This is a genomic window from Blastococcus sp. SYSU DS0539, assembly GCF_054050855.1.
The window spans coordinates 1-422,204 of sequence record NZ_JBJHAF010000002.1 but is presented as its reverse complement, the minus strand read 5'-3'; the positions used below and the strand labels follow the sequence as shown (position 1 = coordinate 422,204).

427 protein-coding genes, 3 tRNA genes, 1 other RNA gene and 7 pseudogenes are annotated in these 422,204 nt (G+C 73.5%); 195 read left to right on the top strand and 243 right to left on the bottom strand.

What is annotated here, in order from left to right; genetic code table 11:
- Positions 1–46: 46 nt before the first annotated feature.
- The 6 genes from ACI790_RS04320 to ACI790_RS04295 all read right to left on the bottom strand — a co-directional run bounded on the left by ACI790_RS04320 (position 47) and on the right by ACI790_RS04295 (position 6,613).
- Positions 47–1,288 carry an ABC transporter substrate-binding protein gene (locus ACI790_RS04320; protein WP_456568549.1) on the bottom strand — a complete coding sequence of 414 codons (1,242 nt, stop codon included), beginning with the start codon at positions 1,286–1,288 and terminating at the stop codon, positions 47–49.
- Positions 1,285–2,520 (bottom strand): branched-chain amino acid ABC transporter permease, encoded by a 1,236-nt coding sequence (locus tag ACI790_RS04315; protein WP_456568548.1) that lies wholly within the window; start codon positions 2,518–2,520, stop codon positions 1,285–1,287. Before ACI790_RS04315 ends, ACI790_RS04320 begins: the two co-directional genes overlap by 4 nt.
- A complete protein-coding gene (locus ACI790_RS04310; protein WP_456568547.1) occupies positions 2,513–3,403 on the bottom strand; it encodes a branched-chain amino acid ABC transporter permease in 891 nt (296 codons plus the stop codon). Before ACI790_RS04310 ends, ACI790_RS04315 begins: the two co-directional genes overlap by 8 nt.
- Positions 3,400–4,269 carry an ABC transporter ATP-binding protein gene (locus tag ACI790_RS04305; RefSeq protein WP_456568546.1) on the bottom strand — a complete coding sequence of 290 codons (870 nt, stop codon included), beginning with the start codon at positions 4,267–4,269 and terminating at the stop codon, positions 3,400–3,402. Before ACI790_RS04305 ends, ACI790_RS04310 begins: the two co-directional genes overlap by 4 nt.
- Positions 4,266–5,057: an ABC transporter ATP-binding protein gene (locus ACI790_RS04300; protein ID WP_456568545.1), complete on the bottom strand. Its 792-nt coding sequence runs from the start codon at positions 5,055–5,057 to the stop codon at positions 4,266–4,268. Before ACI790_RS04300 ends, ACI790_RS04305 begins: the two co-directional genes overlap by 4 nt.
- 248 nt (positions 5,058–5,305) lie before the next feature.
- Positions 5,306–6,613 (bottom strand): ATP-grasp domain-containing protein, encoded by a 1,308-nt coding sequence (locus tag ACI790_RS04295; RefSeq protein WP_456568544.1) that lies wholly within the window; start codon positions 6,611–6,613, stop codon positions 5,306–5,308.
- Between the two features lie 144 nt (positions 6,614–6,757).
- Between ACI790_RS04295 and ACI790_RS04290 the strand changes: the two genes are divergently transcribed.
- The 4 genes from ACI790_RS04290 to ACI790_RS04275 all read left to right on the top strand — a co-directional run bounded on the left by ACI790_RS04290 (position 6,758) and on the right by ACI790_RS04275 (position 10,111).
- Positions 6,758–7,867, top strand: coding sequence for an NAD(P)-binding domain-containing protein (locus ACI790_RS04290; RefSeq protein ID WP_456568543.1), 1,110 nt, complete (start codon positions 6,758–6,760; stop codon positions 7,865–7,867).
- A 110-nt stretch (positions 7,868–7,977) separates the two neighbouring features.
- Complete coding sequence (locus ACI790_RS04285; RefSeq protein ID WP_456568542.1) at positions 7,978–8,904, top strand: ABC transporter ATP-binding protein; 927 nt, start codon at positions 7,978–7,980, stop codon at positions 8,902–8,904.
- Positions 8,901–9,719 carry an ABC transporter permease subunit gene (locus tag ACI790_RS04280; protein ID WP_456568541.1) on the top strand — a complete coding sequence of 273 codons (819 nt, stop codon included), beginning with the start codon at positions 8,901–8,903 and terminating at the stop codon, positions 9,717–9,719. Before ACI790_RS04285 ends, ACI790_RS04280 begins: the two co-directional genes overlap by 4 nt.
- Positions 9,720–9,772: 53 nt before the next feature.
- Positions 9,773–10,111: a hypothetical protein gene (locus ACI790_RS04275; RefSeq protein ID WP_456568540.1), complete on the top strand. Its 339-nt coding sequence runs from the start codon at positions 9,773–9,775 to the stop codon at positions 10,109–10,111.
- Between the two features lie 6 nt (positions 10,112–10,117).
- Here the strand turns inward: ACI790_RS04275 and ACI790_RS04270 are convergent, their stop codons facing one another.
- The gene (locus ACI790_RS04270; RefSeq protein ID WP_456568539.1) at positions 10,118–11,269 is read right to left on the bottom strand and encodes an MFS transporter; all 1,152 of its coding nucleotides are present in this window, start codon (positions 11,267–11,269) and stop codon (positions 10,118–10,120) included.
- A gap of 107 nt (positions 11,270–11,376) precedes the next feature.
- On the opposite strand from ACI790_RS04270, the gene ACI790_RS04265 reads away from it, so the two are divergent.
- On the top strand, positions 11,377–11,913 hold the full coding sequence (locus tag ACI790_RS04265) for a DUF488 domain-containing protein (RefSeq protein WP_456568538.1): 537 nt from the start codon (positions 11,377–11,379) through the stop codon (positions 11,911–11,913).
- Between the two features lie 92 nt (positions 11,914–12,005).
- Here the strand turns inward: ACI790_RS04265 and pruA are convergent, their stop codons facing one another.
- Both pruA and ACI790_RS04255 read right to left on the bottom strand, forming a co-directional pair.
- Positions 12,006–13,631 (bottom strand): L-glutamate gamma-semialdehyde dehydrogenase, encoded by a 1,626-nt coding sequence (gene pruA / locus ACI790_RS04260; RefSeq protein WP_456568537.1) that lies wholly within the window; start codon positions 13,629–13,631, stop codon positions 12,006–12,008.
- Positions 13,632–13,645: 14 nt separating this feature from the next.
- Complete coding sequence (locus ACI790_RS04255; protein ID WP_456568536.1) at positions 13,646–14,575, bottom strand: proline dehydrogenase family protein; 930 nt, start codon at positions 14,573–14,575, stop codon at positions 13,646–13,648.
- Between the two features lie 257 nt (positions 14,576–14,832).
- On the opposite strand from ACI790_RS04255, the gene ACI790_RS04250 reads away from it, so the two are divergent.
- Both ACI790_RS04250 and ACI790_RS04245 read left to right on the top strand, forming a co-directional pair.
- Positions 14,833–15,471 (top strand): biliverdin-producing heme oxygenase, encoded by a 639-nt coding sequence (locus tag ACI790_RS04250; RefSeq protein ID WP_456568535.1) that lies wholly within the window; start codon positions 14,833–14,835, stop codon positions 15,469–15,471.
- Positions 15,468–17,855 (top strand): SpoIIE family protein phosphatase, encoded by a 2,388-nt coding sequence (locus ACI790_RS04245; RefSeq protein WP_456568534.1) that lies wholly within the window; start codon positions 15,468–15,470, stop codon positions 17,853–17,855. Before ACI790_RS04250 ends, ACI790_RS04245 begins: the two co-directional genes overlap by 4 nt.
- A 13-nt stretch (positions 17,856–17,868) precedes the next feature.
- On the opposite strand, the gene ACI790_RS04240 is transcribed toward ACI790_RS04245, so the two are convergent.
- The 3 genes from ACI790_RS04240 to idi form a co-directional block, all read right to left on the bottom strand.
- A complete protein-coding gene (locus tag ACI790_RS04240; RefSeq protein ID WP_456568533.1) occupies positions 17,869–18,138 on the bottom strand; it encodes a hypothetical protein in 270 nt (89 codons plus the stop codon).
- Between the two features lie 21 nt (positions 18,139–18,159).
- On the bottom strand, positions 18,160–18,933 hold the full coding sequence (locus ACI790_RS04235; RefSeq protein ID WP_456568532.1) for an SDR family NAD(P)-dependent oxidoreductase: 774 nt from the start codon (positions 18,931–18,933) through the stop codon (positions 18,160–18,162).
- Positions 18,934–19,018: 85 nt separating this feature from the next.
- Positions 19,019–19,558: an isopentenyl-diphosphate Delta-isomerase gene (gene idi, locus ACI790_RS04230; protein ID WP_456568531.1), complete on the bottom strand. Its 540-nt coding sequence runs from the start codon at positions 19,556–19,558 to the stop codon at positions 19,019–19,021.
- Between the two features lie 74 nt (positions 19,559–19,632).
- Here idi and ACI790_RS04225 point away from each other — a divergent pair, with 74 nt between their 5' ends.
- From ACI790_RS04225 to ACI790_RS04215, 3 genes are read left to right on the top strand one after another with little or no spacing between them, the layout of a single operon-like run.
- On the top strand, positions 19,633–20,460 hold the full coding sequence (locus ACI790_RS04225; protein WP_456568530.1) for an alpha/beta fold hydrolase: 828 nt from the start codon (positions 19,633–19,635) through the stop codon (positions 20,458–20,460).
- A gap of 26 nt (positions 20,461–20,486) precedes the next feature.
- A complete protein-coding gene (locus ACI790_RS04220; RefSeq protein WP_456568529.1) occupies positions 20,487–21,848 on the top strand; it encodes an MFS transporter in 1,362 nt (453 codons plus the stop codon).
- A 50-nt stretch (positions 21,849–21,898) separates the two neighbouring features.
- A complete protein-coding gene (locus ACI790_RS04215; protein ID WP_456568528.1) occupies positions 21,899–23,017 on the top strand; it encodes an NAD-dependent epimerase/dehydratase family protein in 1,119 nt (372 codons plus the stop codon).
- A gap of 52 nt (positions 23,018–23,069) precedes the next feature.
- Here the strand turns inward: ACI790_RS04215 and ACI790_RS04210 are convergent, their stop codons facing one another.
- From ACI790_RS04210 to ACI790_RS04200, 3 genes are all read right to left on the bottom strand, one after another.
- Complete coding sequence (locus ACI790_RS04210) at positions 23,070–23,753, bottom strand: PaaI family thioesterase (protein WP_456568527.1); 684 nt, start codon at positions 23,751–23,753, stop codon at positions 23,070–23,072.
- Positions 23,746–24,900, bottom strand: a complete 1,155-nt coding sequence (locus tag ACI790_RS04205) for an acyl-CoA dehydrogenase family protein (RefSeq protein ID WP_456568526.1) — start codon at positions 24,898–24,900, stop codon at positions 23,746–23,748. The genes ACI790_RS04210 and ACI790_RS04205 overlap by 8 nt, the downstream gene beginning before the upstream one ends.
- A 128-nt stretch (positions 24,901–25,028) precedes the next feature.
- The gene (locus ACI790_RS04200) at positions 25,029–25,883 is read right to left on the bottom strand and encodes an aldo/keto reductase (protein ID WP_456568525.1); all 855 of its coding nucleotides are present in this window, start codon (positions 25,881–25,883) and stop codon (positions 25,029–25,031) included.
- A gap of 59 nt (positions 25,884–25,942) precedes the next feature.
- On the opposite strand from ACI790_RS04200, the gene ACI790_RS04195 reads away from it, so the two are divergent.
- Entirely contained in the window at positions 25,943–26,548 is a 606-nt protein-coding gene (locus tag ACI790_RS04195; RefSeq protein WP_456568524.1) for a histidine phosphatase family protein, read from the top strand.
- A gap of 98 nt (positions 26,549–26,646) precedes the next feature.
- On the opposite strand, the gene ACI790_RS04190 is transcribed toward ACI790_RS04195, so the two are convergent.
- On the bottom strand, positions 26,647–27,744 hold the full coding sequence (locus tag ACI790_RS04190) for an EAL domain-containing protein (protein ID WP_456568523.1): 1,098 nt from the start codon (positions 27,742–27,744) through the stop codon (positions 26,647–26,649).
- Positions 27,745–27,870: 126 nt separating this feature from the next.
- Here ACI790_RS04190 and ACI790_RS04185 point away from each other — a divergent pair, with 126 nt between their 5' ends.
- Positions 27,871–28,494 (top strand): TetR/AcrR family transcriptional regulator, encoded by a 624-nt coding sequence (locus ACI790_RS04185; RefSeq protein WP_456568522.1) that lies wholly within the window; start codon positions 27,871–27,873, stop codon positions 28,492–28,494.
- Positions 28,495–28,766: 272 nt separating this feature from the next.
- Here the strand turns inward: ACI790_RS04185 and ACI790_RS04180 are convergent, their stop codons facing one another.
- Positions 28,767–29,069: a DUF3618 domain-containing protein gene (locus ACI790_RS04180; RefSeq protein WP_456568521.1), complete on the bottom strand. Its 303-nt coding sequence runs from the start codon at positions 29,067–29,069 to the stop codon at positions 28,767–28,769.
- Positions 29,070–29,157: 88 nt separating this feature from the next.
- Here ACI790_RS04180 and ACI790_RS04175 point away from each other — a divergent pair.
- Positions 29,158–29,238 (top strand) — tRNA-Leu (locus ACI790_RS04175).
- Positions 29,239–30,924: 1,686 nt separating this feature from the next.
- Entirely contained in the window at positions 30,925–31,476 is a 552-nt protein-coding gene (locus ACI790_RS04170; protein ID WP_456568520.1) for a GIY-YIG nuclease family protein, read from the top strand.
- 228 nt (positions 31,477–31,704) lie between these two features.
- On the opposite strand, the gene ACI790_RS04165 is transcribed toward ACI790_RS04170, so the two are convergent.
- Entirely contained in the window at positions 31,705–32,322 is a 618-nt protein-coding gene (locus ACI790_RS04165) for a LysE/ArgO family amino acid transporter (RefSeq protein WP_456568519.1), read from the bottom strand.
- Positions 32,323–32,392: 70 nt separating this feature from the next.
- Between ACI790_RS04165 and ACI790_RS04160 the strand changes: the two genes are divergently transcribed.
- Positions 32,393–33,298 (top strand): LysR family transcriptional regulator ArgP, encoded by a 906-nt coding sequence (locus ACI790_RS04160; protein ID WP_456568518.1) that lies wholly within the window; start codon positions 32,393–32,395, stop codon positions 33,296–33,298.
- A 38-nt stretch (positions 33,299–33,336) separates the two neighbouring features.
- Here the strand turns inward: ACI790_RS04160 and ACI790_RS04155 are convergent, their stop codons facing one another.
- Positions 33,337–34,257, bottom strand: coding sequence for a DUF6910 family protein (locus ACI790_RS04155; protein WP_456568517.1), 921 nt, complete (start codon positions 34,255–34,257; stop codon positions 33,337–33,339).
- An 83-nt stretch (positions 34,258–34,340) separates the two neighbouring features.
- Positions 34,341–34,715 (bottom strand): hypothetical protein, encoded by a 375-nt coding sequence (locus ACI790_RS04150; protein WP_456568516.1) that lies wholly within the window; start codon positions 34,713–34,715, stop codon positions 34,341–34,343.
- Between the two features lie 134 nt (positions 34,716–34,849).
- Here ACI790_RS04150 and ACI790_RS04145 point away from each other — a divergent pair, with 134 nt between their 5' ends.
- Complete coding sequence (locus ACI790_RS04145) at positions 34,850–35,077, top strand: hypothetical protein (protein WP_456568515.1); 228 nt, start codon at positions 34,850–34,852, stop codon at positions 35,075–35,077.
- Between the two features lie 9 nt (positions 35,078–35,086).
- Here ACI790_RS04145 and rdgB read toward each other — a convergent pair whose 3' ends face one another.
- Together rdgB and rph are read right to left on the bottom strand one after the other, a co-directional pair.
- Positions 35,087–35,698 carry an RdgB/HAM1 family non-canonical purine NTP pyrophosphatase gene (gene rdgB, locus ACI790_RS04140; protein ID WP_456568514.1) on the bottom strand — a complete coding sequence of 204 codons (612 nt, stop codon included), beginning with the start codon at positions 35,696–35,698 and terminating at the stop codon, positions 35,087–35,089.
- Entirely contained in the window at positions 35,695–36,417 is a 723-nt protein-coding gene (gene rph, locus ACI790_RS04135; protein WP_456568513.1) for a ribonuclease PH, read from the bottom strand. The genes rdgB and rph overlap by 4 nt, the downstream gene beginning before the upstream one ends.
- 75 nt (positions 36,418–36,492) lie before the next feature.
- Here rph and ACI790_RS04130 point away from each other — a divergent pair, with 75 nt between their 5' ends.
- The 3 genes from ACI790_RS04130 (at position 36,493) to bcp (ending at position 38,274) form a co-directional block, all read left to right on the top strand.
- Positions 36,493–37,314, top strand: a complete 822-nt coding sequence (locus tag ACI790_RS04130; protein WP_456568512.1) for a potassium channel family protein — start codon at positions 36,493–36,495, stop codon at positions 37,312–37,314.
- Positions 37,311–37,715 carry a YjbQ family protein gene (locus tag ACI790_RS04125; protein ID WP_456568511.1) on the top strand — a complete coding sequence of 135 codons (405 nt, stop codon included), beginning with the start codon at positions 37,311–37,313 and terminating at the stop codon, positions 37,713–37,715. Before ACI790_RS04130 ends, ACI790_RS04125 begins: the two co-directional genes overlap by 4 nt.
- 70 nt (positions 37,716–37,785) lie before the next feature.
- Positions 37,786–38,274, top strand: a complete 489-nt coding sequence (gene bcp, locus ACI790_RS04120) for a thioredoxin-dependent thiol peroxidase (RefSeq protein ID WP_456568510.1) — start codon at positions 37,786–37,788, stop codon at positions 38,272–38,274.
- Between the two features lie 4 nt (positions 38,275–38,278).
- On the opposite strand, the gene ACI790_RS04115 is transcribed toward bcp, so the two are convergent.
- From ACI790_RS04115 to ACI790_RS04085, 7 genes are all read right to left on the bottom strand, one after another.
- On the bottom strand, positions 38,279–38,758 hold the full coding sequence (locus tag ACI790_RS04115) for a DUF4262 domain-containing protein (RefSeq protein ID WP_456568509.1): 480 nt from the start codon (positions 38,756–38,758) through the stop codon (positions 38,279–38,281).
- Between the two features lie 102 nt (positions 38,759–38,860).
- Positions 38,861–39,805, bottom strand: a complete 945-nt coding sequence (locus ACI790_RS04110) for a DNA polymerase domain-containing protein (RefSeq protein ID WP_456568508.1) — start codon at positions 39,803–39,805, stop codon at positions 38,861–38,863.
- Positions 39,806–39,867: 62 nt separating this feature from the next.
- Entirely contained in the window at positions 39,868–40,611 is a 744-nt protein-coding gene (locus tag ACI790_RS04105; RefSeq protein WP_456568507.1) for an MBL fold metallo-hydrolase, read from the bottom strand.
- On the bottom strand, positions 40,608–41,441 hold the full coding sequence (gene murI / locus ACI790_RS04100) for a glutamate racemase (protein ID WP_456568506.1): 834 nt from the start codon (positions 41,439–41,441) through the stop codon (positions 40,608–40,610). The genes ACI790_RS04105 and murI overlap by 4 nt, the downstream gene beginning before the upstream one ends.
- Before the next feature lie 146 nt (positions 41,442–41,587).
- Positions 41,588–42,538 (bottom strand): PLP-dependent cysteine synthase family protein, encoded by a 951-nt coding sequence (locus ACI790_RS04095; protein ID WP_456568505.1) that lies wholly within the window; start codon positions 42,536–42,538, stop codon positions 41,588–41,590.
- 46 nt (positions 42,539–42,584) lie between these two features.
- The gene (locus tag ACI790_RS04090; protein WP_104528681.1) at positions 42,585–42,863 is read right to left on the bottom strand and encodes a MoaD/ThiS family protein; all 279 of its coding nucleotides are present in this window, start codon (positions 42,861–42,863) and stop codon (positions 42,585–42,587) included.
- Positions 42,864–42,986: 123 nt separating this feature from the next.
- Positions 42,987–43,472, bottom strand: a complete 486-nt coding sequence (locus tag ACI790_RS04085) for a Mov34/MPN/PAD-1 family protein (RefSeq protein WP_456568504.1) — start codon at positions 43,470–43,472, stop codon at positions 42,987–42,989.
- Between the two features lie 103 nt (positions 43,473–43,575).
- On the opposite strand from ACI790_RS04085, the gene ACI790_RS04080 reads away from it, so the two are divergent.
- A complete protein-coding gene (locus ACI790_RS04080) occupies positions 43,576–43,929 on the top strand; it encodes a hypothetical protein (protein WP_456568503.1) in 354 nt (117 codons plus the stop codon).
- Here the strand turns inward: ACI790_RS04080 and ACI790_RS04075 are convergent.
- Both ACI790_RS04075 and clpS read right to left on the bottom strand, forming a co-directional pair.
- A complete protein-coding gene (locus tag ACI790_RS04075) occupies positions 43,868–44,365 on the bottom strand; it encodes a DUF2017 family protein (protein WP_456568502.1) in 498 nt (165 codons plus the stop codon). The genes ACI790_RS04080 and ACI790_RS04075 overlap by 62 nt on opposite strands.
- 31 nt (positions 44,366–44,396) lie before the next feature.
- A complete protein-coding gene (gene clpS, locus ACI790_RS04070) occupies positions 44,397–44,693 on the bottom strand; it encodes an ATP-dependent Clp protease adapter ClpS (protein ID WP_456568501.1) in 297 nt (98 codons plus the stop codon).
- Positions 44,694–44,752: 59 nt separating this feature from the next.
- Here clpS and ACI790_RS04065 point away from each other — a divergent pair, with 59 nt between their 5' ends.
- On the top strand, positions 44,753–46,036 hold the full coding sequence (locus ACI790_RS04065) for a nicotinate phosphoribosyltransferase (protein ID WP_456568500.1): 1,284 nt from the start codon (positions 44,753–44,755) through the stop codon (positions 46,034–46,036).
- Between the two features lie 17 nt (positions 46,037–46,053).
- On the top strand, positions 46,054–46,620 hold the full coding sequence (locus ACI790_RS04060) for an isochorismatase family protein (RefSeq protein ID WP_456568499.1): 567 nt from the start codon (positions 46,054–46,056) through the stop codon (positions 46,618–46,620).
- 111 nt (positions 46,621–46,731) lie between these two features.
- Here the strand turns inward: ACI790_RS04060 and serB are convergent, their stop codons facing one another.
- The 7 genes from serB to ACI790_RS04025 form a co-directional block, all read right to left on the bottom strand.
- Positions 46,732–47,985 (bottom strand): phosphoserine phosphatase SerB, encoded by a 1,254-nt coding sequence (serB, locus tag ACI790_RS04055; protein WP_456568498.1) that lies wholly within the window; start codon positions 47,983–47,985, stop codon positions 46,732–46,734.
- Positions 47,986–48,130: 145 nt separating this feature from the next.
- Positions 48,131–49,888, bottom strand: a complete 1,758-nt coding sequence (gene ctaD / locus ACI790_RS04050) for an aa3-type cytochrome oxidase subunit I (RefSeq protein WP_456568497.1) — start codon at positions 49,886–49,888, stop codon at positions 48,131–48,133.
- A 64-nt stretch (positions 49,889–49,952) separates the two neighbouring features.
- Entirely contained in the window at positions 49,953–50,795 is an 843-nt protein-coding gene (locus ACI790_RS04045; RefSeq protein ID WP_456568556.1) for a methyltransferase domain-containing protein, read from the bottom strand.
- An 11-nt stretch (positions 50,796–50,806) separates the two neighbouring features.
- Positions 50,807–51,316, bottom strand: coding sequence for a metallophosphoesterase family protein (locus tag ACI790_RS04040; protein ID WP_456568496.1), 510 nt, complete (start codon positions 51,314–51,316; stop codon positions 50,807–50,809).
- Between the two features lie 313 nt (positions 51,317–51,629).
- Positions 51,630–52,628 carry a cytochrome c oxidase assembly protein gene (locus ACI790_RS04035; protein ID WP_456568495.1) on the bottom strand — a complete coding sequence of 333 codons (999 nt, stop codon included), beginning with the start codon at positions 52,626–52,628 and terminating at the stop codon, positions 51,630–51,632.
- 90 nt (positions 52,629–52,718) lie between these two features.
- On the bottom strand, positions 52,719–53,636 hold the full coding sequence (locus tag ACI790_RS04030; RefSeq protein WP_456568494.1) for a cation diffusion facilitator family transporter: 918 nt from the start codon (positions 53,634–53,636) through the stop codon (positions 52,719–52,721).
- A gap of 107 nt (positions 53,637–53,743) precedes the next feature.
- Positions 53,744–55,366, bottom strand: coding sequence for a M23 family metallopeptidase (locus tag ACI790_RS04025; RefSeq protein ID WP_456568493.1), 1,623 nt, complete (start codon positions 55,364–55,366; stop codon positions 53,744–53,746).
- Between the two features lie 316 nt (positions 55,367–55,682).
- Between ACI790_RS04025 and ACI790_RS04020 the strand changes: the two genes are divergently transcribed.
- From ACI790_RS04020 to ACI790_RS04010, 3 genes are all read left to right on the top strand, one after another.
- On the top strand, positions 55,683–56,825 hold the full coding sequence (locus ACI790_RS04020) for an alcohol dehydrogenase catalytic domain-containing protein (RefSeq protein ID WP_456568492.1): 1,143 nt from the start codon (positions 55,683–55,685) through the stop codon (positions 56,823–56,825).
- Between the two features lie 77 nt (positions 56,826–56,902).
- On the top strand, positions 56,903–57,796 hold the full coding sequence (locus tag ACI790_RS04015; protein WP_456568491.1) for an oxidoreductase: 894 nt from the start codon (positions 56,903–56,905) through the stop codon (positions 57,794–57,796).
- A 44-nt stretch (positions 57,797–57,840) separates the two neighbouring features.
- Positions 57,841–58,236 (top strand): Fur family transcriptional regulator, encoded by a 396-nt coding sequence (locus ACI790_RS04010; RefSeq protein WP_456568490.1) that lies wholly within the window; start codon positions 57,841–57,843, stop codon positions 58,234–58,236.
- A gap of 57 nt (positions 58,237–58,293) precedes the next feature.
- Here the strand turns inward: ACI790_RS04010 and ACI790_RS04005 are convergent, their stop codons facing one another.
- The 5 genes from ACI790_RS04005 to ACI790_RS03985 all read right to left on the bottom strand — a co-directional run bounded on the left by ACI790_RS04005 (position 58,294) and on the right by ACI790_RS03985 (position 62,230).
- Positions 58,294–59,319, bottom strand: coding sequence for a metal ABC transporter solute-binding protein, Zn/Mn family (locus ACI790_RS04005; protein ID WP_456568489.1), 1,026 nt, complete (start codon positions 59,317–59,319; stop codon positions 58,294–58,296).
- 133 nt (positions 59,320–59,452) lie between these two features.
- Positions 59,453–61,072 (bottom strand): ABC-F family ATP-binding cassette domain-containing protein, encoded by a 1,620-nt coding sequence (locus tag ACI790_RS04000; RefSeq protein WP_456568488.1) that lies wholly within the window; start codon positions 61,070–61,072, stop codon positions 59,453–59,455.
- 41 nt (positions 61,073–61,113) lie between these two features.
- Complete coding sequence (locus ACI790_RS03995; protein WP_456568487.1) at positions 61,114–61,374, bottom strand: three-helix bundle dimerization domain-containing protein; 261 nt, start codon at positions 61,372–61,374, stop codon at positions 61,114–61,116.
- A gap of 278 nt (positions 61,375–61,652) precedes the next feature.
- Entirely contained in the window at positions 61,653–61,988 is a 336-nt protein-coding gene (locus tag ACI790_RS03990) for a hypothetical protein (protein WP_456568486.1), read from the bottom strand.
- Positions 61,985–62,230, bottom strand: coding sequence for a class I SAM-dependent methyltransferase (locus ACI790_RS03985; RefSeq protein WP_456568485.1), 246 nt, complete (start codon positions 62,228–62,230; stop codon positions 61,985–61,987). Before ACI790_RS03985 ends, ACI790_RS03990 begins: the two co-directional genes overlap by 4 nt.
- A gap of 67 nt (positions 62,231–62,297) precedes the next feature.
- Here ACI790_RS03985 and ACI790_RS03980 point away from each other — a divergent pair, with 67 nt between their 5' ends.
- The gene (locus ACI790_RS03980) at positions 62,298–63,359 is read left to right on the top strand and encodes a winged helix DNA-binding domain-containing protein (RefSeq protein WP_456568484.1); all 1,062 of its coding nucleotides are present in this window, start codon (positions 62,298–62,300) and stop codon (positions 63,357–63,359) included.
- A 19-nt stretch (positions 63,360–63,378) separates the two neighbouring features.
- On the opposite strand, the gene ACI790_RS03975 is transcribed toward ACI790_RS03980, so the two are convergent.
- Positions 63,379–63,822, bottom strand: a complete 444-nt coding sequence (locus tag ACI790_RS03975) for a nitroreductase family deazaflavin-dependent oxidoreductase (RefSeq protein ID WP_456568483.1) — start codon at positions 63,820–63,822, stop codon at positions 63,379–63,381.
- Between the two features lie 110 nt (positions 63,823–63,932).
- On the opposite strand from ACI790_RS03975, the gene ypfJ reads away from it, so the two are divergent.
- The 7 genes from ypfJ (at position 63,933) to ACI790_RS03940 (ending at position 70,292) form a co-directional block, all read left to right on the top strand.
- Positions 63,933–64,868: a KPN_02809 family neutral zinc metallopeptidase gene (gene ypfJ / locus ACI790_RS03970; RefSeq protein ID WP_456568482.1), complete on the top strand. Its 936-nt coding sequence runs from the start codon at positions 63,933–63,935 to the stop codon at positions 64,866–64,868.
- Between the two features lies 1 nt (position 64,869).
- Positions 64,870–65,649 (top strand): enoyl-CoA hydratase/isomerase family protein, encoded by a 780-nt coding sequence (locus ACI790_RS03965; RefSeq protein ID WP_456568481.1) that lies wholly within the window; start codon positions 64,870–64,872, stop codon positions 65,647–65,649.
- 298 nt (positions 65,650–65,947) lie between these two features.
- Complete coding sequence (locus ACI790_RS03960) at positions 65,948–66,796, top strand: hypothetical protein (protein ID WP_456568480.1); 849 nt, start codon at positions 65,948–65,950, stop codon at positions 66,794–66,796.
- Between the two features lies 1 nt (position 66,797).
- On the top strand, positions 66,798–67,325 hold the full coding sequence (locus ACI790_RS03955; RefSeq protein ID WP_456568479.1) for a phage holin family protein: 528 nt from the start codon (positions 66,798–66,800) through the stop codon (positions 67,323–67,325).
- Between the two features lie 26 nt (positions 67,326–67,351).
- Complete coding sequence (locus ACI790_RS03950) at positions 67,352–68,116, top strand: DUF3618 domain-containing protein (RefSeq protein WP_456568478.1); 765 nt, start codon at positions 67,352–67,354, stop codon at positions 68,114–68,116.
- A 209-nt stretch (positions 68,117–68,325) separates the two neighbouring features.
- A complete protein-coding gene (locus ACI790_RS03945) occupies positions 68,326–68,763 on the top strand; it encodes a response regulator (RefSeq protein ID WP_456568477.1) in 438 nt (145 codons plus the stop codon).
- The gene (locus ACI790_RS03940; protein ID WP_456568476.1) at positions 68,760–70,292 is read left to right on the top strand and encodes a histidine kinase dimerization/phospho-acceptor domain-containing protein; all 1,533 of its coding nucleotides are present in this window, start codon (positions 68,760–68,762) and stop codon (positions 70,290–70,292) included. The genes ACI790_RS03945 and ACI790_RS03940 overlap by 4 nt, the downstream gene beginning before the upstream one ends.
- Positions 70,293–70,347: 55 nt before the next feature.
- Here the strand turns inward: ACI790_RS03940 and ACI790_RS03935 are convergent, their stop codons facing one another.
- Complete coding sequence (locus ACI790_RS03935; RefSeq protein WP_456568475.1) at positions 70,348–71,058, bottom strand: response regulator; 711 nt, start codon at positions 71,056–71,058, stop codon at positions 70,348–70,350.
- Between the two features lie 246 nt (positions 71,059–71,304).
- On the opposite strand from ACI790_RS03935, the gene ACI790_RS03930 reads away from it, so the two are divergent.
- Positions 71,305–71,547: a hypothetical protein gene (locus ACI790_RS03930; RefSeq protein ID WP_456568474.1), complete on the top strand. Its 243-nt coding sequence runs from the start codon at positions 71,305–71,307 to the stop codon at positions 71,545–71,547.
- Positions 71,544–72,293: a histidinol-phosphatase gene (locus ACI790_RS03925; protein ID WP_456568473.1), complete on the top strand. Its 750-nt coding sequence runs from the start codon at positions 71,544–71,546 to the stop codon at positions 72,291–72,293. Before ACI790_RS03930 ends, ACI790_RS03925 begins: the two co-directional genes overlap by 4 nt.
- 121 nt (positions 72,294–72,414) lie before the next feature.
- On the opposite strand, the gene ACI790_RS03920 is transcribed toward ACI790_RS03925, so the two are convergent.
- From ACI790_RS03920 to ACI790_RS03910, 3 genes are read right to left on the bottom strand one after another with little or no spacing between them, the layout of a single operon-like run.
- The gene (locus ACI790_RS03920) at positions 72,415–73,593 is read right to left on the bottom strand and encodes an acyl-CoA dehydrogenase family protein (RefSeq protein ID WP_456568472.1); all 1,179 of its coding nucleotides are present in this window, start codon (positions 73,591–73,593) and stop codon (positions 72,415–72,417) included.
- Positions 73,594–73,627: 34 nt separating this feature from the next.
- A complete protein-coding gene (locus tag ACI790_RS03915) occupies positions 73,628–74,152 on the bottom strand; it encodes an SAM-dependent methyltransferase (protein ID WP_456568471.1) in 525 nt (174 codons plus the stop codon).
- A 7-nt stretch (positions 74,153–74,159) separates the two neighbouring features.
- Positions 74,160–74,942, bottom strand: a complete 783-nt coding sequence (locus ACI790_RS03910; RefSeq protein ID WP_456568470.1) for an isocitrate lyase/PEP mutase family protein — start codon at positions 74,940–74,942, stop codon at positions 74,160–74,162.
- Between the two features lie 138 nt (positions 74,943–75,080).
- Between ACI790_RS03910 and ACI790_RS03905 the strand changes: the two genes are divergently transcribed.
- The 4 genes from ACI790_RS03905 (at position 75,081) to ACI790_RS03890 (ending at position 77,189) form a co-directional block, all read left to right on the top strand.
- Positions 75,081–75,311 carry a (2Fe-2S)-binding protein gene (locus ACI790_RS03905; protein ID WP_456568469.1) on the top strand — a complete coding sequence of 77 codons (231 nt, stop codon included), beginning with the start codon at positions 75,081–75,083 and terminating at the stop codon, positions 75,309–75,311.
- Positions 75,312–75,318: 7 nt separating this feature from the next.
- Positions 75,319–75,780 carry a bacterioferritin gene (gene bfr / locus ACI790_RS03900; protein ID WP_456568468.1) on the top strand — a complete coding sequence of 154 codons (462 nt, stop codon included), beginning with the start codon at positions 75,319–75,321 and terminating at the stop codon, positions 75,778–75,780.
- Between the two features lie 203 nt (positions 75,781–75,983).
- Positions 75,984–76,922 carry a siderophore-interacting protein gene (locus ACI790_RS03895; RefSeq protein WP_456568467.1) on the top strand — a complete coding sequence of 313 codons (939 nt, stop codon included), beginning with the start codon at positions 75,984–75,986 and terminating at the stop codon, positions 76,920–76,922.
- A gap of 48 nt (positions 76,923–76,970) precedes the next feature.
- Positions 76,971–77,189 (top strand): hypothetical protein, encoded by a 219-nt coding sequence (locus tag ACI790_RS03890; RefSeq protein WP_456568466.1) that lies wholly within the window; start codon positions 76,971–76,973, stop codon positions 77,187–77,189.
- Here ACI790_RS03890 and ACI790_RS03885 read toward each other — a convergent pair.
- Positions 77,186–77,950 (bottom strand): MerR family transcriptional regulator, encoded by a 765-nt coding sequence (locus tag ACI790_RS03885; RefSeq protein ID WP_456568465.1) that lies wholly within the window; start codon positions 77,948–77,950, stop codon positions 77,186–77,188. The genes ACI790_RS03890 and ACI790_RS03885 overlap by 4 nt on opposite strands.
- A 107-nt stretch (positions 77,951–78,057) precedes the next feature.
- Between ACI790_RS03885 and ACI790_RS03880 the strand changes: the two genes are divergently transcribed.
- The 4 genes from ACI790_RS03880 (at position 78,058) to ACI790_RS03865 (ending at position 82,069) form a co-directional block, all read left to right on the top strand.
- The gene (locus ACI790_RS03880) at positions 78,058–79,893 is read left to right on the top strand and encodes a hypothetical protein (protein ID WP_456568464.1); all 1,836 of its coding nucleotides are present in this window, start codon (positions 78,058–78,060) and stop codon (positions 79,891–79,893) included.
- Positions 79,893–80,333 carry a hypothetical protein gene (locus ACI790_RS03875; RefSeq protein ID WP_456568463.1) on the top strand — a complete coding sequence of 147 codons (441 nt, stop codon included), beginning with the start codon at positions 79,893–79,895 and terminating at the stop codon, positions 80,331–80,333. Before ACI790_RS03880 ends, ACI790_RS03875 begins: the two co-directional genes overlap by 1 nt.
- Complete coding sequence (locus ACI790_RS03870; RefSeq protein ID WP_456568462.1) at positions 80,330–81,634, top strand: hypothetical protein; 1,305 nt, start codon at positions 80,330–80,332, stop codon at positions 81,632–81,634. Before ACI790_RS03875 ends, ACI790_RS03870 begins: the two co-directional genes overlap by 4 nt.
- 141 nt (positions 81,635–81,775) lie before the next feature.
- On the top strand, positions 81,776–82,069 hold the full coding sequence (locus ACI790_RS03865) for a flagellar FlbD family protein (RefSeq protein WP_456568461.1): 294 nt from the start codon (positions 81,776–81,778) through the stop codon (positions 82,067–82,069).
- A gap of 11 nt (positions 82,070–82,080) precedes the next feature.
- Here the strand turns inward: ACI790_RS03865 and ACI790_RS03860 are convergent, their stop codons facing one another.
- The 4 genes from ACI790_RS03860 to ACI790_RS03845 form a co-directional block, all read right to left on the bottom strand.
- Positions 82,081–82,938 carry a patatin-like phospholipase family protein gene (locus ACI790_RS03860; RefSeq protein WP_456568460.1) on the bottom strand — a complete coding sequence of 286 codons (858 nt, stop codon included), beginning with the start codon at positions 82,936–82,938 and terminating at the stop codon, positions 82,081–82,083.
- 58 nt (positions 82,939–82,996) lie between these two features.
- A complete protein-coding gene (locus tag ACI790_RS03855) occupies positions 82,997–83,863 on the bottom strand; it encodes an SGNH/GDSL hydrolase family protein (protein ID WP_456568459.1) in 867 nt (288 codons plus the stop codon).
- Between the two features lie 136 nt (positions 83,864–83,999).
- Positions 84,000–84,956, bottom strand: a complete 957-nt coding sequence (locus tag ACI790_RS03850; protein ID WP_456568458.1) for an NAD-dependent epimerase/dehydratase family protein — start codon at positions 84,954–84,956, stop codon at positions 84,000–84,002.
- A gap of 16 nt (positions 84,957–84,972) precedes the next feature.
- On the bottom strand, positions 84,973–86,247 hold the full coding sequence (locus tag ACI790_RS03845; protein WP_456568457.1) for a flavin-containing monooxygenase: 1,275 nt from the start codon (positions 86,245–86,247) through the stop codon (positions 84,973–84,975).
- Positions 86,248–86,346: 99 nt separating this feature from the next.
- Here ACI790_RS03845 and ACI790_RS03840 point away from each other — a divergent pair, with 99 nt between their 5' ends.
- From ACI790_RS03840 to ACI790_RS03820, 5 genes are all read left to right on the top strand, one after another.
- Positions 86,347–86,934, top strand: coding sequence for a TetR/AcrR family transcriptional regulator (locus tag ACI790_RS03840; protein WP_456568456.1), 588 nt, complete (start codon positions 86,347–86,349; stop codon positions 86,932–86,934).
- A gap of 92 nt (positions 86,935–87,026) precedes the next feature.
- Positions 87,027–87,524, top strand: coding sequence for a MerR family transcriptional regulator (locus ACI790_RS03835; RefSeq protein ID WP_456568455.1), 498 nt, complete (start codon positions 87,027–87,029; stop codon positions 87,522–87,524).
- Positions 87,525–87,529: 5 nt separating this feature from the next.
- Positions 87,530–88,246: a spermidine synthase gene (locus ACI790_RS03830; protein WP_456568454.1), complete on the top strand. Its 717-nt coding sequence runs from the start codon at positions 87,530–87,532 to the stop codon at positions 88,244–88,246.
- Between the two features lie 196 nt (positions 88,247–88,442).
- Positions 88,443–89,432 carry a Gfo/Idh/MocA family protein gene (locus tag ACI790_RS03825; RefSeq protein ID WP_456568453.1) on the top strand — a complete coding sequence of 330 codons (990 nt, stop codon included), beginning with the start codon at positions 88,443–88,445 and terminating at the stop codon, positions 89,430–89,432.
- Complete coding sequence (locus ACI790_RS03820; protein WP_456568452.1) at positions 89,425–90,531, top strand: zinc-binding dehydrogenase; 1,107 nt, start codon at positions 89,425–89,427, stop codon at positions 90,529–90,531. The genes ACI790_RS03825 and ACI790_RS03820 overlap by 8 nt, the downstream gene beginning before the upstream one ends.
- Positions 90,532–90,550: 19 nt before the next feature.
- Here the strand turns inward: ACI790_RS03820 and ACI790_RS03815 are convergent, their stop codons facing one another.
- Positions 90,551–91,714 (bottom strand): glycosyltransferase, encoded by a 1,164-nt coding sequence (locus ACI790_RS03815; RefSeq protein ID WP_456568451.1) that lies wholly within the window; start codon positions 91,712–91,714, stop codon positions 90,551–90,553.
- A 299-nt stretch (positions 91,715–92,013) separates the two neighbouring features.
- On the opposite strand from ACI790_RS03815, the gene ACI790_RS03810 reads away from it, so the two are divergent.
- From ACI790_RS03810 to ACI790_RS03800, 3 genes are all read left to right on the top strand, one after another.
- Positions 92,014–93,027, top strand: a complete 1,014-nt coding sequence (locus ACI790_RS03810; RefSeq protein WP_456568450.1) for an aldo/keto reductase family protein — start codon at positions 92,014–92,016, stop codon at positions 93,025–93,027.
- An 89-nt stretch (positions 93,028–93,116) separates the two neighbouring features.
- Positions 93,117–94,631 carry a mannitol dehydrogenase family protein gene (locus ACI790_RS03805; protein ID WP_456568449.1) on the top strand — a complete coding sequence of 505 codons (1,515 nt, stop codon included), beginning with the start codon at positions 93,117–93,119 and terminating at the stop codon, positions 94,629–94,631.
- Positions 94,632–95,141: 510 nt separating this feature from the next.
- Positions 95,142–96,278: a DUF4062 domain-containing protein gene (locus ACI790_RS03800; RefSeq protein WP_456568448.1), complete on the top strand. Its 1,137-nt coding sequence runs from the start codon at positions 95,142–95,144 to the stop codon at positions 96,276–96,278.
- A 587-nt stretch (positions 96,279–96,865) separates the two neighbouring features.
- On the opposite strand, the gene ACI790_RS03795 is transcribed toward ACI790_RS03800, so the two are convergent.
- The 4 genes from ACI790_RS03795 to ACI790_RS03780 all read right to left on the bottom strand — a co-directional run bounded on the left by ACI790_RS03795 (position 96,866) and on the right by ACI790_RS03780 (position 100,142).
- Positions 96,866–97,270 carry an ArsR/SmtB family transcription factor gene (locus ACI790_RS03795; protein WP_456568447.1) on the bottom strand — a complete coding sequence of 135 codons (405 nt, stop codon included), beginning with the start codon at positions 97,268–97,270 and terminating at the stop codon, positions 96,866–96,868.
- Between the two features lie 106 nt (positions 97,271–97,376).
- Positions 97,377–97,856, bottom strand: coding sequence for a Cap15 family cyclic dinucleotide receptor domain-containing protein (locus ACI790_RS03790; protein ID WP_456568555.1), 480 nt, complete (start codon positions 97,854–97,856; stop codon positions 97,377–97,379).
- Between the two features lie 115 nt (positions 97,857–97,971).
- On the bottom strand, positions 97,972–98,862 hold the full coding sequence (locus ACI790_RS03785) for a nucleotidyltransferase domain-containing protein (protein WP_456568446.1): 891 nt from the start codon (positions 98,860–98,862) through the stop codon (positions 97,972–97,974).
- Positions 98,863–98,963: 101 nt separating this feature from the next.
- Positions 98,964–100,142, bottom strand: a complete 1,179-nt coding sequence (locus ACI790_RS03780) for a restriction endonuclease (protein ID WP_456568445.1) — start codon at positions 100,140–100,142, stop codon at positions 98,964–98,966.
- Between the two features lie 83 nt (positions 100,143–100,225).
- Here ACI790_RS03780 and ACI790_RS03775 point away from each other — a divergent pair, with 83 nt between their 5' ends.
- The gene (locus ACI790_RS03775) at positions 100,226–100,858 is read left to right on the top strand and encodes a hypothetical protein (RefSeq protein WP_456568444.1); all 633 of its coding nucleotides are present in this window, start codon (positions 100,226–100,228) and stop codon (positions 100,856–100,858) included.
- Positions 100,859–100,898: 40 nt separating this feature from the next.
- On the opposite strand, the gene ACI790_RS03770 is transcribed toward ACI790_RS03775, so the two are convergent.
- Positions 100,899–101,306, bottom strand: a complete 408-nt coding sequence (locus ACI790_RS03770) for a hypothetical protein (protein ID WP_456568443.1) — start codon at positions 101,304–101,306, stop codon at positions 100,899–100,901.
- A gap of 57 nt (positions 101,307–101,363) precedes the next feature.
- Here ACI790_RS03770 and ACI790_RS03765 point away from each other — a divergent pair, with 57 nt between their 5' ends.
- Together ACI790_RS03765 and ACI790_RS03760 are read left to right on the top strand one after the other, a co-directional pair.
- Positions 101,364–102,155: a GIY-YIG nuclease family protein gene (locus ACI790_RS03765; protein WP_456568442.1), complete on the top strand. Its 792-nt coding sequence runs from the start codon at positions 101,364–101,366 to the stop codon at positions 102,153–102,155.
- A gap of 222 nt (positions 102,156–102,377) precedes the next feature.
- A complete protein-coding gene (locus ACI790_RS03760) occupies positions 102,378–103,508 on the top strand; it encodes a hypothetical protein (RefSeq protein ID WP_456568441.1) in 1,131 nt (376 codons plus the stop codon).
- Between the two features lie 124 nt (positions 103,509–103,632).
- Here the strand turns inward: ACI790_RS03760 and ACI790_RS03755 are convergent.
- The 3 genes and pseudogenes from ACI790_RS03755 to ACI790_RS03745 all read right to left on the bottom strand — a co-directional run.
- A pseudogene (locus ACI790_RS03755) lies at positions 103,633–104,357 on the bottom strand (IS3 family transposase); the annotation flags it as partial.
- Positions 104,358–105,583: 1,226 nt separating this feature from the next.
- Positions 105,584–106,663, bottom strand: a complete 1,080-nt coding sequence (thiL, locus tag ACI790_RS03750; RefSeq protein ID WP_456568440.1) for a thiamine-phosphate kinase — start codon at positions 106,661–106,663, stop codon at positions 105,584–105,586.
- Positions 106,660–107,334 (bottom strand): HIT family protein, encoded by a 675-nt coding sequence (locus ACI790_RS03745; RefSeq protein WP_456568439.1) that lies wholly within the window; start codon positions 107,332–107,334, stop codon positions 106,660–106,662. Before ACI790_RS03745 ends, thiL begins: the two co-directional genes overlap by 4 nt.
- A 75-nt stretch (positions 107,335–107,409) precedes the next feature.
- Between ACI790_RS03745 and ACI790_RS03740 the strand changes: the two genes are divergently transcribed.
- Both ACI790_RS03740 and ACI790_RS03735 read left to right on the top strand, forming a co-directional pair.
- Positions 107,410–108,168, top strand: a complete 759-nt coding sequence (locus tag ACI790_RS03740; protein ID WP_456568438.1) for a hypothetical protein — start codon at positions 107,410–107,412, stop codon at positions 108,166–108,168.
- 32 nt (positions 108,169–108,200) lie between these two features.
- Positions 108,201–108,824, top strand: a complete 624-nt coding sequence (locus ACI790_RS03735; RefSeq protein ID WP_456568437.1) for a class I SAM-dependent methyltransferase — start codon at positions 108,201–108,203, stop codon at positions 108,822–108,824.
- Here the strand turns inward: ACI790_RS03735 and ACI790_RS03730 are convergent.
- Positions 108,708–109,250 (bottom strand): HIT family protein, encoded by a 543-nt coding sequence (locus ACI790_RS03730; RefSeq protein WP_456568554.1) that lies wholly within the window; start codon positions 109,248–109,250, stop codon positions 108,708–108,710. The genes ACI790_RS03735 and ACI790_RS03730 overlap by 117 nt on opposite strands.
- 2,044 nt (positions 109,251–111,294) lie before the next feature.
- Between ACI790_RS03730 and ACI790_RS03725 the strand changes: the two genes are divergently transcribed.
- The 3 genes and pseudogenes from ACI790_RS03725 to ACI790_RS03715 all read left to right on the top strand — a co-directional run.
- The gene (locus ACI790_RS03725; RefSeq protein WP_456568436.1) at positions 111,295–111,504 is read left to right on the top strand and encodes a hypothetical protein; all 210 of its coding nucleotides are present in this window, start codon (positions 111,295–111,297) and stop codon (positions 111,502–111,504) included.
- A 183-nt stretch (positions 111,505–111,687) separates the two neighbouring features.
- Positions 111,688–111,930, top strand: coding sequence for a helix-turn-helix domain-containing protein (locus tag ACI790_RS03720; RefSeq protein ID WP_456568435.1), 243 nt, complete (start codon positions 111,688–111,690; stop codon positions 111,928–111,930).
- Positions 111,931–111,997: 67 nt separating this feature from the next.
- Positions 111,998–113,026, top strand: a pseudogene (locus tag ACI790_RS03715) (tyrosine-type recombinase/integrase); the annotation flags it as partial.
- 200 nt (positions 113,027–113,226) lie between these two features.
- Here ACI790_RS03715 and ACI790_RS03710 read toward each other — a convergent pair.
- Both ACI790_RS03710 and ACI790_RS03705 read right to left on the bottom strand, forming a co-directional pair.
- Positions 113,227–113,299 (bottom strand) — tRNA-Ala (locus tag ACI790_RS03710).
- A gap of 73 nt (positions 113,300–113,372) precedes the next feature.
- Positions 113,373–114,161, bottom strand: coding sequence for a M23 family metallopeptidase (locus ACI790_RS03705; RefSeq protein WP_456568434.1), 789 nt, complete (start codon positions 114,159–114,161; stop codon positions 113,373–113,375).
- 407 nt (positions 114,162–114,568) lie between these two features.
- On the opposite strand from ACI790_RS03705, the gene ACI790_RS03700 reads away from it, so the two are divergent.
- The 4 genes from ACI790_RS03700 to ACI790_RS03685 are packed head-to-tail and all read left to right on the top strand — an operon-like array spanning position 114,569 to position 118,935.
- Entirely contained in the window at positions 114,569–116,179 is a 1,611-nt protein-coding gene (locus ACI790_RS03700; protein ID WP_456568433.1) for a mannitol dehydrogenase family protein, read from the top strand.
- Positions 116,180–116,220: 41 nt separating this feature from the next.
- Complete coding sequence (locus ACI790_RS03695) at positions 116,221–117,003, top strand: HAD family hydrolase (protein ID WP_456568432.1); 783 nt, start codon at positions 116,221–116,223, stop codon at positions 117,001–117,003.
- Complete coding sequence (locus ACI790_RS03690; protein ID WP_456568431.1) at positions 117,000–118,133, top strand: CDP-glycerol glycerophosphotransferase family protein; 1,134 nt, start codon at positions 117,000–117,002, stop codon at positions 118,131–118,133. The genes ACI790_RS03695 and ACI790_RS03690 overlap by 4 nt, the downstream gene beginning before the upstream one ends.
- Complete coding sequence (locus ACI790_RS03685) at positions 118,120–118,935, top strand: phosphocholine cytidylyltransferase family protein (protein ID WP_456568430.1); 816 nt, start codon at positions 118,120–118,122, stop codon at positions 118,933–118,935. The genes ACI790_RS03690 and ACI790_RS03685 overlap by 14 nt, the downstream gene beginning before the upstream one ends.
- 16 nt (positions 118,936–118,951) lie before the next feature.
- Here ACI790_RS03685 and ACI790_RS03680 read toward each other — a convergent pair whose 3' ends face one another.
- The 5 genes from ACI790_RS03680 to ACI790_RS03660 are packed head-to-tail and all read right to left on the bottom strand — an operon-like array spanning position 118,952 to position 123,878.
- Complete coding sequence (locus ACI790_RS03680) at positions 118,952–120,028, bottom strand: hypothetical protein (protein ID WP_456568429.1); 1,077 nt, start codon at positions 120,026–120,028, stop codon at positions 118,952–118,954.
- Entirely contained in the window at positions 120,025–120,693 is a 669-nt protein-coding gene (locus ACI790_RS03675) for an SCO family protein (RefSeq protein ID WP_456568428.1), read from the bottom strand. The genes ACI790_RS03680 and ACI790_RS03675 overlap by 4 nt, the downstream gene beginning before the upstream one ends.
- The gene (locus ACI790_RS03670; RefSeq protein ID WP_456568427.1) at positions 120,690–121,421 is read right to left on the bottom strand and encodes a YcnI family copper-binding membrane protein; all 732 of its coding nucleotides are present in this window, start codon (positions 121,419–121,421) and stop codon (positions 120,690–120,692) included. The genes ACI790_RS03675 and ACI790_RS03670 overlap by 4 nt, the downstream gene beginning before the upstream one ends.
- 40 nt (positions 121,422–121,461) lie before the next feature.
- The gene (locus ACI790_RS03665) at positions 121,462–123,237 is read right to left on the bottom strand and encodes a copper resistance CopC/CopD family protein (RefSeq protein ID WP_456568426.1); all 1,776 of its coding nucleotides are present in this window, start codon (positions 123,235–123,237) and stop codon (positions 121,462–121,464) included.
- A complete protein-coding gene (locus tag ACI790_RS03660; protein ID WP_456568425.1) occupies positions 123,234–123,878 on the bottom strand; it encodes a zf-HC2 domain-containing protein in 645 nt (214 codons plus the stop codon). The genes ACI790_RS03665 and ACI790_RS03660 overlap by 4 nt, the downstream gene beginning before the upstream one ends.
- A 74-nt stretch (positions 123,879–123,952) precedes the next feature.
- Here ACI790_RS03660 and ACI790_RS03655 point away from each other — a divergent pair, with 74 nt between their 5' ends.
- From ACI790_RS03655 to ACI790_RS03635, 5 genes are all read left to right on the top strand, one after another.
- Positions 123,953–124,516: a sigma-70 family RNA polymerase sigma factor gene (locus ACI790_RS03655; RefSeq protein ID WP_456568424.1), complete on the top strand. Its 564-nt coding sequence runs from the start codon at positions 123,953–123,955 to the stop codon at positions 124,514–124,516.
- Positions 124,517–124,621: 105 nt separating this feature from the next.
- Entirely contained in the window at positions 124,622–125,239 is a 618-nt protein-coding gene (locus ACI790_RS03650) for a DUF47 domain-containing protein (RefSeq protein WP_456568423.1), read from the top strand.
- 20 nt (positions 125,240–125,259) lie between these two features.
- Entirely contained in the window at positions 125,260–126,261 is a 1,002-nt protein-coding gene (locus tag ACI790_RS03645) for an anion permease (RefSeq protein ID WP_456568422.1), read from the top strand.
- Between the two features lie 296 nt (positions 126,262–126,557).
- On the top strand, positions 126,558–127,538 hold the full coding sequence (locus tag ACI790_RS03640) for a sulfite exporter TauE/SafE family protein (RefSeq protein WP_456568421.1): 981 nt from the start codon (positions 126,558–126,560) through the stop codon (positions 127,536–127,538).
- A 287-nt stretch (positions 127,539–127,825) separates the two neighbouring features.
- Positions 127,826–128,185, top strand: a complete 360-nt coding sequence (locus ACI790_RS03635; protein WP_456568420.1) for an IS110 family transposase — start codon at positions 127,826–127,828, stop codon at positions 128,183–128,185.
- Between the two features lie 148 nt (positions 128,186–128,333).
- Here the strand turns inward: ACI790_RS03635 and ACI790_RS03630 are convergent, their stop codons facing one another.
- Positions 128,334–128,570, bottom strand: a complete 237-nt coding sequence (locus tag ACI790_RS03630; protein ID WP_456568419.1) for a hypothetical protein — start codon at positions 128,568–128,570, stop codon at positions 128,334–128,336.
- Between ACI790_RS03630 and ACI790_RS03625 the strand changes: the two are divergent.
- A pseudogene (locus ACI790_RS03625) lies at positions 128,563–128,622 on the top strand (hypothetical protein); the annotation flags it as partial. The gene ACI790_RS03630 and the pseudogene ACI790_RS03625 sit on opposite strands and share 8 nt — an antisense overlap.
- 44 nt (positions 128,623–128,666) lie before the next feature.
- Here the strand turns inward: ACI790_RS03625 and ACI790_RS03620 are convergent.
- The 5 genes from ACI790_RS03620 to ACI790_RS03600 all read right to left on the bottom strand — a co-directional run bounded on the left by ACI790_RS03620 (position 128,667) and on the right by ACI790_RS03600 (position 133,496).
- Positions 128,667–129,356: an IS110 family transposase gene (locus tag ACI790_RS03620; protein WP_456568418.1), complete on the bottom strand. Its 690-nt coding sequence runs from the start codon at positions 129,354–129,356 to the stop codon at positions 128,667–128,669.
- Between the two features lie 271 nt (positions 129,357–129,627).
- Positions 129,628–130,101: a DUF5994 family protein gene (locus ACI790_RS03615; protein WP_456568417.1), complete on the bottom strand. Its 474-nt coding sequence runs from the start codon at positions 130,099–130,101 to the stop codon at positions 129,628–129,630.
- A 324-nt stretch (positions 130,102–130,425) separates the two neighbouring features.
- Positions 130,426–132,318, bottom strand: a complete 1,893-nt coding sequence (gene typA / locus ACI790_RS03610; protein WP_456568416.1) for a translational GTPase TypA — start codon at positions 132,316–132,318, stop codon at positions 130,426–130,428.
- A 102-nt stretch (positions 132,319–132,420) separates the two neighbouring features.
- Positions 132,421–132,762: a hypothetical protein gene (locus tag ACI790_RS03605; protein ID WP_456568415.1), complete on the bottom strand. Its 342-nt coding sequence runs from the start codon at positions 132,760–132,762 to the stop codon at positions 132,421–132,423.
- Positions 132,763–132,935: 173 nt separating this feature from the next.
- The gene (locus tag ACI790_RS03600) at positions 132,936–133,496 is read right to left on the bottom strand and encodes a YceI family protein (protein WP_456568414.1); all 561 of its coding nucleotides are present in this window, start codon (positions 133,494–133,496) and stop codon (positions 132,936–132,938) included.
- 89 nt (positions 133,497–133,585) lie between these two features.
- Between ACI790_RS03600 and ACI790_RS03595 the strand changes: the two genes are divergently transcribed.
- Positions 133,586–134,086, top strand: a complete 501-nt coding sequence (locus tag ACI790_RS03595; protein ID WP_456568413.1) for a MarR family winged helix-turn-helix transcriptional regulator — start codon at positions 133,586–133,588, stop codon at positions 134,084–134,086.
- Positions 134,087–134,174: 88 nt separating this feature from the next.
- Here ACI790_RS03595 and ACI790_RS03590 read toward each other — a convergent pair whose 3' ends face one another.
- Positions 134,175–134,855, bottom strand: coding sequence for a response regulator (locus ACI790_RS03590; RefSeq protein WP_456568412.1), 681 nt, complete (start codon positions 134,853–134,855; stop codon positions 134,175–134,177).
- The gene (locus tag ACI790_RS03585) at positions 134,852–135,994 is read right to left on the bottom strand and encodes a sensor histidine kinase (RefSeq protein WP_456568411.1); all 1,143 of its coding nucleotides are present in this window, start codon (positions 135,992–135,994) and stop codon (positions 134,852–134,854) included. The genes ACI790_RS03590 and ACI790_RS03585 overlap by 4 nt, the downstream gene beginning before the upstream one ends.
- Before the next feature lie 182 nt (positions 135,995–136,176).
- On the opposite strand from ACI790_RS03585, the gene ACI790_RS03580 reads away from it, so the two are divergent.
- A complete protein-coding gene (locus tag ACI790_RS03580; protein WP_456568410.1) occupies positions 136,177–136,794 on the top strand; it encodes a hypothetical protein in 618 nt (205 codons plus the stop codon).
- A gap of 65 nt (positions 136,795–136,859) precedes the next feature.
- Here ACI790_RS03580 and ACI790_RS03575 read toward each other — a convergent pair whose 3' ends face one another.
- The 3 genes from ACI790_RS03575 to ACI790_RS03565 are packed head-to-tail and all read right to left on the bottom strand — an operon-like array spanning position 136,860 to position 140,048.
- Positions 136,860–137,801: an enoyl-CoA hydratase-related protein gene (locus ACI790_RS03575; protein WP_456568553.1), complete on the bottom strand. Its 942-nt coding sequence runs from the start codon at positions 137,799–137,801 to the stop codon at positions 136,860–136,862.
- A gap of 37 nt (positions 137,802–137,838) precedes the next feature.
- A complete protein-coding gene (locus ACI790_RS03570) occupies positions 137,839–138,831 on the bottom strand; it encodes an acyl-CoA dehydrogenase family protein (RefSeq protein ID WP_456568409.1) in 993 nt (330 codons plus the stop codon).
- Positions 138,828–140,048, bottom strand: coding sequence for an acyl-CoA dehydrogenase family protein (locus tag ACI790_RS03565; protein ID WP_456568408.1), 1,221 nt, complete (start codon positions 140,046–140,048; stop codon positions 138,828–138,830). The genes ACI790_RS03570 and ACI790_RS03565 overlap by 4 nt, the downstream gene beginning before the upstream one ends.
- A 109-nt stretch (positions 140,049–140,157) precedes the next feature.
- Here ACI790_RS03565 and ACI790_RS03560 point away from each other — a divergent pair, with 109 nt between their 5' ends.
- Together ACI790_RS03560 and ACI790_RS03555 are read left to right on the top strand one after the other, a co-directional pair.
- Positions 140,158–140,811, top strand: coding sequence for a TetR/AcrR family transcriptional regulator (locus tag ACI790_RS03560; protein WP_456568407.1), 654 nt, complete (start codon positions 140,158–140,160; stop codon positions 140,809–140,811).
- Positions 140,812–140,875: 64 nt separating this feature from the next.
- Positions 140,876–142,450 (top strand): long-chain-fatty-acid--CoA ligase, encoded by a 1,575-nt coding sequence (locus tag ACI790_RS03555; protein WP_456568406.1) that lies wholly within the window; start codon positions 140,876–140,878, stop codon positions 142,448–142,450.
- A gap of 1 nt (position 142,451) precedes the next feature.
- On the opposite strand, the gene ACI790_RS03550 is transcribed toward ACI790_RS03555, so the two are convergent.
- Complete coding sequence (locus ACI790_RS03550; RefSeq protein WP_456568405.1) at positions 142,452–143,117, bottom strand: response regulator; 666 nt, start codon at positions 143,115–143,117, stop codon at positions 142,452–142,454.
- On the bottom strand, positions 143,114–144,295 hold the full coding sequence (locus ACI790_RS03545; protein ID WP_456568404.1) for a sensor histidine kinase: 1,182 nt from the start codon (positions 144,293–144,295) through the stop codon (positions 143,114–143,116). The genes ACI790_RS03550 and ACI790_RS03545 overlap by 4 nt, the downstream gene beginning before the upstream one ends.
- Positions 144,296–144,490: 195 nt before the next feature.
- On the opposite strand from ACI790_RS03545, the gene ACI790_RS03540 reads away from it, so the two are divergent.
- Positions 144,491–145,135 (top strand): hypothetical protein, encoded by a 645-nt coding sequence (locus ACI790_RS03540; RefSeq protein ID WP_456568403.1) that lies wholly within the window; start codon positions 144,491–144,493, stop codon positions 145,133–145,135.
- 26 nt (positions 145,136–145,161) lie between these two features.
- Here the strand turns inward: ACI790_RS03540 and ACI790_RS03535 are convergent, their stop codons facing one another.
- Positions 145,162–146,013: a patatin-like phospholipase family protein gene (locus tag ACI790_RS03535; protein WP_456568402.1), complete on the bottom strand. Its 852-nt coding sequence runs from the start codon at positions 146,011–146,013 to the stop codon at positions 145,162–145,164.
- A gap of 83 nt (positions 146,014–146,096) precedes the next feature.
- On the opposite strand from ACI790_RS03535, the gene ACI790_RS03530 reads away from it, so the two are divergent.
- Both ACI790_RS03530 and ACI790_RS03525 read left to right on the top strand, forming a co-directional pair.
- Positions 146,097–147,839: a class I adenylate-forming enzyme family protein gene (locus tag ACI790_RS03530; protein WP_456568401.1), complete on the top strand. Its 1,743-nt coding sequence runs from the start codon at positions 146,097–146,099 to the stop codon at positions 147,837–147,839.
- A gap of 74 nt (positions 147,840–147,913) precedes the next feature.
- Positions 147,914–148,972 (top strand): potassium channel family protein, encoded by a 1,059-nt coding sequence (locus ACI790_RS03525; RefSeq protein ID WP_456568400.1) that lies wholly within the window; start codon positions 147,914–147,916, stop codon positions 148,970–148,972.
- 102 nt (positions 148,973–149,074) lie between these two features.
- Here ACI790_RS03525 and ACI790_RS03520 read toward each other — a convergent pair whose 3' ends face one another.
- A complete protein-coding gene (locus ACI790_RS03520) occupies positions 149,075–150,595 on the bottom strand; it encodes an adenylate/guanylate cyclase domain-containing protein (protein ID WP_456568399.1) in 1,521 nt (506 codons plus the stop codon).
- Between the two features lie 143 nt (positions 150,596–150,738).
- On the opposite strand from ACI790_RS03520, the gene ACI790_RS03515 reads away from it, so the two are divergent.
- Together ACI790_RS03515 and ACI790_RS03510 are read left to right on the top strand one after the other, a co-directional pair.
- The gene (locus tag ACI790_RS03515; RefSeq protein ID WP_456568398.1) at positions 150,739–151,299 is read left to right on the top strand and encodes an isochorismatase family protein; all 561 of its coding nucleotides are present in this window, start codon (positions 150,739–150,741) and stop codon (positions 151,297–151,299) included.
- A 102-nt stretch (positions 151,300–151,401) separates the two neighbouring features.
- Entirely contained in the window at positions 151,402–153,147 is a 1,746-nt protein-coding gene (locus tag ACI790_RS03510; protein ID WP_456568397.1) for a DUF2207 domain-containing protein, read from the top strand.
- A gap of 93 nt (positions 153,148–153,240) precedes the next feature.
- On the opposite strand, the gene ssrA is transcribed toward ACI790_RS03510, so the two are convergent.
- From ssrA to prfB, 12 genes are all read right to left on the bottom strand, one after another.
- Positions 153,241–153,615, bottom strand: a transfer-messenger RNA (tmRNA) gene (gene ssrA / locus ACI790_RS03505).
- A 91-nt stretch (positions 153,616–153,706) separates the two neighbouring features.
- A complete protein-coding gene (locus ACI790_RS03500; RefSeq protein WP_456568396.1) occupies positions 153,707–154,855 on the bottom strand; it encodes a magnesium and cobalt transport protein CorA in 1,149 nt (382 codons plus the stop codon).
- Between the two features lie 274 nt (positions 154,856–155,129).
- Complete coding sequence (locus ACI790_RS03495; RefSeq protein ID WP_456568395.1) at positions 155,130–155,675, bottom strand: carboxymuconolactone decarboxylase family protein; 546 nt, start codon at positions 155,673–155,675, stop codon at positions 155,130–155,132.
- A 1-nt stretch (position 155,676) separates the two neighbouring features.
- Entirely contained in the window at positions 155,677–156,558 is an 882-nt protein-coding gene (locus ACI790_RS03490) for an SCO6745 family protein (protein ID WP_456568394.1), read from the bottom strand.
- Positions 156,559–156,567: 9 nt separating this feature from the next.
- A complete protein-coding gene (locus ACI790_RS03485; RefSeq protein WP_456568393.1) occupies positions 156,568–157,566 on the bottom strand; it encodes a GNAT family N-acetyltransferase in 999 nt (332 codons plus the stop codon).
- A gap of 44 nt (positions 157,567–157,610) precedes the next feature.
- A complete protein-coding gene (locus ACI790_RS03480; protein WP_456568392.1) occupies positions 157,611–157,991 on the bottom strand; it encodes a VOC family protein in 381 nt (126 codons plus the stop codon).
- A complete protein-coding gene (locus tag ACI790_RS03475; RefSeq protein ID WP_456568391.1) occupies positions 157,988–158,881 on the bottom strand; it encodes an amidohydrolase family protein in 894 nt (297 codons plus the stop codon). Before ACI790_RS03475 ends, ACI790_RS03480 begins: the two co-directional genes overlap by 4 nt.
- Entirely contained in the window at positions 158,878–159,801 is a 924-nt protein-coding gene (locus ACI790_RS03470; protein ID WP_456568390.1) for an NADP-dependent oxidoreductase, read from the bottom strand. The genes ACI790_RS03475 and ACI790_RS03470 overlap by 4 nt, the downstream gene beginning before the upstream one ends.
- 142 nt (positions 159,802–159,943) lie before the next feature.
- On the bottom strand, positions 159,944–160,420 hold the full coding sequence (gene smpB, locus ACI790_RS03465; protein WP_347059679.1) for an SsrA-binding protein SmpB: 477 nt from the start codon (positions 160,418–160,420) through the stop codon (positions 159,944–159,946).
- A 136-nt stretch (positions 160,421–160,556) separates the two neighbouring features.
- Positions 160,557–161,441, bottom strand: coding sequence for a permease-like cell division protein FtsX (ftsX, locus tag ACI790_RS03460; protein WP_456568389.1), 885 nt, complete (start codon positions 161,439–161,441; stop codon positions 160,557–160,559).
- A gap of 60 nt (positions 161,442–161,501) precedes the next feature.
- Positions 161,502–162,191: a cell division ATP-binding protein FtsE gene (gene ftsE, locus ACI790_RS03455; protein ID WP_456568388.1), complete on the bottom strand. Its 690-nt coding sequence runs from the start codon at positions 162,189–162,191 to the stop codon at positions 161,502–161,504.
- A gap of 272 nt (positions 162,192–162,463) precedes the next feature.
- Entirely contained in the window at positions 162,464–163,573 is a 1,110-nt protein-coding gene (gene prfB / locus ACI790_RS03450) for a peptide chain release factor 2 (protein WP_456568387.1), read from the bottom strand.
- A gap of 46 nt (positions 163,574–163,619) precedes the next feature.
- Here prfB and ACI790_RS03445 point away from each other — a divergent pair, with 46 nt between their 5' ends.
- Positions 163,620–163,910 carry a DUF6343 family protein gene (locus ACI790_RS03445; RefSeq protein ID WP_456568386.1) on the top strand — a complete coding sequence of 97 codons (291 nt, stop codon included), beginning with the start codon at positions 163,620–163,622 and terminating at the stop codon, positions 163,908–163,910.
- 9 nt (positions 163,911–163,919) lie between these two features.
- Here the strand turns inward: ACI790_RS03445 and ACI790_RS03440 are convergent, their stop codons facing one another.
- The 3 genes from ACI790_RS03440 to cutA form a co-directional block, all read right to left on the bottom strand.
- Positions 163,920–164,954: a lipase family alpha/beta hydrolase gene (locus ACI790_RS03440; protein ID WP_456568385.1), complete on the bottom strand. Its 1,035-nt coding sequence runs from the start codon at positions 164,952–164,954 to the stop codon at positions 163,920–163,922.
- 137 nt (positions 164,955–165,091) lie between these two features.
- A complete protein-coding gene (locus ACI790_RS03435) occupies positions 165,092–166,858 on the bottom strand; it encodes a putative bifunctional diguanylate cyclase/phosphodiesterase (RefSeq protein ID WP_456568384.1) in 1,767 nt (588 codons plus the stop codon).
- Between the two features lie 121 nt (positions 166,859–166,979).
- Entirely contained in the window at positions 166,980–167,306 is a 327-nt protein-coding gene (cutA, locus tag ACI790_RS03430) for a divalent-cation tolerance protein CutA (protein ID WP_456568383.1), read from the bottom strand.
- A gap of 70 nt (positions 167,307–167,376) precedes the next feature.
- Here cutA and ACI790_RS03425 point away from each other — a divergent pair, with 70 nt between their 5' ends.
- The gene (locus ACI790_RS03425; RefSeq protein ID WP_456568382.1) at positions 167,377–167,613 is read left to right on the top strand and encodes a hypothetical protein; all 237 of its coding nucleotides are present in this window, start codon (positions 167,377–167,379) and stop codon (positions 167,611–167,613) included.
- Positions 167,614–167,770: 157 nt separating this feature from the next.
- Here ACI790_RS03425 and ACI790_RS03420 read toward each other — a convergent pair whose 3' ends face one another.
- The 6 genes from ACI790_RS03420 to ACI790_RS03395 are packed head-to-tail and all read right to left on the bottom strand — an operon-like array spanning position 167,771 to position 171,485.
- Entirely contained in the window at positions 167,771–168,238 is a 468-nt protein-coding gene (locus tag ACI790_RS03420) for a hypothetical protein (RefSeq protein ID WP_456568381.1), read from the bottom strand.
- A complete protein-coding gene (locus ACI790_RS03415) occupies positions 168,235–168,648 on the bottom strand; it encodes a TadE/TadG family type IV pilus assembly protein (protein WP_456568380.1) in 414 nt (137 codons plus the stop codon). Before ACI790_RS03415 ends, ACI790_RS03420 begins: the two co-directional genes overlap by 4 nt.
- On the bottom strand, positions 168,641–168,847 hold the full coding sequence (locus tag ACI790_RS03410; protein ID WP_456568379.1) for a hypothetical protein: 207 nt from the start codon (positions 168,845–168,847) through the stop codon (positions 168,641–168,643). The genes ACI790_RS03415 and ACI790_RS03410 overlap by 8 nt, the downstream gene beginning before the upstream one ends.
- Positions 168,848–168,876: 29 nt before the next feature.
- Entirely contained in the window at positions 168,877–169,818 is a 942-nt protein-coding gene (locus tag ACI790_RS03405; protein WP_456568378.1) for a type II secretion system F family protein, read from the bottom strand.
- A gap of 30 nt (positions 169,819–169,848) precedes the next feature.
- Positions 169,849–170,712, bottom strand: a complete 864-nt coding sequence (locus tag ACI790_RS03400; protein ID WP_456568377.1) for a type II secretion system F family protein — start codon at positions 170,710–170,712, stop codon at positions 169,849–169,851.
- Positions 170,709–171,485 (bottom strand): CpaF family protein, encoded by a 777-nt coding sequence (locus tag ACI790_RS03395; protein ID WP_456568376.1) that lies wholly within the window; start codon positions 171,483–171,485, stop codon positions 170,709–170,711. Before ACI790_RS03395 ends, ACI790_RS03400 begins: the two co-directional genes overlap by 4 nt.
- A 23-nt stretch (positions 171,486–171,508) precedes the next feature.
- Between ACI790_RS03395 and ACI790_RS03390 the strand changes: the two genes are divergently transcribed.
- Positions 171,509–172,954 (top strand): recombinase family protein, encoded by a 1,446-nt coding sequence (locus ACI790_RS03390; RefSeq protein WP_456568375.1) that lies wholly within the window; start codon positions 171,509–171,511, stop codon positions 172,952–172,954.
- 58 nt (positions 172,955–173,012) lie between these two features.
- Positions 173,013–173,363, top strand: coding sequence for a hypothetical protein (locus ACI790_RS03385; RefSeq protein ID WP_456568374.1), 351 nt, complete (start codon positions 173,013–173,015; stop codon positions 173,361–173,363).
- A gap of 53 nt (positions 173,364–173,416) precedes the next feature.
- Here the strand turns inward: ACI790_RS03385 and ACI790_RS03380 are convergent, their stop codons facing one another.
- From ACI790_RS03380 to ACI790_RS03340, 9 genes are all read right to left on the bottom strand, one after another.
- Positions 173,417–176,362 (bottom strand): Z1 domain-containing protein, encoded by a 2,946-nt coding sequence (locus tag ACI790_RS03380; RefSeq protein ID WP_456568373.1) that lies wholly within the window; start codon positions 176,360–176,362, stop codon positions 173,417–173,419.
- A gap of 14 nt (positions 176,363–176,376) precedes the next feature.
- The gene (locus ACI790_RS03375; RefSeq protein ID WP_456568372.1) at positions 176,377–177,354 is read right to left on the bottom strand and encodes a PD-(D/E)XK motif protein; all 978 of its coding nucleotides are present in this window, start codon (positions 177,352–177,354) and stop codon (positions 176,377–176,379) included.
- Positions 177,354–178,886: an ATP-binding protein gene (locus tag ACI790_RS03370; RefSeq protein ID WP_456568371.1), complete on the bottom strand. Its 1,533-nt coding sequence runs from the start codon at positions 178,884–178,886 to the stop codon at positions 177,354–177,356. The genes ACI790_RS03375 and ACI790_RS03370 overlap by 1 nt, the downstream gene beginning before the upstream one ends.
- 39 nt (positions 178,887–178,925) lie before the next feature.
- Complete coding sequence (locus ACI790_RS03365) at positions 178,926–180,002, bottom strand: DNA cytosine methyltransferase (protein WP_456568370.1); 1,077 nt, start codon at positions 180,000–180,002, stop codon at positions 178,926–178,928.
- Between the two features lie 71 nt (positions 180,003–180,073).
- The gene (locus tag ACI790_RS03360; RefSeq protein WP_456568369.1) at positions 180,074–180,451 is read right to left on the bottom strand and encodes a very short patch repair endonuclease; all 378 of its coding nucleotides are present in this window, start codon (positions 180,449–180,451) and stop codon (positions 180,074–180,076) included.
- Positions 180,452–180,969: 518 nt separating this feature from the next.
- Complete coding sequence (locus ACI790_RS03355) at positions 180,970–182,103, bottom strand: hypothetical protein (protein ID WP_456568368.1); 1,134 nt, start codon at positions 182,101–182,103, stop codon at positions 180,970–180,972.
- 362 nt (positions 182,104–182,465) lie between these two features.
- Entirely contained in the window at positions 182,466–183,191 is a 726-nt protein-coding gene (locus ACI790_RS03350; RefSeq protein WP_456568367.1) for a helix-turn-helix domain-containing protein, read from the bottom strand.
- Positions 183,192–183,957: 766 nt separating this feature from the next.
- On the bottom strand, positions 183,958–184,440 hold the full coding sequence (locus tag ACI790_RS03345; RefSeq protein ID WP_456568366.1) for a hypothetical protein: 483 nt from the start codon (positions 184,438–184,440) through the stop codon (positions 183,958–183,960).
- A gap of 187 nt (positions 184,441–184,627) precedes the next feature.
- Positions 184,628–186,835, bottom strand: coding sequence for a putative bifunctional diguanylate cyclase/phosphodiesterase (locus ACI790_RS03340; RefSeq protein WP_456568365.1), 2,208 nt, complete (start codon positions 186,833–186,835; stop codon positions 184,628–184,630).
- Positions 186,836–186,905: 70 nt separating this feature from the next.
- Here ACI790_RS03340 and ACI790_RS03335 point away from each other — a divergent pair, with 70 nt between their 5' ends.
- From ACI790_RS03335 to ACI790_RS03320, 4 genes and pseudogenes are all read left to right on the top strand, one after another.
- A complete protein-coding gene (locus tag ACI790_RS03335; RefSeq protein WP_456568364.1) occupies positions 186,906–188,324 on the top strand; it encodes an aminotransferase class V-fold PLP-dependent enzyme in 1,419 nt (472 codons plus the stop codon).
- Positions 188,275–188,463, top strand: a pseudogene (locus ACI790_RS03330) (hypothetical protein); the annotation flags it as partial. The gene ACI790_RS03335 and the pseudogene ACI790_RS03330, both read left to right, overlap by 50 nt.
- A gap of 23 nt (positions 188,464–188,486) precedes the next feature.
- Entirely contained in the window at positions 188,487–188,888 is a 402-nt protein-coding gene (locus ACI790_RS03325; RefSeq protein ID WP_456568363.1) for an excalibur calcium-binding domain-containing protein, read from the top strand.
- A 223-nt stretch (positions 188,889–189,111) separates the two neighbouring features.
- On the top strand, positions 189,112–189,246 hold the full coding sequence (locus tag ACI790_RS03320) for a hypothetical protein (RefSeq protein ID WP_456568552.1): 135 nt from the start codon (positions 189,112–189,114) through the stop codon (positions 189,244–189,246).
- 33 nt (positions 189,247–189,279) lie between these two features.
- Here the strand turns inward: ACI790_RS03320 and ACI790_RS03315 are convergent, their stop codons facing one another.
- Entirely contained in the window at positions 189,280–190,494 is a 1,215-nt protein-coding gene (locus ACI790_RS03315) for an MFS transporter (protein WP_456568362.1), read from the bottom strand.
- Positions 190,495–190,775: 281 nt separating this feature from the next.
- Positions 190,776–192,242 carry an esterase gene (locus ACI790_RS03310; RefSeq protein WP_456568361.1) on the bottom strand — a complete coding sequence of 489 codons (1,467 nt, stop codon included), beginning with the start codon at positions 192,240–192,242 and terminating at the stop codon, positions 190,776–190,778.
- A gap of 217 nt (positions 192,243–192,459) precedes the next feature.
- Here ACI790_RS03310 and ACI790_RS03305 point away from each other — a divergent pair, with 217 nt between their 5' ends.
- Complete coding sequence (locus ACI790_RS03305; protein WP_456568360.1) at positions 192,460–192,954, top strand: nucleoside deaminase; 495 nt, start codon at positions 192,460–192,462, stop codon at positions 192,952–192,954.
- The gene (gene codB / locus ACI790_RS03300) at positions 192,951–194,252 is read left to right on the top strand and encodes a cytosine permease (RefSeq protein ID WP_456568359.1); all 1,302 of its coding nucleotides are present in this window, start codon (positions 192,951–192,953) and stop codon (positions 194,250–194,252) included. The genes ACI790_RS03305 and codB overlap by 4 nt, the downstream gene beginning before the upstream one ends.
- A 44-nt stretch (positions 194,253–194,296) precedes the next feature.
- Here codB and ACI790_RS03295 read toward each other — a convergent pair whose 3' ends face one another.
- Genes ACI790_RS03295 through ACI790_RS03230 form a run of 14 tightly spaced genes read right to left on the bottom strand, consistent with a single transcriptional unit; the run spans position 194,297 to position 207,407 of the window.
- The gene (locus ACI790_RS03295) at positions 194,297–194,941 is read right to left on the bottom strand and encodes a flavin reductase family protein (RefSeq protein WP_456568358.1); all 645 of its coding nucleotides are present in this window, start codon (positions 194,939–194,941) and stop codon (positions 194,297–194,299) included.
- Between the two features lie 24 nt (positions 194,942–194,965).
- A complete protein-coding gene (locus ACI790_RS03290; protein WP_456568357.1) occupies positions 194,966–196,192 on the bottom strand; it encodes a CoA transferase in 1,227 nt (408 codons plus the stop codon).
- A 28-nt stretch (positions 196,193–196,220) separates the two neighbouring features.
- Positions 196,221–197,018: an enoyl-CoA hydratase/isomerase family protein gene (locus ACI790_RS03285; RefSeq protein ID WP_456568356.1), complete on the bottom strand. Its 798-nt coding sequence runs from the start codon at positions 197,016–197,018 to the stop codon at positions 196,221–196,223.
- Positions 197,015–198,202 (bottom strand): acyl-CoA dehydrogenase family protein, encoded by a 1,188-nt coding sequence (locus ACI790_RS03280; RefSeq protein WP_456568355.1) that lies wholly within the window; start codon positions 198,200–198,202, stop codon positions 197,015–197,017. Before ACI790_RS03280 ends, ACI790_RS03285 begins: the two co-directional genes overlap by 4 nt.
- Positions 198,199–198,651: a MaoC/PaaZ C-terminal domain-containing protein gene (locus tag ACI790_RS03275; RefSeq protein WP_456568354.1), complete on the bottom strand. Its 453-nt coding sequence runs from the start codon at positions 198,649–198,651 to the stop codon at positions 198,199–198,201. Before ACI790_RS03275 ends, ACI790_RS03280 begins: the two co-directional genes overlap by 4 nt.
- Before the next feature lie 16 nt (positions 198,652–198,667).
- The gene (locus tag ACI790_RS03270) at positions 198,668–199,816 is read right to left on the bottom strand and encodes a thiolase (protein WP_456568353.1); all 1,149 of its coding nucleotides are present in this window, start codon (positions 199,814–199,816) and stop codon (positions 198,668–198,670) included.
- A complete protein-coding gene (locus ACI790_RS03265) occupies positions 199,809–200,204 on the bottom strand; it encodes a Zn-ribbon domain-containing OB-fold protein (protein WP_456568352.1) in 396 nt (131 codons plus the stop codon). Before ACI790_RS03265 ends, ACI790_RS03270 begins: the two co-directional genes overlap by 8 nt.
- Positions 200,197–201,249: an alcohol dehydrogenase catalytic domain-containing protein gene (locus ACI790_RS03260; RefSeq protein WP_456568351.1), complete on the bottom strand. Its 1,053-nt coding sequence runs from the start codon at positions 201,247–201,249 to the stop codon at positions 200,197–200,199. Before ACI790_RS03260 ends, ACI790_RS03265 begins: the two co-directional genes overlap by 8 nt.
- A complete protein-coding gene (locus ACI790_RS03255) occupies positions 201,246–202,892 on the bottom strand; it encodes an AMP-binding protein (RefSeq protein ID WP_456568350.1) in 1,647 nt (548 codons plus the stop codon). Before ACI790_RS03255 ends, ACI790_RS03260 begins: the two co-directional genes overlap by 4 nt.
- Complete coding sequence (locus ACI790_RS03250) at positions 202,889–203,632, bottom strand: ABC transporter ATP-binding protein (RefSeq protein ID WP_456568349.1); 744 nt, start codon at positions 203,630–203,632, stop codon at positions 202,889–202,891. The genes ACI790_RS03255 and ACI790_RS03250 overlap by 4 nt, the downstream gene beginning before the upstream one ends.
- Positions 203,613–204,368: an ABC transporter ATP-binding protein gene (locus tag ACI790_RS03245; RefSeq protein ID WP_456568348.1), complete on the bottom strand. Its 756-nt coding sequence runs from the start codon at positions 204,366–204,368 to the stop codon at positions 203,613–203,615. Before ACI790_RS03245 ends, ACI790_RS03250 begins: the two co-directional genes overlap by 20 nt.
- On the bottom strand, positions 204,358–205,290 hold the full coding sequence (locus tag ACI790_RS03240) for a branched-chain amino acid ABC transporter permease (RefSeq protein ID WP_456568347.1): 933 nt from the start codon (positions 205,288–205,290) through the stop codon (positions 204,358–204,360). The genes ACI790_RS03245 and ACI790_RS03240 overlap by 11 nt, the downstream gene beginning before the upstream one ends.
- Positions 205,287–206,174 (bottom strand): branched-chain amino acid ABC transporter permease, encoded by an 888-nt coding sequence (locus tag ACI790_RS03235; RefSeq protein ID WP_456568346.1) that lies wholly within the window; start codon positions 206,172–206,174, stop codon positions 205,287–205,289. Before ACI790_RS03235 ends, ACI790_RS03240 begins: the two co-directional genes overlap by 4 nt.
- A gap of 48 nt (positions 206,175–206,222) precedes the next feature.
- Positions 206,223–207,407 carry an ABC transporter substrate-binding protein gene (locus ACI790_RS03230; RefSeq protein ID WP_456568345.1) on the bottom strand — a complete coding sequence of 395 codons (1,185 nt, stop codon included), beginning with the start codon at positions 207,405–207,407 and terminating at the stop codon, positions 206,223–206,225.
- 313 nt (positions 207,408–207,720) lie between these two features.
- On the opposite strand from ACI790_RS03230, the gene ACI790_RS03225 reads away from it, so the two are divergent.
- The 3 genes from ACI790_RS03225 to ACI790_RS03215 all read left to right on the top strand — a co-directional run bounded on the left by ACI790_RS03225 (position 207,721) and on the right by ACI790_RS03215 (position 210,009).
- A complete protein-coding gene (locus ACI790_RS03225) occupies positions 207,721–208,518 on the top strand; it encodes a hypothetical protein (protein ID WP_456568344.1) in 798 nt (265 codons plus the stop codon).
- On the top strand, positions 208,515–209,357 hold the full coding sequence (locus tag ACI790_RS03220) for an alpha/beta fold hydrolase (protein WP_456568343.1): 843 nt from the start codon (positions 208,515–208,517) through the stop codon (positions 209,355–209,357). Before ACI790_RS03225 ends, ACI790_RS03220 begins: the two co-directional genes overlap by 4 nt.
- A gap of 67 nt (positions 209,358–209,424) precedes the next feature.
- The gene (locus ACI790_RS03215; RefSeq protein WP_456568342.1) at positions 209,425–210,009 is read left to right on the top strand and encodes a TetR/AcrR family transcriptional regulator; all 585 of its coding nucleotides are present in this window, start codon (positions 209,425–209,427) and stop codon (positions 210,007–210,009) included.
- An 18-nt stretch (positions 210,010–210,027) separates the two neighbouring features.
- On the opposite strand, the gene catC is transcribed toward ACI790_RS03215, so the two are convergent.
- Both catC and ACI790_RS03205 read right to left on the bottom strand, forming a co-directional pair.
- Positions 210,028–210,348: a muconolactone Delta-isomerase gene (gene catC, locus ACI790_RS03210; protein ID WP_456568341.1), complete on the bottom strand. Its 321-nt coding sequence runs from the start codon at positions 210,346–210,348 to the stop codon at positions 210,028–210,030.
- Positions 210,349–210,424: 76 nt separating this feature from the next.
- Positions 210,425–211,963: an acetolactate synthase large subunit gene (locus tag ACI790_RS03205; protein ID WP_456568340.1), complete on the bottom strand. Its 1,539-nt coding sequence runs from the start codon at positions 211,961–211,963 to the stop codon at positions 210,425–210,427.
- 215 nt (positions 211,964–212,178) lie between these two features.
- Between ACI790_RS03205 and ACI790_RS03200 the strand changes: the two genes are divergently transcribed.
- Positions 212,179–212,475, top strand: coding sequence for a WXG100 family type VII secretion target (locus tag ACI790_RS03200; RefSeq protein ID WP_456568339.1), 297 nt, complete (start codon positions 212,179–212,181; stop codon positions 212,473–212,475).
- 128 nt (positions 212,476–212,603) lie between these two features.
- On the opposite strand, the gene ACI790_RS03195 is transcribed toward ACI790_RS03200, so the two are convergent.
- From ACI790_RS03195 to ACI790_RS03165, 7 genes are all read right to left on the bottom strand, one after another.
- Entirely contained in the window at positions 212,604–213,272 is a 669-nt protein-coding gene (locus tag ACI790_RS03195; RefSeq protein ID WP_456568338.1) for a hypothetical protein, read from the bottom strand.
- Positions 213,269–214,507, bottom strand: a complete 1,239-nt coding sequence (locus tag ACI790_RS03190) for a hypothetical protein (RefSeq protein ID WP_456568337.1) — start codon at positions 214,505–214,507, stop codon at positions 213,269–213,271. The genes ACI790_RS03195 and ACI790_RS03190 overlap by 4 nt, the downstream gene beginning before the upstream one ends.
- Positions 214,504–214,800 carry a hypothetical protein gene (locus ACI790_RS03185; protein ID WP_456568336.1) on the bottom strand — a complete coding sequence of 99 codons (297 nt, stop codon included), beginning with the start codon at positions 214,798–214,800 and terminating at the stop codon, positions 214,504–214,506. The genes ACI790_RS03190 and ACI790_RS03185 overlap by 4 nt, the downstream gene beginning before the upstream one ends.
- A 106-nt stretch (positions 214,801–214,906) precedes the next feature.
- Positions 214,907–219,274, bottom strand: a complete 4,368-nt coding sequence (locus ACI790_RS03180; protein WP_456568335.1) for an FtsK/SpoIIIE domain-containing protein — start codon at positions 219,272–219,274, stop codon at positions 214,907–214,909.
- 185 nt (positions 219,275–219,459) lie between these two features.
- Positions 219,460–219,771, bottom strand: coding sequence for an EthD family reductase (locus ACI790_RS03175; RefSeq protein WP_456568334.1), 312 nt, complete (start codon positions 219,769–219,771; stop codon positions 219,460–219,462).
- An 88-nt stretch (positions 219,772–219,859) separates the two neighbouring features.
- Complete coding sequence (locus ACI790_RS03170) at positions 219,860–220,795, bottom strand: quinone oxidoreductase family protein (RefSeq protein ID WP_456568333.1); 936 nt, start codon at positions 220,793–220,795, stop codon at positions 219,860–219,862.
- 110 nt (positions 220,796–220,905) lie between these two features.
- Complete coding sequence (locus ACI790_RS03165) at positions 220,906–222,105, bottom strand: acyl-CoA dehydrogenase family protein (protein WP_456568332.1); 1,200 nt, start codon at positions 222,103–222,105, stop codon at positions 220,906–220,908.
- A 194-nt stretch (positions 222,106–222,299) separates the two neighbouring features.
- Here ACI790_RS03165 and ACI790_RS03160 point away from each other — a divergent pair, with 194 nt between their 5' ends.
- On the top strand, positions 222,300–222,770 hold the full coding sequence (locus tag ACI790_RS03160; RefSeq protein ID WP_456568331.1) for a DUF4190 domain-containing protein: 471 nt from the start codon (positions 222,300–222,302) through the stop codon (positions 222,768–222,770).
- Positions 222,771–222,846: 76 nt separating this feature from the next.
- Here ACI790_RS03160 and ACI790_RS03155 read toward each other — a convergent pair whose 3' ends face one another.
- From ACI790_RS03155 to ACI790_RS03145, 3 genes are all read right to left on the bottom strand, one after another.
- On the bottom strand, positions 222,847–223,800 hold the full coding sequence (locus tag ACI790_RS03155) for an HpcH/HpaI aldolase/citrate lyase family protein (RefSeq protein WP_456568330.1): 954 nt from the start codon (positions 223,798–223,800) through the stop codon (positions 222,847–222,849).
- Between the two features lie 178 nt (positions 223,801–223,978).
- On the bottom strand, positions 223,979–225,001 hold the full coding sequence (locus ACI790_RS03150; RefSeq protein WP_456568329.1) for a DMT family transporter: 1,023 nt from the start codon (positions 224,999–225,001) through the stop codon (positions 223,979–223,981).
- Entirely contained in the window at positions 224,905–225,774 is an 870-nt protein-coding gene (locus ACI790_RS03145) for a PhzF family phenazine biosynthesis protein (RefSeq protein WP_456568328.1), read from the bottom strand. The genes ACI790_RS03150 and ACI790_RS03145 overlap by 97 nt, the downstream gene beginning before the upstream one ends.
- A gap of 24 nt (positions 225,775–225,798) precedes the next feature.
- On the opposite strand from ACI790_RS03145, the gene ACI790_RS03140 reads away from it, so the two are divergent.
- Together ACI790_RS03140 and ACI790_RS03135 are read left to right on the top strand one after the other, a co-directional pair.
- Positions 225,799–227,037 carry a magnesium transporter MgtE N-terminal domain-containing protein gene (locus tag ACI790_RS03140; protein ID WP_456568327.1) on the top strand — a complete coding sequence of 413 codons (1,239 nt, stop codon included), beginning with the start codon at positions 225,799–225,801 and terminating at the stop codon, positions 227,035–227,037.
- Entirely contained in the window at positions 227,030–227,557 is a 528-nt protein-coding gene (locus ACI790_RS03135; RefSeq protein WP_456568326.1) for a DUF1003 domain-containing protein, read from the top strand. The genes ACI790_RS03140 and ACI790_RS03135 overlap by 8 nt, the downstream gene beginning before the upstream one ends.
- A 4-nt stretch (positions 227,558–227,561) precedes the next feature.
- Here the strand turns inward: ACI790_RS03135 and ACI790_RS03130 are convergent, their stop codons facing one another.
- Complete coding sequence (locus ACI790_RS03130; RefSeq protein ID WP_456568325.1) at positions 227,562–227,873, bottom strand: AzlD domain-containing protein; 312 nt, start codon at positions 227,871–227,873, stop codon at positions 227,562–227,564.
- Positions 227,870–228,559 (bottom strand): AzlC family ABC transporter permease, encoded by a 690-nt coding sequence (locus ACI790_RS03125; RefSeq protein ID WP_456568324.1) that lies wholly within the window; start codon positions 228,557–228,559, stop codon positions 227,870–227,872. Before ACI790_RS03125 ends, ACI790_RS03130 begins: the two co-directional genes overlap by 4 nt.
- A gap of 163 nt (positions 228,560–228,722) precedes the next feature.
- Here ACI790_RS03125 and ACI790_RS03120 point away from each other — a divergent pair, with 163 nt between their 5' ends.
- The gene (locus ACI790_RS03120) at positions 228,723–229,874 is read left to right on the top strand and encodes an Mrp/NBP35 family ATP-binding protein (protein ID WP_456568323.1); all 1,152 of its coding nucleotides are present in this window, start codon (positions 228,723–228,725) and stop codon (positions 229,872–229,874) included.
- A gap of 93 nt (positions 229,875–229,967) precedes the next feature.
- On the opposite strand, the gene ACI790_RS03115 is transcribed toward ACI790_RS03120, so the two are convergent.
- The 4 genes from ACI790_RS03115 to sigE all read right to left on the bottom strand — a co-directional run bounded on the left by ACI790_RS03115 (position 229,968) and on the right by sigE (position 233,122).
- Positions 229,968–230,369, bottom strand: coding sequence for a twin-arginine translocase TatA/TatE family subunit (locus tag ACI790_RS03115; protein WP_456568322.1), 402 nt, complete (start codon positions 230,367–230,369; stop codon positions 229,968–229,970).
- A 43-nt stretch (positions 230,370–230,412) separates the two neighbouring features.
- A complete protein-coding gene (locus ACI790_RS03110) occupies positions 230,413–231,849 on the bottom strand; it encodes a S1C family serine protease (protein ID WP_456568321.1) in 1,437 nt (478 codons plus the stop codon).
- A 116-nt stretch (positions 231,850–231,965) separates the two neighbouring features.
- Positions 231,966–232,535, bottom strand: a complete 570-nt coding sequence (locus tag ACI790_RS03105; protein WP_456568320.1) for an anti-sigma factor family protein — start codon at positions 232,533–232,535, stop codon at positions 231,966–231,968.
- A complete protein-coding gene (sigE, locus tag ACI790_RS03100; RefSeq protein WP_456568319.1) occupies positions 232,532–233,122 on the bottom strand; it encodes an RNA polymerase sigma factor SigE in 591 nt (196 codons plus the stop codon). The genes ACI790_RS03105 and sigE overlap by 4 nt, the downstream gene beginning before the upstream one ends.
- A gap of 199 nt (positions 233,123–233,321) precedes the next feature.
- On the opposite strand from sigE, the gene ACI790_RS03095 reads away from it, so the two are divergent.
- A complete protein-coding gene (locus ACI790_RS03095) occupies positions 233,322–233,984 on the top strand; it encodes an O-methyltransferase (protein WP_456568318.1) in 663 nt (220 codons plus the stop codon).
- Here the strand turns inward: ACI790_RS03095 and glgC are convergent.
- On the bottom strand, positions 233,981–235,201 hold the full coding sequence (glgC, locus tag ACI790_RS03090) for a glucose-1-phosphate adenylyltransferase (RefSeq protein WP_456568317.1): 1,221 nt from the start codon (positions 235,199–235,201) through the stop codon (positions 233,981–233,983). The two genes, ACI790_RS03095 and glgC, sit on opposite strands and share 4 nt — an antisense overlap.
- A gap of 73 nt (positions 235,202–235,274) precedes the next feature.
- Here glgC and glgA point away from each other — a divergent pair, with 73 nt between their 5' ends.
- From glgA to ACI790_RS03070, 4 genes are all read left to right on the top strand, one after another.
- On the top strand, positions 235,275–236,459 hold the full coding sequence (glgA, locus tag ACI790_RS03085) for a glycogen synthase (protein WP_456568316.1): 1,185 nt from the start codon (positions 235,275–235,277) through the stop codon (positions 236,457–236,459).
- A 306-nt stretch (positions 236,460–236,765) separates the two neighbouring features.
- Complete coding sequence (locus tag ACI790_RS03080; RefSeq protein WP_456568315.1) at positions 236,766–237,677, top strand: ABC transporter substrate-binding protein; 912 nt, start codon at positions 236,766–236,768, stop codon at positions 237,675–237,677.
- A 10-nt stretch (positions 237,678–237,687) separates the two neighbouring features.
- Complete coding sequence (locus ACI790_RS03075; RefSeq protein WP_456568314.1) at positions 237,688–238,788, top strand: FecCD family ABC transporter permease; 1,101 nt, start codon at positions 237,688–237,690, stop codon at positions 238,786–238,788.
- Entirely contained in the window at positions 238,785–239,591 is an 807-nt protein-coding gene (locus ACI790_RS03070; protein ID WP_456568313.1) for an ABC transporter ATP-binding protein, read from the top strand. The genes ACI790_RS03075 and ACI790_RS03070 overlap by 4 nt, the downstream gene beginning before the upstream one ends.
- Positions 239,592–239,618: 27 nt before the next feature.
- Here ACI790_RS03070 and ACI790_RS03065 read toward each other — a convergent pair whose 3' ends face one another.
- On the bottom strand, positions 239,619–240,467 hold the full coding sequence (locus ACI790_RS03065) for a 5-oxoprolinase subunit C family protein (RefSeq protein ID WP_456568312.1): 849 nt from the start codon (positions 240,465–240,467) through the stop codon (positions 239,619–239,621).
- Entirely contained in the window at positions 240,468–241,097 is a 630-nt protein-coding gene (locus tag ACI790_RS03060; protein ID WP_456568311.1) for a 5-oxoprolinase subunit B family protein, read from the bottom strand.
- 86 nt (positions 241,098–241,183) lie between these two features.
- Here ACI790_RS03060 and ACI790_RS03055 point away from each other — a divergent pair, with 86 nt between their 5' ends.
- Together ACI790_RS03055 and ACI790_RS03050 are read left to right on the top strand one after the other, a co-directional pair.
- Positions 241,184–242,332, top strand: a complete 1,149-nt coding sequence (locus ACI790_RS03055; protein WP_456568310.1) for a hypothetical protein — start codon at positions 241,184–241,186, stop codon at positions 242,330–242,332.
- Positions 242,333–242,401: 69 nt separating this feature from the next.
- Positions 242,402–243,130 carry an ANTAR domain-containing protein gene (locus tag ACI790_RS03050; RefSeq protein WP_456568309.1) on the top strand — a complete coding sequence of 243 codons (729 nt, stop codon included), beginning with the start codon at positions 242,402–242,404 and terminating at the stop codon, positions 243,128–243,130.
- Positions 243,131–243,134: 4 nt separating this feature from the next.
- Here ACI790_RS03050 and ACI790_RS03045 read toward each other — a convergent pair whose 3' ends face one another.
- Entirely contained in the window at positions 243,135–243,911 is a 777-nt protein-coding gene (locus ACI790_RS03045) for a LamB/YcsF family protein (protein ID WP_456568308.1), read from the bottom strand.
- Positions 243,912–243,963: 52 nt separating this feature from the next.
- Between ACI790_RS03045 and ACI790_RS03040 the strand changes: the two genes are divergently transcribed.
- The 3 genes from ACI790_RS03040 to ACI790_RS03030 all read left to right on the top strand — a co-directional run bounded on the left by ACI790_RS03040 (position 243,964) and on the right by ACI790_RS03030 (position 248,445).
- Positions 243,964–245,082 (top strand): spore photoproduct lyase family protein, encoded by a 1,119-nt coding sequence (locus tag ACI790_RS03040; RefSeq protein WP_456568307.1) that lies wholly within the window; start codon positions 243,964–243,966, stop codon positions 245,080–245,082.
- 137 nt (positions 245,083–245,219) lie between these two features.
- A complete protein-coding gene (locus ACI790_RS03035; RefSeq protein WP_456568306.1) occupies positions 245,220–246,884 on the top strand; it encodes a SpoIIE family protein phosphatase in 1,665 nt (554 codons plus the stop codon).
- Positions 246,885–246,942: 58 nt separating this feature from the next.
- Positions 246,943–248,445, top strand: coding sequence for a phytoene desaturase family protein (locus ACI790_RS03030; RefSeq protein WP_456568305.1), 1,503 nt, complete (start codon positions 246,943–246,945; stop codon positions 248,443–248,445).
- 10 nt (positions 248,446–248,455) lie between these two features.
- Here the strand turns inward: ACI790_RS03030 and ACI790_RS03025 are convergent, their stop codons facing one another.
- Positions 248,456–249,406: an SAM-dependent methyltransferase gene (locus tag ACI790_RS03025; RefSeq protein WP_456568551.1), complete on the bottom strand. Its 951-nt coding sequence runs from the start codon at positions 249,404–249,406 to the stop codon at positions 248,456–248,458.
- Between the two features lie 145 nt (positions 249,407–249,551).
- On the bottom strand, positions 249,552–251,015 hold the full coding sequence (locus tag ACI790_RS03020; RefSeq protein WP_456568304.1) for a hypothetical protein: 1,464 nt from the start codon (positions 251,013–251,015) through the stop codon (positions 249,552–249,554).
- A gap of 132 nt (positions 251,016–251,147) precedes the next feature.
- Between ACI790_RS03020 and ACI790_RS03015 the strand changes: the two genes are divergently transcribed.
- Entirely contained in the window at positions 251,148–251,822 is a 675-nt protein-coding gene (locus tag ACI790_RS03015) for a class I SAM-dependent methyltransferase (RefSeq protein ID WP_456568303.1), read from the top strand.
- A 21-nt stretch (positions 251,823–251,843) separates the two neighbouring features.
- On the opposite strand, the gene ACI790_RS03010 is transcribed toward ACI790_RS03015, so the two are convergent.
- The 3 genes from ACI790_RS03010 to ACI790_RS03000 all read right to left on the bottom strand — a co-directional run bounded on the left by ACI790_RS03010 (position 251,844) and on the right by ACI790_RS03000 (position 254,353).
- Positions 251,844–253,343, bottom strand: a complete 1,500-nt coding sequence (locus ACI790_RS03010) for a leucyl aminopeptidase family protein (RefSeq protein WP_456568302.1) — start codon at positions 253,341–253,343, stop codon at positions 251,844–251,846.
- A gap of 104 nt (positions 253,344–253,447) precedes the next feature.
- Positions 253,448–253,615, bottom strand: a complete 168-nt coding sequence (locus ACI790_RS03005; protein ID WP_012947303.1) for a DUF3117 domain-containing protein — start codon at positions 253,613–253,615, stop codon at positions 253,448–253,450.
- A 96-nt stretch (positions 253,616–253,711) separates the two neighbouring features.
- Positions 253,712–254,353 carry a DNA-3-methyladenine glycosylase I gene (locus tag ACI790_RS03000; protein ID WP_456568301.1) on the bottom strand — a complete coding sequence of 214 codons (642 nt, stop codon included), beginning with the start codon at positions 254,351–254,353 and terminating at the stop codon, positions 253,712–253,714.
- Between the two features lie 77 nt (positions 254,354–254,430).
- Here ACI790_RS03000 and ACI790_RS02995 point away from each other — a divergent pair, with 77 nt between their 5' ends.
- Positions 254,431–255,495, top strand: coding sequence for an NAD-dependent epimerase/dehydratase family protein (locus ACI790_RS02995; protein ID WP_456568300.1), 1,065 nt, complete (start codon positions 254,431–254,433; stop codon positions 255,493–255,495).
- 11 nt (positions 255,496–255,506) lie between these two features.
- Here ACI790_RS02995 and ACI790_RS02990 read toward each other — a convergent pair whose 3' ends face one another.
- Positions 255,507–256,871, bottom strand: a complete 1,365-nt coding sequence (locus tag ACI790_RS02990; RefSeq protein WP_456568299.1) for a hypothetical protein — start codon at positions 256,869–256,871, stop codon at positions 255,507–255,509.
- A gap of 91 nt (positions 256,872–256,962) precedes the next feature.
- On the opposite strand from ACI790_RS02990, the gene ACI790_RS02985 reads away from it, so the two are divergent.
- Genes ACI790_RS02985 through ACI790_RS02965 form a run of 5 tightly spaced genes read left to right on the top strand, consistent with a single transcriptional unit; the run spans position 256,963 to position 261,548 of the window.
- A complete protein-coding gene (locus ACI790_RS02985) occupies positions 256,963–257,616 on the top strand; it encodes a glycosyltransferase family 2 protein (RefSeq protein WP_456568298.1) in 654 nt (217 codons plus the stop codon).
- Positions 257,613–258,284 (top strand): TIGR04282 family arsenosugar biosynthesis glycosyltransferase, encoded by a 672-nt coding sequence (locus tag ACI790_RS02980; protein ID WP_456568297.1) that lies wholly within the window; start codon positions 257,613–257,615, stop codon positions 258,282–258,284. The genes ACI790_RS02985 and ACI790_RS02980 overlap by 4 nt, the downstream gene beginning before the upstream one ends.
- Positions 258,281–259,519 carry a molybdopterin-dependent oxidoreductase gene (locus tag ACI790_RS02975; protein ID WP_456568296.1) on the top strand — a complete coding sequence of 413 codons (1,239 nt, stop codon included), beginning with the start codon at positions 258,281–258,283 and terminating at the stop codon, positions 259,517–259,519. Before ACI790_RS02980 ends, ACI790_RS02975 begins: the two co-directional genes overlap by 4 nt.
- A complete protein-coding gene (locus ACI790_RS02970; RefSeq protein ID WP_456568295.1) occupies positions 259,516–260,022 on the top strand; it encodes a hypothetical protein in 507 nt (168 codons plus the stop codon). Before ACI790_RS02975 ends, ACI790_RS02970 begins: the two co-directional genes overlap by 4 nt.
- A 23-nt stretch (positions 260,023–260,045) precedes the next feature.
- The gene (locus ACI790_RS02965) at positions 260,046–261,548 is read left to right on the top strand and encodes a glycosyltransferase family 39 protein (RefSeq protein WP_456568294.1); all 1,503 of its coding nucleotides are present in this window, start codon (positions 260,046–260,048) and stop codon (positions 261,546–261,548) included.
- Here ACI790_RS02965 and ACI790_RS02960 read toward each other — a convergent pair whose 3' ends face one another.
- The 5 genes from ACI790_RS02960 to dapE form a co-directional block, all read right to left on the bottom strand.
- A complete protein-coding gene (locus ACI790_RS02960; protein WP_456568293.1) occupies positions 261,549–262,451 on the bottom strand; it encodes a DMT family transporter in 903 nt (300 codons plus the stop codon).
- A 70-nt stretch (positions 262,452–262,521) separates the two neighbouring features.
- Entirely contained in the window at positions 262,522–262,974 is a 453-nt protein-coding gene (locus ACI790_RS02955) for an SRPBCC family protein (RefSeq protein ID WP_456568292.1), read from the bottom strand.
- Positions 262,967–263,335 (bottom strand): DivIVA domain-containing protein, encoded by a 369-nt coding sequence (locus ACI790_RS02950; protein ID WP_456568291.1) that lies wholly within the window; start codon positions 263,333–263,335, stop codon positions 262,967–262,969. Before ACI790_RS02950 ends, ACI790_RS02955 begins: the two co-directional genes overlap by 8 nt.
- 1 nt (position 263,336) lies before the next feature.
- Complete coding sequence (locus ACI790_RS02945) at positions 263,337–264,167, bottom strand: LOG family protein (RefSeq protein ID WP_456568290.1); 831 nt, start codon at positions 264,165–264,167, stop codon at positions 263,337–263,339.
- Positions 264,164–265,291: a succinyl-diaminopimelate desuccinylase gene (gene dapE, locus ACI790_RS02940; protein ID WP_456568289.1), complete on the bottom strand. Its 1,128-nt coding sequence runs from the start codon at positions 265,289–265,291 to the stop codon at positions 264,164–264,166. Before dapE ends, ACI790_RS02945 begins: the two co-directional genes overlap by 4 nt.
- A 73-nt stretch (positions 265,292–265,364) precedes the next feature.
- Here dapE and dapD point away from each other — a divergent pair, with 73 nt between their 5' ends.
- On the top strand, positions 265,365–266,348 hold the full coding sequence (gene dapD, locus ACI790_RS02935; RefSeq protein ID WP_456568288.1) for a 2,3,4,5-tetrahydropyridine-2,6-dicarboxylate N-succinyltransferase: 984 nt from the start codon (positions 265,365–265,367) through the stop codon (positions 266,346–266,348).
- 105 nt (positions 266,349–266,453) lie between these two features.
- Here dapD and ACI790_RS02930 read toward each other — a convergent pair whose 3' ends face one another.
- On the bottom strand, positions 266,454–267,554 hold the full coding sequence (locus ACI790_RS02930; protein ID WP_456568287.1) for an alpha/beta fold hydrolase: 1,101 nt from the start codon (positions 267,552–267,554) through the stop codon (positions 266,454–266,456).
- 321 nt (positions 267,555–267,875) lie between these two features.
- Between ACI790_RS02930 and ACI790_RS02925 the strand changes: the two genes are divergently transcribed.
- The 3 genes from ACI790_RS02925 (at position 267,876) to ACI790_RS02915 (ending at position 270,580) form a co-directional block, all read left to right on the top strand.
- A complete protein-coding gene (locus ACI790_RS02925; RefSeq protein WP_456568286.1) occupies positions 267,876–268,367 on the top strand; it encodes a hypothetical protein in 492 nt (163 codons plus the stop codon).
- 141 nt (positions 268,368–268,508) lie between these two features.
- Positions 268,509–269,921 (top strand): sensor histidine kinase, encoded by a 1,413-nt coding sequence (locus ACI790_RS02920; RefSeq protein WP_456568285.1) that lies wholly within the window; start codon positions 268,509–268,511, stop codon positions 269,919–269,921.
- On the top strand, positions 269,918–270,580 hold the full coding sequence (locus tag ACI790_RS02915) for a response regulator (protein ID WP_456568284.1): 663 nt from the start codon (positions 269,918–269,920) through the stop codon (positions 270,578–270,580). The genes ACI790_RS02920 and ACI790_RS02915 overlap by 4 nt, the downstream gene beginning before the upstream one ends.
- On the opposite strand, the gene ACI790_RS02910 is transcribed toward ACI790_RS02915, so the two are convergent.
- The 4 genes from ACI790_RS02910 to fdxA all read right to left on the bottom strand — a co-directional run bounded on the left by ACI790_RS02910 (position 270,546) and on the right by fdxA (position 274,913).
- Positions 270,546–270,836 carry a DUF6907 domain-containing protein gene (locus ACI790_RS02910; RefSeq protein ID WP_456568283.1) on the bottom strand — a complete coding sequence of 97 codons (291 nt, stop codon included), beginning with the start codon at positions 270,834–270,836 and terminating at the stop codon, positions 270,546–270,548. The genes ACI790_RS02915 and ACI790_RS02910 overlap by 35 nt on opposite strands.
- Before the next feature lie 107 nt (positions 270,837–270,943).
- Entirely contained in the window at positions 270,944–273,298 is a 2,355-nt protein-coding gene (locus tag ACI790_RS02905; RefSeq protein WP_456568282.1) for a hypothetical protein, read from the bottom strand.
- A 170-nt stretch (positions 273,299–273,468) separates the two neighbouring features.
- Positions 273,469–274,557, bottom strand: a complete 1,089-nt coding sequence (dapC, locus tag ACI790_RS02900; protein WP_456568550.1) for a succinyldiaminopimelate transaminase — start codon at positions 274,555–274,557, stop codon at positions 273,469–273,471.
- Positions 274,558–274,586: 29 nt separating this feature from the next.
- Positions 274,587–274,913 (bottom strand): ferredoxin, encoded by a 327-nt coding sequence (fdxA, locus tag ACI790_RS02895; RefSeq protein WP_347059560.1) that lies wholly within the window; start codon positions 274,911–274,913, stop codon positions 274,587–274,589.
- Positions 274,914–275,136: 223 nt separating this feature from the next.
- On the opposite strand from fdxA, the gene ACI790_RS02890 reads away from it, so the two are divergent.
- Entirely contained in the window at positions 275,137–277,992 is a 2,856-nt protein-coding gene (locus ACI790_RS02890) for an EAL domain-containing protein (RefSeq protein ID WP_456568281.1), read from the top strand.
- A gap of 50 nt (positions 277,993–278,042) precedes the next feature.
- Positions 278,043–278,810: a GNAT family N-acetyltransferase gene (locus ACI790_RS02885; RefSeq protein ID WP_456568280.1), complete on the top strand. Its 768-nt coding sequence runs from the start codon at positions 278,043–278,045 to the stop codon at positions 278,808–278,810.
- Here ACI790_RS02885 and ACI790_RS02880 read toward each other — a convergent pair.
- From ACI790_RS02880 to ACI790_RS02850, 7 genes are all read right to left on the bottom strand, one after another.
- Positions 278,758–279,192 (bottom strand): hypothetical protein, encoded by a 435-nt coding sequence (locus ACI790_RS02880; protein WP_456568279.1) that lies wholly within the window; start codon positions 279,190–279,192, stop codon positions 278,758–278,760. The genes ACI790_RS02885 and ACI790_RS02880 overlap by 53 nt on opposite strands.
- Positions 279,189–280,082 (bottom strand): N-acetyl-1-D-myo-inositol-2-amino-2-deoxy-alpha-D-glucopyranoside deacetylase, encoded by an 894-nt coding sequence (gene mshB, locus ACI790_RS02875; protein ID WP_456568278.1) that lies wholly within the window; start codon positions 280,080–280,082, stop codon positions 279,189–279,191. Before mshB ends, ACI790_RS02880 begins: the two co-directional genes overlap by 4 nt.
- A 56-nt stretch (positions 280,083–280,138) precedes the next feature.
- On the bottom strand, positions 280,139–281,251 hold the full coding sequence (locus ACI790_RS02870) for an ABC transporter ATP-binding protein (protein WP_456568277.1): 1,113 nt from the start codon (positions 281,249–281,251) through the stop codon (positions 280,139–280,141).
- Positions 281,244–282,296 (bottom strand): ABC transporter ATP-binding protein, encoded by a 1,053-nt coding sequence (locus ACI790_RS02865; protein ID WP_456568276.1) that lies wholly within the window; start codon positions 282,294–282,296, stop codon positions 281,244–281,246. The genes ACI790_RS02870 and ACI790_RS02865 overlap by 8 nt, the downstream gene beginning before the upstream one ends.
- Complete coding sequence (locus ACI790_RS02860) at positions 282,293–283,231, bottom strand: ABC transporter permease (protein WP_456568275.1); 939 nt, start codon at positions 283,229–283,231, stop codon at positions 282,293–282,295. The genes ACI790_RS02865 and ACI790_RS02860 overlap by 4 nt, the downstream gene beginning before the upstream one ends.
- Entirely contained in the window at positions 283,224–284,147 is a 924-nt protein-coding gene (locus tag ACI790_RS02855) for an ABC transporter permease (RefSeq protein WP_456568274.1), read from the bottom strand. The genes ACI790_RS02860 and ACI790_RS02855 overlap by 8 nt, the downstream gene beginning before the upstream one ends.
- A gap of 149 nt (positions 284,148–284,296) precedes the next feature.
- Positions 284,297–285,952: a peptide ABC transporter substrate-binding protein gene (locus ACI790_RS02850; protein WP_456568273.1), complete on the bottom strand. Its 1,656-nt coding sequence runs from the start codon at positions 285,950–285,952 to the stop codon at positions 284,297–284,299.
- A gap of 372 nt (positions 285,953–286,324) precedes the next feature.
- Here ACI790_RS02850 and ACI790_RS02845 point away from each other — a divergent pair, with 372 nt between their 5' ends.
- Positions 286,325–286,495: a CsbD family protein gene (locus tag ACI790_RS02845; RefSeq protein WP_456568272.1), complete on the top strand. Its 171-nt coding sequence runs from the start codon at positions 286,325–286,327 to the stop codon at positions 286,493–286,495.
- A 154-nt stretch (positions 286,496–286,649) separates the two neighbouring features.
- Here ACI790_RS02845 and ACI790_RS02840 read toward each other — a convergent pair whose 3' ends face one another.
- Both ACI790_RS02840 and ACI790_RS02835 read right to left on the bottom strand, forming a co-directional pair.
- Positions 286,650–287,528 carry an endonuclease domain-containing protein gene (locus tag ACI790_RS02840; RefSeq protein WP_456568271.1) on the bottom strand — a complete coding sequence of 293 codons (879 nt, stop codon included), beginning with the start codon at positions 287,526–287,528 and terminating at the stop codon, positions 286,650–286,652.
- Between the two features lie 101 nt (positions 287,529–287,629).
- Positions 287,630–288,385, bottom strand: coding sequence for a (deoxy)nucleoside triphosphate pyrophosphohydrolase (locus ACI790_RS02835; RefSeq protein WP_456568270.1), 756 nt, complete (start codon positions 288,383–288,385; stop codon positions 287,630–287,632).
- Positions 288,386–288,420: 35 nt separating this feature from the next.
- On the opposite strand from ACI790_RS02835, the gene ACI790_RS02830 reads away from it, so the two are divergent.
- From ACI790_RS02830 to ACI790_RS02810, 5 genes are all read left to right on the top strand, one after another.
- On the top strand, positions 288,421–288,894 hold the full coding sequence (locus ACI790_RS02830; protein ID WP_456568269.1) for an RrF2 family transcriptional regulator: 474 nt from the start codon (positions 288,421–288,423) through the stop codon (positions 288,892–288,894).
- A 260-nt stretch (positions 288,895–289,154) separates the two neighbouring features.
- Positions 289,155–290,828, top strand: a complete 1,674-nt coding sequence (locus ACI790_RS02825; RefSeq protein WP_456568268.1) for a nitrite/sulfite reductase — start codon at positions 289,155–289,157, stop codon at positions 290,826–290,828.
- Complete coding sequence (locus ACI790_RS02820; RefSeq protein ID WP_456568267.1) at positions 290,825–290,998, top strand: hypothetical protein; 174 nt, start codon at positions 290,825–290,827, stop codon at positions 290,996–290,998. Before ACI790_RS02825 ends, ACI790_RS02820 begins: the two co-directional genes overlap by 4 nt.
- A complete protein-coding gene (locus tag ACI790_RS02815) occupies positions 290,995–291,705 on the top strand; it encodes a phosphoadenylyl-sulfate reductase (RefSeq protein ID WP_456568266.1) in 711 nt (236 codons plus the stop codon). The genes ACI790_RS02820 and ACI790_RS02815 overlap by 4 nt, the downstream gene beginning before the upstream one ends.
- A gap of 24 nt (positions 291,706–291,729) precedes the next feature.
- A complete protein-coding gene (locus ACI790_RS02810) occupies positions 291,730–292,020 on the top strand; it encodes a 4a-hydroxytetrahydrobiopterin dehydratase (RefSeq protein ID WP_456568265.1) in 291 nt (96 codons plus the stop codon).
- 48 nt (positions 292,021–292,068) lie between these two features.
- Here the strand turns inward: ACI790_RS02810 and ACI790_RS02805 are convergent, their stop codons facing one another.
- From ACI790_RS02805 to ACI790_RS02795, 3 genes are all read right to left on the bottom strand, one after another.
- Positions 292,069–294,339: a PhoX family protein gene (locus ACI790_RS02805; protein ID WP_456568264.1), complete on the bottom strand. Its 2,271-nt coding sequence runs from the start codon at positions 294,337–294,339 to the stop codon at positions 292,069–292,071.
- Positions 294,340–294,448: 109 nt separating this feature from the next.
- Positions 294,449–294,853: a DUF3037 domain-containing protein gene (locus ACI790_RS02800; RefSeq protein ID WP_456568263.1), complete on the bottom strand. Its 405-nt coding sequence runs from the start codon at positions 294,851–294,853 to the stop codon at positions 294,449–294,451.
- Positions 294,850–295,704, bottom strand: a complete 855-nt coding sequence (locus ACI790_RS02795; protein WP_456568262.1) for a HipA family kinase — start codon at positions 295,702–295,704, stop codon at positions 294,850–294,852. Before ACI790_RS02795 ends, ACI790_RS02800 begins: the two co-directional genes overlap by 4 nt.
- 44 nt (positions 295,705–295,748) lie before the next feature.
- Here ACI790_RS02795 and ACI790_RS02790 point away from each other — a divergent pair, with 44 nt between their 5' ends.
- Positions 295,749–296,294, top strand: a complete 546-nt coding sequence (locus ACI790_RS02790) for a DUF1990 family protein (protein ID WP_456568261.1) — start codon at positions 295,749–295,751, stop codon at positions 296,292–296,294.
- A gap of 51 nt (positions 296,295–296,345) precedes the next feature.
- Here ACI790_RS02790 and ACI790_RS02785 read toward each other — a convergent pair whose 3' ends face one another.
- The 4 genes from ACI790_RS02785 to ACI790_RS02770 all read right to left on the bottom strand — a co-directional run bounded on the left by ACI790_RS02785 (position 296,346) and on the right by ACI790_RS02770 (position 300,339).
- Positions 296,346–297,170 carry a formate/nitrite transporter family protein gene (locus ACI790_RS02785; RefSeq protein ID WP_456568260.1) on the bottom strand — a complete coding sequence of 275 codons (825 nt, stop codon included), beginning with the start codon at positions 297,168–297,170 and terminating at the stop codon, positions 296,346–296,348.
- A gap of 131 nt (positions 297,171–297,301) precedes the next feature.
- Positions 297,302–298,873 (bottom strand): succinic semialdehyde dehydrogenase, encoded by a 1,572-nt coding sequence (locus ACI790_RS02780; protein ID WP_456568259.1) that lies wholly within the window; start codon positions 298,871–298,873, stop codon positions 297,302–297,304.
- Between the two features lie 142 nt (positions 298,874–299,015).
- Entirely contained in the window at positions 299,016–299,738 is a 723-nt protein-coding gene (locus ACI790_RS02775) for an FAD-binding oxidoreductase (RefSeq protein WP_456568258.1), read from the bottom strand.
- Positions 299,731–300,339, bottom strand: coding sequence for a sulfite oxidase-like oxidoreductase (locus ACI790_RS02770; protein ID WP_456568257.1), 609 nt, complete (start codon positions 300,337–300,339; stop codon positions 299,731–299,733). The genes ACI790_RS02775 and ACI790_RS02770 overlap by 8 nt, the downstream gene beginning before the upstream one ends.
- 169 nt (positions 300,340–300,508) lie before the next feature.
- Here ACI790_RS02770 and ACI790_RS02765 point away from each other — a divergent pair, with 169 nt between their 5' ends.
- The 3 genes from ACI790_RS02765 to ACI790_RS02755 are packed head-to-tail and all read left to right on the top strand — an operon-like array spanning position 300,509 to position 303,984.
- Positions 300,509–301,207: a succinate dehydrogenase cytochrome b subunit gene (locus tag ACI790_RS02765; RefSeq protein WP_456568256.1), complete on the top strand. Its 699-nt coding sequence runs from the start codon at positions 300,509–300,511 to the stop codon at positions 301,205–301,207.
- A 12-nt stretch (positions 301,208–301,219) separates the two neighbouring features.
- Positions 301,220–303,166, top strand: a complete 1,947-nt coding sequence (locus ACI790_RS02760) for a fumarate reductase/succinate dehydrogenase flavoprotein subunit (protein WP_456568255.1) — start codon at positions 301,220–301,222, stop codon at positions 303,164–303,166.
- On the top strand, positions 303,163–303,984 hold the full coding sequence (locus tag ACI790_RS02755) for a succinate dehydrogenase/fumarate reductase iron-sulfur subunit (protein ID WP_456568254.1): 822 nt from the start codon (positions 303,163–303,165) through the stop codon (positions 303,982–303,984). Before ACI790_RS02760 ends, ACI790_RS02755 begins: the two co-directional genes overlap by 4 nt.
- 91 nt (positions 303,985–304,075) lie before the next feature.
- Here the strand turns inward: ACI790_RS02755 and ACI790_RS02750 are convergent, their stop codons facing one another.
- The 4 genes from ACI790_RS02750 to ACI790_RS02735 form a co-directional block, all read right to left on the bottom strand.
- Complete coding sequence (locus tag ACI790_RS02750) at positions 304,076–304,981, bottom strand: DUF1028 domain-containing protein (RefSeq protein WP_456568253.1); 906 nt, start codon at positions 304,979–304,981, stop codon at positions 304,076–304,078.
- 46 nt (positions 304,982–305,027) lie between these two features.
- The gene (locus ACI790_RS02745) at positions 305,028–306,017 is read right to left on the bottom strand and encodes an LLM class flavin-dependent oxidoreductase (protein ID WP_456568252.1); all 990 of its coding nucleotides are present in this window, start codon (positions 306,015–306,017) and stop codon (positions 305,028–305,030) included.
- An 83-nt stretch (positions 306,018–306,100) separates the two neighbouring features.
- Entirely contained in the window at positions 306,101–306,718 is a 618-nt protein-coding gene (locus ACI790_RS02740) for a hypothetical protein (protein ID WP_456568251.1), read from the bottom strand.
- Between the two features lie 110 nt (positions 306,719–306,828).
- Complete coding sequence (locus ACI790_RS02735; RefSeq protein WP_456568250.1) at positions 306,829–307,170, bottom strand: PspC domain-containing protein; 342 nt, start codon at positions 307,168–307,170, stop codon at positions 306,829–306,831.
- A gap of 115 nt (positions 307,171–307,285) precedes the next feature.
- On the opposite strand from ACI790_RS02735, the gene ACI790_RS02730 reads away from it, so the two are divergent.
- Positions 307,286–307,513, top strand: a complete 228-nt coding sequence (locus ACI790_RS02730; RefSeq protein ID WP_456568249.1) for a hypothetical protein — start codon at positions 307,286–307,288, stop codon at positions 307,511–307,513.
- Positions 307,514–307,522: 9 nt separating this feature from the next.
- Here ACI790_RS02730 and ACI790_RS02725 read toward each other — a convergent pair whose 3' ends face one another.
- Positions 307,523–307,975, bottom strand: coding sequence for a nuclear transport factor 2 family protein (locus ACI790_RS02725; protein ID WP_456568248.1), 453 nt, complete (start codon positions 307,973–307,975; stop codon positions 307,523–307,525).
- A gap of 148 nt (positions 307,976–308,123) precedes the next feature.
- Here ACI790_RS02725 and ACI790_RS02720 point away from each other — a divergent pair, with 148 nt between their 5' ends.
- Both ACI790_RS02720 and ACI790_RS02715 read left to right on the top strand, forming a co-directional pair.
- Entirely contained in the window at positions 308,124–308,660 is a 537-nt protein-coding gene (locus ACI790_RS02720) for a dihydrofolate reductase family protein (RefSeq protein WP_456568247.1), read from the top strand.
- A gap of 77 nt (positions 308,661–308,737) precedes the next feature.
- Complete coding sequence (locus ACI790_RS02715) at positions 308,738–308,989, top strand: hypothetical protein (protein WP_456568246.1); 252 nt, start codon at positions 308,738–308,740, stop codon at positions 308,987–308,989.
- Positions 308,990–309,441: 452 nt separating this feature from the next.
- Here the strand turns inward: ACI790_RS02715 and ACI790_RS02710 are convergent, their stop codons facing one another.
- Complete coding sequence (locus ACI790_RS02710) at positions 309,442–309,957, bottom strand: hypothetical protein (RefSeq protein WP_456568245.1); 516 nt, start codon at positions 309,955–309,957, stop codon at positions 309,442–309,444.
- A 405-nt stretch (positions 309,958–310,362) separates the two neighbouring features.
- Between ACI790_RS02710 and ACI790_RS02705 the strand changes: the two genes are divergently transcribed.
- Entirely contained in the window at positions 310,363–311,547 is a 1,185-nt protein-coding gene (locus ACI790_RS02705) for an NAD(P)/FAD-dependent oxidoreductase (protein ID WP_456568244.1), read from the top strand.
- Between the two features lie 24 nt (positions 311,548–311,571).
- On the opposite strand, the gene ACI790_RS02700 is transcribed toward ACI790_RS02705, so the two are convergent.
- From ACI790_RS02700 to ACI790_RS02680, 5 genes and pseudogenes are all read right to left on the bottom strand, one after another.
- Positions 311,572–311,769 (bottom strand): hypothetical protein, encoded by a 198-nt coding sequence (locus tag ACI790_RS02700; RefSeq protein WP_456568243.1) that lies wholly within the window; start codon positions 311,767–311,769, stop codon positions 311,572–311,574.
- A 480-nt stretch (positions 311,770–312,249) separates the two neighbouring features.
- Positions 312,250–312,594, bottom strand: a pseudogene (locus tag ACI790_RS02695) (PhzF family phenazine biosynthesis protein); the annotation flags it as partial.
- 118 nt (positions 312,595–312,712) lie between these two features.
- Positions 312,713–312,952: pseudogene (locus ACI790_RS02690) on the bottom strand (PhzF family phenazine biosynthesis protein); the annotation flags it as partial.
- A 127-nt stretch (positions 312,953–313,079) separates the two neighbouring features.
- On the bottom strand, positions 313,080–313,952 hold the full coding sequence (locus tag ACI790_RS02685; RefSeq protein WP_456568242.1) for an MOSC domain-containing protein: 873 nt from the start codon (positions 313,950–313,952) through the stop codon (positions 313,080–313,082).
- Positions 313,949–315,145, bottom strand: coding sequence for a trans-sulfuration enzyme family protein (locus ACI790_RS02680; RefSeq protein WP_456568241.1), 1,197 nt, complete (start codon positions 315,143–315,145; stop codon positions 313,949–313,951). Before ACI790_RS02680 ends, ACI790_RS02685 begins: the two co-directional genes overlap by 4 nt.
- A 91-nt stretch (positions 315,146–315,236) precedes the next feature.
- On the opposite strand from ACI790_RS02680, the gene ACI790_RS02675 reads away from it, so the two are divergent.
- The 3 genes from ACI790_RS02675 (at position 315,237) to ACI790_RS02665 (ending at position 317,588) form a co-directional block, all read left to right on the top strand.
- Complete coding sequence (locus tag ACI790_RS02675) at positions 315,237–315,830, top strand: helix-turn-helix domain-containing protein (protein ID WP_456568240.1); 594 nt, start codon at positions 315,237–315,239, stop codon at positions 315,828–315,830.
- Positions 315,827–316,558 (top strand): B3/B4 domain-containing protein, encoded by a 732-nt coding sequence (locus ACI790_RS02670; RefSeq protein WP_456568239.1) that lies wholly within the window; start codon positions 315,827–315,829, stop codon positions 316,556–316,558. The genes ACI790_RS02675 and ACI790_RS02670 overlap by 4 nt, the downstream gene beginning before the upstream one ends.
- 64 nt (positions 316,559–316,622) lie before the next feature.
- Positions 316,623–317,588, top strand: coding sequence for a DMT family transporter (locus ACI790_RS02665; protein ID WP_456568238.1), 966 nt, complete (start codon positions 316,623–316,625; stop codon positions 317,586–317,588).
- 63 nt (positions 317,589–317,651) lie between these two features.
- Here the strand turns inward: ACI790_RS02665 and ACI790_RS02660 are convergent, their stop codons facing one another.
- Complete coding sequence (locus tag ACI790_RS02660; protein ID WP_456568557.1) at positions 317,652–318,005, bottom strand: hypothetical protein; 354 nt, start codon at positions 318,003–318,005, stop codon at positions 317,652–317,654.
- Between ACI790_RS02660 and ACI790_RS02655 the strand changes: the two genes are divergently transcribed.
- Positions 317,914–318,261: a tyrosine-type recombinase/integrase gene (locus ACI790_RS02655; protein WP_456568237.1), complete on the top strand. Its 348-nt coding sequence runs from the start codon at positions 317,914–317,916 to the stop codon at positions 318,259–318,261. The genes ACI790_RS02660 and ACI790_RS02655 overlap by 92 nt on opposite strands.
- Before the next feature lie 248 nt (positions 318,262–318,509).
- Here the strand turns inward: ACI790_RS02655 and ychF are convergent, their stop codons facing one another.
- The gene (gene ychF, locus ACI790_RS02650) at positions 318,510–319,583 is read right to left on the bottom strand and encodes a redox-regulated ATPase YchF (RefSeq protein WP_456568236.1); all 1,074 of its coding nucleotides are present in this window, start codon (positions 319,581–319,583) and stop codon (positions 318,510–318,512) included.
- A gap of 35 nt (positions 319,584–319,618) precedes the next feature.
- On the opposite strand from ychF, the pseudogene ACI790_RS02645 reads away from it, so the two are divergent.
- From ACI790_RS02645 to ACI790_RS02635, 3 genes and pseudogenes are all read left to right on the top strand, one after another.
- Positions 319,619–320,059: pseudogene (locus tag ACI790_RS02645) on the top strand (GDSL-type esterase/lipase family protein); the annotation flags it as partial.
- A gap of 254 nt (positions 320,060–320,313) precedes the next feature.
- Positions 320,314–321,561 (top strand): sensor domain-containing phosphodiesterase, encoded by a 1,248-nt coding sequence (locus ACI790_RS02640; RefSeq protein WP_456568235.1) that lies wholly within the window; start codon positions 320,314–320,316, stop codon positions 321,559–321,561.
- A 384-nt stretch (positions 321,562–321,945) separates the two neighbouring features.
- Positions 321,946–323,346: a recombinase family protein gene (locus ACI790_RS02635; RefSeq protein ID WP_456568234.1), complete on the top strand. Its 1,401-nt coding sequence runs from the start codon at positions 321,946–321,948 to the stop codon at positions 323,344–323,346.
- 451 nt (positions 323,347–323,797) lie between these two features.
- On the opposite strand, the gene ACI790_RS02630 is transcribed toward ACI790_RS02635, so the two are convergent.
- The 3 genes from ACI790_RS02630 to ACI790_RS02620 form a co-directional block, all read right to left on the bottom strand.
- Entirely contained in the window at positions 323,798–324,121 is a 324-nt protein-coding gene (locus ACI790_RS02630; protein WP_456568233.1) for a hypothetical protein, read from the bottom strand.
- A 301-nt stretch (positions 324,122–324,422) separates the two neighbouring features.
- Complete coding sequence (locus tag ACI790_RS02625) at positions 324,423–324,998, bottom strand: hypothetical protein (protein WP_456568232.1); 576 nt, start codon at positions 324,996–324,998, stop codon at positions 324,423–324,425.
- A 12-nt stretch (positions 324,999–325,010) separates the two neighbouring features.
- Positions 325,011–326,099 (bottom strand): DUF222 domain-containing protein, encoded by a 1,089-nt coding sequence (locus ACI790_RS02620; RefSeq protein ID WP_456568231.1) that lies wholly within the window; start codon positions 326,097–326,099, stop codon positions 325,011–325,013.
- Between the two features lie 263 nt (positions 326,100–326,362).
- Here ACI790_RS02620 and ACI790_RS02615 point away from each other — a divergent pair, with 263 nt between their 5' ends.
- The 4 genes from ACI790_RS02615 (at position 326,363) to ACI790_RS02600 (ending at position 330,404) form a co-directional block, all read left to right on the top strand.
- Positions 326,363–327,859 carry an AlkA N-terminal domain-containing protein gene (locus tag ACI790_RS02615; RefSeq protein WP_456568230.1) on the top strand — a complete coding sequence of 499 codons (1,497 nt, stop codon included), beginning with the start codon at positions 326,363–326,365 and terminating at the stop codon, positions 327,857–327,859.
- Positions 327,859–328,392, top strand: coding sequence for a methylated-DNA--[protein]-cysteine S-methyltransferase (locus tag ACI790_RS02610; protein ID WP_456568229.1), 534 nt, complete (start codon positions 327,859–327,861; stop codon positions 328,390–328,392). Before ACI790_RS02615 ends, ACI790_RS02610 begins: the two co-directional genes overlap by 1 nt.
- Before the next feature lie 61 nt (positions 328,393–328,453).
- Entirely contained in the window at positions 328,454–329,533 is a 1,080-nt protein-coding gene (locus ACI790_RS02605) for a DNA recombination protein RmuC (protein ID WP_456568228.1), read from the top strand.
- Positions 329,534–329,744: 211 nt separating this feature from the next.
- Positions 329,745–330,404: a DUF6542 domain-containing protein gene (locus ACI790_RS02600; RefSeq protein ID WP_456568227.1), complete on the top strand. Its 660-nt coding sequence runs from the start codon at positions 329,745–329,747 to the stop codon at positions 330,402–330,404.
- Between the two features lie 60 nt (positions 330,405–330,464).
- Here ACI790_RS02600 and ACI790_RS02595 read toward each other — a convergent pair whose 3' ends face one another.
- Complete coding sequence (locus ACI790_RS02595; RefSeq protein WP_456568226.1) at positions 330,465–331,433, bottom strand: 4-hydroxy-3-methylbut-2-enyl diphosphate reductase; 969 nt, start codon at positions 331,431–331,433, stop codon at positions 330,465–330,467.
- Positions 331,434–331,577: 144 nt separating this feature from the next.
- Here ACI790_RS02595 and ACI790_RS02590 point away from each other — a divergent pair, with 144 nt between their 5' ends.
- From ACI790_RS02590 to ACI790_RS02580, 3 genes are all read left to right on the top strand, one after another.
- Positions 331,578–332,825, top strand: a complete 1,248-nt coding sequence (locus ACI790_RS02590; protein ID WP_456568225.1) for a hypothetical protein — start codon at positions 331,578–331,580, stop codon at positions 332,823–332,825.
- 88 nt (positions 332,826–332,913) lie between these two features.
- Positions 332,914–334,173, top strand: coding sequence for an exodeoxyribonuclease VII large subunit (xseA, locus tag ACI790_RS02585; protein ID WP_456568224.1), 1,260 nt, complete (start codon positions 332,914–332,916; stop codon positions 334,171–334,173).
- Positions 334,170–334,391, top strand: a complete 222-nt coding sequence (locus tag ACI790_RS02580; protein ID WP_456568223.1) for an exodeoxyribonuclease VII small subunit — start codon at positions 334,170–334,172, stop codon at positions 334,389–334,391. Before xseA ends, ACI790_RS02580 begins: the two co-directional genes overlap by 4 nt.
- Before the next feature lie 19 nt (positions 334,392–334,410).
- Here the strand turns inward: ACI790_RS02580 and ACI790_RS02575 are convergent, their stop codons facing one another.
- Both ACI790_RS02575 and ACI790_RS02570 read right to left on the bottom strand, forming a co-directional pair.
- Positions 334,411–334,713: a hypothetical protein gene (locus tag ACI790_RS02575; protein WP_456568222.1), complete on the bottom strand. Its 303-nt coding sequence runs from the start codon at positions 334,711–334,713 to the stop codon at positions 334,411–334,413.
- A 125-nt stretch (positions 334,714–334,838) separates the two neighbouring features.
- A complete protein-coding gene (locus tag ACI790_RS02570) occupies positions 334,839–335,468 on the bottom strand; it encodes a DUF4245 domain-containing protein (protein ID WP_456568221.1) in 630 nt (209 codons plus the stop codon).
- A 131-nt stretch (positions 335,469–335,599) separates the two neighbouring features.
- On the opposite strand from ACI790_RS02570, the gene glpX reads away from it, so the two are divergent.
- Positions 335,600–336,652, top strand: coding sequence for a class II fructose-bisphosphatase (gene glpX / locus ACI790_RS02565; protein ID WP_456568220.1), 1,053 nt, complete (start codon positions 335,600–335,602; stop codon positions 336,650–336,652).
- Positions 336,653–336,664: 12 nt separating this feature from the next.
- On the opposite strand, the gene ACI790_RS02560 is transcribed toward glpX, so the two are convergent.
- Entirely contained in the window at positions 336,665–337,294 is a 630-nt protein-coding gene (locus tag ACI790_RS02560) for a DUF1707 domain-containing protein (protein ID WP_456568219.1), read from the bottom strand.
- A 44-nt stretch (positions 337,295–337,338) separates the two neighbouring features.
- Positions 337,339–337,686, bottom strand: coding sequence for a hypothetical protein (locus ACI790_RS02555; RefSeq protein WP_456568218.1), 348 nt, complete (start codon positions 337,684–337,686; stop codon positions 337,339–337,341).
- 497 nt (positions 337,687–338,183) lie between these two features.
- Here ACI790_RS02555 and ACI790_RS02550 point away from each other — a divergent pair, with 497 nt between their 5' ends.
- The 4 genes from ACI790_RS02550 to ACI790_RS02535 all read left to right on the top strand — a co-directional run bounded on the left by ACI790_RS02550 (position 338,184) and on the right by ACI790_RS02535 (position 343,583).
- On the top strand, positions 338,184–339,614 hold the full coding sequence (locus tag ACI790_RS02550; protein ID WP_456568217.1) for a class II fumarate hydratase: 1,431 nt from the start codon (positions 338,184–338,186) through the stop codon (positions 339,612–339,614).
- 127 nt (positions 339,615–339,741) lie between these two features.
- Positions 339,742–341,058 carry a citrate synthase gene (locus ACI790_RS02545; RefSeq protein WP_456568216.1) on the top strand — a complete coding sequence of 439 codons (1,317 nt, stop codon included), beginning with the start codon at positions 339,742–339,744 and terminating at the stop codon, positions 341,056–341,058.
- A 107-nt stretch (positions 341,059–341,165) separates the two neighbouring features.
- Positions 341,166–341,357, top strand: coding sequence for a hypothetical protein (locus ACI790_RS02540; protein ID WP_456568215.1), 192 nt, complete (start codon positions 341,166–341,168; stop codon positions 341,355–341,357).
- Positions 341,358–341,534: 177 nt separating this feature from the next.
- The gene (locus ACI790_RS02535) at positions 341,535–343,583 is read left to right on the top strand and encodes an NlpC/P60 family protein (RefSeq protein ID WP_456568214.1); all 2,049 of its coding nucleotides are present in this window, start codon (positions 341,535–341,537) and stop codon (positions 343,581–343,583) included.
- 30 nt (positions 343,584–343,613) lie between these two features.
- Here the strand turns inward: ACI790_RS02535 and ACI790_RS02530 are convergent, their stop codons facing one another.
- From ACI790_RS02530 to ACI790_RS02490, 9 genes are all read right to left on the bottom strand, one after another.
- Positions 343,614–344,381 carry a hypothetical protein gene (locus tag ACI790_RS02530; protein WP_456568213.1) on the bottom strand — a complete coding sequence of 256 codons (768 nt, stop codon included), beginning with the start codon at positions 344,379–344,381 and terminating at the stop codon, positions 343,614–343,616.
- The gene (locus tag ACI790_RS02525; protein ID WP_456568212.1) at positions 344,378–344,725 is read right to left on the bottom strand and encodes a hypothetical protein; all 348 of its coding nucleotides are present in this window, start codon (positions 344,723–344,725) and stop codon (positions 344,378–344,380) included. The genes ACI790_RS02530 and ACI790_RS02525 overlap by 4 nt, the downstream gene beginning before the upstream one ends.
- Positions 344,726–345,045: 320 nt before the next feature.
- On the bottom strand, positions 345,046–346,149 hold the full coding sequence (locus ACI790_RS02520; RefSeq protein ID WP_456568211.1) for a flagellar biosynthesis protein FliA: 1,104 nt from the start codon (positions 346,147–346,149) through the stop codon (positions 345,046–345,048).
- 70 nt (positions 346,150–346,219) lie between these two features.
- Complete coding sequence (locus tag ACI790_RS02515; RefSeq protein WP_456568210.1) at positions 346,220–346,726, bottom strand: hypothetical protein; 507 nt, start codon at positions 346,724–346,726, stop codon at positions 346,220–346,222.
- Positions 346,727–346,925: 199 nt separating this feature from the next.
- Entirely contained in the window at positions 346,926–347,228 is a 303-nt protein-coding gene (gene csrA, locus ACI790_RS02510; RefSeq protein ID WP_456568209.1) for a carbon storage regulator CsrA, read from the bottom strand.
- Positions 347,229–347,321: 93 nt separating this feature from the next.
- Positions 347,322–347,765 (bottom strand): flagellar assembly protein FliW, encoded by a 444-nt coding sequence (gene fliW, locus ACI790_RS02505; protein ID WP_456568208.1) that lies wholly within the window; start codon positions 347,763–347,765, stop codon positions 347,322–347,324.
- Entirely contained in the window at positions 347,765–348,646 is an 882-nt protein-coding gene (gene flgL / locus ACI790_RS02500; protein WP_456568207.1) for a flagellar hook-associated protein FlgL, read from the bottom strand. Before flgL ends, fliW begins: the two co-directional genes overlap by 1 nt.
- A gap of 5 nt (positions 348,647–348,651) precedes the next feature.
- Complete coding sequence (gene flgK, locus ACI790_RS02495) at positions 348,652–350,052, bottom strand: flagellar hook-associated protein FlgK (RefSeq protein ID WP_456568206.1); 1,401 nt, start codon at positions 350,050–350,052, stop codon at positions 348,652–348,654.
- A 1-nt stretch (position 350,053) separates the two neighbouring features.
- On the bottom strand, positions 350,054–350,539 hold the full coding sequence (locus tag ACI790_RS02490) for a flagellar protein FlgN (protein ID WP_456568205.1): 486 nt from the start codon (positions 350,537–350,539) through the stop codon (positions 350,054–350,056).
- A gap of 268 nt (positions 350,540–350,807) precedes the next feature.
- Here ACI790_RS02490 and ACI790_RS02485 point away from each other — a divergent pair, with 268 nt between their 5' ends.
- From ACI790_RS02485 to ACI790_RS02330, 32 genes are all read left to right on the top strand, one after another.
- Positions 350,808–351,716: a sigma-70 family RNA polymerase sigma factor gene (locus ACI790_RS02485; protein WP_456568204.1), complete on the top strand. Its 909-nt coding sequence runs from the start codon at positions 350,808–350,810 to the stop codon at positions 351,714–351,716.
- 125 nt (positions 351,717–351,841) lie between these two features.
- The gene (locus tag ACI790_RS02480; protein ID WP_456568203.1) at positions 351,842–352,714 is read left to right on the top strand and encodes a flagellin N-terminal helical domain-containing protein; all 873 of its coding nucleotides are present in this window, start codon (positions 351,842–351,844) and stop codon (positions 352,712–352,714) included.
- A gap of 121 nt (positions 352,715–352,835) precedes the next feature.
- A complete protein-coding gene (fliD, locus tag ACI790_RS02475) occupies positions 352,836–354,194 on the top strand; it encodes a flagellar filament capping protein FliD (RefSeq protein WP_456568202.1) in 1,359 nt (452 codons plus the stop codon).
- A 49-nt stretch (positions 354,195–354,243) separates the two neighbouring features.
- Complete coding sequence (gene fliS / locus ACI790_RS02470) at positions 354,244–354,630, top strand: flagellar export chaperone FliS (protein ID WP_456568201.1); 387 nt, start codon at positions 354,244–354,246, stop codon at positions 354,628–354,630.
- A complete protein-coding gene (locus ACI790_RS02465) occupies positions 354,627–354,983 on the top strand; it encodes a hypothetical protein (RefSeq protein WP_456568200.1) in 357 nt (118 codons plus the stop codon). Before fliS ends, ACI790_RS02465 begins: the two co-directional genes overlap by 4 nt.
- Before the next feature lie 287 nt (positions 354,984–355,270).
- On the top strand, positions 355,271–355,618 hold the full coding sequence (gene flgB, locus ACI790_RS02460; RefSeq protein ID WP_456568199.1) for a flagellar basal body rod protein FlgB: 348 nt from the start codon (positions 355,271–355,273) through the stop codon (positions 355,616–355,618).
- Position 355,619: 1 nt separating this feature from the next.
- Entirely contained in the window at positions 355,620–356,024 is a 405-nt protein-coding gene (locus ACI790_RS02455; RefSeq protein ID WP_347059476.1) for a flagellar basal body rod protein FlgC, read from the top strand.
- Positions 356,024–356,338, top strand: a complete 315-nt coding sequence (locus ACI790_RS02450) for a flagellar hook-basal body complex protein FliE (protein WP_456568198.1) — start codon at positions 356,024–356,026, stop codon at positions 356,336–356,338. Before ACI790_RS02455 ends, ACI790_RS02450 begins: the two co-directional genes overlap by 1 nt.
- Complete coding sequence (gene fliF / locus ACI790_RS02445) at positions 356,338–357,930, top strand: flagellar basal-body MS-ring/collar protein FliF (RefSeq protein WP_456568197.1); 1,593 nt, start codon at positions 356,338–356,340, stop codon at positions 357,928–357,930. Before ACI790_RS02450 ends, fliF begins: the two co-directional genes overlap by 1 nt.
- A complete protein-coding gene (fliG, locus tag ACI790_RS02440; protein ID WP_456568196.1) occupies positions 357,927–358,985 on the top strand; it encodes a flagellar motor switch protein FliG in 1,059 nt (352 codons plus the stop codon). Before fliF ends, fliG begins: the two co-directional genes overlap by 4 nt.
- A gap of 160 nt (positions 358,986–359,145) precedes the next feature.
- The gene (locus ACI790_RS02435; protein ID WP_456568195.1) at positions 359,146–359,922 is read left to right on the top strand and encodes a FliH/SctL family protein; all 777 of its coding nucleotides are present in this window, start codon (positions 359,146–359,148) and stop codon (positions 359,920–359,922) included.
- A complete protein-coding gene (locus tag ACI790_RS02430) occupies positions 359,919–361,229 on the top strand; it encodes a FliI/YscN family ATPase (RefSeq protein WP_456568194.1) in 1,311 nt (436 codons plus the stop codon). The genes ACI790_RS02435 and ACI790_RS02430 overlap by 4 nt, the downstream gene beginning before the upstream one ends.
- The gene (locus tag ACI790_RS02425; protein ID WP_456568193.1) at positions 361,226–361,681 is read left to right on the top strand and encodes a flagellar export protein FliJ; all 456 of its coding nucleotides are present in this window, start codon (positions 361,226–361,228) and stop codon (positions 361,679–361,681) included. The genes ACI790_RS02430 and ACI790_RS02425 overlap by 4 nt, the downstream gene beginning before the upstream one ends.
- Positions 361,669–362,619, top strand: coding sequence for a transglycosylase SLT domain-containing protein (locus ACI790_RS02420; protein WP_456568192.1), 951 nt, complete (start codon positions 361,669–361,671; stop codon positions 362,617–362,619). Before ACI790_RS02425 ends, ACI790_RS02420 begins: the two co-directional genes overlap by 13 nt.
- On the top strand, positions 362,616–363,905 hold the full coding sequence (locus tag ACI790_RS02415) for a flagellar hook-length control protein FliK (protein ID WP_456568191.1): 1,290 nt from the start codon (positions 362,616–362,618) through the stop codon (positions 363,903–363,905). The genes ACI790_RS02420 and ACI790_RS02415 overlap by 4 nt, the downstream gene beginning before the upstream one ends.
- A gap of 18 nt (positions 363,906–363,923) precedes the next feature.
- Positions 363,924–364,346, top strand: a complete 423-nt coding sequence (locus ACI790_RS02410) for a flagellar hook assembly protein FlgD (RefSeq protein WP_456568190.1) — start codon at positions 363,924–363,926, stop codon at positions 364,344–364,346.
- A gap of 50 nt (positions 364,347–364,396) precedes the next feature.
- Complete coding sequence (locus ACI790_RS02405) at positions 364,397–365,638, top strand: flagellar hook protein FlgE (RefSeq protein WP_456568189.1); 1,242 nt, start codon at positions 364,397–364,399, stop codon at positions 365,636–365,638.
- A 164-nt stretch (positions 365,639–365,802) separates the two neighbouring features.
- Positions 365,803–366,084 (top strand): flagellar FlbD family protein, encoded by a 282-nt coding sequence (locus ACI790_RS02400; protein WP_456568188.1) that lies wholly within the window; start codon positions 365,803–365,805, stop codon positions 366,082–366,084.
- 3 nt (positions 366,085–366,087) lie between these two features.
- Positions 366,088–366,858: a motility protein A gene (locus ACI790_RS02395; protein ID WP_456568187.1), complete on the top strand. Its 771-nt coding sequence runs from the start codon at positions 366,088–366,090 to the stop codon at positions 366,856–366,858.
- Between the two features lie 31 nt (positions 366,859–366,889).
- On the top strand, positions 366,890–367,789 hold the full coding sequence (locus ACI790_RS02390; RefSeq protein ID WP_456568186.1) for a flagellar motor protein MotB: 900 nt from the start codon (positions 366,890–366,892) through the stop codon (positions 367,787–367,789).
- Positions 367,786–368,268: a flagellar basal body-associated FliL family protein gene (locus tag ACI790_RS02385; protein WP_456568185.1), complete on the top strand. Its 483-nt coding sequence runs from the start codon at positions 367,786–367,788 to the stop codon at positions 368,266–368,268. The genes ACI790_RS02390 and ACI790_RS02385 overlap by 4 nt, the downstream gene beginning before the upstream one ends.
- Positions 368,269–369,547: 1,279 nt before the next feature.
- Positions 369,548–370,237, top strand: coding sequence for a hypothetical protein (locus ACI790_RS02380; RefSeq protein ID WP_456568184.1), 690 nt, complete (start codon positions 369,548–369,550; stop codon positions 370,235–370,237).
- 196 nt (positions 370,238–370,433) lie between these two features.
- On the top strand, positions 370,434–371,429 hold the full coding sequence (locus ACI790_RS02375) for a flagellar motor switch protein FliM (RefSeq protein ID WP_456568183.1): 996 nt from the start codon (positions 370,434–370,436) through the stop codon (positions 371,427–371,429).
- Complete coding sequence (gene fliN / locus ACI790_RS02370) at positions 371,426–372,166, top strand: flagellar motor switch protein FliN (protein ID WP_456568182.1); 741 nt, start codon at positions 371,426–371,428, stop codon at positions 372,164–372,166. The genes ACI790_RS02375 and fliN overlap by 4 nt, the downstream gene beginning before the upstream one ends.
- Positions 372,167–372,260: 94 nt before the next feature.
- The gene (locus ACI790_RS02365; RefSeq protein WP_456568181.1) at positions 372,261–372,698 is read left to right on the top strand and encodes a FliO/MopB family protein; all 438 of its coding nucleotides are present in this window, start codon (positions 372,261–372,263) and stop codon (positions 372,696–372,698) included.
- Positions 372,695–373,543 carry a flagellar type III secretion system pore protein FliP gene (gene fliP, locus ACI790_RS02360; protein WP_456568180.1) on the top strand — a complete coding sequence of 283 codons (849 nt, stop codon included), beginning with the start codon at positions 372,695–372,697 and terminating at the stop codon, positions 373,541–373,543. Before ACI790_RS02365 ends, fliP begins: the two co-directional genes overlap by 4 nt.
- A gap of 2 nt (positions 373,544–373,545) precedes the next feature.
- Positions 373,546–373,821, top strand: coding sequence for a flagellar biosynthesis protein FliQ (fliQ, locus tag ACI790_RS02355; RefSeq protein ID WP_456568179.1), 276 nt, complete (start codon positions 373,546–373,548; stop codon positions 373,819–373,821).
- A 4-nt stretch (positions 373,822–373,825) separates the two neighbouring features.
- The gene (gene fliR, locus ACI790_RS02350; protein ID WP_456568178.1) at positions 373,826–374,590 is read left to right on the top strand and encodes a flagellar biosynthetic protein FliR; all 765 of its coding nucleotides are present in this window, start codon (positions 373,826–373,828) and stop codon (positions 374,588–374,590) included.
- Complete coding sequence (locus tag ACI790_RS02345) at positions 374,590–375,738, top strand: EscU/YscU/HrcU family type III secretion system export apparatus switch protein (RefSeq protein WP_456568177.1); 1,149 nt, start codon at positions 374,590–374,592, stop codon at positions 375,736–375,738. The genes fliR and ACI790_RS02345 overlap by 1 nt, the downstream gene beginning before the upstream one ends.
- 138 nt (positions 375,739–375,876) lie before the next feature.
- Positions 375,877–377,943, top strand: coding sequence for a flagellar biosynthesis protein FlhA (gene flhA, locus ACI790_RS02340; protein WP_456568176.1), 2,067 nt, complete (start codon positions 375,877–375,879; stop codon positions 377,941–377,943).
- Positions 377,924–380,818 carry a hypothetical protein gene (locus ACI790_RS02335; RefSeq protein WP_456568175.1) on the top strand — a complete coding sequence of 965 codons (2,895 nt, stop codon included), beginning with the start codon at positions 377,924–377,926 and terminating at the stop codon, positions 380,816–380,818. The genes flhA and ACI790_RS02335 overlap by 20 nt, the downstream gene beginning before the upstream one ends.
- Complete coding sequence (locus ACI790_RS02330) at positions 380,815–381,042, top strand: hypothetical protein (protein WP_456568174.1); 228 nt, start codon at positions 380,815–380,817, stop codon at positions 381,040–381,042. The genes ACI790_RS02335 and ACI790_RS02330 overlap by 4 nt, the downstream gene beginning before the upstream one ends.
- A gap of 83 nt (positions 381,043–381,125) precedes the next feature.
- Here ACI790_RS02330 and ACI790_RS02325 read toward each other — a convergent pair whose 3' ends face one another.
- The 7 genes from ACI790_RS02325 to ACI790_RS02295 form a co-directional block, all read right to left on the bottom strand.
- Positions 381,126–381,272: a hypothetical protein gene (locus ACI790_RS02325; RefSeq protein WP_456568173.1), complete on the bottom strand. Its 147-nt coding sequence runs from the start codon at positions 381,270–381,272 to the stop codon at positions 381,126–381,128.
- A 39-nt stretch (positions 381,273–381,311) separates the two neighbouring features.
- Positions 381,312–382,061 (bottom strand): type IV toxin-antitoxin system AbiEi family antitoxin domain-containing protein, encoded by a 750-nt coding sequence (locus tag ACI790_RS02320; RefSeq protein ID WP_456568172.1) that lies wholly within the window; start codon positions 382,059–382,061, stop codon positions 381,312–381,314.
- A 169-nt stretch (positions 382,062–382,230) separates the two neighbouring features.
- Positions 382,231–383,526: a PhoH family protein gene (locus ACI790_RS02315; protein WP_456568171.1), complete on the bottom strand. Its 1,296-nt coding sequence runs from the start codon at positions 383,524–383,526 to the stop codon at positions 382,231–382,233.
- 249 nt (positions 383,527–383,775) lie between these two features.
- A complete protein-coding gene (locus ACI790_RS02310) occupies positions 383,776–383,913 on the bottom strand; it encodes a hypothetical protein (protein ID WP_456568170.1) in 138 nt (45 codons plus the stop codon).
- A gap of 47 nt (positions 383,914–383,960) precedes the next feature.
- A complete protein-coding gene (locus tag ACI790_RS02305) occupies positions 383,961–384,335 on the bottom strand; it encodes a hypothetical protein (protein WP_456568169.1) in 375 nt (124 codons plus the stop codon).
- Positions 384,336–384,338: 3 nt separating this feature from the next.
- Entirely contained in the window at positions 384,339–385,556 is a 1,218-nt protein-coding gene (locus ACI790_RS02300; RefSeq protein WP_456568168.1) for a DUF885 domain-containing protein, read from the bottom strand.
- Between the two features lie 47 nt (positions 385,557–385,603).
- A complete protein-coding gene (locus ACI790_RS02295; RefSeq protein ID WP_456568167.1) occupies positions 385,604–386,383 on the bottom strand; it encodes an isoprenyl transferase in 780 nt (259 codons plus the stop codon).
- Between the two features lie 140 nt (positions 386,384–386,523).
- On the opposite strand from ACI790_RS02295, the gene trhA reads away from it, so the two are divergent.
- Positions 386,524–387,336 carry a PAQR family membrane homeostasis protein TrhA gene (gene trhA / locus ACI790_RS02290; RefSeq protein ID WP_456568166.1) on the top strand — a complete coding sequence of 271 codons (813 nt, stop codon included), beginning with the start codon at positions 386,524–386,526 and terminating at the stop codon, positions 387,334–387,336.
- A gap of 102 nt (positions 387,337–387,438) precedes the next feature.
- On the opposite strand, the gene ACI790_RS02285 is transcribed toward trhA, so the two are convergent.
- From ACI790_RS02285 to mca, 6 genes are all read right to left on the bottom strand, one after another.
- Positions 387,439–388,689, bottom strand: coding sequence for a geranylgeranyl reductase family protein (locus ACI790_RS02285; RefSeq protein WP_456568165.1), 1,251 nt, complete (start codon positions 388,687–388,689; stop codon positions 387,439–387,441).
- Positions 388,690–388,723: 34 nt separating this feature from the next.
- Complete coding sequence (locus ACI790_RS02280) at positions 388,724–388,918, bottom strand: hypothetical protein (RefSeq protein ID WP_456568164.1); 195 nt, start codon at positions 388,916–388,918, stop codon at positions 388,724–388,726.
- A gap of 143 nt (positions 388,919–389,061) precedes the next feature.
- A complete protein-coding gene (locus ACI790_RS02275; protein WP_456568163.1) occupies positions 389,062–390,501 on the bottom strand; it encodes a sodium/glutamate symporter in 1,440 nt (479 codons plus the stop codon).
- 217 nt (positions 390,502–390,718) lie between these two features.
- A complete protein-coding gene (locus ACI790_RS02270; RefSeq protein ID WP_456568162.1) occupies positions 390,719–391,540 on the bottom strand; it encodes a discoidin domain-containing protein in 822 nt (273 codons plus the stop codon).
- Positions 391,541–391,595: 55 nt separating this feature from the next.
- The gene (locus tag ACI790_RS02265) at positions 391,596–391,925 is read right to left on the bottom strand and encodes a hypothetical protein (RefSeq protein ID WP_456568161.1); all 330 of its coding nucleotides are present in this window, start codon (positions 391,923–391,925) and stop codon (positions 391,596–391,598) included.
- On the bottom strand, positions 391,922–392,809 hold the full coding sequence (gene mca / locus ACI790_RS02260; protein ID WP_456568160.1) for a mycothiol conjugate amidase Mca: 888 nt from the start codon (positions 392,807–392,809) through the stop codon (positions 391,922–391,924). Before mca ends, ACI790_RS02265 begins: the two co-directional genes overlap by 4 nt.
- A gap of 181 nt (positions 392,810–392,990) precedes the next feature.
- Between mca and greA the strand changes: the two genes are divergently transcribed.
- Both greA and ACI790_RS02250 read left to right on the top strand, forming a co-directional pair.
- On the top strand, positions 392,991–393,557 hold the full coding sequence (greA, locus tag ACI790_RS02255) for a transcription elongation factor GreA (protein ID WP_456568159.1): 567 nt from the start codon (positions 392,991–392,993) through the stop codon (positions 393,555–393,557).
- Positions 393,558–393,564: 7 nt separating this feature from the next.
- Complete coding sequence (locus ACI790_RS02250) at positions 393,565–393,897, top strand: RNHCP domain-containing protein (protein ID WP_456568158.1); 333 nt, start codon at positions 393,565–393,567, stop codon at positions 393,895–393,897.
- 124 nt (positions 393,898–394,021) lie between these two features.
- Here the strand turns inward: ACI790_RS02250 and ACI790_RS02245 are convergent, their stop codons facing one another.
- The 4 genes from ACI790_RS02245 to ilvA form a co-directional block, all read right to left on the bottom strand.
- Positions 394,022–396,082 carry a M3 family metallopeptidase gene (locus tag ACI790_RS02245; protein ID WP_456568157.1) on the bottom strand — a complete coding sequence of 687 codons (2,061 nt, stop codon included), beginning with the start codon at positions 396,080–396,082 and terminating at the stop codon, positions 394,022–394,024.
- A 22-nt stretch (positions 396,083–396,104) separates the two neighbouring features.
- Complete coding sequence (locus tag ACI790_RS02240) at positions 396,105–396,914, bottom strand: ABC transporter permease (RefSeq protein ID WP_456568156.1); 810 nt, start codon at positions 396,912–396,914, stop codon at positions 396,105–396,107.
- Positions 396,911–397,909, bottom strand: coding sequence for an ATP-binding cassette domain-containing protein (locus tag ACI790_RS02235; protein ID WP_456568155.1), 999 nt, complete (start codon positions 397,907–397,909; stop codon positions 396,911–396,913). The genes ACI790_RS02240 and ACI790_RS02235 overlap by 4 nt, the downstream gene beginning before the upstream one ends.
- A gap of 105 nt (positions 397,910–398,014) precedes the next feature.
- Positions 398,015–399,268 carry a threonine ammonia-lyase gene (gene ilvA / locus ACI790_RS02230; RefSeq protein ID WP_456568154.1) on the bottom strand — a complete coding sequence of 418 codons (1,254 nt, stop codon included), beginning with the start codon at positions 399,266–399,268 and terminating at the stop codon, positions 398,015–398,017.
- 308 nt (positions 399,269–399,576) lie between these two features.
- Here ilvA and ACI790_RS02225 point away from each other — a divergent pair, with 308 nt between their 5' ends.
- Together ACI790_RS02225 and ACI790_RS02220 are read left to right on the top strand one after the other, a co-directional pair.
- Positions 399,577–401,037, top strand: coding sequence for a sigma 54-interacting transcriptional regulator (locus tag ACI790_RS02225; RefSeq protein WP_456568153.1), 1,461 nt, complete (start codon positions 399,577–399,579; stop codon positions 401,035–401,037).
- 1 nt (position 401,038) lies between these two features.
- Complete coding sequence (locus ACI790_RS02220; RefSeq protein WP_456568152.1) at positions 401,039–403,024, top strand: VWA domain-containing protein; 1,986 nt, start codon at positions 401,039–401,041, stop codon at positions 403,022–403,024.
- A 66-nt stretch (positions 403,025–403,090) separates the two neighbouring features.
- Here the strand turns inward: ACI790_RS02220 and ACI790_RS02215 are convergent, their stop codons facing one another.
- Positions 403,091–404,449: a DUF2252 domain-containing protein gene (locus tag ACI790_RS02215; protein ID WP_456568151.1), complete on the bottom strand. Its 1,359-nt coding sequence runs from the start codon at positions 404,447–404,449 to the stop codon at positions 403,091–403,093.
- Between the two features lie 95 nt (positions 404,450–404,544).
- Here ACI790_RS02215 and ACI790_RS02210 point away from each other — a divergent pair, with 95 nt between their 5' ends.
- Positions 404,545–405,573, top strand: coding sequence for an SGNH/GDSL hydrolase family protein (locus ACI790_RS02210; RefSeq protein ID WP_456568150.1), 1,029 nt, complete (start codon positions 404,545–404,547; stop codon positions 405,571–405,573).
- A 131-nt stretch (positions 405,574–405,704) separates the two neighbouring features.
- Positions 405,705–406,925 (top strand): acetyl-CoA C-acetyltransferase, encoded by a 1,221-nt coding sequence (locus ACI790_RS02205; RefSeq protein ID WP_456568149.1) that lies wholly within the window; start codon positions 405,705–405,707, stop codon positions 406,923–406,925.
- A 71-nt stretch (positions 406,926–406,996) separates the two neighbouring features.
- Here ACI790_RS02205 and ACI790_RS02200 read toward each other — a convergent pair whose 3' ends face one another.
- Positions 406,997–407,848: a Bax inhibitor-1/YccA family protein gene (locus ACI790_RS02200; protein ID WP_456568148.1), complete on the bottom strand. Its 852-nt coding sequence runs from the start codon at positions 407,846–407,848 to the stop codon at positions 406,997–406,999.
- Positions 407,849–407,998: 150 nt separating this feature from the next.
- Positions 407,999–408,072 (bottom strand) — tRNA-Leu (locus ACI790_RS02195).
- 141 nt (positions 408,073–408,213) lie between these two features.
- Between ACI790_RS02195 and ACI790_RS02190 the strand changes: the two genes are divergently transcribed.
- Positions 408,214–409,116, top strand: a complete 903-nt coding sequence (locus ACI790_RS02190) for an alpha/beta hydrolase (RefSeq protein WP_456568147.1) — start codon at positions 408,214–408,216, stop codon at positions 409,114–409,116.
- 4 nt (positions 409,117–409,120) lie between these two features.
- On the opposite strand, the gene ACI790_RS02185 is transcribed toward ACI790_RS02190, so the two are convergent.
- The 6 genes from ACI790_RS02185 to ACI790_RS02160 form a co-directional block, all read right to left on the bottom strand.
- Positions 409,121–409,888 (bottom strand): uracil-DNA glycosylase, encoded by a 768-nt coding sequence (locus ACI790_RS02185; protein WP_456568146.1) that lies wholly within the window; start codon positions 409,886–409,888, stop codon positions 409,121–409,123.
- Between the two features lie 6 nt (positions 409,889–409,894).
- Positions 409,895–410,851 (bottom strand): Ppx/GppA phosphatase family protein, encoded by a 957-nt coding sequence (locus ACI790_RS02180; protein ID WP_456568145.1) that lies wholly within the window; start codon positions 410,849–410,851, stop codon positions 409,895–409,897.
- Positions 410,848–411,363 (bottom strand): DUF501 domain-containing protein, encoded by a 516-nt coding sequence (locus ACI790_RS02175; protein WP_456568144.1) that lies wholly within the window; start codon positions 411,361–411,363, stop codon positions 410,848–410,850. Before ACI790_RS02175 ends, ACI790_RS02180 begins: the two co-directional genes overlap by 4 nt.
- A complete protein-coding gene (locus ACI790_RS02170; RefSeq protein WP_456568143.1) occupies positions 411,360–411,896 on the bottom strand; it encodes a septum formation initiator family protein in 537 nt (178 codons plus the stop codon). Before ACI790_RS02170 ends, ACI790_RS02175 begins: the two co-directional genes overlap by 4 nt.
- 76 nt (positions 411,897–411,972) lie before the next feature.
- Entirely contained in the window at positions 411,973–413,250 is a 1,278-nt protein-coding gene (eno, locus tag ACI790_RS02165; RefSeq protein ID WP_456568142.1) for a phosphopyruvate hydratase, read from the bottom strand.
- A gap of 79 nt (positions 413,251–413,329) precedes the next feature.
- On the bottom strand, positions 413,330–414,211 hold the full coding sequence (locus ACI790_RS02160; RefSeq protein WP_456568141.1) for a glycoside hydrolase family 26 protein: 882 nt from the start codon (positions 414,209–414,211) through the stop codon (positions 413,330–413,332).
- A 410-nt stretch (positions 414,212–414,621) separates the two neighbouring features.
- Between ACI790_RS02160 and ACI790_RS02155 the strand changes: the two genes are divergently transcribed.
- Positions 414,622–416,568, top strand: coding sequence for a glycosyltransferase family 2 protein (locus tag ACI790_RS02155; protein WP_456568140.1), 1,947 nt, complete (start codon positions 414,622–414,624; stop codon positions 416,566–416,568).
- Positions 416,569–416,695: 127 nt separating this feature from the next.
- Here ACI790_RS02155 and ACI790_RS02150 read toward each other — a convergent pair whose 3' ends face one another.
- The gene (locus ACI790_RS02150) at positions 416,696–417,613 is read right to left on the bottom strand and encodes a MazG family protein (protein ID WP_456568139.1); all 918 of its coding nucleotides are present in this window, start codon (positions 417,611–417,613) and stop codon (positions 416,696–416,698) included.
- A 4-nt stretch (positions 417,614–417,617) separates the two neighbouring features.
- Positions 417,618–418,604 carry a SurA N-terminal domain-containing protein gene (locus tag ACI790_RS02145; RefSeq protein ID WP_456568138.1) on the bottom strand — a complete coding sequence of 329 codons (987 nt, stop codon included), beginning with the start codon at positions 418,602–418,604 and terminating at the stop codon, positions 417,618–417,620.
- 130 nt (positions 418,605–418,734) lie between these two features.
- On the opposite strand from ACI790_RS02145, the gene ACI790_RS02140 reads away from it, so the two are divergent.
- Positions 418,735–419,409 carry a 4'-phosphopantetheinyl transferase family protein gene (locus ACI790_RS02140; RefSeq protein ID WP_456568137.1) on the top strand — a complete coding sequence of 225 codons (675 nt, stop codon included), beginning with the start codon at positions 418,735–418,737 and terminating at the stop codon, positions 419,407–419,409.
- Positions 419,406–422,204, top strand: a 2,799-nt coding sequence (locus tag ACI790_RS02135; RefSeq protein WP_456568136.1) for an acetoacetate--CoA ligase, incomplete at its 3' end; no start/stop codon positions are given. The genes ACI790_RS02140 and ACI790_RS02135, both read left to right, overlap by 4 nt.

Genomic DNA, 422,204 nt, shown 5'->3' with positions numbered 1-422,204 from the left:
GCCCCCTCCCACGTGGGTGGGAGGGGGCGCCGCCGGTACCGCAGGGTCAGCCGGCGATGTCCGCCGCGAACTCGCCCTCGAAGGCGTCCTCGAGGACGGTGGCGCCGCCGGGCACGTCGGCCGGCTGGAGGATGAAGCTCTCCAGGCTGGGCGACTGGCCCACCTCGAAGCCGCGGATCGGGACGACGAGACCGCCGGTGTCGACCTCCTCCAGCTCCTGGAAGGCGGTCAGGACGCCCTCACGGGTTAGGTCGCCGTTCTCGCAGGCGGCGTCGAGCACCTGCTTCATCATCTCGCTCATACCGAACCCGACGACGACGCCCAGGCTCGGGACGGCGTCGGGGTAGGCCTCCTGGTACTGCTGGAGCAGCTCCGGGTGGGCGTCGAAGGACGACACCGGCGAGGCCACGTACAGGTGGGTCTTCAGCCACTCGGCGGCCGGGCCCTCGAGCAGGCCGGGCGCGAAGACCGGGTTGCTGCCCAGGATCGGCACGTCCAGCCCCTGCGCCGCGGCGACGGTCGCGACCGAGGCTGTCTGCCCCGGGGCCACGGTCAGCGCGATGAGGTCGACGCCGGCCGAGTTGAACTGGGTGATCTGGGCGCTCATGTCCTGGTCCGTCGCCTTGATCTGCGCCTCGATCACCTCGAGGCCCTTGGCCTCGGCGACCGCCCGGGTGCCCTCGACCCCGTTGGCGCCGTACTCGCCCTCGAAGTAGATGTGGCCGACGGTGTCGCCCTCCTGGAGGAGCCCCTCCCGGAACAGGTAGTCGTAGCCGTTGGCGATCTCGACGTCGTAGGTGGCGCCCACGACACCCGTGCCCGGGATCTCGGTCAGCGTCTTCGACCAGGCGGAGGGGAAGTTGACGATCTGGTCGGACTCGTACTCCGGTGCCAGCGCGGTGTTGATCGGCGACCCGATCGTCTGCTGCATGGCCAGGATGCTGTCCTGCATCCCGCTGTACAGCGCGACACCCTGCTGCGGGACGTACCCGGTGTCCTGGATGTCGAGGGTGACGTCGTACGTGTCGCAGACCTGGTTGTTCTGCCAGAACAGGCTGTTGGCGTTGGTGATGTCGTTGCCGAGCGCGGCGAAGACACCGGTCAGGTCGGTGAGCACGCCGAGGTTGATCGTCTCGCCCTCGACCCCGACGTCGGTGGCGACGTCGCCGGCGGCCGCTGCCCCGCCGCCCCCCGACGACTCCGGCGCCTTGGTGCTGCAGCCGGTGGCGGCAAGGACGAAGCTGGCGGCCAGCATCGTGGCGCCGGTCGAACGCTTGCTGAGTCTCACGTGGTGCTCCCTTGGGCTGGTGGGTGGGACGGAGTGGGCTCGCTGGAACTGCTGGGTGTGTCGGGGGGGCGCTGGGTGAGGCGTCCCCCCGGTCGGCGGCGGAACCGGCCGAAGATGCGGTTGGCGATGCCGGCGAGGCCGGCGGGCTCGAAGAGGATCACCAGGACGATGGCGGCGCCGAACAGGAACCGGGCCGCCTCGCCGGCCGCCAGCCCTTCGCCCCGGCCCACGAAGGGGATCAGGTCGGCGTACCGCTGGAAGACCAGCGGCAGCGCGCTCACGAAGATCGCCCCCAGCACCGCACCGTTCACCGAGCCGAGCCCGCCCAGGACGATCATGGCGAGGTACAGGATGGAGAGCTCGAGGCCGAAGGACTCCGGCGCGATGCTGCCGATGGACAGGGCGTACATGACCCCGGCCAGCCCGGCGTACATGGAGCTGACCAGGAAGATCCTGGCCTTGTAGCCCTGCACGTTGACGCCCATCACCGACGCCGCGACCTCGCTGTCCCGCTGCGTCTGCAGGGCCCGGCCCGGGCGGCTGCGCAGCAGGTTGCGGGCGAACAGGTAGGCGGCCAGCGCCAGGACGAGCCCGAGGTACCAGAGCCGTTCCGCCTCCCGGAACGGCACGCCCAGGACGTACAGCTCGGGATCCCGGTTGCCGAAGGTGAACCCGAAGAGGGAGAAGCTCGGCGCCGCCCGCCCGTTGAAGCCGCCGGTGACCTCGGTCCAGCTGTTGAGCACGTGGATGCCGATGAAGACCAGCGCCAGCGATGCCACGCCGAGGTAGATCCCCCGCAGCCGGGCCGCCAGCGGGCTGAAGATCAGCCCCGCCAGGCCGGCCAGGAGGACGCCCACGATCATGCCGATGATCGGCGGCAGGCCCAGACCGCCGAGCTCGGCGACGCCGAGCCCGCCCGGCTCGCCGGAGACGTACACGTAGCTGACCGCCCCCACGGCGAGGAAGAAGGCGTGGGCGAGGGAGAGCTGGCCGCTGGTGCCCACGAGCAGGTTCAGGCCGATCGCGCCGACGATCGCGCCGAAGGCGGCGAACCCCGTGCGCAGCCAGAACTCCTCCACGTAGAGCGGCAGCGCCAGCAGGACCACCAGGAACGCGACCAGCAGCAGCGGCCGCAGCAGCGACCGCAACCGGGACCCGCCACCACCGGCCGACTCCGCATCGACGCCCGACCGGTGCGCCCCCTGGGCCGCCGTCATCGTCGACTCAGACACGGGTCAGCTCCTTGGTCCCGAACAGGCCGGAGGGCCGGAACATGAGCACCGCGATCATCACGATGAAGGGCACGACGGCGCTGAAGCCGCGGCCGAGGAAGAGCAGCTGGTCCTGGTACCCGGCCGCCATCGCCTCGGCGATGCCGATGAGGAGCCCGCCCACGAGCGCGCCCCCCGTCGAGTCGAGACCGCCGAGGATCGCCGCCGGGAAGGCCCGCAGCGCGACGGCGTAGGCCGTCGGGCTGACACCCGGGGTGGGCGAACCGACGAGGAACAACGCCGCGACGGCGGCCAGCACGCCGGCGACCACCCAGGCCAGCGCGGAGACCCGCCCCTGCCGGATGCCCATCAGCGCGGCCGTCTCGCCGTCCTCCGCCGACGCCCGCATCGCGATGCCCCAGCTGGAGTACTTGAAGGCCGCGAAGAACAGGGCGATGAGGACCGCCGCGACGAGGAAGGCGATCAGCCGGTTCTGGCTGAGCCCGATGCTCCCGACCCGGAACGACTCCCCGCCCCACGGGTGCGGCACGTTCAGGATGTCCGAGCCGATCCGCCGGATCAGCTCGGTGAGCAGGATGATGTCGACGCCGATGGTGACGATGGCCAGGCTGATCACCGCCGCACCGCGGAGCCGGTTGATGATCAGGCGCTCGATGACGAACGCCGCGACCGCCGTGATCAGGATGCCCACCAGGACGGCCGGCAGGAACCCGATCGAGTCCGACAGCCGCGCGATGGAGTAGGCGCCCAGCAGCAGCAGCGAGCCGTGCGTGAAGCTCACGACCTCGCTGGACTTGAAGATGATCACGAAGCCGAGGGCGATGAGGGCGTAGAGGGCTCCGAGGGAGATCCCGTTCAGGAGCAGGGAGAGGAACTGCGTCACGAGGTCGCCCCAGGTGTGTCGGAGGGGTGGTGGTGAGCGGCGGCTTCGGAGGGGTTCTCCTCGTCACCGGAACCGAGGTAGGCGCGGATCACCTCGGGGTCGGCCTGCACCTCGGCGGGGGTGCCGTCGGCGATCCGGCGACCGAAGTCCAGGACGGTGACTCGGTCGGCCAGCGACATGACCATCCCCATGTCGTGCTCGACGAGGACGACGGAGATCCCGAGCGCCGAACGGATCTCGAGGATGGCGTCGGCCATCCGGTCGGTCTCCTCGGCGTTCATGCCGGCCACCGGCTCGTCGAGCAGGAGCAGCCGCGGCTCGGTGCACAGCGCCCGAGCCACCTCCACCCGCTTCTGGTCGCCGTAGGAGAGGACGCCGACGGGCGTGTGCAGCTTGTCCCCGAGCTCGAGGAAGTCGGCGATCTCGGCCACGCGCGCGCCGTGGATCTTCCCCTCCCGCGTCGCCCGGGGAAGCCGCAGGCCGGCGGCGAGGAAGCCCGCCTTGGTCAGGTGGTGGCGGCCCAGCATCAGGTTCTCGGCCACCGACTGGGTGCCGGAGAGGGCGATGTTCTGGAACGCCCGCGCCACCCCGATGCCGGCGATCTTGTACGGCCGCATCTGATCCAACCGGTGCTCACCGAAGCGCACCTGGCCCTCGGCGGCCTTGTAGACACCGGAGAGGACGTTGAACATCGTCGACTTGCCCGCGCCGTTGGGCCCGATGATCGCGTGGATCGAGCCGGGCACGACCGTGAAGGACACCTCCGACAGCGCGTTGATCGCCCCGAACCGGACGCTCACGTTGTCGACCTCGACCGGTGGGATGTCCGACCGGACCTCCGACCCGGCGGCGTGCGGGGCGCTCATGCCGTCCACCGGGACAGCTTCTTGCCCGACGCCGTGCGCACCCGCTTCTCGCCGGTGTCGCCGCCGTCGTGACCGAGGTACAGCCGCTGCACCTCGTCGGTCTGCGCCAGCTGCCGCGCATCGCCGGAGAGGGACACCTCACCGACGTCGAGCACGTAGGCCAGGTCGGCCACGCCGAGCGCCATGGTCGCGTTCTGCTCGACGAGCAAGACCGAGGTCCCCTGCCGGTTGATCTCGGCGATGACCTCGCCGATCTGCCCGATGATGCGCGGCGCCAGCCCGAGCGAGGGCTCGTCGAGCAGGAGCAGCTTGGGGCTGGCCATCAGCGCCCGGCCGATGGCGAGCATCTGCTGCTCACCACCGGACAGCAGCGCGCCGCGCTGCGAGCTGCGCTCCTTGAGCACGGGGAACATGTCGTAGACGCGGTCCTGGGCCTTCGCCTTGGCCGTCTTGTCCTTGTTGCCCATCCCGCCGGCGCGGAGGTTCTCCTCCACCGTGAGGCGGCCGAAGATGCGCCGCCCCTCCGGCACCTGCACGAGGCCGAGCCGGACGGCCTGGGCCGCGTCCCGGCCGACGAGATCGGTTCCGTCGAAGTGCACGGTCCCGGCCTCCACCTTGCCGCGGTGGAGCCGGAGCGTGCCGGAGATGGTGCGCAGCAGCGTCGTCTTCCCGGCGCCGTTGCTGCCCAGGACGGCGACGACCTTGCCGTCGGGAACCTCCATGGTCACCCCGCGCACGGCCTGGACGGCACCGCCGTAGGTCACGTGGAGGGAGTCGATGTTCAGCACGGGCGGCTCTCCCGCCCGGCGCGGGACGCCGCCGCGGGTGCGGGCCCGGACCGGGGCGCGGGGACTGTCGTCCGGGGAACGAGGGGCCTGCGACTGACCGTCAGCACCCGCGGCCCCCCGCACGGGGGAAAAGTGATCTGGCGCACATGAGCCGGAACTCTAGGGGTAAGTCGTGCACAATCCGCAAGCCCAAACGGTCACGGATTGATCACGCGCAACGGCCCGCTGAGGTGCCGGAACCGGGGCTTTCAGGCCGGGAGGAGCTGGTCGATCTCCACGCGGATGCGGTCGAGCGCGGCGACGGCCCGCCGCCGGGCCTGCTCGGGGGTCTCGCCGATCGCGACGACGCACCCCAGGTGATCCCGGCTGCAGGTCGGCGGCGCGGCGTCGCTGCCCAGGTCGGCGACCACCTCCGCCGCGAGCACCCCCGCGATGCCCCCGGCCTCCCGGACGCCCGACACCGCCCGCACCCGCCCGGCGGTGTGCGAGGACAGGTGCATGAGCGCGCCGGCCCCCACGCGCGACGCCACCGGGCCCGGGGGCTCGCCGAGCAGCCGGGCGACGCCCAGGTCGGCGGTGTCCACGCCGCTCACCTGGTCGACGCACTCGCGGGCACCGGCGACGGCCGGCCGCGGGTGCAGCGCGGCGAACCGGGGGCCGCTCGGACCGACGACGAACTCCAGGTGGAACGGCCCGAAGTCGTACCCCAGGGCGGCCAGCCAGGCGCCGACGTGGTCGGCGGCGTCCGCGGGCGGCGGCCGCGTGGTGACCGTGAGGGCGAGCTCCGTGACGTACGGCGGCGGCGCCATGATCAGCTCGGACCAGGCGAGGACGACGGGGCCGCGCTCGTCGACGAACCCGTCCGCGGCGTAGCGCCGGCCCGGGACGTGCCGCTCCACGACCAGCCGGCGCCCGGACCGCCCGTCACGCCCGTGGCGGCCACCGGTCAGGTGCCGCTCGGCGAGCGCCCGCAGTTCGGCATCGCCGGCGACCAGACCCGCGCCGCAGCCGGCCCCGGCGTCCACCGGCTGGATGACGCACGGGTACCCGACCGGCGAGGTGACCGCCGCCCCGGCCGGGATCTCGGACCAGTCGACGTCGGTCGCGCCGGCCGCCGAAAGCGCGGTGCGCACGGCGGCCGCGTCGTGGGCCAGTGCCGCGGAGCCGGGGGTCGGCCCCCGGAGACCCAGCAGCCGGGCGACCGTGGCGGCCGGGCCGGCGAAGCCGTCGACGGCGCTGGTGACCGCCGCGATCTCCCCGCCCAGCGACCGCACCGCGGCGACGATCGCCGTGGGGTCCTCCGTGTCGCAGCGCAGCCACCGGTCCACCGGCCAGCCGGCGTCGCCCGCACCCCGCTCCGGGTCCCGCGTCAGCACCGCCGTCCGCAGCCCCCGCCGTCCGGCGCGGTCCAGTTGCGCCAGCCCGGGATCGTCCAGTCGCTCCCCGGCGCCGAACTCCGGCCGGGCGGCGCGGCGGGGCTCGTCCACCTCGACCGCGACGAACCACCGTTCGGCCAGCGGCACGGCCGTGTCGTCTGCGCGGTGCGGCCTGGGCATGGTGCAATGTTTCCCGTCGATCGGTGATCGGACGCGCACCATACCGGCCGGTCGGTATGCAGGGAACGGGTACCGACCGGTCCGCGCGAACGACCGCCGCGGAGGCCGGGGAAGGTCGCCGGCCGGCGGCTGGTTGGTGCCGGTGTGACCGGTACGCCCCTCCCCCGCGACGTCGACGTGGTCGTCATCGGCGCGGGACAGGCCGGCCTGTCCACCGCGTGGGCCCTGGCCCGGCAGGGGTTCGAGCGCGGCACCGGCTTCGTGGTGCTCGACGGGGAGCCGGCTCCCGGCGGGGCGTGGCGGCACCGCTGGCCCTCGCTCACCCTCGGCACCACCCACCGGGTGCACGACCTGCCCGGCCTGCCCTTTCCGCGCTCGGACGTCGCCGCGCCGGCCGTGGCGACGGTGCCGGCCTACTTCGCCGAGTACGAGCGCCGGTTCGACCTGCCCGTCGTGCGCCCGGTGACGGTGGCCGCCGTGCGGCGCACCGCGGACGGCCGCTTCGCCGTCGAGACCGACCGCGGGAGCTGGACCGCGCGCGCGATCGTGAACGCCACCGGCACCTGGACCCGCCCGTTCGTCCCGCGCTACCCGGGCCAGGAGCTGTTCCGCGGCCGCCAACTGCACACCGTCGACTACCGGTCCGCCGAGGAGTTCCGCGGGCAGCACGTCGTCGTCGTGGGCGGCGGCGCCTCCGCCACCCAGCTGCTCGCCGAGATCTCCCGCGTCACCTCCACGACCTGGGTCACCCGCCGCCCGCCCGTCTTCCGGGAGGGCCCGTTCGACGAGGACGTCGGCCGCGAGGTCGTCGCGAAGGTCGAGCAGGCGGTGCGCGAGGGACGACGCCCCGGCAGCGTCGTCGGGGTGACCGGGCTGCTGGTCTCCACCCCGTACGTGCGCGACGGCCTGGACCGGGGGGTCCTCGAGCGGCTGCCGATGTTCGACCGCATCACCGCCGACGGCGTGGTCTGGAGCGCCGCGGACGGGCAGGAGGGCCGGTTCCAGCCCGCCGAGGTGATCCTGTGGGCCACCGGCTTCCGCGCGGCAGTCGGCCACCTCGCCCCGCTGCGGCTGCGCGGACCCGGCGAGGGCTTCCGGATGGAGGGCACGCAGGTCGCCGGGGAGCCCCGGCTGCACCTGGTCGGCTACGGCCCCTCGGCCAGCACGATCGGTGCCAACCGGGCCGGCCAGGCGGCCGCCCGGGCGCTGCGTCGCGAGCTGCGGCCGGGAACTTCTCTGCCCCGCAGCGCCTGACGTCCTCGGGGACGGTTCAGGGTCGGGTCAGGGCGCTCCCCGATGTCGCCGGGGACCCGGTGCCGCCAGGGTTGCCGCATGACCTTCCCACCGCTCCCGGGAGCTCCGCGATGATCGAGGCGCGGGAGCTCACCAAGAAATACGGCGACCGCACCGCCGTCGACGCCGTCTCGTTCGCCGTCCACCCCGGCCGGGTCACCGGCTTCCTCGGCCCCAACGGCGCCGGCAAGTCGACGACGATGCGCATGCTCCTCGGCCTGGACCGGCCGACCGCCGGCCGCGTCACCGTCCACGGCCGCAGCTACGCCGACTTCCCCGCGCCGCTGCGGCAGGTCGGGGCGCTGCTGGAGGCCCGGGCGGTGCACCCGGGCCGCTCCGCCCGCGACCACCTGCGCTGGATGGCCGCGAGCAACGGGCTGCCGGTGCGCCGCGTCGACGAGGTGCTCGACCTGGTCGGGCTCACCGACGTCGCCGGACAGCGGGTGGGCCGCTTCTCCCTCGGCATGGGCCAGCGCCTCGGCATCGCCGTCGCCCTGCTGGGCGATCCGCCGGTCGTCGTCCTCGACGAGCCGGTCAACGGCCTGGACCCCGAGGGCATCCGCTGGGTCCGCACGCTGACCCGGGAGCTCGCCGCCGAGGGCCGCACCGTCTTCCTCTCCAGCCACCTGATGAGCGAGATGGCGCTTACCGCCGACCACCTGGTGGTCATCGGCCGCGGTCGCGTGCTGGCCGACTGCTCGATGCCCGACTTCATCGCCGAGCACGCGGCCTCCTACGTGCGGGTGCGCAGTCCCCAGCGGGCCGAGGTGGCCGAGGTGCTGCGCCGCGACGGGCTCGGGGTCGGCACGGTCGACGACGAGCTGCGCGTGCAGGGCCGCGAGGCGGCCGGCATCGGGGAGCTGGTCGGCCGGGAGGGGCTGCTCCTCCACGAGCTGACCCTCGTCCGCTCCTCGCTCGAGGACGCCTTCATGACCCTCACCGCCGCCAGCGTCGAGTACGCCGCGCGCGAGCGGATCCCGACCGGAGCAGCCCGATGACCGACACCGTCGCCCTCGACCCGCACAGCAACGTGCCCGGCGTCCGCCGGCCCGGCTTCAGGGACACCCGGCATGCGGAGTGGCTCAAGTTCTGGTCGGTCCGCTCCACCACCTGGTCGATCGTGGCCCTGGTCGTGCTGGGCGTGGGGCTCACCGTGCTGGTGTGCGCGGTGAGCGCCCGGGAGCTCGCCGACGGCAGCGCAGGCGAGGCCCCCGGCGCGTTCGTCACCTGGGGCATGACCGTCGCCCAGATCACCGCGATCGTCCTCGGTGCGCTCGTCGTCACCGGCGAGTACGGCACCGGCATGATCCGCGCGACCCTCACCGCCACCCCGCACCGCGGCCGGGTGCTCGCGGCGAAGGCCGTCGTCCTCACCGCGACCCTCTTCGTCGTCGGCACGGTCACCGCGGTGCTCGGCTACCTGGGTGGGAACTGGTTCCTGGAGCGGGAGGGCATCGGCCTGGCGCTCACCGACGACGGCGTGCGCCGCTCGCTGCTGGGCAGCGGCCTCTACCTGGCCGGGATCGGGCTGTTCGCCGCCGCGGTCGGCCTGCTCGTCCGGCACACGGCGGCCGCGCTGTCCATCGTGCTCGCGCTGCTGCTGGTGGTCGGCAACATGGTGGTGCTGCTGCCCGGCGCCTGGGGCGAGTGGGCCACGAAGCTGATGCCGGGCAACGCGGGCTCGGTGGTCGCCACCCCGGTGTCGTTCAACCCGAACCTGCTCGAGCCGTGGACCGGCTTCGCGGTCTTCTGCGCCGAGGTCGCCGCCGTCCTCGCCGTCGGCTACCTGGTGCTGCGCCGCCGCGACGCGTGAGTCGTCCACACCCCGCCGTGCCCCGGTCCCCGCGGACGGGGCACAGTGGTGCGGTGACCACGCCCGACCCGGCCGCCGAGGGCCGCCGCCGCGCCGACGAACTGCTCACCGCGCTGACCGCGTCCGACGACGCCGCCGCCGATCGGCTGCTCGGCGGGCTGACGGAGATCCGCGACCTGGTGTTCGTGGGCGCGGGGCTGACCGCCATCGCCCGGGCCGAGGGGCGCGCGCTGCCCACCGCGCAGCGGGCGCAGGCCAGCAGCCGGCAGCTGAAGCTCGGCCAGCTGCGCGACGCGAACCGGGACGACCCGGAGGGGCTGCGGACCTGGTTGCGGCGGTCCGGCGAGGAGATCCTCTTCATCCGGTCGCTGCACGCCGCCCGCCCCCGCTGACCCGGGTCAGCCCCGGACCACCGCGGGCCGGGCGGCGACCCGGGCGAGCGGCAGCACGGCGCCGAGGACGACGGCGCTCAGCACCAGCGTCCAGGGCAGGCCGACGGCACCGAAGGCGAAGCCGAGCAGCAGGGCCCCCGCCCCCGTGCCGGCGTCGAAGGAGGCGTTCCACAACGCGCTGGCCGTCGTCGTCCCCTGCTCGCCGGCCCGGGCGAACGCCCGCAGCAGGGTCAGGTTCTGCGCGCCCCCGAACCCGGCGCCGAAGAGGGTGGCGCCCACGAGCACCCACGCCGGGCCCCACCACAGGCCCACCCCGGCGACCGCCAGCCCCGCCGCGCCGACCAGCAGCGACAGCGGCAGCAGCAGCCGCGCTCCGAGCCGGTCGGCGAGCAGGCCGATCCGCCACCGGGTGACCGCGCCGGCCAGCCCCCACAGCAGCAGGGCCACGGTGGCCACCTGCCCGTCGGGGCGCTCGATGGGGAGGAACGTGAGGAACCCGCCGCCGGCCGTCGTCACCACGAGCAGCACCAGCGACGGCGCCAGGGCGGCGCGCACGGCGGCCCGCGCGTTGCCCGCCGGGCCGCGCTCCTCGCGGGTGTCCACCGACCGCAGCAGCAGCGGCAGGAAGAACAGGCCCAGCACCGGCGACGCCGCCAGCCACGACAGCCAGCCGACGTGCCCGGCCAGCACGAGGGCGACCCCGGCCGGCACCGCCGCCATGTTGGGCAGCGCGATCGCCAACCCGTACAGCCCGATCGACTCGCCGCGCCGCTCCAGCGGTGCCACCCGCGCGGACAGGGTGGCGCCGAGGACCGTGATCACCGCGAACCCGGTGCCCCGCACCGCGGACAGCGCGGCGATCCAGACCACGCCGTCGTCGAGCGCGTAGAAGGGCGCCGGCACCCCGAGGGCCAGCAGCCCGGCGGCGAACACCGGGCCGATGCCGAACCGCGCCGTCAGGCCGGGGATCAGGCCCTGCGCGGCGATGGTGACCCCGAGAAAGACGGCCGTGACCACCCCGGCGGTGCTCTCCGGGGCGCCGCCGGCGACGGCGTAGGTCGGCAGGGACGCCAGGGTGAGGAAGTAGCTGACGAACCCCAGGGCCGTGACGCCGACCAGTGCCTGGACCCCACGGGACCGCCAGAGGGGGCCCTGCACGTCCACCGCTCCCCCGCCCACGTCACTCCGCCCTCGTCGTCGTCTCCCGGTGCCCGTCGAGCATGACCGGCGGGGCACGCCGGGCCGCGCTCGGGTAGGCAGGAGCCGTGCCGCTGCTGACCGTGGGCCACGGCCCCGAGGACCGCTCCCGGCTGGGCGCCCGCCTCACCGCGGCGGGGGTGGACCTCGTCGTCGACGTGCGCCGCTTCCCCGGCAGCCGGACCAACCCCGACGTCCGGCGGGAGGCGCTCGAGCAGTGGCTCCCCACCGCCGGCATCGGCTACCGGTGGGAGGAACGGCTGGGCGGCCGGCGGCGGCTGCCCCCCGAGGAGCCGGTCGCCGACGGCTGGTGGACGGTCGCCCAGTTCGCCGCCTACGCCGCCCACACGCGCACGCCGGAGTTCGCCGCCGCGCTGGACGAGGTGCTCGCCGAGGCGACCGGCGCGACGGTGGCGGTGATGTGCAGCGAGAGCGTCTGGTGGCGCTGCCACCGCCGGCTGGTCGCCGACGTCGCCGTGCTGGCCCGGGACACCCCCGTCGCGCACCTGATGCCCGACGGTCGCCTCGGCCCCCACCGGCCCGCCGCGGGCGCCGTGCTCGCCGACGACGGCCTGGTCCACTGGCCGGCGTCCGCACCCGCCTGAACGCCGTCCTCCCGCACCGCCGCGCGTCCTCCCCCGCCGCCCACCGTGCGGGAGGACACGCCAGGATCAGGTCACCTGATCGTGGCCCGGGGTCAGGCCATGTGCGGGTAGCGGTGGTCGGTCGCGGGCGCGAACGTCTCCTTGATCGACCGGCTGCTGGTCCAGCGCAGCAGGTTCTGCGCGGCGCCGGCCTTGTCGTTGGTGCCCGAGGCCCGCCCGCCGCCGAAGGGCTGCTGGCCGACGACGGCGCCGGTGGGCTTGTCGTTGACGTAGAAGTTGCCCGCCGCCTGCCGCAGGAACCGCTGCGCGTGCGCGATCGCCACCCGGTCCTGCGCGATGACCGCGCCGGTGAGCGCGTACGGCGCCGCGGACTCCATCTGCGCCAGCACCGCGTCGTAGTCGGCGTCGTCGTAGACGTGCACCGCCAGCACCGGGCCGAAGTACTCGGTGGTGAACACCTCGTGGCCGGGGTCGGTGCCCTCGATGATCGTCGGCCGCACGAAGAAGCCCTCGCTGTCGTCGGCCGAGCCGCCGGCGACGATCGACAGCGCCGGGTCGTCGTCCACCCGGTCCAGGACGCCGGAGAGCTTCGAAAAGGACTTCCGGTCGATCACCGCGCCCATGAAGTTCGAGAGGTCGGTGACGTCGCCCATCTCCAGGGACTCCGTCGTCGCGACCAGGTCGTCCCTCAGCCGCGACCAGACCGACCGCGGGACGTAGGCGCGGGAGGCCGCCGAGCACTTCTGGCCCTGGTACTCGAAGGCGCCGCGGACCAGCGCGGTGCGCAGCACGTCGACGTCGGCCGACGGGTGGGCGACGACGAAGTCCTTGCCGCCGGTCTCCCCCACGATCCGCGGGTAGCCGCGGTAGTTCGCGATGTTCTCCCCGACCGTCCGCCACAGGTGCTGGAACACCGGCGTGGAGCCGGTGAAGTGGATGCCGGCGAGGTCGCGGTCGGCGAGCGCCACCTCGGAGACCGGGATCCCGTCGCCGGTCACGAGGTTGATGACGCCCGGCGGGAGCCCGGCCTCCTCGAGCAGCCGCATAAGGAAGTGCGCGGCGAACTGCTGGGTGGGCGCGGGCTTCCAGACGACGGTGTTGCCCATCAGCGCCGGCGCGGTGGGAAGGTTGCCCGCGATCGCGGTGAAGTTGAACGGCGTGATCGCGTAGACGAAGCCCTCGAGCGGCCGGTGGTCGGTGCGGTTCCAGACGCCGGGCGAGGACTCCGGCTGCTCGGCGAGGATCTGCCGCGCGAAGTGCACGTTGTAGCGCCAGAAGTCGATCAGCTCGCAGGCGCTGTCGATCTCGGCCTGCTGCGCGGTCTTGCTCTGGCCGAGCATCGTGGCCGCGTTGAGGGTCTGCCGCCACGGGCCGGCCAGCAGGTCGGCCGCGCGCAGGAAGACCGCCGCGCGGTCGTCGAAGGAGAGGTCCTGCCAGCCCGGCGCCGCCTCCTTGGCGCACCGGAGGGCGTCCTGGGCGTCGCCGTGCGTGGCGTGCGCCGCGGTGCCGAGGACGGCGGCGTGCCGGTGCGGCTGCACGACGTCGAACCGCTCGCCGGCGGCCATCCGCTGCCGGCCGCCGATCGTGCTGGTCAGCTCCACCGGCGCGGCGGCGAGCTCGGCCAGCCGGGCCTGGAGCTGGTCGCGCTCCGGGGTGCCCGGGGCGTAGGTGAGCACCGGCTCGTTGCGCGGAGCCGGGACACGGGTGACGGCGTCCATGGGGAACCTCGTTCTCAGGAGCGGGTGGTGAGCGAGCGGAGGAAGAAGGCGACGTTGGCCGGGCGCTCGGCCAGCCGGCGCATGAAGTACCCGTACCAGTCGGCGCCGTAGGGCACGTAGGCCCGGACCCGGGTGCCGGCGGCGGCCAGCCGGCGCTGCTCGTCGGGGCGGATGCCGTAGAGCATCTGCACCTCCCAGGTGTCCGCGGCCCGCGAGTGCTGCGCCGCCAGCTCGTGCGCCCGCTGCACCATCGCCGGGTCGTGCGAGCCGACCATGGGGTACCCCGGCCCGCTCATCAGGATCTCCAGGCAGCGGGCGTACGCGGCGTCGACGTCCTTCCGGCTCCGGTGGGCGACGGTCTCGGGTTCGTCGTAGGCGCCCTTCACCAGCCGCACCCGGGAGCCGCTCACCGCGAGCGCCTTGGCGTCGTCCTCCGTGCGGTGGAGCATCGACTGCAGGACGGCGCCGGTCTGCGGGTGCTCCTTGCGCAGCTCGGCGACCGTGGCCAGGGTGGCGTCGACGGTGCGGTGGTCCTCCATGTCGAGGGTGACCGTCGTACCGGCGGCCGAGGCCGCCTCGACGACCGGGCGGACCAGCTCGAGGGCGAGGTCGTGCCCGTCGGGCAGCGCCTGGCCGAATGCCGACAGCTTCACCGAGACCTCGGCGGCGGGTCCGAGGCCGAGCGGGGCCAGCGCCTCGAGCGCGGCGAGGTAGGCGTCCCGGGTGCGCCGCGCCTGGGCCCGGTCGGTGACGTCCTCGCCGAGGTGGTCGAGGGTCACCGCGATCCCGTCGGAGGTCAGCGAGCGGACGGCGGCCAGCGCGTCGTCCAGGGACTCCCCGGCCACGAACCGGTCGACCACCCGGCGGGTGGCCGGGGTGCCGGTGACCGCCCGCCGCAGGGCGGGCCGGCGGGAGGCGGCGAGCAGGGCCTTGGAGAGCAGCACGGGACCTCCCCGGGTGCGGACGACGCCGACACGCAGAACGCTAGGCACCTCCCCCCGTCCGGGCCAGGGACAGCTGTCCGGACTTCCGGGATCTGCTCTCACCCCTGTATGAGGAGCTTTTCCGCGGAAACTCCGGGGTGGGTTTCCGCGGAAAGTCGACCGGTGTCCCGCGTGCTCGCGGCGCCGGCCACCCTCGAGGACGCCGGCTTCACGCTGTCACCGCCCCTGATTTCCGGCCGTCGCCTACGCTCGTACGGATGGCTGCGGGAGAGACGGGTGCGCACCGGGACCACCGCAGCGGGGACGACGACGTGCTGCGCGTGCTGCGCACCGGGACCGCCGAGGAGCACCGGACCCTCGAGGACACCCTGGACCTGCTCGACCCGGAGCTGAACCGCGACCGGCTCGCCCTGGTGCTCGGGCTGATGCACGGCTTCTGGACGGCGGCCGAGGCGGGCCTGGACGAGTGGGCCGCCCGCCGCCCCGCCGACGCCCGCACGGTCGGCTGGGCCCGCCGGCGCCGGGCCGGGCTGTTCGCCGCGGACCTCGCCGCGCTGGACGCCCCCGCGACGGTGGCAACGCCCGCGCTGCCCGCCGTCGGCGGCACGGACGAGGCCTTGGGCCGGCTCTACGTGCTGGAGGGCTCCACCCTCGGCGGCACCTTCATCGACCGGCACCTGGCCGGCCTGCCCGGCCTGGCCGGCGTGCGCATCCGCGCCTTCTCGCCGTACGGGCCGGAGACCGGCGCCATGTGGGCGGCCTACCGCCGGGTCGTCCGGGCGCACGTGGCGGCCGGCGGCGACGTCGAGCGCGTCCTCGCTTCCGCCCGCGACACCTTCCGGGAGCTCGCCGCGTGGTGCCGGCCCGCCGGACGCGTCCAGGGGGCGCACGCGTGACCGACCTCGATCGCGGCATCGAGTTCCTGGATCCGGGGGCTCCGGTCGACCTCACCAACTGCGAGCGCGAACCCATCCACATCCCGGGCCGCATCCAGCCGCGCGGCGTCCTCATCGCGGTCAGCGATCCCGACTGGCTGGTCCAGCAGGTGTCGGAGAACCTCGCCGACCTCACCGGCGTGCCCTGGCAGCAGGCGCTCGGCCGACCGCTGTCCGACGTGCTGGGCGGGCCGGCCGCCGACGCGGTGGTCCGGTCGGCGAGCGCCTTCGGCGACCTCCGGGAGCGCAACCCGGTGGAGATCGCCCTGACCGTCGACGGCCGGCCCGTGCCGGTCGACGCCCTGCTGCACCGGGCGGTCATCCAGCCCGGCCGGGCGGAGCCCGACGAGCACGGCGAGCCGGCCGCCGACCCGCCGCTCACCAGCCTGGTGGTGGAACTCGAGCCCGCGTACGGCCCGCGGCCGTTCTCCTTCCCGAACACCTACCAGGCGGTGCGCGGCACGATCGGCGAGCTCGACCGGGCCACCAGCCTGCAGGAGCTCTACGACATCACCGCCCGGGCCGTGCGCACCCTCACCGGCTTCGACCGGGTGATGGTCTACCGCTACGACGCCGACTTCAACGGCGAGGTCGTGGCGGAGGGGAAGGCACCGCGGCTCAACTCGTTCCTGGGCCTGCACTACCCGGCATCGGACATCCCCGCGCAGGCGCGGGCGCTGTACGAGAAGAACTGGATCCGGCTGATCTCCGACGTCGGGTACACGCCGGTGCCGCTGCAGCCGGTCGACCACCCGGTCAGCGGCCGCCCGCTGGACCTCACCTACTCCGCCCTGCGCAGCGTCTCGCCGATCCACGTCGAGTACCTGCACAACATGGGCGTGCACGCCTCGATGTCCATCTCGCTACTGCGCGGGGACAAGCTGTGGGGGCTCATCGCCTGCCACCACTACAGCGGTCCGCACGCCCCGCCGTACGCCACCCGCGCCGCGGCGGAGTTCCTGGGCTCGACGCTGTCGGTGCGGCTCATCGACCGGGCGCAGGAGGACGAGTTCGACCGCGCCCTGCGGGCGCGGTCGACGCTGGCGTGGCTGACCGCTGCGGCCATGGACGAGGACCGGCCGCTCACCGACACGGTGCTGGGTTCGCCCAACCTGCTGGACCTGCTGGACGCCGACGGCGTCGTGGTGCACCTGCAGGGCAACCGGGGCGCCGCCGGGGCCGCGCTCCCCCCGGGCGTGGCAGACCGGATCGCCGAGTGGGCCGCCTCCCGGGGACAGGACGTCGTCGCCACCGACGCGCTGGCGGTGGAGGCGCGCGCGGTCCGGCTGACGGAGCAGACCGCCGGCGTGCTGGTGCTCCCGCTGCCGGAGGGCCAGTACGTCCTCTGGTTCCGCGGCGAGGCGGTGCGGCACATCGACTGGGGCGGCGATCCGCACAACAAGGCGATCGCCGAGCGCGAAGGCAACGGGGTCCGGCTCAGCCCGCGCAAGTCCTTCGAGCGGTGGCGGGAGACCGTCCGCGGCCGGTCGGAGCCGTGGACGACGCAGGAGCTCGCCGAGGCCACCGAGCTTCGCACCCACCTCCTGGAGGCCCTGTACGCCCGCTCGCGCAGCATCGTGCGGGCCGCGGAGACGCTGCAGCGCAGCCTGCTGGTGGACCCGCCCGAGCCCGACCACCTCGACGTCGCGGTCCGGTACGTGCCCGCGGGGCGCGAGGCCCAGGTCGGGGGCGACTGGTACGACGTCTTCCAGCAGCCGGACGGCTCGACCGTGCTCGTCATCGGCGACGTGGTGGGGCACGACACGGAGGCCGCGGCCACCATGGCGCAGCTGCGCGGTCTGCTGCGCGGGATCGCCTACGACGACTCCTCGGGTCCCGCCGCCGTCCTCGCCCGGCTGGACGCCGCGATCGAGGGGCTGGACCTCGGCGCGATGGCGACGGTGCTCGTCGGCCGGCTCGACCCTCCCGGCGACGACCACGCCGGGGAGGGCCACGCCGGGGACGGGCGGCCCGGCGGCGTCCGGCTGCGGTGGGCCAGCGCCGGGCACCTGCCCCCGCTGGTCGTCGCGCCCGACGGCACCCAGCAGCTGCTCGTGCCCGACCGCGCCGGCCTGCTCCTCGGCGTGGACCCCACCCGGCCGCGCGGCGAGCACACGACGGTCATCGCGCCCGGCTCGACGCTGCTGCTCTACACCGACGGGCTGGTCGAGCGCCGGGACCAGGTGTTCGACGACGGCGTCGAGCTCCTCGGCCGGGCGCTGGCCGAGCTGCGCGACCTGCCGGTCGCCGTGATGTGCGACCGGCTGATCGACCGGCTGCTGCCCGAGGGCGCGGAGGACGACGTCGCGCTGGTCGCCGTCCGGCTGCGCCCGCGGGAGCCCTGACCCGGCTGCCGCGTCAGCCGGGCTCGGTGAACCGGGGCGTCAGCCCGTCGTCGGGCGGGCCGCCCTCGGCCGGGAGCGGCGCCTCGTCCTCGGCCGCCCGCACGACGGGGGCCGTCTCCTCCGGGGAACCGGGACCGGCCGCCCGGCCGTCCCGCTCCAGCGCGGCGAGCAGCCGCTCCTCGTCGGGGGCGAGATCACCCGGGCCGAGGTGCCCACCGGGCTCGCCGGCGTCGGAGCCGGAGGCCATCGCGGTGTCCGGGGTCGGGTCGTCCGGCGCGTTCACTCGGCTGTTCCTCATGACCGGTCAGCGGGGGAAGTTGGGCTCGAGCCGGGGCACGATCTGCATCTCCGGGATGAACGCGGCCGGGTGCAGCAGGAGCAGGGTGCGGATCGCCTCGGCGACCGCCGACGGCGGCATCATCAGGTGCCCGGGGATCCCCCACTGCTCCATCATCGGGGTGTCCATCGCGGCCGGGATGACGCTCTGCACGCGGCAGGGGAACGGGCGCTCGCTGCCGTCGTCGAGGCGGACCGCCTTCTCCCGCACCTCCCGCTGGATGCACTTGGTGGCGTTGAGGAAGCCGGCCTTGGAGCCGTTGTAGGCGATCGCGCCGCTGCCGGAGGTGATCGCCGACAGCGAGACGACGTGCACCACGTCGGCGGTGCGCCCCTCCGGCAGGTGCTGCACCCGCTTCATGAACTCGCTGGTGAGGAAGATCGGGCCCTCGCAGTTGACCGCCTGCACCCGCTGGTAGTCGGCGAGGTCGATGTCGGTGATGTAGCCCGGACGGTCGATGCCCGCGACGTTGACCAGCACGTCGAACGCGTCGCCGTGCCGGTCGAACAGGTCGGCGACGACGGCGCGCCGGCTCTCGTCCTGGGTGACGTCGAGGCCCACCACCTCGGCCGAGCCCCCGGCCGCGTTCACCCGGGACAGGGTCTCCTCGCTGCCGGCGGCGTCGATGTCCGCGACCACCACGTGCGCACCGGCCTCGGCCAGGATCAGCGCGGTGGCCCGGCCGAGGCCGCTCGCCCCACCCGTCACGAGTGCGACCCGGCCCTTCAGCGACGTCTCCATGCAGCCCTCCGTCGTCCGTGCGTGTCCGTCGCCGACAGCCTCGCCGAAGATCGCAGGGGCCGCAGGTCGGGCGGCCGGAGCCGGGTCAGACGCGGTGCAGCCCGGCCTCCTCGATCAGCCTGGCCTGCTCCCGGCACCACGGCGACCAGGCATCCCCCTCGGTCTCCTGGCGACGGCGGAACGCGGCCCAGTCGAGCAGTTCCCACTCCCCCACCTCGCTCGGCTCCGGCGCCGGCTCACCGGCGAAGCGACCGACGTAGACCGGGCAGACCTCGTTCTCCACGACGCCGCGGAACTCCGCCCGGTACCGGTACCCGGGCAGCGCCGGGCGCACGTCGGCGACCTGCAGGCCGAGTTCGAAGCCGGCCCGCCGCGCGATCGCCGTGCCGTCGTCCTCCCCCGGGCCGGGGTGCCCGCACACGGTGTTGGTCCACATGCCGGGGAACGTCGCCTTGTCCTCGGCCCGGCGGGTGACCAGCAGGCGGCCCGCGTCGTCGAACAGGTAGGCGGAGAACGCCCGGTGCAGCGGGGTCTCCCCGTGGTGCACCTGCGGCTTGGGCAGCGTGCCGATCTCCCGCCCGTCGTCGTCGACCAGCACGATGAGCTCGACAGGAGGCGCAGTCACCGCACCATGGTCCCCGATCGACGCGGGCACCGCCTCCTTGTGTGCGCGGGAACCGGGCGGGGAAGAGGCGTCGGGTGGACAGCTTTCGCCGGAACGGCCTGACCTTCGACGTGCGGGACGCCGGACCCACCGACGGGGAGCCCGTCGTCCTGCTGCACGGCTTCCCGCAGGACTCCACCGCCTGGGACCGCGTGGCACCCGCGCTCCACCAGCACGGGCTGCGCACCCTGGCCCCCGATCAGCGCGGCTACTCGCCCATGGCGCGGCCGCGCGGGCGGGCGCACTACCGGCTGCGCGAGACGACCGACGACGTCCTCGCGCTGCTCGACGCCGCCGGGCTGGACTCCGCGCACGTGGTGGGCCACGACTGGGGCGGCATCGTCGGCTGGGCGCTCGGCGCCTGGCACCCGGACCGGGTGCGCACGCTGACCGCGCTCTCGGTGCCGCACCCGGGGGCGATGGCCCGCGCGATGGTGACCAGCGACCAGGCGCTCCGGTCCTACTACGTGGGGCTGTTCCAGCTGCCCGTCGTGCCCGAGCAGCTGCTGCTCGCCGGCGACGGCGCGGCGCTGCGCCGGATGCTCGCCCACGGCGGCCTCCCCGACGACGCCGTCGACCGCTACGTGCGGCGGATGCGCGAGCCGGGTGCGCTCACCGCGGCGATCAACTGGTACCGCGCCCTGCCGTGGAGCGGGCGCGACCCGGTCGGGAAGGTCCGCGTGCCCACGCTGCACGTCTGGAGCACCGGCGACGCCTTCCTCGGTCGCGCGGCCACGGAGGACACCGCCCGCTTCGTCGACGCCGCCTACCGGCTCGAGGTCCTCGACGACGTGACGCACTGGATCCCCGAGCTCGCCGCCGAGCGCACCGCCGAGCTGGTCACCGCCCACGTCCGCGGCTGATCCGCGGCATTGCGAGACTGCACGGCATGACGGAGACGACGTCCCCGCTGACCCGCGCCCAGCGCCTCGACCGGCTGCCGTTCACCAACCAGCACGGTCGGCTGGTCGTCGGCTCCGGCATGGGCTGGGCCCTCGACGCGATGGACGTCGGGCTCATCTCGTTCGTGATGGCGGCGCTGATCGCGCAGTGGGACCTCTCGACCACCCAGGCGTCCTGGATCGGCTCCATCGGCTTCGTCGGCATGGCGATCGGCGCGACGCTGGGCGGCCTGCTGGCCGACCGGTTCGGCCGCCGCCAGGTGTTCGCGCTGACCCTGCTGGTCTTCGGGCTGGCCACGGGTGCGGCGGCGCTGTCCTGGTCGGTCGGGGCGCTGCTGGTGTTCCGGTTCCTCATCGGCCTGGGCCTGGGCGCCGAGCTGCCGGTCGCCAGCACCCTGGTCAGCGAGTTCGCGCCCGCCCGCGTGCGCGGCCGGGTGGTCGTGCTGCTCGAGGCGTTCTGGGCGGTGGGCTGGACCCTCGCCGCCCTGATCGGCTACTTCGTCGTCCCCCGCAGCGACGACGGCTGGCGGTGGGCGCTGGCCATCGGCGCGGTGCCCGCGCTGTACGCCGTCGTCGTCCGGCGCGGCCTGCCCGAGTCGGTGCGCTTCCTGGAGCTGCGCGGCCGCACCGAGGAGGCCGAGGCCACGGTGCGCCGCTTCGAGCGGGCCGCCGGGGTCGCACCGGTCGCGTCACCGGCACCCGAGCCGCCGGGGCCCCCGCCCGGACCCGGAGCCCTCTGGGCCGCCGCGACACGGATGCGCACGGCCGCCCTGTGGGTCGTCTGGTTCAGCATCAACTTCTCGTACTACGGCGCCTTCATCTGGCTGCCGACGCTGCTGTTCAACGACGGTTTCTCGCTGGTGAAGTCGTTCCAGTACACGCTGATCATCACGCTGGCCCAGCTGCCCGGGTACGCGGTGGCGGCCTTCCTGATCGAGAAGTGGGGCCGGCGGCCGACGCTGGCCACGTTCCTCGTCGGCTCGGCCGTCGGGGCCGGGCTGTTCGCCACCGCCGACGGCGACACGGCGGTCCTGGTCACCGGCATGGTGCTGTCGTTCTTCAACCTCGGTGCGTGGGGCGCCCTCTACGCGATCACGCCGGAGATCTACCCGACCGCGCTGCGGGCGACCGGCGCCGGAGCCGCGGCCGGGTTCGGCCGGCTGGCCTCGATCGCCGCGCCGCTCAGCGTGCCGCCGCTCGTCGCCGCCGGCGGCACCGGTCTGGTCTTCGGCACCTTCGCCGCCTTCTTCCTGCTCGGGGCGCTGGCCGCCTGGGGGTTGCCCGAGCGCCGCGGCCAGTCCCTCGAGGCGGCTCCCGATCCGGCGACGCCGGCGGCGCCCCGCCGGTGAGCGGCCCTCGCTCGCCGGTTGGCGCGGGACGGGCCGGGTAGCGCCAGGGCATGGCGCACTTCTCCCCCGGTCACCTCGCCGGCCGCACGGTCGCCGTCACCGGTGCCAGCGGCAACGTCGGCACCGCCCTGCTGCGCCGGCTCACCCGCCCCGAGGCGGGGCTGGCCGAGGTGCGCGGCCTCGCCCGCCGGCAGCCACCGGCGATCGCCCCCTACGACGGCGTCCGGTGGCACCTCGCCGACCTCGGCGAAGCGGCCTCCGAGGCCGAGCTCGCCGAGTTCCTGGACGGCGCCGACGCCGTCGTCCACCTCGCCTGGGCGCTGCAGCCCGGGCGGCAGCCCGACCGGCTGCGCCAGGTGAACGTGGCCGGCACCCGGCGGGTGGCCCGCGCGGCCGCCGCGGCCGGGGTCGACCAGTTCGTGCACATGAGCTCCATCGGCGCCTACGCCGGCGGAGCGCGCGGGCAGCGGGTCACCGAGGACTGGCCGACCACCGGCATCCCCAGCGCGCAGTACAGCCGGGACAAGTCCGAGGCCGAGCGGGTGGTCCGCGACGTGTTCGGCCGCCACCGGGACACCGCGCTGACCGTCGTCCGCCCCACGCTGGTGCTGCAGCCGGAGGCCGGCAGCGAGATCGGCCGCTACTTCCTGGGGCCGCTGCTGTTCGGCGCCGCCCGCATGCTGCCCGGCAGCATCGCCCGGCTGCTGCCGCTCCCGCTGCCCGCGCTGGCGATCGCCTTCGTGCACGCCGACGACGTCGCCGACGCCCTCGAGCGGATGCTCGACCGGCGCGCGCCCGGACCGTTCAACCTCGCCGCCGAGCCGGTGATGGACGCCGACGCCCTGGCCAAGGCCCTCGGCAGCGTGCGGGTGCCCACCCCGGCGGCCGTGCTGCGCGCCGGGCTGTCCGCCGCCTTCCACGCGCACCTGGTGCCCACCGAGCCGGGATGGCTGGACATCGGCACCCAGGTGCCGGCGCTGGACACCGCGCGGGCCCGCAAGCTGCTCGACTGGGGGCCCTTCCACACCGGGGACGACGTGCTGCGCCAGTTCGTCGCCGCCGTCGGCGACGGGGTGGGGGCGCCCGGTGCGCTGCTCCGCCCGGCCGGCGGGCCCTCGCTCGACCCGGGCGGCGACCCGGCCAACGCACCCGGCCCGCGGGCGAACTGACCGATCCGCCCGGCGCGCCGCCCAGCCGGGTGCGGGTGGCGGCCGGGCGGTCTCAGGAGCGGCTGGTCCAGGCGCCGACCGCGCGGTCCGTCGCGGCGAAGACGTCGGCGGCCCGCTCGGGGCGCAGCGCGACGAACAGGCCCTCGGCCTCGGCCAGCGTCGTCGCCGGGTCGTCGGCGGCGGCCAGCCGGGCGGTGGCGGTGGTCCGCCGGCCCTCGGTGGTGCCCAGCTCCGCCGTCGCCACCAGCGGCACGCCCAGCCGCACCGGCCGCCGGTAGGTGACCGTCAGCGTGGCCGTGAGCCCGCCGTGCCCGGCCGCCCGCACGGCGCGGGCGAGGACGTGGTCGAGCAGCGTGGCCACCACGCCCCCGTGCACCAGCCCGGGCGGCCCCTCGTGCGCCTTGCCGAGGGTGACCCGGCCGGTCGCCCGTCCGTCGGGGGTGCTCGACGCCTCGATCGGCGGCGCCACCGGATTGCCCGGCCCGTAGACCGGGCTGTACCAGCGCTCTCCCGTCGCCGGGTCGTCGACCGCGGCGATCTCGTGCAGCCCCCGGCCGTCGGCACGCAGCCGGCCGGCGAGCTGCCGGACGACGTCCGCGACGTCGGCCAGCTCGGCCGTCGGCACCTCGGTGAGCACCGCCGCGTCCACCAGCTCGCGCAGCGCCGACCCGAGGTCACCGACGGCGTCCCGCCGGACGTCGCGCTCCTGGACGGAGAGTTCCGGCCGCTCAGCCACGCGACATGCCGGCCTCGCGCAGCAGCGCGCCGCCGATGATGACGCGCTGCACCTCGCTGGTGCCCTCGTAGAGCCGGAAGAGGCGGGCGTCGCGGTAGAAGCGCTCGACCGGCGTCGTCCGCAGGTAGCCCATGCCCCCGTGCACCTGCACGGCCTTGTCGACGGCGCGGCCGACCATCTCGGTGCAGTAGAGCTTCGCCGACGACGGGCCGACGGAGGTGTCCTCGCCGGAGTCGTAGCGGGTGGCGACGTCGCGCACCAGGCTGCGGCCGGCGAGCAGCTCGGCGTGCATGTCGGCGAGCATCGCCTGCACCAGCTGGAAGCGGCCGATCGGCGCCCCGCCCTGCTTGGCGGTGGCCGCGTAGGCGACCGACTCGTCGAGCACCCGCTGGGCCATGCCGACGCAGAGGGCGGCGATGTGCAGCCGGCCGCGGGAGAGCACGGTGAGCGCCTTCGCGTAGCCGCGCCCCTCCTCGCCGATCAGCGCGTCGGCGGGCACGCGCACGTCGTCGAAGAACACCTCACTGGTCCAGGCGCCGGACTGGCCCATCTTCTTGTCCTTGGGCCCGACCGAGACCCCCGGCGTCGTCGTCTCCACGACGAAGCTGGAGATGCCGCGGCCGCCCTTCTGCTCCGGGTCGGTGCGGGCGAAGACGACGAACAGGTCGGCGATCGGCGCGTTCGTGATGTACCGCTTGCTGCCGTTGATGACCCACTCGTCGCCGTCGCGGCGGGCGCTGGTGCGCAGCCCGGCCGGGTCGGAGCCGGCCTCGGCCTCGGTGAGGGCGAAGGAGCCGATCAGCTCCCCGGCGGACAGGCCGGGCAGGTACTTCTTCTTCTGCTCGTCGCTGCCGAACCGGGCGATCACCTGCCCGGAGATGCCGTTGTTGGTGCCGAACAGCGAGCGGAACGCCGGCGTCGTGTAGCCGAACTCGAACGCCAGCTCGACGTCCTCGGTCATGGTGACGCCCAGCCCGCCGTGCTCCTCGGGCAGCGCGTAGCCGAACAGGCCCATCTCCGCGATCCGCGCGCGCAGCTCGTCGGGGATGCGGTCCTCGTCCTCGATCCGTTCCTCGAGCGGGATGACCTCCTCCCGCACGAGCTGACGAACGGCGGCCCTGACCTGACGGAAGTCCTCGGCGTCCATGGGGACATGCTGGCACGGGCCGCCGGCCCTGTGCCGCGCAGCGCGGAGCCCGGAGGGTTCCCGCTGCGCGGCACAGCGGCTCGGCGATGCCGGGACGGCACGTGGTCGCGGTGTCGTCCGGAGGACGACTACGCGATGGCGTCCAGGCGGGCCATGTCCTCGTCGGAGAGCGTCAGGCGCGCCGCACCCAGGTTCTCGGTGAGGTGGTCGACCGACTTGGTGCCCGGGATCGGGAGGATGACCGGCGACTTCTGCAGCAGCCAGGCCAGCGCCACCTGCGACGGGGTGGCGTCCAGCTCGCGGGCGATGTCGGCGACCGGGCTGTCCGGCGCGGCCAGGTTCCCGGTGGCGATCGGGAACCACGGGATGAAGGCGATGCCCTCGGCGGTCGCGTAGTCGAGCACGTCCTGGCTCTGCCGGGTCGTGAGGTTGTAGAGGTTCTGCACGCTGACGATCTCGGTGATCTCGCGGGCCGCCTTCAGCTGCTCCACCGACACCTCGGAGACGCCGATGTGCCGGACCTTGCCCTGCTCCTTGAGCTCGGCGAACGCGCCGAGCTGGTCGGCCAGCGGCACGTCGGTGTCGATCCGGTGCAGCTGGATGAGGTCGATCCGGTCGACCTTCAGGTGCCGCAGCGACAGCTCGACCTGCTGCTTGAGGTAGGCCGGGCGGCCCACCGGCGTCCAGACGTCGGGCCCCTGGCGGGTCAGCCCGGCCTTGGTGGCGATGACCAGCTGCTCCGGGTAGGGGTGCAGCGCCTCGGCGATGATCCGCTCGCTGATCTCCGGGCCGTAGGAGTCGGCGGTGTCGATGAAGTCGACGCCCTGCTCGACGGCGGCCTGCACCACCCGGACGGCGGCGGCGCGGTCGGCCGGCTCGCCCCACACCCCGGGGCCGGGGAGCTGCATGGCGCCGTAGCCGAGCCGGTGGACGGGCAGGTCCCCGCCGATGGAGAAGATCTCAGTGCTCTGCGCGGTGGTCATGCCGCTGGCCAGCGCGGAACACCGCGCGGGTGTTCCCGTCAGCGTGTTCGATGGTCGGCGTGGGCGAGGTTCTCGGTGGGCGGGTCGGGGAGATCGTCGTGCTGCGGCACGGGCAGACGGAGTGGAGCCGGACCGGCCAGCACACGGGGACCACCGACCTCCCGCTGCTGGCCGAGGGCGAGGACCAGGCCCGTGCGCTGCGCCCGGTCCTCGGGGAGCGGCGCTTCGTCGACGTCCGGACCAGCCCCCTGCTGCGGGCGCGCCGCACGGCGGAGCTCGCCGGGCTGCCGGCCACCGCCGTCGACCCCGACCTGGTGGAGCTCGACTACGGCGGCTACGAGGGGCGCACCACCGCCGAGATCAGCGCGGAGCTGGGCCGGGAATGGTCGATCTGGCGGGAGGGCACGGCCACCGCGGCGGCTCCCGGGGAGTCGCTGGCCGACGTCGGCCGGCGGGTGGACCGGGTGCTCGACCGCGCCCGCGCCCGCCTCGGCGAGGGCGACGTCGCCCTGGTCGCCCACGGGCACGTGCTGCGCGTGCTCACCGCGCGCTGGCTGGGGCTGGCCCCCGAGGCCGGCGCGCTGTTCGCGCTCCCCGCCGGCCGCTACGGCGTCCTCGGCCACGAGCACGGCCGCCCGGTGCTGACCGGCTGGGCCCTCGGCTGATCCGCACGCCCCCCGCCGCGACGACCGTTCGTGCACGAACGGTCCTGTCCGGGGCATGGAGACGACCGTTCGTGCACGAACGGCTCAGCGGATCGGCGTCAGACCGGCTGCCAGCGACCCTCCGGCTCCTCGGCCGGCGACTCGTGCCGGACGGGACGGCCGAACAGCCAGCCCTGACCCAGGTCGGCGCCGATCGCGGTGACCTCCTCGGCCAGCTGCTCGGTCTCGATGCCCTCGGCGACGACGACCGCCCCCAGCTGGTGGGCCAGATCGGTCACCGCCTTGAGCACGGTGCGGGCGCCGTCGTCGGGCAGCCCCTGCACCAGGCCCTTGTCCAGCTTCACCACCTCCGGGCGGACGGCGGCCAGCAGCGACAGGCTCGACCAGCCGGCGCCGACGTCGTCCAGCGCCACCCGCCAGCCGAGCGAGCGGTAGTGCTCGAGCACCGACACCAGGTGGCCGCGGTCGGCGATGGCGTGCGACTCCACCACCTCGAAGACGAGCTGCCGCGGGTCGATGCCCGTCTCGTGGGCGACGCGCTCGGTGCTGGCCAGGCACACCTGCGGCCGGTAGATCGAGGTGGGGTCGAAGTTGATGAACAGGTCGTCGTCACCCAGCCACGGCACCGATCCGGCGATCGCCGACTCCCGGCCGATCCGGTCGAGGCGGTGCAGCCAGCCGGCGGACTCGGCCACGAAGAACAGGTCGCCGCCGCCCACCTCGCGGCCGTCGACCAGCCCCCGCAGGAGCGCCTCGTGGGCGACGACGGAGCGGTCGGCCAGCGACACGATCGGCTGGTAGACCGACCAGAACTCGGCCTCGGCGAGGACGCCGACCTCGACGGTGACCCCGCGCCGGGCCAGCTCGACGGCGAGCGTCGGGGCGGTGAGCAGGCGAGCGGTGCGCGCCGTCTCGTCGGCCGGCGGGTCGGTCGCCACCCGCACCGCCTCGGTCTCGGCCGCGGTCAGCTCGCGGGCCAGCCGGTGGAACAGCCGCTCGAGCCCGCGACCGCCCCGGTCGTCGACCACGTCGACGAGCTGGGGCGCGGAGTTCACGGTGAGGCCGAGGGCCTTGGCGGTGCGGGCGACGTGGGGCAGCACGTGCCCGATCGAGGTGGCGAGCAGCGCCTGGCTCGCCCGCCCGGGCACCTCCCAGTGCCGGCGGCACCCGCAGACCTCACCGCAGATGGTTCCCACGGGTGCCAGGGTGACTCACCGGCACCGACGCGCGGGACAGGCGCGCGGCGGTATCGGAACCCACTTCCGGGGGTACTCGCAGGGGACACTCAGCTTCCTCACAACTTGAATGTCTAAGGTTTGCTCATGGCCGCTCTCCCCACCGCCGACGTCGTCCGTCCCAGCCGCGGCGGCCGTCCGCGCGATCCCAGCCGCGACGGCGTCATCCGCGCCGCGATCCTCCGACTGCTGGCCGACGTGGGCTACGGCGCGCTCACCATGGACGCGGTCGCAGCGGAGGCCGGTGTCGGCAAGGCGACCATCTACCGGCGCTGGCGCACCAAGCAGGACCTGGTCGTCGACACCATCTCCGACCTCAACCGCGACGATGCGCAGAGTCCCGACACCGGCTCCCTCGAGGGCGACCTGCGCCAGCTGCTGCACTCGATGGTGGCCCTGGTGAGCGGCCCCGCCGGGGCGGCGACCCAGGCGCTGCTCTCCTCGATGCCGCACCAGCCCGCGCTCGCCGCGGCTTTCCGCGCAGGCCCGCTCGCCATGTGGCAGAAGGCCTTCCACGACACGTGGGCGCGCGCCGAGCAGCGCGGCGAGCTGCCGCCGGGCCTGGTCGGCACACCGGTCACCGATGCCATCGGCGCTCCGCTCGTGCAGCGCTGGCTGGCCAGCGGTCAGCCGGTCGACGACGCCTACGCCGACTCGGTCGTCGACATGGTGGCACTGCCGCTGCTGCGGGCCCACGGCGCGACCGTCTGACCCGGGCCGCGAACCGGCCCTCCGCGGCTCACCAGCCGAGCGTGCCGGGCCCGCCCGTGACGGGCCCGGCCACCTCGTCGGTGACCCAGCCGCCGTAGCAGCCGCCCGGCTGGGGCCGCGCCTGCTCGCCGTCGACCAGCGCCCCGGTCCACCCTGCCCGGGGAGAACGCGACGGCCGAGCGGAGGTGCTCGTACCCCGGCACCGGGTCCTCCTAGCTAGGAGCAGGTGACACCGGGATGGCGGCGGCCGTCGACGACGACGTGCCGCCCGGTCAGCCGCGCCGGTTGCGGCCGAGGGCCTTGACCGGCTCCTGACCGGGCCGACCGGCTCGCGGCGCTCCGGGACTGTCGTTGCGGTGGCGCACCTTCTGGACGACGACCAGGGTGACCAGCAGCCCGACGGCGCCGATCGTGGCCTTGCCCGCCGGGGTCTGCAGGAACCGCTGCACGGCATCCCTGCCCTGCGCCTTCAGGCGGGTCGGGCTGCTCCGGTAGGCGATCTGGTCCAGGGTGGCGGCCAGCGACTCGCGGGCCGCATCGATCTCGAGCTGGATCTGTCGTGGGTCGCGGGGCACGGCGACAGCCTGCCAGACGCAGCGCAGGTCAGCGCGGTCACGGTCGTCGCGAGCACCCGACCGGGGTGCTCCTAGACTCCGGAGCCACGCGGGAGTGGTGTAACGGCAGCCACGCCAGACTTAGGATCTGGTGCCTTCGGGCGTGGGGGTTCGAGTCCCCCCTCCCGCACTGGGGCGTCTCCCCTGGCCAAAAGCCGAATGGCTCGCCGGGCCGCAAGTCACAGGGGCGTGCTTCGACGGTTTGAGCCAACGCCTGAGCCAACGTCGCTGTGGAAAGCGGTGCTCAAGCGTGCTCTGTCCATCCCCGTCTATCGGTGGCGGGTGCCTGCCTGAGCGCCTGCCCGTGGGTCAATCTGGGCGGGCGACAGGCACACCACGGCGTAAACGACACCCGCTCATCGAGCGGACGACTACCGCCGTGCATCCTCGGATGCGACTAGCCCTGATCGGCTGGCGTGAGCGTCGAGCGGAACCCTCATCACTTGAGTTCTTCGTCCGGCGCTCTTTACGTCGCGCGACACAACCCTCCCTTTCTCGGAGGATTTCCGTGCCCAGCACTCCCAAGCCAGCCCCACGGACCAGCTCTGGTCCGACAAAGAGACCGCCGCCTTCCTTGGTCTCTGTCGTGACCGTGCGCCGTGCGCGGTACGCCGGGACTACACGCCCGACAACTCGGACTGGGGTCATTCGGAGGCGGCAAGCCCCCCGCTCTCCCCGAGCCCTGGCACGCCTCCACGGCGGAAGGGACGGGTCGTCGAGCCGCCGACAAGCCAGCGCGGCCGGCGCGGGGTGACGACGCGCCTCCCCCACCGCGCTATGCGCCCACGGCGTCCGGGCCGACCCCCGGCACCGCCGCTGAGCCGAACGGGACGTATCGGCGTCAGAGCACTTCGCGTCACCCGCCAGCAGCGTCGAACGCTGAACCTTCGGCGTCGACTTCTGTTGGCTGAACAGGTCCGCACACTCGGAGCCCCAGGAGGCCACGTGCACCACCACCCCACGCCCACCCGCGCCGACGTGCGCGGCACCATCCCGAACCAGACGGCCCGACAGGCCCCGGCCGGTGCCGGGCTCGGCCTCGCCGTTCTGGCTCAGCCCGGCGCTCGCCTGGCCCGCACACGGAGCGACGACTAATGCGCGGGGACGAGGCCCGCGTGGTTGATGCTTTCTGCCGAGCCCTGGAAGCCTCTTCCCGCTCTCCGCGACGCTGAACTACGCCCGGAAGCACGGGCTGATCCAGGCCACGACCTCCACGAAGCAAAGCCGCCATAGAGCCTGGCGCACGCCTTGGCCCACGACGAGTCCTGGTGGGAGCCGTTCAAGGCGAGAAGGGAGGGTGCCCCGGGGATGAGCCGCCAAGCTTCCCCGGGGCACCCGGTCTGGAACGGACGCTCGCGAGGGCGGCAGCTAACCTCCCGGGTATCCGGCTCGTGGACCTAGCTGGCCCGCTATTCGTCACGCTGGGCGAACCGCACCGGCAGCCCCAGGCGGTGCGCCACGCGCTCCCGAGTCGTCAGGCCGCCCCACATGCCTGCGCGACTACTCCAGACACTTCATGAGAGTCGGGGCCGACGAGACGATGATCTTCACCGCCCAGTCGATCCGGAAGATGAAGTTGCCGGGGCTGTATGTGGGGGGCGGACAAGTGCTCTCGATGCCCGGTCGCCATTGGGCTGTGCTGGGCTGCGAAAACGGGGCCGACTACAAGATGACCAGCGACTTGGAATCGACGCTGTGCTGCCAAGCCTGCTCGTACCGCATGTTCGAGGCGGGAATGCGGGAATGCTTCTCCCGCCACCGACGACCGTACAGGTCATCACCCACGCATGTCCGACCGCAGTGAGACGCTGCGGTCATGGCAGATGCACTCACGGTCGCGAAGGAGTTGTGCGGCCCACCGGCCGATGCCGACGAAGCGCAGGCGACGTTGCCGCGCGAATCCGGTCTCTACGCCTGGTGGGCTGGGCCGGGCACGCTCCCCGGAGTTTCCGGCCCCGCACATCCGTCCGTCGACGGACTGGAACTGCTCTACATCGGATTGGCGACGAACCTGCGCACCAGGGTCGGCCGGAACCATCTCCGAGGGCCGACCGGGTCCTCTACCCTGCGCCGCGCCCTGGTCGCGCTGCTCATGCCGTCCGAGGGTTACCGAACCCGGTGGACAACGGATCGCGTCGTCCCCATCGACGCAGACGAAGCGCGGCTGTCCGAATGGATGCGCGCGCACCTGCGGGTGACGTGGGCGACCCACGCGGAGCCGAAGGCCGTCGAGGCGGCCGTCATCGCTGAGCTTGCCCCGCCGCTCAACCAGCGGGACAACAAGGCGCACCCGCTGTACGAGACGATCAGGGCCGCGCGGGCTGCCTACCGGGCGTCGGCCGGGCCGGGACCGCAGGCCACCGACTGAGCCACGTCCCGCCCAGGTCCGAGCCAATATTTGGGCCAATGAGCCACGGCGATCAGAGGTGATCAGCGGCTGTCTGGCCGGACATCGAGCCGCGCCGTCTTTGCAGCTCAGAGCCCGAATCCCCAACTCATCGGCATGACTCCTGGCGTCGCCCGAGCATCCTTAGGATCTGGTGCATTCGGGCGTGGGGGTTGGAGTCCCCCCCTCCCGCACGATCCGGCGCGGACGTCAGAGCGCGCTGGCGAGCAGGCCGAGACCCAGGGCGGCCATGACGACGGCGATGCCGGCGTCGAGGACCCGCCACGCCGCCGGGCGGGCGAACAGCGGGCGGAGCAGGCGCGCGCCGTAGCCGAGCGCGCTGAACCACAGCAGGCTGCCGACGACGGCGCCCGCGGCGAACCACCAGCGCCCGCCACCGTGGCTGTCGGCCACGGACCCCAGCAGGAGCACCGTGTCCAGGTACACGTGCGGGTTGAGCCAGGTCAGCGCCACGCACGTCACCACGGTGGCCAGCAGCCCGTTGCGGGTGCCGCCGGCATCGACGTCGAACGACGACGGGCGCAGCGCACGTCTGGCCGCCAGGGCCGCGTAGCCGAGGAGGAAGGCGGCGCCGCCCAGGCGGATGGCGGTGATCGCGTCGGGCAGGCGGGCGCTCAGCCAGGAGTTGCCGGCCACCCCGAGGAGGATGAGGACCGCGTCGGAGACCGCGCACACCGCCACGACCACGGTCACGTGCTCGACGCGCAGGCCCTGCCGGAGCACGAAGGCGTTCTGCGCACCGATGGCCACGATCAGCGAGAGGCCCATCCCGAGCCCGGTCACCGCGGCCAGCAGTCCTGTCGTCACGCGGACCACGCTAGGAGCGTGCCGCTGAACAATCGAGCTCATCTTTCTGCTGGCGCATTAGCGTTGCTTCATGGATGTCGACCTGGGGCAGCTCCGGACACTCGTCGCGGTGATCGACGAGGGCTCGCTGGAGGCGGCCGCGCGTCGGCTGCACGTCACGCCGTCCGCGGTCTCCCAGCGGCTGCGCGCGCTGGAGGTGGCCGCCGGCCGCGTCCTGGTGCAGCGCGGGCGGCCGGCGACCGTGACGGCCGCCGGGGAGCCGGTGCTGCGGCTGGCCCGCCAGGTCGGGCTGCTGGTCGACGACACCAGCCGGCACCTCGATCCGGCCTCCCCCGGCCGGCCACCGCTCGTGCCGATCGCGGTCAACGCCGACTCCCTGGCCACCTGGGCCCTGCCGGCGCTGGCCCCGCTGGCCGGCGAGATCCGCTTCGACCTGCACAGCTCGGACCAGACGCACACCAGCGCGCTGCTGCGGGCGGGCACCGTGATGGGCGCGGTCACCTCCGACGCGGAGCCGGTCGCCGGCTGCCGGGTGACGCCGCTCGGCCGGATGAGCTACCTGCCCTGCGCCGCACCCGGCTTCGCCGACCGCTGGTTCCCGGACGGCCCCGACGCCGCCGCCCTGCAGCGGGCCCCCGTCGTCGTGTTCGACCGCCGCGACGACCTCCAGCACGCCTACCTGCGCCAACACCTCGCGGCGGCGGACCCGCCGATCCACTACGTCCCCTCCTCGGCGGACTTCGTCACCGCCGTCGCGATCGGCTTCGGCTGGGGCATGCTGCCGGAGCTCCAGCAAGCGGACGACCGCTCCGGACCGTCCGCCGGGAGCGGCCCCGCGGTTCCGTCGTTCGACCCGGCCGGCGCCGTCGACGTCCACCTGTACTGGCAGCAGTGGCGGCTGGAGTCCGGCCCGCTGGACCGGGTCGCCCGCGCACTGGTCGACGCCGCGCACGCCCGGCTCCGCCCGTCGCAGTAGGAGCCCCCGGCCCGGCACCTCCCCCTGCGCGCCCGGGATCAGTCGAACTCGACCCGCAGGTCCAGCACGGCCGACGGCGCGGTCGGGTCGTCGTCGTCCACCACGGCGAGCAGCCGGACGACGCCGTCCCCGACGTCCCGCAGGGCGAGCCCCTCGACCTTGTGCACGTGCCCGCCGACCTCCGGGATCTGCGCCACCGCCACCACGGTGTCCCCCTCCACGAGGGCCAGCGCGGTGGCCACCACCGGCCCGTCGTCCACGGCGTTCGGGGTGTCCTCGGCGGCGGCGCTGAGCAGCACCCGGCCGTCGGGCAGCGCGACCGCGTCGGTGATCGCCAGGCCCACACCTTCGACCTCGCCGAGCTCGTACTCCTGCGGCCGGTCCACCGGCACCTCGGCAGGCTCTCGTCGGCCCAGGACGGCGGCGACCAGGGCCTCCAGCGGGACGTCCACGCCGGCCGAGCGGACGCCCGCCCGCAGGTTGCCGCGGTTGAACCACCGGATCACGTCCCCGGAGCGGCTCGCGCCCTCGAGGTTGACCGCGTCCATCGGCAGGCCCAGCCGCTCGGCCACCCGCTCGTAGAGCTCGGTCAGCTCGGCGGACCGGACGACCGGCTCCCCGTCCTCCAGCCGCACGACCACCCCGCGCATGCGACGCGGCGAGGAGCCGGACCCGAGCAGCAGCGCCGCGGGTTCACCGTCCACCTCGGCGGGGCAGGCGACCTCCAGATCCGGCTTGAGGTGCTTGGTGCCCTCGGACTCCCGGAACACGTCCAGCCCGTCGACCGGCGGCAGCACCCGCAGCCGGGTGACCGTGTCCGGCCGGCACCAGGCGGCGAACGTGCCGTCGTCCTGGACCACGAGCCAGCCGTCGCCGAGCGGCCCCACCCCGGAGGCCGCGGTGACCGGCGTCCCGTCGTCGAAGCGCAGCGCCCTGGTGCCGTCCACGAAGACCCGCATCGCTGCGGTGTGCCCGCGTCGACCGCCGCTCACGCCCCGGCATCAGCAACGGCCCCGGATCCGTCAGCCGGGATGCGGTGCGGTCAGGTCCAGAGGACGGCGATGAAGACGTTCAGGATCGCCAGCGCACCGGTGGAGTGGAAGAAGGGCAGCGGCGACTTCGGGGCGGCCCGGCCGGCATCGGCGGCCTTCTGCTTGCGGGCGGCCAGGAACACCGTGACCACGGCGAGGACGGTGACGACGAGCTTGACGCCGATCTTCACGTGGTCGACCGCGAGGTCGTCGGCCTCCCGCACCCCCACGAGGGCCAGGCCGGTGACCAGCTGGGTGAGCGCGCCGATCTGCATGAGCTTCGTGTCGAAGTGCGCCTTCCGGCTCACCTGGAACAGGAACGGGCCGATGATCAGGGACAGCCCGATGATGTGGGCGACGACGAGCAGAAGGCGCACGAGCTCCATGGCCAGCAGGCTAACGAGCAGCCGGCCGTGCACCGCGTCACAGCTCGGCTGCAGCCGGTTCCCCGGTTCACCCACCCGGGTGTCGCCGGCCCCCGGCCCTCGAGCCGGGAGCCCCGGCGGCCGATCAGGCACCCATGACCTCGAGCGCCACCCCCACCACGACCCGGCCGCCCGCCATGGTGCGCGCCGCCGCCGTCCACTCCCCCGCCACCGCGGCCGCCCGCGGCCGGCACCGCGCCCCGGAGCTCGGCAGCGAGGCGCCGGTGGCCGGCGACGAGCAGCTGCACCGGCGCGGCCGGCACGCCGACCCCGAGGAAGCCGACTCCCCGGACCGGCCGGGGTTCAGCCGGCGACGCGACTGAGCGGGACCGTCAGCGGGCGCCCAGCACCTCGGCGAGGACGGGGACCAGCGCGGCGAACGCCTGCCCCCGGTGGCTGCGGGCGTCCTTCTCCGCCGGCGTGAGTTCCGCGGAGGTCTGCGACAGCCCGCCGGGCACGAAGACCGGGTCGTAGCCGAAGCCGTTGCTCCCCCGCTTCTCCCGGACGACGGTGCCGCGCCACTCGCGCTCGAGCACCCGCTCGATGCCGTCCGGGGTGACCAGCGCCGCCGCGCACACGAACGCCGCCCCGCGCCGCTCGTCCGGGACGTCGGCGAGCTGACCCAGCAGCAGCGCGGTGTTGGCGTCGTCGTCGCCGTGCCGGCCCGACCAGCGCGCCGAGAGCACGCCGGGCATCCCGTTGAGCGCATCCACGGTGAGCCCCGAGTCGTCGGCCACCGCGGGCAGACCGGTGTGCCGGACCGCCTCGCGCGCCTTGAGCAGTGCGTTCTCCGCGAACGTCGCACCGGTCTCCGGCGCCTCGGGGTACTCCTCGACATCGCGCAGGCCCACGACCTCCACGCCGGGCACGGCGCTCTCCAGCAGCCGCTGCAGCTCGGCGAGCTTGCCGGCGTTGCGGGTGGCCAGCAGGAGCCGGGTGCTCATCGGGCCAGCGCCTCGGCCTGGATGCGGGTGAGCTCGGCGCAGCCGGCCATCGCCAGGTCCAGCAGCGCGTCGAGGGTCGGCCGGTCGAACACCGCACCCTCGGCCGTTCCCTGCACCTCGACGAAGTTCCCGTCGCCGGTGCACACCACGTTCATGTCCGTGCCGGCGCGCACGTCCTCCTCGTAGGGGAGGTCCAGCCGCGGTTCGCCGTCGATGACACCGACGCTCACCGCGGCGACGGACTGGACGATCGCCTTCGGGCGGGCCAGCTTCTTCCGCTCGCCGAGCCACGAGACGGCGTCGGCCAGCGCCACGTAGGCGCCGGTGATGGCCGCCGTCCGCGTGCCGCCGTCGGCCTGCAGGACGTCGCAGTCGATCGCGATGCTGTTCTCCCCCAGCGCACCGAGGTCGACGGCGGCGCGCAGCGAGCGGCCGATGAGCCGGCTGATCTCGTGCGTGCGGCCACCGATCTTCCCTCTGACCGACTCGCGGTCGCCGCGGGTGTGCGTGGCGCGCGGCAGCATCGCGTACTCGGCGGTCACCCAGCCCAGGCCCGAGCCCTTGCGCCAGCGCGGCACGCCCTCGGTGACGCTGGCGGCGCACAGCACCCGGGTGCGGCCGAACTCCACGAGCACCGAGCCCTCGGCGTGGTCGAGCCAGTTGCGGGTGATGGTCACCGGACGGAGCTGGTCGGCCGCACGGCCGTCGGGGCGGGTCACGGCCACCGAGGGTAGTGCGCAGCCCCCGCCACCCCGCCGCGTCCCCGGGCCGGTGCGGCGTTAGCGTCGGCAACCATGGCGTCGTCGACCCTGCCGGATCCGCGACGCGACCGGTGGGAGCGGTCCACCGACTGGATCCTCACCACCGCCGCACTGCTGTTCCTGGTCGCCTACGCCTGGCCGATCCTCGATCCGGACCTCCCCCGGCCGTGGCCGACCGTCTGCCGCTGGGTCACCTGGGCCACCTGGCTGTGGTTCGCCGTCGACTACGGGGTCCGCCTCCGGCTCTCGCGCCACCGGCGGCGGTTCCTCCGGCGCAACCTGTTCGACCTGGCCGTCATCGTCCTCCCTCTGCTGCGGCCGCTGCGGCTGCTCCGCCTGGTCACCCTGCTCAACGCGCTGAACCGGCACGCCGGGCGTTCGCTGCGCGGCCGGGTCGCGGTCTTCGTCGTGGGCGCCACGGCGCTGCTGATGTTCGTCGCCGCCCTCGCCGTGCTCGATGCCGAGCGGGGCCATCCCGACGCGAACGTCGACGGCTTCGGGGAGGCGCTGTGGTGGGCGTTCGCGACCGTCACCACCGTCGGGTACGGCGACCGCTACCCGGTGACGGCCGAGGGGCGGGTGATCGCCGCCGGCCTGATGCTCACCGGCATCGCCCTGCTCGGAGTGATCACCGCGACCTTCGCCTCGTGGCTGGTCGAGCGCGTGCAGCAGGTGGGCGAGGAGTCCGAGGCCATCACCCGTCGCGACCTGCAGGCGCTCACCGAGGAGGTCGCCCGGCTGCGCTCGCTGCTGGCGGCGGGCCCAGCCGCCGACGGGTCCGGCCCGGTCCCGGTGACGTCCCGGCCCGGTTCACCGCACGCCGGACCGGAACACCGGGCAGGATCGCCGCCATGAGATCGGAGCTGCGCGCCGTCCGGACCGGGGGCGTCCCCGTCGTCGTCGACCTGACCGACGACTGCGCCGAGTTCGTGCAGTCGGAGGGTGACGGGCTGCTGCACGTCTTCGTACCGCACGCCACCGCCGGGCTGGCGATCCTGGAGACCGGCTCGGGCAGCGACGACGACCTGCTCGCCCAGCTCGACGAGCTGCTCCCCCGCGACGACCGGTGGCGGCACCGGCACGGCAGCCCCGGGCACGGCCGCGACCACGTGCTGCCCGCCTTCGTCCCACCGCACGCCAGCGTGCCGGTGCTCGAGGGCCGGCTGATGCTGGGCACCTGGCAACGGATCTGCCTGGTGGACACCAACACCGACAACCACCAGCGGCAGGTGCGCTTCTCCTTCCTGCCCGGCTGAGCCGCCCGCCCCCTTGCGAGCGGGGCGCCCCCTTGCGAGCGGGGCGCCCGGACACGGCAGGATGCGCGGCATGACCGAGACCGACGCCACCCCCGTCCGCCTGACCGCCGGCGACCCGGCGCCGGACTTCACGCTGCCCGACGCCGACGGGAACCCGGTGTCGCTGGCCTCCTACCGCGGTCGGCGCGTGATCGTCTACTGCTACCCCGCGGCGCTGACGCCCGGCTGCACCACCCAGGCGATCGACTTCACCGCCGCCGCCGGCGACCTCGCCGAGGCGGGGCTCGACATCATCGGTGTCTCCCCCGACCCGGTGGAGAAGCTGGCCAGGTTCCGGGAGAAGGAGAACCTCCGGATCACGCTGGTCTCCGACCCGGACAAGCAGGTGATGCAGGCCTACGGCGCCTACGGACCGAAGAAGCTGTACGGCAAGGAGGTCGTCGGCGTGATCCGGTCGACGTTCGTGATCGATCCCGAGGGCCGGATCGAGCGCGCCTCCTACAACGTGAAGGCGACCGGGCACGTCGCCAAGCTCCGCCGCGACCTCGGTCTGGACTGACCGGTCACGCCCGCCAGGTGCCCGGCCGCGGCTGGCACTCCGGTGGGCAGGGGTATCCCGGGTCCCAGGGGAAGCCGCCGTCCGGGTGCGCCCAGGTGAGCTGGTAGGCGGGCACGGAGTACTCGTCCGGGCGCTGGTAGAAGCGGTTGGCGCTGAACAGCACCTCTCCCGGGTTGGGCAGCTGCTCGACGGCGAGCAGCTCCCGGCCGCCGGCGATCACCTCGCCGGGGAGCAGGTCGCGGCCCGCGAGGACCAGGCCGGCCACCTCGTTCAGCATGCCGCAGGCCGTCTCGTGCCCCACCCCCACCACGACCAGCTCCGGGTGGCCGACCCCGAACAGGCCGACGGTGTAGCCGAACGGCGGTTCGTCGGACTCCTCCCCCCGCATCACGTACTGCACGGCGACCCGGTGGGCGCGGATCGTCTGTGCCAGCCGGCTGTCCTCCTGGTCGAGCCAGGCGAGCATCTGCGGGTCGGTCGTCATGCCGGCCAGCCTGCGGGGCGGTACCGACATCCGGCCCGTGACGGGGCGGATCTGTGGACGGGCCGCGCACCTGGGGACGGCGCCCCGCCCCTGGACTGCTGCTCAGCCGTCCTCGGCGGCCCGGCGGGCGCGGGCCCTGCGCCGCCCCTCGTGCATCGCCTGCACCCGCGCCACCGGGATCTCGTGCCCCTCGGCCACCAGCGCGGCCGGGAGCCGTTGGGGTGCGGGCAGCAGGGCCGCCCAGTCCCCGAGCCGCTCCGCGCCCGAGGTCACGGTGACGTCGCCCGGGCGCACGGCGTCCAGATCGGCCCAGTCGACGGGCGCGGACACCGGGAGCCCGGGCCGCACCCGGGGGCTGTAGGCGGCGACGACCGTGCCCGTGCCCGACCGGGTGGAGTCGACGAACACCCGGCCCGCCCGCTCCTCCTTGAGGAACGCCGTCGTCGCGATGCCGGGATCCAGCTGCGCCGCCCGCTGCGCGAGCGCCCGCGTGGCCGCGGCGACGTCCTCGACCGGCGAGCCGTGCACCGGTACGACCACGTGCAGCCCCGTGGAGCCGCTGGTCTTCACCGCGCCGGCCAGGCCGGCCTCCGCCAGCGCCCGCCGGGCCAGCCCGGCGACGGCGACGACGGTGGCGAAGTCGGCACCGTCGGGCGGGTCGAGGTCGAGCACAAGGCCGGTGGGCTCGTGGGAGCCGGCCGGGAGGAACGGCACGTGGAACTCCACCGCGCGCTGGTTGGCCAGCCACAGCAGGGTGCGGCGGTCGTCGCAGAGGACCTGGTGCACCTCGCGGTGCGCGGACTCGGCCCAGACCGGCACGGTGCGCACCCAGTCGGGCGCCCCCTTGGCGACGTTGCGCTGCATGAACGGGGCCTGGCCGGGCCGCACCCGCACCACCGACAGCGGACGGCCGGCGAGGAGCGGGACCAGCCGGTCGGCGACGGCGTCGAGGTGGTCGACCAGGGCCCGCTTGGGCACGCCCAGCCCGTCGCCCAGGGGCGAGTCGAGACTGCTCAGCGCCACACCGTCACGTTCCTCGTCGGCCACGCCGGTCACGCTGCCCGGCCGCTGACACCGCGGCAACCGTTCGCCCCCCGGCAACCGGCCCTCTAGAACTCGTAGACCGCTCCGGGGCGCACCAGCTCGGTCTCCGGGAAGACCGCGCTCGCCGCGAACAGCTGCCCGATGTGGTCCACCCAGGCGGGGATGTGGGTCAGCAGCAGGCGCCCGACCCCGGCCGCGGCCGCGTGCTGCGCGGCCTGCCGCCCGGTGAGGTGCAACCCCGGCGGCTGCTCGGGAACGTTGTCGGGGTGCGCCGCCTCGGCGAGCAGGACGTCGGCGCCCCGGGCCAGCTCGACCACCCGGTCGCACGGGCCGGTGTCCCCGGTGTAGACCAGGGACCGCCCGCCCGCGGAGAGCCGGATGGCGTAGGTCTCGACCGGGTGCGCCGTGCGCGCCAGCGCCACCTCGAACGGGCCGATCGTGAGCGCGCCGGGACCGACGGGCACGAAGTCGAAGACGTCGGTGAGCCCGTCGCCGTCCATGTCGTAGGCCAGCGCCAGCCGGCGCTCGGCCCCCACCGGCGCGTACAGCGGCACGAGCGAGCCGGGTGAGCGGCCGGAGTAGCGGTGCCACACCACCAACGGCGCCACGTCGAGGCAGTGGTCGGCGTGCAGGTGGGACAGGAAGACCGCGTCGATGCTCCCCGGGTCGACCAGACCCTGCAGGGCACCGAACGAGCCGTTGCCCAGGTCGAGCACCAGCCGGAAGCCGTCGTGCTCGACGAGGTAGCAGGAGGCGGGCGAGTCCGGGCCGGGGCCGCTGCCGCAGCACCCCACGACGGTCAGCTTCACGCGATGCCCACGCGTCCGGCGCTGAGCACCGCGCCGACCTCGGGACCCAGGAACCGCCGGCCCAGGCGGGCGAACGGCTCCGGGTCGCCGGTGGCCAGGAAGACGTGCTCCGGCGGTGCCGCGCCGGGATCGCGCAGGAGGTCGGTGCGGGTGAGCACCCGGTAGACGTCCTTGGCCGTCTCCTCGGCGCTGGAGACCAGCGTGACGTCGTCCCCGAGGACGACGGACAGCACGCCGGTGAGCAGCGGGTAGTGGGTGCAGCCGAGGACGACGGTGTCCACGCCGGCCGCGAGCAGCGGGTCGAGGTAGGACTGCGCGAGGCCGAGCAGCTGGCGGCCGCTGGTGACCCCCCGCTCGACGAAGTCGACGAAGCTGGGGCAGGCCGCCGAGGTGACCGACACGTGCGGCGCCGCGGCGAACGCGTCGTCGTAGGCGCCGCTGGTGACGGTGGCCTGGGTGCCGATCACGCCGATCCGGCCGTTGCGGGTGGCGGCGATGGCCCGGCGCGCGGCGGGCAGGACGACCTCCACCACCGGGAGGTCGTAGCGCTCGCGGGCGTCGCGCAGCGAGGCGGCGCTGGCCGAGTTGCACGCGACGACGAGCATCTTGACGCCGCTGTCGACGAGTTCGTCCATCACCGCGAGCGAGTGCCGGCGCACCTCGGCGATCGGCAGCGGGCCGTACGGACCGTTCGCGGTGTCGCCGATGTAGCGGACCGCCTCGTTCGGCAACTGGTCCAGCACGGCACGGGCGACGGTGAGCCCGCCGACGCCCGAGTCGAAGATCCCGATCGGCGCGTCTGCTCCGCGCCCGGCTGTGGTCGTCCCCATGTCGCCGGTCAGGCTAGCCGCCGCCTCCGACGGCCGCCCGGACGGCCGGGGGTGATGGTCGTCGCCGTGCACCGCCGGCGCCCGAAAAGCGCCGAGCGCCCCCTCCCGGCGGGGAGGGGGCGCTCGGCGCGGGTCCGTCCGGCAGCTCAGGCCCAGAGCTGCCCTTCGAGGGCGGAGGTGGCCTCCTCGAGGGTGCCGGCGTAGGCGCCGGTCGAGAGGTACTTCCAGCCGCCGTCGCAGACGATGAAGACGATGTCGGCCGCACGTCCCGCCGCGACCTCCTTGTCGGCGATCCCCAGGGCCGCGTGCAGGATCGCGCCGGTGGAGATGCCGGCGAAGATGCCCTCGCGCTCCACCAGCTGGCGGGTGCGGTGGATGGCGTCCTCCGGGCCCACGGAGAACCGGGAGTCCAGCAGCGAGGCGTCGTACAGCTCGGGGATGAACCCCTCGTCGATGTTGCGCAGCCCGTAGACCAGCTCGCCGTAGCGGGGCTCGGCGGCGATCACCTGCACCCCCGGCTTGTGCTCCCGCAGGTACCGGGAGACACCCATGAGCGTGCCGGTGGTGCCCAGGCCCGCGACGAAGTGGGTGATCGACGGGAGGTCGGCCACGATCTCGGGGCCGGTCCCCTCGTAGTGCGCCAGCGCGTTCGCCGGGTTGCCGTACTGGTAGAGCATCACCCAGTCGTCGTGCTCCGCGGCCAGCTCCTTGGCCATGGCGACGGCCTGGTTGGAGCCGCCCGCCGCCGGCGAGGAGATGATCTGCGCCCCGTACATCTCCAGCAGCTGACGGCGCTCGACCGAGGTGTTCTCCGGCATGACGCAGATCAGCTGGTAGCCGCGCTGGCGGGCCACCATGGCCAGCGAGATGCCGGTGTTGCCGCTGGTGGGCTCGAGGATGGTCGACCCGGGCTGCAGGAGCCCCTCCTTCTCGGCCGCCTCGATCATCTTGATCGCGGCGCGGTCCTTGATGGAGCCGGTGGGGTTGTGGTCCTCGAGCTTGGCCCACAGGCGCACGTCGGAGGTCGGCGAGAGGTTCGGCAGCCCCACGAGCGGGGTGCCGCCGAGCGAGTCGACGAGTGAGGCGAAGCGGGCCATGGGAACTCTTCCGGGAGCGGGGCGGGAGACGGGGAGCGGGAGCCGCTCAGCAGCCGCCCGCGACCGCCGGGAGGATCGTCACCGAGTCGCCGTCCTTGACCTGGGTGTCCAGGGCGCCGGTGAAGCGGACGTCCTCGTCGTTGACGTAGACGTTGACGAAGCGGTGCAGCTTGCCCTCCTCGGTGACGAGGCGGTTCTTCAGACCCGAGTGCTTGCTGTCGAGGTCGTCGATGAGCGCGGCCAGCGTGTCCCCGCTGCCCTCGACGGTCTTGTTGCCGCCGGTGTGGGTGCGCAGGATGGTCGGGATCCGGACCTCGATGGCCATGGCGTGCTTCTCCTCGGGAACGTCGATGTGAGGGGGGCGCTGCGCGCGGCAGCGGTGGTGCGTCTGAACCGGGGCAACACCCGGGGGCCGCCGTCGATTCCGGACGGCGGCGGAGGTTCCCCGTCAGTCGTAGACGACGGTCGTCGGCGAGTGCCCGAAGAGGTAGGACTCGACGATCTCGACCTCCTCCTCCGACACCTCCCCGTCGACGATGCGGTAGCTGCGGAACTCCACCTCGTCGCCGGCCAGGCCGGTCTCCGGACCGTGGTGGCGGGTGGACACCAGCACGTAGTGCGTGCGGGGGTCGGCGGCCGGTCCGGAGGCGTACCCGATGTCGGTGCGGGACGGGTAGGCCTCGGTGGCGGTGTGCGAGTGGTAGACGACGACGGGCCACTCGTCCCGGTCGTCGAGGTCGCGGTACAGCGCGAGCAGGTCGGCGCTGTCGAACTCGTAGAACGTCGGCGACCGCGCCGCGTTCAGCATCGGGACGAAGCGTTCGGGGCGCTCGGTCCCCTCGGGCCCGGCGACGACGCCGCAGGCCTCGTCCGGATGGTCCTTCCGGGCGTGGGCCACGATGGCGTCGTAGGTCGCGCGGTCGATGCGCAGCACGGGGTCAGTCTAGGCGTGCCCGTCCGGCCGGTCCGGCGTCGCCCCCGGAGGGCACCCGCGGGCGGCCGTCCGGAGACCGGTGCGGACCGATACGGTCGCTCCCGTGTGGGTCCCGTCGCTCCTGATCGCCGGCGTCGTGCTGCTGGCCCTGCCTGCGCTGTTCCTGGGTGCCCGGGGGCTGTTCGCGCACCGGGGCTACAGCTCGGCGCACCCCGGCGACCGGGCCCCTGTCGTGGTCATCGTGGCGCTGCGCGCGCTGCTCCTGCTGCTGCTGTTCAGCATCTCCGCCCTGGTGCTGGTCTCCACGATCGGCGCGCTGGCCGCCGACGTCGAGCTCCACGGCATGGTCCACGTCCTCTTCGTCCTGGACCTGCTGGTGGCCGCGCTGGTGCTGCTCACCTTCGGCCGGCGCGAACGTCGACCAGCGCGTCGACGAGCGAGCCCTGCAGCGCGGTGAGCCAGTAGTAGACCGCCAGCTGGTGGTCGCCCTCGTCGACGATCTCCTCGGGCGGCTCGGACTCCTCGCTGATGTCCAGGCGCGTGCCCAGCGCCAGCCGCAGGTCGTTGCTGGTGCGCAGCCAGGCCCCCGCCTGGTCGGTGTCCAGCCGCACCTCTCCCCCGTCGGCCGGCAGGGTGGCGCGCACGGTGGCGAGGTCGTCGGCCTTGCCGCCGCGCAGCGACTGCTCGGTCAGGTCGCGGTAGTCCTCGGCCAGCGCGGGGTCCGAGCGGTGGCCGGCCGGGAACAGCCGGGCGATCACCGGGTCGCCGGTGCTGTCGGCCGGGTCGGCGCCCAGCAGCTGGTCCAACTGGTCGAGCAGCAGCCCGACGATGCCGGCCTCCGCCCGGTCCAGACGGGCGACCAGCCGGCCGCCACGGGCCCGGAACGGCTTCACGCGTCCTCCTCGGCGCTCGTCACGGGCTCGCTCACGAGTCGCGCTGGTAGCTGGCCCACAGCCCGTAGGCGTGCAACCGGCTGGTGTCGTGCTCCATCCGCTCCCGCGGGCCCGAGCTGACGATCGCCCGGCCGTCGTGGTGCACCTGCAGCATCAGCGCGGTCGCCGTCGGCTCGTCGTAGCCGAACAGCTCCTGCAGCACGAACGTCACGTACGTCATGAGGTTGACCGGGTCGTTCCAGACGATGGTCACCCACGGGCGGTCGAGATCGCCGAGCTCCTCCTCGGTCGTCTCGGGGGCCCGGGTCGGGGCGAGCGGTCCGGCCACGGGTCCACCTTAGGACGTGGCGCGGCCGGGGGCGGCGGGTCCGCTTACGCTCCGGACCCATGCCGACGGCTACCGCGCTGCTCACCGACCGCTACGAGCTCACGATGCTGGCCGCGGCGCTGGCCGACGGCACGGCCGACCGGGACTGCGTGTTCGAGGTGTTCGCCCGCCGGCTCCCACACGGCCGCCGCTACGGGGTGGTCGCCGGCACCGGGCGGCTGCTCGAGGCCCTGCCGGCGTTCCGGTTCGGCGACGACGAGCTGGCGGCCCTCCGGGCCCAGGGGCTGACCGACGCCCGGCTGCTGGACCGGCTGGCCGATTTCCGCTTCAGCGGGGAGATCGACGGCTACGCGGAGGGTGAGCTGTTCTTCCCGGGCTCGCCGGTGCTGACCGTGCGCGCGCCGTTCGGCGAGGGGGTGCTGCTGGAGACGCTGGCCCTGTCGATCCTCAACCACGACTCCGCCATCGCCTCGGCGGCCGCCCGCATGGTGGCCGCCGCCTGCGAGCGGCCGTGCATCGAGATGGGGTCGCGGCGCACCCACGAGGAGGCCGCCGTCGCCGCCGCCCGCGCCGCGCACCTGGTCGGCTTCGGGGCCAGCTCGAGCCTCGAGGCCGGCCGGCGCTACGGCGTCCCCACGACCGGTACGAGCGCGCACGCCTTCACGCTGCTGCACGACGACGAGCGCGCGGCCTTCCGCGCCCAGGTGGACGCCCTCGGGGTGGGGACGACGCTGCTGGTGGACACCTACGACGTGGAGCAGGGCATCCGGACGGCGATCGAGGTCGCCGGCCCGGGGCTCGGTGCGATCCGGCTCGACTCCGGTGACCTGCCGACCCTGGCGACCCGCGCCCGGCAACTGCTCGACGAGCTCGGCGCGACCGGCACCCGGGTGATCGTCACCAGCGACCTCGACGAGTACGCCATCGCCGGGCTCATGGCCGCGCCGGTGGACGGCTACGGCGTCGGGACGTCGCTGGTCACCGGTTCGGGGGCGCCCACCGCCGGGATGGTCTACAAGCTGGTGGAGCGGGACGGCGTCCCGGTCGCGAAGCGATCGGAGGGCAAGAATTCCGTGGGTGGCCGCAAGTACGCGGTGCGCCGGCACGCGCCCGACGGGACGGCCACGGCCGAGGTGGTCAGCAGTGCTGCGGTCGAGCCCCGCCCGGGTGACCGCGACCTGGTGGTGCCGCTCGTCCGCGACGGGGAGCTCTGCGATCCCGCCTCCCCCGGCGAGGCCCTGCAGCGCGCCCGGCAGCACCACGCGCGGGTGCGCGAGGCCCTGCCCGCCGAGGCCTGGGCGCTGTCCCGCGGCGAGGCCGCCCTGGAGACGCTGACCGCCTGAACCGGGAGGATGGACCCATGACCCGCGCGCTGATCGTCGTGGACGTGCAGAACGACTTCTGCGAGGGCGGCAGCCTGGCCGTGGCCGGTGGCGCCGCGGTCGCGGCCGCCGTCACCGAGCACGTGCGGACGGCGGGCTACGACCACGTCGTGGCCACCCGCGACCACCACATCGACCCCGGGGACCACTTCGCCGCCGCACCGGACTTCGTCGAGACCTGGCCGGAGCACTGCGTCGTCGGCACCGGCGGGGTGGAGCTGCACCCCGCACTGGACCGCGGCCCGATCGAAGCGGTGTTCGACAAGGGCGAGTACGCCGCGGCCTACTCGGGCTTCGAGGGTTCCGCGGACGGCGTCGGGCTGGCCGACTGGCTGCGCGGCCGGGGGGTCGAGGCGGTCGACGTCGTCGGCATCGCCACCGACCACTGCGTCCGGGCCACCGCGCTCGACGCCGTCGCCGCGGGGTTCGCCACGCGCGTGCTGCTCCCGCTCACCGCCGGCGTCTCCGCGGCGACCACCGAGGCAGCCCTCGACCAGCTCCGCACCGCCGGCGTCGAGGTGACGGGGTCGCCCCGCACGGCGTGAGCGCCGCCGCGATGACGTCCACCCTCACGGCGAGGTGTCCTCCCACGGCGCCCCCGGTGAGGGAGGACACGCCACGATCAGGCGAACTGATCATGGCGGCGGGAACGAGCGCTAGACCGCGTCCATCACCTCGTCTCGGGTGAAGCCGAGCACCTGCAGCACGGCGTCCAGGTAGGGCTGGTTCAGCGCGGTGTGCGCCTGCTCGCGCACGAACGGCTTGGCGTTGAACGCGATGCCCAGGCCCGCGGTGTTGAGCATGTCGAGGTCGTTCGCGCCGTCGCCGACGGCCACGGTCTGGTCCAGCGGGATGCCGTACTGGGCGGCGAACCGCTCCAGCGCCCGCGCCTTGCCCGGCCGGTCGACGATCTCCCCGACCAGGCCGCCGGTGAGCCGGCCGTCGACGACCTCCAGCGTGTTGGCCGCCGCGAAGTCCAGCCCGAGGCTCTCGGCGAGCGGATCGGTGATCTGGGTGAACCCGCCGCTGACGATGCCGCACCGGAACCCGAGACGCTGCAGGGTGCGGATGAGGGTGCGCGCGCCCGGGGTCAGGACCAGGTGCTCCCGCACCTCGTCGAGGACCTCCTCGGGCAGCCCGGCCAGCACGGCCACGCGGGCCCGCAGCGACTCGGCGAAGTCGAGCTCGCCGTTCATCGCGGCGGCGGTGATGCGGGCGACCTCCGCGGCCCGGCCGGCCCGCGCGGCCAGCTCGTCGATCACCTCGCCGCGGACCAGCGTGGAGTCGACGTCGAGCACGATCAGCCGCTTGCTGCGCCGCGCGACCCCCACCTGCTCGACGGCGATGTCCGCCCCGGTGGACGCCGCCACGGAGGCCAGGGCGGTGCGCAGCGCGGTCGCCTCGGCACCGGAGACGGTGAGCTCGAAGCTGGTGACCGGGTAGTCCGACAGCCGCCGGATGGCGTCGATGTTGCCGCCGATGCCCGCCACGGCCTGGGCGGCTCCGGCCACCGCCTCGGGGGGCACCGGGCGGCCCAGCACGATGACGTGGTGCGGCCGGCCCGCGGCGTCGCCGACGGCGGCCGCACCGGACGCCGGTTCCACGGTGACGTCGAGCCCGACCGCCGCGGCGACGACGCCGGCCGTGCGGCGCAGATGGGCCAGGAAGGCCGCGCCGTCCACGGCGGGCCCGCCGTCGCGGGGCAGCGCGCCGACGACGACGCCGAGCACCAGGTGCCCGTGCACCACCACCTGCTCGACGTCGAGCACCTCCACCGCGGGCACGCCCCCGGCGGCGCCGGCCAGCGCCGAGAACAGCCGGGCGGTGACCCCGGGCCGATCGGCGCCGGTGACGGTGAGCACCGCCCGAGGTGTCGGGGCGTCCTGGACCGGGAGGGCTTCGAGCGGCACGCCGTCATCGTGCCGCACCTGCTGGACGGCCCCGGGCACTCCCCCCGGCGCCTGCCCGGCCGGGCCCGGAACGGCCGAACGCCCCGCGGGCCGGAGGGCCTGCGGGGCGTTCGGGCTCGTTCCCCTCGAGGAAAGGAAGCGTGCCTTACGTCGGGTCGGGGTCGTTGGGGCCCTGACGCGGGCCGCTGTCCCCGACCAGCTCGCTCACGCCGCCGTACGGCTCGTGCCGCTTGCCGGCGTGGGCCTCGGCCTGCAGCCGCTCGGCAAGGTGCGGGTAGTGCGCCTCGAACGCCGGGCGCTCGGACCGGATCCGCGGGATCTCCACGAAGTTGTGCCGCGGCGGCGGCGATGAGGTGGCCCACTCGAGGCTGTTGCCGGCGCCCCACGGGTCGTCGCGCAGGGCCAGCTGACCGTACTTCCAGGACTTCACCACGTTGTAGAGGAACGGGATGATCGAGGCGCCGAGGATGAAGGACCCGATCGTGGAGACCGTGTTCAGCACCGTGAAGGCGTCGGTGTCCAGGTAGTCGACGTACCGGCGCGGCATGCCCTCGTTGCCCAGCCAGTGCTGGACGAGGAACGTGGCGTGGAAGCCGATGAAGGTGAGCCAGAACTGCAGCTTGCCCAGCCGCTCGTCCATCATCCGGCCGCACATCTTGGGGAACCAGAAGTAGATGCCGGCGTAGGCGGCGAACACCACGGTGCCGAAGACGACGTAGTGGAAGTGGGCGACGACGAAGTAGCTGTCGTTGACGTGCCAGTCCAGCGGCGGGCTGGCCAGCAGCACACCGGTCAGCCCACCCAGCAGGAACGTGACCATGAAGCCGATCGAGAACAGCATCGGCGTCTCGAAGGTCATCTGACCGCGCCACATGGTGCCGATCCAGTTGAAGAACTTGATGCCGGTCGGCACGGCGATCAGGTAGGTCAGGAAGGCGAAGAAGGGCAGCAGCACCGCGCCGGTGGCGAACATGTGGTGCGCCCAGACCGCCAGCGAGAGGGCGCCGATGGCGATCGTCGCGAAGACCATGCCCTTGTAACCGAACAGCGGCTTGCGGGCGAAGACCGGGATGATCTCGGTGACGATGCCGAAGAACGGCAGCGCGATGATGTAGACCTCGGGGTGCCCGAAGAACCAGAACAGGTGCTGCCACAGCATCGGGCCGCCGTTCTCATCCGAGTAGATGAGCCCACCGAGGTTGCGGTCGTACAGCATGCCCATGATGGCGGCGGTCAGGATCGGGAAGGCCAGCAGGACCAGCATGCTGGTGACCAGCGTGTTCCAGGTGAAGATCGGCATCCGGAACAACGTCATGCCCGGCGCGCGCAGGCAGACGATCGTGGCGATGAAGTTGACGCCACCGAGGATCGTGCCCAGACCGCTGACCGCCAGGCCGGCGAACCACATGTTGGCGCCCGGGCCCGGGGAGTTCACCACGTTCGACAGCGGGGCGTAGGCGTACCAGCCGAAGTCGGCCGCCCCGCCCGGCGTCAGGAAGCCCGAGACCGCGATCAGGCTACCGAAGAGGAACAGCCAGTAGGAGAAGGCGTTCAGCCGCGGGAAGGCGACGTCGGGGGCGCCGATCTGCAGCGGCATGATCAGGTTCGAGAACGCGAAGAACAGCGGCGTCGCGAACATCAGCAGCATGATCGTGCCGTGCATCGTGACCAGCTGGTTGTACTGCTCCGGCGACAGGAACTGCAGACCCGGCCGCGCCAGCTCGCCCCGCATCAGCAGGGCCATGAGGCCACCGCCGATGAAGAAGGCGAACGACGTGGTCAGGTACATCAGACCGATGGTCTTGTGGTCGGTGGTCCGCAGCAGGTTCGAGAGCCGCGAGCCCTTTTCGACCACGTGAGCCGGGCTGGGCCGGCTCACGATGGGCGCCGGTGCAATCGTCACGGCTCGCAGCTTAGACCGTGCCGTGCGGCACCTCAGTTCGGGCGGGTCGGGCGCGCCGGAGGGATCACCGGACCCGCCGGTAGGAGGCGACGTCGACCGAGACCGTGACCTCCAGGAAGGGCGGCCGGCCGGCCAGCGACGACGCGATCCCGGCGGCCGTGAGGTGCCGCGCGTGCGGCCCCATCCCGACCAGGGTCGTCACCGCCGCGTGGTCCAGCCGCAGGGTCCGCCGGTGGCTCGCGGCGGCCTCGCGCACCAGGTGCGGTTCCAGGGTCGCGGTGAGCCGCTCGGCCTTGCCGGGGTCCACCCGCAGCAGCCCGAGCGGCCCGACGATCTCGGCCAGGTGGTCCTGTCCCGGCGTCACGACCACCAGCCGCCCGTCCGGGCGGAGCACCCGGGCGATCTCCGGGCCGTTGCGCGGCGCGAAAACCACGAGCACCCGGTCGACGGCGCCGTCGCGCACCGGCAGCCGCGCCCAGGTGTCGGCGACCACCGCGACGGACCGCGGGTGCGCCCGCGCCGCCCGGCGGGCGGCGTAGCGGCTGGCGTCCAGCACGACCCCGACCGCGTCGGGGAGCCCGTCGAGCAGCCGGGCCAGGTGGTGGCCGGTGCCGCCACCGAGGTCGAGCAGGGTGCCCGGCTCCCCCGGCGCGGTGACCGCCTCGGCCAGCGCGGAGGTGACCGGGTCGTAGTGACCGGCGGAGAGGAAGGACACCCGGTCGGCGACCATCTCGGCCGAGTCCCCGGTGGCCGGCCGGCGTCCCGGCGGCAGCAGCGTGAGGTGCCCCTGCCGGGCGCGGTCGACGGCGTGCCCCTCGGCGCAGCGCAGCCCGGTGCCCCCCGGCGCGATGGCGAACGGGGCGGCGCAGACCGGGCAGGCGAGCAGCGCGACGGCCCGCGGGTCCAGCGGCGGGGCGCTCACCGGCGGGGCGGCACCGGGTGGAAGGTCACGTCCCGCAGCCGCCCGGCGTCGGCGACCGCGGTGACGTAGGTGCCGTGCGGCTGGCGGCGCCGGTCCGTGGGCGAGCCCGGGTTGAGCAGCCGCAGGCCGGACGGCGCGGTGGTGTCCCAGGGGATGTGGCTGTGCCCGAAGACCAGCACGTCGACGTCGGGGAACCGGGCGGCGCAGCGCGCCTCGCGCCCCTTCGCGTCGCCGGTCTCGTGGACGACGGCGAAGCGGATGCCCTCGATCTCTGCCCGGGCCACCTCGGGGAGGCGCTCCCGCAGCGGGCCGTGGTCGTTGTTGCCGTACACCGCGACCAGCCGCCGGGACCGCTCCTCGAACCGGTCGAGCAGGGCCGCCTCGACCCAGTCCCCCGCGTGCACCACGACGTCGGCCGCATCGATCGCCGACCACAGCGGATGAGGTAGGTCACGCGCCCGCTTCGGGACGTGCGTGTCCGAGGTGACCACCAGGGAGACCGGCACGACCCCATCGTCGCAGGCGGCTACCGTCCGGCCGCGGCCGATCGACCGGCCGCACCCCGTACGACCACGACGCCGGCGCGGCCGGCGCGACGCTGGACGCCACGCAGCAGGTGGGCGCCTCGATCGGCACCGCGGTGCTGGCCTCGCTCTCGGTGGCCGCGATCAGCGCCTACACCGCCGACGCGCTCACCTCGGGCGGCGACCAGGGAGGGCCTGCCGGCCGACGGGGACGCCGTCGTCCACGTGGGGTAGCGCCTCGTCGTGGACCCGGCGCGGGGGCCGGGGGCCTCCCCGCCGGGTCCATCTCGGGAGCTCAGCGGGCGTCGGGCACGGTCTCCGGTCGCGGTGCCGTCCGGGCGGACGCCGCCGCCATGGCGCGCAGCCGGGCGTTGTAGGCCTCGAGCTCCGCGCCGCCGTCGCGGTCGGCGGTCCGGTCGAGCGTGCGCGCCCGCCGGTCGTCCGACCGGGCCCAGGAGAAGAAGACGACGGCCATGACCAGCACCGTGGGCAGCTCCCCGAAGGCCCAGACGATGCCGCCGGCCACGCCCTGGTCGCGGAGCGGATCGATCCCCCAGCCGGCCGGCGGATCGGCGAACGTGTCGACCACCAGCGACCCGGCCATCATGATCGCGACGCCGAAGAAGGCGTGGAAGGGCACCGGCAGGAACAGCTCGAGCATCCGGCCGGGGTGGCTCAGCGTCCGGGGCCAGGGGTCGTGGGCCACGATCGGGCCGAAGAACAGCAGCCCGGTGACGACGAAGTGGGCGAGCATGAACTGGTGCCCGGCGGGGCTGGACATCAGCGCGTCGAACAGCGGCGTGAAGTAGACGCCGTAGAGGCTGGCGATGAACAGCGGCACGGTGAACAGCGGGTGCGCGACGAACCGCGCCGCCCGGCTGTGCAGGGCCTCCAGCAGCAGCGCGCGGGGCGCACCGGCCGGACCGCGGCCGCGCGGCAGGGTGCGCAGGGCGAGGGTCACCGGGGCGGCGAGGAGCAGCAGCAGCGGCGTGATCAGCGACAGCACCATGTGCTGGGCCATGTGGACGCTGAAGATCACCATGCTGTAGCCGTTGAGCCAGGTGCCGGTGACGGCGAACAGGGACGCGACGCCACCGATCCAGGCGAGGGTGCGCCACCACGGCCAGCTCACCCCGGAGCGGCGCAGCCGGGCCACCGCGGCGAGGTAGACCACCAGGCCGACGATGCTGAGCATCGCGAGGACCGACCAGCCCTCAAGGTGCGGCAGGAACATCCGCCCCCACGTCGGCGGTTCCGCCGGGACCCACATGCCCGAGTGGTGCCCGTGCTCCACCGCGATCTCCTCCTGCCGGCCGGTCGTGCACCGTCCACTGTCCCACTCGGGGAGGCCGCCCGGCCGACCCCGTCCCGGCGGCGGGGCCGCTCAGTCGTGGACGGGGGCCTCGTGGGTGGCGTGCGTCTCGGCCTCCAGCTGGAAGGTGCAGTGCTCCATGTCGAAGTGGCTCCCGAGGCAGGCGCAGAGCGCGTCGAGCACCCGGCCGCCGTGGCCGTCGGCCAGCGCCTCGTCGGAGACGACGACGTGCGCGGAGAGCACGGGCAGGCCGGAGGTGATCGTCCAGGCGTGCAGGTCGTGCACGCCGAGGACGCCGTCGACGGCGACGATGTGCGCCCGCACCTCGTCGAGGTCGACCCCCCGCGGTGCGGCCTCCAGCAGGACGTCGAGCGCGTCCCGGAGCAGGTGCCAGGCGCGGGGCAGGACCAGGCAGCCGATGACCAGCGAGGCGACGGTGTCGGCGGGCGTCCAGCCGGTGGCGGTGATGACCACGGCGGCGACGATGACCGCGACCGAGCCGAGCGCGTCGGCCAGCACCTCGAGGTAGGCCCCCCGCACGTTGAGCGACTCGCCGCGGCCGCGGTGCAGCACCGCGAGACCGATCAGGTTCACCACCAGCCCGACCACCGCGATGGCGAGCATCAGGCCCGAGCCGATCTCGGGCGGGTCGCCGATCCGCCGGACCGCCTCGACGAGCACGTAGCCGGCCACCCCGAGCAGCAGGACGCCGTTGGCGACCGCCGCCAGGATCTCCGCGCGCTGCCAGCCGAAGGTCCGCCGCCCCCGGGCCGGGCGCTGGGCGAGCGTCACCGCCCCCAGCGCGAGCGCGATGCCGGCGGCGTCCGTGGCCATGTGCCCGGCATCGGCCAGGAGGGCGAGGGACCCCGAGAGCACCGCACCGACCACCTCGGCGGCGAGCACCCCGACGGTGAGCACCAGAACGACGCCGAGCCGGCGGCGCTGCGCACCCGCAGCCGTTCCCGCACCGTGCGCGTGGCCGTGCCCCATGACCTGGTCTCCCCTCCCTCCCCGGACGGACACCGGGAGTCTCCCCCATGCGCGACGCCCCCTGCCGGATCGTCCGGCGGGGGGCGTCGTCGCGGTGGTGCCGGCGGTCAGATGGCGACGCCGCGCTCCCGCAGCCACGGCACGGGGTCGATCCGCTGCCCGTCGATGCCGCCGACGTGCACCTCGAAGTGGAGGTGCGGGCCGGTCGACTGGCCGCGGTTGCCGAGCAGGGCGATGGTGTCGCCGGCCCGGACGACCTGGCCCGGCTCGACCAGGATCTCGTCCATGTGGCCGTAGACCGTGACGTCGCCGTTCTCGTGCTGGATGTACACGGCCAGGCCGTAGCCGCTGGCCGCGCCGGCCTCGAGCACGACGCCGTCCATCGCCGCGTACTCCGGGGTGCGCATGGGGGCGGCGAGGTCGATGCCGGCGTGCAGCGTGCCCCACCGGGCGCCGAAGCCGCTGGTGAGGCGAGCACCGGCGACGGGGAGCACGGCCTTCGGGCGGGCCGCCTCGGCGGCGGCACGCTCGGCCTCCTCGGCGGCGAGCCGGTCGGCCTCGGCCTGGGCGTCCGCGGCGGCGGTCCGCTCCGCGTCGCGGGTGGTGCGGCTGACCACCATCTCGCGCAGCCGCGAGGTGTCCTCCTCGTCGACGACCTCGGTGGCGGCGGAGCCCTCGATGCCCAGCTGCGCGGCCACGCTGACCGAGTGGCTGACCGGCTGGGTCGCCACGGTGGCCGGCTCGACGACGGAGGCACCGCTGACGCCGAGCCCGCCGACGAGCGCGGCGGCGAGGTAGAGCGCGGCGCGCCGGCGCCCCGACGGCGGGCGGCGGGTCAGCAGCCCGCGGCGCCCACCGGCCACGGCGGCGACGACGCCGGCCGGATCCGCGTCGTCGCGCACGGGCTCGACGGACGCGGCTGCCGGCGACGGCGCCGCGGGAGCGTCCTTCACGACCACCACGACGGCGGCCTCGGGGCCGGCCTGCGGGGGGTCGACCAGCGCGGCCACGTCGGTGACCGGGGCCAGGGTGCCGAGGTCGACGGCGGACCGCTTGTACGGCGTCGGCCTGCGCCGCGCCACGGCCGCGTCGGCCGCGACCTTGGCCGCGATCGCCCGCACCACGGCGGCACGCGCGGCGGTGGGCGTCGCGGCGCCGGCCGTCCCGGCGCGGTGCTTGCCGGCGCTGCGGGACTGCGGGCGGCTGTCCGGCGTGGCGGGCTGCTCGCCCGCGACCGGCGAGGTCGCCGCCGTCGCGGTCACGGCCTTCGTCGTCGCGGTGCGCTGCTTCGTCGGTCCGGTGGTGCCCGTGCCCCGGGTACCGGTCGCGGACCTCGCGGCCTTCGTCGCGGCGGCGGCGGTGCGCCCGGCCGTGGCGGCCTTCCGGGTGGCGGCCCGTGCGGTGGCGACCCTGGCGGTCGCCGCCTTGGCGGTCGCCGCGGTCATGGCGCCGGCCTTCGCGCCCGCGGCCTTCGCCGTGGCCGTGCGGGCGGCCTTGGTGCGAGCTGCCGGGGTGCCGGCGGCGCGCGCCGCGGCGGGACGGGTGGTCGGGTCGGTGACCGGGCGGGCCTTGGCCTGCTGCGCCTTCCCCTGGCGCTGCGGCGGGACCGTGGACGTGGCCTTCCCCTCGACGTCCCCGCTGGTGGAGCGGACCGGGGCGAGCGCCGTGGTGGCCGTCTCGGCCGGCGCCGCGCCCTCCTCGAGGAGGCGGTCGTGGTGGAGCGAACTCATGCACCTGACTTCCGTCGGCGGACATTGCAGAGCGGCTCCCGGGGAGAGGAGCGGGGCCCATGTAAACACGCCGTGATGGGTTCGTGATCTGACGACGGGGGTACTGACCTGCAGTTCTGTGAACCGGATCACCGAGATTCACGACTGTCGATCACCTGGGCGTAGGGGTGGATCAACGCAGCGTCACGAACACGCCGTGGATAGTTGAGAGTGGCGCGATCCGGCTCACGTAGGGGAAAGAGCCCCTTTTCACCGGTCCGATCGAGGGAGATCCCGCATGCGCGCAGTGACTTGGCACGGCCGAGGAGACGTCCGGGTGGACACCGTTCCGGACCCCACCATCCAGGACCAGACGGACGTCATCGTCGAGATCACCTCGAGCGGCATCTGCGGGTCCGACCTCCACCTCATCGAGGTGCTGGCGCCTTTCATGACCGTCGGCGACATCATGGGTCACGAGCCGATGGGCATCGTGCGCGAGGTCGGCCGCGAGGTCACCGCCGTCAAGCCCGGCGACCGGGTCGTCGTCCCGTTCAACATCTCCTGCAACACCTGCTGGACGTGCTCGCAGGGGCTGCACTCGCAGTGCGAGACGACGCAGAACCGTGAGCAGGGCATGGGCGCCTCGCTCTTCGGCTACACCAAGCTCTACGGCCAGGTGCCGGGCGGTCAGGCCGAGTACCTCCGGGTGCCGTTCGGCAACACGCTCCCGATCAAGGTGCCCGACGCTCCGCTCGACGACCGGTTCGTCTACCTCTCCGACGTGCTGCCCACGGCCTGGCAGGCGGTCCAGTACGCCGGCATCCCCGAGGGCGGCAGCGTGCTGGTGCTGGGCCTGGGCCCCATCGGCGACATGGCCACCCGCATCGCCAAGCACCTGGGCGCCGGGCAGGTCATCGCCTCCGACGTCGTGCCCGAGCGGCTGGCCCGCGCCCGGCGCAACGGCATCACCGTCATCGACTCGACCGACCAGGCCGAGGTCGTCGCCCGGGTGCGCGACCTCACCGACGGCCGGGGACCCGACGCGGTCATCGACGCCGTCGGCATGGAGGCGCACGGCTCCCCGCTCGCCACCATCGCGCAGAAGGCGACCGCCGTGGTCCCCGACGCGATCATGGAGCGGGTCATGACGGTGGTGGGCATCGACCGGCTGGCGGCGCTGAACACCGCCATCGAGGCCGTGCGCCGCGGCGGCACCATCTCGCTGTCCGGTGTCTACGGCGGAGCCACCGACCCGCTGCCGCTCATGCGGATGTTCGACAAGCAGATCCAGCTGCGCATGGGCCAGGCCAACGTCTGGCGCTGGGTGCCCGACATCCTGCCGCTGCTGCTGGAGGGCGACCCGCTGGGCGTCGACGAGTTCGCCACCCACCGGGTGCCGCTGGAGCAGGCGCCGGAGGCCTACGCGAACTTCCGCCAGAAGAAGGACGGCGCCGTCAAGGTGCTGCTCCAGCCGTGACCGCACGCCGGGCCGGGGAGGCATCTTCTCCCCGGCCCGGCCGCGCATGTCCGTCCGGCAGCGGGTAGGGCACTGCCATGACGATCTCCACCGCCGAGAACTCCGGCACCTACCGCATCGGGGACCGCGAGGTCCACCGCCTGGGCTACGGGGCCATGCAACTGGCCGGTCCGCACGTGATGGGCCCCCCGGCCGACCGGGACGCCGCGATCGCCGTGCTCCGGCGCGCCGTCGAGCTCGGGGTGGACCACATCGACACCAGCGACTACTACGGCCCCACCGTGGTCAACGAGCTGATCCGCGAGGCGCTGCACCCCTATCCCGAGGACCTGGTCATCGTGACCAAGGTGGGGGCCCGCCGGGACGCGGACGGCGGCTGGCCGGAGGCGCTCGACCCCGCGGACCTGCGCCGCGCCGTCCAGGAGAACATCGACCACCTCGGCGTCGAGGCGCTCGACGTGGTGAACCTGCGGATGCCCGGCTTCGACGAGCCGGTGCAGCGCTCGCTGGCCGAGCCGTTCGAGGCGCTGGCGGCGATGCAGCAGGAGGGGCTCGTCCGGCACCTCGGGGTCAGCAACGTGACGCCGCAGATGTTCGCCGAGGCCCGGGCCATCGCCCCCGTGGTCTGCGTGCAGAACCACTACAACCTCGTGCACCGCGCGGACGACCCGCTCGTCGACGCCCTCGCCCGCGAGGACATTGCCTACACGCCCTTCTTCCCCCTCGGCGGGTTCAGCCCGCTGCAGTCGGCCGCGCTGGAGACGGTCGCCCGCCGCCTGGAGACGACGCCGATGCAGGTCGCGCTGGCCTGGCTGCTGGCCCGCTCCCCCAACCTGCTGCTGATCCCCGGGACCTCGTCGCTGACGCACCTCGAGGAGAACCTGCAGGCCGGGGCGCGCGTGCTGGGGCCGGCCGAGCTGGAGGAGCTGGACCGCTTCGGCGGCCCCGGCGAGCCCTACGTCGACCTCTGACCGCGGGGCACACGACGGTCGCGGCCCCGGGCCGCCGTGCCACGATGGGCGCCGTGACCCGTCCCACCCCGCAGCGCGACGCCATCCGGACGTTGTTCGCCGACCTGGACGGTTTCCACAGCGCCCAGGACGTGTACGCGCGCCTCCGGGCCGCCGGAGGCGGGGTCGGGCTCTCCACCGTCTACCGGGCGGTGCAGTCGCTGGCCGACGACGGCGAGCTGGACTCCATCCGGACCGACACCGGGGAGGCGCTGTACCGCCGGTGCAGCAGCCAGCACCACCACCACTTGGTGTGCCGCTCGTGCGGTCGCACGGTGGAGGTCGCCGGCCCCGCCGTCGAGCGCTGGGCCGACGAGGTGGCGGGCGAGCACGGGTTCGCCGACGTCAGCCACGCCCTGGAGATCTTCGGCACCTGCGCCGCCTGCCGCACCGCGGCCTGAGCGACCGCGGCCTGAGCGACCACGGGCCGCCCGCCGCGGAGCGGACCCGCTCCCGGGTCAGGCCTGCAGGGCCTCGGAGAGCGCGCGCAGCTGGGCCAGCTGCCAGTCGAGGAACGAGGACTCGTCGTCGGGCACCGACTCGGTGACCTCCACGACCGGCACCCCGCCGTCCTCGGCGGCGGCGCGCAGCTGCGTGGGCACCCCGCCCTCGGTCTGCGTGTTGTAGACCAGCACGTCGACCTCGCCGGCCGAGAGCGCCGCCTCGAACTCGGCGAGGTCACCAGGGGCCGGCTCCGCTCCGTTGCTGGCCGACTCCCGGTAGCCCTCCGGGGTGGCGTCGGTCAGCCCGACCGCCTCGGCCATGTAGTCGAAGACCGACTCGGTCGCCGCGTACGTGCGCCCGTCCGCGGCAGCCCGGAGCGACTCGATCTCGGCGAGGTACGGAGCCAGCTGCTCCTCCCAGGCGGCGGCGCGCTCGGCGAAGTGGTCCGCGGCGTCCGGGGAGAGCTCGCTCAGCTCGGTGGTGACCGCCGCGGCGGCCAGCTGCACGTGCTCCGGGGAGTACCAGAGGTGCGGGTCGACCCCGCCGTGGCCGTGCCCTTCCTCCTCGGCGTGCCCGCCGTCCTCCTCCGCGTGGCCGTGCTCCTCCGCGTGGCCGCCCTCCGCCTCGTCGTGCCCGCCCTCCGCCAGGCCCACGGCGTCGGCCAGCTCGAGGACCGCCGGCGCCGGGTCCACGCCGGCCGCGGCGTCCTCGGCCCAGTGGTCGTAGTCGGCGCCGTTCAGGACGACCAGCTCGGCCTCCTGGAAGGCGGCGATGTCACCGGCCGTCGCCTCGAAGTCGTGCGGGTCGACGGCGGTGGAGCTGATGACGGTGGTCACCGAGGCGCAGTCGCCGCCGAGGAACTCCACCACGTCACCCCACTGCCCGACCGAGACCACCACGTCGACGACCTCGCCCGGGCAGACCTCGGCGTTCCCGGAGCTGGTGGTCGGACCGCTCGCGTCCCCGCCGCCGCAGGCGGTCAGGAGGAGGGTGGCGGCCCCGGCGAGAGCCAGGGCGGCGGAGCGGGAACGGTGGCGCATCAGATCTCCAGAGCGGGAACGGGAATGATTCTCACTGCCATCATGCCCGACGGCTGCCCGGCTCCGCACACCCCCTCCGGGCTTGGGGGCCGGACCGGCGGGCGCCCGGCCGGAGCGACTCTGCGCCGTCCCCTCAGCGGGTGCGGACCACCCGTGCCTCGTCGAAGACGGGATCGGCCGACTCGTAGACCCGGCCGTCGGCGCCGAACACGAGGAACCGGTCGAACGACCGGGCGAACCAGCGGTCGTGGGTGACGGCGAGCACCGTTCCGTCGAAGGCCGCCAGCGCCTCCTCCAGCGCCTCGGCCGACAGCACGTCCAGGTTGTCGGTCGGCTCGTCGAGCAGCAGCAGCGTGGCGCCCGACAGCTCCAGCAGGAGGATCTGGAAGCGCGCCTGCTGACCGCCCGACAGCGTCCGGAACGGCTGGTCGGCGGAGTCGGTGAGCCCGTACCGGCGCAGCGCCGCCATCGCCCGCCCGCGGTCCACGCCGGGGCGGCCGGGCTCGCCGTGCCAGAGCAGGTCGACCGGGTCCCGGTCCTGCCACTCCGGATGGGCGTGCGTCTGCGCGAAGAACCCCGGGACGACCCGGGCTCCCAGCCGCCAGGCCCCGGTGTGCGCGACGTCCTGCCCCGCGAGCAGCCGGAGGAAGTGCGACTTCCCCGCCCCGTTGGCACCCAGGACGCCGACCCGGTCGCCGTACCAGACCTCCAGGTCGAACGGCCTCATCAGGCCGGTCAGCTCCAGCTGCTCGGTCATGACCGCCCGCACGCCGGTGCGGCCACCGCGCAGCCGCATCGCGACCTTCTGCTCCGGCGGGCGCTCCGGCGGCGGGCCCGCGGCCTCGAACTTGGCCAGCCGGGTCTGCATGGCGTGGTAGCGGTTGGCCATGTCCGGCGAGTTGGCGGCCTGCTGCTGGAGGGTTCGGACGAGGTCGACCAGCCGCTGGTGCTCCTCGTCCCAGCGCCGCCGCACCTCGGCCAGCCGCTCGTGCCGCGCGGTCCGCGCCTCGGCGTAGCTGGCGAAGCCACCGCCGTGCACCCACGCCGTGCCGCCCTCGACGGTGACCACCCGGTCGGCGACGCGGGCCAGCAGCTCCCGGTCGTGGCTGACGAACAGCACGGTCTTGCGGGTCTCCAGCAACCGCTCCTCGAGCCACCGCTTGCCGGGGACGTCGAGGTAGTTGTCCGGCTCGTCGAGCAGCAGCACCTCGTCGGGCCCGCGCAGCAGCGCCTCGAGCGCCAGCCGCTTCTGCTCACCGCCCGACAGCGTCGACAGCTCGCGGTACTTGCACCGCTCGTACGGCACGCCGAGCGCCGCCACCGTCACCGTGTCCCAGGTGACCTCGGCCTCGTAGCCGCCGGCGTCGCCCCACTCCGCCAGCGCGTCGGCGTAGGCCATCTGCGCGCGCTCGTCGTCGGTCTCCATCAACGCGAGCTCGGTGGCCTCGACGGCGTCCCAGGCGGCGCGGACGGCCGGAGGCGAGAGCTCGACGAGCATCCGCTGGACGGTGGTGTCGTCCCGGACCGACCCGATGAACTGCCGCATCACCCCGAGCCCGCCGGTGCGGGCGATCGAGCCCGCCTCGGGCGATAGGTCGCCGGCGATGATCCGCAGCAGCGTCGTCTTGCCGGCGCCGTTCTCGCCCACCAGGGCCGCGCGGGCACCCTCACCGACGCGGAAGGCGACGTCGTCGAGCAGCACCCGCCCGTCGGAGAGCGTGTGCCGGACCGCGCTCACGTCGACGTATCCCACGCCGCCATCCTGCCCCGCCCGGCAACCCGGTTTCCGGGCGCTCAGCCGATGTGCCGGTCCAGCCGGTAGCGCGCCAGCCGCTCGACCAGCTCGGGCAGGGCACCGACCGGTGAGCCACCGAGCTCCCGCCGGCAGTCCCGGACGACGCGCACGAGCAGCTGCGGCCCCACCCGGCCGGCGTACTCCCCGCGCAACCGTTCGACGGCCTGGCCGACCGACGGGTCCACGGTCTCCTCGACCCGCGAGGCGTCGGAACGCTCCGGCGTCGAACCGGCGGCGCCGGGGGGAACGGCCAGGGTCATGGGCGGTCCTCACGTCTCGGAGGTGCGGTGCCCGCCGGTCGGCGTGGCAGTTCCACACGTTGCCGTGCCGCTAGACCGGGCACCAGGGACCTAGGTCACCTCGGGCCGCCTCCGGCGACCTGCTCAGGTCAGCGCGATCGACAGCACCGTCGCACCGGCCGCCAGCACCATCGCGAGGACGACGAGCGCCGCCACCAGCCGCCGGCGTCGCTCCGCGTCGGGTCCGCCCGCTCCACCCATGCCCATCACGCCCGACGACGCTACCGGCGCCGGCGGGGTCAGGCCGTCCGGCGTCCCCAGAGCAGGGTGTCGAGCGCGATGCCCTGGGGCGTGCTCCGGCGCACCTGCGCCAGCCGGTCGACGTCGAGCAGTCGCGCGACCGGCTCGAGGCGCTCGACGCTGTGCAGGATCTCCGGGTCCCGGGGGCCACCCACCCCCCGGTCCGGGTTCGCCACGTCATGGCCGAGCACCAGCAGCCGCCCGCCGGGCCGCAGCCAGCCGACCGCACGGGTCAGCAGGCCGACCGTCTCGGCCGCGGGGAGGTGCAGGTAGGCGACGAGAAGCAGGTCCAGGGAGTCCGGTGCCGCCGTCCACGTGCGGACGTCGGCGGTCACCCACCCGATCCGGTCCCACCCGGACGGGCCCGGCCACGGTCGAGGCCGACGCCGGAGAAGTCGACCGCGGTGACCTGCCAGCCGCGGTCGGCGAGCCAGAGCGCGTGCCGGCCCTCGCCGGCCGCGAGGTCGACCGCCCTCCCGGGCCGCAGGTTGGCCAGCAGCTCCGCCACCAGGTCGTTGGGGCCGGTCGACCACTGCGCCTGCTCGGCGTACCGCCGGTCCCAGTCCTCCGCCTGCACCGGCGCAGTCTGCCGGACCAGGTCACCGCCGGGCGCGGACGTCGTACCCGTCTGCCACGGTGCCCCGGTGACGACGCTGCACGACGTGGCCCTGATGCGCCTGCTCGCCCAGCGGCTCGCGGGGCCGCCGGCACCCGACGCCGCGGCGGCCGTCCACCGGCTGACCGCGCTGCAGGGCCAGGACTTCCCCGGCGCGGTCGCCGCGGTGGCCCTGCGCACCGCGGCGCGCGACCGGGAGGCCGTGCTCCGCGCGCTGGACGCAGGCACGGTCGTGCGCTCGTGGCCCATGCGCGGCACGCTGCACCTGCTCCCGGCGGAGGACCTGCCCTGGCTGCTCGCGCTGCTGGGCCCCCGGGCTCTGGCCGGGCTGTCCGGGCGGCGCGCCGCCCTCGGGCTGACCGACGCCGACGCCGAGCGCGCCCGTGACCTGGCCGTCGCCGCGCTGTCCGGTGGCGGGCGGCTCTCCCGCGCTGCGCTGCTGTCCGCCCTGGACGCGGGCGGCGTCCCGACGACCGGTCAGCGGGGCTACCACCTGCTGTGGTTCCTGGCGCAGACCGGCACCCTCTGCCTCGGCCCGACGCAGGACGGCGAGCAGCTGTTCGTGCTGCTCGACGAGTGGGTGCACCGGCCCCGTCGGATGGAGCGCGAGGAGGCACTGGCCGAGCTGGCGCTGCGCTACTTCACCGGTCACGGCCCGGCCACCCTCCAGGACCTGGTCCGCTGGGCGGGGAGCACCGTGCGGGACGTGCGCGCCGGCCTGACCGCGGTCCGCGACCGGCTGGACCGCGTGGAGGTGGACGGCGTCGAGTACTTCCTCGACCCGGAGACCGCGGACCGGTACGCCGCGCACCGCGCGCAGGCCCGCGAACCCCTGCTGCTCCCCGGCTTCGACGAGTTCGTGCTCGGCTACGCCGACCGCGGCGCGATCCTCGACCCGGCCTTCGCCGACCGCATCGTGCCCGGCCGCAACGGCGTCTTCCGGCCCACGGTGGTCGTCGACGGCCGGGTCACCGGCACGTGGCGCCTGCCCGGCCGCAGCCGCGCGAACGCGCCGGCGGCCGAGCCGTTCACCGGCTGGAGCGCGGACGTGCAGGCGGCCATCCCCCGCCTTGCCGCCGCCTGGCCCTGACCGGTCGAGCGGGCGCGGCTCAGCGGCGCTCGACGAGGAACACCGGGATCTGCCGGTCGGTCTTCTCCTGGTAGTCCGCGTAGGAGGGGTAGGCGGCCACCGCCCGCTGCCACCACTCGTCGCGCTCCGCGCCGGAGATCTCCCGGGCCACGCCGTCCCACGGCTCGGGGCCGTCCTGCACCGTCACCTGGTCGGGGTGCGCCCGCAGGTTGGCCACCCACGCGGGGTCGGTGGGCGCCCCGCCCTGCGAGCCCACCATCGCGTAGGCGCCGTCGTGCTCGACCCGCATGAGCGGCTGCTTGCGCACCTTGCCGCTGCGCGCACCGCGGGTGCTGAAGATGACCACCGGCAGCCCGGTGTCCCGGAGCGTGTTCGCCTCGCGGCCGCCGGTCGCCTCGTAGCGCTCGACCTGGTCGCGGACCCACTGCTGCGGACTCGGTTCGTACTCACCCTCCAGCGGCATGCCCCGAATCTAGGGGTGGAGCGGCCGGTCCGCCCGGCGACCCGAGTCGCGGGCACCGGGGAGCCGATGGCACCGTTCGGGCGGCCGGTCAGCGGGAGGAGCAGCACGGGATGCGGTACAGCGAAGGGGCCGACCTCGACACGTCGAGCGTCCGGGACATCCGGGGTGGCGGCGGCGGGTTCGGTGGAGGCCGGGGTCTGGCCGTGGGCGGCGGCGGACTGGGCGTCGTCGGCCTCCTGGTCGTGGTGCTGCTCCAGGTGCTCGGCGGCGGCGACGGCGGGGGCGGCGGCGGGGGCGGCGGAGCCGGCGTCGGCGGGCTGTCCGGGCTCGGCGACGGTCAGACGACCGACAGCGGCTGGCTCGAGCAGAACTGCCGCACCGGCGCCGACGCGAACGCGTCGGTGGAGTGCGCCGTGGTCGCCGACATCGAGTCGATCCAGGACTACTGGTCCGGTGTGCTGGGTGCCGACTACGCCCCCACGGACACCGTCTTCTTCTCCGGATCGGTGCAGACCTCCTGCGGCGGCGCGACCAGCGGGTCGGGGCCGTTCTACTGCCCGGCCGACCAGCTCGTGTACATCGACCTGACCTTCTTCGACCAGCTGCAGCAGCAGTTCGGCGCCCAGGGCGGTCTGTTCGTCGACGCCTACGTCGTGGCCCACGAGTACGCCCACCACGTGCAGAACCTGCTGGGCATCAACCGGCAGGTGACGCCCGGCGAGACCGGCACCACCAGCGGCACCGTCCGCCTGGAGCTGCAGGCCGACTGCTTCGCCGGCGCGTGGGCCGACCACGCCGAGACGGTCCCCGACGAGTCGGGCCAGCCGCTGATCGCCGAGATCACCGACGACGACATCGCCCGCGCCCTGGACGCCGCCGCGCGCATCGGCGACGACTTCATCCAGGAGAACCTCGGCGGGGGCACGGTGGACCAGGACGCGTTCACCCACGGCTCCTCCGAGCAGCGGCAGCGCTGGTTCCGCACCGGGTACGAGACCGGTGACCCCAGCCGCTGCGACACCTTCGCCACCGACGACCTGGGCTGAGATGACCGACCACCTCCGCGTGACGCGGGACGGCTCCGTCGCCGTCCTCACCATCGACCGGCCCCAGAAGCGCAACGCCATGACGGTCGGGATGTGGGCGGCCCTGCCCGCCGTCCTGGCCCCGCTCGCGGACGACCCGGCGGTCCGGGTGCTGCTGGTCACCGGCGCCGGACCCAGCTTCTGCGCCGGCGCCGACATCTCCGACCTGCTCGGCGGTGACGACCCCGAGGACCCGATGGCCGAGGTCCGGCGGCACAACCTCGCCGCGCAGGAGGCGCTGCGCACCTTCCCCAAGCCGACCGTGGCGGTGATCCGCGGGCACTGCATCGGGGGCGGGGTCGAGCTGGCGACCTGCTGCGACCTGCGCTTCGCCGACCCGTCCGCCGTCTTCGGGGTCACCCCCGCGAAGGTCGGGATCGTCTACACCCCGTCGTCCACCCGGGCGCTGGTCGACCTCGTGGGGCCGGCGACGACGAAGTACCTGCTGTACAGCGGTGAGCTCCTCGACGCGCCCACCGCGCTCCGGACCGGCCTGGTCGACCGCCTGGTCGAGGCCGACGAGCTGGACGACGAGGTGCGCCGGTTCGCCGGCGTGCTGGCCTCCCGCTCGGCGCTGACGCAGCGCGCCACCAAGGAGGTCGTCGCCGAGCTGAGCGCCGGCGGGGACGGCGAGAGCCGGGCGGCGGTGCGGTACCGCGAGACGATCGCCGCGGGCGAGCTGGCCGAGGGCGTGGCGGCCTTCGCCGAGCGCCGGGCACCGCGATTCCGCTGGTCGGGCTGATCTTCGGTTTGATCCACCCCTGGTGGCGGGTACCCCACCCGCTGCGCGGAACGGTGCTCTAGCGAGCGGCACGAGGGACGGCGCAGCGCCGGCGCTGCACTCCCTCGCCTCCCCCGGTCCCGCCCCGGGCCGCACGGATGCGCCGGGTCGACTCCACAGAGCTTTTCCGCCCGACACCAGCGGCGCCGACCCGACGTCGTTGCGGCCACCCGGTCCGGTTGACCAACCGCCCGGATGTGTGCCGCAACGACGTCGGGGTAGCGCCACCACCGACCACGAAGCATGCCGAGGAGGACCGATGACTCACTCCATCGATGCCCCGTTCCCGCCACCGGTTCCGGCCACGACGGGCGCCAGCACCACCCCGAGCGACAGCTCGTCGACCAAGGACGTCGCCAAGGGCGAGGCCCAGCAGACGAAGAACGTCGCCAAGCACGAGGCCCAGCAGACCAAGGACGTCGCCAAGGACGAGGCCCGCAACGTCGGGCAGACCGCCGCCCAGGCCGGCAGCCAGGTCGCCTCGACCACCGCCGACCAGGCCAAGCACGTGGCGAACGAGACCCAGCGCCAGGCCAAGGACCTCATCGAGCAGGGCCGTTCACAGCTCAGGGAGCAGACGGTCTCGCAGCAGCAGAAGGCTGCCGAGGGCCTCAACTCCCTCGCCCAGCAGATGCGCGGGCTCGCCGACGGCAGCAGCGAAGGCGCCCCCGGCCCGGTCCGCGACCTGCTCCAGCAGGCGTCCGGCTCGGTCGAGAGCTTCGCCTCGATGCTGCAGAACAAGGAGCCCGCCGAGCTGCTCGACGAGGTCCGCCGCTTCGCCCGCCGCAAGCCCGGCATGTTCCTGCTGGGTGCCGCTGTCGCAGGCGTCGCGGCCGGTCGGCTGACCAGCGGCGCGAAGGCCGCGCACAGCGACTCCGGCTCCGGTGGCGGCAACGGCCACCAGGGCACGCCGACGAACTACGTCGACCCCGCGCCGACGTACTCGGACTACTCCAGTGCCACCACCGGCACGGGGGCCGGCACGGGCACGGGTGCCCCGCTGCCCCCGCCGCCGTACGGCACGGTGCCGCCCGCCGGCAGCATGGTGCCCCCGACCACGCCCGCAGGCTGGGACGACCCGGCTCGCCGGCCCGGTGAGGTGCGCTGACATGAGCTCCCCCTACTCCGGGGCCACCCCCGCGGGGGCGACCCCCCAGGGCTACGCGGACTCGTCGCAGCAGAACTACGCCGCCGACTACTCCGAAGGTCAGCAGTACAGCGGCAACATGGGCACCCCGACCACCGACGCCGGGCACCCCGACGTCGAGGGCGTCTCGGTCGGTGCGCTCATCGGTGAGGTCACCAAGGACCTCTCCACGCTGATGCGCCAGGAGCTCGAGCTGGCCAAGGTCGAGCTCAAGGCCGAGGCCAAGAAGGCCGGGCAGGGTGCCGGCATGTTCGGCGCCGCCGGCTTCGCCGGCTACATGGTGGCGCTGTTCCTCTCCCTGGCCCTCATGTGGGCCCTGGCGAGCGCCATCCCCACCGGCTGGGCCGGGCTCATCGTCGCCGTCCTCTGGGGCGTCATCGGGGCCGTCGCCTTCGTGATGGGCCGCAAGAAGTTCCAGCAGGTGAACCCGAAGCCCGAGCGCACCGTGGACACCCTCCAGCAGGTGCCCGACGCCCTGAAGCCCAACTGACCACCAGACCGCGAGGAGTCGCAACAATGACCAGCAGTGACCCGGACGTCATCCGGCGGCAGATCGAGGACACCCGGCGCGAGCTCAGCTACGACGTCGACGCCCTCAACGAGAAGGTCAACCCGTCCCGCGTCATGGACCGGCGGGTGACCGCCGCCAAGGGGCGCATGAGCAACCTGAAGGACAAGGTCATGGGCTCCGCCCACGACACCACCTCGGCGGCCCAGCACCGGGCCTCCGGCGCGGCGGGCTCCGTGCAGGGCGCGGCGTCCAACGCGGCGGGCACCGTGCAGGGCGCGGCGTCCGATGCGGCCGGCAGCGTGCAGCACGCGGCCTCGTCCGCGGTCGGCGCCGTCCAGCAGGCACCGGACACGATCGTGCGCCAGGCGCAGGGCAACCCGCTCGCCGCCGGGCTGATCGCCTTCGGTGCGGGCTGGCTGATCTCCAGCCTGCTGCCTGCCACGCAGAGGGAGCAGCAGCTGGCCCAGCAGGCCGAGACCGCGCTGCGCGAGAACAAGGACTCCCTGCTCCAGCCGGCGAAGGATGCCGCGCAGGAGATGGGCGAGCAGCTCAAGCCGGCCGCCCAGCACGCGATGGAGGAGGTCAAGTCCACCGCCCAGGACGCGGCCGGGACCGTCAAGCAGGAAGGCCAGTCCGCGGCTCAGGACGTGCAGGGTCAGGCCCAGCACGCCAAGGAGTCGGTGCAGGGCCAGGCCGAGCAGTCGAAGCAGTCGGTGCAGGGCCAGGCCCAGCAGTCGAAGCAGTCGGTGCAGGGCTCGTCGGGCTCCTGACACCCGTGGGTCCGCCGACCCGCAACCGTTCCACATTGCGCCCCGCCGGGTTCTCCCGGCGGGGCGCAGTGCTGTCCGCACCCACCCCGACGGGGTGAGGCGCCGCGGTCCGCGCTGCAGGCCCCCGGCCGGGGCGCCGTTCCTCACCGGGACGACGCCACCGGTCCGCCCGCATCCGCGGGGCGCGACCACGACCGACGGGAGTCCCCGTGGACCCGGTCCCGCACCCCCCGGGCGGTCACCCCGCCCGGCCGGGCCCGACCGGGACCGTGCGGGTGCTCGTGGCCGACGACGAGGACGACATCCGCGACCTGGTGACCCTGGCCGTCCGCAAGGCCGGCTGCCAGGTCGTCACCGCGACGCCCGACGGCCGCGCGGCGCTGAGCGCTGCCCGGGCGCAGCGGCCCGACCTCGCGGTGCTCGACGTCTCCATGCCGGGCATGACCGGGCTGGAGGTCTGCACGGCGCTGCGCGCCGATCCCGCCACCGCCGGCACCAGGATCCTGCTGCTCTCGGCGGGCGCCTCCCCTGACGAGGTCGCCCGCGGGCTGGCCGCCGGGGCCGACGCCTACCTGGCCAAGCCGTTCACCGTCGCCGGGCTGGTGCGCCAGGTGCGCGAGCTCGCCGTGCGGGAGCCGGTGGCATGACCGCCGCCGTCCTCGACCGGCCCCGCTCCCGGCTGCTCGACGTCCGCACGTGGCAGGCCGCCGTCAGCGGGCCGCTGCCGGGCACCCTGATGTTCTCCGCGGCGGCCGTGCTGCTGCTCGCCGGCTCCATCCCGATCGTGGCACCCGGCTTCGTGCACGCCGGGCTGGCCCTCGCCGTCGTCGCCACCGCGGTGGCCTGGTCCGCCCGTCGGCCGACCGCCGCCCGCCGTTCCCTGGCCGTCCCGGTGGCGCACCTGACCGCCGTCGGGCTGCTGTACGCCGGCACGTCCGCGCCGACGATGCTGTTCCTCCTGCTCGGCCCGCTCTGGGTGCTCGCCACCCATCCGGGCCGCCGGGGCGTCCCGATCGCCGTGGCCGGGACCACCGCGGTCCTGGCGGTCCCCTCTGTCGTGGCCACGGTCCCCGCGACCGCCGACCTGGCCGGGGCCCTGCTGCTCGGGCCGCTGGTGGTGGCCGTCGGCAGCTTCGCCGTCAACGAGAACACCCGCCGCCTCGCCACCCAGGCGCGCCAGATCGTGCGACTGCAGGACGAGCAGGCCGCGCTCCTGGAGCAGGTGCGAAGCCGCGCCGACGAGCTGGACACCGCCTCCCGCATCCTCACCGCCCGGGCGCAGACCATGACCAGCGTCATCGACGCCGTCACCGAGCAGTCGATCATCGGCACCGACCGGGACGGCGCCATCCGCGTCTGGAACCCCGGCGCGGAGAAGATGCTGGGCCTGCTGCGCCCCGACGTGGTGCGCATCCGCTCCATCCTCGACTTCCACCTGCCCGAGGAGCTCATCGCGGCCGCCGAGGACAGCGGCAGCGGATCCGGCCTGGAGGCCCTGGTGCACGTCGCCCGCGAGCAGGGCAGCGACGTCCGGGACTGGACCTACGTCGCCGCCGACGGCACCCACCGCACGGTGTCCGTCGCGATCACCCCCCGCTCCGACGACCGCGGCGTCCACGCGGGCTGGAACTTCGTCGGTACCGACATGACCGAGGCGCGTGCCACCGAGCGGATGAAGGACCAGTTCGTGAGCCTCATCAGCCACGAGCTGCGCACCCCGCTGAGCTCGATCCTCGGGTACCTCGAGCTGGTCATGGACGACGAGGACCAGCCGCTCACCGTCGAGCAGCGGCAGTACCTGACCACGGTGGAACGCAACGCCCAGCGCCTGCGCCTGCTCGACTTCCTGCGCGGCCGGACCACGGGGCCGGCCGCGCAGGAAGCACCCCTCCCCGGCGGCACCGACCACGACGATCCGGTGGACGTCGAGCTGATGGACCGCCTGCAGGGCATCTACGCCGACGCGCTGCCCTCCCGGCTCGCCGCGATCGTCCGGCACACCCGGGCCGGCGACGCCGCAGCGGTGGCGTTCGCCGCCTCCACCCTCGCCGGGACCAGCGGCCAGCTCGGGCACCCGGAGGTCGCCTGGATCTGCCGCGCGATCGCCGCCGACGCCCGCCGGGGCGTGCTCGCGCACTCCCGGGTCGTCCGGCTGCACGAGCTGGCGGGGGTCTGACCCGGCGCCACGACGACCCGGCGCGCAGCCGCCACCCGCTCGGGCAGGAGCCGGGTCAGGCGGCGACGAGGCGGTAGCCGACGCCGCGGACGGTACGGATCTCCGGTGAGCGCAGGCCCGCCGCGACCAGCTTGCGGCGCAGGTTGGACATGTGCGCCTCGACCAGGCGGAGATTCCCCTCCCAGTCGGTCTGCCAGACCTCGCGCAGCAGCGTCTCCCGCTGCAGCACCCGGCCCGGCCGGGACGCCAGCGCGGACAGCAGCTCGAACTCGGTGCGGGTGAGGTCGACGACGGCGCCGTCGACCCGCACCTCCCGGCTGTCCTCGTCCACCTCGAGCTCCGCGAGCCGGCGCACCGCCCCGGGCCCCGGGGTGGGCTCGGCCGCCGCCGACGGGGCGGTGCGCGGGAACCGCAGCATCGCCTGCACGCGCGCGGTCAGCTCACGGGGGGAGAAGGGCTTGGCCATGTACCCGTCGGCGCCGACGGCCAGGCCGATGAGCAGGTCGACCTCCTCGGCGCGAGCGGTCAGCATCAGCACGTAGCAGGGCGTCTCGGCCCGGATCCGGCGGCACACCTCGGTGCCGTCGACGTCCGGGAGGCCGAGGTCGAGCACGATCAGGTCCGGCGGGTTCCGCCGCACCTCCTCGAGCGCCTCGCCGCCGGTGCCCACGGCCCGCACGGTGAACCCGGCCCGCTCCAGCACCGTGGTCACGAGCTCGCGGATCTCCTGGGTGTCCTCCACCACGAGCACGGATTGATCCGGCACGACGACTCCTCCTCGCTGCACACGGGGGGGTGCGGAGCGGTCCTCCGGTCACCTGAGCGGGTGATCGGCACGGCGGAGGCCCGGCTTGAGCGGGGTGCCCGTCGCCCGGTCGGGTCGTGCCACCCGGAGGGGTGAGCCGCCGGCTGCCCGGCTCATGCGACCTGCGGATGCGGCCGTCAACTCCCGCGGGGACACCCTTCCCCCTCCCGGCCGGCCCGGGAGACCCCACCGACGGGAGGCGGAGGCGTGCACGGTGCCCTGCACGTCCTGGTGGTCGACGACGACCCCGACACCGCACTCCTCGTACGCACCGGCGCCATGCCGCTGACCGTCGCGGCCGGCGCCGGCATGCCGTCGCTGGCGCTGGACCTCCCCCTCGGCCGGCCGCTGCCGGCGGAGGTGCCCTTCACCGAGCTCGCCGTCGTCCGGTACCTGGAGGACGTCTTCCTCGCCCCGTCCGACGTCCTTCCCGAGGAGACCGCCCGATGACCGCCGTCCTGGGTGAGCTGGACCTGCTGCTCACCGACCACCACGTCCACTCCACCTGGTCCGACGACGCGACCAGCGCGCCGATCGAGAACCTGGTCGCCGCCCGCGACACCGGGCTGGCCAGCATCCGCATGGTCGACCACGTCCGGACGACGACGACCTGGGTGCCCGGCTTCCTGGCCGAGGTGGCCGCGCTGCCCCGCATCGACGGGCTGGAGGTGCTGACCGGCGTCGAGGCCAAGATCCTGGACGCCTCCGGGCGGCTCGACGTGCCCGAGGACCTGGTCGTCGGGCACGGCGGCGTCGACCGCATCCTCATCGCCGACCACCAGTTCCCCGGGCCGGACGGGCCGTGGAGCCCGCGCCGCACGCTGGAGGAGCTGGCCGCGGGGCTGCCGGCCGAAGAGGCGCTGTCGATCCTGGTCGACGCGACCGTCCGGGCGATGGACCGGGCCGGGCGGGCCCAGCTGGCCCACCTGTTCTCGCTGCTGCCCAAGATCGGCATGCACGAGAGCGAACTGCTCGACGAGCACGTCGCCGCGATCGCCGCCGCCGCCGTCCGCACCGGGACGACGGTCGAGGTCAACGAGAAATGGCGCTGCCCCGGCCCTCGCGTGGTCGTGGCCCTGGCCGCCGCCGGCGTCCACCTGGTCGGCTCCACCGACAGCCACGAGGCCACGACCGTCGGCCGCTACTCGTGGGTGTCCGACGCGGCGTCCGCGACCCGGCTGGTGGGTGCCCGATGACCGGGGCGGTGGCCGCGCCGTCGTGCTCTACCTCGTCCGCACCGCCGTCCTCGGCGCCTGAGACCGCGGCCGGCCGTCCCCCTGACCCCGGGGCGGCCGGGCCGCAGCACCTCGCCCGGTCTCACACGAAGGCGCTGATCCCGGTGAGCGCCCGCCCGACGATGAGCTGGTTGATCTCCCGTGTGCCCTCGTAGGAGTAGAGCGCCTCGGCGTCGTTGAAGAACCGGACGACGTCGCGCTCGAGCAGGATGCCGTTGCCGCCGAAGAGCTCCCGCGCCCAGGCCACGGTCTGCCGCGCCTGGCTGGTCACGTAGCTCTTGGCCAGTGCGGCGTGGTCGTCGCGGAAGACGCCTTCCTCCTGCAGTTGCGCCACCCGGACGGCCATGCCGAGGCTGGCGGTCACGTTGCCGGCCATCCGCGCCAGCAGGTCCTGGATCAGCTGGAAGCCGGCGATCGGGCGGCCGAACTGCTGCCGCTCCTTCGCGTAGGCCAGCGCCGCCTCGAACGCACCCATCTGGCAGCCGACGGCGTTCCAGGCGACCCCGCCGCGGGTCAGCTTGAGCACCCGGTTGACGTCCTTGAAGGTGTTGCCGCCCTCGAGCTTGTTCTCGGCCGGGATCCGGCAGCCCTCGAAGGTGATGTCGGCGTTCTGCACCGTGCGCAGCGCGTACTTGCCCTCCATCTTGGTCGCGGTGAACCCGGGGGTGCCCTTCTCCACCACGAACGTCTTCACCGAGTCGTCGGCGACGTCCCGGGCGAAGACGACGACGAGGTCGGCGAAGGTGCCGTTGCCGATCCACCGCTTGGCGCCGTCGATCACCCACTCGTCGCCGTCCCGCCGGGCGGTGGTCTCCAGGCCGAGCGCGACGTCGGAGCCGCCGTGCGGCTCGGTGAGCGCGAAGCAGCCGATCTTCTCCAGGGCCAGCATGCCGGGCAGCCAGCGGCGCTTCTGCTCCTCCGAGCCCAGGTTGACGATCGAACCCATCGCCAGCCCGTTGTGCACGCCGAGAAAGGTGGCCATCGACGGGTCGACGCGCGAGGTCTCCAGCGCGATGAAGCCGGTGAACAGCCGCGAACCCCGGGGCGAGCCCTCGGTGTCGTAGCTGCGGCCGACCAGCCCGGCCTCGGCGAACTTCGGGATCAGCTCCATCGGGAAGGTGGCGGCCTCCCAGTGCTCGTTCACCCGGGGCTTGACCTCGGTCTGCAGGAAGTCGCGGATGCCGCCGAGCTCCGCGCGCTCCTCGTCCGACAGCAGCGACTCGTAGGCGTAGAGGTCTCCAGGGATCAGGTCGTCGGTCATGTGCGCGCGTCCTCTCGTCGATGGCCTCCCGGCCCTACCCGCCCGGCGCGAACCGCAACTCGACGGCGGCCGACGGCGTCGGCGCCGTCCCGGCCCGGTGGACGGCGTGCTCGGTGAGGCCGCGCTCGCCGGCGACCCGGCGCACCACCGCCCGGATGCGGTCGTCCGCGCCCGGGCCCATCACCGAGAAGGCGACGACGACGCGCCCGCCGGGCGCCAGCACGCGCCGGACGACGTCCCACTCCGGTGCCGGCGGTGTCCAGAAGGCGCGGACGTCGAAGGAGACGACGGCGTCGAACCAGCGCTCGGGCAGGTCGGCGTCGGCCAGGGTCGCGGTCTGCACGGTCACCCGACCGGCGTCGATCGCGGCACTGTTCCGCCGGGTCGCCGCGGCCACCATGGCCGGCGAGCGGTCCACGGCGAGCACCTGACCGGCGCCCGGTCGCGGGGCGAGCAGGTCGACCAGCACGCCGTGGCCGCAACCGACCCCCAGCACCCGCTCCCCCGGGGCCGGCGCGACCACGCCCGCCGCCCAGACCAGCCGCTCCGACGCCGGCACGGGCCGCTCAGCTCAGCATCCGGGTGCCCGGCGGCAGCACCCCGCCGGCCAGCAGCGCCGCCGTCGCGTCCTGCAGCGCGGTGAGGGCCACCCGCTGCGCGAACGGGCCGGTGGAGACCCGCGCGACCCCCAGCCGCTCCAGCTCGGCGACCGGCGGCGTGCTCCCCGGGACGGCGAGCACGCTCAGCCGCCCGGGCCCCAGCCCCTCGACCAGCGCAGCGATCTCCCCGGCCGCCGCCACGCCCGGCACGAACACCGCCGTCGCGCCGGCCGCCAGGAAGGCCCGCCCCCGGCGCACGGCCTCGTCGATCAGCGCGGCCCGGTCGGCGTCCGCCGGGGCGAGCAGGACGGCGTCGGTCCGCGCGTTGAGCACGAAGTCGATGCCCGCGGCTCGGCCGGCGGCGAGCACCTCCCGCACCGCGGCCACCGCCTCGTCCAGGGGACGCATCCCGTCCTCGAGGTTGCCGCCCACCGCGCCGGCCGCGATCGCCCGCCGGGCGGTTTCTCCTGCGTCGCCGTAACCGGCCTCCATGTCCATGGAGACGGGCAGGTCGACGGCCGCCGCGATGCGGGCCACCACGTCCAGGTGCAGGTCCAGCGGGATCCGCTCGCCGTCCTCGTACCCGAAGGTGGCCGCGATGGAGTGGCTGGCGGTGGCCAGGGCACCTGTCCCCGCGGTGGCGGCCACGACTCTGGCCGAGGTCACGTCCCACACGTTGGCCAGGACCAGGATCCGGGGATCGGTCTGCAGGCGGGCGAGCGTGCGGGCGCGGCACGCCGGATCGGGCATGGCGGCAACCTAGGGGCGCCGGCGGCTCCTGACCAGGGGGCTGGCGCGAAGCGGTTAGGAGAGGCTAACCTCCGAGCGTCGCCCGGGTGTCCGCACCGGGGCCGCCGCCCCCGCCGTCTCCCGTTAGGCGACCGCTGCATGTACGTGTGCCACTGCAACGTGGTGACCGACCGCGACATCCTCGAGGCGATCGCCAACGGCGCCCGCTGCGTCGCCGACGTGGCCCGCGCCACCGGCGCCGGGCGCACCTGCGGCAACTGCGTCAACTCGCTCCGGGACCTCGTGTGTCAGCATTGCCCGGTGCGAGCCGAGCGCACCACCGAGCGCCCGGCCGAGCGAGAGCTGGGAGTATCCGGTGCAGCCCGTTAGCCCCCGCGTGGTCGAACTGCTGAACGACGCGCTGACCTTCGAACTCACGGTCACCAACACGTACTTCCTGAACGCGCGGATGCTCGACGCCTGGGGCCTGCCCAAGCTCGGCAAGGTCTTCTACGACCTCTCCATCGACGAGATGCGCGACGCCGACTCGCTCATCCAGCGGATCCTGCTCTTCGACGGCCACCCCAACCTGCAGCGCCTCGGCTCCATCCGGGTCGGCGAGACCGCCGAGGAGATGCTCGTGCTGGCCCTCGACAGCGAGAAGGCCGCCGTCGCCCAGTTCAACGCCTCCGCCAAGGAATGCCACGACCTCGGTGACCACGGCACCGCGTCGGTGTTCGAGGAGATGGTCCTCGACGAGGAGAAGCACGCCGACTGGTTCGAGGCGCAGATCGCCGCGATCGAGCGGGTCGGCGCACCGCAGTACCTGGCCGCGCAGATCGCCACCGAGACGCCCTGAGCGACCCTGCCCCGGCAGACCGAGGGCCCCCTCCCGATCGCGGGAGGGGGCCCTCGGCGCATCCGCAGGGTCGGCCGACGAGGGGCGCATCCCCCGGACGCGCGTCTGGTTCGACCGGCCGACGTGTGCAAGACTGCCGGAAGCCAGGGAAGCCTAGCCTAAGTCGGAAGACAGCCTCTCCCTGCCGGAGCCCGGGAGACGCCGTGACCGTCGAGACCCTGCAGGTCCCCGCCTACCGCACCTTCCCGGTGCGGGTGGCGGGGGTGCAGCGGCTGAGCCCGAGCTTCCTGCGGGTGACGTTCACCGGGCCGGAGACGGCCGATCTCGCGACCAACGGCTTCGACCAGCGGATCAAGGTCATGCTCCCCCTGCCCGGCCGGGGCATCCTCGACTGCCCGGCGGGCGACGACTGGTACGGCGCCTGGCGGGCGCTGCCGCCGGAACGGCGGATGCCGATCCGCACGTACACGATCCGGGCGCTGCGCACCGAGGTCGGCGAGGTCGACGTCGACTTCGTCCTGCACGGCGCCACCGGCCCGGCGTCGGCCTGGGCCGAGCGGGCCGACGTCGGCGACGAGGTGGTGCTGGTCGCCCCGAACGCCCCGTTCCCCGGCCCGACGGGCGGCTTCGAGTGGCACCCGCCGGCGGACGCCTCGTGCCTGCTGCTCGTCGGCGACGAGACCGCGGTCCCGGCGATCTGCGCGATCGTGGAGAGCCTGCGCGACGGGCAGCACGCCCGGGTCCTGCTCGAGGTGCCGACCGTCGCCGACGCGCTGGACGTGGCGGCCCCGAAGGGCGTGGAGATCACCTGGCTGCCCCGCTGGCCCGCCGACGGGACGGCCGCCGCGCCGCGGGGGCAGCTGCTCGCCGCCGCCGTGGCCGAGACGGTCCGGGAGCTGGGCGACCGGCTAACCCCCTCCCCCGCGGTCGAGGTCCCCGACGTCGACGTCGACAGCGAGATCCTCTGGGAGATCCCCACCGAGGACGCCGCACCGCAGGGCTCCTCGGGCGTGTACGCCTGGCTCGCCGGGGAGGCGGCGGTGGTCAAGGGCCTGCGCCGCCACCTGGTGCAGGAGGTCGGCATCGACCGCCGGTCGGTGGCCTTCATGGGCTACTGGCGCGAGGGCCGCGGCTCCGACTGACGCCCCGCGCGTTTGACACCGTGACATCGGACGGTGTCACATGAGGGCGTGCCTGGCTACGACGTCGTCGCCATGGACGGCCTGAGCATCATCGGGACCGTCGGTTTCTTCGTGCCCGCCGCCATCCTCGTCGCGCTCGTCGCGGGGGCCGTGGTGCGCGACCGCCGGCTCAGCGCGCGGGAGGCCGCGGCCGAGGCCGACCGGCAGGGCATGGCGCGGGAGGAGATCCCCGGCGGGGACGCCGCGGGCCGGCCGCCGGCCGACTAGCTCTCCAGCTGCCCCAGAGCCGCCTCGACGGCGGTGGCGACCTCCGCAGCCATCTCGGTGCGGAAGGCCGCGAGCATCGCCTGCGCGGCGACCGGCTGCAGCCGCGTCACCGTCGCCAGGATGTCGTCCAGCCGCTCGCGCGGGGCGCCCGCCTCCACGAAGGCCCGCCACCCGGTGTCGACGAACATCTGCACGTAGGTGCGGGCGATCGCCCGCACGTGCTCGTTGACCTCCGCCTGCGCGGCGATGAGCGCGTCCGGCGGCACGCCCAGCCCCACCACCTGCAGCCCGGCCATGAGCAGCGCCGGGTCGAGCACCCGGATCCGCCCCTCGTCCAGCCGCTCCACCAGCCCCAGCTCCACGAGCCGGTCGATCACCTGGAGGTCGGCGGGCACCCCGGCCCGCGCGGCCAGCTCCGCGCCTGTGGTGATCTCCGGCTCCGGGGGCAGCCACGGCGCCAGCAGCGCGCGGTGCAGGGCGAGCGTGGCCGAGCTGGCGGTCGGCGGCGCGCTGGCCAGCGTCCGCTCGATCATCGCCAGCGAGTACCCCTCGGCGAGCATCTCGCGCACCAGCAGCAGCCGGGCGACGTGCTCGCGCCCGTAGTACCCGGTGCGCCCCACCATCCGCGGCGGCGGGAGCAGCCCGCGGGCCGAGTAGGCGCGCACGTTGCGCACCGTGACCCCCACCCGGGCGGCCAGTTCGTCGACCGTCAGCTCGCGGTCGGACCCGTCTCCCGGCGGCTCGGACTGCACTGCGCTCACCTTCTCCCCTTCCCGTCGTCACCACACGGTATGTCGCTCGTTCTATGTAACAGTTGTCGATGTCACCGTGACCGGTGTTCCATAGCTCCATGCCTGGGAGGAAAGCCGTGCTGCTCGCTGCCGAGACACGACCGGCCGGAGGTGCCGCGCTGGACGAGGTGTTCCTCGCCACGGGCATCGGCGCCGGCCTGACGGCCGTCCTGCTCGCCCTCGTCTACCTGCACCGCAGCCGGCGGTCGCGGATCCTCACCCGGATCGGTGACCGGCTGGGCGCGGCGACCGGCGTGCCCGCCTGGGTGGCCCTGCCCACCGTGCTCACCACGCTGGCCCTGCTCACCGCACTGCTGGGCATGCTCTGGGACATCGCGCTGCACATCGGCGTCGGCCGGGACGAGGGACCGCTGGCCAACCCGGCGCACTACCTCATCCTCTTCGGCCTGTTCGGTGTCTTCGCCGGCGGGGTGCTGGCCTGCGCCATGCCCCTGGACGGCGAGCCGGGCCCGGCCGCCGTCCACTTCATCCGCGGCTGGGACGTCCCGGTCGGCGGCGTCCTGCTCACCGCGGCCGGCTTCTACGCCCTGCTCGGCTTCCCGCTCGACGACGTCTGGCACCGGATGTTCGGCCAGGACGTGACCCTGTGGGGCCCGACGCACCTGATGCTGATCGGCGGCGCCGGCCTGTCCATCATCGGGCTGCTGGTGCTCGAGCAGGAGGGGCACGGCGGGCTGTCCACCGACGACGGCCACCGCAAGGTCGGCCGCACCGCGCGGTTCGTCCGGCAGGCCTCGGCCATGGGCGGGCTGCTGCTGGGCATGTCGGTGTTCCAGGGCGAGTACGACTTCGACGTGCCCCAGTTCCGGCTGGTGCTCGAGCCGTTCATGATCGCCGGGGCCGCCGGCATCGCGCTGGTCGCCGCCCGCATGTTCATCGGCCGCGGTGGGGCACTGGCGGCCACCGCCTTCTTCCTCGTCGTCCGGAGCCTCATCGCGCTGGTCGTGGGGCCGGTCCTCGACGAGGTCCTGCCGACCTTCCCGCTGTACCTCGGGTCGGCGATCCTGGTCGAGCTGGTCGCGCTCGCGCTGCCCCCGGCCCGCCGGCCGCTGCTGTTCGGCGCGGTGGCGGGGGTGGCCATCGGCACCGTCGGCCACGCCACCGAGGCCGGCTGGACCCACGTGGTCCAGGAGCTGTCGTGGGGCAGCGACATCCTGGTCGAGGGCACGCTCATGGCGCTGGCCGGTGGCATCGCCGGCGCGCTGCTCGGGGCCCTGCTCGGCACCGGCCTGCGCCGCCGGCTGCCGCGCCCCGCCGTGGCCCGGGGCGCGCTGCTCGCCTGCCTCGCCGTGCTGGCGGCCGCCGTCGCCAACGGCCTGGTCGCCACCGTGCCCGACGGCGTCGAGGCGACCTTCGCGATCGAGGACGTGCAGAGCGAGCCGCGGACGGCGGACATCAGCGTGCAGCTGGACCCGGCGGACTTCCCCGACGACCCCGCCTGGGTGCAGATCACCGCCTGGCAGGGCGACGGCCTGGTCGTGACGCCGCTGGAGCGGACCGGGGAGGGCGCGTACCGGACGACCGAGCCGGTTCCGCTGCACGGCACCTGGAAGACGCTGCTGCGGGTGCACGACGGCCGCGTGCTCACCGCGTTCCCGATCTACCTGCCGGCCGACGAGGCCATCCCCGCCGACGAGATCCCGGCCGAGGACGGCATGACCCGCAGCGCGGTCCCGGAGATCGACATCCTGCAGCGCGAGCTGAAGGACTCCGGGGGCGGGCTGTGGCTGGTGTCCAACCTGGTGGTCCTGGCCTGCACCCTGGCCCTCATCGCCGCGATGGCCTGGGGCGTGGGGCGCTACGCCCGCCGCGCCGCCGTCCGGGAGCCGTACGCCGACGCCCCCGCGGACAGCCCCGCCGAGGGCACCGCGACGTCCGGGGCGGTGCGCTGATGCGCACCCGGCACCGCGGCGCCGCCGTCCTCCTGCCGCTGGCCCTCGCGCTGGTCGGCTGCGCCGGCACCGCGGCGCCGGCCGGGGAGGACGCCGCGGCGCCGACCTCCGTCGGGAACCCGGCGACCGTCAGCTCCACCGCGCCGGCTCCCGCGTCGTCCCCACCGGCGCAGGCCGCCGGGCAGCGGCTCGAGGTGCAGGTCGCCGGTGGCCGGGTCACCGGCGACACCGGCCGGGTGCCGGTCGCCCTCGGCGAGGCGGTCACCGTGGTGGTGACCAGCGACGTCGCCGACGAGGCGCACCTGCACGGCTACGACGTGTCCGCCGCGCTGGCCCCGGGGCAGCCGGCCGAGCTCGCGTTCGACGCCACCATCCCCGGGGTGTTCGAGCTCGAGCTGCACGAGGCCGGGACGGTGCTGCTCACGCTGCAGGTCTCGTGACGCTGCTGGCCCACGGGGTCGGTTCCCGCACCGACCTCCCGATCCCGCTCGGCCTGGCGCTGTACGGGGCCGGGGCGGCGATCCTGATCAGCTTCGCCGCGCTCCTGCTCTTCTGGCGGTCACCGAAGCTGGGCGGCCCGTCGTCCGGGCGCCCGCTGCCGCCGGGGCTGCAGCGGGTCCTCGACGCCCCGGCCCTGCGCCGCGGCCTGCAGGCGGTCGCGCTCGCGGTGCTGGTGCTGGTCGTGGCCGCCGCGCTCGCCGGGCCGGCGGAGACCGCGCGCAACCTCGCCCCCTGGGCGCTCTACGTCACCTTCTGGGTGGGGCTGGTGCCGGCCAGCCTGCTGCTGGGCCCGGTGTGGCGGGTGGCCAACCCGCTGCGGCTGGTGCACCGCGTCCTGCGCCCGCTCACGCCGCGCACCCCCGGTGCCGGACGGCTGCCGGCCCTGGGGCTGTGGCCCGCCGCCGTCTCGCTCACGGTCTTCCTCTGGTTCGAGCTGGTGTACCCGGGGCGGGCCGATCCGGTCACCGTCGCGGCGTTCCTGATCGGCTACGCGGTGGTCCAGACCGGGCTCGCGCTCTGGTTCGGGGAGGGCTGGTTCGCCCGCGGCGACGGCTTCGAGGTCTACTCCGCCCTGATCGCCCGGCTGTCCCCCTGGGGACGCCGCGACGACGGCCGGCTGGTGCTGCGCAACCCGCTGGCCAACGCGACGGCGACCCCGGAGGTCCCCGGGCTGGCCGCGGTCGTCGTGGTGCTGCTGGGCTCCACCGCCTTCGACGGGGTCTCGCGCACCGCCTGGTGGCAGACCGGCCCGGGTGCGGCGAACGACTCGCTCTCCGGGACCGTCGGCCTGCTGGCGATGATCGCGCTCGTCGCCGTCCTGTACCTGCTGGGCACCCGGGCGTCGGGGTGGCTGGCCGGGCAACCGGCCGGCGTGCAGCCGCGCCGGTACGCCGCCACGGTCATCCCGATCGCGCTGGGCTACACCGTCGCGCACTACTTCAGCCTGCTGGTCCTCGACGGGCAGACGACCTGGATCCTGCTCAGCAACCCGTTCGGCGTCGCGGGGGTCGATCTGCTCGGCACCTACGGCAACGTCGTCGACCTGACCGCGGTCGGCCCGGACCTGATCGCCTACGTCCAGGTCGGTGCGGTCGTCGCGGGGCACGTGGCGGGCGTGACGCTGGCGCACGAGCGCGCGCTGCTGTCCGAGCGGCACGCCCGCGCGTCGGACCAGTTGCCGCTGGTCGTCGTCATGGTGCTGTTCACCGTCGGCGGGCTGGGCCTGCTCTTCGGGTTCTGACCGGCCGGGTCACCCGAACGGACGTACCCGGTGCCGCGGCGCTCCAGCACCTCGCCCGGCGCGCCGATGACTCGGTGCCGGGACCGATGCCCGGGCCGGTCCACCGGCCCCCGGGCCGACGGATGCGAGAGGACCGCTCAGGTGATCGCAGTGACCTGCCGCAACGGCGAGCACTTCTCCGTCGACCCCGACCACATCGAGCGCATCGAGCGGCACGGCGACACCGTCGTCCACCTCGTCGACGGCACGCACTACGTGGTCGACGACGACTTCGACGACGTCCTGCGCTCCATCGCCGCGCACCGTGCCGGGGCGCTCGCGGCCCGCGCGAAGCTCGTCGACGGCTACGCCGCCATGCCGGCGGCCACCCGGCTGGCCCGCCGCATCGCCGCCGCGTCCTCCACCGCTCCGGGCCGGAGCGCCGGCCGGGACTGAACCGGCCCGGCTCAGGACCAGAACGCGGCCACCTCGGCCCGGACCGCCTCGGCCTGCGCCCGCCCGGCCGCCGCCGCCGGCTGCCGGCTCGCCGGCGACAGCGGGTTGGTGCCGAAGGCCTGCAGCGCGGACTGGTCGGCGAGGACCGTGTGCCACCTCGGTGCCCCCGCCCAGCAGCTCGATCTCCCGCGCGAGGTCCGGGCCCATCGGGCTGCCCGCCATGCCGGCGAACGGCGTGACGACGAGGACCTTCGCGCAGCGGCCGCGAGATCGGCGTTCGTCGCCGACCGCATCCCGCCGTCCATGTACCGGCGGTCGCCGATGGTGATCAGCGGCCACACCGTGGGAACGGCGCGGCTGGCGGCGACGGCGTCCACCAGTGGCACCCCCGAGCCGGCGTCGAAGGCGGCGAAGGAGCCGTCGGCGGTGTCCACGGCGGTGACCACGAGCCGGCCGGCCGGCCAGTCCACCTCGCCGATCCGGCCCGCGATGATCGCCCGCCGCTCCGCCTCGGGGACGTCGCTGCCCCGCAGCGCCAGCGCCCCGTTGCGGGCCCGGGCGTCCTGCTCCCCCGCCGCACCGGTCAGTGCCTCGGCGAAGGCGGTCATCATCGCCGTCGCGTCGAACTCGACGTCGGGCTCGGCGGCCGTGACCGGCGCGGACTGGGCGGCGTAGAGGGACTGCAGGTCCTTCTCCCCCCGGAGCAGGGTGCCGACGATCGAGCCCGCCGACGTGCCGACGACGAGGTCGGCGTCCCGCACGTCGACGCCGTGCTCGGCCAGCCCGGCCAACAGCCCGATCTCCCAGGCGATGCCGGCGATGCCGCCGCCCCCGAGCACGAGCGCCCGCCCGCTGCCCCGACCGGCCATCCGGCCCACCTCCGTGCTCGACGCTCCCGGAACCGCGGTCCCGGTAACGGGAGGACCGTCACCGACCACGGTCGAGCCGCAGGACCTCGGTCGTCCGCGCCGCCATCGCGGCCTCGCCGAGGGCGTTCGGGTGCACGATGACCGCGTTGGTGCCCTGGAGGACCGGCTCCACCCAGCGCACGCCGATCGGCTGGCAGGCGTCGTGGCCGTCGGACGCCCGGCTCATGTCGACGTAGGTGACACCGGTCCGACCCGCCGCGCGCTCCACCGCGTCGTTCAGCGTGGCCTGCAGGCTGCGCAGGTAGGGGATGTCGCCCTCGGCGAGGGTCATGCGGTCGAAGCAGCCGCCGCTCGCGGGCACGATCCACGGGTAGCCGAGGATCGCGACCTTCGCCCGGGGGGCCTCCTGGCGGACGGCCCTGAGCGTCTCCACCAGCGCCGGGTAGGTGGTGCTGCGGATGGTGTCCTCGAAGGAGGAGCCGTAGCGGTCCTTGCACGGGCTGCCCGTGCCGAGGGTGGTCAGCCCCGCGGTGGAGCAGGCGAGGATCGAGTTGATGAAGACGCTGCTGTCGTTGCCGCCGATGGTCATCGTGACCAGCTGCGTGTCGGCGCCCAGCGCGTCCAGCTGCGGGGCCACGCCCGGGTACTGGGCGGCGAAGAAGTCGCCGGTGTCGGCGCCGCCGCAGGTGACGTCGGTGAGCTGCGCGCCGACGGTCCCGGCGACGACGTGCGGATAGTTGCGGATCGACCGCAGGCACTGCGGCGGCGCGGCGAGGTCCGGCGGCAGGACCCCGGACGCGGCGCTGTAGGAGTCGCCGAGGGCGACGTAGCTCAGCGGGGACGGCGTCGCCTGCGCGAGGGGGGTGACCACGACGCCGGCCAGGACGGCCACGGCGGCGACGATGCAGGCAGCGAGACGACGCACGTCTCCTCCAGTTCAGGTGGGGGCACTGTGCGCGGAACAACGGGCGAACCCGCCAGGGGTTACGCGGCTCACACAGATACCCCGTCGCCGCGTCGCCCCGGCCGGAACTCCCGAGCGCGACCGCCGGTGCCGGCGGTCACGCGGCGGTGCGGGTCGCCTCGATGTGCGCCCGCAGGCCCGACGCCAGGTCGTGGCGTCGTTCGTAGCCGATGAGCTCGGCGAGGGCCGAGCCGCACACCTGGGTGGCCAGGCCGGCGACGTCCGGCTCCCCGTTCGAGGTGACCTCCAGCCGGGCCTCCGGCACGATCTCCTGGACCAGCGCGGCGACTTCCCGCATGGTGGTCGCATCGCCTCCGGTGTTGAAGAAGTGGCGGTCGCCGAACGCCGCCGCGTCGAGCTCGACCAGCCGGACGAGCTGCTCGGCGACGTCCTCGACGTGGACCAGGCTCATCCGTGCATCGCCGCGGTCCACCGGAACGATCCGCCCCGTGGCGGCTCCCTCGATCGCCCGGGAGAGCCAGCCCGACACCCCGCGCACCCCGCCCGGTCCGAAGACGGGGCTCGGCCGGATCCCCACGGCCAGCAGACCGTGGGTGGCGCGGTACACCCGGGCGAGCTGCTCGAGGTAGAGCTTCCCGGCGCCGTAGAGCGGCATGCCCGGGGCCAGCCGCGGAGCGGCGTCCTCGGTGAGCGGGAGCTCCGCGGCCGCATACGCCCCGTCGGAGCCGTACACGGCGATGGAGCTGGCGAGCACCACGCGCTGCACCCCGAACAGCCGCGCCGCCTCGAGCACCGTCGCGGTGCCCTGCACGTTCAGCTGGGTGGCGGCGTACGGGCGCCGGTTCGTGGCCTCTCCCAGGCTGTAGGCCAGATGCACGATCACGTCCACGTCCCGCGCCGCTGCGCCGACGTCCCCGAAGGACAGGACGTCCCCCGCGACGACCTCGACGCCGCCGACCTCCCCGCCGTTCCGCGCCACCGCCACCGGATCCGGAGCGACGTCCAGCAGCCGGACCCGGTGGCCCCGGCCGGCGAGCGTGCGGCCGGTCAGGCTGCCGATGATCCCGGTGCCACCGGTGACGAGCACGTGCATGTCTCCTCCTCGGGCCTCAGCCGGCCATGTCGCGCTGGAGCTGTCCGGCGTACGTCCGGAAGTCGACCTCGAGGCGGTAGCGCGCCGAGTGCACGAAGTGCGCCTCCACCCAGCGGCGGTGCGCCGCGATCTCCCGCGCCATCGCCTCGCCGCCGGGCAGCGCCACGTCCCCGGACAGCACCCGGGCGATCCACCGGCCCTGGATCTCCACCAGCGGGATCGTCGGGCCGACGGGCTGCACCAGGCCGGCGAAGTACAGCCCGGGGGCGTCGGGGTGCACGATCCTGCGGTACAGACGCCCGCCGTCCTCCGCGCTCGCCACCAGGTCGGCGGGCAGGAACGGGAACGACGGGTCGTACCCGGTCGCGTAGATGACCGCATCCGCGGTCGCGCTGGTGCCGTCGGTGAAGCGGACCTCGCCGCCGTCGAGCGACGCGATGTCGGGCCGCACCCGGATCCAGTCGTAGGCGACGTACTGCAGCAGCTCCTGGCCGATCGTGGCGTGCTCGCGGTGGATCGGGTGCGCGGGCTTCGGCACGCCGAACCGCTCCTGCGGTCCGACGGCGACGCGGGCGAGCGTCTTCACCAGGTTCCGGGCGAGCGGCGTCGGCAGGCGCAACCGGCGCGTCAGGAACGCCGACCACCGGTCGGTCGGCACGCCCAGGAGGTACTTGGGCAGGATCCAGGCGCTGCGGCGCGTGGAGAGGTGCACCTGGCCGGCGACGCGGGCCAGGTCGACGGCGATGTCGCAGCCGGAGTTGCCCATGCCGACGACGACGACGCTCTGGCCGCTGAACGGCTCCGGCGTCCGGTAGTCGTGGGAGTGCAACTCCTGCCCCGCGAACGTCCCCGGGAAGGACGGCCGGCGGGGCACGCTCAGGTGCCCGTTGGCGACGACGACCGCGTCGTACACCCGCGGACCGTGCCGGTCGGTGGTGACCACCCAGCGACTGCCCTGCTGCTCCACCGAGGTGACCTCGGTGGAGGTCTGCACCGCGTCCGCGACGCCGAACTCGGCCGCGTAGCTCTCCAGGTACTCCAGGACGTGGCGCGCGCGGAGGTACGCCGGCCGGTCCCGGGGCACCGGGAAGTCCGGATAGGCGAGGCTGCGCGAGCTGGTGTCGATCTGCAGCGAGCGGTACGCCGACGACGTCCCGCTGTCGTTGTCGTAGCGCCACAGCCCGCCGAGCGCCGACCCTTTCTCGAACCAGTCGAAGTCGACGGCGCGCTGCCGGAGGCTCTTGGCGACCGTCACGCCGGAGGCGCCCGCGCCGATGATGCAGACCTTCACGGATCACCGCTCTCAGGTGCGTCTGCCATTCCTACCGGCCAGTCGGAAGGCTAGTGAGACCGGCGTCGGCCTGTCAACGCGCTGGTAACCTGCGACCTCGTGACCAGCGTCGGAGCCACGAATCCGCGGCGTGCCCAGATCATCGAGGTCGCCGCGGACCTCTTCGACCGGCACGGCTATCACGAGACGTCGATGCGGGCGATCGCGGAACGAACCGGAATTCGGAAGGCGTCGCTCTACCACTACTTCCGCAGCAAGGACGAGCTCCTGGTCGAGCTGCACGGGACGCTGATGACCGTCGTCATCGACCGCCACCTGCACCGGCTCGAGGCGGAGCGGCCCGGACCGCGCGAGGAGCTCCGGGCCATGATGCGCGACGTCATCGGGTTGATGGAGTCGCACCCGGGCTACCTGCGGATCTTCTTCGAGAGCTACCGGGAACTCCCCGCCGACGCCCGCGCTTCGGTCGCGGCCCAGCGCTCCCGCTACCGGCAGCTGGTCGCCGACGTCGTCGCGGCCGGCAACGAGGCCGGCGAGTTCCGCGACGTGGACCCCGGGATGACCAGCCTCGCGGTGCTGTCGCTGGCGAACTGGACCTACCAGTGGTTCAGCCGCAGCGGACCGCTGTCCACCGACGAGGTCGCCGACCACTTCTGGTCGATGTTGCTGACCGGCATCGGCAGGTAGCCGCACCGCCCGCGCTACGCGGCCTGGAGGGCGCCTGCCTGGGCGGTGGCCGAGGCCGCACGCACCGGCACGACCGTCGGGGTGGGCCACCGGTGACCACCGTGCGGACGCTCGTGGTGCCACGGCCCGGGGTCCTCGAGACCGAGGAGACGAGCGGGGCCGGCCCCCGCGACATGGTCTATGAAGGGGTCGTGACGGCGACTCCCCGGGGCGACTTGATGCAGATCGGGCAGGTCGCCGAGCGCACCGGCCTGAGCCTGCGGACGATCCGCTTCTACGAGGAGAACGGCCTGGTCGTCCCGACGGCCCGCTCGGAGGGCGGATTCCGCCTGTACAGCGAGGCCGACGTCGCCCGGCTCGAGGTGGTCAAGCGGATGAAGCCACTGGGCTTCTCGCTGGAGGAGATGCAGGAGCTGCTCGCGCTGCTGCACGACCTGGAGCACGCCACGACCGGCAGGGCGGAGCTGCTCCACAGACTGCGGATGTTCCACGAGGCCGCCGTCGCGCGGGTGACGGCGCTCCGCGACCAGCTCGCCGTGGCCGAGGGCTTCGCCGACGATCTGGCGGGACACCTCCGGACCCAGCGCTGACACCCATGGGCCGGCGGTTCGAGGAGCTCGATCGGCGCCCCACCCCGATCGGCGAGGTGAGCCTCCGCCGCCGCCGCGACCCCGGCAGCAGCATCGACATCTTCGAGGTGAAACTCGGCGACGAGTTCCTCATGTCCTCACTGTTCACCGTGGCCGAGATCGAGCTGGCCCGGCTGGCCCTGGACCGACTGCGCGGATCGGATCTGGACGTCGCCGTCGGTGGACTGGGGCTCGGCTTCACCGCCCAGGCCGTGCTCGCCGACGAGCGCGTGCGTGACCTGGTGGTCGTCGATGCGCTCGAGCCGGTGATCCGCTGGCACGAGCGAGGCCTGGTCCCGCTCGGCCCTGTGCTCACCGGCGACGACCGCTGCCGGTTCGTGCACGGCGATTTCTTCGCGATGACCCGTGGGCCCGGTTTCGACCCGGCACTGCCGGACCGGGTGTTCGACGCCGTGCTGGTCGACATCGACCACTCACCCCGGCACCTGCTTGCCGACGGCAGCGCGGGCTTCTACGAGCTGACCGGGAGCCGGTGCCTGGCCGGGCGCATCCGGCCGGGCGGCGTCTTCGCGCTCTGGTCCAACGATCCACCCGATGACGACTACCTGGCCGTCCTCCGGCAGGTCTTCGTGGACGTGGCCGCAGAGATCGTCACCTTTCCCAACCCCCTCCAGGACCGCATGGCGACCAACACGGTCTACCTGGCGACGGTGCCCTGCTGACGCCGCGCGCCGGGCAGCTCGTCGACCGGGGCGCCACCACGTGGGTCCAGGGCGCACAGCGCGCGACCGACGGACTCAGCCGGTAACTTGCACGGCACAGGCCCCGCAGTGCATGCACCGTCGGGGAGGCGTGGAAGCCCGAACCCCGGCGGATGGTCGGCGGCGAGGAGGTCGCGGTGGACGGCGGGGGCCCGGCGTGACGCGGCTGCGGGTGGCCTGCGTGGGCAGTGGTTTCATCGCCGGCCAGCACCTGCGGGCGCTCGCCGGCCTGCCCGACGTGGAGATCGTGGCGGTCGCTGACACCCAACCGGAGCGGGCCGAGGAGACCGCCACCCGGTACGGGGCACGCCCCTACGGTGACGGGTTGACGTTGCTGGAGACCGAGGATCTCGACGCGGTCTGGCTGTGCGTTCCGCCGTTCGCCCACGGGGCCCTCGAGCTCGCGGCGATCGACCGCCGGCTGCCGTTCTTCGTCGAGAAGCCACTCGCGCTCGATCTGCCGGCCGCGGAGAGGATCGCCGACCGGCTGGCCGGGACCGGGCTCACGACCGCGGTGGGCTACCACTGGCGGCACCTCGACCTCGTGCACCGTGCCGCGGACCTCCTCGCCGAGGAGCCCGCGCAACTCCTCACCGGTTACTGGCTGGACAAGACGCCGCCGGTCCCGTGGTGGTCGCAACGGGCGTACTCCGGCGGCCAGGTGGTGGAGCAGACCACCCACATCTTCGACCTCGCTCGCCGGTTCGCGGGGGAGGTCGAGACGGTGGCGGCCGTCGAGCGGAGCGCCCCGGACGGGCCGGAAGACGTTGCCACCGCGGCCACCGCGCTGTTGCAGTTCGTCTCGGGCGCGGTGGGCAGCATCTCCTCGGCGCGCGTGCTCGGCTGGCGGCATCGGGTCGCCCTCCAGGTGGTGGCGGACGGGCGCGTCATCGAGCTCTCCGAGCGCGGGCTGACCGACCACGAACTCCGGGTGGTCACTGCCGACGGCGAGGAGGTCCTGCGGTCCGAGGAGAATCCGATCGCCACGGAGGACCGTGAGTTCGTCGACGTCCTGCTCGGCCGCGTGCAGCAGGTCCGTGTCCCCTACGAGGAGGCGCTCCGCACGCACGCCCTGGCCTGCGCCGCCGACCGGTCCGCCCGTCAGGGCGGGCCCGTGCGGCTGACGGACGGCGACGTCGATGGCTGAGCGGCGCGTGCGCTCCATCGGCGTGGCGGGGCCCGGTCAGCCCGTGCTGCTGGACGACACGGAGCCCGAGCCGGGACCGGGGCAGGCATGGGTGGCTACCGAGTGGTCCGGGATCAGCGCCGGCACCGAGGTCGCCCTCGTCCGCGGCACCGACCCCCACCACCGGCTGGGTTGGCACCCGGACCTGCGGTCCTTCGGGATCAGCGCCCCGGACGGCTACCCCAAGCGGAGCCTCGGCTACATGGAGGTCGGCCGGGTGACCGAGAGCCACGCCGAGGCCCTCCCCGTGGGATCTCGCGTGGCCATGGCGTACGGCCACCGCACCGGCCGCTGCGCCGATCCGACCGGCACGACGGTGATCCCGGTGCCCGACGATCTCGACCCGCTGCTGGCGATCTACCTCGCGCAGATGGGGCCGATCTGCGTCAACGGCCTGCTCCATGCCGCCGCGGCCCTCGCCGGACCTGGCGCTCCGCTCGACGCCGGCGTGCGCGACCGCCACGTGCTGGTCACCGGTGCCGGCGTCATCGGGCTCCTGACCGCCCTGCTCGCCGTCCGGCACGGCGCGGCGGCGGTGGCCGTCGCCGAGCCGTCCGGCGAGCGTCGCGCGGTCGCCGAGTCCCTGGGCCTCGACGCCGTCGACGACGCCGACGGCCGTGGCTGGCTCGAGGTGAAGCGCCGCTGGCGGCACGGTCCCGGGGACGCCGGCGCCGACGTCGTCCTGCAGTGCCGCGGGCACGACATCGCCCTGGCCACGGCGCTGAAAGCCCTGCGGCCACAGGGTGTCGTGGTGGACCTGGGCTTCTACCAAGCCGGCGCCGAGGCCGTCCGGCTGGGCGAGGAGTTCCACCACAACGGCCTGGCGCTGGTCTGCGCGCAGATCGGCCGCGTGCCACGAGGCATGGCTACCGCCTGGACGCGCACAGCGCTCGCGGCGGCCACCCTCGACCTCCTGCGGGACCGCGGCCAGCAGATCCGCACATCGCTGATCACCGACGTCCTCCCGTTCGAGGAAGGCCCCGCCTTCCTGGCCGACCTGGCAGGTCGGCGGCTGGCGAGCCCACCGCTGCAGGCGGTGCTGCACTTCGGGCCCGGCTGACCTACCGGAACGTCGTCGCCTACTCCGGCGTGAGGAAGGCGGGTTCCTCGTCGCCGCGCACAGCGAGTGACCGGGCGGACGGTTCGGCAGCCGCCTCGGCACGACCGCAGACACTCCGGATCGGCGCTCGGCGCGACGTCAGGACGTCCTCGTAGACGCGCAGGGTGTCCTGCGCCATCCGGCGCGCGGTGAACAGTTCCACGTACCGGCGGCGCCCGGCGAGCGCGTACCGCTGTCGCAGGGCCGGGTCGGCGAGCAGCTCGGCCACCGCCTCGGCGAGGGCGCGCGGGTCCTCGGGCGGCACGAGCGTCCCCGTGACCCCGGAGGTGACCACCTCCGCCGATCCGATGACGTCGGTGGCGACCACGGGCAGCGCGGCGTCCATCGCCTCGATCGCGGCCAGGGGCATGCCCTCCTGCCGGGACGGCAGGACGAACACGTCGGCGGCATCCAGCAGCATGCGTGCGTCGTTCCGGTGGCCGGGCAGGTGGAGGAAGTCGGCCACGCCGAGCTCGGCCGCCTGGCGGCCCAGATCATCGGCCAGGTAGCCGCCGCCGACGATGACCACGGCCAGGTCCGGGAACCGTGCCGCGAGGTCGGGTATCGCGGCGACCAGGTTGCGCTGCCCCTTCTGCACGAACAGCCGGCCCACGTTCATGACCACCAGATGGTCGGGGCGCAGACCCAACGCTTCCCGCGCGGCCGTCCGGCCGGGAGCCGGCCCTCGGGGAACGATGCCGTTCGGGACGGTCACCAGCCGCTCGGCCGGCACGCCGATGCGCTCGTGCGTGAGCCGCACGCCCTCGGAGACGGCGATGAGCCGGTCCACGTCGGTGATGGCGCGGAAGAACGCGGCCCGCTTCCGCGGGTTCAGCAGCCACGGCTGGTGCTGGGTCTGCACGACGGCCGGCACGCCGGCTCGACGCGCCGCCCGGGCGCCGTCGAAGTTCTCCCGCCCGCTGCCGACGTGGATGTGGAACACGTCCGCCGGATGGGCGGTGAGGAAGTCGACGACGGCCTGACCGAACCCGGGGTCTCGCGGAGGCGGAAGAGCGCAGGTGACGGCCCCCAGCGCCGCCGCACGGTCGAGGACCCGGCGCCCGCTCGCCGTCCCCCAGCAGAGCACTGAGACGTCGGACGTCGACCGGAACTCTGCAGCCAGGTCGAGCATGTGCGCGCCCATGCCGGAGGGATCGACCGAGGGTGTGTAGAGGCAGATGGACAGCCGCCGCCGAGGCCACGCCGGAAACCCGGATGCGGGAGACGACTCCCCCGTCGCCGAAGGGTCGACGCCGTCAGCCGCTTCGTCGGTCGCGGTCGCCATCGACCACCTCTTCTCTGCTCTCGTTGGCCGCACCATGGCCGGGAGACGTGGATCACGCAACAGCACCCGCTCCCTGGACCCGCCCGGTGCTCGGTGAGTGGGTGGTCGGCGCCGTCTCCGCAGGCCGGGTCGCGTGGCTGCGACTACGGTCGGGCGGCGTGGAGTTCCGTCGACTGGGCCGGTCGGGCCTGAACGTCTCGCAGATCGCCTTCGGCAACTGGCTCACCCACGGCAGCCAGGTCGAGGAGGACGCCGCTGTGGCCTGCGTGCAGGCGGCGCTCGACGTCGGGATCACGACGTTCGACACCGCCGACGTGTATGCCGGCACGGCCGCCGAGTCCGTGCTCGGCCGCGCGCTCGCCGGCCAGCGCCGTGAGGGTCTGGAGATCGCCACGAAGGTGTACTGGCCGACCGGCCCGGGCCCCAACGACCGTGGGTTGTCCCGCAAGCACGTCACCGAGAGCTGCCACGCGTCACTCCGGCGACTCGGTACCGACTACATCGATCTCTACCAGGCGCACCGGTACGACCCCACGGTCCCGTTGGAGGAGACGATGACCGCCTTCGCCGACCTCGTCCGGGCCGGCAAGGTGCTCTACCTCGGCGTCTCGGAGTGGCAAGCCGATCAGATCGCGGCCGCGGCCTCCCTGGCCCGCGAGCTGAAGGTGCAACTGGTCAGCAACCAGCCGCAGTACTCGATGCTGTGGCGGGTCATCGAGGCCGACGTCGTCCCGGCCTGCCAGGAGGAGGGGCTGTCCCAGATCGTCTGGTCGCCGCTGGCCCAAGGAGTGCTCACCGGCAAGTACCGGCCCGGGGAGCAGCCACCGGAGGGCAGCCGGGCCAGCCACACCGGAGTCGGCTTCCAGGTGGAGGGATTCCTCGCCGACGACGTCCTCGTCCGCGTACAGCGGCTGCGTCCCATCGCCGACGATCTGGGCCTGACGATGGCGCAGCTGGCGCTGGCCTGGGTGTTGCAGAACCCGAACGTCGCCGCGGCGATCATCGGCGCCAGCCGCCCCGAGCAGGTCCACGACAACGTCAAGGCGGCCGGGATCCGACTCGATGCCGACGTCATGACCCGCGTCGACGAGGTGCTCGGCGACGTCGTCGAACGCGACCCCAGGACCGTCTTCCTGCCCGCGGACAAGGCGGCGAGGGAACCGGCGGCGTAACGCATCGCGACGGAGCCGGCGGGCCGTGCCCGCCGTCAGCTCGGGGAAGCGGCGCGGCGGCAACTCTTACTTCACGTTAGGGTTGAGGTGTGTCGCACGGTCCTGGGCTCACGTCGACGCCCCTGAACCCCAGCACGCTCGACTCCCTCGCGCCGACGGTCCCGATTCCGTCCTACGACCGGCGCCGGGTGCGCACCGGCATGGTGCACATCGGCGTCGGCGGGTTCCACCGCGCGCACCAGGCCATGTACGCCGACCGGCTGATGAACGCCGGCAAGGCCCTCGACTGGGGCATCTGCGGAGTCGGCGTCCTGCCCTCGGATCGGCGCATGCACGAGGTCCTGAGCGCGCAGGAGGGGCTGTACACCCTCGTGGTGAAGCACCCGGACGGGTCGCTGGAACCACGGGTCGTCGGTTCCCTCGTCGAGTATCTGCTGGCGCCGGACGACCCCGAGGCCGTGGTCGAGAGGATGGCGGACCCCGAGACCCGGATCGTGTCCCTGACGATCACGGAACGCGGCTACAACTCCGACCCGGTGACCGGCGCCTTCGACGACACCAGCCCCGACATCCGGGGGGACCTCCTTCCGGATGCGGTTCTGCGCACCACCTTCGGTCTGGTCACCGAGGCCCTCGCCCGCCGCCGGCACCGCGGACTCGCGCCGTTCACCGTCCTCTCCTGTGACAACCTGCAGAACAACGGCGACGTCGCCCGGCGGGCGTTCACCGCCTTCGCCACGCTACGAGACCCGGCCTTCGGAGCCTGGGTGGAACGGGAAGTGAGCTTCCCCAACAGCATGGTCGACCGGATCACCCCGGTGACCACGCCCGCCGACGTGGCGTTGGTCCGCGAGCGGTTCGGCGTCGCGGACGCGTGGCCGGTGGTGTGCGAGCCGTTCGCCCAGTGGGTCGTCGAGGACCGCTTCCCCGCCGGACGCCCGCCCTGGGAGGACGCCGGGGTGCAACTGGTCGACGACGTCGCCCCCTACGAGGTGATGAAGCTGCGACTGCTCAACGGCAGCCATCAGGCCTTGGCCTACTTCGCGCGCCTGGCCGGCTACGAATTCGTGCACGACGCATGCCAGGACCCGCTGTGGTCCCGCTTCCTGCGGGACTACATGGATCGCGAGGTCACCCCCACCCTTGCCGCCGTGCCGGGGGTGGACCTCGAGGACTACAAACGGAGCCTCCTGCAGCGCTTCAGCAGTACCGCCGTCCGCGACACGGTGGCCCGGCTGTGCGCCCAGACGTCCGCGCTGATCCCCAAGTACGTCCTGCCGGTCATCCGCGCCCGCCTGGCCGACGGCGGAGAGGTCCACCGCGCCACGGCCGTCGTCGCCAGCTGGGCCCGCTTCGCAGAAGGGCACGACGACCACGGCCGGCCGATCCCGCTCGTGGACCGGCATGCCGACCGCATTCGGGCCAACGCCCGCCGGCTGGGTGAGGACCCGCTCGCCTTCATCGCCGACCGCAGCATCTTCGGCGACCTGGTGGACGACGAGCGATTCGTGACGCCCTACCGACAGGCGCTGGCGGTCCTCCGTGGACGCGGCGCACGAGCCACCCTCGCCACGCTCGTCGATGCGCCCGCCGGCACAGGCTGAGCACCCGATCGCCGGCCCGCTGGACACGTCATCCCGGCCCTCGCGCGGGAGGCAGCCGACCGGACGGGCGCCATCCTGCTGACAGGTGAGAGCAGGCGAACTGCAGCCAGAGACGACTCAGGCCGCCCCTCCGGGTGGAGGAGCGGCCTGAGTGGAACGGGTGGAGCTGAGGGGACTCGAACCCCTGACCCCCACACTGCCAGGCCGACCTGACAGAGTTCGCACAAGTCCGCCGAAGTCCGGAAAGGCCTGTTGAGCAGGGGATTCACTGCATCGCTGGACGGCGGCGAACAAGCGCGAACCAAGATCGATCCGAGTCAACTGCAACCAAAATTGCAACCAGACGCCAATGGTTGGCGCGTCTCACGGCGCGAGAACAGTGGCCAATGGAGCTTTGCGGCGATCCCCGGAAGCCCGGCGGCGGGCTGGCGCGCTCGCCCCTGAAGCCTGCGGTTGACGTGTGCGCTCGGCGCCTGACCAGGTCCGTGATGGACTGGAACCATGGATGACGTGTCGTTGCTGATCGACCAGCGCTCGGCATCCCAGGCCGCCTCCGACGAGGATGTCAGGGCGTGGGCGAGCGGCCGACGGGTATTCGTGTCCAGCCTCATCACCGACATGCCCGACGAGCGCGCCGCCGTGCGGGCAGCGATCGAGGCGGTCGGGGCGACGGCGGTGATGTTCGAGGATCTCGGAGCGCAGGACATCTCGGCCGAGCAGGTCTATTTCTCGGGTGTTCGCAGCGCCGAGGTCTACGTAGGGATGTGGGGCTCGCGCTACGGCGTGCGGATGCCCGACGGGTACTCGGCGACCCATGCCGAGTTCTTGGAGGCGGAGCGGAACGGGTTGCGGCTGTGCCTCTTCGTACACGGTGAGACAGCGGGCGAGATGGACGGGTCTCAACGCGATCTGATTCGAAGCGCCCGCAACCTGTACACGACAAGCCCTTGGAGTAACCCGACGGACCTCGGTCGACGGGTGCGGCGACGTCTGGAGGAGCTGGCGGCTGAGGAGTTGGCACCGTGGGTGCGCGTCGGCAGGACGCTGTTCCGTGCCCGCGAGATTGTGAACGACGGGAGAACGATCTCGCTCACGGCCGCAGTGCGTAGCGACGCGGTCCATGCGGAGCTGGTGCGCCTGCGGGACGACCGCGCCGGCGGTGTCCCGTTCGCCTCTCCCCACACCGCACTGCCCGTGCAGATCGCGGAGTTGTCGACGAGGACCGTCTCAACCATCGCGCACGAGGAGCGCTTGACAATGGTCGCGCAGGAGCGACGCGCGTCTAACATGCGCGCCTCCATCAACGGCGTTTCGGCCGACGAGGTGGTCCGTCGGGCGCTGTCCGACGGGCTCTTCGGCACCTCAATGCTCAGCCAACAGATGGGTTGGCTAGCGCGGCCGATCGATCCGCTGGCACCGCTCCGGGGGTTGGGCCTGGACGACAGCGTCCTGCGGCCCGTGGCGCGAGTGCTGTTCTCCGAGCGCCTGGTTACCGAGCAGGCCGCATCGAGGATCGACTCTTTCGCGCTCGGCCCTTCACACCAGGGTGCGCGCCGCCTGCGGGCAATCTGGACGCCGCCGCAGGTCTACGTGAACGAACTGGACCCAGCATCCGTGTCGATCGACGGCACGACGCTGGGGCTGTGATGTACCGGCATGAACCCGCTCAAGCCGCCCAGGAGGGGACTGCCCAGGGTTCGGTTGACTCTTTTGCCTGTGAGTATGCGGCCTCGTCGAGAGGATCTGCACTGTGCCTGATCCGGATCCCAGGACTTCCGGTCCGACGTGATCGCGGTCGCCGGGCAGGGCGACGGGCCCTCTCGGTGGTCCGCGTAGGAGCTCGTGGTTCGTCCCTGGCGGAGATCCCTGCGTTGAGAGCACCGTGCCCATGGCCAGCGAAATCGCCCATTGCGGGGGGCGGGCTTCGAAGCGTCGTCGACACCTCGAGTGGCAGCGCGCGGAGCGATAGCGAGCAGCCGCGCCGCCGGCCGCGAGATGTGGCGGAAAGGCACGCAGAAGGCACGGCCTCCGCCTGACTCGTCGTTGACCAACCAAGATGGCGCTTAGAGTCCCTGGCTTGCAAGCTGGCCATGCCGGTTCGATCCCGGTCACCCGCTCCACCTCCCGACCAGGGCGGATGCCTGTCTGCGCAGCTCAGTGGGGCGTTGGCGCTGTTCTCGTGCCTTAACGGTGGTGACCCCTATTGACCGCTGACCACCGGCCTTCGCCGGTGTTTAAGGCACGGATAAGGCACGCCCTGGCCGCAAATGACCTCGGCGTCGTGCTGCTGTAGCGGCATCGATCACAGACCGCCAGCCCACGAGCGGCGCCGGGCACGGACCGTCAGCTGTCGTCTCGTGGCGTGTCTCCAAGCTCGTGGACGCCGCTGCGCGACCACCAACAGGACGGGAGTCGATCAGCCCGCAGTCCCGAAGGCACGCCGGGTGCTTGGAGACCGTTAGCTGGGCGAGGCCAAGGTGGGCGGTCAACTCGACGACACGGTGCTCCCCGAGGCTGAGGTGCCGCAGGATTGCCAGGCGGGTGGGATCGGACAGGCTGTGGAACAGGGAGGCGGCCGGCGACAGACGCGCCGTCTCGATCTGAGGGTCGTCCCGCGAGACACCCTCGGGCGATTTCATCGTCATATGGCGGTGATAGCACCAACCAGTCAACTACTCCGCTCGCCTTCAGGGGGCCCACGCGATCATTGGGCCAACCGCCTAAGGCGCAGCCCCCCACCTGGCGTCACTGGCGTACGAAACGGAGCCGCCCGGTGTTGCTGCGGTGCCTGTCGGCCTCGTAATCGCCGGTGAGAGCCCGACTGTCGTGAGACAACGACAACCGCACCATCCCTTCGTGCGGCGCCATCGTACCCGGCGTCAGAGTCCTGGGCCTATTGGCATAGACGTACCGAACGCCTTGGTTCGCGCCAGGGCTTGAACACAGCGCTGCCATGGTCGAATGCGACTCCGAATGCTCGGTCGTCATCGTCACAAGAAGCCGAGTAGCAGTCTGACGGACAATCATGTCGGCCGGACTCCTGGTGCCTCCGTTGTGATCGCTGACAACTTCCCCGGTCCACTTGCCTCCCAGATCAAGCACCCCGGAGAGATTTGAGCCAAATAGCTTCCACCGCCATACCCAGCGATCGTATACAAGCCAAACTAGAGCGAAGCAGCCGAACAGCGCTGGGACGTCGAGCCACCATGGTGGCTCGAATCCCATCGCAGCGAACAAGCGACCCAACCCAAGCGCGATTAGCGCGCCAGTTATGGCGCATAGCACGACGGCTGTTCGCAGACGCTTGTCCATGTCGATTGAGTATGGGTGCACAGTCCTGCTACCAACTGTTCCATTGTGCGATCAAGGCATCCACCAGGCGTTCGGCGTCACCAACGTTCCACTGCGTGGACTCGGGCCCGAAGAGTGGCGTCACACGGTTTTGGCACTGCATCTTCGGGAACTTCGCGACGTTCTTGCCGAGCCAGATGAGGACGTTCAGGTATGCCGCCGTCAGATCACCGTCGTATTCGTCGTCGGGCACATTCGAGAGCAGACACTCAACGAAGTACGACGGCGACGTCGATCGTGAGATGAGCGAGTCATCAACGGCACGCCGCCGAGCGTTCTTTACAGTGCGCACAATCGCCTTGTATCGATCGTCCGTTTCGGACTGCTTCATCTCACCGAAGGTCCTGTGCAACTTGGGATAGTTGACGATCCAGCGACCCCTCGTGTCCCAAAACTGCACACCTTCGATGTAGCTCTGCTTCACGCTCGAAAACTCGGTGTAGAGCCGATACTCCTGAGCCACCAATACGTCGACCGGCAAACGGCCGGAGCTCGCAGCCACCTTCAGGCACTTCGTGCCCTCGCTGACCAGGCGCGGCGAGAATCTCTCCTGCAAGGTCACCAAGACATCTCGCCGGAAGTCCGCCCACGTGAGGCTCGAGTTTGCGAACGAGGCGTTGTACCTCACCCTCGACGGCACATCCAGTAGTTGGATGTCGCCGATCCAAGACTGCGTCAGCTGACAGACGACGTCCACGTCGCTGTCGGCCCGGACGTTGGTGCTGTTGGCATACGAGCCCTGGAGATAGACGTTGGGCCCGTACTTCTTGAGGCGACTTGAACCCTCCAGCGCCGTGCGGACCGATGCATAGGTCTCGGCGGATCGCGAGGGTTCAGGGCGATGCGACCACGTCTCGAGTTGCTGCTTCGGAATCCCCATGGCCCCAGCATGCGTCAGGCCTATGACAGTTCCGAGCGACCCGCTCACAGAAAGTTGTCAGCTCCCGGGGCACACAGAGGCGTGGGGGCGGCCGCGAGCGGCTACCGGAGTCGATGAGCAGCGGCGATGTGAGGTTTCTGCGCAAGCAGCGTCTCCAGCCGGCTGTCCGGCCAGAGTTCAACCAGGGGCGCCTCCCCCTTCTCGTTGTGCTGCTCAGCCCAGGCCACGGCGTCTGCCGAGAAGCGCCCGCTCGTAGCGATGATCAACACACGAACGACGGGCGGTGGCCAGAGCTTGGTCTGCGCGACGTTGCTGGCCACCTCCGTCGGCGGCACCGACCGCGATCGCCAGTGCTTGGCTTGAACGATCACTCGCTCAGTTCGCACTCCCCCGGTGCTGTCGTGGATGACGCGCTCGAGGGACAGGTCGCGGCCACGGTCCGGGGCTCGAGTGTTCATCAGCCACTGCACGTTCTGATGCTCCGGGAACTCTCTCAAGAGGTCATAGAGCAACCGCTCGAAGGCCTCGTCGTCGAGTCGATCCCATGGCAAGGCAACCGTCACCGAGCCGGTGAGGTGGCCTCCAGCGGCCTCACCAAGGTCGAGGTCGGGCACAGGGAGCGGGTCTGTGTCACCGAAACCAGCAGCCTCCACGTCGGCCCGCACGCTGGGCCAGTCCATCGTATGAATGTCGTCCCAATCATGCCCCTCACCAAAGTGCAGGTGTCGGTGCAGGTCGCTCCAACGACCTCGTCGCTGGGCGCTATCGCCCATCAGCCGCTCGATCTCCGCCACGGCAGCAACTACCTGATCTACGTCAGGTCCCTCGATGCGCTCGGATCGCTCGCTCTCGACAGTGTTGACGCTCTCGACGACGCGTGGCAGGGCGGAGTCGATATCGGCGGTGAGCTCTTCGAGGCGCTTACGGGCAGCTCGGCGCCGAGCGCGATGTAGCCGAAAGCGGTACTCCCCGATGTCCGAAGCTGGCTTGTTGGCCGCCTCCTGCACGGCGAAGGGAGGCTCGCTGATCTCCGCATAGTCTAGGAACGCTTGCCCGACCTCGTCGATGTCCGGCAGCGGCTCGGTGATGGTCCAGCCATCCACCCTGGGAAGGCCGGCGAGCAAGTCGTCCCACGTCCTTCGGAGATCGTCGTACTCGGGATGCGATCCGCGGGCCGGCCCCGTTGGGATAAAGGGTGCAGCTCGGTTCCAGACCTCCTCAAGCTTCGCCAAGTTGGCGGCGGCTCGATCCATGACTGCCAAGAGGTCGTTCAGCTCCACGGCGGCAGCCTGCCACGCCGTAACCGCTAGCGACTCAAGGCCAACGCAGCGTTGCGCGAGGCTGCGATGCTAGGAACTGGTCCATGGACCAGGCCAGCGTCTCCCTTGTCGTGGCGACGGTCGGTGTGGTCGGCACGCTCTCCGCTGCGCTGCTCACCCAACTTCTCTCGCTACGTGCCGAACGGCTGAGACGTGCCGCTGAGGATCGCTCCAGATGGCTCGCCGACAGATTGCGGATCAGCTCGCAGTTCCTTGCCAAGTCGCTCAGCTTGGAGCGCGACCTCTGGTCAGCGGCAGCCCAGCTGGACCGAGACGATCGAGCGGTACGCATGCCGGGGCACACCACGATCTTGTTGACCCCAGAGGAAGGGCTGCCTGGCGTGCTCGACCCCATCGCTCGGGAAATCTTGGTCGAAGAGATCGAGAAGGCGTTCGAACGCCTGGATGAGCTCGAGGAGGTGGCGGCGGAGATCGCCCTTGTGGGCTCGCCGAGTGAGGTTGAGGCGGCGTCGGAGCTCCACGAGTCCCTTTGGTCGGTCGTGGGTCTTCTTGAGGCCTACGCATTCTTCGACGACGCGGCCGATGCCGTTGAGGTGTGTCGGAGCGCCCGGGATCGGTTTCTTCAAGCGGCTCGCACTGGCCTACGCGCCGGGGGTCAGGTCTCAGCCATCGACAACCGGCCCAGACTGGAGGACGACTCGATCAGCCAGAGATAGAGGCCATAGCTCCGGCCGGCGGGTCCGTGTGCCCACAGTGTCACCGGTCGAGTCCGCCCACGCGCAGGTAGCCGCTGCCCGATGGATCCAGGGACACGGTGATGCCTAGTCGGCGCCACACGTCCAACACGGCCCGCTCGCCCGTCTCAAGCACCGCGTTCTCGACTTCGCCGAACTCCCCCAACTTCGGCAGGAGCGGACCGCTGTCGACCGGCAGGCAGTCGAGGTGGCCAAGGCCACGGTAGATGGCCGCCGACTGCAGCGGATGGCTGACACCGTCGACCGTCTCGGTGCACAGGGCGCCAAGGACCGCGTCCGCCAGGACGTCGCAGCGGTACTCGCCAACAACCCCGCGGACGATCTCGCGGGCGACCGCGGCGGTCGCCGTGGCCGGTGGCGTGAGGGTTTCCAGTTCGAGGCTGCGGCACGCACAGGTCGGCGCCGCCATCGCGCGCCTGTCCGCTTCGGCGTCATCTGTCAGCAGCAGCGCCTACCGTCGCGTGCCATGACAGGCCCTGCGCTGCCGCCGGCTGACCAGCGCGCCATCCCTGCGGACCTTCTCGAGCCCCGCTGGCGCCATCATCCCGGACTCACCCACGCTCAGTGGCAGGAGAACCGGCGGGAGGTACTCGCCCGCCGCGCCGACGATCTCGACCGCACCCTGGCTCACGACCCCGACCGCTGGCCCTATGGCATGCCCGACTGGCGCGCCGAGGAGTACCGACGCGAGTCGGCCCTGCACCAGTGGGCCGAGGAGCTCGCCAGCCAGCTCCTCACCGTGGTGGGCGAGTTGGGCTGGGGTAGTGGGGAACCGCTCGAGGACGCCTGCGGGTGGATTGTCCGTGTGGCTGAGGAACGCAGTATTACCTCATCGCCCCCCGTAGGCGACCTGGTTCCCCCCCGTAGGCCGGATCCGGCCGAGTTCGAGCGCTTCCGGCACCGGCTCCCCACGCGAGGGAATGTCGTCTACATCTTGCGCGGCGCCGACGGGAAAGCCTTATACATAGGCCAGACCAGCCAGCCTCGGCTGCGTCTGCGTTCCCACTGGCGCGGTCAGGAGTGGTGGCCGGAGGTCGACCGCATCGAGCTGTACAACGTGGCTGATGAATTGGAGGCCCGGGCACTGGAGTACGAGCTGACTCAGGAGCTGACTCCCCAACACAGCCAGGTCACCCGCCCGGAACTCGTGAAGTTGCAGCGCTTGCAGAACGCTCTGGCCTCGCGGTCCTACGTCCTGAACCGCGCGCGCATCGCCGCTGTTGTGCCAGTCGGCGAAGAGGCTACCCGCGTCCAGTAGCGTCCTCCCCCTTGCCGAGGGCCGGTCGATGTTCCGAGCAGGCCGGTGGCCATCCCCCGCCGTCGCGTACCTGCACGGACAATCCGGTGTATCGACAAAGCATAGAGAACACTCGCCGCCGATCTTGGTTGGCCTCCTAAGCGTCCTGCATCGGCTGATGCAGTAGAATTGGATCTTTCTCAACGAAAGCGCCGAGCTACTCCGGGAGGACAGGTGGGCGGCGTGAATTCTTCCGATCCCGCGCCAGACGTCAATCTCGCCGCGTATCTGAGATGGCTGCACCAGGAACACCGGGATTTGGGCACCGCGTTGTCCCGGGTAGCGTGGTGGACGGAGGGGGCGTACCCGAAGTCAGACGAGCTGGTAGACACAGCTCTGTCATTAGTAAAGGCCACCCTTTCAAAAGACCCGGACGTGGCGGCAGCAGGCCCCTATCTGGTTAGGTTGAAGGGTTCTTGGTACAACGGCCTAGCAATACCGGAATGCAGTGACATCGACGTCGATGTCCATCACCTCGGCACGCCAAACGCTCACCTCCCCAAGTGGTTCGGACATAAGGAGCTGCGCCCTGAAGAATGGCGGGCAATCGTTGCCCGATCCCTGTCAGCGCATGTCCGGGATGTGACAGTCGGCTCTGTCGCCATCACCATCAACAGTCTCGACGAAGTGTCGGTGGACGTCGTCCCTAGTACCCCGATTTGGGTACCCCAGTCGCCCCACATTGGAGCGCAGATGATGCTCGACTCAAGTTGGCTCAAAAAATCTGACGCCATTCGTGTTTGGGACCAGTCTCACAATCACTGGGTGGTAAACTGGCCCACTCGACATCTTGCGGCGACCGAGGAAATGGACACTCGAACGCACGGTTGGTATCGACGCCTCATTCGCGCTTTGAAGGGGGCACAGTTGGATGCAAACACCGTCGTCGACTTTATCGTCCCCATCGAAGGCAACCCCGATCACAGCAGCTACGACCATGAGCTCAGAGAGATGTTCCACCGATACCCGTCGTATCTTGTGGAGTCGCTTGTCTTGGGGTGCGTCGACTCGGTGTACCAGGACATTGAGGGGTGGAAAAGGCACTCCCGTGAGGTCACCATCCAACGGGCGATGTCCAGACTGGTGGACGAACTGGTCGCTTTGACGGGGGATGACGACGCTCTGTCTCGACTTTGGGTGCCAGGGATGGAGGGAGAGCAGCCGGTGTTTGAGGAGCGTCGCAGCATGTTCGAGCGCAGCCCTCAGTGGACCTTTGAGGATGCCCGGAACTTCGGTGAAATGATGAGGCTGTACATGGATTGGGTGGTATCTCATTGGGAATTTACTCCTTACACCCCATGGCCTGGCGAGTGAGCCGAAACGCTTAGCAAACGGTTAGTCACTGCGGCTCCTCGGGCCGACGTCACGCTGTCGGGGGCGTCCGGCGGCTTTTGGGCGGCAGCGCCCCTTCCGGACGTCCGGGGACGCGCTGCTCTTGCTTGCCCTCGGCGGTGCTGTGCTCGGTGGTGTCGGTCAGCCAGGTGATGTTCGGCGCGGTCGCCGTGAACTTTCCGGTCGGCCAGGTCATCGTGCACCGGCGGGCCGGCCTTGCGGTCCATTCCCCGCTTCTTGGCGAACACCGACCAGATCCGCTGCTGGGAACACAGCCGCGCGATCCGGTTCTCACCGACCGCGAGACCGCGTTCGCGCAGCTCGTCGGCGATGAACCGGTAGCCGAACGCCAGGTCGTCTCGGTGGATGTCGACCGCGGCGTTGATCAGGTGCGCGTCGTCCCCAGTCCCGCTGGCTGACCGGGTTGGCGAGCCACTTGTAGAAGGCCTACTTGGAGAAGCCCAGGATCCGGCAGGTCACCGCAACAGGGATCTTCTCGGCGGCAAGCTCCTGGACCAGCGGGTGAATCATTTTGAGAGGACGTCGCGGGCGAAGTAGGCCGTCGCCCGCCGCAGGATCTCGTTCTCGCTCCAACACCTTGTTCCGCTTTCGCAGCTCCCGCAGCTCGACGGAGTCGTCCTTGCCCCCGCCGCCCCGGTCACTCGAAGCCCGCAGGGCCAGTCCGTCGTTTCGGTCGGCGATCTTCAGCCAGCGCTGCAGACAGGACTCCGAGATCCTGAAGTCTCGGGCGACCTGGGAGATCGACGCCTCGCCCATGCGTGCCACGGCGATGACGTCACGCCGGAACTCCGGCGGGAACGGCTTGGGCACGGTGCTGATCCTTCCAGCGAGGCCGCAGCCTCACAGGCAAGGAGTCAACCGAACCGGGGGCAGTCCCTGGCCGTACTTGCCGGGCAAGCGGTACGAGGACTGGCGGCCGACGACTCGAAGGGCCATAACCTCGATACCGTGCGCCGCATCGTCGACGACCTCGACGCCCGGGTCCGCGCCCTGCTAGCCGAGCTGGTCCCGCCCCGGCAGTAGCGCCTGGGCCAACCGGCTCGCGGGCGCTACCGCCGACGGTCATGCCGCCGGGGACGGTCCTCGACGCACTCGTGGAGCGTCGGGGTGGGTCGACAGCGGCTTGCCGGCCCCTTCTCCTCATCCGCGTGCCGTTCGGGAGCATGGAGTCAGTGGTGATGTTCTGCTGCTCAGCTCCACCGGGCCATCCTGCTGCTTATCGCTACTGGAGATCGACCAAGATCGAGTGCCACACACGTCTTGCATCTGAGATAGCGGGACTCGTTGTGACGGATCGGCAAGCAGCCGCTGCAGCCGGTTCACCGCGCCCCTCGTCCGCTCCTCCCCCGTCGCCGCGTTCCTGTACCAGCAAGCTGCCGACGTCCGCGACGCTCAGATTGCCCGCGCCATCGTCGCCATGCTCAGCGCCGCCACGAGTCACCCACCGACGATCTGGAACTCTCTGAGTTGCAGCTGTGGGACGCGATAGGGCACGTGCGTCAGGAGCGGACCTCCAGGGAGCGCATGGGCGGCTGACCAGCAGAGACCGATCCGACCTTCCAAGCTGGCCATGCCGGTTCGATCCCGGTCACCCTCTTCACCTAAAGCCGCAGGTCACGCGCCCTTTAGGGACACTAGAGGAGTCCTGAAGGACCCTCCGGATGCTCCGATTCTTCCCCTTTAAGACCCTGTTTTCCGATGGCTAGGTCATGAATAGGTCACGGGCCGGTCCCTGATTCCACAGGTAAAGACCGCTGAAGGGTCCCTCGGCGGGGGCCACCGTGCCAGCGGAAAGGTCAGGCCGACATCTCACCGTGCTGGTCAGCGCGGTCAGTCGTCGGTCGGGATTCGAAGGTGATGCCCCCCGGCGGTCGCCGCGCGGTCTCCCGGAGCGGAAGGCCGAGCCGTTCAGTTGCTGACCCATGAGGCGGCCTACTTCGGCGCTCCACTCGCCGACGGGCCGGTCGCCGGTTCCGGTCGCCGGTCGAACAAGGACGCAAGAGTCTCGCCGATTAGGAGGCGTATTCCCTTCGCCGCTATTTATGGCTCCAAGGCTCTCCGTGTAGGGCTTCTAGCGAACCGTCAGGCATGCAGGCTAAGACATCGGCCCCTGCAGTGACAGTGCCTATCGGGTAGAACGATAAACCTGCGCGCTCAAAGGCATCAGCGAGGGCCTCGACGTCCTGGGAGCGGACGGTGAATGCAAGTTCGAAGTCGACGCTGTCACCAAAGACGAAGTCGTAGGCGGATCGTTGGAGACTCTGAGCAGCCTTCTCGACGAGACTCTCGACAACAATTTTCGTCATGTCGACTTCAATCCCAACGTGACTCTGCTCAGCTAGCCCCTGGAGCGCCCCCTTAAGCCCATCGGAGGTGTCTATGCAAGCCGTAGCTAGGGCACTGGTTGCAAGCACACGCCCCTCCGCCACCTTGGCTCGTGCACGCCGCCACGGGCGTAATAGTGCTTCTTCCTCATTCGCGCCCAGCCGCCGCGAGATCTGGCCGGAATCGAGGGACCGAAAGTAGGCTAACGCCGCGCCTGCTGTACCAGTAGCTCCAGTAACACAAACCAGATCCCCCGGCCTCGCGCCTGACCGCAGCAAGGCTTGCCCTTGCGCCACGACACCGAGGGCCGACGCAGATAGAAATAGCCTTTCTGCGGTCCCGATATCGCCGCCGATGTTGATGGCGTTGACGGAGGCGCAACTATCCGCGATTCCGCGCAGGACCCGACCAAAGGATTCGTCCGGCATGTTGCGTGGATATCGCACGACGCTCAAGAGTGCGACAGGCTCGGCTCCCATGGCCGCAATATCGCTGAAGTTCGCGGCCGCTAAGTACCATCCGATATCGAAATCATCCAAAAGCCCGTATTCGTACAGGAAGAACTTCGACCCACGAACATAGTCGCTGCCCACAACGAGATCCACCGGCTGATCTATCCGCAACACCGCACAGTCGTCCTGGGCGTCCGCGCCAGCAATGACACTTACCGCAGGCTCATCCTGAACCCCTACTTGCCATCCAGACTGACCTGCGAATACCTGGGCAACTATCTTCCTAAGCTTTCCAGGCTCGTCGAGGGGTTTGGGGATTGACTGCCCAAACTGTGTCACTCACGACCTCCGTCTCTCGCGAAGGCAGCCGATAGGCGCCTGCACGTCTCCCGCATCGCCTGCTTGCGAACCACAGCGGACCAGTCGTAGGCACCAGCTGGCAAACCAATAACTTCCGCCGAAACCGAACGAAGATACTGGCTCGCCCTGAAGGTGCCGATTCCATACAGGCGGACGGTGGACTCGTCGAACCTTAGGAAATAGGGCTCATCTTCCATGGCGCGATTCGCCAAGTCTGCGAGTCGGCTCAGATCTTCAGGAATCAAGCCGTCGCGGGTCATGACTGAGTCCACCGCGCTTCCATCGATTGGCAATAGATGAAGATGCGCGTGGTGGATGCAAGCGGAACCGAGCATCGCCGTCGCCGAACCATGCTCGAGTACGGTCAAATTACCATATTCGGACCGGTACACGCCGGACACATACTCCAGGAATTCAGCGACCTCTTCGCCATGTCTATCCAAGACAGTGGCGAAGTTGAGGTGGTGCTCTATCGGCAGGAGCAGCGCATGACCCTCCGTCAACGGAGACAGATCAGCAATGAGTCTTAGATTAGTGGTACTCGCGAGCACCCTACCCGGCGGGTCTCCCATGTAAGTGGCGTGAAACTCGGTCTCCACTGACTGGCGCGTCAGTTCCAAGCATAGATCGCATGGCTCTTGCACCGTCATGGAGTCAGTCTTCCTTGTTCAGCGAACCGCCGCACCTTGATACGCAGGGGTCAGCCGCCAGCATAGGATGAACGAGTGAGCGCGCGCACCGGAAGACTCATCGATCAGATCCTGGCAATCGCGGCTACCGTGACGCTTGCCCTCTACGGCGCGAAGAAGCCGGCGGCACTACAGGCCTACTTTGATCGCAACACATGGCAGCTGATAACGATCATCGTCCTGGCCGGGATCATAGCCGTCGTCAAGCCGTTTGAGACCTTCGCCAAGAGGGGGCGCATCGCGCGCAACGTCCAACTCCAGCGGGACCTGCTCAGCAAGCTCGGACAGCTTGTCGAAAAGGCAGGAAGGGTCGACTCGACTATCAGCATGTCGGACCCAGGCATGCATATATGGAAGCCGCGCAGAAGTCTCAGGAGTCCGATCTCCGGGCGTCTTGACAGGGTGGGGTTCTACCGATTGGGGACGACGCCCGTCACGCTCTCGTTCACTCCTCGGAAAGGGGTGGGCGTGGTCGGCATGTGCTGGGAAGCGAACGCTCCCCAGCAGGTCGATGTGGAGGCCTTAGCCTCGCGCATAGCTACCCGCGCTGAATTTGAAGCGCAGGTTGCTACTCAAGGGAAGGCCTCAGTGATGAACTTCACCTGGGATGAGTTCGACCGCGTCAGGCACCGTGGGGCCGTTTTTGCCGCACCAATCCGAGGGCGAAGGGACAAGTTCTTGGGCTGTGTAAGCATTGACGTTAGCCGCGGTTTCAACGGTCTCGTAGCGCAAGATGTTCCGAGACTCTCGGCAGATGTGGCGGCGATGTTTGGGCCGAGGGATCTCGAGTCGTGAGTAGTGGTGGGAACCGCTCAGAAGGCCACGCAATGATAGATGCGACCCGAGCGACAAGGCGTGCATACGCGGAGGAGGCGAACCGTTACTGCCACTTGACTCAAACCTACGAGCGTTTCCCGGGTCTTGAGGCGGAAGTCAGACGGTTTCATGACGCCACTCCGCCAGGTCCGATTCTCGACGCGGGCTGTGGAGCCGGACGCGACGCGTCACTGTTAGCCAGGCTTGGCCGGCTCAGTATCGCGATGGACGTGACGGAGCCGCTCTTGCGGTGCATCCCGCGGATAGACGACCAGGCTGTCTCGCGGAGGAAGGTGGTGGTCCTGCTCGGGGACCTGCTCTCGATCCCCCTCCTTGACGCCGCGGTGTCGGGTGTCTGGATGTGCGGCAGTCTGCTGCATTTGCCCAGGCGCATGCACGCCTCCGCAATACACGAGGCGCGTCGAGTCCTCGCACCAGGTGGCCTGTTGGCAGTCAGCATGAAGGCTGGAGAGGCCGACAGCCTTCAGTCACAAGGCTCGATTCTCGGCGAGAGATGGTTAGCCGAGGTGGATCCGTCCCGCTTCGCGGAACAGTTGCGCGTCGCTGGTTTCGCCGATGTGCGGATCGAATGGAGTGGACGCGGCGCTTGGTTTGTGGCTGTAGGTCGACGCTAAGCGCGGAAGCTCCCTTGCCGGCGCAATCGCCAGGTCCGTAGTCCAGAGATCGGGGTTACCATTCGGGAGACTCCGACGGATCCCACCTCGGGGGTCCTCGACGTCGCCGAAGGCACGAGGAATGAGGTGGATATGAAGGTGGTGGACAGTTCGACCAGCCGCCTCACCTTCATTGACGCCGATGGTGTAGCCATCGGGCTCAAGCCGCTGGTCCAGAATCTTCCTGGCGCGCTTGAGGAGGGCGTACGCATCTGAGACTTCATGTTCCATTAGGTCGAAGAATGACACAACATGACGACGTGGAACGATTTCAACGTGGCCCTCGGTCGCCGGGAAATTGTCGAGCCTGGCGAAGAATGAGTCGTTCTCGCATAAGATGCGGTTCACCGCTTGATCGTCGGTGCGACAGAACAAGCAGTCGACCATGTGGCCAGCGCCTATCGGGCTAGCGAGGTGACCGTCAGCGTCTGGGCGGCCAAGCCTGGCCGGGCTTGCGGCATCCGGCCGTGCGCCGGACAGTCGCTCTCGTAGGTCATCTGCCAACGTTTGAATCCTCACGTAGGCGGTGCGCAGAGTCGTCGCTGCCAGCTCGCTGCAAGCCGCGACGGTCGTGTTCAAGCCAGACCTCGCCACCGCGACAAGGGGCTCCTCTACCGGCATGGTCGAACCGACAGTGGGGGTCATCGTCTCCGGAGTCTGACGCTGTATGGCCGGGTGGTCCAGAGCTGGACGTATGGCCTTCGCCTCAGCCGGGTCTGCCGATCCCATGGGTCCTCCTGCGAGTGTGGCGACCCGTACCCCTGCCAGAGCGGTCGGTCGCGGACTGGACGCCAGTGTTGCGCGCATCGCTGGGGAAGATGGGGAGCGAGCACAAGAACGGTCTACATGGCGGTGCCGACAGTCTTGGCGCTGGTTGCCAGCTGTACGCAAGGCAAGCCACGTCGCTGGCGTGCCCAGTTCCGTGGCTGACCTCTGCTCGCAGTCGAACCGGTCGCGGTCACAGCCTGACGCTAGCGGGAAAGCGTTGTAGGCACATCCGAGCGTGGCGGCGACAGGCCTGACACGCCGGTTCCAGGACATCGCGTGGCGTCGCCCATACGGGCTGCAGTGTTGCTGATCTTCCATGTAGCGGTCCGACAGGCCGCGTTCTCAGCCCGTGCCATGCTGAGTGGACGTGCCGCCTTCAGAGCGGCGCACGTCGCCGGGGGTGGCCGGCGGCAAGGAGAAGAGCACCCTTCACCCGCAGCCAGCGGGCCGTTGTTGAAGACGTTCGCCTGTCCGACGGCCGGCCCAGCGGCGCTGGGCTTGGGCATCCACACCCGTGAGGTGCGTCTTGCCGGTGTCAAAGGCCAACGGGACCGCCGTGAATGTCTGAGCCCGCGAGCAACTAGACGAGGACGACAAGACCCTTGCTGGATAGGGCAAGGGACGCCTTGACGCAGGCCACTGCAGTGAGGTTGGCGACCTAAGCGCGACCGAGAGGCCGCAGGCCTCGACTCGGGACTCGATCAGGAGACACTTCGGACGTGAGCTTGGCCGCCGCTGTGTGCTTCACCGTCGCTCGCGGAACAGGCCGGCATCCGACTGGTCGTCCGAAGCGGGCGGGCCGCCCAGAGGGTGCTCCGGGAGCGGAGCCGACCTGCGGCGACGCCGGACACAGACGGCCCAATGGCAGTGTTCCGCCGGCGGAACACAGAACTTGGCCACCTCCAGCTCGATGCCGATGAGGGAGTTCTCGAGTACGTGCTCGCGAGCCAAGCCAGGTGGGGCGTCGCGGTCGGCCTGCTAGTTGCCGGTGCCACGGTTGGGCGCTAGGCAACTTCCTGAGCCTGACCTCCTGACCTGGTGTCAAGATCCAGGGGTTCGCCTGAGCTCCCTTCGTAGATTCTCGATGCACCTTGCCCTGTTCCCGGGTCGGAGGACGCGTCCCCAGGAGGAGCCCTTCCTCTGTCGTCCCTTGCGCACCGCGTTTCTTGCGGATCGCGGCACCGTGGAGAGCGAGCACGCACCGGGTTGCCGGTACACCGCGACGTCAGACCGCTCTTAGCCGACGATCGGGCCCGCGATCGACGCCGCTCGGCCAGCGCTAAGTCACGGATGAAGTAACAAGATCAAGAGGAACACACCTCATGCACCCGGGGTCTGCCGGTTCGTGGTGACGGGTTACTGGAGATTCGCTCGGAGCCTTGATGGCATGGGAACCAGCGGCACCCCCGAATACCGAGCCCGACAGCGGCAGCGCGAGCGGCAACGGCGTCAGCAAGCCCAGCGGACGACGCCGAACGCTCGCTCGGCCCCAGCTCCAGCGGCCGTGCACGGTCCCGAGCGGAGGACCTCGGCGACGGCCTGCGGGTGGTGCGGTGGACCCATCACGCCGGGAAGGCGGGGGCCTATCCCGAAGTGGTGCTCCGCCACCTGCCGGCACCGGGCTTGGGAGCAGGCCAGGGCCGCTGCCTCCGGTCTGTCAGCAGTGGAGCTCGTCGAGCGGCGCGTCGAAGTCCCGGTGCCTCTCGCGCCCACCCGCCGCGACTGGACGAGGCTACTCAGCGCGCTCGCCGGCCAACTGAACGACGGACGGTTCTACGACCGCGACCTGCCCGCTCTGGCGCGGGCCCTGCAGCCCGTACTGGAGGGGTACCGGCGACGAGCGCACCTCACCGGCGCTCCCCACCTGCACTGAACATGAGCCTCCAGGACTTCTCCAGTAACCAGAAAAGTCGCTCAACCCTCCAGTCGGCACGTCTCGAAGCTCGAGCGCGTGCGGTTGGGGACGAACTGGAGATGTTCTGAAGGCCGCTGCCCCACTGTTGTGGGGCAGCCAGCCGTCACGCAGAAATGCGCGATCGATCCGGGAGAGGCCGACATGGGTGATCCACAGCCGTTCGGGGACGTCATGGCCGCCGACCGTCTCCTCCTCACGCCCGAAGAGGCCGCGTCGGTCCTCCGCATCGGTCGCACTACGGTGTACGCGCTCATGAAGAGCGGGGAGCTGCGACCGGTACACATCGGCCGCAGCTGCCGGATATCCCAGGCAGAAGTCGAGCGCTACGTGCGCCGGCTCCAGGCTCTCCCGTCTCCTCCACAGCCTTCGCCGGACGCCGCGTGAATCCACAGCGAGCCTGCCCCTTACCTCAGCGCTCCAGGACACTCAGCCTCCGAAAGATCGCCAAGGGATGACGGGACGCGCGTCGAACGGCGAGTCGACTATCTACAAGGGCGCCGACGGGCGCTGGCACGGCTACGTCTCCGTCGGCTTCAAGCTCGCCGGCACGCTCGACCGCCGGCACGTCAGCAGCAAGAGCCGCGGCGTCGTGGTGGCGAAGGTCCGAGAGCTCGAGCGCAAGCGCGACTCCGGGACGGTCGGCGAGACGTCGACCCCGACGGTCGCCGAGTGGCTCGAGCACTGGCTGACCACGGTCGCCCCGCGCCGGGTGCGGCAGCGGACACTGGAGAGCTACGAGTCCGCCGTCCGCAAGCACCTGATCCCCGGACTCGGACGGCACCGCCTCGACCGACTGCGCCCCGAGCACCTCGACCAGCTCTACACCGCGCTCCTCGACGCCGGCTACTCCCCCGCCACCGTCCTGCGCCACCACCGCATCCTGTCCCGAGCGCTCACCGTCGCCATGCAACGTGGCCACGTCGCCCGCAACGTGGCCGGCCTCGTCGATCCACCGACTCAGAAGCAGAGCGACATCGCCACCGCCCTCGATCTCGGCGAGGCCCGCGCCGTGCTGCAGGCCGCAGCCGGCGTCCGCAACTCCGCCCGCTGGACCGTCGCGCTCGCCCTCGGCCTGCGCCAGTCCGAGGCGCTGGCGTTGCAGTGGAAGGACATCGACTTGCTCACCGGCACCCTCACGGTGCGGCGCAGCATCCACCGGGTCCGCGGCGGCGGGCTGGTCTACGAGGAGCCTAAGACCCGCCGCAGCCAGCGCACGTTGGCGCTGCCGCTGCCCCTTCTCGATGCACTCAGGGAGCACAAGGCCGCCGCCCAGCTCGGCGAACGGATGCTGGCCGGCTCCGAGTGGCACGACGAGGACCTGGTCTTCGCCCAGCCCAACGGCCGGCCGATCGACAAGAAGACCGACTACGACGACTGGACCCGCCTGCTTCAGAGAGCTGGCGTCCGGCACGTCCGGCTGCACGACGGTCGGCACACCGCGGCCACCTTGCTGCTGAGCGAGAACGTGCACCCGCGGGTGGTCATGGAGCTGCTCGGCCACAGCCAGATGCGCACGACCATGGACATCTACAGCCACGTCATGCCGGCGCTAGCCCGCGAAGCCGCCGACCGGATGAGCGCCCTGCTGCTGCCAGGTAAGGGTGGGCAAACTGCAACCACAACTGCAACCAGAGACGACTCAGGCCGCTCCCCAGAAGGGGAACGGCCTGGTCATCGGGGTGGAGCTGAGGGGACTCGAACCCCTGACCCCCACACTGCCAGTGTGGTGCGCTACCAGCTGCGCCACAGCCCCGATCCGACCCGGTCTGGTGCGTCCGAGCCGGGTGCAACTGTACAACCCCGCACGCCCGGACCCGCGCAGGGGGTCAGAGCTCGACGCCGCGCGCCGCCAGCCACGGCAGGGGGTCGACCCTCTTGCCGCCCATGCCGCCCTTGTGCACCTCGAAGTGCAGGTGCGGGCCGGTCGACTGACCCCGGTTGCCCAGCAGCGCGATCGTCTCGCCGGCCTCCACGTACTGCCCCGGCTGCACGAGGATCTTGTCCATGTGGCCGTAGACGGTGACGTCGCCGTTCTCGTGGAGGATGTACACGGCCAGCCCGAACCCGCCGGCCGCCCCGGCGCGCAGCACCACGCCGTCCACCGCCGCGTACTCGGGCGTGCGCATGGGCGCGGCCAGATCGATGCCGTAGTGGAAGGTGCCCCAGCGGCCGCCGTAACCGCTGGTGAGCCGGGCCCCGGCCACGGGCAGGACGGCCTTGGGCCGGGCGGCCTCGGCGGCGGCCGCCGCCGCGGCGGCCTCCCGCTCGGCACGGGCGGCCCGGGAGGCGGCCACCTCCGCGAGCCGGGCCTCGGCCTCGGCGACCGAGATCGACGCCTGCGGCAGGACCTCGACGCCTTCCTCGGTGGTCATCAGCACGTCGGAGGCCTCCACCACGGAGGTGGCCTCGGCCGAGGCGGCGGGCGCGCCCTGCAGGCTCAGGCCCGCGGCGCCGACGCCGCCCAGCAGCAGCGCGCACAGCAGGAGCGCGGGGCTCCGGCGGGCCTGCCCCCGGGCCGGACGGTGACGGGCGCGGCGCTCGGCGGCCCGGCCGGCAGAAGGGTGCACCACACCGAGCAGCTCCGTGCGGGCCTCCTGGCCGATCCCTGCGTCCATGCACCTGTCCGTCTCGCGTGGGGAACGTGCGCGCCCGATCGGGCGGCGCCCATCGAAACATTCCGTGACGAGTCCGTGACCAGACGATCGGCGCGTCGCTCGCGACACGCCGGTGACGCGCACCACCGGCCCCACGAGTCACAGCCGTGATCGAACCCGGTGACGGAGGCCGGCAGGGCGTCGGTGATCATGGACACGCCGTACAGGGCGTTTTGACGGCCCGGCAACGGGCATTCCGGTCCCTCCGGCGTGAAAGAGACCGCGCCGGCCCGGCGCCTCCGCGACCGCGATGCGGCGCCGGACGTTGTTGCGCGGCACCCGGCACCACCCGTGTACTGCTGACCTCCGGGGACCCGGAAACCGGTCGGCTCGGTACACGGCGCTCAGGACAGAGAAGGAGGGACGCGATGTCACAGGCCGAGCTCCTGCGCCTGCGGACGGACGCCGCATCGGCCCCGGCCCGGCGTCGGGCGACCCCCGTCCCGCCGGGCACCGTCTCCCCCGCCGCCCCCAACGTGGTGGCGGCCGCCGAGATCCACCCGCTCACCGACGCGACCCTGCCGTTGCACGAGGCGCAGCTGAGCGTGCCGACCTACGACCGCTCGGCGCTCATCCCGGCCGTCGTCCACTTCAGCGTCGGCGGGTTCCACCGCGCCCACCAGCTGCTCTACTTCGACGAGCTGGCCGAGCGCCGGATCAGCGACGACTGGGGCGTGGTCGGCGTCGGGCTGCACAGCCGGACGATGAAGGACGCGCTCGCGCCGCAGGACCACCTCTACACCGTCGTCGAGCGCAGCCCCGACGGGGAGCGCGCCCGCGTCGTCGGCGTCATGGTCGGCTACCACTTCGCGCCGGACGACCCGGCCGCCGTGCTCGACCTGCTCGCCGACGAGCGCATCCGCATGGTGTCGCTCACCATCACCGACAGCGGCTACCGGCTCGACCCGCAGACCGGGCGCTTCGACGCCGACGACGCCGACGTCCGGTGGGACGTCGAGCAGCCCGCCTCCCCGCGCACGGTGTTCGGCTACCTAGTGGAGGCGCTCGACCGGCGCCGCCGGGCCGGCCTGGACCCCTTCTCCGTCGTCTCCTGCGACAACATGCACCGCAACGGCGACGCCGCCCGCGCCGCCGTCGTCGGGTTCGCGCGGCTGCGCGACGAGGTCCTCGCCCGCTGGATCGCCGACCACGTGGCCTTCCCCAGCAGCATGGTGGACCGGATCACGCCGCACACGAGCGTCGAGGAGCGGGCCGCGGTGGCCCAGCGCTACGGGGTGGACGACCGGTGGCCGGTCATCACCGAGCCGTTCTCCCAGTGGGTCATCGAGGACACCTTCTCCGCGGGGCGCCCGCCGCTGGACGCCGTCGGCGTGCGGTTCGTCCCCGACGTCGGCAGCTACGAGCTGATGAAGACCCGGCTGCTCAACGCCAGCCACTGCGCCCTCGGCTACCTGGGCTCCCTCACCGGGCACGCCAGCCTCGACCAGGTGATGGCCGACCCGGTGCTCGCCGGCTACGTCTCCCGGCTCATGGACGTCGAGGTCACCCCGCTGCTGCCGCCGCCCGACGGGATCGACCTGGCCGAGTACAAGCGCGTCCTGCTGCACCGCTTCGCCAACCCGGCGATCGCCGACGGGCTGCCCCGGCTGTGCCGCCGCGGCTCCACCAAGATGCCGCACCACCTCCTGCCGTCGCTGCGCCAGGCGATCGAGGAGGGGCGGCCGCACGGCCTGCTCACCCTCGCCGTCGCCGGATGGTTCCGGTACCTGCGCGGCACCGACGAGGCCGGCCGGCGGCTGCCGGTCGAGGACGCCCTCGCCGAGCAGCTGCAGACGCTGGCGCGCGCCGGCGGCAACGACCCGCGGCCGCTGCTGGGCGAGACGTCGGTGTTCGGGGACCTCGGCGCGCACCCGGCGTTCGTCGCCGATCTGGCGGCGACCCTGACCGCGTTCGACCGCGACGGGGTCCGGGCCACCGTGGCCGCCCGCACCTTCGGCCCCGTGGCGCTGCCGCGGTGACCGCCCCCTCCCCCGTCCCGTCCCCGAAGGGAGCCCATCTGGTGCCGACCGTTCCGCCGACGCTCATCGAGCGGGTGCAGTACCTGCTCTGCGACGCCGACGGCAACCTCTTCCCCTCCGAGGAGCCGGCGTTCGAGGCCTCCGCCGAGGTCACCAACGCCTTCCTCGCCTCCATCGGCATCGACCGCCGGTACAGCGCGGACGAGCTGCGCCACGCCGCCACCGGCATGAACTTCCGGTCCACCGCCGCCGCGCTCGCGGCCGAGGCCGGGGTCGCGGACGTCGACGTCGAGCCGTGGGTCGCCGAGGAGCGGCGGGCCGTCACCGAGCACCTGGGCAGCACCCTGCGGCCGCACGGGCCCACGCTGGACGCGCTCGGCGCGCTGGCCGGCCCGCTGGAGCTCGCCGCGGTCAGCTCCAGCGCCCTGTCCCGGTTGGCCGCGTGCTTCACCGCCACGGGGCTGGACGAGCTGATCCCGCCCGCGCGCCGCTACAGCGCCGAGGACTCGCTGCCCGTGCCGACCAGCAAGCCCGATCCCGCCGTCTACCGGCACGCCTGCGCCGCGCTCGGCATCGCGCCCGAGCAAGGCCTGGCGGTCGAGGACGCCGTCGCCGGGGTGCGCTCGGCCGTCGGCGCCGGCTGCCCCACCGTCGGCAACCTGCTGTTCGTGCTGCCCGAGGAGCGCGCGGCGCGCGCCGAGGCCCTGCTGGCGGCCGGTGCGCTGACCGTGGTCGAGTCGTGGCAGGAGCTGGCCGACCTGGTGCTCCCCGTGCTGGCCGGCCGGCCGCGGCCCGACGACGCCCTGACCGGAGCCACCCCGTGAACATCGTCTACGTCGCCTTCCGCGGGCACTTCTCCGACAGCCCGCGCGCCCTCTACGAGCAGCTGCTGGCCCGGGGCGTCGACGCCACCCACACCTGGCTGTCCGCGCCGCACACGCAGGTCACCTTCCCGGCCGGCGTCCGGACGCTGCCCTTCGGCAGCCCCGAGTCGATCGCCGCGCTGGAGGACGCCGACCTGGTCATCTCCAACGACCACATCGAACTCGACTGGGAGAAGCGACCCGGGACCACGTACCTGCAGACGTGGCACGGCACGATGCTCAAGCGGATCCACAACGACGTGCTGTGGGCGCCCGAGGGCCGGCTCGCCTACCTGGACCAGGACATCGCCCGCTGGGACCTGCTGCTCTCACCGAACGCGGTCACCACCGAGCGGCTGCGCAAGGCCTTCGGCTACACCGGCCCGATCCACGAGACCGGGCTGCCGCGCAACGACCTGCTGAGCAGCCCGCGCCGCGAGGCCGTGCGCGCCCAGGTGCGGTCGGACCTCGGCATCGGCGAGGACCAGACGGTGGTGCTCTACACCCCCACCTGGCGGGACGACCTCGTCTTCGAGGGCAGCGGGGAGCGCGACTTCGAGTTCCCGATCGACCTCGACGAGTTCGGCGCCCGGCTGGGCGGGGACCACGTGCTGCTGCTGCGGCTGCACAACATGGTGATGAGCCGGCTGGAGATCACCGACGGGTCGGCCGTCCACGACGTCTGCAGCCACCCCGACATCCGCGACCTCTACCTGGCCGCCGACATGATGGTCACCGACTACTCGTCGACGATGTTCGACTTCGCCATCACCGGCCGACCGCTGCTCTTCTTCACCTACGACCTGGAGCGCTACCGCGACCAGCTCCGCGGCTTCTACTTCGACCTCGCCGAGGTGGCCCCCGGCCCGCTGGTGCCCACCAGCACCGAGCTGGTCGACGCCATCGCCGACATCGACGCGGTCTCCGCGGAGCACGCCGAGCGCTACGCCCGGTTCCGCGAGACCTTCTGCCACCTCGAGGACGGCGCCGCGACGCAGCGGGTCCTCGACCTGATCCTCCCGACCGCGACCGCGTCCGGGCAGACCACCAGCACGATCGCTGAAGGAGATGATGTCCGTGCGGACCGGTGACCACGTCCTCAACCCCGTCCGTCGGGGTGGCTCCCCCCTGTCGGCCCGCACGACGTCCCGACGGCTGCAGACGCCGTCGGTCCAGGTCGTGATCTTGGCCGCGGGCATGGGCACCCGGCTGGGCCGGCAGGACCCCAAGCCGCTGACCCGGCTCGACGACGGCCGCAGCATCATGCAGCGGCAGCTCGACGGCCTGCGCTCCGTCCTGGGCGCCGACGTGTCCGTGACGGCGGTGGTGGGCTACCGCAGCAAGCGGATCATGAAGGCCTCCCCCGACCTGCTGTTCACGTACAACCCCGACTACGCGGTGACCAACACGTCCAAGAGCCTGCTCCGCGGGCTGCGGACCACCCGTGAGGGCGGCGTGCTGTGGCTCAACGGCGACGTCGTGTTCGACCCGGCGGTGCTCGAGGTCGCCCTCCCCCACATGGCGGCCGACCAGAGCTTCGTCTGCGTCGACACCAGCACGGTCGCCGAGGAGGAGGTCAAGTACACCCTCGACGGCGACGGCTACATCCGGGAGCTGTCCAAGATCGTCCGCGGTGGGCTCGGCGAGGCGGTGGGGATCAACTACATCTCGTCTGCCGACAAGGCCACGCTCATCGAGCACCTCGAGGCCTGCTCGCACGAGGACTACTTCGAGCGGGGCCTGGAGACGGCGATCACCGAGCGCGGGCTGCGGGTCCGTCCGGTGGACATCTCCGCCTACGCCGCGGTCGAGGTCGACTTCGAGGGCGACCTCCAGCGGGCCAACACCCTGTTCGGGACCGACGGCCCGAACATCGTCGCCGAGGTCGGCTGACCTCCGGGGACCGTCGTCAGGCCACCGGCACCGGGTGGCCGGCGGCGGTCCCCGCGGGCGTCGCGTCCGCCTCGCGGAACCGGCGCACCGCGGCGATCCCGCCGGCCACCAGGCCCAGGCCGAGGGCCGCCAGCAGCCCGACCGCGATCCGGGCGATCGGCTGCGGCCCCGCGGAGAGCACGTTCGCCGACCACAGCACGTCGACGTCGGGCAGCCCCTGCACCAGCAGCAGCCAGCCGGTGACGACGGCCAGCAGCCCGGTCATGGCCCCGCGCCCCCGCAGCGCGGCCCGCATCCCCAGCACCGCGCAGAGCAGGGTCGCCGCGGCCGGCAGCAGCGCCGAGACGACGGCGCCGGCGTGCGAGCCGGCGGTCACCGGCGGCTCCGGGGTGGCCAGGGCGTGCCAGAGCGCCGCGAGCGCGCCCGCGGCGAGCAGGCCGCCGAGCAGCCGCGGGGTGCGGGCGAGCAGCCCGGCGGCGACCGCGGTCAGCAGCGCGGCGCCCACCAGCGGCCCCACGAGCCAGGGCGACGGCGGCGGGCTCCAGGTCAGCACGCCGGCGACCTCCGCCTCCGTGCCGCCGTGCTGCAGCGGCACGATCCACTCCGACACGACGTGCTCGCGGGACGGGTCGGCGGTGACCTGCGGCGGCAGCAGGTCCTGGCTCATCCAGTGGGTGCGGTGGTCGTGCCACACGTACTCCGGCTCCGTGGAGACCTGCGCCCACTCCGGGGTGGCGTTCGGGTCCGCGGCGCCGGGCAGCTCGGTCCGCCCGTACCGGTCGAGGTTGAGGTACGTCGCCGGGCTGTGCACATTGCGCCAGACGCCGTCGGGGCCGATCCGGAGGTAGGGCTCGCCGGAGTAACCGGGCACGAGCACCTCGGTGCCGGTGTCGTTGACCAGCTCGAGCTCGTCCCCGAACTGCAGCACGCGGACGGTGACGCCGGGCAGCTGCGGGGTCACCGAGACCACGCGGCCGTCGAAGTCGCTGCCGGCCGCCGCTCCCCCGACGTGCGCCGAGGCGGGCCCGGCCAGTGCCAGCAGCGCGAGGACGCCGGCCAGGACGGCCAACAGCCGGCCGGGCCCCCGGCTCACGCGCCCGCCACCAGCCGGAGGTCCTCGGCGATGTCGGCGGCCGTGTTCCCCGAGTTGAAGGCGACCCGCGCCTCGTTGTCGGCGCCGTACAGCAGCAGCAACGTCGAGTGCAGCCGCCCCTCGTCCTCGGCCAGCTCGACACCGGCCGACAGCTGCGCCTGCTCGATCGCGTCCTGGTCGCCGGTGAGCCCGACGAAGGAGGTCGCCAGGTCCGCGTCGAACCGGTCCAGGTACTCCCCGAGCACCTCGGGGGTGTCGGTGGCCGGGTCGGTGGTCACGAAGACCACCTGCATCCGCTCCACCAGGGCGGGGTCCAGCCCGCGCAGCGCGACCGCGACGTCCGCCATCGTGGTCGGGCAGACGTCCGGGCAATTGGTGTAACCGAAGAAGAGCAGGGTCGGGCGGCCCGCCGTGGCGGCCTTGAAGTCGTACGGCGCGCCCGTCGTGTCGGTGAGCGTGAACGTCGGCTTGCGGAAGGACTCGCGCAGGTCGATGCCGGCGTACCGGTCGTCGGGGCCCTCGGCCACGGCGGGGGCGCCCGCGGAGTGGTCGTGCGCCTCCGGGTCGCCGTCCGCCGTGCTTCCGCAGCCGGCCAGGAGCAGGCCCGTGGTCAGGAGCAGTGCCGGCACGGCCCGGCGAGGACGGCGGCGGACGGCGGAGGTCACGAGGACACGGTACGTCGGTTGGCCCGGACACCGAGGACCACACCGGCGAGCGCCACCAGCAGCGCCAGGATCGAGAGGAACAGCGCCAGCGCGCCCGGATCGTCGGTGTGCCCGCCGGCGTCGTGGCTGTCGCCGGCGGCCGCCGCGTCCTCGCCGGCCGCGCCGCCACCGGGCTGCTCGGCCACCAGGGACAGCACCGGGGCCGGGCGCTCGGGCTCGTCCTGCCCGGCGACCGTCGGCTCGATCCAGGCCGACTCATTACCGTCGCTGTACGTCTGGATCGCCGGGAAGCTCAGCCGCTCGGCGTCGGGAAAGGGCCCGCCGGAGAGCGCGAACTCCTGGAACTGGCCCGGCGCGATGCCGCCGCCCTCGTCGGCGCGGAACTCCACCACGGACACGTAGGAGCTGATCTCCTGCCCGTGCACCTGGAGCGGCTCGGCCAGGTCGGCGGTCGTGGTGGTCACCGTCCAGCCCGGCACCGGCTGGGCCCGCAGCGAGCCCATGGCGGACTCCTCGGGGATCTGGACGCGCAGGGCCACCGTGCTGGCGGTGTCGCTCTCGTTGGGCACCCGGAAGGTGAGCTTGCCGTAGCCGCCGGGAGCGGCGTCACCGGAGGAGACGGTGACGTGCGCCGAGGCGGGGGTGGCGAGCACGACGGCTGCGGCGCCGGCGGTCAGGGTGGCGAGCAGCAGCACGGCGAGCCGGTGCAGCGGGCGGGTCGGGGACACGGAACTCCTCGTCGTCGGGCGGGTGGTGCGGTCGGGGGCGTCAGCGCACCGGGAAGTCGGTGGCGGCACTGAGCGCGGTGAATTCGTCGAGCCGGACGGTGACGGTGAGCGTCCAGGTGCCGGCGCCGGGGATGGTCATCCCGTCGCCCACGAAGTGGCCGGGGCCGGCCGGCTCGAGCGCGACGTCCAGCGGGCCGATCTCCTGGCTCCGCTCCGTGAGCGCCACCCGGATCTCGGCCGGCTGGGTGAGCCGTCCGGCGTCGTCGAAGAGGTAGACGTGCAACGCGTTCTCGCCGGGGCGCGCGGGCTCGACCGACACCTGCACGCTGCCCGACGCCGCACCGGTACCGCCCTGCAGGGGCAGCACCGTCTCCACCGGCTGGGCCAGCGCGGTGCGCGCGGGCGGCGTGGCGACCAGCACCGCCGACAGGGCCAGCACGACCGCGGCCACCCCCGCCTCCAGCAGCACGGAGCGGCGCAGCGAGGGCAGGTGGTCGGCGGCGTTCTCGGCCTGCACCCGGTCCCGCTGCGCGGCGGCCGCGAGCTGCTCGGGCGCGGCGGCGTCCGGGGCGGTCGCGGCGAAGGCGTGCGCGGTGACCGAGCGGTGCCGCCGGGGCCGGCGGACGCCCAGGCGCTGCTGGACCCACACGCGGGAGACCCCGGCCGCGGCCAGGAGGAGCACGACGAGCAGCAGCTTCGCCACGAGCAGCTGCCCGTACGCCGTCGCCACCAGGGCGGTCGGGGAACCGACCTCCCGCACCGACTGGACGATGCCCGACACCACCAGCGCCACCACCGAGCCGAAGGCCAGCCGGGAGAAGCCGGGGAGGACGGCGGCCACCTCGGCCGGCGCCGTCCCCGGCCGCACGACCGCGGCCAGCAGCCCGGCGAGCCCGCCCAGCCAGATCGCCATTGCCGCCACGTGGACGGCGGCGACCAGGACCGCCAGCGCCGGCCACGGTCCGGCCACCGGGTGCCCGACCGCGGCGGTGGCGAGCACGAGGCCACCGGCCAGGGCGGCGCCCCCGGCCGTCCAGCCGGGCCCGAGCGGCGCCGTGCCGCGCCAGACGCGGCGCAGCACCACCAGCAGGGCGAGCGCCAGGACCACCCGGGCCAGCGCCGCCCAGCCGACGCCGGTGCGCACGGTGGCGCCGAGCAGCGCCGGGTCGGCGATCGCGCCGAGTCCCGTTCCGGCGGCGTAGGGGCCCTGCAGCAGTAACGTCACCAGCGCGGCGCCGGCGACCGCGACGGCGCCGCCGGTGGCCATCCGCCGCAGCCGCGCCGATCCCCGGCCGGCCGGCCAGCAGGTGAGGACGAGCACCGGGACGCCGAGGGCCAGGGCCAGCCCGGCGTACCCGGTCCAGCGCACCACCGGCAGCAGCGCGCCGACGACGGGGTCGGTGGCACCGGCCTGCTCCTGCGCGGAGGCGGTCAGCAGCTCGCCGTCGCCGACGGCGAAGGAGAAGGCCCCGGAGACGGGGTGCGAGTCGGCCGAGATCACCCGGTAGGTGACGAGGTACCCGCCGTCGGGCAGGTCGCTGCGCAGCGGGACGGTCACCTCGCCGCCGTCGACGGAGGCGGAACCGCTGTCGACCCGCTGCTGGTCGGCGCCGAGCACCCGCGCGTACCCGGCGCCCAGCGAGACGCCCTCGCTGAAGCGCAGCGTCACCTCCGCGGGCGCGGCCTCCAGGCGGGCGCCCTCCCCCGGCTCGGTGGCGACCAGCGTGGCGTGCGCGGCGGCCGGACCGGCCGTTCCGATCCCTGCCCCCAGCCAGCCGGCGACCAGCAGGAGCAGCAGGAGCGCCGACCGCCTCACGCGGTCACCCGCCGGTCGGCCAGCGCGGGCGCCGGACGCCGCCGTCGGTCCCGCCACGCCAGGGCGGCCACCAGGGCGACACCGGCCACGAGCAGCAGGTGGGCCAGCGCCCGGTCGGCGTGCACGTGCCCGGCCGCCAGGTCGGCGACGGTGACCGGCAGCAGCAGCGCGGTGAAGGACCCGAGGAACGGCAGCGCCCCCGCGGCCAGCCGCGGCCCCGCCGCGACGGCGAGGAACGCCGCGGCCACCGCCAGGTTCCACGCGCCGCTCTCCCGCGCCATGTGCACCGGAGCGCTCATCGCGCCGGCGCCGGAGACCAGCACCGGCCAGGCCAGCGCCGCCTGCGCGACCCCGACCGCGAGCAGCACCAGCCGCAGCGCCGTGTCCGCCAGACGGGCGCGCGCGGCGGCCCGCGCCCCGGGCAGCTCACGGGGCAGCGCGCCGAGGACCGCGACGGTCAGGTCGGGCACCGGCGGGGCGGGCGCCAGCCGGGCGCGGCGGGTCACCCGCTCCGCGGCGGCCGCCCAGCCCGCGCACCCGGGGCAGGCCGCCAGGTGCCCGTCGAGCTCCTCGGCGGGCATCCCCAGCGGCTCGCCGTCCAGGCGCGCGGAGAGCGCTTCGCGGCAGGTGTGGCAGGACATGGTTGATTGGTCGCCGCCGGACGCCGTCCGGTTCCCGGCACCCCGGGTGACCTGCGTGACACCCTGGCGGGGACATGGACGACCTGGCCCGCATCGCCGCGGACGCCGCCGACGGCGATCCGCTGGCCGCGGCCACCCTCGTCCGGGAGACGCAGCCCGACGTCTGGCGGCTGTGCGCCGCGCTCGGCGACCGGGAGTCCGCCGACGACCTGACCCAGGAGACCTACCTGCGGGCCTTCGGATCGCTGCACCGCTTCGAGGGCCGGTCCTCGGTGCGCACCTGGCTGCTGGCGATCGCCCGCCGCGTCTGCGCCGACGCGGTGCGCTCCCGCCGCCGGCGGCGGCTCTCGCTGGTCCGCGATGCGGCCGACCTCGAGCTGCTGTCCGCCCCGGGCGCCGGGGACGCCGTCGCCGAGGGCGCCGCGGTCACCGACCTGCTGGGCCGACTGGCGCCGGACCGGCGGGAGGCATTCGTGCTGACCCAGCTGCTGGGGCTCTCCTACGCCGAGGCCGCCGAGGTCGCCGACTGCCCCGTCGGCACCGTCCGGTCGCGGGTGGCGCGGGCGCGCGCCGACCTCGTGGCGTCCCTTGGCGGAGTGAGCGAGGAAGCCGGCCGGGGCGACGCCGCTCACAGCTGACCCCGCGGCACGCGTCGTCCACCTGCCGGACACCTATGCTGCCCGACGGTCCTCGTCCGCCCGCGCGATGGCGACCGTGCCGCAACCCTGAGACGGAGCCTCCGCGTGCCCTTCAGCCTGACGCCCAAGGACTCGAGCTTCTACCCGCTGTTCACCGCCTCGGCGCAGAACCTGGTGACGGCGACCGAGGTCCTGGGTGAGTTCGTCCACGACCACGTGCGCCGGCCCGAGCTGGCCGTGCGGCTGCGCGACCTGGAGCACACCGGCGACCAGTCCACGCACGCCATCTTCCGGGCGCTGAACACCAGCTTCGTGACCCCGTTCGACCGTGAGGACATCTACCGCCTCGCCAGCGACCTCGACGACGTCATGGACTTCGTGGAGGCCGCGGCCGACCTGGTCATCCTCACCGGCCTGGGCACCCTGCCCGCCGAGATGCACCAGCAGGTCTCCCTGCTGCAGCGCTGTGCGCACACCACCGCCGAGGCGATGCCGCGATTGAAGACGCTGAAGGACCTCTCCGACTACTGGATCGAGGTCAACCGCCTGGAGAACGAGGCGGACAAGCTCTACCGCCGGCTGCTGTCCCGCCTCTACAGCGGCGAGTTCGACGCGCTGGAGATCCTCAAGCTCAAGGAGGTCGCCGACCAACTCGAGGAGGCGGCCGACGCGTTCGAGCACGTCGCGAACGTGGTCGAGACGATCGCCGTCAAGGAGTCCTGACTCCGCATGGACCCCCGCTGATGGACGCCGCCTTCCTGGCCCTGGTCGCCATCATCCTGGTGGCCCTGGCGTTCGACTACACCAACGGCTTCCACGACGCGGCGAACGCGATCGCCGTCGCCGTCTCCACCAAGGCGCTGACGCCGCGGACGGCGCTGGCGCTGGCCGCGGTGATGAACCTGATCGGGGCGCTGCTCTCCACCGAGGTCGCCAAGACCGTCGGCGCCGGGATCATCGATCCACCCGAGGGCGGGGAGGGCCTGGAGATCGTCTTCGCCGCGTTGATCGGCGCGATCGCCTGGAACCTCGTCACCTGGTGGTTCGGCCTGCCGTCGTCGTCGTCCCACGCGCTGATCGGCGGGCTCGTCGGCGCCGCCCTCGCGGCCGCCCACTCGGTGCAGTGGATGGGCGTGTTCGAGAAGGTCATCGTCCCGATGGTCGTCTCGCCGCTGGTGGGCTTCGGGCTGGGCTACCTCTTCATGCTCGGCCTCCTGTGGAGCTTCCGGAACGCCCACGTCACCCGGGCCAACCGCGGCTTCAAGCGGGCGCAGATCGTCAGCTCGGCGACGATGGCGCTCGGGCACGGCATGCAGGACGCCCAGAAGACGATGGGCATCATCACCCTGGCGCTGTACACGGCCGGGGAGATCGACGACTTCGAGGTGCCGTTCTGGGTGGTGCTCGCCGCCGCCGGCGCGATCAGCGCGGGCACCTACGCCGGCGGGTTCCGCATCATGCGGACCATGGGCCGGCGGATCATCCAGCTCACCCCGGCCGGCGGTTTCGCCGCGCAGACCGTGGCCTCCAGCGTCATGGTGACGACCGCGACGGTCTTCGCCGTCCCGGTGTCGACGACGCACATCACCACCACGTCGATCATGGGCGTCGGCTCGACCCGGCGGCTGTCGGCGGTCCGGTGGGGCGTCGCCGGCAACATCGTCATCGCCTGGGTGGTCACGCTGCCCGCCGCCGCCGGGATCGCCGCGATCGCCTACTTCGTCACCGACTTCATCGTCGGCTGAGCGCCCGGCCCTCGGCACCGGCCCCGTCGCAGCCGCGGCGGGGCCGGTGCGTCTTGTGTGACGGGTGGTCCCAGCAGGTGGACCCGGGTTTGACGCCTAAGTGCATCGATCTGGTAGACATATCGCCGTGACACGGACGACGGCGCTCCTCCTCGTGAGCCGGCTGCACGTCGATCTGCTGCGCGTCTGCACCGCCGCCTGTCCGGGGTCCTGATCCCCCGCGCCGCTCCCGGCGCCGGCTCGACCCCCTGACAGGCCGCCCGCCGCGGCATGCGTGAGACCGGAGTCCGTTCCCCGTGAAGACCTTGATCCTGCTCGCCCTCGCGGGCCTGGGTGCCCAGCTCGTCGACGGCAGCCTCGGCATGGCCTACGGCGTCACCTCGACGACGTTGCTGCTGGCCATCGGCACCAACCCGGCCGCCGCGTCGGCGACGATCCACCTCGCGGAGATCGGGACGACGCTGGCGTCGGGGCTCTCGCACTGGAAGTTCGGCAACGTCGACTGGAAGGTCGTCGCCAAGGTCGGGCTGCCCGGTGCGGTGGGCGCCTTCGCCGGCGCGCACTTCCTGTCCGGCCTCTCCACCGAGATCGCCGCCCCGGTCATGTCGCTGATCCTGGTGTCGCTGGGCGTCTACATCCTGGTGCGGTTCACCCTGCGCGGCATCGACCGGCGCAACCTCGGCAAGCCGGTGCGCAGCCGGTTCCTGGGCCCCCTCGGCCTGGTGGCCGGCTTCATCGACGCCACCGGTGGCGGCGGCTGGGGCCCGGTCGGCACCCCCGCGCTGCTGGCCAGCGGCCGGATGGAGCCGCGCAAGGTCATCGGCTCGATCGACACCTCGGAGTTCCTGGTCGCGCTGGCCGCCAGCCTCGGCTTCCTCGTCGCGCTCGGCTCGCAGGGCATCGACCCGCTGTGGGTGGCCGGGCTGCTCGCCGGTGGCCTGGTCGCCGCCCCGATCGCCGCCTGGCTGGTCCGGCACATTCCGCCGCGACTGCTGGGCTCCCTGGTCGGCGGCATGATCGTGATCACCAACGTCCGCACGCTGCTCCGCAGCGACTGGGTCGACGCCGGGAACGCCGTCAGCGGCGTCGTCTACGCGGCCATCGCCGCCGTCTGGGTCCTGGCCGTCGTCCACTCGTACCGCCAGTACCGCAAGGACAAGGCGCTGGAGTCCGCCGACGCCGTCGCCGAGATCGCCGAGCGCAACGTGGCCGCCGACCTCCCCGCCGCCCCCGAGCAGCCGGTCGGCGCCGGCCGGCCCAGCGCCCCCCGCGACTGACGAACCCCTCGGGGTCTGGGACCAGGTGACCTGATTGTGAGTCTGGCCGGGTCGGCGCACCGGTGGTGTGCTGACGGCCGGCAGCAGTGGGCGTGACCCTTGACCTGATCGGCTTCGTGCCTTTCTACGGACTTGTCCGCCTGCTGCTGCCGGCACCGGCCCGGCCGGAGACGTTGGCCTGATCAGGAGCTCGACCGCCAGTAGCCGCTGGCGTGTCCCGTCACAGTCCTGCCCATCTCCGCACCGGACCGGGACCTGCTGCGTCCCATCTGGTCAGGAGAGAACGCATGTCCATGCTGGCAGAACTGGTCGAGGTCGTCATCGGCGTCGACACACACAAAGACACCCACACCGTCGCGGTGGTCGATGCCCGAACCGGTGGCGTGCTGGCCCGAGCCACGGTTCCCGCCGACCCGGACGGCTACGCGCAACTGGTCGACCTGGCCGAACAGCACTGCGGGCTGCGGGCCTGGGCGATGGAGAGCACCGGCAGCTACGGCGCCGGCCTGGCCCGTCACCTCGCGGCCGCCGTGAGCTGGTCATCGAGCTGGACCGGCCCAAGCGCCCGACGCGGCGGGCCGGCGCCAAGTCCGACCCCATCGACGCCGAACGCGCCGCCCGTGACGCGCTGGCTCGCACGCGTTTGACCCAGCCCAAGACCGGCCCGGAGCGGGCCGCCCTGCAGATGCTGCTGACCGCCCGCCGGGCCGCGGTCGAGGCCGCAACCGCCGCCCAACGCCAGCTGCAGGCGCTGGTCATCAGCAGCCCCGAAACCGTGCGCGCCCGCTTCCGCGGTCAGTCCACCCGGGTCATGATCACCACCGCCGTCCGGCTTCGCCCGACCACGACCAGCGGCAACATCGAGCAGGTCACTGCCCTCACGGTGATGCGTGACCTCGCCCGGCGCATCCAGTTCCTCGAGGCCGAGGCCGCCGCGCACGAGGCCACGATCCGCACCATCGTGCGCTCCTGGCGACCGGACCTGCTGGCATTGAGCGGCATCGGCCCGATCGTCGCCGCCACCGTGCTCACCGCCTGGTCTCATCCCGGCCGCTGCCGCGACGACGCCGCGTTCGCCATGCTCGCCGGCGCAGCACCCATCCCGGCCTCATCAGGCAAGACGGTGCGCTACCGGCTCAGGCGCTGGGGATTCTCACCGGCAGTGACCAGCAGCTGGCCGGCGCAGTCGGCGCCCACGCCGAAGGCCGCGGTCAGAGCCGGGTTGATCTCGCTGACCAACGGCTGGATGAGGTCGTCGAGGTCGGTGATCTCCGCGGTGAGGGTGGCGTGGCGGCGGGCCAGGAGACGCAGGCTGGTCTTGACCGCCTGCTCTGGCTTTCCGATGCGGCCAGGGTCGGGGCGCATCGCCGCGCAGGTGGTCAGCAGCTGCTTGGTGGGTAGGCCGCGCAGCTGGCCGCGCAGCAGTTCGGGTGCGGTGACCAGCAGTGCACGGATCTGCCGCTGGGTGTCGGCGCGCTGGGCGACCGCGCTGCGGCGGGCCACGCGCAGCGTGCGCCGCGCCTCGACCTGCCCCTCACGGTCTTTGGGGGTACCGGTGCGAGCCCCGGCCAGCGCGGTCCGGGCAGCGGCCTCGGCGTCGATCGGATCAGACTTGCCCGCCCGCCGGCGGGTCTTGCGGTTGGGGCGGTCGATCTCGACCAGTGCCACGCCCTCGACCGTCAACAACCGCGCCAGGCCGGCGCCGTCGATCGCCGCCGCGGTGTGGGTGTCGGCGTGGGTGTCCACACCTCCGATCACCCGACCGGCCACTCCCGGCGGGAACTGGGCAGGCCGCGCTGGTTCTGCGATCGTGGTCATCGCCGTCCTTCTGACTCGACTCGGTGGGGACGGCACGCACCGCCGAGCGAGCGGACAAGACAGTGACGGGTGCCTGCTGGCACAGGCTCCTATGAGGTCACGAACCCTCGACTGGTGAGTGCACAGCGAGCCCCGCAGCAGATCGAACCGACAGATCCGGACAAAGACCCGAAGTCAGTCACCTGAAGGGTCAGGAACGATCGCTGCGGGGCTCGCCCTCGATCATCACTGTCACCTGATCATCGCGACGGCGGCGAGGGGGACCTCGAGGTCAGACGGCGCGGCTGGCGGGCAGGTCGGGGACCTGCGGCAGCGGGGTGGAGCGGGCCGCGGCGAGGACCATCTGCGGCGACGGCGGCAGGCCGCGGCGGGTGCACAGCCGCAGCGCCCGGGCACCGGTCAGCACGTCGGTCTCCGGCGGGACGACGAGCAGATCGGCCCGGCGGTTGCCACCGGCCCAGGTCAGGCAGACGACCTGCGGGTCCATGCTGCGGAAGCCACCGGCCCGGACGGTGCGACCCTGCACCTCCAGCTTGCGGGGCGCGGGCTGCCAGGCGTCGAGGGCGTAGGTGAACCGCTCCACCCGGACGCCGCGCCGCTCCAGGGCGGCGATCAGCTCGGGCAGCTCCGCGGCGAGGTCCCGGCTACGAGGGAACCACGCGCCGTCGAAGGCCGAGCCCCCGGATCCGGCGTCGGCGCGCAGACTCACCCGGACGTCGATCCCGCCCCGGAAGCCCTCGGTCACCGGAACCGTACGGGTGGTCGTCGCCATCAGCGTTCGGCCGCCTCTCGTCGCTCGCTCGCCGTGGGCCCGGACAGCAGGCCCCGAGACGAACCTAGGCTGCGGCACGCGGGGTCCCCGGTGAGCGTGGGACGGGCGGGTCGCCGCCGCACGGCCGGTCATCACGAACCGTGACCTACCGACCACTACCCTCACCCCGATCCCGACTTTCCGCGGAAACCCACCCCGCACTTTCCGCGGAAAAGCTGGGCAGGTCATCCCGCGGAAACGCATCGCGCCCCGCCGCGGTCGAGCTGCGGCAGGGCGCGAGGGTAAAGCGGGGGGGTATCAGGCGGGCTTGGGCTTGCGGTTCTTCGCCTTGCCGCGCTCGGTCTGGTCCAGCACCACCTTGCGGATGCGGACGGTGGCCGGCGTGACCTCCACGCACTCGTCCTCGGCGCAGAACTCCAGCGCCTGCTCCAGGTTGAGGATCCGCGGCGGGATGAGCCGCTCCAGCTCCTCGGAGGTGGACTTGCGCATGTTGGTGAGCTTCTTCTCCTTGGTGATGTTCACGTCCATGTCGTCCGGACGCGAGTTCTCACCGACGATCATGCCCTCGTAGACGTCGGTGCCCGGCTGCACCATGAGCTGGCCGCGCTCCTGCAGCGAGAACATCGAGTACGTCGTCGCCACGCCGGAGCGGTCGGCGACCAGCGAGCCGGTCGGGCGGGCGCGCATGTCGCCCAGCCACGGCTCGTAGCCCTCGAGGTTGTGGTTCAGCACGCCGGTGCCGCGGGTCTCGGTGAGGAACTCGGTGCGGAAGCCGATGAGGCCGCGCGACGGGACGATGTACTCCATCCGCGCCCACCCGGTGTCGTGGTGCACCAGGTTCTCCAGGCGCGCGCGGCGGACGGCGAGCGCCTGGGTGAGCGTGCCGACGTACTCGCCGGGGGTGTCGATGGTGACCCGCTCGACCGGCTCGTGCAGCTTGCCGTCGATGACCTTGGTGACGACGGTCGGCCGGCCGACGGTGAGCTCGAACTCCTCGCGGCGCAGCTGCTCGACGAGGATCGCCAGCGCCAGCTCGCCCCGGCCCTGCATCTCCCAGGTGTCGGGGCGGTCGGTCGGCAGCATGCGCACCGAGACGTTGCCGACCAGCTCCTGGTCGAGCCGGTTCTTGATCAGGCGGGCGGTGAGCTTCTTGCCCGACTTGCCCGACAGTGGCGAGGTGTTGATCCCGATGGTGATCGAGATCGACGGCTCGTCGACGGTCAGCGGCGGCAGGGGCCGCGGGTCGTTCGGGTCGGCGAGGGTGTCGCCGATCATGATGTCCTCGATGCCGGCGATGGCGACCAGGTCGCCCGGGCCGGCACTCTCGGCCGGGGTGCGGGTGAGGCCCTCGGTCACGAGCAGCTCGGTGATCTTGACGTTCTTGATGCTGCCGTCGACGCGGCACCAGGCGACCTGCTGGCCGCGCTTCATCTCACCGGAGTGGATGCGCAGCAGGGCGAGGCGGCCCAGGAACGGCGAGGCGTCGAGGTTGGTGACCTGCGCGCGCAGCGGCTCCTCGGCGTCGTAGGACGGCGCCGGGATGGTGTCCAGCAGCGTCTTCACCAGCGGCGCGAGGTCCGGGCTGTCCGGGACGGTGCCGTTCTCCGGGCGGTTGAGCGAGGCCTGGCCGGTGCGGCCGTTGCAGTAGACGATCGGGAACTCGAGCGCGTCGACGTCGAGGCCGGTGTCCTCGAGCAGCTCCATGAACAGCTCGTAGCTCTCGTCGACGACCTCCTCGATGCGGGCGTCCTGGCGGTCGGTCTTGTTCACCGCGAGGATGACCGGCATCCCCTTGGCGAGCGCCTTGCGGAGCACGAAGCGGGTCTGCGGCAGCGGGCCCTCGGAGGCGTCCACGAGCAGGACGACGCCGTCGACCATCGACAGGCCGCGCTCGACCTCACCACCGAAGTCGGCGTGGCCCGGGGTGTCGACGATGTTGACGACGACGGGGTTGCCGTCCTCGTCGGCCAGGCGGATCGCGGTGTTCTTCGCGAGGATGGTGATGCCGCGCTCGCGCTCGAGGTCCATCGAGTCCATCACGCGGTCCTGCGTGGAGTCGTTGTCGGTACCCTCGCCCTTGGCGCGGCCGAGGGCGCCGGCCTGGCGGAGGAGGGCGTCGACCAGGGTCGTCTTGCCGTGGTCGACGTGGGCGACGATCGCCACGTTGCGCAGGTCGTTGCGGATGGGCATGCGGAAGGGCACCTCGGGGAGCTCGGGAGCGCGCCGCGCGGACGCGCGCGGGCATCAGGTCAACAGCCTTCGGGGCCCCGACCTTCCCTCCACTCTAGGTGCTCAGCGGGCGGCGACCGTCTCCCGCTGCCTGTCGACCACCCCGTAGGTGGCCCCTGCGGCGGCGACAGTGACCAGACTCACCGCGAACCAGGCCGGGAAACCGGCACCCAGGGCCAGCACGTGGGCGAGGACGAACGCCCCCACGTAGAGAGCGGCGAGCCCGGCGGTGACGGCCGGTCCGCGCCGGCGGGCGGCGATCCAGGCCGCGCCGACCCCGCACACGGCGAACACCGCGCCGCCCAGCGCCCGGATGCCGGTGCCCTGCGCGATGCCGAAGCCGGCGGCCAGGCCGACGGCGACGAGGAGGGACGCGGGGATCCGGGACAGCGACGACGTCGACATGTCGTCCAGTCTCCCTGTCGGCCGCCGCCCGTTCCCGCCGGCATGCGTACGGCGGCGGTTCCAGCGGCCCGCAGAACCGCCGTCCTGCGCATGTCGGCGGGGATCCGGGCGCGGCCCGGACGCGCGAGGACCCCGGACGACGATCCGTCCGGGGTCCTCGACCGGCGCTGGGATCAGGCGGTGCGGAGCACGGCCTCGATCTCGAGCTCCACGGTGATCTTGTCGCCGACGACGACGCCGCCGCCGTCCATCGGCATGTCGATGTCGACGCCGTACTCCTTGCGGGAGATCTCGGTCTTGGCGCTGAACCCGGCGCGCGTGCCGCCGTAGGCGTCGGGGCCGAAGCCGTTGAGCTCGAGGTCCAGCACGACCGGCTTGGTGATGCCCTTGATGGTGAGGTCACCGGCGACGGTCCAGTCGGCGCCGTCGGTCTGCACGGCGGTGGACCGGAAGGTCATCACGGTGTGGTTGCCGACGTCGAAGAAGTCGGCGGACTTGATGTGCGCGTCGCGCTGCTCCTGGCGGGTGTCGATCGAGTCCATGTTCACGGTGGCGGTGACGGTGGACTGCGTCGGGTCCTCGGCGGTGACGATCTCGCCGGAGAACTCGCGGAAGTAGCCGCGGACCTTGCTGACCATCATGTGGCGGACGGAGAAGCCGACGGTCGAGTGGCTGGCGTCGATGTCCCAGGTGCCGGCGAGGTAGCCGGGGATCTGGATGGCGGTGCTGGTCATGGGGACTCCCAGGGGTCGTCGTGCGTGCGGGCAGGTCGTCCGGCACAGCGTAGTTGAGCGCTTGACTATTCCGCCAGTATTCTGTCCCCATGACCGCATCGGTGTCGCCTGAGTCCCTCCCGACGGGTGAGCCGCGCTGGCTCGACGCCGAGGAGCAAAAGGCCTGGCGTGCCTGGCTCTACAGCTCGCAGCTGCTGCAGGACCGGCTGGACCGGGAGCTCACCCACCGCACCGGCATCTCGCACGCCTACTACGAGATCCTCGTGGCGCTCTCCGAGGAGCCGGAGCGGATGATGCGGATGAGCGAGCTCGCCGACCGGTGCCTCTCCTCCCGCAGCCGGCTCTCGCACGCGGTGTCCCGGCTGGAGGAACGTGGCTGGGTGCGCCGGCAGGTGTGTGCCGACGACGGGCGCGGGCAGCTGGCCGTGCTCACCGACGAGGGGTTCGCCGCGCTGGAGGGCGCAGCACCGATCCACGTCGAGGGCGTGCGCCGGGAGCTGTTCGACCAGCTCTCTCCCGAGCAGGTGGCCGCGATGCGCGACTTCGGCGAGACGCTGCTGCGCCACCTGGACCCCAGCCGCATGCCCTGACCGAGGGTCGATCCAGCAGACCCCGGCTCCCGGAAGCACCCGTCCGGCGTGGGCGGGCTGCGGCTGAGCGGTGTGGCGGGGGAGCTGCTCAGCCGGGAGGGTGCGGATCCACCGGCACCAGGCCGGCGCGGAAGGCGACGATCACCGCCTGCACCCGGTCTCGCACGCCGAGCTTGGTCAGCACCCGGGCGACGTGCGTCTTCACTGTCGCCTCACCGACGACCAGCCGATCGGCGATCTCGGCGTTGGAGAGCCCCTCGACGAGCAACGCGAGCACCTCCGCCTCACGGTCGGTGAGCGCCGACAGCACCGCCGGTCGCGTCTCCGCAGGGCGGACGGGGGCCTGCCGGCTGAAGGCCGCGATCAGCCGCCGGGTGACCGACGGCGCCAGCAGCGCTTCCCCCGCCGCCACCACGCGGATGGCGTGCACCAGCTGATCGGCGGGGACGTCCTTGAGCAGGAAGCCGCTGGCCCCGGCCCGCAGCGCCTCGTAGACGTGCTCGTCGAGGTCCAACGTGGTGAGGACGACGACCCGGCAGCCGGGAACCGGGCCGCCGAGGATCTGCCGGGTCGCCGACAGACCGTCCAGCACCGGCATCCGGACGTCCATCAGCACGACGTCGGGACGGAAGCGGGTGGCCGCCGCGACCCCGGCGGCGCCGTTCCCGGCGGTACCGACGACGGTGAGGTCGGGCTCGGACTCCAGGATCAGGCGCAGGCCGGTGCGCACGAGGTCTTCGTCGTCGACGATCAGGACGCGGACGGTCACACCGCCGTCCCCTCCACCGCGAGCCGCGCATGCACCCGGAAGCCGCCGTCCGGCAGCGGCCCGGTCTCCACGGTCCCGCCGTACAGCGCGGCGCGCTCGCGCATGCCCACCAACCCGTGGCCCGCGCCCGGCGTCGGGCGGCCGCACCCGTCGTCGCAGACCTCCACGTCGATCATCCCGCCGACGGCGCGCACCACGACCCGGGCCGTCGCCGGCCCGGCGTGCGTGAGCACGTTGGTCAGCGCCTCCTGCACGATCCGGTAGGCGGCCAGGTCGACGCCGGCAGGCAGCGCGGCCAGGTATCCCTCGACCGTCAGCTGCACCGGCAGACCGGCCCGCCTCACCCGGTCGACGAGCTCGTCGAGCCGGTGGAGGCCCGGTTGCGGCGCCACCGAGCCGTCGGTCGCGCCGGTGAGCAGGCCGAGCAGCCGGCGCATCTCCGCGAGCCCCTGCCGCCCCGCCGTCTCGATGGACACCAGGACGCCGCGGGCCAGGTCGGGGCGGGTGTCCAGCGCCCGCTGCCCGGCCTGGGCCTGGATGACGATGACCCCCATGCTGTGCGCGACGAGGTCGTGCAGCTCCCGCGCGATGCGGGCGCGCTCGTCGGACACCGCCCGGGCGGCCTGCCCGGCCATCTCCTCGTCGGTCAGGGACGCGCGGGCCCGGAGCTGCTGGCTCTCGCGGTGGCGGTGCCGCATCCAGCGGCCGAGGCCGACCAGTCCGGCGAGGATGAACCAGGCGGGCAGCACCTCGTCGAGCGGGTCACCGGCGAGCAGCCGCGGGACGTCGTAGCCGAGGACGGCCCCCGCAACGGCGACCGAGCCCGCGACGACCGACCACCGGTCGGCGTGCGCGCCGAGCGCGTAGAGCGCCAGGCAGAGGCCGAACCACAGCAGCCCGGACGTGCCACCCAGCTGGTCGTGCAGCCACCCCGCGCCGAGGACGAGCAGCAGCACCGCCAGCGGCCGGTACCGGCGGACGAACAGCGGCGCAGTGGCGAGAAGCGCCAGCACGGCGTGCACCGGCCGGTCGGCGGCGACGGCGGGGACGTCGGTGGTCCACACCGATGCCTGCCCCCACACGGCGAGCACCGCCACCACGAGGGCGTCCGCCGCACGCGCGGACCGGGCCCAGTCCATGCGGTGAACGGTAGCCATCCGGGCACGGATCCGGGGTCCTCCGCAGGACGGATCCGGTCGGCCGGCTCCGCCTTCCGGGGGACGGCGCGGTTCGCCCGCAGAGCCGACGACCGGCGGCCCGCGACCGCTCAGGCTCGTCCCTGCCCGGACCCGCCCGTGGGTCCACGCCCGAGGAGAATCCGATGACCGATCCCGCCGCCGTCGCCGTCGACCGCCGCACCGGGGCAGCCGCGCTGACCGCGGGCGTCCTGATGTTCGCCTCCGTCGCCACCGAGCTGATCTGGAACGTGCAGCGGCCGGACGGCTCGGTATCCGACCTGCCGGGATTCGTCCTGTTCCTGGGCGGGTTCGCGCTCGGCGTGGTCGCGCTCGGGACGGCGCTGCACGGCCTCGGCCACGGTCGGACGGGAGCCGCGCTCTCCCGCGCCGGCCGGATCGGCCGCGGCCTCGGCCTGGCCGGCGCCGGACTGCTGACGGTGTTCGCCGTCGTGCACCTCGGCACGGGGCTGGCGACGGGTGTTCCGCTGGGGGCCGCCTTCTGGGCCTTCTTCCTCGGCTTCCTCCTGCTGATCGCCGGCGCCGTCCCGCTCGCTCTCGGGCTGCGCCGCTCCCCCGTCGTCGGCGGCTGGTGGGTGGCCGTGCTCGTCGCCGGGATCGCGGCCGCCGTCGCGATGGTGGCCCGGACCCCGTGGCACGAGATCGGGCTGTTCACCTTCGACGCCGCCTGGGCCGCGCTCGGCCTCCGGCTGCTCTCCGGTCGCGACGCCACCGTGGCCGAGGAACCGCGCGTCCGCGTCTGAACCGTCGGCGAGGGGACGGACTTCCCGACCGGTCCGGAAGTCCGTCCCCTGTCGTGCGTGGCCCCTCAGCCGGTGACGTCGTCCGGTGGGGCCGGCCAGCGCGGCACCCCGGCGACGGCGCCGTCGGGCAGCCGCGCGGAGAACCGTGGGGCGCGCTTCTCCAGGAAGGCCGCCACACCCTCCGCGGAGTCCGGCCCCTCCCCCAGCTCCACCAGCGCCCGGGACTCCGCGCGGTGCCCGTCCCACGGCGAGGGCGCGCCCAGCATCGACCACAGCAGCTGGCGCGCGGCCCCCACGGCCACCCCGCTGGTGTTCGCGGCGATCTCCCGCGCCAGCGACAGGGCGGTGGGCAGCAGCTCGTCGTCGGGCACCACCCGGGAGACCAGCCGGCCGCGCAGCGCCTCGGCCGCGTCGAACACCCGGCCGGTGGCCACCCACTCCATCGCCTGGCTGATGCCGACGACCCGCGGCAGGAACCACGAGGACGCCGCCTCGGGCACGATCCCGACCCGGCCGAAGACGAAGCCGAAGCGCGCCGACTTCGCCGCGATGCGGATGTCCATGGGCAGGGTGAGGGTCGCCCCGATCCCGACGGCCGGCCCGTTGACCGCGGCGATGACCGGCTTGCGCATCGATGCGAAGGCCAGCGCGGCCACCCCGCCGGCGTCCCGGGGGTAGCCGCTGATGTCCTGGCTCAGCGGGCCGGGCGGGCGTTCCCGGGTGCTGCGGCCGGCGAACGTGCCCGGCCCGCCGCCCAGGTCGGCGCCGGCGCAGAAGGCGCGGCCCGCGCCGGTCACCACGACCACCCGGACGTCGTCGTCGGCGTCCGCGGCCGCGGCCACCGCCACGAGCTCGTCGGCCATGGTCAGGGTGAAGGCGTTGAGCCGGTCGGGGCGGTGCAGCGTGACCGTCGCGACGCCGTCGGTCACTTCGTAGCGGAGCTCGGTGAGGTCCGTGGTCTTCCTCCTGTCAGCGGGTGACGCCCCGGTGCCGAGGGAGCCCCGCAGGACTCCCCCGGCACCCGGAGCGCCAGGGAAACGGTGGTCAGGCGCCGAGGGCGCCGGAGATCGCGAGCCGGGCGACGGCGTCGAGGTGTTCGGCCTCGTCGCCGAGGAGCAGCCGGTCCACCTTCGCGCGGCGCCAGAACAGGTGCGCGTCGTGCTCCCAGGTGAAGCCGATCCCGCCGTGCACCTGGATCAGCGTCCCGGCCGCCCGCTCGAACGTGGTCGCCGCGTACGCCTTCGCGGCGGACGAGGCCAGCGGGAGCTCGGCGGGGGCGGAGTCGGCGGCCCAGGCGGCCCACCAGACCAGCGACCGGAGCTGGTCCACCCCGGCCCAGGCGTCGACCAGCATGTGCTTGACCGACTGGTAGGACCCGATCCGCCGGCCGAACGCCTCGCGCTCCTGCGCGTAGGCGATGCCCAGCTCCACCGCGCGGTCGGCGCCGCCGAGGTCCTCGGCCGCCAGCACGACGGCGGCCACCTGCCGGGCGCGGGCCCACAGCTCGCCCGCGTCGGCGGCGAGCACCCGGCGGGAGGTGAGCCGCACCGAGGCGAGTCCGCGGGTGGCGTCCAGCGGCCGGCCCGGGACGATCTCGCCCTCCCCGACCACCAGGTCGCCGCCGTCCAGCCCGAGGAAGAGCGTCGCGTCCGCCGCGTCAATCGACGGCGCCGAGCCGTCGACCGGCCCGTCGAGGACGGCGAAGGCGGTCGAGCCGTCGGCCAGCTGCGCGGCCAGCTCGGGTTCGCCGGCCAGCAGGACCGCCGCCCGGGCGGCGGTGACCAGGGAGGGCGCGGCCAGGACCGCGCCGCCCTGCTCCGCGACGACGGCGAGGTCGAGGACCGACCGCCCCGCGCCGCCGGCCGCCTCCGGGACGGTGATGCCGAGGAACCCGATGTCGGCCAGCGCCTTGCGGCCCGGCTCCAGCCGGCCGCCCTCCAGCCCGGCGCGCGCGGCGGCCGGCGAGGCGGAGCCGCGGAAGAAGTCGCGGGCACCGGCGGCGATGTCCCGCTGGTCGGTGTCGAGGTCGAAGTTCATCGCCGTCCTCCCGAGAACGGATCGGTCTTGTCGCTGCGGGGCTCCGGCGGCAGACCCAGCACCCGTTCGCCGAGGATGTTGCGCAGCACCTGGTCGGTGCCGCCGGCGATGGCGATCCCGGGCAGCCACGACTGCGTGCGCTGCCACCGGTCGTCGCCGTCGGAGGTCGCGGCGTAGACCGCGTCGTCCCCCAGCAGCCGGACACCGGCGTCGGCGACCAGCCGCGCCGCCTCCGTCCCGGCGAGCTTGCCCGCGCTCGCCTCCGGGCCCGGGATCCCGCCCTGGCTGAGCACCGTGAGCCGCCGGTAGCCGGTGTAGCGGGCGGCGAGCGCGGCGACCACGGCGCGGCCGACGGACTGCCGGGCGAGCACCTGCCGGTCGCCGTCGAGGGCGGGCAGCCGCTCCCGGGCGTGCTGCGCCAGGGACTCGACCGACTGCCCGATGTCGCCGCCGGCCCCGCCGATGGCCACGCGCTCGTTCATCAGCGTGGTCAGGGCGACCCGCCAGCCCTCCCCGGGCTCCCCGAGCCGCTCGCTGTCGGGGATGCGCACGTCGTCGAAGAACACCTCGTTGAAGTCCGACTGCCCGCCCATCTGGCGCAGCGGGCGGACGGTCACGCCGGGGGCGTGCATGTCGACGACGAACATCGTCAGCCCGGCGTGCTTCGGGCGGTCGGGGTCGGTGCGGGTGAGCAGGATGCCGTAGTCGGCGACGTGCGCCAGCGTCGTCCAGACCTTCTGGCCGTTGACCACCCAGTCGTCGCCGTCGCGGACCGCCGTGGTGCGCAGCGCCGCGAGGTCCGAGCCCGAGGCCGGCTCGCTGAACAGCTGGCACCAGACGTCGTCGGCGCGCAGCAGCCGGGCCAGGTAGCGGTCGCGCTGGTCCTGGCTGCCGTGCGCGATGACGGTCGGGCCGCACATGCCGATGCCGATGTGGTTGATCAGCCCGGGCACGCGGGCGCGCGCCAGCTCCTGGGCGACGATCGCCTGCTGCACGAGCGTGCCGCCCTGGCCGCCGTACTCCCGGGGCCAGGTGACCCCGACCAGCCCCGCGTCCGCGAGCACCTGCTGGGTGCGGCGCATCTCGGGCTCGTGCCGGCGGGCGTCCACCCCCTCCTGGCCGGGCGAGAGGTGCAGCAGCTCGCCGGCGTGCTCCTCGAGCAGGGCACGGACGCGCGCCCGGTAGGAGGCCTCGTCGGGGCTGTCGTCGAAATCCACGGGCGGCACCTCTCGTCGATGGGCGGACCGGATCGCAGCGTGACACCGGTCACCCGTGACGGTCAACGGTGACTGTTGCCGGCCGCCGTGTCGGCCTACGCTTCGCCGGATGACCGCCGAGCCCCTGCCGCAGCTCGCCGTCCCGGCTCCGCGCTCGCGCTCGGAGCGGACGGCCGGCAGCCGCCTGCTGATCCTCGACGCCGCGGTCGCCTGCCTGGTCGAGGACGGCTACGCCGGCGCCTCGACCCTCGCCGTCCAGGCCCGCGCCGGGGTCTCCCGCGGCCGGCTCCTGCACCACTTCCCGTCCCGGGCCGAGCTGCTGGTCGCCGCCGCCGAGCACCTGTCGACGACGCAGCTCGACGAGGTCCGCCGCCGCGCGGCGGCGCTGATGGAGGACGAGCCGACCGGCCGCGACCGGGTGGACCGGGCGATCGACCTGATGTGGGCGACGTTCCAGGAGCCGCCGTTCTGGGCCGCGATGGAGCTGTGGACGGCGGCCCGCACCGACCCCGAGCTGCGGGCGGCGCTGCGCGGCGAGGAGCGCCGCCTGCGGGAGGCGATCGCCGCCGTGGCCACCGGCATCTGGGGCCCGGAGATCTCCGCCGCCCCCGCCTACGCCGACCTCTGCGAGCTGCTGTTCACCAGCATGCGGGGGGTCGCGCTGGTCTACGCGTTCGAGGACCGCCCCGCCCCGACCGATCCGCACCTGGCGCTGTGGAAGCGGCTGGCCGCCCGGCTGCTCGCTTTCGACAGTCAGGGTTGACCGCCCCGCTCTCCACCGACAGCATGACCCGGGTCACAACCGTGTCGGACGTCGAGGAGCACCCGTGAGCGTCGAGATCCCTTCCCTGCAGGGCCGGGGCATGACCATGAGCGACCAGCTGGCCCGGCACGCCCGCAAGGACCCCGAGACCGCGGCGCTGCGGTTCGAGGGCCGGGGGCGCAGCTACGCGGAGCTCGACGAGCGCGTCACCCGGCTGGCCCGCGCGCTGCGCCGGCGCGGCGTGCAGAAGGGGGACCGCGTCGCGGTGCTGGCCCTCAACGGCATGGAGGTCTGGGAGAGCTACCTCGCCGGCGTGCGGCTGGGCGCGATCGTCGTCCCGGTCAACTTCCGCCTGGTCGCCGACGAGGTGGCCTACGTCCTCACCGACTCCGGCGCGGTGGCGCTCGTCGTCGACACCGCGCTGGCCGAGCTCGGCGCGAAGGCCACGGAGCAGGCGCCGTCGGTCACGACGACGCTCGTGATCGGCCCGGACTACGAGGAGGCGCTCGCCTCGGCCGGCAGCGAGCCGCTGGACGTCGTCGTCGACGAGAACGAGCCGGCCTTCATCATGTACACCTCCGGGACCACCGGCCGGCCCAAGGGCGCGGTGCTGACCCACCGCAACCTGCTGATGCACGCGTTCAGCCAGATCGCCACCAACGGCGTGGACCTCACGACGGAGAAGGTCAGCGCCCCTGGCACGCCGATGTTCCACATCGCCGGGCTCGCCGGCGGGCTGCCGCCGCTGCTGCTCGGCGGCACCCACGTGATCATCCCCTCCGGCGGGTTCGACCCGGTGGCCACGCTCGACCTCATCGAGCGGGAGCGGATCAACAGCATCTTCCTGGTTCCGGCGATGTGGGCGGCCGTCGTCGCCGTCCCCGACATCGCCTCGCGCGACCTGTCCTGCCTCACCCGCGCCTCGTGGGGCGCGGCACCGGCGTCCACCACCCTGCTGCGCACGATGATCGACACCTTCCCCCAGGCGGAGATCATGACCGCGTTCGGGCAGACCGAGTGCAGCCCGGTCACCACGCTGCTGCGCGGCGAGGACTCCGTCCGCAAGATCGGCTCGGTCGGCACCCCGATGCTCAACGTCGAGGTGCGCGTCGTCGACGAGCTGATGGAGGACGTCCCGCGGGGCGAGGTCGGCGAGATCGTCTACCGCAGCCCCATGGTGATGAAGGAGTACTGGAACAAGCCGGAGGCGACGGCCGAGGCGTTCGCGGGCGGCTGGTTCCACTCCGGGGACCTCGTCCGCGAGGACGAGGACGGCTACTACTACGTCGTCGACCGCAAGAAGGACATGATCATCTCCGGCGGGGAGAACATCTACTGCGCCGAGGTGGAGGACGTCCTGGCGGCCCACCCGAAGGTCGGCGAGGTGGCGCTGATCGGCGTCCCCGACACCCGCTACGGCGAGGCCCCGCTGGCCGTGGTCGCCCCCCGCGACCCCGCCGACCCGCCGACGTCCGCGGAGCTGGCCGCCTACTGCCGGGAGAAGCTGGCCCGCTACAAGAACCCGCGGGAGTACTCGGTGGTCGGGGCACTCCCCCGCAACCCCAGCGGCAAGGTGCTCAAGACCCAGCTGCGCACCGAGCACTCCGCCGGCTCCCTGGTGGCCGAGCCGGTGGTGTGACTCAGCCGCTCCCCGGGCGCACGAGCCCGGACTCGTAGGCGAGCACCACCGCCTGCACCCGGTCCCGGACGCCCAGCTTCGCCAGCACCCGGGCGACGTGCGTCTTCACCGTCCCCTCGCCGAGCACGAGGGCGGCGGCGATCTCGGCGTTCGACAGGCCGCGCGCGACCAGCCGGAGCACCTCCTCCTCGCGCGGCGTCAGCAGGACGAGCCCGGGAGCGGCGGGCCGCGTCGTCCCGGCGCGGCCGACGAAGTCGTCCAGCAGCCGGCGCAGCAGCACGGGCGCCAGCAGCGAGTCGCCGGTCACCGCCGACCGGACGGCGGTGACCAGCTGCTCGCGCGGCATGGACTTGAGCAGGAAGCCGGTGGCTCCGGCCCGGATCGCCTCGACCAGGTGCTCGTCGGCGTCGAACGTCGTCAGCATGACGACGGCCGTGCCGTGCCCCGGCTCGGCCGTGATCCGCCGGGCGGCCTGGATCCCGTCCAACCGCGGCATCCGGATGTCGACCAGCGCCACGTCCGGGCGCAGCTGCCGGCACAGGGTCACCGCCTCGACGCCGTCGGCGGCCTCGCCCACCACCTCCAGGTCCGCCTCCGCCTCCAGGATCATCCGCAGCCCGGCCCGGACCAGCGCCTCGTCGTCGGCCAGCAGGATGCGGACGGTCATGCCGGCGCGTGCTCCGCGGCGGGGACCGGCAGGACGGCGTGGGTGCGCCACCCCCGGCCGTCCTCGCGCGGCCCGGCCGCCACGCGGCCGTCGAACAGCGCGACCCGTTCCTCGATGCCGGCCAGACCGAAGCCCGCGCCCGTCCGCGGCGCCGGTACGACGCCGCCGTCGTCGGCGACCTCCACCTCCAGAGCCTGCTCGGCGTAGTGCAGCCGGACGTCGATCCGGGCGCCGGGCGCGTGCCGGATGGCGTTGGTGACCGACTCCTGCACGATGCGGTAGGCGGTCGCCTCCACGGCTGCCGGCAGGGGTCGGGGGCGGCCGTCCACCGCGAGCGCGACCGGGCGCCCGGCCGACCGCGCCGCCGCCAGCAGTTCCTCGACGGCGGCCAGCGACCCGGGCTGCCCGGCCTCGCCCCCGGTGTCGTCGCGCAGCACGCGAAGCAACCGCCGCAGGTCCTCCAGCGCCGTCCGGCCCGAGGCGAGCACGACGTCCAGCGCGCGCGCCGTCGCCGGCTCCCGTCCGCCGAGGCCCGCCTGTGCGGCGTCGGCGTGCAGCAGCATCAGCGTCACCGCGTGCCCGACGACGTCGTGCATCTCCCGGGCGATGCGCCGGCGTTCGGCCGCGAGCGCCGACGCCCGCGCCAGCTCCTGCTCGCGGGCCCGCTCCCGGGCCGCCATGACCTCGCGCTCGGCGGCCACCGCCCGGTCGAGGCGCTCCCGCGCGAGCCGGGCGAAGACCCACACCACGACCGGGATCGCCGCGTTGCCGATCGCGTCGGCGACGAGCACGTCGTCCCCGACGAACGCGTACAGCTCGACCGCCGCCAGCACCGCCACCAGGCCGGACACGGCGTCCCGCCGGCGGTCCGCGTACTGGGCGACCGAGTAGGTGACCACCAGGACGGCGACGAACCCGGACACGGCCGGGGCGTCGCCGAGGACGGTCTGGAACGCCAGTCCGGCAGCGACCGCGACGGCCGCGGGGAGCGGACGCGACCGGCGGAGCACCAGGCTGCCGGTCATGACGGCGAAGGCCGCCATCTGCAGGGGCAGCCGCACCACCGGGCCGTCGGCGAGCAGCAGCTCCGCCTGGCCGGCCAGCGTGAGCGCCAGGGCCAGCAGCCCGTCGCGCACCCACGGCGGCAGCGCTCCCCAGCGGGCTCCCGGTCCGGACATGGGCCGGAGCGTAGGACCGCCGGCACCGGTGCGGATCCGCCTCGCGAGCGATCCCGCCTCTGCCGTGCGGGAGATCCGGTCCGGGTGGGAACCGTCGTCCGCTCGCCCGGAGGGCAGACGACCGGCGGTCGGTCCGGCGGGAGCGTGGACGGCGCCCGGCGCGAAGGGCGCGCCGGCTAGAGGAGGACACGAGCCATGACCACCACCACCCACTCCGGCGTCTCGGCGCCCCGCGCCGCCGACCGGCGCAGCCCGCTGCCCGCGCTCGCCGGCGTCGGCGCGCTGCTCGCCTTCGCGGCCGCCGCCGCCGTCTTCGGCGACCCGATGGGCGGCGCCGACACCCCCGCCGAGGCGGCGTCCGCCCTGGCGGGCGCCGACGTGACGCTCGCCGCGGTGCTCATGGGGCTCTACGCGCTCCTGGCCATCGCGGTCACCGGCCGGCTGGCCGTGCACCTGGCCCTCGAGGGGGACGGCGCCGCCACCCGGCTGCTCCCCCTGCTCGGGGCCGGGCACGTGCTCCTGATGACCGCCGCGACGGCGGCCCCGGCCGCGGCAGTGGCCGTGGGCACGCTCACCTTCGGCGACGGGGTGACGCCGGCCGGAGCGGAGTTCGCCCTGCTGGTGATGAACCTGGCCCACCCGATGGCCGCCTGGGTGGGCCTCGGCTTCCTCGTCGCCGTCGCGGTCGCCGCCTGGACGGCCCGGGCATCGCGGGTGCTGGCCGGCGTCAGCGCGGTGTTCGCCCTCGGCCTGGCGCTCCCGCCGGTGGGGTGGGCGGTCACCTACCTGATGGCCTTCTGGTTCGCCGGGGTCGGCACGTGGCTGTGGCGCCGCGGCTGAGCCGGCGCAGGACGACGACGGGCCGGTCAGCCGGTCCAGACCTCGGCCACCCGGGCGGCGACCGTCGCCGCCTGGGCCCGGCCGGCCCGCGCCGCGGGCTCCCGGGCGGCGGGGTCCAGGACGTTGCGGCCGATGGCCGCGCGGCTGCCCTGGTCCGGGGCGACGACGGCGACGCGCGCCAGCATGCCGGTGACCTGCGCGTCGACGCTGGCCAGCGGCCCGACGCCCCGCGGGATCGGCGCGAGCACGACCAGGCGGTCGTAGCCCTGGGCGAGGTCGGCGTTCGCCGCCGACCGCATGCCGCCGTCGACGTACCGGCGGCCGTCGATGGTGACCGGCGGGTACACCCCCGGCACCGCGCAGCTGGCGGCCACCGCCTGCAGCAGCGGCACGCCGGACTCGCGGTCGAGGGCGCGGAACTCGCCGGTGGCGGCGTCGACGGCGGTGACGGTGAGCGGCCGGTCGGGCCACTCGCGGGAGACCAGCCGGGAGCCGATGACGTCGAGCCGCTCCTGCTCGGTGGGCGTCAGCCCCGCCTTCTCCGCCGCCAGGGCGAGCGCCCCCACGCGACGGCGGAACTCGACGTCCCGGCCGCGGCTGACGAGCATCGCCCAGGCGTACCGGGCCAGGTTGCCGCGGGTCATCCGGGCGACCTTCTCCTGCGCCGGGGGCTCGAGCTGGCGGGCGTACAGCTCCTCCAGCGGCGCCCCGCTGGTGAGCTGCGCGCCGACCACCGAGCCGGCCGAGGTGCCGACGACGAGATCGGCGCCGGTGAGGTCCACCCCCGCCTCGGCCAGCCCGGCGAGCACGCCGATCTCCCACGCGATGCCGGTGATGCCTCCGCCGCCCAGGACGAGGGCGGTGCGCTGATCGCTCATGGGCGACATCCTCACAGAATGCTCGACAGGGCCTGTGAGCTGGGCCACCCTGTGGTGCTGAGCTCACCGACGAGAGGAAACGCATGACCACCGTGCAGTCCGCCAAGGCACCCACGACGGCCAGCTGGCCGCCCGGGATGCCTCGCTCCCTCGACTACCCGCGGGTGCCGGTGGGCTCGATCCTCCGGGCCGCGGTGCGCCGCTGGGGCGACCGGACCGCGTTCGTGGACCACGATGTGCCGCTGACCTACACCGAGATGGGCGCCCGCGCGCACGCCGTCGCCGGCTGGCTCGCCGACCACGGCGTCGGGCGGGGCGACGTCGTCGCCGTCCACATCCCCAACTGCCGTCAGTACCCGTCGCTGTACTACGGGATCCTGCTGTCGGGGGCCACCTTCTCCCCCACCAACCCGCTGCTGCCCGCCGCCGACCTCGCCGCCCAGCTCAGCGACGCCGGCGCCAAGGTGCTCGTCACCTGGGACCAGGTGCTGCCGTTCGTGCGCGGCGCGCTGGCGCAGACCCCGGTGCAGACCGTGATCGTCACCGGCGAGGCGCACATCACCGACTTCGCCGCCCGGCTCGACGGCCTGGAGGACAGCGACGTCGACCTCGCCGACCTGCTCGCCGGCGACCCGACCGACCGGCACCTGGACGCCGAGGTCGACGTCGAGAACGACCTCGCGCACCTGGCCTACACCGGTGGCACCACCGGCGTCAGCAAGGGCGTGGAACTGGTGCACCGCAACGTCGTCACCAACGTGCTCCAGTCGGGCTGCTGGACCTCCGGGTCGCTGCCGCAGCTCGACGAGGAGGGCGACGTGACCCTGCAGCAGGTGCTGGACGAGGAGGAGATCGCGACCCGCCTCGGCGAGGCCCGGATCATCAACCTCACCCCGTGGTTCCACGCCATGGGTGCCATCGGCTACCTCAACGGGATGGTCATGGCCGGCACCATGACCGTCATCCACATGCGCTTCGACCCGGTCAAGTACGTCGAGGACATGGTCCGGTACGAGGTCACCTCGATCGGCGGCGCGCCGCCGGTCTTCGCGGCGCTGCTCCAGGTGCCGGCGATCCAGGACGCCGACCTGTCGCACATCCGGGGGGTCACCAGCGGTGCTGCCCCGCTGCCGGTCACGCTCATCGAGAAGATGAGCGCGCTGATGCCCAACGCCACGATCGGCGAGGGCTACGGGCTCACGGAGGTGACGATGCAGGCCACCGGTGCCCCCTCGTTCCGCTCCGGCACCCGCAAGCCCGGCACGGTGGGCGTCCCGGTGTTCGACACCGAGGTCACCATCCGGCCGCTCGGCGGCGGGGACCCGCTGCCGGCCGGGGAGCGCGGCGAGGTGTGCATCCGTGGGCCGCAGGTGATGCGCGGTTACGCGCACCGCCCGGAGGCCACCGCGGAGGCGATCGACGAGGACGGCTGGTTCCACTCCGGCGACGTCGGCATCCTCGACGAGGACGGCTACCTCTCGATCGTCGACCGCACCAAAGACATGCTGATCTACAAGGGCTACAACGTCTTCCCCCGGGAGCTGGAGGAGCTCCTGTTCCGCGTCCCGGGCGTCGCCGGCGCCGCCGTGGTCGGCCGGCCCGACGAGGAGGTCGGGGAACTGCCGATCGCCTACGTGGTCCGCAAGGACGACGCCGACGGCGCGGCGCTGACCGTCGACTCGGTCATGACCGCGGTCAACGACAAGGTGACGCCGTACAAGCGGCTGCGCGACGTGAAGTTCATCGACGCGATCCCGGTGTCGGCGGCCGGCAAGGTGCTCAAGCGCGAGCTCGCCGCCCGGGAGCGGGAGGCCGTCGAGGGCTGACCGGTTGCGCGCCGCCGCCCCCGATCGGGTGCGGCGGCGCGCATCCGCGCTCCCCGCTCACTATCGTCCGCGGGGTGGACGAGGAGCGGAACGGTCTGGAGACCGAGCACACCGGCGTGCGGATCGCGCACGTCGAGCAGTCGCCCGTCCGCCAGGTGTGGCGCCGGGTGCTCATCGCCGCGGTCGTGCTCGCCGTCGTCGTCCTCATCGTCTACCTGGACCGGGACGGGTACGAGGACAGCAAGGGCGGCGAGATCTCCGTGCTCGACGCCGCGTACTACGCGACGGTCTCGCTCTCCACCACCGGGTACGGCGACATCACACCGATCACCCCCGGGGCGCGGCTGACCAACGTCCTGCTGATCACGCCGCTGCGCATCATGTTCCTGATCGTCCTCATCGGAACCACCCTCGAAGCGCTGACCGCCCGGTCGCGCGAGGAGTTCCGCATCCGTCGCTGGAGGTCCCGCGTGCGCCAGCACGTCATCGTGTGCGGTTACGGCACCAAGGGCCGCAGCGCCATCCGCTCGCTGCAGGCCAGCGGCACGCCGCTGGAGAAGATCGTGGTCGTCGACCCGGACCCGCGGGCGATCGACGAGGCCAACGCCATGGGGCTGACCGGCATCGTCGGCGACGCCGGCCGCACCGAGGTGCTGCGCCGGGCGTCGGTCGAGCGGGCCCGGTCGGTCATCGTGGCCGCCAACCGCGACGACGCGTCGGTGCTCATCACGCTGACCGTCCGCCAGCTCAACCCCAGCGTGCCGATCACCACGAGTGTCCGCGAGGAGGAGAACGCCAACCTGCTGCGGCAGTCCGGCGCGGACACCGTCATCACCACCTCGGCGACGTCCGGCCGGCTGCTGGGCCTGTCCACCGACGCGCCCCGCGTGGTCGCGGTCGTCGAGGACCTGGTCACCGGCGGGCAGGGCCTGGACCTGCACCAGCGGACGGTGACCACCGACGAGGTCGGCCTGGGCCCCCGCCAGCTGCGCGACATCGTGCTGTCGGTGACCCGCGGCGGGCGCACGCTGCGCTTCGACGACCCGCTGATCGGCACCCTGCAGTCCGAGGACGTGCTCGTCGTGGTCAAGGCGCACGAGCCGGGCAAGGCGATGCGGCCTCCGACGCAGTAATTCTGCGATCCTCCGGATCGCACCGCGGCCACGTGCCGTTCCCCGGCTGCGACGAGCGACTCCGTCGTGCCATCAGTGCGCGCGTTTTCCGCGGAAACGTCTCTAGCTGCGCACCCAGGTCGTGGTCGGCTCGTCGCGGCCGCGCAGCTCCACCTGCTCGCCGCGCACCCAGCGGCTCCGCTCGTCGTCGCGGGCGGCCAGCACCGTGGGCTCGCTGGCCACCGCCCGGCCCGGGTGCTCCTTGGCCAGCTCGGTGAGCCGCGCCGCCTCGTTCACCGGATCGCCGATGACCGTGTACTCCAGCCGGCTGGCCGCCCCCACCTGGCCCGCCCAGACCCGGCCGCACGCCACGCCCACGCCGACGTCGACCTCTCCTGCCGCGGCGACGGCGTCGCAGATCCGCCGGGCCGCCCGCAGCGCGGCGCCGGCCGGGTCGGGGTGGTCGGCCGGGGCGCCGAAGACGCACAGCGCCGCGTCGCCCTCGAACTTGTTCACCAGCCCGCCCTCGTCCTCGATGGTGTCGACGACGACGCCGAAGAACCGGTTGAGCAGGCCGACCATCTCCTCGGGGCCGGTGCGGCGCACCAGCGAGGTGGAGCCGGCGATGTCGACGAAGAGCGCGGCGACGGTGCGCTCCTCCCCGCCGAGGGACACCCCGGTGGCCAGCGCCCGCTGGGCGACCGTCGTCCCCACGTGCCGGCCGAAGAGGTCGCGTAGCCGCTCCCGTTCGGCCAGTCCCGCGGCCATCGAGTTGACGCCCTCCTGGAGCAGGCCGATCTCGCCGGCGTCGTCGACCACCACGTCGACGTCGTAGTCCCCCCGGCCGACCTGCTGCACCGCGCGCCGCAGGTCGCGCAGCGGCTGACCCACGGCCCGGGCGGTGAGCACGGTGGCCAGCGCGCCGACGAGCAGCGCGACGACGACGAGGAACACGACGGCCGTGCGGCCGGGGCCGTCGGGGTTGCTCGGGTCCAGGTACAGCAGGACGACGCCGAGCATCGGGACGCCGCTGGTGAGGCCCCAGGTGAGCAGCAGCCGGATCCGCACGCCGAGCGTCAGCGCGCCGGCCGGTGGATGCGCGGCCAGGGCGCGCGCGGTGACGGCCCGCGCCGCCCGGGCGACCAGCAGGTAGGTGACACCGGCGGTGACCACGCCGCCGAGCACGACGGCGACGGCGACCCGCGCGCCGACCAGGGCGTCGGGGAAGCTGACCGCCGCGACCGCGCCCATGAGCACCGCGCCCAGCAGCCACACGAGGGCCGCGATGAGGGCGGTGTCCGGCGGGAGCCGCAGCGCGTGCGCCGCCTCCTCACCGGTCGGGTCCCGGCCGGCCATCAGCCAGCGGTTCGTGGCCCGCTGCCGCCGCAGCCCGGCCACCACCGCGAGGGGCAGCGCGACCGCGAGGTACGCCGCGGCCGCGCCGAGCACCTCCGCGCGGCCGGCGCTGCCCCTGCTGTCCTCCACGCCGATCAGCAGCAGCACCACGGTGCCGACCCCGATGAGGTTCGCCGCGATGACCAGCAGCACGATGACCGGGACGGCCAGCCGCCCGCTGGGCGCCCACTCGGCCCAGCCGCCGTCCCGGGCGACCGTGCGCGGCCGGGAGCCCTGCTGGTCGGTCACGGTCGGCGCAACGAGACCCGGGAGGCGCAGGTTCCGGGGCCTCCCCCGATCGTGATCACGCCGTCATGATGCTCGACGGGCCCGAACCGTCCCTGGTCAGCCCTACGGTGACCGCGTCATCCCAGGAGCCGACGGAGGCAGCCATGACTGCACTGGAAGACCGCCCGCGCACCGCCCTGCTCGTCATCGACGTGCAGAACGGCGTCGTCGGGAACGCCTACGACCGCGACCGCGTCGTCGGCAACATCCGGCAGCTCGTCGAGAAGGCCCGCGCCGAGCAGGTGCCGGTGGTGTGGGTCCAGCACTCCGACGAGGGGATGCCGCAGGGCTCTGCGGAGTGGCAGTACGTCCCCGAGCTGGAGCGGCTCGACTCCGAGCCCCTGGTGCACAAGACCTACGGCGATTCCTTCGAGGCCACCGACCTGGAGGCGCACCTCGCCGAGCGCGCCGTCGGGCGGCTGGTGGTCACCGGCGCGCAGACCGACGCCTGCATCCGCTCGACGCTGCACGGCGCCCTGGTGCGCGGCTACGACACCACCCTGGTCGCCGACGCGCACACCACCGAGGACCTGCGCCAGTGGGGCGTCCCGATCGGCCCCGACCAGGCGATCGCCTACACGAACGCCTACTGGGGCTTCGCGTCCGCGCCGGGCCGCCGCGGCAGCGTCACCCCCACCGCGGAGGTCGACTTCTCGGACGGCTGAGCGGTCCGGGCGCAGCCCAGCGCCCCGGGAGCAGCCTGGCCCGGGGGCATCATCAGCCCGACGGCCGGGGCACGCCGTACCGGTTCGGTGAGGAGGAGACCCATGCCAGCGCTCCGACGGTCCGACCGCGTCCGCCGGCGGCGGCGGATCGACATCGTCGTGATCGTGCTGGTCGCCCTGGCCGTGGGCGTGCTGACGACCGTCGTCGCTCTCGCCGGGGGCGGGGAGCGGGTGCGCCTGCTGTGGGTGGCGGCGACCGTCGCCGACGACGGCAGCGCCCGCGTCACCGAGGTGATCGACTACGACTTCGGCGGCGAGGAGCGACGCGGCATCCTGCGCCGGGTCCCGGGCCTGGACGCCGCCGCTCCGGTCGAGGTGTCGTCGCCGGACGCCCCCGACGACGTCACGGTCACCGAGGCCGGGGAGATCCGGATCGGGGACCCCGACCGGACGGTGACCGGCCGGCACCGGTACGTCCTCCGCTACACCCTCGACGGCGTCGCCTCCGGCGACGCGCTGGCCTGGAACGCGGTGGGCACGGGGTGGGACGTGCCGATCGACGACGTCCGGGTGCACGTGAGCGCGCCGGCCGAGCTGGCGCAGGGCCGGTGCTCGGCGGGCGAACCCGGGTCCACCGAGCCCTGCGACGTCGAGCAGGCGGAGCCGGGCCGGCTCGTCGCCCGGGTGGACGCGCTGGACGCCGGCGAGGGGGTCACCGTCGCCGGGACGACCGGTGACGCTCTCGACGGCGCCCCCGCGCTCCCCGCGCCGCCGGCTCCCGCACCACCGGCGGACGGCGCGGATCCGCTGCTGCCCGGCGCCCTCGCCGGCGGCCTCGCGCTGCTGGCGGCGGCGGTCACGCTGGCCGCGATCCGGCGCGCGGGCCGGGAGCGGGTGCCGGCGGCGGGCATCCCGGTGACGTCCGCCCCCGGCGAGGAGGCGCGGGTCGACCTCGCCGTGCTCGCCGACCACGCCGCCCCCTCCCCCACGCTGCCCGCCGGGCTGTCCCCCGCGCAGGGCGGCGTGCTGCTCGCCGGGTCGGTGACGACGGCGCACAAGGCCGCCTGGCTGATCGACCAGGCCGTGGCCGGCACCCTCGACCTCGAGTCGCCCGCCGGGCATTCCGACGAGGTGACCCTGGTGCGCCGGGAGCCCGGCGACGGTCCGGTCCGCCGGCTGCTGGACCTGCTGTTCCGCGGCCGCGAGCGGCTGCCGCTCGGCAGCTACGACGAGGGCTTCGCCAAGGGCTGGGCGGAGCTGGGCACGGACCTCAGCGCCTGGCAGCGCAGCAGCGGTCTGTGGGACATCGCAGCGGACCGGCGCACGGTGTGGATCCGGGTGCTGGGCGGCCTGGCCGGGCTGGCCGGCGCCGGCCTCGCGCTGTTCGCGGGGTACCTGTCGATCGGGGACGTCGGCCTGCCGCTGGTGCTGGCCGCGGTCGCAGGTGCGCTGGCCGGGGCGGGCGCGGCCGCGGCGATCGCCGGGTGGGAGCTGCGCGTGCTCACCGCCGCGGGCTCGGCGGCCTGGCTGCAGGTGGAGTCGCTGCGGCAGTTCCTCGCGTCCGCACCACCGACCGCCGTGGACGAGGCGATCGGCTCCGGCCGGCTCGGCCGCTACACCGCGTGGGCCGTGGCGCTGGGCGAGGCGGAGCACTGGGCGGAGCTGGCTTCCGCCGGACGGGCGCCGGCCCGGTCGCACCCCGGCGGCCGGCACCTCTCCTACGCGGCCCTCGGGCCGGTCGTCGTCGCCGGCTGCGGCACGGCCGGCACCGCGCCGCCGTCGGCCGGCGGGGGCAGCAGCACGAGCGTGGGCGGCGGGGCCGGTGGTGGTGGCGGCGGCTCCTGGTGACCCGCGCACGGGCAGGTGGCGCAGCAGGCGGGAAGACACCCCGGACGCACGAGAGCCCCGGTCAGCGACCGGGGCTCTCGTACGCAACAGGGGTGGTGGAGGTGGCGGGAATCGAACCCGCGTCCTTCGACGCATATCCAGGGCTTCTCCGAGCGCAGTCCGCTACTGCCTCTGCTCGACCCCATCGATCTCGCGAACAAGTCGATGTGACGGGCCCAGTCGCTGTTTGATGTCCCGCGAACGCCCGCGACCGGCGCTCACGGTGAGTCATCTAGCTGATGCCAGGATCCGGGCCGATGACGAACCCGGGCTGACAGAGTCGCCTCGCTACTTAGGCAGCGAGGGCGAACTCGCGCTGACTGGAGTCGGCGCTTGTGTGTTTTGCAACGCGTGGTTAACGAGCTCATCGTTGCCTTCCTCGGCTCGCTTCCCCTGGACACCCGACCGAAGTCGAGACCAATCACCCCCTGTGTAGTTGTGCAGCCAGCGTAACCCTCCCGGCCGACGAGTTCTTCCCCGCACGCCGTCCCCGTCCCCCGTCCGTGTCGGGACCGGCCGGTCAGATCCAGTCGCGGCGCTTGAACACCAGGTACAGCGTGAGGCTGACGCCGAACATCAGGACCAGCGCGAACGGGTAGCCCCACCACTCGTCGAGCTCGGGCATGTGCTCGAAGTTCATGCCGTACACGCCGCCCACCAGACTGGGCGCGAAGAGGATGGCCGCCCAGGCCGAGATCTTCTTGACCTCCTCGCCCTGGGCGATGCTCGTCTCGGTGAGCTCGCGGATCTCCTCGTTCTGCCGCTGCGCCACCAGGGTCGCGTTGACGGTGAGGATGTCGCGCAACTGCAGCCGGAAGCCCTCCACCCGCTCGTTGACCTGCACCACGTGGTCGGCGACGTCGCGCAGGTAGCTGCGCAGCTCCTCGTCGACGCCGTACTTGTCGAAGCCCGCGGTGATGGCCGCCAGGATGCCGGTCAGCGGCTGCGCGGCGCGCTGGAACTCCAGCACCTCCTGCGACAGCTCGTAGATGCGCCGGGAGACCCCGGGGTCACCACCGAAGACCTGGGTCTCGATCTCGTCGATGTCGTTGGCGAGCCCGTCGACCACCGGCCGGTAGCCGTCGACGACGGCGTCCAGGGTTGCGTACAGCACCGCCTCGCTGCCCTTGGCCAGCAGCGCCGGGTCGCTCTCCAGCCGGCGGCGCACCCGCGACAGGTCGGGCGACTCGCTGTGCCGGACGGTGATCGCGAAGTCGGGCCCCAGGAAGAGGTGCAGCTCCCCGAACTCCACCTCCTCGAGCGCGTCCAGGTACCGGGCGGACTTCAGGACGACGAACAGCGTGCTGCCGTACCGCTCGAACTTGGGCCGCTGGTGGGCCTTGATGGCGTCCTCGACGGCCAGCTCGGGCAGGTCGTAGAGCTCGGCCAGGGCGCCCAGCTCGTTCGGCTGCGGGCGGTACAGCCCCATCCACGCCAGCCGGTCCTCCCCCAGCGCCAGCTCCTCCCGGCTCTCGGCCGCGGTGTCCGGCGTGGCGATGCGCCGGCCCTCGGAGTAGACCGCGTTGTCGACGATCCGCGAGGGCACGGCCGGCCCGCCGGGCAGCGCCGCGGACGCCGTCGCGCCGCTCGGCGGCCGGACGGGCTCGATCCGGGGACGTCGGGTCAGCGTGGTGAGGGCGCTCAGCGGCGCGAGGCGGCGCTCGGTCATGACGGGCTCCCGGGGCGAGGGGACGGCGGTGGGCACCGGAGTGGCCCTCCTCGCCGGCCCGTCCCTGTCCGCGCCTCGTGTACGGAGCGGCAGGACCGGGTCCTCGTTCAGGCGGGGAGGACCTCGGGATCGGTACTGGGAGGCTCGCTGCGCACGACGGCCTCCTCCCGGGTCCGGCCGCCCGCCCGCGCGTCACGGCCGTCGTCCATGGTCCCACGCGAACGGCGCCGTCCCGAGGGTGTCCTCGCCCACACGGGTGACCGCCGGCGGCGGATCAGCCGGCGACCTCGCCGTCGGGCAGCGGCACCTCCAGGGCGACCAGGAACCGGGAGACCATCGCGTACCCCGCCACGGTGGCGGTCAGCTCGACGACCTGGCGGTCGTCGAGGTGCTCCCGCACCGCCGCGAACACCGGGTCGGGCACGGCGACGGCCCGGGTCGACGCATCGACGAACCGGAGGACGGCGGCCTGCGCCTCCGTCCAGCCGGGGCCCGCTGCCGGGTCCGCCGTCCGCAGCGCCCGGAGCTGGCCGTCGGTCAGCCCGGCCCGCTGCCCGATCGGGGCGTGCGCGGCCCACTCGAACTCGGCGTCGTTGAGCACCGCCACCCGCAGGATGACCAGTTCGCGCAGGTCCGCCGGCAGCGTCGTCCCCGAGCGGAGCGCGCCCAGCAGCGCGTTCCACCCGGCGGCCACCGGCGGGCTGTGCAGCAGCAGCCGGTCCAGCGAGCTCAGCCGGCCTCCCCGGCGCGCCCGCACCAGGTCGGCGACCTCACCCTCCTCCGAGGCGAGCGGCAGCCGCGCGTCCGCGTCGTTCGCCACCTCAGCCCCGTCCGAAGATGCCGTGGCCGAAGGCGCCGTTGGCGGTCAGCACGCGGGACAGCCCCTTGCCGATCTCGACCACCCGCTCGGTCTTCTCGGCGCCCAGCGACAGCCACGGGTCGGCGGCCAGGGCGTCGGTCTGCATCTCGATGCGGGCGCGCAGCTCCGCGCCCTCCTCGGTCAGCCCGGCGTCGTCGAGCAGCCCGCGGTCGGCGAGCGCGGCGCAGGCAGCGTCCCACTGCTCGTCGCTCCACCCGCGGGTGGCCTTGGCCGCCTGCACGGTGAAGCCCCGCCCGGTGGCGCAGTGGGTGATCAGCGCCTCCAGGCCCGTCAGGCCGGCGTGCACCAGGACGGCGACGTGCCCGTCGCCCCGGTGCTCGCGCAGCAGCGTGGCCCCGTGCCACAGCGCGAGCAGCGGCTCCTCCGGCCACGGCAGCTCGGCATGCCCGGCGTAGAGCGGCCGGCCCTCGGCGCTCAGGTCGGTGCAGGCCTCGCGCAGCAGCCCGGCGAGCTCGGCGATCTCCGGGGAGCCGGCGACCTCCTCGCCGAGCAGGCGGGTGAGCGAGGCGCGCGCGGCGTCGAGCCGGGCACCCTGCACCTGGTCGGGCGCGGCGAGGGTCCAGGCCCGCGGGATCATGTGCGCGACCAGCGACGGCGAGAAGTTGTAGAAGGTCGCCGTCACGACGCCGGCGCCCACGGCCCCCATCGGCGCGGCGCGGCCGGCGAAGTAGACCATCCGCCCCGGCCGCAGGCCGAGCGCACCCAGGTGCTCGTCCTGCTCGGGGGCGAAGTACAGGTGCGAGTGCAGCGGGTCGATCGCGCGGTGCGCGCGGCCGACGAGTGCGGGATCGAACGCGAGCTCTGGCTGATCGACGCTGACCATGGCCGGACCCTAGCGAGTGACCACCGGAGGCCGCGCGACCGACCATGCGACGCGGGTGCGCACCGTCTCGAAGCCGAGCCGTTCGTAGAGCCGCAGCGCCCCGGTCACGTTCTCGCTGTCGACGTCGAGCCCGGAGGTGCGGCAGCCCTCCGCGGCGGCCCTCCGGAGCGACTCGAGGATCGCCGCCGGCGCGATCCCGCGGCCGCGGGCCGCCGGCAGGACGCCGATCTGGCCCAGCACCACCTCGCGGTAGCCGCGCGCTCTCGTGTCGGATTCGTAGACGTAGGCGAGGACGTAGCCGCAGACGGCGCCGTCGGCCAGGGCGAGCACCGACAGGTCCGGCCGGAACGCGCGCTGCCCGGTGAACAGCGCCTGCCACGACGCCGCGTCGCGCTCGCTGGACCCGTGGTGCTCGGTGAACGCGGCGTTGTGCGCCTGCCGGACCTCCTCGTCGCGGTCCGACGTGAAGGGCACGAGCTGCACACCGGGGACCGGCTGCGGCTCGGGCAGACCGGTCAGCTGCCGCTCCATCGAGTGGAACCAGCGCTCGGCCGCGAGGCCGCGGCGCGCGAGCAGGCGCTCGAGCTCCGGCTGGGTGCCGAGCGCACGCGCCACCAGCCGGGCCGGGGCCTCGGGGTGCCGCTCGGCGTGCACCTCGACGGCGCGGGCCAGCTCCCAGTCCAGCAGCGCGGATCCGATGCCGCGGCCGCGGTGCTCCGGGTGCACCCGGCCGTCGAGGTTGATCCGGAAGACGTCCCGGAACGTGGCGCCGGCGAAGACGTCGGCGAACCCGGCCAGGGCGCCCTCGGCGTCGCAGACGGCGATCCCGTCGCGGGCCGGGTCGACGCCCCACCCGGCCCAGTCGTCGGCGACGTCGTCGGCGTCGGGGAACTCGCCGGTGTCGTCGCGGGGCTCCGCGGCGACGAGCAGCGCGGCCACCGCCGGGATGTCGTCGGTACGGAGCGGGCGGGCGGTGAAGCCGGCGGGCAGGACCGGAAGAGCGGGCACGGAGGACGAGGGTAGGCAGCGGGCAGCACGGCGGCGACCGATTTCTACAGTCGCACGAACAGGCAGAACGGGTGGCCGGCCGGGTCGGCGTAGACGTGCACGTCCTCGGCGGCGTCGGTGTGCCTCCCGATCCGGCGCGCCCCGGCCTGCTCCGCGCGGGCCGACGCCGCGTCGAGGTCGTCGACCTCGAAGTCCAGGTGCAGCTGCATCTGCTGGGCACCGGGCTCGGCCGGCCACACCGGCGGCACGTGGTCGGCCTGGCGCTGGGAGGACAGCCCCGGACCACCGTCCTCCGGCCGCAGCGTGGTCCACTCCGGGTCGTCGTCGCGGATCGGCCAGCCCAGCAGCCGCTGGTAGAAGCGGGCCAGTCCCTGGGGGTCCGGCGTGTCCAGGACCGCCGCCGTCAGGCGGATGCTCGGGGTCACGCCTCGATCGTGAACAGCCGCGCCCCGTTGTGCCAGAGGACGGCGCGCAGCCACTCCTCCCCCAGGTCCAGCCGGTGCAGCGCCTGGAGCTGGTGGGCGTAGGGGTACGGGATCGACGGGAAGTCGCTGCCGAGCAGGATCTTCTCGCGCAGCGCCGCCAGCCGCGGGCGGTCGGCCGGGTCGAAGGGCATCAGCCGCTCGGTGAAGTCGGTGGCGAACATCGTGGTGTCCAGGTGCACCCGCTCGTAGCGTTCGGCGAGGTCCAGGAAGTCGCGGTACTCGGGCATGCCGAGGTGGGCGATGACCAGCTGCAGCCGCGGATGGCGCTCGAGCAGGCCGCTCATCGGCGCCGGCCCGGTGTGCTCGCCGGCCAGCGGGCCGGAGCCGCAGTGGATGACGACCGGCGTGCCCGCCTCCTCCAGCCGCGCCCAGACCTCGTCGAGCAGGGGGTCGCGCGGGTCGAAGGCGCCCACCTGCACGTGCACCTTGAACACGCGCACGCCGTCGGCCAGCGCCTCGGCGACGTAGCCGGGGGCCTCGGGCTCCGGGTAGAAGGTGGCCGACCGCAGGACCGGCGGATGGGCCGCGGCGAACGCGGCCGACCACTCGTTCAGCCAGGCCGCCATGCCGGGCTTGTGCGGATAGGGCAGCGTCGGGAACGCCCGGACGCCCAACCGTTCCAGGAGGGCGAGCCGCTCCTCCACCGGGAGGCGGTAGGCGACCGGCCAGTCGGCGCCGTAGTGCGTCCCGGCCGCCTCGAAGTACTGCCAGACCTTGGCCTGCACCGGCTCGGGCAGGAAGTGCACGTGCACGTCCACCAGCCCAGGCAGGCCGAGCTGGCGCCAGTACCGCGGGACGTCGGCGTCGTCGACCGGTGGTGCGGTGCTCACGGGACCGTGACGACGACCTTGCCGCGGACGTGCCCGCCCGCGACCAGCCGGTGCGCCTCCACCAGGTCGGCCAGCGGGAACGCCTTGGCGATCGGCACCCGCAGCTGGCCTGCGTCGGCCATCCGCCCGAGCTCCTCCAGGTCGGCGTGCTCGGGGCGGACGAAGACGTAGCGCCCGCCCAGCTCGTTGACCGAGGGGTCGACCACCGAGGCGATCCGCGACCGGTCCCGCACCTGGTTCGGGGCGTCGGCCAGGGTGTCGCCGCCGACCAGGTCGAGCACGGCGTCGACCGGCTCGGACAGCTGCCCGCTGATCGGCCCGGCGGAGTAGTCGAGCACCTCGGCGGCGCCGGCGTCCGTGAGGAAGCCGTGGTTGCGCGGACTCGCGGTGCCGATGACGCGCGCCCCCAGGGCGACGGCGATCTGCACGGCGTTGAACCCGACCCCGCCCGAGGCGCGGTGGATCAGCACCCGGTCGCCCTCGCCGACCTCGAGCGCCTCGGTCAGCGCCTGGTAGGCGGTGAGCCCGGCGAGCGGGAGCGCCCCGGCCTCGGCGAAGGAGAGCGACGCCGGCTTGTGGGCCAGGCAGCGCTGAGGAGCTGGCACCAGCTCGGCCGCCGTCCCCCACTGGACGTCGTCGCGGCGCACGTAGCCGAACACCTCGTCGCCGGGCCGGAAGGCGACCACCGCGGGGCCGACCGCCTCGACGACGCCGGAGACGTCCCAGCCCGGGATGATCGGGAAGTTGTGCGGGAAGAAGCTCGCCAGCCCGCCGGCGCGGATGCCCATGTCGACCGGGTTCACCCCGGAGGCGTGCACGCGCACGAGCACGACGTCGGGTCCGACGGGTGGCTCCGGGAGGTCGTCGCGCAGCGTCAGGACGTCGTCGTCCCCGAACCGGTCGTAGGCCATTCCTCGCATGCCGTTCACCGTAGGCCGACCGTGGCGGGCCGGCTCAGCGGTGTCGCCGTCGGCGTTCCCCGCCTCTGGCCGCCGGCCATCGGCTGGAACGTCATCCGCACGGGTGCATCGCCCCTGGCGGGTCGAGCGGTTCACCGCGCGATCAGCGACGGCCCTTCACGTACCGGCCGAAGGCCTTCTGGATCTCGCGGCGGGAGTCGCGCTCGGCGAGGTCGTGCCGCTTGTCGTAGGACTTCTTGCCCTTCGCCAGCGCGAGGGTCGCCTTGACCTTGCCGTCCTTGAAGTACAGGTCCAGCGGCACCAGGGTCAGCCCGCCCTCGCGGGTCTTCCCCACCAGCTTGTCGATCTCGACGCGGTGCATGAGCACCTTGCGCTTGCGGCGCGGGGCGTGGTTGGTCCAGGTGCCCTGCACGTACTCGGGGATGTGCACGTGCTGCAGCCACACCTCGCCGTCGTCGATCGAGGCGAACCCGTCGACGAGCGAGGCACGGCCGGCACGCAGGCTCTTCACCTCGGTGCCGGTGAGCACCAGACCCACCTCGAAGGTGTCGAGGATCGAGTAGTCGTGCCGCGCCTTCTTGTTCTGGGCGATGAGCTTGCGCCCGGTTTCACGCGGCAATGCCCCTCCGTCGTCCTCCGGACGACACCGCGACCAGGTGCCGTCTCCCGTTGCGACGAGCGCGTCCCGGGCGTCTTCGTGGGGGCCTCCGGCCCCCCGTTCCTCGGCCCGCCCCGCAGGGCGTCTCGCCTTTCTCCTACAACCTTACGTACAGGCGCAGGGTCACGTAGGCGGCGATGCCGGCGAGCGCGACGCCCACGCCGGAGACGATGACGCTGTTGGTGATGATCGCGTCCCACTCGACCGGCGGGATGATGCCCGCCTTGATCGGGCCGGCCAGCGTGCGGTCGATGAAGAGCACCTTGGTCAGGATCAGCCCGCCGGCGGCGAGCAGGCCGCCGATCAGGCCGGCGAACGCGGCCTCGAGGATGAACGGCAGCTGGGTGTACCAGCGGGAGGCGCCGACCAGCCGCATGATGTTCGTCTCGTTGCGGCGGTTGAACGCGGCCAGCTGGATGGTGTTCGAGATCAGCAGCAGCGCCGCCAGCGCCTGGACGACCGCCACGGCGATCGTGGCGTTGCGCGCCCCGTTGAGCAGGCTGAACAGCCGGTCGAGGAAGTCGCCCTCGTCGCGCACCTGGTCGACGCCGTTCTCCCCGTTGGGGAACGCGGCGGCGATGACCTCGTAGCGCTCGGGGTTCACCAGCTCGACGCGGAAGCTCTCCGGCAGCGCGTCGGCGGGGGTGTTCTCCACCAGCTCCGGCTGCTGGCTGAACTGCTGCCGGAAGCGCTCGTAGGCCTCGTCGCGCGACTCGTAGATGAAGTCCGCGACCTCCGGCGAGGCGCTCAGCTCCGACTCGATCGCCGATCGCTGCTCGTCGGTGACGTCGTCGGCCAGGAAGATGGAGACCTGCACCTTGTCGTAGTAGATCTCCTTCATGTCGGAGATCATCCCGGCGATGAGCAAGCCGGTGCCCATGAGGCCGAGCGAGATGGCCGTGGTCAGGATCATCGCGACCGTCATGGTGAGGTTGCGACGCAGCCCGGTGGCCACCTCGGAGAGCACGAAGTTGACGCGCATGGATTCCCTGTCGTGGAGTGCGTGCGGACGCGGTCGGTGGTGTCGGTGCGGCGGGCGCTGCTAGCGGCCCACGCCGTAGACACCGCGCGACTGGTCGCGGGTGAGGACTCCCCCGTTGAGCTCGATGACGCGGCGGCGCATGGAGTCCACGATGTGGTAGTCGTGCGTCGCCATGATCACCGTGGTGCCGGTCCGGTTGATCCGCTCGAGCAGCAGCATGATGCCCTCGCTCGTCTCCGGGTCGAGGTTTCCGGTCGGCTCGTCGGCCAGCAGCACCAGGGGCCGGTTGACGAACGCGCGGGCGATGGCGACCCGCTGCTGCTCACCACCGGAGAGCTCGCCGGGCAGCCGGTGGGCCTTGCCCTCCAGGCCGACCATCTCCAGCACCTCCGGGACGACGCGCTTGATCGTCCGGTGCGGCTTGTTGATGACCTCGAGGGCGAACGCGACGTTCTGCGCCACCGTGCGGTTGCGCAGCAGCCGGAAGTCCTGGAAGACGCAGCCCATGGTCCGGCGCAGCTTCGGCACCTGCCACTTGCTCATGGTGTTGAGCACCTTGCCGTTCACCGAGACGGTGCCCGACGTCGGGTCGTCCTCCTTCAGCAGCAGCCGCAGGAAGGTCGACTTGCCCGAACCGGAGGACCCGATGAGGAAGACGAACTCTCCCTTGTCGATCTCCGTGGACACGTCGTCAAGGGCAGGCCGGCCGCTGGCCGGGTACAGCTTGGTGACGTGTTGCAATTCGATCACGAGGCGCCACGGTACTAGTCCCGGGGCCCGGCACGGTCCGTTCGCCACGGAACGCTCCGGACTCGTTCTCGCCCTGTGTCACCGGAGCGGCGCAACGGCCCGGTCACCCGGTCACGGACGGTTGCATCCGGCCCCAGATAGCACCGGAATGTGACCTCACTCGCGGTGCCCCCGCGGCCGTCAGGCGGGCTGTCAGGCGGTCCTATCCTCAGCCGCCTTCCGCGCCCCGGTCCGCTCCTCGCTCGTTCCTCGCTGCGATGCTCCCGCGGCTGTCAGGCGGCGGTGGTCTCCTGCTGCTTGCGCCAGCGGATGCCGGCCTCGATGAACGAGTCGATCTCGCCGTCGAGGACCGCGGCGGTGTTGCCGGTCTCCTGCTCGGTGCGGAGATCCTTGACCATCTGGTACGGGTGCAGGACGTAGGAGCGCATCTGGTTGCCCCAGCTGCTCCCCTCCCCCTTGAGCGCGTCCATCTCGGCCCGCTGCTCGGCCTGCCGGACGACGAGCAGCCGGGCCTGGAGCACGCGCAGCGCGGCCGCGCGGTTCTGGATCTGGCTCTTCTCGTTCTGGCAGGACACCACGATGCCGGTCGGGATGTGCGTCATCCGGACGGCGGAGTCGGTGGTGTTCACGCTCTGCCCACCGGGCCCGGACGACCGGAAGACGTCGACCCGGATCTCGTTCTCGGGGATGTCGACGTGGTCGGTCTGCTCGACGACCGGCAGCACCTCGACGCCGGCGAAGGAGGTCTGCCGGCGGCCCTGGTTGTCGAAGGGCGAGATGCGCACCAGCCGGTGCGTGCCCTGCTCCACCGAGAGCGTGCCGTAGGCGTAGGGCACCTTCACCGAGAAGGTGGCCGACTTGATGCCGGCCTCCTCGGCGTAGCTGATGTCCAGCACCTCGGTCGGGTACTTGTGGCGCTCGGCCCAGCGCAGGTACATCCGCATGAGCATCTCGGCGAAGTCGGCGGCGTCCACACCGCCGGCCTCCGACCGGATGGTCACCAGCGCCTCGCGGGAGTCGTACTCGCCGGAGAGCAGGGTGCGCACCTCGAGTTCGGCGATGGCGCTGCGGATGCTCTCGAGCTCCCGCTCGGTCTCCGCGATGGTGGCCTCGTCGTTCTCCTCGGCGGCCATCTCGTGCATCAGCCCGACGTCCTCGAGCCGGCCCCGCAGCTCCTCCACCCGGCGCAGGTCACCCTGCATGTACGAGAGCTTGGAGGTCAGCGCCTGCGCGGCCTCGACGTCGTCCCAGAGATCGGGGGCGGCGGCCTGCTGCTCGAGCTCGGCCACCTCCCGGCGGAGTCGGTCGACGTCGAGAACGGCCTCGATCGACCTCAGGGTCGTGTCGAGTTCGTCCAGGACGACGGAGAAGTCAGCGGCCACGTCGACCCAGGGTAGTGCGCCCTCCTGCCGGGTAGGCAGGGATGCCATGACCGACCCGCAGCAACCACGCTCCCGGGAGGACTACGCGCGCGGCCTTCCCGACCACCACGACCCCACCGCCGGCCTCGGTGGCGCGAGGCCGGCCCGGTCGGCGCTGACCCTCCGGCTGGTCCTGGCCGTCTTCGGCCTGGTCGTCTGCGTCGGCGGCGGCATCCTCATGCTGCGGGCCGACCCGGTACCGGTCGCGTTCCCGATCGTGCTGTTCGTGCTCGCCGCCATCGCCGCGGTCGACATCGTGGTGATCCTGCGCCGGAAGGCGCGCGGCGAGCCGGGCTGACCCCACCCGTCAGCGGCCGGCGAGGACGTAGGGCGCGAGCGCCGGCTCGTCCGCCACCTCCGGGGCGTCACCCTCGCTGTCGGTCGCGTAGCCGACGAAGGCCGCGTAGTCGGAGGCGAAGGTGGCCGGATCCACCCCCGGCTGGAACAGCTGGGCGCAGGTGGTGAGCGGGATCCGGCCGCGCTCCGCCGGCCCGTCATGGGTGAGCGCGTCGACGACGATCGCGTAGCCGACCGGGTCGTAGCTGCCGATCGCGAAGTGGTCGGCGGCGTTGGCCGGGCAGACCTCCTGGGTGGCGATGTTGGCGATCCGCCCCGAGCCGGTACGCAGCGCGGAACTCGCCTCCGGCGGGGTGTTGGGGACGACGATCTCGTCGGCGGCCGTGTACGCGACGGTGTAGTCGACCCCGGCGAACGTCTCCGCCCCGCTGTTGAGCGCCGCCAGGAACTGCGACTGCGAGGCCTGCTGGTGGTTGGCCGGCGTGCACGGGCCGGTGCTGCACGTGGCGTCGGCCAGCACCGTGCCGTGGTTGGACGGCGAGAGGCCCACGAGGTCGTCGACCAGCGCGCGGGTGTCGGGCCAGAAGCGCAGCGCCCAGCGGGGCACCATCCCGCCCTGGCTCCAGCCCACGACGTCGACGTCCCGGCGGGCCTGCTGGCTGATGCTGCGGATGGCGTGCACGAGGTACTCGCCGGCCACCTGGATGTCGCCGGTGGCGTCGGAGGGCAGGGTGACCGCGCACCAGCGCCAGCCGCGCTGGTCGAAGGCGCGCATGTAGTTCCAGTCGAAGCCGACCTGCGGGTCCATCGTGGTGCCCGGCACCAGCAGGATCGGGTCCTGCCGCAGGTCGCGCAGCGGGCCGTTGCAGGTGAGGCTCGCCCGGAGGTCGGTCTGCGGCACCGACAGCGCGGGGCCGCGCTGGTCCAGCGGGGCGTACTCGCCGGTCGACGTCGTCGGGGCGGGCGCCGCCGTGGCGACACCGCCACCCAGCAGGACGGCGGCCAGCGCCGAGCTCAGGGCGGTCAGCAGCCGGGACCTCGGCATCGGGGCGTCTCCTCGGGGGTTCGGGCGCGCGCTGCCGCGCGCTCTCGGGAATCCAACGACCGAGTGTCCACACGGTTGTGGTCCCCGCCACTCGAGCTGCCGTCCGGCGAGCCCGACCCGGAGCCGGGACGAACGGCTCAGCCGGCCGGCGTCCCCGGCCGCGCGCGCACCCACGGCACGAACTCGTCCCCCGGCATCGGCGGGGCGATGTGGAAGCCCTGGGCGTACCGGCAGCCCAGCTCCGCGATCCGCTGCAGCTGCGCCGCCGTCTCCACCCCCTCCGCGAGGCTGCGCATGCCGCAGGCCCGGGCCAGCCCGATGACTGCGGCGACCGCCGCGACCGACTGGCTGTGCGGGTCGTCCGCTCCGGCCACCAGGCTCTTGTCGATCTTGAGCACACCGGCGGGGATGGCGACCAGCTGGCTCAGCGACGAGAAGCCGCTGCCGAAGTCGTCGATGGAGGACTCCACGCCGAGCTCGCGCAGCCGCCGGAACTGCTGCGCGGCACGGACCGGGTCCTCGGCGGCGCTGGTCTCGGTCAGCTCCACGAGCAGCTGGGAGGCGTCGAGGCCGGCCCCGTGCAGCGCGGTCAGGACGTCGTCGACCAGGGTGCCGGTGGCCAGGTGCACCGCACTGATGTTGACCCCGGCGACCACGGTCACGCCGTTGTCCCGCCAGGCGGCCGCCTGCCGGCAGGTATCGCCCAGCACCCAGCGGGTGAGCGGGATGATCAGCTCGTACTGCTCGGCCACCGGCACGAACTCGCACGGCGGCACCAACCCGCGCTCGGGGTGCCGCCAGCGCACCAGCGCCTCGGCGCCGGTGACCAGCCCCGTGGCCACCTCGAGGACCGGCTGGTAGTGCAGCACCAGCTGGCCGTCGGAGATCGCGTCGCGCAGCTCGCCCGCCAGCTGCATCTTGCGCTGCACCCGGTCCCGCAGGTCGGGGCTGAACACCCGCACCCGGTTCCGGCCGGCGGCCTTGGCCGCGTACATCGCCAGGTCGGCGTCGCGGACCAGGTCGGTGGACCGGACGCCGGCGCGGTCACCGGCCGGGGCGCCGGCGATCCCGATGCTGGCGCTGAGCCGGTGGGTTCGGCCGCCGAGGTCGAAGGGCTGCTCGAAGGTGGCCTGGCAGCGGTGCGCGAGCAGCTCGGCGCCGTCGCCGTCGCAGTCCCGGCAGAGGACGACGAACTCGTCGCCGCCCAGCCGGCCCACCGTGTCCTGCGCGCGGGTGCTGTCGAGCAGCCGGCCGGCCAGCTGCCGCAGCAGCTCGTCGCCGACGTCGTGGCCGAGGGAGTCGTTGACGTCCTTGAAGCCGTCGACGTCGAGGAAGAGGACGGCGACCGCGGGGCGGCGCGGGTGCTGCAGCTCCGCGTCGATGAGCTCGTGCAGGTGGGCCCGGTTGGGCAGCTCGGTGAGCGAGTCGTGCCGCGCCCGCCAGGCCGACGCCCGCTCGGCGCGGACCCGGGCGGTGATGTCGACGTGGGTGACCACGACGTGGCCCGCCTCGTCGACCCGGGAGGCCCGGATGTGGTACCAGCGGGTGCCGGAGCCGGAGTTCTGGGAGGCGGAGTAGTCGAGCGCGACCTCGGTGCGCTCGCCCCGGGCCAGCTCGCGGAGCTGCCGCATGAGCTCGCGGGAGCCGTCGTCGTCCCGGACACCCGTGCTCTGGTCGTAGTAGCTCTTCCCCACCCCGACCTCGAACCGGTCGCCGTGGAGCTGGGCGGCCCGCTGGTTCCACGCCTCGTTGCCCAGGATCATCAGGCCGTCCGGGTCGAGCAGGACGGTGGGGAACGGAACGGCGTCGAGCACCGCCTCCACGAGGTCGGAGTCGCGCTCCGCCGAGCCGGAGCGGCGGCGCACGTCCAGCGGCAACCCGGCTCTGCCCGGTTCTGGTGGCACGGTCCCTCCGCTGGTCCTGATCGCGCCCGGCGGCGTCCCTCCTCCATCGGCACGGGCGACCGCCGGCACGACGCACCGGGCGCCCCCACCCGCGGAAAGGGGTGAGTCACAGGGTGCCGTATCAGGGCTGCCGCGTCTCCCCGGCGATCCACCGCAGGTAGTCGGGGTTGCCACCGACGAGCGGGAGCGCGATGACGCAGGGCACCTCGTAGGGGTGCAGCTCACGGGTGCGCGCCACCACCGCCGGGACCAGCGAGCGGCGGGTGTGCAGCGCGACCCGGGCCTCCACGCTGTCGTGCACCGCCCCCTCCCAGCGGTACACCGACCGGATGGGGACGGTGTGGTGGCCGCAGGCGACCAGCCGCTCCTCCACCAGCGTGCGGGTGCACCCGACCAGCCACTCGACGTCGTCGGCGGTGACGACGACCTCGCAGAACTCCTCGTCCATGCGGGCATCCTCTCCCGCCCGATCGGCACTCCTTGCGTGGAACCGGTGGTCCCGGGGGTAGGGGGCGGTCATGACCGACGACATGACGATCCAGCTGGACAGCGAGGAGTACGTGCTGCGCCGGGAGGGCGACGGCCTCCAGATCGGCCGGCGGGTGGGCGGCGACGTGACCTGGTTGGACACCGTGGAGGGCAGCCTCCTGCCGGCTCCGGCCCGCGAGGCGCTCGAGCGGGGCGACACCTCCGACGAGGCGCTGCAGCGCGCGGTGCGCGGCGTGGTGCAGGCCGAGGTCGAGCGCGGCGGCTGATCCCGTCCGGGTGGCCGCGGCGGCGCCCGCCGCCGCGGCTGCCCAGCTCCCGCGCCCGCCACGTCCCCGGGGCCGCGGTGTGCGCCCGGATACGCCTGAGCGCGGTTGTCAGCGCCTCGTCAGCAGCGCTCATGCGCATCCGGGCGGGAATCGAGCCTCACCCGTCGACGTAGCGGTCGCGCTCGACGACGAACTGGCCGGTGGCGGTGTTGGACTCGACGAACTCCGGCAGCAGCGGGATCCGCACCGTGACGGTGACGCAGACGGAGAACTCCTCCCCCGGTGCCAGCGCCGGTGAGTAGCTGCCCGCGGCGTCGCACCCCGCGCCGGCCGGGGCGTAGGCCAGCCGCAGATCGGTGACGTCCACCGACTGGTCCTCCACCGCCAACTGCGCCGCCCGCAACGCCCTCTCGTGCCCGATGACCGGGTCCGGCGCGGTGCCCATCGCCCGCCCGGCCTCCCGGGCCGCCGCCTGCGAGGCGAACACCCCCCGCTGCACCGCCGAGAACCCGGCGACGACGTAGACCAGCGGCACGAACACCACCAGCGCGATGAACACGAACTCCACCAGCGCCGACCCGCGCTCGCCCTCGACCTGCCCGAGCCGGGCGCGCAGCCACCTCACGCGGCTTCCTTCATCGACCGGCCGGTGACCTCCAGCGGCAGCACGCTGCCCAGCGCCGCCAGCAGCGAGGGCACCGAACCCGAGCAGCGCACCACCACCAGCGTCGCCCCGCCGGGTTCGGCCTCCTCCCCCGACGTGCACACCAGCCCCTGCGCCGTCCGCACCGACGTCGCCCCCGCCACGATCTCCACGGTGCGCGCGGCACCCAGCGCCGAGTCGACGTCGGCGTGCGCGGCGTACCGCGCCCCCTCCTGCGCGCTGGCGGTGACCACGTTGCGCACGTGCACGTAGACCGCCATCTGCAGCACCGCCAGCAGCAGCGCCACGATCAGCAGCGAGACCATGACAAAGTCGACGACGGCGCTGCCCCGCTCCCCGCCGTCCGGAACCCGGTCCGGCCGCTCAGGCACCGCTCGTGACGGAGGTGAGCGCGTTGGTGACCGCGTCGACGATCGCCGCGCGGAACGGGATGAGGATGGCCAGCACGAGGGCCGCGGTCATCACGGTGATCATCACCCAGCCGGGCACGTCACCCCGTTCGGGATCGTCGCCGCGCAGCCGCTCGGTCAGGGCGACGAGGGCCGCGGTGAAGAAGGCGTAGGGACGCATGGAGGCTTCCTTTCCGGTTGTCCGCGGGCTCACTGCGCCAGCGAGACGATGCTGATCAACCCCGGGAACAGGGCGAAGAGGACGGTGACCGGCAGCACCAGGAAGACGACCGGGACCATCATGGCGATCTCTTTGCGGCCGCCGGCCTCGAGCAGCCGGCGCTTGCCGGCCTCCCGGACGTCGGCGGCCTGGGCGCGCAGCACCTCGGCCAGCGGGGTGCCGCGCTCGATGGCGACGAGCAGGCCGTCGATGAACCGGGCGAGCGGGTCCAGCGAGGTGTGGTCGGCGACCTGCTGCAGCGCGTCGACCAGCGGGACGCCGGCCCGCGCGCGGCCCAGCGCCGCACCGAGCTCCCGGGCGAGCTCGCCGCCGGAGAGCCGGGTGACGCGGGCGATGGCGGCGGCCGGACTCTCCCCCGCCGTCACCGCCAGCGCGAGCAGCTCGGCGACCACCGGGAACTCGGCGAGCAGCAGCTGCTCGCGCTTCTGCACCTGCTGTGTGAGCCACCAGTCGCGGCCGAGCACGCCGCCGGCCAGCCCGGCCACGCAGAGCAGGCCGACCGACAGCACGTTCAAGTCGCCGGCGGCCAGCGAGCCGACGGCTGCCACGACCGCGGCGGCCAGCAACCCGAGCCCGCCCCACACCACCTGCTCGATGCGGAAGTCCTCGACGGTCATCTCCCCGCCGAGCGCGTCGAGCCGGCGGCGCACCGCGGCCCGGCCACCGAGGAGGCGGTCGACCATCCGGGCGCCGTTGCCGATCGAGGGCCCGGCGATCCGGCGGACGGCGGTCAGCATCCCCGGCTCGGTGGCCGTGCCGAGCAGCCGCGACGGCGGCGGGGTGTCGTGCACGTAGGGCGCCAGCCGGTCGACCAGCCGGACGGGGCGGAACGGCGGCGCGTACGTCAGCACCAGGACCAGACCGGTGGCGGCCAGCAGGCCGAGCAGCATCCCCACCACGCCGGCGCTCACCGGAGCACCCCGCTCACCGGAGCACCCCGCTCACTGGAGCACCCGCACGTCCTCGGGCAGGCGCCCGATCCGCAGCATCAGCCGGTAGGCGGCCAGGCAGACCGCGCCCCCGCCGAGCAGGATCGCCGTGCCCAGCGCCGAGTCGTAGGCCGCCAGCGTCGTCGACTGGGTGGCGAGCAGCAGCAGGACCGCCCAGGGCGCGGCAACCGCCAACCGCGCGGCCTGCACCACCCAGCTTTGCCGGGTCTCCAGCTCGGCGCGGGCGCGGGCGTCCTCGCGCAGGAACGCCGACAGGGTGCGCAGTACCCGGCCCAGATCGCTGCCACCCACCTCGCGGGCCACCCGGAGCGTCTCCACGATGCGGTCACCCACCGGATCGGCGAGGTCGTCCTTGAGCCGGTCGAGCGAGTCGCCGAACCGGCCGGTGGAGCGGTATTCGGCGGCGAACCGGGCGAACGGCGGCCGCAGCGCCTCCGGGCCGCGGGAGGACAGCGCCGAGAGCGCCTCGGGCAGCGAGAGCCCGGCCCGGACGGCCGAGGCCAGGTTGTCCACCACCTCGGGCCACACCTCCCGCAGGTCGGCGCGCCGCTTGCCGGCCAGCCGGCGCACCTGCACCTGCGGCAGCAGGAAGCCGAACAGCCCGAACACCAGGCTGACGGTGACCGTGCCGGTGGTGAGCAGGACGACGACGGTGACCAGCAGGCCCAGCCCGATCTGCAGCGCGAGCAGCTGGGCGGCGTTGATGCCGGTCAGCCCGGCCGCGGCCAGCTGCTGCTGCCGGCGGCCCGGGCGGCGCGGATCGGTGCGCGGCTTCGCGGCCCGGGAGCCGCTGCGCCAGATGAGCAGCAGGCCCACCCCGAGCAGCAGCCCGAGCAGCGCGCCGGACTCCGTCATGCCAGCAGACCGGCGAGGTCGAACCCGGCGGCGGCGAACCGCTCGGCGTGCGGCGGGTAGCCGTCGGCCCGCACCAGCCTGCCGTCCCGGCTGGTGAAGACGTCGGCGGTCTCGATGACGCCGTCCTCGGACCGGCCCGGCAGCGCGACGATCTCACGCACCCGCCGCCGTCCGTCGGCGTCGGTGCCCACGTGCACCACCAGGTCCACGCTGGAGGCGACGGTGGGGACGACGAACGACGTCCCGATGTTCTCCCCGGCCAGCAGCGGCAGGGTGCACATCTTCACCACGGCCTCGCGGGCGCTGTTGGCATGCAGCGTGCACATGCCGGGCAGCCCGGAGTTCAGCGCGATGAGCAGGTCCAGGCACTCCTCCTGCCGCACCTCGCCGACGACGATCCGGGAGGGCCGCATCCGCAGCGCCTCCTTCACCAGCCGGCGCAGCGGGATCTCCCCGGCGCCCTCCAGGTTGGGCTGGCGGGTCTGCATCGAGACGACGTCCGGCAGCGGTACCCGTAGCTCGAAAACCTCCTCACAGGTGATCACCCGCTCCCGGGCGGGGACGGCGGCGCAGAGGCAGTTGAGCAGCGTCGTCTTCCCGGCCTGGGTGCCGCCGGAGACCAGGATGTTGAGCCCCGAGGCGACCGCGGCCTCGAGGAACCGGGCCGCGGGTGCCGTGATCGTGCCCAGCGCCAACAGCTCGTCCAGGGAGTGCGCCTGCAGCACGAACTTGCGGATATTCACCGCCATGTGCCGGCGGGTGATGTCGGGCATGAGGCTGTGGTTAGCATGCATGTGTGCCCACTCAGCGACGCCGCACCAAGCGCACCAGCGATGGCCCCGTGCAGGCGTCCATCTACGTCCGCATCTCCCTGGACAAGACGGGTGAGGGCCTGGGGGTCGAGCGCCAGGAGCAGGCCTGCCGCGAGCTGTGCGAGCGCATGGGCTGGGAGGTGCGTGAAGTGTTCTGCGACAACGACATCAGCGCGACAACCGGCAAGCGTCGTCCCGGCTTCGAGGCCCTCTTGGCCTCGGACCCTGACGTCATCGTCGTGTGGCACACGGACCGGCTGGTCCGACTCTCGCGCGATCTCGAGCGAGTGATCGACCTGGGCGTCAACGTCCATGGGGTGACCGCTGGGCACATCGACCTGAGCAACCCTGCGGGCAGGGCCGTCGCGAAGACGATCACGGCATGGGCTCAGTACGAAGGTGAGCAGAAGGCCGAGCGCCAACGGGCAGCCGGTCGCCAACGGGCAACCCGCGGCCGAGCCTGGTGGGGCTCCCGCCCCTTCGGCTTCGAGATGGACGGCACCCACCGAGCGACCGAGGCCGAGGCGCTGCGGGAAGCGTATGCCGGGGTCCTCGCCGGAGCCTCGGTCGCCAGCCTCGCCCGCGACCTGAACGCGGCCGGTCACGTGACCACCTTCGGTAAGCCGTGGGGACCGGCGTCCCTGCGGCCGGTGCTGCTGAACGCACGCAACGCTGGCTTGCGAGAGTACGACGGCGAGATCATCGGACCCGCGAGCTGGCAGGGCATCGTGTCCGAGGAGACGTACCGCGCGGCCTCGCGCATCCTCACCAATCCAGCACGGGGCAAGGGCGGGCGAGGCCCAGCCGCGTCGGCGCTGCTCACTGGAGTCGCCGTCTGTGGAGTGTGCGGCAGCGGCGTGAAACAGAACCGCCGATACCACTGGAGGAACGAGGGCGAGTCGTACTCGATCTACGTCTGCAAGGCAAAGTCCTGCGCCTCGGTCCCCACCGAGTATGCCGACGGGCGAGTTTGGCGGGAGCTAACCAAGGCACTCCCCGATCCCGAGTTCCACGCTGCATGGGCAACCCCTGCACCCACCCAGGACACGGGCGACGAGGCTGCCGCACTCCGCGAGGAGGAGCGCACCCTTCGCCAGCGGTTGACGGAAGCTGCGGAGGACTACGCGGCAGGCATCCTGACCCGCGCACAGGTCCATACAATCACCATCAAGACCCGCACTCGCCTGGACGAAATCGAGTCGGAGTTGGCACAGATCGGTAGCGCCTACGACCTCTCCTCAGTGCTGGGAGACATCGAGTACGTCCACGAGCAAATCGAGAGCATGGCGCCCGAGGAGCGCCGAACGCTCGTCCGCGCGGTGGTCGACCGGGTCACGCTGCACCCGCGCCCCAGAGGCACCAAGACGATCACCCCGGATTGCGTACGCGTGACCTTGCGGTCGACGGCAGACATCCGCCTGCACCAGTGAGGCTCCCCATGCGCCCCGCCATCCGGATCAACACCCAAGCGCATAACGAGGACATGACTTGTTGAGCTACGAAGAGACCATGGCCGCCGGGCGAGCCGAATACGCCGACGTGATCGGCCGCCTGACGGGCATTGGCCTGCCAACACAGTTTACGCAGACCGGGGGCATGAACGCGGCTCTGGAAGTATGGCTGGATGGCGGCTACAGCATTCTCGTTACCGAGTCCGACGATTCGCTCGCATGGTCGAGGGCCGAGCATCGCGATTGGGGGGTAGCCCTCTATCCGCCCAGTGAGCAGTACGATGGGGAATGCTTGATGGCCGCTGTATCCGATGATGGATCTGTCGACGCACTTCTCATCCTCGTTCAGGAACTGCTTGCCAGTGCCGTAGCTCGCCCAACGGACTAGATCGGTCGAGTGTCGGAGGATTGTGACCCCGCGGCACCCGACCGACCCTACGTCTACGCCTTGGATGTCGGAACGATCGCGGCCCGAGGCCTTCCGTTGTCCTTCGCCCGGAACTGGATAACCTGACCACTCGCTGGCTGCGCGCTTAGCGGCGCGAACAGCGTAAACGCTACGATGATCTCTCGGTCGTTATCCGTTTCCTCGTCGACCATGGGATAAATCAACATCGCTCCGCGACTGCTGGAGACCAAGGAGTCGACGTAGTTGTCTCCCCAGCTTGGTCGGGCTCCGACCACTCGCGCCGCTGGCGGGCGATGCTTCGGGTCGCTCAGAGCCCCGAACAGACCCCCGCGGCCCTCTCGCCGCTTTCGACTCGCGACAGTCCTATTCCCTACACCATCAAGTTGCCGGGCCTCTCCCTGTTGTTGCGGTGCGATAACGACCCACTCAGTCACAGGGTCGAAGGAGATTTCCCGGACGTACGCGAGGTCTGGTTCGAAGTAGTCGTCTCGAAGCCAATGGAGACTCCCGAGTGCCTTTAACACTGCCTCAGCCGACAGGGTGCCAACGAGCGCATTGAAGCGTCCCCCCGGCCGAACGCCACCCGAGGGCCGGGGCTCCGCCGGGAAGGACAATTCATGCGACTCGCTCGCGGCCTTCAGGACGGGGACCATCGCCTGGTAGTTCGCTTCTATGAGCCCCGAGTCAGTCGGGAATGCAGTCGGTTCCACCGGCTCACCCGGCGACCGTCTAAGCACTAGTTCCGCGTTGAACATTTTGTTACGGGACGACGGCTTGATTGTCGGCAGGTGCTGACTCACCAGTGGCGGGATGTCGCGGGGCGTGATCTGCGGGCGACCGTCCACCAGCTTCGCATATCGCCGGAGCTGCGATCGGAAAGCCTCCTCGTCTCTGACGATGGCCTCAAACGACTGGTACAGGTCAATGGTCCTCAACCCGTCGGGCTCCGCCCGTCCAATGTACAGGCGAACCAGGTCACGGTATCCCTTTCGGAACCCGAACCAGCGGCCCATCTGCATCAGCGTGTCCGCCTGCTTGGTCCGCCTACGGTAGTAGGAGACGGTCAGGCCCTCGATTGTGAACCCCCGACTCAGCTTCGTACCACCGACTAGGATTCGCCAGATCGAGCGCATCTCGAAGTCGAGATTCTGCTGGTCGATGTCCTTATCCCCGTTCACAATCAGGACGGGGTTGCCTGCGCTTTCAAGCACCTTACTCAGGGCTTGTCCGACGTATGGCTTGAGCTCTTCGAAGGTGTCAGGGAAGGGCAGCTCCGGCGCCCGCGCCGTACTAACGGAACGAAAGTCCTTGTTCAATAGGTCGGCGAGGCGCCCGAGGCCCGCGGGAGTCATGTACCCAGCCCGCCCCCACGCAGTCTTCACTCGTTCAGCGAGCGTCTTGTGATCGTCCATCTTAACGGACTCGTGCACCAGCATCGTGTGATGGCGGAAGCGAAGCGCCGGGTCCTTGCTTTGTCGGAATAGCTTCAGTGCACCCGACAGGACAAACGCATCTAGCGCTCCTAGCAGTTCCGCGTCCGCATCGGGTCCCCCCGGCGCTGCGCGAAGGTCGCGGACGAAGCACTTCTCATTCGAGTTCGCAACCGTCTTCTCATCATCCGGGCTAGCGTCTAGGTCGTGGAAGTCTGCCACGCCCATGTAGTCCAACGGACGGTCAAGACTGATGAGGAAGTCCTTGGGGAATATGTCCTCAGTGTCACTTGGATCGATAAACACGTTGGCGTACGGCGTTGCCGTGTATCCGACGTACTGGGCCCGTGGCAGCAGTTGAAGCAGTTCGGAGATCAGCTTGTTGATAGCCGTACGCTTGACTTCTCCCTGAGCCCACTTCTTGGGGTCACTGGTATTGACGGAGGCTTGATCCGACTCGTCGTCAATGATGAGAGTTGGGATCTCCCCTAGGTGTGACCGAATGCTCTTGAGGTCGCGGACCAGGCGCCTCAGCACCGACGCATTCTTCTTCACGACCGCGAGCCGGGCGTCGGTCGCATACAAGTTCTCGGGGTCGAACAACGGCTTCTGCTTGTTCCGCTTCTGGAGTTCAAGCGCCGTGATGCCAGCGTTTAGGCTTCTATAATCGGATCCATGACGAGTGAGGCGTACGATGTCCGTGAAGCCCTGTTCCGATGGCTGAAACCCGTGCGCGAGGAACTTCCCGTTGACTCGGTCCTCGTCATTGAAGTAATCGATGTTTCTGGCTAGGTCGACATCGTCCGGATCTATGCCTAGGAAGATGTTCTCGATCCCGACAAGTTCCATGTCGAGTCGACGCTGTGTTTGCTTGCGGAGCAGGTCGATGGTCCCGGTGAGCACGATGACGAGTCGGTATCCCGCGTCTATCGACTTCGCGAGGACGCCAGTGAAGTTGGCGGTCTTTCCACTCTGCACGTATCCGACGACGAGGCCCTTGGACTGATACGCCTGGGCTCGTGTCGGGTCCGACAGCCTTTCCACGACGCGGGTGGTCGCGGTGTCAAGCTTCGTCAGCGCATCTCCGTTCCAGCCAGAACCGTCTCGAAGGTGCCTCTTGTACGCCCGCCAGTAGAATTCGTGAGCGGCGCGGCGCTCGGGTGTGTACCAGGGCTCGAACTCTTCGCTGATGACGACGGAGCCGTCTCCCGTCAGAGGAAACGTGGCATCAAACGCACTCGCCGTCTCCTCGTCGAGGCCAAGCAGGCGCTCCACCAACGTCCGTCGGTCAGAGCTATGTGGCTCCGTGGCCTCAAGCCACTCACCGGACGTAGCGGAGTCCCAGCCAGCGATCGCGAGGTGCATCTCTTTGCGCAGCGGGTCATCACCACTGGCAAACGAAAGGTGTTCTCTCAGGGCGGCGAGAGAGACATCCGTCGTCGGGGCATCGCCCTGGGCGGCGACGAACGCGGCGAAGGGTTGAAGGGGAAGAGGTTTTCTGCCCTCCATGCTCTTGACCGCCGACAAGTAAGCGTCTACTAGCGTCATGGCGCTACACATCCTTAATCTGCGAAGCCGCGAAGCGGCTTCGGAATTGTCGCCGCCCGCGCCATGTTATCGAGCGCAACGGTGTAGCTGACGTCCCGGATTCGGTCGACGTCCGCCCCGCCGTTTCGCAGCAAGCCTCGGGTTAGCACGGGGAAATTGTCGTCGACACGGAAGCATGCTGGCGCCGAGCGCAGCCGGAGGAGCCGAAAGCTGTCTCGTGGCTGTTCTGGTCGGTATCGGGTCGCCCCGAGTCTTGCGTCGAATACCGACCGCAGCTCAGGAGGCAACTTATCTGCGATGACGTCGATCAAGTCAGGAAGTCGTCGTCCTTCACTAGCTCCAGCGCCAGTCACTTGTACGGATAGTAGCCAGAGCGGCCGGCCGAGAGTGGGCTCCAACTGCTCCAGTGACCCGATCCAGTGCCGACGACTCTCGGAAGTCGTGGTCTTGACTTCGACGTCGTCGCCAGGGAAACCGAAGTCATGCTCCTCAACTGAGTCTCCCCCGCGCCAGGCGCTCAGAGCAGTCGAAGGACCGACCGCCGATACAAGATGCAGCACGACGAGGAGCTCGCCGTAAAGGCCGACTTCCTCACTGACCGGCATGTGTCCCGTCGCGGCGAGGAGGTCGTGATAGCTCGCCAGCGATTGCTTCACCGCGGCTGCGAAGGTGAGCGAATCCACCTGAACCAGGTCGGCTACGGAGCAGAGGAGAGGGTAAGCCTCCGCGAAGAATCGCTGTCCGTGAACCGCGAGAGCAACCCAGTTGGTTCCGTTACGGAACCGGACGGCCGTGGAGATGTGCACGTAGTCATTGATGACCGGAGGCTCTTCACCATCCCACGCCATCTCAAGTCTCAAGGTCTCGTTCGGTGCATCGACGACGAGGAAAGCCTCAGGCGCACCCGGGATTGGGATCGACGCGAGAACACCCGCCGCGACGTACTCCCCGAGCGTGCTTGGGGTGATGTGGCGTCCGCGCGGTGCTGTCACTAGCCCTCTTCCTGAGCGGCGGCAGTTAGAAGCGTCTGCCAAAGATCAAGGTTGTCGCGGTCCTTAGCGCCCATGTACGAACCGTGGAAAAGGCCCTCCGTTAGCAAGTAGACGAGGGTTTTGACGAGTGGAGCATCGTTGATTGATCCGCGAGCTTCGCCCAACAGGGCGCGCCGATAGCGACTATTGAGCCAGATGGTGCTGTTGTCGCGATCGACATCGAAGAAGACATCGTCAGGGAAGTTGGTCCAGCGAATGTCGACGTCGTCGTAACCAGGAAGGTAGTTCAACTCCTGCTCGACCACACGCCGGACTCGTGGCGGCACTCCCCTGCCAAGTGGGACGACGGCGGCGCGCGCACGCACCCGTTGGTTCGCCCGTTTGAATGCTGCAACAGCTTCTTCGATGTAGTCCTTGAAGGTCGTCTGGTCGGCGGCCACAGCCCTATCGAGGGCCGAGGCGAACTCCGGCCCCGTTTCCACCTTGGACTTTTCGGGGTTCATTCGGAAAATCCGCGACTTGACCAGCTCATTGTCGAGGTCGATTACAACGCGGGCCAACTGAAGTTCGCGGCGTTGCACCTCGACGTTGTTCCATCCTCCTGCCTGTAGCAGGCGTCTCCGGCGGTAGAAGTAGAGACCTTGGTATTGCTCCGGCGTCGCCCCTGAAAGCCTGAATTCGGATTGCTGCGAACGCCCCGGCCAGATGTGACATACCGCGACGAACTTGGAGTCGTTTAGCGTGGCGTGAAGTTCCTTGGGATAGCCTGCCGCCCCCGGACGAAGGTATCCGAACGGGTTGACGGGCTGGACCGGCACCACGGGTCCCGTTCCCAACATGCCCACGTCTTCCACATCGATGCCAATTTCGATTTGGCGCTGTTCGAGAAAGCGATGGAACACCATCCCGAGGTGATGCTGTAGGCGCGTCGTGCAGTCTTGGAGGAAACGGGACGTCACCTCTGCGTCGTGGCCGTTGGGGAATACTCGTATGTCGTCCCACCGCACCACGGTTCCTGGGTGCGATCGGAGGAACCCCCACTCCCGCGACAACTCTTCGGCGCAGAAGTCATCGGCGACGATGTCACACTCGAACGAGTTGCTCGCTTTGCTCGCCAGCCACCTGCGCCCCACGGGGCGGGAGCCACGCGACACCGACATGACCGTGAGACTGTTGGCCTGAGAGAAGGACGCGGCCTTCAGGCCCACGCCGAAGTGGCCGAGGTCGGTTTCACCATACTCCCTGACTCCGCCGACGGTCATTGCTTCGTCGATACAGTTGGCTGGGATACCCCGACCATTGTCGATGACGTAGAAGGACTCGATGCGATTGTCTGCAACAATGAATCGAATCAAGATCTTGCTCGCCGTGGCATCGATCGAGTTATCGACGAGATCGGCCACGGCGGTCTCGAGGCGGTGATTCCCGCCGAGCGCTTCCATGACGTGCGGGTCGGGAGGAAGGGTGACTGAGTCCGCAACGGATACTTCTGCATGCCAGTTCGAGGCGGTCAGGCCCCGTTGCGAATTCATGGTGAAGTACGCCTTTCGCGGTTCGTCCCGACGGGGACGTCAGACACTCGCCAGTTGACGTGCGATGTGCCCCGCGATCCCTTGAGCTAGTTGCACGGGCACCGCGTTGCCGATCTGACGACCGATTTCAGCCTTCGACCCATACCATAGGTAGTCTTCGGGGAATCCTTGAAGTCGTGCTGCCTCGAAGTGGGTAATCGCCCGGTCAGCTTCAGGGTGGAGGTATCGACCCTTCTCGGGCTTCCAGAACTCAGTCCGGATGGTGACCGAAGGCCGATCCCAGTGCAGTCTTCCCATCACGTCTCCCGAACCACCCTTGTGGTCACGCCAGCATTGAGCCAGTAGGTCGTCCGGAAGATCCTTACGGTTCCCCCCCGGGGGGATCGCGGCGTACCGCGCCTGGGACAACGGGGTCGCCGTGCGTCCTATGTGGAGCTCGATCGTCTTGAAGGGCCCCGGTAGGGCGACGCCGTTGACTGGGGTCCGTGTGGCTGGCAAGCGGATCTCGCGGACTTCGCGGTCCACCTTGCCGATGGTCTCCCGCACGGTCACCCATTGCTCCTTAGCGTCCGCCAGGGGACCCACGGGAATGCCAACGGGAGGTAGGTCGCGCCTGCTGCCTAGGACAACGGCACGCTTACGGACCTGAGGCACCCCAAATTCTGCCGCGTTCAGAACCGCCCATTCGATTCTGTAATTACTAAGCCGGCCGCTCTTGTGGGTCTCTCGTCGAAGATCGCGGAACTGTCCGGATCTCAGAAAGTCGGCTACATTCTCGAGCACAAAGTAGAGCGGGCGGACGGCCACCAAGGCTTCGACGTACCGACGCCAAAGCGCATTGCGCGGATCCCTCACCTGCCGAGCTCCGAGGCTCGAAAAGCCCTGACACGGCGGTCCACCGACGACCACATCGGCCGTTGGCGGGTTCTGCGTTAGCCAGTCAGCAATGTCACCGACAAAAACCTGAGCGCCGGGATGATTGGCTTTGAAGCTGGCGGCCGCCTCTGGACTCTTCTCCACGGCGGCGAGTGTGCGAAAGGCTGAATGCTGGTTGAAGCCCTCGCTCAGTCCCCCCGCCCCGGCGAACAGGTCCACAACTGCGAGGGGTCCGGGCACGGTCACGAAGTCTAGAGCGGGGCAGGGACAGTCTCGAGCAAGCATGCCGCCTTCGGCGCGCCGATCGCTTGCTACGTCTGAGGAAGGCCGAGCTCCTCCAGGACGCGTTGCACCGCCGCCTCGGCTGGCTCGTGCTCCCAGACGCGGAGGACGCGCCATCCCGCGCCTCGGAGGCGAGAGTCGGTGTCGGCGTCCCTGGCGGCGTTGGTGGCTAGCTTGTCCTGCCACCAATCGTGATTAGACACCGGGACGGTTCGATGCTCGGTGCACCCGTGCCAAAAACATCCGTCTACGAACACGGCCAGCTTTTGGCGCGTGAATGCAATGTCAATTGTTCGCCTCCTGCAGTCCGGGACCGGGTACTGAACCCTGAAGCGCCGTCCGGCCGCATGTAGCGCCCGCCGCAAGGTCATTTCGGGCCCCGTGTCGCGGCGGGGATGTCGGCTCATGCGGAACGACACCTGCGGGGAGGACGGCACCGCGGGCGCCGAGTTCGCACTCCTCGCGTCCGTCGACAAAGGGTCTCCCTAGTGGTTGAGGCTCCGCGACCAGCAGGCTACCTGGGGCGCCAACGGGGGTTCGTCAGTCACCGCGACCAGCAGCCCAGGGCCAGTGTTTCACTCGCCCCGGTCGTCTCCGCGTCGGGCTGCCGGGGGTATGACCCCCGAGGCCTCATCTCTCCTCCATCGCCGGTCTTAGCAGCCGTGGTCCTGCCACAGTTTGAAAGTTGACGGCCGCAACGACCAGCCGCGTTGTTCTTGTCGAGATTGACCGCTCTCCCCGTGTCACTGTTGGAACGTCGACCGGAACAACCCGCTGATTCGCCCTGAGAGCGCCCAAGGGAGTCCGGGGGTATAAGGGGACACCCGGGACCATCCCCGAGCGTCTTAGAATGGCGTACAGGGCGATACAGGGCCATTCCCGGGAGAGGAGAGTCTGACAATCCCCTCCCGGGACGGCTTTTCCGTCAGGCGATCCGGTAATGCAGAGTCACGTCGGCCGACACCTTCCAGGCGGTGCGTGTGTCGTATCCCTCGACCACGACGCCCACAGGAGGTTGATTCGGCTCCGACCACGAGGTCTCGATGTTGTCGACGGAGACGATGCGTCCGGTTCCCGGCGCAACCAATCCCTTACACCGCTCGATTTCCGCGCGGAGAATGGCCGAGACGTTACCCCGGAAATCCCGAGCGGGGCGCACGGCGAACGCAACGGCCACGGTCATGCGCTCGCCACCCTCTCCATCCGGCCGCCTGGCGATGATGTCGGACCGGAGGACTTCACTAGCGGTGCCCAGCGGCACCGGGTCGCCGTGCAGGCGGATCCCGGACCGCTCACCCCGATAGCGGACGGAGGCGGCCAGGCGGTCCCTGACGTCCAGCGCCAACTGCCGGACATCGTTGTCCGTCGGCGTCCGGGAGAGCACCGGCACAGACGGGAACGCCTTGCGCACCTTCAGCAGGACCGTGTCCCGGTGGACATCCCCCGTGTTCGTGGTGCCACGGTCGATGACCTCGACGTGGAACCCGCGGTCCTGGCAGGCCCGGTCCAGCCGGTCGGGGTCCAGTGAAGACATGAGCGAGTCACGGAAATAAGTAACGGTCAACTCGCCGGAGAGAACACCGCCCCTGTCCTTCCCGGCTTCCTTCTGCAACAGGCACAGGACCGGCTCCCCGTTGTTGTTCGGCTGCACGTCGGCGGGAATGGTGACGGCCCTGACCGGCACCTTCCCCCCGAACAGTTCGGCCAGGACATCGGCAAGGACGTTGGCGAGGCGCACGTCATCGTTGATGAGGTTGGCCTGGGCGCGCTTCACCCGGAGCTGACAGCCCTCGACGATCCAGCCGGTGACCGTGACAGCGGAGGACAGCCGCAGATGCTCCGGGACCAGGTCGTCCAGCTCCTCCAGGCCGGCCTGACAGGCACGGGCCTCCAACGCTTTCAGGTCGTCCCCGTACTGGGCTTGGAAGGCGATGGCCGCAGCCTCGGCGCTACGGGCCTCGGTCAGGTCCCGCCGGGACTGTTCGGCGGCGGTGAGGCCAGGGGCGGCCTTGGCCTTCCCGTGAGGGCCAGCGGCGGAGGCGCGAATATTGTCGGGCATGGTGGTTGACTCCTTTTCTGTTGGATGGATGGACGAGAAGCAGGCGCGACCACCAAGCGTTGGCGGTCCGGGTATGGGAACTACTCGACTTAGTGGACGGTTGGCTTCTATCCGTCCACGCCCGTTCTTGGCATGGCTGGTAGACCCAGCCCTCGACATGCTCGGAGGCCCGGTGGCGGAGGGGTCGGCTTGCCAGGGTGATACAGGCCGGTTGCGTAGCTGAGGCAGTGGCCGAACGAGCGCAGAACGACCGCCAGCGAAATAGAGGCCGAGGCTAGGTTGGCGAAGGGGGACAGGCATGGGTGGCAAGCTTTCCTTAGGCCGCCCCGCAGCTATGACAACTCGAAGAGGTTCAGCTGCATCTAATCGTCGAAGGAGGGGGCAATGCGATCCAAGATCGCGTCTACCTCTCGATCTTGAAGAGATTCTCCATTGTTGTACCTCTCTTCCAGCCAGTTCAGCCACGGCTCAACCTGCGCGGGGTCGACTACCCACGGTCGATACCTCTTCAGATCAATCAAATGAGTGTGACTCAGGTGGCTCTCGCCGCCGATGCGGTAGTTCTTCTCGTGAGCGTCGAGATATGGAGTGAGGCGCTGCGGCTCCCTCTCGAACTCAATCGAATCCGGGATAAACTTCTTACCGTCTTCTTCTTTGTTGATTGGTGACGCTGGGGTGGTAGTTGGATCGGTCCTTGTATTGGTTACTGGACAGCCGTGACCAGCCGGAGAGACGCCTACGGTGTTCTGGCCAGGCTCCTCTGCCTGCTGGCCAGCCGCCGCCGTCCGGTCGGCCTGCCCCTCCTGCGGGATGGTCAGTCGGTATTCGGCCACCGGCCTCTTAGGCGGATCGCTCGCACGGACCAGTGCGAGGAAGCCAGCTTTGAGTACGTCATCACGCCCTCGGTATACGGTTCTTGGACTGACTCCCATTTCGCGGGCTACGCGCTCAAGTGAAGGACGGACGTTAGTGCCGTCGGAGTTCGCGTAGGTGGCCAGGATCATGCCGACCGCAATGGCCCGGGAGCCCAGCCCAGATGCCCGAAAGGCCTTGGCCCATCGAAAGGTCATCGCGGCCTCCTCGGTCATTCAGGTGCTCCTCTTTTCCATCTCCCGCCGGGTCTGCGAATGAGCTCGGCACCTTTCTCCGATTCGCTCGGTGTAGTCGCAAGACTGGCGCCGGTACTGGCGGACGCCTTTTGCCATTTGCCGCAAGACTGCCAAAGGCGCCCTCCTGTCGAGTCGCTTTCTCTCCTCTCCCTGTGGCGTTGTGATCAATGTACGAGAATTCCGCGTACACATCCACCGGCCATACTGTGAGCTTCGCCCTTCGCCGGATCCGCTACGATTAGCGTGTCGCTGACGCCCTGGTGTAAAGGTGAAAGCAGGGACGGCTAACACCTTCACGCCGAAGACAGATGGCCAACGCTGCTGGCCGATTCTGTAAACGTGTTAGCGGGACCGTAGGGCCGGTCGTGCGAAATTGGTCCGGCCTGACCCCGGCATGCACCACGGACCCGAGCCCCTCGCCGCGAAGAGTCGGGAGGACCGGCCCGCCGACTGGCGGGGCCCCGCACGGGCGCTCCTACCTAGCCGTGACTCGGCGCGACCACGGCTGACGGCCGTGACACGGGGATCCTGGTGATTGACGCGTTAGCGCCTGGCCCCAGCTTCCTCTTCGTCGAGGGGTCGGGGGCTTCCGTCTTTCGGTCAGGCGGCGTCCCCGACCTGATCCGCGAGGTCACGCGCGGCGACGCCGAACGTCCCTCGGATAAGGAAGTCGAGGAGTGCTTCCGCACAGGCTTCACGACGTCTTGATCCCGAACAGTGAAGTCCGCTCTGCCGTACGGGATACTCAGCGTGATGTGACTGCGTACCGCGTGGACGAGGGGATGACCACGTGCAGACGAGAGCCGTCGGGCATCATCGCGTCCACGAACGGGGTCGACATGTCGATCCGCCGACCCGAGGTGCGCAGCATCCGCTCCACCAGGTCGGCCAGCTCACCCGGTGCAAGGATGGTCGTGGTCAGCTCGCTGCGGCCCCGCCGGGCGATGAACACCCGGCCCGGCTCGTTGACCCAGATCTCCTCGATCTCCGGGTCGTCCAGGTAGCGCTGCAGCGGCCCGAAGCCGGCCACCCGGTCCAGCACGTCGCGGACCACCGACTCCGGATCGCCGATCGGCGGCAGCGCCGAGGTCAGCGACCGCTCCGAGTAGTCGGCGACGACATCGCGCACCAGCAGCCGCACCGGACCGGGATCGGTGAACGGGTCCAGTCCACGCCGGCGGATCAGCTCGCGGACCTCACCGTCCACGACGTCCAGAGCAGTCGGCACGCCCATCCCCCGTAGAGCCGTCGTCGAATCGCTCGGGACTGTAAGGAAACGGATGAGTCCGATGGGGTGACGTCAGTCGATCTGTGGACAACGCCGAGCACGGAGAGGCACGACAGCACCCGGTCAGGTGAACGAGCCGGGCCCGAGGCCAAGGAGGAGGGACCGGGAAGCCGGCCGCCGACCATGGCTAGGCAGGGAAGCCGGCCTCCCGGACGTCGGTCTGCTCCCCCGCCAGCGCTTCCGCGGCCCCCCGGGGCTCCGGTGCGGCGCGCATCGAGCTGCCTGGGCTGCTCGGACGACGACGTTCGGCGGTGTGCATGGCGAGCGGATCCCGCGGCGGGGCGGCGGGGCGACCGAGGTGGTAGCCCTGCCCGTAGTGGACACCCAGTGCCTCGAGTGCGGCGCGCGTCTCCCTCGTCTCGATGCCCTCGGCCACGAGGGCCAGGCGGAGCGTCTGACCCAGCTGGACGATGGCGCCGATGACGGCTCGGTCCTCGTCGTTCGTGGCGACGCCGTCGACGAACGACTTGTCGATCTTGAGGATGTCGATCGGGAAGCGGCGCAGGTAGCTCAGGGACGAGTAGCCCGTGCCGAAGTCGTCGAGAGCCAGCCGTACCCCCAGGAGCTTGAGCTGCTGCAGCTTCTCGGTGGTTGCGTTGGCGTCCTGCGCGAACAGGGACTCGGTGATCTCGAGGGTGAGCTGCCGGGGGTCGAGACCCGAGACGCGAAGGGCCTCGGTGACGTGGTCGACCAGCTCGGGATGCTGGAACTGGCGCACGGAGACGTTGACGCTCATCCGCGGACCGGTGCCGTCAACCTGCTGCCAGGCGGCGGCCTGGCGGGTGGCCTCATGGAGGATCCAGCGGCCGATCGGCACGATGAGGCCGCTCTCCTCGGCCAGGTCGATGAACTGCGCCGGCGACACCAGCCCTCGCTCCGGGTGCTGCCAGCGCACCAGCGCCTCGTAGCCGCTGACCCGGTGGGTGGCCAGGTCGACGATCGGCTGGTAGTGCAGCACGAGTTCGTTCCGCTCCATCGCCTGGTACAGGTCGGCCTGCAGGCGCTCACGGTCCAGCTGGGCGGCGTGGTGGCTGGGCTGGAACGCCTCCCAGCGCCCCTTTCCGTTGGTCTTCGCCACGTACATGGCGATGTCGGCGGCGCTCAGCAGACCGATACCGCTGGCGGCGCAGCCGGCGGTGGTGGCGAGGCCGATGCTGAGGCCGGCGCGGATGACACGATCGAGGACGATCACCGGTTCGCGGAGTGCCGCGAGGATGCGCCCGGCCACACCGGGCGCCATCTCCTCGCTGCGCGGACCGACGAGGAGGACGGCGAACTCGTCGCCGGCGAGACGGGCCAGCGTGTCCCCGGGGCGCAGGCACCCGCTGATCCGGTGGGCCACCACCTCGAGCAGTGCGTCGCCGCCGTCGTGGCCGAGCGTGTCGTTGACCGTCTTGAGGTTGTCCAGGTCCAGGAACAGCACCGCCACCGGCGCGCCGGTGGTGCGCTGGCTCTCCTCAGCCCTGCGCAGCCGCTCCATGAACAGGGCCCGGTTCGGCAGGCCGGTGAGCGGGTCGTAGTACGCCTGCGTGCGGAGCCGCTCCTCGAGCTCCCTGCGATCACTGACGTCGCGCGTGGTCAACACGACGCCGTTCACGGCCGGATCGTCCAGGAGGTGGTTGACGACCGTCTCCGTCCAGCGCCAGGAGCCGTTGCGGTGCCGCATCCGGGCAGCCGGGTACGACTTCGTCGGGGCGCCGCGGACGACGCAGGTGAGCTGGTCGCGGAAGGCCGGCACGTCCTCGGGGTGCACGAGGTCCTGGATGTCGGTGCCGATGAGCGTGCCCGGCGGATAGCCGAGCACCCAGCCGACCGACGGGGTCTGGTAGGTGATCGTGCCCGAGGAGTCGACGACGGTGATGACGTCCGATGCGTTGCGCACCAGGGAGCGGAAATGCTCTCCGGCCTCGAGGGCGTCGAGCAGGCTGTTGAACGCTTGGGCGGTCTCTCCGAGCTGGTCGTCGGAGTCCACCCGGATGCGCTGGGACGTCGACTGGGCCCAGTCGCCCGTGCGGCTGGCCTCCGAGATCCCCTGGGCCACCGATCGCAGGTGACTGCTGAGGACGGCGAGTCGACCTCCGACCACGCACCGGCACACCAGGTAGCTGAGTGCGCCGACGAGGAAGCCGGCGCCCAGGCAGGCCGCCCTGAACAACGGGCGTTGCGCGTACTCGGCCGGCACGCCGAGTCCCGTGGCGAACGGCGGGAAGATCACCCCGACCGTCAGTCCCAGGCCCACCATCCAGACAGCCAGATCCCAGAACACCCGGGTCGTCAGCCGGAAGCCGCGATGACGACGGTGTCCGTCGACGTCCACGGCAGGGGTTCCAGTCATGCCCGGTCAGTCGTCAGACGACGTGGGGAGCCTTGAGCCCGGTGACTCGCCCCTCACCACAAGGAGCCAGATGAAGGCGGACCCGGTGACCTGCACTTCAGAAAGCACCAAGGCGGCCGATAAGACCTCCATGCACCCGGTCAGCGACACGACCCCGAACCGGCTCATCGGTGAGGGCATCCACGTCCCCACCGTCGGGGGTCACTCCCGCTACGTCGATCTGGACGCCGCCGCCACCAGCTCGGCGTCCGTCCAGGTGATGCAGGCCATCCAGCACCTCATGCCCTGGTACTCCAGCGTGCACCGGGGCGCCGGCGCGAAATCCCGCTACACCAGCGCCCGATACGAGGAAGCGCGGGAGAGCGTGCTGCGCTTCGTCGGGGCCGAGCCGCGTTCCCACGTCGCGGTCTTCACCCGCAACACCACCGAGGCCCTCAACGCCCTCGCCTTCCGGCTGGACCTGCAACCGGACGACGTGGTCGTCACCACGGCCGTCGAGCACCACGCCAACCTCCTGCCGTGGCGCCGGCACGCACAGCTCAGGATCGTCGACGTCGAGACACACGGCACGTTCTCCCCGGAACAGGTGGTGGCCGCACTCGACCGGCACCCCACGCCACGCGTCCTCGCCGTCAGCGGCGCCTCGAACGTGACCGGCTGGCTGCCCGACCTGGCGGCCATCGCCGCGGCCGCGCGAGCACGGGGCGTGTTCGTGGTGGTCGACGCCGCCCAGCTGGCGCCGCACCGGCCCATCGACATGGCGGCCCTCGGGGTGGATGCCCTCGCCCTGTCCGGCCACAAGATGTACGCCCCCTTCGGTTCCGGGGTGCTCGTCGCACCTCGGCACGTCCTCCGCCACGGTGAGCCACTGCTCGTCGGCGGTGGCGCGGTCAGGGCCGTCTCCTTCGATGACGTGGTCTGGGCCGACGCCCCCGACCGCGACGAGGCGGGAACGCCCAACGTCGTCGGCGCCATCGCCCTGGCCGCTGCCGCCGACGAGCTCCGGAGTGACTGGCCAGGTCTGCTCGCTCACGAGCGTGCGCTGATCGAAGCGCTCGACGCCGAGCTGCGAACGGTACCGGGGCTGCGCCGCTACGGCCCCACGACAGGCGAGCGGCTGCCGGTCGCCGTGTTCAACCTCGACGGCGTCCCGCACGGTCTGCTGGCTGCCCGGCTGTCCGCCGAGCACGGGATCGGTGTGCGCAGTGGCTGCTTCTGCGCTCACCCCTACATGGCCCGACTGCTCGACCTCACCGAGGATCAGGTCGACGGCTTCCACGGGGACGCACGGGCCGGCGGACGCGGTCAACTGCCCGGAGCCGTACGGGCCAGCGCCAACCGAGCCACCCGGGTCGAGGACATCGCTGCCCTGGGGACCGCTCTGCGCGCCATCTCGGCGACACCGGAGGACGGATTGCGCTACCGCATCGACGAGCACGGTGATCACGTCCTGGACGAGGTCCACCGCCAGGTCCCGGCGGGAGCCTGACCGGCGGTCCTGTCCCGCGGCTGCCGGCCGGCCGGGCGCTGCTGGTCCAGTGTGCGCCCCGGCTGCTCGACTGTGGACTCCGCAGACAGGCGCTTCCCAGGTGGGCGGCGGGATCCGTACGACGTGGGGTGCGGCCGGCTGGGAAGGTGGCGTGCTCGGCTGGTGCGGCCCCCTCGGCTCCCCCGTGACGGGCGAACTGCCGACCCGCGAACCGGGGGCGGCTACAGCCACTTCCAGGGCGGATCGGTCTACTGGTCGCCCGCAGCCGGCGCGCACGCTGTCCGCGCCGGCATCCGGAGCGTCTGGGCCGCCAGTGGCTGGGAGAACGGCCGGCTCGGGTTCCCCAAGTCCGGGGAGTACGGGATCGCGGGAGGCGTGGCGCAGGACTTCCAGTTCGGTCGGATCGTGTGGACGCCGAGCAGTGGGACGGCCGTCGAGCCGCGTGCGCCGTTCGCGAACTGCACCGACGCCCGCAACGCCGGTGCGGCTCCGATCTACCGGGGGCAGTACGGCTACGCCGACAACCTCGACCGGGACCAGGACGGCGTGGCCTGCGAGGTGTAGGAGCGTCGGCTTGCCGCAGGCGTGGCCGAGCCGCAACGGCGACGAAGCCCCCGCCCTCCCGACATGGGAGGTCGGGGGCTGGCCGGGATCAGTGAACGGCTGCACCGCACCGGGCGGGCGACGGTCGGCGGAACCGGCGGCCCGTCGGCCCCGTCACGGAGGTGCGCGGCGTAGCGTTCGCCGCACGGAGCCGTCCAGGCTCCCGATGAGGGAGCGGCGCACCATGGGTGACAAGTCCCCGCGACAGTCGATGACCAAGGCCGGCGGCAAGTCGATCAAGGAGAAGCGGCTCGACCGCAAGTCGAAGAACGACCCGACGCCCCCGCCGGAGATCGTGGCCCGCGGCAAGAAGCGCTGACGGCCGGCTCCGGCCCACCCGGCCGGAGCCGCGTCAGCTCCCGGGCACCGGGCGCCGCAGCACCGCCGGCCGGCACACCGCGGCCGCGCCCAGCACGATCACCGCCGTCGTCGTCAGCGCGGCGCCGACCGACACCAGGTCGGTGAGCGCACCGTTGAGCGCCGCGGCGAGCGGCCGGGAGCCGACGAATCCGACCAGCCAGAGCGCCATGATCCGGCCGATGTACTCCTTCGGGACCCGGGCGTAGAGCAGCGTCGTGACGCCGTTCATGGCCAGCGTCAGGCCGACACCGCCCACGACGAAGGCGGCGACGGCGGCGGGCACGTTCCAGCTCAGCGCGAGCCCCACCGCCGAGCACCCGAGCAGCACCAGGCCGCTCGTGGCCAGCCAGGCGTGGTCGAGGAACCGCACCAGGACCACCTGGACGAAGAAGCCGAGAAACGCACCGGCGCCGAACGCCGACGCCAGCAGCCCGACCAGCTCCGGGCCGCCGCCGAGCGCGTCGGACAGCGAGGGGCCCAGCGTCACGGCCGGATCGGCGCCGATGCCGACCGCGGTGACCCCGAGGAGCAGGACACCCACCACCGGATCGGTGCGCAGGTACCGGATCCCGGCGGCGACCGACAGCCGTGGGCCCGGGGCGGTGGCCGCGCCGGGTGTCCGCAGCAGGAACACCGCTACGAAGAACACCAGGTGCCCGACGGCGGCGAGCAGGAAGGCGACGCCGTAGCCCGCGGTCGCGGCCACCACGCCACCCACGGCCGGCCCGACGGCGCGGCCCACCGAGAAGGTCAGGTTGTCCAGGGCGACGGCCGGGGCCACCTCGCCCGGCCGCACCAGCGACGGGAGCAGCGCCTGCATCGCCGGGCCGCCGACGGAGAACCCGATCCCGACGACGAGCGCGCAGACCATCACCACCCACGGCGGCACGTCGGCCACGTCGGGCGTCAGCAGGACCCAGCCGGCCAGGGTCGCGGCGCCGACCGTGCACAACGCGCGGCCGAGCAGGATCTGCCGGCGGGGGCTGCCCCGGTCGGCCATCGCGCCGCTGACCGGGGTCAGCACCAGCTGCGGCACGAACTGGGCGAAGCTCACCAGCCCGACGAGGAACGCCGAGGAGGTCAGCTGCCACACGAGCGCGGCGCTCGCGATGTTCTGGATCCAGATGCCGATGTTCGCCAGCAGCTTGCCGGCCCAGTACGGCCCGAAGACGGGATCGGTCACCAGCCGCCGGGACGGACGGGGCACCGCAGGCCCGGGTTCCTGCTCCGCGTCGTCCACTTCCAGGCAATCTAGGCAGCGCCGCCGGACGGCGGTCACCCGGGGGCGGCGGCGCCGCCGTCACCGGCTCCCGGAACCGCCGCCATACACCTGACGGCGGTGTCGCGAGCCCGCATTACCGCAGTGCGACGCATCCCGGCGTGAACCGCGCGACGCATCCCGCCGCGAACCACGCACGGAGGCACGGCAGCGGGCCCCCCTCCCGGCTCGGGAGGAGGGCCCGCTGGTCGTGCGGTCGTGCTACCGGATCAGCCGCCGGGGGTCGGCACCGGGCACTCGTCGTAGAAGTACCGCGTGCCGGTCTCCACTCCCTGGGTGGTGAACTCGCACCCGTAGTTCGGGTCGGCGACGACCTCGGGGTCGAGCACCGAGGCGCCCGCGGGCGTCACGCCGTTCTCCACCCAGTCGACCAGGTCGAGGAACTGGTCGGCCGCCTCCTCGGGCGTGAACTCGCAGTGCCCGGCGGAGCGGATCGGCCGCTGCACCAGCAGGTCGGCGTTGCCTTGCGCGGCGACGTCGGCGGCGTAGTACTGCTCCATCGAGAACGGCACGTAGTAGTCACCGAGGGTGTGCGACGAGAGCACCGGGACGTCGATGTCCCCGGTGATCGCCGGGACCGGGACCGAGAGGTAGGTGCTCCGGGTCTTGGGCGCCGGCGCCACCCGCTCCACGCGCTGGTCGAGGGTGGAGCCGTCCTCGAACGTGTAGTCCACCGGGTAGTCGGTGTCGGCGTTCGTCCAGACCGCACCCGGCAGCACGCCCCCGAGCCCGCTGGGCTCGTTGGTCACGACGCCGTAGACGAAGTTCTGCCCCTCCCAGTAGCCGAAGGCCTCGTCGTCACCGGGGCGCTCACCGCCGGTGATCGCCGTGATGTTGTCGCGGAAGACCTCACCCTCCTCGGTGAGACCCGAGTACTCGGGGGTCGCCGTGGTCGGGGTGCCGAGCGCGGCCTTGAACTGCGGCACGGCCTGCGAGAAGTACTCCGCCTGCGAGGGGAACGGGTAGGCGTCCACCCCGGACAGCGTCTGCGCCAGCAGGTTGTAGTCGAGGAAGAAGTCGTACAGCTCGTAGTCGCCCATGACCCCGCACATCGGCGCCGCGCCGTCCCACTCGACCCCGCGGTCGCGCTCGAGCAGCGTGCCGATCACGTGGCCGCCCATCGAGACGCCCTGGAGGTACCGCTGGTCGGCCCGCCCGACCCGCGCGTCGAAGATCTGGGCCAGCCGCTCGGTGGCGAGTGCGCCGGCCTCGATGTCGTACCGGTTCTCGCCGTAGGACGATGCGGCCCAGGCGAAGCCGTTCTCGATGTAGGTGCGCCGCAGGTCGTAGCTCGGGTCGCTGACGTAGACGGTGGTGCCCGTGCCCCGGTAGCCGTGCTCCCAGAAGACGACGTCGCCGTTCCAGTCGATCGGCACCTCGATGCGGTAGGCCGAGCCGCGGTCGATGCCGTAGATCACCTTGCTGATCGGGTTGCCGGCCTCGTCGGTGAGCGGCACGAACTCGGCGCCCGCCTCCCCGTTCACGTAGTCGTACCGCGGGTCGGCGACCGTCCAGCGGAGGTTGTAGACCGGCTCCTTCGGCGACTGCTGGACGGGCTGCCAGCCGGGGTCGGACGACTGCGGACCGGCGAGGGCCGGCCCCCCGACGGTGAACATCCCGAGGCCCACCCCTGCGGCTACGGCGAGGGGGACCAACCGGTTGCGGTGCTGGGACAAGACGCGACTCCTCCGAGTGGGCTGTGATGGCGCTCACGGGCACACTGACCCGCGTTCGCCGGAGGAGCAACCGCGCCGCGGCGTCCGAGGGCGACGCGCGCCGCCACCCTGCTCGGCGACCACAGAACGCAACATGTCCGTTACACAGTTCCCGTAGACCGGGTCCGGATGACCCCGACGCCCGGTCGTACGACCGGCGAGGAGAGGACGACGATCGATGACGGATCCCCTGGACGAGGCGACCGCCCGTTCCTGGCTTCGGATCGCCGTGGAGGAGGCCCGCGCCGGCCTGGCCGAGGGCGGCATCCCGATCGGCGCGGCCCTGATCGGGGCGGACGGGGCGGTGCTCGGCCGCGGCCACAACCGGCGGGTGCAGGACGACGACCCCTCCGTGCACGGCGAGACCTCGGCCTTCCGCAACGCCGGCCGGCAGTCCTCGTACCGGGGGACGACGATGGTCACCACCCTGTCCCCGTGCTGGTACTGCAGCGGGCTGGTCCGCCAGTTCGGCATCTCCCGGCTGGTCGTCGGCGAGGCGCAGACCTTCTCCGGCGGCCACGACTGGCTGGCCGAGCACGGCGTCGAGGTGCTGGTGCTCGACGACCCCGAGTGCACCCGGCTGATGAGCGACTTCATCGCCGCCCACCCGGCGCTGTGGAACGAGGACATCGGCGAGGACGACACCGCCGCACAGCCGGAGGCGGACCGATGAGCAGCCGCGTCACCGGTCGCGACGACGTCTCCCCCACGCCGGCCGACGTCGACCCCGACTACCCGATCGACCCGGTGCCCGGCCACGCCCGGCGGTCGCTGTTCTCGCTGGCGATCGTCCTGCTGGGCTTCACCTTCTTCACCCCCACGATGCTCGCCGGCGCGCAGATCGGCGCCGCGTTCGACGTCGGCTCGCTGATCTGGGTGCTGCTCCTCGGCAGCGCCGTCCTCGGCGTCTACGTCGCGGCGATCGGCGGCATCGGGGCGCGGACCGGCCTGACCACGGTGATGATGTGCCGGTTCGCGCTCGGCACCCGGGGCGCCAAGCTCGCCTCGCTGCTGCTCGGCGGCACCCAGGTCGGCTGGTACGGCGTCACCGTCGCCACGCTCGCCGGCCTCACCGCCAGCGCCCTCGAGTGGCAGGGGCGCCCCACCGAGATCGCGCTGATGGTGGCCGGCGGCGCCGTCATGGGCGTCACGGCCTACTACGGCTACAAGGGCATGTACGCGCTGTCGGTGGTGTCGGTGCCGCTGATGCTCGTGCTGGCCGGCTGGGTCACCTGGCGGTCGCTGGACGAGGTGGGCGGCTGGAGCGGCCTGGCGGCCATCCAGCCCGGGTCGACGATGCCGATCGCCGCCGCGGTCACCATCGTCGTCGGCACCTTCGCCTCCGGCGGCACCCAGGCGCCGAACTGGACCCGGTTCGCGAGAACGCCGACGGTCGGCTTCTGGGCCTGCGTGGTGGCGTTCCTGATCGGCGAGCTGCTGATGCTCGGATTCGGCGCGATCGGCGCCCTGGCGTTCGGCGAGGGCGACTTCGTCCTCGTCCTCTACCAGCTCGGGCTGGTCGGCTGGGGCCTGGTCTTCCTGGTGGCCAACCTCTGGACGACCAACGACAACACCGCCTACAACTTCGGCGTCGCGGGCGCGGAGATCGCCAACTCGCGGTCGAAGAAGCCCTTCGTCATCGGCGGCGTGGTCCTGGGCACGCTGCTGGCCATCACCGGCATCTACGACAACCTCATCGACTACCTGGTGTGGCTGGGCATCCTGATCCCACCCCTGGGCGGCGTGGTCATCGGGGACTTCGTGGCCCGCTGGCGGAACGGCATGCCGGCGACGTCGGCGCTGCCTGCGGTCGAGTGGCGCAACATCGCCGTCTACGTGGTGGCCGCCTTCGCCGCCTGGGTGAGCAGCGAGGCCGGGTGGTTCATCCCGCCGGTGATCGGCGTCGTCGTCGCCGTCGCCGGGGTGCTGGCCGTGCAGCGGGGCCGCCGGCCGGCGGCGGCGACCGCCTGACCGGCCGTCGGACGCCCGGCCCGTCGGGGCCGGGCGTCCGACGGTCAGGGCCGGGCCATCCGGAAGGTGCGGTCCAGCACCGAGTACTCGTCGTACCCCAGGCGGCCGACGAGCTGCATCGCGGCCGTGTCCACCCGGCCGGCCCGGACGAAGCGGTCGTCGATGTAGATGCCCACGACCTCTCCGAACACCAGGTGGAAGCGGTGCTCGCCGCCCCGGTGGAGGACCGGCCGGGACTCGACCACGACGCACTCCAGCGCCGCCGGCACACCGGCCACCCGGGGCGGGGCCACCCGCCGCGACGGCACCAGCTGCAGCCCTGCGTGCGCCGCCTCGCTCTCCTCGGGCGGCAGCCGCAGCGACGTGGTGTTCATGGCCTCGCGCAGGTCGTAGGAGACCAGGTTGCAGACGAACTCGCCGTGCACCGTCGCGTTCTCGTGCGAGTCCTTCCGCTCCCCGTCGCCGGGCACGCCCGGCGCCGGTTCCGCCACCTCCGTGCTGAACACGACCACGTCGGGCCGGTCGGCCACCGCCTGGAAGAAGCTGAAAGGCGCCAGGTTGACCACACCGTCCGGCGTGAGGCTCGAGATCCAGCCGATGGGCCGTGGCGCCACCAGCGCCTTGAACGGGTTCCAGGGCAGACCGGCGTCCTCCTCCCCGCCGGTGCGTCGCTCGCTGTCGTAGTACATGGCCGTCCTACCTCTCGTGGCCGGTCATCCGGCCGGGCCGAGCCGGATGACCTGCTGGTCGTCCAGCCGGCCGAGCTCCGCGTCGGTGAGACCCAGCAGCGTGGTCAGCACCTCTGCCGTGTCCGCTCCCAGCCGCGGCGCCGGCTGCGGCGGGAGCCCGCCGTCCGGCCAGCGCAGCGGGGAGGCGGCGGCCAGCATCGGGCCGATCCCCGGCTGGTCGACGTGCCGGACGACCGGGTCCTCGTCCGACGAGAACCGTGCCGCCGCCTGGCGCACCGTCCGGTACGGGCTCCACAGCACGCGGGAGGCGTCGAGCCGGCCGGCGAGCTCGTCCAGGGTGCGGGCCGCGAACCAGGGGCGCAGCACCGCGGCGATCGTCTCCCGCAGCCGGTAGCGCTCCGACTCGCTGTCCAGGTCTGCGTCCAGTGCCCGCTCCAGCGCCCGGAACACGTCCTCGGTGGCGGTCACGCGGCACAGCGCACGCCACTGCTTCTCGGTCAGCGCGACCACCATGAGGCGCTGGCCGTCGGCCGTGGCGAAGTCGGTGCCGAAGCTGCCGTAGACGTGGTTGCCCAGCCGCGACCGGTCGCGGCCGCTCAGCTCGGCGTCGGCCAGCCAGCCCAGGTTGGCGACACCGGCGAGCGCGACGTCGGCGAGCGCGATCTCCAGGTGGGCGCCGCGGCCGGTCACCGATCGCTCGTGCACCGCTGACAGCAGCCCGACCGCCGCGGTGGCCCCGGTGAGCAGGTCCCACGCCGGCAGCACGTGGTTGACCGGCCCCTCCATCGACTCGGGGCCGGTCATCTGCGGGACGCCGACCTCCGCGTTGACGGTGTAGTCGACGGCCGGGCGCCCGTCCCGGTGCCCCTGCACGCGGACGTGCACCAGGTCGGGGCGGCGGGCCGAGAGCACCTCGTACGACAGCCACCGCTGCCCGACGGCGTTGTCGAGGAAGACCCCGCTGCCCGCCGTCGCCAGGGCCGTGACCAGCTCCCGCCCGGCCTCGGAGCGGACGTCGACGGTGACCGACCGCTTGCCCTTGTTGAGCGACGCCCAGTAGATGCTCGCGCCGTCGGGTGCCACCGGCCAGCGGTGGTGGTCGTTGCCGCCGCCCAGCGGATCGATGCGGACCACCTGCGCGCCGAGCTGGGCGAGCGTCATGCCGGCCGACGGGCCGGCGACGAAGGACGAGAACTCCACGACCGACAGATCGGCCAGCGGGCGTCCGGACGTCGTCTCCATACCGGTCATCGCGCGCACCTCCTCCTGCTGGGCCGCCTCACCGGAAGCGGGGCGGACGCTTCTCGAGGAACGCCTGCCGTCCCTCGGCGAGATCGGGGCTGTGGCCGTTGAGCGCCACGGCGACGTGCTCGTCGTCGAGGAAGCCGTCCAGCGTCCGGTCCGGCGCCCGGCGCAGCAGCGAGGTCGTCAGCGCGATCGCGTCGGCCGGCCCGGCGGCGAGCCCGCGGGCCAGCGCCAGGGCGGTCTCCCCGGCCTCGCCGGGCGCCACGAGCCGGTTGACCAGCCCGAGCTCGTGCGCGCGGGTCGCCGGCAGCCGCTCGCCCAGCAGCGGCAGCTCCGCGGCGCGCTGGTGCCCCACGTGCCGGGACAGCGACCAGGCGAGCCCGGCGTCGGCGACGAGCGCGCGCTGGGCGAACGGGGCGGCGAAGAACGCCTCCCGGCTGGCGACCACCAGGTCGCAGGACAGCACCAGCCCCCACGCGGCCCCGACGGCGAACCCCTCGACGGCGGCGATCACCGGCGCACGGCACGCGGACAGCGCGCGGACGACGCGATGCGCCAGCCGCACCCGGGCCGCGGGCGCGGTCACTCCCCCGCCGGGGTGCGAGCCCATCGAGGTCACGTCCCCGCCGGCGGAGAACCAGCGGTCGCCACCGGTGAGCACGACCGCGCGCACGTCGTCGCGATCCAGCTCGGTCAGCTGCCGGCCGAGTGACTCCCAGGCCGCCCAGTCCAGCGCGTTGCGGGCCTGGGGCCGGTCGAGGGTGACCACGGCGACCCCGTCGTCGTCCATCCGGCTGTGCACTCCCCCGGTCACGCCCTCACCCCCGGTCATGCCCTCACCTCCGGGCGCTGGGCGAACCGCCGGCCGGCGACCTGCTCGGCGATGAGGTTGCGCAGGATCTCCGAGGTGCCGCCGGCCAACGCCATCCCGCGCACGTCCCGGAAGTACCGCTCCACCGGCGCGTCCCGCGTGTAGCCGCGGTGGCCGTGCAGCTGGATCGCCTCGTTGGTGACGAACTGCGCCGCCTCGTTCGCCACGAGCTTGGCCACGGCCGTGTACCGCAGCGCCGGGAAGCCGTCCTCCGACGAGACCGCCGCCCGCCACAGCGCCAGCCGCGCGGTCTCGATGCGGACCGCCATGTCGGCGAGCTTCCACTGCAGGCCCTGGAACTCCACGATCGGCCGGCCGAACTGCTCGCGCTGCCCGGTGTACGCGACCGAGTCCTCGAGCGCGGCCCGCGCCACCCCGATGCACATCGCCGCATTGCCGCACCGCTCGGGGTTGAACTGGCGCAGCAGGAGCCGGGCGCCGGCGGTGGAGCCCGGGTCCGGCGGGATCACCACCTGGGCGTCGTCGACCTCGACGTCCTCGAAGCGCAGAGTGGCCTCGGCGACGCCGCGGCTGCCCATCTTCGGTGACGTGTCGACGACCTCGAAACCGGCCTGGCCGCGCTCGACCACCACGGCGCCGATGCCTCGGGCACCCGAGGAACCCGGCGCGCGGCAGAACACGAGCAGGGTGTCCGCCCGGTCGCCGCCGGTGATGTAGCACTTGGCCCCGTTGAGCCGCAGCACGCCGTCGGCCCCACGGCCGAGCTGGGTGGTCAGCTCGGTGCCGCTGGAGCCGGCGCCGGGCTCGGTCATGGCGATCGCGAAGTACCGCTCGCCCCGGGCGACGCCGGGCAGCAGCCGGGCGCGCTGCTCGGCCGTACCCACCACGGCCAGGGCCCGCGGCGGGCCGTTGAGGAACATCTGGGCCACGATCGCCGTGGCCATGCAGCCGGCGGCGATCTCCTCCAGCACCAGGCATGCCTCGAACACGCCCTTCCCGCGGCCGCCGTGCTCGACCGGCACGGTCAACCCCAGCAGACCCGAGGACCGGAGGACGTCGAGCGAGGTCTCCGGGAAGGACTCCTCCTCGTCCCAGCGGCGGGCCTGGGGCCGCACCGCGGCGGCCACCTCACGGGCCAGCCCCTGCAGCTCCCGCTGCTCGTCGTCGAGCTCGAAGCTGATCACGGACGCGGTCCGGCCGTCTTGATCATCATGCCGATGTCGCCGGTCTGGACCACCTCGTCGCGCTGGTCGAGCAGCGTGAACCGGCGGCCGACGATCCCCCGGTCACCGGCGCTGGTCAACCGCTTGGAGAGCACCTCCATCTGCCCGCGCAGCGTGTCGCCGACGAAGATAGGCTTCGAGAAGGCCCACCGCTCGATGTCCAGCATGGCCAGCGCCGACTCGGAGAACCACCCGGCGCGCTCCATCAGGCCGGTCAGCATCGAGAGGCCGAACAGCCCGTGGACCACCCGCTGCCCGTAGAAGGTGCCGCGCGCGAACTCCGCGTCGCTGTGGATTGCGGCCCAGTCGCCCGACAGCATGGAGAAGGTGACCAGGTCGGTCTCGGTCACCGTCCGGGCCGGCGTGCGGAGCACCTGACCGATCTCGAGATCCTCGTAGAACAGGCTCACTGCGGATCGCTCCCTCTCATCGGGTCGGGGACGTGCCGAACAGGGCGGTCACCTGACTGGACAGCACCCCGCCGTTGCCGTGCACCAGCGCGACGTCGCCGGGCACCTGCCGGTCCCCCGCCTCGCCGCGGAGCTGCCGGACCGCCTCGACCAGCGCGAAGATCCCGTACATGCCCGGGTGGCAGTAGGAGAGGCCGCCGCCGTTGGTGTTCACCGGAAGGCGGCCTCCCGGTGCGATCGCGCCCGAGGCGACGAGGTCGCCGCCCTCGCCCTTCGCGCAGAACCCGAGGTCCTCCAGGAAGAGGACGGGGTTGATCGTGAAGGCGTCGTAGAGCTCCAGCAGGTCGACGTCAGCCGGGGTCAGCCCGGCCTGCTCGAAGGCCCGCCGGCCGGAGTCGACCGCGGCGGTGACCGTGAGGTCGGGCATGTTCGTGATGCTGCGGTGCCAGTGCGCCTCGCCGTGGCCCAGCAGGTACACCGGCGGCCGGCGCAGGTCCGCGGCGCGCTCCGCCGACGTCAGGACCAGCGCGCCACCCCCGTCGGTGACCAGGCAGCAGTCCCGCACGGTCAGCGGGGAGGAGACCATCCGCGCGGAGAGCACGTCGTCCACGGTCAGCGGATCGCGGGCGAACGCGGCCGGGTTCCGCTGCGCCCACTGCCGGGCCGCCACCGCGACGGCGGCGAGCTGCTCCCGAGTGGTCCCGTACTGGTGCATGTGCCGGGCGGCAGCCAGCGCGTACATCGTCACCGGGTACCGGGGCCGGTACGGGCGCTCGTGCGGTGACCCCTCCGACTGCGAGACCAGCCGGCCGGAGTCCGACCGTTGGGTGCTGCCGTACGCGACCAGCGCGACGTCGCACAGACCGGCGGCGATGGCCCCCGCGGCGTGACCGACGTGCGAGACGAACGAGCTGCCGCCCACCGCCGTGCTGTCGGTGTGGCGCGGCCGGATCCCGAGGTACTCGGCGATGTCCAGCGCCGGCAGTTGGTAGTAGGCCGACGCGGTGAACAGGCCGTCGACGTCCGACATGGCCAGGCCCGCGTCCTCGAGCGCCACCCGCGTGGCGCGCGCCACCAGGTCCAGCGGGGTGCTCCCCTGCACGGCCAGGCCGATGCCGTCCTCCCCCACGCCGACGACCGCCGTCCGCCCGCTGAGCTCACTCATCGGGCGCCCCCTCGACGACGGCGACCAGGCGCGCGTCCCCCGCGGGCCCGTCCACCGGCTGCGGCGTCAGCCGCACCCGCGCGCCCAGCGGTGCGTGCGGCCCGTCCACCACGCTCATGACCCGGAATCCCTCGTCCAGGTCGACGAGGACGACGGTGTAGGCGGCCTCGTCCCGCGGCGAGAGCGTGCTGGCCGAGTAGACGGTGCCCGCGCCGGCGCTGGGCTCCCAGCGGAGCACGTCGGCGCTGCACACCGGGCACAGCACCCGGGGCGGGAAGACCGCCGAGCTGCACCGCTCGCACCGCTGGTACAGCAGCCGGCCCGCGCGCAGCGCCTCGAAGTAGTGCCGGCTGGGACCGACGTCCCCGGCCGCCGCCGGGTCAGCCACCGGCCACCTCCAGCACGGAGCGGCCGCTGCCGCGCCCGGCCTCCATGTCCTCGTGGACGCCACGCGCGCCCTCGAGCGGGGCGATGTCGGTCACCTCGGCGGTCAGCCGCCCGGAGGCGACGGCGTCGAGCAGCGCCGTCATCTCCGTCGTCGTGCACGACTTGGTGCCGAGCAGCGCGATCTCCTTGAGGATCAGGTAGGCCGGCGGGATCGAGACCTCCTTGCCCTCCACGTTGCCCACGACGACGACCCGGCCCCCCGGCCGGACCGCGTGCAGCGACTCCCGGAGGGTCGGCGCACCGACGACGTCGACGACCACGTCCACCTGCCGGCCGAGCCGGCCGCGCAGCTCCCTGGCGAACGTGCGCGTCGGCGAGACCAGCACGTGGTCGGCGCCGGCCGCCTCGACCGACCGGGCCTTCTCCTCGCTGGAGACGATGCCGACGACCGTCGCGCCGAGCATGCGGGCGATCCGCACCGCGTGGACGCCGACGCCACCACTGGCCCCGGTGATGGCCACCGTCTCGCCCGCCTGCACTGCGCCGCGGGTGGCAATCGCGTGGTAAGCGGTGCCCAGCGTGCAGGTGGCGATCGCCGCCTCGGGCAGCGACACCGCGTCGGGCAGCGGCACGGTCACCCGCGCCTCGACGGCGACGTACTCCGCGTACCCGCCGTCGCGGTCCTCGCCGAGGAACTGCGGCCGGGTCCCGACGCAGAGCGCGTCGTTGCCCTCCTGGCACCGCGGGCACGTCCCGCACCCCGTGTAGATCATCGTCATGACGCGGTCGCCGACGGCGAAGCCCTCGGCCGCCGAGCCGACCTCGACCACGCGGCCGCTGACCTGGTGGCCGAGGGTGAGCGGCAGCGAGATCGACGGGAAGGCGCCGGCGCGGGTGAGCAGGTCGTGCCGGCAGATGCCGCAGTAGGCGACCTCGATCAGAAGTTGCCCCGGTCCGGGCGCCGGGACGGGGACCTGCTCCTCGGCCAGCACGTCGGGGCCGCCGAACCGGTGCATGCGGATGGCGCGCATCCGGGTGGTGGTCATCGCGTCGTCTCCTCGTCGAGCACGGCGGTCGCGGTCTCCCGCAGCCGCACGCGCTGGATCTTGTCGCCGTTGGCGCTGCGGGTGGTCGGGAACTCGTCCACGACGAGGACCCGTCGCGGCACCTTGAACCGGGCCAGGTCGGCCTTGCACGCAGCCAGCAGCTCGTCCTCGGCCAGCGGGTGCGAACCGTCGCCCAGCACGAACGCGACCGCGACGTCGCCGTCCTCGCGGGTCACCCCCACGACCTGGGCCGCGCCGACCCCGGGGAGCGTCTCCAGGTAGGACTCGATCTCCCGGGGCCCCACCAGGAAGCCGCCCAGCCGCAGCGCGTCGCCGAGCCGGGCGAGGTAGACCAGGTCGCGGCCGGGCAGCTGCCGCCCCAGGTCGCCGGTCCGGAACCAGCCGTCGTCGGTGCGGCTGCGCGCCGTCGCCTCGGGCTGGTGCAGGTAGCCGATGCTCACGTTGGGGCCGGCGATCTCGATCTCCCCTTCGCCCTCGCCCTCGGGGACCAGCTCGCCCGTGGTGGTGTCACGGACGCGGAACGAGATGTCCGGGTCCACCGGCACGCCGCCGCCGAGGCTGCGCCGTGCGACGTCCGCGTCCGGCGCCGGATAGGTCATGAGCGCCTGCACCTCGCTGGACCCGTAGGTCTGGAAGAACGTCGTGCCCAGCGCCTGCGCCGCCGCGACCAGGGCGTGCGGATCGCCGCCGAAGCTGGCGAACGCCCCCTCGCGGAGGGAGCCGATCCGCGCGGCCGGCTCGGCCGCCGCGAGGATCCGGCGGAGCATCTCGTCGGCACCGGTCGTGTGGGTGACCCGGTGGCGCTCGATGAGCCCGACGGCCTCCTCGCCGTCGAACACCGCCTGGATCACCAGCGGGCGGCCCGCCGCCATGGCGGCGATCAGGGTGTTGAAGCCGAAGACGCCGCAGAACGGCAGCATGCCGAGCACGACCGCGTCGGCCGCTCGGTAGCCGAAGGCGCCGGCCACCGCGTGCGCGTGCCGCACCAGCGCCTGCTGGTCGTGCAGCACGAGCTTGGGCGCCGAGGTGGTGCCCGAGGAGGTGAAGGCGTTGGACGGCAGCTCCGGGGCGGCGGCGCACTCCTCGTGCCGGCCGGCGCCGAACAGGTCCTCGTACGGCCGGGCCCGGTCCCGCAGCCCGGCCGGCACCCGCTCCGGCGGCACGGGGTCGCCCATCAGCACCACGTGCCGCAGCGAGTCGGGCGGGTCCTCCGCCAGGCGGTCGAGCATGCCCAGGAAGTCGATGCCGTGGAAGGACGGCCAGAGCACCAGGACGTCGGCCCGTCCCTGGTGCAGCAGCTGGCTGACGTCGTGCGAGCGCAGCTTGGTGTTCACGCTCAGCACCAGTGCGCCCAGCCGGGCGGCGGCGAACTCCAGCTCGACCCAGGCGGTGGTGTTGGGCAACCAGACGGCCACCACGTCGCCGCGTCCCACGCCGAGGTCGGCCAGCCCGGCCGCCAGCCGCCGCGCGCGGTCGTCGAGCTCGGCGAAGGTGGTCGCGCGGTCGCCGTCGACGAGGCAGAGGTCGTCCCCGCGCTCGGCGGCCAGCCACTCCAGCATCGCCGGGAAGGTGAGCTCGTGCGGGATCGCGAGGCCCGCACCGCTACCGATCGCGGCGCTCACAGCAGCTGCCAGATCCGGTCGGCGGTGACCTCGGCCACCGGCGCGTCCAGCTGCACCAGCCCCTGGTTGACCACGACCACCCGGCGGGCCACCTGCAGCACCTTCTCGATGTTCTGCTCCACCAGGACCACCGTGATGCCGTACTCGGTGTTGACCTGCGTGGCGACCTCCATGACCCGCGCGACCAGGTTCGGCTGCAACCCCACCGACGGCTCGTCCAGCAGGAGGAGTCGCGGGCTGGACATGAGGGCGATCGAGATGGCGACCATCTGCCGCTGCCCGCCGCTCATCGTGCCGACCAGCTGCCCGCGGCGCTCGCGCAGGACCGGGAACAGCTCGTAGATCTCGTCGAGGCCGATCCGGCCCTCGGTGCGCGCACCGAAGGTCAGGTTGTCGGCCACGGAGAGGTTCTCGAAGTAGCCGCGCTGCTGGGGGACCAGGCTCACCCCCTTGCGCACGACCTGCGGCGTCGCGGTGCGGGTGATGTCCTCCCCGCCGAGCAGGATCTGACCGCTGCGCACCGGCACGAGGCCGAGCACGGTGCGCAGCAAGGTGCTCTTGCCGGCACCGTTGTGGCCGAGGACGGCGACGAAGTCCCCCTCCGCCACGTCGAGCGAGACCCCCCGCAGGACCGGCTGGCCGGCGACCTCCGCGTGCACGTCGTCGAGGCGCAGCAGCGGCACGGTCGATGACGACCGGTCGGTCGCGGCCACGCCGCTGTCAGGCACCGAAGTAGACATTGCGCAGCTCCTCGTTCTCCATCAGCCGGTCCGGGGCGTCGACGGCCAGCACCTCACCGGTGCTCAGGAACACCGCCCGGTCGCACAGCTCGCGGACCAGCAGCATGTTGTGCTCGACGAGCAGCACGGTGCGACCCTCGGCGATGAGCCGCCGGAGGACCGCGCGGAACTCGTCGAGGGATCCTTCGTCCAGCCCGGACGTCGGCTCGTCGAGCAGCAGCAGATCCGCTCCCGTGGCGAGCAGCCGGGCGATCGACACGAGCTTCTGCTCGCCGTAGGAGAGGCTGCCGGCGAGCTCGTGGTGGATCGACGCCGGCATGCCCACGTAGTCGAGGCACTCCGCCGCCCGCCGGAGGCTCTCCTTCTCGCTGCGCTGGGCCCGCCAGGGGCGGGTGAAGACGGTGCGCAGCCGCTCACCGGGCTGCCCCTGGACCCCGACCACCACGTTCTCGAGGACGGTCAGCCGGGGCAGCAGCCGCACGTCCTGGAACGACCGCGCGATCCCGCGTCCGATCCGGGCCTGGGGCGGAAGGCCGGTGATGTCCTGGTCCCGGTACCGGATGGACCCGGCGTCGGCCCGGATGGTCCCCGAGATCATGTTGAACAACGTCGTCTTGCCCGCACCGTTCGGGCCGACCAACCCGGTGACCTGCGCCTCCGGCACCTCGAACGTGGCGTTCTTGACCGCCTGCAGGCCGCCGAAGCTCTTCGAGACGTTCTCTACCTCAAGCAGCATGGACGGCCTTCCCCTCGGCTGCGTCGCCGACCTTGTCCTTCGCCCGGACCGGGCGCCGCCGGGAGCCGCCCAGCAGGCCCTGCGGGCGCACGAACATCAGCAGGATGAGGAGCAGGCCGAAGAAGACCTGCTCGAGCGGGCCGGCCGCGGAGCTGGCGATGTCGAGCTGCCGCAGCCCCTGCGGGATCAGCACGATGACCGCGGCTCCGATCACCGCGCCCACCACCGAGGTCATGCCTCCCAGCACCACCATCGTGATGATCGAGACCGAGGTGGCGACCTCGAAGGTGCCCGGGCTGAGGTACAGCAGGTACTGGGCGTAGAGCACGCCGGCGAGCCCGGCGAACGCGCCGGCCAGGACGGTGATCGAGACCTTGGCGAAGCGGACCGGCTTGCCGAGCGTCGCGGCGACGATCTCGTCGTCGCGCACCACGTGCAGCATCCGCCCGTAGGGCGAGCGGACCAGCCACAGCGAGACGCCGGCGACGAGCAGCGCCACGACGACGGCGAGCCCGAGGAAGGCGCCGCTCTCGCCGAAGTCCAGCGGACCCATGGCCGGGCGCTCGATGCCGGGGATGCCGCCCGTGCCGCCGGTGACCGACGTCCAGTTCTCGAAGACGCTGCCGGCGACGACCTGCAGCGCGAACGACGCCACCAGGAAGTAGTCACCGGACACCCGCAGCGACGGGATGGCCATCACCGCGCCGGCCAGCGCCGCGAGCAGCAGGGCGACGACGAGCGCCGGACCGGGGGCCCAGCCGAACTGGACGGTCAGGACGGCGTAGGTGTAGGCACCGACCCCGAAGAGCGCGGCGTGCGCCATCGAGAAGATGCCGGTGTGCCCCACGAGCAGGCTCAGGGAGACCGAGAGGATCGCGTAGATGGCGATCAGCGTGGCGATGGAGAGGACGTATTCGTTCATGCCGAGGCCTTGACCCTCCGGAGGTTGATCTTCGCCAGCCCTTCGGGGCTCACCGTGATCAGGACGAGGAAGAGGACGAAGATCGCCGCGAGCGTCCACTCCGCTCCCATGACGAGGAGCAGGACGTTCTGCAGCAGGCCGAGCAGCATCGCGGCGACGAAGGCTCCGGTGATGCTGCCGATGCCGCCGATGATCACGGCCATGACCGAGACGATGAAGAACGTCTCGCCGAGGCCCGGCTGCATCCCGGTGTCCGCGGCCACGTAGACCCCGGCCACCGCGGCGAGCAGGGAGCCGAGCGCGTACACCACGACCAGGACCACCTGCGGCTTGCGGCCGACGATCTGGACGAACTCCGGGTTCGCGGAGAAGGCCTGGACGAGCTTGCCCATCCGCGTCTTCGCGAGCAGTGCGACCAGCGCCCCGAAGAGCAGGAACGTGACCGCGATGAGCGCCACCTGCCCGGCGATCAGCGACCACTGACCCAGCCCGACCGTCGTGGTGAACCAGCCGCCCGCCGCGAGACGGGCCGGCCGGGCCCCGAGCTGCACCGTGAAGATGTTGTCGATGACGATCAGCGCCCCCAGCGACACGAGGAAGAGGACGAAGCCCGCTCCCCCGCGCCGCTCCAGGGGCCGGTAGAGCAGTGTCACGAGCGCCACGCCGAGGAGCACCGACAGGAGCAGCGCGGCGGCCACCGCCGGCCCGACCGGCAGGAAGTCGACCAGGTAGTAGGCGAAGTAGCCGCCGGCGGCGAAGACCGCGGCGTGCGCGATGTGGAAGTGCCGGGTCGCCGCGAAGATCAGCGCGAAGCCGACCGCGACGAGCGCGTACAGGCTGCCCGCGACGAGCCCGTTGAGCAGCAGCTGGACGAAGAGATCCATGCGTCTCCTTCGATGATGAGTGCGGCGCCCCGGCCGGCCGGAATCCGGTTACTCGACGGACCGGACCGCGCCACCCTCGATGACGGCGAGCTCGATCGGGCGGCTGGCGGTGCCCTCCTCGAAGGTCAGCTCGGAGCCGTAGACGGAGTCGAAGGTGCCGATCTCCCGGATCGCGTCGGCCAGGGCAGCACCGCTCACCGTCTCGGCACCGGAGTCGCAGACGTGCTCGAAGGCCTCGGCGAAGACCATGACGCCGTCGTAGTAGTTGCCGATGAAGGCGCTCTCGGGGGCCTCGCCGTACTTCTCCTCGTACTCCTGCTGGAACTCCTCGCCCGGCTCGAACGGGATGGTGGTGAGCCGCAGGCCCTCGGCCGCCGGGTTCTCCAGCACCGCCGGGATCGCCACCCACGAGGTGTTGGCCAGCGGCACGTCCCAGCCGATCTCGCGGACCTGGCTGATGATGTTGTCCGAGTCCTGGCCGAACGCGCCGAGCACCAGCACCTCGGGGTCGGTGGCGCGCAGCTTGGTCAGCTGGGAGCGGAAGTCGGTACCGCCGAACTCCGCGCTCTCGATCCCGGTGATCTCGCCACCCTGCTCGATCCACGCCTCCTCGAAGTTCTCCCGGGCCGCCTCACCGCCGTCGTCACTGGTGTAGATGATCGCGGCGCTGCTGACCCCGTCCTCGCGCAACTTCTCCGCGAGCGCCACGCTCTCGTTCCGGAGCAGCGGGATGGTGTTGAACAGGAAGGGCCCCTGCTCGCCGAGGGCGTCGCTCTGCGCTCCCCCGTTGATGAGGACGACCTCCTCGTTGGCCGCGATGGGCGCGAGGGCCAGCGTCTGGCTGGAGAAGGAGCTCAGCACGTACTGGATGCCGTCGGAGACCATGCCCTGGAAGGCGACGACGGCCGGTTCGGGCAGCGCCCGGGTGTCCTCGACCTCGAGCCGGATCTGGGTCTGTCCCCCGATCCCGCCGTCGGCGTTGATGTCCTCGACCGCCATCTCGGTGCCGTTGGCGAACCACTCGCCGTAGGCGGCCTGGGGGCCGCTCTGCGCCCAGAGACCACCGATGGTGACCTCCTCGGCATCGCAGGCGTACCCCTCGCCGCCGCCGCCGCCGGCGGCCGCCGACCCGCCGCCGGAGCCGCTCTCACTCGTCCCGCAACCCGTCACGACGACCGCAGCCGTGGCCGCGGCCACCGTGACGACCAGCCGGTTGCCTGTCTGCACCCGCATGTGGTTTCTCCCGTCCTGATCGGTGCCCCGCCTGGCGGCCGGCTCCCGTCGAGCGACGCCGTCGCCGCACGAACGATCGTTCGTTCCGGGAACGTACGAGTGAGTGTGGTCACACGTCAAGAGGTACGACCGCGATCGTTTCCGGCGACCGTCACCACCTTGACGCCTCCGCCGGCGCGCGGTTTCCTATCGGTGAACGATCGTTCGTACGCGCCTTCTCCGCACGGCCTCTCCGCAGGCCGCCGGGACCGGGGGCGCCCCACCGCCCACGGCCACCCGGCAGGTGGGCGCAGGTGCCAGGGAGAGGCTGCAGATGAGCGGAGAGGCGCAGCAGCGCGCCGGCCGGGGAGCCCCGCCCGCGGGCCCCTTCTTCGAGGACTTCGCGGTCGGCCGGCGGATCGCCGCGGCCGCCGGACGACCGCCCGAGGGGGACGCCGCGGCCGCGCCGACCACGGTCCTCCGGCTCGCCGCCGGCACAGACGTGCTGCCGCACTCGCTGCTGCGCGTGCTGGAGACCCGCTGGCGGAACGTGTCCCCGGCGCCTGCGGGCGAGGCCCTGGAGGCGACGTTCACCGTGACCGCCTGCCGGCGGATCGCCGCCGAGGAGGCCGGTTCGGTGCAGTGGCACGCCGACGTGCGCGACGCCCGGGGGCGCACGGCGCAGGACGGGACCATCACCGTGCTGGTACCGGCGCGGCCGGGCTCCGACGGGTCCGCCGACCCGGTGGAGCGGGCGTTCTGCACCCGTCCCTGGGGCGAGGCACTGGCCCGCGAGCTGGCCGACGACGCGGCCTTCAGCTCGGCGACGGCCACCTGGGACGGGGCCATCGGGCTGCGCGCCGGCACCAGCCAGATCCAGCTGCGGATCTACCGAGGCCAGGTCATCGAGGTGGTCCCACGAACCCCGCTCGGCGCGACCTTCACCCTCGAGGCGGCCGAGCACGTCTGGACCGACCTGCTCACCGGTCCGTCCAACGACTTCTTCCGCCGGGCCATGAGCGGCGACTCCTTCACCGTGACCGGCAACGCCTACGAGTACCTGCGGATGTCCAAGGCGGTCATGGCTCTGGTCGACGCCGCCCGCACGCTGGCGACGGGAGCCACGGCATGATCCAGGCGAGCTACCTCCCGGTCGGGGGCGCACCGGCCTACGTGGAGCGCAGCGGCGAGGGGCCGCCGGTCCTCTGCCTGCACACCGCCGGCCAGAGCGGCGTCCAGTGGCGGGGCACGACCGACCGGCTGGTCGCCCTCGGCTACTCCGTGATCGTGCCGGACCTCCCCGGCCACGGCCGGTCCGAGCCGGCACCGGGCGGTCCGGTCCGTGACCTGGGTGAGTACGCGCAGTGGTGTCTGGAACTGCTGGAGCTCCTCGAGGTGGAGCGACCGTTCGTGGTCGGCTGCTCCATCGGCGGGAAGATCGCGCTGGACCTGGCCGTGCGGGCCGGCGGCTCGCTCGCCGGTGTCGTCGCCATGGCGGCGGACGCACGGAACAGCCGGACCAGCGTCTCCGGCCTGCGGCGGGAGCTGGAGGACGCCGCCGCACCCAGCCGCAGCGACCGCACCTACTTCGGCACGCTCGCCGTCGTCGGCCGACGCGTGCCCCCCGAGCGCGCGGAGCTCATCGCGACGATGCACCGGCGGGAGGACCCGCTGGTCTCGACGTCGGACCTGCTCGGCTGGGCCACGCACGACCTGCGTGCGTCACTGCACGAGATCGCCTGCCCCACGCACCTGGTGGTCGGCGACGACGACCTCTGGCTCGACCCGGCGGACGTGGTGTGGACTGCACAGCAGATCCCCCGGGGAGAGGTGACCGTGCTGGAGGGCATCGGGCACTACCCGATGGAGGAGATGGACGATTTCCCAGCGGTCCTCCACGGCTGGCTGACCGACCTCGGGGCCGGTCGCACCGCCGCCCCGGGAGCAGGGTCACCGCGAGCAGAGGAGTGAGACGGATGGTTCTAGCCGGCACCACCGGGGCGCGGGCCCCCGGGGACGGCGCGCCGGCGGTGGCGGGGTGAGCGCTCGCACCCGCTGCCTGGCCGCGGCGCTGGAGCTGATGGCCGCCAACGGCTTCAACGGGACGTCGATGCGCGACATCGCCCGCGCCGCGGAGACCAGCCTGTCCAACCTGTACAACCACTTCGCCGCCAAGTCCGACGTCCTCGTCGCCCTGCTGCGCGACGCGAACGACGAGTTGCTGCGGCGGATCAGGGCCGAGCTGGCGGCGACCGGCCCCGGAGCCACCGAGCGCATGACCGCCGGGGTCCGCGCGTACGTCCGGTTCTCCGGTGAGTGCCAGACCGCGGCCGTGCTGTCGCTGAGCGAGTTCCGCTACCTGACCGGCGACGGGCGTCTGGCGGTCGTCGAGGCACGCGACACCACCGAGAGCATCTTCCGCGGCGTCATCGCGGACGGCGTGCGGATCGGTGAGTTCCGCACCCCCCACCCGGAGGGGGCCACCCGCGCCATCGTCTCCATCTGCGCGGCGGTCCCGACCTGGTACCGCCCCGACGGCCCGCTCTCCCTGAGCGAGGTCGCGGACGTGCACGTGCGGTACGTGCTGGCCATGCTGGAGGCCACCGAGCTGTCCCCGGCCTGACGGCGCGCCCGGCCCGCGCTACGTCGCCCTGCTGCCCTGCCCCGGATGCCGGTCCGGCTGCGCGGTGAGCGCCGAGGGGTGCTGGGCGAGCGCCGTGACGGAGATGTCCAGGTACGGGAAGAGTGGCAGCGACATCAGCAGGCCGTGCAGCTCGTCGTGGTCCGCGACGTCGAACACGCTGTAGTTCTCGTAGCGGCCGGCGACCCGCCACAGGTGGACCCAGCGGCCGTCACGCTGCAGCTCCAGCGCCCGCTCCTTCTCCGTGCGCTTGAGCTCGTCGGCCCGCTCGGCGTCCAGGGTGGGTGGCAGGTCGACACGCATGTGGACGAGGTAGAGCATCCGGCGACCGTAGGGCCCGGTGCGCCCTGCGTCCACGCCGGCCGGCCCGGGGTGCGGGGACCTGCCCCCGCGCCGCTCAGCCCAGGACGGCGTCGATCAGGTGCGGGCCGGGCTCGGCCAGCGCCTTCTGCAGCTGCTCGGCCAGCTCCCCCGCGGTGGTCGCGCGGGTCGCCGGCACACCCATGCCCTGCGCGATCGAGACGAAGTCCAACCCGGGGCCGCCGAGGTCGAGCAGCGTGGCGGCGCGCTCGCCGTCGTTCGCCGCGCCGACCCGCGACAGCTCGTGCTGCAGGATCGCGTACGAGCCGTTGTCGCAGATGATCGTGGTGATGTCGGCCTGCTCGCGGGCGTGGCTCCACAGCGCCGAGATCGTGTACATGGCGCTGCCGTCGGCCTGGATGCCGATGACCGGGCGGTCGGGGCAGGCCACCGCCGCGCCGAGGGCCATCGGCAGCCCGTCGCCGATGGCGCCACCGGTCAGCGCCAGCCAGTCGTGCCGGGGGGCGCCCGAGGTCAGCTCCATCAGCCCCACCCCGGAGGTCAGCGCCTCGTCGACGACGATCGCGCGCTCGGGCAGCAGCGCACCGATGACCGCCGCCATCGTGCGCGGCGTCAGCTCCCCGGTGGGCAGCTCCGGGCGCGAGGCCTCGAGGAGCACCGGCTCGGCATCCGGCGCCGCGAGCGCGGCCAGCGCCCGCAGGGCGGCGACGCCGTCCTCGCCCGGCTCGCTGAGCACGTGCACCGTGCAGCCCTCGGGGACCGGGTGCCCCGGCACGCCGGGGTAGCCGAAGAAGTGCACCGGGGCCGAGGCCCCGGCGAGCACCAGGTGCTCCGTGCCGGCGAGCGCGGCCATCGCCATCTCCGGCGGGTAGGGCAGCCGGGTGACGTCGGGCAGACCGGCTCCCCGGGCGGCGCGCGCGGGGAAGGTCTCGGTCATCAGCCGGGCACCGGTGCCGGCGGTGATCTGCCCGGCGGCGAGCAACCCGTCCTCGCCCACCGCGTCGCCGCCGAGGAACAGCACCACCGACTCGCCGCCGGCGAGGACGGCGGCCACCTCCTCGACCACCGACGGCGCCGGCCGCGGAGCCGGCCGCGCCCGCAGCGGCGGAGCCGGCTCGGCCCCCTCCTCCCAGGACACGTCGGCCGGGAGGACGAGCGTGGCGATGCCGCCCGACCGGGCCGCGGCCACCGCGTCGGCCGCGTCGGCGGCGACGTCGGCCGGCGCGAGCGAGCGGCGCACCCACCGCGAGAACGTGCCGGCGACGGCGTCGATGTCGGACTCCAGCGGTGCGTCGAGCCGCTTGTGCGAACGCGCGTGGTCGCCGACGACGTTCACCATGGGGGCCCGCCCGCGCCGGGCGTTGTGCAGGTTGGCCAGCCCGTTGCCCATGCCGGGGCCCAGGTGCAGCAGGGTCGCGGCCGGGCGGCCGGTCATCCGCGCGTAGCCGTCGGCGGCGCCCGTGGCCACCCCCTCGAAGAGGGTCAGCACGGCGCGCATCTCGGGCACGTCGTCCAGCGCCGCCACGAAGTGCATCTCCGAGGTGCCGGGGTTGGCGAAGCAGACGTCCACGCCTGCGCCGACGAGGGTCCTGATCAGTGCCTGGGCGCCGTTCACGTTCGGACCCTCGCACGGACCGCGGACGGGGGCGACCCGAGCCGGCGCCGCCGCAGAGCCCCCCGGAACTGCGGCTTCCGCCCCGCTTCAAGAGGGCGGTGGGGGCCTGTGGACAACGCCCCGGAGGCGCCTCCGGCGTTGTTACGGTCCCGCCCAGACCCGCTGATCCGCCGGTTCTCGCGTCCGCGCACCGGCCCTCCCGACAGGACACCACCATGGCCAACGTCAACGTCACGTACCAGCAGATGGAGGACGCCGCCGGCCGGCTCACCAACGGCCGGACCGAGATCGACGGCATGCTCGGCCAGCTCAAGGGGCTCGTCGACCAGCTCGTCGCCGAGGGCTACGTCACCGACAGCTCCAGCCGCACCTTCCAGGCGTCCTACGACGAGTTCACCACCGGCGCGCGGAACATGATCGCCGGGCTGGACGGCATGGCCCAGTACCTGAACCAGGCCGCTGCCACCTTCCGCGACGCGGACACCCAGCTGGCCGGCGCCCTCGGTCGCTGACCCGCACGCTCCCCGCACCGGAGGCCGCCCCGCACGACGCGGGGCGGCCTCTGCCATGCCGTCGTCCACCGGCGGGGAGCAGGTGGACCGCGAGGCCCGGCCGACGGGCCACGGATCGTGCACCGCGGTCATCCGGACCGGTCCTCCCCCTCGTCCCCGGCGGCCGGCGCCGGCTGCAGCCGCGATCGTCCGGCGATGATCGCCACCAGGCCGGCCAGCTCCCAGACCTGTGCCGGATCCAGGCTCACCCCGACGACCAGCAGCGCATGCGTGCCCCGGGGAGCACAGGCCAGGGCCACCGCCACGCCCACCGGCCCGGGAGGCGCGACGATCTCCGGCCCGCCGCCCACGAGGTCGCCCAGCCGGGCCGGGGGCAGGACGGTGCGCTCGGCGACGACGCCGGCCCCGAGGCCCATGTCCGTCTCGAAGGCCTCCACGTGGTGGGGCCCGGCACCCCACCGGGCCCGCACCAGCTCGGCGACGACGGCGGAAACGTCGACGTCGGCGACGGGAGGAAGCGGCACGACGCTGCTCTGCACGTGCCACATCGCGGCCGCCCCCCGGTCCCGCGGAGCGCTCACCACCCCGTGGCTGACCACGCCCGCGTCGAGCATCGCCGCGCGCCAGTCCATCAGCGCCCGGGTGCCGCCGGTCCACACCTCGGCCGGGCCGCCCGGCCACGTGCCGCGCAGCAGCCGGTCGATGTGGTCCCGCGCCTCCTCGTCGTCCGGGAGGAGGAGCTCGGTCCAGTCGCGCGGGAGGCAGAGCTCCACCAGTCCCGCGGTGGAGGCCGTCACCGCACCACGCTCGGCTGCCGGGTCAACGAGCGGTCCCCGAGCGGACGGCCCTCGGACCGGGTCGGGTCCCCCGCGGCGACGGTGCGTGCCAGCCCCGCCCCGTTGAGGTTGTAGCGCACCACGCGCCAGAGCAGCTCGGCCTCCCCCATCCGGTAGCTGGTGCTGCGGGCCAGCTGGAAGTAGCTCGCCGGCGTCTCGATCGGCGGGCCGAAGCACTGCGGCACCATCCGGGTGGCCGCGCCACCGCCGGCCGAGGCGCCGCTGCCGGCGCGGGCCGCCGCGACCACCCGCGCGCCCGCCCCCATCGCCCCGAGGCCGAGGACCAGCCCGGCGGCGTCCATGAGCACCGTGCCGTCGGTGAGCGCCTCGGTGAAGCTGCCCGTGTTCCCCACCGCCGACAGGTAGTGCAGAGCCAGCGCCAGGACGCCGAGGACCACGGCGCCGCCCGCCAGGGACTGCAGACCGGGCACGAAGGCGAGGAAGCCGCAGACGGTGCCGAGGAGACCCGCGAGGTCGCCGATCAGGTCCAGCAGCGGAGCGCACGCGTCCAGCACCTCCACGAGCACGTCGCGGAGGTCGTCGGCCACCTCCTCGATCTCGGCGAGGGCCGTGGTCACGTTCTCGGCGAGCCGCGACCAGACGCCGGGCTCGGCCGGGGCGATGTCCATCGCCCGCTGCAGCCGGCCGGCCGCCTCGCGCCCGGCCTGCTCGTAGCCGGCGAGCAGGGCGCGGGCCTCCCCCGCGAGGCGCTCGACCTCCGCGTCGGCCGTCCCCGCCGTCCGCCCGGCGGCCGCCCGGGCCCGGAGCCGCTCGGTCCCGGCCGCGGCCTGCTCCGGGGTCGGCGGCGCGCCCGCGTCCACGGCTGCGGCGGGCAGGGCGGCGTAGGTGGCGTGCGCCGCCGCTGCCCGCCGCACCGCGGCCGCGTGCTCGGCCTCGAGGGCCCGTGCGCGGCGCTGACCGGCGTGCATGGTGTCCAGCCAGTCGTGCAGCGCACGGCTCGCCTCGTCGAACGAGCGGGCCGCGGTCTCCACCCGGGGCCGGAACTCCCCCGACATCAGGTCCCGGAAGGCGACGGCCGCCGAGCCGCGCCACTCGCCGTCGGCGGCGCCGGTGAGCACCGCGGAGATCCGCTCGAGCACCCGCGCCGCGCCGGCGACGCCGGCGGCCACCTGACCGGCGGCCGCCACGTCGCCGGGAGCCGGGTCGAACCCCAGCGAGGGGAACCGGTCGCTCATCGCCCGCCTGCTCCGCGCAGCGCGTCGGCGAGCGCCACGTCGGCCTCCCGGAAGGCCGCGGAGATGCGGTCGAGGGCCTCGGCGGCGTCGTCGGCGAAGCCGGCCAGCTTGCCGATGCCGTAGGCCCACTCGTCGCCGAACTCGTCCATCCGCCGGGCCAGGGCAGGGGCGCCCATCGCCGCTCCGCTCACCGTGCGCATCTCCCGCGCGGGCTGCTCCAGGAGGTCCCGGATGCCCACGAGGTCGGACCGGACGCGGGCGAGCACCGCCCCGTCGATGTACAGATCGCTCACTCCGGCCTCCGCCTCTCCACCGCCTCCGGCCGGCCACGCTAACGAGACCGGAGGGGGTCGGCGGCCGTTGTCCACAGGCCCGGGCCCGGGGCCGTCGCACCTCCCCTCAGGGCGCGTCCGGCGGGGGTGGGACGGCGACGGTGCGCAGCACGCCGTCGCCCAGGTGCAGCAGCCCCCGCCCCGGCCGCACCGGCCCGCCGACGGCGCTGCGCGGCAGCCGGACCCCGATCAGGTCGCCGTCGGTGCTGCCCTGCGGGGAGAGCAGCAGCCCCTGCCGCGCCTTCCGCGCGTCCACCTGCCACCCGGAGAGGCCGGTGCAGATGCCGTCGGCGCCGCCCGCGAGCACCAGGCTCCGCCCGGGCAGGGCGGCGCCGGTCACCACCTCGCGGAACACCTCCGCGGCGGGGCAGTCGCGCAGCACCTCGCCGTCGTCGAGGAGCAGGACCAGCGGCCGCCCGGGGTCGGCGGTGAGGAGCTCCCGCCAGCGCCCGGCCGGGGCGGCGGCGTCCGCCACCACCGCGACGACGCCCGGGCGTCCGGCCAGGGCCCGCAGCGGTGAGGCCTTCGGCGCGCAGACGACGACCGGGGTGCCCTGCCGCAGCAGCGACTCCGCCATGACGGCCAGCATCGAGCTCCGCCCCGAGCGGGCCGGACCGGCGACCACGAACGCCAGGCCGCCACCGTCCAGGTCGGGGCCGCAGCCGACCAGCTCGTCGCCGCCGACCCCGACCAGCGCGAAACCGGGCCCGGGTTCCGCCGGCCGCATCCCCCACGCCGTCTCGAAGGTGATCCGGGCGGGCAGCGGGTCGACGCGGAAGGGCCGGGCCGACCGCGGCAGCAGGGCGTCCCGCACGTGCGCGGCCTTCGCGATCCCGGCGAGCGCCGCGGCCTGCCCCTGCCCCGACCCGTCGTCGGCCAGCAGCGCCACCTGCGTCTCGACGGCGCCGTCGACGGCGACCCCGCGGCCGGGCGGCAGCACGTCGGGCACCTGCCTGCCGGGCACGCCGATCAGCGGGTAGTCGCCCCGGTCGGCCAGCCGCAGGACGAGCTTGCTGTCGGTGAGCGAGGCCAGCCGCGCGGTGCCCAGCGAGCGGTCGCCGGTCATCACCACCGAGATCCCGGCCGACGCCCCCTCGCGCACGAGGGTCAGCAGGATGTCGGTGAGCCGGCCGCCGTCGACCTCGCCGAGGGTCGGGGTGAACCCCTCCCACCGGTCGACGAGCAGCAGCACGTGCGGCAGCCGCAGGCCGGCCGGAGCCGAGCGGCGCTGCTCGGTCACGTCGGCGTAGCCGCCCTCGGCGAGCAGCTGCTGGCGGCGTTCCAGCTCGCCGGCCAGCCGGTCGAGCAGCCGGACGGCGCGCTCGGTCTGGGCGCGGGGCACGACCGCACCGCAGTGCGGGAGGTCGGCCAGCGGGAGCAGCGCACCGTTGCCGCAGTCCAGGGCGTAGAGGTGCACGTCGCGGGTCGAGCAGCGCTCGCCCACCGCCCCGGCGAGCGTCCGCAGCAGCTGGGACCGCCCGCTCCGGGGCGAGCCGATGACCAGCAGGTGCCCGTCGGCCGCGGGGTCGAAGGCGGCGACGCGGCGTTCCTGCCGGGCCGGCAGGTCCTGCAGCCCGTAGGGCAGCCGGACCGCCGACGGCCCGGCCGCGGGCGCGTCGAGGTCGGCGGCCGGCACCCGCGCCGGCAGCGCCGCCAGCCACGGGCTGCGCTGCGCCGGCACCCGTTCGGCGACGGCGGCGGCGCGCACCGCCGCCACGAGCACCGAGAGGTCGGTGACCTCGACGTCGGACCGCCGGCCCGCCGTCGGCGGCCGGGGTGCCGCGTACCCCACCAGGGACCAGCCCAGCGGGACGGCGAACGGCGCGGCGGCTCCCGCGCCCTGCCCCGGACGGCGGCCACCGATCCGCCCGGCCTGGAACGGCACCAGCGCGCCGTGGCCGAGCCGGGCGAACCCGCGCCCGGGAGCGGACTTCGCGATGCGCGCGGCGTCGGTCGCGTCCAGCACGTCGCTGCTGTCGGCCCCGTCGGTGACCCGCAGCGAGATGCGCAGGTTGGTGTTCGCCCGGATCTCCGGCGACACCACCCCACTGGGCCGCTGGGTGGCCAGCAGCAGGTGGATGCCCAGCGACCGGCCGCGCTGGGCGATGCTCACCAGCCCGGCCACGAAGTCGGGCAGCTCCCGCGCCAGCGAGGCGAACTCGTCGATGACGATGAGCAGCCGCGGCAGCGGCGGGGGGTCCGGCTCGCGCGCCCGCAGGTCGAGGTAGTCCTCGAGGTCCTTGACGCCGGCCGCGGCCAGCCGCTGCTCGCGGTACCTCAGCTCCGCACCGAGCGAGGTCAGCGCCCGCTCGACCAGGTGGGCGTCGAGGTCGGTGACCATGCCGACGGTGTGCGGCAGGTGCACGCAGTCCTTGAAGGCGCTGCCGCCCTTGTAGTCGACCAGCACGAGGTTGAGGGCGTCCGGGCGGTTGGCCACCGCCAGCGACGCGATCATCGTCTGCAGCAGCTCGGACTTCCCCGCGCCGGTGGTGCCGGCGACCAGCCCGTGCGGGCCGTCGGTGCGCAGGTCGAGGGTGAACGGCCCGTGCAGGCCCGCGCCCACCACCACCCGCGTGGTCCGGCCCTCCAGCTGCCAGCGCGCGCGGACGCCGTCGACGGTGGGCGGCTCCAGCCCGAGGACGTCGAGCAGCCGCACGCTGTCGGGCAGCACGGCGTCGTCGTCGGCCAGGCTGACGTCCCGCAGCGGTGCGAGCGCGCGGGCCGCCGCCTCGGCGAGCTCGGCCGCCACCGGCTCCGCGAGCACCGCGGGCACCGGGTCGTGGCCGCTGCGGCGGAGCGAGAGCGTCGTCCCCCCGTCGGGGTCGACGACCGCCGTCGCGGTGGCCGCCTCGGGCAGGAAGCGCTCCTCCTCGTCGGCGCACACCGCGTAGACGCCGACCGCCGGCCCGTCCTGCAGCACCTGGGCCAGGCCCGGGGTGGCCCGCAGCGGCCGGTAGCCGTGCACCACCAGCACGTGCGCGGGGAAGGACTCCGGCAGCACGCGGCCCGCCCCGGCCGTCGTCGCCTCGCGGCGGGCCTTGATCAGCGCGGTCAGCTCGGCGATCCGCGCGGAAACCGTCTCCGGGTCGTTGCCGACGGACGCCACCGGGCCCTCGCCGTCGGCCGGGCGGGCGTGCGGCAGCCAGCGCACCCAGTTCCAGTCGGTGCGGCCCCGCGGGGCCAGGACCGTCAGCGCCAGGTCGCGCGGAGGGTGGTGGACGGCCAGCTGCAGCACCACCCAGCGCAGCAGCCCGGCCAGCGGCTCGGCCGGGCCGGCGAGACCCACGACGCCGACCGCGCGCAGCGGCACGACAGCGGGCACGGCGTGCACGGTGCGCTGCTCCGGCGGCTCGTCGCGCCCGGCGCGGTCGGTGACCACCACCTGCGCGGGGAGGTCGGCCGACCCGAGCCGGAGGTCGAGCGCGTCGGGGTCGGTGCGGCGCCGCTCCCACAGCCGCCGGCCGGGCAGCACCGCGGTGAGCAGGGCCGTGGCCGGATCGGGGTGGGCGGCGCGCCGGCGGGTGGTCTCCTCCGCCACCGCCGTCCCGATCCGCTCCAGCGCGCGGGCCAGCTCCTGCTCGTACTCCGCGCGTGCGCGCCGGGCCTCGCGGGCGCCCTGCCGGCGGTCGGCGACGGCGTTGCCGACCATCATCACCGGGCCGCCGACGGCGAACACCAGGTACAGCGGTGCGCGCAGGACGACGGCCAGCACGACCCCGAGGAGGAGCGACGACAGGATCATCACCAGCGGGAACCGGCGGGGCTCCCGCGCCCGGGGCTCCTGCGGCAGCCGGACGCGGACCTCCCGCTCCGCGGGCAGGATGCGCGGCGCCCGGACGAACGCCCGGGCGCCCGGGCCGGCCGGTTCGACGGCGGCGTCGGCCACCGGCGCCGGCCCGACCACCAGCCGGGTGTCCCCGAGCTGCACCAGCCCGCCGGGCGCGATCGGCACCCCGGGCTCCTCCTCGGGCACCGGCTCCCCCTCGACGAAGGTGCCGTTGGCCGATCCGAGGTCGCGCAACGTCGCGCCATCGGCGCCCACCCGCAGCAGCGCGTGGCGGCGCGACATCGACCGGTCGGCGAACCCGAGGGCGCTGCTGCGGCCGAGCTCGTGGTCGCCCATCGGCAGCTGCGCGACCAGCCCGCTGCTCGGACCGCCGAGCACGCGCAGCTGCCATCCGCGGGGAGCCGGGAGCACGGCGGCGACCGAGCCGGCCGCGGACAGCTGCACCACCGCGCCGTCGACCAGCGGGCTGTCCCCGACCGACCGGTCGTCGTCGATCCGTTCCCCGGCGACCCAGATCCCCTCGGCCGACCGTCCGGTGACCCGGCCCAGCTCAGCGGCGAGCCGGCCGACCGGCAGGTCGTCGTCCACGTCGACGGCGACGTCGAGCAGGGCCCCGTCGTCCTGCCCGACGCTCAGCTGGACGCGCACGGACTCCCCCTCGCCGGTTCCGGTCCGCCCCTGCCCGGCCCCGCCGGGAGGAGCGGACCAGCCCGGGACGGTCCGCCGGTCGGGGGTCCGCCGGGGCCGGATGCCGCGGGAACGCTAGACGGACGCGCGGCATCCGGTCCATCGGCGCCTGTGGACATCCCCGGCCGGGGGACGCCCGGCGGGGGTCAGCTCGCGGTCTGCACCTCGAAGTGCACGAGGGACGCCCCGCCGGTGGCGAAGTTCGCGAGGTCCGCGCCGGCTGCCTGTCCCTCCGGCGAGGCGAGCGCCTGCCCCATGGCTGCCTCGGAGTCGAAGTCCAGCTCGGCGACGAGGTAGGGCACCGGCTGGGACGGGTCCATGGCCTGGCCGTGCCCAAAGGTGAGCCGGACCAGCCCGGGCTGCTTCAGCGCCAGCGGGGTGTGGGTCTCCCGGTAGTACGCGTCGAACGCCGCCGGGTCCTCAGGGGTCCCGTAGCTGACCACCAACCTGTGCACCATCTCGCCAGACCTCCTGATCTCCCGGGCTCCGCTGCCCGGGTCGCCCCTGCACCCAACCAGGGAAGGGGCGCCCGCCGCGACCGGACGATCAGAAGGTCAGCACCAGCCGACCCCGCACCCCGCCGGCCTCCAGGACCCGGTGCGCCTCGGCGGCCTGCTCGGCCGGGAACGTCCGGGCCACCCGCAGCGTGAGCGCGCCCTCCTCGACCTGCCGGCGCAGCTGGTCGAGCGCCGCGCGGTCGGTGGCCACCTTCCGGACGAGCGTCGGGAAGAACCGCAGCCCGCGCTCGCCGTTGCCGCGGTACCCCCGCACCGTGGCCACCGCTCCCCCGTCCCGGACGGCGGGCAGCACCTGCGCGTCCTGCACCGAGCCGTCCGCGAGCCCGTCCACGCCCTCGGGGAAGTGCTCGCGGATCCGGTCCGCGACGTCCTCCCCACGGCGCACGACGACGTCGGCGCCGAGGCCGCGGACGAGCTCCTCGTCGGCCTCCGACGAGTCGGCCACCACGGTGAGGCCATCGGCCTTGGCCAGCTGGACCACGTAGCCGCCGTAGGCGCCAGCCGCGCCGGTCACCGCGAGCACCTGGCCCGGCTGCAGGCCCATCAGGTCCAGCGAGAGCCGGGCGGTGAGCCCGTTCATCGGCAGCGTCGAGGCGGCCACGGCGTCGGCGCCCTCGGGCGCGCGGACGACCGAGTCCCCCGGCAGCACCTTGTCCTCGCGGTAGGCGCCGTGCGGCCCGAACGGGACGACGATGCCCATGGCGAGATCACCGACGGCGAGGTGCTCCACGCCCTCGCCGACCTCGATGACCGTCCCGGCGACGTCCATGCCCGGCACCCACGGCGGGGTCTTCACCGGGTCGCGCTCCGCGTAGGCGCCCGAGCGGGCGTGCGTGTCGGTCGGGCTGACCGCGGCCGCCTCGACCCGGAGCCGCACCTCGCCCGGACCCAGGGGCTCGGCCTCCACCTCGACGATGTGCAGGGCCTCCGGCCCGCCGAACTCGGTCACTCCCGCTGCGCGCATGCATCCTGCCTACACGGGCCGGCCACCCACCGGCCGAGCGGGGTGTCCCCGCACACACCGCGGCCCCCGCCTCTCCGGGAGAGACGGGGGCCGCGGGGCGAGCCGGGCGATCAGCCCTTGAGCTTGTAGGTCCTGAGCAGGCCCCGGCTGATGATCGTCTTCTGGATCTCGCTGGTGCCCTCGCCGATCAGCAGGAACGGCGCCTCGCGCATGAGCCGCTCGATCTCGTACTCCTTGGAGTAGCCGTAGCCGCCGTGGATGCGGAAGGACTGCGTGGTCACCTCGGCGCAGTACTCGCTGGCCAGGGTCTTGGCCATGCCGGACTCGACGTCGCTGCGCTTGCCGGCGTCCTTGAGGCGGGCGGCGTTGACCATCATCAGGTGCGCGGCCTCGACCTTGATCGCCATCTCGGCGAGCTGGAAGGCGATCGCCTGGTGCTGGGCGATGGGCTTGCCGAAGGTCTCCCGCTGCTGGGCGTAGGCGATCGCGAGCTCGAAGGCGCGGATGGAGATGCCGCAGGCGCGGGCGGCCACGTTGACCCGGCCCACCTCGACGCCGTCCATCATGTGCGCGAACCCCTTGCCGGGCTCGCCGCCGAGGATGTCGGAGGCCTTCGCCTGGTAGCCGTCGAACACCAGCTCGGTGGTGTCGACGCCCTTGTAGCCCATCTTGGCGAGCTTGCCGGGGATGGTGATGCCGGGCTTGACCTCGCCGAAGCCGGCCGGCTTCTCGACCAGGAAGGTCGTCAGGTTCTCGTGGGCCTTCTCCGCACCCTCGTCGGTGCGCACGAGGGCCGCGACCAGGGTGGAGCTGCCGCCGTTGGTGAGCCACATCTTCTGGCCGTCGATGACGTAGTTCCCGTCGGCCTGCTTGGTGGCCTTGGTGCGGATCGCGGCGACGTCGGAACCGAGGCCCGGCTCGGACATCGAGAAGGCACCTCGCACCTCGCCGGTGGCCATGCGCGGGAGGTAGTACTCCTTCTGCTCCTGCGTGCCGTGCTGGCGCAGCAGGTAGGCCACGATGAAGTGCGTGTTGATGACGCCGGAGACGCTCATCCAGCCGCGGGCGATCTCCTCGACCACCAGCGCGTAGGTGAGCAGCGACTCCCCGAGGCCGCCGTACTCCTCCGGGATCATCAGGCCGAAGATGCCGAGCTCCTTGAGCCCGTCGACGATCTCCTGCGGGTAGATGTCGCCGTGCTCGAGCTCCTGCGCGTGCGGGATGATCTCGCGGTCGACGAAGCTCCTGACCGTCGACAGGATCTCCTGCTGGATGTCGGTCAGATCAGCGGTCTGTGCCAAGCGGGTCAACGGTCCACTCCTTCGGGACTGCGGTGTCCGAGTTACCGAGGAGTATGGGACACGGCACCGGGCGCCCCGGCGTGCGCCTGCTCACCCTCCCCCGCCGCCCCGTGCGCCGCAGCGGCCGCGTGGCGTCCGCACCGGCCCCACCACCGCCGTGGTGGAGTGGCCGCTCGGCGGCACCGCACGGCACAGGAGGACCCATGACCCACGGCGACGACGGGCTGTACCGCGGCGACCCGCCGCCGGCGCCCGGCGCGGGCTCCGCCCCACCCGGAGCGGGGTACCGCCCGCCCGGCCACGGGCAGCCCTACGGCCCGCCGCCCGGTTACGGCCCGCCGCCCGGTTACGGCCCGCCGCCCGGTTACGGCCCACCGCCCGGCTACGGCCCGCCGCCCGGCTACGGCCCGCCCCCGGGCTACCCCGGGCAGTGGGGGCGGCCGACCAACACCCTGGCGATCGCCGCGCTGGTCATGGCGTTCGTCTTCCCGCCGGTGGGGCTGGGCCTGGGCATCTCCGCACGCAGGCAGATCCGCCGGACCGGCGAGGAGGGCGACGGCCTGGCGCTGGCCGGCGTCGTCGTCGGCGGCCTCGGGACCGGGATCTACGTCCTGATCATCCTGTTCTGGATCGTCGCCTTCGCGACGCTGACCAGCACCGGCTTCGGCCCCTGACCGGCCGGGCACCGGAAGCTCCGCCCACGGGAACGGGTCGGATCCGTGGGCAGAGCCTCCTGTGCCCGGGGAGGGGTCAGCTCTCCGGCGGCGTGAAGGACGACATCCGGGACAGGCCGGCGGCGCGGCCCTTGCCCGCGATGACCAGCGCCATCTTGCGGCTTGCCTCGTCGATCATCTCGTCGCCGAGCATCGCCGAGCCCTTCTTGCCACCGGCCTCCGACGTCGCCCAGTCGTAGGCGTCGAGGATCAGCTCGGCGTGGTCGTAGTCCTCCTGGGACGGCGCGTAGATCTCGTTGGCGGCGTCGATCTGGCCGGGGTGCAGCACCCACTTGCCGTCGAAGCCGAGCATCGCCGAGCGCTTGGCGACCTCCTCGAACGCGGGCACGTCGCGCACCTGCAGGAAGGGACCGTCGATCGCCTGGACGCCGCGGGCGCGGGCGGCCATGAGGATCTGCATGAGGATGTAATGGAACGGGTCACCCGGGTAGTCGGGGTGCAGGGCGCCCACGACCAGCGACTTCATGTTGATGCTCGCCATGAAGTCGGCCGGGCCGAAGATGATCGTCTCGATCCGGTCGCTGGCGAACGCGATGTCGTTGACGTTGATCAGGCCCTGCGCCGTCTCGATCTGCGCCTCGATGCCGATCCGGCCGACCTCGAGGCCGTTGGCCTTCTCGATCTGGGTCAGCAGCATGTCCAGGGCCTTGACCTGGGCGGCGTCCTGGACCTTCGGCAGCATGATGCAGTCGAGCTCGGCGCCCGCTCCGCCGACCACCTCGAGCACGTCCTGGAAGGTCCACTCCGTCGTCCAGTCGTTGACGCGGACGGTGCGGATCTTGTCGCCCCAGCCGCCCTCGTTCAGGGCCGCGACGATGTTCTTCCGGGCTCCGGGCTTGGCCAGCGGCGCGCAGGCGTCCTCCAGGTCGAGGAAGACCTGGTCGGCCGGCAGGCCCTTGGCCTTCTCCAGGAACCGGGGGTTGCTCCCGGGAACGGCCAGGTTGGAACGGCGGGATCGGAGCTCGGCCACAGTGCCTCCGCAGACTGGAGTCGACGATTGGGATCGCCGGGAGCCTAACGACGGCGCACTCCCGGCGCCGACCCGGCGAGACCGCGGTCCCCCGGCCGAGTGCGCAGTTGTGGTCGGCGACACACGCGGGCGCGCCGGAGCGGGCGACCGCAACTGCCCACTCGGCGACGAGCGGCGCTCAGGTGCCCGGCTCGACCAGCGTGGTCGGCCGGCTCGCCCGCACGACCAGCGCCACCCCGGCCACCACCAGCACCACGCCGGGGAGCGCCAGCAGCGGCGGGACCTGACCGAGCAGGACGAGGGCGAACAGCAGCGCGCCCGGCACCTCGAGCAGAACGGCGAGGCTGACGACGGTCGGGCCCACCGACGAGAGCACCAGGTTCAGCAGCGTGTGCCCGAACAGCTGCGCGGAGACGGTGATGCCCGCGATCAGCCACCAGTCCCGGGCCGCGAAACCGCCCAGCGGCGCGTCCAGGAGCAGCGCCGCGACCGCGATCACGACGGCGCACACGGAGTAGCAGACGACGGCGTAGGCCGAGGTCGCCAGCCGCTGGCGGGCGCGCGCTCCGGCCAGCACGTACCCACCGGCGCAGATGGCCCCCAGCAGGGCCAGCGCATCGCCCGCGAGCGCCTCGAGGCTCACCGTGACGTCCACCCCGACGATCAGCACGACGCCGGCGAACGCCAGCAGCAGGCCCCACCACACCGCGGCGGGCAGCCGTACCCCCGACACCCGGGCCGCCAGCGCCGTCCAGATCGGGGTCGTGGTGACCAGCGCGACGGACGCGGCCACCGTCGTCATCGACAGGCTCGGCAGCCAGGCGGCGAAGTGCGCCGCGAGGAAGAGCCCCGCGACGACCGAGCTGCGCAGGTCGCGCCACCGCAGGCCGGTGAGCGTCGAACGCTCGCGGGTGAGCAGCACCGGGACGAGCGCGGCCGCACCGGCGGCGTTGCGCCAGAACGCGAGCGCCAGCATCGGCGCGGTCACCATCGCGGTCAGGGGCGCCGACAGCGAGACGCCGACGACGGCGAGGGAGAGCAGACCGACGTCCCGGCCCCCCGGCCGGTGCAGCGCCCAGGCGGACGCGGCGGGGGCGGGCGTGCTCAGGACGGCACCCGGATCCGGCCGCTCGCCACCGGGACGACGGCGCCGCGCACGGTCGCCGCGACCGCCCGCCCGCCGGCGGCGGTCACGGTGCACTCCAGCAGCGACGGGCGGCCCATGTGCTCGCCCTGCCGGACGGTGTAGGCCGACGTCCCCTCGCCGGCCAGCAGCCCGCTCTCCACGAGCCACACCCCGGCGCCGAGCGCGGCCGAGCCCGTGGCCGGGTCCTCCCAGGCGTCGTCCTGGGCGAAGACCCGGGCGTAGGCGGTCGCGCTCGCGGCGTCCCAGGACAGCACCGAGACCCCCTCCCCCACGCCGAGCCGGCCGAGCGCGGCCGAGTCGGGGACCGCGCGGTCGACCGCGTCGGGGGCGACGGACAGGTAGGAGAAGGGCAGCCCGCAGCCGGCCAGCGCCACCGGCACACCGGTGAGGTCCGCGTCGGCCAGGCCCATCGCACGGGCCAGCGCGCCGGCGTCCGGACCGTCCGCCAGCGTCGGGCTGCCGCCGGTCAGCGTCGCGCCGTGGCCGTCGACCACCACGTCCAGCACCCCGGCACCGCACTCCTGGCGCAGCGTGCCGGGCGCCAGCCGCCCGGTGCGCACCAGCGTGTGCGCGGCCCCGACGCTCGGGTGCCCGGCGAACGGCAGCTCGGCCGACGTCGTGAAGATCCGCACCCGGTAGTCGGCGCCCGGCTCGGTCGGCGCGCAGAGGAACGAGGTCTCCGAGAGGTGGAACTCGTTCGCCAGCGCCTGGCACTGCTCGGTGGTCAGCTCGTCGGCGTCGAACACCACGGCCAGCGGGTTGCCGGCGAACGCCCGCGGGGCGAACACGTCGACGATCTCGTAGTCCAGCGCAACCGGGGCAGCCACGGCGCCGACGGTAGCCTTCGGGCCGTGACGACGGTGACCAGGGCGTACGTCTCCCGGCTCGCCGGGCTGACCGTCTTCGACCCCAACGGCGACCGTGTCGGCAAGGTCCGCGACGTCGTCGTCGGCCTCCGGGTGGGCACCGCGTGCCCGCGGGTGCTGGGCGTCGTCGTGGAGGTCGTCGCGCGGCGCCGGATCTTCGTGCCGATGGGTCGGGTCACCGCGCTCGACCCGGGCGCGGTGCTGCTCAACTCGGGCACCCTCAACCTCAAGCGGTTCGAGCAGCGGGCCGGCGAGACCCTGGTGCTCGGCGAGCTGCTGGACCGCCAGGTGCGGATCAACGAGTCCGGCCGCACCGCCCACGTGGTGGACGCCGCCATGGAGCAGACCCGCACCGGCGACTGGCTGCTCTCCCGCCTCGCCGTCCAGGAGCCGGGCCGGATCGGCCGCCGCGGGCAGCTGCACCAGCTCGCCTGGGACGAGGTGACCGGGCTGGCGCTGCCGCAGACCGGGCAGGGTGCGGAGACGCTGATCGCCACCTACCGGGAGCTGAACGCGGCGGACATGGCGCACGCGCTGCAGGAGCTGCCGATCAAGCGCCGGCACGAGGTGGCCGAGGCCATGGACGACGAGCGGCTGGCCGACGTCCTCGGGGAGCTCCCCGAGGCCGAGCAGATCACCATCCTCGGCACGCTCGACGAGGGCCGGGCGGCCGACGTGCTCGAGGAGATGGACCCCGACGACGCCGCCGACCTGCTGTCGGAGCTGCACGACGTCGACCGGAACCGGCTGCTGGAGCTCATGGAGCCCGACGAGGCCGAGTCGGTGCGGCAGCTGCTCAAGTACTCGGAGGACACCGCCGGCGGCATGATGACCAGCGAGCCGGTGATCCTCGCCCCGGACGCCACGATCGCCGAGGCGCTGGCGCGGGTGCGGCAGGAGGAGATCACGCCGGCGCTGGCCAGCCAGGTCTACGTCTGCCGACCGCCGTCGGCCACGCCGACCGGCCGCTACCTGGGGCTCGCGCACATCCAGCGCCTCCTGCGCGAGCCGCCGTCGACCCTGGTCAGCGGGGTGCTCGACGACCTCGAGCCGCTGAAGCCGGAGGCGCCGCTGGCCGAGGTCACCCACTACTTCGCCACCTACAACCTGGTGGCCGCGCCCGTGGTGGACGCGCAGGGCCGGCTGGTCGGCGCGGTCAGCGTCGACGACGTCCTGGACCACCTGCTGCCCGAGGACTGGCGGGAGCGGGCCCGCCGTGGCTGACGGTCCCCGGCTCGACGTCCCCCGCGGGGGCGCGCGCCGGTTCGGCAGCTTCCTGCGGCTGAACCCCGACGCCGTCGGGCAGTTCGCCGAGGGCATCGCGCGCTTCCTGGGCACCGGCCGGTTCCTCGCGGTGCAGACGATCCTCGTCGTCGTCTGGATCGCGCTGAACGTCTTCGCCGTGCAGCTGCGCTGGGACCCCTATCCGTTCATCCTGCTGAACCTGGCCTTCTCCACGCAGGCCGCCTACGCCGCCCCGCTGATCCTGCTGGCGCAGAACCGCCAGGCCGACCGCGACCGGGTGCAGGCCGAGGAGGACCGCGCCCGGGCCGCGTCGACCCGCGCCGACACCGAGTACCTCGCCCGGGAGCTGGCGGCGGTGCGGGTGGCCGTCGGTGAGCTGGCCACCCGCGACTTCATCCGCGGCGAGCTCAACCGGCTGCTGCCCGAGGACGGCGACGACGACGGCGAGCGGAAGAAGAAGAGCAAGAAGCGCCGGGAGCAGGCCGACCCGGTGGCCTGACCGGTCAGCCCGCGAGGACGTGCACCAGCGCGCCGGCCGCCCCGGCGAGGACCAGCACCAGGATGAACGGCGCCCGCAGCGCCAGCGCCAGCGCGGCGACGGCGAGCCCGGCCAGCCGGCCGTCGACCACCACCTCGTCGCCGCTGGTCAGTCCCTGCACGACGACGAGCGCAGCCAGCAGCGCCGCCGGCACGAAGTCCACGACCCGCGCCACCCAGGGCTGCTCCACCCAGGACGCGGGCACCGACAGCCCGGCCAGCTTGAGCAGGTAGCAGCCGACTGAGGCGACGAGCACCGCCGTCCAGGTGGCGCTCACGACGGCACCTCGCGCCGCGGCCGGCCGGCGAGCGCCACGGCCACCACCGCGGCGACCACCTGAACCCCCGGCGGGACGACCGGCGTCAGCACGAGCGCGACCACCGCACCGCCGAGCGCCACCCGGCGCTGCACGGCCGGCTCCGGGAACGCCCGGCCCAGCCGCGGCCACAGCAGGGCGAGGAACGCGGCCGGGACGACGGCGTCCAGCGCCGCCCGGGCGGTGCCCCCCAGCGCCGCGGCGCCGAGCGCGCCGACCACGGTCGTCGCGTTCCAGGTCAGGTAGAGCGTCGCCCCGCCCACCAGGAACGCCAGCCCGGCGAGCGTCCGGTCGGGAGCGGCCAGCGACAGCGCCGTCGTCTCGTCGATGACCCAGTGCGCCGTCCCCGCCCGGCGGAGCCGACCCCGCGGTCGCAGCAGCGGCACCAGCCGGACGCCGTAGACGGTGTTGCGGGTGCCGAGCAGCAGTGCGCTGCCCACGGCGGCCAGCGGGCTGCCGCCGGCGCCGAGCACGCCGACGAGGGCGAACTGCGACGCCCCGGTGAACATGACGGCCGAGAGCACCAGCGCCTGCCAGACGTCGAGCCCCGCGGCGTCGGCCGCCGCGCCGAACGCCACCCCGTAGAGGCCGACGGCGAGGCCGAGCCCGACGGCGTCCCGCAGGGTCTGCGCACGGTCGGGCGACACGAGCCGACCCTAGCGACGCGCCCGGTGCGTCCGGGATCACCCTCCGGCGACCGGGCGGCGACGGCACCCGCCGTACAGTGGCAGGGACCGATCGCGCAGGTCGCCGCTTCTGGCGGCAGACCGCCGGACGCCGGTCCCCCGTCGAAGGAGACAGACGAACACGATGTCCGACCAGCTGACCGGCACGCCGGCGCTCGACGCCGTCAACGCCGCTCTGGCCACCGTCCAGGACCCCGAGATCAACCGGCCGCTCCCCGAGCTCGGCATGATCAAGGACGTGCGGATCGGGCCCGACGGCTCGGTCGCCGTCGAGGTCTACCTCACCGTCGCCGGCTGCCCCATGCGCGAGACGATCACCAACCGGGTGACCCAGGCCGTCGCGGCCGTCCCCGGCGTGACCTCGGTGCAGGTGGCCCTCGACGTGATGAGCGACGAGCAGCGCAGCGAGCTGCGCAAGACCGTCCGCGGGTCCGACGCCGCCGAGCCGGTGATCCCCTTCGCCCAGCCGGGCTCGCTCACCCGCGTCTACGCGGTCGCCTCCGGCAAGGGCGGCGTCGGCAAGTCCAGCGTCACCGTGAACCTCGCCGCGTCGCTGGCCAAGCGCGGGCTGGCGGTCGGCGTCGTGGACGCCGACATCTACGGGCACTCGGTGCCCCGCATGCTGGGTGTCGACGACAAGCCCACCCAGGTCGACAACATGATCATGCCGCCGCAGTCGATGGGCGTGAAGGTCATCTCGATCGGCATGTTCACCCCGGGCAACACCCCGGTCGTCTGGCGCGGGCCGATGCTGCACCGTGCGCTGCAGCAGTTCCTCGCCGACGTCTGGTGGGGCGACCTCGACGTCCTGCTGCTGGACCTCCCCCCGGGCACCGGCGACGTCGCCATCTCGATCGCCCAGCTGCTGCCCAATGCCGAGATCCTCGTCGTCACCACGCCGCAGCTGGCCGCCGCCGAGGTGGCCGAGCGGGCCGGCGCGATCGCGACGCAGACCCACCAGCAGGTGGTCGGCGTCATCGAGAACATGAGCTGGATGGACCTGCCCGACGGCTCGCGGGTCGAGGTGTTCGGCTCCGGCGGCGGTCAGACCGTCTCCGACGCCCTCACCCGCACCCTCGGTGCGCGGGTGCCGCTGCTGGGCCAGATCCCGCTGGACACCCGGCTCCGCGAGGCCGGCGACGCCGGTGCGCCGATCGTGCTCGCCGACCCCGACTCCCCCGCCGCGCAGGCGCTGGAGAAGATCGCCGACGGGCTCGCCGTCCGCCAGCGCGGCCTGTCCGGCATGTCCCTGGGTCTGACGCCGGTCAAGCACTGAGCTGAGCACGCCCTCTCTGGGGGTGTTCCTCCCGCTCGAGGGGTCCTGCAGGACCCCGGAGGCGGGAGGAACACCCCCAGAGTGCGTCCGGGGCTACGTGGCGTCGATGTCGAAGGGCGGCGGGACGGCGCGGTCGCGCAGCTGCGCGGCCACCACCGTGGCCGCCGTCGCGCCGGCGGGCCCGGCCGGGCGGGCCGGGGCGTCCTCGTCGTCGCCCAGCAGCTGGGTGCGGATGAACGTCCGCGGGTGGTACTTGCGCAGGTCGAGGTCGCGGAGATCGGTGAACTCGTCGCCCAGCGACTCGTTGACCTGCTCCCGCACGCCCGTGATCGCCGAGCGCACCTTCTTCAGCCCGGACGCGGCCTCCTTGGCCAGGTCGGGCAGCCGTTCGGGGCCGAAGATGAACAGCGCCGCGAGTGCCAGGACGGCGATCTCGCCCCAGCCGATCGAGTCGAACACCGTCGCTCCCGTCCTGCCGACCGCCCGCGCGGTCACCGGTCCCAGCGTAGGCGCCGACCGCCCTCCGGTCTCCTCCTGCTCAGGCGGTGCCGAGCGTCACCTGGACCGTGCGGGAGCTGCCCCCGCGCACGAGTTCGATGCTGACCCGGTCCCCCGGCTCGCGGGCGTCGATCGCCACGGCCAGCTCCTCGGAGCTGCCGACCGGCGTGTCCCCGACCGCGATGATGATGTCCTCCTCGCGGATGCCCGCCTGCGCCGCCGGGCTGCCCGGCTCGACGTTGAGGACGAGGGCGCCGTCGCGGGTGCCGTCGGTGACCGACCGGGCGTTGACCCCGAGCGTGGCGTGCACGGCCGAGCCGGTCGAGATCAGCTGCTCGGCGATGCGCGTCACCGTGTCGATCGGGATGGCGAAGCCCAGGCCGATCGAGCCGCCCGCACCGGTGGAGGCGATCGCGGTGTTGATGCCGACGAGCGCCCCGCTCGCGTCGACCAGCGCACCGCCGGAGTTGCCGGGGTTGATCGGGGCGTCGGTCTGGACCGCGCTGATGACCGCGTTGGTGTCGGTGCCCTCGCCGGAGAGCCGGACCGGCCGGTCCAGCGCGCTGACGATCCCGCTGGTGACCGTGCCCGCCAGCCCCAGCGGCGAGCCGATGGCCACCACCGGGTCGCCGACGACGACGTCGCCGGAGCGGCCGAGCGACGCCGTCACCAGGCCCGGCTTCTCCACCTTGACGACCGCGAGGTCGCTGGCCGGGTCGCGGCCGACGATGCGCGCGGCGGACCCGCTGCCGTCGGAGAAGACCGCCCGGATCTCCGCGCCTTCGACGTCGTCGGCGCCGGAGATGACGTGGTTGTTGGTGACGATGTAGCCGTTCTCGCCGTCGATCACGACGCCGGAGCCGGTGGCGCCGCCCTGGCCCACCCGCACCTCGATGGAGACGACCGCGGGGATGACCGCGTCGGCGATGTCGGAGACCGAGCCCGGTTCCCGGGTGATCCCCGGATCGACCTGCGAGAGCGTCGTGCCGGGGGTGAACAGCGGCGTCTCGTCGGCGGTGCGGGTCAGGTACCAGCCGACCCCGCCACCGACGAGGCCGACGACCAGCAGGGCGAGCACGGCGAGCGTGGCCAGCCGCACGGAGACGTCCCGCAGCCGGAGCTTGCGGCGGCCTTGCGCGTCGACGACGACCGGCCCCGGCTGGCTCTCCTCGTCGTACACGGCGGGCGCGCCCAGCCCGGCCGGGGACGCCGGATCGCGCCACGGGTCGCTGCGCGCGTCGGCCTTCCACCACGGGCCGCTGGCGGTGCGGCGCGCGCCCGGGCGGCCACCGGGCGGGTCCTGCAGACCGCCGCGGCCGGGGACCGGCGGGCCGAAGGCGCGCAGCAGCGCCTCCGGGGGAGGCGGCGGGACGGGGCGCGGCGGCGTCGTCGGGCGGCCGCCGGCGAAGCTGCCCGCCACGCGCTCCGGCCGGCCGAACACGCCGGCCTGCGCCGGGGTGGGCTGCGGCGCGGGCACGGGGCGGGGCGTCAGCCGCTGCGCCGTCGTCTCGTCGAAGGCGCCGGACTGGCCGGCGGGCCGGGCGAAGCCCGGGTCGTCGGCGGGCGCGCCCGCCGGCTCGTCCGGGGAGCCGCTCAGGGGGTACCGCCCGGGATGCCGGTGCCGGAGGTGGTGTCGACGGTGACGGTGCGCAGGACCGGCGGGGTGACCTCGGTGTGCTGACCGGGGCGCACGGTGTCGGCCTCGGGCGCACGCTCGGGATCGGCGGGGAGCGTGAGCGCCAGCGCGGTCACCCCCGCACCCAGGCCCACGAGCGTGCCGGCCACCCCGCGGCGGAACCAGCGGCCCCCGAACGGACCGCGCCGGTGCGCGCCCTCGGTGAGGTCGAGCGACCAGGCACCGGTGCTGCCGGAGACGGTGAGCTCGCCCGGGGCGGCGCTCATCGACCCGCTGCCCTCGCCCGAGCCCGGGACGTCCGCGGTGAAGGGGATCGCGCAGAGCCGCGACATCAGGTCACCGGGGACGGTGACCTCGGCGGAGCCGTGCAGGGCCTCCTTGGCCTCCCGCTGGGCGGCCACGGCCATGCGGCACGACGCGCACCCGGCGAGGTGCCGCGCCGCCCGGCCCGCGGGGCCGGCGGTCAGCTCGCCGTCGACGAGCGCGGCGATCGCCTCCTGGGCGAGGTGGCTCTCCGGGATGCTCACGCCCCGACCTCCCCGGGAACGCCGGCGCGACGCGGGGCCAGGTGGGCCAGCGCCTCGCGCAGCTGGACCCGGCCGCGGTGGATGCGGCTGCGCACCGTGCCCAGCTTGATGCCGAGGGTCGCGGCGATCTCCTCGTAGGTGAGGCCCTCGATGTCGCAGAGGACCACGGCCACCCGGAACTCGGGCGAGAGGGCGTCGAGGGCCGCCTGCACCTGGGGGTCGAGGTGGGTGTCGGCGTAGACCTGCTCGGGGCTGGGCGCCCGGCCGGGGAGCCGCTCGGTGTCCTCGGGCAGCGCGTCGAACCGGATCCGCTGCCGGCGGCGGACCATGTCGAGGAAGAGGTTCGTGGTGATCCGGTGCAGCCAGCCCTCGAAGGTGCCCGGCGAGTAGTCGGCCAGGGACCGGAAGACCCGGACGAAGGTCTCCTGCGTCAGGTCCTCGGCGTCCTGGGGGTTGCCGGAGAGCCGGTAGGCCAGCCGGTACACGCGGGCGGAGTGGTCGCGCACGACCTGCTCCCAGGACGGGGCCACCCAGACGTCGGGATCCGCACCGGGACCGACGGGCTGCGGTGCGGTGGCCTCGGACACGCCACCAGGATCGCAGACGGGGGCGGTCCGGGGGATCCCGGCGTCGGCGGGTCGGGCGGGCACGGCTCGCTTCAGGCGCACGTCCTGATCAACGAACGGGCGGCACACCCGTGTTCCCGCGCACCGCGGCTCCCAGGAGACGCACAGGTACGGCCACGCGCACGGCGGTCGCCGGACCGGCCACTACCCTCGGCCGGTGATGAGCGCCGAGGAACCGCCGCGCGGCCGCGGCACCGAGCAGGGCGCCGCCTACGCCGACCGCTACGCCGCGGAGTCACCCGAGATGGTGGCCGCCCGGCACCGCGCCCACGCGCTCTCCGGAGCCGCCCCGGTGGAGCCGCCCGTGGGCGCCACCCTCGCCGTCCTGGCCGCCACTTCCGGCGCCCGCTCGGTCGTCTCGATCGGCAGCGGCGGTGGCCTGGCCGCGCTCTGGCTGCTGCGCGGCATGCGGCCCGACGGGGTGCTCACGGCGCTGGACGCCGATCCCGAGCAGTTGCGCGCGGCACGCCTGGCACTCGCCGAGGCCAAGGTGCCCGCCAGCCGGGCGCGGCTGATCTTCGGCACCCCCGGCGAGGTGCTCCCCCGGCTCTCGCCCGGGGGCTACGACATGGTCTGCTGCGCCGGCCCGCCCCGCGAGTACGCCGAGCACCTGCCCGCGCTGCTGTCCCTGGTGCGGGTCGGCGGCACGCTCACCTGCCACGGGCTGCTCGAGGGCGGCCGGATCGCCGACCGCACCGCCCGCGACCCGCAGTCGGTCGCCTGGCGGGAGATCGCCCGCACCGTGCGCGACGACGAGCGCCTGCTCCCGGCCGTGCTCCCCATGGGCAGCGGTCTGCTGGTCGCCACCAAGGTGCAGGTCTAGAGGAACGCGCGGACACCCTTGCCGAGCACGGTGATCCCGCCGGCGCTCACGTGGTACCGCTCCCGGTCGAGGTCGTGGTCGAACCCGATCCGCGCCCCCGCGGGCACGACCACGTTCTTGTCCAGGATCGCCCGCCGGACCTGCGCGCCCTCGCCGATGTACGCGCCGTCCATGACGACGCTGTCCTCGATCCGGGCGCCGCGCTCCACGCGGACCCCCGGGGAGATGACCGAGCCACGCACCGCTCCACCGCCGATGATCGCGCCGGCGCTGACCATCGACTCCTCGGCGCGGCCGCCGAGCACGAACTTCGCCGGCGGCTGCTGCGGCGGCAGGGTGAGGATCGGCCAGCGATCGTTGTAGAGGTTGAAGACCGGTGACACCGACACGAGGTCCATGTGCGCGTCGTAGTAGGCGTCGATCGTCCCGACGTCCCGCCAGTAGCCGTGGTCGCGCTCGGTCGCCCCGGGGACGACGTTGGTGGAGAAGTCGTAGACCCACGCCTCTCCCGCGTCGGCGAGCATGGGCATGATCGAGCCGCCCATGTCGTGGACGGAGTCTTCGTCCTCGGCGTCGGTGCGCAGCGCCTCGAGCAGGGCGTCGGTGGTGAAGACGTAGTTGCCCATGGAGGCGAAGCTCTCCTCCGGCGAGTCCGGCAGGCCGGGCGGGTCCGCCGGCTTCTCCAGGAAGCCGCGCACCCTGCCCGCGGCGTCGGAGTCGATGACGCCGAACTCGGTCGCCTCGCGGCGGGGCACCCGCAGGCCCGCGATGGTGACGCCGGCGCCGGTCTGCAGGTGCTGGTCGATCATCTGCGCCGGATCCATGCGGTAGACGTGGTCGGCGCCGAAGACGACGACGATCTCCGGCCGCTCGTCGTAGATGAGGTTGAGGCTCTGGAAGATCGCGTCGGCGCTGCCGGTGTACCAGCGCGGGCCGAGCCGCTGCTGGGCCGGTACCGGCGTGACGTAGTTGCCGAGCAGCTGGGACATCCGCCAGGTCTGGGTGATGTGCCGGTCGAGGCTGTGGCTCTTGTACTGGGTCAGCACGGCGATCTGCCGGACGTCGCCGTTGACCAGGTTGGAGAGGACGAAGTCGATGAGCCGGTAGTTGCCCCCGAAGGGGACCGCCGGCTTGGCGCGGTCCTGGGTCAGCGGCGACAGCCGTTTCCCCTCACCGCCCGCCAGGACGATGCCGAGCACCCGTGGACCGCCGCGCATGTGACGCACCGTATCCGCTCTCCGGGACGGCGGCGCCATCCGTTCCCCGGAACCGCCCCCCTAGGGTGACCGCGTGCGCATCGGAATCGTCACGCGAGAGTGGCCGCCGGACGTCTACGGCGGCGCGGGGGTGCACGTCGAGCACCTGGTCGCCGCGCTGCGCGCGCTGCCTCCCGGGAGCAGCGGCCCCCTGGAGCTCGACGTCCACTGCTTCGGCGGCCCCCGGTCGGACGCCACCGGCCACCCGGTGCCGCCCACGCTGCGCGAGGCCAACGGCGCGCTGCAGGCGCTGGGCGTCGACGTCGAGATCGCCGCCGCCCTCGCCGGGGCCGACCTGGTGCACAGCCACACCTGGTACGCCAACACCGCCGGCCTGCTGGCCGCGCTCGTGCACGGGGCGCCGCACGTCGTCACCGCGCACTCCCTGGAGCCGCGCCGGCCGTGGAAGGCCGAGCAGCTCGGCGGCGGCTACCGGCTGTCCTCGTGGGCCGAGCGCACCGCCTACCTGACCGCCGACGCCGTCGTCGCGGTGAGCGCGGGCATGCGCGACGACGTCCTCGCCGTCTACCCCGAGCTCGATCCCGCCCGCGTGCACGTGGTGCACAACGGCGTCGACGCCGAGGCCTACCGCCCGGTGTCCGAACCGGAGACCGTCCGCGCGCTGGGCGTCGATCCCGACCGCCCCTACGCGCTGTTCGTCGGCCGGATCACCCGCCAGAAGGGGCTGGCGCACCTGCTCGCCGCCGCCGACCAGCTGCCCGCCGACGCCGGCCTGGTGCTGTGCGCCGGCGCCGCGGACACCCCGGCCGAGCGGCAGCAGGTCGCCGACGCCGTCGCCGCCCTCCAGGCCCGCCGCGACGGCGTCGTCTGGATTGAGGCGATGCTGCCGCGCGAGCAGCTGGTGCCGCTGATCACCGCCGCCACGGTGTTCGTCTGCCCGTCGGTCTACGAGCCGCTGGGCATCGTCAACCTGGAGGCCGCGGCCTGCGGCACCGCCGTCGTCGCCAGCGCCGTGGGCGGGATCCCGGAGGTCGTCGACGACGGCCGCACCGGCCTCCTCGTGCCCTACGACGAGGCCGACCCGGCCGGGTTCGCCGCGGGCCTGGCCGCCCGCACCGCCGAGCTGCTGGCCGATCCCGAGCGGGCGGCGCGCATGGGCGCGGCCGGCCGCGAGCGGGTGCTGGCCGAGTTCGGCTGGCCGGCCATCGCGGAGCAGACCCTCGCGGTCTACGCCTCGGTGCTGGCCGCTCGGTCCTGAGCGCGCTGGTACCGTCCCTCCGCCGGCCCGTGTGCCGGCGGCGCAGCGGCAGCGAAGTCCGGTGCAACCCCGGCGCTGTCCCGCAACTGTGATGGACGCCCGGCACGAGACGTGCGGGGCGGCCCGAGCCAGATCGCCCGCCCTGCGCCATGCAACCGATCCTCGCGGCAGGGGTCGCGCATCGGGCGTCGGGTCAGCTCGGAGGCGACGCTCGCCGCCTCCACTGGAGGCCCTTCCTTGTCCGGTTCCCTCCTCCGCGCGGCGCGGTCGACGTCGCGCGCCCGACGGCGGCCGTCCGCCACCGCCGTGCCTGCGCTGCTGACGGCGCTGCTGCTGACCCTGAACGCGTGCGGCTCGTCCGACGGCGACGACGGCGCCGCGGCGTCCCCCTCGTCGGCGGCCGCCGACTTCCCGGTGACGGTCTCCGGCGACAACGGCGAGGTGACCCTCGACGAGCGTCCCGACGCCATCGTCTCCATGTCGCCGTCGGCGACCGAGATGCTCTTCGCCATCGGCGCCGGCGACCAGGTCGAGGCGGTCGACGACAACTCCGACTACCCGGCCGAGGCGCCGACCACCGATCTGTCGGCCTTCACCCCGAACGCCGAGGCCATCGCGCAGTACGACCCCGACCTGGTGGTGCTGAGCAACGACACCAACGGGATCGTCGACGCGCTCGGGACCCTCGACGTCCCGGTCCTGCTGCTCGAGGCCGCCGAGGACCTCGACGACACCTACGAGCAGCTGCAGCTGCTCGGGACGGCGACCGGGCACGCCGACGAGGCCGCCGACGTGGTCGCCGACGTGCAGGAGCGGATCGACGCCGCCGTCGCGTCGGTGCCCGACGACGTCGCCGGGACGCGGGTCTACCACGAGCTCGACCCGTCGTTCTACTCCGCGACCAGCGACACCTTCATCGGCGGGATCTACGGGCGCTTCGGCCTGGAGAACATCGCCGACGGCGCGCCCGGGGCCAGCGGGGGCTACCCGCAGCTGTCCGCCGAGTACGTCGTCGACCAGGCGCCGGAGCTGATCGTCCTGGCCGACACCGAGTGCTGCGGGGAGAGCGCCGAGACGGTGGCCCAGCGGCCGGCGTTCGACTCGGTGCCCGCCGTGACCGAGGGCCGGATCCTCGCCGCCGACGACGACGTCGCCTCCCGCTGGGGGCCGCGCGTGGCCGACTTCGCCGAGGCCGTCGCCGAGACGCTGCGCGGCTGATCCACCCGGCATGAGCACCACGACCCAGGACACCCGGCCCGGCCGCCCCGCGGCCGGGCCGGGTGTCGTGCGGTCGCGGCGGTCGGCGCTCCTGGCCGTCGGCGGCGCGTCCGCGGCGCTGGTGACGGCGGTGCTGGCCGGCGTCTGGGTGGGCGCGGTGCCGCTGCCGCCCGGCGGTGTCGTCGCCACCCTGCTCGACCGGGCACTCGGCCCGCTCGGGGTCGACGTGCCCGGTGCCCTGGAGGGGACGGCGGCGGCCGTGCTGCTGGAGCTGCGCCTCCCCCGGGTGGTCATCGCGGTGCTCGTCGGCGCCGGGCTGGCCATCTCCGGCGCCGCCTACCAGGGGGTCTTCCGCAACCCGCTGGCCGATCCCTACCTGCTCGGCGCGGCCGCCGGCGCGGGGCTCGGCGCCACCCTGGTCATCGCCTACGCACCCGGGCAGCACGTCGGGCCCGTCGGCGTGGTCCCGCTGGCCGCCTTCGCCGGCGCGCTCGTGGGCGTGGGCTGCGCGCTGGCCCTCGGCTCCGCCGCCGGCGGCGGCTCGCAGAGCGCCCCGCTGCTGCTGGCCGGCATCGCGGTCGCCGCGTTCCTGGCGGCGGCCCAGACGCTGGTGCAGCAGCAGAACACCGACAACCTGCGGGAGATCTACGGGTGGCTGCTCGGGCAGCTCGGCGGCGCCCAGTGGTCCGACGTCGGGCTGGTGCTGCCGTACCTGGGGCTGGCCGTCCTCGTCCTGCTGCTGTGCGGGCGGCCCCTCGACGTGCTCGCGGTGGGCGACGACGAGGCCCGCTCGCTGGGCGTGCACCCCGGACGGCTCCGGCTGCTGGTCGTCCTCGCCGCCTCCCTGGCCACCGCGTCGGCGGTCGCGGTCAGCGGCCTGATCGGCTTCGTCGGGCTGGTGGTGCCGCACATCGTGCGGCGGCTGGTCGGCGGCGCGAACGCCCGCGTCCTCCCGGTCTCCCTGCTGGTCGGCGGCGCCTTCCTCGTCCTCGCCGACCTGCTGGCCCGGGTCGTGCTGGCGCCCGCGGAGCTGCCGCTGGGCGTGGTCACCGCGTTCGTCGGCGCGCCCTTCTTCGCCGGCCTGCTGTGGGCCGGGGCGCGGCGGCGATGAGCCGGTCGTCCGGGATCCCGCTCCCCGCCGCCGGCGGCGCCCGCGTCGAGGTGCTCGGCCTCAGCGCCGGGTACGGGCGGCGCGCCGTGCTCTCCGCCGTGCGGTTCACCGTCGAGCCCGGCGGCTGGCTGGGCGTCATCGGCCCGAACGGATCGGGGAAGTCGACCCTGCTGCGCTCGGTGCTCGGGCTGCACCCCCACGAGGGGCAGGTGCGGATCGACGGCGTGCCGCTGGGGGGGATGCCCCGGCGCGACCGGGCCCGCCTGCTGGCCTACGCCCCGCAGCTGCCGACGCTGCCCGAGGGGGTCAGCACGCACGACTACGTGATGCTCGGCCGCACCCCGCACCGCCCGCTGCTGTCCGCGCCGCGCGGCACCGACCACGCGGTCGTCGCCGATGTCATGGCGCGCCTCGAGCTCGAGGGCCTGGCCGACCGGGCGGTGGTCACCCTCTCCGGTGGGGAGCAGCAGCGCGCCGTCCTGGCGCGGGCGCTGGCCCAGCAGCCGCGGGTCCTCCTGCTGGACGAGCCGACCGCCGCGCTCGACCTCGGCCACGCGCAGCAGGTGCTCGACCTGCTGGACCGGCTGCGCCAGCAGGACCGCCTCACGGTCGTGAGCACCCTGCACGACCTCACCCTCGCCGGCCAGTACGCCGACCGGCTGACGCTGCTGGCCGGCGGGCGGGTGGCCGCCGAGGGCAGCCCGGGCGAGGTGCTGACCGCCGCCGCGCTGGCCGACCACTACGGCGCCCGTGCCCGCATCGTGCCGGGGCCGCACGGCCCCGCGGTGCTGCCGGTGCGGTGATCCGGCGATTCTCGCCGGTCTAACCGCTCACGCGGAGCGGAAGCGGACGACGTCGCCCGGGCGCAGCTGCGCGGCCACGGGCAGGTCCGCGGTGACGACGACGGCCAGCACCGGGTAGCCGCCGGTGACCGGGTGGTCGGCGAGGAAGATCACCGGCGCACCGTCGGGCGGCACCTGCACCGCGCCCGGCACCAGCCCCTCGCTGGCCAGCTCCCCCGCACGGGCACGCCGCAGCCGGGGCCCGGCCAGCCGCAGGCCCACCCGGTCGCTGTCCGGGCTGACCCGCCACGGCTGGCCGACCAGCGCCGCCCACGCGGCCGCGTCCAGCCAGTCCCGCCGCGGCCCGGGCAGCACGCGCAGCACCGGCCGGTCCGGCGGCGGACCCACCGGCGCGACGTCGACGACCGGTTCCTCCCCCGCCAGCGACCCCACCGGCAACCGCGTCCCCGCGGTGACGACGGGCGGCCCGAGGCCCGACAGGGTGTCCGTGCTGCGCGACCCCAGCACCGGCGGCACGTCGACGCCGCCCCGCACCGCCAGGTAGCTGCGCAGACCGGCGGGCGGGCCGCCCAGGGCGAGGACCGCACCGGCGAGCAGCGTCGTGGGCGCGGCGAACGGCGCGGGCCGGCCGTCGATCGAGACCGGCACCGGCGCCCCCGTCACCGCGACCAGGACCGTCCGCTCGGCGCGCAGGCGCAGCCCGCCCGCGGTGGTCTCGAGCACCGCGGCCGCCGGCCGGTTGCCGACCAGCCGGTTGGCCAGGGCCGCGGCCGGCCCGTCCGCCGCGCCGGAGCGGGGCACCCCGATCGAGGCCCAGCCGGTCCGGCCGGCGTCCTGCACCGTGGTCAGGGGCCCGGGAGCGAGGACGGTGAGCACTCAGCCGCCCGCCCGGAACCGGACCGCCGTGCCCGGGGCGAGGAGCGCCGGCGGGTCCCGGTCAACGTCGAAGAGCACCGCGTCGGTGTGGCCCACCAGCTGCCAGCCGCCGGGCGAGGCCCGCGGGTAGACCCCGGCGTAGGGGCCGGCCAGGGCCACCGAACCGGCCGGCACCCGGGTGCGCGGCGTCGGCCGGCGCGGCACGTGCAGCTCCGGCGGCAGCCCGGCCAGGTAGCCGAAGCCCGGGGCGAAGCCGCCGAAGGCCACGGTGAACCGGGCGTCGGTCAGCGCGGCGACGACGGCGTCCGCCGGGCGCCCGGTCAGCCGGCCGACCTCCGCCAGGTCCGGGCCATCGAAGACCACCGGCAGCTCGACGGTCGACGCGGTCGGTCCGCCGGAGTGCCGGGCCGGTGCCAGCCGCCGCAGGGCGGCGACGTCGAGGTCGGTCGGCGGGCGGTCGAGGACCACCAGGACGGTGCGCGCCGCCGGCACCAGGTCCACCTGCCCGGCCAGCGGTGCGGCGGCCAGCGCGGCCCGCAGCCCCGGTACGTCCGCCGGATCGGCCGCCTCGACCAGGACCGCGCGGTCCCCGTAGGGCACCGCCCGCGCGACTCCCCCGCCCTCCGTCACCGGCCCATGATGGGACATCGGTCACCCGGCCCGCCGACCAGCGCCGTCCGCCCCGGGCTCCGGTCGCCCGGTCCGCACCCGGTGGAATGCTGGCCCGTCGTGACCTCGTCCACCGCCGCCGGGGCCCGGATCCCCTGCCGGTCGAGGAGGCCGGGACGTCACCGGCGGCCGAGGGCGCCGCGCCCGTCGTCGTGGTCGGGCTGGTCGCCGCCCCCGGCGCACCGGCCGAGCTGGCCCAGGGGGTGGCCGCCGACCTCGCCGCGGAGCTGGCGATCCGGCACCCGCAGGTCGCCTGGCGGGTGCCCGTGGTCGAGGACGGGCTGATCCAGCCGCCGGCCGACGACGCGGAGCTGGTCGCCGCCACGCGGGAGCGGCTGCTGGCGGCGGACTGGGACCTCGCGGTGTGCTTCACCGACGTCCCGCTGGAGGTGTCCCGGCGCCCGGTGGTCGGCCACGCGAGCCCGGTGCACGGGGTCGGGGTGCTCTCCCTGCCCGCGCTCGGCGCGGTGGGCCGACGGCGGCGCGCGGTGGAGACGGCGGTCGGCCTGGTACAGGCACTGGTGAGCGACGGCGCCGACGACCCGGACGACCCGGGCGACCGCGCCGAGCTCGGCCTGCGGCTCCGGCAGCTGGCCACCGACCCGGCCGACTCCGCCGAGGGTGTCCGCTTCACCGCCCGCGTGCTGTCGGGCAACCTGCGGCTGCTCGGGGGCATGGTGCGGGCCAACCGGCCGTGGCGGTTGGCGATGCGGCTCTCCCGCGCCCTGACCGCGGCCATCGCCGCCGGCGTCTTCGCCCTGGTGACCCCGGACATCTGGCGGCTGGCCGACGCCTTCGGCGGGTGGCGGCTGACGCTGGTCGGCCTCGGCTCCGTCGTGGCCATCGCCGGCACGCTCGTCGTGGGCGCGCAGATGTGGGAGCGGCCGCGGAACCGGCGGGTGCGCAAGCAGGTCGCGCTGTTCAACATCGCCACCGTGGCCACGGTGACCATCGGTGTGCTGTCGCTGTACCTGGCCCTGTTCGTGCTCGCCCTGCTCGGTGGGCTGCTGCTCGTCGTCGAGCCGCTCTTCGCCGAGGGGCTCGGGCACCCGGCGCACCTGTCGGACTACCTGGAGCTGGCCTGGCTGACCAGCTCGCTGGCGACCGTCGGAGGCGCGCTCGGCGCCGGGCTGGAGGCCGACGAGACGGTGCGGGAGGCGGCGTACACCTACCGGCCCGAGACGCCGCCCGGATGAGCACCCGACCCGGGATCGGAACGGCCCGTTGCAGGGTGTCGATCCCGCGCTCCGGCGGGACAATCGGGCGTGACCATCGGAAGCCGGTTCGCGGCTGCGCTCGCGCAGGAGGCGGATCCCCGGCTGGCCGGTCCGGAGCTGCTGCCGGTGCGGCTCAGCCGGGCGTGCGCCGCCCTGCTGGGGGTCGGCGGCGCCGGGCTGAGCCTGGTCGACGGCACCGGGCGGCGCCTTCCCCTGGGGGCCAGCAACCCGGCGACGTCCAGCGCCGAGCGGATGCAGTTCACCGCCGGCGAGGGTCCGTGCATGACCTCGCAGGCCACCGGTCAGCCGGTGTTCGCCGTCGACGAGGACCTGCGCCGGCGCTGGCCCATGTTCGCCGAACTCCTGCTCGGCGGGACGCCGTTCCGCGCCGTCGTCGCCCTGCCCCTGCAGCCGGGGCCCGTCGGCGACGGGGCGCTCGACCTGTTCTTCACGCGCACCTCGGCGGTCGCCGAGCTGGACGTGTTCGAGGCCGTCGCCGTCGGCGAGCTGGTGACCTCCGCGCTCGGCGACGCGGCGGTGTGGTCGACCTGGACCCCGGCGGAGGGGCCCGACTGGCTGCACGGCCCGGCACCGCGCCGGCGGGCGGCGGTCTGGGAGGCGATGGGGAAGGTCAGCGTGGCCCTGGACGTCGACCCCACCGAGGCGCTGGCCCTGATGCGCACCGACGCCTACACCTCCGGGCGCTCCGTGGACGACGTCGCGGCCGAGCTGCTCACCGGTCGCCGCCGGGCCGAGGACCTCCGCCCCGGCGGCTGACGCCTCATCCGGCGAACGGGCCGACCCGGAGACCGGCGGCCTCGAGCGCGGCGCGCACCGCCCGCGCGAGCTCCACCGCGCCCGGGGTGTCCCCGTGCACGCAGACCGACCGCACGTCCACCCGCACGGTGCTGCCGTCCACCGCGAGCACGGTGCCCTCGGTGGCCATGCGGACGGCCCGCCCGGCCACCGCGGCCGCGTCGTGCACCAGCGCGCCCGCCGCCCCGCGCGGCACGAGCGTGCCGTCGGGGGCGTAGCCGCGGTCGGCGAAGCCCTCCCCCACGGTGGGCAGCCCGGCGGCCCCGGCCGCCCGCAGCAGGGCCGATCCCGGCAGGCCGAGCACGGCGAGGCCGGGGTCGTAGTCGGCGACGGCGTCGACCACCGCCCGCGCCTGCTGCTCGTGGTGCACCGCCGCGTTGTAGAGCGCCCCGTGCGGCTTGACGTAGGAGACCCGCCCCCCGCAGGCCCGCGCCATCCCGTCCAGCGCGGCGAGCTGGTACAGGACGTCGGCGGCCAGCTCGGCCGGTGCGACGTCGACGAACCGGCGGCCGAACCCCGCCAGGTCGCGGTAGGAGACCTGGGCACCGATCGAGACCCCGGCCGCCACGGCGGTCGTGCACACGCGGCGCATCGTCACCGGGTCCCCGGCGTGGAAGCCGCAGGCGACGTTGGCGCTGCTGACCACCTCCAGCAGCGCGTCGTCGTCGCCCAGCCGCCACACGCCGAAGCCCTCCCCCAGGTCGGCGTTGAGGTCGATGCCGCGGGGACCCGGTGCGCTCACCGGGGCAGTCTCGCACCGGAATGGCGACCGGCTCCGCGACGCTGCACCGACCATGGGAGCCGCCGAGCCGCTCACGCTCTTCGACGTCGAGCCGCCCCCGGCGCCGATGTCGCCCAACCCGCTGCTGCAGGTGCGCCGGATCTACGCCGAGCCGGCGGCGACGCAGACGCCCCGCGGCCGCCAGGTGCTGGGCCGCTTCCCCGACGCCGAGGTCGTCGAGGTCCCCTCGCACTGGCAGATCCCCGAGCTGCACGGCAACGCCGGGAACGTCGACCGCTGGGTGCGGGTGAAGACCGAGACGCTGGTGCTCGGCGTCCGCAAGGGGCTGGCCACCCGGCCCAACGGCCGCTCGGCGAACTTCATCGCGCCCGGCACCGCCAACGGCTGCGCCATGGCCTGCGCCTACTGCTACGTCCCCCGGCGCAAGGGCTTCGCCAACCCGATCACCGTCTTCACCAACATCGAGCAGATCACCGCCCACCTGCGCCGGCACGTGGCCCGGCAGGGGCCCAAGGCCGAGCCGGACCAGTGCGACCCGGCCAGCTGGGTCTACGACATCGGCGAGAACAGCGACTGCTCCGTCGACGCACTGGTCAGCGACAACGTCGCGGACCTGGTGGACACCTTCCGGGACCTGCCGACGGCGAAGGCGTCCTTCGCGACCAAGTACGTCAACCGCGGGCTGCTGGAGCTCGACCCGGCCGGCCGCACCCGCGTCCGCTTCTCCCTGATGCCCGACGACGACGCCCGGGTGCTCGACGTGCGCACCAGCCGGATCGCCGACCGGATCGCCGCCGTGGACGACTTCGTGGCCGCCGGGTACGAGGTGCACCTCAACCTCTCCCCCGTCGTGCTGCGCCCCGGGTGGGAGGAGGACTGGGGCCGGCTCCTGGACCGGCTGGACGACGAGCTCGGGCCGGCGGCCAAGGCGCAGGCCGCCGCCGAGGTGATCTTCCTGACCCACAACGAGGCGCTGCACGAGGTGAACCTCGGGTGGCACCCCACGGCCGAGCAGCTGCTGTGGCGGCCCGACCTGCAGGAGCCCAAGCGCAGCCAGAACGGCCAGGACAACGTGCGTTACCGCGCCCCGATCAAGCGGACGGCGATCGCCCGGCTGCGGGAACTGGTGGCCCGGCGCGCGCCGTGGCTGGACATCCGGTACGCCTTCTGACGGGTCGACGTGTCGCATTGTCGACATGGACACATATCGACGGTTCGTGTCCGTCTAATCACCCACCGTGTGAGAGGCTGGTAGCCGTGACGGGGCGTGAACGGCCCGTCGGAAACGCTCGTGCTCGAGGGGGAACGGTGCCCGAATCCACCTCTGGAGTGCCTGCGGCGACCTTGCTGTCGGCCCTGCCCGACACGGTGGTCGTGGCCGACGCCGGCGGCCGGGTGACCTACGTCAACCCCGCGGTGTCCCGGCTCCTCGGGTATGCCCCGGCCGATCTGCTCGGCCGCGACCTCACCGAGATCATGCCGCCCCGGTTCCGGTCCGGGCACGGCGGCCACATCACCCGGTTCCTCACCACCGGCCAGGGCGAGCTGGTGGGCAACACCACCCAGCTGCCGGCGCTGCACGTCGCCGGCCACGAGGTCTCCATCGACGTCACGCTGGCCCGGGTGGAGCCGTTCCCCGGCGCCTCGGCCGGGGAGTCGTCGATCGTCGGGGTGCTCCGCGACGCCAGCACGACGATCCTGCTGGAGCGGCAGATGCAGGTGAGCCGCTACCTCGCCGCCACGCTGCGGGTCACCGCGGCGCTCACCGAGGCGCGGGACGCCGACGTCGCCTTCCACCAGCTGCTGCCCACGCTCTGCACCGAGCTCGACTGGGACGCCGCCCAGCTGTGGCAGCCCGACGGCGACGGCGGGCGGCTGGTGCACGCCGGCACCTGGACCGCGCCCGACGCCGCGGTGCCCGCGCTGGAGGCCGACGCCGCGCACCGGAGCTTCCGGCGGGGCGAGGGGATGCCCGGCCAGGCGTGGCTGCGCCGGGCCCCGGTCGTCGCCGAGGACCTGGCCTCGGACGACGAGCTCGTCCGCGGCCGCGCGGCCCGCGAGGACGGCCTGCGGACCGCCGTGACCTTCCCGGTGCTCAGCGGTGACTCGCTGCTCGCCGTCTGCGAGCTGTTCTCCACCGTGCACCGGCCGGTGCCCGCCGAGCTGGTGGAGGTGCTGGCCCACGCCGGCCGGCAGATCGGCCAGTTCCTGGCCCGGCTGCGGGCCGAGTCCGTCGTCCGCGAGCTGGCCGACACGCTCCAGCGCAGCCTGCTGCCCTCCCACCTGCCGACGATCCCCGGCATCCGGCTGGCGGCCACCTACCGGGCCGGCGGCGAGGCCGCGCTCGTCGGCGGCGACACCTACGACGTCATGCCGCTGCCGGACGGGCGCTGGATGGTGCTCATCGCCGACGTCTGCGGCACCGGGGCGGAGGCGGCGGCCGTCACGGCGGTCACCCGGCACACCGCGCGGGCCGCGGCGGCGTCGGGCAGCGCCGGCGAGATCCTGACCGCCGTCAACACCGCCCTCCTGCACGAGCAGGGCAGCGCGCCGCTGCGCTTCGTCACCGCGTGCTGCCTGCTGCTCGAGCCGGTCGCCGAGGGCCACCGGGCGACGCTCGGCGTGGCCGGCCACCCGCTCCCGCTGCTGCGCTGCCCCGACGGCGGCGCGCAGCCGGTCGGCACGGCCGCCCGCCCGCTGGGCATCGATCCCGACGTGGCGTTCCCGGAGGAGGAGTTCCTCCTCCCGCCGGGCGCGACGCTCGTCCTCTACACCGACGGGGTCACCGAGGCGCGCGACGACGGCGGCGCCCAGTTCGGCGAGGACGCGCTGCTGCGGGTGGTGGCCGGAGTGCCCACCGGCGACGCGCAGGAGACCGTCACGGCGGTGTCGGCCGCCGTGGAGGAGCAGCTCGCCGGGTCCCGGCACGAGCACGACGACCTCGCCGTCCTGGCGCTGTCCGTCCCCCGCTGACACCGACGCAGCTCCCGCGGCCGGCCGGCTGCGGGCCCGGCCTGGCTACGGTGAGCGGGTGGCGCGCGTCGTGGTGGTGGGTGCCGGCCTCGGCGGGCTCGCCGCCGCCGCCCGGCTGGCCGCGCTCGGTCACGCGGTCACGGTCGTGGAGCAGGCGCCGCGGGTCGGCGGGAAGCTCGGCTGGTTCACCCGTGACGGGCACGCCTTCGACACCGGGCCGAGCCTGGTCACCCTCCCGCAGGTGTACCGCGACCTCTTCGCCGCCACCGGCAGCCGGCTCGAGGACGCCGTGGACCTCGTCCGGCTCGACCCGGCCGTCGCCTACCGCTTCGCCGACGGCACCCGGCTGACCGTGCCCGGCCGGCCGGAGGCCGTGCCCGCCGCCCTCGACGAGGCGCTGGGCGCGGGCGCCGGCCGGGAGTGGAGCGCGCTGCTCGACCGGGCGGCGACGATGTGGCGGATCAGCGAGGGCCCGTTCCTGCGCACCCCCCTGGCGGGCGCGTCGACGCTGGCCCGGCTGGCCCGCCGCCCGGCCGACGTCGCCGCGATCGCGCCCTGGCAGTCGCTGCGCGGGCTCGGCCGCCGCCACCTGCGCAGGGCGCACCTGCGCACGCTGCTCGACCGCTACGCCACCTACTCCGGCTCCGATCCGCGCCGGGCGCCGGCGGTGCTGGCCACCGTGCCGTACGCCGAGCAGGCGTTCGGCTCCTGGTACGTGCGGGGCGGGCTGCACCGGCTCGGGCTCGCGGTCCTCGACCGGGCCGTCGCGCACGGCGCCGTGCTGCGCACCGGCTGCCCGGTGCGCCGGGTGCTGGTGGAGGGCGGCCGGGCGGCGGGCGTGGAGCTGGCCGGCGGCGAGCGGCTGGCCGCCGACGTCGTGGTCTCCGGCGTCGACGCCGCCGCGCTGCACGCCGAGCTGCTGCCCGGCGACCCGCGCACCCGCGGCGTCCGGCGGGACCTGGCCCGTGCCACGCCGTCGCTGTCGGGCTTCGTGCTGCTGCTGGCGCTGCGCGGCCGGACCCCGCCCCCGGCGCACCACACCGTGCTGTTCCCCGCCGACTACGACGCGGAGTTCGACGCGGTCTTCGGCACCGGCCGGCACGCCGGCCGCCCCTGCCCGGTGCCCGACCCCACGGTCTACGTCAGCGCGCCCGACGACCCCGCCCTCGTGCCCGACGGCGACAGCGCGTCGTGGTTCGTGCTGGTCAACGCGCCCCGGCACGACCCCGCGCACGGCGTGGACTGGGACGCCCCCGGGCTGGCCGACGCCTACGCCGACCGGGCGCTGGCGGTCATGGCCCACCGCGGGCTCGACGTCCGCGACCGGCTCCGCTGGCGGGTGGTCCGGACGCCGGCCGACCTGGCGCGCGACACCGGCAGCGTCGGGGGGTCGATCTACGGCACCTCGAGCAACGGGTCGCGGGCGGCGTTCCTGCGCCCGGCGAACGTCTCACGAATCCCCGGCCTCTTCCTCACCGGCGGCTCGGCGCACCCCGGCGGCGGGCTGCCGCTGGTCGGGCTGTCCGCCGAGATCGTGGCCGGGCTCGTCGGCCCGGCCTGAGCCGCGGCCGTCAGCCGGGCCGGACGGCCGCCACGGCGACGAGGGGCGCTCCCGGTGCGATCCGCCGTGGCTCGCCGGGCCGCAGACCCGCCGAGCGCAGCCCGGCCACGAGGTCCTCCGCCCGGGGCAGCGACATGTGGCCCTCCTGGGCGCGCAGCAGGAGGTCGAAGTGCCGGCTGAACAGCTGCGGCGTCGCCACCGTGCTGACGACCAGGAGCGTGCCACCGGGCGCGAGCCGCCCGGCCACGTCGGCGAACAGGGCGGCCCGCTCGTCGGCGGCCACGTAGTAGACGACGTTCGCCAGCAGCGCGAGGTCGAACGCCGCCTCGTCCGCGAGCTCCCGGACGTCGGCCGGCACGATCCTGGCCCGTCCGGCCAGTCCGCGCTGCTCCAGCGTGCGCGCGGCGAGCGCGGCGGCGTTCTCGTCGGTGTCCACGCCGACCCCCTCGGCGTCCGGGGCGGCGGCCAGCATCGAGGCCAGCTGCAGCCCCGCGCCGCAGCCCGCGTCGAGGACCCGCCGCGGGGACACCGCGGCCACCGTCTCCCGCAGGACGTCGTCGACGAACGGCTCGAAGGCGGCCGAGATGCGCGCGATCACCGCCCCCTGCTCGGCGACGTCCCGCCGTCCGGGTCCGCCGGCCAGCAGCTCGCCCAGGTGGCGGTAGAGACCGGTGTGGAACCCGGCGAAGGCCTCGTAGGAGGCGCGCACCAGGTCGTCGGACACCATGGCCCGGCCCGCCGGCGTCAGGGACCAGCCGGCGGCGGCCTCCCGGACGAGCCCGGCGGCGGTGAGCACGCCCAGGAAGGCGCCGAGCAGGTCCTCGTCGGCCGCCCCGAGCCGGCGGGCGACCCCAGGGGTCGCCACCGCACCGCCGTCGATCGCGTCGAGGACGCCGGTCGCCAGCCCGGCCGCGCCCAGGTGCAGCCGGACGGCGGCCTGCCCGTCGCGCGTGGCCCGCAGGCGGGCCCGGGCGTTCCCGGTCCGCAGGACGGTGAGCAGGGTGCGTGCGCTGAACAGCCCGGCCATGTCCGCTCCTCCCGGTGGACGGACGACCACTGTGCTGCTCCGGGGGCGCCCGGCACCAGTACCCGCCCGCGCGCAGCGATCAGCCGCGGGCGGCGCCGTACCCGAGCAGCGCGGCCAGCCCGAGCGCGCTGCGCGGCTGGTAGGCCGCGCGCCAGAGACCGCCGTGGGCCGCCTCGTACGCCTCGTCCTGCCACGGGTGCTCGTGCGCCGGACCGCCGCCGGTGTGCAGGTCGTGCACGAGGAGCGCGGCCATGAGCACGTTGGCGGTGGCCGGCTCGAAGATCTCGACCCCGAACCGGTGCGCCCCCGCGTAGGCCGCGGCCAGCGCCCGGTTCTTCACCACCGACCGGGTGCGCGTCGGCGGCGCGACGTTCATCGAGACCGTGCTGCCCGCGGCGCGCGCGACCGTCGCCCGCCACCGCTGGAGCCGCTTGGCCAGGGCGTAGTTGGGGCCCTGCTGGGCCACCAGGCTGTCGGCGATCCCCGGATCGGTGCCCGGCACGTAGGCGCGCTGCAGCAGCCGCCCGCCCGACACCGTGCGCAGCGGCCGGCCGAGCAGCTTCGCCGTGCGGGTGCGGCCCGCGTAGGCGCGGACCGACTGCGCCACGGCGTCGGCGGGGACGGCGAAGACGTCGGTGGGGGTGGCGAGGAAGGCCAGGGCGAGGTCGGCGCGGTCCGCCGCCACCCGCACGGTCAGCGCGTCGACGGCCGCCGACACCCGCACGTTGGTGGCGCCGTCGGCGTAGACGTAGTTGCCGAGCACCGGGTTGCCGGGCAGCCCGGCGATCCAGTCGGCGACGGCGGGCACCTCGGCGATCAGGTCCGCGCCGGCCCGCGTCGGGTCCGGATCGGTCGCGGGGTCCGCCGCCGGCACCAGCAGCGTGCCCGCCCCGGCGCGGGCGGTGCCGAGCACCCGCTCCCACAGCGGCGCGCGCGGCAGATCCACCCCCGCCACCCGGGCGCCCCAGCGGAGGAGCGCGGTCAGCGGGCCCATCTCCGCGCCGGCGCCCAGCACGACCACAGTGCGGTCCGGCAGCGACAGCCACTCCGGATGGGCCGCGACCGTGCGGACCGCCTCGGCGCACGACGGCTCGACCACCCCTGCCGTCACCCAGCCGTCCAGCCGGTGCAGCAGGGCGTCCCCCCGCAGCCGCCCGCCGTGGAAGGGCAGCGAGAGCTCGCGCTCCGGGTCGCCGGTGCCGGTGACCGCCACGGTGTGCAGCGACCGGCCGGCGGGCGCGGTGACCAGGCCGCCCAGCCCGCTCCCGCCGTCCGGCCCGGCCACCTCCATGCGCCGGTGCAGCGCGACGAGGCCGGCGTCGGCGATGGTCCGCGCGGCCTCGGGCGAGAGCAGCCCGGCCTCGACCAGCCGGCGGAAGTGCGTCAGGTAACCCGCCCGCCAGTTCGTCTCCCGCTCGGCGGCCATCGCCCCCGCGGCGTCGACCGGCCGCAGCGCGTCGGCGACGACCGCGCGGCCGAGCGCCGCGGTGCTGCGCCGTCCGTCGGGCCCGGCCGGGAACACGACCCCCTGGTCCTCGCTCATCGCTGGTCCACCACCCCACCACCTTCTCCCGGTTCCCCCGCCTCCGGCCAGCGGGGAACCGGGGTGCGCCCACCGGAAATGCCTCGGGGCGCAACTGGGTTGAGCGCGTCCGGTCCTGGCTATCACAGCTCCATGCGCCCGGCAGCCACCGACTTCTACGCGGCGGCCCTGCAGTCCGCGGGTACCTCCGACGCGCCCACCCCCGCGCCGTGGTCGGTGCGGGACGCCGACGGCCGCACGTTCTCGCTGGCCGGGGCGCTGACCCGGTGGACCGGCGACGCCGACGCCGTCGACCGCCGCTTCCTCGCCCGCGCCCGGGGCACCGTCCTCGACGTCGGGTGCGGCCCGGGCCGGCTAGCCGCGGAGCTGGCCCGGCGCGGGGTGCACGCGCTGGGCCTCGACATCTCCCCCACCGCCCTGCGGCTGGCCCGCCGGTCGGGCGCCACGGTGATCCGGCGGTCGGTCTTCGAGCCCGTCGTCGCCGAGGGGATGTGGGGCACCACGCTGCTGGCCGACGGCAACATCGGGATCGGCGGGAACCCGACGGCGCTGCTCCGGCGCTGCCGGTCGCTGGTCGCCCCCGGCGGCCTGGTGCTCGTGGAGACCGAGCGGCCCGGCGTCGGGCAGCGGACCACCCGCCTGCGGCTGGAGCGGGCCGGTGAGGTCAGCTCCTGGTTCGACTGGGCCCACGTGGGCTGCGACGCCGTCGAGGAGGTCGCCGCCGCCGCCGGGCTGCACCTGACCGAGTCCTGGACGGACGGCGGCCGCTGGTTCGCGGCCCTGCGCCGCGCCCCGTCGCCCGGCTGACCCCCCGCCCGGCGGGGGCGGTCAGTTCCGGACGGTCTCCACCGGGCCGACCGGCGCACCGGTCTCCAGCCAGCGGAGCAGCGTGCGGGCCCCGAACCCGGTGCCACCCCGCACCAGCTCCCCGTCGTCGGCGGCGGCCCGCGCCGGGCCGGAGACGTCGAGATGGGCCCACGGCAGCTCGCCGGCGAACCGCCGCAGGAAGAGCGCGGCGGTGGTCGCGCCCGGCCCGGACGGCGCGTCGGTGCCGTCGGCCACGGCGCTGTCCAGCAGCTCGCCGTACTCCTCGGCCAGCGGCATCCGCCAGGACGGCTCGCCGGCCTGCGCCCCGGCCGCCCCCAGGGCGGCGGCCAGCCCGTCGGCGGTCGCGTACAGCGCCGCGGTGCGGGCGCCCAGGGCCACCTTCGCCGCCCCGGTCAGCACGGCGACGTCGACCAGCGCGGTGCCCCCGAGGCGCAACCGGGCGTGGGCCAGCGCATCGGCGAGCACCAGGCGTCCGTCGGCGGCGGTGGTGCGCACCTCCGTCGTGCGCCCGTCCACGTGCCGCACCACGTCCGACGGGCGGTAGGACGAGCCCGACACCGCGTTCTCCGCCGCCGGCACGACCGCCGTCACCGCGACCGGCAGCTCCAGGCGGGCGGCGGCCTCCAGCGCGGCGAGGACGGCGGCACCGCCGGCCATGTCGGTCTTCGTGTGCCGCACGGCGGCCGAGCGGGTGATCGAGAGCCCGCCGGTGTCGAAGGTGATGCCCGCGCCGACGAGCACGGGGTGCTCGGGCCCGGCGGCCGGGTGCCGGTAGGTCGCGACGACGACGCACGGCGGGGCGGCCGAGCCACCGCCGACGGCGAGGACTCCGCCGAACCCGCCGGCGGCCAGCTCCCCGGGGCCCAGCACGTCGACGGTGACGTGCCGCAGCCCGGCGAGCCGGTCGACCGCCTGCGCGGCCAGCCACGCGGGGGTCTTGGTGCTGGGCGGGGTGTTGACCAGGTCCCGGGCCCAGCCGACGGCACCGGCGGCCGCCTGCCCGGCGCGGGCCGCGGCGGCGACCGCGGGGTCGTCGGCGCCGGCGAGGACGACGGCGACCGTCGCCAGCCGGCGCGGGCGCGCCCGCGACGAGTCGCGGAAGCGGTAACCGGCGAGCAGGGCCGCCTCCACGGCGACCCGGACCTCCGCCGCCCCTGCCGGAGCGGCGCCGTCCAGGGGCAGCACCAGGCGCCGGGCACCGTGCCGGGCCAGCGCCTGCCCCCGGCGGACGGCGGTGGCCGCGTAGCGGCGCACGTCCGGCAGCGTCCCCTCGCCTCCGCCGACGGCGACCACGCTGCGGGGCCGGCGTCCGGCGATCGGCACGTTCGTGAGGGCACGCGGCCGGCCGGTGTTGCCCGTGTCGGCCAGCGCACCGGCGAGGAACCCCGGGTCGACCCCCGGAACGGCGGCGGCGGTCAGCCAGGGCGGCAGCACGCCCCCGGTGGCGACCGGCACCGCCAGCACGTCGTCCGGCCCCAGCTCCGGGACGGCGGCCAGCACCTCGACCCGCGGGAACGACGCGGCCCCGGCCGCCGGCGGTGCGCCGGCGGCCGGGGCCGCGTCGTCCTGTGCGGGGCTGCCCGGGGGCAGGCTCGCGGGAGGTGTCAGCTGGTCGCGCCCTTCAGTGCCTCCGACAGCGCGGCCGCCTCGTCCGGCGACAGCTCCACCACCAAGCGACCGCCGCCTTCCAGCGGTACGCGCATGACCAGGCCGCGCCCTTCCTTGGTGACCTCGAGGGGACCTTCACCCGTGCGCGGCTTCATGGCCGCCATGCGTGCCTCCTTCGCCAGCCACACCCCTGCCTCGTGAACAGGTGCGTGGTGTCCGATGCTGTGAGCTCCGCAGCAATGATCCCGTATGAGCGGCCGTCATCCAACATCAGGCCCGTCAGAGTGACCCCGGCGCGCCGCCGCGCCCCGGCCGGCGCGCTCCTCGTCCGCCGCTGCGGCGTTCCCGGGGCCGCCCTCGGGCGGGGTCGCGCGGAAGCACTCCGCGACGTGGTCGTCCACCATCCCGGTGGCCTGCATCAGCGCATACGCCGTGGTCGGGCCGACGAAGACGAAGCCGCGCCGCTTGAGCTCCCGGGCCATCGCCACCGACTCCGGGCTGGTCGCCGGCACGTCGGCGAGGGTGGCCGGGCGCGACCGCGGGCCGGCCGGGGCGAACGACCACAGCAGGTCGGAGAGGCCCTCGTCCAGCTGCTGCGCCGCCCGGGCGTTGCGGACGGCGGCGGCGATCTTGGCCCGGTTCCGGACGATCCCCGCGTCGGCCATCAGCCGCGCCTCGTCGTCGGCGGTGAAGGCGGCGACCGCATCGATCGAGAAGCCGGCGAACGCCGCCCGGAAGGCGGGGCGCTTGCGGAGGATCGTGATCCAGGACAGCCCGGACTGGAAGGCCTCGAGCGTGAGCCGCTCGAACAGCGCGTCGTCCCCGCGCAGCGGCCTCCCCCACTCCTCGTCGTGGTACCTGACGTACTCGGGGGCGCTCGTGGCCCAGGCGCAGCGCTGCACGTCCCGGACGCTAGCGCCGGTCACCGACACCGCGGCCGACCGGCGGGGACGGCCGACCGCCAGTAGCGTCGCCGCTCGTGCGCGTCCTCGTCACCGGCGGTGCCGGCTTCATCGGGTCCGCCGTCGTCGCCGCCGCGCGGGACGCCGGCCACGAGGTCCGCGTGCTCGACGCCCTGCTGCCGGCCGTCCACCCCGGGTACCCGGACGGGCCGCCCCTGCCACCGGGCGCGGAGCTGCTGGTCGGCGACGTGCGCGACGCGGCGACCGTCGACCGGGCGCTCGACGGCGTGGAGGCGGTGTGCCACCAGGCCGCGATGGTCGGCCTGGGCGTCGACGTGCAGGACATGCCGCTCTACGCCGGCATCAACGACCTGGGCACCGCCGTGCTGCTGGCCGCCATGGCCCGCGCCGGGATCGGCCGGCTGGTCCTGGCCAGCTCCATGGTCGTCTACGGCGAGGGCCGCTATTCGTGCCCCGAGCACGGCCCGGTACCGGCGGCGCCGCGGCGGCGCGCCGACCTCGACGCCGGCCGGTTCGAGCCCCCGTGCCCCCGCTGCGGCCGGCAGCTGGACCGGGACCTGGTGACCGAGGACGACGCCCCCGACCCGCGGAACACCTACGCCGCCACCAAGCTGGCTCAGGAGCACCTCTCGGCCGCGTGGGCCGGGGCGACCGGCGGCAGCGTCGTCGCCCTGCGCTACCACAACGTGTACGGCCCCCGGATGCCGCGGGACACCCCGTACGCCGGCGTCGCATCGATCTTCCGCAGCGCCCTGGAGTCCGGCCGCGCCCCGGCCGTCTACGAGGACGGCGGCCAGCAGCGCGACTTCGTGCACGTGTCGGACGTGGCGGCGGCCAACCTCCGCGCCCTCGGGCACCCGCCCGCCGAGTCCTCGCTGCGCGCCTACAACGTGGCGTCGGGGCGGCCGCACACGGTCGGCGACATGGCCCGGGCCCTGGCCGGCGCCGTGGGCGGCCCCGAGCCGGTGGTGACCGGCCAGTACCGGCTCGGCGACGTGCGGCACGTGGTGGCCAGCCCGGCCCGGGCGGAGGCCGAGCTGGGGTTCCGCGCCCGGGTGGACTTCCTCGACGGCATGCGCGAGTTCGCCACCGCGCCGCTGCGCCCCACCCCGCGCGGCTGACGCGCCGGCGGTCACCACTCGGTCCGGACCGCCACCTCCACCGCGAGCGCGGTGACCGCCGACAGCGCCAGCCAGAACCGGGCCTGCCGCGCCGGCAGGAAGGCCGCCGCGGCGGGCAACCAGACGGTGAACGGCAGCCAGATGCGCTCGGTCTCGCCGCGGACCAGGCCCGTGACGTCGCTGACCAGCATCCCGGCCAGCACCGCCAGCAGCGGCAGGGCCAGCCGGGAGCGCCGCAGGCAGGCCAGCCCGGCCACCGCCGCGGGGCCGGCCGCCACCGCCGCCGCGGCCACGTTCGCCACCAGGAAGAAGGCCAGCGGCCGGTCGGCGTACGACGGGCCGGAGCGCACCCGCTCCGCGGTCAGGGACAGCCCTTCGAACCAGTCGTAGCCGGGGACGGCGAACAGCGCGAAGACCAGGACCACCCCGCCGGCCGCGACGGCGAGCACCCGGACGACGCCCGCCCAGCCGAGCCGGGGGCGCTGCACCACCACGACGGCGAGGGCCAGCAGGCCCAGCGACGCCAGCCCGAAGGAGAGGTGCAGCCCCAGCCCGAGCAGCAGCCCGCCGGCCAGCGCCCGGCCGGCGGCTCCCCCGCCCCGGCCCCGCGCGGCCGCGGTGGCCAGCAGGGCGACGCCCCAGGCCATCACGCCGGCGAACAGCGCGTCGGCGCTCGTGGCCACCCACAGCGCGGTCGGGGCGAGGACCAGGAAGGGTGCGACCGCCCGCGCCGCCGGCTCGTCGGCGACCGCGCGCACGGTCACCAGCACGGCCGGCACCGCGAGCGCGCCGGCCGCGATGCAGATCGCCGCCGCCCAGCCCAGCCCGCCGAGACCCGCCCGCTCCAGGAGCACGAAGGCCAGCAGCGCGCCCGGCGGGTGCCCCGACACGTGCGTCGTCCACGGGTCGGCGGAGTCGGCCAGCACCGAGTCGTTGAAGGTGCGCAGGAACTCGCCGAGCCCGCCCACCCGGTCGACATCGTACGGGTACTCGTAGGGGCTGCCCAGCGGCTCGGTGAGCCGACCCCACCCGCTCGCCACAGCGAGGGCGACCGCCCAGACCGCCGTGGCCGCGGCGGAGCCGGCGAGCAGCACCGGCCACCGCGCGCGCCGCGCCACGGCCGGCCCCCGGAGCACGAGCGCGAGCCCCACCGCGGCGGGCAGGAGCGCCCGCGGGGACACCAGCGGGTCCCACCGACCCCGGATGACGTACCCGCCGATGAGGTGCAGGTCGACCCCGTCGCGGGTGAGCTCCCGGCCGACGAGCGCGGTTCCGCCGACGAGGAGGACGGCGACCAGGAGGCCGGCCGCCGGGCGCCACCGGCGGTCCCTCCCCGGGCGCGCCGCCCCGGGGGTCTCGGGAGGAGCCTCGGTCATCAGCCGGACCCTAGGACCCCGGCCGGGTGGCCGCCCGCCGGCGGGCGACCGTCGGCGGGCGCGCCCGGTGGGTTCGTGGTTGTGTCCTGGCGTGCCCGACGTCGTCCTGCCCTGCCTCGACGAGGCGGGCGCGCTGCCCTGGGTGCTCGGCCGGCTGCCGGCCGGCTACCGGGCGATCGTCGCCGACAACGGCTCGACCGACGGCTCGCCGGCGATCGCGGCCGCCCACGGGGCGACGGTGGTCTCCGTGCCGCAGCGGGGGTTCGGCGCCGCCGCGCACGCGGGTCTGGAGGCGGCCACCGCCGACGTCGTCTGCTTCTGCGACGCGGACGGGTCGATGGACCCCGCCGACCTGCCGCTGGTCGCCGACCCCGTGCTCGCCGGTGACGCCGACCTGGTGCTCGGCCGCCGCCGGCCCACCCGGCGGAGCGCCTGGCCGGTGCACGCGCGGGTGGCGAACGTGGCGCTGGGCGTCATGCTGCGCCGCCGCACCGGCCTGGCGCTGCACGACCTGGGCCCCATGCGCGCCGCCTCCCGCACGGCGCTGCTCGGCCTCGGGATCACCGACCGCCGCTTCGGCTACCCATTGGAGATGGTCACCCGCGCCGCCGACGCGGGCTGGCGGGTGCGCGAGGTCGACGTCCCCTACGCGCCCCGGGCCGAGGGCACCCGGTCGAAGGTCACCGGCACGGTGCTCGGCACGGTGCGCACCATCCGGGACATGCGGCAGGTGCTGTCGTCGTGACCGGCAGCCAGCTGCTGGTCATCACCAAGGCGCCTGTGCCCGGCCGGAGCAAGACCCGGCTCACCCCGCCCTGCACGCCGGAGCAGGCGGCGGCCATCGCCGGTGCGGCGGTCGCCGACACGCTCGACGCCGTCCGTTCGGCTCCGGTGACCCGCCGGGTGGTCGCGCTCGACGGGGACGCGGACACCCTCGACCTCACCGGCTGCGTCGTCGTGCCCCAGGCCGACGGCGACCTCGGCGTGCGCCTGGCGGCGGCGTTCACCGACGCGATGACCGGCCCCGGCGGAGCGCTTCCCACGCTGCTCATCGGGATGGACACTCCGCAGGTGACCGGTGCGCTGCTCGCCGACTGCCTCGACCGCCTCGTGCGGGCGGGCCCCGGCTCGGCCGTGCTCGGTGCGGCCCCGGACGGCGGCTGGTGGGCGCTGGGGCTGCACGCGCCGGAGCCGGCGCAGGTGCTGACCGGGGTGCCGATGTCCCGCGCGGACACCGCCGTCCGCACCCGCGCGGCCCTCGAGGGCGCCGGGCTCACCGTGCTGGACCTGCCGGTGCTCACCGACATCGACCACTTCCCCGACGCCGTCGCCGTCGCCGCGCTCTGCGGCCCGGGCACCAGGACCCACCGGGTGGTGACCGGCCTCGGCGAGGCCCTCGGGACGACGCCGTGACCAGCCGGCTGGACCGGCTGCTCGGCGCCCGCCTGCCGGACCCGCCCGGCGGCCTGCGCCGCGGCCCCTTCCGCGCGGGCGCCTTCCCCAGCCCGCTGCACTCCGAACGCCGCTCGGCACGGGTGGGCGTCTGGCTCGGCCTGGCCTTCCTGGTCTGCTTCCTCACCGGGCTGGTGAGCGACCTGGTCCAGTCGGGACCGGACTGGTTCTCCTGGCCGTCCTCCCCGGTCTGGCTCTACGGCCTCACCCAGGGCCTGCACGTGGCCGCCGGGCTGGCCGCCGTCCCGCTGCTGCTGGTCAAGCTCTGGACCGTCTACCCGCTGCTCTTCGAGTGGCCGCCGGCCGGATCGGCCGCCCGGTTGATCAGCCGGCTGTCGGTCCTGGTGCTGGTCGGCACGGCCGCCATGCAGCTGGTGACCGGCCTGATCAACATCGCGCAGTGGTACCCGTTCGGGTTCTTCTTCCCGACGGCGCACTACTGGACCGGCTGGATCGCCATCGGCGCCGTCGCGGTGCACGTCGGGGCGAAGGCGCCGGAGATCCGGCGCGGCCTGGCCCGCCGCGGCTCGCCCGGGGCCACCGCCGGCCTGGCCCCGGAGCAGGCCGCGGAGCTGGCCGCGGCGGACGCCGCGGAGGAGAAGGGCGCGATCGACCGCCGCGCCTTCGTCCTCGCCGCCGGCCTGGGCGTCGGCGCGGTCACCGTCACCACCCTGGGGCAGTCGGTCCGGGCGCTGGCGCCGGTGTCGCTGCTCGCGCCCCGGCTGCCCACCGTGGGGCCGCAGGGGCTGCCGGTCAACCAGACGGCCGCCCGGGCAGGCGTGCGGGAGACCGCCACCGACCCCGGGTACCGGCTGGTCGTCGACGGCCCCCGCCGGCTGGAGCTGTCCCTGGCCGAGCTCAGGCGGCGGCCGCAGCACACCGAGACCCTGCCGATCACCTGCGTGGAGGGCTGGAGCGCCTCGGGGCGGTGGACCGGCGTCCGGCTCGCCGACCTCCTGGAGGAGGCCGGCCTCGCGCGCGGCACCGAGGTGGTGGTCGAGTCCCTGCAGACCGGCGGGCTCTACCGCACCAGCGTGGTGGCGCCGCCGCACACCGTCGATCCGCGCACGCTGCTGGCGCTCGAGCTCGGCGGCGAGCCGCTCGTCCTCGACCACGGCTTCCCGGTGCGCCTGATCGCCCCGAACCGGCCGGGGGCCATGCAGACGAAGTGGCTGACCCGGGTGCGGCCGGCATGAGCACCGGCGTCTCCCGGGACGGCCGCGCGGCCGGCCGGATCGGACGGGATCCGTACGCCTCCGACCCGGCCCGCCCCCTGGCGTCAGCGGCCGGGCCCTGGTGGAGGTGGCTGTTCCTCGTCCCCGGTCTCGCCGCCGTCGGCTGGGGCGTAGGAGGACTGCTCGGCGCGGGTCACCGGGTGCCGCTGTCGGCGTGGGCTCCGTGGTTCCTCGGCAGCGCGCTGCTGCACGACGTCGTGCTCGCACCGCTGGTCCTCCTCGGCGGCGCCCTGCTGACCCGCCTGCTGCCCGGGCCGGCCCGGGCGCCCATCGCCGTCGGGCTGGTGGTGAGCGGGGTGCTGACCCTGGTGGCCCTCCCGTTCGTGCTCGACCCGGGGAACGTGCCGGAGCCGGGTTTCCTGCCGCAGGACTACGGCCGGAACCTGCTGCTGCTCGTCGCGGGGATCCTCGCGGTCGCCGCCGTCTGGGCCGTCGTGCGGACGCGACGGGCCCGCCGGGGCTGACCTCCGGGCGCTACGGTCCGCGGGTGTCCGTCCGCACCGCCGAGCGCACGCCCACCCCCGTGCGGCCGGCGCTGCACCGGGGGCCGCTGCTCGCCCTCGGCGCGGCGCTGGCCGCGCTGCTGCTGGCCCTGGCCGGGCGCTACGGCTACCACCGAGACGAGCTCTACTTCCTCCGTGCCGGGCGCGAGGCCGCCCTCGGCTACGTCGACCAGCCGCCGTTCACCCCGCTCCTGGCCGCCGCGATGGACGCCCTGGCGCCGGGTTCCCTGACCGTGCTGCGGCTGCCCTCGGCGCTGGCGGCCGGCGCGGTCGTGGTGCTCACCGGGCTGATCTCGCGCGAGTTCGGCGGCGGCCGGGACGCGCAGCTGTTCGCGGCGGCCTGCGTGGCGGTCTCCTCGATCCTGCTGGCCGTCGGCCACCTGCTCTCGACGACGACCTTCGACCTGCTGTTCTGGGCGCTGCTGTCGTGGCTGCTCGTGCGGGCGCTGCGCGACGGCGGCGTGATCTGGCTGGTCGTCGGGGTGGTGGCCGGGCTGTCGCTGCAGAACAAGGTGCAGCCGGCGTTCCTGCTGGCGGCCGTGGTGCTCGGGTTGCTGGTGGTCGGCCCCCGCGACGTGTTCCGCTCGCCGTGGCCCTGGGCCGGCGGCGCGGTGGCGCTGGCGGTGTGGGCACCCAACCTGGTCTGGCAGGCCACGCACGGCTGGCCGCAGCTCGCGGTGGCCGAGGCCATCGCCGCGGGGGGCTCGGGCACCAGCGAGCCCTGGTACCTCTTCCTGCCGTTCCAGCTGGTGCTGGTCAGCCCGGTGCTGTTCCCGGTCTGGATGGCGGGATGGTGGCGGTTGCTGCGCGACCCCGCGCTGGCGCCGTGGCGGTGCTTCGCCGTCGCCTACGCCGCCTTGGCGGTGCTGTTCCTCGGCACCGGCGGCAAGCCGTACTACCTGGCCGGGCTCTACCCGCTGCTGCTGGCAGCCGGTGCCGGCCCGGCGCTGGCCTGGGCCCGCCGGGGCGGCGCCCGGGCCCGGCCGGCCCTGGCCCCCGCGCTGGTCCTGAGCCTGGCGGCCTCCGCCGTCCTGATGCTGCCGGTGCTGCCGGCCCGCTGGCTGTCGGCCACGCCCGTGCCGGCGGTGAACTACGACGCCGGGGAGACCGTCGGCTGGCCGCGGTTCGCCGCCGCCGTGGAGCGGGCGCGGGCCGGGCTGCCCGCCGGGGCGGAGGTCGTCGTCCTCACCGGGAACTACGGGCAGGCCGGCGCCGTCGACCGGTTCGCCCCGGCCCTGGGCCCGGCGTACAGCGGGCACAACTCCTACTGGACGTGGGGCCCACCGCCGGAGGACGCCGGCGCGGCCGTGGTGGTCGGCCTGCCCCCGGAGGACCTGGCCCGCTGGTTCGGCGAGGTCCGGCCGGCCGGCCGCATCGACAACGGGGTCGGGCTGGACAACGACGAGCAGGGCCGGACGGTCTGGCTGGCCACCGACCGGCGGCTGCCGTGGTCGCAGATCTGGCCGCAGCTGCGCCGGCTGGGCTGATCAGCGAGCGGTGGAGTCGACGGCCGCGACGCTCGGCTCGGGCCGTGCGGTGCTGCGCCGGGTCGCGAGGACACAGCCGACGAGCACCAGCGGCAGACCCAGCGCGATGCCGAGGGTGAACGGTTCGTCGAGCAGCCACACGCCCAGCAGCACGGCGACCACCGGGTTGACGAAGGTGATGACCAGCGCCCGCTGCGGGCCGACCTCCCGGATCAGCGCGAAGAACACCGCCAGCGCCACCGCGGTGCAGAGCACGCCCAGCGCGAGCAGGGACAGCAGCGCCTCCGCCGACGCGTCGGCCACCCGGTCCAGCTGCGGCACCGCGAACGGCGCGTAGACGACGGCGGTGACGAACAGCGCGATCGAGGCGGCGGTCACGCCCGGCACGTCGGGCAGCGCACGGCTGACCACCAGCGGTGCGGTCGCGTACCCCACGACCACGAGGACGACGGCGACGATCGGCAGGAGGTGCGCGCCCTCGAGGTCCAGGCCCAGGAGGACGGCGATGCCGACGACGCCGATCCCCATGCCGAGCAGCCGCACCGGCGTCAGCCGCTCCTCCTCCCCGGCCAGCCGGGCGGCGAGCGCCGCCACGAACGGCACCCCCGCCACCAGCAGACCGGTGAGCGAGCTGGACAGGGTCTGCTCGGCGTAGGACAGCAGCAGCCACGGTGCGGTCATCTCGAGCACGGTGAAGAGCAGCAGCGGCTTCCAGTGCCGCAGCGCCGGGCGCAGCTGCCCCCGCGCGATCGTCCAGGGCAGCAGCAGGGCGGCGCCGAGCACGCAGCGGGCGAACACGACCGAGACCGGCGACACCTCGCCGACTGCCACCTTGATCAGCAGGTAGGGCACGCCCCAGATGACCGACAGCGCGACGAACAGCACCCAGCCCCGCCGGCTCACGCCTCCGCCTCCGCAGCCCCGTCGCGCACGGGCACATCCTCACCGATCGCCGGCGGGCACCCGCAGCCGGCTAGAAGGTGCGCGCGAAGGCGGCGAAGCGCGCCAGCGACCAGCGGATGCCCACGAGGGCGAACGGTCTGACCAGCACCCAGCCCAGCCGCCCCAGCACCCCGTAGGGCAGGTCGAGCCGCTCGGTCCAGACGAAGGTGCTGTGCTCCCCGCGGGGCTCGATCTCGAAGATGCCGGGACCCCGCACCAGCCGCCCGGTGTGCTGGACGACGGCCCGGCGCGGTGGGTCCCACTCGGTGATCACCATGGTGTCGAGCAGCCCGAGGTGCCGGCCGCCGGGCAGCGGCAGCCCGGTGCGTGCGGCCAGCCGGCCACCGACGCCCTGGGCCGGCCCCGCGACGGTCCGCACGTCGGTCGCGACCATCCACTCGCCCTGGCGGGTCCAGGCGGTCAGCGCCGCCCACACCCGCTCCGGCGGCGCCGCCACCTCGATCCGCTCGACCAGCTCAGGCACCCCGGGTCCCCTCTCCGTCGGACGACGCGACCCCAGGGTCGGTCGGCAGCTCCTCGCGAGCGCGCGCGGCCAGCTCGGCCCGCAACGCCGCGACCTCCGCGTCGCGTTCGTCCAGGGTCAGCGCCAGCTGCTCGAGCAGCCAGTCGACCTCGGCCATCCGGTAGCCGCGGAGGGTGACCGCGATCCGCACCGCCCGGAGGTCGTCGGACACCACCCGGCGGTCGTCGGGCAGCTCCACCGGCGACCGGTCCGGCTCGGCCGGGGGCTGGGTCTCCCCCCGCCCGAGGAGCAGCGACCCCACCACGAAGAGCACCCCGCCCACCAGCAGGACGGCGACGACGAAGACGAGGAAGGACAGCACCTCAGGCGTCGGAGGGGCGGTTGTCGATCGGTGCCCGCATCCCCCCGCCGTTGTCGCCGGCCGAGCGCGAGGCCTCGGCCGCCTGGATGACCGCCACCGCCTCGGCGACGTCGTCGGTCACGGTGACCAGGTCGAGGTCCCCGGGACTGATGGTCCCCTCGGCGACCATGGTTTCGCGGATCCAGCTGAGCAGGCCCGACCAGTACTCGGTGCCCAGCAGGATCACCGGGAAGCGGGTGACCTTGCGGGTCTGCACCAGGGTGAGCGCCTCGAACAGCTCGTCGAGGGTGCCGAAGCCGCCCGGCAGGATCACGAATGCCTGCGCGTACTTGACGAACATCGTCTTGCGCACGAAGAAGTAGCGGAACGAGATGCCGACGTCGACCCACTCGTTGAGCTCCTGCTCGAACGGCAGCTCGATGCCCAGGCCGACCGACATGCCGCCGACGTCGCAGGCGCCCTTGTTGGCCGCCTCCATGGCACCCGGCCCGCCGCCGGTGATCACCGCGTACCCCGCCTGCGCCAGCGCGGCGCCCAGCTCGACCCCGGCCGCGTAGTGCGGGTGGTCCCGCGGCGTGCGGGCGCTGCCGAAGACGCTGACCGCGCGCGGCAGCTCGGCGAGCAGCCCGAAGCCCTCGACGAACTCCGAGGTGATCCGCATGACCCGCCACGGGTCGGTGTGCACCCAGTCCGCGGGTCCCCGGCGGTCCAGCAGCCGCTGGTCGGTGGTGCTGCCCTGGTTCTTCGGGTCGGGCTCGCCGCCGCGCAGCATGATCGGCCCGCGGTGACGGGTGGGCCGCTCCCGGCGCTCGTCGCTCGGTGGGGTGGTCATGCCTCGCTCCTCGTGACGGGGGTCCCGGACAGGTAGGCGGTCAGCGCGTCGACGGCCGGCTGCAGCCGGGCGACGACGACGTGCTCCTCGCGGGTGTGGGCCAGCTGCGGGTCGCCGGGGCCGTAGTTGATCGCCGGGATGCCGAAGGCGGCGAACCGGGCGACGTCGGTCCAGCCGAGCTTGGCGCGCGCCGGGCGGCCGACGGCCGCGACGAAGGCTGCCGCAGCCGGCTCGGCCAGCCCGGGCAGCGCTCCTCCGGAGTTGTCGACGACGGTCAGCGTGGCGCCGGCGGCGAGGGCGTCGGCGAACACCTCGCGGACGTGCGCCTCGGCGGCGTCCTCGTCGCGGTCGGGGGCGTAGCGGAAGTTGACGGTGAGGGAGGCCTCGTCGGGGATGACGTTCCCGGCGACACCGCCGGCGATGCCCACCGCGTTGAGCCCCTCCCGGTAGGTGCAGCCGTCGATCTCCACCTCGCGCGGCCGGTAGGCGGCCAGCACGGCCAGTGCCCCGGCCAGCCCGTGGACGGCGTTCTCCCCCAGCCAGCTGCGCGCGCTGTGCGCCCGCCGTCCCTTGGTCGCCAGGACCGCGCGGAGGGTGCCCTGGCAGCCGGCCTCGATCTCCCCGTCGGTCGGCTCGAGCAGGATCGCGAGGTCGCCGTAGAGCCAGCCCCGCCGCTCGCGGGCGACCCGGCCGAGGCCGTTCTTGACCGCCTCGACCTCCTCGTTGTCGTAGAAGACGAACGTCAGGTCGTGCGCGGGCTCGGCACCGGGCACACCGAAGGTCGCCGCCAGCCGCAGCATCACCGCGTCGCCGGCCTTCATGTCGCTGGTGCCGCAGCCGTAGAGGCGGCCGGTCGCCTCGTCCAGCCGGCTGGGCACGTTGTCGGCGATCGGCACGGTGTCGAGGTGACCGGCGAGGACGACGCGGGTGGGCCGGCCGAGGTTCGTGCGGGCGAGCACGGCGTCACCGACGCGCTCGACCTCCAGCCCGCCGAGGGCGCGCAGGGCGGACTCGACGGCGTCGGCCAGCGCGGTCTCGCTGCCGGACACGGACGGTGCGTCGACCAGGGCGCGGGTCAGCGCGAGGACGTCGGCGGACAGGTCGAGCGACGGCGGGGTGCTCACGACGAGGAAGCCTAGGGCCCGTGCCTCCGCCCGGCCGCCGCGGCGCGGGCAGCCGCTCGGTAGCGTTCCGGGCGTGACTGACGCAGCGCCCGCTCCCGTCTCCGCCGTAGCCGCCGGTCTGGCGACCGTCACGCCGTCGGGCACCGTGCTCGACACGTGGTACCCCGAGCCCCGGCTGGGCGCGCCCGCCGGCGCGGCCACGGGCACCGCCCGGCTGGGCGCGCTCGAGCTCTCCGCCGAGCTCGGCCCCGACTACGGCGGGCTGGTGCGCCGCGACGAAGCCCGCGGCGTCGAGGTCATCGCCGTCCGCACGGTGATCGCCGACCTCTCCCAGCCGCCGGTGGACACCCACGACGTCTGGCTGCGGCTGCACCTGCTCTCGCACCGTTTGATCACGCCGCACGGCGCGAACATGACCGGCGTCTTCGGGCTGCTCACGAACGTGGCATGGACCAGCGCCGGCCCGGTCGAGGCGGCGACGTTCAACGCCCACCGCCTGCGGGCGGCCGTCGGCCACGTGACCGTGTTCGGGGTCGACAAGTTCCCCCGGATGGTCGACTACGTCATCCCCTCGGGCGTGCGGATCGCCGACGGCGACCGGGTGCGGCTGGGCGCCCACCTGGCCGAGGGCACGACGGTCATGCACGAGGGGTTCGTCAACTTCAACGCCGGCACGCTCGGCCCCTCCATGGTCGAGGGCCGGATCAGCGCCGGCGTCGTCGTGGGCGCCGACAGCGACATCGGCGGCAGCGCGTCCATCATGGGCACCCTCTCCGGCGGCGGCACGCAGGTGATCTCGATCGGCAGCGGTTGCCTGCTGGGCGCGAACGCCGGCATCGGCATCTCCCTCGGCGACGGCTGCGTCGTCGAGGCCGGCTGCTACGTCACCGCCGGCTCCCGCGTCACCCTGCCCGACGGCTCGGTCGTCAAGGCCGCGGCGCTCTCCGGCCGGAACGGGCTGCTGTTCCGGCGCAACAGCGTCAGCGGCGCGCTGGAGGCGCTGCCGCGCGACGGCAACTGGGGCGCGCTGAACGCGGAGCTGCACGCCAACACATAGGTCGGCCTCAGGCCTCCCACCGCGGCCAGGTGCCGTCCCCCTGCTGCGCGGAGCCGCTGAGTCGTGCCTGCGCGGAACCCTCCGGGCCCTACTCGGCACGCCGGGTCAGCGAACCGGTGCGAGGTGCTCCAGCAGGGCCACCACGAACTCCTGCGGCCGCTCGACGTGCGGGGAGTGCCCGACCCCGGGCAGGACGACCTCCCGGTAGGTGCCGCCGGCTGCCGCGTAGCGCTCCAGCACGGCGCGGGTCTGGGCGACCATCGGCTGCGGCGGGCAGACCGCTTCTCCCGGCCAGCCCGGCACCGCACCCAGCTGTCCCAGGTGGGCCAGGTCGAACGCCGAGGCGTCCGACACGATCACATCGGCGTCCCCGCGGATCCACAGCACCGGGGGCTTGTCGGGCAGCTCGGCGAGACCCGAGACGTCCATGACCGTCGGGGCCATCGTGTTCAGCACGCCGCGCTGCCCCGGCGCCACCCCCGGCCACGTCGGGGAGGGCGAGGAGTCACCCGGGTAGTGGTCGGCACCGGTGCGGGTGGACAGCATCGAGGCGACGAACACGTCCTCCATCCCGGGGTCCAGCGGCAGCGACCCCGGCGCCACGTAGAACGCCCGCAGGATCGACCGCGGGCTGGTCGGGTTGTCGGCGCTCGTGTCGCCGGCCGCGAGGGCGGCGACGAACCCGGGGTTGGCCCCACCGCCACCGGAGCCCGCCCCGTCCTCGGCGAGGCGGCGCCCCTCCGGCCCGGCGGTGCCGCCGAAGCCGTACGGCGAGACGGGAGCCACCAGCGCCACCGAGGCGACCCGCGCCGGCGCGTCGAGCAGGTACTGCAGGACGACGCCCGCGCCCATGCTCCAGCCGACCAGGTGCACCCGCTCGACGCCGAGGGTCTCCACCAGCGCCGCGACGTCGTCGGCCCAGTCGCGCACACCCCGGCGCGCGTCCACCGGTAGCGGATCGGTGTCGCCGAAGCCGCGCAGGTCCACCGCGACCGGCCGCAGGCGCGCCTCCTCCGCCAGGGCCAGCAGCGGCTGCTGCCAGAAGAGCGCGGAGCTGACGTTGCCGTGCACGAAGAGCACGACCTCGTCGCCGCCGGCGGCGCCCAGCTCCCCCGGGTCCACGGTCGACGGGTGCACGACGTTCTGGGTCAGTCGCGGGGTCGTCACCCGCGTGGCGGTGATCCCGGGCAGCAGGGTGTCGGCCATGGCTCCTCCTCGGCGGCCGGCACACGCTATCGGCGCGAGCCCCGCGGGAACAGCCCCCGCCGACGGCTCGCCGCCAGCGCGGCGCGGTGCCGGAGTGACGCCGGGCACCGCGGCCGGCCCCGGATCGGCGCCTACAGTCGGGGTGCGATGACCAGCACCCGTACCGCGACGCGCCCCGCCGCTGCCCGGGCGCGCAGGACGGCCCGCCGCCCGGCGAGCCGGCGCCGCAGTTCCGGGCGCCGCCCGGCCTCCGGAGCCGCCCGGCGTCGGCGTGGGAAGCGTGGGGCCGGCGGCTTTCTCCGGTGGTGGCCGGCGCTCCTCGTGGCCGCCGCCGTGCTGGCCGCAGCGGCCTGGCGGACCGACACGACCGTGGACATCCCGGTCTCGGGCAGCTGCACCCTGCCCGGCTCGTCAGTGACTCTGTCCGCCGAGCAGATGCAGAACGCGGTCACCATCGCGGAAGTGGGCCGCGCTCGTGGCCTGCCCGACCGAGCCGTCGTCATCGCGCTGGCGACGGCGATGCAGGAGTCGACCCTGCGCAACCTCGACTACGGCGACCGGGACTCCCTCGGCCTGTTCCAGCAACGCCCGTCGCAGGGCTGGGGCACACCGGAGCAGGTGCAGGACCCGGTCTACGCAGCCGGTCAGTTCTACGACGGGCTGGTGACCATCCCCGGGTGGGAGGCCGGCCGGCTCACCGACATGGCTCAGGCCGTCCAGCGCTCGGCCTTCCCCGAGCTCTACCAGCAGTGGGAGGGCATGGCCCAGGAGCTCTCCGCGGCCCTCGCCGCCAACACGCTCGACTGCTCCTGACCGCGCTCGGTCATGAGGATCGCGCGCGGCGGTCGCTCAGCCGCCGCGCCGCCGTGTCGAGTGCCCGGCCGGCCACCCCGCCGTGGGGAGAGTTGTCTCCGGACCCGTTGCCCTTGCCGCTGCGCTGGATACCCTCCGGACGTGACGACCACGGGCGGTCGGTCCCGGTCGCGCGGTTCCGCGACCCTGGCCGGCGGAGCCGCGCTCATGGGCAGCGCGCTCACCCTCGCGGTGGTCGGCGTCCCGTCCCTGCAGTTCGCCTACCGGGCACCGACGCTCCAGATCATGCTGGAAACGGTCAACGCCATCGTGGCGTTGCTGCTCGGATTGCTGCTCTACGGTCGGTTCCGCCGCAGCCGCCGGGTCCAGGAGCTGTTGCTGGTCCTCGCGCTCGGCGCGTTGGCCGTCGCCAACCTCGTGCTGACGGCGCTGCCCGAGGCGATCTCCGCCGAGGGCCAGGACCCCCGCCAGTGGGCCGCGCTCGCCACCCGGCTCCTGAGCACGGCACTGCTGGCGCTGGCCGTGCTGGTCCCGCAGGTGCTGATCCTGCGGCCACGCCGGACCGGTTGGGTCGTCCTGGGGTTCGTCGTGACCCTGGTGGCGGTGGGAACGGTCGCCGCGGTCTGGGCCGGAGGTCTGCCACCGGCGATGGAGGCTGCGAGCCCGCCCGTGGACAGTTCGCGTCCGCAGCTGACCGCACACCCGGCGGTGCTCGCCGTCCAGGCGGTGGGGGCGCTCACGTACGGGTTCGCGGCGGTGGCCCTGGTGCGGCAGTCCCGCGCGGGCACCGACGAGCTGATCCGCTGGCTGGCGGCCGGGTTCGTCCTGGGCGCCTTCGCCCGCGTGCACTACTTCCTGTTCCCGTCGCTGTACACGGACTACGTCTACAGCGGTGACCTGCTGCGCCTCGGCGCGTACCTGTTCATGCTCACCGGGGCGGTGCGGGAGATCCAGTCCTTCTGGCAGGTGCAGGCGGAGGCGGCGGTGGCCGAGGACCGTCGCCGGCTGGCCCGCGACCTGCACGACGGGCTGACGCAGGAACTGGCCTACATCCGCGGCCAGGCGCGGCACCTCGCCCGCCGGGCCGACGACGCCGTCGTCGTCGAGCGCATCGGCGGGGCGGCCGACCGCGCGATCGACGAGGCTCGCCGGGCGATCGCGGCCCTCACCCAGCCACTCGACGAGCCCTTCCCCGAGGTGCTCCGGCGAGTCGTCGAGGAGACGGCGGACCGGTACGACGTCGTCGCCGTCACCGACGTGTCCCCCGCTGCCGAGGTGACCGCGGCCCAGGGCGAGGCGCTGCTGCGCATCGCCGGCGAGGCCGTGCGCAACGCCGCACGGCACGGCGGCTCGACCCGGCTGCAGGTGACGCTGACGGCCCGGCCACTGCACCTGACCGTGGTCGACGACGGACGCGGCTTCGATCCGGCGACCACCCGGCCGGGCGGCTTCGGTCTCACGAGCATGCGGGAACGCGCCACCGCGGTGGGCGCCCGGTTCTCGGTGCTGTCCACGCCCGGGAAGGGCACGAGGGTGGAGGTGGTGTGGTCGTGACCGACGCGCTCCGGGTTGTGATCGCCGACGACCATGCGCCGGTGCGCAGCATGGTCCGCGAGGCGCTGGAGGCTGACGGCTGCCAGGTGGTGGGCGAGGCCCCCGACGCCTGGGCGGCGGTGGCAGCCGCCCGGGCCGCTCGCCCGCAGGTGTGCCTCCTCGACGTGCACATGCCCGGCGGTGGGGTGGCGGCCGCCGGCGAGATCACCCGTGCGCTGCCGGACACCGTGGTCGTCATGCTCACCGCCTCGCGGGACGACGAGGACCTGTTCTCCGCGCTGCGGGCGGGGGCCTCCGGCTACCTGCTCAAGGGCATGGACCCCGACCGGCTGGGGCCGACGCTGCGTGGCGTGCTGGCCGGCGAGGCAGCGCTGCCCCGCTGGCTGGCGGCGAAGGTGATCGCCGAGTTCCGCGAGCCCGTCTTCCCCCGGCTCCGGCGCCGGTCGGCGGCCGCGGAGAAGCTCAGCCCCCGCGAGCGCGAGGTGATGGAGGCGCTCAGCCGGGGCGGGACCACCGAGGACGTGGCCCGGGAGCTGTTCCTCTCCCCCACCACCGTGCGGGTGCACGTCTCGGCGGTGCTGCGGAAGCTGCGGGTGAAGGACCGGGAGAGCGCCTTCGCGCTGCTCAGGGACGACGAACGCGACGAGCCATCGCGATGAGCGCCGCGCCCAGCTCCTCCGCCTGAGCGGGCGTGTACTGGCTCCAGCCGATGACGACGTAGGGCCCGTCGGCCGCCCCCGTGCCCGGATCCACCGACACGCAGGGCAGCGCGTGCACACCGTCGGCGAGCGGGAGCGGCTCGCCGGAGTGCACCCAGTCGTCCTCCCCGGTCACCAGGCCGTGCGGCGTGACGCACCACGGCGGGCAGGCGGCCAGGGCAGCCGGGCGGAGGTCCTCCGGCCTCGTCCGGTCCACTGCGCTCACCTCTTCGGGTCGATGGGAGGGACGTCAACGGCGGAGGGGTCCCGGCTCGTCGAGCCGGGACCCCTGTCGTGCGCCGTCCGTGGCCGGCGCGCCTGCGGTCAGGCGGCGCAGCCGCCGAGGGCGATCGTGCCGTCGATCACCCTGATCTGGTTCTGGACGGCGCCCAGCTGGTCCTGCAGGGCGTTCACCGTCGCGCGCTGGGTGGCGATGGCCTCCCTGTTCTGCTTCTTCTGCGCCTCCAGGTCACGCAGCTTGGCCTGCGCGGAGGTCACCTGACCGTCGAGCGTGGTCAGCTGCCCCTGCAGGGTCTTCAGCTGGGCCTCGGCGGCGGTGACGGCCTCGTCGACCTTGCTCAGCTCGGTCAGCAGCGGAGCCACCCGCCCCTGGAGGGACAGGATCTCGGCCTCCTCGGCCGCGATCTGGGTGTTCAGGCCGGTCAGCGTGGCCACCAGCCCGTCCATGTCCGTGTTCAGCCGGGTGAGGTCGCCCTCGCCGGCGGTAACGGCGGCCGCGGCGGCGTCCCGGGCCGTCCGCAGTGCGGGCAGCTTCGCCGTCTCCGTGGTGAGGTCGGCCGTCGCCTGGTCGACCGCCGCGGTGGTGGCGTCCAGCGCGATCTCGGCCTTGCCCAGCTCGTAGCGCAGGCCCGTCAGGAGGGTGCGCTGGTCGGCGATCGCCTGCTCGGCGGCCGTGAGGTCCTCGGCCAGCCCGGGGAGCGCCGCCTCGAGGTCGGCGACGACCTGCTCCTGCGCCAGGACCGCGGCCTGCGCGGCGGCCACGGCCTGCTGGGCGCCGGGAACCTTCTCCTGCAGGCCGTCGAGCGTGGCCTGCTTCTCAGCGACCGTCAGGTCGGCCGCCTCGACGGCGCTCTGCAGCGCGGGGAGCTGGCCGCGCAGGGTGGCGATCTGCGTCTGCTTGGCGGCCACCGCGTCGTTGGCCGCGGTCAGCGACGTCTGGAGCGGGGCGGCCTGCTGCTGCAGCCGGGCACTCTCCGTCTTCGCCGCCGAGAGCTGGGCGTTGAGCGCGTCCACCTGGGTCTTCAGCGTGTCGAGGTCGCCCTGCAGGCCCGAGATCAGGGTGTTCTTGTCGGCGATCTGGGTGTTCACGAGGCCGAGCTCCGTCTGCTTCACAGCGCGCTGAGCTTCGAGGTCCCGCTTGGCCTGCGAGTTGCCGTTGATCGCGCTGATCCTCTTGGTGAGGTCGGCGATCTCGGTCTCGAGGGTGGTCTTCTGGGCCTGCAGGACGGCGAGCTCGTCCTGGGCCTTCTTCAGGTCGGCCTCCTTGGACGTGATCGCCGCGTTCTTGTCGGCGACCTGCTTCTCCAGCGTGGCGATCTGCGCGGTGAACTGGGCGGTGGAGGTGGCGTGCGCGGCGACGTCGTCGGCAGCCTTCTCGGCCGCTGCCCGGAGCGCGAGCAACTCGGTTCCCGCCTGCGTGATCACGGCCTCCTGGGCGGCCAGGGCGCCGGCGGCGTCCGCGGCGTCCGTCTCCACCCGGTCCAGCGCGGTCTGCGCGGCGGCGATCTCGGCCTGGAGTGCGGCGAGCGCCGCATCGGCCTGCTGGGCCGCCTCGACCAGCCCGGCGAGCGTGGTTTCGGCCGCTGCGACCGCGGTCTCCTGCGCGTCCAGCGCCTCCTGCGCGGCGGTGCCGCTGTCCAGGAGCCGCTGGAGCTCCGCCTCGGCGTCGGTGACGGCCGTCGTGGCCGCGGCGACCGCGGCCGCAGCCGCCTGCTGGTCAGCGGTGGCCTGCTCCAGGCGGGCCTGGGTGGCGGCGATCGTCGCCTCCTGCGCGGTGACCGCGGCGATCGCCTGCTCGGCGGTCGAGCGCAGACCGGCGAGCCGCGTGGTGGCGGCGTCGATCTCCGCCTGCTTGGCCGTGATGTCCGCCTGCGTCGCGGCGGCCAGGGTCTCCAGGTCGGTGACCTCCTGACCGGCGGCGTCGATCTGCTGCTGCAGCGGGGCCAGCTGCTCCCGCAGCGCGGCCTGGTCCGCGGTGAGCTGGGCCAGGAGCTGCTCGGCGTCGGCCACCGCGGTCGTGACGGCGGTCTGCTGCTGCTCGAGGCTCTTCAGCTCGGTGCCGGTGCTGGTGATCGCGGCCTCGATCTCCTGTTCCTGGGCGACGAGGTCGGCCAGCGCCTTGTCGGCGGCCGCGATCTCCGCGGTCAGCGTGGTCGCCTGCGACTCGAGGGCGGTGCGCTCCGCCTGGAGCGTGGCGATCTGGTCGGCGTTCTTCTTCGCCGCCGCCTTCAGCAGGTTCTCCTGCACGGCGCCGCGGTGGGCGAGCTGGTTGACGACCCCGTTGCAGACGCCGGGCGTCCCGGCCGGGGACGCAGCCGCCGTGCTGGTGAAGCCGAGGCCGCCGATGACGGCGGACGCGGCGAGGACCGCGGCGACTCGGCGAGGCGTCCGGCGGAATGCAGCGAAGGAGGCGTCGGACGAAGGACGTGCAGCAGGCATGGCGGGCTGATCCTCGGGTGTGGAGGGGGTGGACCCGAACGGGTCGCTCACCACGAGGTTCAGGTACGCACACGCCCCTGACCAGGGGGGTAGCCGTTCAAATGCCTAAACGCCGGCCTGCCCACCGGTGCCGGCCCGCGTCGGTCGGGCCGCCGGACAGGACACCGACGTCAAGCGGTGAGGCGCTGCACCGCCGCGTCGATCCGCTCGTCGGTGGCGGTCAGGGCCAGCCGGACGTGGCGGGCGCCGGCCGGGCCGTAGAAGCTGCCGGGAGCCGCCACGATCCCGAGGGCGGCCAGCCGGTCGATGGTGACCCAGCAGTCCTCGTCGCGGGTGGCCCACAGGTACAGGCCGGCCTCGGAGTGGTCGATCCGCATCCCGGCGGCGCGCACGGCGGCCGCGAGCCGATCCCGCCGGTCGCGGTAGCGCTCGCGCTGGGCGTCGACGTGCGCGTCGTCGCCGAAGGCTGCGGCCATGGCGGCCTGGACCGGCCCCGGCACGAGCAGGCCGAGGTGCCGGCGCACCTCCCACACCCGGCGCACCAGGTCGGGGTCGCCGGAGAGCAGCCCGCCGCGGTACCCGGCCGCCGTCGACTGCTTGGACAGCGAGTGCACGGCCAGCAGGCCCGTGTGGTCCTCCCCCGCCACGTCCGGGTGCAGGATCGACCGGGGCGCCACGTCCCAGCCCAGGGTGATGTAGCACTCGTCGGCCACGACCGGCACGCCGTGGGAGCGGCCCCACGCCACCCACCCGCGCAGCTGGTCCGCGGTGAGCACCCGCCCGTGCGGGTTCCCGGGCGAGTTCAGCCAGACCAGCGAGATGCCGGCCGCCTCGGCCGGCGGGGTGTCGCTGCGGCGGACGGCCAGCCCGGCCAGCACCGCACCCACCTCGTAGGTCGGGTAGGCGACCTCGGGCACGACCACGGTGCTCGCGCTGCCCTGCAGGCCCAGCAGGGTGGGCAGCAGCGCGACGAGCTCCTTCGAGCCGACCGTGGGGACCAGCGAGGGCGCGGCGCCGAGCGGATCGGCGACCTGGACCCCGAGGCGCCGCCGGAGCCAGCCCGCGGCGGCCGTGCGCAGCGCGGCGGTGCCCAGCGCGGTCGGGTAGCCCGGTGCGTCAGTGGCCCCGGCCAGCGCCTCGCGGAGCACTCCGGGGGTGCCGTCGACCGGGGTGCCGACCGACAGGTCGACGAGCCCGCCCGGGTGCTCGGCGGCACGCGACCGAGCCCCGGCCAGGGAGTCCCAGGGGAAGTCCGGCAGGGCGGGGGACGACCCTGCGGAGGGAGCCGTCAGTGGTCTTCGCCCTGCGGCGGCAGGGCGGCCACCAGCGGGTGGTCCTTGCCGATCTTGCCGGTCTTCGCGGCACCGCCCGGGCTGCCCAGGTCGGAGAAGAACTCCACGTTGGCGTTGTAGAAGTCCTTCCACTTGTCCGGGACGTCGTCCTCGTAGTAGATGGCCTCCACCGGGCACACCGGCTCGCACGCACCGCAGTCGACGCACTCGTCGGGGTGGATGTAGAGCATCCGGTCGCCCTCGTAGATGCAGTCCACCGGACACTCGTCGATGCACGCCTTGTCGAGAACGTCGACGCAGGCCTGGGTGATGACGTAGGTCACGGGGTTCCCTCCCGGGGACGTTCGGGCGGCGCCGCCGGCCACGGCCGGAGCACCAGATGCGCACCTAGTATCACCTCCGCCGCCCGGCGGCGTTCGACGGGCCACCCGCCGTGTCCCCCGGGCGGGGGCCGCGCGGCCGCGGGCACCGGCTCTCCTTCCCCCCAACGGGGTGAGCACCGCAGGCCCCGCTCAAGGAGGCGGGGCAGGCGCCGATCTTGACGACGTGTCCGAGACGCATCACGAGGCCACGCCGCGGCGCCCGTCCCCGGCGTCGCCCTACGACGCCCAGGCAGCGCTGGTGCAGTTGCTGTCCCGACTGCGCTCGTCCTCCGGTGCGACCCGCGTGTCGGTGTGGGTGCACGAGGCCACCACCGAGCTCGTCGTCCCCTTCCGGCAGGCCGTCTGCCCCGCCGGGGACCCCCTGCCGCAGCACCCGGCGCTGCGCACGCCCGCGTTCGTCTCCGACGCCCCGTTCCTCTCCGCCGTCATCACCGGCCGCCACGCCGTCGTCGCCACCGCCGACGGGCGCCGCGCGGCGGACCGCCAGCTGGCCGAGGTCGGCATCGGCTCCGCGCACGGCGAGCCGCTGCTGCTGGACGGGGAGGTGATCGGCGTGCTCACCGTGGAGCCCGCGGCCGCGGCCGCACCGCACCTGCTGCGCCAGGTCGCACCCAAGCTGGCCGCGGCGCTGGCCGAGGCGTGGACCCGCCGGTCCGAGCAGCGCCGGCTGGACCAGGTCGCCGTACTGCTGGGCCTCATCGAGTCCGCGGGGCAGGCGCAGTCCATGGACCACCTGCTCGGCTCGGCGTGCCGCCAGCTCGCCGAGCTCGGCGAGGTGGAGCGCGCCTGCATCTTCCTGCTGGAGGACGGCCGGCTCGTCCCCCGGATGGCCGCCTACGCCGACGGCCGCCGCGACCTCGCCACCTGGCAGCAGTTCCGCAACGCCCCCGTGGCCCTCCCCCTGGCCGAGACGGTGCTGCGCACCGGTGAGGCCATGACCGCCGACCGCAACTCCGGCCTGGTCTCCGGCTGGTGGGTCGACTCCTTCCAGATCGCCTCGGCGCTGGCCGTCCCGCTGGGCCGCAGCCCCGAGCTGGCCGGCGTCCTCATCCTCGACAGCACGCACGTGCGCCCGTTCTCCGAGGACGTCCGCCGGCTGGCCGCCGCGGCCGGGGCGCACCTCGGCGGGGTGATCGAGCAGGCCCGCACGAGCCAGGCCCGGGCGGCCTCCCTCGCGACCGCCCGGGTCGTGCGGCAGCTGCTCGTCGACGGCTCCGGCGTCACCGGGGCCGCCGAGGCCGCCGAGGTGCTGGCCCGCGCCGTCCAGCGGCTCGCGGGCACCGACCGCAGCGCCGCCTACCTGGTCGACGCCACCGACCGCATCGGCGAGGTGCGGCACGTGGACTGGCCCGAGTCGCACAAGCAGGTGATCCAGGCCCGCCTGGTCGGCCGGCCGGCGGTGGAGGTGCCCCTCTGGCGGCGGGCCGCCGAGCAGCGGACCCCGGTCTTCGTCGAGGACGCGGCCGCCGGCGACCTGCTGGACCCGCAGCTCGTCCGGGCCCTGGAACTGGGGTCCTACATCAGCGTGCCGCTCCTGTCCGGCGACCGGCTCCTCGGACTGGTCGTCACCGGGTCGGTCGGGTCGGGGCGCACCTGGAGCCCGTCCGTGCGCGACGCCGTCCGCCAGGTGACCCTCGAGGGCGCGCTCGTCGTGGAGAACGCCGAGCTGCGCGCCGCCGAGCAGCAGCGGCTGGCGCAGCTGGCCACCGAGGCCCACCACGACCCGCTGACCGGGCTGGCCAACCGCCGGCGGTTCATCGAGGAGGTCGAGCGCACCGTCTACGGCGACCGCGACCGCCGGTGCGCGCTGGTGATGATCGACCTCGACCGCTTCAAGGAGATCAACGACAGCTTCGGGCACAGCGTCGGTGACGACCTGCTCTGCCTGGTCGGCCCCCGGCTGCAGCGCGCGCTGCGTCCGGGCGACCTGCTCGCCCGGATGGGCGGCGACGAGTTCGCCGTCCTGCTGCCCGACGCCGACGCCGACCGCGCCCGGGAGGTGGCCGAGGAGCTCGGCGCCCAGCTGCGCGACGCCTTCGTGCTGGACGGCATGTCGCTGCACGTCGACGCCAGCGTCGGCATCGCGCTGTGCCCCGACCACGGCCGCGACCGCTCGCTGCTGCTCGCCCGCGCCGACACCGCCATGTACGCCGCCAAGCGCGGCCGCATGGGGTACGAGGTGTGGGCGCCCGACGGCACCCCGGCCTCCCGCGACCGGCTGGAGACCCTCGAGCAGCTCCGGTCGGCCCTGGACGGCGAGCAGCTGGACAACCACTACCAGCCCCAGCTCGACCTCCGCACCGGGACCGTGGTCGGCCTCGAGGCACTGGTCCGCTGGAACCACCCCGACCGCGGGCTGCTCTACCCCGACGTCTTCCTGCCGCTCGCCGAGCAGGCCGGGCTGATGCGCCGGCTGGCGCTGCGCGTGCTGGAGCGCGCCCTGCGCGACCTGCGGACGTGGCGGGCGCACGGCCACGAGCTGTCGATCGCGGTGAACCTGTCGGTGTCCAACCTCCAGGACGTCGCCCTGCCCGAGCAGGTCGAGATGCTGCTGGACGCGTTCTCCGTGCCCGCCCGGGCCCTCGTCCTGGAGATCACCGAGGACGTCCTCATGGCCGACGCCGCCCGCAGCCAGCAGGTCATGGCCGGCCTGCGCCGGCTGGGTGTGCGGCTCTCGGTGGACGACTACGGCACCGGCTACTCATCGCTGTCCTACCTGCGGGCGCTGCCGGTCGACGAGCTCAAGCTCGACCGCAGCTTCGTCACCCACCTGACCAGCGACACCCGGGCCGCCGCGATCGTGCGCAGCACCCTGCAGCTGAGCCGGGACCTGGGCATGAGCATGGTGGTGGAGGGGGTCGAGGACGCCGACTCGCTGGCCGCGCTGCGCGAGTGGGGCTGCGACGTCGCGCAGGGCTACCACATCTCCCGGCCCATGCCGGCCCCTCGCGTGCTGGGCTGGCTGGACGCCCGCCCGACGCCCGCGGCGTGGACCTCCGCGACCCGCTACCACCACTGACCCCGGGGGTGTCGCCGCTCCCCCGGCGACCGGGTACGAGGATCGGCGTTGTGCTCGCGTCCTCCGCCGTCCCCGCCGTGCCCGTCGCCGACCTGGAGCGGCTGGCCGCCCGCACCTGGCGGGGGCTGGAGGAGCAGCCCTACGGCGACTGGCTGCTGCGTGCCGGCGGCGGGTTCACCGGCCGCGCCAACTCGGTCCTCGTCGTCGGGGGCCCGCCCGCCGGGCTGCCCGCCGCCGTCTCCGAGGTGACCGCCTGGTACGCCGGCCGCGGCCTGCGGCCGTGCGCCGCCGTCCCCTCGTCCGGCGCGGCGGCCGCCGACGCCGCCTTCGCCGCCGCGGAGTGGACCCGGGACGAGGACAACCTGGTCCTCACCGCGCCCGCCGGTCCGTGGGCCGCCCCCGACGTCCCGGTCGAGCTCGCGGACGCGCCGGACGCGGCCTGGCTGGCCGGCTACCGGTACCGCGGTACCGCCCTGCCGGCCGCCGCGGCCGCCGTCCTGGGCAACGCCGACCAGCCGCGGTTCGCCTCCATCCGGCCCGGGCCCGGCGGGGCTCCGCCGGCCGCCGTCGCCCGGGGCGTGCTCTGCGACGGCTGGCTGGTGATCAGCGCCGTGACCGTCGACGAGCGGTACCGGCGGCGGGGGCTGGCGACGGCCGTGATGGCGGCACTGGCCGCCGACGCGCGCGCCCGCGGCGGGCACTCCTGCCTGCTCCAGGTCGCGGCGTCCAACCGCCCCGCGCTGGACCTCTACGCGCGGCTGGGCTTCACCGAGCACCACCGCTACCACTACCGGTGGGCTCCGGCACCGCCGGCATGACCGTGCGGCGCGGCTCGCCCATCGCCTGACCGGCGGCGAGGGCCCCCGCCAGCACGCCCAGCAGCAGGAAGACCAGGTTGACGGCGCCGAGCGCGCCACTGCCGCCCAGCAGCAGGTCCCCCTCCGGGCGGCGCACCATCGCGCCGACCGCGACCACCAGCCAGGTGACGGCGGGCAGCGCGGCGACCGCCTTCGACCCGCTCAGCAGCAGCGCGGCCCGGACGAGCAGCACGTTGCCCACCACCGCGGCGGCGACCGACACGGGCACCAGCACGCCCCCGACCCGCAGCGGCAGCCAGAACACCTCCACCAGCGCCAGCCAGCCGGCGACGGCGACCGCGCACACGCCCCAGGCCAGCACGGCCCACCGCCTGCGGCTCACCCGGGCAGACCGGCGAACAGGTCGTCCTCCCGGTCGTGCGGACCGTTTCCGGGGCCGCGCTCGCCCGCCACCTGCCGGTAGTACTCGACGCCCATGACCTCCTGGCCGAGGTTGTTCGACAGCGCGAAGAACGGGCCGTCGACGGTGATCTGGGTCGGGTGGGCGCGCATGGCGGCGTCCTTGCGGCCGGCGTGCGCCCGGCCGTCCACGGCGCAGGTGACCACCTCGTCGGGCACGACGAAGGGCACGTCGTCGATGTTCCCCAGCCCCTCGAACGGCGAGGCCTCCCCCAGCGCGGCCATCGCCTCGATGCCCTCGCGAACCACCGAGCGCGGCATGGCGTTCCAGTAGACCTTCGCGACCTCCCAGGGCTCGCCCAGGTCGGGGCGGTATCCCGGATCGGCCGCGGCCTCGACGGCGGCCATGGCCACGCGGTGGGCCTGGATGTGGTCCGGGTGGCCGTAGCCCCCGAACTCGTCGTAGGTGACGACGACCTGCGGGCGCACCTCGCGGACGACGGCGACGGCGTGCCCGACCGCCTCGTCCAGGTGGGCGTTCCAGAAGGCCCGCGGGTGCTCGTTGGCCGGCGTGCCCATCATCCCGGAGTCGCGGTACCGCCCTGGCCCGCCGAGGAACCGGAAGTCCTCGACCCCGAGGGCGGCCATCGCCGCACGCAGCTCCCAGATGCGGTAGCCACCGAGCTGGTCGGCCTGGTCGGCGGCGAGCTGGGTCAGCTCCGGCACCAGGATCTCGCCCTCCTCACCCAGCGTGCAGGTGAGCAGGGTGACGCCGGCACCCTCGGCGACGTAGCGGGCCATCGTGGCCCCGTTGTTGATCGTCTCGTCGTCCGGGTGCGCGTGGACCAGGAGCAGGCGCCGGTTGGGGATCACTCCGGCATTCTGCCCCTCAGCCGGGCGAGGCCCTGAGGGTGCCGCCCGGCTGAGGTTCACTCCGTCGGAACCACGGCCCGCGCCTCGGCGAAGTGACACGCCGAGGGGTGACCCTGCCCCCGGTCGACCAGCGCCGGCGCCTCGGTGGCGCAGATGTCCTGCGCCTTCCAGCAGCGGGTGCGGAAGCGGCACCCCGAGGGCGGGTTCGCCGGGCTCGGGACGTCCCCCTCGAGCAGGATCCGCTCCTTGAGCCCGCGCAGGTGCGGCTCGTGCACCGGCACGGAGGAGAGCAGCGCCTGGGTGTAGGGGTGGGCGGGCGAGCCGTAGACCTGGTCCTCGGTGCCCTCCTCGACGATGCTGCCCAGGTACATCACGGCCACGCGGTCGGAGATGTGCCGCACCACCGACAGGTCGTGGGCGATGAACAGGTAGGACAGCCCGAAGTCCTCCTGCAGGTCCTCCAGCAGGTTGACCACCTGCGCCTGCACGGAGACGTCGAGGGCGCTGACCGGCTCGTCGCAGACGATGACCTCCGGCTGCAGGGCCAGCGCCCGGGCGATCCCGATCCGCTGCCGCTGCCCACCGGAGAACTGGTGCGGGTACCGGTTGACGAAGTCAGGATTGAGCCCGACCCGCTCCATCAGCTCCTGGGTGCGCTGCAGCCGCCCCTGCTTCGGTGCGACGTCGGCGTGCACCGACCACCCCTCGGCCACGATGTCGCCCACGGTCATCCGCGGGTTCAGCGACGCGTAAGGGTCCTGGAAGATGATCTGGACCTCGCGCCGGTACTGCTTGAGCGCGCGGCCGCTCATCCTGGTGACGTCGTCGCCCTTGTAGAGGATCTGCCCGTCGGTCGGCTTCTCGAGCGCCACCAGCATCTTGGTGACCGTCGACTTGCCGCAGCCCGACTCACCGACCAGGCCGACGGTCTCCCCACGCCGCAGCTTCAGGTTCACCCCGTCGACGGCCCGGACGTGGCCGACCGTGCGCTTGAGGACGATGCCCTGAGTGAGCGGAAAGTGCTTCTTGAGGTCCTTGACCTCCAGCAGTACCTCGCCGGGTGCGTGCACCGGGCGGGTGGCCGCCGCCGCGACGGCGTCGGACAGCTTCCTCCGGCCCGCCTCCGCGGACCGGTCCGCTGCGCTGCTCCCGGAGCTGGCGTCAGGCACCGAGGACCTCCTCGCTGTAGTGGCAGGCCGCCTCGCGGCCGGGGACGACGAGCCGCAACGGCGGGACGTCGGCGACGCAGTCCCGTCCGGGCGCCGCCTCCGCGCCGGTGCGGCGCTTGGGGCAGCGGGTGTGGAACGGGCATCCCGACGGGATGGCGGCCAGGTTCGGTGGTTGCCCACCGATGGGCTGCAGCCGGCCGCCCTTGACCTCGACCTGCGGGATCGAGCGCATCAGACCGTCGGTGTAGGGGTGCGCCGGGTTGCCGAACACGTCGTCGACGGTGCCGCGCTCGACGATGCGGCCGGCGTACATGACCGCCACGTTGTCGGCCACCTCGTTCACCACGCCGAGGTCGTGGGTGATGAGGATCAGTCCCATCCCGGTGTCCCGCTGCAGGTCCTTCAGCAGATCCATGACCTGGGCCTGCACGGTGACGTCCAGCGCCGTCGTCGGCTCGTCGGCGATGAGGATGCGGGGATCGAGGGCGATCGCCATGGCGATCATCACCCGCTGCCGCATGCCGCCGGAGAACTGGTGCGGGTAGTCGTCCACCCGCTGCGCGGCGGCCGGGATGCGCACCCGGTCCATCAGCTCGACGGCCTGCTTCCTGGCGTCCTTGCGGGACATGCCGCGGTGCGCGCGGAACATCTCACCGATCTGGAAACCCACGCTGTAGACGGGGTTCAGCGAGGACAGTGCGTCCTGGAAGATCATCGAGATCCCCGGCCCGCGGACCTTGCGCTGCGCCTCCTCCGGGAGCGTGAGCAGGTCACGCCCCTCGAACACGATCCGGCCGCTGGTGATCTGGGCCGGCGGCACGTCGAGGATGCCCATGATCGCCTGGGCGGAGACGGACTTGCCGGAGCCGGACTCGCCCAGGATGGCGAGGGTCTCCCCCTCCGAGACGGTGTAGCTCACGCCGTTGACGGCGTTGACCACCCCCGAGCCGGTGCGGAACTCCACCCGCAGGTCGTCGACCTCGAGGATGGGTGTCCCTGCGCCGCGCACGGGGCCGGACGGGACGGACGTGGACGCGGTGCTCATGAACGCTGCTTCGGGTCGAGGGCGTCGCGCAGGGCGTCACCCATGAGGACGAAGGCCATCACCGTCAGGGTGAGGATGAGGCTGGGGAAGAGGACGGCGTGCGGCGCGGTCCGCAGCAGGCTCTGCCCGGTGGCGATCTGCAGCCCCCAGGAGATCGCCGGCGGCTGCAGCCCCACACCGAGGAAGGTCAGCGTCGCCTCGGCCGCGATGAGCACACCGATGGTGATCGTCGCGTAGACCAGCACCGGGGCGACCGCGTTGGGCAGGATGTGCCGCACGAGGATGCGGGTGTCGGAGGCGCCCATGGCCCGGGCCGCGGCGACGTAGTCGGAGCTCTTGACCGCGATCACCTGCGAGCGGACCAGCCGCATGGCGGTCATCCAGCCGAACAGCGCCAGCGCGACCGCCACCGCGACCACGCCGCGCCCCAGGATGCCGCTGCGCAGGACGACCAGTGCCCCAAGGATCAGCGGCAGGGCGTAGAAGATGTCGGCGATGCGGGACAGGATGCTGTCGGTGACCCCGCCGTAGAACCCGGAGATGGCGCCGACGAGGACGCCGAGCACCAGGATCACGACGACCGCCAGCAGGCCGATGATCAGCGAGTTCCGCGCGCCGTAGACGACGTTGGCCAGGTAGTCGCAGCCCTGCTGGTCGAACCCGAACCAGTGCTCCGCCGAGGGCGTGCCGTTGGAGTTCGCCAGGTTGCACGACCGCGGGTCGACACCGCGGGCGAAGACCGACGGCAGGAGCGCCATGCCGACGAACAGCAGGCCCAGCACGGCGCCGATCCAGAAGAGCACGCTGTGCTTGAGCTGGCGCCAGGCGTCGCTCCACAGGCTGTTCTGGCGGGCCTCCTGCTGGTCGTCCACGCCGGTCACGGCACCGGCCCCGACCTCGTCGTGGCCCACGGTCGTCAGCTTCGGGTCACTCATAGCGGATCCTCGGGTCGAGGACGGCGTACAGCACGTCGACGACCAGGTTGAAGAAGATGAAGACGAAGACCAGGAGCGTCACGATCCCCACGACGACAGCGCCCTCCTGGGCGCGCACGGCGTCGAAGACCGCCCGTCCGATGCCGGGCAGGTTGAAGACCGTCTCGGTGACGATGGCGCCGCCCATGAGCGTGCCGATGTCGGCGCCGATGAACGTGACGACCGGGATCAGGCTGTTGCGCAGCGTGTGCCGGACGATGACGTCGCGGCGCGGCAGGCCCTTGGCCCGCGCGGTGCGCACGTAGTCGGCGCGCATGTTCTCGGCGATGCTGGTCCGGGTGAGGCGGGCCACGTAGGCCAGTGACCCGGCAGCGAGCACGAGGCCGGGCAGCAGGAAGCTGTACCACCCCTCGTTGACGCCGGCGATCGGGAAGAGGCCGAGCTGCAGCCCGAAGGTGAACTGTGCGACGAACGCCAGCACCAGGATCGGGATCGACACGATGAGCGTGGTGCTCACCAGCACCACGTTGTCGAAGAAGCCGTTCTTGCGGATACCGGCGAGCACGCCGGCGACGATGCCGATGACGATCTCGAACGCGATGGCGACCAGCGCCAGCTTCGCGGTGACCGGCATCCGCTGAATGATGGTGTCGAGCACCTCGCGGCCGCGGAAGTCGGTGCCGAAGTCACCCTGTAGCAGGTCACCGACGTACTTGACGTACTGCAGCCACAACGGGTCGTTCAGGTTGAACTCGTCGGTCAGCTGGGCGACGACGGCGGGGGCGAGCGGGCGGTCACCGCCCAGGGCCCGGATCGGGTCCCCTGGCAGCGCGTAGACCATCGCGAAGATCAGGAACGAGGCCCCGATGAGGACGGGGATCGTGAGTAGAAGACGGCGCGCGATGTAGCGGCCCATGTCGCTCCTCGGTCGGGACGCTCCTCACCCATGTGAGCGGGCGGGAGGCGTCGTCCATGATGCGGGACGAGCCCGAGCGGCCGACCGCCGGGGAGCCCTGCCCGGTCTGGGCGGGGTTCCCCGGCGGCGGCCTGCGGTGTGCGGCTGGGTCAGCCGTTGACGCTGACGTTGGCGACGTCGATGTCACCGAACACGTCGATCACCACGTCGCTGACGTTCTCCGAGTGCCCGGCCTGCTCGAGGTCGAAGAACATCGGGATGATCGGCATGTCCTGGAGGAGGATGTCCTCCGCCTGGTTGTAGTAGTCGATCGCCTCGTCGTTGCTCTCGGCGCTGTTGCCCTGCTGGATCAGCGCGTCGAAGTCCGGGTTCGAGTAGAACGTGGCGTTCGAACCCGCCGGCGGGAGGGCGGCCGTGGAGTACAGCGGCTCGAGGTAGTTCTGCGGGCTTGGGTAGTCCATGCTCCAGCCGAGGCGGAACGGACCGGTCACACCCTGCTCGTCCAGGAGCGGCAGGTACTCGGCGAAGTCGAGCTCGCCCCGCAGGACGTAGTCGACGCCGAGGTTCTCCCGGAGCTGGTTGCCCACCGCCTGCACCCAGGCGTCGTGACCGGCGCCCGCGTTGAACCACAGCTCGATCGGCTGGCTGCGGTCGAAGCCGGCCTCGTCGAGGAGCGCGTTGGCCTCGTCGACGTTCAGCTCGCAGTACTCGCAGACACCCTCGCGGTACCCGTCGACCACCGGCGCCACGTAGGCGTCGGCCGGCTCGCGGCTACCGGCGAAGATGGCGTCGGAGATGGCCTGCCGGTCGATGCCCATCGACAGCGCGCGGCGCACGAGCGGGTCGGAGAAGCGCTCGTCGTAGGTCGGGTAGCCCAGGTAGGTGAACCCGGACGACGGCGCCTCCAGGTACCGGTCCCCGAGCACGTCCTCGGCCGAGGCGATGGCGTCCGGGGGGAGGTCCGGCAGGACGTCGAGGTTTCCGGCCTGCAGGTCGTTGTAGCCGGTGTTCAGGTCGGCGTACACCCGGAACTCGACCGTCTCGGCGTTCGCCGCGTCCTCGCCGGCGTAGTCCTCGTACCGGCTGACGGTGATGCCCTGGCCGGGGACGAACTCGCCGTCGGCCTGGAACGGGCCGTTGCCGATCGGCTGCGTGCCGAAGCCCTCGGGGTCCTCGAAGAAGGCCTCGGGGAGCGGCCAGAAGGCGTTGTAGCCCACGGTCACCGGGAACTGGGCGAACGGGGTCGCGAGGGTCACCGTGAAGGTGTTCTCGTCGACGACCTCGAGGCCGCTCATCTCCTCGGCGGCGGGGTCCCCGGTGACATTGCCCTCGTCGTCGGTCGGGGCCTGCAGGTCGTCGTACCCGAGGATGTTGGAGAAGAAGTAGGACGCGCCCTGGGCGTTGGGGCTGTAGGCGGTGTAGTTCCACGCGTCGACGAAGGACTGCGCGGTGACCGGCGTCCCGTCGTGGAAGGTCCAGCCGTCCTTGAGCTCGATGGTCCAGGTGGTGTTGTCCTCGGACTCGATGGAGTCGGCGACGCCGGTGTACTCCACCTCGCCGTCGGCGGCGTACTCGATCAGACCCGTCCACAGGGAGGAGATGACCTGGTGGCCCTCGCTCTCGGTGGTGTTGCCCGGGACCAGAGCGTTCTCCGGCTCACCGACGTAGACGCTGAAGGAGCCGCCCTCGGCGGCGGTGCCACCGCCGCCGCCCTCGTTCTCGTCGCTGCCGCCACAGGCGGACAGCAGCATCGCGGCGGCGACGCCACCCGCCACGAGCGCAGTCCTGCGCTTGCTCAACTTCACGTGCAATGCCTCCCTCGACCCGCACCAGCGGGGGGAACGGACAGGTCGAACCACGGCCCCGCGGGCGAATGGGACGACTGACTGGTCACGAACCGAACGCAACCGGGAGATGACGTCCCAGAGTGCGACGGGTGGACCCTAGGCACGCCTCGAAGAGGGTGTCCACGGACGTCATCGAGTTGTGACCTGGGCTCACGATCCGCGCACCAACCGTAACTTCCACGCCGCGCGACGGGTCCAGCGGGCGGTCCTCCGGCGGCCACCGCGGGTTCGCCGGAGGCCTTCCGGGCCGGCCGAACCGGCTGGTGTCGCGGCCGCTTCGCGGGGGTACAGCGCATCCCACACGACCGACGAGCACCGGAGGTACGCGCGATGAGCGGTACGGACAAGGCGACGAGCAAGATCGAGGAGCTGTCCGGCAAGGGGAAGCAGGCTCTCGGTGACGCCACCGACGACCGCGACCTCCAGGCGGAGGGCAAGAAGGAAGAGTCGAAGGGCAGCCTCAAGCAGGCCGGCGAGAAGGTGAAGGACGCCTTCAAGTAGGGCCTCCGACTCCCGCCAGATGGGCTCCTGACGACCGACGGGCGCCGCTCCCGCTCCGGGATGCGGCGCCCGCCGCCGTCCTCCCCGCTTTTCCGCGGAAACCCACCCCCACCTTTCCGCGAAAACTCACCCCCGCTTCTCCGCGGAAACGTTGTCAGTTCGGGGGCTGGGAACGCAGCGCGTCACGGATGCGCGCCACCACGGCTTCCATGGCCCGGAGGTCGTGCGCCGCCACCCGGATCACCCGCCACCCTGCGGCCACCAGTCGCCGGTAGCGCTCGTCGTCGCGCACCACCTGCACCCCGTCGAAGTGGTAGGCGCCCTCGTACTCGACGACCAGCCGCTGCGCAGGCCAGGCGAGGTCGACCCGGCCCAGCCACACGCCTCCTTCGACGACCTCGTACTGCGGCACCGGCGCCGGCAGCCGGGCGAGGGCGCACGCCACCCGCACCCACGACTCCGGCGGCGACTCGGCCCGCGCATCGACCAGCTCGAAGGCCCGACGCACCCGCCGTGATCCCCAGGCACCGCCGCGGTCCCGGATCAGGCCCATCAGGGTCCCCGTCGTCACGCGGCCCGCGCGCACCATGGCGTCCAGGACGCCGACAGCCGTCGCCACGGGCTCGCGCGCAGCGACGTCCCAGGCCGTTCGTGCCCCGACGGTGCGGCGCAGACCGTCGTCGACGGTGATGTCGCCCGCAGGCAGCTCAGCGGTGTGCACCCGAACTCCCTGCGGCCCGCGCCACTTCGTACCGGGCGGAACGATGACGGTCACCGGATCGCCGAAGTTCGGGGCAGGCCCACCGAGCATCGCGGCAGCGGTCCGCCCACCGAGCACCGCCTCCGGCGGCATCAGCAGCGCGGCGGCCCGGGTCTTGAGCATGTGGTCCCGGGGCAGGGAGGGATCGGCGTACACGCCGTGGAGGACGCGGACGTACGGCCCCTTCATCAACTGGGCTCGGCTGAGCGCCCCCTCCGATACGGCGTGCGCGCCGACGAAGACACCGTGCAGACCCTGGGACCGCAGATACACGGGGCGATGCTGGCGGCCCGCGGACCTCCCGCGCGGCGCTGTCCACAGCCGCGGAGCTTTTCCGCGGTAAAGCGGGGGTGGGTTTCCGCGGAAAAGCGGGGTCAGAGGCGGGCGAGGAGGGCGCGGACGGCGGGGAGGAGGGGGCGGTCGGCGGGGATCCAGTCCAGGGCGTCCAGCTCACCGGCGCCCACCCACCGCAGCTGGGCGTGCTCGTGGGCGACCGGCCGGCCGGACGCGAGCCGCCCCCACCACACCCGCATGGTCGACGCGCCGGGCGCGCCACCGGCGACGACGCCGTCCAGCGGCACCTCGCCGAGGAACGCCTGCGGCGCGACGACGACGCCGAGCTCCTCGGCGCACTCGCGCACGAGCGCGGCCAGCTCCGACTCCCCCGGCTCCACCTTGCCGCCCGGGAACTCCCAGCAGCCGTCGAAGGGCCCGCCGGAGCGCTGCGCGACGAGCACGCGGTCGCCGTCGACGAGGGCGGCGCCGACCACCTGCACCACATCGTTCGCCCGGAGGGCCGCCGCGGCGGCGTAGGCGTCGAGGTGCGACTGCATCGCCCGCACGATGCGGCGGCGCAGCACCAGCTGGTCGACGACGCCGCCGAGGACGCCGGGCAGCCTCGTCTCCCAGTCCACCTGCTCGTCGACGAGCGTGCCGGCCCCGGTGGCCGTGAACCGGCGCGAGTGGGTGACCCAGCCGCGGCCGCGGGCGACGGCGTACACGTCCCGCTCCGGCCGCACGGACACGATCTCCGCCAGCGGCACCGGCCAGGGGCGGCCGAGAGCGCGGGCGACGTCGAAGGCCACGGTCAACGGCGCCTCCACCATCGTGGTGAAACGCAGCTGGAACACCCGGGCACTCTCCCAGATGACGGCACTATGGGCTCGTGCGCATCAACGCCCGGGTCGACTACGCCGTCCGCGCCGTCGTGGAGCTCGCCGCGGCCGCGCCCGAGGCGCTGACCTGCGACCGCATCGCGACCGCCCAGAACATCCCCAACCGCTTCCTGCAGGCGATCCTCACCGACCTCCAGCACGCCCGGCTGGTCACCAGCCAGCGCGGCCGGGAGGGCGGGTACCGGCTGGCGCTGCCGGCCTCGGAGATCTCGATCGCCCGCGTCATGCGGGTGGAGCAGGGCTTCCTGGCCGAGGTGCACGGGCAGCGGCCGGAGGAGGTCAGCTACCCCGGGGCGGCCGCCGAGCTGGCCGGCGTGTGGGTCGCCGCCCGGGAGGCCTACCGCCAGGTGCTCGAGGGCGTCACCGTGGCCGACGTCGTCGCCGGTGAGCTGCCCCCGCACGCGGCCGAGCTCGTCGCCATCGACGCCGCCTGGCGCTCCTTCAGCGGGCCGACCGCGGACTGACGGCCCCCGCGATCGACGTCGTCGGACGGCTCACACGCCGGATCGGTCGGGATATGGGAGGATCGGCGCCATGACCGACCGCGGCAGCCTGCTCGTCGCGCGTCTGCACATCGATCTGGCGCTCGTCTCCAGCGCCGCCTGTCGCGCCGCGCGCTGACCCAGGTTCCCCGCGCAGCTCCTCCGCTGCGTCCCGATCCAGCAGCGCCCCGTCCTCCGGCCCGGCTGCCGGCGGACGGCGAGCGCAGGAAGAAGTACGCCACGTGAGCACCCCCACCCGTACCAGCAACCGGCCGCAGCGCGGTCAGGGTCAGTGGGCGCTGGGTTACCGCGAACCGCTCAACCCGAACGAGCGGATGAAGAAGGACTCCGACGGCCTCGAGGTGCGCCAGCGGATCCTGGACATCTACTCGAAGACCGGGTTCGACGGCATCGACCCCGGTGACCTGCGCGGCCGGATGCGCTGGATGGGCCTCTACACCCAGCGCGCCCAGGGCATCCCCGGCGGCAAGACCGCCGTGCTGGAGCCCGAGGAGCTCGAGGACTCGTACTTCATGATGCGGGCCCGCATCGACGGCGGGCAGCTGACCAGCGACGCGCTGCGCGTCCTCGGCGGCATCAGCACCGAGTTCGGCCGGGACGTCGCCGACGTGACCGACCGGCAGAACGTGCAGTACCACTGGATCCGCATCGAGGACGTGCCCGAGATCTGGCGGCGGCTGGAGTCGGTCGGCCTGTCGACCATGGAGGCCTGCGGCGACGTCCCGCGCGTCATGCTCGGCTGCCCGCTGGCCGGCATCCTCGAGGACGAGGTGCTCGACGCCACCGACGTCATCGCCGGGACCGTGGCCAAGTACGTGGGCAGCCCCGAGTTCAGCAACCTGCCCCGCAAGTGGAAGACGTCGATGTCCGGCTGCGTCGACCACTGCACCGAGCCCGAGATCGACGACGTCTCCTTCGTCGGCGTCGTGAACGAGGCGGGCGAGGCCGGCTACGACCTGTGGGTCGGCGGCGGGCTGTCCACCAACCCGATGTTCGCCCAGCGGATCGGCGTCTTCGTCCGGCCCGACCAGGTGACCGACGTCTGGGCGGCCTGCACGTCGATCTTCCGCGACTACGGCTACCGCCGGCAGCGCAACCGCGCCCGCATCAAGTTCCTGATGGCCGACTGGGGCCCGGAGAAGTTCCGCCAGGTGCTGCAGGACGAGTACCTGCACGCGCCCCTGCCCGACGGCCCCGCGCCGGCGCCGGCGAAGCACGACCAGCGCGACCACGTCGGCGTCGCCAAGCAGAAGGACGGCGCCAACGCCGTCGGCTTCGCGCTGCGCACCGGCCGGATCAGCGGCTCGCTGCTCACCACGATCGCGAACCTGGCCGACGAGTACGGGCAGGGCCGTATCCGGACGACGACGCAGCAGAAGCTGGTCATCCTCGACGTGCCGGACGAGAAGGTCGAGGCGCTGGTCGCCGCGCTCGCCGAGCACGACCTGCAGGTGCGGCCCAGCGCCTTCCGCCGCGGCACCATGGCGTGCACCGGCCTGGAGTTCTGCAAGCTGGCGATCGTCGAGACCAAGCAGCACGCGCAGGACCTCTACGCCGAGCTGGAGCGGCGGCTGCCGGACTTCGACGTGCCGATCGGCATCAACGTCAACGGCTGCCCGAACAGCTGCGCCCGCTTCCAGACCGCCGACATCGGGTTCAAGGGCTCGATGGTGCGCGACGACAGCGGCGAGATGGTCGAGGGCTTCCAGGTCCACCTGGGCGGCCACCTCGGCGTGGAGGCCACCTTCGGCCGCAAGTTCCGCGGCCACAAGGTGACCAAGGCCGAGACCGCGGACTACTGCGAGCGGGTGCTGCGCGGCTTCCTCGACCGCCGCACGCCGGGCGAGTCGTTCGCGCACTACGTCTCCCGCGCCGAGGAGGACTGGCTGCTGTGACCGACGAGGCGGGCACGGGAAGGACCCGGCAGCTGCCGGTGTTCCACTGCCCGTACTGCGGGGACGAGGAGCTGACCCCCTACGACGGGGAGTCGGCCGCGGGGTGGCGCTGCGGCGCCTGCCTGCGCGCGTTCTCCGTCCGCCTGATCGCGACGGGAGTCCAGGAATGACGACGGCCATCTCGGCGACGCCGGAGCTCGCGGCCGAGGCCGACGCCCGGTTCGAGGGCATCGCCGACCCGGTGGAGCAGGCGCTCGCCGTGCTGCGCTGGGCCGGGGACACCTTCGGCGAGCAGTTCGCGATCACCTCCTCCATGGCCGACGGGCTGCTGTCGCACCTGGCCGCCCGGGTGATCCCCGGCGTCAACGTGGTCTTCCTCGACACCGGCTACCACTTCGCCGAGACCATCGGGACCCGCGACTGGATCAGCAGCGTGCTGCCGATCACCCTGCACAACGTCACCCCGCCGCAGACCGTGGCGGAGCAGGACCTCTCCTTCGGGCCGAAGCTGCACGACCGCGATCCGGACCTGTGCTGCGAGCTGCGCAAGGTCAAGCCGCTGGCGCAGGCCCTGGCCGGGTTCGCGGCCTGGGGCTCGGGCGTGCGGCGCGACGAGTCGCCCACGCGGGCCGGGACGAAGCTGGTCGACTGGGACGCCAAGCGCGGCATGGTGAAGGTCAACCCGATGGCGGCCTGGACCCAGGACGTCGTCGACGCCTACACCGCCGAGCACCAGATCCCGGTGAACCCGCTGTTCGAGCTCGGCTACGGCTCGATCGGCTGCGCGCCGTGCACCCGTCCCGTCGCCGCCGGCGAGGACCCCCGCGCCGGCCGCTGGGCCGGGCGCGGCAAGACCGAGTGCGGCCTGCACACCTGACCCGCTGAGCGCGAGGATCGGCACATGCCCCGACCTCCCCGCCTCTCCCCCGACGACGTCGCCGCCGCGCTGGGCGGTCTGCCGCGGTGGTCCGGCGACGCCGACGGGCTGCGGCGCACCGTCGAGCTGCCGAGCTTCCGGGACGCCGTCGCCGCCATCGTCGCGATCGCCGACGTGGCCGAGGAGATGGACCACCACCCCGACGTCGACCTGCGCTGGCGCACCCTGCACCTGCGCCTGGTCAGCCACTCCGCCGGCGGGGTGAGCGAGCTGGACCTGGAGCTCGCCCGCCGCATCGACGCGCTGCTCCCCTGAGACGACGCGAGCCCCGCACCGGCCCGGTGCGGGGCTCGCGCGCCGGTCTCAGCTGCCCACGCGCCCGCCGTCGGTGCGGTAGACGACGGCGACGCTCGGCCGCGGGAAGGGCCGGTACGCCTGGAAGTCCGGCCACCGGCTCGAGGGGTTCTCCACCGTCGAGCCGGTGGTCTCGCCCGGGTGCTGGACGGCGACGAAGACCGACCGCGCGTCCCGGGTGATCAGCGGCCCGCTGCACTCCGCACCGAGGGGCACGGTGAGGAAGGCCTTGAGGTGCCCGCGCTCGGGACCCTCGGTCGGCACGGCGAACAGCCCGTCGTTGGTCCCGCCGAGGGTGCCGACGGCCTGGTTGCGGACGGAGAGCACGTTCCCGTCGGTCGAGATCCAGAGGTTCCCCGCCGGGTCGAACTCGAGGTTGTCCGGGCAGGAGATGGCGCTGACCCTGGACCGGTCGTACCCGGCGAAGTAGGTCCCCGGGAACTGCGGGTCGCCGCAGACCAGGAAGATCCGCCACGAGAACGTCGTCCCGGCGGCCGACCCGGTCTCCTCCCACTCGATGACGTGCCCGTTGCGGTTGCCCGGCTGCTGCTCGAAGGTCGCCGGCGTGCCGGCCTCCTCGTCCGCGGGCTCGAACGCGTAGGAGCGGGTGATCGGGTTGGCCTCGTCGGCACCCGGCCGGCCGTTCACCCCGGTGCGGTTGGAGTTGTTGGTCAGGGCCGCGTAGACCCGCCCGTTGACCGGGTTGACCTGGATGTCCTCCGGCCGGTCCATCTTGGTCGGCACCAGCGCAGGGTCGACGACGACCGGGTTCGCGGGGTCCGGGAAGTCGCCGCCTGCGTCAAGCTGCTTCCCGAGGCGGTCGGCGGCCAGGCGGGTGAAGGTGAGCACCCACGCGACGTCCTTGCCGGGGATCATCGAGCGGCCGTCCCGCACCAGCGGGATCCACTCGCCCCAGCCGTCGAAGGCACCGTCGGCGGGCAGCTCGCCGCTGCCGTCGATCTCCGCGGCCGGGGAGTCGCCGACGAAGCGGGCGACGTAGAGGTCGCCGTCCTCGAGCAGCGTCAGGTTGTGGGCCCGCGAGGCGCTGTCGGTGCCCGGACGGTAGGTCTTCCGCGAGACGAACTTGTAGATGTAGTCGAACCGCTCGTCGTCACCGGAGTAGGCGACCACGCGGCCGTCCTCGGCGATCTGCACGTTCGCGCCCTCGTGCTTGAAGCGGCCGAGCGCGGTGCGCTTCTTCGGCGTCGAGGTCGGGTCGTAGGGGTCGACCTCGACCACCCAGCCGAAGCGGTTGACCTCGTTGGGCTCCTTCGAGAGGTCGAAGCGCGGGTCGACCTCGTCCCAGCGGCGGCCCGGCGGCCTGGTGGCCGAGATGCCGTAGCGCGCCAGCCGGGGCTCCTTCGCGCTCTCGGTGATCGGCGTCGTCGTGCCGAAGTACTGGTTGAAGTTCTCCTCCCCGTGCAGCGTGGTGCCCCACGGGGTCATGCCACCGGCGCAGTTGTTCAGGGTCCCGAGGACCGTGCGCCCCTGGGGGTCGGCGCTGGTGCGCAGGTAGGGCGAACCGGCGGCGGGGCCGGTGAGCTCCATCGGGGTGTCGGTGGTGATCCGGCGGTTGCGCCGGCCGTTGCGCACCGGGCGCCACTCGCCGGTCCGGCCGTGCCGCTGCACCTCCACGACGGAGATGCCGTGGGCCATCATCGCGATGCGCTTCTGCTCCGGCGTCGTCGGCGCGGACTCGTCGGCCACCCCGGCGAACATCAGCTGCTCGTTGGTGTACTCGTGGTTGACCACCAGCAGCGCCTGCCGGTCGCGGTCGTCCAGCGGCAGCAGCCCGATGTAGTCGCAGTTGTAGCCGAACTGCATGGCCTGGGCCTCGGGCGTCTGCCGGTCGATGCGGAACGGCGGGGCGCCGGGCAGCACCGGGTCGCCCCAGCGCATGACCACGGAGTAGCGGTAGCCGTCGGCGGTGACCAGTTCGTCGAGGAAGTTCTGCTCGACCGGCCGGAACGTCAGCTCGCGGCCCGGGAGCGGGGCGACGCCGCCACCGGTCGGCACCTGCTGCTCCCTGGCGGCCGCCGACGCGACCGGCCCGGCGGCGACCAGCAGTGCGCCGGCACCGGCGGCCTTGAGCATGTTGCGGCGGCTGAAGGCGGTCTCGACGACCTCGGCGAACGTGGGGTTGTCGGTCTGGTTCGGGACGGCGGCGTCGCAGGCGTTGCCGCACTTGTAGTAGCAGGTGGCGTGGCTGCGGCTGCCGTGGCGGATGCCGGAGAACAGCGGCAGGAGTGCGCGGGAGCGCGGTGTGCGGATGTCGGTCATCGGTCCCTCTGGTCGCGAGGCGGTGGGGGCCCTCGCACCCAATCGGGCGGCCGCCACGTGCCGGTGGCGGGAGGATGAACCACGGGTGACCGCTGGCCACCGATCGTGGTCAGCCGGCGACGGGGAGCACCAGCAGCGACAGGAGGCGGTCGGCCTCGGCGTCGGGGTCCGTCGTGAGCCCGGTGTGCACCGGGCCCGGCTGGACGACGGTGCTGCGTGGCGCGGTGAGCCAGCGGAACCGGGAGCCGAGGGCTTCCCGTCCGGCGGCACCGGCGCCCGGGTCGGCCGAGCAGACGTCGGCGGCCGCCTGCAGGGCCCGGCCGATCGCCACCGGGTCGGCGGTCGGGTCCAGGGCCCGCAGCCGGTCGACGTCGAGGTGCAGCCGCGAGCCCAGGTAGTCGCGCTGCCGGCAGTAGACGAGCACGCCGGCGTTGAGCGACTCGCCCCGCTCCACGCGGGGCACGACCCGCAGCACCGCGTACTCGAAGGTCTCCCGCCGCGTCGGTGCGCTCATCGCTGGCTCATCCCCTCCGGCGGCGGCGGCCCCAGCCAGCCCGGTCGGTTGGCCCCGACCGGGGCCCGCCGGCGGCCCGCTCCCCCGGCGGCCGCGGCCGCCACCAGCCCGGGCAGCCACGCGTCGCGAGCGGCCAGGCGGGCCAGCAGCTGCCCCACGTAGCGGGAGCGGACGGCGTGCACCGGCTCCTCGCCGTCGTCGGCCAGCCACTCGTCGGGCACCTGGGCCAGCACGCCGTCCAGCAGCGGCCGGGTGACGCGGCCGGCCAGCGCCGCGTCGGCCGCCGGGACGTCGGGCGCGCACTCGACCAGCGCGTGCGCCGAGGCGTCGTAGGGCCGGGTGACGGCGGCCTCGGCGCCGGGCCAGTGGTGGTGGAAGGTCAGCGCGGCACCGTGGTCGATCAGCTGCAGCCGGCCGTGCCAGAAGAGCATGTTGGGGTTGCGCCAGGAGCGGTCGACGTTGCCGATCAGCGCGTCGAACCACAGCACCCGGCCGGCCAGCTCGGGGTCGACGCCGTCGGCACCGGCCTCGAAGTCCAGCGCGCCGGGGAGGTAGTCCAGCCCCAGGTTGCGCCCGGCCGAGCGCTGCAGCAGCTCCTGCACCTCGTGGTCGGGCTCGCCCACCGCCAGCTCCGCGGCGACGTCGACGGTGACCAGCGCCGGCACCGGCAGCCCCAGGGCCCGGGCCAGCTCGGCGCAGACGACCTCGGCGACGAGCACCTTGACGCCCTGCCCGGCCGCGCGCCACTTCACCACGTAGGTGCCGAGGTCGTCGGCCTCCATGAGCCCAGGCAGCGAGCCACCCTCGCGCAGCGGGGTGACGTAGCGGGTGGCGGTGACGGCGGGCAGCACAGTGCTGGCCAACCTACCGCCGGCCGGACGGGGACACTGCATGCGTGGGCCTCCTGCGCGCGACCGATCCGGCCACCCTCACCGATGCACCGCTGACCTACACCGAGGTGGGTGCGACCGGGAGCCCCGGACTGCCGGCCGGCTACCACCACGCCGAGCACTCCGCGGTCGTGGGCAGCGGGCCGGCGGCGTTCGAGCGAGCCGTCGCCGCGGTCCTCGGCTGGCGGGCGCAGCGCGGTGCCGGCCTCCGGATCAGCGCCACCGGTCAGGCGAGCACGCCGGGCACCGTCGTCGTCCTCACCGCCGGGCTGCCCCGGTTCGGCTACGACATCCCCTGCCGGGTCGTCTGGTCGAGCACCGAGGGGGTCGAGCGCGGCTTCGCCTACGGCACGCTGCCGGGCCACCCGGAGAGCGGCGAGGAGCGGTTCACGGTGCGGCTCACCGACGACGGCGACGTCGTCTACACGATCCGGGTCTTCTTCCGGCTGGCCTCCCCCGCCGCCCGGCTGGCCGGGCCGCTGAGCCTGGTCCTCCAGCGCGCGGCCACCGCCCGCTACGTCTCGGCGATCCGCCGAGCCGCGCGGGGCTAGACGCCCCGCCGGGCGGGCAGCGGGCACTCCGGCCGCCGGCGGAGGTGCGCCCTACCGCCCTTCGGCGACCGCTGCGCGCTCCCGCTCGATCAGTTCCTTGCTCCGCACCAGGCGGATCAGCGTGACCACGAACAGCCCCCCGGCCATGTTGAGCAGCACGGTGTACCAGAACCAGGCCAGCCAGTCGAAGTAGCCGAACGGGGCGCCGGCGTGCAGCGCGCCGAAGATCAGCAGCGAGTCCAGGATCGAGTGGAACAGCAGCAGGCCGGCGAGGAGGAAGCCGCCGATCACCGAGGCGACGATCTTCCCGTTCTCCGAGTGCGCGCCGTGCTGCATGCGGGTCATCAGCGTGATCACGCTGCCGCCCAGGAAGGCCAGGCAGACCGACTGCAGGTCCAGCGGCGCCTCGACGAAGTGCGTCGCCGACTCGACGGCCACCTCCGCGAGGTCGGGGAAGCCCTGCACGACCACCCACATGACCAGCCAGCCACCGACGAGGTTGGCCACCAGGGTCCCCGCCCACAGCTTCGCCAGCTGGGCGGTGCTGGCCCGACCGGCGAACACCGCGGTCACCGGGACCAGGAACCCCTCGGTGAACAGCTCGCTGCGGCCGAGCATGAGGGCGATGAAGCCGACGCTGAACGCCAGCCCGGCGAGCAGCTCGCTGCCGGTCGCGGCGAGGACCGCCAGCAGCGCCAGCACACCGACGGCCACCTCGAGCCCGCCGGCCAGGCCGGTCGCCAGCACCTCCCGCCACCGGCGGTGCAGACGCTGCGCGCCCTCGCTGACGATCTTCTCGAACGCCTCGGCGACCTCGTCCTCGGCGGGGGCGTCGGTCTCCCCCAGCTCGGCACGCTTCTGGTCCTGCTCGTCCACGGTTCCTCCTTCTGCCGGACACCGTGGCCGGGGACCGAGCGGCGCGTTGGCGCGGCCCTACCCGGAGCGGCCCCGGCCCCACACGTGACCGTGCTCATCGCCGGACCCCGCGACGCCGGCGGGCTCCGGGCTCACTTCAGGAACGGCAGCCGCTTCAACGCCTTGAGCCCGGCGGTCATCACCGTCGCGTAGCGCTCCAGCGGCAGCCCCGGCATCGGGCCGACCGGCAGGCCGCGCTGCACGGCGACGGTCTGGCTCTCGGTGTACTTGACGATGCCCTCGCGGCCGTGCCGCCGGCCCACGCCGGAGTCCTTCATGCCGCCCATGGGCGCGTCGTGGGAGGCCCAGGCCGCGGCGTAGGCCTCGTTGACGTTCACCGTGCCGGCCTGGATGCGGGTGGCCAGCCGCGCACCCCGCGACGGCGTCGTCCAGATGCTGGCGTTCAGGCCGTAGCGGGTGTCGTTGGCCAGCCGCACCGCCTCGTCGGCGTCGCGCACCCGGGTGACCGCCACGACCGGCCCGAAGGTCTCGTCCCGGGCGAGCTCCATCTCGTCGGTGACGCCCTCGAGCACGGTCGGCTCGTAGAAGAGGGGGCCGAGGTCCGGCCGCGGCTTCCCGCCGGCGAGCACCCGGGCGCCCTTCGCGACGGCGTCGTCGACGTGCCGGGTGACGACATCGAGCTGGTCGGCGCTCACCAGGGACCCCATCTCGGCGTCCCACGTCGTGCCCGGGGCCAGCCGCATCCGCTGCACCCGCTCGACGAACGCCGGCACGAACCGGTCGTAGATCGCGTCCTCCACGTACATCCGCTCCACCGAGATGCACAGCTGGCCGGAGTTGGAGAAGCAGGCGCGCACCGCGCCCTCGACGGTCTTCTCCAGGTCAGCGTCGGCCAGCACGATCATCGGGTTCTTGCCGCCCAGCTCGGCGGAGAAGCCGATCAGCCGGCGGGCGCACTGCTCGGCGACGATCCGGCCGGTGGCGGTGGACCCGGTGAACATCAGGTACTCGACGCCCTCGATCAGCGGGGCACCGAGGTCCCGGCCGGCACCGGTGACCACCTGGAACAGCTCGCGCGGCAGCCCGGCCTCGAACAGCAGCTCCACGGCGATCAGCGCGGTGAACGGCGTCTGCGCGTCGGGCTTGAGCACGATGCCGTTGCCGGCCAGCAGCGCGGGGATCGCATCGGACACCGCCAGGGTGAGCGGGTAGTTCCACGGGCTGATGACACCGACCAGGCCCTTGGCGTGGTGGTGCTCGACGGTGCGGGTGAGCACCGGCAGGGCGCCCTGCCGGCGGGTGGGCCGGAGGTGCGACGCTGCGGTGTGCGCGTAGTACCGCGCGGTCATGGCGACGTCGGCCAGCTCCTCGAAGGCGCTCACGCGGGCCTTGCCGGTCTCGACCTGGGCGACGTCGAGGATCTGCTCCTGCCGCTCCAGGACCAGGTCGTGGTAGCGCAGCATCACCGCGGCGCGCTCGGCCATCGACCGGGCCGCCCACTCGACCTGCGCGGCGCGGGCCCGGCGCTGTGCCTCGGCGACGTCCTCGGCGGTGCACGTGGGCACCTCCCCGACCAGGTCGCCGGTGAACGGGGCGTGCGACGCCTGTCGCGGACGGCCGGGGGCCGCGGTGACCAGCGCGGCGAGGCGGCTGACCAGCGCCGGGTCCAGGGCCGGAGACGGGTGCGGGGCGGTCGTCGTCATGCCCCACTTCTACACGCGCGGCCGCGGGCCGACGACCGCTGAACCCGCACCACCGCCGGCGACTGCTGCGCAGGAGCTCGACCGCGGCGCCATGGACCTCCGGCTGACGTCCGGAGGCGGCTGAGGGGCCCGGGCGGGCCCCTCAGCCGCTCGGACCGAACTGCTCCACCCGGATGGCCGCCGCCGGGGTGCCCAGAATCTCGAGCAGCCGGGTGGCCGCTCCGGCGAACGCTGCCGTGCCGCACACGAAGGCGGTCTGGTCCGGCTCCCACAGCGGCACGAGGTCCGCGGCGGTGAGCCGGCCCGCCGGCCGGATCCCGCGCGGTTCGCGGGTGGTGACGACCAGCGCCCCGGCCTGCAGCAGCTCGTCGGCGTAGGGCAGCAGCTCCAGCGTCCGCACCGAGACAGCGATGCGGAGCAGCTCGGTGCGCCCGAGCGCTCGCGCGGTGCGCAGCATCGACACGAAGGGGACGACGCCGCTGCCGCCGGCGAGCAGCAGCGCCGGGCTCTCGCCGTCCCAGACGAACCAGCCGCCGATCGGGCCGCGGACCTCGAGCACGTCCCCCGGCTCGACGACATCGGCCAGGTGCGTGGAGACCTCGCCGTCGTCCAGCCGCTCGACGAACAGCTCCAGCAACGGGTCGCCGGGTGCCGACGCGACCGAGTAGGAGCGCTGCGCCGTGTACCCGTCGGGAGCGGTCAGCCGCACCACGTAGTGCTGGCCGGGCAGGTGGTCCACCCGGTCCTCGACGTCGAGCCGCAGCTGGACCGAGCGGGGCACCGGGCGGCGGACGCCCGCGACGGTCGCCGTCCGCCATCCGCCGCGAGGCGCGCCGGTGACGCCCGGACCCAGCGGCTCAGTCACCCTGGTACCGCTGCTGCCGCCACGGGTCGCCGCGGTCGTGGTAGCCGTTCTGCTCCCAGAAGCCGGGCTGGTCGCGGGCCAGCAGGGTCAGCCGGCTGATCCACTTGGCGCTCTTCCAGAAGTACAGGTGCGGGACCAGCAACCGCACCGGGCCGCCGTGCTCCGGGGTCAGCGGGCGGCCGTCGAAGTCCCAGACCAGCCAGGCCCTGCCCCCGGTGACGTCGGCCAGCGGCAGGTTGGTCGTGTAGCCGGTCGTCGACGTCGCCATGACGAAGTGCGCCTCGGCGGTCGGCCGGGCGGCCTGCAGCAGCGTGTCGACGCTGATCCCGGAGAAGCGGGTGTCGAACTTCGACCACGTGGTGACGCAGTGGATGTCGCCGCGGTACTCGGCGGGCGGCAGCCGGTGGGTCTCGTCCCAGGTCCACGTCGTCGGCGAATCGACCTTCCCGTCGACGGTGATGCTCCAGGTCTCCGGGGCGATCCGCGGGGTGGGCTCGGCGGTCAGCACCGGCCAGTCGCCGCCGACGTCGTACTGGCCGGGGGGCAGCCGCGGGTCGCGCTCGCGCCGGCGGCCGAGAAATCCGCGCGTGGGGGTGGGCACGGGCACACGATCCCCTACCGGGGGCCACTCGACCACCGCCCCCGCCCCGACGTGCACGGATGCCCGGACGACCCCCTCCGACCTGCGGTGAGGGTGCCCTTACATGAGCTGTGTCACCACGTGTTGGCTTGGTGGCAAGCACCCTGTAGTCCTAGCGTGGGGACTTGTGGTGACGGTGGAGCACGCGCAGCGCAGGACCCCGAAGGTCGCGAAGACGAACTCGGTCTTCAAGAAGGCCGTCATGGCCGTCAGCGGCATCATCATGGTGCTGTACCTGATCGCGCACGTGATCGGGAACCTGAAGGCCTTCTCGGGCGCCGAGGCGTTCAACTCGTACTCGGGTTGGATCCGGACGGTCGGCAACCCGGCACTGCCGGGCCAGACGACGCTCTGGGTGATCCGGCTCGTCCTGCTGGCCGCGGTGGTGGCGCACTTCTGGGCCGCCGTCTCGCTGTGGCGCCAGGCCAAGCGGGCCCGCCCGCAGGGCTACGTCACCAAGAAGGCCGTGGCCCAGAGCTACGCCTCGCGCACGATGCGCTGGGGTGGCGTGATCATCCTGGCCTTCATCATCTACCACATCCTCGACCTCACCCTGGGTGCGGTGAACGCCGAGGGCTTCGACAGCACCCCGTACGACCGGCTCGTCGCGAGCTTCCAGAACCCGTTCGTCACGATCTTCTACGCCATCTCGGTGATCCTCCTGGGCATGCACCTGCGACACGGCATCTGGAGCGCCACGCAGACCCTGGGCCAGAGCAACCGCCGGCGCGAGCGGACCGTCAGCCTCTTCGCCGTGGCGTTCGCGACCGTGCTCACCCTCGGCTTCCTGCTCGTGCCGTTCTCCGTCCTCTTCGGGCTCATCGACTAAGGAGCTCCTCCGATGCCTCTCGAGCTGTTCACCGTCGGCGAGCCGATCGCCGACACCAAGGCCCCCACCGACGTCCCCATCGGCGAGCGCTGGAGCGAGCGCAAGTTCCGCGGCCGCCTCGTCAACCCGGCCAACCGCCGCAAGCTGACGGTCATCGTCGTCGGCACCGGCCTGGCCGGTGGCTCCGCGGCGGCGACGCTCGGCGAAGCCGGCTACAACGTGAAGTCGTTCTGGTACCAGGACAGCCCGCGCCGCGCGCACAGCGTCGCCGCGCAGGGCGGGATCAACGCCGCCAAGAACTACCGCAACGACGGCGACAGCGTGCACCGGCTGTTCTACGACACGGTCAAGGGCGGCGACTTCCGCTCGCGCGAGAACAACGTGCACCGCCTCGCCGAGGTCAGCGTCAACATCATCGACCAGTGCGTCGCCCAGGGCGTGCCGTTCGCCCGCGAGTACGGCGGCCTGCTCGACAACCGCTCCTTCGGTGGCACCCAGGTGTCCCGCACCTTCTACGCGCGCGGCCAGACGGGCCAGCAGCTGCTCTACGGCGCCTACCAGGCGCTGGAGCGGCAGATCGCGGCCGGCAGCGTCGAGCAGAACGCGCGCACCGAGATGCTCGACCTGATCGTGGTCGACGGCCGGGCCCGCGGCATCGTCGCCCGCGACCTGGTCTCCGGCGAGATCAGCACCCACTTCGCCGACGCCGTCGTCATCGCCAGCGGCGGTTACGGCAACGTCTTCTACCTGTCGACCAACGCCAAGGGCTCGAACACCACGGCGATCTGGCGGGCGCACAAGCGGGGCGCGTACTTCGCCAACCCCTGCTACACGCAGATCCACCCGACCTGCATCCCGGTCAAGGGCGACTACCAGTCCAAGCTGACCCTGATGTCGGAGTCGCTGCGCAACGACGGCCGCGTGTGGGTGCCCAAGGAGCGCGGCGACGACCGCGACCCGCGGGAGATCCCCGAGTCCGACCGCGACTACTACCTCGAGCGCCTCTACCCCTCGTTCGGCAACCTGGTGCCCCGCGACATCGCCTCGCGCCAGGCCAAGAACGTCTGCGACGAGGGCCGCGGCGTGGGCCCCGGTGGCCTGGGCGTCTACCTGGACTTCGCCGAGGCGATCGAGCGGCTGGGTCGCCCGGCCGTCGAGGCGAAGTACGGGAACCTGTTCGACATGTACGCCCAGATCACGGGCGAGGACCCCTACGCGGTCCCGATGCGGATCTACCCCGCCGTGCACTACACGATGGGCGGGCTGTGGGTCGACTACGACCTCCAGTCGACGATCCCGGGCCTGTTCGTGATCGGCGAGGCGAACTTCTCCGACCACGGCGCCAACCGCCTCGGCGCCTCGGCGCTGATGCAGGGCCTGGCCGACGGCTACTTCGTGCTGCCGTCGACGATCAGCAGCTACCTCGCCGACGGGCCGTTCGAGAAGGTCAACGAGAGCCACCCGGCCGCCGTCGAGGCGCTCACCGGCGTGCAGGAGCAGACGCAGAAGCTGCTCAGCATCAACGGCAATCGCACCCCGGCGTCCTTCCACCGGGAGGTCGGCCAGCTGATGTGGGACCTCTGCGGCATGGAGCGCACGGACGAGGGCCTGCGCAAGGCCATCGACCGCATCCAGGAGATCCGCCAGGAGTTCTGGACCAACTTGAAGGTGACCGGCGACTGGAACGGGTTCAACCAGACGCTGGAGCACGCCGGCCGGGTCGCCGACTTCATCGAGCTCGCCGAGCTGATGTGCATCGACGCCCTGCACCGCCGCGAGAGCTGCGGTGGCCACTTCCGCGCGGAGAGCCAGACCCCCGAGGGGGAGGCGCTGCGCGACGACGAGAACTTCGCCTACGTGGCGGCCTGGGAGTGGACGCCGGAGGGCCAGCCCCCGGTGCTGCACCGGGAAGACCTCGAGTACGAGTACGTCCACCTCGCCCAGCGGAGCTACAAGTGACAGCCACACACGAAGGCGCGATGCGCTCCAGCGTCGGCAACCCCGGGGCCGAGAAGCGCGGGATGAACCTGACCCTGCGCATCTGGCGCCAGCAGGGGCCGACGGTCAAGGGCAAGATGGTCACCTACAAGGTCACCGACATCTCCCCCGACATGTCGTTCCTCGAGATGCTCGACGTGCTCAACGAGCAGCTGATCATGCAGGGCGACGACCCGGTCGCCTTCGACCACGACTGCCGCGAGGGCATCTGCGGCATGTGCGGCGTCATGATCAACGGCCAGGCGCACGGCCCGCAGCAGACGACGACCTGCCAGCTGCACATGCGGTCCTTCAAGGACGGCGACTCGATCGACATCGAGCCGTGGCGGGCCACCGCGTTCCCGATCATCAAGGACCTCGCCGTCGACCGGCGGGCGTTCGACCGGATCATCCAGTCCGGCGGCTACATCAGCGTGCCGACCGGCACCGCGCCGGAGGCGCACGCGACGCCGGTGCCCAAGGCCGACTCGGACGCGGCGTTCGACGCCGCGACCTGCATCGGCTGCGGCGCCTGCGTGGCGGCCTGCCCGAACGCCTCGTCCATGCTGTTCACCGCCGCGAAGGTGACGCACCTGGGGCTGCTCCCCCAGGGCCAGCCCGAGCGCAACGACCGCGTGGTCAACATGGTGGCGCAGCAGGACCGCGAGGGCTTCGGCGGCTGCACCAACATCGGCGAGTGCTCCGCCGCCTGCCCCAAGGGCATCTCGATGGAGACGATCTCCCGGCTCAACCACGACCTGCTCGGCGCCCTGCGCGCCGGTGCGCGTCCGAAGAGCTGAGCACCGGCCCCGTCGCCCCGACGGGGCCGCCGCCACGGGCGGGCATCCACTGCGGATGCCCGCCCGTCGCATTTCCCGGGCCGGTCGGCCGTCAGGTGGCGGGCACCGGCGGCATGATCCGCTCGACGATGTCGGCGGGCATCAGGCCGGCCTTGCCGAACCGGCTCGCGGCCTCCAGGAACTGCGGCGCGAAGGTGGCCAGCTCGACCAGCATCTCGCGGGCGGCGTCCTCCCGGCCGGCCAGCGCCGCGATGACCGCCCGCCACATGAGCTGGTCGGGCTCGGTCACCGGGTCCATGGGCCGGAGCAGCTCCAGCTCGCGGTCGGCCGTCACCGGGTCGCCGTCGATGGCCTGCTGGAACGCGCGGACGACGTCCTGGTAGCGGGCGCGGGTGACGGTGAGGTCGGCCAGGGCGGCGAGCGGGTCCGGCGAGTCGTCGACCCGGAGGTCGACCACCATGTCGTGCCAGGGGCGACCGGTGGTCGTCGCCCGGATCACCATGATCGCGGCCGAGCGGCGTCCCCGGAAGTCGCCGCCGGCCTCCTCCCCCGCCACGAGTGCGGTGAGCAGCCGCTGCGCCAGCGGCCCGGCGGAGCCCTCGAACCGCTCGACCATCGCCTCCCACACCGCCGGGGAGCTGGCCATGTTCGCCAGCGCCACACAGGTGTCGCCCATCAGGTGCCCGGCGGCGTCGACGCAGCTGGTGCCGGTGTAGGCGGCCAGGTCACCGTTCACCCCGAGCACGGCGACCTGCCGCCGCTCCGGCTGCGGGTCGACGCTGCTGAGCGCGGTGAGCACCTCCTGGGCGGTGAAGCCGCCACGGAGCAGGTCCAGCCCGACGGCGCCGTACATGGGCTCGGCCATGGACTGCGTGGCGATGACCCCGTGCCCGGGCAGGGCGAACGGAACGCTGTTGCCGACCGCGAAGGCCTGGGACTGGGTGGCGACGCCCATCTCCCCGGTCTCGGGGTCGCGGGCCACGATCGAGTACGTCACCGGCGCGGCCTACCCGCCTCGGCCCGGGGGGCGAAACACGAGCCGGTCATGCCGTGACCGACTCCATCGCCTGCGCCAGCAGCTCGACCGACCGGAGCCGGCCGTCGAGCGAGCCCGACTGGTGGGCGACGATCAGCTCGTCGGCGTCGGCGATCTTCGTGAAGCCGTCCAGGTGCTCGCGCACCTCGGCCGGCGTGCCGACGGCGGTGTGCGTCAGCATCGTGCCCACGTGGTGCCCGGCGCCCTGCGCGAGCAACTGGTCGGCCTGCTCGTCGGTGAGCGCCTGCCCGCGGCCGAACAGGCCGATGGCGAGGTTCCGCCGCACGGCCTGCAGCTGCTCCTGGGCGGCCGCCGTGCTGTCCGCCGCCACGACGTTCACGCCGGCGATGACGTAGGGCTCCGCGAGCTGCTCGGAGGGCTTGAACTCGCGCCGGTAGGCGGCGACGGCCGACTCCAGCATGGCCGGCGCGAAGTGCGAGGCGAAGGCGTAGGGCAGGCCCAGTGCGGCGGCCAGCGTGGCGCCGAACATCGAGGACCCGAGGACGTAGAGCGGCACGCGGGAGCCCTTGCCCGGAATGGCGTCGACGCCGGGCACGCGGGTCTCGCCGGCCAGGTAGGCCTGCAGCTCCAGGACGTCCTGCGGAAACGTGTCGGCCGAGCGCGGGTCGCGGCGCAGGGCGTACATGGTGTTCTGGTCGCTGCCGGGAGCGCGCCCGAGGCCGAGGTCGATGCGACCGGGGTACATCGCGTCGAGGGTGCCGAACTGCTCGGCGATGGTGAGCGGCGAGTGGTTGGGGAGCATGACCCCGCCCGCACCGAGCCGGATGCTGCTGGTGTGCGCGCCCACGTGCGCGATCAGCACGCTGGTGGCCGACGACGCGATCGTGGGCATGTTGTGGTGCTCGGCGTACCAGACCCGCTCGTACCCGTGCCGCTCCGCGCGCTGGGCGAGGGCGACGCTGGCGGCGATGGCGCTGCTCGGCGTCTCCCCGCGCGGGATGGGGGCCAGGTCGAGGACGGACAGCTTGATGCTCATGTGCGGTGCAGGCCTTTCACGTCGGTTGCTCGGCGCAACGCCCTCCGGGCCCGAGGGCTTCCCCGCCGCGCCGCCCGCTCCGGTCAGCGGCTCTGCAGGGCGTCCAGCGCCACCGCCATCGCCGCCGCCACCCGGAAGTCCAGCCGCGGGTCTGGAACGGTCACCGTGTAGTGGTCGCGCAGCCCGATCCGCTTCTGGCTGCTCATCACCGGCGCGCCGGTGCGGCTGTCGGTGAAGTCGAAGTGGAAGAGGAAGGGCACCGGGATGTTGTTCAGGAACGGGATGAAGCCCCACACCCGGCGCAGCACCGCGATGAACGGGTTGCGCTCGTGGCCAACCGCTTCGACGCCCGGGGCCGAGAGGTGCCAGGTGGAGCGCAGCAGGCTGGCGCCGAACTGCTTGCGGAAGTAGCCGATGAGCTGCCCGTACTCGTCCAGGACGTCGTGCTCGGCGCCGACGTCGATCCGCTGCCGGGCCTTGAAGGAGAACACCCGCCGGCTCTTCGACTCGTCGCTGAAGAAGACGACCTCCTCCCGCAGCGTCAGCCGCTTCTGCTGCGCCAAGGCGACGAGCTGCCCCTCGCTGCCGTCCGGGTTCGCCGCCAGGATCTCGTAGCGGTTCACCATCAGGGTGACCCGCTGCCGGATGAAGAACTGCGGCACCACCATGGGGGCCGGCTGGTGCGCGGGAGGAACGGTCACGGCGGTGCTCCGATGCGGGTCGGGAACGGCTGGCGGCCCATCCTGGCGGATCGGCGCCGGTGGCGGGACGGCGCCGACAGCCGTGTCGCCGGCGCGACGGACGACCCGGCTCAGCGCGGCGACGTCGTCCCCCGCCCGGCGAGCGCGTCGTGCAGGCGCTGGACGAGCCGCTCCAGCGGGCTCGGCGTCTCGTCGCTGCGGGCCGGGCCGGCCGGCATGAGCACCCACAGCAGCAGGTAGACGAGGACGCCGGCGCCCCCGGCGACGGTGAGGCCGACGAACCCCACGCGCCAGAGCACGGTGTCGATGCCGGTGTAGTCGGCCAGGCCGCCGCACACCCCACCGGCCATCCTGTCGGTGGTGCTGCGCCGCAGTTCCGGCCGGCCGGGCGGGAGCTGCTGCTCGCCGCCGGGAACGTCCGCGGGCGGAGGGAGGGGAACCGAGTTCGTCATGCCGGAAGCGTGCCGCCCCGCACCGCCCGGCGACCATCAGGTGACCCCCGGATCGCTCCCTGGTTCCGCGCTCAGGGTCTCCCCCGGCCGGCCGTTCCTCTGCTGCGATCGACGCATGCCGCAGACGGAGTCCACCGAGGGCCACCACGTCGAGCGGCACCGGGACGGCTCCGTCCGGGCTGGCGCTCCGTGGTCGACGGGCAGCCCGACGGGTACCGGGAGCGGTTCCGCCCTCGACGGCACCCGGTTGCGGTGTGGCTCGTTCGACCGCGGCCGGCAGACCGGTGAGTGGACGACGTACGACCGCAGCGGCACGCCCTACGAGGTCACGACCAAGGCGTGACGACGGCGCTCAGCGCAGCGGCAGCGGCGTCGCGTCGCCGTCCTCCCGCGGGCCGAGGATCCAGCGCTCCTCGAGGGCGATGGGCACGTCGTTGATGCTGGCCTCGCGCCGGCGCATGAGGCCGTCGGCGGCGAACTCCCAGTTCTCGTTGCCGTAGGAGCGCCAGGTCCGGCCCTCGGCGTCGTGCCACTCGTACTGGAACCGGACGGCGATCCGGTCGTCGGTGAACGCCCACAGCTCCTTGCGCAGGGCGTAGTCCAGCTCCCGTTCCCACTTGCGGGTCAGGAAGGCGACCACCCCGTCCCGGCCGCGGACGAACTCGTCGCGGTTCCGCCAGACGGTGTCCTCGGTGTAGGCCTGCGCCACCCGCTCCGGATCGCGGGTGTTCCACCCGTCCTCCGCCGCCTGCACCTTCTGCCGGGCGGTCTCGAGGGTGAACGGCGGGAAGGGTGGACGGGACACGCGGGCCTCCTCGGACACGGCGACCGCCGTCCGGCCGCCCGCACCCACCCTGCCCGGGATGCGCGGAACGGGCGAGCGCGTCGGCGATGAGTTCCGGCTCGCCGCCCGGTCCACCCCCCGACGACCACCCGATCCCGGAGGAGTTCCCGTGGGACACATCGCCGCCTCGCTGTTCACCACCGTCGACGGCTCGGCCGAGCGGCCCGACCAGTGGCACTTCCCGTACTTCGACGAGGCGATGGGCAAGGCCGTGGACCGGCACACCGAGCGGTGCGACGCCTACCTGATGGGCCGCGTGCTGCACGACCAGTGGTCGCAGTACTGGCCGGGCAACGACAGCGACGAGTTCGCCGACTTCATCAACCCGATCCCGAAGTACGTGCTGTCGTCGACGCTGGAGCGCTCGACCTGGGCCGGCACCACGGTGCTGCGCAGCCTGGACGACGTGCGCGCGCTGAGGGAGCGCACGGAGGGCACCATCGGCATGTCCGGCAGCCTGACCACGGTGCGGTCGCTGCTGGAGGCCGGGCTGCTCGACGAACTGGTGCTGCTCGTGGACCCGATCGTGGTCTCCGGGGAACGCCGGTGGACCGACGAGCTGGGCCGCACGCCGCTGGAGCTGGAGCACTCCGAAGCCTTCCCCACCGGCGTCCTGCACCTGGTCTACCGGCCGGCCACGGGCTGAGCCCGTCGCCGGCGACGGGCACCGAGTGTTCGGCCCGACGCCACCTGGCCGACACCTCGGGTGCGCACCCTGGCGGCATGACGGCGAGCCTCTTCGTGATCGGCATCCGGGTCGGGTGGATCGGACCCGACGTCGCGCCGGGGGACGACGGCTTCGCGCGCGCACACGACGTCGCGCACGCCGTCGCCAAGCCGGTGGTGGACGGGCTCGAGGCCTCGCTCTGCGGGCAGCTGGTGCGAGCCACCGCGGCGCAGGACTGGCCGTCCCACCGCGACGCCGCCCACCGCGACGCCGCCCGGTGCGAGGAGTGCGCCCGCCTCGCCGGCTGAGTGCCGGGCCACCGGCCTCCGGCTGCCTGCGGCCGTGATGTGCAGCGCCGCGGTGGGCACCATCCGGACGTCGCCGGTGCCGCGGAGGAGCACACGACCATGGCCACGAGTGCTCGGATCGGGCCCGTCGAGCGGGCCACGCACCGCACGTGGGACGAGTGGCTGCGGTTCATGGACGGTATCGGCGCCGAGCACCTGGACCACAAGGCCATCGAGCTGAGGGTCTACGCGGAACTGGACGGCACCGTCGAGCGGCTCGGCTGGTGGACCCAGGGGGTCACGGTCGCCTTCGAGCAGCACATCGGCCGGCGGGTGCCCGGTCAGCGGCAGGACGGGACGTTCGGGACCAGCGTGAGCAGGTCGACGTCGATGGCGGTTCGGCACGCGGAGGCACGACCGGGTGGCCGCCGGGCTGGCACCCCGACGGCCACCCGGGCGGGAGGCCCAGCCGGTCAGGTCGTGACGAGGCCGCGCACGTTCTCGGTGACCACCAGGGCGAAGCGGCGCGCCACGCGCAGGCTCTGGTCGGCCAGCGCGTAGGTGGTCTCGATGACCTCCTCGGGCCGGACGAGGACGGCGGGCACGAGGCTGCGCACGATCGTCGTCACCCCCTGCACGAGGCCGGCGACGGCGTCCTCGCTGCTGTCCGCCGCCGAGGCGAGCTGCCGCCGGGCCTGCTGCTGCTCCTGCTCGCGCAGCTCCACGAGCAGGTCACGGCGGACGGCGAGGACCAGCTGGCGGGCCCGCTCGTCGTGGGAGCCGTTCCGGGACTCCTGCAGGACCTGGGCGGCCAGCAGCTCCCGGGCCCGGTCCTCGGCCTCGTCACGGGTACGGGCCAGCTCCTCCATCTCGACGGGGGCGCCGGTCGCGGCGTCCTTCTCCTGCTGGGGCGCGTCGTCCTCGGTGCGCTTGCCACGGCTGGCTGCGGTGTCGGGTGCGGTCGAGGCCTTGGGGGGCGGCGTGGTCATGGCTTCCTCCTGGAGAGATTCCGTTCGGGGCACCGTCCAGGCTCCGGCCCGGAGGTGGCCCGCAGGAGAGCAGCGCGCGCACGCTGGGGTAGCGCACAGCCAACACACGACCCCGTTGCCGCGAGGAGGCGCGCTACGGGCGCTGCAGGAAGCGCCCGACGACGCCGGCCGAGCCGTCCCTGGCCTTGGCCTGCCAGGTGATCTGCCGGTCGGTGCCGCTGACCCTCGGGTCGCCGGCGACGACGGTGAGCGCGGCCGCGATGGGGGTTCGGTCCGGCGTGTGCCGGGGACGACCTGATCAGCCGCACATCCGCCGTTCGGAACGGGCGCATTGCGGGCAGGCTGGACCCGGTGGCCGAGCTGCGGCGGCGACGAAGGTCCGCGGCCTTCAGCGAGGAGGCGGACATGGCACGTTCCGAGGTGCTCGTCATCGGCGGCGGCAACGCCGGCATATCCCTGGCGGCACGGTTGCTCCGCGACGGCGTCCGAGGCGTCGCCGTCGTGGCTCCACAGCCGGTGCACCGCTACAAGCCGCTGCTCAACTACGTCGGCGCCGGAGAGGCGACGATGGCCGATCTGGAGCGCCCGATGGCCGACGTCATGCCCGACGGGTGCACCTGGATCCGGGACAGCGCCGAGGCCGTCGACCCGGCGGCCATGACGGTGCGCACGCGCGGCGGGCGGACGCTGGAGTGCTCGACCCTCGTCGTCTGCCCCGGTCTGGTCGAGGACTGGGACGCGACACCGGGGCTGCTGCAGGCGTACGCCGACGGGTGGGCTGCCTCCACCTACGTGCCGGGCAGCACCCCGCAGGTGTGGCCGCGGCTGTCGTCGCTGCGCGAGGGGTCCGTCGTCTTCACCGTGCCGCCGGAGCCGGCGTCCTGCGCGCCGACCGCGCTCAAGCCGCTGCTCATGGCGTGCGACCACTGGCGGCGCACCGGCGTCTTGCCGGCCCTCGACGTCCGGCTCGTCCTGCCGGCGGCGACCGCGACCGGCCTCCCGGAGGCCGACCGGGTCCTGGAGGAGGCGTTCGCGGACTACGGGATTGAGGTGCTGCGCGAGGCGCGGATCGAGCGGGTGGACTGGGACGTCCACTCCCTCGAGGTCACCTCCCCGACGGGCGGCCAGGTGCTCGAGGACGTCGTCTTCGCCCACGCCGTGCCGCACTACCGGGCACCGGGTTGGATCGCCGACGCCGGCCTGGCCGCGGACGCGACCCCCGGCCTGGTGGACATCGACCCGCAGAGGCTGCGGTCCCGCCGGCACGAGTCGGTCTGGGCGATCGGCGACGCCGCCGACGCCGCCACCCGCCCCTCGGGTGGCGCGCTGCGGAAGCAGGTGGACGTCCTGGCGCAGAACCTGGCCGCCGCCCGCGACGGGAAGCAGCTGAAGCGGTACGACGGCTACACGGTCATGCCGATCACCGTCAGCCGGCGGAAGCTGATGCTCAACGAGGTCGACCGCGACGGCCAGGCGAGCCCGTCGGTGCCCGGGGTGAACCCCTTCAAGCCCCACCGCTGGTCGTGGCTCTTCGACCGCTACGGGCTCCCGCAGCTCTACTGGCGCCGCATCCTCCGCGGCAAGGTCTGACCGGGCGGGCGGTCCACTCCCCCGCTACCGCTGCTGCCGGCGGGCGACGAGCACGAGGCCGCCCACCAGCACCACGAGGGGCGCCCAGCCCGGGAGGCCGAAGGGCCCGATGATCAGCTGGACCACGAAGAGGGCGAGCTGGAAGCCGACTATGAAGACCACCAGGAGCGCGAGCCCGAAGAGCAGCGGTCGTTCCGCCTGCAGCTGTCGCAGGTAGTCCATCAGGTCTCCTCGGTCATGAGTTGCGGCTGCCGGGCTGCCGGACACATCCACAGCCCGAGGCAGCTCCTGCAGACCACTGTCCCACCCGGCTCCCCCGAAAGGCTGGCGCCGGGAGCTGACGCCCCGACCGTCGCCCGGTGGCAGGTCACACGTTGAAGCGGAACGTCGCCAGCGTGATTGGACGACGATGACTACGACCGAAACGCGCCGCTGACCAGCGCCTTCATGGTCGGGCATCGTTGGTGGGCAACGACCAGAGTTGGGATTGTTGTTGACTGGTTGTTGACTGACGTCCACGCACCCGGGCGTGTCACCGGCGGGCTGCGAGAGTGGCCTGGCGACGAGTCGGTGCTGTGAGGGCAGGGCCGCTCCTGCCTTGGACTGGATGTGAGCGGCGCGCATGTCACGCCGAGGCGGCATGGTTGAGCGATCCACGCCGACCGTGGCATGGGCGGATGGCGTGGCCAGTCGGAATGTCGGTCAGAGCAGAAATCCAGTGACCGCCGTGCGCGGCTTTCCCGCGAGAAGGACCCGTCCCGTGCCTGTAGTGACAACGGTCAGTTCTCCGCCGCGCGGAGACGCCTGCTCGGCGGACAGCGTGACCCCGAGTTCGCCACGCCAGTAGGGGCCGACCGTGCAATGGGCTGATCCTGTGACCGGGTCCTCCGGGATCCCGTAGGCGGGGGCGAAGTAGCGCGACACGACCCCGCCGGCCCGACGCCTGGCGGTGACGATCAGGCCACCGACCGGCAAGCGCATCACCGCCCGCAGATCGGGAGAGAGTTCGCGCACCGCGTCTTCCGACTCGAGGACCGCGAGCATGTTGCGCTCGCCGGCATCGGGATGGTCGGTGACTCCCGGTCCAAGCGGGGACCGGGCCGGCGAGGGCGTCCAGGAGTACTGGGAACGGCGCCACCTGTGTGGCGGGGACCGCGGGGAAGTCGAGCACGATCCGGCCGTCGGCTCGCACGGCGGTGAGCTGCCCGCTTCGGGTCGCGAAGGCGACCGCCTCCTGCCGCAGGACGCCGGACTCCCAGAGCCAGTGGGCGCTGGCCAGCGCGGCGTGTCCGCACAGCGCGACCTCGGCCACCGGGGTGAACCAGCGCAGCCGGAAGGCGCCGTCCTCGCCGGGAGCGAGGAACGCCGTCTCTGCTTGTACCAGCTCGTTCGCCACGCCTTGCATCCAGCCGGATCGGGGAACTCCTCGAGCAGCAGCACACGTGCAGGGTTGCCCGAGAACGGGCGCTCGGTGGTGAACGCGTCGACGATGGCGAACGCGGTCCTGTCGGACACGGGCGGCTCCGGTCGGGTCAGGCGGGCCGGATCGGTGCACCGAGGCGGATCTCGCCGTCGGTGAGGACGTCCACGCGCAGTCCGCCCTTGTGGATGAGTGGCCGGAGCAGGCCGGGCCCGCTGAGCCGGTCCAGATGGACACAGGGCTCGCACAGCCGTCGGCCTGCGCAGAGCACGTCGCCGATGCGGAAGGTGGAGCCGACGAGGGCGTTGACGTCGATGCCGCGGGTGAGCACGTTGCGGCGGGTGGCGGCGAAGTCGACGGCGTACCCGGCGGCGGTGAGCTCGTCCAGGACCTCTGCGGCCATGAGGGTCAGGTCGTAGCCGGGGCGGCGGTCCCCGCGCGAGCTGAAGGTGCCGCCGCCGGCGGCGTAGCGATCACCGTCGAGGCCGCGGCCGGCGCGGGCGGAGGCGACTTCGAGCAGCCGCATCTCGGCCTCGGCCGCGGGAGCGACCGCCAGGCCCTCGACCGTGCCGTGCAGCTCCGGCATCGCCGTCGCTGCAGGCAGCACCGGGTCGAGGGAGGCGACGGCGTAGACGGCGGTGATGGGCAACTCCCCGGTCGCCCGGCCGAGGAGGGCGGGGTCCTGCGGGCTGAGCACGATGCCCGGCGGTGTCCCGAAGGCCACCGTGGCGACCTCCGTGTCGGTGGTCTGCACGACCGCCAGCCACCACCCCGCCCACTGGAAGGCGGTGGGGTCGGCGATGGGCACCAGGCCGAACCCTCGCCCGGCCAGCCAGGACCGCCACGCGCCGAGAGCCTGGGGCAGGTCACCGGCGGGCAGTGGCAGGTCGGTCACCGGCACCTCGGTGACCGAGGCCAGGCAGGCGGCGAACCCGCGGGCCAGCGGAATGGTCGCCGGCGCGGTCGGCAGGTCGGTGTCGATCACGGGTGACTCCCGGCGGGAACGGTCGAACGGACGGTGGACTCGGCGGGGGCTTCCGCGGCGGGGGTCTCAAGGGCGGTGTGCAGGTCGGTCCACAGATCTTCGACGTGCTCGCAGCCCACGCTCAGGCGCAGCAGGCCGGCCGGGACGTGCTCCTGGCCGGGGAGCTTCGCGCGCCGCTCGATGGTCGACTCCACCCCGCCGAGGCTGGTGGCGTGCGAGATGACGCGCAGAGCGGCACAGACGGCATCGGCGGTGCCGGCGTCGGCCAGCTCGAAGCTGAGCACCGTCCCGAAGCCGCGCATCTGCTCGGCGGCGCGGGTGTGGTTCGGGTCGTCGGGCAGGCCCGGGTAGCGCACCCGGCCGACCGCCGGATGTGCCGCCAGCCGGCGGGCGAGTTCGCCGGCGGTCTCCTGCTCCTGTCGCAGCCGGACAGCCAGGGTGCGGGCACCGCGCAGGGCGAGGAAGGCCTCCAGTGCGCCGGGGGTGGCACCGGCGACCTCGCGGCGGCGGCTCAGCCGTGCCCGGTCCTCATCGCGGCGGCACACCACCAGGCCCAGCAGCAGGTCGGAGTGGCCGCCGATGGACTTGGTCGCGCTGTGCACGACGAAGTCGGCGCCCAGGTCGAGTGGGTTCTGTAGCAGCGGGGTGGCGAAAGTGTTGTCCACGGCCACAAGCGCGCCGGCCGCCGCGGCCGCCTGCGTGATCCCGGCGATGTCGACGACGTCGAGCAGCGGGTTGCTGGGGGTCTCCAGCCATACGAGGTCGGCGTCGGCGATCGCCGCCAGCAGGTCATCAGCGTCGGTCATGTCCACGATCCGCGACCGCCAGCGGTCACCGGCCGCCGCGCCGTCCTCCAGGAGTCCGCGCAGGCCGGTGTAGCTGTCCCGGGGCGCTACGACGCGGGCGCCGACCGGCAGCAGCTCCAGGACGGCGGCGATCGCAGCCATGCCCGAGGAGAACGACACCGCCGGGCCGCCCTCCAGGTCACCGATGAGCCCCTCCAGCGCCTCCCAGCCCGGGGTGCCGTCGTCACGCGAGTACTCCCGCCCCACCGCGTCAGGGGACGCGGCGCGGAAGTTCGACGCTGGGATGATCGGGACGTTGAGCGGCTGCCCCGGCCCGGACGGCCGGCCCGCCACCGCCAACCGGGTCTCCATCCGCAGCCCCGCGTCGTTCGAACCCGGAACCTGCACGCCCATCACCTCACATCCCGATGCAGTATGTTGCACTCGCAGAGGCAGCGTAGTCGGGAGCGGCGACGATGACGCAAGGGAGGCGGCCCAGATGACGGCCGAAGTGATCGCGGTCAACGAGCAGATCGGGCAGCGGGTGCGGCAGCACCGGACCGCCCGCGGCTGGACCCTCGACGAGCTGGCCGACCGCTCCGGCGTCAGCCGCCGCATGCTCATCACCATCGAGCATGGCGAAGGCAACCCGAGCATCGCCACGCTGCTGCGGATCAGCGACGCCCTCGGTGTCGGGCTGCCGGTGCTGGTCGACGTCGAACAGCCGCGTGCGCTGACCGTGACCGCGGCCGGGCGGGCGCCGGTGCTGTGGCACGGAGACCACGGCGGGCAGGCGCTGCTGGTCGCCGGAACCGCGCCACCCGACGTCGTCGAGCTGTGGGACTGGACGCTGCAGCCGGGCGATGCGAACACCAGCGAGGCGCACAGCGCCGGCACCCGGGAACTGCTGCTCGTCCTCGACGGCGTTGTTGACCTCCGCGTCGGCGACCGCACCGAGCGGCTGACAGTGGGCGACTCCGCGGCCTTCGCCGGCGACGTCGCCCACGGCTACGCCACCCCCGCCGACGCCGCCGGCCCCGCCCGTTTCGCCCTCACCGTGTTCCAGCCCCACGTCACCGGGAGCCGTTCATGACCGACCCCCAGCAGTGGCTCGCCGCCGCCACCGTCGACGACGCGGTGTTCGCGCTGCGGCCGGACTACCGCGTGGTGCTGCTGACCGCTGACGGCCTGCAGGGCGGCCCCAGCGACGAACTGAGCGAGCAGGTCCTCGCCGTCGCCGAGGCGACCACGCGGGAGCGGCTCGACGGGCGCAAGCCCGAGGAGCTGCCGCACCTCGCCGCGTGGCGGGAGGCCTACCGGGCCTTCGGCGCCAAGCCGCAGCGCACCCGGCCCAGCGTGGAGGCGCTGATGCGTCGGCTCGACCCCGGCGGCCTGCCGCGCATCGACCGGATCACCGACGTCTACAACGCCGTCTCCATCGCCTCCATGCTGCCCTTCGGTGGGGAGGACCGCGCCGCCTACGCCAGCCCGCCCCGACTCGTCCGCGCCGACGGCACCGAGGCCTTCGACACCATCGCCGGCGGCGAGGCGGTCGTCGAGCACCCGGAGGTCGGCGAGGTCGTCTGGCGCGACGACGTCGGCGTCACGTGCCGCCGCTGGAACTGGCGGCAGTGCACCCGTACCGGCATCACCACCGCCACCACCAGTGCCGTGTTCATCCTCGATGTGCTCGACCCGCTGACCGATGACGACGCACACGCCGCGGCCGACGCGCTCACCGAGGGCCTGCTCGCCCTCAGCCCGGACGCCACCTTCCACCGTCGGCTGCTCACCCGCGCCGACGGAGTTGCACCGTGCTGATCCACCCCCGGGATGACGCCCACGATGGTCCGTCGCGCGCCCGGCCGGCCGACGGGTGAGCGCAATGCTGGACACAGGGCGTCGCCCCCGCTGGGGTGTCCGGTTCAGCCGGCAGGAGATGGCGCTGATCGCCGTCACCGCCGTCTGGGGCGCGACGTTCCTCATCGTCCACCTCGCCATGCAGCACGGCGGGCCGCTGCTCTTCGTCGGCCTGCGCTTCCTCGCCGCCGGCGCGATCAGCCTGGTCGTCTTCCGCCGGACGCTGACCGGGCTGACCCGGCGGGAGCTGGGTGCCGGTGCGGCGATCGGAGTGACGATCTTCGGCGGCTACGCGCTGCAGACGATCGGGCTGCAGACGATCCCCAGCAGCACCTCGGCCTTCCTCACCGCGCTCTACGTCCCGCTCGTGCCGCTGCTGCAGTGGGCGGTGTTCCGCCGCGCACCCAAGCCCGCCGCCTGGGCCGGGGTGGCGCTCGCCTTCACCGGGCTGGTCCTGCTGGCCGCCCCCGGTTCGGCGGGGCTGACGCTGAGCGCCGGAGAGATCCTGACGCTGGTCAGCACCGTCGCCATCGCCGCGGAGATCGTCCTCATCGGCCTGTTCGCCGGCACCGTCGACCTCGGTCGGATCACCGTCGTGCAGCTGCTCGTCGGCGGCGCCCTGTCGGTAGCGATGATGCCCGTCGTCGGCGAGGCCGTCCCGTCCTTCTCCTGGCTCTGGCTCTCCGCCGCGGTCGGTCTCGGGGCCGCCAGCTGCCTGATCCAGATCACCATGAACTGGGCTCAGCAGTCGGTGTCCCCGACCCGGGCGACGGTCATCTACGCCGGCGAGCCGGTGTGGGGCGGCATCATCGGGCGCCTCGCCGGCGACCGACTGCCCGGCCTCGCCATCGTCGGCGCCGCCCTCATCGTCGCCGGCGTGCTCGTCAGCGAGCTCAAGCCCCGGGCTCGGCCTCGCCAGGCTCGAGATGACGTCGAACAGGATCCAGCATTGCCGCCGGAACAGCGCCCGCGCGGCGGAGTGCCGGCGTGATTGGCCGCGCGACAGGCTGCTACGCCGGGACAGCCGCAGCGCGCCAGGCCGGCCCAGTGAGGTTCACGGCGATCGGCACGTGCAAGTGGACGCAGCCGACCCGCCTTCCGGCCGTTCATCGCCCTCTGCGCGTTCGCCGGCCTCCGGCTCGGCGAGGCCGCCGGCCTCCGGGTTGAGGACATCGACTTCCTGCGTCGCACCCTTGCCGTCGCCCGCCAGGTGCAGCGGGCCGGCCGCGGCCAGGTCGAGGTCCGGCCGCCCAAGTACGGCAGCGAGCGAGTCGTGTTCTTGGCACCCGGACTGGTCGAGATGCTCGCCGCACGTCTTGCCGCGCAGAGCCGGGACGGCGGCTGGATGTTCACCGGAGAAGGCGATCAGCCCACCGCACCAGAACACCGTCGGCCACCGCTGGCGCACCGCGACGGCAGCCGCCGGGGCCTCCGGGCTACGCCTGCATGACCTCCGGCACTTCTACGCCTCGGGGCTGATCGCCACCGGCTGCGACGTCGTCACCGTCCAACGCGCTCTCGGACACTCATCCGCGACGACCACGCTGTCCACGTACTCGCACCTGTGGCCGAGCGCCGAGGACCGCACGCGCGCCGCCGCGCAGGCGATGCTCGTCGAGTCCTGCGGACCGGAGGTCGACCGGAGCAGTACAGGAGAACGCTGATGGGTCACAGGCGACCTCCAGTACATCTCACCCGCGGCGCTGACCACGGGCACCTGCGACACCGCAGCGGCTTACAGATCCCTCGTCACACATGAGCGATGAACGCTCCGCGTCCTTGAGCCGGGCCGGTCCTCAGGGCTGCCCGAGGAGCGTGATCTGGTCCGCGCGGGCCTGGAACGCAAGATCCCGTTGACTGGGTGTTGACTGGAGGACCGCTGCAGGCCGCTGACCTGGAGTTATAGGCCAGATCACACGTTGAAGCGGAACTCCACGACGTCGCCGTCGGCCATGACGTACTCCTTGCCCTCCATGCGCACCCAGCCCCTGGACTTGGCCTCGGCCATGGAGCCGGCCTCGACCAGCTGGTCGAAGGAGACGATCTCGGCCTTGATGAAGCCGCGCTGGAAGTCGGTGTGGATGACCCCGGCGGCCTGCGGGGCGGTGGCGCCGACCGGGATGGTCCAGGCGCGCGACTCCTTGGGGCCGGCGGTCAGGTAGGTCTGCAGCCCGAGCGTGCGGAAGCCGACCTTCGCCAGCTGGTCCAGGCCCGGCTCGTTCTGACCGATGGACTCGAGCAGCTCGGCGGCCTCGTCGGCGGGGAGCTCGATCAGCTCGGACTCGGTCTGCGCGTCGAGGAAGATCGCCTCCGCCGGGGCGACCAGCGCCCGCAGCTCGTCGAGCACCTCGGTGTTGGCCAGCTCGTCGGCGTCGACGTTGAAGACGTACAGGAACGGCTTGGTCGTCATGAGCCCGAGCTCGCGCAGCGGCGCGGGGTCGATGCCGGCGGCGAAGAGGGTCTTGCCCTCGTTAAGCACCTCCTGCGCCTGGACGGCGGCCGCGTGCAAGGCGGCGCGCTCCTTGTCCTTGCGCATCTCCTTCTCCAGCCGCGGGATCGCCTTCTCCAGCGTCTGCAGGTCGGCCAGGAGGAGCTCGGTGTTGATCGTCTCGATGTCGTCGGCGGGGCTGACCTTCCCGTCGACGTGCACGACGTCGGGGTCGGTGAAGACCCGGATCACCTGGCAGATCGCATCGCTCTCGCGGATGTTGGCCAGGAACTTGTTGCCCAGCCCCTGGCCCTCGCTGGCGCCGCGCACGATGCCGGCGATGTCGACGAAGGACACCGTCGCCGGGATGATCTTCTGGCTGCCGAAGATCTCGGCCAGCTTCGCGAGCCGCTCGTCGGGCACACCCACGACACCGACGTTCGGCTCGATCGTCGCGAACGGGTAGTTCGCCGCCAGCACGTCGTTCTTGGTCAGGGCGTTGAAGAGGGTCGACTTGCCGACGTTGGGCAGGCCGACGATCCCGATGGTGAGGCTCACGGGAGTCCAGCGTAGGCGTCGCTACTTTGCCTCCCATGCCGCCGCCCGATCTCCGCGTGTGCTTCTTCGGCGACTCGCTCACCGCCGGGGTCGGCGACGGCGCCGCACTCGGCTGGGTGGGACGCCTGGTCGCCGCCGCCCGCCGGGACGGCGTGGACCTCACCGGCTACAACGTCGGCGTCCGGCGGGAGACCGCACCTGCGGTCGCCGCCCGCTGGCTGGCCGAGGCCACGCCCCGGTTGCGACACGGTGACGGGCGCGGCGTGGTGCTCGCCGTCGGGGTCAACGACACCACCGTCGACGGCGGGCGGCGCCGGGTGCCCGAGCCCGACACGCTCCGCGCGGTCGGCCTCGTCGCCGACCGGGCCGGCGCCGCTGGGTGGCCCCTCCTGGTCGTCGGCCCGACCCTGGTCGACGACGCGGAGCAGAACCGGCGCATCGTCGACCTCTCCGCCGCCATGGGTCGCAGTGCGACCGGCGGGGGCTGCCGTTCGTCGAGCTCGCCACCGGGCTGGACGACGAGTGGCTCGCCGACGTCGCCGCCGGGGACGGCGCCCATCCGTCGCCCGCGGATACGAGCGGCTGAGCCGGACCGTCTGGCCCGTCTTCACGGCCTGGCTGGGCACGCTCGCGGACGGCGCCTGACCCCGTCCCCCGTCCGGATGAGTCGCCGCTCCAGTTCTCGCCGAACGGGGACGACGACGAGTGCGGACCGTCGAAGGGACGCAGCATGGGCAAGCACCGCACGGACGCCGAGCAGCAGATCGCCGATCTGCTGCAGACGGCGAAGAAGTCGCTACGTCTCTCCGTGGCGTTCCTGTCCCGGCTCGACGGGACCACCCAGCACCTCGAGGTGGTCGAGTCCTCGGTGCCCTTCCTCTTCCAGGAGGGCAGCACCCAGGTCCAGGAGACGACGCTGTGCCAGGCGATCCTGGACCGGAAGCTGCCCGCGGTGATCCCGAACCTCAAGGACTTCGCGCAGGCGAGGAAGCTGCCGGCGGCCCGACTGCCCCGGATCCGCAGTTACGTGTCGGTGCCCGTCACCCTCTCCGACGGCACCCTGTACGGCACCTTCTGCGCCGCCGGCCTCACCTCGGACAAGGAGCTGACCCGGCGGGACCGGACCCTGATGGACGTCCTGGCCTCGGCCGCCTCGGTGATCATCGAGCCGCAGGTCAGGGAGTCCGAGAGGCGCGCCGGCATCGAGGCGCGGCTGCTGCCCCTCGTCGCCGACGGCGGACCCGTGGTGGCTCTCCAGCCGATCGTCGAGCTCGCCACGGGCGCTCAGGTCGGGTCCGAAGCGCTCAGCCGCTTCCCCGCCGAGTGGGAGCAGGCACCGGACGTCGTGTTCGCCGACGCGCACAGCGTGGGCCTGGGCGACCAGCTGGAGCTGCTGGCCCTGCGCCGCGCGGCCGAGCACCTGGCGCACGTGGACGGGTACGTCGCCCTGAACGTCTCCCCCGGCACGCTGCTGACACCGGAGTGCACCGCGTTGCTCGCCGAACTGCCACTCGGCCGGGTGCTGCTCGAGCTCTCCGAGCACGACCCGGTGGACGACTACGACGCGCTGGCCACGGCGCTCGCCCCGTTCCGTGCCGCCGGGCTGCGGCTGGCCATCGACGACGTCGGCGCCGGCTTCTCCTCGCTGCGGCACATCGTCGTCACCTCGCCCGACGTCATCAAGATCGATCGGAGCATCGTGAGCGGCGTGGACGCCGATCCGGTGCGGTCCGTCCTGATCCGCTCGCTGGTCGACTTCGGCCGGGGGCTGCGGGCACGGGTCGTGGCCGAGGGCGTCGAGACCGCGGAGGAGGCGGACGCCCTCCGCGCGCTCGGGATCGACTACGGGCAGGGCTGGTACTTCGGGCGGCCGGCCGTGCCCGCGCCGCGCCCCACCCGGGAGACGGCGCCCGTCGGCGGCATCCCTGCGCCGCGCTCCGCCCCGCTGGACCACGGCAGCGGATCGCGCCGCCGGTAGGCGTGGCCCGTCGGGCGGATGCTCCCCGCTGGGCACCCGCCGTCCCGGCCCGCCGCCTCGTGGGGGCGGCGCCGTGAGGGGGCGGCGCCGTGAGGGGGCAGCATCGTGCGGGGGCAGCATCGTGCGGGGGCGGCGCCGTGCGGGCGCGCCGACGGCCCCTCCCGGATCGCCGGGAGGGGTCTGCGTGCGGAGGGAGCTCAGCCGGTGCGGGAGTGTTCGGCCTCTCCGGTGACGCGGGGGAAGATCAGGATCTCGGTGCCGTCGGGCCGATAGGTGTGCCATCGGCCCCGGGAGTCCCGGACGATGGTGAACCCGTGATGCACCTTGGTGTGGTGCCGTTCGCACAGCAGCCCGGAGTTCTCGGCGCTTCACTAATCTACCCCCATGTCAGCAGAGGTCAGAGCAGCGGCGGTCTACGCGCGGATCAGCAGCGACACCGAGGGCAGGGCCCTGGGCGTCACCCGCCAGTTGGAGGACTGTCGCCGCCTGGCCGAGCAGGTGGGCTGGCCGATCGCGCAGGAGTACGTCGACAACGACCTGTCGGCCTACTCGGGCAAGCGCCGCCCGGCGTATCAGCAGATGCTCAGCGACCTGGCCGACGGGCTGCGGGACGCGGTGATCTGCTACCACGTTGACCGGCTCACCCGCCGTCCGGTGGAGTTGGAGCAGTTCGTCGCCACGGTGGACGCCGCCGGGGTGCGCAAGGTCCGGTTCGTGTCCGGGGACATGGACCTGGGCACCGGGGACGGGCTGCTGATCGGAAGGATCATGGCGGCGGTGGCAGCGAACGAGTCAGCGGCCAAGAGCCGACGGATGCGGCGCAAGTGGGAGCAGAACGCCGCCTCCGGCGTCCCGCACGGCGGCAGCGTCCGCCCGTTCGGCTACGAGGCCGACCGGGTGACCGTCCGCACGGACGAGGCCGAGGTGATCCGGGCGCTGGTCGCCCGCTACCTGGCCGGGGAGAGCCTGCGGTCGCTGTGCACCTGGCTCACCGAGCAGGGCGTGTCCACCGTCACCGGCCGCGAGTGGCGATCCCCGACCCTGCGCGGCCTGCTGCGCTCGGGACGGATCGCCGGGCTGCGCGAGCACCTGGGCGAGGTCGTCGGCCCCGCACAGTGGCCCGCGATCATCGACCCCGCCGACCGGGACCGGATCCTGGCCCGCATGGCCGAGCGAGTGGCCACCGGACGACGCACCCCCCGCCGCTACGTCCTGTCCGGACTGCTGCGCTGCGGCAAGTGCAGCGGCAAGCTCTACGCCTCCCCGCGCGAGAACTCCCGCCGCTACGTCTGCCTCAAGGGCCCCGACCACGGCGGCTGCGGCCGCCTCACCGTCGTCGCCGAGCCGCTCGAGGCGATGCTGGTCGAGGCGGTCCTGCAGCGGCTCGACGGCCCGGAGCTGGGCGAGGTGCTGGCCGGCCGGCGCAGCGACGACGGCGCCGCCGAGCTCTCCGATGGGCTGGCCGGCGACCAGGCCCAGCTCGACGAGCTGGCAGTGATGTTCGGCAAGCAGGAGATCAGCGCCCGCGAGTGGCGCACCGCCCGCGAGCCGATCGAGCGCCGCATGGCCGACCGCCAGCGGCAGCTCGCAACCCTGACCCGCACCGACGCGCTGACCGGCCTGCCCGGCAACGGCGGCCAGCTCCGCGACCAGTGGGACACCCTGAGCCTGTCCCGGCAGGCCGCGATCGTCTCAGCGGTGCTCGACCATGCGGTGATCGAACCCGGCCAGTCCGGCGCCCGCTCGCTGGACCCCTCACGGGTGCGGGCGGTCTGGCGGCTGTGACGCCGCCAGGGCGGCCCCTACCCGCGCTCCGCGCGGGATCGGGGACCGCCACCGGCGGGCGTCAGCAGCGCAGCCACCTTCGCCAGCGTCTGCGGGTCGGTCACCTTGACAGGGACACCTTGCGCTGCGCAGGAGGTCGCCAACCAGGCCGCGACCTGCTCACGGGTCAGCTTCGCCACAGCGGCCCACCAGGCGACAGGGCAGAACAAGAATCCACGACGCACTCCGAGGCATCGATCCAGTAGGGATCGACCCCGGCGCCTACGCCCTCGGCTCGTGTGTGTCCTGCTCCGGCATCAGCAGGGTGCCGCCCACCCGTCTCCGTGGAGAGGCCCAGCACACGGGGATTGGGGTCCTACCCGCCGCCGGACCCGAGTGGGTGGCCCGCCGACTGCTCCGTGCGCCGCCCAGTCTGCCGGATCGGAGCGACAAGCCCAGCCGCCGCCCCCACTCAGGTGCGAAGCAGCCTCTGCCGGACCGCCTGAGCCGACACACCGACCGCGCCGCCGATGCGCGCAAGAGACATCCCGTGCTCACGCGCCTGCTGCATCGCCGCCACCACCTCGCGCTCAGCCGCCGCACGGCCCTCTGCGGCCCGTCGGAGCCGCAACAGCAGATCCAGCTCGCTGATCCTCGGCGGATCGGCAGGCGGCATCGCCTTCGCCGCGACCGGCGGCTGCGCCGCCGCTAGCCGCGGCGACTCCCGGACAGGGGTTGGACGCGGTCTCGCCTTGGTCGCTCGCCGCTCTGCGGCGCGCCTCTGCGCACGGTTCACGACTGTGAACATACATTGCTTCGGGCGTGAACCTAAGTTGTCATACGCCAGGCACTCCACAGGCCTCTGACCTGCGATGGAGTAACTATTCGCAGTAGTACCAAGCGGCGCCTCCGGCGCCGTGTCCGTCCCCGACTCGGGCACGCGGCCGTCAAGGGCGCTTCGCGCCGCTACGCGGTGGCCTGCGGCCCCCCTTGACCGCCTGAGGCTGAGATCAGCGAAGCGGCACGACCGCACCCGGCAGTTGCGGGTCCGGGGGAAGAACGCCCCCGAACCCCCACCGCCAAGCGGTCGCCGGGCGTCACGCGTCAGGCTCGTAGCCGAGGTCCGCACGCATCGCCGCGATAAGCGCCTCGCGCTTCTCGTGCGCCAAGTAGCGCCAGTCTCGGAACTTGCTGAAGTCCGTGCAGATGTCGAGAAGATCCTCGCGGACGGCATCCATGGCCTCGGTTACAGCCTCGCTTCCGGACAACTGCGCGTCGTACGCCGTGCGGTCGAAGCCGTCGACGGCTCGCAGAATGGCCGCGATGCTGCTAGCGACGGACACCGTCTCTTCGGTCGAAGCGGCGGCTTGGATTGCCTCGTCTGAGATGGCGCCGCCTGATTCCGTCAGCCTGCGGATGATCGCGCCTCGGATCTTGAAAAGCACCTTGCCCTGATCGCCAATCTCGCGATTACACTCCGCGAGCGCTACAAGCACCCCCGCGAAGGTTTCACGCCTTTCGAGACGTCGCTCTCTTTCTGTTTCATGCCGTTGCCCGGCCATGAGTAGCGCCTGCTGCGTGCGCGCGTTCGTCTGGCTCGACAGCCAGGTGAACACGACGCCCGCGATCCCGACCGCTGCAGTAGCGGTCGGCGCCACCCACTCGTAGGCCACGGCGACATCTTGTCAGGGGGTGTATCCCGAATGTGACAGGTTCTCCAGCGACGTCTCGCCGCCGTCGATCCAGTGCACGAGATGGTGGACGTCGCACCAGTGGGCGGGGGCGTCGCAGCCGGTGAACACGCAGCCACCGTCGCGGGCCTCGACCGCGCGGCGCAGCTGCGGTGGCACGACGCGGTGGGTGCGGCCGTAGTCCAGCGGTTGCCCCTCGGGGCCGATCACGATGCGGGCGACGCTGCCGTCGCAGGCCGGCCAGCGGGCGCGGGCGGCGGAGATGGTGGCGCCGAACCCGAGCCGGGCGGCGGCCGGTCCGGTCGCCGGGTCGACCAGGTCGTCCAGATCGACGCGGACGACCACGTGCGGCTTGACCGTGCGCAGGATGGGCAGGCCGCCGGCGGCCAGGGCGTTGTCGCACAGCTGGACGAGGGCGTCGGCGGACTGCTGGGCGCGGGTGCGGGTGTCCCCGGCCGGGCGGGAGGCCTGCACGATCGACTCGACCGCGGCCTGCAGCTTCTCCCCGCCCACGGCGTCCAGTTCGCCGCGCAAGGACAGGGATCCGTCGGCATGCCGGACGAAGGTCAGCGACCGGCCCTCGGTGGGATCGGGCTCGGGACCGTCGGGGTCGAGCCGGGCCAGGTAGTGGTGCACCACTTGCCGCAGCTCGGCATACGGCCGGGACGCGGCCACCTGCGCGAGCGCGGCGTCGACCCCCGCGAGGTCGACGCCCTGCTCCGCGGCGGCGGCCAGGTTCGCCGGTGCGGCGACCGGGGCGATGACCACCACGGCCTCGGCGGTCAGCTCGCCCCGGTCGAACGCAGCCGCGACCGCCGGCAGCTCGGCCAGCACCCGGCCCGAACGCACCGCCCGTGAGGCCGCGCCGGCCGAGAAGCGGGCGTGGCCGCGCAGCCAGGCGGCCATCGAGGCCTTCCCGTCGTGCTCGGCGGCCTGGGTCACCTCACACTCCCGAACCGTGCGGGCCACCTGCGCGGCCAACCGGTTCTGCGCGGTCAGCAGACCGGTCAGCCGGTCCAGCAGCTGCGGGCCGATCCGGCCCGACAGGTCCTCGGCCGCGAGGTCGTCCAGCGCGGCCGACAACCGGGCCAGCGCCTCATCCCCGGAGGCCGAACAGATGTACGAAGGCTAGCCGGTCCGATCGACACCGACAACACGAAACCGCAGGTCAAGCACCTGTCCACAGATCCGCGAGAAGGCTTGACGCCGACCTCGCGTCTACGACACGGGCGGTGGTCGGCCGGGAACCGCCGACGCCCCGGCCCGCCGTCCACCGACCGGTGCACGCCAGGGCGGCGTCCGAAATCCGCCAGAGACCGTCGCCGGGCGCTGGCATGCTCGGTGCCATGAGGGAGTCCCTGGACCACGAGCGCTGCTACCGCGCCGTCGCCGGCCGGGACGCGCGCTTCGACGGCTGGTTCTTCACCGCGGTGCGCACGACCGGCATCTACTGCCGGCCGTCCTGCCCCGCGCGCACCCCGCTGGCCCGCAACGTCGCTTTCTTCTCCACCGCGGCCGCCGCCCAGGGCGCCGGCTACCGCGCCTGCCGCCGGTGCCGGCCGGACGCCGCGCCGGGGTCACCGCAATGGGACGTGCGCGCCGACGTCGTCGCCCGGGCCATGCGGTTGATCGCCGACGGGGAGATCGAGCGCTCCGGCGTTCCCGGGCTCGCCGCCCGCCTCGGCTACTCCGAGCGCCAGCTGCACCGGCTCGTCGTCGGCGAGCTGGGTGTGAGCCCCCTGGCGCTGGCCCGCGCCCAGCGAGCGCAGATCGCCCGCGTGCTCGTCGAGACCACCGACCTGCCCATGGCCGACGTCGCCTTCGCCGCCGGGTTCGCCAGCATCCGCCAGTTCAACGACACCGTGCGCGAGGTGTTCGCCGCGACCCCCGGCGAGCTGCGCCGCGGCCGGCGCGGCACGCACGGCGGTCCGCCCGGCTGGCTCACGCTCCGGCTGGCCGCCCGCGCGCCGTACGCGGCCGAGGAGGTGCTGCTCTTCCTGGGTGCGCACGCCGTCCCGGGGCTGGAGGAGTGGGACGGGACGACGTTCTCGCGGGTCCTGGACCTACCGCACGGGCCGGCGGTGGTCCGGCTCTCCCCCGCGGCCGACGGCGCGGCGGCGGTCAGCGCCCGGCTGCGGCTCACCGAGCTGCGCGACCTCGGCGCCGCGGTCAGCCGCTGCCGCCGGATGCTGGATCTCGACGCCGACCCCGCCGCCGTCGACGACGTACTGGCCGCCGACCCGGCGCTCGCCCCGCTGGTCGCCGCCGCCCCGGGACGCCGGGTGCCCGCCTCCCCCGACGCCGACGAGCTGGCCGTCCGCGCCGTGCTCGGCCAGCAGGTGTCGGTCGCCGGCGCCCGCACCCTCACCGCCCGCCTGGTCACGGCGGCCGGCACCCCGCTGGCCGAGCCGATCGGCACCCTCACCCACGCCTTTCCGCGGCCGGAGGCGCTGGCCGACGCCGAACTCGGTGCCGTCGGGCTGACCGGTGCGCGCCGGCGCACCGTCTCCGCCCTGGCCACCGCGGTGGCCGACGGCTCGATCGTCCTCGGGCCCGGCGCGGAGCGGGCCGACGCCGAGCGCGGGCTGCGCGCCGTCCCCGGCATCGGTCCGTGGACGGCGGCCCTCGTGGGCCTGCGCGGGCTGGCCGATCCCGACGTCTGGCTCCCCGGCGACCTCGCCCTCCGGAAGTCCCTCGCCGCGCTGGGCAGCAACGACGCCGACGCCGCCACCCACTGGCGGCCGTGGCGCTCCTACGCCGTCCTGCACCTGTGGGCGCTGGCCGTGCCGTCCCTCTTCACCCGCCCCAGCCCACCCGCACCCGCCCTCCCGAGGAGCGCCTGATGACCGGTTCCGTCCGCCACGCCACCGTCGCCACCCCGCCCGGCCCGTTCACGGCGGTCGTCACGACCGACGGGGACGGCCGGGAGCTCGTGCTCGCCAGCGGCTGGACCGCCGACGTCGCCGACCTGCTCGCCGTGGTGCACCCGTCCCTGCGGCCGGACACCTCCTCACCGGTCGCCCGGGTCCCCATCCTCGACACCGTGGACGCCTTCGTCGCAGGGGACGTCACCGCCATCGACGACGTCGCCGTCCGGCAGCGGTCCGGGCCGTTCCTGCAGGAGGCGTGGGAGGTCCTGCGCACCGTCCCCGCCGGCCGACCCGACACCTACGCCGGCTTCGCCGCCCGGTGCGGCCGTCCCGCCGCGGTGCGCGCCGCGGCGAACGCCTGCGCCCGCAACGCCACCGCCCTCTTCGTGCCCTGCCACCGGGTGCTCGGATCCGACGGCGGGCTGGGCGGCTTCCGCTGGGGGACGCCGGTGAAGCGCTGGCTGCTCGACCACGAGGCCGCCTCCGCGGGCGTCCCCGCCGGCTGACCGCGGCGCGCCCACCCCCGTTGCCCGGGAACTGTCGGACCCGTCCGGCAGGGTCCCCGCCATGGACGCCGCTTCCCTGCTCCTCGGGCTCCTCCTCGGTGCGCTGCTGGCCACTGCCGTCACCCTCGGCGTGGTCACGTTGCTGGCCCGCCGCCGCCCCGAGGACACCGGCCTGGAGCCGGTGCACGAGTCCCTGGACCACCTGCACCGGCTGCTGGCCGGCATGGAGCGGGCCCGCGCCACCGCCCACGGGGAGCTGCGCGAGCAGATGGGCACCGTCGGCCAGGCGTCGGCGCAGCTGAAGCACGAGACCGCCGCGCTGGTCACCGCACTGCGCACCCCGCACGTCCGCGGTCGCTGGGGCGAGGTGCAGCTGCGCCGCGTCGTCGAGGTGGCCGGGCTGCTCGAGCACTGCGACTTCGTCGAGCAGCCGGCCGGCACCAACGACGAGGGCGCGGGGGTGCGCCCCGACCTCGTGGTCACCCTCGCCGACGGCCGCCAGGTGATCGTCGACGCGAAGGTGCCCTTCACCGGCTACATCGAGGCGGTGCAGGCCGAGGACCGCGCGGTCCGCGCCGACCGCGTGGCGATGCACGCCCGCCAACTGCGCGCCCACGTCGACGCGCTGGCCGCCCGGCGCTACCCGACCGCCTTCCGCCCGGCGGCGCCGTTCACCGTCCTCTTCGTGCCGTCCGACGGCTTCCTCACCACCGCCCTGGAGGCCGAGCCGGGGCTGCTGGAGTACGGGTTCGCCCGGGACGTCGTCCTGGCGACGCCCAGCACGCTGCTGGCGCTGCTGCGCACCGTGGCCTACTCCTGGCGGCAGGAGCGGCTGGCGCGCGACGCCGATCAGGTGCTGGAGGTGGGCCGCCGCCTGCACGCCCGGCTCAGCACCCTGTCCGGCCACCTCACCCGGCTGGGCTCGGCCCTGTCGACGACGCTGAGCCGCTACAACGAGACGGTGGGCTCCTACGAGCGCTCGGTGCTGACCGCGGCCCGCCGGTTCGACGACCTCGGCATCGCCGAGTCCCCCGTGCCGGAGCCGGTCGAGGTGGAGGCGACGATCCGCACGCTCCGGCCCACCGACGACCTCGGCCGCCTGGACGTCGCCGGGCAGGAGCGCGACGGCACGTCCGGCTGACCCTGTCCGCGGCGGCGCCAGGCGTCGACGGGGGCCTCGGCGGAGGACCTCGTCCGCCCCGCGTGTCACAACCAACACGCGGCGTTACTGGACCCCCACGCGGGCCCTGCGACGCGGCGCGGTCATCCCACGAACTCCCAGCTCCGGTCGCTACCGTTGCCCGGAAGGTCGGCCAGCCGGGTCGCCCTGCGGCACGGGACGGAGGTGCGCCATGGCCACGGCGAGCACGGCGGGCGCATGGCAGGGCGGAGGACGCCCCGAGCGGCCGCAGCCCGCACGCGCACCGCGCCCCGCCGCCGGCGAGCGGCCGGCCCGCTCCTCGCGCCCGCCGGTCCCGGCACCCGTCCGGGCCGGTGAGCGGCTGCGCGCCACCGAGCGCGAGTACGCCCGCGACCGCTACGAGCAGCGGCCCCCGGCCGGTCCCCGCCGTCGCGAAGCCGCGCCCGACCGTCCCGCCGCCCCGCGAGCGGCCCAGGAGCGCCCCGGCGCCCGCACCACCTCGCCCACCGGCAGCCGCGAGAGCAGCCTCCCCGGCGCGGTCGCCGTCCTCGGGATCTTCCTGCTCACCCTCGCCGGCTGCGCGGTCGACTCCTTCGTCGGCATGGGGCTGGGCATGATCACGCTGGTCGCCCTGTCCGGCGGAACCGCGATCGCCACGCTGCTCGTCCGGCGGCGGGATCTGCTCTCCGTCATCGTGGCGCCGCCGCTGGTCTTCGTGCTGGTCGCGCTGGTCAACATCAGCCTCGCCCCCTCGGCGCCGCTGAACCTGCCGACCATGGCCACGCTGCTGGTCCGCGGCTTCCCCACCATGGCCGCCGCCACCGCCGTCGCGATCGTGCTGACCGTGGTGCGGCTGGTCACCCGCCGCTGACCCTCCCGTCCACGACGAAGCCCCGGTCCCGCAGCTGCGGGACCGGGGCTTCGTCGTGGATCAGTCGGCGGCCGGCCCGGCGAGACGGGGCTTGCGCAGCTCGTGCGGCAGGGCGAACACCAGCCGCTCCTCGGCGGCCTTCACCGTCTCGACGTCGGGGTAGCCCCGCGCGGCGAGGAGGTCCAGCACCTCGCTGACCAGGATCTCCGGCACCGAGGCGCCGCTGGTCACGCCGACGGTCTGCACGCCGTCGAGCCAGGCCTCGTCGATCTCGGCGGCGTAGTCGACGAGGTAGCTGGCGCGCGCCCCCGCCTCCAGGGCGACCTCGACCAGCCGGACGGAGTTGGAGGAGTTGGTGGAGCCGACGACGAGCACGAGGTCGCACTCCCCGGCCATCTTCTTGACGGCCTGCTGCCGGTTCTGGGTGGCGTAGCAGATGTCGTCGCTCGGCGGCGACTGCAGCCCCGGGAACCGGTTCTTCAGCTGGTCGACCGTCGCCAGGGTCTCGTCGACCGACAGCGTGGTCTGGGACAGCCACACGACCTTCTCCGGGTCGCGCACCTGGACGTTCGCGACGTCCTCGGGGCCGTCGACGAGCTGGATGTGGGCCGGCGCCTCGCCGGAGGTGCCCTCGACCTCCTCGTGCCCGCGGTGGCCGATCAGCAGGATGTCGTAGTCGTCCCGGGCGAAGCGCTTGGCCTCCTGGTGCACCTTGGTGACCAGCGGGCAGGTGGCGTCGATCGTGTGCAGCTGCCGGTCCGCCGCCTCCTGGTGCACCGCCGGGGAGACCCCGTGCGCGCTGAAGACGACGACCGAGCCCTCGGGCACCTCGTCGGTCTCGTCCACGAAGATCGCGCCGCGGCGCTCGAGCGTCGCCACGACGTGCTTGTTGTGGACGATCTGCTTCCGCACGTACACGGGCGCGCCGTGGATCTCCAGGGCGCGCTCGACGGCGACCACCGCCCGGTCGACGCCGGCGCAGTACCCCCGGGGATCGGCCAGCAGGACACGTCCGCGCTGATCAGCCATGCACCCATGGTAGGTGGGTGGCGACCAGCGGGACGGCGTGCGCGGGTGGCGCGGGACACGGATGTGACCAGCCACATCCCTCCAGCGGGCGCATCATCGCTGGTCGGGTGTGTCGCGGGGTCCTTTCTGGGGCACGCTGGGGCCATGTCCCGTGAGATCCCCGAGGTTGTCCGCGCCGCCGCCGGTCTGGCGGCCACCGTGCTGGACGAGGCCCGGAAGCTGCCCGAGACCCTGCCCGGACTGCCGGTCCGCGTCATCGGCATGGCGATGCAGCACGCGATGAAGGTGCAGCAGACCTACGCCGGCTTCGTCGCCCGCGGCGACGAGCTGCTCGTCGGGCTGCGCGGTGACGCCGAGCCGGGGATGGCGACCTTCGACGACGACGAGCCGGCCGCCGGCCTCCGCGGTTCGGCCTTCGACCGCGTCGCCGACACCGGCACGATCACCGACGAGGAGGTGGCCGACCTCCCCGACGACCCGGCCGCCGACGCCGTCGTCGCCGCGATCGACGACCTCAGCCAGGAGCTGGTGGAGGACCTCGCCGAGGGCACCGAGGAGCTCGCCGACGGCGCGGACGAGGCCCAGCAGAGCCTCACCGACCTGCCGACGGACGAGGCGCCGAGCACCGACGAGGTGCTCGACGAGCTCGCCATCGACGAGATGGTCCCGGCCACCCCGGACACCGACCCGCTGACAGCGGGTACCGACGAGGCGGTGGCCACCGAGGACGCCGACGCCCTCGAGCGGGCCCTGCTCGAGTCCGACCCGGCCCCGGCGGCGACCGACACCGACGCATCGGCCGACGTCGCCACCTCCGTCGACGTGCTCACCCCCGAGGGCGACGTCGCGACGGTCGACGCCGCGATCACCGACGAGGGCGTCGCGGCCGTCGAGGCGCCGGCGGAGGAGCCCGCCACCGACGAGACCGTGGCGACCACCGACGGCAGCGCCACCGACGCCACCGACACCGCCGCCACCGACACGAACGCTGGTCCCGACGTGGCCGTCGACGAGGGCGGCACCCCCGTGGCCGCGGCCACCGGCGCAGGCACGGCCGACACCGACGAGACCGACGCCGCCGTCGCCGAGGGCGCGGCCGTCGACGCCGTCGGCGAGACGTCCGACGCCCCGACCGACGACCCCCAGGGCGGCAGCGACGTCTCCGGCGCCCAGGCGGCCGGAGCGGCGCCGGTCGACGGCTACGACAGCTTCTCCATCGCCCAGCTGCGCGGCCGGCTCCGCGGCTACCAGCTGAACACCGTGTCCGACCTGCTCGCCTACGAGCAGGCCACGCGGGCCCGCGAGCCGTACCTGCGGATGCTGCGCAACCGGCTGGAGAAGCTCGAGGAGCAGGCGGTCGAGTCCAGCCCGCTCGCCCCGCGCGGCGCCTGACCCAGCACCCCCGGGCGGCGATCCGTGCGCATCTCGCCGCCCGGGAGGGGGTCCGGGTCGTGTCGGTGCCGTCTGACACGCTCGGGGCATGACCGCCCCGTCGTCCCCGGAGGCCCCCTGGCCGGTGCGCACGGTGGCCCGCAAGGTGGCCGACTGGATCGGCCGGCTCGGCGAGGTGTGGGTCGAGGGCCAGGTGGCCCAGCTGTCCCGGCGCAGCGGCGCCGCCACGATCTTCCTGACCCTGCGCGACCCGGCCGCCGACCTGTCGGTGCCGGTCACCTGCCACCGCGACGTCGCCGAGCGCCCCGGGCTGGAGCTCACCGAGGGCGCCCGGGTGATCGTGCGGGCCCGGCCCGACTACTACGTCGCCCGTGGCTCGTTCTCCCTTCGCGCCACCGAGATCCGGGCGGTCGGCCTCGGTGAGCTGCTGGCCCGCATCGAGCGGATCCGCCGGCTGCTGGCCGCGGAGGGCCTGTTCGACGCCGCCCGCAAGCGGCCGCTGCCCTTCGCGCCCCGGGTCGTCGGGCTGATCACCGGCCGGGACAGCGCGGCAGAGCGCGACGTGCTGGTGACCGCCCGCCGGCGCTGGCCGGCCGTGCGCTTCGCCATGCACAACTGCGTCGTCCAGGGCCCGCAGGCGGCGGCCAACGTCATCGAGGGGCTGCGGAAGCTGGACGCCGACCCGGCGGTCGAGGTCATCGTCGTCGCCCGCGGCGGCGGCTCCGTCGAGGACCTGCTGCCCTTCTCCGACGAGGGCCTGGTGCGGGCGATCGCCGGCTGCCGCACGCCGGTGGTCACCGCCGTCGGCCACGAGACCGACACGACGCTGGTCGACCACGCCGCCGACGTCCGGGCCGCCACCCCCACCGACGCCGCGCACCGCATCGTGCCCGAGATCGGGGAGCAGCGGCGCCTGGTCGACGGGTTGCGGGCCCGCGCCCGGCACCTCGTCGGCGCCCGGCTGGAGCAGCAGGAACGGTGGCTGGAGTCCGTCCGGACCCGTCCCGCGCTCGCCTCCCCCGACCGGTTGCTGCACGGCCGCGAGGACGACGTCCTGGCCCTGCGCACGCGGGCGCGGCGCACGCTCACCCACCGCGTCGAGGCCGCCGAGCGCGACCTCGAGCACGCCCGGGCCCGGGTGGCCGCCCTCTCCCCCGCCGCGACGCTCGAGCGCGGCTACGCCGTCGTGCAGCAGGCCGACGGCTCGCTGGTGCGCGACCCCGCCCAGGTGGCCGACGGCGAGCTCCTGCGGGTCCGGGTCGCCGGCGGCCGGCTCCCCGTCCGCGTGGACCGGGCCGCCGCCCCCGGCACCGACGCCGTTCCCACCCCCCAGGAGGACCCCGCATGAGCACCACCGACGAGCGCGGCCCCGAGCCGGCGACCACCTACGAGCAGGCCCGCGAGGAACTCGCCGACGTCGTCCGGCGGCTGGAGGCCGGCGGCCTCACGCTGGAGGAGTCGCTGGCCCTGTGGGAGCGCGGCGAGGAGCTGGCCCGGCTCTGCCAGCACTGGCTGGACCGCGCCCGCGAGCGCCTGGCCGCAGCGGCACCCGCTGACGACGCCTGAGGCGCCGGGGCGCGGTGGCTCAGGCCGGCGGGCGGAGCCGGTCGTCGCGGGCGACCACGAGCCCGGCGTCGGCGAGGGCCGCCAGCACCCGGTCGACGCGCTGCCGCAGGCCCGGCGAGCCCACCGCGTCGTCCGGCGACGGGGCGCCCGCCACCCGCAGGCCGGGGGCGCCGTCGTCGAGACAGCGCGCGAGCACGTCGCGCACGTCCACCGGCTGAACCGTCCGCGCCGCCGGGATCCGGGTGACCATCCCGCAGGCGCAGGACCCGCCGTCGGCCGGAGCCCGGTGGTCACTGCTCGTGCAGTCCTCGCGTGCCGGCATCCGGGGCTCCTCAGGCAGTCGGTCCAGTGGGTCGATGCCGACACCCTGCCCCCGCCGCCGTCGACTCCGGTGCCGGACGCACCGGGAGTCATCATGTCGTGACCTGGACGGTGCGACGGCGCGGCTCAGCCCGACCAGGGCCGCACCGCGGTCGCCACGGCGGCCAGCTCGTCGTCGTCGGCCGATCCGGTGACCACCAGCGTGACCCCGTCGACGACCCGCGAGAACGCCGTCTCCCCGCGCTCGGTCGTGGATCGGGTCCACTGCGCGCCGTCGAGCGAGACCTCGCCGTCCGCCGTCGCGGCGTCGAGCACCGCGTCGACGGCATCGGCGTCGGGGTCGTCGCTGACGACGAAGCCGGCGTAGCCGCCGGACGGCGTCACGTAGCCGAGCTGCAGGGTGACCGAATCCCCCTCGGCCGCGTTGCCCGCGTCGGTGCGCGCGCTGGTCGGCCGGTAGCCCTCGCCCAGGCCGTCGGGGACCAGCACCGCATAGTCCGCCCGCGACTGGGCCAGCTGCACCGTGGTCGACGGGTCGATCTCGCGCACCGGGTCCCCGGCGTCGTTCTTGAACGTCACCCACGCCACGATCAGCAGGCAGATCACCACGAGCGGCAGCAGCGAGCGCAGCATGTTGGCCGCGCTCATCCGGTTGGCCCGCTCCACCGCGGGCGACGGCGGCGGCGCCTGCGTCCCGGCGGCGGCCGCGTCGTCGGGGACCTGGGGACGCTGGCTCGTCGGGCCGATTCCGGTCATGCCCCTAGGATCGCAGGCGAGCTCTCCCCCACCGCCGCCCAGCGCCCACGCGGCATCCGCCCGGCAGCCCACCGCCGGGTACGGCCGGGCCGGGGCGTCGCCACCACCCGGTGGCCCAACCAGGAGGTCCTGTGTCGCTGCCCCTGCCTGATGGCCCGCTCCCCTCGACGACGGCCGGACACGCCTTCTCCGCCGACCGGCCGGCGCCCGACCGCAACCTGGCGCTCGAGCTCGTGCGCGTGACCGAGGCGGCCGCGATGGCCGCCGGGCGCTGGGTGGGCCGCGGTGACAAGAACGGCGGCGACGGCGCGGCGGTCGACGCCATGCGGGCGCTCATCGGCACGGTGCGCATGCAGGGCGTCGTGGTCATCGGCGAGGGCGAGAAGGACGAGGCGCCCATGCTCTACAACGGCGAGCAGGTCGGCGACGGCCAGGGCCCCGAGTGCGACGTCGCCGTCGACCCGATCGACGGCACCACCCTGATGGCCAAGGGCATGCCGAACGCCATCGCGGTCATGGCCGTCGCCGAGCGGGGTGCCATGTACGACCCGTCGGCGGTCTTCTACATGGAGAAGCTGGCCACCGGCCCGGCCGCGGCCGACGTCGTCGACATCACCGCGCCGGTCGCGGAGAACATCCGCCGCATCGCCAAGGCGAAGAAGAGCTCCGTCGGCGACGTCACCGTCTGCATCCTCGACCGGCCCCGCCACCAGCAGCTGGTCCAGGACGTCAGGGAGGCCGGCGCCCGCATCAAGTTCATCACCGACGGCGACGTCGCCGGCGCGATCGCCGCCGCCCGCGAGGGCACCGGCGTCGACCTGCTGCTGGGCATCGGCGGCACCCCCGAGGGGATCATCACCGCCTGCGCGCTCAAGTGCATGGGCGGCGCCCTCCAGGGCCGGCTGTGGCCCAAGGACGACGACGAGCGGCAGAAGGCAATCGACGCCGGCCACGACCTGGACCGGGTGCTGCACATCGACGACCTGGTGCGCGGCGACGTCTTCTTCGTCGCCACCGGCATCACCGACGGCGAGCTGCTGCGCGGGGTCCGCTACAGCGCCGGGGGCTGCACCACCCAGTCGCTGGTCATGCGGTCGCGGTCGGGCACGATCCGCTCGATCGACAGCCTGCACTCGCTGGAGAAGCTGCGGGCCTACTCCGCGGTCCCCTTCGACCGCGACTGAGGCCCGCCGCCGTCACAGCTGGCGGCGCTGGGCCAGCCGCTCCATCAGGGCACCCCAGCGGCTCGGGGAGTCCCCCGGGGCGAGGCTGCGCAGCCGGAGGTCGCCGAAGATCGCCTTCGCGTGGACGACGACCAGCGGCGTGCCGGCCAGCCGCTGCACCGGCGCGAGGGTGACCTTCCGGTCGCCGAAGACCGTGCGTCCCTCGAGCTGGGCGTCGACCCCCTCGGCGACGATCACGTCGATGCCGCCGAAGACGGTGCTCAGGTGCAGATCGAGGCGGTCGGCGCCGGTGCGGAGCCCACGCAGGTCGATCCGGACGTCACCGAAGACCGTGTGCGCGCGTCGCGGCGGCGTCATGCCGCCGGCCGAGGTGATGTCGCCGAAGACGCTGGTCAGCTCCTCCGGCGTGCGCGTGCCGACGATCTCGACCTGCGCGCGGCCACCCGCCGGCAGGTCGGCGACCAGCGCGTCCAGGTCGGGCCGGGTCACCGCCGCGTAGGCGGCCTCGGCGCGCTCGCCGAACTCGGTCAGGTCGATGCGCCCCTCGCCGACGGCCGTCTGCAGCTGCGCCACCACCGCCTCCCGCTCGGCGTCGGAGACGCGCACGGCGGGCGGACGGGCGGTGCCCTCGGGATCGCTCACGCACCGGGAGGCTAGCGGCAGAAGCGCCGCGCAGGCGCCCGCGCTCACTCCAGTTCGGTGCAGGCCATCACCGCGTAGGACTTCACCCGGCCGCCGCAGGTGCTGGCGTACGTCTCGTAGTCCGACAGCGGCGGCGACGCGTACATGAGGTCGTCGCAGGACTGCAGGTCGCCGTCGAAGCAGCCCTGGGCGTAGGTGTCGAGCGCCTCGTCCGGCCCCAGGTCCCCCGGCTCCACCGGCGGGAACTCCTCGACGGACCCCGACGGTGGGCCGCCGTACCAGCCCGCGCTCCCGTCGAGCATGCCCAGGGCGGAGTCCATCTGGTCCTGGGCCCCCTCGACCATCCCCTGCCGGACGCCCTCGGTGAGGCCCGGGGTCAGCTCCTCGGCCATCGCCCGGCCGATGTCCTCGGCCGCTGCCGATGAACACCGCGCTCACCAGGAACGTGGCGGTCACCGCCCCGACGGCCAGCCCGCCCAGGGCCGCGCCGGCCACCGCCCACCGACCCCGCCCGGACGGCAGCCCGAGGGCCGGAGCGGGGGCCGCAGCCGGCGCCGGAACGGCCCCGGCCGGCTGCCACGACGCCGTCGCCGCCCAGTCGGGCACCGGCTGGGCGGGGGTGGTCCAGCCGGTGCCGGGCGCCGGCCAGCCGGGGGTGCCCTGGTCCTGCGGGGACGGCGTGCCGCCGGTGTCCGGCGTCAGGGGCGGCTGGGACATGCGGCACTCCTCGGGGCTCGTGCCGGATCGGCACCGCGGACGGCGCGGATGCCTCCGGCGCACACGGCCCTCCTCGGCGGTCTGCCGCGAGGGCGGAACCGACCCCTCCCCCCACGGGTGTCTAGGGTCCCGTGCGGAGCACTGTCACCATCCACACCACCGGGAGCACAGCGTGGCCCAGCAGAACGGCGCAGCGCAGGACGGCAGCGGTCAGGACACCACCGACTTCCGCATCGAGCACGACTCCATGGGAGAGGTCCGCGTCCCCTCCTGGGCCAAGTGGCGGGCGCAGACGCAGCGCGCCGTCGAGAACTTCCCCATCTCCGGGACCCCCATCGAGCGGGAGCTGATCGGCGCCCTGGCGGCGATCAAGGGCGCGGCGGCCACCGTCAACGCCGATCTCGGCGTCCTCGACCGGTCGATCGCCGACGCCATCGCCGAGGCCGCCGGGTCGGTCGCCCGCGGCGACTGGGACGAGCACTTCCCCATCGACGTCTTCCAGACCGGGTCGGGCACGTCGAGCAACATGAACACCAACGAGGTCATCGCCACCCTGGCCACCGAGTCCCTCGGCGCGCCGGTGCACCCGAACGACCACGTGAACGCCTCGCAGTCGTCCAACGACGTCTTCCCGTCGGCGATCCACATCGCCGCCACCCGGGCCATCGTCGTCACGCTGATCCCGGCGCTGCGGCACCTCGAGGCCTCCCTGCAGCGCAAGGCCGAGGAGTTCGCGGAGGTCGTGAAGAGCGGCCGCACCCACCTGATGGACGCCACCCCGGTGACGCTGGGCCAGGAGTTCGGCGGCTACGCCGCGGCGGTCCGCTACGGGGTCGAGCGGCTGGAGGCGTCGCTGCCGCGCATCGGCGAGCTGCCCCTCGGCGGCACCGCCGTCGGCACCGGCATCAACACCCCGCCCGGGTTCGCCGCGGCGATCATCGAGAAGCTGGCCGGCCAGATGGAGCTGCCGTTGTCGGAGGCGCGTGACCACTTCGAGGCGCAGAGCTCCCGCGACGCACTCGTGGAGGGGTCTGGCCAGCTGAAGACGATCGCCGTCGGCCTGGTGAAGATCGCCAACGACCTGCGCTGGATGGGCTCGGGCCCGCGCACGGGCCTCGGTGAGATCCAGCTGCCGGACCTGCAGCCGGGCAGCTCGATCATGCCGGGCAAGGTGAACCCGGTGATCCCCGAGGCGGTGATCCAGGTCGGCGCCCAGGTCATCGGCAACGACGCGGCGGTGACCTACGCCGGCACCACCGGCGTCTTCGAGCTGAACGTGACGCTGCCCCTGATGGCGCGCAACGTGCTGGAGTCGATCCGGCTGCTGGCCAACGTCAGCCGGCTGCTCGCCGACCGCTGCGTCGACGGGATCGTGGCCAACGTCGAGCAGTGCCGCACCTACGCCGAGTCCTCCCCCTCGATCGTCACGCCGCTGAACAAGTACATCGGCTACGAGGAGGCCGCGATCGTGGCCAAGCAGTCGCTCAAGGAGCAGAAGACGATCCGCCAGGTGGTCGTGGAGCGGGGCTACGTCGAGCAGGGAAAGCTCACCGAGGAGCAGCTGGACGCCGCGCTCGACGTCCTGTCGATGACCCACCCCTGACCCGTCCGCCGGTGGTCGGGGCCGGGAAGCCCCGACCACCGGCGAGGCCCGGGCGACCACCACGTCGGTACCGGACGGCGCGCGCACGTGTGCCAAGCTCCGCGGAAGTGAGTAGCGTCTCGGCTCTATGACCGAGACAACGAGCGCCGGTGACGTAGGCACCCCCGACGTCGCCCTGCGCTACCCCGGTGGAGAGCTGCCCCTTCCGGTGAAGTCGGGGACGGAGGGCGCAGACGGCATCGACACGAGCAAGCTGCTGGCGACGACCGGCAAGGTCGCCCTCGACATCGGCTTCGTCAACACCGCGGCGTGCACCTCGGCGATCACCTACATCGACGGTGACGCCGGGATCCTGCGCTACCGCGGGTACCCGATCGACCAGCTCGCGGGCAAGGCCAGCTTCCTCGAGGTCAGCTACCTGCTGATCTACGGCGAGCTGCCCACCGCCGACCAGCTGGGCGAGTTCGACCAGCGGCTCCGGCGGCACACCCTGCTGCACGAGGACCTCAAGCAGTTCTTCGCGGGGTTCCCGCTCGACGCGCACCCGATGCCGGTGCTGTCGTCGGCGGTGAGCGCGCTGTCGACCTTCTACCAGGACTCGCTGGACCCCTTCGACGAGGAGCAGGTCGAGATGTCGACCCTGCGCCTGCTGGCCAAGCTGCCCACCATCGCGGCCTACGCCTACAAGAAGTCGGTCGGCCAGCCGTTCCTCTACCCGGACAACTCGCTGGGTCTGGTGGAGAACTTCCTCCGCATGACCTTCGGCTTCCCGGCCGAGCCCTACGACGTCGACCCGGACCTGGCCAAGGCGCTGGACATGCTCTTCGTCCTGCACGCCGACCACGAGCAGAACTGCTCGACGTCGACCGTCCGGCTGGTCGGGTCCTCGCACGCGAACCTGTTCGCCTCCGTGTCCGCCGGCATCAACGCGCTGTTCGGCCCGCTGCACGGCGGCGCCAACCAGTCGGTGCTGGAGATGCTCGATGCCATCAAGGCCGACGGCGGGGACATCCCGCGCTTCGTCGAGCGGGTCAAGAAGAAGGAGCCCGGCGTCAAGCTCATGGGCTTCGGGCACCGGGTCTACAAGAACTACGACCCCCGCGCGGCGATCGTGAAGGCGACGGCCGACAAGGTGCTGGACAAGCTGGGCGGCAACAACGAGCTGCTCGACCTCGCGCGCCAGCTCGAGGAGATCGCGCTGAAGGACGAGTTCTTCGTCCAGCGCAAGCTCTACCCGAACGTCGACTTCTACACCGGGCTGATCTACCAGGCGATGGGCTTCCCGACGCGGATGTTCACCGTGCTGTTCGCGCTCGGCCGGCTGCCCGGCTGGATCGCGCAGTGGCGGGAGATGATCGCCGACCCGAGCACGAAGATCGGGCGTCCCCGGCAGCTGTACACCGGTGCGACCGAACGGGACTTCGTCCCCATCGACGCGCGCTGACCGCACCTCGCCCCCGGGCCGGGTGACCCTCCGGGGTCACCCGGCCCGTTGCGTCCCGGGGCACGATCCCTACGGTGGGTGCGCCCCCGCTCTCGGAAGGACCGCGCATGGCCGAGCTCCCCGACGAGGACCTCCTCGTCCTGCCGCCCATGCCCTTGGCGACCGGCCGGCTCCTCGAGCCCGAGGGCGAGGGCGCGCCCGTCCGGATCACCAGGCTGGAGTTCGTCGTATCGACCGAGGACGGTGGCGAGCTGCGGATCCCGCTCGTGCACCGCCACGGCGCGTGGTGGGCGCCCTGAGGCGCCCCTCCGGCGCCCTCCTCCCCTCCCCCGAGGTTCACCCCACCCCGGACGGGTGACCCTCCGGGACCGGTTCTTCAAGCATCTCCCGCGGCGCGTCGATGGATGTGCGAGCGCTCCTGGCCCCTTCGGCTTCAGGAGCCCCATCCGTTCCGACGAGATCGCCCGGGGGACGCAGTGCCTGCATCGCGGACGCCCGCGCGTACGAGCACCCCCCGACCGGCGTCCTCGGCCCGCACCGCCCCCGCCCGCACCGCCCCCGCCCGCAGCGCTGCCGGCGCCGAGCGCAGCCCGGCCCGACCGCCCCTGACCCCGGCGGAGGCCACGGCGCTGCGCGCGGCCCTGGCCCGGCGCCAGGCGGCCACCGCCCGTCCCGGCGTCACCCCGGAGCAGCTCGCCGCGGCCCGCGCGGCCGTCGCCGCACGCGCGGGCGGCCGGCGCCCGGGCACGTCCCGGACCCCGCCCGGCCGGTCCCGGCCGGCCGCCGGCCGCACCGCGGTCCGCCGCGCTCCGGCCCGCACGCGCGCCCGCGCTGCCCGCCGCGCCCGGCGCACCGGGTCGAACTGGTCGACGCGCCTCGGGATCGTCGCGACCAGCGCCCTGCTGATCCCCGCGGCCCTGGCCCTCCTGCTGCCCGGCGCAAAGGTCCCCGGCGGGGCCGGCTCCGCACCGGACCCCACCACGCTGGCGCTCGCCGCCCGCAGCTCCCTGCTGGAGCAGGCCGACCGCTACCAGCTGCTGGCCGCCGAGGCCGACCACCGGCGCGCCCGGCTCGCCGACGCGCTCGCCGCCGAGCGGGCCGCGCGGGACGACCTCGCCACCGCGCGGCTGCCCGTCGGCGGCGGCGCGGCCGACCTCTACCGGGCCGACGCCACCGACCGCTACCCGGTGCTGGCGCTCGACCTGCACGACGCCGACGCGGCGTCCGGCGTCCTCTACCGGCAGGCCCTGGCCGACCGCGCCGGGGCGGACCTGGCCGGCGCCGCCGTCCGGGCTGCGCGCAGCGCCGCCCGGCTCCAGGCCGCGGCAGCCCGCGTGGCCGACGCGCGCGCCGCCGTGGCGGCCGCCGACCGGCGGGCCGCCGACGTCCTGGCCGCCGTGCGCGCCGAGGTCGACGGCCTCGCCCCGGAGGTCTCCGGCCGGCTCGCCGGGCTGGGCACCATCCCCGCCGCCGGCGCGCAGCAGGAGCGCAACGACGCGGCGACCCGCCGCTGGCAGCAGTACCTCGGCCGGCTCGCCGACACCGGCATCGCGCCGCCGCCCGCGGCGGCGCTGGCCGACGTCACGAAGCTCCCGGCCGGCCTCTCCCCCGCGCTCGACCCCGACGGCCGGCCGGTCCCCGGCGTGGCCTGGGCGGCCATCGGCAGCGAGCCGGTGACCGTGCTCCCCGCCGAGACGGTGGCCGCGGTCAGCAACGCCCTCTCCCAGCTCGGCAAGCCGTTCGTCGCGGGCACCGCCGGCCCGGAGACCTACGACTGCGGCGGGTTCACCGCCGCCTCCTGGCTGCTCGCCGGGTACGCCCTGCCGGGCACGCCCGAAGCCCAGTGGGCGACCGGCGCCGCCGTGCCGATCCGCGACCTCCAGGTCGGCGACCTCGTCTTCTCCCCCGGCGGCCGCGACGTCGGCCTCTACCTCGGCGACGGCGACGTCGTCGGCGCCTCCGCGGCGTCGTACCAGGTGGGCGTGCGCCCCCTGGCGGCCGGCTCCTCGGCCGTCCGGGTCCCCGTGCCGGCCCCCGCCCAGCCGAACGCACCCCTGGCCGGCGGGGACGCCGGCGCGTGCGGCGTCCCACCGCCGGAGCCGGGTCCGGCGAGCCCGCAGTGGGGTGGCTGGTCCAACGGCCGCATCCCCGCCGAGGCGCTGTGCCGGCTCGGGATCGCGGGGCACGCGCTGCGCTGCGACGCCGCGGCCTCCTATGCCCGGCTGGACGCCGCCTTCACCGCGGAGTTCGGCACCCGGCTGCGGATCACCGACTCCTACCGGCCCTTCCGCGCGCAGGTCGCGGCGTACCGCGCCAAGCCGGGGCTGGCCGCCGTCCCGGGGACGTCGAACCACGGCTGGGCCCTCGCGGTCGACCTCGGCGGGGGGGTCAACGTCGCCGGCACGCCGCAGTGGACCTGGATGACGGCCCACGCCGCCCGCTTCGGCTTCGTGCAGCCCGACTGGGCGCGGCCCGGCGGCGAGAAGCCCGAACCGTGGCACTGGGAGTACGGCGCCATCTCCTGACCGCGGGGCCGCCACGGCGGCCGGGACGGGTCAGATCCAGGGCAGGTCGACCAGGCTGCGCCAGGGCAGCGTCACGCTGGCGTCGCTGGCCTGGCCGGCCAGCCGCCGGGCAACGCCGGGCGACGCGCAGGCGACCGGCCGGTGCGGCGTCACGACGACGTGCATGTCCGGGAGCGTCAGCCCGGCGCGAGCGATCCGGTGCAGCAGCAGCTCCGGGGCCACGAGCGCGGCCGAGGCCAGCACCGGCACCGCACGGTGCGACCACAGCGCCAGCGGCCCCTCCACCCGCAGGTCCAGCGGCACCTCGTGCGCCCGGCCGGTCGCTGCGGAGCGGATCCGGTGCAGCTCGGCCGGGCGTGCCGCCGGCGACGGTGTCCAGGGCAGGGCCAGCTCCTCGCGCACCACGACGACGGTCCAGCCGACCGAGGTCTCCGCGGCGTCCGCCCAGTCGAGCACGGCGATCCCGGCGGCGGCCGCGGCGGCGTCGGTGACCGGGCGGCGGGCCACCCAGGTCCGCAGGGCGGCGGTGATCCCCGCGGTCGTACCCGGCACCCCGGCGTGGCTCATGTCGTCGGCGAGATCGGCCAGGGCCACCCGCTGCACCCGCTCGTCCTCCTCCAGGTGCAGCACGGTGCCGGCGCCGGGGCGCCGCACCAGGCACAGCTGGAGCCGGGGGGAGGCCAGGCGGGGCAGCACCTCGGCGGCGACGTCGTGCAGATCGGCGACGTCGACCGGCGCCGCCCGGAACCGGTGCAGCAGGCGAGCGGACGGCGCGGCGCCGAACAGGCTCGAGGTCACGTCCGGCTCCGGGCGTCGAGCAGCCCGCGCAACTGCTCGGGCAGGGCGGGCAGGGCCAGGACGCCGGCGAGCTCGACAGGGCTGAGCCGGACGGGGAGGACGTCGTCGTCCCAGCCGGTCGCCAGCCGGACCCGGGCGGTGGAGGCGGGCCAGACGGCCTCCCGGGCGGCGGCCACGTGCAGCTCGGTGAGGACGTCCTGCAGGTGGATGGCGGTCACCGGGTGCACCGCGCGGTCCCCGAGCGCGGTCCGCACGGTTCCGGCGAGCAGGTCGCGCGCGGCGGCGTCGAGCCAGTGCGGAACGAGGGTCGGCGCATCGGCGTCCCCCGACGGCAGCGCGCTCACCGGGCACCGTCCCGGCCCCGGTGTCCGGTCGCCGGCCACAGCGGGAGGGCGCGGTGGCGGTTGCTCGGACGGGGCGTCACACCCTGGATATCGGCAGGTGCAGGAGCCAACGGACCCCTCACCGGGGCTTTTTCCGCAAACGTCCGGCGAGCGGGACCGCCCGGGACGCGGCAGCCCGTCCCGTCCCCTGCGCACCGCGGGCACCGGCCGGCGGCCGCAGCACCCCGGACTCCCGAGATCCCGCGAGCCCGCACCGTCCGGGCGGGACGGGTGCGGGCTCGCGGGATCTCGACGGGTCACACGACGAGGAGCAGGCGTGCCTAGTCGGCGAGCTCGGCCAGCCGGTCCTTGAGGGCCTTCTCCACCCGGTCGGCGTAGACGTTCATGTTCCGCACCGAGGTGTTGAGGTCGGCGGACAGCTGGGTCTTGGTCGCGCCGCCCCAGGTGGTCAGGTACCAGGTCGCCCAGCCCAGCACGTTGGGCTGGCCGGCGCGCTGGTCACTGCGGGCGTTCGGGTCGGGGGCGCAGGCTGCCGTCAGGGCGTGCGAGAGCAGCGTCTGCTCGGCCTCCCCCATGATCTCGTCAGGCGCCTCGGCGGAGTCGGGCAGCAGGATCTCGGTCGCCTCGGGAGGTCCGTCCAGCGACTGCAGGTTGCGCAGCCCGTTGAGGGTCGCGACGGTCTGCGAGTTGCGGCGCAGCGTGGCGACGCTCTGGCCCATGTAGGCGGCCAGCTCCTTCTCGCTCGGCCGGCGCTGGTGCTCGGCCGTGAAGGCGGCGATGGCCTTCTGCTGCTTGTGCTCGGTGTCCGCGGCGGTGCGCCCGTGGGCGTTGCGCCCCAGGTCGTGCACCCACTTGGACAGCTGGGTGGCCAGGAACGCGCCGAACGGGACCGACTTCGTCTCGTCGTACTGGGTCACCGCCTTGAGCACCCACTCGAACACCTGCTGCCCCAGGTCGTCGGGGTCGGGCAGGTGCAGCCGGATCGTGCTCATGTTGCGCTGCAGCCGCTTGAGGCTCACCGGCCCGTAGTGGCGGCACAGGTCGGCCAGGAAGTCCGCCGGCAGGTCACGCGGCGCGCGCCGGCGCACGCCGGTCTCGGCGCGCAGGCCGACGGTGGTCACGCCTCGCCCGGCGCACCAGGCCTTGACCCAGTCGGCGAGCACCGCGGCCGTTCCGCAGGCGCCGTCCACCCGGTAGAGGCCGTCCCCCTGGTCGTAGCTGACCGTGACGCCGTCGGGCAGCTCGCGGCGGAACTCGTCGAGCGGCAGCTCGTGGTCGACCCGGAAGTGCACCCGGTCGCGAGGGGTGATGGGCGCCAGCGCCCACCCCTCGGCCTCGGGGATCCCGCCGAACACCAGGGGCTGGCGGTTGCGGGCACGGTCGTCCGCGGTCGGCGGGGTCGGGGACGGGATGCGGTCGGACATCGGAACTCCAGGCACTACGGGGAAGAAGAGGTGCCGGGTACGCCGGGCCGGCGTACCGCTCGGACGGCCGTCAGGCCGGGATGCGCTCGCCCGGACCGGGCAGGCGCGGCGACGGGATGGGCGAGGCCGGCGCCGACGAGCGGGCCGGCGCGTCGACGGCGTCGCCGGCGAGCGCGTCGGCGCGGGCGGTGCCCCCGGCGGCGTGCTCGAGGAGCGCGGTGGCGGCGGCGCGCTCGGCGCCGCTGGGCTCGGCGGTGTAGACCGGCATGTGGTCGTACAGCGAGGTGAACAGCGCCGAGACGAAGGCGTAGGCGGCCTGCGCCTGCGGCGAGAAGCGGGCCACGGCGGTGCGGGGGCCGAGGTCGACGCCGACGGTCACCCGGACGACGCGGTCGTCCTTGCTCAGGCCGGTGACGGCGAAGACGACGTCCTCGTGCTCGGCCGCCAGCGTCGCGAGCGCCGCGAGGCACTTGCGGGTGGCGCCGCGGCGCGGCCGCAGCTGCACGTGGACCACCACGGACTCCTGCTCACCGGCCTGGTCGCCGGACCCCGATGCGGTGAATGCGTTGCGTGCCATCTCGATCGCCCCCTGTCACTTGCTTGGGGAGAAATCTGCCTTACGCACGCTCCGAAGCCGCCACACAACTCGCCGTGTCGACGCAGTTGTGGGGCCGAAGCTTCGGCAATAGTTGCCCGTGTCGCACCCACCCGGCTCGGACCAGCCGTCACATTGGCACGGTCTACCGAGGACGACCCCCGCCAGCCGTGCAGATCTGTCAGTCGCCGGGGCGCGCCGCCTCGGTCGGGGCCGGAACCTCCGCGCCGGCGCCGTCGGTGTCCGCGTCCGGGCGGGCGGTCGGCGCGAACGCCGCGAGCGCGCCGAGCGTGTCCGCGGTGACCTGGGCCGCCAGGAAGTTGGCCTCGGCGATCTGCCGGTAGACCTCCTCGCGGTGGATGGTGACCTCGCGCGGCGCCTTGAAGCCCAGCCGCACGGTGCCGCCACGCACCTCGACGACGTGGATCTCGATGTCGTCGCCGATGCGGATCGTCTCGCCGACGCTGCGGGTGAGTGTGAGCACGAGTACCCCTCCATGGGTTGTGTGGTGGCCGTCCGTGGCGGTGCCCGCCGACGCGGGGCACGGGAGCCGCATCGCGGACGCGGCCCACCGAGGTTATCGGCGGAGGCGCCGCCGGAGCGGAAGAGCGCCGTCGGCCAGCACGACCTGTCGGGCGCGGTGCGTCGAGGGGGCGACGACGACCGGCGCACGCAGGTTGGCCGTGGCGGCGACCGGGTCGCCGTCCGGGACGGTGACCAGGCAGTAGACGCCCGCCTCCGCGCCGTCGGGCAGCCCGAGCTCGCGGCGGACCGCGGCCGGCAGCACGGGCGCGTAGTCCGGGAAGAACTCCCGGGCCGGTACCGCGAGGAACCGGGGCCCGTCCGTGGCGACCGCCTGCAGCCAGAACAGCAGCCCGGCGGTGTCCCCGGCGACCAGCACGTAGTCGGAGTGCCGGGGGAAGCCCGCCAGCGGCTCGACGAACGACAGCACCTGGACCGGGGGCGGAGCGGGTGCGGTCGTCATCGGGCCCGCTGCGGGGCTGTCGGCGAGGGTGGTCATCAGCGCAGGTAGTCCATCAGCGTCGGCGAGATCGCCTTCGCCGTCGCCTGGAGGGCCGCCTGGTAGCCGACCTGCTGCATCTGCAGCCGCATGATCGTGTTCGGCAGGTCCACGTTCTCGACCTCGCCGAGCTGGGTCTCCAGGGTCAGTGCGAGGTCGCTGTTGATCTGCTGCTCCCGCTCGACCCGGGCTGCCCGGGCGCCGACGTCGGCGACCCCGCCGAGCATCCCCTTCATCACCGCGTCCAGGTCCACCAGCCCCTGGTCGAGGGAAGCGGGATCGTCGACGAGGTCATCGGCGATCCGGGCGACCACGGCGAACAGGTCGTTCCCGGCCGGCCCGAAGACCTCGGGACCGGTCAGGTCCACGCGCACCTCCTCGGTGAACGAGACGCGGCGCATGACGTCGGCCCCTTCGATGCCCTGATAGGTGCCGGCGTCGCTGTACGCCGTGGTGCCGGTGGTCACCCCACCGAAGATCGGGCGACCCTGGATGGCGGTGTTCGCCAGGCCGAGCAGGCCTTCCCGCAGCGATGCGACCTCCGTGGCCAGCGCCCGCCGGCTGGCCTCGGACGAGTTGCCGGTGCTCGCGCCCTGCACGGTGAGGTCGCGGACCCGCCGGGTGACGTCGAGCATGTTCTGCAGCGTGGAGTCGGTGATCGACAGCCAGCTGTCGGCGTCGGAGATGTTGCGGCCGAACTGCTCGACGGCGGCCTGCTCCGACCGGGTCTGCATCGCCTTGTTCGTGCCGGTCGGCGAGTCGGACGGCGCGTTCAGGAGCCGACCCGAGGTGAGCTGCTGCTGCAGCTTCCCGACCGCGTCCAGGTTGCGGTTGAGGCCCTGCAGGCTGGTGAGGGTGACGGCCTTCTGCGTGATGCGCACTCAGATCACAGCCCCACGCGGCCGGTGCGGTTGATCAGCACGTCGAGCATCTCGTCGATCGCGGTGACCAGCCGGCCGGCGGCCGAGTAGGCGTGCTGGAAGGACAGCATGTTGGTCATCTCCTCGTCGAGGTTGACCCCGGCCACGGACTCCCGTGCTGCGTCCACCTGGCCGGTGATGACCGACTGGATGCCGAGGTTGCGCTGCGCGACCGCCGACTGGACACCCAGCTCGACGATCATCGATCGGTAGGCCGCGTCCGGCGAGGCCACGCCGGTGCCCAGCTGGGACAGCTTGTCGGCGTTGCCCCGGTCCAGGTTCGGCGTGCCGGGGCCGATGGACGACGCCGCGATCTTGCGGGGGTCGGTGAGCGACACCGTGATGGAGGAGGCCGTCACCGGCCCGCCCGAGGAGCCGATCAGGGCGCCGCCCGCGAGGCCGTCGAGGTCGTAGCCCTCGGCGTGCGCGGTGTTCAGCGTGGTGGCCAGCGCGGACGCGAGGCCGTCGAGCTCGGTCCGGTAGGTGGGGAGGATCGAGTTCAGCGCGTGCACCTGCCCGCCGGCGGCGCCCCCGACGGTGACCGGGAGCCCTCCGGTGGCGGTGACGATGCGCGGCGGGTCCCCGGCGGTGCCGGCCGGGTCGATCGTGCCCTGCAGCGCGAGCTTCGACGCGGTCCCGCCGGAGACCAGCGTGACGCTGCCGACGACCACGTCGACGACGCCGCCGTCGCGCGGTCGCACCGACACCCCCACCTGGTCGGCGAGCTTCATGACCAGGAGGTCCCGCTGGTCGGTGAGGTCGTTGGCCGGCAGCCCGCTCTGCGAGGCGCGCAGGATCGCGGTGTTCAGCCGGGCGATCGTCTCGGTCGCCGCGTTGACGTCGTTCACCAGGACGCCGAGGTTCTCGCGGGTCTGCTGCCACTGCCCGTCCAGCTGCGCGCTGCTGAAGTGCAGGCCGCCGACGAGCGTCTCGAGCCGCTTGAGCACCTGCCCCCGGGCGGCCGGGTCCTCGGGCCGGTTGGCCACGTCCTGCCACCCGCGCCACATGTCGGCCATCAGGTTCTGCAGGCCGGTGGTCCCGGGCTCGCGGAACGCCTGCTCCACCAGCCGGTAGGCGTCGGTCTCGGCGGTCAGCTGCGCGCTGTTGGCGTGCTCGGTGTGCCCCCGGCCCTCGAGGAACACGTCGCGGATCCGGGTCACGTCGTCGGCGTTGACGCCGCCACCGATGCCGCTGCTCGTGGAGTAGAACGCCGGGACGGCGCCGCCACCGATGGCCTGCATGTCGACGCGCTGGCGGGAGTACCCGTCGGTGTTGACGTTCGAGATGTTCTGCCCGGTCACGTCGAGCGCCCGGCGCTGCGCCCACAGGGACGTGGTCGCCGTGTTCAGCCCGCTGAAGGTGCTCACGTCAGAGTGCTCCGTCCAGGGTGACCGCGCGGTGGGCGCCGTCGGAGTGCCGGCCGGTCGCGCCGTACGTGCCGGCCGACGACGACCGCGTCTGCAGGAGCGCATCCCCGATGGCGGCGAGGCCGCCCTCGATGAGCTCCCGGTTGGCGTCGGAGAGGCTGCGCAGCTCCGTCACCAGGACCAGCAGGGCCTCGTGGTGCTTGGCGTAGAGGTCGTTCCACGGCGCGGGGGCGACCTCGGCGACCTGACGGAGCGAGGGGTTCGACTCGATGCCCAGCTTCTGGGCCAGCGCCTCGGTGGCCGCGGCGCGCTCCACCTCGAGGGTGCGCAGCTGGTCGAGGACCACCTCGATCTCGTGCGCGATGCGCTGCAGCCAGCGGGTCTTGCCGGTGAGGATCAGGTACTGCTTCTCCTCGGCCTTGAAGAGCAGCAGGTCCAGGAGCTCCTGCTCCCGCCACAGCATCGTCGACAGGTGCTGGTAGTCCACTCCGTCCACCGCCTTCCGTCGTCCCACTCGTGCTCGCTCGCGGTCGCCCGGGCCGCAGGGCCGGGCACGACCGCCGTCGGAGCTGGCATCGGCACCCCTTCGGAGGGGGTTGAGCCGAAGTGCCGAACTGGCGCTCATGTCCGGCGGGATTCGTGCCGACGGGCGGTGCCGATCCCGGCGCCGGCCGCCGAGAGATACGGATGTGACCCCAGTCCGTTCCCTCGCGACCGAGCGACCCCTGCGTGAGCGCTCCGCGCACGACCGGCCGTTGCGCGAACGTCCCCAGAACGGCCGGGTCCCGCACCCGGTCAAGGGGCGGTCCCCGCAGGAGGTCGACGCGCTGGTGACCCAGCACCTCCCGCTCGCGGCGTTCGCCGTCAACGCCGTCGCGTCCCGCATCTCGCTGCCCGGCCACGTGAGCCGCGAGGACCTGGTGTCCTGCGCCCACGTGGCGCTGGTCGAGGTGGCGCGCCGGTTCGACCCGGACGCGGGCGCCTCCTTCGCGACCTACGCCCTGGCCCGCCTGCAGGGTGCGGTCCTCGACGAGCTGCGGTCCGGGGACTGGGCGAGCCGGTCGGTGCGGGCCGCGGCGCGGCGGACCGACGCCGCTGCGGACGCGCTGGCGATCAGCCTGGGCCGGCCGCCCACGCGCGAGGAGCTCGCGCGAAGCCTGGGCGTCGCGCGCAGCGAGCTCGACCACCTGCAGGTCGACGTCCACCGGGCCGTGATGGTCAGCATCGACGCCGAGACCGGGCCCGACGGGGCGACCCTCGACCTGCCCGACACCGGGGAGTCCCCCGAGCGGTCGTTGTTGCGCGGGGAGCGCGCCCGGTACCTGCACGACGCCATCCGCGCCCTGCCGGACCGGCTCGACGAGGTCATCGAGCGCAATTTCTTCGGTGATGAATCGCTGACCGACATCGCGGACGACCTCGGCGTCACCCTGTCCCGGGTCTCGCAGATGCGTGCGCGTGCCCTTGTCCTCCTGCACGCCGCGATGAGCGAGGTCTGGGACGAGAAGCCGGTCCCGGCCGACGGCGGCGTCCGCGCCCGCAATCAGCAGCGCGCCTACGTCGACCGCGTGACCGGCCGGGCCGGCACACCCCTCCCCCGCCGGCGCGACCCGTGGCTGACCGCCCGGACGCGCCACACCGGCCAGGCAGCCAGGACCGCCTGAGAATCTGGAAAATTCTCCGCCGCTCGGCTCAAGAGCCGCTCGGTCACGTCCGATGACCTAGGTGCAACGCCCCGCAGCACGGATGCAGCGGGACACCAGAAAGACCCCATCCAAGGAGGATCATCATGGGTCTGCGCATCAACCAGAACATCGCGGCGCTCAACGCTCACCGGAACCTGTCGATCACCGACAGCCAGATGAGCAAGTCGCTGGAGAAGCTCTCCTCCGGCTTCCGCATCAACCGGGCCGCCGACGACGCGGCCGGCCTGGCGATCTCCGAGGGTCTGCGCGCGCAGGTCGGTGGCCTCAAGGTCGCGGTCCGCAACGCGCAGGACGGCGTCTCCGTCGTGCAGACGGCGGAAGGTGCCCTCACCGAGGTGCACTCGATCCTCCAGCGTGTGCGTGACCTGACCGTCCAGGCCTCCAACACCGGTGCGGTCAGCCCGGAAGCCGCGGGCTACATCGGCGCGGAGATCACGGAGCTCGGTAAGGCCCTCGGGGACATCGCGAGCCGTACGGACTTCAACGGCACCAAGCTCCTCAAGGGCGACGGTGTGACCGCCGGCACCGAGCTGACCCTCACGTTCCAGACCGGTGCCAACGGCGGCGAGGCCATCCAGGTCAAGATCGCGGACATGACGGCCGTGGCCACCGCCATCCAGGAGGTGGGCACGAGCGTGACCAGTGGCTCGTTGGCGACTCCGCCGACGGCCTACACCGGCTCGACCGCTGACCTCAAGAAGATTGACGACCAGATCAAGCTGGTGTCGGGGGCTCGCGCCACCCTGGGTGCTTCGCAGAACCGCTTCGAGAGCACCATCAACTCGCTCAACGTCGCGGTGGAGAACCTCTCCGCGTCCGAGAGCCGGATCCGGGACGCCGACATGGCCCAGGAGATGGTCGGGTTCACCCGCAGCCAGATCCTGTCGCAGGCCGGCACCGCGATGCTCGCGCAGGCCAACCAGGCCTCGCAGGGCGTCCTCTCGCTGCTCCGCTGATCCCCGTCAGCTGACCAGCTGAGGCACGGTTCCTCAGCAGCACCCCGGGTGAGGGGGGAGGCCCTCGGGCCTCCCCCCTCATTCACTTCCCCACCACCGTCCCGAGCGAGGAGCCAGTGACATGACGATGAGCATCAGCACCGGCCTGATCTCCGGGATGGACACCGGGGCGCTGGTCTCCCAGCTCATGCAGGTCGAGGCGGCCCCCCAGACGGCCCTCCGGACGAAGCTCTCGACCACCCAGACGACCGCCGGCGCGTACCGCACCGTCAACACCGCACTGCAGGCGCTCGTCACGGCGGCGGAGACCGCGCTGAAGCCGGCGACCTGGACCAGCACCAAGGGCACCAGCTCCGCGGGGAGCGTGACCGTCGCGTCGGCGGCAGGCGCCTCCCCGGGATCGCTCAGCTTCACCGTCGCGTCGGTCGCCGCCACGCACTCCACCGTCAGCACCACCCGCTGGGGATCGACGACGACGGCGGCGAACCTCACCGACCTCACGGTCACGAGCCTCGACGGCACGACCACCAAGGGCACCATCGCGCTCGACGGCACCGAGACGCTCGACCAGGTCGCCGCCAAGGTCAACGCGCGCACCGACCTCGGCCTCACCGCCTCCGTGGTGCAGACCGGCACGGACCAGTTCGCGCTGCAGATCAGCGCCGCGACCTCTGGCAAGGATGCGGCCTTCGCCCTGTCCGGGAGCGAGATCTTCAAGGCCACGAGCGTCGGCCAGGACGCCGAGCTCCGGGTCGGGACGACCGCCGACGCCTACTCCGTGACGTCGGCCAGCAACGTCTTCCAGGGCGTCCTGGCCGGCACCACCCTCACGGTGAGCCAGGTGGAGAGCAGCCCCGTCACCGTCAGCGTGGTCTCCGACCCCGACGCCGTCACCGGCAAGGTGACCGCGCTCGTCGACGCGGTGAACTCCGCGCTGGACACCATCCGGAAGCAGACGAACAACGCTCCCGGCAGCACCGCCGCGCTGCGCGGCGAGTACGCCGTCACGCAGATCGCCGGTCAGCTGCTGCAAGCCGTCTCCGCAGCCGTCGGGGGCGACTCGCCGGCCCGGATCGGCTTCGAGCTGACCCGGGACGGCAAGCTCACCTTCACCAAGGACACCTTCACCGCCGCGCTCGAGGACGACCCCGCGCTCGCCGAGCGGCTCCTGACCGGCATCCCCGCCGGCACGGACGCCAACGGCAACCCCGTGGCCGCCGTCCCCGGGATCGCCGAGCGCCTCCGCGGCGTGGCGCAGACCGCCTCGGACGCGACGACGGGGACACTGACCTCGCTCGCCAAGGGGCAGGACTCCCAGGCCCGTGACCTCCAGGACCGCATCGCGGCCTGGGACGTGCGGCTGGCCAAGCGCAAGCAGATGCTGACGCGCCAGTTCACCGCCATGGAGACCGCGCTCAGCTCGCTGCAGAACCAGTCCAACTGGCTGGCCGGCCAGCTCGGCTCCCTGCCGTCGTCCTGACCCCGCCCGACGTCCGCACCGCCGTCCCCACGCTCCAGGAGATCTCCCGATGAGTGCCGCCTCCCTCCGCGCCCGCTACCTCGGTGACGCCGTCGCCACGAGCTCTCCGCAGCAGATCCTGGTGATGCTCTACGACCGGCTCGCGCTCGACCTCGAGCGCGCCCAGGACGCCGTCGCCGACGGCGACCGGTCGCGCGCGAACGAGGAGCTGCAGCACGCCCAGGCGATCGTGATGGAGCTGCTCTCGAGCCTGCGGGTCGACGCGTGGGACGGCGGTCCCCGCCTGGCGGCGCTCTACAACTGGCTGATCGGCGAGCTCGTGCAGGCCAACCTCAAGCAGGACCGCAACCGCATCGCCTCCTGCCGTCAGGTCGTCGAGCCCCTCCGGGACGCCTGGCGCCAGGCCGCGCTGACCATGGCCGGCGCCGCGTCGTGACCGGCGGACCGGCCGGCTCCGACGGGGGCGCGCCGGCCCCGGCCGACTGGGCCACCGTGCTCACCCACCTCGAGGGCGAGGTGCTCGCCGCCGAGGCGACGATGGCGCAGGGCCGGGCGGACGAGATCGCCGCCTGGGGACGCCGCGCCGAGGACTGGGTGCCGCCCTCCCCCGTGGGACCGCTGCCCGATCAGCTCCGGGAACGGGCCGCCCACCTCCTGCAGCACCAGCTGGCGGTCGCCGAGGCCCTGGTCGAGCGCATCATGCAGTCCCAGCGCCAGCGCGATCTCGCCGCCCGCATGTCCTACGCGCCCAGCCGGCCCGTCGCCTCATTCGTCGACCGGGCCCTCTGACCCCCCTCCGCCTCGCCGCCACGGCCGGTCTCCGCACACGCGCGGTGACCGGCCTTCTGCGTTCGGTGAACCTCGCACGTCCCACGGGCCCCGTGAACTACTCCCCGCCACTGCCGTCCCACCCGTCGGAGCGCGGCGGTCACGGCCCCCTCCGGCGGTGCCGATGAAGCCTCTGCACGGAGAGCACCACCTTCGCCACGGATCGGCGGCCCAGCACTCGTTCGCGAGTGTCTTCCGCGTACCCGGAGGTCGAACGTGTCCTGCTCCACCCGTCGGCGAGCCGCCCGATGATCGGCGACGCCACCTCGACGGTCCTGCACGCAACCCTCGCCGGGCTCGCGCAGCGGCAGCGTGTCACCGCCGACAACATCGCGAACGTCAACACCCCCGGCTTCCTGGCCGGGCGGACGGACTTCGAGACGTCCCTGCGCGGTGCCGTCCGCAGCGGCACGACGCCGACGATCTCGGGCGGCACCACTGCCCGCTCGATGGAGCCGACCAACACCAACGGCAACAACGTCAACCTCGACGCGGAGACGGTCATCGCCACCGAGACCGGCCTGCGCTACCAGCTGGCGCTCAACGCGCTCGACGGGAAGTACAACTCGATGCGAACGGCACTGAGGACGTCCTGACATGAGCACGTTCCACGCTCTGAGCATCTCCCAGTCCGGGCTGATGACGCACCGGAAGTGGCTCGACGCCGCCGCCGACAACATCGCCAACATCAACACGGTCCGGCGCACCGACGAGGACGCCTTCCAGGCGCGGCTCGTCGTCGCGCAGGCCGTGGACTACGGGACCGGCGAGGGCGGCGTGCGCGTGGCCCGCGCGGAGTTCGGCGACCCCGAGGGCCGGCTGGTCCACGAGCCCGACCACCCGCTCGCCGACGCCGAGGGCTACGTCAGGTACCCCGACATCGACCTGGGGGACCAGATGACCCACATGATGATGGCCCAGCGCGGCTACCAGGCGAACCTCGCCGTCGTCGAGCGGGCCACGAACGCCTACCAGGCGGCCCTCCAGCTCGGGAAGCGCTGATGACGATCCCGCTCGGCGGCATCCCGCCCGTCGGTCTCGGCGCGGTCTCCGGTGTCGCCGGCAGCACCCGCGGCACGCCCGCCACCGAGGGGGCCGACGGCTTCGCCGCCGTCCTGGCGTCCACCTTCGACAAGCTCCAGGCCACCCAGTCGGTGACCTCGGACCTGGCCGTGCAGGCCGCCACCGGCGACCTGAAGGACGTGCACGACTACATGATCGCGAGTGCTGAGTCCGGCCTGGCCACCGAGATGGTCGTGACGATCAAGAACCAGGCCGTCGCGGCGTTCAACGAGATCATGAGGATGCAGATCTGATGGAGTCGGCGCTCGCCGGGACGCTGGAGCGTGCCCGCTCCACGATGGCCACGATCAGCCTCGGGCAGAAGGTCGTCATCGGTCTGCTGCTCGCCGGGCTGGCCCTCGGCGGGGTCTTCTTCTACAGCTGGATCACCACGCCCACCCAGGCCCCGCTGTTCTCCAACCTCGCCGCCGCCGACGCCTCGGCGATCGTCGACGAGCTCAACGCCCAGGGCGTCGCCTACGAGCTGTCCGACGGTGGCAGCACGATCATGGTCGCCAAGGACGCCGTCTACGACCTGCGGCTGAGCATGAGCGGCAAGGGCCTGCCCGCCGGCCAGGACACCGGCTACGCGCTGCTCGACGAGCAGGGCATCACCACCAGCGAGTTCCAGCAGCAGGTCACCTACCAGCGCGCCCTGGAGGGCGAGCTGGCCAACACGCTGAAGGCGCTGGCGGGCGTCAACTCCGCCGTCGTGCACGTCGCCCTGCCCGAGGACGAGGTGTTCGTGAGCGACAAGGCCGAGCCGACCGCATCGGTCCTGCTCGACCTGACGCCGGGCACCACCCTCTCCGGCGAGCAGATCCAGGCGGTCACCAACCTCGTCTCCGCCAGCATCCGGGACATGGACCCCGACCAGGTCACCGTCGCCGACTCGACCGGTCAGGTCCTCTCGGCCGCCGGCACGGGCGTGACCGCGGCCGCCGGCGACGCCCGCTCGCAGGTGGAGCAGGAGTACGAGAACCGCCTGTCGGCCAGCGCCCAGAAGATCCTCGACTCGGTCGTCGGCCCGGGCCGCTCCGTCGTCTCGGTGCGCGCCGACGTCGACCTCTCCGAGCGCAGCACCACCTCGAAGACCTACACGTTCGACGAGGGCACCCCGCCGCTCTCGGAGCAGATCACCACCGAGGAGTACACCGGTGGCGGCGCCCCGGTCGGCGGCGTCCTGGGCCCGGAGAACATGCCCGACGCCGCGGAGGTCGTCGGCGGCGGCGACTCCACCTACAACAAGGAGTCCACGACGGCGAACAACGCCGTCGGGGAGACCACCGAGGTCGTGCAGGGTGCCCCCGGCGAGCTGAACCGGCTCACCGTCTCCGTCGTCATGGACGACGCGGTCGCCGGCAACCTCAACCAGCAGCAGATGACCCAGCTCATGGTCACCGCCGTCGGCCTCGACGAGGCCCGCGGCGACGACATCACGGTCGCCTCGCTGCCCTTCGACGCCACCGCCGCGGAGAACGCCGCCGCGGCGATGGAGGCGGCCCGCGAGGCCGAGGCCAGCGAGCAGATGTGGTCGATGATCCGCACCGGCGGCATCGCCGCGGGCATCGCCCTGGTGGTCCTCGTCGTCTGGCTGCGCTCGCGCCGCCAGGTCGAGGACGAGGAGGACTACGAGCCGCTCGAGCTCGACGACGACGTGCTCGCCGAGCTCGACCGCCTGCGGGTGGCCAGCACCCGGCACGGGATCGAGCCCGACGACGCCGTCCTGGAGCTGGAAGCCGTCCAACGGGCGAAGGTGCGAGGGGAGATCTCGACGATGGTCAGCGAACGTCCCGACGAGGTCGCGGCCATGCTGCGCGGCTGGCTGAGCGAGACGAAGTCATGACCCTCGCGAGCATCCCGACGGTGCCCGGCGCGGCCGTCGCCGTCGCCCCGCGGCCGGAGATGCCCGGCCTGCGCAAGGCCGCCGTCTTCCTCGCCCAGATGACCAAGGAGGAGGCCGGCGTCCTGCTCGCCCAGCTGCGCCCCCGCGAGGTCGAGGCGCTCACCCGCGAACTGATGAAGCTCGGCTCGGTGGAGCTCGACGACGTCGACGGCGTCATGCGCGAGTTCCACCACCTGATGACCGCGCAGCAGTTCATCGGCCGCGGCGGCGTCGAGTTCGCCCGCGAGATCCTCGCCGCGGGCCTCGGCCAGGACCAGGCCGAGGGCATCCTGTCCCGGCTCAACGTCGTCTACACCGAGGTGCCGTTCGCCTCGCTGCGCAACGCCGACGTCCGCCAGCTGGTCACCTTCCTCAAGGACGAGCACCCACAGGTCATCGCGCTGGTGCTCGCCCACCTGACGGCCGCCCAGTCCGCCGAGGTGCTCACCGGCTTCGCGCCGGAGCAGCAGGCCGAGGTCGCCCACCGCATCGCCACCATGGACCGCACGTCCCCGGAGATGGTGCGGCTGGTGGAGGAGGAGCTCGGCCGCCGGATGGGCTCGATCCTGGCGCACCAGGACATGACCACCGTGGGCGGTGTGGAGACCCTCGTCGAGATCATCAACCGCTCCCCGCGGCCGACCGAGCGCTCCATCCTCGAGTGGCTGGACACCAGCGACCCCGAGCTGGCCGAGGCCGTCCGGGCGCAGATGTTCGTCTTCGAGGACATCGTCACCATCGACGACCGCTCCCTGCAGCTGGTGCTGCGCGAGGTGGAGGCCAACGACCTGGCCACCGCGCTCAAGGGCGTGCGGCCCGACGTCCAGGACAAGATCAAGCGGAACCTCTCCGAGCGCGCCGCCGAGAACCTCACCGAGGAGATCGAGCTGCTCGGCCCGGTGCGCACCCGCACCGTCGAGGAGGCGCAGGCCAAGGTCGTCGCGGTCATCCGCACCCTCGAGGAGCAGGGCGTCCTGACCATCAGCCGCGGCGGGGACGATGAGTTCGTTGCGTGACGACAGCCCCGGGAGCATCGCAGCGAGGAACGAGCGAGGAGCGGACCGGGGCGCGGAGCCGCGCCGATGGACAGGGCCTGAGACCGGCCACCGGCCTCCCCGGGAGGGCGCGATCCTGCGCGGCGGCCCCGCCGCGCTGGCCCGCCCCTACCGGGAGGTCGTGGCCGAGCGCGGCGCGGCCGTCGCGGCCCTCGTGCCGGCCGCCCGGACCGCCACCGCGGCGCCGGCCGTCCCGGTGGCTCCGCCCGCCGTGGCGGCGGACCCCTCCCCCGCCATCCCGTTCCAGCCCTCGCCGGTCGAGCGCCGGACGCGCGTGCGCCGCGCCGAGGACCAGCCGATCGCCGGCAGCAAGCCGTCGTTCCGGCTCGGCGACGTCTACGCCGAGGAGCTCGCCCGGCTGCGGGCGCAGGCCCGCACCGAGGGCTTCGCCGCCGGTCACGCCGAGGGCCTGCTGGCCGCGGACGCCGTCGTCGCCGAGGCCGAGCGCGCCGCCGAGCAACGGCTCGCCGAGGTCCAGGCGCGGTGGGAGCGCCGCCTGGTGTCCGCGACCGCCGCGCTGGGCGCGGCGGCCCGGCAGCTGGAGGAGACCGCCCGCCCGGTGGCCGACGACATCCGCGACTCGATCGTCGGCACGGTGCTGACCCTGGTCGAGGAGATCCTCGGCCGGGAGCTGGCGCTGGCGACCGACCCGGTCATGGACGCCGTCCGCCGGGCGCTGTCCTTCTGCCCCGCCGACGCGCCGGCGGTCGTGCGCCTGCACCCCGACGACCTGGCCGAGGTGCCCGCCGGCGCGCTCGCGGAGCTGCCGGGCAGCGTGCGCGTCGTCGCCGACCTGGCCGTGGAGCGGGCCGGCGCGATCGCCGAGTCCGGTCCCCGCCGGATCGATGCCCAGCTGGGCACGGCGCTGGCCCGCGTGCAGGCGGTGCTCGGCTCGTGAGCGTCTCCCCCGCGCTCCTCGAGCGCGCTCGCGCCGCCGCCCGCCCGCAGGTGACCGGCACCGTCACCGGCGCCATGGGCCTGACCCTCAGCGTCGACGGCGTCAGCGCCGCCGTCGGCGACCTGGTCGAGATCGACCCCGCCGGCCGTCCGCTGCTCGCCGAGGTCGTCGCGGTCGGCCGGGACCGGCTCACCTGCATGCCGCTCGGCGGGCTCTCCGGCGTGCACGCCGGCGCGCCGGTGCGCGCCACCGGCCGCCCGCTGCAGGTGCCGGTGGGCGAGGCGCTGCTCGGCCGCGTCCTGGACGGCCTGGGCCGGCCGGTGGACGGCGGTCCGCCGCTGGGCAGCCGGGTGTCCCGGGTCGACCTGGGGACGCAGACCCCGCACGCGCTCTCCCGCGCCCGCGTGCAGGAGCCCCTCACCTTCGGCGTCCGCGCGCTGGACACCCTGGTTCCCTGCGGCAAGGGCCAGCGCCTCGGCATCTTCGCCGGCTCGGGCGTCGGCAAGTCCAGCCTGCTCGCCCAGATCACCCGCGGCACCGACGCCGACGTCCGGGTCATCGGGCTGATCGGCGAGCGTGGCCGCGAGGTGCGCGAGTTCATCGAGGAGAACCTCGGCCCGGAGGGCATGGCCCGCACGGTCGTCGTCGTCGCCACCTCGGACGAGCCGCCCCTGGTGCGGCTGAAGGCCGCCTTCGTCGCCACCCGCATCGCGGAGGCGTTCCGCGACGAGGGCCGCGACGTGCTGCTGCTGATGGACTCCATCACCCGCACGGCGATGGCCCAGCGCGAGGTCGGGCTCTCCGCCGGGGAGCCGCCCGCGACCCGGGGCTACCCGCCGAGCGTCTTCGCGATGATGCCGCAGCTGCTGGAGAAGGCAGGCACCGGCGCCACCGGCTCCATCACCGGCCTCTACACCGTGCTCGTCGAGGGCGACGACCACAACGAGCCGATCGCCGACACCGCCCGCTCGATCCTCGACGGGCACATCGTGCTCACCCGCAAGCTGGCCACGACCGGGCACTTCCCCGCCATCGACGTGCTGGAGTCGATCTCCCGCGTCGCCGGCGCCGTGGTCCCGCCCGCGCAGATGGCCGATGCCCGGGAGATCCGCCGGCTCATGGGGGCGCTGCGCGACGTCCGCGAGCTCATCGAGATCGGCGCCTACCAGGCCGGCAGCGACCCGCTGGTCGACCGCGCCCGCCAGCTGGCGCCCGGCATCGACGCGTTCCTGCAGCAGCCGCTGGGCGAGTCCACCTCGCCGGCCGAGGCGTGGGCGTGGCTGCAGCGGATCGTGAGGGGCGGATGAAGCGCGTGGCCTTCCGGTTGCAGCCGGTGCTCGAGCTGCGCCGCACCGAGGAGCGCGCCGCGGCAGCCGCGGCAGCCGCGGCCGCGACCGTGGCCGCCGACGCCGACCGGCGGGCCACCGAGCACGAGACGGCCCTGACCGGCGCGGTGCTGCCGCCGTCGCTCCCGGCCGGCTCCTTCGTCGCGGCCATGGTGCTGCTGCGCACGGCCGCCACCGACGCCGCCGACGCCCGGGCGCTGGCCACGGCGCAGGCCGAGCAGGCCGAGGCCGTGCGCGCGGAGTGGACCGCCGCCGCCCAGCGCACCAAGGGGCTGGAACGCCTCGCCGAGCGCCACCGCGCCGCCCTGCAGCACGCCGCCGACGTCGCCGAGGAGCGCACCGCCGACGACCTGGTCACCGGCCGGGCGGGCCGGGGCACCGACACCACGAGGGGGACGGCATGGACGGAGTGAGCGCGGTCCAGGCCCGGATCTCCGAGATCCAGGCCCGGTTCCGGCCGACCGCGACCGCCGCGTCGTCCGCGGCCTGGGCGTCGGCCGCCGGCGCCGCCGGCCTGTCCGGCACCTCGTCGGTCGGCAGCTGGCCGGCCGCAGCGGGCACCGCGTCGGAGAGCGCCGTGGTCGCCCAGGCCCACAAGTACCTCGGCGTCCCGTACCTGTGGGGCGGCACCGATCCGAGCAAGGGGCTGGACTGCTCCGGCTTCACCCAGCGTGTCTTCGGCGACCTGGGCATCGAGCTGCCGCGGACCTCGTCCCAGCAGGCGACCACCGGCAAGGCCGTCGCCTCGCTCGCTGCGGCCCGCCCGGGCGACCTGGTCTTCTTCGACAACTCCTCGTCCCGCGCGGGGATCGACCACGTGGGCATCTACCTCGGCAACGGCCAGATGATCGCCGCGCCCCAGGCCGGCGAGACGGTCAAGGTGCAGGCGGTCGGCACCCCCACGGTGATCCGCCGGGTGCTCGCCGAGCCGACCTCGGCCACGGCGGCGCCGGCGGGCGGCGGCACGCTGGCCGGGGTCCCCTACGCCGACCTGTTCACCCGCGCGGCGAGCAAGCACGGCATCGACGCACCGCTGCTCGCCGCGGTCGCCCAGCAGGAGTCCGGCTTCAACTCCTCGGCCGTCTCCCCGGCCGGCGCCCAGGGCCTGATGCAGTTCATGCCGGCGACCGCCCGGGGCCTGGGCGTGGACCCGCTCGACCCCGCCTCGGCGATCGACGGGGCCGCGACGTACCTCAGCAGCCTGACCCGGCAGTTCGGCTCCACCGAGCTGGCCCTGGCGGCGTACAACTCCGGCCCCGGGACGGTCAGCCGCTACGGGGGCATCCCGCCCTACCCGGAGACCCAGAACTACGTCCGCGCCGTGATGAGCAAGGCGGAGGCCTACCGATGACAGCTCCCGTCACCTCCCCCGCGCCGGCCGCGCGCACCGCGTCGACGACGTCCTCCGGCGGGTCCACCGACGGCGCGGCGCCCTTCGCGTCCGCCCTGGACGGCGCCCTGGCCGGCGGGCAGGGCGGCGTCCGCTACGCCGCGACCGGCGGAGGGCAGCAGTCCTCCGGCGGGACGTCGACCGGCGGGGAGACCGAGCTCCCCGCCGACGGCGCGGTCCCCGTGGTCGACGCCGCGGCGGCGGGCGTGGCCGCCGCGCTCTGGGCCCTGACCCTCGGCGCGACCGCCGCGCCGGCTGCCGGTGAGCCGGCGACCGCCGCGCTGCCCGGCGCCCTCCCGGCGGGGGCGGCCGGCCCGGTGCTGGCCGCGCCGGTTCCCGGCGGCGTGGCCGGGGACGTCGCCGTCCCGACCGTGCCGCCGGCCGGTGCGGCCGCGGGCAGCGCCCCCGCCGGCGCGCCCCGGGCTCCGGCCGGCGCCGCAGCCGGATCGCTGCCCGTGGTCCCCGTCCCCGACGCGGCGACCACCGGGGCCGACCTCCCCGCGCAGCCCGCCGGCCCGCCGACCGGCACCGGCCCGGCCGCGGCCGGCGCGCCCGCGCCGGTGCTCCCGGCGGGTTCGACAGCGCCGGGCTCCGGCAGCCCCGGCGACGGGGAGCCGCACCCGGACGCCCCGCCCGCGACCGTGCCGGGAGCCGAGGCCGCACGGGCGGCCGCCGAGCCGACCGCACCGGCCCCGTCCGCAGCCGTGGCCGCACCGGCCGCCGTCGTCGCGACCTCCGCCGTCCCGGCCACCGCGGGAACCGACGCGGCCACCGGGGCGGGCGCCTCGCTGCCGGTGTCCGGTCAGGTCGCCCGGCAGGTCGCGGTGCTCAGCGGGGCCGGCACCGGCTCGCACACGATGACGCTGGTGCTGACCCCCGAGAACCTCGGGCCGGTCGAGGTCCGGGTGACCGTCCGCGAGGGCAGCCTGGACCTGACCCTGCGCGGGGCCCACGAGCTGGGCCGCGCGGCGCTCCTCGACGCGCTCCCCGAGCTCCGCCGCGACCTGGAGTCCGCCGGCCTCAGCCCCTCGCGGGTCGAGGTCGACGCCGACGCCGGCGGCTCCTGGCTCGCCCGGCACGCCGCCGAGCAGCTGGCGCAGCAGGGGGGCTCCGGCGACCGCGGGCCCGGGCAGGACCGGGCCGCCGAGCGGTTCCGGTCCGGGGGGCCGACTGCCGATAGCGGAGAGGGGCGCCCGAACCAGCCCGCCACCCGATCCACGTCGTCCGGCGTGGACGTGCTCGCCTGACAAGGAGACCGACCACCGATGCCGGACGCAGTGAGCGCAGCCACCAGCGTCGCCTCGACCTACTCGGCCACGAGCAGCGTGGACCGGGGGGACCAGATGGGGAAGGACACGTTCCTCAAGCTCCTGGTCGCGCAGATGAAGTACCAGGACCCGGGCAACCCGGCCGACACCAACCAGCTCATGGCGCAGACGGCCACCTTCAGCCAGGTGGAGAAGCTCGAGGAGATCGCCAAGCAGAACGCCTCGATGCTGGCGCTGCAGCGCTCGAGCAGCGCCGGCGCCATGGTCGGCCAGACCGTGACCTACACCGACTCGACCGGCGCCGCGAGGACCGGCGTCGTCAGCTCGGTCCGCCTGGGCACCGACACGGTCGAGGCCGTGGCCACCGTCGGCGGCGTCGCCGTGCCGCTCGGCCGGATCACCGACGTCGGCACCCGCTGACCGACGCCCACCCGCACCCCCACCCCAGCTCCCTCCCGGAGGAGACCCCGATGCTCCGCTCCATGTTCTCCGCCATCTCCGGTCTGCGTGCCCACCAGACCAAGATGGACGTCACCGGCAACAACATCGCCAACGTCAACACCGTCGGCTACAAGAGCAGCTCCACCGTCTTCCAGGACACGCTCTCGCAGGTGGTGCGCGCCGGTGGCGCCCCCGCGGCGGACCGCGGCGGCACGAACCCGGCCCAGATCGGCCTCGGCGTCAAGCTCGCGGGCATCACCACGAACTGGACCAACGGGGCCACCCAGTCGACCGGCCGCTCGACGGACTTCATGATCGAGGGCGACGGCTTCTTCGTCACCCGCGGCGCCGGTGGCGAGCAATTGTTCACCCGGGCCGGCTCGTTCGACTTCGACGCCAACGGCCGGCTGGTCACGCCGGACGGCAGCATCCTGCAGGGCTGGGTGGCCGGCGCGGACGGCGCCATCAACCCCAACGGCCCGATCCAGGACCTGTCCGTGCCCTACGGCCAGATCGTCAACCCGTCGGCCACCACGACCGGCCGGCTGGAGGGCAACCTCAACGCCGCCGCGGTGGTCGGGGCCTTCGTGCAGACCCCGACCAAGATGTACGACGCCCAGGGCGTCGAGCAGCGGGTCACCTACACCTTCACCAAGACCGCCAGCGACACCTGGAACCTGACCGTCCAGAACGCCGGCGGCGCGGCGCTGGCGCTGACCAACGCCGACGGCACCGCCTTCGACGGGACCGTGACCTTCGACGTCGCCGGCACCATGACCGCACCCGCCGGCGGGATCGCGTTCGACCCCGCCGCCGCCGGCTGGCCCGGCCCGGTGGCCGTCGACCTCGGCACGATCAGCCAGTTCGCCGGCTCCAGCGAGGTCACCGCCCCCGAGCAGGACGGCTACGCGCTGGGCTCGCTCCAGTCGTTCCAGCTGGCCAACGACGGCACGATCATGGGCGTCTACTCCAACGGGCTGCGGCAGCCGCTGGGCCAGCTCGCGATGGCCGCCTTCAACAACCCCAGCGGCCTGGAGAAGGCGGGCAACTCCTCCTTCCGCGTGGGCGACAACTCCGGCGTCGCGGCGATCGGCATCGCCGGCGCCGGCGGCCGAGGCGTGCTCTCCTCCGGCGCCCTGGAGATGTCGAACGTCGACCTCTCCGAGGAGTTCACCAGCCTGATCGTCGCCCAGCGCGGCTTCCAGGCGAACAGCCGGGTGATCACCGCCTCGGACGAGATCCTCCAGGACCTGGTGAACCTCAAGCGCTGACGCACCCGCCTCCACCGGCCGACGGCCCGGTCACCCGGAAGGGTGACCGGGCCGTCCGTCACACGCCCCCGCCCAGGGCGCTTCGGCTCAAGGAAGCCCGTCGCCGGGCCGATGACAACAGTGCTGCCCGTTCCACGGGCCCCACCGAGCAAGAGGACCGACCCGTGATCCGAGTGACGCGCCTGAACGGCGACCAGTTCGCGCTCAACCCCGACCTCATCGAGAAGGTCGAGGCCCACCCCGACACGGTCGCCTCCCTGGTGGACGGCACGAAGTACGTGGTGCGGGAGAGCGTGGACGAGGTCCTCCAGGAGATCCGCGAGCACCGCGCCGGCATCCTCGCCCTCTCCTACGCGATGGACCGGGGCAGCTACCGCCCGCACGTCCCCGCGCAGCCGGTCGGCGACTCCTCGGTCGTGCCCTTCCCGATCCGAGAGGAGCGCTGACCCGTGGATCCGGCCACCGTGATCGGTTTCGTCGTCTCCCTCGCGGCCCTGATGATCTTCATGGTCATGGAGGGCGCCGACCCCGCGTCGCTGCTCTTCCTGCCGGCGATCATCCTGGTCGTCGTCGCCACGTTCGGTGCGGCGATGTCCGGCCAGACCATGGACGACATCAAGAAGCTGCCCGGCTGGTTCAAGATGGCCCTGATGCCGGCCAAGGTGCCGCCGCCCACCGACCAGATCCAGACGCTGGTCGGCCTCGCCGAGAAGGCCCGCAAGGAGGGCCTCCTCGCGCTCGAGGCCCAGGTCAAGCAGATCGAGGACCCCTTTCTCAAGCGCGGGCTGCAGATGGGCATCGACGGCACCGACCCCGAGGAGCTGCGCGCCGTCCTGGAGAGCGAGATCGCGGCGAAGAAGTCCGAGGACAAGGTCGCCGCCAAGTTCATGAACACGATGGGCGGCTACGCCCCGACCATCGGCATCGTCGGCTGCATCGTCGGGCTGATGAACGTCATGGGGAACCTGAACAACCCCGAGTCGCTCGGCCCGATGATCGCCGCGGCGTTCATCGCCACGCTGTGGGGCGTCATGGCCGCGAACTTCTGGTTCCTGCCGATGGGCGCGAAGATCCTGCGGGTCAGCGAGCTGCAGGCCGCGCAGATGGAGCTGCTGGTCGAGGGCATCGCCGAGATCCAGGCCGGCACCAGCCCGCGGGCGGTCCGCCTGAAGCTGACCTCGCTCGTCCCGCCGGGATCCCAGGCCAAGGAGGCGGCGTGACCGTGCCGGCGAGCGCCGGCGAGGGCGCGCCGTGAGCACCGGGCACGGTCGCCGCCGGGCCAAGAAGCACGAGGAGGAGGAGCACGAGAACCACGAGCGGTGGATGGTGTCCTACGCGGACATGATGACGCTGCTGTTCGTGCTCTTCGTGGTGCTCTTCGCCATGAGCCAGGTCGACCAGGCCAAGTTCGCCGCCCTGGCCAAGGGCCTGGCGCAGACGCTCGGCACCCCGATCACCGTGCAGCCCAGCTCCACCCCCGAGGGCTCGGTGCTCGACGGGCTGCCGGCCGTGATCGACATCGCCTCCGCCATCCCGCCGGACCCGACGGTGCAGCAGGCGCAGGTCGACCAGGCCGCGGCCCAGGCGGCGGCCGAGCGCGCCGAGCGGGTCGCCGCCGAGGCGCAGCAGGCGTACGCCGAGCTCGCCGCGGCCCGCGACCGGATCGAGGCGGCGCTCGCCGCGGCCGGCTACGCCGGCGCCGCGCGCTACGAGATCGACGAGCGCGGCCTGGTCGTACACATCGTGGCCGACCAGGTGCTCTTCGACGCCGAGGAGGCGGTGCTGCGGCCCGAGGGCCGCGCCATCCTCGCCGCCGTCGCCCCCGCCGTCACCGCGCTGCCCAACGAGCTCGGGGTCGAGGGGCACACCAACCACCTCCCGGTCACCCGGGGCGGTCCGTGGCCCTCGAACTGGGAGCTGTCGACCTACCGCGCCACCACCGTGCTGCGGTACCTGGCCGCCGAGGGCGTCCCGCAGCCGCGGATGTCCGCCACCGGCTACTCCTCGACCCGGCCGCTGGTGCCCGAGTCGGATGCGAACGCCGTCACCGTCAACCGGCGCGTCGACGTCGTCGTCCTGTCCACCGCCTCCGCGGAGGCCAACGCCCTCCTGCCGGGCATCGACGCCGCCAACCAGGGAGACCCCGAATGAGCACGAAGAACAAGAACGCCCCCGCCGACGTCGAGGAGACCGAGGCGACGGGCGGGAGGAAGAAGCTCTTCCTCGTGCTGGCCGTCGTGCTGCTCGCCGGGGTCGGTGCCGCCTACTTCTTCCTGTTCGCCGGGGCGGGCGAGGCCGAGGCCGACGCCGAGCCGGTGTCCAGCGGCACCTTCCTCCCGCTCGACCCGGTCGCGGTGAACCTCGCCGGAGGGGGCTACCTGAAGATCGGCGTCTCGCTCGAGCTGACCGAGGAGGGCGCCGCCGGCGGCGGCCACGGCGGTGGCGGGCCGGACGGCTCCAAGGCCATGGACCTGATCATCTCCACGTTCTCCCAGGCCAAGCCGGCCGACGTCGTCGGTGCCCGCGAGGCACTGAAGGAGTCGCTGGAGCAGAAGATCATCGAGGCCTACACCTACCACGGGGCCAAGGCCGTCATGGGCATCTACTACACGGAGTACGTCACCCAGTAGCCCTGCCGCGGCGGGAGCGTCCCGTGGCCGGCGCGCGTACGCGGGGAGACCTCAGTGCCACCATCGGCCACTCCCATGCCTGGAGACCACATCTGCGCAGATCGACGTCCGGACTACGAAACGTCGGGACGGCGCCCCTCTACTGCTTCGGCCGAGTGTTGCGGACCTGCTCGCACTCTTACCGTTCACCATTCTCGTCGCACTCCTCATTGACGACCCTTGCATTGAATGCCGCGGATCCGAAGTCGAGGCCTGGGGAGCTGCCTGCAGAACGGCCACCGCCGCATCTTCGACGGCGATGCCAGGATATCCGATTCGAAGTTGGCCATGATCCCTGTCGCATCCGGAAGGTCGCGCTAACCATTCTCGATGACGACTCGCCAAAGGCCTCCCCGCGCAGGAGATGAGCCGGAATACCGCTTCGACCATTCGGGCACGGACCGTTGAAGGTTGTCGGATCCTCATTCCGCCGTGACACCCGAAGGTGAAGCTGCTGGCCACGTGCCCGCTAGTGCAAGAGAAGCGGTTTTACTCAACGCTCGGAGAAGGGCGAGAAAGGATCACCTGCTGCGGGATCGCGCTTCGGATAGCGCGACCCCCGCTCGACATGTCCCGCCCCCCATTCCTTTCGGACGCCTGTCACCGGATGGCCAAGCAATGGCATGCCTTCGTTCGACATGACACCCGACCGACCGGCACGGGTCCCGATTCCGGCCTGACACCGGACCGGGCTCGCCCCTGACGGCCGGCAAGGTCGTCCTGGGAAGCCGCCCCTGCCAGGCCCGCCGGGACCGCCCGGCCCGCCGGACCCGCCGGGACCGCCCGCAATGGTCCGCCTCGCTATGTGCAGCGGATGCATGAGTCGACGTGGCGATCGGCTTTCGGCGCCAACCGGCCTGACCCCTGCACCGAGACGTCGCCTCACCGAGACGGCTCGGACCAGGAAACCGCCACCTGGCGTGACCTCCGGTATCGGCGAGACCACTTTGCTTCTTGCATGGCTAGAGCACTGCGACCCTGATGGCACGTGCCATAACAGCTAGGCGGGCTTTGGTCACTCCCGGTGGGTGCGCATGAGTATCGGGCCCAAGGTCCCTGCTCATCCTCACGGATATCTCACGGCGCATTACCGCATGGTGATGACGAGCCGATAGCGAGGTTCAGCGAACGCTCGCCGGGGACCTATTTCCACCTGCCGCGCTCGTGACCTATTGACCCTCTCGCCACGTCGGTGATTCGGTGACGCCCCCATCAACGACCCCTTCCTGGGAGGTCTTCCGTGAGAGCAGCCCTGCGCCCGCTGACCCTATTTTCGACTCTGGCCCTGATGTTGTTGAGCCTGCTGGTAACGGCCGGTACGTCATCAGCTGCGCCGCCCGGAAAGATCACCATCTGTCATTCCACGGGCAGTGCGGAAAATCCGTATGTGAGCATCACCGTCAGCGAGAAGGCCCTGGCCGGCCACGTCGAGCACGGTGATGACATCATTCCGGCTCCGCCGACCGGCTGCCCGACGTCGACCACCCCTCCTGTCGACCTCTGCCCCAACATCGCGGGCGATCAGGCGACCGTTCCGCCTGGGATGGCGATCGACCCCGCGGGCAACTGCATGCCCGTCGTCGTCCAGCCCTGCGACGCGGAGACCATCTCGGGTGGTCAGGGCGTCACGACAACAGGTCATGAGCTCGGGACGTCCGGCCCAACCTCGTTCCTGTTCCAGTTCGACGCCATCTCCGTACCCGATCGCTTCCAGGTCTTCTACGAGGGCGCGCTGATCTACGACTCGGGCTTCCGCGGGGACACCGGGTACACCGACCCGGGCACTGGTCACCCGATCACGGTGTCCGGTCCGGGAGCAGGTTCGGCGACCGTGGTCGTCCCGGCCGGCACGGCGACGTCGGTCACCGTGGTCGTCACCGGGCCGATCCCCGGCACTGCGTGGACGTACACCGTGAACTGCCCGGCGTGATGCACACCCCGGCCTGACCAGGCCTGGGGGAGTGGGGGGCCGCTACCGAGCGGTCCCCCACTCCGCTGCTCTCCCGACAAGACGGGGCCCCGCCCGCCGCGTCGCAGCCGCACCAGCCGCACCAGCCGCACCAGCCGGTCCGCGGTACCGCTAGCACCGGTCAGGGTCGCTCCGCTCCCCGCCGATGAACGGTTGCGTGACCACCCCCGAGACCGGACCGGCCCCGGCCGCCGCGCCGGCCCCGGCCGCAGCATCCGCCTCCGCCGCCGGTCCGGGCGGCCGCAGCCGCCGCGGGGCGCCCCGCACCTACGACTTCCGCCGCCCGACGAAGCTCTCCCGCGAGCACGTGCGGGTCATGCAGATCGCGCAGGAGGGCTTCGCCCGCCAGGCGACGACGATCCTGACGACGTTCCTCCGCGCCGGCGCCCGCCTCGAGCTGGTCGGCATCGAGCAGTTCTCCTACGACGACTACATCGGGACGCTGCCCAACCCGACCTTCATCTCGACGTTCACCATGGAGCCGCTGGCCGGCAAGGGGCTGCTCGCCTTCCCCCTCGACATCGCGATGTCGATGGTCGACCACATGCTCGGCGGCTCCGGGAACGCCACCCAGCCGAACCGGCCGATGACGGCGATGGAGACCACCATCACCAACCATCTGCTCGAGCGGCTGCTCGACGAGTTCGCCACCTCCCTGGGCTCGATCACGGAGATCCAGCCGGTGCTCGTCGGCCGCGAGTACAACCCCCAGCTGGCCCAGGCCGCCGCCGGCTCGGACACCGTCATGGTGGCCACCTTCGGCATGGCCGTCGGGAGCCGCGAGGGCGAGGCGACGCTCGTGCTGCCGTTCTCCTCGTTCGCCCAGGCCCTCAACAACGCGGCGTCCCCGCAGCTGTCCGAGTCCGCGCTGCGCAAGCGGCAGCGCGCCCAGGAGGCCCTGGCCGCCCGGCTGAACCTCGTCCCGGTCGACGTGAGCGTGCGGTTCGCCCCGCTCACGGTCTCCTCGTCCGACCTGCTCTCGCTCGCCGTCGGCGACGTGCTGCTGCTCCGCCACCCGCGGGACAGCCCGCTGGAGGTCACCACCAACGACGTGACGTTCGCCTACGCCATCGCCAGCAACCACCGGCGCCGACTCGCCGCCTCGATCGTCCCCACCCCGCACGCTCCGCACGCCGCGAAGGACTCCGCATGACCGCGCCCCGCACCGACTCGCAGGACTCCCAGACCGTGACGGCGGTCGTCGCCGCGGCCGCCCGCGCGGCCGCCGCCCTGGTCCCCTCGACCTCCGTGCTGACGGCCGGCGCCCCGGTCAGCGACCCCGACACCGCCCCCCTCCCCCTGGCCGCGGCCGTCGCGGTGACCGCCGCGCTCTCCGGTGAGGTGTCCGGCGACGTCGTCCTGGTGGTCTCCGGCGACGTCGTCGACGCCCTGGAGAACTCCCCCGTCGGCCAGCTGGACGTCGCCTCGGCTCTGCGCCCCGCGCTCGAGGCGGCCGCCGCCACCCTGGGCCGGGTCCGGGTGGCCGCCGAACGCACCGAGGAGCCGGTCGCCGCGCTCGACGGGCTGCGCGACAAGGGCATGTTCGTCGCCGTCCCGCTGCTGGCCGACGGCGAGCACCAGGCGACCCTGGCCCTCCAGGTCACCCTCCCCGCCACCCGCGGCCAGCGCGGCAGCCTCGAGCTCCTCCGGCACGTGGCCATGGAGGTCACCGTCGAGATCGGGCGCACCCGGATGACGGTGCAGGAGCTGCTCTCCCTGCACCCCGGCGAGGTCGTCGAGCTCGACCGCGCCGCCAGCGCCCCGGCCGACCTGCTGGTCAACGGCACGCTCATCGCCCGCGGCGAGGTGGTCGTCGTCGACGAGGACTTCGGGCTGCGGATCAGCGAGATCGTGACCGACGCCGCCGAGCTGGGGGCCGCGGCCTCGTGAGCGACCTGCCCACCCCGCGTCCGGGGGCCGCCACGGTGGTCGCACCGCCGAGCTGGGGGGACCTCCCGCTCGCGGGGGAGAGCGAGGCGGCCCGATGACCTGGATGATCATCCGGCTGTTCCTGTCGCTGGCCCTCATCGGCGGCGTGCTGTGGTTCGCCGCCCGGCTGGCCAAGAAGAAGGGCCTCGGCCAGGGCAACGGCCTGATCGAGGTCGTCGCCCGGCAGCGCATGGGCCGCACCAGCACCGTGAACGTGGTCCGGATCGCCGACGTCGTCCTGGTCATCGGCGCCACCGAGGAACAGGTCACCCTGCTGGCCGAGGTGGACGGCGCGGCCGTGGACGCCGCGCTGGCCGAGCGGCGCGCCCCCGCCCGGCTGCGCGCCGCCGGCGAGCAGGCCGAGGACGCACCGGCGATCCCGGCACAGGTCGCCCGCTCCTCCACCGGGGTGCTCGCCGGCTCCGTCCTGGACCGGAACAGCTGGGGGACGCTGGTCGACGGGCTGCGCGAGCGGACGGTCCGCAAGCCATGACCGCCCTCGTGCGGCCGTTGCCGCGAGCGGACGGCCACCGGGTGGCGCGGCGCCGCACCGCCGTCGTCCTGCTCGCGCTCGTGGCCGCCGCGGTGGCGGCGCTCCTGCTCGCCGACCCCGTGTCGGCCGCACCGACTGCGCCCACCGCCCCGACGGCTCCGGTCGCCCCGGCGGTCGACGGCAACGTGGACATCTCCATCGGCGACGGCTCGCCGAGCAGTTCCATCACCCTGATCCTCGCGATCACCGTGCTGTCGGTCGCGCCGTCGGTGCTGCTGCTCGCCACCTCGTTCACCAAGATCATCGTGGTGCTGGGGCTCACCCGGAACGCGCTCGGCATGGCGACGTCGCCGCCGAACCAGGTGCTCACCGGCATCGCCCTGTTCCTCACGCTGTTCGTGATGGGCCCGGTGTTCACCGACATCAACGAGCTCGCCGTCCAGCCGTACATGGACGGGGCGATGTCGGTCTCGCAGGCCTACGACGCCGGGGTCGTGCCGCTGCGCGAGTTCCTCCTGGACAACACCCGCGAGGACGAGCTGAAGCTGATGATCGGGCTGTCCGGCGAGGAGGCCCCCGCCGACGCGGCATCGGTCAGCATGACGACGCTGATCCCGGCGTTCGTCCTGTCGGAGCTGAAGAGCGCGTTCATCATCGGGCTGGTCATCTTCATCCCGTTCCTGGTGCTCGACATGCTCGTCAGCGCCGCGCTCATGGCGCTCGGCATGATGATGGTCCCGCCGACCATCGTGTCGCTGCCCTTCAAGCTGCTGCTCTTCGTCGTCGTCGACGGCTGGGCGCTGATCACGACCGCCCTCGTGGGGTCGTACGGGGGGGCCGGGTAGCGATGAGCGACGCCGACGTCACGGAGATCGCCGCGCAGACCATGATGGTCGCCGCGAAGGTCGCGGCCCCCATCCTGCTGACCGCGCTGCTGGTCGGCTTCCTGATCTCGCTGTTCCAGGCGGCGACGCAGATCCAGGAGGCGACCCTCTCCTTCGTCCCGAAGATGATCGCCGTCTCCATCGCCCTGCTGGTGACCGGGAACTGGGTGCTCGCCGAGCTGGTCAGCTTCACCCACACCCTGTTCGACCAGCTGCCGGCGCTGCTCGACCGGACGTAGCGCCGTGGACCTCTCGGTCCCGGCGGTCACCCTCGCCGCCCTGCTCCTCGGCACGGCGCGCGCCGCCGGCTTCGTCCTCTTCGCCCCGCCGTTCAACGCGAGGGTCATCCCGGGGGCGGTCAAGGGCGCGCTGGCGCTGTCGCTGTCGGTGCTGCTGTCGACCCAGATCGCACCGACCCTGCCGGCGCCGACGGCCGGCTTCCTGCTGGTCACCGCGCTCACCGAGGTGGTCATCGGGGCCGCGCTGGGCTTCGTCGTCCAGGTGCTGTTCACCGCGGTGCAGATGGCCGGCGACATCCTCGACCTCGCCGGCGGCTTCTCGCTGCAGCCGGGCTACGACCCGCTGGCGATGACGCAGAACGGCTCCCTGGGCAAGCTGCACTACCTGCTGGCCACCACCCTGCTGTTCACCAGCGGCGGGCACCTGCTGATGGTGAAGGGCTTCGCCACCTCCTACGAGGGCCTGCCGGTGGGCGGCGACGTACCGACCGACCAGATCGCGGCGGTGCTGATCACCGCGTTCTCGATGATGTTCCTGGCCGCGCTGCAGATCGCCGGGCCGATGGTCGCGGTGCTGCTGCTCGCCGACGTCGCGCTGGCCCTGCTCAGCCGGGCCGCGCCCGCGCTCAACGTCTTCTCCCTCGGCTTCCCGGTGAAGATCATGCTGACCCTGGCGATGCTGGGGCTCACCTTCCCGCTGCTGCCCCCGGCCCTGGACGGCCTGCTCGAGCACGGCACCCGCGCCATGATCTCCCTGCGCGGCGGCTGATGGCCAAGGACGGACCGGGCGGTGAGAAGACCGAGGCGCCGACTCCCCAGCGCCTGAAGAAGGCGCGCAAGGACGGGCAGATCCCGCGCACCCAGGAGCTCGGCACCTGGCTGGGCGTGGCGGCGGCCAGCTTCCTGCTGCCCATGCTCGTGGGCAACGCGTTCGACGCCGTCCAGCTGCTGTTCGTGCACGTCGGCTCGGTGGTGAAGAACCCCGAGCCGACCGCGGTGACCGCGCTGCTGGGCCTGGCGCTCAGGGCCTTCCTGACCACCCTGCTCCCGACCGCGCTCGCGCTCATGGTCGTCGGCGTGGCGTCGTCGGCCGCCCAGGGCGGCGTGCACGCGACGGCCAAGCCGTTGCAGCCCAAGCTGAAGAAGTTCAACCCGTTCCCCGGCCTGAAGCGCATGTTCGGCACCCAGGGCATCTGGGAGGCGACGAAGGCGCTGATCAAGACGGCCGCCCTCGGCACGGTCGTGATCATCACCAGCGATCGGGCGCAGGCGCTGGTGTCCTCCGCGGGCGCGCTGCCGCTCTCCGCCGTCGCGGCCACGTTCACCGACTCGGCCGTCCTGATGTTCCGCGTCGTCGCCGTCACCGGTCTGGTCATCGCCGTCGCCGACTACGTCGTCGTGCGGAAGAAGATGATGAAGGAGCTCCGGATGAGCAAGTACGAGATCAAGCAGGAGTACAAGCAGTCCGAGGGCGATCCGTACATGAAGGCGCACCGCCGCGGCGTGCAGATGGCGATGTCGCGCAACCGGATGATGAGCGAGGTCGCCGAGGCCGACGTCCTGCTGGTGAACCCCACCCACGTCGCCGTCGCCCTCAGGTACGACGCCGCCCAGGGCGCGCCGCGCGTGGTCGCCAAGGGCGCCGGGGCGGTCGCGGCGAAGCTGCGCGAGAAGGCCGCGGAGGCCCGGGTCCCGATGGTCCAGGACATCCCCCTGGCCCGGGCGCTGCACGCCTCCTGCGACCTCGGCCAGGAGGTGCCGCCGCAGCTGTTCACCGCGGTCGCCCGGGTGCTCGCCTTCGTCATGCACCTCGGCGCCCGCGGGGTGCGCGGCGGCCTCCACCGACCGGGCTTCGAGGCGCCCGACACGACCGACCTGCCGAAGGCCGGCCGGCGCCGCCCGACCGTCGCCGCCTGAGCCCGCCCCGGCCGGGGACGGCCATGATCACGTCCCCTCGTCATGGCGCTTCCACCCGCACGGTGGACGGTGCGGGAGGACGGCGGTACCGCCGCGCACCCCGCCTGCCGATGAGGGAGGGGTGAGCCAGCGTCGGTCGTGCCCGCCCCGGACGGGCCAGTGAAGGGCCTGGGCAAGGCCGCCGTCCCGATCGGCGTCGTGTCGATCGTGCTCATGCTGGTGGTCCCGCTGCCGGCGGCGCTGCTCGACCTGCTGCTCGGCCTCAATATCACCGTCTCGCTGCTGATCCTGCTCGTCGCGATGCAGATCCGGCGGCCGCTGGACTTCGCGGTCTTCCCGTCGCTGCTGCTGGTCGCGACGCTGTTCCGGCTCTCGCTGAACGTCTCGTCCACCCGCCTGGTGCTCACCGACGGCTATGCCGGAAAGGTCATCGAGGCCTTCGGGCACTTCGTGATCGGCGGCTCGCTGATCGTCGGCCTCGTGGTCTTCCTGATCCTGACCATCGTGCAGTTCGTGGTGATCACCAACGGTGCCGGACGCGTGGCCGAGGTCGGTGCCCGGTTCACCCTCGACGCGATGCCCGGCAAGCAGATGGCGATCGACGCCGACCTCAACGCCGGCCTGATCAACGAGGCCCAGGCGCGCAAGCGCCGGCACGAGGTCACCGCCGAGGCCGACTTCTACGGCTCGATGGACGGCGCCAGCAAGTTCGTCAAGGGCGACGCCATCGCCGGCATCATCGTGACGCTGGTCAACCTGCTGGGCGGGTTCGCGATCGGGGTCATGCAGCGCGGGATGCCGCCCGGCGAGGCGGTCTCCACCTTCTCCCTGCTGACCGTCGGCGACGGCCTGGTCTCCATGATCCCGGCGCTGCTGCTCTCCACCGCCACCGGCATCATCGTCACGCGCTCGGCCACCGAGGGCGACATGGGCAGCGACCTGCTCGCCCAGCTCGGCCGCTTCAAGCAGCCGGTGCGCATCGCCGGTGGCGCGGCCATGGCACTGTGCCTCCTGCCCGGCCTGCCGAAGCTGCCGTTCTTCGTGATCGGCGCGCTCTTCCTCTTCCTGGCCACCCGCCTGACCGACCGGCCGGAGGTCGACGAGGACGCCGAGGGCGCCGCGGCCGCCGGCGAGCTGGAGCCCGCGCCGGACTCCCCCGAGGCCATCGCCGAGAGGATGCGGGTCGACCCGCTGGAGCTCGAGGTCGCCTTCGACCTCGTCGACCTGGTCGACACCGCCCGCGGTGGGGACCTCCTCGACCGGGTCAAGGCGCTGCGCCGGAAGGTCGCCATGGAGACCGGCCTGGTCATCCCGCTGGTGCGCACCCGCGACAACCTCGACCTGCCCTCGTCGCAGTACGTCATCTGGCTCAACGGCGTCCCGGTGGCCAAGGGCACCTCCCCCGCCGGCACCGTCCTCGCCATCGGCGACGCCCTGGACGGCCTGCCCGGCAAGCCGACCATCGAGCCGGTGTTCGGCCTGGCCGCCAAGTGGGTGCCCGCCGAGCTGCAGCGCGCCGCCGAGATGGCCGGGGCGACCGTCGTCGACCGCTCCTCGGTCATCACCACCCACCTCGCCGAGGTCGTGCGGCAGAACGCCGCCGAGCTCCTCGGCCGGGAGGACGTCCGCCTGCTCGTGGAGATGGTGCGCCGCACGCACCCGGTCGTCGTCGAGGAGCTGACCCCCACGGTGCTCACCCTGGGAGAGGTGCAACGCGTGTTGCACGCGTTGCTCGCCGAAGGTGTGTCGATCCGGGACCTGGTGCGCATCTTCGAGGCACTCTCTGTGCGTGCCAAGCACTCGACCGAACTCGACGGTCTCGTCGAGGCGGCCCGGTCGGCGCTCGGCTCGGCGATCAGCCAGCCCTACGTCACGCCGGACGAGCGACTGCACGTGTTCACCCTGGAGCCGGGGTTCGAGCAGCGCCTGCTCGAGTCGGTCCGCCAGAGCGAGGCGGGCGCCGTCCTGGCGCTCGACGCCGGCGCGGTGGACGCCCTCGTCCACGGCTGCAGCGGCATGCTCGAGGAGGCCGAGCGGCAGGGCCTGTCCCCGGTCCTCGTCTGCTCGCCCCAGGTGCGCGCGGCCCTCGCGCGGCTGATGCGCCAGATCCTGCCCCGGCTGCCGGTCATCTCCTACGCGGAGGTGTCCCGGACGGCCCAGATCGAGTCGCTGGGAGTGGTGAGCGGTGCCGTTGCGATCCGTTGAGGCTGCCTCGCGCGACGACGCGATCGCGGCCGCGCGCGAGCAGTTCGGGCCGCACGCCCGGGTCGTCGGCGTGCGCCGGGTCCGCTCCGGGGGCGTGCTCGGCTTCTTCGCCACCGAGCGCTTCATCGCCGAGGTGGCGCCCGACGAGTTCCACCGTCCCGGCGTCCCCTCGCCGTCGACCGGCCCCGCTCCCGCCGCCTACGACTCCCCGCTGGCGTCGGCCGCTCCCGCGCGCGCCCGCACCGCGGCACCCGCCCGCAACGGCGCGGCCGCGTGGGCCGCGGAGGCCGCGCGTCCGCTCGCCCCGTCGTCCGGCGCGGCTCCGGTGCGGGAGGCCTCGTCGCGCCCGGTGACGGCGCGGCCCACCCCGGCGGCGCGGTCCACCGGCGACGACGACCGGCTCGACGAGCTGGCCGGCCTGCTGGGTGGCCCCGCGACGTCCTCCGTCCCCGCGCCGGGCGACGGCGCGCCGTCGGCTCCGTCGGCCCCGTCGGCTCCGTCGGCCCCGTCGGCTCCGTCGGCTCCGTCGACCGGCTACGGCCGGGCCGCGGCGCACCGCGCCACGTTCCCCACCGCCACCCGCGAGCCGGCTGCCCCCGCGCCGCGCGAGCACGCGGTCCCCGAGCCGGCGGAACGGCCCGTGACCACGTCCCGCGACGACGCCCCGGCACCGGCTCCCTCACCGTTCACGGCGGCGCTGGCCCGCATGGTCTCCGGTGACCGGGAGGTGCGCCAGGCGGTCGCCGAGGCGCTGGCGCAGCCCACCGCGCTCCCGTCCGCGGAGCCGGCCTCCGGGACGTCCGCGAATGCGCTCACCGGCACGCCGGCGCCCCGTCGCACCTTGGCCGCGGCCATCCGTTCAGCCCCGTCGACGCGGTCCGAGGCCGTGCACCAGGAGGAGACCACGGTGAGAGAACAGGCCACCGCGCCGCCCTCCACGTCCATCGCCACGGACGCGGGCCTGCCGGCCTGGGCGGAGCCGGAGCGGTCCGCCGCGCCGTCCCCGTCGACGCGCCAGGAGGAGATCGCCGAGGCGCTGCGCGCGGCCCTGGCGCAGGGGCACTCCGACGAGGCGCTCGCCGGGATGCTGCGCAAGATGCTCGCGGGTGACCCGCCGCAGGAGGCCATCGCCGAGCCCGTGACCGAGCCGGTCCTGGTCGAGCCCGAGTTCGCCGGGACCGTGGCCGAGCCGCTGCTCGCCGAGCCCGCGGCCGAGCCGCTCGCCCCGGTGGTCGCCGCCCCGATCCACGCCACTCCGGTGTCCACCGCCCCGCTGTTCGCCTCGCAGCCCGACGCGGCGCCCGTCGCCGAGGCGGCGCTCGACCTCCCGGCCCCCTCCTCCTCGTTGTCCCTGTTCGACTCCCCCGCTCCCCGGGCGACGGCTCCCGACCTGGACCGGGACGACTCCGCCGTCGCCACGCCGCTGTGGGGCGAGCCGGCCACCGACGTCCCGATCCCGTCCGACGTCCTGCTCGGCGAGCAGGCTCCGTCGGTGCCCGCCGACGGAGTCGTGTCCCCCGCTGCCGCCGTCGAGGACTGGCTGCCACCGGTCACCGCGGAGGTGCCCGTCCCGGTGGCCGCCTCCCTGCCCGCCGGCGACAAGTCGGTGGCGCCCGTCGAGGCCCCGCAGCCGCGGGAGGAGACCAACTTGCCGGTGGTCGAGACCGCCGCGACCGCTGCCGCAGAGCTCGAGGCGGAGGTAGCCGCGGCCCCAGTCGCCGTCGACCCCGCCGACGCCGCCGAGGCCGCCGAGGTGGCCGAGGTCGCCGAGGTCGCCGAGGTCGCCGAAGCCGCGGACCTGGTCGAGCTGGCACCGATGCTCGCCCGCACGGCCAGCGACCCGGCGCCGATGACGATGTCCCTGGACGCGACGACCGTCATGCCGCGCGTCTCCCTGCTCCCGTCGCTGCCGGGTGCCCGCGGCCGCGGGCTGCCGCCGGTGCCGCCGTCGTCGTCCCGTCCCGCCGTCCCGTCCTCGCGGCCGGCGGCGCCCGGGGACACGGACGAGCAGACCGCGCCGGAGGTGGCCGCCCCGGCGCGCCGCGCCCTGGCCACCGTGACCCGGCTGCCCGTGGCCCCGCTCATGGCGAGCGACGACCTGCCCGAGCTGCCCGAGCTCGACGACGCCGACGACGACGCGGCGATCACGCCGGTCGCGGCCGCGCCGGCGCCCTCGCCGCGGACCGCCGCGGCCCCGGCCACGCCGGACGAGGTCGTCGCCGGGCTCGCCGGGCTCGGCGTCCCGCAGGAGCTGCTCGGCGGGGACTTCGCCGGCCGGGTCGCGGTCGACGGCACCTACGCCGCGCTCACCCGGGCGCTGGCCGCCCGGCTGCCGGAGCTGCCCGAGCTGCCCAGTGGCGCCGGCGACGTGCTGTTCCTGGTCGGCCCGGGGGTGGAGACGCTGCGCGCCGCCCGGTCCCTGGCCGCCTCGCTCCGCCTGGACCCCGACCGGGTGCAGTGGGCGACCCGCGGCGACCTGGCGGGCCTGGCCCCCAAGGGCAGCCGAATGACGACCATCGATGCGGCGATCGACCGCCGTCAGGAGGCATCCGCCGCCGGCACGTTGACCATCGTGGCCGTCGACGCACCGCTGCGCAGCGACGTCTACTGGATGGCGCAGATGCTGGGCATCTGGTCGCCGGTCGCGGTGTGGGCCGTCGTGGAGGCGACCCGCAAGCCCGAGGACCTGGAGCTGTGGCTCGACGGGCTGGCCCGGGTGGACGCGCTCGTCGTGCAGGACACCGATCTCAGCGCGGATCCCGCCGCGGTGCTGCAGCGGCTCACCGTGCCCGTGGCCCTCCTGGACGGCGTGCGCGCCACGCCGCACCGTTGGGCGTCGCTCCTCTGCGAGCGCCTGGACAGCCCGCAGGCATGAGCCCGCTGCGCTGGGACGTGCTCCTCGTCGGGTTCGTGCTGGCCGTCCCCGTGCTCGCCCTCGGCCTGCGCGGGGACTTCACGGCCGAGGAGATGGTGAACCGGCTGCCGTGGTGCCTGGCCGCCGGCTGGGGCGCGGTCGCGCTGGTGCGCGCGGTCGCCGCTCCGCCCAAGCCCGCCCGCAAGGCCCGGCCGCGGCCCGCCGAGGAACCGGCCGACGCCTGACCCGTCCGGCCGCTCTGGGGGTCCACCTCGCGCTGTCGGAGCCCTGCAGGACCCCGCGAGCACGAGTTCGACCCCCAGAGCTGTCACCTCCGGCGGCGGGCGGCCCGTTCCCGGGCCCTGCGCACCTTGGCCGCGAGCCGGTACGGGGCGGCGAGTTCGGACCAGATCCAGCGCACCACGTCCCACTGCTCGTCCCGGACGGCGTCCTCCCGCAGCTTCTCGCCGAACACCGCATCCCCGGGCTCCTGCCCCGGCCGCAGCAGCCGGCCCTACTTCACGCGCCCGTCGAACTCCCCGACGAGCCCGGCGTCCTCCCATGCGAAGTCCGTGCGGGCGACGAGCCCCCCGCTCCCGGACCTGATCTCGAACTGCAGCGCCGACGGCGCGAGCTGCCAGCGCTGGAGGATGACCCGGCTGCGGCTCTCGCCGACGCTCTCGCTGCGGGCGTCCGCCGCCGCGACCGCGCGTGCCGCGCTCCGCGCCCCGGGCGATCCGGCGATGTCGAACAGCCGCGCGCGCAGCTGGTCGTGCGCCAGCAGGTCCCGGTGCAGCGCGGCGTCCAGCGCGACGACGGCGGCCTCGTGCGGCAGTGACCGAGCCAGGTCGAGCATCGTGCGGACCGGGCCGGTGACCGGCACGCCGCCGACGTCGACCAGCTCGTCGTCCCGGATGCGCGCCACGTGGCAGCAGAGCACCGCGCTCCGGTCGCTCCACGAGCCGGGCGGCCGGGTGACGTGCACGCGGTCGAGCGCGACGCCCCACAGCGGCAGCCCGAGGAGGACCGCCGCCGACTGGTGGCTCACGACCGCCGGCCGGCGCAGCTGCGCCACGGTGGCCGCCACGAGCAGGGCGTGGCGGGCGGCCGGTGCGGCGGGGATGACGGCGTCGACGTAGGCGCCGCGCCGCAGCCGCGACAGCTCCCCCGCACGCACGGCCCGCGCCAGTTCGTCGTCGGACCACCCCTCGGCGACGGCGTCGCGGCGGAGGCGGAGGGGCGGGACGGCAGGCTGCTCGCTCATGCGCCGACGGTCGGGGGCGGGCCGTCCCCGGTGCCAGGTCCGCGGCGATCCGGTGGACGACGACGTCTCCTGTGGACGGCTCCGCTCTGGGGGTGGTTCTCGCGCTCCGTGGCCCCTGCAGAACCCGCACAGCACGAGGAACACCCCCAGAGCGGAGGCCGGGATCAGGTCAGAGCGGCAGGTCCTCGAGCATCTCGGTGACCAGCGCCGCGATCGGCGAGCGCTCGGACCGGGTGAGGGTCGTGTGCGCGAACAGCACGTGGCCCTTGAGCTTCTCGATGACCGCGGTGACGCCGTCGTGCCTGCCGACCCGCAGGTTGTCCCGCTGGGCGACGTCGTGGGTGAGCACCACCCGGGAGTTGCTGCCCAGCCGGGACAGGACGGTCAGCAGCACGCCCCGCTCGAGCGACTGCGCCTCGTCGACGATCACGAAGGAGTCGTGCAGCGAACGACCGCGGATGTGGGTCAGCGGGAGCACCTCGATGAGGTCGCGGGCGGCGATCTCGTCGAGCACCTCCTTCGACACGAGGGCGCCGAGCGTGTCGTAGACCGCCTGCGCCCAGGGCGACATCTTGTCGCCCTCGCTGCCCGGCAGGTATCCGAGCTCCTGCCCGCCGACGGCGTACAGCGGCCGGAAGATGACCACCTTCTTGTGCGCCCGCCGCTCCATCACCGACTCGAGCCCGGCGCACAGCGCCAGCGCGGACTTGCCGGTGCCCGCCCGGCCCCCGAGCGAGACGATGCCGATCTCCGGGTCCAGCAGGAGGTCCAGCGCCACCCGCTGCTCGGCCGAGCGGCCGTGCAGCCCGAACGCCTCCCGGTCGCCGCGGACCAGGCGGACCTGCTTGTCCGGCAGGACCCGACCCAGGGCCGACCCGCGCGAGGACAGCAGCACCAGCCCGGTGTGCGTGGGCAGCTCGGCCGCCGCGGGCAGGAAGGCCTCCCCCGCCTCGTAGAGCTCGTCGAGCTCGGCGTCGTCGAGGCTCAGCTCGGCCATGCCGGTCCAGCCGGCGTCCACCACGTCGTGCGCCCGGTACTCGTCGGTCTCCAGGCCCACCGCGGCCGCCTTGACCCGCAACGGCACGTCCTTGGTGATCAGGCAGACCCGCCGGCCCTCGGCCCGCAGGTTGAGCGCCACCACCATGATCCGCGAGTCGTTGCTGTCGTTGCGGAAGCCGGCCGGGAGCACCGACGGGTCGCTGTGGTTGAGCTCGACGTGCAGCGTGCCGCCGTCCTCACCGATCGGTACCGGAGCATCCAGCCGGCCGTGGGTGACCCGCAGGTCGTCGAGCATGCGCAGCGTCTGCCGGGCGAACCAGCCCAGCTCGGGGTGGTTGCGCTTGTCCTCCAGCTCCCCGATGACCACCAGCGGCAGCACCACGTCGGCGTCGCCAAAGCGCAGCAGCGCACGGGGGTCGGAGAGGAGCACGGAGGTGTCGAGGACGAACGTGGGGCGAGTGGTCACGGTCGACTCCCGTCGGGGCGCACGGCGCGCCCCGGTCCGAAGGTGGCCGGGCCCCGGCGCAGAGGCCGGGTACCGGCCCCTCTGGTCGACGAACGCTGTCGCACCAACCGGGCCTCCCGTGGACGACGAGGGCAGCTCGCCGTCCACTGCGGACGCTAGGCCCCCGGGGTGACATCCGTGTGACGCGGACCCCACGAAACGGGGTGGATGTCACCCGGAAGACGCACCCGCACCAGCCGTCCCAGTGGGTCAGCTCGACTCGCGGCGGAGCCGGCGCGCGCCGAAGAACCAGCCGAGCACCACCAGCAGCACGGTCATCGCGACGGCCCACCAGGCCGTCCCGGTGCCGTAGCCACCGACGAAGAAGTCGCGGACCCTCTCGACCACGTGACCGAGCTTCCACCGGTTTGACCGAGGGCCTCAGCGGGCGCCGGTCACCACCGCTCGCCGGCGTCGTCGGCCCGGCGGCGCAGCGCCGGGCGCTCGACGGTGTCGGTGCGCTCGCCCGGGGGCGGCCACCGGCGGGCGTCCCCGTCCCACGCTCCCTCGTCCCACGCTCCCTCGTCCCACGCCTCCTCGTCCCACGTGCCCGGGTGCCGCCCGTCGTCGTCGGCCCACCCGCGTGCGGGAGCCCGGGACGACCGCCGGGGCCGCACGGCGATCAGCGCCCAGAGGGCGGGCACCAGCAGCACCGGCCACTGGACGGCGGGGTCGCCGAACCGGACCATGCCGGCGACCAGCAGCCCGGCCAGCCAGCCCGCGGTCCACAGACCCAGGAACCGGGCCTGCGCCGGGGAACGGGCGCGCACGGGTCAGGCGGCCGGGATCTCGGCGGCGATCCGCTGCGGGGTCAGCGGCTCGTCGAGCAGGCGGACGAAGCGGTCGGCGACCGCCTGGTCGGCGGGGCGGGCGGCCAGCCACCGGGACAGCAGGTCGAACCCCTCCACGTAGGTGGAGATGTAGGCCCGCCACAGCGGGTCGGTGAGGAAGCGGATCTGCTGCCGGGACCGCTCGGGGCTGACCAGCGCCCAGCGCTGCAGGTAGGCGCTCACCTCGTCGGCGTCGGCGCCCCGGTCGTGCAGCAGCACCGCGGCGTCCTGCCGCACCCGGTTCAGCGGCGCCGCGGCGGCCGCGATCCGCTCGGCCAGCACGCCGTCGAACCGCAGGCCGAGGTCACCGAGGATCTCGGCGGACCACGCACCCCAGCGCTCGCCGATCGCGGCCGGGACACCGAGGTCGGCCAGCCCCTCGGCCATCAGGCACTCGGGGGTGTTCACCAGGAAGACGGTGTGCTCGAGCCGCCCCGACCGCTCGACCAGACCGCTCTCCTTGCGGCAGTGCTCGGTGTGGTGCCCCGGGTAGGACTCGTGCGCCACGAGGTGCGGCAGCTGGGAGAGCCGGTGCGGCAGGTCGGCGTTGATCGCGACCCGGGACCGGTAGCCGCCCTCGTAGTAGTTGAAGCCCGACCACGGCTTGTCGGTGACCACCTCGTAGCGCACCGTCTCGACCTCCGGCAGGCCGTACTGGCCGCGCACCCGGTCGCGCAGCGCGCTCGACAGGGCCCGCACCGCGGTCTCCAGCCGGTCCGGTGGGCACTCCTCCCGACGCCGGTGCGCCGCGTACCGCTCCGCGAGCGTGCCGTCGCCGGGGAGCAGGGCGTCCAGCTCGGCGTGCGCGCCCGCGTAGGCGGCCTCGTCACCGAGCTCGACGTCGACCTGGAAGTAGCCGCGGACCTCGTCGACGAAGCCGACCGGCTCCCCGCTCATCTTCCGGGCGCTGCACTCCAACCCGGTGAGCTGGCCGCGGAGGAAGTCCGCGCGGTCGTCGGGCAGGCCCGCGGCGTCGAGCTCGCGGAGCAGCTCCCGCGCCCGGTCGCGCAGCTGCCGCGCCGTCGGGGCCGGCTCGTCCTGCACCTGGGCGCGGATCCGGGGGTCGCCGGTGTAGGCGTCGACGAAGCCCGGCTCCAGCCGGTCGAAGCGCAGCCCCAGCCGCACGTACTCCAGGGGGACGTCGAGAGCTCCCGCGGTCATGCAGGCAGTTTCGCAGCCGCGCCTGCGGCCCCGGCCGCCCGGCCCCCTTACTCCCCGAACCGACGGTGCCGCGCGGAGTAGTCGCGCAGCGCCCGCAGGAAGTCGACCCGCCGGAAGTCCGGCCAGTAGACGTCGGTGAAGTGGAACTCCGCGTTGGCCGTCTGCCACAGCAGGAAGCCCGACATCCGCTGCTCACCGCTGGTGCGGATGACCAGGTCCGGGTCGGGCTGGCCGCGGGTGTAGAGGTGGTCGGCGATGTGCTCGACCTCGAGCACGTCGACCAGCTCCTCCAGCGAGGTGCCGCGGGCCGCGTGCTCGGCCAGCAGCGAGCGGACCGCGTCGGCGATCTCCCGCCGCCCGCCGTAGCCGACGGCGAGGTTCACCGTCGCCCCCGCGCGGTCGCGGGTGTCCTCCTCGGCCTGCTTGAGGACGGCCACCGTCTCGGCGGGCAGCACCTCCGCGGCGCCCATCTGCCGCACCTTCCACGGCCGGCCGGGGCGCGACAGGTCGACGGCGACGTCCTCGATGATGCGCAGCAGCGGCTGCAGCTCGGAGTCGGGACGGCGCAGGTTGTCGGTGGAGAGCATGAACAGGGTGACCACCTGCACCCCGGCGTCGTCGCACCAGCCCAGCAGGTCGACGATCTTGTCCGCGCCGCGGCGGTGCCCGTGGGCGACGTCCTCCAGGCCGATGGCGCGGGCCCACCGCCGGTTGCCGTCCATGATCACGCCGACGTGCTTCGGCACGTCGGCGTCCACCAGTGCACGGGCCAGCCGCCGCTCGTAGAGCTGGATGAGGGCGTCACGGACCCGCCGGCGCACGCTCACGGCGGTCACCCTAGGCCCCTCACCGCCGGTCGGCCGGGAGCCCGCCGGGGCCCGTCGCGCCACGTCCGGCATCCGGGCTGGCAGGAAGCTCACAGCCCGTTCCAGATGACGCACAACCTACGGCTCCGTAGCCTCGGCGCATGAGCGTCTCTCCCCACGATCGCGCGCGAGTCCGGGTGGAGGCCGACGGGGCGGAGCTCCAGTCCGAAGCCCGGCAGGTGATCGGCACCGTCGCCGCGGAGGGCGAGCAGGTCGAGCACACCTGGACCGCCGCGGACTTCGACGACGACGACTGGGACCACCCCGACACCCGGCCCCGCGCACGCGGCTGGATCCACCTGTTCTCCTTCTTCGGCGCGATCGTCGCCGGAGCGGTCCTCGTCCCGCTGGCCTCGGCCCAGGGCGCCCGGGCCGGGTGGTCGGTGACGGTGTACTGCCTGACCATCTGCGGGCTGTTCGGGATCAGCGCGCTGTACCACCGCCGGCGCTGGTCACCGCGCGGCTGGAAGATCATGAAGCGGCTCGACCACTCGATGATCTTTCTGTTCATCGCCGGCACCTACACGCCGTTCGCGCTGCTGGCCGTGGACCAGCCGACCGGCTTCTGGGTGCTTGCCGGCGTCTGGGCGGGTGCCCTGGCCGGCGTCACCCTCAAGATGACCTGGCCGACGGCGCCGCGCTGGGTGGGCGTCCCGCTGTACATCGGCCTCGGCTGGGTCGCGGTCTTCGTGCTCACCGACATCCTGCACATCGCCGGCGTCGCCTCGATGGTGCTGCTGGCCGTCGGCGGTGTCCTGTACACCGTCGGCGGGGTCACCTACGCCCTCAGGAAGCCCGACCCGTGGCCCGGGACCTTCGGCTACCACGAGGTGTTCCACGCGATGACCGTCGTCGCGGCGATCTGCCACTACATCGCCGTCTACTTCGCGGTGTTCAACTCCCCTTTCGTCTGAGCTCCGCTCAGGCACCGCGGCCAGGAGCCGTGCCCCCGGGGGCGCTGAGCGCTGATTCGCGCCGCGCGGGACCTTCCGGGACCCCGCTCGGGCGGACCCGGGTCAGCTGAACGGCTTGCGGTCGTCGAAGCGCACGGACGCCTTCCCCGCCGTGCGCCACAGGCGGGCGACGACGTCGCGGTCCTCGTCGGTGACGAGGTTGCCCATCACACGCAGGGCGACCGTCATCAGGGCGCGCGAGCGCATCCCGACCGGCCCCGCCGCCGGCAGGAAGCGCGGCACCGTGAGCAGGCCGGCCAGCCGCCGGGCGATGGAGAACGCCTCGCCGTAGTGCCGGCGCAGCGTCGCCGGCCACGCCGCCGTCCAGTCGTCCTCGTCGAGCATCCCGGCGAGGGTGCGGCCGGTCTCCAGGCCGTAGTCGATGCCCTCACCGTTGAGCGGGTTCACGCACCCGGCGGCGTCGCCGACCAGCGCCCAGTTGCGCCCGGCCACGCCGGACACCGCACCACCCATGGGCAGCAGCGCGGACGCCGGCAGCCGGACGTCGCCGTCGAGCCGCCACTCCGCGCGCCGCGACTCGGCGTAGGTCTCCAGCAGCGACTTGAGCTGCACCCCGGCCGGACGACGGGCGGTGGCAAGGGTGCCGACGCCGATGTTCACCTCGCCGGCCTCGGCGCCCAGCGGGAAGACCCACCCGTAGCCGGACAGCAGCTCCCCCTCGGCGCCGCGCAGCTCCAGGTGCGAGGAGATCCACTCGTCGTCGGCCCGGCCGGAGCGCACGTAGCCACGGGCGGCGACCCCGTAGGCGGTGTCGCGGTGCCACTCGCGCCCGAGCACCCGGCCCAGCGGGGACCGCACCCCGTCGGCGACGACGAGCCGGCGGCAGGAGACGGTGCTCCGGCTGTCGTCGGGGTGCTCGAAGACGACGCCGGTGACCCGTTCGCCGCTCCGCTCGACGTCCACGGCCCGGGCGCCGTCGGCGGCCACGGCCCCGGCGTCGAGCGCCGCCTTCCGGATGCGGGCGTCGAGCTCGGTGCGCGGCACGGCGCTGCCGTGGTCGGGGAAGTCGCCGCCCGGCCAGGGCAGCTGCCACTCCCGGCCGAATCCGGCGGCGCGCAGGCCGCGGTTGCGGGCCTTGGACCGCGCCCAGTCCCCCAGGCCCAGGCGGTCCAGCTCGGCGATGGCGCGCGGGGTCAGCCCGTCACCGCACGTCTTGTCGCGCGGGAAGACCGAGGCGTCGGCGACCACCACGTCGTGGCCGGCGCGAGCCGCCCACGCCGCGGCGGCGGACCCGGCCGGGCCCGCCCCCACCACGAGGACGTCGGTGGCTGCGGGGACGGCATGGGCGGGCACGGAGCCCAGTGTCCCTGGCCGCGGCCGCAGGGCCTCAGCCGACCTGCGGACCCCGGGCCCGGACCTCCTCGACCGAGGTCATGGCGTCCCGCAGCTCGGTCAGCCACTCGTCGGCGTGCCGGCCGACCAGCCGCACCGCCCAGGCCAGCGCCTCCGACCGGGACCGCGCCACCCCGGCGTCGACCAGGGTGTCGAGGAGGAGCCGCTCGGGCTGGCGCAGCCGCGTCATGACCGGCACCGACGCGTGGGTCAAGAGCTGACGGGTTCTCCGGGTAAGCAGGGGCGATCGTCGCCGGGAAGGCCCGTCGCTGCGCCCAGAGCGGAACCGTCGTCCAGCGGTGCAGCGGGAGGCGGGCGCAGGCGTCCCACGGCTCAGCCGCCCGGGGCGCGGGCGGCCTCCTCGGCCGGCGTCCGGCGGCCGAACCAGAAGATGCCGACCCCCACCGACACGACCAGCAGGACGGCCATGAAGATCAGCAGCGGGATCGGGCCGAACTGGGCGATCAGCGGCAGCGACGCCGCGGTGACCAGGCCGCCGCCGAAGAAGGGCTCGAAGCCCAGCTGCTTGTAGCCGAAGGCCTCCATCGCCGGGGTGGCCGCGTTGGGGTCGGCGACCCGGATCAGGATCAGCCCGGTGGCCGTGACGCCCAGGGACTGCCCGAGGTCGCCGATGCCGCGCTCGAACCAGAACCGCGGGATCATCCGGCGGGCCAGGAAGACGAAGACCGAGATGTTCCAGGTCAGACCGGCGACGGCCAGCAGCAGGAACGTGACCCAGTTGTCCGCGATCGCCTGGATGGACAGGGTCGCCAGGGCGCTGATGATCAGCAGGTCGAGGGCGATGCCCTGGATCCGCACCATCATCTGCCGGTCGACGATGCCGGTCCGGTCGAACCGGTCGACCAGCTTCTGCACCATGACGCCGCCGATCATCGCCAGCGGGAACAGCGGGACGTACTCGAACAGCTCGACGGTGTCGGCCCACAGCGCCGCCTCCAGCGCCTGCAGCCCCTCCAGCAGGGCGAGCCCGACCAGGATGGCGACCGCGACGATGGCGAAGTGGATGGCCAGCGGCTCGACCGACGCGGTGCGCACCGTCATCGTCGCGGCCGGCTTCTGCTCCTCCTTCTCGTAGAGCCCCCGCTGCTCGGCCAGCGAGGTCTTCGCGTCGCTCTCCAGCACCTCGGCGCGGCCGGTGTGCACCCCCCAGTTGATCAGCGCGATGCCGACGACGACACCGGCGACGACGCCCACCGTGGCCAGGCCGAGCGCCAGGTCCTGCCCCTCGGGCAGACCCAGTTCCGCGAAGGTGTCGCCCAGCCCCGCCGCGGTGCCGTGCCCGCCCTCGAAGCCCACCTCGATCAGCGCGCCCACCATCGGGTCCTGGCCGAGGAAGGGCACCAGCAGGAGGACGGCGAGCAGCAGCCCGATCACGTACTGGCCGGACGCCATCGTCACGCCGAGGGCCAGCTGCGGCCCGGCCAGCTCGGCGGCCTCCTTCACCTTGGGGATCCGCTCGCCGAGGAACAGCGTCGCGAAGACCACCGAGATGAGAAGACCGGGCAGCGACGCCCAGACGTCGAGGAACTCCGCCGGCCACAGGCCGCCGGTCAGCGGGGCGCCCTCCCCGCCGATCGCCTCGGCGATGGAACCGACGACCTCCGGGCCGATCAGCAGGGCGAGGAAGCCGCCGATGATCGAGCTGGGCAGGAAGAGCTTCTGGGCGATCCGGGACCGGATCCGGATCAGCTTGGCGACCAGCAGCAGGACGCCGAGCACGAGCAGACTGAGTCCGATGAGGTCGGGGGACACGGTGCCTCCGTCGCCTGGGTGCCGCGTCGGGGGCATCGGCGCCGGCGCCCCCCACCGAGGTGGACACCTTCCCGGCTGCACGCGTCCCGGACAACCCTCGTCCGCGCCGGCCGGTATCCCACCCGGCGCGCCGGTCGGAAGTCACCGGCGCGTCGGGTCGGGGGTCACCGGCGCGTCGGGGACCGGCCCGTCCGGACGGCTGCGCTCCCCGGACCCGTCAGGGCCGCTCGTACAGCTCGATCTCGGCGGCGCCGGTGTTGCCGCCGCTGGTCGTCCCCGCGTCGATCCTCAGCACCCGCCCGGTGAAGTCGGTCGCGTTGACGATGGCGGTCGTGCCCGCCTCGAAGGGCCCGTAGGTCTGCCCGTCGTCGACGGTGACGGTGAAGGTCTCGATGATCGCCGAACCGTCGCTCATCGCCCGGCTGCGCAGCGCCACCCCCACCACGTCCACCTGGCGGCCCATGTCCAGGGTGACCGACGCGTCGTCGCCGTCGCCGTCGCTGGACCACTCCGTGCCGAGGTCACCGTCCACGGCGTTGGCCGCGGCGTAGGCCGCGGAGAACGCGGAACTGACGTCGACGACCACGGCGCCGAGGGACGCGCTCGGGCCGGGCGCGGCGGCCACCTCCGCCGGCGGCGTCCGGAAGCTCCTCAGCTCGCTGCGGTAGAGGCTGCCGTCGGCCCCGGATCCCTGCACCCGGTAGAAGTACTCGGTGTCGGGCTCGAGCCCGCGCATGACCGCCCGGTGCTCGGCGTGGGCGCCACCGCCCATGTCGGCGTCCGTGGCGGTCCCCTCGCCGAGGGACTCGTCCCGTCCGAACACCACCGCGCAGGCCATGTCCATGCTTGTCGTGACCTGCAGCGTCGCCGAGGTCCCCGACGGATCGGGCACGACGGCCGGCGGCTCGACGAACACCTGCTCCGCCGCGCGAACCCCGGGATCGACGGCTCCCTGCGTTCCCGACCCGGCACAGCCGGCCAGGGCGACGACGGCGAGGGTGGCGGGCACCAGCAGGAGGCGCCGCTGGATGAGGGTCACGGAGGGATCAACGGCCCGGCCGGAGCCCACGTTCCACCCCGCCCCGGGCGGAAGTTCAGCTCCGGTCGTCGCCGTCCCGGCGCGGCGGCTCGATCGCCAGCGGCGCGCGCCGCAGCGTGTCGAGCAGGTCCTGACCCGGCCCGCGCCGCGCCTCGTCCAGCCCGGAGAGGTCGTCGGGGACCTCGACCCGCTCCTCCTGGTCCGCCGGGTCGAAGCTGCGGGGCAGCTTCTTCAGGTGCCCGCTCATCGACCTGACCAGCAGCGCCACCGCGATGAGCAGCAGCAGGATGAGGAGCAGGCCGAACGGGCCGGCCTTGCCGACGTCCTCGGGCATCTGCTGCTGGGCAGCGGCCAGGATGCTCACCGCGTCCACCTGTGCGGTCATCGGACGGTCACCTCACTGCGGATACCGGCGAACAGGTCGTCCTCCGGGGTGGGGGTGTCGACCAGCGAGCGGGCGAGCTCGTAGTCCTCGGTGGGCCAGATCTGCTGCTGGGTGTCCACCGGACAGGCGAACCAGCGGCCCAGCGGGTCGATCTGGGTGGCGTGCGCGATCAGCGCGGCGTCGCGGACCGGGAAGTACTCGCCGCACGGCACGCGGGTGGTCACCCGGTGCGAGATGTCGTGGGCGGGATCCCACTTCTCCAGCCACTCGGCGTAGGGCGACTCCGCGCCGGTCGCGAGGATGGCCTCGTGCAGCGCCTTCGTGCGCGGCAGCGTGAAGCTCATGTGGTAGTAGAGCTTGCTCGGCTGCCAGGGCTCGCCGAGCTCCGGGTACCGGTCGGGGTCACCGGCGGCCTCGAAGGCGTGCACCGAGATCTCGTGGGTCTTGATGTGGTCGGGGTGCGGATAGCCCCCGCGCTCGTCGTAGGTGGTGATCACCTGCGGCTTGAAGCGGCGGATCAGCGCGACCAGCGGGGCGGCGGCCTCCTCGACCGGCACCAGGGCGAAGCAGCCCTCGGGCAGCGGGGGCAGCGGGTCGCCCTCGGGCAGCCCGGAGTCGACGAAGCCGAGGAACTCCTGCTCGATGCCCAGGATCTCGCGGGCCCTCGCCATCTCCTCGACACGGATCTGCGGCAGCCGCTCCCAGACCTCGGGGCGGTCCATCGCCGGGTTCAGCACCGAGCCGCGCTCGCCACCGGTGGCGGTGGCCACCATCACGCGGACGCCCTCGGCGACGTACTTCGCCATCGTGGCGGCGCCCTTGCTCGACTCGTCGTCCGGGTGAGCGTGCACGGCGAGCAGGCGCAACTGGTCGGGTTGGGTCACCGCAACAGTGTCCCCCGCCGGACGCCGACGATGACGGATGGCCACCGGGGTGTGGCCGACGCCTCGCTGGTGAGCCACCCGAACAGGCGGAACGTGTCGTCGATCACGCGCCGATACACTACGGTTCCGCATTCGGGACCGGGTCGCGCGTCGCAGCGTCGGCCGCTCCCGCGGTGTTAGCTTGGCCGGATCGACCACGGCCGTCCGCACCGGGCGGCACCCCGAGTTCCAGGAGTTCTCCCCCGTGCCCACCCCCACTGACGAGCAGGACCAGGGCATCTGGCTCACCCAGGAAGCCCACGACCGGCTGAAGGCCGAGCTCGACCAGCTGGTGGCGAACCGCCCGGCCATGGCCGCCGAGATCAACGCCCGCCGCGAGGAAGGCGATCTCAAGGAGAACGGCGGCTACCACGCCGCCAAGGACGAGCAGGGCAAGCAGGAGGGGCGGATCCGCCAGCTCACCGACCTGCTGCGCAAGGCCCACGTCGGCGAGCCGCCGACGAAGGTCACGCACGCCGCCACCGGCACCGTCATCACCATCCGGTTCGAGGGCGACGACGACACCGAGAAGTTCCTGCTCGGGTCGCGGGAGATCGCGGGCACGACGGACCTGACCGTCTACTCGCCGGAGTCGGCTCTCGGCGCGGCGATCATGGGGGCCAAGCCGGGCACGAAGGTCACCTACCAGGCGCCCAACGGCCGGGAGATCACCGTCGAGGTCGTCGGCATCGAGCCGTTCGTCCCCTGACGGGCCGGTGACCCCGCCGCGCGCCCGCTCCCGGCGGGCGGAGAACACCGGCTTCCCGTGCGTGCACTGCGCCGCACCGGTGCCGGCGAACACCGACGGGCACTACCGCAACCACTGCCCGTACTGCCTGTGGTCGCTGCACGTCGACGACCTGCCGGGCGACCGCGCCAGCGAGTGCCGGCAGCCGATGGAGCCGATCGGGCTGGTGGAGAAGTCGGGCAAGGGCTGGCAGGTGGTCCACCGCTGCACGGCGTGCGGCCACCGCCAGCCCAACCGGCTGGTCCGCGACGGCACGGCGCCCGACGACCTGGACCTGGTGCTCAGCCTCCCCTGGCTGTGACACCGTCGCCCTCCGGACGACCACCGCGGCCACGAGCCGTCCCCGGCCACCGCTGAGCCGCTGCGTCACGCCTGCGCGGACCCCTACGGGGCCCACTCGGCCGGACAACCCGTCTCGAGCGTTGTCAGCCTCGTGCCAGGCCGCGGCGGCGGAGCAGCGGGCCCGGGTCGGCGTCACGCCCGCGGACGGCGCGGAAGGCGTCCATCGGGTCCACGGAGCCGCCCACCGCGAGCAGCCGCTGCCGGAACGCGTCGCCGTTCTCCCGGCGCAGGCCGCCGTTCTCCTTGAACCACTCCACGGTGTCGGCGTCGAGCACCTCCGACCAGATGTAGGAGTAGTAGCCGGCCGAGTACCCGCCGGCGAAGACGTGCTGGAAGTAGGTGGTCCGGTACCGCGGCGGCACGAGCTCGGACGCCACCCCCGCCGCCTCCAGGGCGGCGCGCTCGAAGGCGACCGGGTCCCCGATCTCGGTCTCGGGCGTGATCCGGTGCCAGGCCTGGTCCAGCAGCGTGGCGCCCAGGTACTCCAGGGTGGCGAAGCCCTCGCCCCACAGCTGCGCGGCGTCGATCGCCTCGACGGCCGACGCCGGCAGCGGTTCGCCGGTCTCCACGTGCCGCGCGTAGCCGGCCAGGACCTCCGGCCACAGCGCCCACATCTCGTTGACCTGGCTCGGGAACTCGACGAAGTCCCGCGGCACGGCGGTGCCGGAGAACCGGGGGTAGGTCACCGCGGAGCTCAGCCCGTGCAGCGCGTGCCCGAACTCGTGGAAGAGCGTGTTCACCTCGTCGAGGGTGAGCAGCGTGGGCTGCCCCTCCGGCGCCCGGGAGACGTTGAGGTTGTTGACGACGACCGGGCGGGTGCCGAGCAGTCGCGACTGGCGGACGAAGGAACTCATCCACGCTCCCCCGCGCTTGCCCTCCCGGGCTAAGAAGTCGCCCAGGTAGAGCCCCACCTCGGCACCGTCGGCGTCGCGGACCTCCCACACCCGGACGTCGGGGTGGTAGCCGGCGAGGTCGGGGCGCGGGGTGAAGCGGAAGCCGTAGAGCCGTTCCGCGGCGGAGAAGACGCCGTCGACCAGGACCCGGTCCAGCTCGAAGTAGGGGCGCAGGGCGGCGGTGTCGACGGCGTAGCGCTCGGCCCGCACCCGCTCGGCGTAGAAGGCCCAGTCCCAGGCGGCCAGCTCGACGCCGTCGCGGGCGGCGGCCGCGCGCAGCACCTCGCGCTCCGCCTCCGCGTTGGCCACCGAGGCCGGCACCATCGAGGCGAGCATCTCGTCGACGGCGGCCGTGGTGCGCGCGGTGGAGTCGGCCAGCACCAGGTCGGCGTGGGTGTCGAAGCCGAGCAGCCGGGCCCGCTCGGCCCGCACCCGGGCGATCCGCTCGGCCACCGGCCGGTTGTCGTGCTCGCCGGCCGAGGCCCGGCTCACCGACGCCTCGAACACCCGCCGCCGCAGGTCCCGGTTGCGCAGCTTCGTGAGCACCGGCTGCCCGGTCGGCAGCACCAGGGTGAGCAGGTGACCGTCGAGGCCGCGGTCGGCGGCCGCCTGTCCGGCGGCGTCGACCTCCTCCGGGGAGAGCCCGTCCAGCTCGGCGACGTCGGCCACCCGGACGGCGGCGGCCTCGGTGGCCAGCTGCAGGTGCTGCCCGAAGGTCGTGGACAGCTCCGAAAGCTGCTGGTTCAGCTCGCTGAGCCGGGCGCGGCCGTCGACGTCCAGCCGGGCCCCGGCGAGCACGAAGTCCAGGTGGTAGCGCTCGACCAGTCGCAGCGACTCCGCGTCGAGGCCGGCGTCGTGCCGCGTGGCGTGCACGGCGTCGACCCGCCCGAACAGCGCCGGGTCCAGCCGCAGCGCGTCCTCGTGGGCGGCGGCCAGCGGTGCGATCTCCCGCTCGATCTCCCGCAACCTCGGGGTGGCCACCGACGACGAGAGGTTGCCGAAGACCGACCACGCCCGGTCCAGCAGGGCGCCCGAACGCTCCAGCGCGACGATCGTGTTCTCGAAGCCGGGCTCCTCGTCCGACCCGACGATCGCCTCGACCTCCCGCCGCTGCTCGGCCATGCCCGCCAGCAGCGCCTCCCGGCAGTGCTCCAGGTCGACGTCGGCGAAGGGGGGCAGCCGGAAGGGCAGCTCCGACGGCGCGGCGAGCGGGTTGGCGGGAGACAGGGTGGGGGCGTCGACGGTGCTCATCGCGTCCATCTTGACGTCCCGGTCAGCGACCCGCGGCGTGGCGGTAGGTGCGCACCGAGAGCGGGACGAAGATCGCCAGGAACACCGCCACCCAGATGAAGACGTACAGCACCGGGTTCTGCAGCGCCCAGCTGTCACCCGACGGACCGGCCCCGGGGGCCACGTTGCCGAACAGCTCCCGCGCCCCCTGGACCACCGCCGACACCGGGTTCCACTCCGCGAACGTCTTGAGCACCGGCGGGAACCCCTCGATGGGGACGAACGTGTTGGCGATGAAGGTGATCGGGAAGATCACGATGAAGCTGGCGTTGTTGACCACCTCGGGCGTGCGCACCAGCAGCCCGACCATCGCCATGACCCAGGACATCGCGTAGGCGAAGGCCAGGAGCAGCAGCACGCCGAGCACCGCCTCGCCCACCGAGGTGTGGATCCGCCAGCCCACCACGAAGCCGGTCACCATCATCACGGCGATGGTGAGGACGTTGAGGGCGAGGTCGGACACGGTGCGCCCGATGAGCACCGCGGACTGCGCCATCGGCAGCGAGCGGAACCGGTCGATGAGCCCCTTCTGCAGGTCCTCGGCGATGCTCGCGCCGGTGATGGTGCTCCCGAAGATCACCGTCTGGGCGAAGATCCCGGGCAGCAGGAACTCCGCGTAGGTGATCCCCTCCGGCAGCGGGATCGCACTGCCGAAGATGTAGCGGAACAGCAGCACGAACATGATCGGCGACAGCGTCGCGAAGACGATCAGGTCGGGCACGCGCTTGACCTTGATCAGGTTCCGCTTGGTGATGACGGCGCTGTCGGCGAGCGTCACGGCGAGACCGCTCATCGGACGCCTCCGGTGGGCACCGGCCGGTCGGCCGGGTCGTCGGGCGCGGCGACCTCTTCGGCCGCCCGGCCGGTGAGCGCGAGGAAGACGTCGTCGAGGTCGGGGCGGCGCAGGCCCACGTCGAAGATCTCCGCGGTGCTGCCGTCCAGCCGGCGCAGCGCCTCGGCGAGGACCTCCGCACCGCCGCTCACCGGCATCGACAGCCGACGGGCCTGGACGTCGACGTGCGGCTCGTCGAGCGCCAGCGGGCGCAACTGCTCCACCATGCCGGCCAGCACGGCGGCGTCGGTGACGGTGAACTCCAGCCGCTGCCCGCCCACCTGCGCCTTCAGGTCGTCGGCGGTGCCCCGGGCGATGACCCGGCCGCGGTCGATGACGACCATCCGATCGGCCAGCCGGTCGGCCTCCTCCAGGTACTGGGTGGTGAGCAGGATCGTCGTCCCGCCGCCGGCGAGGTCGGCGATGAACTCCCACATGGACAGCCGGCTGCGCGGGTCGAGGCCCGTCGTCGGCTCGTCGAGGAAGAGCACCCGCGGGCGGGCGATCAGCGAGGCGGCGATGTCCAGCCGGCGACGCATGCCGCCGGAGTAGGTCTTCGCCGGCCGGCCGGCCGCGCCCGCGAGGTCGAACCGCTCCAGCAGCTCACCGGCCCGCTTCCGCGCCTCGGCCCGGCCGAGCCGGTACAGCCGCCCGACCATCTCCAGGTTCTCGAAGCCGGTCAGGTACTCGTCGACCGCCGCGTACTGGCCGGTGAGCCCGATGGCCGCGCGCACCTGGTCCGCCTGGCTCGCGACGTCGAGCCCCACCACCTCTGCGCGCCCCGCGTCGGCGGCGAGCAGGGTGGCGAGGATGCGCACCACCGTCGTCTTGCCCGCGCCGTTCGGGCCGAGGAGCCCCAGGACCGTGCCCTCGGCCACCGTCAGGTCCACTCCGTCGAGCGCGGTGGTGGCGCCGAAACGCTTGACCAACCCCTCGACGACGATCGCGTCGGTCATGCCGCGGACGCTAGGCCCGTCCACCGACAGTTCTCGACCGCTTTTCTCGATGGCGTGCACACCCGTGCCCCTCGCTCCGCGCCCCGCGCGGTGCGAGGTCAGGAGCTAGGACCGGAGGTGTCCGGCGGACTCATCGGTGCGCGGGGGCTCCGGGGTGACGGCGTAGCCGGCCCGGCGCAACGCGGACACCACCTCGTCGGCGTGCACCGGCCCGCGGGTCTCCAGGACGACGAAGACCTCGACCTCGCCGATCCGCAGGCGGGTGCCCGTGCGCTCGTGCTCGACCTCCAGCACGTTGGCGCCCACCGCGGCGAGCTCGGCGAGGACGGCGGCCAGCGAGCCCGGGCGGTCGGGCACCCGCAGGCGCAGCGAGAGGTACCGCCCGGCCGCGGCCATGCCGTGCTGGACGACCTTGAGCAGCAGCACCGGGTCGATGTTGCCGCCGGAGACGACCGCCACCACCGGCGGCTGGAACGCCGTCGGGTCGGCCAGCACGGCGGCCACCGCCGCGACACCGGCCGGTTCGACGACGAGCTTGGCCCGCTCCAGGCAGAACAGCAGCGCCCGGGACAGGTCCTCCTCGCTGACCGTCCGCACCTCGTCGACCAGCCCGCGCACGTGGGCGAAGGTCAGCTCACCGGGCATCGGGACGGCGATGCCGTCGGCCATCGTGGCCATGGTCTCGAGCGCCACCGGGCGGCCCGCGGCCAGCGAGCCGGGGAAGGCGGCCGCCGACTCGGCCTGCACCGCGACCACCCGCACGTCGGGACGGCGCTCCTTGACCGCGGCCGCGATGCCCGAGACCAGGCCCCCGCCGCCGGCGCAGACCAGCACCGTCGCCACCTCCGGGCACTGCTCGAGCACCTCGAGCCCGACGGTCCCCTGCCCGGCGATGACGTCGGGGTGGTCGAACGGGTGGATGAAGACCGCTCCGGTGCGCTGGGCGTGCTCGGCGGCGGCCAGCAGCGGCTCGGCCAGCGACTGCCCGAGCATCTCGATCGTGGCCCCGTAGTGGCGGGTGGCGGCGACCTTGGGCAGTGGGGCGGTCTCCGGCATGTAGACCGTCGCCTCGGCGCCCAGCAGCCGCGCGGCGAGCGCGACGCCCTGGGCGTGGTTGCCGGCGCTCGCGGCGACGACCCCGCGGGCCCGCTGGGCGTCGGTCAGCCGGGCGATCCGTGTGTAGGCACCGCGGATCTTGAACGACCCGGTGCGCTGCAGGTTCTCGCACTTGAGCCACACCGGGCCGCCGACGCGGTCGGCCAACCCCCGCGAGTGCTCCAGCGGGGTGCGCCGGACGACGCCGGCGAGCAGTTCCGCCGCCACCTCGACGTCCGCACCACTGACCAGGGGCGCGCTCATGCCGAGATCATCGCAGGCGGGGACGGACGGCAGGGTCGCGCCGAGTGGGCCCGGAGGGTCCGCGTAGGCGCGACGAAACGGCTCCACGCAACAGGGGACGGAAATTGGCCGCGGTGTCGTCCGGAGGACGCCAGAGTCATGGTCCGCGCAGGCCGAGGACGGCGGGTGACCGGCAGCTGTCGCGCCGAGTGGGCCCCGGAGGGGTCCGCGCAGGCGCGACGAAACGGCTCCACGCAACAGGGGACGGCATTTGGCCGCGGCGTCGTCCAGGGGACGACAAATGGGCTCAGCGTCGTACCGTGGCTGGGGTGACGGATCCGGCACCAGCCAGCCCCTCTCCCTCCTCCACGACGCTCGGCGAGCTCCGCGCGACCGGCGCCACCTTCCGCCCGGTCAAGGCGGAGATGCGCGCCAACCTGCTCGCCCGCCTCGCCGCCGGCGAGCCCACCCTGCCCGGCATCGTCGGCTTCGAGGACACGGTCCTGCCGGAGATCGAGCGGGCGCTGATCGCCGGCCACGACCTGGTCCTGCTCGGCGAGCGCGGCCAGGGCAAGACCCGGCTGATCCGCACCCTGGTCGGCCTGCTCGACGAGTGGACCCCGGTGCTGGTCGGCAGCGAGCTCAACGAGCACCCGCTGGCTCCGATCAGCGTCTGGGCGCACCGGCAGATCGCCGAGCACGGCGACGCCACCCCGGTCGGCTGGCTGCACCGCAGCGAGCGGTTCGGCGAGAAGCTGGCGACGCCGGACACCAGCGTCGGTGACCTGATCGGCGACGTCGACCCGATCAAGGTCGCCGAGGGCCGCACGCTCGGCGACCCGGAGACCGTCCACTACGGCCTGGTCCCCCGCACCAACCGCGGCATCTTCAGCGTCAACGAGCTGCCCGACCTGGCCGAGCGGATCCAGGTCGCGCTGCTCAACGTCCTGGAGGAGCGCGACATCCAGATCCGCGGCTACCGGGTGCGGCTGCCGCTGGACCTGCTGCTGGTCGCCAGCGCCAACCCCGAGGACTACACGAACCGCGGGCGGATCATCACCCCGCTCAAGGACCGGTTCGGTGCCGAGGTGCGCACCCACTACCCGATCGAGCTCGCCGACGAGATCCGGCTGCTGGAGCAGGAGGCCGCGCTCAGCTGGCCGACGGCGTTCGGCGCCGACCACCTGGCGCAGCCCGTCGTCCCCCACCACCTGGTCGAGATCGTCGCCCGGTTCACCCGGCTGGTCCGCGAGTCCAGCCACGTCGACCAGCGCTCCGGCGTCAGCGCGCGGTTCGCCATCGCGGGCCTGGAGACGGTCGCCGCCTCCGCCGTCCGCCGGGCCGCCGTGGCCGGGGAGACCCGGCCGGTGGCCCGGGTCGTGGACCTGCCGAGCATCGTCCCGGCCAGCCGCGGCAAGGTGGAGTTCGCCGACGCGGGCTCCGACCCCGACGACGACCGCGAGCTGGAGATCCTGGAGCACCTGCTGCGCCAGGCCACCGCGCAGACCTTCCGCGCCCGCTGCGCCGGACTGGACCTCACCGGGCTGCAGGAGCACTTCACCGGCGGGGAGACCGTCGAGTCCGGGGACCTCGTGCCGGCACCGGCGCTGCTGGGTCAGCTGGGCACGATCCCGAAGCTGGCCGAGCTGCTCGGCCGGCTCGGGGTGCCCGAGGGAGACCAGTCCGCCGAGCAGGCCGCGGCGGCCGTGGAGTTCGCGCTCGAAGGGCTCTACCTGACCCGGCGGCTGGCCAAGGACACCGACGGCGGCCGCACCGTCTACGGGGCCTGACGTGAGCACGCGCCGTCCGCGGGGACACCGGTACGGGGCCTGGCGGGGCGGTCCCGACCCGCTGGCCCCGCCGTACGACCTCGGCAACGCCGTCGACGAGATCGGTGACTCGGTGCTCGGCGGCAGCGGGGTGCGCGAGGCGCTCCGCGAGCTGCTCCGCCGCGGCACCGAGGGCCGGCGGGGGCTGGACGAGCTGCGTCGCGCGGTGCGCGACCGGCTGCGCAAGGCGCGCACCGCCGGACGGATGGACGGCACCCTCGAAGAGGTCCGCGAGCTGCTCGAGCGGGCGGTCGAGGCCGAGCGCCGGGAGCTGTTCCCCGACCCCGACGACGCCGCGCGGCTGGCCGAGGCCGAGCTCGACGCGCTGCCGGAGGACACCTCCGGGGCGGTCCGCGCGCTCAAGGACTGGTCGTGGCGCTCGGCGGAGGGGCGGCAGGCCTACGAGCAGATCCAGGACCTGCTGCGCCGCGAGGTCCTCGACAGCTCCTTCGCCTCGATGAAGCAGGCGCTGCAGAACGCCGGCGAGCAGGACATGCAGGCGGTCAAGGACATGGTCGCGGACCTGTCCCGGCTGGTCGACGCGCACAACCGCGGCGAGGACACCGACCAGCAGTTCGCCGACTTCATGGCGAAGCACGGGCAGTTCTTCCCCGACGACCCGCAGTCGGTGGAGGAGCTGATCGACTCCCTGGCCCGCCGGGCGGCCGCGCAGGAACGGATGATGGCCGGCCTCTCCCCCGAGCAGCGCGCCGAGCTCTCCGAGCTGATGGCGCAGACGATGGAGGACATGGGGCTGGCCAGCGAGATGGCCCACCTGTCCGACGCGCTGCGCCAGGCCCGCCCCGACCTGCCCTGGGGGCAGCGCGGTCAGGTGCCCGACGGCGAGCAGCCCCTCGGCATGGGCGACGCCACCAGCGCCGTCGCCGAGCTGGCCGACCTGGAGGCGCTGTCGAACCAGCTCTCGCAGGGCTACGCCGGCGCCTCGCTGGCCGACGTCGACGAGGAGCTGCTGCAGCGCGCGCTCGGCCGCTCCGCCGCCGACGACCTCGCCGCACTCCGCCAGCTCGAGCGCGAGCTGGAGCGGCAGGGCTACCTGAACCGCTCCGGCGGCACCCTCGAGCTCTCCCCCAAGGCCGTCCGCCGGCTCGGTGCCACCGCGCTGCGCCGGGTGTTCGCCCAGCTGGACGCCACCGGTCGCGGGGAGCACGACGTCGCCGACGCCGGTGCGGCGGGCGAGCTCACCGGCAGCTCCCGGGAGTGGCGGTTCGGCGACGAGCAGCCGCTGGACGTCATCCGAACGGTCAAGAACGCCGTGCTGCGGACGGCGCACGAACCCCGCGGGGACGGCGACCGGCACGTGCGCATCGCGGTCGACGACTTCGAGGTGGTGGAGACCGAGCGGCGCACCGGCGCCGCCGTCGCGCTGCTGGTCGACCTCTCCTACTCCATGGCGCTGCGCGGCACCTGGGGCGCGGCCAAGTCGACGGCGATGGCGCTGCACTCGCTGGTGACCACCCGCTTCCCGCAGGACGCGATCGAGATCATCGGCTTCTCCTCCACCGCCCAGGTGCTGCGGCCGGAGACGCTCGCCGAGCTGTCGGTGGACACGCTGCAGGGCACGAACCTGCAGCACGGCCTGATGCTCGCCCGCCGCTTCCTCGCCCACCACCGGGACGCCGAGCCGGTGGTCCTGGTGGTCACCGACGGGGAGCCCACCGCCCACCTGGAGGACGACGGGACGCCGTTCTTCTGCTGGCCGCCGATGCCCGAGACGATCACCCGCACCGTCGCCGAGGTCGAGCGGGTCGCGCGCTCGGGCGCCACGGTGAACGTCTTCGCCCTGGATCCCGACCCGGGGCTGATCCACTTCGTCCACGACCTGACCCAGCGCGCGGGCGGGCGGGTCTTCCAGCCCGACACCGAGCGGCTGGGCGAGTACGTCGTCGCGGACTACCTGCGGACCCGCCGCGGCCGCCGCGCCCGCTGAGGAGCCGAGTGAGCAGTTGTGGTCGCTCAAGCCGGCGCGCCGATGCGTGTCGGCGGCCTCAACTGCTCACTCGGCGCGCCGGTCCGCCGGCAGCGGGTGCGAGCCGCTGGAGCTGATCCCCGGGATGATTCCCGCGCGGAAGGCGTTGACGAACAGCCGGTGGTCCTCCTGGGTGCGGCGCGCGTAGGAGTGCGCGAACTCGACCAGGTCGGCGACGAACTCCTCCCGGCGGTCCCCGACCATGGCGGAGATCGCCTCCTCGGTCTGGAACGGCACCAGCGCGTGGTCGCTGTCGGCGTCGCCGACGCAGTGCAGCTTCGCGGTGGCCCGGCCGAGCTGGGCCAGCACCGGGGCGATCTCCTCCGGCTCGGTGAGGTCCTCCCAGTCCAGGTCGAGCTCGTAGGGCGAGAGCTCGGCGACGACGAACCCGCGGCCGTCGATCTCGGTGTAGCCCAGGAACTGGGAGGTGTTCGCCTGCAGCGCGCGCTGGCTCAGCGCCGTCCGGTGCCCCTCGTTCTCGAAGTACGCCCGGATCTCCGGATCGGTGACCACCCGGCTGGGCGCCGGCACGTTGCCCTGCTTCAGCGACAGGACGACGTCGTTCTCCAGCGCCTGGTCGTAGCCCTCCAGCAGCACGTTGTAGGCCGGCAGCCCCGCGCTGCCGATGCCGAACCCGCCGGTGCCGATGACGTCCTTCACGTCGTAGGTGACCTCCCGGCGCCGCTGGCCCTTGGGCACGGTCTCCCGGTAGCGCTCCAGGGCGGCCAGCACCCGCTCCCGCTCGTCGTCGCCCAGCCGGCGGTTGCGCGGCCGGTCGACGAACCGCCGCTCGTAGCCCTCGATCACGGTCATGCGCTCCAGCAGCCCGAGCCGGGTGCGGGTGGTGGTCTCGAAGATGACCTCGCGCACCACCCCCTCGGTGTTGTCGGCCCGCAGCGCGAAGGAGCGGTCCTCGTCGGAGCGGGTGAACGCCTCGACCTGGTCGAGGTAGGCCCGCAGGTAGCCGCCCAGCAGCTCGCCGATGACGTCGTCACCGAGCGCCTTGCGCCAGGCCAGCAGCGCGAAGCTGGCGCAGAAGCGGCGGAGGTCCCAGCTGACGTGCCCGAGGTAGGCCTCGTCGAAGTCGTTGACGTCGAAGACGATCCGGCCGGCGCTGTCCATGTAGGTGCCGAAGTTCTCCGCGTGCAGGTCACCCTGGATCCACACGCGCGACGTGCGCTCGTCGCACCACCGGTCCTCGGCCGTCGCCATGTCCGCGTAGAACAGGGGCGCACTGCCCCGGTAGAAGGCGAACGGATCGGCCGCCATCTTCCGGAACTTGGTGCGGAAGGCGTCGGCATCGGCGTTCATCAGCTCGCCGAACGCCTCGACCAGGACGCCGACGATCTGCCGCGTGCGGTCGTCGGGGTCCGGGGACGGGGTCATACCAGGGAGGGATGGGGGCACAGGTTGCACCGTAGGCGGCCGATAACGTCGGTGGTGATCCGACGACGCAGGCACCGACCAGGGACGGAGGGACCATGACGCGCACGGACACGGCCCGACGACTCGCCACGGGTGCCGCGTACGGCGGCGGCGGGGTCGGCATCGCCGGCGCCGCCCTGGTCGCCCTGCTCCGCGAGGAGGCCCGGTCCGCCCGACGCCGGGTCGAGTCCCGTCGGCACGAGGGGGACCCGCCGTCGGGCGACGGCGTCTACGGGCGGGGCCGCGGCGAGCCGATCGTGCTCACCGTGCTCGGCGACTCCAGCGCCGTCGGGCTCGGCGTGCAGCGCGCCGCCGAGACCCCGGGCGTGCTCGTCGCCGCGGGCCTGGCCGAGCTGGCCGAGCGGCCGGTCCGGCTGGTCCGCCTGGCGAAGTCGGGTGCCCGCGCGGCAGACCTCGAGGTGCAGGTCGACCGCGCGCTGGCCGAGAAGCCGACGGTCGCGGTCATCATGATCGGCGCCAACGACGTGACCGCCCGGACCTCGACCGCGGTCTCGGTGGGTCACCTGACCGACGCCGTCCGCCGGCTGACCGCGGCCGGCTGCGAGGTCGTCGTCGGCACCTGCCCCGACCTCGGCACCATCCGGCCGATCGCCCAGCCGCTGCGCACGCTGGCCCGCCGGTGGAGCCGGCAGATGGCCGCCGCGCAGACCATCGCCGTCGTCGAGGCCGGCGGGCGCACCGTCTCCCTCGGCTCGCTCCTCGGTCCCGCCTTCGCCTCCGACCGGACCATGTTCAGCGTGGACGAGTTCCACCCCAGCGGCGCCGGCTACGCCGCCGCGGCGGCGGTCCTGCTCCCGTCGGTCGCCGACGCGCTCGGCGTGTGGCCGGCCCGCGCCGACCGGGGACTCCGCTCGCTGCGCCGCGACACCGTGCGGCCGGTCGCCCGCGCCGCGGCCCGGGCCGCGAACCGTCCCGGCACCGAGGTCCAGGCGACCGAGGTGGCCGGCTCCGAGACCGGTCCCCGCGGCCCGTGGGCGCTGCTGCGCCGCCGCCGCCCGACGGCGGTGCGGACACCTGAGCAGGCCGAGCCCGCCGAGGCGGAGACGGACCCGGTCGCCGGCTGACCGCGTGACCCGGGCCACACCGGGGCCCTCGTCGCGCACGGCGGGAGTTCCCGCCGTGCGGCGGGGGTAGTTTTCGGGGTGACCGACGTCCGGCGATCCGCGTCCGGACCCCCCTCATCGTGGAGGCTCCCATGCCCGAAGCCGTCATCGTGGCGACCGCGCGCTCACCCATCGGCCGCGCCTTCAAGGGCTCGCTCAAGGACATGCGGCCCGACGACCTGGCCGCCGCCGTCGTCCGCGCCGCCCTCGACAAGGTGCCCGCCCTGGACCCCACCGACATCGACGACCTGATGCTCGGCTGCGGTCTCCCCGGCGGCGAGCAGGGCTACAACATGGGCCGCGTCGTCAGCGTGCTGCTGGGCATGGACCACCTGCCCGGCACGACGATCACCCGCTACTGCTCCTCGTCGCTGCAGACCACCCGGATGGCGTTGCACGCCATCAAGGCCGGCGAGGGCGACGTGTTCATCTCCGCCGGTGTGGAGACCGTCTCCCGGTTCGTGAAGGGGAACAGCGACGCGATCCCCGACACGAAGAACCCGGTGTTCGCCGACGCCGAGGGCCGCGTGGCCAAGGTGGCCGAGAGCGGCGCCGACTCCTGGACCGACCCGCGGGAGAACGGCGACCTCCCCGACGTCTACATCGCGATGGGGCAGACCGCCGAGAACCTGGCGCTGCTCAAGGGCGTCACCCGCGAGGAGATGGACGAGTTCGCCGTCCGCAGCCAGAACCTCGCCGAGGAGTCGATCAACAACGGCTTCTGGGAGCGGGAGATCGTCCCGATCACCACGCCCGACGGCACCGTCGTCACCACGGACGACGGCCCGCGGCCGGGAACCACGCTCGAGGGCATCTCCGGCCTCAAGCCGGTCTTCCGCCCCGACGGCCGGGTCACCGCCGGCAACGCCTGCCCGCTCAACGACGGCGCCTCGGCCGTGGTCGTCATGAGCGACACCAAGGCCGCCGAACTGGGCCTCACCCCGCTGGCCCGCGTCGTCTCGACCGCGGTCACCGGCCTCTCGCCGGAGATCATGGGCTACGGCCCGGTCGACGCGTCCCGCCTGGCCCTCAAGCGGGCCGGCATGACCATCGACGACATCGACCTCGTCGAGATCAACGAGGCGTTCGCCGCGCAGGTCATCCCCAGCTACCGCGACCTGAACATACCCATCGACAAGCTGAACGTGCACGGTGGCGCCATCGCCGTCGGGCACCCCTTCGGCAGCACCGGCGCCCGGATCACCGGCACGCTGATCAACGGCCTGCAGACGAAGGACAAGACCTTCGGCCTGGAGACCATGTGCGTCGGCGGCGGCATGGGCATGGCCATGGTGCTGGAGCGCCTCTCCTGAGGTAGCCCCCTGACACGACAGTGGCCCGGCCCCCTCGCGGGGACCGGGCCACTGTCGTGTGCGGGACGAGGTCAGTCGTCCTGGAGGTAGCTGAGCAGGCGCAGGATCTCGATGTACAGCCAGATGACGGTCACGAGCAGACCGAAGGCGATGTACCAGGCGAACTTGGCCGGCGCCCCGCGACGGATGGCCTCGTCGGCCATGTCGAAGTCGAGCAGCAGGAAGAACGCCGCCACACCGATCACCAGCAGGCTGAAGCCGATCGCCAGCGGGCCACCGGAGCGCAGGCCCAGGCCGTCGCCGCCACCGATCCAGGCGGCCACGAAGTTGGCCACCATCAGGACCAGGACACCGATGCCGGCGGCCAGGACCCAACGGGTGAGCTTGGGCGTGACCCGGATGGCGCCGGTCTTGTAGACCACCAGCATGCCGGCGAAGACACCGAAGGTGCCGATCAGCGCCTGCATCACGATGCCCGGGTAGACGTCGTTGAACGCCTCGCTGATCGCGCCCAGGGCGACGCCGTAGAGCACGCCGTAGGCCAGCGTCGCGGCCGGGTTGGCGATCTGCTTGAAGGCGATCACCAGGCCGAGCACGAAGGCGACCAGGACGGCCGGGATCGCCAGCCCCCACGCGGCCTGACCGGGCATGGCCCAGGTGGCGGCGGCGGAGAGGACGGTGACCAGGAACGCCATGCCCGTCTTGGTGACGACGTCGTCCATCGTCATGTAGCGCGTGTCGGCGGTCGTCCCGTACGGGGACGGCGCGGTGTACGCGTCCTGCTGCGGCGCCGGGGCGCCGTACTGCGTCGGGGCCCCGTACTGGGGGGCGCCGTACTGGGACGTGCCGCCCCAGCCGGCCTGCTGCTGGCCGGGGCCCGCGTTCCCGAACCCACGGCTGAACGCCGGGTTCCTACTGGCCATCGTCATCTCCTCGAGGTGACTCGTCGGTCGTGGAGCCAACCTCCTGCACTCCACTCGGTCAGGTCAACGCCCGACACGCCCGAAGCGTTCCACGACGCCGGGAGATCCCCCGCCCGGGTGCCCCGCGTCACGCCGGCGTGGGCGGTGCGGTGCCCCCGGTCGGGTTCGAACCGACGCTGGAACCCTTTTAAGGGGCCTGCCTCTGCCGATTGGGCTACGGGGGCGCGGTGCGCACGCTAGCGGGGTCGGGAACGCCCGCACCGGGGTGTCCGTACGGTGACCGGGCTCCCCGTCCCCGCACCGGAGGCCCCGTCGATGACCGTCGCGCCCCGCACCGCACCGCCGCGCACCCGCCGGGGTCTCCGGTGAGGCCGCCGCAGCTCCCGGCCGCCGTGATGCGGGCCGGCGTGCGCGCCCTGGTCCGGCCGGTGCTCTCCCCGCGCGTGCCGGTGGCGATCCAGCGCCGGTGGTTGGACGCGGTCACCGCGCCGACCCCACCGGCGCCCGGCGTCGAGGTGCGCACCGGGCAGCTCGGCGGCCGGTCCACCGAGGTGCTGGTGCCCGGAGCGGCGCGGTCGACCGGCGCGATCCTGTACGTGCACGGCGGCGGGTTCGTCATCGGCTCGATGACCACGCACCGGGCGCTGGCGACCCACCTGGCCGCCGCCTCCGGGGCCACGGTGCACCTGCTGGACTACCGGCTGGCGCCCGAGAACCCCCACCCCGCGGCGCTCGACGACGTCCTGGCCGCCTACCGCGACCTGCGCGGGCGCGTCGCCGCCCCCGGGCGCACGGTGCTGGCCGGTGACTCGGCGGGCGGCTGGCTGACGCTCACCGCGGCGCTGCGGCTGCGCGAAGAGGGCGCCCCGCTGCCGGCGGCGCTGGGGCTCGTGTCGCCGTGGCTGGACCTCTCCGGCGCCGACCGGCCCGACGACCGCACCGATCCGATGCTCCAGCCGGGGTGGCTGGCCCGCTGCGCGGCCGACTTCGCCCCCGGCCGCGACCCGCGCTCGGCGGAGCTGGCGCCGCTGGCCGCCGACCTCGCCGGCCTGCCGCCGCTGGTCGTGCAGGTGGGCAGCGAGGAGATCCTGCTCGACGAGGCCGTGCGCCTCGCCGGGCTGGCCCGCGCCGCCGGGGTCCCGGTCGACCTGCGCCGGTTCGACGGGCTCTGGCACGTCGGGCAGGCCTCGGCCGGCCTGGTGCGGGAGTGCACCGCCGCGGTCACCGCGCTGGGCACCGCGCTGGCGGCCCACCTGGCGGCCGGCTGATCGCTCAGCCGGCGGTCGCGGCCAGCTCGGTCGCGCGGGACAGCACGGCGTCGAGCATCGGCTCGGTGAGCTTGCCGGTGAAGGTGTTCTGCTGGCTCACGTGGTAGCTGCCCAGCAGGGTCAGCGGGCCGCGGGGCCCGGTCAGCTCCACCTCGACGCCGTGGCCGAACGCCGGTCGCGGCCGGGGCAGCGCGTACCCGGCGGCGGCGAGCACCGGCCACAGCGCCGTCCAGCCGAAGCCGCCGAGGACGACGACCACCCGCAGCCGGGGCAGCAGCTCCAGCTCCCGGGCCAGCCACGGCGAGCAGGTGTCCCGCTCCGCCGGCGTCGGCGCGTTCGCCGGGGGCGCGCAGCGCACCGCCGCGGCGACCCGGACGTCGGTCAGCTCCAGCCCGTCGCCGAGGTGCGTGGAGGTGGGCTGGTTCGCCAGCCCCGCGCGCCAGAGCGCGGCGAAGATCCAGTCGCCGCTGCGGTCGCCGGTGAACACCCGGCCGGTGCGGTTGCCGCCGTGGGCGGCCGGCGCCAGCCCGACGACGGCGATCCGGGCGTCGGCCGGGCCGAGCCCGGGCACCGGGCGGCCCCAGTAGTCCTGGTCGCGGAACGAGGCCCGCTTGACCCGCGCGACCTCCTCGCGCCACGCGACCAGCCGGGGGCAGGCGTAGCAGCCGGAGATGCGCTCGTCGAGGACGGCGAGCTCGCGGACCGCCCGGGCGCCGCGGACCACGCCCGCCGGCGTGCGGGTGACCGGGAAGCCCCCGGCGTCTGCGGGCATGGCTTCCTATGCCCGGGGGCGGGCCAGGCGCAGCGCGATGCCGTCGAGGATGTCGTGCTCGCTGACCGTGACCTCGGGCAGGCCGAACTCGTCCATGAGCACCCGCAGCACCAGCGCCCCCGCCCCGATGACGTCGACCCGCCCGGGGTGCATGACCGGCGACGCCGCACGCCGTTCCCGGGTAGCGGCCAGCAGCCCGGCCGCGACCCGCCGGACGTCGTCGACCGGGATGCGGGAGCCGTGGATCGCCTCGGAGTCGTAGGTGGGCAGGTCGAGGGCGAGCGCGGCGACGGTGGTCACCGAGCCGGCCAGCCCGACCAGCGTGGCCGCCCGTCCGACCGGTACCTCGGCGGTCACCTCGGCCAGCGCGGCCCGGATGTCCCGCTCGCTGCGGGCGATCTGCGCAGGCGTCGGCGGGTCGTCGTGCAGGTGCCGCTCGGTGAGCCGGACGCAGCCGATGTCCACCGAGCGGGCGGCGAGCACGCCGCCGGCGTCGCCGACGACGAACTCGGTGGAGCCGCCGCCGATGTCGACCACCAGGTACGGGGGCGGGGGCGCCTGGTGGCCGTGCGCGGCTGCCGCGGCCGCGACCGAGCCGGTGGCCCCGAGGAACGACAGCTCCGCCTCCTCGCGACCGGTCACCACGTCGGGCGCGCGGCCGAGCGTGGCGAGGACCATCCGCTCGAAGTCGGCGCGGTTCGCCGCGTCCCGGGTGGCGCTCGTGGCCACCATCCGGACGCCGGTGGCGTCCAGCTCCCGGGCCGCCGCCGCGTACTCGGCGAGCACCAGGCGGGTGCGCTCGATCGCCTCCGGCGCCAGCCGGCCGGTGGCGTCCACGCCCTGGCCGAGGCGCACCACCTCCATCCGGCGGAGCAGGTCGGTGTGCCCGCCCTCGGCGGGCACGTCGGCCACCAGCAGCCGGATGGAGTTGGTGCCGCAGTCGATCGCCGCGACCCGGGTCACGCGCCGGCCTCGGAGCCGGGGCCCTCCGGGCGGGCGCAGGGACCCTTGGCCCACCACTCGCCCATGCCCTCGACGGCGCGGTCGCCGATCGGGTTCACCCCGGGCCCGGCCGCCAGCGCGTGCCCGGCGAGGGCGTGCAGGCACTTCACCCGGTAGGGCATGCCGCCGGCGGTGGCGCGGGTGGGCAGCACGTCCTTGGCGTCGCGGGTGGCGAGGTAGGCCTCGTGCGCGGCGCGGTAGCCCTCGGCCAGCTCCGGATCGGTGGCCAGGTCGTCCTGCCACTCCCGCATCCGGCCGGTGGACTCCAGCCGGCTCGCGGCGGCCGAGGCCCGCGGGCAGGTCAGGTAGTAGAGGGTCGGGAACGGGGTGCCGTCCTCCAGCCGCGGCGCGGTCTCCACCACGTCGGGCTGGCCGCACGGGCAGCGGTGCGCCACGCCGACCAGCGCCCGCGGCGGACGGCCGAGCTGCCGGGCGACCACCTCCCGGTCCTCCGGCGTGATCGGCTCGCTCACTCCCCCGCCCCTCCCGTGCCCGTCCCGCCGGTCCCGTCGCCCGCATCGGCGTCGGCCACCGAGCGCATCAGCCCCTCGTACCAGGACAGCGGCTCCGGCTGCTCCGCCGCGGCGGCCAGCGTGCCGGCGTCGCCCTCGACTGCCTCCCCGTCGACGACGATCAGCAGCCGGTCACCGGGCAGCACGTAGGACAGCCGCTCGCGCGCCTGCCGCTGCGCGTAGGCCGGGTCGGACTGCCGCTCCAGCTCCCCGGCCAGGTCGGCGGCCCGCTGGTCGAGCGCCTGCCCCTCCGCGGCCAGCCGGGTCAGCTCGGCCTGGCCGGCCAGGTACTGCCGGATCGGGCCGGCCAGGGTCAGCGCCAGCAGCAGCACCAGCCCGACCAGCACGACCGCGCGACCGGTGAACAGTGGCCGGCGCCGGGCCGCGGCCGGCGCGGCCGGGCGCCGCTCCGGGCGGCGGTTGGGACGCCGCTGCCCGGGCCGGCTGGACGCGGTCGACCGCAGGCCGGTGCGCACCGGCCTGGTGGAGTGCACCCGGGGCACGCGGCCGGTCGGACGTGGACCGTCCCCACCGACCCGCCGGCCCCGCACGCTGCTCATCGGTCCCGGCTCAGCCGTTCAGCCGCGGGAACGCCGCCGCACCGGCGTAGCGGGCGGCGTCGTCCAGCTCCTCCTCGATGCGCAGGAGCTGGTTGTACTTGGCCACGCGCTCGCTGCGCGCCGGGGCGCCGGTCTTGATCTGCCCGCAGTCGGTGGCGACGGCGAGGTCGGCGATCGTGGTGTCCTCCGTCTCGCCGGATCGGTGGCTCATCATGCAGCGGTAGCCGCTGCGGTGGGCCAGGTTGACCGCGTCGAGGGTCTCGGTGAGCGTGCCGATCTGGTTCACCTTCACCAGGAGCGCGTTGGCCGCGCCGCGGGCGATGCCGTCGGCCAGCCGCTGCGGGTTGGTGACGAACAGGTCGTCGCCGACCAGCTGGACGCGGTCGCCTAGCGCCTGGGTGAGGGCCACCCAGCCCGCCCAGTCCTCCTCGTCGAGCGGGTCCTCGATGGAGACGATCGGGTAGGCGTCGACCAGGCCAGTGTAGTACTCGGCCATCTCGGCCGCCGAGAGCTGCTTGCCCTCGAAGGCGTAGGAGCCGTCGGCGTGGAACTCGGTGGCGGCGACGTCCAGGGCGAAGACGATGTCGCTGCCCACGGAGTAGCCGGCCTGCTCGACGGCGCGGGTGATCAGGTCCAGCGCGGCCCGGTTGCTCGACAGGTCCGGCGCGAAGCCGCCCTCGTCGCCCAGCCCGGTGGACAGGCCCTCCTTCTTCAGGACGGCCTTGAGCGCGTGGTAGGTCTCGGTGCCCATCGCCAGCGCCTCGGCGAACGTGCCGGCGCCGATGGGGGCGATCATGAACTCCTGCACGTCGACGTTGCTGTCGGCGTGGGCGCCACCGTTGAGGATGTTCATCATCGGGACGGGCAGCAGGTGGGCCGAGGGCCCGCCGACGTAGCGGAACAGCGGCAGGCCGGCGGAGTCGGCGGCGGCGCGCGCGACGGCCAGGCTGACGCCGAGGATGGCGTTCGCGCCCAGGCGCGACTTGTCGGGGGTGCCGTCCAGATCGAGCAGGCGCTGGTCGACCAGCCGCTGCTCGCTCGCCTCGTAGCCGACCAGCTCGGGGCCGATGACGTCGAGGACGCCGTCGACCGCCTTGGTGACGCCCTTGCCGCCGTACCGCTCACCCCCGTCGCGCAGCTCGACCGCCTCGAAGGCGCCCGTGGACGCGCCGCTGGGCACGGCGGCCCGGGCGATCGTCCCGTCGTCGAGGGCGACCTCGACCTCCACGGTGGGGTTTCCGCGCGAGTCGAGGATCTCCCGCGCGCCTACGGCATCGATGCTCGGCACGGGGGCAGCCTAACCAGCCGCGTCCGGGCCGTCGGGGAACACCGACGCCGAGGCCGCCGACGGCTAGGCCCGGGCGGTCCTACCCGGCGGTCGGGCGGGCGACGAACCCGGCGCGCCAGGCGGCTGCTGCAGCCGGTTCCGGCGCGATCCGCCAGTCGACACCGGTTCCGCGATCGATGTGGTGGAACCAGACCACGCCGACGATCTCCGGCCGCCGCTGGACCTCTCCCAGCATGGCGGCCAACCATGCCGCCTTGCTGCCGCCCCGGTCGGAGCTGCCCACCTCGGTGATCCACAACGGCCGATCTGTGATCGACCGGAGCTCGGCGATGCTGGCGTCGAACAGTGCGTCGAAGGAGCGCCAGTGGGTGGCGAAGCCGTCGTGGCTGTGCTCTCCCCAGTTGTAGTTGCTGACCCCCACGCTGTCGACGTGGACGTCCCCGGGATAGAGCGGGGCCAGGGGCGCCGACCCGGGGTAGGAAGCGTTCGGCGCCCACAGCCACTCGACATTGGCGACCCCGACCGCCGCGAACCGGTCGCGTACGTGCCTCCACGCCGGCACGAACTGGTCCACCTGGTTGCCGTTCGTCCCCACCGCCCACGGGTACCAGTTCCCGTTCATCTCGTGCATCAGCCGGACGGTGACCGTGTGCGGGAGATCGGCGATGGAGGCCGCGAACAGGTCGATGTACTCGTCGTGCTCCCCCTCGATGATCGACGCGAGGGTGTAGTCCGGCTGGTCGGTGCGGGGACCGTCGGGATCCCACGGCTCCCAGGTGACGGAGAGGCGTGCTCCTCGTGCCGCGATGCTGTCGGCGAGGCGCCGATCCAGCGGGCGGTCGCGGGACCACTGCTCGAAGACGTCGAACACCTCCGGTCGCGTACCGGTGGCCGCGATGAACCGGTCGAGGTCGGCCACCGAGTCGGCGGAGATCCCGAGGACCGGACGCTGCAGGGGCATGGGAGGTGACACCTCGGAGTCGGGGGACGTGGGCGCTGCCGGCCGTGCGCAGCAGGGCGTCGGCCACGGGCGCGCAGAGGATCCTGCAGCAGGAAGTCCCGCGGACGAGTCTCCCGGATGCGCTCGGGGCGACGCCGATCCGACGTAGGCGACCAGCGCGGTCAGGACCGCCAGGCAGGCCACGACCAGTCGTCCGGGGCCGCCGCGGGCGCGATGGGCCACGGCTCGCCGGGGCGCCGGGGAGCGGATGGGCACCCTCACCCATCGACCGGATCCCGGCGCACCTGGAGTGCCGGTCACCCGGAGGAGGGGATGCGGCCGGTCCCGCACCCGGATGCGGGTCACCCCTCCGGGTGGGGTTCTGCGGCAGATCGCTTGTCCGCCGTCCACCGCCGGCCGACGTCCAGAGGGTGAGTGATCCGGTCCACGAGCCGCCACCAGGAGTTCCCGACCGCCGGCAGCCCGGGCGGCTGTACGGCCGCACCGCGACGGAGGTGGCGGGAGGGCTCCAGGACGACGGGGACCGCGTGCGCTACCGCGACGCGCTGACCCCCCGGCAGCGGCGCAGTGTGCTGGCGCTCGGGTGGCTCCACGTCACGCTCGCGGCCGCGCTGATCTGTTACCTGCTGCTGCCGCAGCACCTCCCCCGGCTGGGAGCGGGATTCGTCGTCGACGCCGTGACCGTGGCCGGGCTGGCCGTCATGGTGGTGCTGCAACTGATCACCGGGCTGCGCACCTGGACGACCACCTACCACGCGGGACGGGCCCGTGATCCGATCCCCATGCGCGCCCGACCTGGACAGCGGGTCGCCGTGCTGACCACCATCGTGCCGGGCAAGGAGCCGGTGGAGCTGGTCATGGCCACCCTGCGGGCGATGACCCGGATCCGTCACGACGGGCACCTGGACGTGTGGCTGCTCGACGAGGGCGATGACCCCGTGATCCGGGCGCGGTGTGCAGAGCTGGGCGTGCGGCACTTCAGCCGCAAGGGCCGACCGGAGTGGAACCAGCCGAGCGGGCCGTTCCGCGCCAGGACCAAGCACGGCAACCACAACGCCTGGCGCAGCCGGTACGAGCACATGTACGACGTCGTGGCCCAGATGGACCCCGATCACGTCCCGTTCCCGAACTTCCTCGAGCGCACCCTGGGGTACTTCTCCGACCCGGATGTCGCCTTCGTCGTCGCACCGCAGGTCTACGGCAACCTGCAGGAGTCCTTCGTCGCCCGCGGAGCGGCCGAGCTCTCCTATGTCTTCCACGGGATCACCCAGCGGGGCGGGAACGGCCATGGCGCCCCGCTGCTAATCGGGACCAACCATCTGTACCGACCCCGGGCATTCGCCCAGATCGGCGGCTACCAGGACTGCATCATCGAGGACCACCTGACCTCGATGGCCGTCTACAGCGCGGTCAACGAGGCGACCGGGTGCCCCTGGAAGGGCGTCTACACGCCGGACATCGTCGCCGTGGGCGAGGGGCCGGCCACCTACTCGGACTTCTTCAGCCAGCAGAAGCGCTGGGCGTACGGCATCTGGGAGATCGCGCGCCGCCACTCCCCACGCATGTTCCCGCGCATGCGGAACCGGCAGCAGCGGTTGTCCTTCTTCGCGCTGCAGAGCCACTACCCGACGACGGCGATCGCCTGGGTCGGCGGCATCACCCTCTCGACGCTGTACCTGGTGGGCGGGGTCACGGTGACCCATCTGCCGGTCCTGCAGTGGTCGCTCCTGTTCGGCGCGAACCTGCTCGTGGGGCTGGTCTTCGTCTTCTGCATGCGCCGCTTCAACCTGGTGGAGCACGAACGGAGGTCCTGGGGCCTGTCCGGCCTGGCGCTGGACCTGATCACCGCACCGGTCTTCGTCGCAGCCGCGGCCGCCCAGCTGGCCGGCCGCCCTCTCGTCTACGTGGTCACCGCCAAGGGCAGCGCCGCGACCAGCGACACGTGGCGCACCTTCCGGCCGCATCTGCTCTGGCTGGCCGTAGCGCTCGGCGCGATCGTCAGCGGCCGACTCCTGGACCACGACTACCCCGCGCTCTACGTCTGGGCGGGCATCACCGCCCTCATCTGCACGCTGCCCCTGGTGCACACCTACGGACGTCGGACGGCCGAGGCCGTGCACTTCGCGGACATGCGCTCGGTCGTCCGTCACCGGCGGATCGGTGAGGTGCTCGTCGCTCAGGGTCTGCTGACCAGTGCTCAGCTGCGGGATCTGCTGGACTTGCAGGCCACCAGGGACGAGGCGTGGACCCGGCTCGGTGATCTAGCGGTCGCGGAGGGCTACGTCACCCAGGCCCAACTCGCCGGGGCACTGGCTGCGCCGGTACCCGTCCTGGCCGGGGGACCGGGCTCGGGCTGACCCCGCTCCCCTGGGATCGCGTACCGTTCCCGGCCACCCCGCCGCACAGGTGCGGTGCTCCTTCCGGGGGACGCCCGCGGTCGCGCGACAGGGCCCATGGGCTGCGACCACCCCGGCGGCGGTCCGATCAGGCCCCGGTGCGCTCCTCCGCCTCGGCGTCCAGCTCGCCGGCGTAGCGGCGGACCGCCTCGCGCAACGCGTCCTCGGCGTCCCAGCCGCGGGCCTCGGCGGCCGCGACCACGGCGAGCAGCCGCTCGCCCAGCGCCTCGGGGCTGTCGACGGTCAGCTCCGCGGGAGCCGGCGTGCCGAGGCCGGCCCGCCCGGCCCGGCGGACCAGGGCGGCGCCCCAGGAGGCGGCCGGCTGCGACCGGGAGACGCCCTCGGTCGGCGAGCGCCGCCGCTTCTCCGCCTGCTTGATCTCGTCCCAGCCGGCCTCCACCTGCGCGACGTCGCGCGGCCCGGCGTCGCCGAACACGTGCGGGTGCCGGCGGACCAGCTTGTCGACCAGGTCGCCGGCCACGTCGTCGACGTCGAACCGGCGCTCCTCCCCCGCCTCGGCCGCGACGCGGGAGTGGAAGGCGACCTGCAGCAGGACGTCGCCGAGCTCCTCGCGCATCGCGGCCGGGTCGTCGTCGACGATCGCGTCGTAGGCCTCGTGCGCCTCCTCCAGCAGGTAGCCGCGCAGCGAGGCGTGGGTCTGCTCGGCGTCCCAGGGGCAGCCGCCCGGCGAGCGCAGCCGGTCCATCACCGCGACGACGTCGAGCAGCCGGGCGCCGGCGGGCTCCGGCGCTCCGTCCACGACCTCCGCGCCGGGCACCGGTTCCCCGGCCGGGACCAGCAGCACGACGTCGTCGCCCAGCGCACCGGCGGCGGCGACGTCGGGGGCGTCGGTGACGGCCAGCCCGTCGGCGCGCAGCACCTCGGCGGTGCCGGCGGCGCCGGGCAGCGCGGCCAGCGGGCGCCCCGAGGAGACCGCCCGCCACCCGGCGGGGCTCAGCAGGCCGGGCAGGCGGGGGCTGACGCGGACGGCGAGGGCGACGGGCACCGGGTCAGTCTGCCGAAGCCGCGTCCGGCTCGTCCCCCAGGATGTCGACGACCCCGCCGTCGCCGGGCGGCAGCAGCCGGCCGTCCTCCACCACGCCGTAGCGCGGGTTGACGGTCAGGTCGAGGTCGGCCCGGACCTCGTCGAGCAGCGGCCGCACCGCCGCCTCGACCGCCTCCCCGGCCTCCTCCTCGAGCTGTGGCCGGACCTCCTCGAACGAGGGGTAGACCGTGCCGGCGCGGAAGGCGACGACGATCCCCCCGGTCTCGGGCACCGGGACCGCGACCGCGGTGCCCGGCTCCGCCGCGGCGAGCGGGCCGGCCAGGGCGGGCGGCAGCTCGTCGGGCGCCCGGCGGTCGAGCGCGGGCAGCGTGTACGGCCCGGCGAAGCGGTCGGCCACCTCGGCGTAGCCGGCCGGGTCGTCCGCCAGCTCCGCGGCCACCGCGTCGGCCGTGGCCCGGTCGGGCACCGTGACGTAGCCGAACTCGACCTGGCCGAGCTCCTCGCGGACCTCCTGGTACCGCGCCCGCAGCGCGGCCTCGTCGAGGGCGGCCACCTCGCCCTCGGCCTCGGCGAGCTCGAGGCGCACCAGTTGCTGGCGCACGCTCTCGCGCACGTCGGCCCGGGCGATGCCCTGCTCGGCGAGGCGGCCGTAGACCGCCTCGGGGTCGTCGCTGCCGAGCAGCTCCTCGATCCGGCGGGTGACCTCGGCGTCGGTGACCTGCACGCCGTAGCGCTCGGCCGCGGCGTCGTGCACCTCGCCCTCGATGAGCAGCCCGAGCACCCGGCGGGTGAGCTCCTGCTCGCGGCCGGCCACGGCGGCGGCGACCTCCGCGTCGGCCAGCCGCTGGTCGACGGCCGCCTGCAGCTCGCCGACGGCGATCTGCTCGTCCCCCACGTAGGCGGCGACGGAGGGGTCGGTCCGGCAGCCGGCCAGGGCGACGGCGACCAGTGCGACGGCGGCACCGGCCCGGGCAGCGCGGGAGATCAGCACGCCCGGAGACTCCCACACCGGTTGTGACCTGGGCCGCACCCCCGCCACGAAGCCGGCCGGGTCGGCACGCTGCCGACGGCTCCCCCCGACGAGGGATTCGCAGGTCGGCGTCGGCTGCGAGCATTCCGGCGTGTCCTCCCGCGTCGCCGTACCCGTGGCCGCGCCCCCCGGCCCCCCCGACATCGCGGTGCGGCGGGTCGACCTGGCGGCCGGACCGGCGGAGCTGGCACGCGGCGCGGCGACCCTCACGCACGACGAGCTGGCCCGGGCCCGGCGCGGGACACCGGCCGTGCACCGGCGGCGGGTGCTGCTGCGTGCCGCCCTGCGCGCGGCGCTCGCCCACGAGCTGGGCACGGCGCCCCACCTGGTCCCGCTCGCGACGACGCCTGCCGGGCGGCCCTACCTCGACGTCGTCGGAACGGAGCTGGACGTGAGCTGTTCCGCGAGCGGCTCCCTCGGGCTGGTCGCGGTCGCCCGCGGGTGCCGGGTGGGGGTCGACGTCCAGGAGGTCGCCCCCTGGTCACCCGACGTGCTGGAGGAGAGCTGGTTGCACGACTCGGAGCGGCGGGCGATCGAACGGCTGCCGGCGACGGCGCGGGCGGTCGCCGCCACGCGTGCGTGGACCCAGAAGGAAGCAGTGCTCAAGGCGCGCGGGACCGGCCTGCGCGAGGATCCGGCCGGGACGGTGACGACCGTCGGGCGGCTGGAGGGTGCCGTGGCCGACTGGACGGTGCGCGACGTGCCCGTGCCCGACGGCTGGGTGGCCAGCCTCGCGGTTCCCCACGAGACGGAGGCCGCTCGGTGACGATCGCCCCCACCAGCCCCGGCGCCGACCGGGGCCGCTCCCAGCTCGTCGAGTTCCGGACGCGGTGCAAGGAGGTGGCCGGCGACCCGCTGGACTCCCCCGGCGCGCTGCACTCCTTCTCCGTGCGGCAGCCGGAGGCCTTCTGGCGCACCGTGCTGACCTGGTCGGACCTGCCGTGGTCGGGCTCCGCGGACGTCGTGCTGACCGGCGACGACGTCGAGACGGCCCGGTTCTTCCCCGACGTCTCGCTCAACTACGCCGAAGCGCTGCTCCGGCCGCTGCCGGGGGCCGACGACCGGCCCGCGCTCACCGCCGTGCACGCCGACCGCCCGGCCGAGCAGTACACCCGGGCCCAGATGCGGGCGGAGGTGCAGCAGACGGCCGGCGCGCTCACCGGTCTGCTGCAGGCGGGCGAGCGCATGGTCGTCGTCGCGCCGAACACCGCCGGTGCCGTCGTGACGGTGCTCGGCGGTGCGGCCATCGGGGCGGCGGTGGCCACGGCGGCGCCGGACATGGGCGTCGCTGCGCTCCTCGGCCGCTTCCGGCAGGTCGCGGCCGTGCTCCTGGTCGTCGACCGCGCGGGGATGCCCGCCGATGCGGTCGACGCGCTGATCACCGGGATGCCCACGCTGCGGCAGGTGGTCGTGCTCGACGACCAGCCGCTCCCGGAGGGGGCGGTACCGGCCACCCGGCTGGCCGACCTGCGCGCGCACGTGGCCGCCGGCCCCGACTGGGAGCGCCGCCCGTTCGACGCCCCGCTGTTCGTGATGTTCTCCTCCGGCACCACCGGACCACCCAAGGCGATGGTGCACGGCACCGGGGGGACCCTGCTGGAGCACGTCAAGGAGCACCGTCTGCACGGCGACCTGCGCCCCGCGGACACGCTGTACTTCCACACGACGACCGCCTGGATGATGTGGAACTGGCAGCTGTCGGCGCTCGCCGTCGGGGCGCACATCGTGCTCTACGACGGGCCGGTACGGGGCCCGGAGACGCTGTGGCAGCTCGTCGCTGACCACGGGATCACCGTGTTCGGGACCAGCCCGGCGTACCTGCAGCTGTGCCAGGACGCCGGCTACCGACCCGCCGGGCAGGTCGACCTCTCCCGGCTCCGGGCGGTGCTCTCGACCGGCGCGGTCCTGCACGACTGGCAGTTCGACTGGGTCGCCGACGCCGTGGGACCGGTCCCGGTGCAGTCCATCTCCGGCGGCACGGACATCCTCGGCTGCTTCGTCCTCGGCTCCCCTGACGCCCCGGTGCGCCGGGGCCGGTGCCAGGCCCCCAGCCTCGGCCTGGACGTCGCCGCCGTCGACGAGAACGGCGACGAGGTCGTCGGCGAGGTCGGCGAGCTGGTCTGCCGCCGGCCCTTCCCCTCCCGGCCGATCGGCTTCCTCGGCGACCCCGACGGCGCCCGCTTCCACGCCTCCTACTTCGCCGACCACCCGGGCATGTGGACCCACGGCGACCTGATCGAGTTCGATGCCGACGGATCGGCGCGGCTGCACGGCCGTTCGGACGGCGTCCTGAACATCGACGGGATCCGGATCGGGCCCAGCGAGATCTACACGGTGCTGCAGGGCGTGCCCGGGATCGCGGACGCGATGGCCGTCGAGCAGCGCGACCCCGCCCGGCCCGGCAGCACCCGCATGGTCCTGCTCGTCGTGCTCCGGCCCGGCGCCCGGCTCGACGGGGACCTGGACCGGACGATCCGCCGGACCCTGCGCCGGGAGGCGTCGCCGGCGCACGTGCCCTCGCTCGTGGTCGCCGTCGCGGAGCTACCGCTGACCCACAACGGCAAGCGCTCCGAGCGGGCCGCCCGCGACGCGGTGAACGGCGACCCGATCGTCAACACCGACGCGCTCCGGAACCCGGGATGCCTGGACCTGATCCGCTCGGCGGTCGAGGCGACCGGCCGCGCCGGGGCCGCGGGCGGGCCGGCGGTGCGCGACCTCGCCTCCCTCTGGTGCGAGGTCCTCGGCGTGGGCCGGGCCGAGCCCGAGGACGACTTCACCGACCTGGGCGGCACCTCCCGGCAGGCGCTCAGCCTCCTGCGACGGGTGCGGCTGGACCTCGGCGTCGACGTCCCGGTGCAGGACTTCGCCCGGCGGCCCACCCTGCAGGGTCTGGCGGAGGCGGTCGCGGCCGCCGGCTCCTCCGACGTCGCGAGGATGCAGGTGCTGCGCGAGGGACACGGCCGACCGGTGTTCTTCGTCCCCGACGCCTGGGGGCAGCTGAACCTCTACGACGGGCTGGTCGAGCGGCTGGCGACCGACCGGCCGCTGCTGGGTCTGCAGCTGCCGCTCACCGACGCCGACGGCCGGCACAAGGCCATCGAGGAGGTGGCGGCCGACGCCCTGGCGGAGGTGCGCCGGGTGCAGCCGACCGGGCCGTACAGCCTGATCGGCTACTCCTTCGGCGGCCTGGTCGCCTTCGAGATGGCGCTGCGGCTGCGCGCGGACGGCGTGGAGGTGCCCTACCTGGGGCTGCTCGACGTCCGGCCGCCGGAGGCCGCGCTCGACGCGGGCGAGATCGCGGCCCGGCGCCGGGGGGGGGGGGGGGGGGGGGGCGGGGGGCCGGGGCCGGGGGCGGGTGGGGGGCGGGGGGGGGCGGGGGGGGGGGGGGGGGGGGGGGGGGGGGGCGGGGGGGGGGGGGGCCCCCCCCCCCCCCACCAAACGGCTCCACGCAACAGGGGACGGCATTTGGCCGCGGCGTCGTCCAGGGGACGACAAATGGGCTCAGCGTCGTACCGTGGCTGGGGTGACGGATCCGGCACCAGCCAGCCCCTCTCCCTCCTC

Coding starts and splice junctions, on each gene's coding strand:
- ACI790_RS04250 (WP_456568535.1), top strand. CDS start 14,833: ATGGCTGCGGGAGAGACGGGTGCGCACCGGGACCACCGCAGCGGGGAC.
- ACI790_RS02320 (WP_456568172.1), bottom strand. CDS start 382,061: ATGAGCGAGCAGCCTGCCGTCCCGCCCCTCCGCCTCCGCCGCGACGCC.
- ACI790_RS02300 (WP_456568168.1), bottom strand. CDS start 385,556: ATGACCGCGGGAGCTCTCGACGTCCCCCTGGAGTACGTGCGGCTGGGG.
- catC (WP_456568341.1), bottom strand. CDS start 210,348: ATGCTCTACCTCGTCCACATGCGTGTCGACCTGCCACCCACCCTGGAC.
- ACI790_RS03795 (WP_456568447.1), bottom strand. CDS start 97,270: ATGAAATCGCCCGAGGGTGTCTCGCGGGACGACCCTCAGATCGAGACG.
- ACI790_RS03020 (WP_456568304.1), bottom strand. CDS start 251,015: ATGAGCGAGGACCAGGGGGTCGTGTTCCCGGCCGGGCCCGACGGACGG.
- ACI790_RS02385 (WP_456568185.1), top strand. CDS start 367,786: ATGAGCACGAAGAACAAGAACGCCCCCGCCGACGTCGAGGAGACCGAG.
- ACI790_RS02990 (WP_456568299.1), bottom strand. CDS start 256,871: ATGACCGAGGCTCCTCCCGAGACCCCCGGGGCGGCGCGCCCGGGGAGG.
- ACI790_RS03355 (WP_456568368.1), bottom strand. CDS start 182,103: ATGCCCGACAATATTCGCGCCTCCGCCGCTGGCCCTCACGGGAAGGCC.
- ACI790_RS03530 (WP_456568401.1), top strand. CDS start 146,097: ATGACCACCGTGCAGTCCGCCAAGGCACCCACGACGGCCAGCTGGCCG.
- fliF (WP_456568197.1), top strand. CDS start 356,338: ATGGAGTCGGCGCTCGCCGGGACGCTGGAGCGTGCCCGCTCCACGATG.
- fliQ (WP_456568179.1), top strand. CDS start 373,546: ATGAGCGACGCCGACGTCACGGAGATCGCCGCGCAGACCATGATGGTC.
- ACI790_RS02670 (WP_456568239.1), top strand. CDS start 315,827: ATGACCGACCCCCAGCAGTGGCTCGCCGCCGCCACCGTCGACGACGCG.
- ACI790_RS04295 (WP_456568544.1), bottom strand. CDS start 6,613: ATGCCCAGGCCGCACCGCGCAGACGACACGGCCGTGCCGCTGGCCGAA.
- ACI790_RS03850 (WP_456568458.1), bottom strand. CDS start 84,956: ATGCACGTGCTCGTCACCGGTGGCACCGGGATCATCGGCAGCCTGACC.
- ACI790_RS02705 (WP_456568244.1), top strand. CDS start 310,363: ATGGCACGTTCCGAGGTGCTCGTCATCGGCGGCGGCAACGCCGGCATA.
- ACI790_RS02405 (WP_456568189.1), top strand. CDS start 364,397: ATGCTCCGCTCCATGTTCTCCGCCATCTCCGGTCTGCGTGCCCACCAG.
- ypfJ (WP_456568482.1), top strand. CDS start 63,933: ATGCGGTACAGCGAAGGGGCCGACCTCGACACGTCGAGCGTCCGGGAC.
- ACI790_RS03820 (WP_456568452.1), top strand. CDS start 89,425: ATGGCTGAGCGGCGCGTGCGCTCCATCGGCGTGGCGGGGCCCGGTCAG.
- ACI790_RS03220 (WP_456568343.1), top strand. CDS start 208,515: ATGATCCAGGCGAGCTACCTCCCGGTCGGGGGCGCACCGGCCTACGTG.
- ACI790_RS03925 (WP_456568473.1), top strand. CDS start 71,544: ATGACCGCCGTCCTGGGTGAGCTGGACCTGCTGCTCACCGACCACCAC.
- ACI790_RS02210 (WP_456568150.1), top strand. CDS start 404,545: ATGACGCGCACGGACACGGCCCGACGACTCGCCACGGGTGCCGCGTAC.
- ACI790_RS03395 (WP_456568376.1), bottom strand. CDS start 171,485: ATGCCCGACATCACCCGCCGGCACATGGCGGTGAATATCCGCAAGTTC.
- ACI790_RS02800 (WP_456568263.1), bottom strand. CDS start 294,853: ATGAGCGCACCGACGCGGCGGGAGACCTTCGAGTACGCGGTGCTGCGG.
- ACI790_RS04280 (WP_456568541.1), top strand. CDS start 8,901: ATGACCGACACCGTCGCCCTCGACCCGCACAGCAACGTGCCCGGCGTC.
- ACI790_RS03585 (WP_456568411.1), bottom strand. CDS start 135,994: ATGGACTGGGCCCGGTCCGCGCGTGCGGCGGACGCCCTCGTGGTGGCG.
- ACI790_RS03905 (WP_456568469.1), top strand. CDS start 75,081: ATGTACGTGTGCCACTGCAACGTGGTGACCGACCGCGACATCCTCGAG.
- ACI790_RS02635 (WP_456568234.1), top strand. CDS start 321,946: ATGTCAGCAGAGGTCAGAGCAGCGGCGGTCTACGCGCGGATCAGCAGC.
- ACI790_RS04090 (WP_104528681.1), bottom strand. CDS start 42,863: ATGGCCATCGAGGTCCGGATCCCGACCATCCTGCGCACCCACACCGGC.
- ACI790_RS03075 (WP_456568314.1), top strand. CDS start 237,688: ATGAGCACCACGACCCAGGACACCCGGCCCGGCCGCCCCGCGGCCGGG.
- rdgB (WP_456568514.1), bottom strand. CDS start 35,698: ATGAGCACCCGGCTCCTGCTGGCCACCCGCAACGCCGGCAAGCTCGCC.
- ACI790_RS03645 (WP_456568422.1), top strand. CDS start 125,260: ATGGACGCCGCCTTCCTGGCCCTGGTCGCCATCATCCTGGTGGCCCTG.
- ACI790_RS04065 (WP_456568500.1), top strand. CDS start 44,753: ATGCCGACGGCTACCGCGCTGCTCACCGACCGCTACGAGCTCACGATG.
- ACI790_RS02710 (WP_456568245.1), bottom strand. CDS start 309,957: ATGACCACGCCGCCCCCCAAGGCCTCGACCGCACCCGACACCGCAGCC.
- ACI790_RS04305 (WP_456568546.1), bottom strand. CDS start 4,269: ATGAGCGCCCCGCACGCCGCCGGGTCGGAGGTCCGGTCGGACATCCCA.
- ACI790_RS03700 (WP_456568433.1), top strand. CDS start 114,569: ATGTCACAGGCCGAGCTCCTGCGCCTGCGGACGGACGCCGCATCGGCC.
- ACI790_RS03440 (WP_456568385.1), bottom strand. CDS start 164,954: ATGCCGAGGTCCCGGCTGCTGACCGCCCTGAGCTCGGCGCTGGCCGCC.
- ACI790_RS03470 (WP_456568390.1), bottom strand. CDS start 159,801: ATGCGAGGAATGGCCTACGACCGGTTCGGGGACGACGACGTCCTGACG.
- ACI790_RS02760 (WP_456568255.1), top strand. CDS start 301,220: ATGCCTCTCGAGCTGTTCACCGTCGGCGAGCCGATCGCCGACACCAAG.
- fliW (WP_456568208.1), bottom strand. CDS start 347,765: ATGACCACCCTCGCCGACAGCCCCGCAGCGGGCCCGATGACGACCGCA.
- ACI790_RS04030 (WP_456568494.1), bottom strand. CDS start 53,636: ATGGGGCACGGCCACGCGCACGGTGCGGGAACGGCTGCGGGTGCGCAG.
- ACI790_RS02715 (WP_456568246.1), top strand. CDS start 308,738: ATGACGGCGAGCCTCTTCGTGATCGGCATCCGGGTCGGGTGGATCGGA.
- ACI790_RS03320 (WP_456568552.1), top strand. CDS start 189,112: ATGGGTGACAAGTCCCCGCGACAGTCGATGACCAAGGCCGGCGGCAAG.
- ACI790_RS03295 (WP_456568358.1), bottom strand. CDS start 194,941: ATGTACTACGACAGCGAGCGACGCACCGGCGGGGAGGAGGACGCCGGT.
- ilvA (WP_456568154.1), bottom strand. CDS start 399,268: ATGAGCGCGCCCCTGGTCAGTGGTGCGGACGTCGAGGTGGCGGCGGAA.
- ACI790_RS03975 (WP_456568483.1), bottom strand. CDS start 63,822: ATGCCGCTGGAGGGTGAGTACGAACCGAGTCCGCAGCAGTGGGTCCGC.
- ACI790_RS04060 (WP_456568499.1), top strand. CDS start 46,054: ATGACCCGCGCGCTGATCGTCGTGGACGTGCAGAACGACTTCTGCGAG.
- ACI790_RS03785 (WP_456568446.1), bottom strand. CDS start 98,862: ATGGGGATTCCGAAGCAGCAACTCGAGACGTGGTCGCATCGCCCTGAA.
- ACI790_RS03400 (WP_456568377.1), bottom strand. CDS start 170,712: ATGACGGAGTCCGGCGCGCTGCTCGGGCTGCTGCTCGGGGTGGGCCTG.
- ACI790_RS03540 (WP_456568403.1), top strand. CDS start 144,491: ATGACCACCACCACCCACTCCGGCGTCTCGGCGCCCCGCGCCGCCGAC.
- ACI790_RS03705 (WP_456568434.1), bottom strand. CDS start 114,161: ATGGACGCAGGGATCGGCCAGGAGGCCCGCACGGAGCTGCTCGGTGTG.
- ACI790_RS03005 (WP_012947303.1), bottom strand. CDS start 253,615: ATGGCGGCCATGAAGCCGCGCACGGGTGAAGGTCCCCTCGAGGTCACC.
- ACI790_RS03920 (WP_456568472.1), bottom strand. CDS start 73,593: ATGACCGACGACCTGATCCCTGGAGACCTCTACGCCTACGAGTCGCTG.
- ACI790_RS03510 (WP_456568397.1), top strand. CDS start 151,402: ATGCCAGCGCTCCGACGGTCCGACCGCGTCCGCCGGCGGCGGCGGATC.
- ACI790_RS03955 (WP_456568479.1), top strand. CDS start 66,798: ATGAGCTCCCCCTACTCCGGGGCCACCCCCGCGGGGGCGACCCCCCAG.
- ACI790_RS02555 (WP_456568218.1), bottom strand. CDS start 337,686: ATGGCCGAGGAGCTGACCCCGGGCCTCACCGAGGGCGTCCGGCAGGGG.
- ACI790_RS02905 (WP_456568282.1), bottom strand. CDS start 273,298: ATGCCTGCTGCACGTCCTTCGTCCGACGCCTCCTTCGCTGCATTCCGC.
- ACI790_RS03790 (WP_456568555.1), bottom strand. CDS start 97,856: ATGGGATTCGAGCCACCATGGTGGCTCGACGTCCCAGCGCTGTTCGGC.
- ACI790_RS03950 (WP_456568478.1), top strand. CDS start 67,352: ATGACCAGCAGTGACCCGGACGTCATCCGGCGGCAGATCGAGGACACC.
- ACI790_RS04115 (WP_456568509.1), bottom strand. CDS start 38,758: ATGACGACCGACCCGCAGATGCTCGCCTGGCTCGACCAGGAGGACAGC.
- ACI790_RS03620 (WP_456568418.1), bottom strand. CDS start 129,356: ATGACCACGATCGCAGAACCAGCGCGGCCTGCCCAGTTCCCGCCGGGA.
- ACI790_RS04205 (WP_456568526.1), bottom strand. CDS start 24,900: ATGGACGCCGAGGACTTCCGTCAGGTCAGGGCCGCCGTTCGTCAGCTC.
- ACI790_RS03015 (WP_456568303.1), top strand. CDS start 251,148: ATGCGCCCGGCAGCCACCGACTTCTACGCGGCGGCCCTGCAGTCCGCG.
- fliD (WP_456568202.1), top strand. CDS start 352,836: ATGACGATGAGCATCAGCACCGGCCTGATCTCCGGGATGGACACCGGG.
- ACI790_RS03335 (WP_456568364.1), top strand. CDS start 186,906: ATGAAGGCGGACCCGGTGACCTGCACTTCAGAAAGCACCAAGGCGGCC.
- typA (WP_456568416.1), bottom strand. CDS start 132,318: ATGCCCATCCGCAACGACCTGCGCAACGTGGCGATCGTCGCCCACGTC.
- ACI790_RS03250 (WP_456568349.1), bottom strand. CDS start 203,632: ATGTCTACTTCGGTGCCTGACAGCGGCGTGGCCGCGACCGACCGGTCG.
- ACI790_RS02420 (WP_456568192.1), top strand. CDS start 361,669: ATGGACGGAGTGAGCGCGGTCCAGGCCCGGATCTCCGAGATCCAGGCC.
- ACI790_RS02160 (WP_456568141.1), bottom strand. CDS start 414,211: ATGCCCCTGCAGCGTCCGGTCCTCGGGATCTCCGCCGACTCGGTGGCC.
- ACI790_RS03360 (WP_456568369.1), bottom strand. CDS start 180,451: ATGAGCCGACATCCCCGCCGCGACACGGGGCCCGAAATGACCTTGCGG.
- ACI790_RS02675 (WP_456568240.1), top strand. CDS start 315,237: ATGACGGCCGAAGTGATCGCGGTCAACGAGCAGATCGGGCAGCGGGTG.
- ACI790_RS02665 (WP_456568238.1), top strand. CDS start 316,623: ATGCTGGACACAGGGCGTCGCCCCCGCTGGGGTGTCCGGTTCAGCCGG.
- ACI790_RS02575 (WP_456568222.1), bottom strand. CDS start 334,713: ATGCCGGCACGCGAGGACTGCACGAGCAGTGACCACCGGGCTCCGGCC.
- ACI790_RS03260 (WP_456568351.1), bottom strand. CDS start 201,249: ATGACCACCACCCGGATGCGCGCCATCCGCATGCACCGGTTCGGCGGC.
- fliN (WP_456568182.1), top strand. CDS start 371,426: ATGACCGCGCCCCGCACCGACTCGCAGGACTCCCAGACCGTGACGGCG.
- ACI790_RS02545 (WP_456568216.1), top strand. CDS start 339,742: ATGACCGAGACAACGAGCGCCGGTGACGTAGGCACCCCCGACGTCGCC.
- ACI790_RS02245 (WP_456568157.1), bottom strand. CDS start 396,082: ATGAGCACCGTCGACGCCCCCACCCTGTCTCCCGCCAACCCGCTCGCC.
- ACI790_RS03875 (WP_456568463.1), top strand. CDS start 79,893: ATGCGCACCCGGCACCGCGGCGCCGCCGTCCTCCTGCCGCTGGCCCTC.
- ACI790_RS02235 (WP_456568155.1), bottom strand. CDS start 397,909: ATGACCGACGCGATCGTCGTCGAGGGGTTGGTCAAGCGTTTCGGCGCC.
- ACI790_RS03735 (WP_456568437.1), top strand. CDS start 108,201: ATGATAGATGCGACCCGAGCGACAAGGCGTGCATACGCGGAGGAGGCG.
- ACI790_RS03175 (WP_456568334.1), bottom strand. CDS start 219,771: ATGGTGCACAGGTTGGTGGTCAGCTACGGGACCCCTGAGGACCCGGCG.
- ACI790_RS03940 (WP_456568476.1), top strand. CDS start 68,760: ATGACCGCCGCCGTCCTCGACCGGCCCCGCTCCCGGCTGCTCGACGTC.
- ACI790_RS04200 (WP_456568525.1), bottom strand. CDS start 25,883: ATGACCACCGCGCAGAGCACTGAGATCTTCTCCATCGGCGGGGACCTG.
- ACI790_RS03550 (WP_456568405.1), bottom strand. CDS start 143,117: ATGACCGTCCGCATCCTGCTGGCCGACGACGAGGCGCTGGTCCGGGCC.
- ACI790_RS03410 (WP_456568379.1), bottom strand. CDS start 168,847: ATGCGTCCCTACGCCTTCTTCACCGCGGCCCTCGTCGCCCTGACCGAG.
- ACI790_RS02640 (WP_456568235.1), top strand. CDS start 320,314: ATGGGCAAGCACCGCACGGACGCCGAGCAGCAGATCGCCGATCTGCTG.
- ACI790_RS02865 (WP_456568276.1), bottom strand. CDS start 282,296: ATGAGCACCGCGTCCACGTCCGTCCCGTCCGGCCCCGTGCGCGGCGCA.
- ACI790_RS03830 (WP_456568454.1), top strand. CDS start 87,530: ATGGGCCGGCGGTTCGAGGAGCTCGATCGGCGCCCCACCCCGATCGGC.
- ACI790_RS04095 (WP_456568505.1), bottom strand. CDS start 42,538: ATGGCCCGCTTCGCCTCACTCGTCGACTCGCTCGGCGGCACCCCGCTC.
- ACI790_RS03515 (WP_456568398.1), top strand. CDS start 150,739: ATGACTGCACTGGAAGACCGCCCGCGCACCGCCCTGCTCGTCATCGAC.
- ACI790_RS02450 (WP_456568198.1), top strand. CDS start 356,024: ATGACGATCCCGCTCGGCGGCATCCCGCCCGTCGGTCTCGGCGCGGTC.
- ACI790_RS02580 (WP_456568223.1), top strand. CDS start 334,170: ATGAGCACCACCGACGAGCGCGGCCCCGAGCCGGCGACCACCTACGAG.
- ACI790_RS02540 (WP_456568215.1), top strand. CDS start 341,166: ATGGCCGAGCTCCCCGACGAGGACCTCCTCGTCCTGCCGCCCATGCCC.
- ACI790_RS03190 (WP_456568337.1), bottom strand. CDS start 214,507: ATGAGCGACCGGTTCCCCTCGCTGGGGTTCGACCCGGCTCCCGGCGAC.
- ACI790_RS03290 (WP_456568357.1), bottom strand. CDS start 196,192: ATGACCGGTATGGAGACGACGTCCGGACGCCCGCTGGCCGATCTGTCG.
- flgB (WP_456568199.1), top strand. CDS start 355,271: ATGATCGGCGACGCCACCTCGACGGTCCTGCACGCAACCCTCGCCGGG.
- ACI790_RS03095 (WP_456568318.1), top strand. CDS start 233,322: ATGAGCGCCGAGGAACCGCCGCGCGGCCGCGGCACCGAGCAGGGCGCC.
- ACI790_RS02945 (WP_456568290.1), bottom strand. CDS start 264,167: ATGACCACCCCACCGAGCGACGAGCGCCGGGAGCGGCCCACCCGTCAC.
- ACI790_RS02805 (WP_456568264.1), bottom strand. CDS start 294,339: ATGACCGACATCCGCACACCGCGCTCCCGCGCACTCCTGCCGCTGTTC.
- ACI790_RS02605 (WP_456568228.1), top strand. CDS start 328,454: ATGGACGCCGCTTCCCTGCTCCTCGGGCTCCTCCTCGGTGCGCTGCTG.
- ACI790_RS03960 (WP_456568480.1), top strand. CDS start 65,948: ATGACTCACTCCATCGATGCCCCGTTCCCGCCACCGGTTCCGGCCACG.
- ACI790_RS04155 (WP_456568517.1), bottom strand. CDS start 34,257: ATGCGGGTCTTCGTGGACGGCACCAGGGCGCTGCGCTTCGACGACGGG.
- ACI790_RS02735 (WP_456568250.1), bottom strand. CDS start 307,170: ATGACGAACTCGGTTCCCCTCCCTCCGCCCGCGGACGTTCCCGGCGGC.
- ACI790_RS02330 (WP_456568174.1), top strand. CDS start 380,815: ATGAGCCCGCTGCGCTGGGACGTGCTCCTCGTCGGGTTCGTGCTGGCC.
- ACI790_RS03765 (WP_456568442.1), top strand. CDS start 101,364: ATGACAGGCCCTGCGCTGCCGCCGGCTGACCAGCGCGCCATCCCTGCG.
- ACI790_RS03370 (WP_456568371.1), bottom strand. CDS start 178,886: ATGAATTCGCAACGGGGCCTGACCGCCTCGAACTGGCATGCAGAAGTA.
- ACI790_RS02410 (WP_456568190.1), top strand. CDS start 363,924: ATGCCGGACGCAGTGAGCGCAGCCACCAGCGTCGCCTCGACCTACTCG.
- ACI790_RS03305 (WP_456568360.1), top strand. CDS start 192,460: ATGACGGATCCCCTGGACGAGGCGACCGCCCGTTCCTGGCTTCGGATC.
- ACI790_RS02745 (WP_456568252.1), bottom strand. CDS start 306,017: ATGAGCATCAAGCTGTCCGTCCTCGACCTGGCCCCCATCCCGCGCGGG.
- ACI790_RS03240 (WP_456568347.1), bottom strand. CDS start 205,290: ATGAACGAATACGTCCTCTCCATCGCCACGCTGATCGCCATCTACGCG.
- ACI790_RS03770 (WP_456568443.1), bottom strand. CDS start 101,306: ATGGCGGCGCCGACCTGTGCGTGCCGCAGCCTCGAACTGGAAACCCTC.
- ACI790_RS03815 (WP_456568451.1), bottom strand. CDS start 91,714: ATGGGCGCGCACATGCTCGACCTGGCTGCAGAGTTCCGGTCGACGTCC.
- ACI790_RS03380 (WP_456568373.1), bottom strand. CDS start 176,362: ATGACGCTAGTAGACGCTTACTTGTCGGCGGTCAAGAGCATGGAGGGC.
- fliG (WP_456568196.1), top strand. CDS start 357,927: ATGACCCTCGCGAGCATCCCGACGGTGCCCGGCGCGGCCGTCGCCGTC.
- ACI790_RS03730 (WP_456568554.1), bottom strand. CDS start 109,250: ATGGTCGACTGCTTGTTCTGTCGCACCGACGATCAAGCGGTGAACCGC.
- ACI790_RS03655 (WP_456568424.1), top strand. CDS start 123,953: ATGGACGACCTGGCCCGCATCGCCGCGGACGCCGCCGACGGCGATCCG.
- glgC (WP_456568317.1), bottom strand. CDS start 235,201: ATGCGCGGCGGTCCACGGGTGCTCGGCATCGTCCTGGCGGGCGGTGAG.
- ACI790_RS03230 (WP_456568345.1), bottom strand. CDS start 207,407: ATGCGGGTGCAGACAGGCAACCGGCTGGTCGTCACGGTGGCCGCGGCC.
- ACI790_RS03600 (WP_456568414.1), bottom strand. CDS start 133,496: ATGACCAGCACCGCCATCCAGATCCCCGGCTACCTCGCCGGCACCTGG.
- ACI790_RS03595 (WP_456568413.1), top strand. CDS start 133,586: ATGACCGCATCGGTGTCGCCTGAGTCCCTCCCGACGGGTGAGCCGCGC.
- ACI790_RS02970 (WP_456568295.1), top strand. CDS start 259,516: ATGAGCACCGGCGTCTCCCGGGACGGCCGCGCGGCCGGCCGGATCGGA.
- ACI790_RS04010 (WP_456568490.1), top strand. CDS start 57,841: ATGGGCGCCGTGACCCGTCCCACCCCGCAGCGCGACGCCATCCGGACG.
- codB (WP_456568359.1), top strand. CDS start 192,951: ATGAGCAGCCGCGTCACCGGTCGCGACGACGTCTCCCCCACGCCGGCC.
- ACI790_RS02205 (WP_456568149.1), top strand. CDS start 405,705: ATGCCCGAAGCCGTCATCGTGGCGACCGCGCGCTCACCCATCGGCCGC.
- cutA (WP_456568383.1), bottom strand. CDS start 167,306: ATGGACGAGGAGTTCTGCGAGGTCGTCGTCACCGCCGACGACGTCGAG.
- ACI790_RS02415 (WP_456568191.1), top strand. CDS start 362,616: ATGACAGCTCCCGTCACCTCCCCCGCGCCGGCCGCGCGCACCGCGTCG.
- ACI790_RS04025 (WP_456568493.1), bottom strand. CDS start 55,366: ATGAGTTCGCTCCACCACGACCGCCTCCTCGAGGAGGGCGCGGCGCCG.
- ACI790_RS04145 (WP_456568515.1), top strand. CDS start 34,850: ATGACCTCGAGCGCCACCCCCACCACGACCCGGCCGCCCGCCATGGTG.
- ACI790_RS02845 (WP_456568272.1), top strand. CDS start 286,325: ATGAGCGGTACGGACAAGGCGACGAGCAAGATCGAGGAGCTGTCCGGC.
- ACI790_RS02365 (WP_456568181.1), top strand. CDS start 372,261: ATGACCTGGATGATCATCCGGCTGTTCCTGTCGCTGGCCCTCATCGGC.
- ACI790_RS03500 (WP_456568396.1), bottom strand. CDS start 154,855: ATGACCGAGCGCCGCCTCGCGCCGCTGAGCGCCCTCACCACGCTGACC.
- ACI790_RS02780 (WP_456568259.1), bottom strand. CDS start 298,873: ATGACGACGACCGCCCCGCACCCGTCTCCGGCCCTGGACCCGGCGCTG.
- ACI790_RS03720 (WP_456568435.1), top strand. CDS start 111,688: ATGGGTGATCCACAGCCGTTCGGGGACGTCATGGCCGCCGACCGTCTC.
- ACI790_RS02860 (WP_456568275.1), bottom strand. CDS start 283,231: ATGAGTGACCCGAAGCTGACGACCGTGGGCCACGACGAGGTCGGGGCC.
- ACI790_RS04170 (WP_456568520.1), top strand. CDS start 30,925: ATGGCAGATGCACTCACGGTCGCGAAGGAGTTGTGCGGCCCACCGGCC.
- ACI790_RS02930 (WP_456568287.1), bottom strand. CDS start 267,554: ATGGCCGACACCCTGCTGCCCGGGATCACCGCCACGCGGGTGACGACC.
- ACI790_RS04130 (WP_456568512.1), top strand. CDS start 36,493: ATGGCGTCGTCGACCCTGCCGGATCCGCGACGCGACCGGTGGGAGCGG.
- ACI790_RS04235 (WP_456568532.1), bottom strand. CDS start 18,933: ATGGAGACGTCGCTGAAGGGCCGGGTCGCACTCGTGACGGGTGGGGCG.
- ACI790_RS03580 (WP_456568410.1), top strand. CDS start 136,177: ATGACCGATCCCGCCGCCGTCGCCGTCGACCGCCGCACCGGGGCAGCC.
- ACI790_RS02265 (WP_456568161.1), bottom strand. CDS start 391,925: ATGACCGCACAGGTGGACGCGGTGAGCATCCTGGCCGCTGCCCAGCAG.
- ACI790_RS02600 (WP_456568227.1), top strand. CDS start 329,745: ATGGCCACGGCGAGCACGGCGGGCGCATGGCAGGGCGGAGGACGCCCC.
- ACI790_RS03160 (WP_456568331.1), top strand. CDS start 222,300: ATGACCCACGGCGACGACGGGCTGTACCGCGGCGACCCGCCGCCGGCG.
- ACI790_RS03270 (WP_456568353.1), bottom strand. CDS start 199,816: ATGAGTGAGCTCAGCGGGCGGACGGCGGTCGTCGGCGTGGGGGAGGAC.
- ACI790_RS02700 (WP_456568243.1), bottom strand. CDS start 311,769: ATGGACTACCTGCGACAGCTGCAGGCGGAACGACCGCTGCTCTTCGGG.
- xseA (WP_456568224.1), top strand. CDS start 332,914: ATGACCGCCCCGTCGTCCCCGGAGGCCCCCTGGCCGGTGCGCACGGTG.
- ACI790_RS03635 (WP_456568420.1), top strand. CDS start 127,826: ATGTCCATGCTGGCAGAACTGGTCGAGGTCGTCATCGGCGTCGACACA.
- trhA (WP_456568166.1), top strand. CDS start 386,524: ATGAGCGTCTCTCCCCACGATCGCGCGCGAGTCCGGGTGGAGGCCGAC.
- ACI790_RS02610 (WP_456568229.1), top strand. CDS start 327,859: ATGACCGGTTCCGTCCGCCACGCCACCGTCGCCACCCCGCCCGGCCCG.
- ACI790_RS03120 (WP_456568323.1), top strand. CDS start 228,723: ATGTCCGACCAGCTGACCGGCACGCCGGCGCTCGACGCCGTCAACGCC.
- ACI790_RS03660 (WP_456568425.1), bottom strand. CDS start 123,878: ATGTCCTGCCACACCTGCCGCGAAGCGCTCTCCGCGCGCCTGGACGGC.
- ACI790_RS03425 (WP_456568382.1), top strand. CDS start 167,377: ATGACCGACGACATGACGATCCAGCTGGACAGCGAGGAGTACGTGCTG.
- ACI790_RS02570 (WP_456568221.1), bottom strand. CDS start 335,468: ATGACCGGAATCGGCCCGACGAGCCAGCGTCCCCAGGTCCCCGACGAC.
- bcp (WP_456568510.1), top strand. CDS start 37,786: ATGACCGAGACCGACGCCACCCCCGTCCGCCTGACCGCCGGCGACCCG.
- ACI790_RS03535 (WP_456568402.1), bottom strand. CDS start 146,013: ATGAGCGATCAGCGCACCGCCCTCGTCCTGGGCGGCGGAGGCATCACC.
- ACI790_RS04285 (WP_456568542.1), top strand. CDS start 7,978: ATGATCGAGGCGCGGGAGCTCACCAAGAAATACGGCGACCGCACCGCC.
- ACI790_RS02520 (WP_456568211.1), bottom strand. CDS start 346,149: ATGTCCGACCGCATCCCGTCCCCGACCCCGCCGACCGCGGACGACCGT.
- ACI790_RS02515 (WP_456568210.1), bottom strand. CDS start 346,726: ATGGCACGCAACGCATTCACCGCATCGGGGTCCGGCGACCAGGCCGGT.
- ACI790_RS02240 (WP_456568156.1), bottom strand. CDS start 396,914: ATGAGCGGTCTCGCCGTGACGCTCGCCGACAGCGCCGTCATCACCAAG.
- ACI790_RS04220 (WP_456568529.1), top strand. CDS start 20,487: ATGACGGAGACGACGTCCCCGCTGACCCGCGCCCAGCGCCTCGACCGG.
- ACI790_RS03860 (WP_456568460.1), bottom strand. CDS start 82,938: ATGGCCGGTCGGGGCAGCGGGCGGGCGCTCGTGCTCGGGGGCGGCGGC.
- ACI790_RS02215 (WP_456568151.1), bottom strand. CDS start 404,449: ATGACCCCGTCCCCGGACCCCGACGACCGCACGCGGCAGATCGTCGGC.
- ACI790_RS03605 (WP_456568415.1), bottom strand. CDS start 132,762: ATGTCGACGTCGTCGCTGTCCCGGATCCCCGCGTCCCTCCTCGTCGCC.
- ACI790_RS03745 (WP_456568439.1), bottom strand. CDS start 107,334: ATGACGGTGCAAGAGCCATGCGATCTATGCTTGGAACTGACGCGCCAG.
- ACI790_RS02200 (WP_456568148.1), bottom strand. CDS start 407,848: ATGGCCAGTAGGAACCCGGCGTTCAGCCGTGGGTTCGGGAACGCGGGC.
- ACI790_RS03995 (WP_456568487.1), bottom strand. CDS start 61,374: ATGACCCTGGCCGTTCCCCCCGGCGCCGCCGGTTCGACGCCGGAGCGT.
- ACI790_RS03545 (WP_456568404.1), bottom strand. CDS start 144,295: ATGTCCGGACCGGGAGCCCGCTGGGGAGCGCTGCCGCCGTGGGTGCGC.
- ACI790_RS04005 (WP_456568489.1), bottom strand. CDS start 59,319: ATGCGCCACCGTTCCCGCTCCGCCGCCCTGGCTCTCGCCGGGGCCGCC.
- fliP (WP_456568180.1), top strand. CDS start 372,695: ATGACCGCCCTCGTGCGGCCGTTGCCGCGAGCGGACGGCCACCGGGTG.
- ACI790_RS04015 (WP_456568491.1), top strand. CDS start 56,903: ATGACGATCTCCACCGCCGAGAACTCCGGCACCTACCGCATCGGGGAC.
- ACI790_RS02815 (WP_456568266.1), top strand. CDS start 290,995: ATGACGACGGCCATCTCGGCGACGCCGGAGCTCGCGGCCGAGGCCGAC.
- ACI790_RS04150 (WP_456568516.1), bottom strand. CDS start 34,715: ATGGAGCTCGTGCGCCTTCTGCTCGTCGTCGCCCACATCATCGGGCTG.
- ACI790_RS03910 (WP_456568470.1), bottom strand. CDS start 74,942: ATGCCCGATCCGGCGTGCCGCGCCCGCACGCTCGCCCGCCTGCAGACC.
- ACI790_RS03235 (WP_456568346.1), bottom strand. CDS start 206,174: ATGGATCTCTTCGTCCAGCTGCTGCTCAACGGGCTCGTCGCGGGCAGC.
- ACI790_RS02425 (WP_456568193.1), top strand. CDS start 361,226: ATGAAGCGCGTGGCCTTCCGGTTGCAGCCGGTGCTCGAGCTGCGCCGC.
- ACI790_RS02855 (WP_456568274.1), bottom strand. CDS start 284,147: ATGGGCCGCTACATCGCGCGCCGTCTTCTACTCACGATCCCCGTCCTC.
- ACI790_RS02730 (WP_456568249.1), top strand. CDS start 307,286: ATGCCGCAGACGGAGTCCACCGAGGGCCACCACGTCGAGCGGCACCGG.
- ACI790_RS02280 (WP_456568164.1), bottom strand. CDS start 388,918: ATGACGCGGCTGCGCCAGCCCGAGCGGCTCCTCCTCGACACCCTGGTC.
- ACI790_RS03775 (WP_456568444.1), top strand. CDS start 100,226: ATGGACCAGGCCAGCGTCTCCCTTGTCGTGGCGACGGTCGGTGTGGTC.
- ACI790_RS03200 (WP_456568339.1), top strand. CDS start 212,179: ATGGCCAACGTCAACGTCACGTACCAGCAGATGGAGGACGCCGCCGGC.
- ftsX (WP_456568389.1), bottom strand. CDS start 161,441: ATGCGCGTCAACTTCGTGCTCTCCGAGGTGGCCACCGGGCTGCGTCGC.
- ACI790_RS03965 (WP_456568481.1), top strand. CDS start 64,870: ATGACCGACCACCTCCGCGTGACGCGGGACGGCTCCGTCGCCGTCCTC.
- ACI790_RS02185 (WP_456568146.1), bottom strand. CDS start 409,888: ATGCCCGCAGACGCCGGGGGCTTCCCGGTCACCCGCACGCCGGCGGGC.
- ACI790_RS03560 (WP_456568407.1), top strand. CDS start 140,158: ATGACCGCCGAGCCCCTGCCGCAGCTCGCCGTCCCGGCTCCGCGCTCG.
- ACI790_RS03055 (WP_456568310.1), top strand. CDS start 241,184: ATGCTGGCCCGTCGTGACCTCGTCCACCGCCGCCGGGGCCCGGATCCC.
- ACI790_RS03245 (WP_456568348.1), bottom strand. CDS start 204,368: ATGCTGCTTGAGGTAGAGAACGTCTCGAAGAGCTTCGGCGGCCTGCAG.
- pruA (WP_456568537.1), bottom strand. CDS start 13,631: ATGGACGCCGTCACCCGTGTCCCGGCTCCGCGCAACGAGCCGGTGCTC.
- ACI790_RS02590 (WP_456568225.1), top strand. CDS start 331,578: ATGTCCCGTGAGATCCCCGAGGTTGTCCGCGCCGCCGCCGGTCTGGCG.
- ACI790_RS03570 (WP_456568409.1), bottom strand. CDS start 138,831: ATGAACTTCGACCTCGACACCGACCAGCGGGACATCGCCGCCGGTGCC.
- ACI790_RS04160 (WP_456568518.1), top strand. CDS start 32,393: ATGGATGTCGACCTGGGGCAGCTCCGGACACTCGTCGCGGTGATCGAC.
- ACI790_RS03445 (WP_456568386.1), top strand. CDS start 163,620: ATGACCGACCCGCAGCAACCACGCTCCCGGGAGGACTACGCGCGCGGC.
- ACI790_RS02810 (WP_456568265.1), top strand. CDS start 291,730: ATGCCCCGACCTCCCCGCCTCTCCCCCGACGACGTCGCCGCCGCGCTG.
- ACI790_RS04185 (WP_456568522.1), top strand. CDS start 27,871: ATGGCCGCTCTCCCCACCGCCGACGTCGTCCGTCCCAGCCGCGGCGGC.
- ACI790_RS02345 (WP_456568177.1), top strand. CDS start 374,590: ATGGCCAAGGACGGACCGGGCGGTGAGAAGACCGAGGCGCCGACTCCC.
- ACI790_RS03040 (WP_456568307.1), top strand. CDS start 243,964: ATGGGAGCCGCCGAGCCGCTCACGCTCTTCGACGTCGAGCCGCCCCCG.
- ACI790_RS04215 (WP_456568528.1), top strand. CDS start 21,899: ATGGCGCACTTCTCCCCCGGTCACCTCGCCGGCCGCACGGTCGCCGTC.
- ACI790_RS03350 (WP_456568367.1), bottom strand. CDS start 183,191: ATGACCGAGGAGGCCGCGATGACCTTTCGATGGGCCAAGGCCTTTCGG.
- murI (WP_456568506.1), bottom strand. CDS start 41,441: ATGGGGACGACCACAGCCGGGCGCGGAGCAGACGCGCCGATCGGGATC.
- ACI790_RS03070 (WP_456568313.1), top strand. CDS start 238,785: ATGAGCCGGTCGTCCGGGATCCCGCTCCCCGCCGCCGGCGGCGCCCGC.
- ACI790_RS02480 (WP_456568203.1), top strand. CDS start 351,842: ATGGGTCTGCGCATCAACCAGAACATCGCGGCGCTCAACGCTCACCGG.
- ACI790_RS02595 (WP_456568226.1), bottom strand. CDS start 331,433: ATGGCTGATCAGCGCGGACGTGTCCTGCTGGCCGATCCCCGGGGGTAC.
- fliS (WP_456568201.1), top strand. CDS start 354,244: ATGAGTGCCGCCTCCCTCCGCGCCCGCTACCTCGGTGACGCCGTCGCC.
- ACI790_RS03490 (WP_456568394.1), bottom strand. CDS start 156,558: ATGGTCAGCGTCGATCAGCCAGAGCTCGCGTTCGATCCCGCACTCGTC.
- ACI790_RS02615 (WP_456568230.1), top strand. CDS start 326,363: ATGAGGGAGTCCCTGGACCACGAGCGCTGCTACCGCGCCGTCGCCGGC.
- ACI790_RS03225 (WP_456568344.1), top strand. CDS start 207,721: ATGAGCGGAGAGGCGCAGCAGCGCGCCGGCCGGGGAGCCCCGCCCGCG.
- ACI790_RS03340 (WP_456568365.1), bottom strand. CDS start 186,835: ATGACTGGAACCCCTGCCGTGGACGTCGACGGACACCGTCGTCATCGC.
- ACI790_RS03170 (WP_456568333.1), bottom strand. CDS start 220,795: ATGCGCGCAGCGGGAGTGACCGAGTTCGGCGGGCCGGAGGCCCTGCAC.
- ACI790_RS02455 (WP_347059476.1), top strand. CDS start 355,620: ATGAGCACGTTCCACGCTCTGAGCATCTCCCAGTCCGGGCTGATGACG.
- ACI790_RS04125 (WP_456568511.1), top strand. CDS start 37,311: ATGAGATCGGAGCTGCGCGCCGTCCGGACCGGGGGCGTCCCCGTCGTC.
- ACI790_RS03285 (WP_456568356.1), bottom strand. CDS start 197,018: ATGACCGGGGGTGAGGGCGTGACCGGGGGAGTGCACAGCCGGATGGAC.